Raw genomic sequence first — 454814 nt, 5'->3', positions numbered from 1 at the left:
AGAACCGAACACCCGACGAAAGGTACGACATGAGGAATCGATGGAGATTCTCGCTCGGTCTGATCGGCGTCGTCGCCTTGGCGATGCCCGCCCTGCCGGCGACCGCCGCTGGGACGGCGCCCGTCGCTGCGGCGCCGCCCGCGACCATCGAGGAGGCGTTCGACGACCTGTCTCCCGAATGGCTGCCCGCCGCCGGGACGTGGGAAGCGGCGGACGGCGTCGCGAGAGTCGTGCAGCCGGGGTCGTCGCGCGGGTCGATCCTCGCGTTGACGGGTCGCGGCCTCGACGGGACGGCGACGGTGACGGCGACCTTCGCGTCGGCAGGCGGCGGCGCAAGCGCATGGGCCGGCTTCACGGTCCGTCGAAGCGGCACGACCGACGATTACACGCAGTCGGGTTACACCGTCTTCGTGCGCAACAACGGAGAGCTGGCGCTGATCCGCGCTGCCGGTGACGGCCAGGTCGCCGTGCTCGGCACGGCGCAGACGGACGCGCGACCGGGCTCGGCCCCGGTCACGGTCTCCGTGTCGCTCGACGGCGAGCGGATGCGGGTCGGCCTCGGTGGCGCCGAGCTCGCGGCACCGCTGATCGAGGTCACGGATGCCGCCTTCTCGGGGAGCGGGTTCGCGTTCGCGGCGCACCGCGACGTCCGGATGGCGGTCGACTCGGTGCGCTTGGCGGGAGTCGTCGACCGCGCCGAGCCCGTGCCGACCGACTGCGTGGCCTGGTCGGGTGAGCCGGCGACCGACGCGGGGCGGGGCGAGGTGCTCGTGAGCGATGCTCGCGTCGCCGCGGTGTCGGCACGCATCACGGTGGGAGAGCAGCCGCAGGCGTCTGCGTACGCGCGCCTGCTCACGGCCGCCGACACCGGTCTCGAGCGTGCGCCCGCACCTCCGACGACGTTCTTCGTGCCGTTCTTCTACAACGATCCGACGGCGCACCGCGCCGCGCGCGATGGGCTGCAGAACGACGCGAACACGGCCTACGAGCTCGCGCTGGCGTATCGCCTGTCGGGCGATGCCCGTTACGGCGCCCAGGCGGCGCGGTTCATCGATGCCTGGACCAGCACGGTCGAATGCGTGCGCACCCGCGAGGACTCCGCACTCGCCTTCAGCTACCACTTCCCGGCCTTCGTCCATGCTGCCGAGCTGTTGCGGGGCACGTCGGCGTGGAGTCCGGCGTCCGAGGCCGTGTTCGCCGGCTTCCTGCGCGAGACGGCGACGCCGGTCGCGGGGTCGATCCTGCACCGCACGAACAACTGGGGCAGCTGGGCGCTCGAGACCACGACGGCCGCGGCGGCGTACCTCGACGATGAGGCGGGACTCGCCGCCGCGCACGCGCGGGCCGTCGAGCTGCTCGAGCACCAGATCGACGAGAACGGGCACCTTCCGGAAGAGGTCGACCGGAACAACGGCGTCGGCGATTACGGCATCTGGTACACGCACTTCTCGCTGCTGCCGCTCTTCCTCGTCGCCGAGACGCTGTCGGCACACGGCTACGACGTGCACGATCATGTGAACGCGAACGGGCGCGGGCTCGCAGACGCAGCGGATGCCGCGGCGGGGTGGGTCGCCGACCCGGCATCCTTCCCGTACTACACGGGCGACCTGACGAAGCTCGCGAACGTCCGCACGATCGACTATCTGCGCGACGCGGGGATCATGGCGCACAGCATGAGCTACTTCGAGTTGGCGCAGAACCACTACCCGACCGGCGAGCGGGCCGCGCTCCTCGCCGAGGAGGGACCCATGACGACGATCCACTCGGCGCCGCACCTGAGCCTCACGCACGGTGGACTCGCAGACGTCACGGCGGCACCCGGCGAGGGTGAGCCGAGTGAGCCGGGCGAAGGCGAGCCGGGCGCGGGCGAGCCGGGCGCGGGCGAGCCGGGCGCCGGAACCCCTGGCGGCGCGGGCACCGGTCCGGCGGGTGCGCCGACCGGCGAGCCGGGCGCCGGCGCGACCGGCTCGCTCGCGGCATCCGGTGGTGACGTCTCGCCCGCGACGATAGTGCTCGCCGTGGCGATGACACTCGTCGGACTGGTCCTCGTCGTCGCGCGGGTGCGCCGGCGGGAGGCTGCGGCAGGGGCCTGAGCGCGGTCTGCCGCGATCCCGGATGCAAGGGATCGCGGCAGACACGCCGTGTCGGCGGCATCCTCGCCCGCGCGTCGGATCGGATGCCTTGCATCGCGCAACCGGCGGGGTGCGACGCCGGTCAGCGGCCTGGCGGTCAGAGGGTGAGCAGCACCTTCGTCGCGCGGCGCTCGTCCATGGCTCGGTAGCCCTCGGCGGCATCGTCGAGGGGGAGCGTCAGGTCGAAGACGGCTCCCGGGTCGATCGCGCCCGACATGATGAGGTCGATCAGCTCGGGAAGGTACTGCCGAACGGGCGCCGGCCCACCGTGCAGATGCACACCCGAGCCGAAGAGCTCGGCTCCGGGCAGCTCGACGTCGTGCGAGACGCCGACGTATCCGACGTGGCCGCCGGCACGGGTGGAACGGATCGCCTGCATCATCGACTCCTGCGTGCCGACCGCCTCGATCACCGAGTGGGCGCCGAGGCCGTCCGTGAGCTCCTTGATGCGTGCGACGCCGTCGGCGCCCCGTTCCTCGACGATGTCCGTCGCCCCGAAACGGCGGGCCAGCGCCTGCCGGTCGGCGTGACGCGACATCGCGATGATGCGCTCGGCGCCGAGCTGCTTCGCGGAGAGGATGCCGAGGAGTCCGACGGCCCCGTCGCCGACGACCGCGACGGTCTTGCCGGGGCCGGCCTGAGCGGCGACGGCGGCGAACCAGCCGGTGCCGAGGACATCGGATGCCGCCAGCAGGCCGCGGATCTGGTCGTCGGTGGGCTGACCCGGGACGACGACGAGGGTGCCGTCGGCGAGGGGCACGCGCAGGCGCTCGGCCTGCGAACCGAGGCGGCCCATGGGCACCCGGTCGACGCAGTGCGACTGGTACCCGTCGCGGCAGATCTCGCACGTGTTGTCGGACGCGATGAACGAGCCGACGACGAAGTCGCCCACCGAGAGACCACTGACGTCGTCGCCGATCTCCTCGACGACACCGACGTACTCGTGGCCCATCGGGATGGGACGTCTGATGGGGTCGTCGCCACGATAGGGCCACAGGTCGGAGCCGCAGATGCAGGCCGCGGCGACACGGATGACGGCATCCGTGGGCTTCTCGATGGTCGGGTCGTCGCGCTCCTCGACGCGGACGTCGCCGGGGGCGTGCATGATGACTCCGCGCATGGTGGTTGTCCCTTCGTAGCGGTGATCCCATTCCACCTCATGGGGCGGATGCCGAGGCGCCTCTGGCCCGGGGTGCGGCATGCTGGCATGATGCGGGCGCTCGCGGCGGTGGAACGGCACCAGGCGGGGATGTTCGTGGTGGCGCTGATCCTGGGGGCGGTCGCGGCGCTCGGAATTCCGGGCCTCGGTGCGATCGCGGATCGGGCGGTCACCCCGGCGCTGGGTGTGCTGCTCTTCCTCACCTTTCTCTCGCTGCCGCTCGCGGGGCTCCGCGACGCGCTGCGCGACCTGCGGTTCGTCGCGGCGGTGATGATCGCTAATTTCGTCGCGGTTCCCGCGGTCGTGTGGCTGCTGTCCCGGTTCGTCGCGGGCGATCAGGCGCTGCTGCTGGGCGTGCTGCTCGTGCTGTTGACGCCCTGCGTCGACTACGTCATCGTCTTCGCGGGCATGGCCGGAGGCTCGCTCGACCGGCTCGTGGCGGTCACGCCCCTGCTCATGATCGCCCAGCTGCTCCTGCTGCCCGGGTACGTCTGGATCATGGCCGGCGAGCAGGCGGTCGCGGCGATCGATCCCCGCCCGTTCGTCGAGGCTTTCGTCCTGCTGATCGTGGTGCCGCTCGCGCTCGCCGCCGTGACGCAGGCGGTGGCGCGGCGCGTGCCGCGCGTGCGTTCGGCTTCGGTCGGGCTTCTGCGTGCGATGGTTCCGGTGATGATGCTGACGCTGTTCGTCGCGGTCGCTTCGCAGACGGCGGCGGTCGGGGGAGAGCTGGGGTCGCTGGCGCCCGTCGTGCCGATCCTCATCGCATTCGTGCCGTGTGCGGTGGCGGTCGGGATCGTCGTGGGGCGTCTGACCCGACTCGACGTCTCTCGCCGGCGTGCGGTCGTCTTCAGCGCGGTGACGCGCAACTCGCTGGTCGTCCTGCCGCTCGCTCTCGCCCTCCCGCCGTCGTTCGCGTTGACGCCGCTCGTGGTGGTCACGCAAACGCTCGTCGAGCTCGTCGCGATGGTCGTTCTCGTCGCTGTCGTGCCGCGGATCGTGTCGGAGCACCGTGCCGACGGCTCAGGGCCGGCCGGGTGAGCTCCCGCCCGGGGCGGAGCCGGCGGTCGGCGCCGTCGCCGTGTCGACGCGCGCGGTGAGCGAGGCGACGTACCCGGATGTCGTGTCTCCCGAGACCGTCGCGAGCTGAAGCGCTCCGCTGTCGTCTCCGAACACGTTGTCGGAGGCGAGCGACACCTGCGCGAGGTTGCGGGTGGAGCCGCTGTAGGCGGGGAGGGCGTAGACGGCGCTGCAGATGTCTTCGGGGAGGGCGACCTGGGATGTCGCGACGGCGTTCGCGGCGTCGGTCATCGCGGCCGTGTCCGGGTAGACCTCGAAGTGGATGTGCGGCCACCGGCCCGTGTAGCAGGCGGGGATGATCGAGGTGAAGGTGACGACGCCGGATGCATCGGCGACCTGCACACCTCTGAGGTACGTCTCGTCCTCGACTCCGTCGGAGTACATCGAGTATCCGCCGGCCGCGTCGCAGTGCCACACGTAGACCGCGGCTCCGGTGAACGGGACGTCGCCGCGGGCGGTGTCGAGGATCGTGAGCCGGAGGGTCATGGGCACGCCCTCGGCCGTCGCCCCGCCTTCGAGGGACGATCGGATGTCGCTGCGGACGATGCCGGAGCGCTCGAGGACGTCGGGGCCGTTCGACCCGTCGCCCGGGTAGGGGCCAGCGGTCTCGTCGGGGATCTCGCCCGCGGGTAGGGGCGAGGCCGCATCTGCCGTAGCGTCGCTCGTCGGGGTGGCGGACGGCGTCGGAGAGGGAGACCCTGTCGCGCTGGAAGATCCTGTCGCTTCGGGTGTGCAGGCGGCGAGGGCCGCGGCGCCCAATCCGATGCCGGCGAGGCTCAGGACAGAGCGCCTGCTCAGCACCGAGCGTCGCGTCATCAGGGTGCGGATGTCGAAGGGTGCGCCCTGATCGACGACCTCGTCGTCGGCGCGGTCGAGGAGGCGGCCCTCGTAGGCCGGGCCCGCGGGCGTGTGGTCGGGTTCGGGGATGCGGTTCACGTCGGGCTCCTCGTCGGTCGTGCGTCGAGCATCGCCGCACGAGCCTTCAGACTCATCGGACGGACCTATGCGCCGGATATGAGATGCGCGCCGCAGCCGTTCAGAAGTTCAGAAAGGTGCCCGGTCGGGCGGGCGGCGATGGGGACTCCCGATCGGCGGCGACCCGCGCGGCGTGCTCGCGGCCGGTGCGAAGCAGACGGCCGGTATGGGTACGTCTTCGCGGTAGATCCGCCCGAGGGGTGAGGTCCATTCCAGAACCCCGCCGCCGAGTTGTCTGACTTCCCATTTGGTGAATTGCTTCATCGAGTGGTGTCTTTGGCAGAGGTGGGCGAGGTTGTTGATGTGGGTGTGCCCGCCGAGGGCGTAGTCGATGGTGTGATCCAGTTCGCAGCGGATCGCCGCCCGCCGGCATCCGGGGAACCGGCAGTGCTGGTCCCGTGCCATCAGAAGTTTCTTCATGGCCACGGTGGGCCGGTAGGTGTCTATCTCGACCGGGGTGCGGGTGACCGGGTCGATGAACAGCCGGTCCCACTCCGACACCTGCCCGGCGAGCTGTCGTGCCGTCTCGGCGTCGATCAGCCCGGCGCCGACGGCCTCGGCGGGGTTCTCGTCGCGACCCGTCAGGGTCTCAGCGGTGACGGCGACCTGTACGCGTGCGCGGATCGCGCCGAGCCCACCGGCCCGGTCGGCACCGTAGGTCGGGTCGACCACCGGCGCCCCTCCGAGCACGAGATCACCGAGGATATCCGCGCGCAGCTGATCCATCGTCCGCGTATCGGCGGGCTCGCCCTCCACCCCGGCATCCACCCCGGCGGCATCCGCCCCGCCAGCGCCCGCGACCCGGGCGCCCTTCACGGACTGCCCCATCTGGGTCAGCCGGTCAAGCATTCCCGCGGCGATCGCGGTCGGGAGGTTCGCGACGAGGTTCGACATCCCGTCCGTCCCATGGAACACCCGTACGCACCGTTCTGCCGCCGCGGTCTTGTGCCGCTCGGTGAAGTCCTGCGGATGCACCCCTGCGGCCAGCGCTTCGAGCTCACCCCGCACCCGGGAAGGCACATCCCGCTCGCACACGCCGATCGCCGCCGCCTCGAACTCGCCCCGCACCTCGGCCGGCACCCCGGTGCCGACCCGCACGACCACATCCACGTGCCCGCGTTCGATCCGCCGCTCCACCCACGCCTCGAACACGGCCGGGTAATCATCGACGACCGTCATCGCGTGATCGATCTCACCCTGCAACCGCCGATCCGTGAGCCGCGCCATCCCCGCCGCCTCAGCCGCGACCGACCGCAGCTCCATGTCCGAGGCCATGCCCCGCACGCCGTCTCGGCGCGCCTCACGCAACGCCGACCGGCCGAGTCCCGCCAACGCCCGCATCCGCGCGACATCCCCGGCATGAAACAGATCGAGGGCCTCGGTGAAAGCGGAAAGAGCCGGCGCGTGCGGAGTCATGTCGGGTTGCCCGAATGTCCCGCCCCAATCCCAGTTCGATGCCATGTTCCCATATTCTCAGCATCCACGGACATTCATATCGAACACGCGTCCGATTGTGGGCAATCCGTGCAGTACCGGAATTGTGCAGGAATCACCGCTTCGGTCGAATGCTGTCAAGGGGATGCGGCCAGGGAGATTCCGCGGGCACCATCGCCCTATGAGCGATGACGACGATCAGACCCGGCGGGAGTTCCGGGATGCCGTGAACATGAGCCCCGCCGAGCTCGAGAAGTGGCTCGACACCGACGAATCGAAGGACGTCGGGCAGAAGAACGGGGGAGGCGAGTCGACGGGGCATCAGTCGGGCCGGCGCATCGTCAACCTTCTGCGCACGAAGAAGGACGATCTATCCGACTCCGACGTCGCTCACATGCGCAAGGTGGTCGGCTACGTCAGCCGGCACCTCGCTCAGCGACCCTCCGGTGACATCACCGAAACCGCGTGGCGATACTCCCTCATGAACTGGGGTCACGACCCCGCGAAGAAGTGACGGCCGCCGCCAGGCGTGAGAATGGAATCGTGAGCATCCCCGCGTCCGCCGGTCTGACCGAGCTGCCCGAACCGCGATTCGTCCTCGTGGGCGAGGACGGCCATCGCATCGCCACCTACTCGTGGGGAGAGGATGATCTGCCGACCGTGGTCGTCGTCCACGGGTTCGCGTCGAACACCAAGGACAACTGGGTCTCGACCGGCTGGGTGCGCGACCTGCAGCGCGCCGGCTTCCGCGTGCTCGGTCTCGATCAGCGCGGCCACGGTGCGAGCGACAAGCCGCACCGCGCCTCCGATTACGACCTCCATCAGCTCGCCTCCGACGTCGAGGCGGTGCTCGACACCTATCTCGTCGACACGGCGATGTACGTCGGGTACTCGCTGGGCGCGCGTGTGGGCTGGGAGGTGCTGCAGGACTTCTCGGCGCGCATCACCCGCGGTGTGCTGGGCGGTGTGCCCGACGGCATCCCGCTCGCCCGCCTCGACATCGATCAGGTGCGGGCGCTCGTCGAGAACGGCACCGAGGTCACCGATCCGGTGACGCAGAACTACGTGCGCCTCACGGAACGGGTTCCCGGCAACGACTTGCGGGCACTGCTGGCGATCGCGGGCGGTATGCGCGCCTCGGGCACCGTCGACCCCGATCCCGCGAACGCGCCGGAGCAGCCCGTGCTGTTCGCGACGGGCTCGCGCGACGCGATCATCGAGGGATCGAAGGCCCTCGCCGCCGCGACCCCGCAGGGACGCTTCGTCGAGATCCCCGATCGGCACCACTTCAACGCGCCGGGGTCGCGGGTGTTCCGTCAGACCGCGATCGAGTTCCTGACCGAGGGATGACGCGGCGCCGGCCGCGACGTCACGACGACGTGCGTCGGTAGGCGTCGCCGAGCCACCGGTCGTAAGCGAGCCACGGATCGGATGCCGCATCCCGCAGCGTCTCGATGTGGCCGATCAATGGGTCGATCAGCGTGAACCACTCGCCGCCCTCGCGCAGCGCGGCGAACTCGCGGTGCCGCTGCTGCTCGAGCGTCCGCCCGCCGCGCTCGAACGCGAGAAGCTCGTCGTGCCGGATCGCGGCGAGCCGCTGCCGTGGTCGCTCGCTCGTGCCGATCTTCACGCGGGCACCGAATCGCAGGTAGTAGACGACGGCGACGACCGGGCGGGGCAGGTCGGCGTCGAAGGCGTCGCCGAGACGCCATCCGCAGCGCCGACACACCCAGTGGTCCGTGTCCGCGCTGATGTCGCCGGTGCGCCCGCCGCAGACGCGACAGCGCGACGGCATCTCGGACGCATCGAGGCTCGGAGCGGGCACCGCCCCAGCATGACGCCCGCCTGCGACATCCGGCCCGGCGGCCCCGCGTCAGCGCGAGAAGACGTACAGCAGCTCGACGCCGCCGCTCGCGGCGATGGTCACTCGCGCCTCGACGCTGATCCCGTCGACGGATGCGGGCGGGAGGGCGGCGGTGTGGGATCGTCCGTCATCTGCGCGCGCAGCGTCGCTGAGCTCGGTCTCCAGTTCCGCGATCTGCTCTTCGGACCAACCCCATTCGGCGCCGCGTGCACGCAGATCGGTCGTGATGCCGCGCCAGTCGCCGCTCGACGGCGGGAGGACGGCGACCTCGGTGACCCGGTCGCCCGACGTGGTCAGCTGGAACCACGAGACGCCCGCGAAGCGGGTCGCTTCACCGCTGCCCGCGATCTCGAGCGCGACGGGTGCGATCGGTTCGATCACGCTCGCCTCGTCGGGGTCGAGGCCCAGGTCGGCAGCCGACGCCGGCGAGGTGAGGTCGATTCGTGCTTCGCCTTGACGTGTGAAGAAGTCGACACCGGCGCGATCGAATCGGGACTGGCCGTCCGCCAGCTGCTGGTCGGCCGACGGCACGGGGTCGTCTTCCGTCCACCAGGAGTTCGCCATCGCGAACGCCCCGATCCCGGCGGCGGTGCAGACCAGGAGGACGGCCGCCAGAGTCACCACCGTCAGGACGACATCCTTGCGGCGTCGCTTCTGCTGGGAGGTCGGGCCCTGGGGTGCGGATGTGGTGGCCATAGTCCTCCCTATCAGGGATGACGTCGCCACCGCCAGGGTGAACCTCGCGAGGACGCCCGGGCGGTGACGTCCTCGTCAGACCGTGACGACGATCTTGCCGCGGGTGTGGCCCTCCTCGAGACGGGCGTATGCCGCGGCGGCGGCGTCGAGGGGGAAGGTCTCGGCGACCTCGACCCGCAGCGAACCGTCGGCGGCGAGGCGCGCGAGCTCGGCGAGCTGAGCGGCATCCGGACGCACCCAGATGTAGTTGCCGCCGAACTCGGATGCCGCTCGCGGGTCGGCGATCGAGGTGACGACGCCGCCGGCGCGCAGCAGGTCGCTCGTGGAGTCGAGGGAGCTGCCGCCGGCGAAGTCGAGGACGACGTCGACGCCCTCGGGAACGATCGCGCGCACCCGGTCGGCGAGGCCGTCGCCGTAGACCACGGGCTCGGCACCGAGCTCGCGGAGGTAGTCGTGATTGCGCTCAGACGCGGTGCCGACGACGCGGGCGCCCCGCAGCCGCGCGAGCTGCACGCCGAACGAGCCGACGCCGCCGGCCGCACCGTGGATGAGCACGGTCGCGCCCTCGCCGACCGCCGAACGTTCGATGGCCTGCAGCGCAGTCAGCCCGGTGAGCGGGATCGCGGCCGCCGCGGCGAAGTCGAGGCCGTCGGGCTTGCGCGTCGCCGTGCGTACGGGCACCGCCATGTACTCGGCGACCGACCCGCCGCCGACCACGTCGGCGCGGGCGTAGGCGAGCACGGCATCGCCGACCTGGAACTCGGGGGTGTCGAGACCGACCTTCTCGACGAATCCGGCGACATCCCAGCCGGGCACGGCGGGCAGCTGGACGTCGAGGATGCCCTGCAGATACCCCTCGCGCACCTTGTAGTCGACGGGGTTCAGGCCCGCGGCCACGACGCGCACCACGAGGGTGTCGGGTCCGATGTGGGGCATCTCCCGCTCGGTGATCTCGAAGCGGTCGTTGCCGCCGAACTCGTTGTACGTCAGTGCCTTCATGTGCCGGGCCAACGTCGGCGCGCTCGACGGGATTCCCGACGGGATGCCGCCGGCGGGCGGCCTCTCGGGTCGGACGCGTAGAATCAGGGGGATCCCGTTCTGAATCGCGAGAGTCCGCCGTGTCTGCAGCATCCGCCGCCCGCACCTTCGAGGTGCGGCATGTCCAGCTCGCGCGTGCCCTTTTCGCGGCTGTCGCCGCCGTGATGATCACGTTTTCCCCTGATCACTCGGCCCCCGTCGGGATGTCGGTCTTCAGCGGTTTCGCGACCGCGACCGCGATCGTCTTCTTCGTCGGTGCCTGGCTGACGAGCCCCTCGGGTCGCCGTGCGCTGCCCATCGTCCTCGGCGCCGTCACCCTGATCGCCGCGATCGTGGCCGGCATCCCGCCGCTGCGGACGCCGGTCGGTTTCTTCGTCGTCGTCATCTCGTGGGCCGCCGTGACGGGCGTCATCGAGCTGGTCGGCGGCATCCGCGGTCGCCGCTCCGGTGCCCCGGCCGCGCGCGACGAGGTGCTCATCGGTGCGGTCACCCTTCTCCTCGTGGTCGGTCTGCTGCTGGTCAACCCCGCCTATCGCCTCGACTACGTCATCGAGGAAGCTGGAGCCTTCACGCTCACCGGCATCACCATCGGGGTGGGGCTGTTCGGCGGCTACGCCGCGATCGTCGCCGTCTTCCTCGGAATCGCCGGCTTCTCGCCGCGGCGCGAGGAGATCGCGCCCGCGGCATCCGTTCCGTCATCCCCCTCGTCCGATCCGGAGGTCGCATCGTGAGCGGCGAACACCCCACCCGCCGCGAGATCATGCGCCCGGTCCAGCTGCTGGGCCTCGCCTTCGTCGCGGCGATCTTCTCGGGTGTCATCACCCTGGTGTCGATGGGGGCGTTCCAGTCGATCCCGCGGGAGGACGTCGAGCGTGCCGTGGTCGTGGCCCTCGTCGTCGCCGGCATCGCCTTCATCGCGACGCTCGTGATCATCGCGCTGCTGATGCTCGCCGTCGATCCTGCGCAGGTGAGCAAGCGCGTCGACCGGCCCGTGCTGTATCCCGATGAGTCCGAGACGCCCGACGACCCGGCCCCCGGCTCGTCGCCCTCGTCCCCTCAGCGCTGAGGTACCCGCCGAGCGCGTACCGTCCACACGAAAACGCACCGCCCCCCGAGCTTTCTCGGCGGGGCGGTGCGTTTTCGGCGTCAGCCGAGGCGTGAGACCAGGTCGTCGGCCAGGCCCGCGTAGCCGGCGGGGGTCAGCGCGAGCAGACGCTCCTTCGCGGCGTCGCCGATGTCGAGGCCGCGCACGAACTCGGCGAGCTCGGGGGCGCCGACACGGCGACCGCGCGTCAGATCCTTCAGGAGGGCGTAGGGGTCGGTGATCTGCGAGCGACCGGCGGCGATCTCGGCACGGACGACGGTCTGGATCGCCTCGGCGAGCACCTCCCAGTTCGCGTCGAGATCCTTCAGAAGCACGTCACGCGAGAGCGAGATCTCGGTGAGCCCGCGCTGCAGGTTGTCGAGCGCGAGGAGCGAGTGGCCGAAGGCGACGCCGATGTTGCGCTGCGTCGTCGAGTCGGTCAGGTCGCGCTGCATCCGGCTCGTGACGAGCGTCTGGGCGAGGGTCGAGAGCAGGCCGCCCGAGATCTCGAGGTTCGCCTCCGCGTTCTCGAAGCGGATCGGGTTGATCTTGTGCGGCATGGTCGACGACCCGGTCGCGCCGGCGACGGGGATCTGCGCGAAGAAGCCGAGCGAGATGTAGGTCCAGACGTCGGTGGCGAGGTTGTGCAGGATGCCGCCGGCGTGACGCACCCGGTCGTAGAGCTCGACCTGCCAGTCGTGCGACTCGATCTGGGTGGTCAGGACGTTGAAGTCGATGCCGAGGCCTTCGATGAACGAGCGCGAGAGCTCGGGCCAGTCGACGTCGGGCTCCGCCGCCAGGTGCGCGGACCACGTGCCGGTCGCGCCCGAGAACTTCGCGAGGTACTCGCCGCCCTCGATCTGCTTCGCGACGCGCGCGAGGCGCCACGCGAACACGGCGATCTCCTTGCCCATCGTCGAGGGGGTGGCGGGCTGGCCGTGGGTGCGGGAGAGCATCGGGGCGTCGCGGTGCTCGCGCGCGAGGTCGCCGAGCGCGTCGATCACGGCGTGGAGCTTCGGCAGCCAGACATTCTCGACCGCGCGCTTGACGGTGAGGGCGTAGGACGCCGAGTTGATGTCCTCGCTCGTGCACGCGAAGTGCGTCAGCTCGGCGATCTGGTCGAGGCCGAGCGTCGACAGCCGGTCGCGGACGAGGTACTCGACGGCCTTGACGTCGTGACGGGTGACCGCCTCCTTCGCGGCGAGCCAGTCGATCTCGGTCTGGCCGAAGTCGCGGTACAGGCCGCGCAGCTGCGTCTTCTGCTCATCGGACAGAGGCGAGCTGCCGAACAGGCCCCGGTCGGTCAGGGCGATGATCCACTCGACCTCCACCTCGACGCGGGCGCGGTTCAGACCGGCTTCGGAGAGGTAATCGGCGAGAGATCCGACGGCGGCGGCGTATCGACCGTCGAGCGGGCTCAGGGGCTGCGGGGGCAGAGAGGTCACGAGGCTCCATTCAGTGTGAACGGGCGCTCAGGACGTGGTGCGGATCGCGGGTTCGAGCTGCCGGAAGAGCGCCCGGCTCGCGCTCTCGATCATAGCGAGCACCTCGTCGAACATCCCGGCGTCGCCGTAGTACGGGTCGGGGACGTCGAGGTCGCCGCCCGCCTGAGCGTCGTACGTCATGAGCAGGCCGAGCTTGTCGGTGTCGGCCGTCGTGCGCGCCCAGTTCGAGAGCACGCGCTCGTGCGAGCGGTCGAGCGCGACGATGAGGTCGGAACGGTCGAAGTCGGACACGGTGAAGCGGCGCGCCCGGTGCCCCCGCCCGTCGTAACCGCGCCGATCGAGCGCCTCGAGCGTGCGTCCGTCGGCTGGCTCGCCGACGTGCCAGTCTCCTGTTCCGGAGCTCGCCGACACGACCCGGTCGGCGAGGCCCGCCTGGTCGACGAACCAGCGGAAGACCACGTCGGCCATGGGGGAACGGCAGATGTTCCCCGTGCAGACGAACATGACGCGGAAGGGCTCGGCGCGTCGGGTCACCGTCCCATTCTGAAGGATGCGGCCTTTCCTGCACAGACGTACCGATGCAGGTCGTCCTCCCGGACATCAGCGGGCCGGCTCCGCGCGGCTGTCCGCTCGGGCATCGTGGCGGCATGATCTCCCCGCCGCTTCTCGCTCCCGGCTCCGCAGGGCTCGACGCCGCCACGGTGAGGACGCTCGAGATGATCGCATCGCTGCGCCCGCGCCTGACCCACCTGGGCGACGACGTGGACGCGCTCCGGCGCCGTGTCGCGGAGCTCGAGCGCGACACCGCATGGCGTGCCCGAGCCGCGCGCGTTTTCCGGAGTCGCCTGGCCGGGTGGCGGGATCGATCGGATGACGTCGCCGTGCGCATCGATCGGCTCGACGGCGAACTGCGACATGTGCAGACCCAGCTCGTGAGAGGAGGCCCATGAGCGACGACTCGCTCGATATCCGCGACGGCGGGGTCATCGCGGTCGACACGGAGCAGCTCCGGGGTGCGGCATCCGCGCTCGTCGGCCTGTCGGCGGACTGCGAGGCCCTGCGGTCGAGCTTCGAGACCGCCGCGCGTGAGCTCGCCGCGCACGATGCCACCGCGTGGCCCGCGGCGGCCTACGCCGCGGATCTCGCGCGGCTCCTCGAAGACCTCGCGGCCGACGCCTCGGCGATCGCCGGTCGGCTGCGGCATGTCGCCGATGTCTACGACATCGTCGAGCTCGAAGCGGAACGCCGGTCTGCGGCAGGCGCCGACCGGCGGGTGACGGCGCTCCTCGACCGCCGGATCGCCGCGGCCCGAGAACGGTCGCCGGCGGCTGCTGGTCGCGCCGACCTGCTGCTGACGACGTGGCCGCTGCTGCGGCACGGTGAGCTCCAGCGTCAGATCGGCGGTGCCGCGGTTCCCCTGGGCCTGCTCGGCGGTGCGGCCGTCGCTGCCAGCGGAGTCGCGCTCACCGCTCTCGGTGCGCTCGGGCTGGGGCGTACGCCGACCGGCCGCGGCGGCGCGGCGCCGGTGCCGGTCGTCGAGGTCACTCGGTCGGCCACGCCGGTGATCGCGGCGTCGGAGCCTCCCCGCACCCTCGCGGCGCTCGCGGAGCGCATCCCGCGGGAGGGCGACCAGGTTCGTGTCGAGCGCTACACCCTCGCGGGAGGCGAGCGCCGCTTCGCCGTCTACGTCGCGGGAACCCGCTCGCCCCTCGGGTTCGGCGGCCGCGAGCCGTTCGACATGTCGTCGAACGTGCAGCTCTACGCGGGGCGGGGCTCGGCGTCGTACGAATCCGTCGTGAAGGCGCTCAGCGCAGCCGGCGCCCGTCCCGGAGACGCGGTGCTCGCCGTCGGGTACTCGCAGGGCGGCGCGATCACGTCACGGCTCACTCTCGACGGGCCCTTCCGGGTCGTCGGCAACGTGACGTTCGGCTCTCCCGCCCAGGCCGACCCCGGCGACGCCACGCTGCAGGTCTCGGTGCGTCACACCGACGATCTCGTCCCCGCGCTGCAGTCGGGCGGCCACCCGGATCGCGCCGGGGCGACGGGGAGCGTCGTCGTCGAGCGCATCGCCGATCCGCCCCCGAGCATGACGGATGTCGCGCTCGGGGCCCACGCGATGGAGGCCTACCGCGACACGGCTGAGCTCGCCGACGCCTCCGGTGATCCGCGCGTCGACGGCATCCACGAGCGCCTCGTCACATTTCTGGGCGAGCGGCCCGCCGAGGTCGAGACCTACCGCGTTGAGCGGCCCCGGTGAGCGGCGATCGTGTCGGTGTCAGCGACGCTCGCGGTCGCGCCGCGGGCGGAACAGGATGCCGGCCACCCAGTTGATCAGCGCGATGACGATCGCCGCGAGCACGGCGACCCAGAAGCCGCCGATCCGCAGACCCCAGTCCCAACCCGAGGTCACCCAACCGGTGAGCCACAGGAGGAAACCGTTGATGACGAACGAGATCAGGCCGAGGGTCAGGATGTACAGCGGGAACGCGAGCACCTTCAGCACGGTTCCGACGATCGCGTTGACGACTCCGAAGATGAGGGCGATCAGCAGCAGCGTGAGCACGAGCTGCAGATCGCCGCCGGGCGGGAACGCGACGACCGACACCTCGAGCGCCGGGATCAGCGTCACGATCCAGACCGCGAAAGCATTGACGATCAGGCGGATGATGAGGCTCATAGTGCCGTCAGTCTCCCACGGGCACATGCATCCGTCATCCGATCGGCGCGGCAGCATCCGTAGACTCGCATCGTGACCGACCTGCCCGTGCGCATCCGACCCGAGATCGCGGCGCTGCCCGCCTACCGCCAGGGGCGTCAGGCCTCTGCCGACGCCTTCAAGCTGTCGAGCAACGAGAACCCGTTCGACCCGCTGCCCGGCGTCGTCGAGGCCGTGCGCGCGGCGACGACGTTCAACCGGTACCCCGACGCATCGGCCGGTCGCCTGCGCGCCCGGCTCGCAGACCGCTACGCCGTCGCTCCCGACGGTGTGCACGTGGCGGCCGGGTCGGTGTCGATCCTGTACCAGCTCGCGTCGGCGACGAGCGGACCGGGCGACGAGATCATGTTCGCCTGGCGGTCGTTCGAGGCCTATCCCGGACTCGCGACCGTCGCCGGCGCGACGGCCGTCGCCGTGCCGCTGGCCGCCGACGCCGGGCACGATCTCGACGCGATGGCGGATGCCGTCACCGACCGCACGCGGATGATCATCGTGTGCAGCCCCAACAACCCCACCGGTCCCGTCGTCAGCCAGGCGGCGTTCGACGCGTTCGTGGCGCGGGTGCGTTCCGACGTCCTCATCGTCCTCGACGAGGCCTACGCCGAGTTCGTGACCGATCCGGATGCCGTGACCGGTGCCGCGGTTCTCGCCGCGGGTCACGCCAACGTGGTGGTGCTGCGCACCTTCTCCAAGGCCTACGGGCTCGCCGGACTGCGCGTGGGGTACGCCATCGGCGACCACCGCATCCTCGACGCCGCTCGCAGCACGGGCATCCCGCTGTCGGTCACGGCCCAGGCCGAGGAGGCCGCACTCGCGAGCCTCGATGCCGAGGACGAGCTGCTCGAGCGCGTGCGTCACATCGCCGCGCGCCGTGATGCGCTCGCCGACCGCCTGCGTGAAGCCGGCTGGGACGTCCCGGTCGCGCAGGGCAACTTCGTGTGGCTGCCCGCGGGGGAGCGGACGCTCGAGATCGCCGAGGCCTTCGACGCCGCGGGCCTGATCGTGCGCGCGTTCGCCGGTGATGGCGTGCGCATCTCGATCGGCGAGGAGGAGTCGATCGAGCGGATCGTCGCGGCCGCGGCATCCGTCGTCGGCTGACCGCCGCGGCGCGCGCCCCGCGTGCCCGCGTGCGTGTGCCCGGGTGCGTGTGCCCGGGTGCGTGTGCCCGCGTGCCCGCGTGCGTGTGCCGCGATGCAATGCTTCGGCATCGACACGCCGGTGAGGATGCTGTCCGCCCGGGGTGTCGGCCACGATCCCTTGCATCGCGGCGCGGCGCGGCGCGGCGCGGCCGGGCTAGTGCGCGGCGATGTCTCCCCGGCGGAGCGCACTGAGGTAGCGCGTGCGCACGATGACCTGCACGACGCGGACCGCCGGGTAAGCGAACCGCCAGAACCACGTCGGTGCCGGGCGCGAGAGCGAGCGCAGGGTGAAGAGCACCTCATCGCCGCGGCGGGTGATGAGGAACGTCTCCTCGCCCTCGAGCGGATGTCCGGGCAGGGCCAGGTATACGTATCCCACCCGGTCGGACTCGTCGACCAAAGCGACGACCTCGACCGGCTCGCGCAGCACGAACGGGCCGATGCCGGCCTCGAGCCAGTGCCGTCCGCCGACGGCGGGCGGCGCATCGGGCGCGACGCGGAACCCGCTGCGCGTCTTGACCCGCCACGCGAGCAGGTCGGCGCGTGCCCGCTGCCACGCGGCATCCCCGGAGCCGACCCGGACGGTCTTCTCGAAGCGGCGGAAGCCGCCCGGTGCTGCGTTCCACTCGTCACGGTGCGGCAGGCTCATGCGACCAGCATCCCATCCGCCCTGCCCGCCCCCGTGCGCGGATGCAAGGCAATTGCCGCGACACCCGGGGGCGGATGCGGCGGCCTCGGGGTGTCGGCTCAGTGACCTTGCATCGCGGTGCGGCCCGGATGGGCGGGGCGCGGCTCGGACGGGCGGGGTGCGGTCGAACCGGGTGGATCCGGCGTCAGTCCGAAAGGGTGGCCACGAGGTGCGCGGCCCGGCGGGCGAGGAGCCGGCGCAGATAGGGCACGAGCACGAGGCGTTCCGCGAGGCGGCCGAGTACGGGCGAGGCGAGGGTCACGCGGTCGGTCATGACCGTCATCCCGTCCTGCTCGGTGTAGAGATGCTCGTGTCGGAAGACCCGGAAGGGACCGGCCACCTGTTCGTCCACGAAGCGGCGGGGGCGGTCGAGTGCGGTCACCCGCGACGTCATCCGGAACGGGATGCCGAAGTGCCAGGCCCGCCAGGTCACCGTCTCGTCGAGCCCGATCAGGCCGCTCATCACACCGGCGATCGCGCGCTCGCCGGTGCCGCGCATCGATGCCACATGCGCGCCGATATCGCGAGATGCGTCGAACAGCGCCGCCGGCGGAACCGCGGCGCGCGTCACGAGCTCGAACGACGACGTCATCCGCCGATCCTCTCACCGCCCCGGCCACCCGTCGGCCCGCCGCCCGCGCCGTACCTCGATGCAAGTGTTCAGACTCGACACCCCGACACGGATGCCGTCGCCGCGGGGTGTCGGTGACGATCCCTTGCATCCCGGCCCCGCCCGGCCCGGCCCGGGCACCCCACACCCACTCCCACCCCCACCCCCACCAGGGCTTGTGCCGCACCCACCGCGAATCGCGGCATCCGTTGTCGACCGCATGCAGATGGGGCCATACCGGGGGCGTTAGCGTGGGAGGGTGACCGACGAAGCCGAACTCGATCCCGCTCTCGTCCGCGTCCTCGCGGCCGACGGCTCACTCGACCCGTCGCCCGAAGCCGAGCGGTACCTCCCGGTGATCGACGCGCTCTCCGACGCCGAGCTCGAGACGTTCTACCGCGACATGGTGACGGTGCGGGCCTTCGACCGTCAGGCGACGAACCTGCAGCGTCAGGGGCAGCTCGCGCTGTGGCCGCCGTCCTTCGGGCAGGAGGCCGCGCAGGTCGGCTCCGCGCGCGCGGCGCGCCCACAGGACCACCTCTTCCCGTCGTACCGCGAGCACGTGGTCTGCACGATCCGCGGCGTCGACCCGATCGACATCATCCGTCTCATGCGTGGCCTCACCCACGGCGGATGGGACCCGACCGACCCCCGCAACGGCAACACCCACATCTACACGCTCGTGCTCGGCTCGCAGACGCTGCACGCCTCGGGCTACGGCATGGGCATGGTCTTCGACGGGCGCACCGGAACGGGTGACCCCGAGCGTGACGAAGCGGTCATCGTCTACTACGGCGACGGCGCGTCGAGCCAGGGCGACGTGCACGAGGCGATGGTCTTCGCCACGAGCTACAACACCCCGCAGGTCTTCTTCCTGCAGAACAACCACTGGGCGATCTCGGTGCCGGTGTCGACGCAGTCCAAGGTCCCGCTCGTGCGCCGCGGCGCCGGCTACGGGATGCCGTCGATCCGCGTCGACGGCAACGATGTGCTCGCCAGCTACGCCGTCACCAAGCTCGCGCTCGACGAGGCCCGCTCCGGCGAGGGGCCGCGCGCGATCGAGGCGCTGACCTACCGCATGGGCGCGCACACGACGAGCGACGACCCGACGAAGTACCGCACGAGCGACGAAGAGGCCTTCTGGGCGCAGCGCGACCCGATCGCCCGCATGCGCGCGTATCTCGAGGGTCGCGGTGCCGCCGCATCCTTCTTCGACGACGTGGATGCCGCGGCCGCGGCCTACGCCGACGACGTCCGGGTCCGCACGAACCAGCTCACCGCACCCGAGGCCGACAGCATGTTCGCGCACGTCTACAGCGAGCAGCATCCGCTCGTCGACCGGCAGCGGGCGTGGCTCGCCGACTACGAGGCATCCTTCGAGGAGGGACGCGCATGAGCGTCGAGACGCTGCCGTTCAGCAAGGCGCTCAACGCGGGCATGCGCGCCGCGATGCAGCACGACGACCACGTCCTGATGATGGGCGAGGACATCGGCCGTCTCGGCGGTGTGTTCCGCGTCACCGAGGGCCTGCAGGCCGAGTTCGGCGACCGGCGCGTGCTCGACACGCCCCTCGCCGAGTCGGGCATCGTCGGAACCGCGATCGGGCTCGCGATGGCGGGCTTCCGCCCGGTGTGCGAGATCCAGTTCGACGGGTTCGTCTTCCCCGCCTTCGACCAGATCACGACGCAGCTCGCCAAGCTGACGAACCGGCACGAGGGGCGCATGTCGTTCCCCGTCGTCATCCGCATCCCCTACGGCGGGCACATCGGCGCGGTCGAGCACCATCAGGAGAGCCCGGAGGCGTACTTCACGCACACCGCGGGTCTGCGGGTCGTGTCGCCGTCGACGCCGAACGACGCCTACTGGATGATGCAGGATGCCATCGCGTCGAACGACCCGGTCATCTTCCTCGAGCCGAAGTCGCGCTACTGGACCAAGGGCGAGGTCGATCTCGCCGCCCGGGCGCTGCCGCTCCACGCCTCGCGCGTCGTCCGGCGCGGCACCGACGTCACGCTCGTCGGACACGGGGCGATGGTGACGGTGCTGCTGCAGGCCGCCGCGCTCGCCGAGAGCGAGGGCGTCTCGTGCGAGGTCGTCGACCTGCGATCGCTCTCGCCCGTCGATTACGGTCCGATCCTCGACTCCGTCCGGCGCACCGGACGCATGGTCTACGGCCAGGAGGCGCCCGGCTTCACGTCGCTCGGCTCCGAGATCGCGGCGACCGTCACCGAGCAGGCGTTCTTCTCGCTCGAGGCTCCCGTGCTGCGGGTGTCGGGCTTCGACGTCCCGTTCCCCGCGGCGAAGCTCGAGGGCGCGTACCTGCCCGACGCCGACCGCATCCTCGAGGCCGTCGATCGCGCCCTCGCCTACTGACCATCCGACGCGCCTGCGAGAGGATTCCCTCATGAGCACCCAGACCTTCCACCTGCCGGACGTCGGCGAAGGCCTCACCGAGGCCGAGATCGTGCAGTGGCGCGTCGCCGCGGGCGACGAGGTCGCGGTCAACGACGTCCTCGTCGAGATCGAGACCGCCAAGTCGCTCGTCGAGCTGCCGTCGCCGTTCTCGGGCACGGTCGGCGAGCTGCTCGTCGACGAGGGAACGACGGTCGAGGTGGGGGCCGCGATCATCACGATCGCCGGCGCGGCGGCGGAAGCGGATGTCGCGACCGGCGACTCCGCGCACGGCGAGACGCCCGCCGAGAAGCCGGCCGCTGCGGGCGACGCGTCGGAGGAGAACGGTTCGGTGCTCGTCGGATACGGCGGCGCGGGCCAGGTGCAGTCGCGCCGCCGCAAGCCGGCCGAGCCGCCGGTGCGCGCAGCGGTCGGTGTCGTGGCGAAGCCCCCGATCCGCAAGCTGGCGCGCGACCTCGGCGTCGACCTCGCATCGGTCACGCCGACGGGGGCCGCGGGCGAGGTGACGCGCGAGGATGTCGTGAACCACGCGTCGCAGGCATCCGTCTTCCGCAACCTGCAGACGCCGGCCCGGCCCGAGGTGCGCGAGCAGACGATCCCGGTGCCGCCGGCCGTCGTCTCAGCCGGACCCGCTGACGACCGCGAAGAGACCATCCCCGTCAAGGGCGTGCGCAAGGTGACGGCCAAGCACATGGTCGATTCGGCGCACACGGCGCCGCACGTGTCGGTGTGGACCGACGTCGACGCGACGCGCACGATGGAGCTGGTCAAGCGGATGAAGGCGTCGCCCGACTTCGCCGATATCAAGGTCTCGCCGCTGCTGATCATGGCGCGCGCCGTCGTGTGGGCGGTCCGCCGCACCCCGATGGTGAACGCCGCCTGGGTCGAGACCGAGAACGGCGCCGAGATCCGGGTGCGCCACTACGTCAACCTCGGCATCGCGGCCGCGACCCCGCGCGGTCTGCTCGTGCCGAACATCAAGGATGCCCAGGACCTCAACATGCGCGGTCTCGCGCGCGCCCTCGAGAAGCTGACGCTGACCGCGCGCGAGGGCAAGACCTCGCCCGCCGACCAGCAGGGCGGCACGATCACGATCACGAACATCGGCGTGTTCGGCATGGATGCCGGAACCCCGATCATCAACCCCGGCGAATCGGGCATCGTCGCGATGGGCACGATCCGGCAGAAGCCGTGGGTCGTCGACGGCGAGGTGCGTCCCCGCTTCGTCACGACGGTCTCGGGCTCGTTCGACCACCGCGTCGTCGACGGCGACGGCATGAGCCGGTTCATCGCCGACGTGGCATCCGTCCTCGAGGAGCCCGCCCTGCTGCTCGACTGAGCGGGCTGTGGCGAGCGGAGGGGGGAGCGTGATCACGCTCCCCCCTCCGGCGTGGGAGGGATTCCCGCGGGGTGAGGTCCGGTACCGCTCGCCGATGGCGAGCCGGTAGCTGTCGACCCACCTGGAGCACGTCGTCGTCGCCGGATCGTGACGCCGAATCGCGATCCTCGGTCGCCGGGCCGCGAGAACGCACCGTCTCCGCGAGAACGTATCGTGCACGGTGTGTTTTCGCGGCGACGGTATGTTCTCGCGGCGAGCGGGGCAGTAACCTCGGCGCATGAGTGCGCCGCGCGTCCCCGCCCCTGCGAACAAGCCGAAGGGGCCGGCGTCGTACTTTCCGAGCATCGAGAAGACCTACGGGCTGCCGGTCCAGCACTGGCTCGACATCGCCGCCGATCAGCTCTCAGCGGGGACCCCGCACATGCAGGTCGTCGAGTCGCTCAAGACCGAGCACAGGCTGGGTCACGGCCACGCGAACGCCGTCGTCGCGTATGTGAAGGCGAAGCTCGCCGGCTGAGTCGCGGCAGCCGCGGCATCCGTTCTTCGGAGCATGTCGCGAAGCTCGGACTGTTCGCGCGTACGGATCCGAGGTGCGCGCGATTCTCCGAGGGTCGCGAGCGCGACCCTCGCGCGGCTAGCCGGCGACCAGGTGCTCGATGAGGATTTGGGTGCCGATGCCGATCAGCACGATGCCGCCGATGATCTCGGCGGGCTTGCGCCAGCGCGTGCCGATGCGGTGACCGATGAGCACGGCGACGAACGACAGCGCGAACGTGACGAGGCCGATCGAGACGACCGCGATCCACAGCGGCACGTCGAGGAAGGCGAACGACAGGCCGACGGCGAGGGCGTCGATGCTCGTCGCGAGAGCGAGCAGCACGATCTCGCGGGCCGAGAGGCCGGATGCCGCCTCCGCGTCGTCATCGTCGGGACGGAACGCCTCCCACAGCATCTTCGCGCCGATGGCGGCGAGCAGACCGAAGGCGATCCAGTGGTCGAACGGGGCGATGGCCTCGGCGAAGGTGCTGCCGAGCAGCCAGCCGATGAGCGGCATCACGGCTTGCGCGAGCCCGAAGGCGCCGGCGATGAGCAGGGCGCCCCGCACGACGTGGGTGCGCAGCTGCAGTCCCTTGCCGAGGGCGACGGCGAACGCATCGGCGGAGACGCCGACGGCCAGGATGAAGAGCGCCCAGGGCGACATGGCTCCTCCTCGAAGCGGGGATGACGGGATGGCGGGCGATCGTCCCGGGCACCGTCGAACGGAGATCGGCCGCTCTCGAGCTTGCCAGTCCCGGGCCGTCGAGAATGACGAAAAGCCCTGATTGACAGCATTTCGGGCGAGCGAATCGTTCGGTCGCCCGAAAACGGTCACCGTCTCAGATCACCCGGTCGTTGCCCCCGTCGACGCTGAGGTGGGCGCCGGTCGTCGCCGGCAGCTGCTCGCAGAACACGGCGATCGCCTCGGCGACGATCGCACTCGTGACCTCGACGCGCAGCAGGTTGCGCGTGCGGTACTCCGCGACGCTGAGCCCGTAGCTGGCCGCACGCTCCGCGAGCAGCTCGGGCGTCCAGATCGCGGTATCGAAGACCGCATCCGGCTCGACCTGGTTCACCCGGATGCCGTCCGCGGCCCACTCGATCGCCGCGACCCGTGCGAGCTGGGCCGCCGCCGTCTTGCTGGCCGAGTACGACGCGACCCCCGGCCCCGGCGCCGCGACGTTCTTCGTCGACACGAGCACGACCCGCCCGCCCCGCGGCGACCGGGCCAGATGGGGGTGCGCCGCCCGCATCAGGCGCAGCGGCGCGGTGGCGTTGACCCGAAGAGCGCGCTCCCAGGTCGCGTCGTCGAGGTCGGCGATGGGCTGACTGCGGGGGAAGATCCCCGCCGCGACGACGAGCATGTCGACGCCGCCGTAGGTGCGGACCGCCTCGTCGAGGGTGCGCTCGATGACCGCCGGATCGGCGACGTCCCCGACGACACCGCGCCAGGCGTCGCCGGTGAAAGCCTGCTGCACGCCCGGATCGAGATCGACGCCGACGACGGCGGCACCGTCGGCGAGCAGCCGTTCCGCGGCGGCGCGGCCGATGCCCGAGGCGGCGCCCGTCACGATGGCGACCTCGCCGGCGAGCGGCGCGCGGCGGCGGTTCGCGAGCTTGGCCTGCTCGAGCGACCAGTACTCGATGTCGAAGCTCTGAGCCTCGTCGAGCGAGCGGTAACCGCCCAGCGCGTCCGCCGCATCGATGACGGCGATGGTGTGCTCGGCGATGTCGGCCGCGACGGCGACATCCCGCACGGTATCGCCGGCGGTCAGCATCCCGAGCTCCGGGTCGAGCACGACGCGGGGCGCGGGATCGAGGGGAGTCACCGGCGCCGTCAGGCGGTGCCGGTTGCGCTCGACATAGGCCCGGTACGTGCTCGCATAGGTGGCGACGTCGCGCCCGACGAGCGGATGCCGCTTCGTGTAGATGACGTGCTCGGGGGTCGCCGTTCCCCGGGTCGTGGCCGTGTCGAGGTCCGGGCGTCCGGCGAACGCCGCGGCGCGGCCCGACCGGCTCTGTCGCAGCAGCATCGGGCGGCCCGCGGCGCGTGCGATGTCAGCGCGCAGGCCCGAGATGGTCTCGAGCGTGCCGCGCGGGGGGATGTCGTTCTCACCGGCATCCGACCGGTCGGGGGCGACGATCCCCGAGACCTCGGCCGCGCGGGCGACGATCTCGCGATGGCGGGCGAGCACGGCGTCGGGGTCGTCGCCGAAGGTGAACAAGCCGTGGTTCCGGAGCACGAGCGCGTCCACGCCGCTCAGGTCGGTGTCGGCCACGAGCCGGGCGAGCGGGAAGCCGGGCATAACGTAGGGCAGAACGGCGACCCGCGGGCCCAGCGCCGACGCGACCTCGTCGTCGGGCACGTCGCGATCGGTCACGGCGACGATCGCGTCGGCGTGGGAGTGGAGCGCGACGCGTCCCGGGAGGTGCGCGTGCAGCAGCGCCTCGATCGAGGCGGTCGGCGCCGATGCGTCGAGAGAGGCCTGGCGCAGCTCGTTCACCATCGTCGGGTCGTCGAGGTGCGGCAGGCGCAGCAGGGCTTCGAGCCGTTCGCGGCGCAGCGGCGCGAACCCCGCGGGCTCGATCGTGGCGAGATCCCATCCGCTGCCCTTGACCAGGACGAGGTCGACGGGCTCGCCCGTGACGTCCTCGCCTCGCGCGGTGATCGACGTGTTCCCGCCCCCGTGAAGGACGAACGAGGGATCGCCGCCGAGCGCGCGGCTGACGCGGACGATCTCGTCGAGCGCGGCCGACACCGGGAGAGAGGGGGTCATGCGTAGGCCTCCCAGACGCTCGTCATCGACGAGACGACCCGGTCGAAGCGTGCGGCCTGCTGCTGATACGCCGTGCGGCAGATGCCCGGTTGCACGACGAGCGCCGGGTCGGGCTCGACGCCCCACGGGGCCATGTCGACCCCGACGCCCCGCGCCGCGAGCGAGGCGACGCCGCGGGCGCCCAGCTCGGTGCCGAGCTGCCGGCGCATCGCGTGCCCGATGACGTCGGCGAACATCTGCGCCCACTGCGGGTTCTTCGCCCCGCCGCCGGCGAGGGTCCACGGGGCGTCGGTGACGACGGCGCCCGTCGCGACGACCTTCTCGATCTGCACGCGGTGGTACTGCGTGATGCCTTCGGCGACCGCGCGCGCGACGTGCGGGTAGCCGTGGCTTCCCTTGATCCCGACGAACGTGCCGGAGGCGCCGAGATGCTCGGGGGCGCCGTGGATGAACGGCAGGAACAGCAGGCCGTCCGCCAGCGGCGGTGCCCCGTGCGCGGCCTCGAGCAGGTCGCGTGGGGTCAGCGGCAGAGTGGCGCGGGCGCCGAGCAGTCCGGATGCCCACTCGATGCTCGCCGCGGACGTGGGGGCGACCTCCATGGCCAGCATGAGCCGGGGGTCGGGGAGCAGCGCGTTGATCGTGACACGCGGGGGAACGGCATCCGTCGGCACGACGACGGCGTTGATCGCCCACGTGCCCACGATCACCGTGACGTCGCCGAGGTCGGTCGATCCCGCCCCGAGCGGGCTCGCGACGCAGTCCATGCAGCCGGCGACGACGGGCGTGCCCTCGGCGATCCCCGAGCGTGCGGCGGCGTCGGCGCTGATCGTGCCGACGACCTCGTCGCTCGCGTGCAGGGGCGGCAGGATGCGCTGGAGCTCGCGAGGCAGGCCGAGCATGTCGAAGACCTCGGGCTCGTACTCCCGCTCGCGGAGGTTGACGAGGCCGCACCCCGACGAGTCCGACGTGTCGGCGCTCGCGACGCCGGTGAGGCACGCGGTGATCCAGTCCTTGCAGGTCAGCGCCCACCGCGCCCGGTCGAGCGACTCCGGCTCGTTGTCGAGCAGCCATCGCAGCAGCACGCCCGGCTGCGCCGCCCACGGAAGCGATCCGGTGAGCAGCCGCATCCGCTCGACGGCCGCAGGATCGAGAGCGGCCACGACGTGCTCGGCCCGGCTGTCGGTCGAGGCGATGGCGGGCCGCACCGGCTGCAGGTGTTCGTCGACGAGGTACAGGCCGTTGCCGTGACCGGTCGCACCGACCGCCGAGACGGTCCATCCGTCGGCAGCGAGCCACGCCGTGAGGTCGCGGAGGACGTCGGCGACGACGTCCCACAGGGTGTCCATCGCGATCTCCTGCCGCTCGCGCGAGACCGCGACGCGCGGGTTCGGCGCGGAGACCGTGCGGATCTCCCGCCCGGCGTCGTCGAACGCCGCCGCTTTGGCAGACGTGAGGCCCACGTCGATGCCGATGACGCAGATCTTCATCGATCCTCGTTTCTCGCTCAGGCGGCCGTCGGCTGAGCGGATGCCGGGCGCAGGGTTCGGGGTGCGAAGCGCCGGGCGGCTTCACGGTATCGCGCCAGCTCGGCATCCGCGCGCTCGGCGCTCCAGGCGCCCTGCGCGACGAGCACGTCGGCCGCGCGCGCCGCGCAGCCGAGGCCCACGTCGCTGTTCAGGGCGATCGCGGTGCGACGGATGAGGACGTCCTCGAGCGTGTGGGCGCCTTCCTCGCGGACGGCGTAGACGACCTCCGCGGCGATCGCCCCGCTCTCGTCGTCGATGACCTCGGCGAGTGACGGGTCGGATGCCGCGAGCATCTCGATCGGACGGCTGAGGGTGCCGTACAGGTCGGCGAGTCGACGGGCGCTGCGCTCGGGGAGGGGGCTGCGGGCGACGCTGTCGGCGACGAAGCGTCCGTGATCGCCGGCGGGTGCGCCGGGGAACCGCGCCGTCCGCGTCGCGGAGCGGCGACGGCCGAGACCGAGTGCCGCCTCGATGCGCCGCAGCGCTTGCTCGCCCAGAGCGCGATGGGTCGTGTACTTCCCGCCGATGACGGTCAGCAGTCCAGCGGCGGCTCCCGTGTGCACGACGATCTCGCTGTCGCGGCTGACCGACGCCGGGTCGCTGAGGTCGGCGACGTAGGGGAGGGGGCGGACGCCCGAGAACGACCAGAGCACGGCGTCGGGCCGGAGGCCGGCCGCGGGGATGAGGCCGTTGACGGCTCGCAGCAGATACTCCACCTCGTCGTCGTCGACGACGATCTCGTCGATCGACCCGTCGTAGGGCAGGTCGGTGGTGCCGATCATGTATTTGCCGTCCCACCACGGCAGCACGAACATGGGCCGGCCGTCGTCGGGCGACTCGAAGAAGATGCACGTGTCGGGCGCGCCCGGGAACGCGTCGACGACGAGGTGGCTTCCCTTCGTCGGCCCGATGCGGCGGGGGTGATCACCCTGAAGGTCGAGCACGGCGTCGACCCAGGGACCGGCGCAGTTGACGACGACGGGCGCGCGCAGCGTCCGCTCGCGACCGTCCTCACGGTCGAGGTACCGGACACCGGCGATGCGTCCGTTCTCGCGGATCAAGTCGGTGACGGGGGTGTGGGTGAGCACCGTCGCGCCGTGGTTGGCCGCGTCGATGGCGAGCTCGATGCCGAAGCGCTCGGTCACCGGCACGTGCGCGTCCTGGAAGAGCCCGCCCCACTTCACGCCGCCCGCGGCCACCGACGGCCACTCGCGAGACAGGCGGCCCGAGAAGACGATGCGGTTGCGGGGCAGCTTCTTGCCGAACGACAGGATGTCGTGCAGCAGCAGGCCGCACGAGAGCAGCCATCCCGGGCGCGAGGCGCCCCGCGAGAAGGGAATCAGCATGGGGTACGGGCGCACGAGATGCGGCGCCGTGCGCAGCAGGATGTTGCGCTCGCGGATCGACTCGAGCACGAGGGGGATCTCCACGCGCTCGAGGTACTTCAGGCCACCGTGGATGAGACGCGTCGAGATCGCCGACGTGCGGGCGGCGATGTCGTCACGGTCGATGACGACGATGTGGAGGCCGCGGCTGGCCGCCTCACGGGCGATGGCGAGGCCGTTGATCCCGGCGCCGATGACGACGACGTCGGCCGAGGTGGGCTCGGCATGGGTACGAAGCGAGGGCATGCTGCATCCTTCTGGTCTCGGGGCGCCCGCGGGCGCCCCGAGACGGTTCAGTGGGAGAGGGTCTGGAAGAGGTCGAAGGCGTCGTCGGCGCTGAGGTCGTCGTGCACGACCGCGCGGACGGCCGCGAGCATGGCGGCGGGGTGCTCCGACTGGAAGACGTTGCGTCCCATGTCGACGCCCGCCGCGCCTTCCGCCATGGCGCGCGACGCGACGCGGAGCGCCTCGCGCTCCTCGACCTTCTTGCCGCCGGCGATGACGATCGGGACGGGGCACGCGCTCGTGATCGTCTCGAAGCCCTCCTCGACGTAGTAGGTCTTCACGAACGCCGCACCGAGCTCGGCGCTGATGCGGGTCGCGAGCCGGAAATAGCGGGCGTCGCGCACCATGTCGCGGCCGACGGCGGTGACGGCGAGCACCGGGATGCCGGTCGCCTGGCCCGCGTCGACGAGCGTCGTCATGTTGCGCACCGACTTCGTCTCGTTGTCGCCGCCGATGAAGACCTGCACGGCGAGGGCCGCGGCATCCAGTCGCACGGCGTCGTCGATCGAGACGGCGACCTCTTCGTCGGAGAGCTCCTTCAGCACGCTCGGTCCGCCCGAGGCGCGGAGCACGATGCCCTTCGACGAGTGCGGCGGGATGGTCGTGCGCAGTGCGCCCCGCGTGCACATCAGCGCATCCGCCTGGGGAACGAGCGGGAGGATCGAGCGGTCGAGCCGTTCGAGGCCGGACGTCGGCCCCTGGAAGTAGCCGTGATCGAACGCGAGCATCACGGTCTTGCCGTCGCGGGGGTCGAACACGCGCGACATCCGCGCACGCATCCCCCAGTCCTGGCCTGCTTGGCCCTTGATGGGGTAGCCGGTGCCGGCCGCTGCGGGGCCGGAGTAGTCGGTTCCCTCACGCAGGTCGTCGAGGTCAGCCATGGATGTTCTCCTTGTTCTTCGGGGTGGGGTCGGTGTCGGCGCGTCGGGCCGAGGGAGCGGGGGCTGGTCGCTGCAGGCTCGCCCGCAGTCGGTGGAGGGAGCTGCGGCCGGTTCCGGTGGCGGCCGAGGCGATCACGACCACGAGGACGACGAGCACGCCCTTGAGGACGTTCTGCGCGCCGACCGACCACCCCACGAGGTTGAGCAGTCCCGACAGCAGCACGAAGAAGAGGGCGCCGGTCCAGGCGCCGGCCGGGACGGGGCGACCGCCCGAGATGAGGGTCCCGCCGATCACGACGACGGCGATGGAGTCGAGCATGTACGAGCTGCCGAGCACCGTGCTGGGGGAGATGAACGCGGCGAGCAGGCCGCCGACGAGTCCCGCCAGGCCCGCCGACACGAGGTAGGCGGTGACCGTCACGCCCGCCACCGGCAGGCCTGCGCGCTCGGCTGCGCGAACGCTCTGGCCGACCGCGATGACGGCCACGCCGACACGGGTCCGCGTGAGAGCGAGCCAGACGATCACGGTCATCGCCGCGACGACGAGGGCGATGACGGGGATGCCGAACGCCTTGGCCGTGACGAAGGCCCGCAGTCCCGCGTCGGCGCCGCCGCGCGCGGCATCCGCCAGCAGCAGCGTCGCGGACGTGACGATGAGGCTCGTCGCCAGCGTCGCGATGATCGGCGGGACCCGCAGGAGCAGGATCGCGGCGACGCTGACCGCACCGGCGGCGAGTCCGGAACCGACGCCGGCGGCGAGCCCGACCATCGGCCCCGCCGTGGCGCCCACGCCGACGGAGACGTACGAGGCCATCGAGATGACGGTGCCGACGGAGACGTCGATGTTGCCCGGGCCGAGGGTGATCACGAGCATCTGTCCGAGGGCGACGAGCACGAGGAACGGCGCCAGCGAGAGGGCCTGGGTCATCGGGTCGAGGGGAGACCCGGGCCGCACGGCGATGATGACCGCCCATACGGCGAGCACGCCGAGGAGCGACCACCCCCAGGCGGGCCAGGCGGGCCCGCGGCGGAGAGCCGGGAGCGGGATGGAGGCGGAGGTCATCGCGCGATCCTCTCGGTGATCATGCGGCCTGCGAGCACGGCGATGACGATGACGCCTTGTGCGGCCGATTGCAGGGCGGACGGGAGGTTGATGAGGCTGAGCAGCACGGTGATGAGTCCGAGGGTGATGGCGCCGAGCGTCGTGCCGATCGGCAGGGCGCGGCCGCCTGAGAAGGTGCCGCCGCCCAGGATGACCGCGGCGATCGTCATGAGCGTGTACTCCCCGGCGGCGTTGATGTCGCCCGACCAGGTCTGCGAGGCGAGGAGGAGACCCGAGACGACGAGGAGAGCGGCCGCCGCGACGTAGGCGGTCGCGCGGGTCGCGACGAGCGAGGCGCCGGTCTTCTCGAGCGTCGCGGCCTGCGAGCCGAGCGCGCGCATGCGTGCACCCGCGAGCGAGCGACGGGTGATCCACCAGCCCAGCGCCGTCGCCGCCGCGATGAAGATGAGCGGCGCCGGGAACCAGGTCGGTCGCCAGGTCGACAGCGCCGAGAGCCAGTCGGGGGTCTGTCCGCCGGGCGTCGGCCGGATCTGCAGGCCGATCCCCAGCCACACGAACGACATGCCCAGCGTCAGGATGATCGAGGGCACCCCGCGGCGCTGCACGACCCACGCGAGAAGGGCGTAGACGGCGAGGATGCCGGCGATCATGGCGATCGCGAGCGCGGGCGTTTCACGGAGGAGCGTCGCCGCGATGACCGTGATGAGGCCCACGAGGTACCCGACGCTCAGGTCGATGTCGCCGACGGCCATCATGATCATCTGCGCCTGGGCGGCGAGGACGAGCGGCACCGACGACATCAGCATGAGGGTGAGGCCGGGCACGCTGAGGATGCCGGGCTGCAGGGCCGCGGTCAGCGCGAAGATGGCGATGAGCGCGACGAGCGCGAGGAGCGCGGGCGATCCGTTGACGGCGGAGGCGCGCAGACGCTGCGGCGCGGTGGGCGGGGAGAGCACGTCGGTGGTCATCGGTCCTCCTGGACTGTCTCGGCGTCGATCCCGAAGGAGTCGGCGATGATGCGCTCGTCGGTGATGTCGTCGCCCGCGAGCTCGCTGACGACGCGTCCGGCGCGGAAGACGTAGACGCGGTCGCAGTGCGCCATCTCGCCGTTCTCCGTGGAGTACCAGACGATCGAGCGGCCTCGTGCCGCCTCGACGCGCATGAGGGCGTACAGCTCGTTCTTCGTGGTGACGTCGACGCCGCGGAAGGGGTCGTCGAGCAGCACGAGAGGCGCGTCGGTCGCGAACGCCCGCGCCACGATGACCTTCTGCTGGTTCCCGCCCGACAGAGACGTGATCGGGGCGCGTGCCCCGCCCTTCACGTTCAGGCGCTGCACCCATTCCTCGGCGAGCCGCCGCCGTCGCCCCGGCGGGACGACTCCCGCCGTCGCGAGATGACGCGTGGCGGAGACGGTGAGGTTGTCGGCGACGTTCCAGAGCGAGAAGATGCCGCTCGTCTGGCGGTCGCCGGGAACGTAGGCGCGTCCGCGGACGACGCGGACGCCGCGCGCGTTCGACCAGAGCCGGCGCAGCAGCTCATCCTGGCCGTGTCCGGCGAGTCCGGCGAGGCCCACGATCTCACCCGGGGAGACGGAGAACGGCACATCGCCCCCGTCGATCCGCGCGACGGTCCCCGGGGCGTCGATCTCGGGCGGTGCGCCGGCAGCGCTGACCCGGCGCACCGTCGCGGTGTCGGCGTGGACCTCGCCGCCCATGGCCGCCAGCAGCGCGTCCTCGTCGGTCTCCTCCGCCGAGACGACCTGCACCACGCGTCCGTCCTTCATGACGGCGATGCGGTCGGCGTGGGCCAGCACCTCCTGCATCCGGTGCGAGATGAGGACCATCCCGACGCCCTCCGCGGCGAGCCCGCGCAGGGCTTCGTAGAGCTGGCGGGTCGCATTGATGCTGAGCGATTCGGTCGGCTCGTCGAGGATGAGCAGCGACAGCGACGGCGTGCACAGGGCGCGCACGATCTCGACCATCTGGCGCTGCGCCATCGTGAGGTCGCCGGCCCGGCGCAGGACCGAGACGCCGTGCCCGGGGAAGACCTCGTCGAGTTTGCGCGACACGCGCCGCTCGGCGCGGCGGTTCCAGCCCGCGCCGCGGGTTCCGGAATCCGAGAGCGCGATGTTCTCCGCGACCGTCAGGTCGGGGCAGAGGGCGAGCTCCTGATAGATCATCCGGACACCGGGCTGCTCGGTGCCGGGCTTCGCGGTGCCGGACTTCGCGGTGCCGGGCGTCGCGGTGCCGGCGCCGGTCTGCCAGCGGATGCTGCCGGCGTCGGGCTGCTCGCGCCCGGCGAGCACCCGCATGAGGGTGCTCTTGCCGGCGCCGTTGTGGCCGACCAGGCCGAGGATCTCGCCGGCGGCGACCGAGATGTCGATCCCGGCCAGAGCCGTCGTGTTTCCGTACCGTTTGGCGACGGCCTCGGCCGTGACGAGCGCCACGTCCGAGGGGGCGGTCGCGGGGGTGTGCGACAGGGTTGTCATCGGGTCTCCTGGTTCGAGCTGGTCGGCCACGGCGTCACCGGTTGTCAGGGCAGCGCGGGCACGGCGACGTCGTCGCCGGCGAGCAGAGCCGCGATGGCGGCGTCGGTGGTCCCCTCGTCCCAGGCGTTCGCCGCGTACTCATCGGTGCCGAGGGCGTCGACCCAGTAATCGAGGTTCTCCTGGGTGACCTGCACGAGCGGCAGCACGACCTCGTCGGGCACCTCGTCGCCGCGCAGCTTCGCGATGGCGGCGTAGAGGGCGGCGACGATCTGCCCGGGGTCGGTCAGCGCGGCGAACGAGCCGTTGTCGATGCCGCTCTCTTTCCAGAACGACAGCGACTTGCCGTCGGTGTCGAAGACGACGACCGGGATGTCGCGGCCGGCCGACTGGAACGCCTGCACGACGCCCATGCCGCCGATGCATCCGGGGACGGCGGCGATCGTCGGCATCGAGCCGAGGATCGCGACGATCTCCTTCTGCGCCGTCGCGGCGTCGCAGAAGCCGTTCACCTCGGCCGCGACCTTCACGTCGGGGTAATCGGCGAGGATCTCCTGCTGGCGGGCGTAGAACGCCTCGTCGGGCTGCGAGCCGATGACGCCGCGGTTGAGGATGATGTCGCCGGTGCCGCCGATCGCGTCGAGGGCGGGCTGGAGCGAGTCGGCGCCCCACTGCCCGTAGTCGTTGCGCACGACGATGCCGCAGCTGGTGTCCATGTCGGCGTCGACGATCACGACGGTGATCCCGGCCGCGCAGGCCTCCTCGACGACGGGCACGAGGGCGGTCGACGAGGCGGGGATCACCATGAGCACGTCGGGGTTCTGCAGCATGAGGCTGCGGATCTGCGACGCCTGCTCGGTCGCGCTGTTCTCGCCCGGGGCGTTGACGACGCTGTAGTCGGAGACGACCCCGCTCTCTTTGAGCTTCGCGGCCTCGGTCTCGAACTTGTCGATGAGGGTCAGGCGCCAGCCGTTGACGAACCCGTTCGACAGGGCGACCTTCAGGCCCTGGGGTTCTCCGCCGGCAGCGGTGGTGTCGGTCGGGCTGCCGGCGCAGCCGGCGAGGACGAGAGCGGAGATCGCTGTCGCGGCCGCTGCGGCGAGCATGCGGCGGGTGGTCGGGAACGTCATCGTTGTGCCTCCTGGTGTCGCATCGTTGCGAGGTGCCGATGTCACGAGGGCGTGCGGGCTGCCAAACTCGTAACAACCAACCTGTCATGACAAGTTGGTGATGACTAAGATAGGGAGCGGGCCGCCGGGTGTCAACACGGCGCCGATACGCTCGCCGTGACGGCCCGATCGAGGAGGCTCCCATGACCGCAGCGACGACGCTCGACCGCTCGTCCGATCTCCCGCTGTGGCAGCAGCTGTCGCTCGCGCTGCGCAGTGAGATCGAGTCGGGGCGCCTCCGGCCGGACCAGGCGCTCCCCTCCGAGTCGGAGCTGATCGATCGCTTCGGGGTCTCGCGCACCGTCGTCCGCGAGGCGCTGGCCGACATGGTGCGCGCCGGCCTGATCTACAAGGTGCGCGCCCGCGGATCGTTCGTCTCGCCGCAGCGCCCTGATCTCAGGTTCGTGGGTTCGATGGCCGGCTCGTCGGACGACCTGGCCGGAACCGGCCGGGTGGTCACGACGCGCGTGCTCGACTTCGCCGTCGGAACCGCGGATGCCGCTGATGCCGAGGCGCTGCGGATTCCGACGGGCGCGCCCGTGGTGCGGCTCCGCCGCTTGCGGCGCGTCGACGAAACGCCCTGGCTGCTGGTCGACACGGTGCTGCCGCACGACCGTTTCCCGACGCTCGCGCGCGCCAACCTCGAGAACCGTTCGCTGTACGAGCACCTGAGACGCAACTTCGGCGTGCAGCCGAGCGGCGCCGATCGCTGGCTCGGCGCGGTCGTCCCCGAGCCGTCGGACGCTGAACTCCTCGAGCTCGCGCCGGGTCAGCCGGTGCTCTCGATCGAGTCGATCGCCTGGGATGCCGACGGGGTCCCGTTCGAGCGGTACCTGGCGCTCCATCGCAGCGATGAGTCGCGCTTCTACGTGGGAATCCGCTGATCTCCCGCTCTGCGGTAAGGAGAACGATTATCAGTAACGTACAATTGAAGGCATGACCCGTCGACTCCTCCCCGCCGCCGTGCTCGTGGCAGCGGCATCCCTCGCCCTCGCCGGCTGCGCCGGCACCTCATCGCCGGCCGCGGACGGCTCGGACGACGGCAGGATCAGCGTCGTCGCCTCGACCAACGTCTACGGGTCGCTGGCCGCCGAAGTGGGTGGCGATGCCGTCGAGGTGACCTCGATCGTGACCTCGCTCGCGCAGGACCCGCACTCGTACGAGGCGTCGGCGCGCGACCAGCTGACGGTGTCGCAGGCCGATCTCATCATCGAGAACGGCGGCGGCTACGACTCGTTCCTCGACGGGCTCGTCGAGTCGAGCGGCAGCACCGCCCCCGTGCTCACGGCGGTCGAGTTCTCGCACGACTTCCCCGGCGCCGAAGGCCACGACGACCACGCTTCGGATGAAGGCGACGACCACGCCTCGGATGAAGGCGACGACCACGATCACGAGGGTCATGACCACATCGAGGGCTTCAACGAGCACGTCTGGTACGACCCGCACACGATCGCGCACCTCGTCGAGGACATCGCTCATGAGCTCGGCGAGCTCGACGCGGCCCAGGCCGACACCTTCGAGGCGAACGCCCAGGCGCTCATCGAGCGGATCGACGGCCTCGAGACGTCGCTCGACACCATCTCGGCGGCCCATCAGGGCGAGAAGATCTTCGTGACCGAGCCGGTGCCGCTGTACCTGGCCGCTGCCGCGGGCCTCGAGAACGCGACTCCGGCCGCTTTCAGCGAAGCCGTCGAGGAGGGACAGGACGTGCCCCCCGCGACGCTCCTCGAGGCGCAGCAGATCCTGCGCGCCGGGGAGGTGCGCATCGTGATCGTCAACGCCCAGACGGGCGGCGCCGAGACGACGGAGATCACCAAGCTCGCCGGCGAGCTGAACATCCCCGTGCTCGAGTTCACCGAGCTCATGCCCGACGGCGTCGACTACGTCGGCTGGATGCAGCAGAACATCGACGAGATCTCGGGCGCCCTCGCGGGCTGACCCGCCGCCCGAACCCTCCTCAGTCCGCCGTCGGGGCCTCGCTCCGGCGGCGGACGAGCGCCTTCAGGAGGGCCTGCTGCTCGTCCGCGGAGGTGCGAGCGGCCGAGACGTTCTCCGTCTCGACGGCGGCGACGATCTCGGCGCGCTGGATGCGGGTCGACCGCGGCGCTTCGATGCCGAGTCGGATGCTGTCGCCCTTGACCTCGAGCACCGTGAGCTCGATGTCGTCGCCGATGAGCACCTTCTCACCGACTCGTCTCGTCAACACCAGCATCCGATCACCCTACTTTCCGGACGCGCTCCGCGCGCTCCGCGGTCGACGCGAGTCTCATACGGTCGTGATGGCGTGGGCATCGCCGATCGTGTCCCGGACGACGCCGACCGTGTCGATCGCCAGGCCGCCGGCCGTCGCCTCGGTGTACGACAGCACCGGCAGCCCGTCCGTCTGCGACGAGATGAGGCGGCGGACGGCGGAGCGCAGCGACGGCGCGCACACGAGCACGGGCTCGGGGCCGGGGCCCGCCCCCTCCAGAGCGGCCCGCGTCGAGGCTACGACGGCCTCCAGCCGGCGGGGGTCGAGCGCGATGTGCGGGCCGTCCTCGCTCGGCCGCATCGCCTCGAGCATCGACTGCTCGAGCAGCGGGTCGATCATGACGATGCGCAGCCGTCCCTGTTCGGCGAACCGGGTCGCGACGGCGGGACCGAGCGCGAGGCGCGCCGCCTCGATCAGGGCATCGGGATCGGTCGTCGTCTTCGCCCGCAGGGCGAGCGCCTCGTAGATCCGGGTCAGGTCGTTGATCGGGATGCGCTCCGCGAGCAGACCCTGCAGCACACGCTGGACCTCGGCCAGCGACAGCAGCGCCGGTGTGAGCTCCTCGACGGCTGCGGGACTGGACTGGCGCAGCGTCTCGGTGAGCTGACGGACGTCCTCGCGGCTGAGCAGGCGCGAGGCGTGAGCCTGGATGACCGAGGAGAGATGGGTGATGATGACGCTCGCTCGGTCGACGACGGTCGCACCCGCGAGCTCGGCGCTGTGCCGCATCTCGAGGGGAACCCACTTCCCGTCGATCCCGAAGACCGGGTCGGGCGACGCCCGGCCGGGCAGGGTCTCGAGGCCCGAGCCCAGGGCGAGGAGCGAGGACCGGGGCGCGACCCCGCGACCCGCCTCGATCCCGGCGACCCGGATGACATAGGTCGACGGCGGCAGCTCGATGCTGTCGCGCGTGCGGACGGGCGGGACGATGAGCCCGAGCTCGAGCGCGGTCTTGCGTCGCAGCGACCGGACGCGTCCGAGCAGGTCGTCGGGACCGCCGGTGACGAGGTCGACGATGTCAGGCGCCAGCAGGATCTCGAGCGCGTGCACCCGCATCCGCTCGGCCAGCTCCTCGGGGGTGTCGACGGCTCCGCGGGGATCGACGTCCGGGGCGTCCTCCGCCGCCTGAGTCTGCTCGCGGCGTCCGACCCGCTGCGCGATCAGCAGCAGGGTCGCGCCGATGACGAGGAACGGCAACATCGGCATCCCGGGGATGAACGACATCACGATCGCCGCACCGCCCGCGATCGAGAGCGCGTTGCGCGACTGCGTCAGCTGCGCCGCCGCAGCCGAGCCCATGTCGGACTCCGCGCCCGAGCGCGTGACGATCATGCCCGTCGCGACCGCCATGAGCAGCGCGGGGATCTGCGTGACGAGGCCGTCGCCGATCGTGAGCAGGGCGTACGTGTTGAGCGCCTCGCCCGCCTCCATGCCCTTCGAGAGCATGCCGATCGCGACGCCGCCGACCAGGTTGATGATGATGATCACGAGACCGGCGATCGCGTCGCCCTTGACGAACTTCGAGGCGCCGTCCATCGCGCCGTAGAAGTCGGCCTCGGCGGCGATCTCGGCCCGCCGTCGCCGAGCCTCGGTGTCGCTGATGAGGCCCGCGTTGAGGTCGGCGTCGATCGCCATCTGCTTGCCGGGCATGGCGTCGAGGGTGAAACGGGCGCCGACTTCGGCGACGCGCTCGGCGCCCTTCGTCACGACGACGAACTGGATGACGATGAGGATCAGGAAGACCACGATGCCGATGACGAGCGACCCGCCCACGGCGATCGCGGCGAACGCGTCGATGACCTGCCCCGCGTGCGCCTCGCCCAGAACGAGCTTCGTCGATGCGACGTTCAGCCCCAGGCGGAACAGCGTCGCCACCAGCAGCAGCGACGGGAAGACCGCGAAATCGAGCGGTCGCTTCACGAACATCGCGGTCAGCAGGATCAGCAGGGCGAACAGGATGTTCGTGATGATGAGGACGTCGAGGATCGGCGGTGGCACCGGCACGATCAGCAGCATGATGATGCCGACGACCCCCATCGGCACCAGCGACCTTCTCAGGATGTTCATCGGGGTGCCTTCCTCTCGGGAACGGTGTGGACGCCGCGTGCCGCGCCGCGGCGCTTGAGCCCGTCGACGAAGACGAGCACGCGAGCGACGGCGGTGTAGAGCTCGCCGGGGATCTCCTGGCCGAGCTCGCAGGCCCCGTGCAGGGCGCGGGCGAGCGGGATGTCGCGGACGAGGGGGACCCCGGCCTCGTGCGCCCGCTCGCGGATGCGCTCGGCGATGAGGCCCTGGCCCTTCGCGACGACGCGCGGCGCCGACTTGCCCGGCTCGTAGCGCAGGGCGACGGCGATGTGCGTGGGGTTCACGAGCACGACATCCGCGTCGCCGACGGCGGCGATCATGCGGTTGCGGCTCATCGCCATCTGCCGCGCGCGGCGCTGGCTGCGGATGAGCGGGTCGCCCTCGGAGTTCTTGTGCTCGTCGCGCGCTTCCTTCTTGGTCACGCGGGTGTGCTTGCGGTTGCGGCGCATGACGACGAGCACGTCGATCGCCGCGAGCAGCACGCCGACCGCGACCGCGGTGATGAGCAGCGCCGTCACCACGTTCGAGGCGATCTCGAGCAGCCGCGTGATCGGATGCGCGCCGCTCATCGTCAGAACGGGCATCAACCCGGCGACGACGAACCACAGCGCGAGGCCGATCGCGGCGGTCTTCAGCAGCGCCTTCGCGCCCTCCCACAGCGCCGGCACGCCGAAGAGCCGCTTGACGCCGTTCAGCACGTTGAACTGCTCGAACCGCGTCGGCACGCCGCGCAGATGGATGCCGCCCTGGGCGACCGAGCCGACGATCGCGACGATCGCGACGGCCAGCAGGGCCGTGCCGAGGATGGCCGGGATGCTGCCGAGGGCCGACGACAGGACGGCGACGGCATGGTCGGGGTCGGGGTTGCGGATGACGGCGGCGATCTCGACGAACTGCGCGGCGCCGGCATCCGCACCCGCCCCGATCATGGCGGGCAGGACGAGCGCGACCGTGCCGATCGCGAGCCAGGCGGACAGGTCCTGACTGCGCGACAGCTTGCCCTTGCGATGGGCCTCGCGCAGCTGTCGGCGGCTGGCCTGCTCGGTGCGTTCTCCGCTGTCGCTGCTCACGACTCGCCCCCGATCATCGGGTGCCGCCGATCAGCAGGCCGGTCGCCTGGTCGGTGAGGGCGCCGACCACGGCCGGCAGGGCGAGGATGACGCTCCCCGCCAGCAGGAACGTCAGGATGATCTTCAGCGGGAAGCCGAGCGCGAACGCGTTGAGCGCCGGCGCGACGCGGCTGACGAGCCCGAGCGCGATGTCGGCGAGGAAGAGGACGAGCAGCAGGGGACCGGCGATCTGGAGCGCGGCGACGAGGAGCTGCGACGCCGTGTCGACCAGCAGCTCCACCGGGCGGGTGAGGTCGAGCATGCCGTCGACGGGGATCGCCGTGAAGCTGCGTGCGAGTCCCGCGAGGATCAGCTGATAGCCGTTGCTCGCGAAGAGAAGGGCGAGCGCGATCATCTGGAAGAGACGGGTGAACTGAGCGCCGTTGACGTTCATCTGCGGGTCGAAGCCCTGCGCGAGCTGGAAGCCTCCGAAGACGTCGATCAGGCCACCCGCCGACTGCACGACGGCGAAGCACGTCATCACGAGGAACCCGAGCAGCGCCCCCGTGACGACCTGAGCGGTCAGGGCGAGGAAGAAGGCGCCGGTGTCGAGGCTCTGATATCCCGGCGCCACCGTGCCGCTCAGGGCGAGGGCGACCCCGATCGCGACCATCGCCTTGATGCGGGCGGGGAAAGCGCCGTACGAGAACGGCGGGGCCGTGAAGACGAACGCGGTCGTGCGGACCGCCGCGAGTCCCGTGGCCTCGATCCAGGCGAAGTCGAGCAGCAGCTGCATCTCAACCGCCCGAGAGAAGGTGCGGGATGCGGTCGAACATCGTGTGGGTGAAGGTGATCGCCTCCGCGATCATCCAGTGTCCGCAGACGACGAGGGCGATCGCGACGGCGACGGCCTTCGGCACGAACGAGAGCGTGACCTCCTGGATCTGCGTGATCGACTGCAGGAGCGAGATGGCGAAGCCCACCACGAGCGCCGTGATGAGCAGCGGAGCGGCCAGCTTCGCGGCGAGGACGACGCCCTCCATGCCGATGTCGAGGACGGCTTCAGGGTTCACACGTGCCCCCGGTCATCCGCCCGCTCCGTAGCTCTCCATGAGCGTGCGGAGGATGAGCCCCCACCCGTCGACGAGCACGAAGAGCAGGATCTTGAAGGGCAGCGAGATCATCACCGGCGGGAGCATCATCATGCCCATCGACATCAGCGCCGCCGCGACGACGAGGTCGATGACGAGGAACGGGACGAAGATGACGAAGCCGATGATGAAGGCCGCGCGCAGCTCCGAGATCATGAACGCCGGGATGAGGGTGATCATCGGGACGCTCGCCGGGTCCTGGGGGTTGTCGGCCCCGGCGAACCGGGTCATGAGCGCGAGGTCCTCCTCACGCGTGAACGACAGCATCCACGTGCGCAGCGGGTCGGAGCCGACGCCCACGGCGTCGGTGAACGTCATCGAGCCGTCGATGTAGGGCTGCACCGCGACCGTGTTGATCTCGGTGAGCACCGGCCACATCACGAAGAGGGTGAGGAACAGGGCGAGGCCCGCGAGCACCTGGTTGGGCGGGATCGTGGGCAGCGAGAGGGCGTTCCGGGTCATCGCCAGCACGACGAAGATCTTCGTGAACGACGACATCATGAGGAGCAGCGCGGGGGCGACCGACAGCAGCGTGATGCCGATGAGCGTGAGCACCGACGACGAGGGCGTTCCGTCGATGCCGTTGATGTCGACCGATACCCCGCCGTTCGGCGGTGGCGTCGAGGCGGCGACGAGCACGAGCGCGCCGAGCGCGCCGCCCGAGATCACGCGCCCAGGGCCCGGCGCAGCACCTGTGCGGCATCACGCGCGGTCATGGCAGCCGGGCGGGTGGTACGGGCTGTGCTGCGTGCCGTGCGCTCCGCGCGGGCCTGCGAGCGCAGCAGGGGGACGGGCGGCGCGAGGGGCGTGTCGCCCGCGACATCCCGCAGAGCCGGGCGGCTCGTGCCGACACCGCCGTGTGCGGCATCCCGTGTCGTGGTGTCCGGTGCCGGGTCGATGCGGTCGAGCATGGACACGCCGCCCTCGGTGATGCCGAGGACGTACCGGGCGCCGTCGATCTCGACGACGGCGACCTGCGCCTTCGGGCCGATGCCGCGCTTGGCGACGACGGTGATGTCGGCGACGGCATCCGCGCGTGCCGACCGGCGACTGCGCTGCCGGCCCGTGCGCGCCCCGGCAGCGCTGCCGCGCGAGAAGCGACGCTGCAGCACCCACACGATCGCGAGCACGACGCCGAGGGAGACGACGACGCGCAGCGCGAGCAGCAGATCGTCGATGTCAGGCCTCCGCGTTCTCGATGATGCGCGTGATGCGCACCGCGTAGTCCTGGTCCACGACGACGATCTCGCCGTGGGCGATGAGCCGTCCGTTGAGCTTCACGTCGGCGGGAGCGCCGGCCGAGCGGTCGAGCTCGATGATGCGGCCGGGCTCGAGATCGAGCACGTCCCGCACGGTCATGCGGGTGCGCCCGACCTCGACCGTGAGCTCCATCTCCACCCCGGCGATGCGCTGCAGGCGGCGCGGCGAGGCCGCGGCGGGATGGGAGACGCGGACGGCGAGGCGCCCGATCACGCGGGCATCCTCGTCGACGAGGTCGAACACCTGCGCGGCGGGGTGGGCGAACAGCGACGAGGCGTCGCCGATGCTCGCTTCGCCCAGCACGCTCGGCCCGAACGCCGTCGCGGCGGCGTCGAGGGCGTCGCGGAGGCGTTCCGTGAGCGGCAGGTCGGCGTCAGCGCCGACGAGGGCGGACTCGTCGAGCACCACGACCGCGAGGGCCGCGCTCGTGTCGCCGACGGACGAGACGACGACGGCATCGCCGGTCTCGCCCCCGCTCGTCCCGGGGCGGGCGGTGATGCGCGACGCGGTCGGGAGCCGGTCGGCGAATGCCGCCGCGGCCGCGGCCTCGTGGGTGGTGGTGCTGGTCATGGCGACTCCTCGGACAGCGCGGGGGAGAGATCGGATGCCGTCACGACGCACGCGAGCCGCGCGCCGTGCGAGCCCACGGCGGCGGAAGCGACGACGTGCGCGTCGACGGTGAGATCGAGGGGGCGGTCGGCCGCGTGGGCGAGCGAGATGACGTCGCCGACGGCGAGGTCGAGGACCTCGGCGGGTCGCACCGCGCGCGGCGCGAGACGCAGCGTCACCTCGACGGGCGTCTGCTCGACGTGGCGGCGGACGACTCCCGGGTCGTTCGTCGCGCGTGGCGCCGACGCGCTGTCGGTGAGGCGCTCGAGCAGCGTCGCGGCGGGGAGGGCGATCGTCGCCGTCTCCGTACGGTCGGCGAGGCGCATCGAGAACCGGGCGACGACCACGAGGTCCTGGCCGCCGACGACCTGCGCGAACGCGGCGTTGTACTGGACGGCGCCGACGCTCAGCTCGCGGGGAAGCAGCGAGCCGAGGGACGTGCGGAGGTGTCCGAGGGTCTCGTCCATGAGCGACCGGATGAGCGCCTGTTCGATCGCCGTCAGCGCGCGCGCCTCGGGGCGCTGCGAGCCGTCGCCGCCGAGCATCTTCACGATCCACGACAGCGCCGAGGGCAGCGGGAACTCGATGACCGCACGATCGTCCGAGGTCGCGTCCGAGCACAGCACGAGCGTCGTCGTCGGCGGGACCGTCGCGACGTACTCGTCGTAGGTCTCGAGGCTCACCCGTTCGAGCGCGATGTGCGCGCGCACGCGGGCCTTCGCCGCGAGGAGCATCGCCCACTGCCGCGCGAAGGCGTCGAAGGCCCCGGCGAGAGCGCGCGTGTGCTCACGGGACAGCGCCGCGGGTCGGCCGAAGTCGTAGCGTTCCGGGGCCGCGGTCGCGGCATCCTCGGTTCGCGCGCTCGGGGCGATCGGCACGGTCTGCACGCCACGGACTATCGGTCGCGTCGCGCGTCTCGTTAGCCCCGGGCTGCGGGGTTGGGGTTGGGCTCGGGTCGGGTTGGGTTGGGTTGGGTTGGCAGCTTGTGCCCGATGAGGACGAGGGATGCGGCGCGACCTGCCATGTGAGTGCTGAGCATGGCGGGGGCTTGGGCTTGGGTTTGCGGGTTGTGCCCCGTCAGGGCTGGGGATGGGGCTAGTTCTGCCAGGAGAGGCGTGGGTGTGGGTGTGGGCTCAGGTTGGGTTGGCAGTTTGTGCCCCTTTGGGCGCGGGGATGGGGCGCGAGCTGCCAGCTGAGTGCTGGGCGCGGCATAGTCGCGGATCGGGTTGGCAGGTTGTGCCCCATCGAGCCTGAGGATGCGGCGCGAGTTGCCAGGTGAACGCTGGGCGTGGCGCGTGCCTGGCGCGGGGCCCGGGTTGGGTTGGCTTGGCGGGTTGTGCCCTTTTTGGCCCTGGGGATGGGGCGGGAGTTGCGGGGTGAGTGCTGGGCGTGGCGCGTGGCTGGCGCGGGGCCCGGGTCGGGTTGGCGGTTTGTGCCCCTTTGGCCGCGGGGATGCGGCGCGAGTTGCCAGGTGAGTGCTGAGCGCGGCGTGGTCACGGGTCAGGTTGGCAGGTTGTGCCCCATCGAGCCTGAGGATGCGGCGCGAGTTGCGGCGTGAGTGCTGGGTGTGGCGTGGGCCTGGCGCGGGGCCCGGGTTGGGTTGGCGGTTTGTGTCCCTTTGGGCGCGGGGAAGGGGCGCGAGGTGCCAGGCGAGTGTTGGCGTGGCGTAGGCCCGGGGTTGGATGGCAGGTCGCGCCCCCTCAGACCGGGGGATGCGGCGCGACCTGCCATGTGAGTGTCGGGCGCAGACCCGGGCTTGGGCTGGCGGGTTGTGCCTAATCAAGCCTGTGGATGCGGCGCGAGGTGCCGGGCGAGTGTTGGCGTGGCGCAGGCCCGGGGTTGGATTGGCAGGTTACGCCACATCAGGGGTAGGGATGGGGCGCGAGCTGCCAGGTGATGTGTTGGGCGTGGCGCGGGCCCTGGGTTGGGTTGGCAGGTCGCGCCCATTCAGGGCGAGGGATGCGGCGCGAGCTGCCAGGTGAGCACGAGCTCAAACCCGAGCTCGAGCAGGAGCGCGGGGCACGGAGCCCGAGCGCGGGGCGCGGGGCTCAGCCGGCGGCGGCGGCGAGAGCGGGGAGCTCGCCGCGCACCTGGGCATCGGCATCCGAGAGCACGACGATGTCGACGCGACGGTTCTGCGCGAGGGCCTCGGCGCTCGACCCCTCGGCGAGGGGCCGTGATGCGCCGAAACCCACCGAGCTGATGCGCTCGCGCGTCACACCGCGTGCGTCGACGAGATAGCCGAGCACGCCGTTGGCCCGCGCAGTCGAGAGCTCCCAGTTGTCGGCGAACGGCGCGACGGCGGGACGGGCATCGGCGTGGCCCTCGACCGAGATGAGGTGGGTGTCCGCGGCGAGCACGGCTCCCGCGGCGTCGAGCACAGCCCGGGCCCGATCGCTCAGGTCGGTGCTGTTCGTGTCGAAGAACGTCTCGGCGCTCACGAGACCGATCGTGAGGCCCCGGTCGTCGATCGTGAAGGTCGCTGCGTCGCCCAGCCCCTGTTCCGCGAGGGCGCCCTCGAGGCGTGAGCGCAGGTCATCGAGCGAGCTGTACTCCTGCTCGGCCGGAGTGGGAGCGGTCGGCGTCTCGACGAACCCCTCGCCCTCCTCCTCGACGAGCTCGGGAGGCACGACGACGCCCTCCGAGACATCGCGGGTCTCGGAGATCTCCGAACCGAACCCGGTCGCGAGCGACGCGCGCAGCTGCTCGAACTTCTCCTGATCGACGTTCGACATCGCGAACATGACGATGAACATGCACATCATCACGGTGATCATGTCGAGGTACGACGCCATCCAGCGCTCGTCGGGGCCCTCGTGCGAGGACTCCATGACGCGGCGGCGACGCGGCGCGCTCATACTCCGGCGTCCGCGGGCTCGTCGGCCGCCGTCTTCGTGCGACCCCGTCCGGGCTTGGTCTCGGGGGCGAGCGCGCGCAGGCGCTCGGCGACGAGCATCGGCGGGTTGCCCGCCTGGACGGCGAGCATCCCCTCGGTGACGAGCGTCATGCGGTCGACCTCGATCTCGGCGAGGCGCTGCAGCCGCGTGCCGATCGGCAGCCAGATGAAGTTCGCCGACAGCAGGCCCCACAGCGTCGCGACGAACGCGGCCGCGATGAGGGGACCGAGCTGATCGGGCTTGTCGAGGTACTCGAGCACGTGGGTGAGCGAGACGACCGTCCCGACGATGCCGACCGTCGGGGCGTAGCCGCCCAGCGCGGAATAGAACCGCGAGGCGGTGCGGCGCTCCGCCGCGACGGTGGCGACCCGGTCCTCCAGGACGACGCGCAGGTCTTCGGCATCCGTTCCGTCGGCGATGCTCTGCAGGGCGTGCCGCAGCAGCGGATCCTTCTCGTCGGCCACGGCGCTCTCGAGGGCCAGCAGGCCCTCGGCGCGCGCCTTCTCGGCGTATCCGACGACGGTGTCGATGAGTGCTTCGGTCGATCCCTTGATGCCCACGAACGCCCTCGGCAGCGCGCGCACCGCACCCGCGGCATCCCGCAGTGTGCCTCCCGCGATACCGATCGCGATCGTCGCGCCGAAGACCAGCACCATGGGAGCGGGCAGCAGCAGCGCGTTGAGGCTGGCCCCCTCGAGCTGGATCATCGCCCACAGGCCGCCGAAGGCGAGCAGGATGCCGATGAGCAGTGACGGATCCATCAGCGCTCGCCCCCGGGTGCGGTGGCGGCGGCTGCGGAGGCCGACCCGGGTGCCGACCCGGATGCCGAGGCATGGCCGAGCGCCGTGGCGAGCACGCGGGCCCGGAACTCGACGATGCTCTGGATGACGGCATCCATCGTCTCCGCGACGACGAACGTCGCCCCGTCGACGAGCGTGAGCGTCGTGTCGGGGCTCGCCTGAATGCGTTCGACGAGGTCGGGGTTCACGGCGAACCGATGACGGTTCAGTCGTGTGAGAACGATCATGTCGCCCTTCTCGTCGGTCGGCGCGCGGGGGAACGAGCTGCCGCGGGTGCGACGGCTCCGAGGGGACTGTCGGCAGGATGCGGCGGTCGGTTAGCGTTGCGCCCGTGTCAGCGTCGTCGCCCCAGTCCCCGTTCTTCCGCCCCGTCGAGCCGCGGGAGATCCCCGACGACGACCACCCGCCCCTCGACATGCCGGCGTGGATGGGGCCGCCCTGGCATGTGGCCCCGGTGATCGTGGCGCTCGACCGCGAGGTGGGCCGCTCGCTCGACACGGTCGTGTCGCTCGAACTCGCACGGGTGTACCGCGAGGGCATCGCGCTGCGGCTGTCGGTGCGTGTGGCCGAGACCGGCCGGCTCGCACGGCAACGGATCTGGGGCTACCTCGACCGCGCGCACGGCCGGGGCCAGCTCGATGACCGGTTCGATCCGACGGGCCTGCGCTGGGGCCTCCGCTTCGCCGACGGTCGCACCATCACGACGCAGGACGATTCGCCGTGGGCGCGGGGAGACGTGACCGACGCGCAGGTCGAGGGCCCGGTGCTCGAGGGGCTCGGTCGGCCGCAGGGTTACGCCGACAGCTGGGCGCGCGAGTTCTGGGTCTGGCCGACGCCCCCCGACCCGACATTCGAGGTCGGGGTCGAGTGGACCGCCCGCGGCATCGCAGAGACGGTCACCGGATTCGACGCGGCTGCGCTCCGGGCGGCGTCCGCGCGAGCGAGCCCGCTGTGGCCCTGACCGGCGGCGCGCACAACTCCTCAGAAACCGGCGCGCTCGGCGCCGCGCGCAGGTCAGCCCGGCGAAACGGCAGCGATTCTGAGGAGTTGTGCTCTGCGGTGATCAGCGCTTGAGGTTCGTCAGCTCCTGCAGCACCTCGTCGCTCGTGGTGATGATGCGCGCGTTGGCCTGGAATCCGCGCTGCGCGACGATGAGGTTCGTGAACTCCTGCGAGAGGTCGACGTTGGACATCTCGAGCGCGCCGCTGACGAGCCCGCCGCGGTCGTCGGTGCCCGCGGTGCCGACGGCTGCCGCGCCCGAGTTGGCGCCGGCGCGGTACTGCGACGATCCGGCCTTCTCGAGCCCCTCGGGGTTGTCGAACGACGCGAGCGCGATCTGCGCGAGCACCGACGTCGCCCCGTTGCTGAACGCACCGACGAGACTGCCGTCGGCCGACAGGGTGTACGACACGAGGCTGCCGGGTGCGCGGCCATCCTGTCCGCCGAGCTTGACGGTGCTGAGGTCGGCGTAGCCGGTGACGGCCGAGAGGTCGACGGTGACGCCACCGGAGGTGATCGTCGCGGGGGTCGTGGTCAGGCGCCCGTCGGCGAACGCGAGCGGGGTCGTCGCGGTGCCGTCGGTGACGTCCCAGCCTCCCGCGGTGCGGGTGAAGGTCAGCGCGAGCTGCCGCGACTCGCCCTGCGCGTCGTAGACGGTCACGTCGCGGACGAGCTTCTCGCCGACGGCGGCGCCGGACGGCAGGTTGCCGGTCACGCTCGCGTTGTCGGTGCGTCGCCCGGGCGAGGTCGCGCCCACGGGGAGCGCGATGTTGCCCACGGGCCCACCGGTCGGCACGACGCCGTCGACGGCGGTCCAGCCCTGGACCAGCGCGCCGTCCTTGGTGGTCAGGCGCCCGGCGGAGTCGAAGCCGAACGACCCGTTGCGCGTGTAGAGCGTTTCTGCCCCGTTGCGCACGACGAAGAACCCGTCGCCCGCGATCATGAGGTCGGTCGGCACGCCGGTGGCCTGCTGCGATCCCTGCGTGAAGTTCGTGCGCACGGCGGCGACCTGGGTGCCGAGGCCGACCTGGGCCGCGTTCGTGCCGCCGGCTCCGGCTTGGGCGGCGCGGGAGTTCTGCACGATCTGCGAGAGCGTGTCCTGGAACTGCACCGAGCCCGCCTTGAACCCGACGGTGTTGACGTTGGCGATGTTGTTGCCCGTCACGTCGAGCATGGTCTGGTGCGAGCGGAGGCCGGAGATGCCGGCGTAGAGCGAGCGGAGCATGGGATGTCCTTCGGTGTGGGGGCTGACGTGGTGGTGGGGGCTGACGTGGTCGTGGGGATCGCCGGAGTGGCCGGGGCTCAGGATGCGGATGCCGCGGGCGTCGCGGCATCCGACACGGAGATCCCCGACACGACGTCGAGGGGCACGGCGGTGCCGCCGATCGTGACGAGGGGGACGCCCTTCTCGAACGACACCTGGCTCACGCGACCGCTGTGAGTCGTGCCGTCGGCATCGACGTACGAGGCCTGCTGCCCGACGAGCGCGGCCGCGGTCTGACGCATGGTGAGGGCGAAGTGCTCCGACGAGGTCGTGGTGAGTGCGACGAGCTGCTCCATCATGGCGAGCTGCGTCGTCTGCGCCATCATCTCGTTGGTGTCGAGCGGCGAGCTCGGGTCCTGGTTCTTCATCTGCGCGACGAGCAGCTGCAGGAAGACCTCCGAGTCGAGCGTCTGCTTCGGCGCGGCGGCGGGAGCGGATGTCGTGGGTGTGGCGCCGACGACGCCGACGGGCGGAATGCTGCTCATGGGATTCTCCGATTCAGGCGTAGAGGTCGATGCGGCCGGCCCCGAGGGAGACCGGACGGCGGGGCTCGGCAGAGCCGGGGGGGCCGGGGCCGTCGAGATCGGACGGGGGACCGGCGCGCCCGCGTCCGCTCGGGCTCTCGGTGGCCTGCTGCGGCGTCTCCCGGGACGGGCCGCCTCCGGATGCGTGCCTGCCCGACCCGCCCGGAGCGCCCGCTGCCGCGTGCTGCCCGGCGGCCGTGGGCGAGGGTGATGTGCGCGATGGATCGTCGCCCGCAGCGAGGCTGACGGAAGAGAAGGGCGCGAGCGCGGCGAGCTCGCGGCGCAGGTCGCCGAGGACCGCGCGGAGCGCGTCGTGCGCCGCCGCCGTCCCGGTGGCGAGCTCGACGGTGACGGCCGAGCCGGAGATGTGCGCCGTGACGGTGATCGGTCCGAGGCTCTCAGGCGAGACGCGCAGCACCATGGTGTGACGACCAGGCTCGGCGGCGACGAGCGACAGGACGGGCGCTCGCAGCTGAGGCGCCAGGGGCGGCGCGGCCGCCTGCGCGGGAGGCGCGGGCGGCTCGGGCGACGCGGGCGGTGCGGTCGCGACCACCGTCGCGGTCGGTGCCGGCGGAGCAGGAGGCGGGATCGGAACCTGCACGAGCGCGGACGGGCCGGATGCCGGCTGCGCCGCGACTGAGGACGGGGCTGCAGAGGATGCCGCCGTCGCGCCCGCAGCGGTCTCGGGCACCTCGCCATCGGTGGGGAGCGTGACGCGGAGCTGCCCGGCCGTCGCGTCAGGAGCCGACGAGACCCCCGTGCGGGGCGCGACGACCGGCCCCGGCGCGGCGGTGGACGTGGACGCCGACCCGCTCCCCGAACCCGACCCCGGCGCGTGAGCGAGCGCGGCCGTCCCCGTGTCGGCGTCTCCCGCACTCGCCCGCGCTGCCACGGCCGCCTCGACTGAAATCGACCCCGACCCCGACCCCGACTCTGCCGTTGCCGTTGCCGTTGCCGTTGCCGTTGCCGTTGCCGTTGCCGTTGCCGACGTCGACGCCGTTGACATCGGTTCGGACGACGCCGACGTCGGCGCCGTCGACTCGGACGCCGCCGTGCGGCCGATGCCACGCTGCGCGACCCCGGCTGACAGGATCCGGCTCGGGCCGGAGTCGCCTCCCGCCGCTTCGCTCGCGGTGGCGAAGGCCGGCGCAGCCCCGACAGCGGAGTTCAGCGCGTCCGTCTCGACGCCCGTGCCGACCGCGCCGAGTTTACCGTTCTTCGCCGCGGCCTCGGCCCAGACTCCAGACCCGACCGCACCCCCGGCCCCGACCGCAGAAGCCTCCGCGTCGGCCACCGGCACGGCGACCTCGGACTGTCCCGCGAGCACGAGGGCGAACGCCCCCGCGGCCATCGCGCCATCCGTGCCGTCGACCCCCTCGGGCGAACCGCCGCTGCCGCGCGGACGTGCGATCGCGGTCGCCGCTCCGGGCACGATTCCCCACAGGTTCACGGCGCCTCCCCATGCCCACCCGGCGCGCCGGAACCATCGGCCGCCGACCGCAGCGCGATCTCGTCGAGCACGGCCTGCTCGGCGGCATCCCGTCGTGCCCGCTCCCGCTCGTGGAACGCTTCCGCCAGCCGCTCGATGCCTCGCTCGGCCCGGCGTGCGTCGTCGAGGCGCGCGCGGGCCGCGTCGGCCTCCGCGCGCTGCGCCCGTCGGAGCGTGTCGAGGTCGGTCAGCAGGCTGCGGGCGGCCACCCGGCTGGCCGCGAGTGCCGCGAGCGTCCGGATGTCGCCGGGGGTGTCGGCCGACGTCGTCAGCGCGGCACGCAGCTGCCGGTCGCGCGCCTCGGTGCGCTGCTCCTCCATCGCGGCGCGCGAGAGGTGCGCTGCGGCGGCACGCTGCTGGATGCCGCGGATGCGCAGCAGCCCGGCCAGGGGGAAGCCGCGCTTCACGAGACGTCTCCGAACGATGCGACGAGCTCGCCGAGCCGGCGCCAGGACTCGGCCGCGGGGGCGCGATCATCGAGATCCTGGCGGAGGAAGGCGTCGATGGCGCGCGCGGAGGCCACCGCCGCGTCGACCCGCGGGTTCGCACCCGCCTGGTAGGCGCCGACGCCGATGAGGTCGTGCGCCTCCTGACGGGCGGCGAGCACCGACCGCAGCGTCGTCGCGAGGCGCCGCTGTTCGCCGGTCGCGACCTTGCCGGCGAGCCGCGACACCGAGCCCAGGACGTCGATCGCGGGGTGGTGCCCGGTCACGGCGAGCGTCCGGTCGAGCACGAGGTGGCCGTCGAGGATCGACCGCACCGTGTCGGCGACCGGCTCGTTGTGATCGTCACCCTCGACGAGCACCGTGTAGATGCCCGTGATCGAGCCGCGGCGATCGGTGCCGGCGCGTTCGAGCAGCCGCGCGAGCACGGGGAAGGTCGAGGGCGGGTAGCCGCGGGTCGCGGGGGGTTCGCCGGCGGCCAGTCCGATCTCGCGCTGCGCCATGGCGACCCGGGTGAGCGAGTCCATCATGAGCACGACGTGCTGCCCCTCGTCGCGGAACGACTCGGCGATGCGGGTCGCGGTCGATGCCGCCCGCAGGCGAGCCATCGCGGGCTGATCCGATGTCGAGACGACGACGACCGAGCGTGCGAGGCCCTCGGCGCCGAGGTCGTCCTCGAGGAACTCGCGCACCTCTCGTCCGCGCTCGCCGACGAGGGCGATGACGTTGGCCGAGGCCGAAGATCCGCGCGCGATCATCGACAGCAGCGACGACTTGCCGACACCGGATCCGGCGAACAGCCCGACGCGCTGCCCACGGCCGAGGGGCGTGAGCGTGTCGATCGCGCGGACCCCCGTGACGAGCGGCTCGGTGATGCGTTCGCGTCCCATCGCGGAGGGCGGCGCATGGTCGAGGTCGACGCGCGGTGCCACGAGCGGGCCGCGACCGTCGATGGGGCGGCCGAGCCCGTCGAGCACGCGTCCGAGCACGGCGGCCCCGACGGGCACCCGGGCAGGGCCGGCGAGGCTGCGGGCCGGGTCGCCGACCCGCAGCCCGTCGGTGATCCCGAGCGGCATGCAGCGCAGGATGCCGCGGTCAGCGGCGACCACTTCGGCGGGGATGCCGGCATGCCCGCGACCGGTCGTCCCGCCGAGCTCGACGAGATCGCCCACCGCCCCGTGCACGCCGCGGATGTCGACACCGAGCCCGACGATCCGGGCGACCGCGCCGGTCCGCAGCGGCCGGGCCGCCTCGACGATCGCCGGCCAGGCCCCGGTCACGCGCTCTCCTCGAGGGCACGGCGTGCCCGAGCGAACGCGGCGGCGATCCGCAGATCGATCGCTCCGTCGGCGAGACGGATCGTCGCGTCGCCGGGCGCCAGCCCCGGGTCGACCTCGATCACGACCGCTCGTGCCGCCGTCTCCGCGAGCGCGGCGGAGACGACGTCGGCATCGGCGGGCGAGAGCCGTGCGACGGGCGACTCGGCTTCTTCGGTCTCGGCCAGGGCGTTCTCGATCCGGGCTGCGGTCGTGAGAGCGGCCCGCACGGGATCGGACAGCTCGCGCTCGACGATCGCCTCCGCCAGCTCGATGGCCATCCCGAAGAGGTCGGCGACCGTGGGCGCGGTCAGCTCGGCTGCGCGGGCGTCGAACCGTGCGGCGGCGCGCTCGAGCGCATCGGCGGCCGTCGCGACGTGCGCGCGTTCGGCTGCGGCCGCCGCCCGGTCGCGTGCGGCCCGCTCGGCCGCTTCGCGCTCAGCGTGCACGGCGGCCAGCCGCATCCCCTCGGCGTACCCGGCGGCGTGGCCGCGGGCGCGGGCCCGATCGCGTTCCTGCGTGAGCGGCGGCCCCGACAGGCGAGGGATCTCGAGGCGGGTGAAGGCGTCAGACGACATACTCCTCCTCGACGCGCTGCACGCGGATGTCGCCGGCGGCCTCGAGCTCGCGGATGGTCCGGACGATCGCGGCGCGAGCCTCCTCGACCTGCGAGACCCGCACCGTGCCGAGCAGACGCGACTCCTCCTGCAGGGCCTCGCGGTTGCGCTCGGTCATGTTCCGCAGGATGACGTCCGCGACGGGGCCGGACGAGCCCTTCAGCGCGAGGGCGAGCACGCGCACGTCGATGCCGCGCAGGACGCGCTGGGCGTCGCGGTCGTCGAGCACGACGATGTCGGCGAAGGTGAACATCCGCGAGCGGATGTCTTCGGCCAGGGCGCTGTCGCGCGCCTCGATGCTCGCCAGCAGCGCCTTCTCGACGGTCGCGTCGGAGCGGTTGATGATGTCGACGAGGGGCTGCACGCCGCCGAGGGTCTCGCGGGCGTCGCGCGTGGTCAGTGCACCCGAGCGCGCGCGCAGCGCGGTGGCGACGACGGCGACGGCATCCTGCGACGCCGTTCCCATCGTCGCGATCGCCTGCGCGACGTCGGTGCGCGCCGGGTCCGTGATCTCGGCGAGGACGGCCGCCGCGCGCTCCACCGGCAGGTGCGCGATCACGAGCGCGACGGTCTGGGGCAGCTCGCCGTCGAGGATGCTGGCGACCTGGGCCGGCTCGACGGCGGTGAGGAACTCGAACGACGAGCTCGTCATCGACGACGAGACCTTCGTCAGCACGCCGGCGGCGCGCTCGGGGCCCAGCGAGGCCTCGAGCAGCCCCGTCGCGAGGTCGCGGCCGCCGCGGACGGGCGGCAGGTGACCGCGGACGACCCGCTGGAAGTCGGTCAGCGCATCGCGCGTGGTCTCGAGGTCGAGGTCGCGCAGTCGGATGATCTCCGCCGCGATCGCCTCGGCCTCGTCGTCGGAGAGGTGCTTGAGCACCTCGACGGCCTGCGCCCGGTCGAGGTTCATGATGACGACCGCGGCGGTCTGGGTCCCGGTGAGCTCGCTCATGCGTCGGTCGAGTCCCGGACGAGCCGGCGCAGCAGGTCGGCGGTGCGGGCGGGGTCGCGGCGGGCGAAGTCGCCGATCTCGGCGCGGCGCCGGTCGAGCGCGACCTGCACGGGCTCGGGGTCGGGTTCGGGCTCCGGGTCGATCGCCATCGCGGGCAGGGGGACCGTGGGCGCTTCGTCGAGCAGTGGCGTCGCGAGGCCTCGGGTGAGCGCGTCGAACCGGTCGAGCGGCTCGTCGACCGGAGTCAGCGTCAACACCGACTCGTCCTCCGCAGCGGCACGTCGGCGGCGGACGATCACGATGCCCGCGATCGTGGCTCCGATGAGCCCGAGCACGACGACGACGACGACGATCGCGGTGCGGAGAGTCTCGGCGGCGCGCTCGGCCTCCTCGGCCTCGCGCGCGGCGTCGAGTGCCGCCTGGGCGGCCGCTGCCCCCTGGTCGCTGAACGCGACGAGCTCGACGGTCACCTGGTCGCCGCGGGCACGATCGATGCCGGCGGCCGACGTCACGAGGGCTTCGAGCTGCGCGACGTCGACGACGTCGGTGCCGTCGGCGTTGACCGCGACGGCGACGGTCTGCCGCGCAACGGCGCCCGCCGGCGTCGAGGTGCTCTCGACGGTCTTGTTCACGACGTTCGACCGGTTCGTCTGGGTCGACTCGTAGGTTCCGGCGCCGCCGACGCCCGCGGGAAGCTCCGTGCCCAGGACCCCGGTCTGACCGCCGGTGCCCGTGTAGCTCTCGGTGCTCGACTCCTCGGTGGCCGGCACCGCGCCCTCGACCGGGGTGTAGGTCTCGTCGACGCGCTCGGTCGCCGCCTGCTGCATCTCGGCGGCGACCGACACGGTCGCGTTGCCGGCGCCGAGCACGGTGTCGAGCATCTGTTGGACGCTCGCCGTCATGCGGGTCTCGTACGCCCCCGCCTGCTGGTCCGCGTTGCGGGTGGCGTCGCCGCCGATCGCGGAGAGGGTTCGGCCCGCGGCATCCACGACCGCGACGTTCTCGGGCTTCATCCCGCTCACGGCCGCCGAGGTCAGGTGCACGATCGCCTCGACCTGTTCGGGCGGCAGCGCGACCCCGCGAGAGGTCTCGATGAAGACGGATGCCGTCGGCTCGACCTTCTGCGAGACGAAGACGCTCTCCTCGGGCAGTGCGAGCTGCACCGAGGCGGTCGTGACGTTCTCGAGAGCACCGATCGTGCGGGCGAGCTCGCCCTCGATCGCCCGCTTGTACGTGACCGACTGCTGGAACTCCGAGCTCGTGACGCCCATCTTGTCGAAGAGGGAGTATCCCGACGACTCCGCGCTGGGAAGTCCGGCCGCGGCGGCCGCGAGACGCTGCTCGTACACCGCGGTCTCGGGCACGAGCACGGTCGAGCCGCCGTCCGTCAGCTCGTACGGGATCGAGCCCGAGCGCAGCTGTTCGACCACCGCGCTGGCGTCCGGGGCCGAGAGGCCGGAGAACAGCGGAGTGAGCGTCGGACGCGACATCCAGCTCGCCAGGGCGAACACGCCCATCGCGAGCACCGCGATGCCGATGATCGCGATCGTGCGCTGAGCGAGGGTGAACCCGGCGACGGTCGCGCGCAGACGCGTCCAGAGCGACGTGACGGCGGCGGGCATCAGGCCTGCATCCGCATGATGTCGTTGAAGGCCTCGATGCCCTTGTTCCGCACGGCGGCGATGAGCTCGAGGGTCACCGAGGCGCGCGACGACGCGATCATCGCGGAGTGGATGTCGTCGAGATCGCCCGTGACGGCAGCGACGGCCAGCTCGTTCGAGGTGGACTGCATCGCGCGCAGCTCGTCGACCGCGCCGGTGATGCTCGCGCCGAAGTCGGCGCCGTCGGTCTGCTGGGGCGCGCGGGTGTTCGAGGCGAGAGCGGATGCGGCCGCGCCCAGGCCGTCGATGCCCGACAGCGGCGGCATCAGCGGCGTCCGATCTGGAGCGCGGCCTCGTAGGTGGTCTTCGCGCGGTCGACGACGGCCGCGTTGGCCTGGTACCCGCGCTGCGCGAGGATCAGGTGGCTCATCTGCTCGCCGAGGTCGATGTCGGGGTAGCGGACGTAGCCGTCGGCGTCGGCCAGCGGGTTGTTCGGCTCATGCACGAGCCGGCCCTCGGTGCCGCCCCAGACGGCACCGGCGACGCGGACGCCGCCGGGATCGCCGGCCGACTCGACCGCGATGTAGCGCTGCCGGAACGCGTCGTCGCCGGGGGCCACGGCGGTGTTGATGTTGGCGATGTTGTCGCTGAGGGCGTCGAGCCAGGTGCGGTGGGCCGTCAGGCCCGACCCAGCGATGCCGATGGCGTCGAAAGTCATGAGGTCCTCATCGCGGTCTGCATCGAGCTGAAGGTGCCGCCGACGGCCTGCGCGGCGAACTGATACCGCAGCACCGCCTCGATGTTGGCGAGCGTCTCGGTGTCGAGGTTGACGTTGTTGCCGTTCAGGCGTGTCGCAGCGGTCGACTCGCGCACCGTCGCCGTCACGGCGCCGTCGCCGCGTTCGACCGAGCGCGCCAGAGCGCTCTCGAAGCTGACGACCTTGGCCCGGTAGCCGGAGGTGTTGACGTTCGCGATGTTGTCCGCGATGGCGCGCTGACGCTCGGCGAGGCCCGAGAGGGCGCTCGTGAGCGCGGTGGTGGTCACAGATTCGAGCACGAAGGCGTCTTCCGTCGAACGAGTGGCCGATCCCTGGCCGGTGGATGAGCGATCCGTGCTCAGCATCCCCTATCGGCCGTCACGGCGACGGCGTTAGACGCGCCCCCGGTGGCCGAGGGCTGGGTCAGCCGTCGATGTCGAGGTAGACGGCCTCGGGCAGCGACTGCGGGATGCGGTCGAGGGCGCCCAGGTGCCCGCGAAGAGTGTCGAGCTCGGTGCGCAGCTGCCGAGCCCGGGACGTCTGTGCGCGCAGGATCGTCCGCGCCCGGTCTTCGAGGTGCTCGGGGAGCGGGCCGAGCCCGGCCGGCGGATGCCAGGGGAGGTCGCCGGCGGGATCGCCCGTCAGCTCCGCCTCGAGCCCGTCGAGCAGGTCGGCCCAGATCACGCGGGCGCCGCTTCGGCTGCGCCGTGCCACGCCTCGCGCAGCGGGGCGATGAGGTCGCGGCATTCGCGGGTGCGCTCGGGATCGCGCCCGATGTTCGCCCCGACGAGCGTGCGGGTGGTGTAGTCGTAGACGGCGCGGAGGGACGCCGAGCCGCTCCAGCTGTCGTCGAGCGATCCGGTCAGCTCGACGAGGATCCGCTGCGCGTGCTGCAGCTGCTCGTTGGCCGCCTGCCAGTCTCCCGATCGCTGTGCCGCCTCGCCGCGTTCGACGTCGAGGAGCAGGCGGTCGAACAGGAGCGTGACCAGGCGCGAGGGGCTGGCCGAGAGGATCGTCTCCTCGCGGTAGCGCTGCTGAGCGCGCAGGGCGGCGTTCACTTGTTCCCCGTTCCCGACATCGCCGACAGCTGCGACTCGAGGTACGACGACTGGGTCTGCAGCCGAGAGAGCATCGTCTCCATCGCGGCGTACGTCCGCTCGAGGGTCGCGCGCCGCTGCTCGAGGCGGAGGTCCCAGCGCGTCAGCTGCTCGCCGAGCATCTTCACTTCGGACTCCTGCCCGGTGATGCGGGCCGTGACCAGTCCGTCGTACTTGTCGGAGTATCGCTCGGCGACATCCTGCACCCGCGCCGCGACCCCGGCGAAGACCTGCTGCACCGCGGCCGGGTCGTCGGCGAGCGCTTTCGTGAACGCCTCTTCGTCGAAGGTCAGTGCGCCCCATCGGTCGACGCTGAGTCCCATGGTCGAGGGGGCTACCCCGTCGAGCGGCAGCTGCACGGCGCCGGTCAGAGCCTGATGGAGGGCGCGCACGGTGCTGTCGCCCGTGAAGACGCCCAGTCTGGTCTGCTCGCCGGGTGCCGTGGCGGTGGTCGCGGTCGATCCGCGCGCGATCCCCGCGAGCAGCGTGCCGATCTGGGTGACGAAGGCCTTCGCCGCGGCGGCGCTGCCCTCGGCGTCAGCGGCCACGGTCACCGACACCGGCGTGGTCGATGCGCGGGTCACCGAGACGTCGACTCCGGCGAACAGCGACGTGAAGGTGTTGCTCGCCGAGGTCACGGTCTGCTCTGCGGCGGTTCCCGCCCACAGGCGCACCTGCGCGTCCGTGCCCACCGTGACGATCGCAGACGCAGGCTCGGCGGCGAGATCGCTCGCGGTGCCGGCGGCGACCGCCGCCGCGTCGCCGCGGAACACCTGGAAGGCGTTCTCGGCGCCCGTCTCGGTGGCCGTGATTTGCAGGCGCCACAGTGCTTGGCCGTCGGCGCCGACGCCCGCCGACACGGCGGAGGCGGTGATGCCGGTCCCGGTGGCGCTCAAGGCGTGCGCGATGTCGGCCGCGGCGCCCGACGTCGGTCGGATCTCGATCGGCTTGCCGTCGGTGCCGAGCACGGTGAAGACGAGCGGGTCGTCCGTGGCGGACCCGAACGGTCCCGTGACGACGCTGTGCGCGGTGGCGACGCGATCGACGACGACGTCGGCCCGCAGGACGGGCGCCCCCGCGGATGCCGTCACCGTCAGGCTGTCGTCCGAGCTCGTCGCCGTCCGCTGCAGGAGCGCCGTCGGGCCGGCGGCATCCTTCGCCTTCGTCGCGAGCGATTGCAGTGACGTGTTCAGTGCCTGCAGCTGGGCGATGACGGCCTTGCGGTCGTCGGACTTCGCGCTCAGGATCGTGCGCGGCAGGCGCTCCACGTTCATGAGCGCGTCGATGATCGCCTTGGTGTCGAGGTTCGAGGCGAGGCCGTCGATCGAGATCGCCATCTGCCCGTCCTGTCGTTCGTCCGTGCGGCCGCGTGCGCGCCGTCCGTTCGCTCTATCGGCCGCGCGGGCGGGAGCGTTAGCCGGCGGTTCGCGTCAGAGCGCGACGGATGCCGCGGGTGCGGCGCCTCGGCCGCTGCGGGGCAGCATCGCGGTGATGCGTGCGAAGTACGCCTCACGCGTCTCGACCGATACGCGCGAGATCGGCTCGGCCTGCTCCTCGGCCGCGAACCGTTCGAGCGCGTCGCGGAGCAGACGGATCGCTTCGGCGCGCTGCTGCGAGACCGCGGAGTGCGAGACGCCCAGCTCGGCAGCGATCTCCTTGACCGGACGTTCGTCGATGTAGACGGCCTGGACGATGGCGCGCATGCGCTCGGGCAGGGCCGCCACGGCACGCTCGAGCATGTCGCGCCGCTCGCGGAGAACGGCCGCCTCGTCGGGGAGGACCATCGCGCTCGGCACCTCGAGCGCTGTCGCGTCGTCGATGCTCGTGACCGTGCGCGCGGCGTCGTCGAGCGCCTCGACGACCGCGGCACGGGGCAGGCCCATGGTGGCCGCGATCTCGTCGACGCCGGCGACGCGGCCGAGGCGGGCGGTCAGGGTGTCGCGCACGGCGGTGGTCTCTTTGATGCGCTTGCGGATGCCGCGGGATGCCCAGTCCATCGAGCGCATCTCGTCGGCGAACGCGCCGAGGATACGGCGTCGCGCGTACGCGCCGAAGGGAACCCCGAGGGCAGGATCGAACGCGTCGGCGGCCGTCACGAGGGCGAGAGCGCCGACCGACGCCAGCTCCTCCAGCGGCACGTGCGTGGCCCGCGAGTGCAGATCCCGCGCCAGGTAGCCCACGAGGGGCAGGTTCTCTTCGATGAGTCGATTGCGTTCCGCGTGACCGAGGATGTGCAAAGGGGGCCTCTTTCGTGGCGTGCACCCGCTTCCGCGGCCCGAATTCGCGGAAGCCGTCACGCCGGCTGAGGCCATCATAAGCAAAATGAGAAAGATCTCATACGGAATCCTGAGCAGATGTAACGGAATCGACTCATCTGCCGATAGACGAGGATGATCGCTTCAGAACGGTTCGTCAGAAGAGCGAGTCGTTCGATGCGGTCCATGGGGGGCTGCTCAGGTAAGGGGGACACCTTGGGAGCTAACGAACTGTCGATGCAGCTGTGGCGAGAGCGCGAGCTGCTCGAGATGCTGATCTTCAAGCTGGAGGAGCAGCGCCTGCTGCTCGAGGCCGGGAACACCCGCTGGATCCATCTGGCATCGCGCGAGATCGAGCGCGTCCTGGAGGAGCTGCGCGAGTCGGGCCTCGGGCGTGACGTGGAGGTCGCCGCCGTCGCGCGAGAGTGGGGCGTGCCCGAGGCCGCAACACTGGCGGAGCTGCTCGACTCGGCGCCCACCGGAACCTGGCGGGACGTGTTCGCCGAGCACCGGGCCGCTCTCACCGAGCGCATGGCCGAGGTCTCGCAGCTCAAAGAGGCCAACGAGACGCACCTGCGCGCTGCCAGCCGCGCGGTCGACGAGACGCTCGCCGGACTCGAGTCCGGCACGGGCGAGTACACCACGGGCGGTGGCCGGGTCCGCGAGGACACCGCGCGCATCGTCGACCGGGAGATGTGAGGGACACGGATGTCGACATTCAGCGGGTTGGGGACGGCGGCGAGCGCGCTCGCCGCCGCGCGCCGCGGCATGGATCTCGCGGGTCAGAACGTCGCCAATCAGCTGACACCCGGATACACGCGGCAGCGGCTCGAGACCTCGGCGGTCGCGCCCCTGGCGGGCGCGACCCGCTTCGGACCCGTTGCGGGTCAGGGCGTCTCGGTCGACGGGATCGCTCGTCTGGGTGACGCCGTGCTCGACGCGCGGGTGCGCGACACGCTCGCCGCATCCGGGTACTGGTCTGCACGCGCGCAGGCCGCGGTGCGCGCCGAGGCCTCGCTCGCGGAACCCGGCAAGAACGGGCTGGCCGACCAGCTCTCGCAGCTGTGGACCGCGTGGCAGGACCTCTCGAACGCTCCCGACTCCACCGCCGCGGCCGCCGCGGTCGTGACGCGGGGCGAGACCCTCGTGGCGCGCATCGCCGACGGATACCGCTCGGTCGCCGAGCAGTGGTCGTCGGCGCGCGACGCCGCCGAGTTGACGGTCGATCAGATCAACGCCGCGGCCGCCGAGATCGCTGAGCTCAACGCCGGGATCCGCGAGGTCGGCGTCGCCGGCGGTTCCGCGAACGAGCTCATCGACCGGCGCAACCTGCTCGCGCAGACCGTCGCGCGGCTCTCCGGCGCCGTCGGCACGGTCGAGTCCGACGGCACCCTCACCCTCCGGGTCGACGGGAACGCCCTGGTGTCGGGTGACCGCGCCCGCGAGCTCGAGGTCACCGGACCCCGCTCGATCGGCGCGGGTGAGCCGGTCGTGCTCGCGTGGCGCGAGCCCGGCGCTCCGCCCGTCGGCGTCTCGAGCGGCGAGCTGGCCGGCACCCTGTCGGTGCTCGCCCCCGCGGAGTCCGGAGGTGTGCTGGCGGGGCTTGCGGCGTCGTACAACGACCTCGCGGCATCCCTCGCCACGACCGTGAACGAGCAGCACCGCCTCGGGGTCACCGCCTCGGGTGCTCCGGGCGGGGACTTCTTCGCGCTCGCCGCAGGCACGCCCGCCGCGCTCGGCCTCAGCGTCGTGCCGATTGGGCGAGACGAACTGGCGATCGCGGCTCCCGGCGCCGGCGCCCTCGACGGCGGCAACGCCGACGCGATGTCGGGAATCGGCAAGCGCTCCGACGGCCCCGACGCCCTGTGGAGCGACGTCGTGTCGCGCCTCGCGGTCGCCACGTCGGCCGAGTCGGGGCGCGCGGCGCGCGCCGAGACGACGGCCGTCGCCGCTGTCGCCGCGCAGCAGTCGGTCGCGGGCGTCGACAACGACGAGGAGACCATGAGTCTGCTGACCTATCAGACCGCCTACCAGGCGGCTGCGCGCGTCCTGACCGCCGTCGACGAAGCCCTCGACATCCTCATCAACCGCACCGGCCTCGTCGGCCGCTGACACCCGGAGCGCCATGATCAGCCGAGTCACATCTCAGACGCTCGCGCAGTCCGCTCTGCGCAACCTGCAGTCGGGTCTGAATGACCTCGCACGCCTCCAGAACCAGGCGACGTCGCAACGGGCGTTCGCTGCTCCGTCGGACGACCCCGCCGCCGCATCCGCCACGCTCGATCTCCACGCGGCGCAGCATCGGAACGCCCAGTACGCGCGGAACATCAGCGACGGCCTCACCTGGGTGACGACCGTCGACAACGCCATCTCGGCGTCGACATCGCTGCTCGGGCGCGCACGCGACCTCACGCTGCGCGGGGCGAACTCGGGGGCGCTCGACGCCAACGCGCGCGAGGCGATCGCGCTCGAGCTCGAGACCATCGCCGACGAGCTGTTCGCCCAGGCCAACACGTCGCTGCTCGGGCGATCGGTCTTCGCGGGCACCACCGAGGGCAGCGCCTTCGGTCCCGACTTCGTGTTCGCCGGAGTGCCGGGCAGCGAAGTGCGCCGGCGCGTCGCCGACGGTGAGACGGTGCGGGTCGACGCGAGCGGCGCCGAGGTGTTCGGCTCGGGGGAGGACTCCGTCTTCGCTGTGATCGGCTCGATCGTCGCCGACCTGCGAAGCGGGACCGACGTCCGCGGCCGCATCGACCAGATCGACGATCGCATGAACGCGATGCTGGGGGTGCAGGGAACGGTGGGGGCGAGGCAGAATCAGATCATGCGAGCCAAAGACGCGGCGGCCGACGCGACTGTGTCCCTCGAAGCGCAGCGCGCGGCGGTCGAGGACATCGACTCGGTCGAGGTGCTCGTGGCCCTGAAGTCGCAGGAGCTCGTCTACCAGTCCGCGCTCGCCGTCACCGCCCGGGTGATGCAGCCGACGCTGATGGACTTCCTCCGATGACCGCGCTCGCGTTCGTCACGCCCCCGCCCGGGCTGTCCCCGCATACGGCGTTCTCCCTCGACGAGGTCGACGGGGGCGGCGGGCTGTACGCGCTGACCGCCGCCGACGATCCCGCGGTTCGTCTGTTCGCCGTCGACCCGGGCGCCGTCGTCGACGACTACGCGCCCACGCTCTCCGACGCCCATGTCGCCGACCTGGGGCTGGCCGAGCCGGCGGACGCCCGCGTGCTCGTGGTCGCGCGCATGACGGACGAGGGCATCGGCGTCAATCTCCTGGCACCCGTCGTGATCAACCGGCGCACGGGCGTCGCGGCGCAGGTCATCCTCGAGGGGCAGGATCTGCCCGTCCGGGCGCTGCTGAGCTGAGCAGGATCCCGCTGAGCTGAGTCCCGCTCAGGCCGCGGTGCGCGCGGCGGCCTGCGGCGGGATAGACGACGCCGAGACCGCGGCATCCGCGTCGATCGCGGCGAGATAGCGCGGCTTGTGGCCCGTGCGGATGCCCGTGGCGCTCGGCTTGTTCTCGTAGACGCCCGCCGCCCAGTTGCCCTCGACGAGCACCGGCCCGGTCGGCGAGACCGCGATGTCCCAGCCGACGTACCGCACCTGCGGCACGACGCGTGCGAGCCGATCGACGAAGTCGAGCACGTCGTCGAACATCGGCATACGGAAGTCGGCGATGCGGATGCCGCTGTCGGGATGTGTCGGGTACACGCGGTCGTTCGAGTCGTAGCCGTCGCCCGTCGCTCGTCCGGTCTCGTCGAGCATCGCGTAGAAGCCGCCGAAGGCGTTCTGGTCGCTCACCGCGCCGCGGCCGAACTTCTGGGCCATCGCGAGCACATGCGTCCGCTCGCCGTCGAAGTACGTCGTCACTCGCGTGGTGTTGACGGTGCCCGCGCAGAGGGCCGCGAGCTCGTCGTGCTGGCGGATGACCTCTTCGACGAGCGTCTCGCCCCGCTCCAGCAGTCCGCGGTGGAACCGCGTCCAATCGGTGACGTCGCGGGCGACGTAACGATGCACGCCGAGGCCTGCCCGTCCCATCGGCTCCTTCGTGACGATCGTGCCGTGCCGCAGTGCGAAGGCGCGGAGGTCGTCGGCGTTGCCGTCGGTCACGACCAGCCACTCGCGCTGCAGGTACGGGGCGAAGGTGTCGTTGAACGCGATCTTGTCGTGGAAGAGGTGGCGATACGCCGGATCGTCGAACCGAACCGCGAGGCGGTGCGAGACGGGACTCGTCATGTAGGTCGCGCGCTCGGCGCGGGTGAGCATCGCGAAGTCGTAGTCGATGTAGTCCTGGAACCCGACACCGCGCACCCCGGCCTGCCAGAGCATGTCGACGACGACGCCGAGTGTGCTCCGGCCGTGCCGCTGCCCGGCCCGGCGTGCGCGGGCGACGAGGCTGCTCGGGTTGACGCGTCGCGCCCGCTCCCACAGGAAGGGGAGGCCGGGCGTGAGGGTTCGGGGGGATGTCATCGGGTTCCTCGTCAGTTCTCTCAGGCGCGTTCCCGCGGTGCGCCCGCGACGGCGATGGGTCCTGCGTCGGGCGGCGCAGGACCCACCGTCGCGAGGCTTACCGGAGCAGCTGGAGCACGCCCTGGTTGGCCTGGTTCGCCTGCGCGAGCATGGCGGTGCCCGCCTGCGACAGGATGTTCGCCGCGGTGTACTTGACCATCTCGGCGGCCATGTCGGTGTCGCGGATGCGGCTGTTGGCCGCCGACAGGTTCTCCGCCGACACGTTCAGGCTGTTGATGGCCGACTCGAAGCGGTTCTGCGATGCACCGAGGCTCGACCGGGCGGTCGAGACGGCGTTGATCGCTGCGTCGATGTCGTCGACGGTGCCGCGCGCGGCCTCGTTGTCGGTGATCACGAAGCCTTCGCCGACGGCGGTGCCATCAGCGGAGGCGAGCGTGCCGACCGCGGTCGCGACGTTCGCCAGGTTGATCGTGATCGCGTCGTTCTCGGTGCCGCCGGCGCCGACCTGGAACGTCAGGTCGCCGCCCTTGAGCAGGTCGATGCCGTTGAAGTTGGTCGACTCGGCGATGCGACGCAGCTCGAGGCTGAGCTCACCGGCCTCCTTCGAGATGGCGGCGCGCGAGTTGTCGTTGTTCGAGCCGTTGCCGCCCTGGACAGCCAGGTCGCGCATGCGCTGGAGGATCGAGTGGACCTCCGTCAGGGCGCCTTCCGCGGTCTGGATGACCGAGATGCCGTCCTGAGCGTTGCGCGAAGCCACGTTGAGCCCGTTGACCTGAGACTTCAGGCCCTCCGAGATCGCGAGGCCGGCGGCGTCGTCCGCAGCGCGGTTGATGCGCAGACCGCTCGAGAGCTTCTCGAGCGACTTCGACACATCGTTCTGCGTGCTGGACAGGTTGCGGTACGCGTTGAGCGCGCCCACGTTGGTGGCGATCTGCATTCCCATGGTTCATTCCTCCGTGATTGGGATGAGCGGGAGCCCGTCCTGGGCTCCCGGAGTCCGTCCGTGGACTCCTGGATGCCTCTATCGGCCGCCGCGACCCATCGGTTAGGCGAGTACGCTGACCCGGTGAGCCTGCTCGAGATCCGTGGTGCCGCGCTGCGGCGTTCCGGGCGCGAACTGTGGAGCGGGCTCGACCTCACCGTCGAGCCGGGTGAGCTCATCGCGGTCCTCGGCCCGAGTGGTTCGGGCAAGACGACGCTGCTGCGGGCGATCCTCGGGCTCGAGCGGCTGAGCGAAGGCTCGATCACGGCGCTCGGCCGTCCCGTCCGGCACAAGGGCAATCGGTCGATCGGATACCTGCCGCAGGCCCGGCCGCTGCCGCGCGACACCGCGCTGCGCGCTCGCGACCTCATCGCGCTCGGCGTCGACGGGCACCGTTTCGGTCTTCCGCTTCCGCGCAGAAGCGACCGCGAGCGCGTCGACCGTCTGCTCGACGGCGTCGGCGCGACGGCGTTCGCCGACCGCCCGGTGGGCGTGCTCTCGGGCGGCGAGCAGCAGCGTCTGCGTGTCGGCCAGGCTCTCGCCGACGATCCGCAGCTGCTGCTGTGCGATGAGCCGCTGACGAGCCTCGACCTGGCGAACCAGCAGGCCGTCGTCGGGCTCATCGATCAGCATCGGCGCTCGGGTGCCGGCGTGCTGCTCGTGACGCACGACATCAACCCGGTGCTCGGCAAGGTCGACCGCATCCTCTACATCGCGAACGGCCGTTTCACGCTCGGCACCCCGAAGGAGGTGCTGACCTCGCCCGTGCTCACCGACCTGTACGGCGCTCCGGTCTTCGTGCTGCGTGCGGGCGATCGGCTGGTCGTCGTCGGCGCGCCCGACGCCGACGCCTCGCATCATCATCACGACCACGGAGACCACGCATGAACTGGGCCGACGTCTGGGATGCGATGTTCGGCGGGCTCCCCGTCTACGGCGACATCCTCGCGCTCGTGCAGAACTCCGTGTGGGCGGGGGCGGTCCTCGGGCTCGTGGGCGGCCTCATCGGTGTGTTCGTGCTGCAGCGCGACATGGCCTTCGCCGTCCACGGCATCAGCGAGCTCTCGTTCGCGGGCGCGGCGGCCGCGCTGCTCATCGGCGTGGACGTCGTCACGGGGTCGATCGTCGGGTCGATGATCGCCGCCGCCCTCATCGGGTGGCTCGGTTCTCGGGCGCGCGACCGCAACTCGATCATCGGCGTGCTCATGCCGTTCGGCCTCGGCCTCGGCATCCTCTTCCTCTCGCTCTACGACGGCCGCAGTGCCAACCGGTTCAGCCTGCTGACCGGCCAGATCGTCTCCGTGCAGTCGGGTCAGCTCGGATGGCTCATCGGCATCGGCGCGTTCGTGCTCATCGCCCTGCTCCTGATCTGGCGTCCCCTGCGCTTCGACTCGCTCGACCCGCAGTCCGCTGCGGCCCGCGGCGTGCCGACCGTGGGCGTGTCGCTCGGGTTCATGCTGCTGCTCGGCCTCATCGTCGCCGTCGCCGTGCACATCATCGGCGCGCTGCTCGTGATGGCGCTGCTCGTCACACCCGCAGCCGCGGCCGTGCGCGTCGCGACGGGACCTCTCGCGGTGCCCCTGCTCGCGGCGCTGTTCGGCGTGGTGTCGGCCGTCGGCGGCATCCTGCTGGCGGTTGCCGGGACGCTGCCGGTGAGCCCCTACATCACCACCATCTCGTTCACGATCTACCTGGTGTGCCGCATCGTCGGCGCCCGCCGCGGCAGGGTGCTCCGCACCCAGCCGACGCCGAGGCGCGCCGAGTAGACTCGCCGCCATGGCTCAGCGGAACACCTGGCAGCGCGAGCGCGTGCGCACGGCGCTGTCCGATGCCCGCGGGTTCGTCTCCGCGCAGGATCTCCACGCGTCGCTGCGCGACGACAACACCGGCATCGGATTGGCGACGGTCTACCGCGCCCTCGCCACCCTGGCCGCGTCGGGTGAGGCCGATCAGCTGCAGAGCCCCGACGGCGAGGCCATCTACCGGGCCTGCTCGAGCGAGGGCCACCACCACCATCTGATCTGCCGCTCGTGCGGACTCACGGTCGAGATCCAGGCCTCCGATGTCGAGGAGTGGGCGCACCGGACCGCCGCCGCCAACGGTTTCACGCAGGCCGAGCACATCGTCGACATCTTCGGCGTCTGCGCCGCGTGCACCGCGGCCCGAGCCGATGAGAAGCGTGGCGGCGCCTAAGACCGCACGGCTCGCGCCATCTCCCGCGACGCGTTCGGCCGTCGCGCTCGGGATCGGTGCGGCCGTCGTCGCCGTGCTCGTCGCCGTCGCGGCCCTCACCCCGGGGCCGGCGCTCCCGACCCGCGCTCAGGACGGCGTGACGCTCGGGCTCAGCGTGCTCATCGAGTCGTTGCCGTTCGTCCTGCTCGGCGTCGCACTGTCGATCATCGTGCAGGTGTGGGTGCCGCCGGGAGTCATCGAGCGCTGGATGCCGCGGCGCGCGTGGGCCCGTCGCGCGGTGCTGTCGCTGCTCGGGATGCTCATCCCCGTCTGCGAGTGCGGCAATCTGCCGTTCGCGCGGGGTCTCATGATCCGCGGGTTCTCGGTTCCCGAGACGATGACCTTCCTCATCGCGGCGCCGATCGTGAACCCCATCGTCATCATCACGACCCACCAGGCGTTCGGGTTCGACGACGGCATCCTCATCGCTCGTCTGCTGGGCGGATACGCCGTCGCGAACATCATCGGGTGGCTGTACTCCCGGCATCCCGATCCCGACGGACTGCTGACCGACCGGTTTCTCGCCGCGTGCGAGCTCGCCGCCGAGGACCCGGGCGGCAAGGGACGTCGCAGCCTCGCGCAGTTCGTCGTGGAGCTGCGGGCGGTCATGCCCGCCCTGATCCTGGGCTCGGCGATCGCCGGTGCCGTGCAGGTGCTGGTGCCGCGCGACACGCTGCTCGCGATCGGGTCGAACCCGGCGCTGTCGATCCTGGCGATGATCCTGCTCGCGATGATCGTCTCGATCTGCTCGAACGTCGACTCGTTCTTCGCCCTGTCGTTCGCGTCGACGTTCACGCCGGGCTCGATCGTCGCGTTCCTGCTCGTCGGCCCGCTCGTCGACGTGAAGATGCTCGCGCTCATGCGCACGACGTTCCGCTCGCGCGTGCTCATCGGGCTCGTCGTGATCGTCGTGCTCTTCGCGATCGCGGTCGGAGGGATGGTGAATCTCCTTGCCTAAGTCGTCGGCCCTGTTGACCCGCCTGTTCGGCGTCGGGCTCGCCGCCGCGCTCGCGGCCATCACCGTCACGCTCGCCCTCACGGGCCGGATCGGGCTGTACATCAATCCCGAGTCGGCCTGGTTCGCCGTCGGGATGTCGGTGCTCGGCCTCATCGGAACCGTCGTGAGCTTCGCGCTGCCGCTCGGCGCCGAAGCCGATCACGGTCACGACCACGGCGAGCTGCACGGGCGCGAGCCCGGGCACGCGGACGGACGCGAGCACGCGCACGCGCACGCTCACGGAGAAGCGCACGCGCACTCTCACGTGTCCGCGGGGCACGAAGGTCGGGATGCCGCTGCCGGGTCCGAGAACGCGCCGCCCGACGCGGTGCCGAGCTCCCGTCGTGCCGCCCGCGCCGCCGCCCTCGGCGGGGACAGCGGCGGCCGTGCACCGCTCGCCGACACGTCCGTCCTCGCCGGCGACACCGCCGCGCCCGGCGCCGCGGTGGCGCCCGTGCGCTCCCGCCCCGACTGGCGTCTCGTGTGGGGATCCGTCGCCGCGGGAACGGGAGGCGTGCTCGCGACGGGCATCGTCGCCGTGGTCCTCGTGACGCCACCGGCCACGCTGTCGGCGGAGCTCGCCATGTCGCGTGACACCGGAACGCCGCCGCTCTTCCAGGGTGCCGACACGGTCGCGCTCGCGACGACCGGCGACACGTCGTCGTTCGGGGTCGGCGAGTGGGCGAGCGTCTTCGCGACGGCCACGAACCCGGAGGCGTTCGAGGGGGACGAGATCAGCCTGACGGGCTTCGTGACGCCGTCGAGTGCGGGAGGCTTCGGGCTGACGCGTCTCGTGATCACGCACTGTGTCATCGATGCACAGCCCGCGAGCATCCCCGTCGGTGAGACGAGCGACATCCCCGCGACGGGCGAGTGGGTGACCGTCACCGGCGTCATCCGCGACCGCGACGGCGCTCTCGTCATCGAGGCGACCGGAGTGCAGACCGTCGACGAGCCCGAGGACCCCTATGAGTACTGACGGGGCGGGCGGGACCTCGCGGCGAGGTCGGATGCGGGAGCGTCGATCGCGTCGATTCGTCGTCGCGATGGTGGCGGTCGTCGGGGCGCTCGCCCTCGTCGGAGGCTCGAGCGCCGTGTTGACGACCGTGCAGGGGCCGCGTGCGACCTCGACGAGCGTCGACCCCCGGGCCGGCATCGAATCCGCGGGGTCGCGGCTGATCGTCACGACGACGCAGTCGCTCGAGGAGATCGATCCCGCTCAGGTGCACATCGAGCCGGCGGCGGACTTCACCGTCGACACGTCGGGCCGCCAGATCGGCATCCGCTTCACCCTGCCGCTGCGCGATGCGACCGACTACACCGTGCGGATCGACGGGGTCGAGGGGCTGGGCGGAGGGCCCGCGGCGACCATCGAGGAGTCGTTCTCGACGCCCGCGCTGGAGACCTACATCCTGCAGCGCGGCGGTGACAAGGACACCATCTTCCGCACCGGTCTCGACGGTGAGAACGCGGTCCCCGTCTTCACCGACCCGCACATCGAGGACTTCCGGGCGACCTCGACGCATCTCGCGGTCGTCACGGCCGACGACGAGGGCGTCTCGACCCTCGTCGTCACCGACCGAGACGGGGCGGGCGCTCGCGAGCTCGCCCTGCCCGGCCGCGGCTTCGTCACCAACCTGCAGACCGCTGATCGCGGCGATCTCATCGGCTACACGTACACCGACGCGGGGATCGGCTCGGCGGGTGGGCTCGAGAGCGCGTTGTTCACGGCTTCGCTCACGCAGGCCAGCACCGACGACGAGCCCGCGCAGCTGCAGTTCGCGGGCGGCGACGCGCGCATCGACGACTGGCGGTTCGTGCCGGGGACGGATGCCGTGCTGCTGCTCGGCTTCGACGGAGCGCTGACTCTCGTCTCGGCGGCTGGCGGTGAGCCGGTGTCGCTCGGCAACGCGATCACGATCGACGGGATCGCTCGAGGGTCAACGGAGGCGATCGTGCAGCGCGCGACCGGGCTCGTCGCGATCGACCTCGCGACGGCGGAGGAGCGACCCCTGAGCGCTGCGGATGCCGCGGCGGGCGAGACCCAGTCGGTGACGGCGCTGCCCGGCAATGCCGACGAGACGCTGCGCGTGCTCTCGCGTCTCGACGGGTTCACGGTGCTGTCGACGTCGGCGGCCGTGGTGGGGGCGGACGGCGCGGCCCGTGACGTGTTCACGGTCGCGCCGGACGATCTGCTGCTGCACACGTGCGTGTCGCCGAGCAGCCGGTACGCCGCGTTCCTCATCGCGCCCGATGCGGTGTCGAATCCGTACGACGCGTACGCGCTTCCGCTGCCCGAGCGCGTGCAGACGCACATCGTCGACCTCGGCACGGGCGAGGAGATGCCGGCGCTCAGCGGGTTCGACATCTCGTGGTGCCAGAACGCGCCGCGACCATGAGCGCCGACCGGGATGCGGTGCCCGCCGGGTTCCACCCGGCGACGCGAGGGGAGCTCGCGGACCTTCCGGTGCACGTGGCGCCGCGGCTTCTCGGCGGTCTGCTGGAGGTGGCCGTCGACGGGGCGCAGGTCGTCGCTCGGCTGACCGAGGTCGAGGCGTATCACGGTCGCGACACGGGTGACCTGCCTGATCCCGGCTCGCACGCACGCATGGGGAGGACCGCGCGCAACGCGACGATGTGGGGCGAACCGGGGCATTTGTACGTCTACCTCAGTCACGGCATCCATTCGTGCGTCAACGTCGTCTGCGGCCCGGCGGGTGTCGCGGGAGGTGTGCTGCTGCGCGCTGCTGAGATCGTCGAGGGAGCGGACGTCGCGCAGGTCCGGCGCGCCGCGGCCCGGTCCCACCGCGATCTGGCTCGTGGCCCCGGCCGGCTCGGCGAGGCCGTCGGGTTGCGTCATCCCGCGCACGACGGCATCGATGTCGTCGGGGGAGCCGAGCGTGCCGGCGCCGTAGCTCGTCTGCTGCTCCGGGACGAACCGGAGCAGCAGGTCGTGGCCGGACCGCGCGTCGGCGTCGCCGGTGTCGCCGGAACGGACGCGTTTCCCTGGAGGTTCTGGATCGCCGGTGACCCGACGGTCTCGCCGTTCCGGTGGGGCCGCGGCGCGGCGGAAGCCGCCTCGGGCGCCCGCTGACCGCGTCCCGTGTCTGGGTTTCTGCGTGTCTGCGTTTCTCGGGTGGCGGCGCACTGACTCTCCGATCGCCTCGCGCGTCAATTGGCCGGTGATCGGTGATCGGTGGTCGCTGGTTGCTGGTTGCTGGTTGCTGGTTGCTGGTTGCTGGTTGCTGGTTGCTGGTTGCTGGTTGGTGGTTGGTGGTTGGTGGCCGGTGGCCGGTGGCCGGTGGTCGGAAGTCGGTCAACACGCGACGGTGACATCTGGCGTCCGGTCTCACGGGCCTGCCCATCCTGCGCGCATATGTGTCCGGAGCACGCGGACGGGTCGAGCCGCGCGTCGGGCGGTGCGCCTGTTCTGTGCGCTTCAGCACCGTTACGCGCGCATGGGGCACGCGCGCCTCGCCGTCGAATCATCGCGCCACCGGGAGGACACAGGAGCAGAGCTGCGATCTGAGCGAGCCGGTCAGAACGGTGCATCGGTTGCGGGGCGTGGGCCGGAACGGCCCGGCGACCAGGGCGGAGGCGGACCAGTCCGAGCGGGCCATCCCCCGGCCCCGGGCACGCCGGGCGCGTCGAACTGATCGGGCGCGAACTGACCGGGCGCGTCGGACGGACCGGGTGCGTCGGACGGACCGGGCGCGTCGGACGGACCGGGTGCGTCGAACTGATCGGGCGCGAACTGACCGTGCGCGTCGAACTGATCGGGTGCGTCGGACGGACCGGGCGGTTCGAGCGCGTCGGTGATTGTGAACGCGACGAGGGGTGGTGGTGCGTTTTCGCGGTAGATCCGTCCGGTCGGTGATGTCCAGAGCAGGCGCCCGCCGGGGAGTTGTCTGACTCGCCATCTCGTGTGGTGTTTGACGTCGTGGTGTCGTTTGCAGAGGTGGGCGAGGTTGCATACGTGCGTTGGTCCGCCGTGGGATGCGGCGATGGTGTGGTCGAGTTCGCAGCGGATGGCGGGTTGTCGGCATCCGGGGAAGCGGCAGTGCCGGTCCCTCGCCCGCAACAGTCGGACCATGGCGGCGGTGGGCCGGTACGTGTCGCACTCCAGGACCGTGCCGGTGACGGGGTGGGTGAGCAGTCGGTCCCATGAGGTCGCGTCACCGGCGAGTTCGCGTGCGGTGGCGGCGTCGATGGGGGAGCGGCCCGCGAGATCGGCTGGCCCCTCGTCCTCGCCCATCAGTGTCAACGCCGACACCGCGACCTGCACGTGCGCGCGGATCGCCCCGAGGACCCCGTCCCCGTCACCGCTTGCGGTGGGGTCGAGGGCAGGGGTGCCCGCGAGGAGGAGGTCGGAGAACACGTCGGCGCGGACCTGATCGATCGTGCGCGCATCACCGACGAAAGAGGATCCTTCACCGCCGGTGGCGTCGGCCGGCCCGTCGGCGCCGGTCGCGTCCGGGGCGAACGAGGCGTCAGCTCGCCCGGCGTCTGCACTGGCGCCGGCATCACCCTCGCCACCTGCGCCCACGCCCCGGCCAGCAGCATCCGAGGCGTCGGCTTTCGCCCGTGCGTTGATGATCTCCCGCGCTTGCCGCGTCAGTCGGTCCACGATTCCGTCGGCGATCACGGTCGGTAGCGTTGCGATGAGATCGGACATGCCGTCGGCCCCGGTCCGCACCTGCACGCACCGCCTCGCCGCGGCCTCCTGGTGTCGTTCGGTGAAGGTCCGCGGGTGCATCCGTTCCGCGAGCATACGCAACGCCGCCCGCACCCGGTTCGGGGTCTCGCCCTCGCACCGCTCGATCGCTACCCGCTCGAACTCAGACCGTTCGTCGGCGGGCACGATGCATCCGATCTCTTGGATCACCCGGACGTGTCCTCGGACGATGCGCCCGGCCTCCCACGCCGCCATCGTCAACGGATAGTTCTCGACCAGATCCCTCGCCTCATCGATCCGCCGCTGCAACGTGCGGTCGGTCGCCACGAACACCCCGGCCAGCTCCGCGGCGATCCCACGCAACGCCATCTCCCGCGCCTTCACCCGCTCTGACGCCCCAGCAGCCTGCTTCTCCGCGAGCACCCCGGCTGCCGCGAGCACCCGCACTTCACGCACTTGGCCCGCCCGAATGACATCCGCCGCCGCCTCGGCATCCGCGACGAGCGCCGCGAGGGCGTCGACGTCACCGTCGCTGCCCATCCCGGCATCCATCGCGCCGCGGAACCCGTCATTCGAATACATGTTCGAATCATGTCACGGACCTCCGACATCGCCCCGCGACCATCCACAGCTCCGGTGATCGCCTCGGCTGCCGCGCCTCTTCGTCTTCTGAGCGTGTCCCGTTGCGGCTCCGTCATCCGTGTTGGGCGCCGACCGTTGGCCGCTGGCCGCCGGCCGCTGGCCGCGGGCCGCGGACTGCTGGCCGCCCGCCCGTCACCGCTCGATCGCTCGCCCGACACCGCCCGGCGGTCGCCGCACCTCCGCCGCCCAAACGCGTCCCGTCGCGAGACCGTCATCCGCGCTGGGCACCGACCACCTCCGCCAACCGCCCACTCGCCGCCCGTCACCATCTACCGCCCACCGGCCCGCCAACCGCCCACCCGGGCACCGCCCCGTCGCCAACAACCCCAGCCCCGCCCGACCCCTTCACGCCCACGCCCCACGAGCGCCTCGCTGGTCAGTCCCAGCGCTCGATGACGGCGATCTCTGCGGCGACGGCGCCTCCCCGGCGTGCCTCGGCGAGGACGGCGAGCGACTCCGGCCGGTCGACGAAGTGGAGCGCGCACGGGCCGACCTCCCGCTGCCAGTCATCGGCGAAGGCTCGGATGCGGGCGCCCGCCAGGCCGAACGCGGCAGGCACCGACAGGAACTGCGCATGCCCGCGCCCCCTCGCGCCCCGCGACCGCGGCAGTCCGCCCGCGCCGCCCGCGCGCTTCAGCAGCCACCGCACGACCGCCGTCTGCCCGCCGGCATCCACTTGCAGGAGGAAGCGCGGCGTCGTCACGGGGCCCAGCAGTTCTGCCATCGCCGCCGTGAAGACGCGCTGCTCGTCGGCGGAAGCGCCCGTCAGGCGCACCTCCAGGTACTGGATGCCGCGGGCATCGTCCCGTCGTTCGACGATGACCTCAGGCATCGCGGCGTCGCCCAAGCGTCCCGAGCGTCGCAGAGCCGCCACGACCGTGCCCGCGACGCGTCCGTACAGCTCCGGTGCGTCAGCATGCGCCCGCCGGGCGCGCCACCAGGCTCGTGCGACGGGCACGCCCATGGTCAGGGCCCCGATCAGTGCCGCCACCCCGGCGACGAGCCCCGCGGGCCCCGCCGCGCCGACGGCACCCGCGACGACGAGGGCGAGGGCGGCGGTGGCGATGATGCCTGCCGCGGCCGTGCCGGCTCCGAGTGCGGCATCCGCTCGGCCGCGTGTCCGGAAGGTCGGCTCGTCGACGCGCCGCACGACGGTCGCATCGGTGGACTCCCGGTCGAGGTAGTCCTCGCCGATGCGCCAGAGCGCGCGCGTATGCTCCCGCGGCTCGACGACCGTCAACGCGTCGAGGTCCTCGGCCGACGGGCGCGCGTCCGACACGAGCAACCGGCGCTGCTCGGTCGTCAGCAAACCGGAGAGGCCCCGGACGATCCGCTCGGGATCGTCGCGATGCACACCCCACAGGCGCTCGTGCTTGCGCCGCAGCCGCGACAGGTCGGGGGCGGCGTCGATCGGCGACTCCGGCGGAAGCAGTGCGGTGACCGTCCAGATGTGCGCGACCTTCTCGGGCCAGGCCGGATCGAGCCGCAGCGCGCGCCCCCGCAGCTGCTGCGTCGCGGGCGCAGTGGCCACGGACGACAGATCGACGAGCGTGTTCACGGCGGGACAGTCCCAGCCTTCGCCGAACAGTCCGCGCGTGCCGACGATGACCTCGATGTCGCCGCGCTCCAACAGAAGCGAGGCCGCCCGCACGAACCCCGCGGCGCCGACACCGGGCGCGGAGATCTCGGACACCGCCGGATTCTCGGCGCTTGCGACGGCAGTGACCTCGATGCCGAGCGCAGCCGACCATGCAGCGGTCAGCGGTTCGACGCGGCGCGTCGCGATGCGCGTCGTCGACCCGGTCACCAGGATGCAGCGCAGATCGGCGGTCGCGGCATCCGTCGCCAGGACGTCGAAGGTCCGCAGCGCGCCCGCCCGTCCGATCAGCCCGCCGTGCCGGTTGCCGTGTTCGCTGAAGTCCGACACGACGAGAGCGCGCAGGCGAGGCCCGACGCGGTCGCGTTCGAGCCGCAGGATGTCGCAGACCGCACGGTCCTTCGACAGCGAGGAGGCCAGCATCGTGTCGATCGGGTCGCGCGTCCGGCGCAGGCCCCGATCGGTCAGCGAGAAGCCGAAGTCGGCCAGGGTCGCCCGCATCCGCGCCCACCGCTCGCGAGCCGACGGGTCGGGCAGGATGCGGTCGAGCGCGAAGCGCCCGAGCAGGCGCAGCGACTCCTCCGTCGTGGGGGTGCGCTGCGCCGCGATCGGGAGGAGATCGACGAGCGGATGATCGGGGTGGACGGTTGCGAGCATCGCGGCTGCCGACTCGGCGCCCGCGAAGTCGTCGGCGAAGGCGCGCGACAGTCTGATGTCGATGTCCGTGTTCGCGGCGGGCGCCGTGCCGCTCGCGGGCGGGGCGGCCGGGGGTGCGAGGGCCACGTCCCCCGACCGGTCCTCCCCGTCGGGGGCCGTGTCGCCCGCGACATCCGTCGGAGGCTGGAGCATCCGCACCAGGTGCTCGGCCCCGTCGCCGTGCGCGAAGGTCGAACGGATGAGCACCCCGAGGCCGGTCGCGGCGCCCGAGAGGAAAGCGAGCTCGTCCGCCGTCGGCTCGACGAACCGTACGAGCTCGCGATACGGCGCGAGGTTGCCCTCCCGCACGACCGCGGGGATCGGCACCTCGTAGTCCACATCACCCAGAAGGGACGTGTAGTTGTCGTACGCGTTCCCGTCGTCCGGCGAAGGGAGCGTGGCGGTCAGGCCGATGACGAGAGGCGAACGTCCGGCGGCGCGCAGCCGCGACACGAGCGCCGAGACCACGAGCGCCCAGTGGTCGAGCAGATGATGGCACTCGTCGAGCACCACCGTGTCGACGCCGTGATCGACGAGGCGCTCGATCAGCGCGCGGGCGTTCGGATGAAGCGCGCGCGAGAGGGCATCCGGATCCTCCTGCGCGATGCGGCGCCGCATCGTGCGCGATCGGCGCGCGATCCCGGCGGCGTACGCGCGGCGGTTGTCCGAGCGGAGGGCGTCGAGCCAAGCGGATGCCGCATCCGTCGACCGTCCATCCGTCTCGAGCTCTCGCAGCCAGCGGTCGTGGGCCAGGGCTGCGAGCGGGTTCTCGCCGTCGAGCACGCTCAGCGACTGATAGGTCAGCGCGGTCAGCTCGCCCGGGGCGTCGCTCGTGGTCGACACCTCGTCGCCGGTCGAGGCATCGCTGGTCGAGGCATCGTCGGGGGCGAGGCGTCGCGCCTCGGTCGCCCACTGGTCGCGGATGGTGATGGTCGGGGCGAGGACGAGCGTGCGTGAGCCACGCCGCATCGCGAGCAGGAGCCCGAGCAAGGTCTTACCGGAACCCGGCGGAGCGACGATGTGAAGCGGACCCGGCGCATCCACGTCGACGCGGTCGAGCGCGTCTGCCTGGTAGTGCCGCAGTCGCCCGCCGAACCGCCATCGCCGCAGGGGAGCCTCGACCTCCGGCGACATAGCGGAAGTATGTCAGACCGGCGGGAGGCGGCATCCCGGACGCCAACGGCGCTGCGCCCGGTCAAGGCGACACGCCGTCGCGTGCTAGACTGACTGTTTGTCTGCGCGCACTCCAGCACGCAGTACGTACCCACTCCCCATCACAGGCCCGAAACGGCCGGATGAGGCGCGGGTGCAGACAAGGGATCTTGGGTGGCACCGTCCGGTGTCACGGTACTAAGGAGAATCACTATGGCAGCAGTGTGCCAGGTGACCGGAGCAGTTCCCGGCTTCGGTCACAACATCTCGCACTCGCACCGCCGGACGAAGCGCCGCTTCGACCCGAACGTGCAGAAGAAGACCTACTACGTTCCTTCGCTCGGTCGCAAGATCACGCTGAACGTGTCGGCTAAGGGCATCAAGGTCATCGACGCCCGCGGCATCGAGTCGGTCGTCAAGGACCTCATCGCGAAGGGTGTGAAGCTCTAATGGCGAAGAAGGCTCAGGACGTACGTCCGATCATCAAGCTCCGTTCGACCGCTGGTACGGGGTACACCTACGTGACGCGTAAGAACCGTCGCAACAACCCCGACCGCATCGTGCTGAAGAAGTACGACCCGGTGATCCGCAAGCACGTCGAATTCCGAGAGGAGCGCTGATCACATGGCTAAGAAGAGCAAGATCGCGCGCAACAACCAGCGTGAAGAGGTCGTCGCCCGCTACGCCGAGAAGCGTGCCGAGCTGAAGAAGACCCTCGTCGACCCGAACGCGACCGACGAGGCCCGCGAGGCCGCCCGCGTCGGCCTGCAGAAGCTCCCGCGCAACGCGTCGCCCGTTCGCGTTCGCAAGCGCGACGCCATCGACGGTCGCCCCCGTGGCCACCTCTCGAAGTTCGGCATCTCGCGCGTTCGCTTCCGCGACATGGCACACAAGGGTGAGCTGCCCGGTGTGACCAAGTCGAGCTGGTAAGCCGCCTGCAACACAGCGCCGAAGCCCCCGCCCCGATTCGTCGGGACGGGGGCTTCGTCGTTCCCGCGCGGCGCCTCGTGCGGTGAGGACCGCGCCGTCAACAGGCTGAGCGGGGCGTGGGTGGCGGCGCGGGGCGGTCGAGCGGCGCTGAGCATGTGTTCGGCGCGACGCGCGTGGTGGCGGCGGCGCGGCGCGAAGTTCTGGGTCCCTCCTCGGGGCGGGGGTGTGCCGTCAACAGGCTGAGCGGGGCGTGGGTGGCGGCGCGGGGCGGTCGAGCGGCGCTGAGCATGTCGTCGGCGCAGCGTCGCGCGAACGGCGCGGCGCGGTGCGAAGTTCTGGGTCCCTCCTCGGGGCGGGGGTGTGCCGTCGACAGGCTGAGTGGGGTGTGGGTGGCGGCGCGGCGCGGTCGAGCGGCGTTGAGCATGTGTTCGGCGCGGCGCGCGTGGTGGCGGCGGCGCGGCTCGGCTCTGGCGGCGGGGCTCGCGAACCGGACGATCCGGGTGCCGGGGGCGAGGTTGGGAGTTGGGTCCAGACGAGGTCGAGGCTGTGCCGTCAACAGGCTGAGCGGGGTCTGGGTGGCGGCGCGGGGCGGTCAGGCGCGGCTGAGCCTGTGTTCGGGACGGCGATCGCGGCGGCGGCTGCGGCTGTGGGTGCGGCTGCGGCTGCGACTGCGGCTGCGACTGCGGCTGCGACTGGGACTACGGTCGGAGGATGGACATCAGCTCGATGATCATGGGCGGCGCGATCGCGTCCGTGATGTGGATCGTCTTCGTGCCGTGGTCGAAGCTCAGACGGCTGCGTGAGCTCGACGAGCGCACCGAGCGGACGGACGAGGGCTGACCATGCCGTTGGATCCCTTCTTCGCCGAGCGGCTCCGCACGCACCGCCGATACCTCCTTCGTCAGGCCTGGCGATCTGTCACGTCTGCGGTCGCCGAGCGGATGCCGCGACTCCCGCGAACCCCGGCAGCAGACGGCGTCGCGGGCGCCGCCCCGACCCCCGCCCCCGCGGCTGCGACTCGTGCGGCGGACTCGGCTCCCGCCGTGGACGCGACCCCGGCCCCCGCCCCGGCGAAGCGCGGGGGCAAGCGTCCGCTGACCCCGCGCGAGCGTCACCGCAAGGCAGCGCTCGCCTGGGACCGCCAGGAGCTCCGCACGGTCGGCGCACCCGGCCCCGCGATCGAGACGTCCGATCATGTCGTCCCCGTGGCCGGGTACCCCGACGTGCGTGTCCGCCTCTACCGCCCGAGCACGCTCGCCGAGGGTGAGCCCGCGCCTGCCTGCGTCGTGTTCGGTGGCGGGGCGTTCCGCATCGGCGGCATCGACTACCCGACGGCGGATGCCGCATGTCGGCGTCGTGCCGAGGCATCCGGTGTCGTGCTGATCGCCGTCGACTACTCGCTGGCGCCCGAGCACCGGTATCCGACTCAGATCGAGCAGGCGTATGCCGCGTGGGAGTGGGTGCACGACGAGGCGGCGGCGCTCGGCATCGATCCTGCCCGGGTGGGCATCTCGGGGTCGTCGGCGGGCGGCAACATCGCCGCCGTCCTGACGCTCATGAATCGCGATCGCGCGCGGCTGCCCGTCGCCGTGCAGATCCTCGAGGTTCCCGTGACCGACCTCACGGGGCGCTTCATCGATCTCCGCGCGACGTATGCGCTCGGCATCCCGGCCTTCATCGCCGTGCGCGAGCTCGTCTCGGTCGCGCGCACCTATCTCGGCGACCGGGCACGGGCGCACGAGTCGTATGCGTCGCCGATGCGTGCCGACTCGCTCGCCGATCTGCCGCCGGCGGTCATCCTGACGGCCGAGTACGACCCGTTGCGCGGCGACGGCGCCGCCTACGCGGCGAGGCTGCGACGTGCGGGAGTGGAGGCCAGCGCGACCCGGTATCTCGGCGTCACGCACGACACCCCGATCTTCGTCGGGGCCCTTCCTGCGGCACGACGCTGGGAGGCCGAGGTCGTCGCGGCGCTGCGCCGGATCTGACCCGCGAGTCGACCGCGCACTCCCCGCACAGACGTCACATCCGTCCCACACGCCCCGAAAACGGGCGACACGCCGGGTGAAAGCGGGCGGAGAAGCCGGTAAATCCGCGAAATTCCGCGGAATCCGCGTATATTCGGGACCGGTCGAACGACCAACCGTGGGACGCGAGTCCCCCGGGAACCACCCACGCTGTCGGCGGCGCGTCCGTCGTCCGCCGTCTGGAGGACAACCCTATGGCTGACAAGTCCATCACCAAGACCGAGCTCGTCGCGAGCATCGCCAGCGCCACCGGTCAGAGCCAGGCCGCCGTCTCGGGCGTGCTCGACTCGCTCTTCACGACCGTCTCCGAGGCCGTCGCCAAGGGCAGCAAGGTCTCGATCCCGGGCTGGATCGCCTTCGAGCAGGTCGACACCGCCGCTCGCACCGGCCGCAACCCGCAGACCGGCGAAGAGATCAAGATCGCCGCGGGCAAGCGCGTCAAGGTGACCGCCGGCTCGAAGCTGAAGGCCGCCGTCAAGTAATCGACGACGATTCACCGGAGGGGGATGCCGTACGGCATCCCCCTCCGTCGTCCCCCCCCGTCCCCCCGCCCCGAGATCCCAGCCCCCGAGGTCCCCGTCGGGCCGGGAATCCGGCCCTGATACCCGGCCGAAGTGGGACCTCGCGGCTCAGACCTCCTGGGGTGTCCGACCGCCGTAGGCTGGTGGGGTGGAATCCCGAGCGCAGCGTCTCGCCGGACCGGCGATCCTCGCTGTGTCGGCTCTCATCGTCGTCCTCATCGGCCTCGCGGCCGGTGGTGGTGCGGCTCCGCTGCAGCTGCTCGATCCCGGACCGGTCGTGCGCTGGGGCCTGCCGATCATCAAGCTGCTCGTCAATCTCGCGGCGGCCGGCATGGTCGGCTCGCTCGTCGTGGCGCTGTTCGCCCTGCGTGCGGGAGACCGCCCGTTCGACACGGCCCTCGACACCGCCTCGATCTCGGCGGCGATCTTCACCGTCGCGAGCGCGGGCACGGCATTCTTCACCTTCCTCAACCTCCTGGGTGCGGCCCCCAGCGCGAGCGCGGAGTTCGGCCAGCAGCTCGGACGGTTCCTCGTCGACACCGAGGCCGGGCGAGCCTGGCTGCTGACGACGATCGCCGGTGCGGTCCTGACGGTGCTCACGTTCGCGGTGCGCGGCTGGACCTCGACCCTGATCGTCGGCATCCTGGCCGCGGCATCCCTCATCCCGATGGCGACGCAGGGACACTCGGGCGAGGAGGCGAACCACAACATCGCGGTCACCGCCCTCGCCCTGCACATCGTCGCCGCGGCGGTGTGGCTCGGTGGGCTGCTGCTGCTCGTGATCATCCGGCCCGTCGTCGACCGAGCCGACATGGTCGCCATCGTGTCGCGGTACTCGAGCATCGCCCTCGTCGCGTTCGTCGTCGTCGCGGTTTCGGGAACGGTCCGAGCCGCCGTCGCGATCCTCTCGCCCGCGAATCTCTTCTCGCCCTACGGTGCCCTCCTGCTCGTCAAGGTCGTCGCCCTCATCGCGATGGGTGTCCTCGGTGCGTCGTACCGGGGCCGGCTCATCGCCAAGCTCGCGTCGTCGGGTGCCGCACGCGTGTTCTGGCTCCTCGTGACCGTCGAGATCGTCTTCATGGGCATCGCGAGCGGCGCGGCCGCGGCTCTCGCGCGGACGCCTCCGCCCGTCGACACGACTCTTCCCGAGCAGCAGACCCCGGCCCAGATCCTGACCGGCACCGTGCTGCCGCCCGAGCTGACGATCGAGCGCTGGTTCACGATGTGGGATGTCGATCTGCTCTGGGTCTTCGCCGTCGCGTTCGGTCTGTTCTTCTACCTCGCCGGGGTGCGGCGGCTGCGCAAGCGCGGCGACCGGTGGCCGATCTACCGGACGGCCCTGTGGGTCTTCGGCCTGGGCCTGCTGCTCTGGGTGACCAGCGGGCCCATCAACGCCTACCAGGACTACCTCTTCAGCCTGCACATGGTGGGGCACATGCTGCTCTCGATGGCGATCCCCCTGTGCCTCGTCGCGGGGGCGCCGGTGACGCTGGCGGCCCGCGCGATCCGCAAGCGCGACGACGGGACGCGCGGCGGCCGAGAGTGGATCCTCTGGGCCGTCCACACGCCCTTCTCGAAAGTCGTCACGCACCCGGCGTTCGCGTCGATCATGTTCATCGGGTCGCTGTGGGTCTTCTACTACACCGATCTGTTCCGCTGGTCGCTGTACGACCACATCGGACACGAGTGGATGGTCGTCCACTTCCTCATCTCGGGCTACCTGTTCGTGCTGTCTCTGATCGGCATCGATCCGGTCCCGTACCGGCTGCCCTACCCGTTCCGCCTGCTCACGCTCATCGCGGTCATGGCGATGCACGCCTTCTTCGGCATCGCGATCATGATGTCGTCGGGGATGTTCGCCGCCGAATGGTTCGGCTCGATGGGACGCACGTGGGGCCCGACGCCCCTCGAGGATCAGTACATCGGCGGCGGTGTGGCCTGGTCGGTGGGGGAGATCCCCACCCTGATCCTCGCGATCACCGTGGCGATCCAGTGGAGCCGCTCGGACGACCGGATGCAGCGTCGCCGCGACCGTCAGGTCGATCGAGCGGGCGACGCCGAGCTCGACGAGTACAACGAGCGCCTCGCCGACCTCGCTCGCCGCGACGCGGCCCGCAGCAGCTGACGCCGCTCAGCCCTGGTCGGCGGAGACCTGAATGGATGCCGTGCCGTCGGGCAGGATCGTGATGTTGCCGGTCAGGAAGAACTCGACGTTCTCCGACACCTCGTTGAGCCGCCCGTCGTAGATCGAGCGGATGTCGACGTCGATGTGCGCGACGGCACGCGTGCTCGGGATGGCCCACTGGGCACCGTCGGGCACGACCTCGATCTCGGGGTTCTGCGCGATCGACCACTCCGGGACACCCTCGACGCGGTTGCGCACGAAGTAGCCGAACGGGCATCCCGTCGGCTGGAGCACCTGCTGCGTCGCGCAGGAGGCGAGGAACTCGTCGACGCGGTCCTGGACGACGTCCACGAATTCGGGCGTCGGCTCGGTCTGGAGGTCGACGGGGACAGCCTTGCGCGGCGCGTCGGAGAGCACCGCCACTCCCGGTGTCTGCGCCGTCGGAGTGTCGACCGAGATCGAGTAGGCGCCGGGGGAGAAGACGAGCATCGAGACGGGCGTCAGCGGATCGGCGTTCACTCCTTCGGGAGCGACCTGCCGGGTGTCGAGCTCGAAGCCGTTGACCGAGAACCGGGTGGCGCCCCGGACGGTCAGGTCGATCGCCGAGAGCGGGCTGCGGGCGAAACGCCACGCGGGGGCGACGCCGATCCAGCCGTCCTGCTCCACGTCGAACTGCGTGCGGCCGCGGTGGCCGTTGGCCAGGTAGGTGACCGTGATCTCGGTGACATCGCCGCGGACGCGCTCGCCGATGACCGAGACGTCCGACAGCGGTGCGAGCGCCGCGCGGCGCAGCAGCACCTCGGACGTCGTCGAGGGCAGCTCGGCGGCGGCGAGCTCGGCCGAGTCCATCGCGACGCCGGGCAGGCGCAGCGCGTCCGCAGCGCTGCCCGAGCTCAGCAGTGACAGGTAGCGCTCGACGAATGCGGCGGGGCTGTAGAGGGCGCGGTACACCGTGACGCCGCCGACGCCGAGAGCGCCCAGGGCGAGCACGGACAGCAGCCCGATCGCCGTGAGGTCGATGACGAGCCTGCGACGGCCGCGAGCGCCCTGCCGGCGGCCCCGTCCCGGGCGCCGGGCGTTCTCGGGCGCGCTCGACGAATCGTCGCCGATCGCGGCGTCCGGAGTCGTCTGCGCCTCGTGCACAGCACAAGTCTAGGAAGGCTCGCCTGTGGCTACCATGAATCGGTGACCTTGCCGCCTCTCTCCGCTGAGCAGGAGGCGCTGTTCCGCCGGATCGAGACGACCCGCGACCACGTCTTCGTCACCGGTCGAGCCGGTACCGGCAAGTCGACCCTCCTGCAGCACCTGGCGTGGAACACCGACAAGCAGATCGCCATCTGCGCGCCGACCGGCGTGGCCGCCCTCAATGTCGAGGGGCAGACGATCCACTCGTTGTTCCGGCTGCCGATCGGCCTCGTCGCCGACAGCGAGCTCGAGCAGTCCGAGCCCACGCGCCGCATCCTGAACGCGATCGACACGCTCGTCATCGACGAGATCTCCATGGTCAACGCCGACGTGATGGACGCGATCGACCGGTCGCTGCGGCAAGCGCGACGTCGCCGGTCGGAGGCGTTCGGCGGCGTGCAGATCGTCATGTTCGGCGACCCGTACCAGCTCTCGCCGGTGCCGCCGCGGGGAGACGAGCTCAAGTACATCCGCGATCACTACCGCTCGTTCTGGTTCTTCGACGCGCAGGTGTGGGCGGGGCCGAAGGCGGATGCCGGCGCGATCCGCTCCGACGGGCTGCTCGACCTCGGACGCGTGGGCGCTCCGCTGCACATCGCCGAGCTGGGCGAGATCCATCGTCAGGCCGACCCGGGGTTCAAGGAGATGCTCAACGCCGTCCGCTACGGCGTCGTGACGGCCGACATCGCCGCCGCGCTCAACGCTGCGGGCGCACGGACGCCGCCGCCGCCGACCGGCGACGAGCCGCCCGTGATCACCCTCGCGACCCGCAACGACGCCGTCAATCGCATCAACCAGCGTCACCTCGACGCGCTCACGGGCCCCGTGCAGACCGCGAAGGCGGACGTGAGCGGCGACTTCGGTCGGGGTGAGACCTCGTATCCGGCCGATCCCGAGCTGCAGCTGAAGGTCGGTGCGCAGGTGATGTTCCTCCGCAACGATGTCGCCGGGTACGCGGGTGACGGCCCGCGCTGGGTCAACGGCTCGATCGGAACCGTGACCCGGATCGCGGGATCGTCGGTGCGGGTGGAGCTCGACGGTGAGGAGCACGACGTCGAGCCCGCCGTCTGGGAGCGGTTCCGCTACGCCTACGATCCCGGCTCGCGCAAGCTGACCCGCGAGATCGTCGCGGAGTTCACGCAGTTCCCGCTGCGGCTCGCGTGGGCCGTGACGATCCACAAGTCGCAGGGCAAGACCTACGACCGCGCGATCGTCGACCTCGGATCGGGCGCCTTCGCCCCGGGACAGACCTACGTGGCGCTCTCGCGCCTGACTTCACTCGACGGGCTCTACCTGTCGCGGCCGCTGCGACCCAGCGACATCCTGGTCGACCACGACGTACGGCGCTTCATGGCCGCCGTCCGCGCCGCCGGCATGTGACCGGCTGCGCGGACGCGCACGGGATCAGGCGACGACGGACGCCGCCCGCCCGGCCTTCGCCGCGGCGAGATCGGTGAACAGGTCGGTGTTGAACTGGTAGGCGACGAGCACCTCGTCGATGACGCGCTGCTGCTCGGCCTCGTCCCAGGGTGCTGCGTCGAGCTGCTCCCGGTAGCGCTCCTTGAACGCGGCGGGGTCGGCGATGTCGCCGAAGATGTAGAACCCGATGCCGTTCGTCTCGAACCCGAACTGACGTGCCATCAGCTTGCCGATGAACAGTCCGCCCGACAGATCGCCGAGGTAGCGGGTGTAGTGGTGCGCGACGAATCCGCCGGCCCAGGTCGCCCCGACCTCGTTGATGCGGGCGACGTAGCGCTCGGTCGTCGGCAACGGGGTGATCCGCTCGCGCCAGTCCGAGCCGATCAGGAACTCGAGGTCGGCCTCGAGCGCCGGCAGCCGAGTGAGCTTGTCGCTGATGAAGGTCGCGGCGACGGGGTCGGCCGCCATGCGGGATGCCGCGGCCTCGAGCGCCTCGTAGATGAACCAGTGCTGCGCGACGAGCGCGACGTAGTCATCGCGAGTGCCCTTGCCCCGCATGAGGTCGGACATGAAGCCGGCGCCTTCGCTGCCGGAGTGCGCGGAGCTGGACCGCTCGCGGAGGGCGGTCGAGAACGGGATCGGTTCGAGCATGGCCCGACGATAGCACTTAGGTACAGCTAACCTGAAGGTTTTCCACCGAGCTCTTAACGAATCCGTAACGCTCAGTCGTGCGGACGGGGCTCCACGCCGAGTCGTTCGCACGCGGCGTCGTAGAGCGCGACGATCTCGCGGCGCACCTCGCGTCGCTCGCTGATGGGGCCGCCGGGCCAGGTCACGCGGAGCTCGCGAACCCCGCCGTCGGCCCGCGTCGCCTGCCAATCCCCGCCGTCGCCGTCGAAGTGGGTCATCGTCGCCGACACGGCATCCGCCTCCCCGAACGCGCGCGCGATGAGCAGGTTGTCGTCGCGGTGGTCGTCGTTCATGTGACCGAGCACGCCGGAGATGGCGTCGGCGTCGAAAGCGTGTGTCATGCGTCCACCCTAGGTTCGCCGGATCCTCAGGAGCGGTGTGATTCACTGGAGGCATACATCTCGGGGGGTGGCTCAGGAATGCGTGCGACTCGACGCCGTCGAAGCGCGGGGATCGCCGTTGCGGTCGCTCTCGCGCTCGGTCTTTCGGCGTGCGCGCCCGCGAGTGTCGCCACCGTCGCGGCGCCTCCGCAGGTCGACGGCGAGATCGGCGGCGACACGCAGGCGCAGCTCGTCGCCGCGGTCGAGCGCGCGATGGCGCTGACCGGCTCGGCCGGTGCGATCGCCGGTGTCTGGGTGCCCTGGGCGGGCGAATGGGTGGAGGGCTTCGGCACCAACCCCGACGGAGCCGAGGTCACCGCAGCCGACTCGTTCAAGGCCGGGCACGTCACCCGCGCGATGACGTGCGACGTGCTCTACGGCATGGTCGCCGACGGCAAGGTCGAGCTCGACGACCCCGTGACGGAATGGGTCGTCGGATTCCCGGCGACGCCCGTCGTCACGCTCGAGCAGCTCTGCGACAGCACCTCCGGGCTCGGTTCGTACCAGCCGCGCCTGCAGGGCCGGTGGGAGGCGAATCCCGCGCGCCCGTGGGCGCCGCACGAGCTGCTCGCCTATGGTCTGGCGGCCTCCGGGCCGACGGGCGGCACGTCTTTCGCCGATTCCGACGCCGGGTACGTCCTTCTCGGCCTCGCACTCGAGCGGGCCTCGGGCAGCACCGCGGCGGAGCTCTTCCAGCGCTACGTCTTCGAGCCGCTCGAGATGCAGGACTCGTCGCTTCCGTCCCGCACCGCCGACCTCGGACTTCACGGCACCCAGTCCGTGCTGACGCCGGAGGGTGCACCCGACTGCGCGACGGCGACCGACCTCACCGCCCTGTCGCCGTCGGCCGGGTTCACGGCGTCCGGCGTCGTGACGACGGTCGACGACCTCGGCCGCTACGCCCGCGCGCTCGCGACGGGGCTGCGTCCGTTCGATGACGACCAGCGATTCGGAGCCCCCATCCCGACGGGTGAGGGCGTGCCGACCTGGTACACCGTCGACGGCGGCACGTACCAGGCGGGGACCCTGATCGGTCAGTACGGGTCGATCCCGGGCTACCAGACCGTGGCCTTCGCCGACCGCGAGACCGGCCTCACCGTCGTCGCGGTGCTGAACAACTCGCGCGCCTCGGCGGAGGCGATCCGCGTTCTCGGGTGGCAGCTCGCCGCGATAGCGTCGAAGGCGCCCGCCGCCTCGGGTGAGACCGCTCCGCCGGCCGGCCTGCCCTGGACGCCCGAGCAGATGGACGGCGACCTCGCGTCGGTCGCGATCTGCCCGCTTCCCTGACGGGGCCGCGCCTCCGCGAGCCTCGGAGAATGTCACCGGCCTCGGAGCGATGACGCGGCGGCATCCGATATCGCCGTGATTCTCCGAGCCTGGCGCGCGCCCGGGTAGACCCCGCTGTGTTTCGGGCGTGTGAAAAGACGGCCGGATCTCGTGACGATCGTGTCACGGGGCACGTTCCGGCCCGTCGGACTCGGTAGAACGGATGCAGCGTGATCGTGCAATTGCACATTGCACCGTGATGTTGTTTTATGGACAGCACTCGACGCAATGGAGCAGAGAAAGGGAAGGTCCACCGATGACCACCACCAGGAGATTCGCCGGCATCCTCGCCGCGGGAACGGCCATGGCGCTCGCCCTCACGGCGTGCGCGGGCGGCGGCGGTTCGCCGCAGCAGACCGGCAGCGACGGCACGCCGCAGGCCGGCGGGACCGTCCACATGCTCCAGAACGCGGACTTCTCGTACCTCGATCCCGCCCGCGGCTGGGACGGCGGCGTCAACGCGTTCTACCGCCTGCTGTACCGGGGCCTCACGATGCAGGCCGCCGGCGACTCCGCGGACCCGAACGCGATCGTTCCCGACCTCGCGACGGGTCTCGGCGAGGTGTCGGACGACGGTCTCACCTGGACCTACACGCTCAAGGACGATCTCTTCTTCGACAACGGCGACCCGATCACCTCGGCCGAGATGGAGTTCGGCATCTCGCGCGCGTGGGATCCGCAGATCGGCATCGGCTCGCCGTACCTCAAGTCGGTGATCGATGCGCCGGACGACTACCAGGGCCCCTACGTCTCGGGCGACCTCCCGACGATCGAGACCCCCGACGAGAAGACGATCGTCTTCCACCTCAAGGCTCCCTTCCCCGAGTTCGACAACGTCCTCGCCCAGCCCAACGCGGTGCCGTTCCCGATCGGTTCCGGCGGCGGCGACGAGTTCATCAACGACGTCGTCGCGTCGGGGCCGTACACGCTCGACTCCTACACCCCCGGCAGCACCATCAAGCTCGTGCGCAACGAGCACTGGGAGCCCGAGACCGACGACGTCCGCAAGGCGTACCCCGATCAGTGGCAGTTCGACATCGGCATCGACGGCGCGACGATCGACGAGCGCATGATCGCCGGTCAGGGCGCCGACCAGAACGCGATCGCCGGCAAGATCGCGGGCGCCACGCTGCCCCGCATCCAGACGCCGCAGCTGCAGGAACGCGCGATCACGGCGCCCGCCTACTGCACGACCTACATGTCGCTCAACACCTCGAAGCCGCCCTTCGACGACGTGCGGGTGCGTCAGGCCGTCAACTGGGCGCTCGACCGCGCCAGCATCCAGAACGCCTCGGGCGGAAACCAGCTGGCGGATGTCGCGACGACGATCATCCCGCCGGCGGTCAGCGGGCACCTCGACTACGACCTCTACCCCTCCGACGACAACACCGGCGACGTCGACGAGGCTCAGGCCCTGCTCGCGGAGGCCGGGCTCGGCGACGGGTTCGAGTTCACCCTCGACATCCGTTCGAACCCCGTCGCGCAGGCGCAGGCGGAAGCGGTGCAGCAGGGACTCGAGCGCATCGGTGCCGACGTGAAGCTCAACGTCATCGACACCTCGATCTACTACGAGACCATCGCCACGCCGTCGCAGCAGAACAACGCGGCGATCACCGGGTGGTGCCCGGACTGGGCATCGAGCGCCAGCACCTTCATCCCGCCGCTGTTCGACGGCGCGGCCATCACGGAGAAGGGCAACCAGAACCTCGCGCAGCTGAACGATCCGGCCGTCAACGAGCGGATCGCCGAGATCCGAGCGATGACCGACGTGGACGCCGCCAACGAGGCGTGGGGCGAACTGGACGAGCAGATCATGGAGCTCGCTCCGATCGCGCCCATGGTCTTCGAGAACGGCATCTTCCTGCCGGGGTCGAACATCGCCGGCTACATCCCCAACACCAACATGACCGACCTCACGATCGTGGGTCTCAAGGACCCGTCGAAGGGCTGACATGACCTTCAGCTCGGCCCCCCTCGAGGTCGAGGCCACGCCGGGCGGTGATTCCACTCTCGACGAGTCGGTGGAATCCCGTCCGGCGTCCGGCCGGAAACTCCTCCGAGGCTTCCTCACCGATGTGCCCGCGATGCTGTCGCTGGCCTACATCGTGATCGTCCTGCTCATGGCTGTGTTCGCGCCGCTCATCGTGCAGATCAGCGGCTGGTCTCCGTACCAGTTCGACCAGAGCGCGATCGACCCCAACATGGGCGCGATCCCGATCGGACCGCTCGGCGGCATCAGCGCCGAGCACTGGTTCGGGGTCGAGCCCGGCAACGGTCGCGACATCTTCGCCCGCATCGTCTACGGGGCGCAGGTCTCGATGACGGTCGCCCTCTCGGCGACGCTGCTGACCACGGTGCTCGGTGTCGTGCTCGGCATGCTGGCCGGTTACCTCGGCGGCTGGGTCGACACGGTCATCTCGCGGGTCATGGAGTTCCTCATGGCCTTCCCCGCCCTCATCTTCATGATCGCGATCCTGTCGGCCCTGCCGGCGGACAACCGCGTGCTGCTGCTCGTCGTCGTGATCTCGCTGTTCGGCTGGCCCTACCTCGCGCGGATCGTCCGGTCGCAGACGCTCTCGCTGAAGGAGCGCGAGTTCGTCGAGTCCGCCCGTGCGTCTGGCGCCTCGAGCGTGCAGATCATCTTCCGCGAGATCCTGCCGAACCTCTCGTCGACGATCATCGTGATGGCGACCCTGGCGGTGCCCGGGTATGTCGGCACCGAGGCGGGGCTGTCGTTCCTGGGCGTCGGAGTCGTGCCGCCCACGCCCAGCTGGGGTCAGATGATCGCCTCGGCGGCACCCTGGTACGCGGTCGACCCGATGTACTTCCTCATCCCGGGCGCGTTCCTGTTCCTGCTCGTGCTCTCGTTCACGACCCTCGGCGACCGCATCCGCGCTCTCGTCGGCAGCGCGGAGGTGCGCGCGTGACCCGCTTCGTCCTCGCGCGCGCGACCGGCATGGTCGTCGTGCTGTTCCTCGTCACGCTCTTCACGTTCGTGATCTTCTTCGTGCTCTCGCCCGACCCGGCCGTGCAGATCTGCGGCAAGAACTGCACCCCCGAGCGCATCGACCAGATCCGCGCGAACCTCGGGCTCGACCAGCCCTTCCTCACCCAGTTCTTCACGTACGTCTCCGGGCTGTTCGTCGGCCGCGAGTACGAGATCGCCGGCGCCACCGTCGCGTGCGGCGCCCCGTGCCTCGGCTACTCGTTCCAGACCGGGCAGCTCGTCGGCGACATGATCGTGCAGCGCCTGCCGATCTCGGCGACGATCGCGATCGGCGCGGCGGTGCTCTGGCTCGTGGGCGGCGTCGTCGGCGGCGTCCTCAGCGCGGTGCGCGAGGGGAGGTTCACCGATCGGTTCATCGCCGGGCTGACGCTCGGGTCGATGTCGATCCCGAACTACGTGCTCGCTCTCGCGCTGCAGTTCGTCCTCGTCGTATCGCTCGCCTGGCTGCCGTTTCCGCAGGCTGTTCCCTTCGCCGACGATCCGGTGCAGTGGTTCCTGAACTTCCTCATGCCGTGGATCGTTCTCGCGGTCGGGTACGCCGCCGTCTACACGCGTCTGACGCGGGCGAACGTGATCGACACCCTGCAGGAGAACTTCGTGCGCACCGCGCACGCGAAGGGGCTGCGGCCGAGTCTGGTGTGGCGTCGCCATGCGCTCCGCCCGGCGCTGACCCCGATCGTGACGATCTTCGGGATGGACGTCGCGGGTCTCCTCGGCGGTGCCGTGATCACCGAGACCGTGTTCGGCATCAACGGGGTGGGCAAGCTCACGGCCGACTCGATCTCGTCGAACGACCAGCCGGTCATCATGGCGGTGACGCTGCTCTCGGCGTTCTTCGTCATCGTCGGGAACCTCGTCGTCGACCTGCTCTACGCGGCGATCGATCCGCGCGTGCGGACGGCGGCCCGAGCATGACCGGCGAAAGGATGCCGATGACGGACGACCTCTTGCGCGTCGACGACCTGACCGTGCAGTTCCGCACCGCCGGCGGCACCGCCCGCGTCGTCGACGGTCTGAGCTTCGCGATCCCGCGCGGCGGCGCTCTCGGCATCGTCGGCGAGTCGGGATCGGGCAAGTCGATGACGAGCCTCGCGATCATGGGGCTGCTGCCGAAGGGGGGAAGCGCGTCGGGTGCCGTCACCTTCGACGGACGCGATCTGCTCACCCTTCCCGGACGCGAGATGCGGCAGGTCCGCGGCGACCGGATCGCGATGATCTTCCAGGATCCCCTGTCGTCGCTGAATCCCTACTACACGGTCGGCACGCAGATCGCCGAGGCCTATCGGTCGCACCGGTCGGGCGTCTCGCGGCGCGAGGCGCGGCGGGTCGCGATCGAGGCGATGGAGCGGGTGCACATCCGGGATGCCGCGAAGCGCGTCGACCACTACCCGCACCAGTTCTCGGGCGGCATGCGTCAGCGGATCATGATCGCGATGGCTCTCAGCATGGAGCCCGAGCTGATCATCGCCGACGAGCCGACCACGGCCCTCGACGTGACGGTGCAGGCGCAGATCCTCGATCTGCTCGCCGAGATCCGCCGCGACACGGGGGCCGGTCTCATCCTCATCACCCACGACCTCGCGGTCGTCAGCGAGGTGACCGAGCAGATCGTCGTCATGCGAACCGGCCGCATGGTCGAGCGCGGCAGCGTCGAGGAGGTCTTCAGCGACCCGCAGGAGGAGTACACGCGGCGGCTGCTCGACGCGGTACCCCGCATCGACGACGCCATCGGCGAGCTGCGCACGACCGACATAGCGATCGTGCCGGACAGCGAGATCGAGGAGGAGACGGCATGACCGACCAGACCGCGCCGCTGTGCCGTGCGACGGGCCTCGTGAAGGAGTTCGCGAGCCCGGGCGCGACGATGTTCTCGCGCAGCAGCCGCTTCCGCGCCGTGGACGGCGTCGACCTCGACATCCGGCGCGGCGAGACCCTCGCCCTCGTCGGCGAGTCGGGTTCGGGCAAATCGACTGCCGCGCGGCTGATCGCCCGTCTCATGGACACCACGGCGGGGACGGTCGAGTTCGAGGGGCGGGACGTCACGCACCTGCAGGGCCGCGACCTCCTCGCGTTCCGCAGCGATGTGCAGGTGATCTTCCAGGACCCGTACTCGTCGCTCAACCCCAAGCACACCGTCGAGCGACTCGTGACGGCACCGCTTCGGTACCAGAACCGGAAGATCCCGGGCGGGGCGCGCGCGTTCACGCGGTCGCTCATGGATCGGGTGGGGCTCAACCCCGACCATTCCGACCGGTATCCGGCGCAGTTCTCGGGAGGCCAGGCGCAGCGCATCGGGATCGCCCGGGCGCTCGCGGTCGGTCCGAAGATGGTCATCTGCGACGAGGCGGTGTCGGCGCTCGACGTCTCGGTGCAGGCACAGGTCATCAACCTCCTCACCGCGCTGCAGCGCGACGAGGGATTCGCATACCTCTTCATCGCGCACGATCTGGCCGTCGTCCGCCAGATCGCGACGCGCATCGCCGTGATGAGCCGGGGCTCGATCGTGGAGACGGGCGACCGCGACCGCGTCTTCGAGAGCCCGCAGCACGAGTACACCCGCACGCTGCTCGCGGCGGTGCCCCGCATCAACCCCGAGTGGGACCGCCGACGGCGCGCCGCCGAGAAGGCTCGCCGGGCCCGTGCGGCAGCCGCGGCATCCGACACCCAGACGGAGGCGTCATGACGACCGAGTACCACCTGCCCGGCATCCGCGTCGCGGAGCGTCGCATCGAGGTTCCGCTCGACTGGAGCGCCGGCACGGCGGCAGCGGGGACGATCGAGCTGCTCGTGCGCGAGCTCGTCGATCCCGACCGGGCGCGTGATGAGCTGCCGCTCCTCGCCTTCCTGCAGGGCGGGCCGGGTGGCTCGAACCCCCGGCCGCTGCGACGCGACGGGTGGATCGACGAGGCGTTGCGCGACTATCGCGTGGTACTCGTCGACCAGCGCGGCACGGGAGGCAGCACGCCTCTCGAGGCGGTCGACGTGGCTGCGCTCGACGCTGCGGCCGGTGCCGACCTGCTGGCTCTCCACCGGGCCGACTCGATCGTCCGCGATCTCGAACACGTGCGCGAGACGCTGTACGGGGGGCGGCGGTGGGCCACGCTCGGACAGAGCTACGGCGGCTTCCTGACCCTGACGTACCTGTCGCTCGCGCCCGAGGCGCTGACGGCGTGCTACGTCTGCGGCGGCATCCCCGGCACGCCGCCGCGCGCCGCGGAGGTCTACGCCCGCACCTTCGACCGGGTCGCGGCGAAGACGGCCGAGCTGTACCGGCGATTCCCCGAGGACGCCGAGGCGATCGCGCGCATCGCCGACCGGCTCGCCGAGGGCGACGTGACGCTCCCCGACGGCGACGTGCTGACCGTGCGGCGCTTCCAGTCGCTCGGCATCGACCTCGGGATGAAGCCCGGCCATGAGCGCCTGCACTGGCTCGTCGAGAGGGCGTTCGCGCGCCCGGGACGGCTGTCGGAGGCGTTCCTCGCCGACGTCCAGTCGCTCAGCTCCAGCGCGGGGAACCCGCTGTTCTGGACCCTGCAGGAATCGATCTACGGCGACCCGGCCAGCGGGCCGACCGCGTGGTCGGCGCAGGCCGAGCGCGACCGCCGCCCCGAGTTCGACGAGGACCGACGGCCCCTGCTGTTCACGGGCGAGATGGCCTTCCCGTGGATGTTCGACGAGGTGCGGCTGCTGCGCGGGTTCCGCGATGCCGTCCACACGCTCGCCGGGCGCCGCGACTGGACGCCGCTGTACGACCTCGACCGGCTCGCGGCCAACGACGTGCCGCTGGCCGCTGCGGTGTACTTCGACGACATGTACGTCGATGCGGGGCTGCAGCTCGAGACGCTCGCGCGCATCGGCAACGCCCAGCCGTGGGTCACGAACGAGTTCGAGCACGACGGCATCGGCTCGGGGCGCACGTTCACGCGACTGCGCGAGCTGGTCCGCGACCGTGGAGGAGAGAAGCGATGACCGCTGCCGAGACCGCCCGCCCGCCCTACGCCGGCACGCGGTATCCGCGCCTGGCGCAGGTGCCGGCGTTCACCGAGTTCGTCTCGCGCGGCTGGGCCGACGTGCCGACCCGACCGCAGCTTCCCGCGGGCGCCGCGGCGGCGGCATCCGCTCATCGGGATCGACTCAGCGCCGCGCTTCCCGGCCGGGTGATCGTCGCGGCGGCCGGGCACGCACCCGTCCGCAACGACGATGCGCACTACGGCTTCCGCGCCGACAGCGGCTTCGTCTGGCTGACGGCCTGCCAGGTCGAGGGGGCCGTGGTCGTCCTGTGGCCCGTCGCCGGCGGGCACGACCCCGTGCTGTACCTGCCGCCGCCGTTCCGCCCGGGTGACGCCGGCTTCTTCTCCGATGCCAACCACGGTGAGCTCTGGGTCGGTCCGTCCGCGGGCCTGCCCGAGTGGGCCGACGCGCTGGGCATGACCGTCGAACCGCTCTCGGCGCTCGAGCGGTGTCACGGCGAACTGCGGGGAGCCTCGGCCGCCCGGTCGGCGGCGGCGCTCGCCGCCGAGGTGAGCGCCGAGGTCTCGCCGGAGCTCGAACGCGCGCTCGCCCGGCTGCGCATGGTGAAGGACGCCTGGGAGATCGGTCAGCTCCGGGAGGCCGTCGACGCCACGGTCGCGGGTTTCGGCGCGGTCGTCGCCGAGGTACCGCGAGCCATCGCCGAGGGCCTCGGCGAACGGTGGCTGCAGGGGACCTTCGACCGGCATGCCCGCACCTACGGCAACGGACCCGGTTACTCCACGATCGTCGGGTCGGGCGCGCACGCGCCGATCCTGCACTGGGTGCGGTGCGACGGAGAGATCGTTCCGGATGCCGCGCTGCTGCTCGACATGGGCGTCGAGGCCCGGTCGCTCTACACCGCCGACGTCACCCGAACGGTTCCCGCGAGCGGCGCCTTCTCGCAGACCCAGCGCGCCGTCCACGATCTCGTCGAGAGAGCGCACCGCGCGGGACTCGACCGCATCCGTCCGGGCGTGGAGTACCTCGACTTCCACTTCGCGGCCATGGAGGTCATCGCCCAGGGGCTCCACGACTGGGGCCTGCTCCCGGTGTCGGTCGACGAGGCCCTGTCTCCGGAAGGACAGCAGCATCGCCGATATCTCGCGTGCGGCATCGGTCATCACCTCGGACTCGACGTGCACGACTGCAGCCAGGCGCCGTACGAGGACTACATGGCGGCGGCGCTCGAGCCGGGTGTCGTCATGACGGTCGAACCGGGACTCTACTTCCATGCCCACGACCTGACCCTGCCGCCCGAGCTGCGCGGCATCGGCGTGCGCCTCGAAGACGACGTCCTCGTCACCGACACGGGCTCCGAGGTGCTGTCCGCGGCGCTGCCGATCTCGGCGGGCGACGTCGAGGCGTGGACGCGCGCGCAGTGGACGGGCGAGCGATGACGGATGCCGCACCCCGCGCGGTGCCGTTCCCGCACGCTTCGGTGCGGCTGGGGCAGGCGAGCGCCTTCGCCCCGGCACGCGACCGGATGCTGCATCTCGCCCGGGTCTACCCGATCGATCGGCTCCTCGCGGTCTTCCGCGCCGCCGCCGGACTCGACACCCGCGGGGCCGAGCCGCCCGGCGCGTGGGAGGGATTCGGACACCCGGCCGAGGAGCCGTGGGGCGAGCACGACTACCCCGGGCGCGAGGCCGCGCAGACGGCGAACCTGCTGCGCGGGCACTACACGGGTCACTTCCTGTCGATGCTCGCGCTCGCGGCCGCGGCAGAAGGCGACGACGAACTCCGATCGCGAGTGGACGAGCTCGTGGCAGGCCTCGCCGAGGTGCAGCGGGCGTTCGCCGCCACGGGGCGGTACTCGCACCCCGGGCTTCTGTTCGCGACGGGTGAATGGCAGTTCGCCCGGCTGGAGCATCTCGCCCCCTACGGCGAGATCTGGGCGCCCTACTACACGTGTCACAAGCTCATGGCGGGCCTGCTCGACGCGTACGAGCTCGCCGGCAACGAGCAGGCGCTCGACGTTGTCACGGCGATGGCGCACTGGATCGCGGGACGCCTCGAGAAGCTCGACCACGAGCATCGTCAACGCATGTGGTCGCTCTACATCGCGGGCGAGTTCGGCGGCATGAACGAGACGCTCGCGCGGCTCAGCGCCCTCGTCGACGAGCCGCGCTTCCTCGCGGCCGCGCAGGCGTTCGATCAGGGCGACCTGCTCGACGCGGCGTCGTCGGGGCGCGACATCCTCGACGGGATGCACGCCAATCAGCACCTGCCTCAGCTCGTCGGCTACGTGCGCGAGTACGAACTGACGGGCGAGCGGCGCTACCTCGCCGCGGCGATCGGCGTGTTCGATCAGATCGTTCCCGGACGCATGTACGCGCACGGCGGCACCGGGGAGAACGAGCTGTGGGGCCCGCCGCGCACGGTCGGCGGCGACATCGGGCGCCGCAACGCCGAGACGTGCGCGACCTACAACCTGGTCAAGCTCGCAGAGACGCTGTTCGCGCACACCCTCGAACCGCGCTTCCTCGACTACGCCGAGCGTGCACGCCAGAACCACATCCTCGGCTCGCGACGCGCCGTCGACTCCGACGAGAGCCCCGAGGTGACGTACATGTTCCCGGTGCACGCCGGAGCGCTGCCCGAGTACGACAACGTCGGAACGTGCTGCGGCGGCACCGGGCTCGAGAACCACGTGAGCCATCACGCCGGGATCTTCTTCCGCGACACCGGGACGCCGCCGGGACTGTGGGTCGCCCGCTATACGCCTGCCGAGCTCCACTGGGACGACCGCGGGGTGCGCGTCGACATCGACCAGGAGCATCCGTTCGCGGAACAGGTCACGCTGCGGGTCCGACCGGTGGCCGACGGCCCCGTGCGGCTGGCGGTGCACCTGCGCATCCCGGACTGGGTCGCGGGCGCGCCCGAGATCACGGTCGACGGAGAGACCGTCGGAGCCCACCCCGTGCCGGGCGGTTTCGTCACGATCGAGCGGACCTGGCGAGGCGACGAGCGGATCGTCCTCACGCTGCCCGCCGTGCTCCGATCCGAGCCGACGATCGACGATCCGGCGCTGCGCGGCCTGAGGTACGGGCCGCACGCGCTCGTCGCGCGGGACGATTCGACGACCACGCTCGAACGGGCATGGGCTGCGCGTCGGATGCCGGGAGGTGCGACCCGAGCCGATGTCGTCGATGTCGGCGCCGCGCTGGCCGCGGCCGGCGCCGTGCCGATCGCCGGGCTGCGTCACGAGCCGGTGTGGAACGGTTCCGACGAGCGGTATCACCTGTACTCGCGCACGGTCGATCGGACCATCGGGTTCGCGGGAGTCGAGACGGGGGTGCCCGCGCGGCGCCGCCCCGACGGCACCACGCTGATCGACACGCTCTGGGCCGAGCCCGCGCCGCGGGACGACGCCGATCTGCTCGACCGCCTCGTCGCGGTGTGTCGGGGCGGAACGGCGGAATTGCTCGTGAGCGCGTCCGAGGCCCGCGCCGTCATCGGAGCGGCGCTCGACGCCGGCATCGGGGCGGGGGCCGGATCGCGGGGCTCCGCGGATGCCGCGCGCCGAGCGCGGGAGTTCATCGGTGCGCTCGCCACGACTCCGGATGCCGCCATGCCGCCGACCGTCGACATCGTGGTCTCACCTGCGCCGGCGGCGTCGGGATGGTTCACCGCCTCGCCGACCGTCGAGGTGCGGGCGACCGGCGCGACGGGCGATCGGTTGCGACGCGAGCTGCGGATCGGCGACAGCCCCTGGCGAGCTGCTGACGGCCCCGTCGTCGTCGACGGCGAGGGTGTGGTCCGGGTCGAAGCGCGGGCCGTCGACGCGGACGGCCGATCGAGCGTCGTCGGCCGCGAGCTCGCGATCGACACCGAGCCGCCGCGGAGCGAGGCGCGGGTGAAGCAGCTCGGCTCCGCCGTCGAGATCACTCTCGTCGCGACCGACGACGTCTCCGGCGTCGACGGCATCCGATGGGAGGGGGAGGGGACGTTCTGGGCGACGTTCCAGGAGGCCTTCGTCCGCGCACTGACCGATCGCGAGCAGGTGATCGAGTTCGCGGCGACCGACCGCGCCGGCAACGAGGAGGCCCGTCACCGACTCACTCTTCCGCCCGCCTCGAAAATGGATACCATTGCAATTGCACTGACATCGGCGCCTGACATCGCCAGATCGGAGAACGACTCATGACCGACCGCAAGCCCTGGCACGGCGTCAACCTCGCGACCACCCTGCCGTTCCACGACGATCTCTCCGTCGACTACGACGCGTACGCCGAGCTCGTCCGCTTCACGACGCAGAACGGCGTGACGGGAATCATCCCCAACGGCTCGCTCGGCGAGTATCAGACACTCACCGAGGACGAGCGCAAGCGCGTCTTCCTCACCGCGGTCGAGGCCGCCCCCGACGCGGCCGTCATTCCGGGCGTCGGAGCCTACGGCGCGCTGGAGAGCGTCCGCTTCGCCGAGCACGCCGCCGAGAACGGCGCCCCCGCCGTCATGCTGCTGCCCCCCAACGCCTACCGCGCGAGCGACGACGAGGTCGTCGACCACTATCGCCGGGTCGCGGCCGTCGGCCTGCCGATCCTCGCGTACAACAACCCGATCGACACGAAGGTCGATCTGCGTCCCGACCTGCTCGCTCGTCTGTTCGACGAGGGGCTCATCGTCTCGGTCAAGGAGTTCTCGGGCGACGTCCGCCACGCGTACGAGATCCGCGAGCTCGCTCCGGGCCTCGACATCTCGATCGGATCGGATGACGTCGTGTTCGAGCTCGGCCTCAACGGTGCCGTGGGATGGGTGGCCGGCTACCCCAACGCGATCCCCGCCGCGACGGTCGAGCTCTACACGCTCTCGACCTCCGACGACCCGCAGGACTGGGTGCGCGCTCGCGAGATCTACCGCGACCTGCATCCGCTGCTGCGCTGGGACTCGAAGACCTGGTTCGTCCAGGCGATCAAGCTCTCGCAGCAGGTCGCCGGTGTCCTGACCAGCACCACGACGCGTCCGCCCCGCCTGGCTCTGCCCGACGAGGTCGCCGCGCGTATCATCGCCGACACCGAGGCCGTGCTCAGCAAGGGCTACCGCTGATCCGCGGCCCCGGCTCTCGCTGACCCGCCCGCCCCGCCGCCGACGATCGAAAGGCTCCCGCATGCGTACGACGCGCGTCTTCCACGCCGTGGACTCCCACACCGAGGGGATGCCGACGCGTGTCATCGTCGGCGGCGTCGGCACTCTGCCCGGCGCCACGATGGAGGAGCGGCGCCAGCGGTTCATGGCGGAGAACGACGGGCTGCGACGCCTGCTGATGAACGAGCCGCGGGGTCACAGCGCGATGAGCGGTGCGATTCTGCAGCCCCCGACCCGGCCGGATGCCGACTACGGCGTGCTCTACATCGAGGTGTCGGGGTGTCTGCCGATGTGCGGGCACGGCACGATCGGGGTCGCCACCGTCCTGGTGGAGACCGGCATGGTCCCGGTCGTCGAGCCCGTCACGACGATCCGGCTCGACACCCCGGCGGGTCTCGTGGTCGCCGAGGTCGAGGTGTCGGAGGGGCACGCCGAGCGGGTCACCATCCGCAACGTGCCCTCGTTCGTCGTCGGGCTCGGCCGGACGGTCGACGTCGAGGGCTTCGGCCCGGTCGCCTACGACCTCGCCTTCGGTGGCAACTTCTACGCGATCGTCCGGCTCGACGATCTCGGTCTGCCGTTCGAGCGGTCGCGCAAAGACGACCTCTTGCGGGCCGGACTGGCCATCATGGCGGCCGTCGACGAGGCCGACAGCCCCGTTCATCCGGTCGACGGAACCATCCGCGGCTGCCATCATGTCTACCTCGAGGCGCCCGGCTCGACGGCACAGCACTCGCGGCACGCGATGGCGATCCACCCCGGCTGGTTCGACCGGTCGCCGTGCGGAACCGGCACGAGCGCGCGGATGGCGCAGCTCCACGCCCGCGGCGAGCTTCCCCTGCACACCGACTTCGTGAACGAGTCGTACATCGGCACGTCGTTTACCGGACGCCTCGTCGAACAGACCGACGTCGCCGGCATCCCGGCAGTCATCCCGACGATCACCGGTCGTGCGTGGGTCACCGGGACGGCACAGTACATGCTCGACCCGAGCGATCCGTTCCCCGAGGGGTTCGTCCTGTGACCGCGGCACCCGTCGGGGTCCGGGTCGTATCGGCGGCCGACATCGAGCGCGCCATGACCCCGGCTGCGGCGGTCGAGGCCGTCGTCACGGCGCTGCGGTCGGGGCTCGATGTCGAAGCCGATCACGAACGCGTCTTCGCGCCGCTGACGGCGGGCGACTTCCTGCTGATGCCGTCGGAGTCACCGGATGCCGCCGGCATCAAGGTCGCCACGATCGCGCCCGGCAACACGCGGCTCGGGCTGCCGAAGATCAGCGCTTGGTATCTGCTGTTCGACCGCGAGACGCTGCAGCCCACGGCGATCGTCGACGGGACGCGGCTGACGACGCTGCGGACGCCCGCCGTCACCGCCGTCGCCGTCCGCGGCCTGCTCGCCGCGGACCCGCGCGGGGCCCGGCAGCGGATCGACCGTCTCGCCGTGCTCGGCTCGGGCCCCCAGGCGATCGAGCACGTCGCGACGCTCGCCGCGGTCCTGCCCATCGGCGAGGCGGTGCTCATCGGGCGCACGCCCGAGCGGGTCGAGCGCGCGGTGCAGATCCTGCGCGACCGCGGGATCGACGCGCGGGCCGGCGCGCTCGCGGACGCCCGCGACGCGGATGTCGTCGTCACGGCGACGTCGTCGAGCACGCCCGTCCTCGACGTGGACGACATCGCGCCGGGCGCGGTCGTCGCCGCCGTCGGCGCACACGGACTCGACCACCGTGAGCTCGGCGCCGACCTCGTCCGGGCGGCCGACGTCGTCGTCGAGGCCCGCGCCTCGGCCGTGCGCGAGAGCGGCGACCTCGCGGGCGCGGCAGCCGGCGGCCCGCCCCTCGCCGAGCCCGCGAACCTCGTCGAGCTCGTCACCGGCGGGGTCGTTCGCCGGCCCGGAGCGCCCGCGGTCTACACCGGCGTCGGCATGGCCTGGGAAGACCTCGCCGTCGTGCAGGGGATCATGGAGGTCATGCGGCGGGGGTCCGCACCGGAGGAGACGACATGAGCACGCCCGAGTTCCGCAACGTGGTGCGACTGGACAAGCAGCCCAGCATCCGGTCGACCGTCACGCGCGCCCTCCGCGCCGCCGTCATCAGCGGCGAGCTGCAGCCCGGCCGTGTGTACTCCGCCCCCAGCCTCGGCGAGCAGTTCGGCGTCTCGGCCACGCCGATCCGCGAGGCGATGCTCGATCTCGCCCGCGAGGGGCTCGTCGTCACGATCCCCAATCGCGGCTTCCAGATCACCGAGGTCTCCGAGCGCGACCTCCGCGAGGTGACCGAGCTGCGGCTGATGCTCGAGCCGCCCGCCGTCGAGCGCGCGACCCCGCTCATCCCGGCCTCCGCGCTGCCCGGCCTCCGGCGCAAAGCCGCCGACATCGTCGCGGGTGCTCAGTCGGGCGATCTCGTCGAATACCTCGCTGCCGACAGCGACTTCCACCTCGCGCTGCTGCAGTACGCCGGCAACGGCCGGCTCGTCGACCTCGTCGCCGGACTGCGCTCGCAGACGCGCCTGTTCGGCCTGGCGAACCTGCATGAGCAGGGTCGGCTGGTCGCATCGGCCCACGAGCACGACCTCATGCTCGACGCGATCGAGGCGGGCGACGCCGAAGGGGCGCGCGACCTCGTGTACCGCCACATCGAGCACGTGCTGACGGACTGGTCGGGCGAAGCCCCGGCACGCTCGGATACCGCGGCCGGCGGTGTCGGCACGTGACGGAGCGTCCCGGACGACCCGACGTCCTCGTCATCGGAGCGGGCATCGTCGGAGCCGCGGTCGCCCGCGCGGCCGCGGAGGCCGGCTTCTCGGTGACCGTCGTCGAGCGCGGAACGATCGCGGCCGGCACGACGAGCCGGTGCGAGGGCAACCTCCTCGTCTCCGACAAGGAGGTCGGGCCCGAGCTCGAACTCGCCCTGCACTCGCAGCGCATCTGGCGCGGTGAGCTCGCCGAGCACGCCTCGCGATGGGAGTTCGAGGCCAAGGGCGGGCTCGTCGTCGCGGCGAGCGAGGGCGGCAAGACGGCCCTCGATGCGCTCGCCGAACACCAGCGCTCCCTCGGCATCCGAGCCGACGACGTCCCCGACATCGCGGCGCTCCACGACATCGAGCCCTATCTGAACCCCGCCATGGCGGGCGGGGTCTTCTACCCCGACGACGCCCAGGTGCAACCCGTGCTCGCCGCACACCACCTGCTGCGACTCGCGCGCGACCGCGGGGCGCGACTGCTGACGGGTGTCACGGTCACCGGCATCCGTACCCGCGCCGGTCGTGCGATCGGCATCGACTCGAGCGCCGGCGTCATCGACGCGGGCGTCGTCGTCAATTGCGCGGGTCCCTGGGCGGGCGAGATCGCCGCGCTCGCCGGCCTCGAGCTGCCCGTCCTGCCGCGACGGGGCTTCGTGCTGGTGACGGAGCCCGTGCCGGTGACGGTGCGGCATAAGGTTTACGCCGCCGAGTATGTGCAGAACGTCGCGTCGTCGGATGCCGGGCTCCAGGTCTCATCGGTCGTCGAGGGGACTCCGAGCGGCACGATCCTCATGGGCGCGAGCCGCGAACGCGTCGGGTTCGACGCGTCGTTCTCGGCCGAGGCGGTCGGACGGGTCGCGCGCGCGGGCGCCGAGCTGTTCCCGGTGCTCGCCGACGTGCAGATCCTCCGGACGTACTCGGGCTTCCGGCCGTACTGCCCCGACCACCTGCCGGTCATCGGCCCCGACGCGCGTCTCCCGGGACTCTGGCACGCCGCCGGACACGAGGGGGCGGGCATCGGACTCTCCGTCGGCACCGCCGCTCTCATCGTCCAGGCGCTCCGCGGGGAACCGACGGACCTTCCGCTCGACGCCTTCCGGCCCGAGCGCTTCGCCGAGCAGGTCGCGGCATGAGCGCGGACATCACCGGCGTCGACAGCTTCAGTTTCGACGGGGCACCGGTGCCGTTCCGGCCCGGTCAGACCGTCGGCGGTGCCCTCGCGGCATCCGGCATCGTGTCGTGGCGGACCACGCGGGGAAGCGGCGAGCCCCGCGGGCTCTTCTGCGGCATCGGCGTCTGCTACGACTGCCTGCTCAGCATCGACGGGCAGCGCTCGCAGCGCGCCTGCGTCACTCCCGCACGCGCGGGGCAGGATGTGCGCAGCGACGACCCCGACGCTCCGCTCCCGGTGCCCGCGCCCGAGGGGGCCGAGTCGTGAGCGTCGAGGATCGCGCGGTCGCAACGAGGCGTGCCGAAGGTGCCGCGGGTGCCGTCGACCTCGCTGTCGTCGGAGCCGGCCCCGCGGGGCTCTCGGCCGCCGTCACCGCCGCCGAGGCCGGCCTGCGGGTCGTGCTCGTCGACGCGGGTGCACAGACGGGCGGCCAGTACTGGCGGCATCCGGACGAGCGGCACCTCGGAACGTTCGCCGAACCCGAGCACACGGGGCACCATCACTGGCAGCACTATCGCGGACTGCGTGATCGGCTGCACCGTCAGGTCGAGGCCGGAGCGATCGTCCACCGCACCGAGCGGCAGGTGTGGCGGATCGATCGCGAAGCGGGGCACGGCTTCCTGCTGCGGACGACCGCGGTGGCTGGCGCGGATGCCGCTGCGCCGGCCGATCGCGCCATCCGCGCCGCGCGCGTCGTGCTCGCACCCGGCGCCTACGACCGTCAGCTGCCCGTGCCGGGCTGGACGCTCCCCGGCGTCATGGCCGCGGGCGGTGTGCAGGCGATGCTCAAGGCCAACCAGGTCGCGGCCGGGCGCCGCGCCGTGGTCGCCGGCACCGGGCCGTTCCTGCTGTCGGTCGCCGCAGGACTCGCGCGGGCGGGTGTCGAGGTCGTCGCCGTCTGCGAGGCCAATGCGCTGTCGCGCTGGGCGGCCACGCCGCTGCGTGCGCTCCAGGAGCCGGGCAAGCTCTTCGAGGGGGTCGGCTACGCGGCGACCTTCGTCCGCGAACGCGTCCCGCTCCATACCCGCACCGTCGTCACGGCGGTCGCGGGGGAGGGGCGCGTGACCGGCGCGACGATCGCCCGAGTGGATGCCGCCGGGCGGGTGCGACCGGGTACCGAGCGCACCGTCGACGTCGACCTCGTCGCTTTCGGCTGGGGCTTCACCCCGCAGATCGAGCTCGTCGTCGGCGCCGCGGCGGAGACCCGCATCGACGTCGACGGCTCACTGGTCGCGGTCGTCGACGCCGACCAGCGCACGAGCGTGCCCGGTCTGTACGCCGCCGGCGAGGCGACCGGCATCGGCGGAGCCGTGCAGTCGTGCGCCGAAGGCGAGCTCGCCGCTCTCGCGGCGGCCGTCGACGCGGGGCTCGCGGTGCCGGCCGCGACGGCGCGGCGTCTGCGGCGCCGGATCGCTCGAGGGCGGAGCTTCGCGATCGGGATGCACCGGGCGAGTCCCGTTCCCGAGCAGTGGGCGACCTGGCTCCGCGACGACACCGTCGTCTGCCGGTGCGAAGAGGTTCCGCTGTCGGCCGTCCGCACCACCGTGACCGACCTCGCCGCCGACGACGCGCGGGACGTGCGCGTGACCGCACGCCCGGGCATGGGCATGTGCCAGGGGCGGGTGTGCGGCTTCGCGCTCGCGTGTCTCGTCGAGCAGGAGACCGGGCGACCCCGGCGACCCGCCGACGTCGAGCCCCTCGTCCGCCGGCCCATAGGCACGCCCATCCGCGTCGCGGATCTCGCCGCGCTCGCCGATCTCCCCGACTCCGCAGACCTGTCTCCCCGGAAGGAAAGCTCATGACCACCGCTGCATCCCCCGCCACGGCGACGCCCGTCGCCGACACCCCCATCGCCGAGGTCGACGCGTTCGTCGGGCTCGCCGCAGGCGCGTCGGCGGACTGGCGCGCGGCGTCGATCACCGTCCGGGGCGAGGCACTGCGCGCCGTGGCCGACGGGCTCGACGCGCGCGCCGACGACCTGGTGCTCCTCGCCGGCCGCGAGACGAACCTCGCCGAGCCGCGGCTGCGCGGCGAGCTCAAGCGCACGACGTTCCAGCTGCGCCTGTTCGCCGATGTGCTCGCCGAGGGATCGTGGCTCGATGCTCGCATCGACCACGCGGTCGCCGACTACCCCATGGGGGCGCCGCGTCCCGACATCCGGCGTCAGCTCGAGGGCATCGGCACGGTGCTGGTGTTCGCGGCGAGCAACTTCCCGTTCGCCTTCTCGGTCGCCGGTGGCGACACCGCCAGTGCGATCGCCGCGGGCAACGCCGTGGTGCTCAAGGCCCACCCGGGGCATCCGCACCTGTCGCAGCTGACGGGCGAGATCGTCACGGCGGCCCTCTCGGCGGCGGGGGCACCCGCGGGTGTCTTCACGGTCATCCACGGGACGGATGCCGGGGTGCACGCGCTGCGGCATCCCGAGGTCCGTGCTGCAGCGTTCACCGGGTCGATCGCCGGCGGCCGCGCGCTGTTCGACATCGCGATGTCGCGGCCCGAGCCGATCCCGTTCTACGGAGAGCTCGGCAGCGTGAACCCCGCGTTCGTCACGCGCGGCGCCGCCGAGTCGCGGGCCGTGGAGGTCGCCGAGCAGTTCGTCGCCTCGGTCACCGGCAGTGCGGGGCAGCTGTGCACGAAGCCGGGGCTGCTCCTCGTTCCGGCGGGGTCGGGCGTCGTCGACGCCCTCGCCTCGATCGTGCTGCCGGAGCCCGCGCCGCTGCTCAACGACTCGATCGCCTCAGGCTTCCGTCGCGCGCTGGACGCCGCCGCGGGGCATGACGGGGTCGACGTGCTCGTCGGTTCGCTTCCCGCGGTAGATGACGCCGGCTCAGTGCCCCCGGCGCCTTCGGCTGCGCCGGCGCCCGCGCTGCTGCGGACGACCGCGGCGGCCGTCATCGCCGACCCCGACGCCCTGGTGTCGGAGATGTTCGGCCCGGCGGCGCTCGTCGCCGAGTACGACGACGAAGCCCAGCTCGTGGCCGTCGCGAAGCTGCTCGACGGTCAGCTGACGGCGACGATCGTCGCCGAGGAGGGCGATGCCGTGGCCCGCGAGCTGCTTCCTGTGCTCGCGACGAAGGCCGGCCGGGTGCTGTGGAACCAGTGGCCGACCGGCGTCTCGGTGACGTGGGCGCAGCAGCACGGGGGCCCGTACCCCGCGACCACCGCGGTCGGGACGACGTCGGTCGGGACCGCGGCGATCACCCGTTTCCTGCGGCCGGTGGCGTACCAGAACGTCCCCGATGCGCTGTTGCCCGCCGCGTTGCAGGAGGCCAACCCGCTCGGCATCCCTCGCCGCGTCAACGGCATCCTCCACCCCTGACCCCCCGCGCCCCCTTCCCCCGTCGACTCGCCACGAAATGCGGATGCCGGCACCCCCGCATCCGCATTTCCTGGCGACTCGACGGAATGGGCCCCGTCCGGCCCAGCCAACCCATACGTTGAGTCGCCACGAAATGCGGATGCCGGCACCCCCGCATCCGCGCTTTCTGGCGAGTCGACGGGCAGGGGACGGGGCAGGTCAGCGGGCCAGGTGCTGAGTGTTGACGGCGGCGCGGGTGGCGCTGAGGGCGGCGTCGAGGTCGGGGTAGCGCAGCTGGGCGACCCGGATGAAGACGAAGTCGGCGACGGCGAGCTGGGCCATCCGGCTCGCGAGCGCTGCAGCGCGCAGCGTCGCCTCTCGGGCCGGGGTGCGCAGGGTGGCGGATGCTGCGGCGGCGAGGGGCGATGCGGTGTCGTTGGTGATCGCGACGGTGAACGCTCCCGCGCCGGAGGCGATCTCGACGGCTCGCAGCACATCGATCGTGCCGCCGCTGAACGAGAACGCGATCGCGGTGGTGCGAGCGTCCGCGAGCGCGGCGTGCACGAGCTGGACGTGCGTGTCGTGGGAGCTCAGGCACATGATGCCGATGCGCTGCAGCTTCTGGGCGAGGTCGGCCGCGGCGAGGCCCGAAGCGCCGACGCCGAAGGTCACGACCCGCTCGCTGTCGGCGATGGCGCGGGCGATGCGCTCGAGGGCGTCGAGGTCGAGCATCCGCCCGGTCTGCTCGATCGTGCGTGCCTCGTGGAACGCGACCTTCGCGACCATCTCGGCGGGCGAGTCCGACGGGTTGAGCTCGCCCTCCGCGATGTTCGAGCGCTCGAGCTCGACCGCCCGCCGCGAGACCTCCTGCGCGAGTTCGACGCGGAACGAGGGGTATCCGGCGAATCCGAGGCTCTTCGCGAAGCGCACGACGGATGCCTGCGACACCGACGCCCGTTCGGCGAGGGCGGTCACGGTCGCCGACACCGCGAAGGAGGGGTCGTCGAGAACCGCACGAGCCACCTGCACCTCGGCCGGGCGCAGACGGGGGATGATCGCGCGGGTCGCTTCGAGGACGTCGCCGTCCATGTGCCTCCTCGGGAAGTCGGTTCAGTCTTCCACAGATCTTGACAAAACATGCCGCTGAGAGCACTCTGTGTGAAACAAAGTGCCACGCGCTCGCTGCAAGCGCCGCGCACCCGACGAGGAGCACCCGTGACCCCCGCGAACCCGACCCCCGCCACCGAGACCGCCAACCCGCTCACGGACGAGCTCGACGCGATGTCCGTCGACGAGATCCTCCGCGTGATGAACGACGAGGATGCCGGTGTGGCCGGCGCCGTCTCGGTCGCGATCCCCGATGTCGCCCGGGCCGTCGACCTCGCGGTCGCCGCACTCGCGGCCGGTGGGCGTCTGATCTACCAGGGCGCGGGCACGAGCGGCCGGCTCGGAGTCCTCGACGCAGCCGAGTGCCCGCCGACGTTCGGCACCGACCCCGCTCAGGTCGTAGGCCTCCTCGCGGGTGGGCACGAGGCGATGTTCCGCGCGATCGAGGGGGCCGAGGACTCCCGTGAGCTCGGCGCCGGAGACCTGCTCGGCATCGGGCTCACCGAGCGCGACGTCGTCGTCGGCATCGCGGCATCCGGTCGTACGCCCTACGTCATCGGCGGACTCGACGAGGCCCGCCGCGTCGGCGCGGCGACGGTGGCTATCTCGTGCAGCCCGAACGCCGAGATCAGCGCCCACGCCGACGTCGCCATCGAGATCGACAACGGCCCCGAGGTGCTCACCGGCTCGACGCGGCTCAAGGCCGGCACGAGCCAGAAGCTCGTGCTCAACATGATCTCGACCGCGACGATGGTCCGGCTCGGCAAGGTCTACGGCAACCTCATGGTCGACGTGCGCCCGAGCAACGAGAAGCTCGTCGACCGCGCCGTCCGGATCGTGCAGGCCGCCACCGACTGCGACGCCGCCACGGCCCGCCGCGCGCTCGACGAGGCCGACGGGCACGCCAAGACCGCGATCGTCGCGATCCTCTGCGACGTCGACGCAGCGACCGCCCGCGAGCGGCTGAGCGCGGGCGCGGGCTTCGTGCGCGAGGCCGTGCGCGGTCGCGACTGACCTGCTTCCCCGAACCCCGCACCCGACACCCGAGTCCCGTCCGCCGGAAGGAATCACCGTGGATTACCCCGAACTCAGCGAGGAGATCCTGCCGCTCGTCGGCGGCTCGCAGAACATCGCCTCGTACACCAACTGCATGACGCGTCTGCGGCTGAACCTGCACGACCCGTCGAAGGCGGATGTCGCGGCGCTTCGGCGCCTGACCGGCGTGATGGGCGTCGTCGACGGGCCGCAGCTGCAGGTCGTCGTCGGTCCCGGGCATGCGCAGCGTCTGCGCGACGCCTTCGCGGAGGTCGTCGACGCGCCCGCCGAGGCTCCCGTCGACGATCCCGAGGACGAGGTCGCTGACATCGCGGCGGCCGCGACGGGGAGTCGGGCAGAGGGCGCGGGGGCAGTCGGCGGGGGCGAGCCCGTCGACGCCGCGACCGATCTGCGCACGCTGCAGCAGAAGAACACCCAGAAGGTGAAGTCGCGGCAGACCTCGCGCGTGCACGGCCTCTTCCGGCACATCGCGAACATCTTCGTGCCGATCATCCCCGGGTTCATCGCTTGCGGACTCGTCGTGGCGATCGGCAACATCTGGAAGCTCATCGACCCGAGCGTCGCGACCAATGCGTGGTTCCTCGTGTTCGCGGCCCTCGGCACGATCGTCGTCGCCTCGCTCAACCTCATCGTGGGACTGAACACGGCGAAGGAGTTCGGCGGCACGCCCGTGCTCGGCCTCATCGCCGGCGCCATCTCGTATCTTCCGGCGCTCGCCGGGATCGCCGCGACGACCGCGGCGGACGGCACGGTCACCCCCGCTCAGCCGCTCGTTCTCCCGCTCTTCGGTGAGCTCAAGCCCGCGCTCGGCGGCATCATCGGCGTCATGGTCACGGCGTGGCTGTTCACCGTGATCGAGAAGTGGATCCGCAAGCGCGTTCCCGCCTGGGCGGACCTCTTCGTCGTGCCGGTCGTGACCCTCCTCGCCGGAGCCGTCGTCTGCATCTTCGTGATCATGCCGATCTCGGGCCTGCTCATGCAGGGCATCAACTGGCTGCTCATCGACTTCGCCCTCGAGCGCGGCGGCGTCGTCGGCGGATACCTGCTGTCGTCGCTGTTCCTGCCGCTCGTCATGCTCGGCATCCACCAGGGTCTGACGCCCATCCACGCTCAGCTCATCACCGACCACGGGTTCACCGAGCTGCTGCCGGTGCTCGCGATGGCCGGCGCCGGCGAGGTCGGCATGGCGATCGCGATCTTCCTGAAGACCAAGAGCACCCGGCTGAAGAACATCATCCGCGCCGCCCTGCCGATCGGTGTGCTCGGTGTCGGTGAACCGCTGATCTACGGCGTCTCGCTGCCGCTGTTCTACCCCCTCATCACGGCGTGCCTCGGCGGCGGCTTCGGCGGAGCGTTCGTCGCCTTCGGCATCCAGGCCACCGGCGGGTTCGGTGCCGGGGCCCTCGGCCTCTCGGGCGTGCTGATGACCGCCGTCATCACCAACGGGGCGTGGCTCTGGTACGTCGGCGGCCTGGTGATCTCGTACATCATGGGCTTCGTCCTGACCTGGTTCTTCGGGTTCAAGGAGCACATGGTCGAGCGGCTCGGCTGAGTGAGGAGCGCCCGGATGCTGTTCTCGATCTACCCCACGGATGCCGCCGAGACCCGGCGGGCCGTCATCGACCAGGTGCTCGCGACCGCGCCGCGCGCGACACCGACCGGTTCGGGCGACGAGCGGATGCTGTTCACCTCGCTGCACATGGTCGACACCGGCGAGCTCGCCGCGTTCGGCGATGTGCTGCGCGCTGCGCACGACGACGACGGTGTGACCTTCTGCGCCGACGTCTCGCCCGTCGCGCTCGAGCACGTCGTCGCCGGTGACGAGGGGTGGGGGTGGCTCGCTCGTCGAGGCATCACGATGCTGCGCCTCGACTACGGATTCGACGCCGACGAGATCCGCCGGGTCGCCGCGGCGTCGGGATGCCGCATCGCCGTCAACGCGAGCACGGTCGATGCGGGGTTCCTCGACGAGCTCGCGGGACTGCCCGTGGCCGGATGGCACAACTTCTACCCGCGACCCGAGACCGGGCTCACCCCGTCGTTCCTCGTGGCGCAGTCGCGGCTGTTCCTCGACCGGGGGATGCCGGTGCTGGCGTTCATCCCGGGCGAGGGGGAGCTTCGCGCGCCGCTGCACCTCGGCCTCCCGACACTCGAGGAGCAGCGGCACCGCAACGCCTGGCGCTCGTACCTTCAGCTGCGACGGCTCGTCCCCGAGGCGATCGTCGTCTGCGCCGAGGGGGCGGTGGCCGACGACCACGCGGCCTGGATCGCGGAGTTCGAGGCGACCGGGACGGTGACGCTGCCGGTCGTGGGACTGGATGCCGCGGCATCCGTCCTGCTCGAGCGGCCCTGGCGGCTGCGGGTCGAGGATGCGGCGGCATCCTTCCGGCTCGACGAGACGCGCGGCGGCATCCGGCCGTCCCGCATCCGCAATGCCGACGCGCGCGAGTGCGGCAGCCTGCAGGTCGACCTCGATGCCTACGGGCGCTATCGCGGCGAGGTGCACCTCATGCGGGTCGACCGTCCGCTCGACGCGGGCCAAGCCCGCATCGGCGAGGTCGCCGCGCCGTACCGCGGCATCGTCGACGACCTGCGCCCCGGTCAGACCGTCCGCCTGATCCCCTGATCCCCCGGCCTCACCCGTCGACTCGCCACGAAGTGCGGATGCGGGCGGCCCTGCATCCGCAGTTCCTGGCGACTCGACGGTTCTGAGGGCGGGGACATACGCTCGGGGGCGTGCTGAACAGGGACGGGGACGGGGACGGGAAAAGGGGCGGGGAGGAACCGCTCGCGGGCGGCAACGCGAGCGGCAGCGTCGTGCGCATCGGTGACACCGTGCGCAAGGCATGGACGGCCTCGACGCCCAGCGTCGTCGCGTTCGTCGACGCGCTCCGTGCGCGGGGCGTCGATGCGCCCGAGCCTCGCGGCCGGGACGACGCCGGCCGGCAGGTGACCGAGTTCATCGACGGCGTGCTCGCGATCGACGCCGGTCCGATGGACCTCGTCCAACTGCATCGCGTGGGCGCGCTCGTGCGCCGCATCCACGACGCCGCGGCGACCTTCGTCGCTCCCGAGGGTGCGATCTGGGAGACGGCCATCGCCGCTCCGGGCGACGAGCTGGTGTGCCACAACGACCTCGCCCCATGGAACCTGGTGCTGGGGGAGCGCTGGGTCTTCATCGACTGGGATGCCGCTGCTCCCAGCACGCGCCTGTGGGACCTCGCCTACGCGGCGCAGGCCTTCGCCATCGGTGACCCCGCGGAGGACCCGGCGGTGTCCGCCGAGCGCCTGCGCTCCTTCGTCGACGGGTACGACGCCTCGACCGCGCTCCGCGCGCAACTGCCGGATGCCATGAGCCGTCGCGTCGCTGCGATGCACACGTTGCTCGAGAGCTCGCACCGCGCCGGCCGCGAACCGTGGGCGACGATGTACGTCGAGGGTCACGGCGCGCACTGGGCCGCGGTTCGCGATGTCATCGACCGCCACCTCCCGCTCTGGTCCCGCGCCCTGCGCCCGACCCCCACCCCCGCCCCCGCCCCCGCCCCCACCCCGTCGACTCGCCAGGAATAGCGGCTCCGGGCCCCGCCGCATCCGCACATCCTGGCGAGTCGACCGGACGGGAACGTGGTACGTAGCACTAATACGTAGTATCAATCGCAGGAAGCCGTCGTCGGGGAACGTCGGTAGAGTCACATGCCAGGAAAGGCAGTCATGGGGAAACGGCCCACCAGCCGCGACGTCGCAGCCCGCGCGGGAGTATCGCAGTCGACCGTCTCGCAGGTCTTCACCGGACGTGCCGGCATCTCCGCGGCCACGCGTGAGCGGGTGCTCGAGGCGGCGCGCGAGATCGATTACCGTCCGAACCTCGCGGCGCGCTCGATGCGCACGACCCGAACCGGTCGCCTGGCGGCGGTGCTTCCGATCACCGCTTTCCATTCGGCTCCGCTCATCGCCGGCACGATCGAACGCGCGCGAGCCGCGGGCTACGACGTCGAGGTGCAGAGCATCCCCAACGCACCGGACCAGCGTCGTCCGCGATTGCTGGAGATGATCGACTCACGCCAGTTCGAAGGCATCCTCTGCTACGCGCCCGTCCCGGGGGACGATCTCGTGCGTGTCGATCCGAACGTCCCGGTGCTGACCCTGGCGGAGTTCGACGACGACATGCGCGTCTCCGGCGAGATGCTCGACGTCCACCCCCTGGAGAGCATGGTCGAGCGGCTCGCCGAACTCGGACACCGTCGGTTCCTGCACGTCACGGGTGCGCGCAGCTATCCGTCGGCGGATGCGCGGCGCCGGGCCTACGAGGCGACGGTCGCCCGTCTGGGCGTGCAGTCCGTCGGAGTCGTCGAGGGCGACTGGAGTGCGCAGTCCGGGCTCGACGCGATCCGCTCGCTCGAGGCGAGCTCGCTCCCGCTCGCGGTCATCGCCGCCAACGATTTCATCGCGACCGGCGTCATCCGGGGGGCGGTCGAGCGAGGGTGGACGGTCCCGGGCGACGTCAGCGTCACCGGGTGGGATGACTCGCCGACGAGCGCGTTCCAGACGCCCTCCCTCACGAGCGTCTCCATGGACTACGTCGAGCTCGGCCGCCGCACCGCCGACCGGCTCATCGCTCTCATGCGCGGCGAAGAGCCGCCATCGGTCACCGGTCCGCTCCAGCACGTGGTCTGGCGCGAGTCGACCGCCGCTCCGCGTCCCGGCCCGTCCTCCTGACGTCGACTCGCCAGGTTCTGCGGGTCCGAGCCACCCGGCACCCGCCGTTCCTGGCGACTCGACGGTGTCAGGGGGCAGGGTCAGGGGGAGGCGCGGCGGGGCGGGGCGAGGTCTTCGATCAGGAACTCGTCGAAGCAGGCGCGCAGCTCATCGGCCATGTCGAGAACCGTGCGATCGAGCAGCCATTGGATCTGGAGGCCGTCCCACACCGCGATCGATCGCGCCGCGGCGCTGGGGATGTCGACCCCCGCGCGCAGGCCGCCCTCGGATCGGATGACGCCGAGCGCGTCGACCACGGCCTGCCTGCTGGTCTCGTAGCGCTGGCGGAAGAAGTCGTGCGCGGGGTGGTCGGGTGACGTGGCCTCCGCCGACAGGGTGCAGAACAGCTCGATGACCCCCGGGATCGTCGAGTTGTAGTCGGCGAGGGCGACGAGGTCCTCCAGGGCGCGGCGTCCCGAGTGCTGTTCGAACTCGAACCTGCTGCGCGCCAGGTCATCCCGGTGGTCGAGCACCGCGAGCAGCAGCTCGGCCTTGTTCCGGAAATGATGCAGCAGCCCGGCCTCGCTCATGTCGACGCGCTCGGCGATGTCGCGGAGTGAGCCCTTCCGGTACCCCGCGCTCGCGAACACGGCGAAGGCCGCGTCGAGGATCCGCGTGCGGGTGCGGGCGCTCTTGGCGTACGGCCCGCGGGCGGTGGTTCGGGGCGTCTGGGTCACGCGCGGCATCCCCTCATCCTGGCGGCAACCGCCGTCCCGTGCAGGGCTCGTGCGCGAGAACGGCGCGTGTCGGTCGCGATCGGCGCGTCGCGAGCCGTCGAACCGACACCTCACCGGCGCTCGTGCGGGGCGTCCGGGTCAACCGGCGTCGACGATCTCCATGCCCGGGCCCTCGGCGGAGCGGGCAGCGAAGCCGTGACGTTCGTAGAACGCGGCCCGGCCGCGCGCGGCGAAGAGCTGGATGTCGCTGACCCCGCGTCTGCGTGACTCGTCGACCAGCATCCGCAGGATCTCGCTTCCGATGCCCGCGCCTCGCGCGGAGGTCGCCACGATCATCTCGGTGACGAACGCGTGCAGCGCGCCGTCGCTGATCAGCCGGCCGATGCCCACCAGCTTCCCGTCGTCGTCGCGCGCTGAGCACACGACCCAGCTGCCCGCGAGGGCGCGCTCGAAGGTCTCGGGCGACCACTCGGCCCAGCCGGTCTCGGCGTAGAGCGTCGCGAACTCGGCGGTAGTGGGCGGTGTCAGGGAGTAGTGCACCGTCATGCCGCGCCTCCGAGAAGCGCGTGCCGCCAGGTCGCCCCGTCGCGTTCGTAGACGACACGGGTATGGCGACGGTCGAGCGACCCCTGCCAGAACTCCACGCGGGTCGCCTCGAGACGCCAGAGCGCCCAGTCGCCGTCCGCGACGTCGCGGCGGGCGGCTGCCGACCGGGCGGCGAGGTCGGCTGCGGTGTCCGCCGCTTCGGCCTCGCGCACCGGACCGCGCACGCGCACCGCCCGCATCACCGGCTGCCACCAGAACGCCAGAGCAGCCGCAGGGTGGTCCGCGAGCTGCCCGCCCTTCGCTGACGAACGCGTGCTCGCGAACGCCCACCCCCGCTCGTCGACGTCCTTGACGATCAACGTCCGGGCATCGGGGATGCCGTCGGCATCGACCGTCGCCAGGGTCGCGGCGTGAGGCTCGGCGACGCCCGCGGATGCCGCGGCGCGGATCCAGGTCTCGAACAGTGCTCCGGGTGAGGCCGGGAGTCGCTCGGTGTCGAACTCCGGAGGACGTCCGGTCAGCGACGGTTGCGAGCGCAGCCACTCGCGCAGCGCGCTCATGCCGCGAGCCAGCTCGGGTCGGAGAGGAGACCGCGCAGCTCGTTGATAAGCCGGGCGGTGTGGAAGCCGTCGGCTGCGGCGTGGTGCACCTGCACGGCGACAGGAAGCCACGTGCGATCGTCGCGCTCGTGGTACCGCCCGAGCGTGAAGATCGGCGCGAGGTGGGCTCCGACGCCCTCGACGTTCAGATTGAACCCGGTGAAGTCGGTCCACGGCAGGCTCGACACATCGAAGCTGTTCGGAGGCGGCGGGCCCTGCGGGAAGAGCTCGGTGCTGCCGGCGTGATCGGCGATCACCCGGGCCGCGGCGTCGTGAAAACGGCCGAAGTCGCTGTCGAAGGCCACTGACACACTCGAGAAGGTCTCGGTCTCGGCGTGGAAGATCGTGAACGACGGATGGGCCTCCGGCCATACCGCGGGAGCGCCGTCGGCGGTGAGCGTCATGCGGAACTCCGGGTGACGGTTGACGATCGATCCGATCGCCCAGACTTGCGCGATGTAGGTACGACGCCCGGAGGTGCGCACCGCCGCGACGAAGTCCGTCACGTCGATATCGACCGTCATCGAGTAGCTGCAGCGAACAGACCGGAGGTAGTGCTCGAAGTGCTGCCGGCGCGGCCATGCGTCGAGGTCGATGAGGGTGGGCGCGTTCATGACCTCATCCTCCCAAAGTCGCCGTCGCGCCGCCGATGCGCGAGAGTAGAGGCACCATGACCGACACCACGCCCTCCGTCCTCTTCGTCTGCGTGCACAACGCCGGTCGGTCGCAGATGGCGGCAGGCTTCTTGCGTGACCTCGCGGGTGAGCGCATCGAGGTCCGCTCGGCCGGATCCATGCCCGCTGAGCAGATCAACCCGGTCGCGGTCGAGGCGATGGCCGAGCTCGGCATCGACATCACCGCGGAGCAGCCGAAGGTGCTCACGACCGAGGCGGTGCAGGCGTCCGACGTCGTGATCACGATGGGATGCGGCGACGCGTGCCCGTACTTCCCCGGCAAGCGCTACGAGGACTGGAAGCTCGACGACCCGGCCGGGCAGGGCATCGATGCCGTCCGCCCCATTCGCGACGACATCCGCGAGCGCATCCGTCGGCTGGTCGACGAGCTCGTCTGACGGAACTGCCCCCCGAAACGACGACTGCCCGGGATGGACGGTGGTCCACCACGGGCAGTCGGTTCAGCCGCCGGAGGGCGGTACCGAGAAAAGTGTCAGCGCGCGGCGCCGGCGAGGGTGCCGGTCACCTGGCCCTGCGGGTCGCCGATGAGGCAGAGGATCTCGCGGTCGCCGGCATCCCAGCTTCCCTGGGTGGGGACGTAGTAGTTGAAGCCGAGGACCGACTCTTCGTACGAGATGCCGACGAACGGTGCGAAGGCGTCGTAGCAGACCTGCTCTGCCTCGGTCTGAGCCGCCTCGACTCCGGGGAACTCGTCGGCGTCGATGTCCTGTGCGTGGTACGCCTCGAGGTCGTGGGCCTCGCTGCACGGGACGGTGGGCGTCTCGGTGACCTCGGTGTCGGCCGTGCCGGAGTCGAGCATGCAGTCGCCGACGCGGATCGCGAAGACGTCGGTGCTCGCGTTCGACTCCGCGATCGCGCCGGACTCGTCGCGGACGGGGGCAGCGGCTCCGCCACCGCTGAAGGCGTTGAGAGCGGAGCAGCCGGTCGCGAGCAGAGCGACGGTCAGCGCGGCGGCGGGCAGGGCGAGGAGTCGACGAGCAGTGTTCACGTCGAACGACTCTATCCACTTTCCGCCGTTTCTGGGAAACCCTGATGATTTTCCTGAGTATTCATCGACCCGCCGCATGAAACGCTTCATGCGACGCCGGGGACATCTTCGAGGGAGGTATAGACGGGGATGCCCCGCTCACGGGCGATCGCGACATCCTGATCCGCACCGCGCGACTCGCCGGGCAGGCGGAGGACCGCGTCGCAGCGCTGCAGCAGACGGTGTGCGACGGGGTACATCACCTTCTCGGCCAGTGGATCGGTGGGGCCGGTCGCCCCGGCGCTCGTGAGCACGGGCAGCGCGACCCACTCACCGATCATCGGGATGTGACCTGCTGCGAAGAGGGGCCAGGCGGCCTCCTCCAGGCGGTCCAGGTTGCGCCGCATCAGCGCGGGGTCTCCGCCGGTGCCCGAGGCGTAGGGTCCGGCGATGAGGATCATGAGGGATGCCGTGGTGGCTGGTTCAGTCATAATCGAATAATATGCATAAACGTGCAAGAACGTGAAGGAGTCGGAATGCTCGCTGCATCGCGGAAGGATCTGCTGCTCGCGCGGCTGCGCGCCGACGGTCGCATCGTCGCCAAAGAGCTGGCCGCCGAGCTGGGAGTCTCCGAAGACAGCATCCGTCGCGATCTCCGCGAGCTGGATGCCGCCGGCCTCGCGGTTCGCGTCTACGGGGGAGCGGTTCCCGCGTCGCCCGCGGTCGTCGACTACGCGTCTCGGCAGGCGGTGGCCACCGAGAGCAAGCAGCGCATCGCGCGCTTCGCCGCAGGCCTGATCGAGCCCGGCAGCACGGTGATCGTGGATGGCGGCACCACCGCTCTCGCGACCGTGCGGGCGCTCGACCCGGCGGTGAGCTGCACGATCGTGACCCACAGCCCGACCGTCGCCGCCGCGCTGCTCGATCACGCGGCCGACGTCATCATCATCGGCGGGCGGCTCTTCAAGCACTCGGCGGTCGCGAGCGGGGCGGCGGCGGTGGAGGCCGCCCGCATGGTCCACGCCGACCGCTTCCTCCTCGGCGTCACCGGCGTCCATGCCGACGCGGGCCTGACCACCGGCGACGCCGACGAGGCGGCGATGAAGCGGGTGCTCGCGGAGCGGGCCGCCGAGACCTACGTCCTCGCCAGTGAGGAGAAGATCGGCGCCGTCTCACCCTTCGCGGTGCTTCCGTTCGAAGCGGTCACGGCGGTCATCGTCGACCCCGCGGCTCCGGCGAACAGCCTGGACGCGCTCGAACGCCACGGCGTGCCGTTGCTCCGTGCCGGGTGACGGCGTCTCGCGTGACGTCGGCGCGGCTGCTCGTTAGGCTGTGTCGCATGCAATGCCGGTGAACCGCCTCCGATCCCCATCCGCGCGTCGATGTCGACGCGATCGAAAGGTTCACCCATGCACTCTTCTCCTTCTTCTGCACGCGCGTTTCCGCTGAGCGGGAAGACGGCCCTCGTCACCGGCGTCTCGCGCCGCCGGGGCATCGGCTTCGCCGTCGCCACGACCCTCGCCGGGCTCGGCGCGAGCGTGGTCATCCATCACCACCAACCCCACGACCTCGACCTGCCGTGGGGCGGTGACGACCTCGACGCCGTACGCGACGGCATCCGTTCTCACCTCGTCGGCGATGCGCGCTTCTTCGACATCGCCGGCGACCTGAGCGTGCCGACGGCAGCCGCCGAGCTGATCGACGAGGCCGCTGCGGTCACCGGCGGGCTCGACATCCTCGTCTGCAACCACGCCAAGAGCGGCGACGACGGCAGCATCCTCGACATGACGCCTGCGCGTCTCGACGCCTTCTGGGACGTCAACACGCGCGCCACCCTCCTCCTCACCTCGGCGTTCGCCCGGCGCCTCGCCACGACGCCAGCGTCGGATACGCCGCGACGGCCCGGCGATCGGATCGCGGGTGCCAAACCCTACGAGTCGCCGCGCGGGAACGTCGTGTGGATGACGTCCGGCCAGATCCACGGCCCCATGGTCGGAGAAGTCGCCTATGCGACGAGCAAGGCCGCCCTCGCCGGCGCCACCAGAACGGTGGCCGCGGAGCTGCTCGAGCTCGGCATCGTCCTCAACACGGTCAATCCGGGACCGGTGAACACCGGCTACCTCGACCCCGAAACGAGCGACCGCTCTCTGGACGGCCTCGACGACTGGCTGGCGACGACGCCGTTCGGACGGGTGGGGCGGCCCCAGGACCCCGCTGACCTGATCGCCTGGCTGTGCAGCCCCGGCGGCGCGTGGCTCGTCGGGCAGGTGATCACGAGCGACGGCGGGTTCAGCCTGAGCTGATCGTCGCGGGCGTGCCGAGGCCGCCCGCGACCCCCCTTGTCGCCCCTCGGTCGCGCGGATACCGTCGCCCTCGAGGGGACCAGACACAGGGAATGAGGACGTCATGGCCGATTTGATCGTGATCGCATTCGACACCGAGGCGGATGCCGAGGCCGCGTACAACGAGATCCAAGTCCTCCAGAACGACCTCGTGGTCGAGCTCGCCGGGCTGGCGCTGGTCAAGGTCGACGACGAGGGCAAGACGAAGGTCGAGTATCCGGGCGTCGTCGGCAAGGTCGGTGCGGGTGCCGCGGGCGGGGCGCTGTTCGGCGCGCTGGTCGGCATCCTGTTCTTCGTGCCCATCGCCGGGCTCGTCTTCGGCGGCCTGTTCGGGGCGCTGTTCGCCGGTCTCGACAAGACGAATCTGGATGCCGAGTTCCGCGACCGCGTGAAGTCCGCGGTGTCCGCCGGGAAGTCGGCGGTCGTGCTCTACGCGACCAAGATCACGACGGACAAGTTCGCGTCGGCGCTCGCCGGTTACAACGGCACCGTCGTGCAGACCTCGCTGTCGGAGAAGGACGAGCGCGAGCTCATCCACGACCTCAGCGGCACGCGGTAATAGGCCGGCGCGCGATCGCGTCGGGGTGTCGATCGCCGCACCCCGACCCTTTCGTCGTCAGTCGGCCCGCACGAGCAGGTCGCCGATCTCGCAATCGAGGGCCCGGCAGATCGCCGACAGCGTCGAATAGCGGATGGCGCGGGCTCGGTCGTTCTTGAGCACCGAGAGGTTCACCACAGAGACGCCGACGATCTCGGACAGGCGCGTGAGGGTCATCCCGCGCTCGGCGAGCAGCTCATCGAGGCGGCAGTGGACGCCGCTCGGGCCTTCCTCGTCGGCCGGGCTCATACGAGTCCCTCGGTGTCGCGCTGAAGGCGCACACCGCGGCGGAACGCGATCGCGACCAGACCGACGGCCACGCCGACCGCCCAGGCCGGCGCATAGGACCAGAAGTCGAGGAAGTGCAGCGGCTCGCCCTCACCGACGCCCAGGGCGGCGAGGATGCCGTTGCGCCCGATGTTCTCGAGGATCAGCACCACGAGCCCGCCCCCGACGATGGACCACCCGATGACGTCGAAGGCGCGCGCGGTCGCGGGGACGAAGAACCGGCCGCGCAGGAAGCTCCGCGCGACGTACATCACCGCGAGGACCACGAGAAGGCATGCGAGGCCCCAGGCGACGATCGACCCGGCGAGCGCCGCCGCGGTGGCCCCGTCGACCCCGGGGGCGATGACGAGCGCGTTCTCGACGATGCCGTCGACGTATCCGTCACCCGATCCGAGCGACGCCGCGAACGGCTCGTCGTCGATGTCGATCCTCCAGGCGACGCCCGCGTCGCGGAAAGCGTCGAGGAACCGTGCGACGACTGACAGGACGACGGTGATCGCGGCGCCGATGCCGAGCAAGAGGACCGTGATCGCGTCGGCGGCGTCCGAGCGGGGTCCGCGGGTGAGCGTCATCACACCAGTCCTTTCGTCTCGCGCTGGAGTCGTGATCCGTACCGGAACACGGCGGCGAGAGCGGCGAGGCCGAGCCCCGCGGCGATCGGCCAGAACGGCAGGGTGACGTTCATCGTCGCCTGCGGCCACCAGGCGAACGGATCATCGATCCCCGGGATCTCGGTCCACCCCGCGCTGCCGCGCGTGAACAACTCGTGCGATGCCATGCTGCCGGCGATGTCCGAGAGCAGCTGGGCGGCGGTGCCGCCGGCGGCGACGATGACGGCCGTAGCCATCGTCATGCGCACGATGATGCGATCGAAGGCGCGTCCGGCGAGCAGCTGGAAGCACGCGACGGCGATGAGGGCGGCGATCGCGGCGGGGATCAGCGACCACAGCGCCTGTCCGGCCGTCCACAGGCCTCGCGCCAGCGGGCCGACCCCCGAGACGTCGACCTCGGCGACCATGAACCCGCCGCCGACGACTTCGGCCGTCGGGCCCGTGTCGATCGTGACACCCGGAAGCAGGTCGGGCCAGAAGCGTGCCACGGGAACGCTCATTCGCGGCGCATCGGCGGCGAGGTTCTGCACCACCGAGATGACCGCGCCGAGCAGGCTGAAAGCGGCCCAGAGTGCGGAGAGCGTGAGCGCCAGGCTCACTACGGGGGAGGTGTCGCCACGGCGGCGGGCGCGGGCCGCGGCGGCGACGAAGAGGGCGATCGCCACGATGAGCGCGGCAGCGGCGATCCACACGATCGGGCCGATGTTCCAGAGGCTCAGCATTCGGAGACCCTTCATATCGATAGTCGTTGTTATCGACAAACGTTATGGCCTGGACCTGCCGAGCGCAACCCCGCGTAACGCTATGCCGACGGCGAACACGGGCATACCCGTATCCGTGCCTGGTTACTCTCTTTCGTAAGCGCCCGGACTCCCGGCGCTCGAAGGAGGCTGACGATGTTCGAGAGATTCACGGATCGTGCCCGTCGCGTGGTCGTGCTCGCCCAAGAAGAGGCGAAGATGCTCAACCACAACTACATCGGGACCGAGCACATCCTCCTCGGCCTGATCCACGAGGGCGAAGGCGTCGCCGCCAAGGCCCTCGAGAGTCTCGGCATCTCGCTCGACGCCGTGCGCGAGCAGGTCCAGGACATCATCGGCCAGGGCCAGCAGCAGCCGACCGGTCACATCCCGTTCACGCCGCGTGCCAAGAAGGTCCTCGAGCTGTCGCTGCGCGAAGCGCTGCAGCTCGGACACAACTACATCGGCACCGAGCACATCCTCCTCGGCCTCATCCGCGAGGGCGAGGGCGTCGCCGCTCAGGTGCTCGTCAAGCTCGGCGCCGACCTGAACAAGGTGCGCCAGCAGGTCATCCAGCTGCTCAGCGGCTACCAGGGCAAGGAGCCCGCCGGCGCGACCGTCGGCGCGGGCGAGCAGACCCAGGCGCCGCAGGGCGGCTCGGCCGTGCTCGACCAGTTCGGGCGCAACCTCACGCAGGCCGCGCGCGACAACAAGCTCGACCCGGTCATCGGCCGCGAGAAGGAGATCGAGCGGGTCATGCAGATCCTCTCGCGCCGCTCCAAGAACAACCCCGTGCTGATCGGCGAGCCCGGCGTCGGCAAGACCGCCGTCGTCGAGGGTCTCGCCCAGGCGATCGTCAAGGGCGATGTGCCCGAGACGCTCAAGGACAAGCAGGTCTACTCGCTCGACCTCGGCTCGCTCATCGCCGGTTCCCGCTACCGCGGTGACTTCGAGGAGCGCCTGAAGAAGGTCACGAAGGAGATCCGCACTCGCGGCGACATCATCGTCTTCATCGACGAGATCCACTCCCTCGTCGGAGCCGGTGCGGCCGAGGGCGCGATCGACGCCGCCTCGATCCTCAAGCCGCTGCTCGCCCGGGGCGAGCTCCAGACCATCGGAGCCACGACCCTCGACGAGTACCGCAAGCACTTCGAGAAGGATGCCGCGCTCGAGCGCCGGTTCCAGCCGATCCAGGTCGGCGAGCCCAGCATCCCTCACGCGATCAACATCCTGAAGGGGCTGCGCGACCGCTACGAGGCGCACCACAAGGTGCAGATCACGGACGGTGCCCTCGTCGCCGCGGCGAACCTGGCCGACCGCTACGTCAGCGACCGCTTCCTGCCCGACAAGGCCATCGACCTGATCGACGAGGCCGGCGCCCGCCTGCGCCTGTCGATCCTGTCGTCCCCGCCCGAGCTGCGCGAGTTCGACGAGAAGATCGCGAAGGTCCGCGAGGACAAGGAGCGCGCGAGCGAGGAGCAGGACTTCGAGAAGGCCGCTTCGCTGCGCGACGAGGAGAAGTCGCTGCTCGCCGAGCGCCTGCGCCTCGAGAAGCAGTGGCGCTCGGGTGACGTGGCATCGCACGCGGTGGTCGACGAAGGCCTCATCGCCGAAGTGCTCGCCCAGGCCACCGGCATCCCGGTGTTCAAGCTCACCGAGGAGGAGACCAGCCGTCTCGTCTTCATGGAGAAGGCGCTGCACCAGCGCGTCGTCGGACAGGAAGAGGCCATCGCGGCTCTCTCCCGCACCATCCGCCGCCAGCGCGCCGGTCTGAAGGACCCCAAGCGTCCCTCGGGCTCGTTCATCTTCGCCGGCCCCACCGGCGTCGGAAAGACCGAGCTGGCCAAGGCGCTCGCCGAGTTCCTCTTCGACGACGAGGGCGCGCTGATCTCCCTCGACATGTCGGAGTACGGCGAGAAGCACACCGTCTCTCGTCTGTTCGGTGCCCCTCCCGGGTTCGTCGGCTTCGAAGAGGGCGGTCAGCTCACCGAGAAGGTGCGCCGCAAGCCGTTCTCGGTCGTGCTGTTCGACGAGATCGAGAAGGCCCACCCCGACATCTTCAACTCGCTGCTGCAGATCCTCGAAGAGGGTCGTCTGACCGACGGTCAGGGCCGCGTCGTCGACTTCAAGAACACCGTCATCATCATGACGACGAACCTCGGTTCGTCGGCTATCGCCGGTGGTCCGGTCGGCTTCCAGGTCGAGGGCAACGCGCAGACCAGCTACGAGCGGATGAAGGGCAAGGTCGACGAAGAGCTCAAGCGGCACTTCAAGCCCGAGTTCCTCAACCGTGTCGACGACGTCATCGTCTTCCCGCAGCTGAACAAGACCGAGCTCCGCCAGATCGTCGACCTGTTCACGAAGCGGCTCAGCGACCGTCTGCTTGACCGCGACATGACCGTCGAGCTGTCGGACTCGGCGAAGGACCGCCTCATCGAGATCGGATTCGACCCGACGCTCGGAGCCCGGCCGCTGCGCCGCGCCATGCAGCGCGAGGTCGAGGATCAGCTCAGCGAGAAGATCCTGCACGGCGAACTCAACGCGGGCGACCACGTGAAGGTCGACACCGAGGGCACGAAGTTCGTCTTCGAGACCGCTCCCCGCGAGGGCAAGGTCGCGGTCGGAGTCGGCGCAGCCGGCGAGATCGCCGCGACGCCCGACATCGCCGCGAGCGGCGACTGACCGGGATCGCGCGAGCGACCACACGTACGAAGGGGCGGATGCTGCGGCATCCGCCCCTTCGGCGTTTCGCGGGGGTGTCGGGTCGGGGTGTCCGGCCGGGTGCTGGTTCGGGGGCGGGGCCGGTTCTGGCTGCGGAGGGCTGCCGGTCGGCGGGTGCCGGAGAATGGCGGGATGCAGCCGAATGCCGTTGTGGTTCGTGCCGTCGACAGGCTGGATGCCGATTGGGCGGCCGTTTCCGGGCTGCTTCGCGACTACCACCTGCAGACGGAACGGGAGAAGGCCCGCCACGGGGTGGCTGAGCCCGGGGGTTCGGGTGCCGGACTTCCCGCGCGGTACCAGGCCGAGGTCGATGGCCCGGCCTCGGTGTTCGAGGAGGCCGATGTCGTCGTCGCCGAGAAGGACGGTCGTGCCGTGGGCATGATGGTGCTCCAGCGCTCCGGTCGTGACATCGAGGTGAAGCGGCTGTGGGTCGCACCCGCCGGGCGTCGCCAAGGGGTCGCGGCGGCTCTCCTGGCGTACGCGCGCGAGCATGCCGAACGCGCGGGAGCCGACGGGCTGCGGCTGTCGGTCTGGGATTGGCGGGCCGACGCGCTCGGACTCTACCGATCGCAGGGATTCGCCATCGAACCGTCGTGGGAGGCTCGCGAGCGTCTGGTCTGCTTGCGCCGTCCCTTGCCTTGATCTGTCCGCGCTCGTGGGCGCGCGTCTCCCCGCCGAGTCCTGCCCGCGGTGCCGTCGACAGGCTGAGGGCGGCCGGGCGCGTGATACTTGCTGCTTCGAGCCGGTTCAGCCTGTCGACGGGACGCCTGCGCGGTCACACTCGCGACCGCCGACCTCCGGCCACCGACGCCAGGCTTCCGGCGCGCGACGCGCGGCTCGCTCGAAGACCGCGTCTGCGTGTGACCGGCACGAAACACGACGGCTCTACGATCGGCGCGTGAGCAGCGAAGACGCCACGACGGCGCCCCGGCCCGTCATCGGCTTGACGACCTATCTCGAGCGAGCCCGCCAGGGGGTGTGGGACGTGCGGGCGAGCTTTCTGCCGCAGCAGTACTTCGACGGCGTGACGGCCTCGGGCGGGGCCGCCATCCTGCTGCCGCCACAGCCGTCGCCCGTACCGGCCGCCGACGTGGTGCTCGACCGGCTCGACGGGCTCGTGCTCACCGGCGGCCTCGACGTGCAGCCCGAGCTGTATGGGGCCGAGCGGCATCCTCTGACGGATCCGGCTCGGCCCGACCGCGACGATTGGGAGCTCGCGCTGCTGCGAGGCGCCCGCGAGCGCGGCATCCCGGTTCTGGGCATCTGCCGGGGACTCCAGCTCATCAACGTCGCGGCCGGCGGCACTCTCCATCAGCACCTGCCGGACGCGCTGGGCACCGATCGGTACCAGCTCGGCGGCGGCGTCTTCGCGCGGAACGACGTCGTGGTCTCGAGTGGGACCATGCTGTCTGAGCTCGTCGGGACGGGGTCGCTCACGGTGAGCAGCTACCACCACCAGGGCATCGACCGACTCGGCGACAATTTCGTGGTGTCGGCCCGCAGCAGCGAGGGCCTGCCGCAGGCGATCGAATCGCCCGGCTCCGACTTCCTGGTCGCGGTGCAGTGGCATCCCGAAGAGGATGCCGCCGACCGGCGTCTCTTCCTCGGCCTGGTCGCCGCGGCCACCGAGTACGCCGCGCGCCGCTGATCAGCCGGCGTGCCGGGATGCAAGCATTCGTGTCCGACACCCCGGAGATGGATGCCTCGACCCGGGGCGTCGCTTCGGATCCCTTGCATCCGCGCGCGGCGACGAAAGACGAGTGCGGGATGCCGTCGAGTCAGGCCTCGAGGGGAGCGACGTCGACCGAGACGCGCAGGGTCGAGGTCTTCGCCTCGGTGAAGATGATGCCCTTGACGGGCGATACGTCGCCGTAGTCCCGGCCCCACGCGACCGTGACGTAGCGGTCGTTCGCCCACTGGTCGTTCGTCGGATCGATCGCGAGCCACTGGTCGGTTCCCGGCAGCCACACCGCGAGCCACGCGTGCGAGGCATCGGCGCCGAAAACGCGCTCCTTGCCGGGCGGCGGCTGCGTCGCGAGGTACCCCGAGACGTAGCGGGCCGCGACCCCGTGCGAGCGCAGGCACGCCAGGGCGACGTGGGCGAAGTCCTGGCAGACGCCGGCCCGCTTCTCCAGCGCGTCGGCGACGGTGCTCGTCACGGTGGTCGCGGTGCTGTCGTAGTCGAAGTCGGTGTAGATCCGGTGCATCAGGTCGGTCGCGGCTTCGCCGATCGGGCGTCCCGGGGTGAGCGAGACCGCGCCGTAGGCGGCGGTGGCCTCGGACTGCGCGACGCGCGGCGAGGGCATCGCGAACTCGGCGGCGCGCCACGCCCCCTCCTGATCGGGATGCCGAAGCGGCCGGGCCGCCTCCCAGGGGAGCGCGAGCGCAGCCGAGTCGTACTCCGGTGCGGAGACGACGACCTCGCTGGAGGCCTCGATCGACAGGGCCTCGTGCGCGTCGGTGACATGGAAGTACGTCGACCAGTTGCCGTGATAGTCGGAGTCGCGGCGCATGTCTCCCGGGGCGGGGGAGACGACGACATCCGCCGCCCGCACCTGCTGACCCGGAAGATCACGCGGGATCAGATGGAACTGCCCGACGCTGTCTTCGACGGGAGCGCTGTAGGTGTAGGCGGTGCGATGCCAGACGCGGTACTGCTTCACGCGCGAGCCTCCATCAGTTCCTCGATGAGGGCGAGCGACGACAGCGCCACCGGGGGCGGACCGCTCTCGAAGTGCAGCTCGTCGACCGCGTCACCGAGCTGTTCGAGCTGCGCCGTGAGGTCGTCGAGCAACGTGCCGAGGGGCGATCGGATGCCGTCGACGGCATCCCCCAGGGCATCCGTGTCGAGCGTGTCGACCAAGGTCTCGAGGTCGTCGACCAGGCGTTCGGGTCGCGTCGAGCCCGTCGATGCGGGGGCAGCGGCCAGATGCGTCCGCAGCTCGGCGAGGCAGAACGCGAGCGAGCGGGGGTTGTCGGGGTCGCGCAGCAGCAGGTCGAGGACGTCGCCGAGGCGCACCGCCCCGCGGAAGCGGCGTCGGTGGGTGACGATGCTCTCCGATGCGGTGAGCAGCGCCTCGAGCACGGCTCGTTCGGTGCGCGAATCGCGACGGTCGACGACGACGCGCAGGATGTGGCATACCTGCAGTGCGCGCTCGAGGAACCGTCCCGCCTCGATGAAGTGCCACCCGGTGTCGCGCATCATGTTGGCGGTCACGCCCTGCAGCGACAGCACGACGGTGAGCATGCGTCCCGCCGACTCGGCCGTGCGGTGCGCATGGGGCGACGCCCGCAGCGCACGTGAGGCGCGTTCGATGCCGGCGAAGACGCGCCACGTGTCGCCGGACAGCTGATCACGGACGCCGTCGAGCGCGTCACGCAGCCGGCTGAGCGCGTGGGCGGTCGAGCCCGCGCGCGCGGCGTCGAGCAGCAGCGACCGGAAGTCGGCGTCGGCGGCATCCGGTCCGGGGCCGGCGAGCCGGTGGATCGCGTCGCGCAGCACCCGGGCGCTGGTGTGGCTGGCGTGGCCTGCGCCGGCGAGGTCGAGCTGCTGCTGCGCCGTGAGCACGAGGCGCAGCAGGTCCTCGGCTCGCTCGGCGTATCGTCCCGACCAGAACATGTCGTCGAGGGCGCGCGGGGCGATGCTCGGAGCGCTGCGGCCGCCCGGGAGGGGGCCGATCTCGATGAGGCCCTGGTCGGCGTCGCCCTCGGCAGCCTTCAGGACCCACACGTCCTTCGTGGTCGGTACGGCGTCGGGGCTCTCGCGCACGGTGGCGAGGCCGCCGAGGAGGGGGCGGTACGCCGAGCCGTGGCGCAGGGTGAACGCGCGGAAGATCAGCGCCCGGGCGCGCGCCCCCTCGCCGGTCCACACGGGGGCCTGCGAGAGCGGCAGCAGCTGCTGGCCGACGTAGCGGTGCGGTGCGGCCTCGATGCGATCGGCGACGGCCGCGGCATCCCGTCCCGCGAGGTCGCGGCGCGATCCGTCGAGCGTGCGCACGATCAGGGCGGGGTCCTCGGAGCGGACGCGGTCGAGCACGGTCGCGCGCGCCTCGTCGTCGCCGCACCACCACGTCGGCACGGCGGGCAGGCGCAGCTGCTCACCGAGGAGGGCTTCGCACGCGGCGGGCAGATAGGGCAGCAGTGCGGGGTTCTCCAGGACGCCGGCGCCCAGCCCGTTCACGAGCCGCACGGTCCCGCGTCGCACCGCCTCGGTGAGACCGGCGACGCCCAGGCGCGAGTCGGAGCGCAGCTCGAGAGGGTCGCACCACTCCGCGTCGACGCGGCGCAGGATGACGTCGACCTGCTCGGTCGGTTCTCGGCGCGGCCATCCGGTGGGCTTCATCCACACGCGGCCCCCGCGCACGACCAGGTCGCTGCCCTGCACGAGCGACAGGCCCAGGCCTCGCGCCAGGAACGCCTGGTCGAACGCGGTCTCGGAGTGCGGGCCCGGGGTCAGCACGACCACGCGAGGCTCCGTGACGCCCTCGGGCGCCGACGCAGCCAGCGTCGCGTGCAGGGCCGAGAAGTACGGCTCCATGCGGTGCGGGTCGCTCTGCTGGTACAGGTCGGGGAGCACCTGCGAGATCACGCGGCGGTTCTCCATCGCGAACCCGAGCCCGGACGGAGCCTGCACGCGGTCGGCGAGCACCCGCCATTCGCCGTCGGCGTCGCGACCGAGATCGGTGCCCGACAGCAGCAGCGGATGTCGGTTGGCCGCGGTCGCCCGCGCGAGGGGGCGAAGGAATCCCGAGTGGCCGAGGACGGCCGCGGCGGGGACGATCCCGGACGACAGCAGGGTCTGCGGTCCGTACAGATCGGACAGCACGGCGTTCAGCAGCTCGGCGCGCTGGGCGAGGCCGGTCTCGAGCCGCGCCCAGCTGGCCGCGTCGACGACGAGGGGCACCGGATCGAGCTGCCACGGCTGGGCGCCGCTGTCGGGCCGGACATAGGTGACGCCGTCGTCGGCCAGGAAGCGGGTGATCTCGCCCTCGACACGGGCCAGTTCGGACGGTGTCAGGGCTAGCGCGAGGCCGGCGAGCGACTGCCAGGCGGGTCGGAGCCCGCCGTCGGCGTCGACCACCTCGTCGTAGCGCGAGAGGTCGGCGGGCCCGTGGGCGAGCGACGACAGCGGCAGTGTCGGTTGGGACACTGCGGCTGCGTAGTCACGGAGCACGCTCACGTCGGCACTCCAAAGCGGGAGGGATCTCGGGCTGAGGCAACCTTACCGGCGCGGACTATCGTTGAGGTGTGACCTCCGACCACCCGGCCTTCGTGGTCCGCCCGGCGCGGGCGAGCGACGTCCGCGCCATCCGCGAGATGCTCGACCCCTGGGTCCAGCGGCGCATCCTCCTCGGCAAGGATCTCGTCGTGCTGTACGAGTCGGTGCAGGAGTTCGTCGTCGCCGAGGCTGACGGCCAGCTGATCGGATGCGGCGCCCTCCACGTCATGTGGGAGGACCTCGGCGAGGTGCGCACCCTCATCGTGGTCGACGAGTGGCTGCACCGCGGGGTGGGCGGCGCGATCGTCGACCGCCTCGAGCAGGGCGCTCGGGAACTCGGCCTGTCGCGGCTGTTCTGCCTCACCTTCGAGGTCGACTTCTTCGCGCGGCGCGGGTTCGAGGCGATCGGCGAGCAGGTCGTCGACGCCGACGTCTACTCCCAGCTGCTCCGGAGCCCCGACGAGGGCATCGCCGAGTTCCTCGACCTCGCGCACGTCAAGCCGAACACCCTGGGCAACACCCGGATGCTCAAGCGCCTCTAGGCGTGCCGCCCCGGCGGCATCCGGACCGCGCCCTACCCTGGCTTCATGACCGACACGCCGCCCCGACGCCGTCACTCGCCCGCGGTCTACCGCCGCCGACGTCTCGCGCTGCTGCTCGTCGTGCTGCTCGTCGTCGCGGCCGTCGTGCTCGCGATCTGGCGGCCGTGGGAGGGCGCAGCGGCGGGTGGCGTGCCTGCGCCGGCCGCGTCGTCGGATGCCGGCGAGACACCGGCATCGCCGCCGGCGGATCAGCCCACCCCCGCGGCATCCCCCAGCTCGCCTGAGCCGTCGTCGGACGCCACGCCCGCGGAGGTCGAGGCGTGCTCGGCTCGCTCGGTGCAGGTCTCGGCGGTCACGGACAAGGACTCCTACGGTGCCGGAGAGCTGCCTCAGCTGTCGATCTCCCTGACGAACTCGGGCGCGGAGCCGTGCCTGCTCAACGTCGGCACGGCGACGCAGAAGCTCACGGTGTCGAGTGGTCCCGACGTCTGGTGGCGGTCGACAGACTGCCAGAGCGAGTCGAGCGATCAGGTCGTGCAGATCGACCCGGGCCAGACGGTCTCGAGCGTCACCCCGATCACCTGGGACCGCACCCGCTCGTCGGTCGACAGCTGTGACGGCGACCGGCCGGCAGCGCCCGCGGGCTACTTCAACCTCGCGGTGGAGATCGGCGGGCTCGCGGCGCAGCAGGAGCGCCAGTTCGTCCTCCGCTGACGCATCCGGGTCGGTGAGACTTTTCTCACCCGTTCGGACGAGACACGGGGCGGGCGCGACCGTAATCTGTACTCAGCTCTTCGAGGAACCCCCCCCGCTGTCCCCAGCAGCGAGTAGTCGCGGAACCCCCCAGAATCGCGACGACGGATCCCCGCCTCGAACGAGCGATGGGCCCTCTCGATTTCCTCAGTCCCCAATGAAGAGTTCGAGAGGGCCCCTTCTCTCTCTAGGCTGAGGTGATGGCTGGAAAGAAGCGGGGCGCGAAGAAGCCGCTGCCCGAGTTCCGCAACCCGCAGCTCGCAGACGCCCTGCAGACGCAGGACATGGCCGCCCTCGCGTTCGCGTTGCGCCACGGGCCGACCGTCGTGCCGCTCATGCGGCCGGGAAACCGCGACGATCCGCGTGACGTGGGCGAGATCTGGACCTACCGCGATCCGAACACCGGTGATGTCGCCCTGCTGCTGTTCAGCGACGCGGCGCACAAGCCGGAGGCGCTGCCCGCTCACGTGGCGTTGCAGTCGCCGGGCGGTCTGCGCGCCTTCCTCGGAGTTCACGAGTCGGAGATCACCACGGTCTTCTTCGACATCGCGGGTCCTCACCCCATGCAGGCCGCTCCGCAGGACGTGATCGCCGCCCTCGACGCCTGACCCTGGCCTTGGGGCTCCGGGTTTGGGGCTTGGGCTTGGCTCCTCCGGGGTTGGGTTGGCATTTCGCGCCGCTTCGGGGTTCGGGGTGGGGGCGCGTGCTGCCAGGTGAGTCAGGGCCGGCTGGGGTGCGGGGTTTGGGTTGGCGCTTCGCGCCGCTTCCGGGTTCGGATGGGGGCGCGTGCTGCCAGGTGAGTCAGGGCCGGCTTGGGGCTTGGGGGTTGGGGCTTGGGGTTTGGGGCTTGGAACTTGGGGTTTGGGTTGGCATTTCGCGCCGCTTCCGGGGTCCGGTAGGGGCGCGTGCTGCCAGGTGAGTCAGGGCTAGCTGGGGTGCGGGGTTTGGGTTGGCGCTTCGCGCCGCCTCCGCGCTCGGGTAGGGGCGCGTGCTGCCAGGTGAGTCAGGGCTAGTTGGGGCTTGGGGTTTGGGTTGGCATTTCGCGCCGCTTCCGGGGTCAGGTGGGGGCGCGTGCTGCCAGGTGAGTCAGGGCCGGCTGGGGGCTTGGGCTTTGGGTTGGCATTTCGCGCCGCTTCCGGGTTCGGATGGGGGCGCGTGCTGCCAGGTGAGTCAGGGCCGGCTGGGGTGCGGGGTTTGGGTTGGCGGTTCGCGCCGCTTCTGCGCTCGGGTGGGGGCGCGTGCTGCCAGGTGAGTCAGGGCCGGCTGGGGTGCGGGGGTTGGGTTGGCGCTTCGCGCCGCTTCCCGGCTCGGGTGGGGGCGCGTGCTGCCAGGTGAGGGACGTCAGAAGCCTGCGTCGGCCACGGATGCCGCGGGCTGGCGCACCTGCAGATCGCGCATCGCTCCGCCGATGGTGCGCGACGAGGCATCCACCACGGCGGTGTATCCCATGCGCTTCGCTTCGGACTGGCGCTGGCTCGACTGCGTCACCGGGCGGATCTCGCCCGCGAGGCTGAGCTCGCCGAAGGCCGCCACCTGTCGCGACACGGCCTTGCCGCCGACGGCCCCCGCGATGGCGATGGCGATGGCGAGGTCGGCGGCGGGCTCGACCAGGCGCACGCCTCCCACGGTCGAGACGTAGACGTCCTGGTCGCTCGTGACGGCGACGCCGCGCTTCTCGAGCACGGCGAGGATCATCGCGACGCGAGCGCTGTCGACGCCGCTCACGACTCGGCGAGGATTGGGTGCGCCGGTCTTGAGGGTCAGCGCCTGGACCTCGACGGGCAACGCGCGTCGACCCTCGAGCGCGATCGTCACGCAGGTTCCGGGGACGGGGTCGCCGTGGCCGAGGAACAGTGCACTCGGATCGGGCACCTCTGCGATGCCGTCGCCCGTCATGTCGAAGCACCCGACCTCGTCGGTCGGCCCGAAGCGGTTCTTCAGCGCCCGGACGAAGCGCAGCGAGGTCTGTCGGTCGCCTTCGAACTGGCAGACGACGTCGACGAGGTGCTCGAGCACCCGGGGGCCGGCGATGGATCCGTCTTTCGTGACGTGCCCGACGATCAGGACGGGGAGATCTCGCTCCTTCGCGACGCGGATGAGCGTAGACGCCACTTCGCGGACCTGGCTCGGCTGGCCCGCGACCCCGTCGGACAGCGATGACGACACCGTCTGCACCGAGTCGACGATGAGGAGGTCGGGACGCACCTCGTCGACGTGGCCGAGCACCGTGGCGAGGTCGGTCTCGCTCGCGAGGTACAGGGCGTCGTGCAGTGCGCCGGTCCGCTCGGCGCGGAGCCGGACCTGACCGAGCGACTCTTCAGCACTCACGTAGAGCACGCGCCGCCCGGAGCGAGCCGACTGCGCGGCGACCTCGAGCAGGAGCGTCGACTTGCCGACGCCGGGCTCGCCCGACAGGAGGATCGCAGCGCCGGGGACCACCCCGCCGCCGAGCACGCGGTCGAACTCGCCGACACCGCTGGAACGTCGCGGCGCCTCGGTCGTGTCGATCTCGGTGATCGGACGCGCGGCGCGCGCAGCGCCGGGGCTGACCGCCGTCACGGTCGAGGTGATGCCGGTCTGTGTCGCCGCCTCGACGACGGTGCCCCACTGCTGGCACTCACCGCAGCGGCCGACCCACTTCGCCGTCGTCCACCCGCACTCGGTGCACTTGAAGGCCGTGGTGGGAGCGGGACGTCGAGAGGCCATGCGTCCAGGGTAGGCGCGACCTCCGACATCCCGCGGTCTCCGGCCCCTCGCGAGCCTCGACCCGATACAACTGTCGGACCGGTGGTGCGGATGTCGTCTCCCCGGGGCTCCGGGACGACACCAGCACCGCCGGTCCGACGGATGTATCGGCGTACCGACTGATCAGCCGCGCAGAGAGGTCGCGACCTCGCTGAGCGCCGCGGCCGAGTGCTGGAACAGCTCGAGCTCGCGCGCGGAGAACTCGATCTCACGCACCGGGAACGCGCCCTGGCGGTTGACGACCGACGGCACGGACAGGGCCATGCCGTCGACACCGTGGAAGTCGCGCAGCACCGTCGAGACCGGGAGCACGGCATCCTCGTCGCGCAGGATCGCCTCGACGATCCGGGCGCTCGAGAGGCCGATGGCGTAATTCGTCGCACCCTTGCCCTGGATCACCTTGTAGGCGGCGTCGCGGACGTCGATGGCGATCTGGTCGAGCTCCTCGGTCGTGAACTTGGGCTGACCGTCGAGCGGGACCCAGTCGAGGATCGGCACCGTGCCGATGGTGGCGTGCGACCACAGCGGGAACTCGGTGTCGCCGTGCTCGCCGACGATGTACGCGTGCACGCTCGAGATCGAGACGCCGGCACGGCGGGCGATCTTCCAGCGCAGGCGCGAGGTGTCGAGCACGGTGCCCGAGGCGAAGATGCGCTCGGGCGGCAGGTCGGTGGCCTCCTGCGCGAGAACGGTGAGCACGTCGCAGGGGTTGGTGACGATGACGAAGGTCGCGTTGGGGGCGACGTCGAGCAGCTGCGGCATCATCGACGCGATGATGCCCGCGTTCACGCCCGCGAGCTCGGTGCGCGTCTGGCCGGGCTTCTGCTTCGCTCCCGCGGTGATGACGACGACGTGCGAGCCCTCGGCGACCGAGATGTCGGATCCGCCGATGATGTCGCTCGAACCCGTGAACTGCGCCCCGTGCGCGAGGTCCAGGACCTCGGCCTCGGTCTTCTCCGTCGCGATGTCGTAGAGGGCCACGTGGCGGGCCGATCCCCGGATGAGGGCCGCGTAGGCGACGCTGGATCCGACGGCGCCCGCGCCGACGACGGTGAGTTTGGAGTTCTCGATCGCGCTCATGATCTCAGTCTGGCAGGGGCGAATGAGAGTCGCTACCGGACCCCACGCCGGCCCGCGTGCGGGTCGCTTGCGTTGAGTGCGCGCACGACGTCGGCGTAGTCGCCGCGAGCCTCGCCGTGGCGGAGGAACTCGACGCGCTCGACGAGCACCTCCTGCACGTCGGCATCCCGCTCGAGGATCGACATCACCTCGTCGACGAACTCGTCGAGCGGCTGCGCCTGCGGGTTCTCGGCGTGACCGGGCATGAGATCTGTCTGCACAGCGGGCGGCACGAGTTCCACGATCGACACGGGCGAGGCCGCGTACTGGAGCCGGAGCGATTCGCTCAGCATGTGGATCGCCGCCTTCGTGGCGTTGTAGCTGGGCGTCGCAGCGAGCGGGGCGAAGGCCAGCCCCGACGAGACCGTCATGATCGTCGCGGCGGGGCGGCTCAGCAGGTGCTCGATGAACGCGCCGATCAGCCGGATGGGCCCGAGCAGGTTCGTTGTGACGGTGCGTTCCGCGCTGTCGACGAAGCCCGCGGGAGAGGTCCAGTCCTCGGCGTTCATGATGCCCGCCATCGTGACGAGCACATCGAGACCGGGATGCCGCTCGAGAACCTCGCCGGCGGCACGGTCGATGGATGCGGCATCCGACGTGTCGATCTCGACGCCGTCGATGCCCGGGTGCGACGAGCGGAGGTCGTCGATGAGTTCGCGCCGGCGGCCACCGACGATGACCGTGTTGCCGCGCTCGGCGAGAGCGATGGCGAGCGCGCGGCCGATGCCGCTCGTCGCGCCGGGGATGAAGATGGTGCGTCCGGTGATGTCCATGCGACGACTCTCGTCGCGGCATCCGTGCGCATCCAGGCACGCGTGAACGGGGGAGCGGTGATCCCTGGCTCGGTCGGGTCGCCGCGGCCACAATGAATACGTGGACCGCGCCGCACTCGCCCGATTCCTCCGCGCACGTCGAGAGCGACTGCGTCCGGAGGATGTCGGGCTGCCGTCCGGCGAGCGCCGCCGCGTGGCGGGGCTCCGACGCGAGGAGGTCGCGCAGCTCGCCCTGATGAGCGCGGACTACTACACGCGGCTCGAGCAGGAGCGCGGGCCGCAGCCGAGCCTGCAGATGCTCGCGTCGCTCACGCGCGCCCTGCGCCTCTCTCGCTCGGAGCGCGACCACCTGCACCGGCTCGCCGGGCACACGCCGCCCGAACGTTCCGGCGCTGCCGATCATGTGGCACCCGCGCTTCAGCGGGTGCTCGACCGGCTCGACGACATCCCGGCGCTCGTGATCACCGAGCTCGACGAGACTCTCGCGCAGAACGCGCTCGCGCGGGCCCTCTTCGGCGCGCGGGAACGGCGCACCGGGCCCGAACGCAGCGGCGCCTGGTGCTGGTTCGCGCATCCTGTCAGCGAGCGGGCCGTGTATCCGGCATCCGATCATGACCGGCAGAGCCGGGCCATCGTGGCCAACCTCCGGGCCGTCGCGGGTCGGGGTGGCGCGGGGTCGCGGGCCGCGCGTCTCGTCGAGGACCTGCGCGAGCGGAGCGCCGAGTTCGCGTGGCTCTGGGATCTCGAAGAGGTGGCCGAGCGCTTCGCGGACCACAAAGTCGTGGTGCATCCGGCCGTCGGCGAGATCGAGGTCGACTGCCAGGTTCTCTTCACGGACGACCGCTCGCAGGCGCTCCTCACCCTCACACCCGAGCCCGGTTCGGAGGCGGCGGAGAAGCTGCGGATGCTGTCGGTGCTCGGCCCCCTCGCGGCGGAGCGCTCGCCGGGCGCGCGCTAGCCCGCCGCTGCCGGGGCGGTGGCTGAGGGTGCGCTGTTCCGGATGCCGGCGAAGGCGATGAGCCCGCCCGCGGCCATGAGCGCCGCGGTGACGATCGCCGCCCGGTGGAATCCATCGAGGTCGAGCGCGCCGCCCACGATGGGTGCGAGGAAAGCGATGATCACGAGGCCGGCGACCCGTGCGACGGCGTTGTTCACCGCTGACGCGATGCCCGAACGTTCCGGGTCGACGGCGCCGAGGATCGTGGCGGTGAGGGGCGAGACCGTCGCGCCGAGTCCGAGCCCGAACACGACGAGGCCGGGGAGCACCTGCCACCAGTAGTCGAACTCCTCGTCGACCAGCAGCAGCATCAGCGCGCCACCGGCCATGACGAGGGGGCCGAAGGTCATGAAGATCCGGCCGCCGAAGCGCTCCGCGAGGGAGCCGGCCCCGGGGCTCAGCGCGATCAGCAGCACCGTCGTCGGCAGGCTCGCGAGCCCGGCCAGCGTCGCGCTGAGGCTCGCGCCTTCTTGCAGGTACACGCCGACGACGAAGCCGTTGAGCGACAGCGCGGCGTACACGAACAGCGTCGCGAGGTTGCCGGTCCAGTAGTTGCGCACCCGGAAGAGCCCGAGCGGGAGGATCGGATGCCGCGACGTGCGCTGCCGCAGCAGGAACGCCGCGAACATGACGGCGCCGCCGGCCAGCGGCATCCAGATCGCGGGGGAGCTCCAGCCGAGGTTCGGCTGCTCGATGAGGGCGAAGACCATGCCGCCGAGGCCGGCCGTGCACAGGGCGGCGCCGAGCCAGTCGATCCCCGCGTCGGCCCGCCGCTCGTCGTGGCCGGGCAGTCGGGTCACGAGCCAGAGGGTGACGGCGACGGGGATGACGTTGACGAGGAACGCGTAGCGCCACGAGAGCAGATCGACGAAGAGGCCGCCCAGCAGGGGGCCGACGAGCGAGGCCCCCGTCGTGAACGCGGTCCACAGGCCGATCGCGCGCGAGCGCTCGTGGCCCTGGAGGAGCGACGTGATGAGGGCGAGCGAGCTCGGCACGAGGAAGGCACCCGCCGCGCCTTGGACGGCGCGCGCGGCGATGAGGAAGACCGGATCCTGCGCGAGTCCCACGGCGACCGAGGCGATGCCGAAGCCGATCAACCCGATGCGCAGCACGAGGAGGCGCCCGTAGGCGTCGCTCACCGAGCCCGCGAGAAGGATGAGTGACGAGAGCGTCAGCAGGTACGCGTCGACCGCCCACTGCTGCGTCGCGAGTCCGCCGCCGAGCTCGCGCTCGATCGCTGGGAGCGCGACGTTCACGATCGTGCTGTCGAGGAACGCGACGGATGATGCGAGCGACGCGATCGCGACGATGAGAGCCGTCTGCGGGGTCGATGATCGCGTCACAGGCACACGCTACGCCCGACCCGGGACATCGCGGTTCGCGGCATCGTCCGAGATGTCGTAAGCTGGTCGGCGGTGACGTGTCCGAGCGGCCGAAGGTGCAACTCTCGAAAAGTTGTGTAGGGTAACCCCCTACCGTGGGTTCAAATCCCACCGTCACCGCCAGTGAAAACCCCCGGTTATCCGGGGGTTTTCTGCATGTTGTGGGCGTGCGTGGTGCATTTTTGGTGCAGATCTGAAGCTGAAGTCGTGGCATACGCCAGTGTCCTGGGGGCCCGGTTTGGAGCGAACCGAGGCTGTCGCTGGCCGCATTCGCGGGCACACACGAGCTGGTGAAGTCAGCCCTCGACTGCGCTCCCCGCCAAAACGATCGTTTCTGGCTGGCTCGTCGACGCAGTCTCACCGGTCGTCCGCATGGGGTCCCCGATCGCCTCGCCAGCAGAGAGCGCATCCCGACGGCGACCGCTCGTCGGGTTCAGCGGATCTCGAACGACACCGACCGTAGCGACTCGCTGCGGGACGACGGTCCGATGAGCAGCTCGAACTCTCCGGGTTCCACGATGCGGGTGCCGGCGGCATCCACGATCGTGCACTCGGATGCCGGCAGATCGATCTCGATCGTGGCGCTGGTGCCGGCGGCCAGGTCGACGTGCCGGTACGTCTTGAGTTCCTTGTCGGCCCAGCTGACGGACGTCACCGTGTCGCGAACGTAGACCTGGACGATCTCGTGCGCAGTGCGCGCACCGGAGTTCCGCAGCGTGATCCGCGCTCGGACGGTGTCGCCGGCCCCGACGACGGGGGTGAGGATCTCGGGCTCGTCGTACTCGACGGTCGTGTACGACAAGCCGTCGCCGAACGCGAAGGCCGGCTCCTGCGTGAGATCGGCGTAGCGGTCGCCGTGCTGACCGCGGATCTGGTTGTAGTACGTCGGCTGCTGACCGGCGTGACGCGCGAACGAGATCGGCAGCCGCCCGGCCGGCTCGATCTCGCCGAGCAGCAGCTCCGCGATCGCGCGGCCGCCCTGCATGCCCGGATTCGCGACCCAGACCACGGATGCCTCGCGCACCGACTCCGGCAGGACGAGAGGCTTCGACGCCATGAGCACGACGACGAGCGGCCGGCCCGTCGCCGCGAGGGCGTCGAGCAGGGCTCGCTGGCCGCCGATGAGGTCGAGCGTCGCGGTCGAGCGGCCCTCGCCGACCAGCTCGATCCGGTCACCGACGACGGCGACGACGACGTCCGAGCGCTCCGCGAGGGCGACCGCCTCGGCGATCTGCGTCTCGTCCGGGTCGCTCGGGACGATGATGGCCGGACGCGGCTGGCCGTCGGGGAACGTCCCGGCCGGATCGTCGGTGAGGCGGAGGATTTCCGCACCCTGGGCGTAATCGACCGTCGCCCCTGAACGCTCGCGCAGCCCATCGAGCACTGTCGTTATCTGCGCCCGCGGGTGCCCCTGCGGCATCCAGTCGACCTGTCCGGAGGAGCCCGCCCAGTCGCCCAGCTGGGTCTGCGCGTCGTCCGCGAGGGGACCCACGACGGCGATGCGCCGCGCGCTGGGCGCGAGAGGCAGCGTGCCGTCGTTGCGCAGCAGCACAAGCGAGCGCCGCGTGACCTGGAGGTTGAGGTCGGTGTGGGAGCCGCGGGCGACCACCGAGGCGATGCGCTCCCGATCGGGCAGGCGGGGGTTCTCGAACAGGCCGAAGCGAAACTTCAGCGACAAGATGCGGCCGACGGCCTGATCGATGTCGGCCTCGGTCAGCATCCCCCGGTCGACGGCCTCGAGCGCCCCGGAGAAGAACCCGGGCGTCGTCATGATCATGTCGTTCCCGGCTCGCACGGCGGCCGCCGCCGCGTGAGTGTGGTCTGGCTGCACCTTCTGCTCCCACACCATGCGTCCGACGTTGTCCCAGTCGGTGATGAGGGTGCCCGTGTAGCCCCACTCGCCGCGGAGGACGTCGCTGAGCAGCCAGTCGTTCACCGTGATCGGCACGCCGTCGGTGGTCTGATAGCCGAGCATGAAGGTGCGGCATCCCTCGCGAGCGACGCGTTCGAACGGCGGCAGAAACCAGGAGCGCAGCTTGCGGCGCGAGATGTCGGCCTCGCTGGCGTCGCGCCCGCCCTGCGTCTCGGAGTATCCGGCGAAGTGCTTCGCCGTTGCGAGGATCGCGTCGGGGTCGCCGAGGCCGTCTCCCTGATACCCGCGGACCATGGCTGAGGCGAGCTCGCCGATGAGGAAGGGGTCCTCGCCGAAGGTCTCGTTCACGCGGCCCCAGCGCAGATCGCGCGCGATGCAGAGGACAGGGGAGAAGGTCCAGTGGATGCCGGTGGCCGCCGCCTCTGCGGCGGTCGCCTTCGCAACCAGCTCGACGAGCTTCGGATCCCATGTCGAGGCCATGCCGAGTTGGGTCGGGAAGATGGTCGCGCCCTCCCAGAAGGAGTGTCCGTGGATGCAGTCCTCGGCTACCAGCAGCGGGATGCGCAGCCGCGTCTGCGCCGTGAGCTCGGCGGCACGGAGAACCTTCTCGGGGGACGTGTGCAGAATCGAGCCGGCGTGGCGCTCGTGCACGATGTGCTCGAGGTCCTCGCGGGCGTCGAACTGCATCATCTGCCCGACCTTCTCGGGGAGCGTCATGCGTCCCAGCAGGTCAGCGACCCTCTCCTCGACGGTCAGCGCGGGGTCGCGGTAGGGGGCAGCGGGCAGGTCGACGACGGTCATGCGGTGCTGTCCTTCGAGGTCGTGCTGTGCGGTGCGGCAGAGGCGGGGGCGCGGACGACCGTGACGGCGTCGTTGACGTTCAGCCCCTTCTTCTTCATCGCGCGGGCGCGCTCGCCGGCCGAACGCAGACGCGGGTTCACGTACTCGTCGATGCCGAAGTTGATGAGCGAGAGTGCGACGCCGATCGCGGCGATGCACAGGCCGGGAGGCAGGTACCACCACCACTGGTTCTGCCGGAACGCGCCCTGGGCGCTCGCCCAGTTGAGGATGGTGCCCCAGTTGTAGGTGTTCACGGGGATGACGCCGATGTACGAGAGCGTCGTCAGCCCGAGGATGGCGGCGGTCACGGTACCGACGAAGCTCGCGGCGATGAGAGCCATGAGGTTCGGCAGCATCTCCACAGCGATGATGCGGTGCAGCGGCTCGCCGTTGGCGCGGGCGGCCTGAATGAAGTCGCGGTTGCGCAGCGACATCGTCTGCGCGCGCAGGACGCGTGCGCCCCACGCCCATCCGGTGATGCCGAGAACGGCCGCGATGAGCACGAGCGGCGGCTGCTCGAACATCGACGCGACGATGATGATGAGAGGCAGACCGGGGATGACGAGGAAGACGTTGGTCAGCGCCGACAGGCCTTCGCTCTTCCAGCCCCGGACGTACCCCGAGACGACACCGACGACGATCGCGATGATCGTCGCGATGATGGCGGCGAGGAAGCCGACGACGATCACGCCGCGGGTGCCGTGGATGACCTGGCTGAGGACGTCCTCGCCGATATGGGTCGTGCCGAGCCAGTGCTCGGCCGACGGCGGCTGGAAGCGCGCCGTGTTGTCGACCTGCGTCGGCGAGAACGGCGCGAGGACGTCGGCGAAGATCGCGATGAGGACGAAGAAGCCGAGGATCGCGAGGCCTGTGATCGACTTCGCGTTGCGGAACATCGCGAACGCCGAGCCGAGACGCGACCAGAAGGTGTTCGGGATCGGCTCCTGCGTGCGGGCCATGCGGATGGTGGCGGTTGCAGTCATGGTCAGGCCTCCGTCTGGCGGGTGCGGGGGTCGAGGAACGCGTACGCGATGTCGGCGAGGATGTTCGCGACGAGCACCGACAGCGTGATCACGAGGAAGACGCCCTGCATGAGCGCGTAGTCCTTCGCGTTGGTGGCGTCCAGGAGCAGCTTGCCGACGCCGGGGTAGCTGAAGACCATCTCCATGACGATCGTGCCGCCGACGATGAAGCCGATCGACAGTGCGAAGCTCTGGATCTGGGGGAGCACCGCGTTGCGCGCGGCGTAACGCCAGAGGACCCGTGAGTTCGGCATCCCCTTGGCCTGTGCGACCGTGATGTAGTCCTCGTCGAGCACCGTCAGCATCATGTTGCGCATGCCGAGCATCCAGCCGCCGAGCGAGGCGATGATGATCGTCACCGCCGGGAGGGTGCCGTGGTGGATCACCTGTCCGATGAACTCGGGGGTGAACTCCGGCGAGACCCCGACTCCGTACGCCTTGCCGATCGGGAACCACTTGAGGTTCACCGAGAAGAGCGCGATGGCGAGCAGACCGAGCCAGAAGTAGGGGATCGTGCTGAGGAAGGTCGTGACCGGGATCAGGACCTCGGAACGGCTGCCGCGACGCCAGCCGATGACGGCGCCGCCGATCGTGCCGATGAGGAACGAGACGATCGTGGCGAACCCGACGAGGCCGATCGTCCACGGCAGCGACTGGCTGATGACCTCGGTCACGGGACGGAGGCCGTGCAGCAGCGAGACGCCGAGATCGCCGCGGAACAGGAGGCCCCAGTAGTCGAGGTACTGCTGCCACAGCGACTTGTCGGTGTCGATGCCCAGCAGGGCGCGCAGGGCGTCCGCTGCCTCGGGGGTGACGTTCCGGTTGCGGGCGAGGTACTGATCGACCGCGTCGCCCTTCATGAACCGGGGCAGGAAGAAGTTGATCGTGATCGCCGCCCACAGCGTGAACAGGTAGAAGAGGGCGCGACTGCCGAGGAAGCGCCACGGGATGCGGGTGCGTCCTCTGACTGTCGCGGTGGCGGTCGTGCCGACCTCAAGTGCGTCAGTCGGTTCGACGGGCGGTTGCGGCTGGACGGCGGTCATCGGGCACCTCCGGGCAGTCCCGGAGCCGTTGCGAAGTGGCTCTCGGGGTCGGGGGACGCAGCGCGGAGCTCCTGCGTGTAGGGGTTCTGCGGGCGCAGGATGACGTCGTCGGCGGTGCCGCTCTCGACGACCCTGCCTTGGTTGAGGACGAGGATCTCGTCGCTGAAGTGCCGCGCGGTCGCGAGGTCGTGGGTGATGTAGAGCACCCCGAGCCCCTCTTCGCGCTGCAGGTCGGCGAGCAGGTTCAGCACTCCCATGCGGATCGAGACGTCGAGCATCGACACGGGCTCGTCGGCGACGAGCAGGCGGGGACGGGATGCCAGCGCCCGGGCGATCGCGACGCGTTGCCGCTGTCCGCCCGAGAGCTCGTGCGGGCGACGGTCGATGACCGAATCGGGGTCGAGGCGCACGCGCTCGAGGAGCCGGCGGACCTCGTCCTCGACCTCGCGCTTCGGGACCACGTTGTCCAGGCGCAGCGGGCGCTCTATGTGGTGGCGGATCGAGTGGTAGGGGTTCAGTGAGGCGAAGGGGTCCTGAAAGACCATCCGCAGCTGCTGGCGGTAGCTACGCAGCCCTCTGCCGCGGCGGGGAATGGGCGTGCCGTCGAGGCGCACCTCGCCGCTCGTGGGGGTCTCGAGTTGGGTCAGGATCTTGGCGATGGTCGACTTGCCGCTGCCGGACTGCCCGACGAGGCCGATCGTCTGCGCGGACGTCAGTGTGAACGAGACGTCGTCGAGGGCTTTCATCTCTCCCGCGCCGCGCACGTGGTACACCTTCGTGACGCCGTCGAATTCGAGTGTGGTCATCGGACGACGACCCCCCTTTCACCGGTGAGTCGCGGGAACGAGGACAGCAGGGTGCGCGTGTACTCGTGCTGCGGGGCGGTCCAGATGCGTTCGGCAGTGTCGATCTCGACGATCTCGCCTTCCCGCATGATGGCGATGCGGTCGCTGATCTCGAGGAGCAGCGGCAGGTCGTGGGTGATGAAGATGACGGAGAAGCCGAACGCGTGGCGCAGCTGCGAGATCTGCTTGAGGATCTCGCGCTGGACGAGCACGTCGAGCGCGGTGGTCGGCTCGTCCATCACCATCAGCTGCGGGCGGAGGGCGAGCGCCATGGCGATCATGACGCGCTGGCGCGTCCCGCCGGAGAGCTCGTGGGGGAAGGAACGGCTGCGGGCGGCGCCGACCTTGACGATCTCGAGAAGTTCGTTCACGGCGTCGCGCCGCGCGGCGCGGTTCATGTCGGGGCGGTGGACCTCGAAGACGTCGGAGAGCTGCGAGCCGATCGTGGCGACCGGGTTGAGCGCGTTCATCGCGCCTTGGAAGACCATGGAGATCTTGTCCCAGCGGAAGCGGCGCATCTCCTCCGGGTCGAGCGAATTGACGTCGACGTCCTCGCCGGAGACGTCGCGGAAGACGACGGAACCGCTGGAGATGACGGCGGGCGCCTTGAGCAGGCGCTGCACCCCATAGGCGAGGGTCGTCTTGCCGCATCCGCTCTCGCCGGCGAGCCCCAGAATCTCGCCGCGGCGCAGTTCGAGGCTGACGTTCTTGACGGCTTCGACCGGGGGGTCGACGTCGTAGACGACGGAGAAGTCGTCGACGGACAGTAACGAATCGCGCATCGGTGCGTGCTCGCTTTCGTGGAGGTGAGCAGGGGTGACGGGGTGGATGCCATCGGGCCAGCGGCATCCGCCCCGTCACTCGGTCGGGTTACTCTGCGGGCTTGAGCTTCGTCAGGATCTGCACGATGCCGGGCTGCGTCGGGTCACCTGCGGCGTACTGGTCGTCCTCAGAGGGCCAGCCGACGTAGTTGCGCGTGTTGAACTCGCCGAGGAGCGGGTGCGCACCGAGCGGGATCGCCGGGATGTTCTCGACGAACGCCTTTTGCAGGACGGCGCTGGCGCCGGCGCGCTCCTCATCGGAGCTCGCATTGGCGTAGGTGTTCAGCGCCTCGGTCACCTGCGGGTCGTCGAAGCGACCGAAGTTGAATGACGCCTTGTCGTCGACGATCCACTTCGGGTCCATCGTCGACGTGTACAGGCCGTACGCGTTCCCGGTGTCCTCGAGCCAGTGGATGATCGCGTCGAAGTCGCCTTCCTGGCGGGCGGAGTCCCAGCCGCCCCAGTCGGGCTGGTCGACGTTGACCTTGATGCCGAGCGCCTTGTCGAGCTCCTCAGAAATGAGGGCCTGCTCGGTGTTCCAGTCGCTCCAGCCGGCGGGGACCGAGATCGAGAACTCGACGGCCTCACCGTCAGGGTCCGTCAGCGCGCCGCTGTTCCAGGTGTAGCCGGCGTCCTCGAGGACTTCCTTCGCCTTGTCGACATCGACCGAGTAGTTGTCGTCCGTGAACTCGTCGATGATCTCGCTCTCGAGCACGGAGCTCAGGCCGGTCTTGTTCCAGATCGCCTCGCTCGCGCCTTCGCGGGCGATGTCGACGTAGGCCTCGCGGTCGATCGTCCACGCCAAAGCCTCGCGCAGCGCCGGGTCGTTGAAGGGCTTGCGCTGCAGGTTCATGAACAGCGTGCCGGCACCCGGGGTCGGCGAGACGAGGAAGACGTTGTCGGGGTCGGCGTCGAGGTAGCTCTCCTGGATCTGCGGGATGAATGCCTGCGCCCAGTCGGCGTCGCCGGTGGCGAGCGCGGTCGTGAGGGCCGCGTTGTCGCCGTAGGAGACGTAGTTGAGCTGAGGCACGGCGAGCTCGCCGCCCCAGTAGTCGGGATTGGCGGTCAGCGAGACCGACTCGGTCGACCAGTTGGAGAGGACGTAGGGACCGGTGCCGACGGCCTTGCCCTCATCGGTGAGGGGGTCGGTGTTGGGGTCGGCGATGTCCTTCCAGATGTGCTCGGGCACGACCGGGGTGTGCAGGACGCGGCCCTGAGCAGTGAACTTCGACTCGTCGAAGGTGATCGTCACGGTGTCGCCGTCGGCCGTGACGTCGGTGACGCCCAGCGCGCCGGTGTCGGTGAGCTTTCCGCTCAGGTACTGGGTGAAGGTGAAGACGATGTCGTCGGCGGTGAAGTCTTCGCCGTCGCTCCACTTCACGCCGCTGCGGGGCGTGACGGTGAGCTGCGTGTAGTCGTCGTTCCATTCGACCGTCTCGGCCAGCCACGGGGTGGTGCCAAGGTCGCCGGTGGGGTTCACGAGGGCGAGGGACTCGAAGATGACTTTGCCGTAGCCGTACTTCGACGCGGAGGAGTCTGCCAGGTACGGGTTGTGCGATTCGGTCGTTATCGCGCCGTCGGGTTTGGCGATGGTGAGCACAGCTCCGCTGCCGCTCGCGTCGGAATCGTTGTCACCGCCACCGGCGGCGCAGCCGGTGAGGATCAGTGCCGCGGTAAGACCGGCGGCGGCGAGGGAGGTTTTCAGCCTCATTGCGTCTCCTTCAGGTGTGGTTTCGGCGCCACGACATGGTCCTTGCAGGAGTGCCACTCGGCGCTGAGTGTGATCGCAAGAGAGAACTTACAATCAAGTAAGTAAGTTCACAAGCCTCAAAGACGCGGACCCCGGATCCTGCGTAAGATCTGATCCGCAACGGGGAGAAGAAGGCACACCATGGCCGAGAATCGGCAGCAGACGAAGTCGCGCCCGGCGACGCTCGTGCGTCGACGGGAGATCCTCGACGCGGCGCAGGAGATCTTCGGGGCCAAGGGCTTCGCGAACGGCACCCTGCAGGACATCGCGGACCAGGTCGGGATGACGCACGCCGGCATCCTTCATCACTTCGGGTCGAAGGATCAGCTGCTGCTCGAAGTTCTCGAGCACAGGGATCAGACGGATGTCGCGGACCTGGACGGCGGACGCATCCCCGGTGGGATGGCTCTGTTCCGCCATCTCGTGCGCACGGCGATGACGAACATGCGACGAGCGGGGCTTGTCCAGACCTACGCAGTGCTGTCGGCGGAGTCGGTCACCGATGACCACCCGGGGCGGGCGTACTTCGAGCACCGCTATACCGAACTCCGCCGAGATCTGCGCGAGGCATTCGAGCGGATCTGCGAGGAACGGGGAATCACCGATCCGGGATCGATCGAGTACGGGGCGGCGGCGATCCTGGCGGTCATGGACGGTCTGCAGGTGCAGTGGCTGCTCGACCCGACAGCGGTCGACCTGGGGCGAGCGTCGGAGTTCGCGATCGAGGCGATCGTGGCGTCGGTGATCGATCCGCGTCCGTCGATCCTGGACATCTAGCGCTGGCGATCACCCTTGTGGGTCACACCTGTGGGCGCCCGAATACTGCCTGCGCTACCGGCCCGCTGCCCGCTTTTTCCGGCTTGCAGGATCGCGAGCTCCCGACGCTGTAGCGCGTGCTGTCCCGGCCTTTGTCGCCGGCGACGTCGACGAGTGATCGGACGCTGTACGAGCGTGAATCTGCGCCGACACCTCCCCGAAGCCCCACGTCCGAGCGCGTGCCTTCGGATAGTGCGGATAAGTGCGAACATCGCGGGTCAAGTACAGACCCCGTGAAGTGAGATGGGGCTGAGCAGTGGGTCGCAGTCCGCCGGCGCAAGCGGTCCCTCGACGAATGCGCGGGTCGCCCGGCAGGATGGGGGGATGTCGCGTCGTGCCGCTAATCGAGATTCTTCTCTCGTGAGCGACGCCGATGAAGAGGGCATTCGCAGGCGGCTTGAGCAGCTCGACGCCGAAGAGCGCGACCTCCATGGGAAGGACGCGACTCCGCTGGCGTTCCTGGCGCACTCAAGCCACTTGCGGCAGGAGGAGATCGACGAAGAGCGTGCCGAACTGCGTGCGGCCCTCGGTCACGATGAGACCTCCGGTGCCTCCAGGCGGCGCTCTCAGCTTCCGGGATGGATTCTGCTGACTGCCGGCGTCGGGGTGATCATGGCGGTTCTCGCTATCACCTCTGCGCTGATCGCCTGATCGGCAAGGCGGCGGGTCGGTGCTTGCCGGTTTGATCGCACGTTCTTCGGCAGCGCTTGGCAGCTCCGACCAACAGCGGCTAAGCAGGTGCTGACCGCGAACACGAAGCAACGTGGCCCGGGGAGGTTCGCGCGACCGTGGCTCGTCCGGCTGCGGGATCCGTAGCGGAGCGATCGGCCCCGAAAAGCTCCTCGACGCCGACCGGGTCACGCCCTATGGTCGCTCTTATGAGCGGCGGATTCCGGAACGACGAGCTGGCTCGAGCGTTCGTCGCCGCCGCCGCCGGCGTGCCGGAGCCGGTGGGCTAGCGATGGAGATTCCGCAGCCGCCGTCAGACCCGAAGGCGCGGGCGCGCAGCCATCAGCTGATGGTTGCGAGTCTGCTCAGTTCGTCCCTGGCTGGGTTGCTCCTGGTGCTCGCGATCGATGACCCTGGTAACCCGGTGCGCTGGGTCGTGCTCGCGGGCTGGATCGTTTTCGCCGTCGCTGCCAACATCTACGCCTGGCGCCGGTACTACCGCGCGTATCCACCCGAGCCTTGGCCTGGGAGCACGGGGCCGAGAAGCGGCCGCGTCCGTGAGGCGCCCTTCACCGATGGCGGTCTGTCGGGTCGTTCTGACCGCGCATCTGACGAGCCATGAGAGCCCAGACGGTGATGGCGCTCCGCACCCACAGCACGGTGCAAGCCGTTCGCTAGGCGCCAGCATCGCGATCAGCCAGAACGGTCGTCAGCCTTCCGCGTCGGTACAGAACGAAGAAGGGGTTGCGTGCCCCGCATTTCCCGCACGATCGTAGGGTGCAGTCATGGCGGAAGTATCGGAAGACGAGCGACGACGGCTCGCAGAGCGGGTTTTCGGACCGGGAGCAGAGCCGACGCCATCGGAAATTCGTGAGTTCGCTGCCCTCAGCGCTGGAGCCTCGCCCCGGATGCTGCTCCACGCACGGCAGGACGCAGGCGACGGCGCCGAGATTGCTTTCGGCCCTACCCGGCGAGAGGTGGAGGCGATGCCGCGCGCGTCATCTTCGCGGGTCGGTCTGGCGCTCGTCGCGACCGCGTGTGGCTTCCTCGGTGGCGCCGGAATAGTCGCCCTCGGAAGCAACGCGCCCGATCAAGGCTTACCGGAGGCGGCGGTGTACGTCGATGCGCCTGAAGACCCGGCACCCGATCCGAACGATTGGGCCTTGAACAGCCTTGTCTCCCTGGGTGCCTACTTAGAGACCGACGTATGGTTGGCCCTGTCGAAAGATCGAATGCGTGAGTGCATGATCACCAGCGGCGCGGACGGAGGGGTGACCTGCAAGCCTGCGGGAAGCGATCAAGTTCTATCCTCCGGCTCGATCGCGAAACAATCGGACGGCTCGATCGTGCGAAGGAGTTTCACGGTGGAGGCCAGCGGCGACGTGCGAACGCTGCAGGCTAGCGTCGAGGTCTTCGACTCTATGGACGATGCCGTGGCAGTTCATGAGCGATTTCAGCACGGTCCCAAGAACGGCGTGTGAGACCGGGCCCCGGTGAACGACCGCGCACGAGTGGAAGACGTGATCGTGGCATCGAGCGATGGTCGGCCAGTCGGCTATGTCCGAACGCTTCACAGGCCGAGCGAGTACGGCGACTGGTACATCGCCGGCCTCGGGGTGTCGCCGGCTTCTCGATCGATAGGGATCGGCCGCAGCCTCGTTCAAGCTGCCCTCGAGAAGGCGGCGATCGGAGGCGGCGCTCGCGTGTGGCTCAAGGTTCTCTCGACGAACGAACCAGGGCTGCGTCTCTACCGGTCGCTCGGCTTCGCAGAAGCAGCTCGATTCTCGGGGGTCTTCACGAGCCGGCCGGGCGTGGATGACCTTCGACTGAGCATTACGCTGCCGCTGGCGCCGTAAACGTTCGTTTGCGGCAGGCTCGTCAACGTCGACGATCAGCTGCGCGACACGCCGAGGATCCACCCAACGAAACCCCCTGCCGAACCGATTCGCGCCGGACCTCAGCGGCCCTGTTTCCGGCATGGCACATGAAGCCGGCTAAGCCTGAGTCTCGAAGCGGGAGCGGAACCACGACGTGCAGGAGGCGGAGCTCCGAGCGGCCGGCTGCAACCGCGTGTTCGTTGACCACGGCGAATCAAGCCGGGTCGTGACGCCCGCCGGGTGAGCGCGTACCAGGAGCGGCGGCGGTCACCGGATCGAGCGGACAGCGCGACCAGGGGTTCGTCTGCCGGGATCCTCATTCAGTCGCGCCCGCCATGATCGAACCGATTTCATCCGTTCGTGCGATTCGCGTTCTCGGCTGCGTTCATAAGCTGGACGCCTTTGGGGGTGGCATGACCGACGTTTCCGTGCATTTCGACACGCTTCGCTCGTCGGCAACCACGATCGGTGCGGCGGGCCGGGCTGTGAGGAACTCCGGCGAGCTTGGATATGTCAGCGAGAGCGTGATCGGATCGAACGAGGTCGCGTCTGTTCTGCAGAATGTCGCGACCGAGCACAGCATTCGCGCGGAGGTCGCGAGCGAGACGTTGGTGACTGTTGGTCGGCGCCCGGAGGCGTCGGCAAGCGAGTTCACTCATCTCGACGGAGTCATGGCGTACTGATGGTCGACCGGAATGACCCTGGTGCCGGCGATCCTTCCGCGATGGCTGCCATGGCCGATGACTGGGGTGAGCGGGCAGAAAGTATCCGTTCTTCGCAGACGAGCGTTCGTTCCGCAGCGGAGGCGGCATCCGGTTCGTCGTGGTCGGGCGAAGCTCACGATGCTTTCCAGCGGCAGGTGGCGGCGGTGGAGCCCGATCTGCTGGTGCTCGCGACGGGCATGAGCGCCGCGGCCGGTGCGCTGAGGGGATACGCGGAGGTGGTTCGCGCGATCAAGGACGAGCAGGACTCGCTCGCCCGACGCCGCGCTGTTGTCGAGGATGAGCGCGAGGAGCTCCGTGGGCAGCTGCGGGTTGCGCGCGCGGAGTCGTCGAACAACTACGTCTCGTTTCCCGAGCCTGTCGCTCGCGCTCGTGCGTTGGAGATCGAGCTCGGCGACACCCGGGATGCTCTTGACGCCGTGGAGGCGGAATGGGATGCGCTGTGCGAGCGGCGTGCCGCGGCCGACGACGCACTGATCTCCGCGCTGTCGTCCCGGGACGTTCGAGGTGCGCTGGGGATGTTCGCTCGCGGGGGTGCTGCGGCTATCCCACGGGGCGGGCTGCTGACGCTGGTCGCGTCGATGTCGGAGGCGGACCTTCGGGCGCTTGTCGCGGTGCACCCGGAGGTCCTCGACCAGATCCGCAGTGTCCCGGCTGCGGAGGTCGCCACCTGGTGGGGAGCGCTCGTCGACGGAACCCGGGCCCTGTTGGTGAACGCCATCCCCGAGCTGGTCGGAACCCTTGGCGGCATCCCAGCTGTCGTGCGTGAAGCGGCGAACCGCCTGGTCGCCGCCGCGAACCTGGAGGGCCTCCTGCGGGAGCGAAGCCTGCTCGCCGGCGAGGGGCCGCCGACCCTTGGCCCTCCGTCCACGCTGGCCAACCCGTGGCTGTTGAGGCAGATCATTCACCAGTTCAACGAGCAGCAGTACGTCGATCGGCTCGCCGCTCTTGACTCCGAGATCGCCTACCTCGAACGCGTAGTGGCGGGAGACGTGTCGCTCTACCACTACAACCGGGACCGGCAGCAGATCATCGAGATGTTCGGTGACGTCGGGAAAGCGGATGTCATCATGAGTTTCATGCCCGGGACCAACACGACGATGGAGAGCTTCTACTCCTCCACCCAGAACACGGGTCTTACCGCGCTCACGCGGCTCATGGTGGACGATCCGCCGGCGGGTGTCGATGTCGCGGGCTTCGTGCTCAAGCAAGGATTCTTCCCGAACCTCGCTCCGCGGGAAGTGGCGGTGTTCGGGCCGCAGGTGAACCTGTGGGCTCTGCCGCTCGGCAGCCGCTACGCGGCGTTCGAGGAGGAACTGGATGTCATCACCGACTCGACACCTCTCCTCTCCGTCGAGCACTCATTCGGCTCAAGCCCCAGCGGCCAAGCCGAACTGCTGGGCGCTGACTTCCAAGCCCGAGTGGTCCTGGCGGGCATCGGGATGATGGACGGGTGGGAACCGCAAGACGGCACCGCTTACTACGCCATCCAAGGACCCACCGACATCAATCGGGCGCTCGACGGAATGCAGGTCGACCCGTTCGGATACGCCGTGACCGCCAGCGAAGAGAACGGCTTCACCGAGCTCGACTCCGGATTCACAGGCTTCGACCCCTTCGGGCAACACGGGGACGTGATCTCTGCGGACCCGGAAGTGAACGGAGACGTTCACGTGCACCTTCATCGCATCTTCGCGGAAGCGGCGCGGCGTTGAGAGGGCTCAAGCATGTCGCGGCCACGGCGATTCTCATTCTGGCTGCAACGACGATGACGGGGTGCGTGATGGCAGGTCGGCCGACGATCGATGAGGTGCGTGCTGATACGGACGCGATGATGCAGCGCGTCGCGGATGAGGTTCCCGGCGGGGTCCCGGAGGTCCTGCCGTCCAACTCGCCCTACCTGGAGTGCGCCGAAAACTCCTTCTACTACTCGACGCGCTGGACCGTTGCCCCCGAAGCGGGATTCAACGGATCGGCCTTCATCGAAGCGCTCCCGGATCGTCTGGGTGACGGGTTCCGCGAGTTCGAAACGGTCGAGGTATCGGTGCCCGCCATCGCATTGAAGCACTCCAGCGGCATGCTCCTCGATGTCCAGGTGATCGATCTGGACGGCCGCACGGTCGTCTCTCTGCTGGGCGTCTCTGCGTGCGGTGAAGGGGAACCGCCGGCGGAGTAGACGAAGCCCACCACCGTCGCGGCGGTTGTCCAATGCGAGGCGATGCCTCGCATTGCTCCCGCTCGACCGGTGACCTTGTCTTGCCCGCCTCGCGGCCAGCCCATGCCCCGTACACGGCTCCCAGCGATGCGTCGATGACCCAGCGGTCAGCGGGTGGGCATCCGCTGGCCGCTCTCGGTCCAGCATCGGGTCACGCGGTGACCGCCGCCTCGATTCGCTCCCCGGGCACCGAGTTGCACCAGCTCTATCGTCTCGCCGCGACAGGATCGGACCGATTTCATCCGTTCGTGCGATTCGCGTTCTCGGCTGCGTTCATATGCTGGTGATGCCTTTGGGGGTGGCATGACCGACGTTTCCGTGCAATTCGACACGCTTCGCTCGTCGGTAACCACGATCGGCGCGGCGGAACGGACACATTCGCGCGGAAGCGGCGAACGAATCGGACCTGCGCGCGGCATGCCGATGGCCCCTGCTCTCACTCTGTCGGGGTTCATGACGACGGGGTGTGCAGAGGTAGAGCGACCGACGATCGAGCAGGCGAAAGCTGAAACCGAGGCTGGCCTGCAGCAGATCGCGGACGAGGTCCCGGGCGGCGTTGTGAAGGTCGTCACCCCTGACCCGACCTACCTGGCATGCGGCGACGACACGTATTACGCCACCCTTCGTTGGAGTGTCGCGCCGCGGCCCGGGTTTGATGGGGAGGCGTTTCTGGACGCCCTTCCCGGTCGCCTGGGCAGGGGCTTCGTGGTCGCTGAGACGGTGGACATCACATCACCTGCTGTCGCTCTCGATCACGTCAGCGGCGCCCTCTTCGACGTCAAGGTTCTCGAGGTCGACGGAGGCGTCGTCGTCGATCTGCTCGGTCTGACCCCTTGCGGGGTCGGGCAGCCTCCTGCGACATGATTCCCATCCCGTCGCCAGACGCACCGCCACCTGAGGTGCACCTTCCTGGAGGTGGCTGACCGGTGAGGCTAACGCGAGGAGTCGCTGCGGGAGTGGTTCTGGCTTTGGCGGGCATGACGATGGCGGGGTGCGCGATGGCAGGACGACCGACGCTCGAAGTGGCGCGGGCTGAGACTCAGGCCGTGTTGCAGCAGATTGCGGACGAGGTTCCCGATGGGGTTGTCGAGGTCCGTACCCCTGATCCGGCCTACCTGGCCTGTGACGGTGGCGGGTATTACTCGATCAACCACTGGGTTGTCACGCCAGGTCCCGGATTCGACGGTGAAGCGTTCGTCGACGCGCTGCCCGCGCGATTGGGTGATGGCTTCGTCGTTGCCGAGGTGGTGGACATCAAGTCCCCAGCCGTCGCCCTCAACCACGTCAACGGCGCGGTCCTCGACGTCGTGATTCTTGAGTCGGACGGCGGTGTTGTTGTCGATCTTCTTGGACTCGCGCCATGCGGCGATGGCGAGCCACCGATCGAATGAGCAGCGACTCAAATGAAGCGGTCCCGTGCAGTGTCGGTCACTGCAGTTCTGACGCTGGCAGGCATGACGATGGTGGGGTGTGCGATGGCAGGAAGGCCGACGCTCGAACAGGCGCGGACGGATACTGAGGCAGCGATGCAACGAATCGCGGACGAGATCCCCGGAGGTGTCGTCGAGGTACGAACTCCCGACTCGGCTTACCTGGCTTGCGACGGCGGCGGGTACTACTCCATCAACCGCTGGGCAGTCACGCCACAGCCGGGTTTCGACGGCGAAGCATTCGTCGACGCGCTCCCCGGCCGCCTTGGGTCTGATTACGTGATCGCCGAGACGGTGGACATCAAGTCCCCAGCCGTGGCCTTCAATCACGCCAGCGGGGCTGTCCTCGACGTCAAGGTACTCGGGACCGAAGGAGACATCGTCGTGGACCTGCTCGGTCTCGCGCCATGCGGTGATGGCCATCGCGAGGCAGAGTGAAGGGCTGTTGCCGGCGAGCGGATATCTGATGACACCCAGGCGTACTTTCTCGACTGTCCTCATTGTGGCGCTGACGGCCATGGCTATGGCGGGCTGTGCAATGGTGAAGCGACCGACGCTCGAAGAGGTACAGGCGGAGACCGAGGCGTTCTTGCAACAAATTGCGAACGAGGTTCCCGGCGGAGTTGTAACGGTGGACACCCCTAACCCGTCCTACCGAGACTGTGGCGACGGTACGTACTACGCGACCATCCAGTGGGGCGTCATGCCGGGGCCCGGATTCGACGGAGAAGCGTTCGTCGATGCGCTTCCCGGGCGCTTGGGTGAGGACTTCGTGGTCGCAGAGACGGTGGACATCACGTCGCCCGCTGTCGCTCTGGACCATTCGGGCGGGACGGTGCTCGATGTGCAGGTTCTCGAAATCGACGGAGGCATCGTTATCGATCTGCTCGGTCTTACTGCCTGTGGGGTAGGACGGCCTCCGTCGAGATGATCCCCACCCTGGCGAGACCACAGTGCGGCGCAGACGCGGCTTCCGAGACGCCTCCCTCGAAGCGAGCGTTTGTCACGAGGGGGTCTCGTGTCAGGCGGCACGTTACTGGCTGGGCTGGCGACCGCGGCTGCGATCGGGCTGGGGCTCAGTCAGCGTCTTTGACGGTCGAGGGCTGGTGATCTGCCGGTTCGAGGTGCTTGTGAACCGCCAGCTCCCGCCGCAGCCGCCGGCGCGATAGCGTGCCGGCATGACTGGATCCGCAGCACCGAGGATCGCGGTGATCGGTCCCGGCGCCATCGGCACGGTGATCGCGGCGCTGCTCCACGACGCCGGGAGGCCGGTGCTCGTCGCCGGCCGCTCGCCTCGTCGCGATCTGCGCCTCGACACGGCGCATGGCCCGATCGTCGTTCCCGGCCCGGTACTGATCGACCCCGCGCACTCGCCCGGTGCGATGGATCTCGTCTTCCTCGCGGTGAAGGCGACACAGACGGATGCTGCCGCGGCGTGGCTCGCCGCGCTGTGCGGACCGTCGACCGTCGTCTGCGTGCTGCAGAACGGCATCGAGCAGGTCGAGAGGGTAGGGCCGCTGGTGCCCGAGTCGACCGTGTTGCCGGCAATCGTGTGGTCACCCGCGGAGAGCCGCCCCGACGGCAGCGTGCGCTTGCGCGGCGAGCCCCGGTTCACCGTCCCGCAGAGCGCCGGCGCGGCGCGGGTCGGTGATGCCCTCGACGCGACCGCGTGCGAGTTCGCCGTCTCCGAGGACTTCACCACGCTCGCGTGGCGCAAGCTTCTCCAGAACGCGGTGGCGGGCCTCATGGCGCTGACGGGGCGCCGGGCCGGGATGTTCCGGCGGCAAGATGTCGGCGACCTCGCGCTCGCGTACCTCCAGGAGTGCCTCGCGGTGTCCCGCGCCTGCGGCGCCGCCCTTCCCGACGACGAGCCGGATCGGATGCTGGAGCGGTTCCGAGCGTTCCCCGACGATATGGGCACGTCGATCCTCGCCGACCGCGAGGCCGGCCGGCCTCTCGAATGGGATGCGCGCAACGCGGTGATCCGGCGTCGTGGCCGGGAGCACGGTATCCCTACCCCCGTGACCGACGTGATCGTGCCCCTCCTCGCCGCGGCGAGCGACGGTCCGGGCTGATTCAGCGCGTCGCCGCGCCTCCCGCGACCCGCCCCGGTGCTGGGCTCCGCTCAGGCCGTGAAGCGGCTGCCGACCATCTCGGTCGAGGCATCCCAGAGGCGCGGTCCGTCGGTGAGGTCGCGGAACGGCGCCCAGAACTCCTGGCGACGCGGGGCACCCGCGATGACGCGACGGGGGCCGTAGAACTCGTCGCCGAGGGAGTCGGGTCCCGCGGCCGCGAGCAGGGCGGGTTCGGCCGCGCTCGGCACGGTGCCAGCCAGCCCGACGCGCGAGAGCGCGACGATCAGCGCCCGGCCCGGCGACGCCTTCGCCCGGCCCATGCCGGGCTGGGCCGCGAGCAGGTTCGTCGGGCTGACGCCGGGATGCGCGAGGTTGCTCGAGACTCCCCATCCGCCGGCGCGGCTGCGCCTGTCGAGCTCGCGGGCGAAGAGGGCGACGGCGATCTTCGACTGTCGATACGCGGCCATGTCGTCGTAGCTACGCCGCCAGTCCAGGTCGTCCCAGTTCAGACCGCCCGAGCGGGCGGCGACGCTCGTCTGGTGCGTCACGCGTGCCTCGCCCGCGCGCAGGAGCGGCAGCAGGCCCAGGGTGAGCGCCACGTGCCCGAGGTGGTTGACGCCCCACTGCAGTTCGAAGCCCTCCTCGGTCGGCTGCCGAGACCCGGGGGTCATGACACCGGCGTTGTTGACGAGCAGATTGACGGGGCGGCCCGCCGTCTCGAGATCGCGGGTGAACGCGGCGACCGAGTCGAGCGAGGCGAGATCGAGCGGACGTGTGGTGACGTCGGCACCGGGCACGGTGCGGCGGATGCCGTCGAGGGCGGCCTCGGCTTTCGCGGGCGACCGTGCCGGTAGGACGACGGTCGCACCGGCGGCCGCCAGCCGCGTCGCGATCACCCGGCCGATGCCGTCGGTCGCCCCGGTGACGACGGCGAGGCGTCCACGCAGGTCGGAGAGGGGAGCAGCGTCGCGGGTCATGGTTCCTCCATCGTTGACGCGAACCGGGACGGTCCGCTCGCCCCATACTGATCGCGGTGCCCGGCGGCATCCAGAGCCGGTTCATCCACTGATCGCCGGGTCGCCCCTCGGCCGGGTACCGGGGGTCAGGTAGCAGCAGCGGCGCCGATGACGGCGAGCAGCTGCAGCTTGTCGTGGCTCTCGCTCCCCGGCGCCGCCGTGTAGACGAGCAGGCGGTGCGACTGATCGGGGTCGAGGAGGGTCTGGCATTGCAGTTCGAGCGCGCCGACCTCCGGATGCCGGAACCGCTTGACCTCGGGCGGAGCGATGCCGACCTGCTGGGCGTCCCACAGAGCGCGGAACTCCGCGCTGCGTTCTCGGAGCGACGCCGCCAGCGCGGCCGCGCGCGACGATGGGCCGCGCAGGGCTACGATCTCGCGAAGACCGCCCGCGTACACCCGGGACAGCACCGCGTGCTCGGCCTCGTCGTACGACGCGCGTGCGGACGGGTCGGTGAACCAGCGGTAGCCGAGGCTGCGCGCGTCCCCGGTGTGCCGGGTCGCGTCACCGACGAGAGCCCTGCTCAGCGGTGTCTGGCGCAGCGTCTCGCCGAGTTCCGTGACGATCTCGGCGGGGGTGTCGTGCAACCGGTCGAGAATGCGCAGCAGCCCGGGGCTGACGTGATCGCTCGCGGGACCACGAGCGGGTGGCGCGTGCCCGGCGAGGCGGAAGAGGTGGTCGCGCTCGCCAAGTGTCAGGTGCAGCCCCTGCGCGATCGCGGCGAGCATCTGCTCCGACGGTCGGGGACCGGTGCCGCGCTCGAGACGGGCGTAGTAGTCCGTCGACATGTTGCAGAGAGCGGCGACCTCCTCGCGCCGCAGCCCGGGAGTCCGGCGGCGCTGGCCGCGCAGCAGTCCGACATCCGAGGGCTGCAGCGCTTCGCGCCGCATCCTCAGGAACGCGGCGAGTGTGTCTCGATCGATCATGTGTCGTCCGCCTTCCGGGATCGCACGGTGCGGCATCCGTTCTACCGTCCGGCGGCCGCCACAGCCAGGACCCGGCGGTCCACCCCAGCTTCGCTCGTGCATCCGATCGGTAAGAGGCTCCGAATACGTGCGGGGAGGGGCAGTGCGCGGCCCGCGGCGGCCGATGTGCTGTCTATTACAGAATGGACTGTAACCATCGCCGTCGGTCATGCAAGAAGGGGGCATGGATGCGTCGTGGACGTGCGCTCGCAGATCGAAGCGAGTTCGAGCTGAACAAGTTCCGAGCCGACGGGCGCGACAGGCTGCTGAGCCTGATGCCGTTGACGTCGTACATGTCGTCGGCGAACATCGGATTCGCTGCGGTGCGCGACGGTGACGCGCTCCTGCGCGCCAATGTCGTCCGCATCGGCGGATACCTGTTCGTCCATGCCCGCATGCCGGCGGCGACGGTCGTCTGGCCGAGGGATGAGCATTCCGCAGATCGCGTGGCCGCGATCGTGGCCGAGAGTCCGGCTCTGCATGTGACCTCGGAAGCACAGGTCGTGGCCCGGCGGGGCGCGTCGTTCCTGATCCCACCGGGCACGGCACCGGTCACGATCGAGGCGACGGAGCCGTTGGAGCTCGTCTTCGTCACGCTGGATGCCACCGATTTCGCCACCAGGCGGCGGATGGGCTTCGACCGCATCAGCCGGCAGGCGATGAGCGAAGCATCGATCCGACCGATGGTGACCTTCGTGAAGGCCCTGTGCGCGGTCGAGTCCGAGGTCGCCGAGGTGGGTGTCTCGCCCCTGGCCGATGCGGCCTGCGAGGTCGCCTGCTCGATCGTCGCCGCGCTCGTCGGGGAGCACGCCCCGGAGCTGTCGCTGCCGAACGCGATCATGAAGATCCTGCTCCGTGACTACGCCTCGCCGACCCTGTCGCTCTCTGCCGTCGCGGTCATGCTGGGCGTCTCGACCCGGACGGTGCAGAGCGCCCTGAGCGCACAGGGCCGGACGTTCTCGGGCTCGCTGCTCGAGATCCGGCTGAAGGCGGCGACCGAGCTTCGGCGACACAACCCCACGATGACCCTGGACGCCGTGGCGCGGGCGACCGGGTTCGGCACTCGCCAGTCGCTTCACCGAGCGATGCGGAAGGTGAGCATGCCTTCGTCCTGACCTATCGCATCGCGCCCCGGGCGACCCTCCGGCGTCGCGAATCGCGCAGATTCGGGAAGGCCGTGTCACGTTTCGTGAAGTGAATCGTGCCGATCGAGGCCGCCTCCCTATGCTCCGGCTGGGGGCGTGTAAGACAGGCGGAAAAGACGATGGGTACGTGGGACGACGCGGCGCGATCGCGCGACGACTCCCTCCTGGAGCAGGTCCGCGCCGGCGACATGCACGCGTTCGGTGAACTCTGGCGGCATCACGCCGGAGCGGCGCTGTCCGCGGCGCGGGGCTTCCGGGGGCTCGACCCCGACGATCTCGTGGCGGAGACGTTCGAGAAGGTGCTCCGAGCCCTCCAGCGGGGAAAGGGCCCTACCGGCGCCTTCCGTCCCTACCTCATCGCCGCCGTACGCAACGTCGCCCGCGATCATTACCGCGCCCGGAGAGAGTCGACCGAGGAGGACCTCGAGCTCGTCGTGGATGACCGTGCTCTGAGTGGCGAACAGGCCGCGATGAGATCGCAGGAGCATGAGGCCGCCGCCGAGGCGTTCCGGTCGCTGCCGGACCGCTGGCGGGAGGCGCTCTGGTACAGCGAGGTCGACGGCATGCCGCCGCGGCAGCTCAGCGAACTGCTCGGCGTCTCCCCGAACGGCGCATCGGCTCTCGTGCTGCGCGCCAAGCGCGGATTCCGCGACGCCTGGGTGAGCGCCCAGCTGACGCGGGTCCGCTCCGAGGAATGCCGTCCGATCGTCGCGCAGCTGGGTGCCTACACGCGCGACGGCCTGTCGGCTCGCGAGCGCAGACGCGTCGATCAGCATCTTCAGGAGTGCTCGACCTGCCCGGCCGCGCTCGCCGAGGCGACCTCGATCTCGCAGACACTCGCGCTCGTGCTGCTCCCGGTGGTCGCGGGCGCCGCGGGCACGGCGACGTACCTGTCGGGTGCCCCGGCCCCCTCGATGCCGCTCGCGCTCGGTGCCGGAGCCACGGCAGCGCCACCCGCTGACCCGAGCCCGGCTGCGGCGCGTCCGGGGGCGCGTCCGGGAACGCGCCGGCTGGCGCTCGCCGGCGCAGCCGGCGTGATTGTCGTGCTGGCGGCGGGCGCGGTATGGGGCCTCACCGCGTCATCGGGGCAGCTCACTGCCGAGGCGCCGGGGCACGATTCAATCCCGGTCCCGGCTGCTTCGGCGACTCCGGAGCCCGTGCTCGAAGAGGGGACCGCAGCGCAAGGACCGTCGGGGGTCGACGATGCTGAGAACCCGACGCCGTCTTCGCCGCCGGCATCCGATGTGGACGATCGCGCGGCGTCGCCGGCGGGACCGGGACGACAGGACCCCGCCCGCGCTGCCGACGACCCGGCTGAATCAGCGGTGTCGTCTCCCGCGCGACCGCCGGCCGGCGCCGAGAGGCTGACCGCTCCGACATCGACGATCTCGCAGGCCGACGTCAGGATGTTTCCCGCCGTCAGCGGCACGGATGCCTCCCCCGGATCGATGATCTCGCTGATCAGCGATGCGGGGGAAGTCGTCGGCGAGACCCGAGCCGACGCGCTCGGGAACTGGACCGCACGGGCAACGGGACTTGCACCCGGACGCGGAGCGGTCAGGGCGGTCCAGGCTCTCGGCGGAGTGACGTCGGACTCGTCTCCAGCGATGCCGTACGACATCGATCAACCACCTCGACCGGCGAGCCCCGCCGAGGCCGAGACGGTGGACGCTGCTCGTTTCCCGTTCCGATTGACCGCGCCGGCCGGGACGATCATCCAACGGATGCTGCCGGGCAGCTCTACCGTTCAGACGCTCACGATCCCGGCCAGCGGCCTCTGGAACGAGTACCTGGCCGCGCCGACGGGTGAGAACGTCGTGCGCCTGCGGTACGCGAATCCGCAGACGCGCGACTTCGGGCCCTGGAGTTCGACGACGTTCACCGCGAACTGACGCGGGCTCTCGTTTTCGCGTCACGATCCGCCGTCGCGCGTATCTCTTCACCGTAAGTCCGGTGACGGCACGCACGTGCCCTCGCCGGAAGGCTTCCGACGAACAGGCGCGACCATGACGCAGTTGACAACCCTCGGGCACGAGCTCCGCGACGAGGTGCAGGAGGGCCGGGCCGGCGACGGCGCGGACGTCGTGCGCGGCATCGCGATCGCGATCGCGCTCTCGGTGGCCGTGTGGGCGGCGCTCGGGGGCGCTGCCTATGCGTTCGCCCAGGTGGTGCTCGCCGTCACCGATTGATCGGGTGCCGCAGGGCTCTCGCCTCGTCGATCCTCGGCTCGAACGTGCTGTGGATCGGGACGGGGGTCGCCGCAGCGCTGACCCTGGCGGCGGCCTTGTTCCGGATGCGGCGCACGCGCGGGTGAACCCCATAATGGTTCGCCCGTCCGGGCACCAGCCCTTTCCGCCTGATCCGCGCCGCCCCTAGCGTTGAGGCATGGCGCGCGACGACGAACAGCCGGAGGACCTCTACACCGCCCCGATCACCCTTCCGGGGGCGGCGGGCGCCGACGGCGAAGACACCGATCTCGAGGTGCCCGAGATCAGTTACGACGAGCAGCGCTACCCAGCCCGTCCGCGGCGGCTGCGTCCGCGCGACCAGTTCCGCGGCGGCAGCGTCCGCCGCAACATGACCGACCCGCGCACCGCGAACGGCACGAACCCCTCGTACGTCGAGTGGCTCGTGCGCCAGTCGATGCTCAAGGACGCCGACGTGCTCGCCCGTCAGCTCTCGGGGCAGCCCGCCATGTGGCGGAACCCGTACGCCCGCCCCGACGCGCGCCGAGCGATCTCGACGACCGACGTCTGGTTCACGGCCTACCCGATCTCGCTCATCACTCGACCCGGTCAGTCGTTCCTCGCCGCGCTCGGCGACGACAGGCTGTGGTCGGTGTTCGAGCGCATCGGCATCACCGCGATCCACACCGGACCGGTGAAGCGCGCGGGCGGCATCACCGACTGGCGCGAGACGCCCAGCGTCGACGGCCACTTCGACCGCATCAGCACCTCGATCGACCCGGCCTTCGGCACCGAGGAGGAGTTCCGCACCCTGTGCGACGTCGCCGACGCGCATGGCGGCAGCGTGATCGACGACATCGTGCCGGGCCACACCGGCAAGGGGGCGGACTTCCGCCTGGCCGAGATGGGGTTCAAGGACTACCCCGGGATCTACCACATGGTCGAGATCCCGCCCGAGGACTGGCACCTGCTGCCCGACGTCCCCGAGGGCTACGACAGCGTCAACCTCGACCCCGAGAACGAGCACGAGCTCGCCGAGCGCGGCTACATCATCGGCGCGATGCAGCGCGTGATCTTCTACACGCCCGGTGTCAAGGAGACGAACTGGAGCGCCACCGCGCCCGTCATCGGCCCCGACGGCGCCACCCGGCGCTGGGTCTACCTGCACTACTTCAAGCAGGGGCAGCCGTCGATCAACTGGCTCGACCCGACCTTCGCCGGCATGCGCCTCGTGATCGGCGATGCGCTGCACTCGCTCGGCGAGCTCGGCACCAGTGCGCTGCGCCTCGACGCCAACGGCTTCCTCGGCGTCGAGAAGAGCGCGGAGGGTCTGCCGGCCTGGTCGGAGGGGCACCCCCTCTCGCACGCCGCGAACCACATCATCGCGGGCATGGTGCGCAAGGTCGGCGGCTTCACCTTCCAGGAGCTCAACCTCACGATCGAGGACATCCGCGACACCGGAGCTGTGGGGGCAGACCTCTCGTACGACTTCATCGGACGCCCGGGCTACCACCACGCCCTCGCGACCGGGCAGACGGAGTTCCTGCGCCTCGCGCTCACCTCCTCGCTCGAGCTCGGTGTCGCACCGGTGCAGCTCGTGCACGGGATGCAGAACCACGACGAGCTCACGTACGAGCTCGTGCACTGGGCGACGCGGCACGGCGACGACGTGTACCGATTCCGTGGGCGCGACGTCACGGGCGGCGAGCTCGCGGAGGAGGTCCGTGCCGACCTGACCGAGCACCTCACCGGTACCGCCGACTACAACCGCGTCTTCACGCAGAACGGCATCGCCTGCACGACGACGTCGCTCATCGCGGCATCCCGGGGAATCGCGCGCCTCGACGACATCACCGACGCCGACGTTCCCGGCATCCGCGACGCCCACCTGCTGCTCTGCGCCTATAACGCGTGGCAGCCCGGGGTCTTCGCCCTCTCGGGCTGGGACCTCGTGGGCATGCTGACGGTGCCCGCCGACGAGGTCGCCGATCTGCTCGGTGCCGGCGACACGCGGTGGATCGAGCGCGGCGCGCATGATCTGCTCGACGCCGACCCGACCGCGACGCGCTCGGCGTCGGGGATGCCGCGCGGCCGCGCCCTCTACGGTGCGCTGCCGGCGCAGCTCGACGATCCGGACTCGTTCGCCTCGCGGTTGTCGAGCATCCTCGACCTGCGCCGCGAGCACGGCATCGCGACCGCGTCGCAGGTCGACATCCCCGAGGTCGCCCACGCCGGGATGCTCGTGCTCGTGCACCGGCTCGACGAGGGCGACTCCCACGCGGATGCCGCGATGCAGGTGACCGTGCTGAACTTCTCCGCCGAGCCGACGGAGGGCACCGTCCGCTCCGAGCAGCTCGTGCCCCGCAGCGAGGTCTACGACGCTGCGTCGGGTGAGACGATCGGCCGCGTCGACGACCTGCAGAGCTTCAGCGTGTCGCTTCCCGGCTACGGCGCGCAGTTCCTGGTGCTGCGCGCACCCGAGCCCCTCGAGGACTGAGACCGCGATACATCCGTCGGACCGGTGGTGCTGGTGTCGCCTCGGCGGGGTGTTCGGTAGACACAGGCACCGCGCGTCCGACGAATGTATCCGCGCCGGGCCGCGCCGGGTGCGACCGGCGCGGCAGGCCGCGGGGTCAGGCCAGGGCGGCGTCGATCCCGGCGAGCGGGACGGGAAGCCAGTCGGGGCGATTGCGCGCCTCGTAGATCGACTCGTACACGGCCTTGTCGAGCACCAGTGCCCGGAGGAGCACCGGGTCGAGGTCGATCGCGCCGGGGGCCGCGGCGTACGCCTCGACGAAGGCGACGCGGCAGGCCGCCGCCCACCCCATCGGGTCGGGGCCTTCGCCGACCGCGCCGGCGTAGTCGAACGAGCGCAGCATCCCGGCGACGTCGCGCGGCGGCAGGTCGGGGATGGCGCGCTCGGCCATGGGGCGCAGCGGCTCGCCCTCGAAGTCGACGATGCGCCACCCTCCCGCGGGCACGGCGAGCACCTGTCCGAGGTGCAGGTCGCCGTGGATGCGCTGGAGCCGGGGCCACGGCCGGGCGAGTGCCTCGTCGTACACGGCGCCGATCGCGGCGACGCGTTCGGCGACGGCGGGAACCTCGTTCGCGGCGATCGACAGGCGGCGGCGCCAGGCTGCGCCCGTCGCCCCCACCTCTCGCGCTGCGGCCTCGGTCGTGTCGAGCGCCGCGCCCAGCGCGCCGTGCACCCCGGCGACGGCGATGCCGAGGTCTCGAGCGGCCGCGGTGAAGTCGCGGTTCTCGCGGGCTGCCTCGAGGGCGACGGCCCAGCCGTCGCGGACGCCCCGGAGGAACTCCTGGGCGAACCCGAGGGTGCCTCGAGCCGCGCCCGAGTCGCGCCCGATGTCGGGCCATTCGGCGTCGAGGCTGCCGAAGAACCGCGGAACGAAGGGAGACCCGGCGTCGCTCAGCACGCGCTGCACGGTCACGTCGGGGTTCTCGCCGTGATGGAGGGTGCGGAAGAGCTTCAGGATGATCGTCGGCTCGCCGTCGACGTCGAACACGATCGACGTGTTCGACTGCTCTCCGGTCAGCACGCGAGAGCCGGTGACGCGCGCCACATCGACGCCCATCTCTGCCAGTGTGCCGACCGTGAACCCCGTGTTCCGAGTCGCGTCGACGAGGTAGTCGTCGCCGTCGCGGGCGACCACCTCGTCGCCGTCCGCGGGTGCGGACACCCGCGCGAGCGGCACGTTGTAGAGGGTCGGCACGGCGCCGGCATCGTCCATGAGGAGGTAGCGCGTCGCCGCGCCGGGCGCAGGCTGCGCGTCGAGGATGCGGAACCGCGGCCGGTGGCTCTTGCCGGCATACCACCGCTGTTGCGCCGCCCAGGCGCCGAGCTCATCTGTCAATCGCACGGTCCCACACTGTCGGTTCCGAATCCCCGAGCAAAAGGGCTGGACGCACACGGGGGAGAGGCGTAATGCTCGATTCCACGCCGGAACGCACATTCGCAGCGACGCGACCGATAGTGACCGGTGGAGCGGTGCACCCGAGAACGCCGCTCACGGAGAGAGACATGTCACGGCAGGACGCGGTGGACGTTCGAGTGCGGCGCGCCCGCGGCATCCGCGTCGCCGTCGGCATCGGGATGATCGTGGTGGTGGCGGCACTCGTCCTCGCGCAGGTCGTCACGGGGTGGCACCTCCGCGAGCTGCGGGTCCTCGCTTTCGCCGGCCTGATGGTGATCGTGCTGCTCACCGCCTTCGTCGCGGTGACGGTGACGAACGGTCGCCGCGTGTCACCGGACGAAGGCGGCGCCGACTCGATCAGGCGTTCGAGCTCGCGCACGCGTCCGCGTCTCGACGCCTAAGCGCGAGGCGCGGACCCGGGCGCGGCCCCAGCGGCGACCTCGACGCCGGTCTCGACGCCGATCGCCTCAACGTTGCGCGCGCCGTGGTGCGTTGCAGCGTTGACGATTCGCGCGCGCAGCACGGTGACCGCTGCCACGACCATCAGCGCGGCGCCGAGTGCATAGGGGGCGGCGTGAGCCACGCCCGCGTAGAGGACGCCCGCGAGGATCGGGGCGATCGTGCCCATCGCGGCGGTGAGCGACTGGGTGACCCCGCCGAGCCATCCCTGCTCGTCGGCAGCGACGGCGTTGGACATCACGCCGTCGAGGGTCGCCTGCGACGCGCCCTGTCCCGCCGCGAGTGCGAGGGCGCCGAGGACGAACAGCCAGGGCTGGGCGACGAGCGAGGCGACCACGGCGAGGGCGACGAGTCCGGCGGTCTGGGCGGCGATGCCGGCCACGATGACGCCGCGCTCGCCCATCCGGGGCAGCAGGATGCCGAGCAGGATGCCCTGGACCAGGATGTCGATGACTCCGACGACGGCGATCAGCAGCCCGATCGCTGTCGGACCCCAGCCGATGGAGTCGAGCGCGAGCACGCTGAAGTTGTTGACGAAGAAGCCGAACGGCAGGGCGAGGAGCGCGAAGGCGATGAGCATCGCCCGCAGTTCCGGGCGGACGAAGGCGCGGCGGAACACGGCGAACGGGTTCAGATCGGATACGGCGATCGCGGGGATGCGGTTCTTGCGGTCGAGGCTCTCGGGCAGGAGGAAGACGCTGAGCGTCGCGATGAGGAACGAGATCCCGGCGGTGACGAAGACCGGAAGGGCGAGGTCGATCGCGGCGAGCAGACCGCCGAGCGCGGGACCCACCATCGTGCCGATGCCCGAGAGGGCGCCGAGCAGGCCGAATCGCTGGGCGCGCTTCTCGGGCGGAGTGATGTCGGCGAGGTAGGCGAACAGTGCGGGGAGATCGCCCGCGGTCGCCCCCTGGACGACACGGGCGAGCAGCAGCACCCACAGCGCGCCGCCGATGCCGAAGAGGAGCATGCTCAGCGCGGCTCCGAACGACGCGACGATGATCACCGGGCGGCGTCCGAACCGGTCGGACAGGCGTCCCAGGAACGGCGCGGCGATGAACGCGCACAGCCCGTTCACGGCCTCGAGCGCGCCGACCCACAGCGCGAGCTCGCCCTCGCCGGAGACGTAGCGCAGGACGACGAACGGGAGCACGGGGAGAACGACGGTCATGCCCGCCGTCGTGAGGGTGGTGAGCACGATGAGCATCACCCAGCGGCGGTCGGCGCCCGCGAGGCGCAGGCGCGAGAAAACTGAAGTCATACCGGAACTGTATCAATACCAGTTTCGGTGTCAATACAGTTTTTGGGTTCGGCGTCCTATGATCGACCTCATGACCGAGACTGCGCCCGTGGGGCGCCGCGAGCGCAAGAAGGCGGCGACGCGCAAACGGATCTCGGATGTCGCGACGGTGATGTTCCTCGAGCGCGGATTCGACGACGTCAGCATCCGTGAGATCGCGGATGCCGCCGATGTCTCGCCGACCACGGTGTTCGCGCACTTCAGTCAGAAAGAGGCGCTCGTCTTCGACGAGGATGACGAGCAGCGCGAGCGCCTCGTCTCGGCTGTGCGCGATCGACCCGCCGGGATGTCGATCGCCCGGGCCATCCGCGAGTACTACGAGCGCGAGATCCGGGCGGGGGCGGCCGAGCACGGCGACGACGTGGCCCGCAGATTCATGGACTTCCTCAACGGGACTCCCGCTCTGCGGGACTACGCCGCGCGCATGTGGCTGCGCCATGAGGACGCGCTCGCCGACGCCGTGGCGGCCGAGCTCGGCGAGGAGCGGCCCGACCCGCGCATCCGGGCCTTCGCGAGGTTCGTCCTCCAGATCCAGACGATGGTCAACGAGAGCGACGACCCCGAAGCGACGCTCGAGGCGGGGTTCGCCGTGCTCGAGAACGGCTGGTCGGCCTTCGAGAATTGGGAGGCGGGGCGATGAGCCGGCGCAAGTCGCTCGTGAATACCGTCGCCGACGATCTGCTCGACGGCATCATCGCCGGCCGGTTCCCGTCCGGTGGCGCGCTCCCGACCGAGGCGGAGATCGGGGCGGAGTTCGATGTCAGCCGGGTGACGGTGCGCGAAGCGCTGCGGACGCTGTCCGCCCGGGGGATCGTCCGCGTGGTCTCGGGTGTGGGTTCGCGCGTCGCCCCCGTCGAGGAATGGGGGTCGGTGTCGGATGCCCTCCGGTTCCGAGCCGCGCGCGGCGACGATGCCCTCGTGGCGGAGCAGCTCATCTCGACGCGTCGCGTGATCGAGTGCGAGGCGGCGGCCCTGGCGGCACCGCTCATCGACGACGCCGCGCTGTCGGAGTGCGCGGCGTGCATCGACGAGATGGTCGCGGGAGCAACCGCGGGCGACGTCGAGCGCTTCGTCGACGCCGACCTGCGCTTCCATGCTGTGATCCTCGGCGCCTCGGGCAACCTGTTCCTCGGCGTGCTGCTCGCGCCCCTGACCGAGGTGCTCGCCGAGCGTCGGGCGCAGACCTCGCGGGTGCCCGAGATCCAGGAGCACGCGATCGAGGAGCACCGGCGCATCCTCGCGGCTCTGGGCGCGCGCGATGCGGTGGCTGCGCGCGCGGCGATGGATCACCACCTGCAGCAGACCCTCGACGACTTCCGACGCTACGTGGCCGGTTGAACCGACCTCACGTCGTCCGGGGCTATGCAAGCCCGGGGCGCGCCGTGCGCACGGTTGACGCTCGTCCCGCCGTGCTGCATGATGTCATACATCTGACAGCCGTCCGGCTGGCTCGCTCGACGACGAGGAGAACCATGGCGCCGACCGCCCCCCTGCCCGTCCTGCCCGGTGTCACGAACCCGGATCTCGGGATGCTCGCCGCGCGCGTCGCGGAGAGCGGGCGCGTGTTCGTCGTCCTCGACGACGATCCGACCGGAACACAGTCCGTCGCCGACCTCCCCGTCCTGGGCGCATGGGATGTCGCCGACCTCGCGTGGGCGTTCGCATCAGGGGCTCCCGCGGTCTACGTCCTGACCAACTCGCGCAGCCTCGATCCGGCCGACGCCGAGCGCATCAACCGCGAGGTCGTGCGTGCGGCACTGGCCGCAGCGGAGGCGACCGGCGTCCGGGTCGACTTCGTCAGCCGCAGCGACTCGACGCTCCGGGGGCATTTCCCGCTCGAACCCGACACGATCGCCGACGAGATCGCCCGGTCGGGGTCGCCCGCCCCGACGAACGCCGTGATCGTGCCCGCGTTCCCGGATGCCGGTCGTGTCACGGTGCGCGGTGTGCACGGCATCCTCTCGGACGAGGGCTTCACCCCGATCGGCGAAACGGAGTTCGCGCGCGACTCGACCTTCGGCTTCCGTTCATCGCGGCTCGCCGACTGGGTCTCGGAGAAGACCGGAGGCGCGGTCGCCGCCGCCGATGTGGTCGAGGTCACGGTCGACCATCTCCGGGCGGGGACCGACGCGGTCGCCGCGGTGCTGCGTGCCGCCCCGGCCGGCGCCCCCATCGTCGTCGACGCCGTCGTCGAGGCGGACCTGGTCGAGCTGGCACTGGGGCTCGAGCGCGTCGAGGCGGAGGGCCGTTCGTTCGTCTACCGGGTCGGGCCGCCGTTCGTGCGGGCCCGTATCGGCCAGCGGCGCCGGCCGCCCGTCGACCTCGCCCAGCTCAGTGCCGACCGTGCGGCACGCGGCGGTCTCGTCGTCGTCGGGTCGCACGTGGGTCTGACGAGTCGTCAGCTCGCCGACCTCGTCCGGCGCCGCCCCCTCGAAGCCGTCGTCGAGCTCGACGTGCCGAGGCTGCTGGACCCGGCGCAGCGCCCGGCGGAGATCGAGCGCGCCGGCACGGTCATCGCGACGGCTCTGCTGCGCGGCGATGTCGTGCTCCACACGAGCAGAACGCTCGTGCGCGTCGACGATCCCGACGAGAGCCTCGACATCTCGCGCCGCGTCTCGCGGGCCGTCGTCGAGGTGGTCCGCGCCGTCGTCGCCCGGGAGACGCCGCGCTTCGTGATCGCGAAGGGCGGCATCACCTCCAGCGACGTCGCGACACAGGGGCTCGAGATCCGCCGGGCGCGCGTGCGCGGCTCGCTCTTTCCCGGGATCGTGTCGGTCTGGCAGGCGGTCGACGGCCCGGCATCCGGCATCCCGTACGTCGTCTTCGCCGGAAACGTCGGCGACGACGGATCGCTGACCGCCGCGGTCGAACGGCTCTCGCTGACGCCTGCCCCCGCCTCCGACCCCACCGTCGCCGTGCTGGGGCTGGGAGCGATGGGCCTGCCGATGGCCGCGCGCCTGGCTGAGACCTTCGCCATCCGCGGCTTCGACATCGCGCCCGCGCGGCTCGAACTGGCCGCAGAAGCGGGGGTCGCTCCGGCGGGGTCGGCGGCGGAGGCCGCCACCGGCGCGCAGGTCGTCCTGGTGGCGGTTCGCGACTCCGTGCAGCTCGGGGACGTCCTGTTCGGGGATGCCGGCATCGTCGACGTGCTCGCCGAGGGAGCCGTCGTCGTGCTCACCAGCACCGTGGGCACCGACGGCGTCGCCGACGTCGCGGCCTCGCTCGCGGAACGCGGCATCGGACTGGTCGACGCCCCGCTCAGCGGAGGACCGGTGCGGGCGAGACAGGGCGACCTCCTGATCGTCGTCGGTGCGCGTCCCGACGCGCTCTCGGTCGCCCGGCCCGTGCTCGAGCGACTCGCGTCGACGCTGACCGTCGTGGGCGAGCGCGCCGGTGACGGTCAAGCGCTCAAGACGGTCAACCAGCTGCTGTGCGGCGTGCACATCGCCGCCGCCGCTGAAGCGCTCGCGCTCGCCGACCGGCTCGGGCTCGATCTCGACCGCACGCTGGAGGCGCTGCAGGCCGGCGCGGCCGCATCGTTCATGCTGGGGAACCGCGGTCCCCGCATGCTCCAGGCCTGGGACGACGAGGGTGCGGAGGTCCTCAGCCGCCTGGACATCTTCGTCAAGGACATGGGGATCGTCGGCAGTGCGGCGCGGAGCGCAGGTCTTCCGGCGCCAGTGGCTGCCGCGGCGGAGCAGAGCTACCTCCTCGCGCAGGCGCAGGGGCTCGGTGAGAGCGACGATTCCGCGGTCATCCGGCTCTCCGCGCCCTCCCGCCGCGGCTGAGCGGCCGATCTTGCGGATTTCTTGAGGTTGCCCGGTGTGAGCGTTGCGCATTCCTTGCGGTGAGTCGCCGACGATCGAAGAACACCCGGCCACGGGGACGCTGCCCGAACGGCGTCCCCGGGCCGGGTTCTCTCGTTGAAGGGTTTTCGCGGAGCGCGCAAGTGCCTCGGTTTCTCGGAACGGTCGACATAGCGTCGAGGCATGAGCGAGCAGAGCATCCCCACACCCGACGAGCCGACCTTCCCCGCGCCCGACGAGCCGACGGTTCCCGTGCCGACGGAGCCGACGACTCCCGCGCCGGGCGAGCCTTCCGCACCGACGCCGCCCGCGGCCGACACGCTGGGCAGCACCGACACGCTGGGCGGCACCGACGGAGGCGGCCAGGGATCCCCGGTGAAGGATCCGGAGAACTGGGTCACAGGAGACGAGCCCATGACGGGCCCGCAGCGGAGCTACCTCGACACGCTGGCCCGTGAGGCGGGCGAGGAGCTGCCCGGCAACCTCACCAAGGCCGAGGCCTCGGAACAGATCGACCGTCTCCAGGACGCGACGGGCCGAGGCGAGTAACTACGCCCCGGCGGTCGAGTTCCCCTGCGGCCGAGCCGATCGCACGCGGAACCAGAGGCTCAGCTCCCGCGCGGCGCGGAGCGTCGCACTGGGATCGGTCGAGTCCTCGAGGTCGTCGAAGGTGTCGCGGAAACCCGACGGGGCATCACCCGTGGTCTCCGCGATCGGCTGGTAGCCCATCGTCCATTCGCGGAACTCGCGGTGGGCGATGGGCTGCTCGATGAGCACCCGCATGCCGGAGTGGCGGGCATCGTCGCCGATCGTCGCGAGGAGGTCGCGCACCGTCTGTTCGGGGCCCTCGAGCACCTGGACGAACCGCCCGCCGCGGTACAGCAGCATCCCCGTCAGGTCGCGCGTCGCGTTCGACGCGCGGCTCTGCGCGAGGAGCTCCGCCAGCTCGTCGTCACCGAACGGTGCTCGCGCGTTGCTCGTGTAGAGGACCGAGAGCAGGTCGTCGGGTGTCGAGGTCATCGGATCTCCCGGAGTTCGATCGGCGGCGCCTCGTCCGGGGCGTCGGGAGTGGCGCGGACGGCGAGCGCGCGCATGGCGGTGGTCAGGTCGGTGAAGGCTCCGGCGCACGAAGAGCGGGAGTCGTACGCAACATACCGCCCATCGGGCTGCCGGTCGATGTAGCCGACGAACTCGCCGGTGCGACTGCCGACGTGGAAGCCATCCTCGACGCGGGCCCAGACGATCCCGCTTCCTACCGGACTCGCGCCTGCGCTGCCGGTACCAGGGGCGATCATCGGGCGGCCCGGGTGCGCGGCACCCACACGAGGGCGCCGGCGGCGATGAAGGTCGCTGCTCCGACGACGTGCGCCGCCAGCCAGACCGGCTGATCGAGCGAGAAGGGGTACACCGGGTTCCAGAGCACCGCGACGGCGACCATCGGGACGGCCCACCACCACTGCCGCGCCTGGATCGCGAACCACGCGACGATGAGGGCGAGGATCGCGACGATGAAGCAGATCACGATCGCGAACTGTCCGCCGATGAGCGGGATGCCGGCCACGAGAGCGGAGGCCCCCAGGATGCCGGGCGCGAGCGCGTTGCGCTGCCGCTGCGGCGGATCGGCGGGGCGGGGGGATCTCGAAGCCATGCGGACGTTTCTCTCGGGACGGATGTCGCGACGTCGCGCGACCGTTCGATCGTACGAGTTCAGCGGGCCGGCAGGGCGGCGGTTGACGCGGCGCCGGAATCGGTCATCGGCGCCGCGGCGCCGGACATCACGGGAACCGGATCGGCGAGGAGATCGTCGAAGGCCCCTTCCGCGGCGCCGACGAGCAGGCGGTCGTCGCCCAGTTCCGCGGTGCGCACGAGCGGTGCCGAGCCCGAGATCGTCTGCCGTGCGACGGCCTCGGCGAACTCGTCGACGTCGCTCTCGACGAGGGGCGCGAGAAAGCCGCCGAGAACGACGACCGCGGGGTCGAGGACGTTGACCGCGCTCGCGACGGCGGAGGCCAGGATACGTCGCTGACGTCGCAGCTCCGCGCGCGCGGCGGGGTTCGCGGCGCCGTGTATTGCGGCGCGCAGCTCCGCGTCATCCGCTCCGGGGAGCCCGAGGGAGGCGATCAGCCGGTGCCGGCTCACTTCGTCTTCGAGAGCGGCGTGCTCGCCGGAGCGGCGGTCCGCGGCATCCTCGTAGATGGCGGGGTTGTGGCCGAACTCGCCGGCCAGGCCCCGGGCGCCTCCGACGAGACCGCCCCCGACGACCAGCCCGCCGCCGATGCCGCTCGCTCCGCCGTTGAGGTAGATGACGTCGGCGACGCCGCGCGCCGCGCCGAACAGGTACTCGGCGTGGGCTCCGTAGGACGCGTCGTTGCCGACGGTCGTCGGGATCCCCGTCGCGGCGGACACGAGGTCGGCGAGCGGGGCATCCGTCCACCGCAGATGCGGAGCGTGGACGACGAGCCCTGCTGCGGGCTCGACGAGTCCGGGAACGGCGACGCCGATACCGATGACGGTCGTCGTGGCGAGCGGGCCCGTGCGCCACTCCTCGACGGTCTCCGCGACGAGCGACGCGAGCTGCGGCGGCGTGATGAGCGCGGTCGTGAGAGCGCGGCGTCGGGCGTGGACGCGCCGGTCGAGGCCGACGGCGGCGAGCGTCACCGCGTCGACCTCGGGGTTGACGGCGACGGCGACGACGTCGGCGCGGGCGGTGATGACGGGGGAGGGGCGGCCGATGCGGCCCTCGGCGGCCCCCGCGGTCTCGGTGACGAGTCCGAGGCGTACGAGCTCGGCCGTGAGCGCGCCGATGGTCGAGCGGTTGAGGCCGAGCTCGGCAGTCAGGGCGGCGCGGGAGATCGGTCCGTCCCGGTGCACAACGACGAGCATCCGGGCGAGATTCACGCGCCGGACGAGTTCGGCGGTTCCCGGCGCGACAGTCACGGGATCAGCCTACGAGAACACAGTTTGTTGACGTAATAGACAAACCGACTTACGCTGGGCTCGCAGCAACCGACGCGAAGGAGCACGCATGCGCACCCCGACCCCGGCCGACAAGTTCACCTTCGGCCTCTGGACCATCGGCTACAACGGCACGGACCCGTTCGGCGGCCCGACCCGGCCGCCCCTCGACGTCGTCCACGCGGTCGAGAAGCTCGCCGAGCTCGGGGCCGCGGGACTGACGTTCCACGACGACGACCTGTTCGCGTTCGGGTCGAGCGAGAGCGAGCGCCAGACGCAGATCGACCGCCTCAAAGGCGCCCTCGCCGACACCGGTCTGACGGTGCCGATGGTGACGACCAACCTCTTCAGCGCCCCGGTGTTCAAGGACGGCGGCTTCACCTCGAACGATCGTGCCGTGCGGCGGTTCGCGATCCGCAAGGCCCTGCGTCAGATCGACCTCGGCGCCGAGCTGGGCGCCGAGACCTTCGTCATGTGGGGCGGGCGAGAGGGTGCCGAGTACGACTCCGCGAAGGACGTCCGTCAGGCGCTCGAGCGTTACCGCGAGGCCGTCAACTTCCTCGGCGACTACGTCGTCGAGAAGGGCTACAACCTGCGGTTCGCGATCGAGCCGAAGCCGAACGAGCCGCGCGGCGACATCCTGCTGCCGACCGTCGGACACGCGCTCGCCTTCATCGAGTCGCTCGAGCGGCCCGAGCTGGTCGGGCTGAACCCCGAGGTCGGTCACGAGCAGATGGCGGGTCTGAATTTCGCGGCCGGCATCGCGCAGGCGCTGTACCACGGCAAGCTCTTCCACATCGACCTCAACGGTCAGCGCGGCATCAAGTACGACCAGGACCTCGTGTTCGGGCACGGCGACCTGCACAACGCGTTCGCCCTCGTCGATCTGCTGGAGAACGGCGGCCCGAACGGCGGCCCGGCGTACGACGGACCCCGCCACTTCGACTACAAGCCGAGCCGCACCGAGGACGAGACCGGCGTCTGGGACTCGGCCGCCGCGAACATGCGCACCTATCTGCTGCTCAAGGAGCGGGCCGCGGCGTTCCGCGCCGATCCCGAGGTGCAGGAAGCGCTCGAGGCCGCCCGCGTTCCCGAGCTCGCGCAGCCGACGTTCGGCGACGGCGAGAGCTACGACGACTTCGTCGGCGACCGCTCCGCTTACGAGGACTTCGACACCGACGCGTACCTCGGGGGCAAGGGCTTCGGGTTCGTCCGTCTGCAGCAGCTCGCGACCGAGCACCTGCTCGGCGCGCGCTGACGCTCGGACACGACGAGACCCGCAACGCGAGAGAAGAGGATGCCGGCATGGCGCTGGTGATGGGTGTCGATTCGTCGACCCAATCGTGCAAGGTCGTGATCGTCGACGCCGACACCGGTCGGGTCGTCCGGGAGGGGCGTGCGCCGCACCCGGACGGCACAGCCGTCGACCCCGAGGCGTGGTGGAGCGCCCTGCAGACGGCCATCGAGGTCGCGGGCGGGATGTCGGACGTCGCGGCGTGGTCGATCGGAGGTCAGCAGCACGGCCTCGTCGCGCTCGACGAACGCGGTGACGTCGTCCGCGACGCACTGCTGTGGAACGACACCCGCTCGGCCCAGGCGGCGGCCGATCTCGTGGCCGAGTTCGGCGCGGATGGGCTCGCCCAGCGCACCGGGCTCGTGCCGGTCGCCTCGTTCACCATCAGCAAGCTGCGGTGGCTGCGCGACCACGAGCCCGAGAACGCGGCACGTACCGCGGCGGTGGCTCTGCCGCACGACTGGCTGACCTGGCGCCTGCGCGGCTTCGGCCCCGTCAGCGACGGCGCCGCCGGTGCCGAAGCCCTCGGCGAGCTCGTCACCGACCGCTCCGACGCCTCCGGGACCGGTTACTGGAGCGCGGCCTCGGGCGAGTACGACCGTGAGCTCCTCGTGTCCGCCCTCGGGCACGACGCCATCGTTCCGCGGGTGCTCGGCGCCGACGAGTGGGTCGAGGACCGCGACGGTCGCCGGGTCGCCGCGGGCGCCGGCGACAACGCGGCATCCGCTCTGGGCGTCGGCGCGGGTGTCGGCGACGTCGTCGTCTCGATCGGCACATCAGGAACCGTCTTCGCGGTGAGCGAGACGCCGGCGATCGATGCGACCGGAATCGTCGCGGGGTTCGCCTCGGCGGACGGCCACCACCTGCCGCTCGTCTGCACGCTCAACGCGGCGCGCGTCCTCGACGTGATCGCTGCGCTGCTGGGTGTCGACCACGACGGGCTGTCACGGCTGGCGCTCGCCGCCGAGCCCGGCGCGGCAGGGCTGACCCTCGTGCCGTACTTCGAAGGCGAGCGCACCCCGAACCTGCCGGATGCGACGGCCTCGCTGGCGGGGATGACGCTCGCCTCGACCACGCGCGAGAACCTCGCCCGTGCCGCCGTCGAGGGGATGCTGTCGGGCCTCGGGGCCGGTCTCGACGCGCTCCGCGACCAGGGCGTGCCGCTGCGGCGCGTGCTCCTGGTCGGCGGGGGAGCGCGGTCGGCCGCCGTGCAGCAGATCGCCCCCATGGTCTTCGGTCTCGATGTCGAGGTGCCCGCGCCGGGCGAGTACGTCGCGCTCGGTGCGGCCGAGCAGGCCCGCCGCGTCGTCGCGGAAGAGGTCCGCTAGCGCCTCAGACGTGGTCGCGCCAGGAGTGCTTCGGCTCGTAGCCCAACAGCCGCCGGGCCTTCTGGGTCGAGAAGAGCGACTCGTTCGTCCCGAGCTCACCGCGGATCTCGACGTCGGGGAACACCTCGGCGACGAGCTCCGTGTTCGGGCGTGACATGACGGTGTCGGCGGCGGCGATGAGGAACCGCTCGAAGCCCGCGGGCGCGTTCTCGAGCGCGCGCAGCACGGCCTGCGCGCCGTCGCGCGCGTCGATGTAGCTCCACACGTTCCACTTGCGCCGCAGCGGGTCGGCATCGAAAGAAGGGAACTCGGCGTAGTCCTCGGGCACCATGACGTTCGAGAAGCGCAGCGCCGTGATCGAGAGGCCCGGGTGCCAGCGCACGAGCTCGATCGCGAGCTGCTCCTCGAGGTGCTTCACGAGCGAGTACACCGACTCGGGGCGCGCGGGGTACTCCTCGTCGACCGGGATGTACGGCGGCGGCACGTCGAACGGCAGGCCCTGCACCGTCTCGCTCGAGGCGTACACGACCCGGTCGATGCCGAGTCGCGTCGCGGCGTGGAAGACGTTGAAGGTCGCCGTCATGTTGTTGTGGAACGTCGCGACGTCGGGGCGCACGCCGGGCGCCGGAACCGCGCCGAGGTGGACGATCGCGTCGAGACCGTCGTGGCGGTCGCCGACCGCGCCGAAGGCGTCGACGACCTGGCCGTAGTCGGTCAGGTCGATCTGCACGAACGCCGGCCCGCGCGTGCCGACGACGTCGAAGCCGATGACCTCGTGGCCTGCCGCCGTGAGCTCACGAGCGACGACCGTGCCGAGTTTTCCCGATGATCCCGTCAGTGCGATCCGCATGAGAACAGCGTCGCACACGGTGGTGCACCCCGGGGCGGCTAGGCTCGTTCCTCATGGCTGCCGGGGCGACGATCCACACGTTCGATGCGACGCTCGCCGACGTCGACCGAGGTGTGTACGAGTCGTTCGCCCTGCGCATCGCGCGGCATCCGTCCGAGACCGACGCCTTCATGCTCACCCGGCTGCTGGCGTACTGCCTCGAGTACGAGGACGGCATCGACTTCACCGAAGGGATCGCCGCGAAGGACGAGCCCGCCGTGCTCGTCCGAGACCTCACCGGGTCGATCGTGGCTTGGATCGAGGTGGGGGCACCGGATGCCTCGCGTCTGCACCTCGGCAGCAAGCAGGCGGACCGCGTCGCTGTCTACACGCAGCGCAACCCCGGACCGATCGTCGCCGCGTGGGCGGGGAAGAAGATCCACCGCGTCTCGGAGATCGCCCTGCACAGCTTCGAGGCGGGCTTCATCGACACCCTCGTCTCGGCACTCGATCGCCGCAACACCGTGACGGTCTCGGTCACCGAGCGTCACCTCTACGTCGAGCTCAACGGCGTCACTGCCGAGTCCGACGTCATCTCTCAGCCCGCGGGCTGATCCTCGCCGGTGCCGCGCGCGTCCGGCGCTGCCGTGGACGTCGGCGCCTCGGACACGAACACGTCGACACCGGCATCCGTCAGCACGAGCTGCAGCGCGGTGCCGATCGGATAACGCTCGAGGAGCTCCTCGGGCTGATCCGCGCGAACGACGAACGAGATGGCGGCCGGGAACGCACCCGCCGAGCATCCCTGGTTCATGAAGCCGGACCAGGAGTCGTTCGTCGACGACTCGATGTCGGCGACGTGGGTGACGAAGAGGCATGAATCCGCCGAATCGTCGTCGGGTGCCCAGAAGATCGCGGTCTCGAACACCGCGAGTCCGAGGAAGGGCTCGAACGATCGGCCTTCGAGGTTCTCGCCGTATCCGCCGAAGAACGTCGGCAGCTCCGCGCCCGTGGGCAGCAGCGTCGTGACGTGCGTGATTCCCGCGTCCGGTGGCAGAGACGTCGCCGTCGAGGCGCTGCGGGCCGTCGCGAAGGCGGTGATCCCGACGGCGAGCGCCGCCACCGCGACGAGCGATCCGGCCCACATGAGCATCGAGCGCAGCGGCCGCGGGGGCGATTCGGGCGGGGATGTCGATCCGGGCGCGGATGCCGACGCGTCGTCCCCGTCGCCGCTCGAGGGTTCCGTGCCGGGGCCCGGTTCCGGCGACGGTTCGGGCGTCTGCTCCGATGTCTGCTCGGATATCTGCTCCGGGGTCTGCTCGGCGATGAGCGAAGTGCGCGGCTGATCTCGCGCACTCCGTCGCTGCCGTTCGCGCTCCTCGAGCTCGCTCAGCCGTGCGAGCGCCACGGGGTCGTCGGCGATGTCGCCGCCCGCCGCGTACGCGCGGGCGCGAAGCGCTCGCAGCTCGGCAGCAACACCCTCATCCATCCCTGCATCGTGGCACATCCCGAGGCGGTCGGTCCCGGTGCCGCGGGACGTCGACTGATCGAGCCCGCTCCGTTAGCATTCCAGCCATGGCACCCCTGCGCGCCCCGGTGCGCCTGGAACGCCCCCGTCTCCTCGCGGCGCTCGCGTCGCCGGCGTCCCTCGTCGCCCTGCTCGGGCCGGACGGCGCGGGTGCGACCACCCTGCTGCGGCAGTTCGCGGAAGGGCGCGATGACGTCACGTGGGTCGGGGACGGGCGGATCCCCGACGCGGTCTCGCGAACGCTCGTCATCGACGACGGCGACTCTCTCGCCCCCGACGCCTGGGAGCGCGTGCGGCAGCTGCGAGCGACCCGGCCCGATCTGGTCGTGCGGCTCGCCGTACGAAGCGCTCGCGCCGTGCCCCTCGCCTGGGACGTGGAGTGGGTGCGCGATCTCGGGTTCACGCTCGATGAGACCATCGCCTACGTGGCTGCGCGCGGCTCGCACCTCGAGCCCCGGGCGGTGCACGTGGCGGCCGGAGGGCTCCCTGCGGCCGTGGTCGCGGTGGTCGAGGCGAACGTCATCGACCCCGAAGCGGTCCAGATCGTGCTCGCGCGCCTCGCCCCGCATCCGTTGCCCCGTGCGGTCGCTGCTCTGGCCGTGCCGGAGTTCCTCACCCCGGCCCTGGTCGCCCAGCTCGGCGGGGACGATGGCATCGTCGAGCAGGCCGAGCGGGCCGGACACGGGGAATGGCGCACCGACGACGGCACGTTGATCTTCGCGCTCACAGCGCCGATCCGCGCCGCCACGCTCGTCACGACGCCCCTGCCTGCGGAGGAGCAGCGCGCCATCCATCACCGCGCAGCCCGAGCCCTGCTCCGAGAGGGCTCCGGGCTGGGCGCCGTCGTCGAGGGCTCCGCGGCGGGTGCCCTCGACATCGTCGACGCCGCGCTGCGCCGCGACGGGCTCAAGCTGCTCTGGGGCAATGGTGCGCGCATCGCCGCCGCCCTGCGACCGATCCCGCTGCTCCAGTTGCGCCGCTGGCCGATCATCGCCCTCGCGCAGGCGCTCATCCTCAACGCCCGCCGGCAGCACATGGTCCGCGCTGCCGAGCTGATGGGCGTCGCGCTGCTCGGGGTTCAGACCGGCCAGAGCGAACCCGCCGATCGTGCCCTGTTGCGGGTCGTCGAGTCGGTGGCCCGACGGCTCACCGGTGTCGGCGACCGCGGTGTGCGTGCGGCTCGGATGGCTGCCCGCACTCTCGACGACTTGTCGGCAGCCGATCTCGAGCAGCTGCACGGACTGCGCGGCGACCTCCATGCGCACGCGGCCATCAGCCTCTTGTACGGAGGGGATGACGGCGCGGCGAGCGATCAATTCGAGCAGGCGCTCGCCACGGCGACCCGGCCGAGCGTCGAGCTTCTCGCCTACGGCGGCTTGGCGCTCATCCATGCGAAAGCGGGCGAGGTCCCTGCCGCGCAGACCTGGGTCGCTCAGGCGCTCGCGCGCCCGTGGCCGGACGACATCCTCGACGAGTACCAGGGCAGCATGCTGCGGATCGCCGAGAGCAGGCTGGCGCTCGAACGCGGCGACACCGCCGCGGCGGAGGCCGCCGTCGCGACCATCTGGCCGATCATCGACACGATCGAGCATTGGCCGGCGCTCGGCGCCGCCCGAGCGTGGGCCGACATCTCGGCAGGCCGACCCGCCGAGGGCGTGGAGCGGCTGCGGTCGTTGCGGTCGCGGCGCGGCAAGCGGATGTCGTCGGGTTCGCCGGCCTCGCGCATGCTCGATGCCACCGAGAGCGCTCTGGCGCTCGCCGCGGGCGACCTCGCATCGGCACGTCGGCTGGCGTCGCGGTCGTCCGACCTGCCCGACGTGATGATCGCCGCCGCGCGGGTGGCGGTCTTCGACCGGCAGCACGAGCGTGCTCTGAGACTCCTCAACGCTGCCGCGGCGCGCACCCCACGGCAGCGGACCGAGACCGCCGCTCTCGAGGCGATCCTGCTCGAGCGGCTCGGCCGCACCGCGGAGGCCCGCACGCTGGCGCGGCACGCGGGCGTCCTCGCCCGCACTTACGGGCTGAGGACCCCGTTCCTCGTGCTCCCCGCAGAGGAGCACGACCTGTTCTCGGGCGAAGTCGACGATCTGCCGGCACCGATCACGGTCGCCGGAGTCGCGCCCCAGCTCACCGTCCGCGAGAGCATCGTCGCTCGGCACCTCGTCGATACCGCGAACGTCGAGGAGATCGCCGCACGCCTCCACGTCTCGGTCAACACCGTGAAGTCGCAGCGCCGGTCTCTGTACCGCAAGCTCGGCGCGTCGTCGCGCGAGGAGGCGATCGCGGCCGCCCTCGCCTACGGGCTCCTCACGGGCGCGGATCCCACCCGTGCGATCACCGCGGTCGAGGCCAGCGCTGCCACCGACGCGACGACGAAGAGGGCGCCGTAGGAGCCGGAGGCCAGGTACAGCACGAGCCCGGCGAGCGCCGGCGCCAGCGTCTGCGGCACGATCGTCGCGAGCCCCAGCACGCCCAGGTCACGCCCGGAGTCGCCCGTGGACGGCAGCACGTCGATCATGAGAGCCAGGTCTGCGGCGAGATAGACGCCGCGTGCTGCTCCGCCCACCACGGCGAACACCACGAGCCCCCCGGCGCCCGGTGCGGCGAGGGGAATCAGCAGCGACGCCGCCAGCACCGCGCTCGCCGCCACGATCCAGGGCACGCGTCGTCTGATCCAGAGCGCCCCGGCGATCGAGCCGCAGACGAGGCTGACGATGTGGAGGCCGATGACGAGGCTCGCGGTCCGGCCGGCCTCGTCGACGGACGCTCCGGTGGTATCCATGACGATGTACAGCAGGTACCCCATCACGAGCTGATGCCCGAGCACGAGGAAGAACCGCGCGGCGAAGACGAGGCGGAGGTCGCGGGAGGCCCACGCCTCGCGGGCGGGGATCCGCATGCTGCCGCCGAGGCTCGACCGGTCGCGGTTCGCGATCACGAATCCGATCGAGGCGATGACCAGCCCCGCCGCGAGAACGAGGTACACGAGCTGCGGGTTCGCCACGCCGAGACCGGCCCCCGCTGCTCCAGCGGCGAGCCCGCCAGCGGCACCCATGCCGAAGAAGGCCGCGGCGCGGGGGCGGCGGGCAGGTTCGACCCGGTCGGCCAGCACGGCGTCGAGCGGAGCCTCCAACACGTTCAGGAGCGGCTGCAGCACGATCCAGCCCAACGCGACGGCCCACACCGACTCGGCGTGGCCCAGCGCCACCATCACGGCAGCGCTGCCGCCCGCGCCCGCGAGGATCCAGGGGGCCCGCCGTCCCCACCGTGAGCGCGTCCGGTCCGACACCGCGCCGGCCAGGGGGTGGACGACGAGGGTCAGAAGCGACGACGCGGTGAGGACGACGGCGAGGACGACGTCTTTGTCGTCGGCATCGGCACGCGCGATCTGAGCCGGGACGAGCACACCCGCGACGCCGCCGTACACGGCGTTCAACGCGAGCGCGGCGGTCAGCAGCGACCAGAGGAGCCGGGTGTGCACCTGAGCATTCTGGTGCGCGATGACCCGCCGTGCGAAAGCCGGGGTGAAATCCGAGGTGAAGTTCGCAGGACTCGCGCGTCACCGACCGGTGGTCGCCGCCAGGGTCGACCGCGACGCGCATTCGCCGCGCCCGCATAGCCGCTGCCCGAGCAGCTGTGCCCCCGACCCGAAGGACGACCGTGAAAGACCTGCGCCCAGACTCACCACCGCCGCGACGACGTCGCGCCCGCACCGCCACGAAGGGCCTGCTCGCGGCAGCCCTGTCATCCGCACTCGCCCTCGGCGGCTCCGTCGCCGCTCAGGCCGTCGAGTCCGACGTGCCCCCGTCGCCGAACCCGGCGCTGAGCGAGCACTGCGAGATGAACATCGCCATCAGCGTCGACCTGTCCAACTCCGTGACCGATGCGCAGCTCGCGCAGACGCGCTCCGAGCTGGCGGGCCTGGCGCAGGCGCTCGAGGGATACCCCCTCCAGCTCGCCGTGCACAACTTCGCCTCGAACGCCCCTGCCACGAGCGGTGCCTCGAACAGCCCGCTGCCGCTGACCTCTCTTGCCGACGAGGCGGGAGTGGATGCCGTCGACGCCTACGTCAACGGCATCCAGCGCCCGGCGAGCGCGCAAGGCGGCACGAACTGGGACCGCGGTTTCGCGGCTGTCACCGCGACGCCCGAGGACTACGACGCGCTGATCCTCCTCACCGACGGCAACCCGACCCAGTACGGCAGCCCGGCACGCGGACCCGGCAACAGCACGGACCGCGCCGTCATGGACGCTTCCGTCCGCAGTGCCAACGAGCTGAAGGCGACCGGCACCCGCATCGTCCCGATCGGCGTCAGCGACAACCTCTCGGGGCAGGCGCTGGCCGACTTCCGCGAGCACATCCGACAGGTCTCGGGCCCGACGGAGGGATCCGACTACTACATCGCCGGGTTCTCCGCGCTGCAGCGCACCCTGATCGACATCGTCAACGCCAATTGCGTCTCGATCGCTCTGGAGAAGACCGGCGTCCTCGCGGACGGCGACCGCGGGGTCGCGGGAGACACCGTCGACTACGGCTTCACGATCACCAACGACGGCGGCGTCACGCTGACCGACGTGACGCTCGTCGATCCCAAGCCGGGCCTTTCCGCCATCCGGTTCGGCGCGTGGCCGGGTGCTCCCGGCGTGCTCGAGCCCGGCGAATCGGTGACGGCGACCGCAAGCTACACGGTGACGGATGCCGATGTGGCCACGGGAAGCATCGAGAACGTCGCGACCGCGACGGGCACGCCTCCGGCCGGCGACCCCGTGTCCGACGAGGCGCCCGCGCTGGTGCCGCTGCCCGATCCCGTCCCCGCCATCTCGCTCGAGAAGAGCGGAGTCCTCGACGGGGATGCGATCGCGTACACCTTCACCGCGACCAACACGGGCGACGTGACGCTGACGAACGTCTCGATCGCTGACGCTCTGCCGGGTCTGTCGGAGATCTCGTACGGTGCGTGGCCTGATGCGTCGGGCGTGCTGGCTCCCGGACAGTCGGTCACCGCGACGGCGACGTACGCGCTGACGCAGGCCGACCGTGACGCGGGCGTCGTCGAGAACACGGCGACGGTGGTGGGCACGCCGCCGACGGGCGACCCCGTCACCGACGAGGACGACTTCGATCTGCCCCTTCCGCCGAATCCCGGCATCTCGCTGGTGAAGACGGGCGTCGTCGACGGCGACACGATCTCGTACGAGTTCCGTGCGACGAACATCGGCGACGTCACCCTCTCGGGTGTCTCGATCGCTGACGCTCTGCCGGGTCTGTCGGAGATCTCGTACGGTGCGTGGCCTGATGCGTCGGGCGTGCTGGCGCCGGGCGAGTCCGTCACCGCGACGGCGACCTACGCGCTGACGCAGGCCGACCGTGACGCGGGCGTCGTCGAGAACACGGCGACCGTGGTGGGCACGCCGCCGACGGGCGACCCCGTCACCGACGAGGACGACTTCGACGCCCCCGTGCCGCAGGCTCCCGGCATCCTGCTCGAGAAGACCGGTGCGCTCGAGGGCGACGTCGCGACCTACACCTTCGTCGTCCGCAACGCCGGAGACGTCACGCTTCGCGACGTGTCGGTCGCGGACGCCCTCCCGGGGCTCTCGGAGGTCGTCTACGGGGAGTGGCCGGGCGCGGCCGGTGTGCTGGCTCCCGGACAGTCGGTCACCGCGACGGCGACGTACACGCTGACGCAGGCCGACCGCGACGCGGGCGTCGTCGTCAACACTGCGACCGCGACAGGCGTCCCGCCCGTCGGCGATCCGGTCACCGACGACGACGACGACGAACTGCCCGTGCCGCAGGCCCCCGGCATCGCGTTGGTCAAGACCGGCGTCCTCGAGGGCGGCGAGCTGACGTACAGCTTCACGGCGACCAACATCGGCGACGTGACTCTGACGGACGTCGCGATCGCCGACGAGCTGCCGGGTCTCTCCGACCTCTCCTACGGCGACTGGCCCGGCGCGGCCGGTGTGCTCGCCCCGGGCGAGTCGGTCACCGCGACGGCGACGTACACGCCGACACAGGCCGACCGCGACGCGGGCGTCGTCGAGAACACGGCATCCGTGGTCGGCACCCCGCCGACGGGCGACCCGGTCACCGATGAGGACGAGTTCGACCAGCCGCTGCCGCAGACTCCCGCCATCGCTCTGACGAAGAGCGGCGAACTGGACGGCGACCGCATCCGCTACACCTTCACGGTGACGAACACCGGCGACGTGACGCTCCACGACATCGCCATCGAGGACGGGCTCCGCGGCCTGTCGGAGATCGTTTTCGGCGCCTGGCCGGGGGTGCAGCACGTGCTCGCGCCCGGCGAGTCCGTGACCGCGACCGCCGTGTACGCGGTGACCGCGAGCGACCGGGCAGCCGGTGAGGTGGTCAACACCGCGACCGTCACGGCGACTCCGCCGACCGGCAACCCGGTGACCGACGACGACACCGTCCGTACCCCGATGGGGGCGCTCGCCGCGACCGGTGCCGGTAACGAGCAGCTGATGCGGCTCGCGCTGTTCGGGGCGCTGACGGTCGCGATCGGCGCGGCAGCCGTGGCACTCCGCCGCCGGACCCGCGCCTGACGGCCGCCGAGGCCCCACGACGTACCCGACGTCGTGGGGCCTCGGCCTTTGTCGCGCGTTCAGCGGATGTCAAGTGTTCAGCGGATCCCGAGCGGATGCCGCTATTTTTATGCGATGACGCATCGAGCCTCGCAGGCCTCCGACTCCGACAGTCCCGGCGCCCGGGTGACCCCGGGCGCGCCCCGTCTCGCGAGCGAGGTCAGCCGGTGAGCGGCGACCTGCTCCTCAACATCGTCCTCGTCGTCGTCTTCGTGCTCATCGGCGGTGTCTTCGCCGCGACCGAGATGGCCCTCGTAACCCTGCGCGACAGTCAGGTGAACGCGCTCGCCCTGCGCGGCAAACGGGGTGAGAAGGTCGCGGCTCTCGCGCGGAACCCCAACACCTTCCTGTCTGCCGTCCAGATCGGCGTCACGGTCGCGGGCTTCGCGTCGGCGGCGTACGGTGCCTCGTCGATCGCGCCCTCCCTCGCCCCGGTGCTGGTGTCGTGGGGGCTGTCCGACGCCGCCGCGATGACCGTCGCGACGATCGTCCTGACGCTCATCATCGCCTACCTCTCGCTCGTGCTCGGCGAGCTGGTGCCCAAGCGCCTCGCGATCCAGCGCAACGCCGCCTTCGCGTACGGCGTCGCGCCGGTGCTCAACGGGTTCGCGAAACTCATGCGCCCGGTGATCTGGCTGCTGTCGATCTCGACGAACCTGCTCGTGCGGATGCTGGGCGGAGATCCGAACAAGACCGGAGAGGAGCTGAGCGACGAGGAGCTCCGCGACATCGTGTCGAGTCACGAGGGGCTTCCCGAGGACGAACGGCGCATCCTCGACGACGTGCTGTCGCTGCGCGACCGTCAGCTCAGCGAGGTGATGCGTCCGCGCCCCGAGGTGGTCTCGCTGCCGGGCAATGAGACGGTGGGCGCGGCCGCCGCGGTCGTCCGCGACCTGCCCTACTCGCGCTACCCGATCATCGACCAGACGATCGACGACGTCGCCGGCTTCGTCCACGTCCGCGACGTGCTGGATGCCGCGGGAACCGACGACAGTCGGCCGCTGCAGTCGATCGTGCGGCCGATCCGGTACTTCCCCTCGACGGCTCGCCTGCTGCCCACCCTCACGTCGATGCGGGCGGAGGGGAGTCAGATCGCCGTCGTCGTCGACGAGTACGGCGGCACGGACGGCATCGTGACCCTCGAGGACCTGGTCGAGGAGGTCGTGGGCGAGATCGTCGACGAGTACGACACCGAGGCGATGCCGCATCCGCTCGCCGGCGACGGCGGACCGGTCGACGGGCGGCTGAACCTGCAGGACTTCGAGGAGGCGACCGGCATCTCGATCCCGCGGGGCACGTCCGACACCGTGGCCGGGTTCGTGATCGAACAGCTCGGGCGCCTGGCGCGCGTCGGCGACCGCATCGAGGTGGACGGCGCGACGATCGAGGTGACGCGGCTCGACCGTCGTCGCATCGCGGAGCTCCACGTGGCGCGTGCGTCGCAGGAGGGCCCGCCGGCGGTGCCGGCCGACGGGTAAGCTGTCGGTCGGTGCGTCGGGAAGTCTGGTCGACATGTCCGTCGGCGACTGCCGACGGAGGATCGAAAGGCTCCTCTCATGTACGACGCTCTTCCTCGCCGGGCGCGGCTGCGCCGCTGGCTGTCCCGTGAGACGACGGGCGGGGCGCTGCTCCTCGCGGCTGCGGCCCTCGCGCTGATCTGGGCCAATTCGCCCCTTGCCGGCTCTTACACGGCCCTCTCCGAGTTCACGATCGGGCCCGAGGCGTTGCACCTGGATCTCTCGCTGTCGACGTGGGCGGCGGACGGGCTGCTCGCGCTGTTCTTCTTCGTCGTCGGGGTCGAGCTCAAGCACGAGTTCGTGGCGGGCAGTCTGCGTCGACCGCGGGAGGCCGCCGTTCCCGTGCTCGCGGCGGTCGGGGGGATGCTGCTCCCCGCGATCCTCTTCACCGTCGTCATCCTCGTCACGGGTGACACCGAGGCGCTGCGCGGCTGGGCGATCCCGACGGCGACCGACATCGCGTTCGCGCTCGCCGTGCTGGCGATCTTCGGTCGCGGCCTCCCGCCGGGGCTGCGCACGTTCCTGCTGACTCTCGCCGTCGTCGACGACCTGCTCGCCATCCTGATCATCGCGATCTTCTACACCGCGACCATCCATCTCGTGGCGCTCGTCGTGGCGCTCGCGACCGCGGCCGTGTTCGCCGTCGTCGTCCGCCAGCGGTGGGCGCGGTGGTGGATACTGCTCCCGCTGGGACTCGTCGTGTGGGGGTTCCTCCACGCGTCCGGCGTCCACGCCACGATCGCGGGCGTGCTCCTCGGCTTCGCGGTGCCGGCCCGGCCGCTGCACGGCGAGAGCGTGGCGCGGACCGACACCTACGACGACGTCGTGCGTCCGTTCTCGTCGGGCATCGCACTGCCGGTGTTCGCGTTCTTCGCCGCCGGGGTCAGCGTCGTCGGGACGAGCGACCCGCTGGCGGTCGTCGCGCAGCCTGTCGTGCTCGCCATCGTGGTCGGCCTCGTCGTCGGCAAGGCGGTCGGTGTCCTCGGGGCGACCGCGCTCGTCACCCGGACGACGCCCCTGCGACTGCCGGACGGGGTCGGGATGCGTGATCTGCTGCCGATCGGGCTGCTGTGCGGCATCGGCTTCACCGTCTCGCTGCTCATCACGGGCCTGTCGTTCGCCGACGGCGTGCACACGGACGGCGCCCGCCTCGGTGTGCTCCTCGGCACGCTGCTGTCGGCGGCCGGTGCGGCGGTGCTCCTCAGCCGGAGCGCCCGTCGGGCCCGCGCCGCGACCGCCGGCGCCCCCGCCGCGCACACGATCGACGGCGAGGGGCCCGCGCTCGGATACGACCGCGAGGAGTGATGGGCTGTCGCGCCGTGCGTGTTCCGGATCATCCCGTCTCACGGATGGTCGGTCGCGTCAATCCCTGCGCGCGCCACGTGCGCCGGGGCGCGCCCGCGTCTTAGGATGCCGAAGTGCCCGAAGTCCCGACGCCCACGCATTACTGGTACCCGTCGGACGCTGACGATCCCGGCACTCCCCGCGAGCGCGGCATCGCCGTCCTCCAGGCTTTCCGGCTCTACCGTGCCGCCGAGGCCGCGATGCGGCGGCGGACCCGCGACTCGATGTCGATGGGCGAGAACGAGCTACTCGTGCTCCGATACCTCATCAAGGCGCAGGGCGAGGGCCGGCTCGTCGGTCCGACCGAGCTCGCCCGCTATCTCGGCATCTCGACCGCGTCGACGACGGCCCTGATCGATCGGCTGCAGAAGTCGGGTCACGTCGTGCGCCAGGCGCATCCGAGCGACCGGCGCAGCGTGCACGTCGTGGCCACCGAGAAGTCGGACGACGAGGTGCGGGCGACGCTGGGGCGGATGCACGAACGCATGATCGCGGCCGTAGACGGGATGACCGTCGACGAGGCGCGGGCAGTGATCGCGTGCCTCGGGCGGCTGCAGCAGGCCGTCGACGAGGTCGATGCGCACGCTCCCGACCCGCGCGCGGAGCAGGCGCGCAGCGACCGGTCCTGACGGGTAGCTAGTCAGCGGAGAAAGCCCGCGAATTGACATTCGTCAGGCGGCACGACGCGTGACAACATGGGAACATGTGTTCCCTCCCGGTGACCCCGATCGAGGAGCGCTTCGCCATCGAAGGGCAGGTGGTGACGTCGTTCTCGGGCGTGGTCTCGCGCCTGGCCGCCGCGTATCCGTCCCTCGCCGTCGTCGACGTCGAGCGCGTCGTCCTGCGTGAATGGGACGCGTTCAGCGCCGGACGGCCCGTGGTCGTGCCGGTCGGCGTCGAAGAGGGCGCAGCCGAGATGCTGGCGGTGGAGGCTTCCGCCCAGATCGACGGCTGACGGCCCGCGCCCGAGTGGCACGTCGTTTATCGGATCGTAGGTTGCGCGTTAGGCTCACTCCGTGGGCCGATTCATCTACGACACGCTGGGGAACTCCGTCGAGATCGACGACCGGACTCTGGCGCACTTGCGCATCGTCATCATGAACAAGCTGCGTCGATCCGAGCCGTTCATGTTCGACATCGATCTGCCCCGCGGGGGTGAGCGCCGTAGCTACTGGATCCACCCGTCCGTGCCGCTGCAGTTCCACTTCTCGGGCAGCCGCCAGCCACGGATCAACCGTCACTGGGTCGAAGAGCTCATGCAGGTCGCGAGCGGGCCCGCGGGCCTCAGCATCGTTCCCGAGCCTGCCGAGGACGGCGCGCCCGAACTCGGCTGAGCGGGCATCGCCCCGCCCACTCCGCGCGGGTCAGGTGGTGGCGTCGTTACCCGGCTGCGCAGCGGCTTCGGGGTCGTCGATGTGCTCGGTGACCACCATGATGCCGCCGGATGAGTTCGCGGAGTTCGCCATCTCCTCCACCCACTCGCGGCTGAGTGTCGTCGGCTCCGGGTCGTCGAAGGCGAATCGGAGCGGGATGGAGGGGTGCAGCCAGATCGTGCTGCGTCCGGTGGGCTCGCCGTCGGGGTGCCGCCACGAGAGCGTGAAGCTCTCTCCGCGCCGAAGCTTGGTCGCGATGACGACTTTGAGGTGCGCCAGCGTGCGGTCTTCGATGTGGATCGGCGATGCGCCGTCTCCGTAGTAGATGGTGCCCACGAGCACCACATTAAACCGCTCAGGGACGATCCCCAATCTCATTGTCAAGGCCTCGACGCTCCGTGGATCGCGGAGAAAAGTGGATGCCGATGATGATCGATCCACGCCCCGACGACGAGCTCGAGCCGAGAGACACCGGCTCGTTCGATGACGATGTGTTCGCGGATCTCCCGGCCTTCGACGTCGTCGACGGCGAGCTGATGCCGCGTGCCCCGAAGCGCGGTCGGTGACAATGGCGGGATGACGGCGAACGGCCCGCGGACGGGCGACAGCGAGGATGACGACTTCGACGCGGTGGCCGCCGAGCTGCTGGCTGTGCCGCCGGGGGATTTCGTCTCGTCGCGCAATGCGCGTGCTGCCGAAGCCTCATCGGCGTTGAGCAGGCGCATCCGGGGGCTGCGCAAGCCGACGGTTGCGGCATGGGCGGTCAACCTGCTGAGCCGCGACGCATCGTTCCGCGAAGCGCTCGAACTCTCCGATGCGCTCCGCGAAGCTCAAGACGACCTCGATGCGGCCGAGCTCGCCCGGCTCGGCCGGCAACGCCGTGCCCTCGTCGCGGCGCTTGCGCGCCGCTCCGCCGACCTGGCCGACGAGGCGGGTGTCGCGCTGTCGGCGGCGGCGCGCGACGAGGTGGAGCGCACCGTCAATGCGGCCATCGTCGACCCGGTCGCCGGGGCGGTGGTGGGGGCGGGACGGCTCGTGCGCACCCTCGAGCCGGGTTCGCTCGACGCCGAGACGCTGGGGGACCGTGTCGCGGGTTCGATCCCCGGGGCCCCGGCGGCCCCGGAGCGGCCGCGTGACGATCTCGCGGAGCGGCGCGCGCGGCGCGAGGCCGAGAAGCGGAGACGTGAGGCCGAGCGTGAGGCGAGTGAAGCGCGCCGCGTGCTCGCACGAGCGGAGGAGCGCCGGTCGAGCGCGAGGGAACGCGCCGACCGGCTGCACGAGCGGGTCGAGGAGCTCCGTCGGGATCTCGCGCGGGTGTCGGACGACGCCGAGCGGGCTGACGGTGCTGTCGAAGAGCTCGATGACGCGGTCGCGTCGGCGAAGGACGCGCTGGCGTCGGCGGAGCGCAAGGTGCGCGCGGCCGACGGCGCCGGTCAATAGCATCGAGGGATGCCGGATGCAGCGACCGACCTCATCGCCGACGCGCGTCGCCGGCTGACCGGCGTTCCGCGTGAGCGACTCGGGGTCCGAAGCGAGGGGCGCCGTCTGCTCGGTTTCGGTCGCGCCTCCCGGATCCTGCCAGTGGGCGACGCCTGGCATCTCGGGGTGCTGCTCATCGCCGACGACAAGGTCTTCGCGACCGGCGAGGTGCTGCGAGCCCGGGCCGAGGCCGTCCGCGGCTACACCGCCGAGGCGCAGCGCGCTCGGTCCGAGCGTGCCGCTGCGGCATCCCGCGGCGGCTTCGCGGAGGGAGAGCCGGTACACCTGGACTGGTCGCCGATCGATCTCGACGCGGTCGATGCGGGCGGGGCCTCGGGCCCGCTGGCCCGCACCGACGGCGTCGTGACGGTCTCCTTCGCGGCGGGAGCGCGGATGCCGCTCGCCGCGTACCTCGACGACCGGATCGCGCTGCTGCCCTGACGCGCTCAGTCGTCGGATGTGCCGCCGGTGGCGCGCAGGCGCCGCGCTTCGGCGCGCTCCTCGGCCTCCTGCTTCTGGGTCTTCTCGATGCGGGCGGTGTCGCGAGGGGGCAGCTGGATCGTGTCCTCCGCCGGCATCCCGGCCTGCAGCTCCCTCCCGCGCTCGAGTTCGGCGTCGAACTCGGCGCCGAACAGCAGGGCGAGATTCGTGATCCACAGCCACAGCAGAAAGACGATGACGCCCGCGAACGACCCGTACGTGCGCTCGTAGTTCGAGAAGTTCGCGACGTAGATGCCGAAGCCCGCCGTCGCGACGGCGAGGACCGCGATCGCGATGACGGCGCCCGTGCTGATCCACCGGAAGCGCGGCTGCTTCGCGTTGGGGCCGAAGTAGTAGAGCACGGCTACGAGGAGGACGACGATGAAGGCGAGTACGGGCCACTTGGCGATTTGCCAGACGAGCACGGCGGTGCTGCCCAGGCCGATCGCGTCGCCGACGGCTTGCGCGACGGGACCGGACACCACGAGCAGCACCAGCGCGACGACGACGAGCGCGACCGCCAGCAGCGTGACCCCGAGCTGCTGCGGCTTGAGCTTGAGGAACGGACGGCCCTCGTCGATCTCCCAGATGCGGTTCATCGCACGGCTGAACGCGCCGACGTAGCCGGAGGCCGACCACAATGCCAGGACGATGCCGGAGATGAGGGCGAAGCCCGCTGCCGGCGAGGTGGCCATCTCTTCGATGGGGCCGCGCAGGATGTCGGCGGCGCCGCCGGGAGCGACCTGGCCGACGATGTCGAGCACGGCGTCAGACGCCTGCTGCCCCTGCCCGATGACGCCGAGCAGCGAGAACACCGCGAGGAGGCCCGGGAACGCGGAGAGCACGGCGTAGTAGGTGAGTCCGGCGGCGAGGTCGGGGCACTGATCGCGGCTGAACTCCCGGACGGTGCGCTTGAGCACGTGCTTCCACGACGGCTTCTCGACGTCGGTGATGGAGTCGGGCTTCGCGGGGTGCTCGGGGTCGGGGCCGTCGGTTCTCTGGTTGCTCATGTCTCTCCTGGGGTCGTGCGCGCTGCGGGATGGTCGGCGGCGCGGGAAACGCGACCGTGCACCGGGTCGGCGGCGGGCGCCGTCCCGGTGCACGGTTCGTGCAGCTCTCGTGCCGCCAGGGATGTCAGCTGCCGCTGACGTTGTCGCGGGCCTCCTGGGCGCGGTCGGTGACATTGCCGACCCCGTCCTGCGCGTCGCTCTTGACGTGGGAGACCGCCTCGGTCGCGGTGTCCTTGACCGCCGCAGCGGCATCCTGAACGGGCTCCTTCAGGTCGGAGCCGACCTGCTGCGCGACGCTCTTGGCTTCCTCGACGAGGGGCTGGGCCTGCTCTTTGACGTCGGCGGCGATGCCCTTCTCCTTCGTGGATGCCGGGATGAGCGACGCGACGAGCAGCCCGCCGGCGAAGGCCATGAGGCCGACGGCGAGGGGGTTGCCCTCGGCCTTGGCGCCCACCTTCTGCGCGGCATCCGACACGCCTCCGGCGACCGAGGAACCTGCGCCGTGGAGCGATGAGCCCGCGTCGTCGGCCGCGCCCATCACGCGGTCGCGGACGGAGCCGAGGGCGCCCTTGATCTTGTCGGTCTGACGGTGTGCGATCTTCGAGGGCGTCACCTTGTCGACGAGAGCGTCGGTGTCTTGGCTCAGCTCGCGACGCTTGCGCTCGATGTCGGCGCGGATCGCTTCCGGTGAATCGGTCATCGGTTCTCCTCATTTCTCTTCAATGCGTCGGGGATCTTGCCCAGGGTCTCGGCCGTTTGCGGCGCACCCTGGACATTCGAGAGCTGCTTGCGCCCGAGGGCGTACAGCACGGCCGCGGCGGCGCCCCAGATGACGGCCACGATGACGGCCGACCAGCCGAGTCCGACCAGGTGCCCGATCGCCCACCAGAGGGCGACCGACAGGAAGAAGACCGCCATGAGCGCCGCGTATCCGGCGCCGCCCAGCATTCCGGCGCCCTTGCCCGCGCGAGTCCCCGACTCCTTCAGCTCGGCTTTGGCCAGGTTGATCTCCTGGCGCATCAGCTCCGACAGGTCGCGCGTGACCTCGCCCAGCAGATCGCCGAGCGACGTCGTGGCCGCCTGTTGTTCGGACGGCGTGGGGTTATCGGTCATCGCGGCGCTCCCCGATGCCCTCGGTGTACGGCTCGTCGGGTGTGCGGCCGACGGAGCTGTCGTAGAGCGGGGTGGGCTCTGCGGCATCCGGTGCTCCGCCGATCGGCTCGTCGAGCGGCGCTCCGACGGGAGCGTTCGTCGGAGCCGACGGCGCTGCGGGGATGCCGGCGGGCGCGGAGCCCGGCGTGCCGATCGGCGCGTCGAGTGGGGCGTTCACCGGGGCCGGCGAGGGAGCGGAGGGGGCCGAGGGCACCCCGTCGGCGGTGCCGGTCGTGCCGGTGGCGCCGGCCGTGCCGGAGGCGGAGTCGTGCTCTTCCTTCGCGCCCTCGGCCAGAGCGCGCGTGAGTCGGCCGGCGACGACGCCCGCGATCAACGCGCCCGCGATGAAGACGCCCGGCTTGCGGCGCGCGAAGCTCTTCACCTCGCTGACCAGCGAACCCGGGTCGCGCTGCGAGAGCCAGTCGGATGCGCCGCTCACTCGGCTCGACACCTGACGCACGAGGTCGGTGGCGATGCCGGGGTTCTCGGAGTTCTGGGCCAGCGAGTCCAGCTCATCTCCGATCGAGCGCAGCCCGTCGGCGACGCGCTGCTGCTGCGACGCGGCCTGCTCGGTGAGCTGCTGCTTCGTTTGCGCGTAGACCTGCTTCGCCTGAGACTTCGCCTCTGACGCGACGCTCGCCGCTTCCTGCTTGGCCGTGTCGACGACGTGGCCGGCCTCGGCCTTCGCGGTGCCCGCGACCTCGCCGGCCTCGTGCTTCGCCGTCTCAGCCGTGCCTGACCCTGATCCTGCCTGCGAGCCGGACGTCGGCTCACCATAGTTCTGCGACATCGGTTCTCCTCTCGGTACCGCTTTGCGTTCGTGGGGTGCCGATGTAACGCCTGGGGCCCGCGTCCTGCCCCGGGGCTTGACGACGGCGACATCCTGTGTGAGCGCCGCGTCTTTCGTACCGACGCTGCGCGAAACGGATCCGCTTCCGGCTCCGCATCCGTATCCAGGGCCACGCGCGTCGGCGCCGATGCGAACGTGCGACTTCTCGCCTCGAGTGGATGCCGTCGCCGTCGCCGTTGCCGTAGCCGTTGACCGCGGACGGACGCCCAATCTTCAGGTGGGTGGGTTCCCTGCTCGGGCGCGCTGCAACAGGCGGGGACACGCTTCGACACAGGTGGCACGCTTCGACACAGGGGCAGGCACGCTTCGACACGGGGGCGGCGCGCCTCGGCACAGGGGCAGGCACGCTCCGACGCGTCGGCGGCCGCGCCGGCGCGCAGGACTGCGGCGGCCGGCATGGTCGTCTCCCGCGCAGTCCCGCCCGTCACCGCGGGTCAAAACGGAGGGGGATCATTTCCGCGGTCCGACGGAGGCGGCGATTCGCCGCCTCGCGGTAGCTCGTGCGCTGAGGCGACTCGCGATGTTCCACCCTCCAGGGGCTCGATGGTCGCGAAAGTGACGAGGGGTGGTGGTGCGTCTTCGCGGTACGCCCGCCCGGTGGGTGAGGTCCAGATCAGGCGCCCGCCCGCGAGTTGTCGGACTCGCCATCGGGTGTGGTGTTTGACGTCGTGGTGGCGTTTGCAGAGGTTGGCGAGGTTGCGCACGTGGGTTGGTCCGCCGTGGGATGCGGCGGTGGTGTGGTCGAGTTCGCAGCGGATGGCGGGTTGCCGGCATCCGGGGAACCGGCAGTGCCGGTCGCGTGCCCGCAACAGTCGGACCATGGCGGCGGTGGGTCGGTACGTGTCGCATTCGAGGACGGTTCCGGTGACCGGGTGGGTGAGCAGCCGGTCCCACGAGGTCGCGTCACCGGCGAGCTGGCGTGCGGTGGCGGCGTCGATGGGGGAGCGACCCGCGAGGTCTGCCGGTCCTTCGTCCTGACCCGTCAGAGTCAAGGCGGACACGGCGACCTGCACGTGTGCCCGGATCGCTCCGAGCGTTCCGTCGCCGTCGCCAGTCGCCGTCGGGTCGAGCGCGGGCGACCCGGCGAGGAGGAGATCGGAGAACACGTCGGCGCGAACCTGATCGATCGTTCGCGCGTCACTGATGAAAGACGACCTGTCCGCGCCCGCGTGGTCGACCAGGCCGTCGTCACCGGTCGCGTCCGCGGCGAACAGGGCGTCAGCTCTCTCCGCACCGGCACTTCCGGCACCATCGTCCGCGGCGTCAGATCCTGCCCCGCCTGCGCCTGCGCCTGCGCCGTCAGCCTGCGCCCGTGCGTTGATGATCTCCCGTGCCTGCCGCGTCAGTCGGTCCACGATCCCGTCGGCGATCACGGTCGGCAGTGTCGCGATGAGATCCGACATGCCGTCGGCCCCGGTCCGCACCTGCACGCACCGCCCCGCAGCGGCCTCCTCGTGCCGTTCGGTGAACGTCCGCGGGTGCATCCGCTCCGCGAGCATCTGCAAACTCCCGCGCACCCGGTTGGGCGTCTCGCCCTCGCATCGCTCGATCGCGGCCCGCTCGAAGTCCTCGCGGTCGTCCGCGGGCACGATGCACCCCACCTCTTGGATCACCCGCACGTGTCCGCGGACGATGCGCCCGTCCTCCCACGCCGCCATCGTCAACGGGAAGTTGTCCACGAGGTCGCGTGCTTCGTCGATCCGCCGCTGCAACGTCCGGTCGGTCGCCACGAACACCCCGGCCAGCTCCGCCGCGATCCCGCGCAACGCCATCTCCCGCGCCTTCACGCGTTCCGACGCCCCCGCAGCCTGCTTCTCGGCCAGCACCCCGGCCGCGGCGAGCACTCGAACCTCACGGATCTGCACCGCCCGTGCGGCATCCGAAACACCCTCGGCATCAGCGACGAGCGCCGCCAGGGCGTCGACGTCAGAGTCGCTGCCCATCCCGGCATCCATCGCGCCGCGGAACCCGTCATTCGAATACATGTTCGAATCATGTCACGGACCTCCGACATCGCCCCGGCAGTATCCACAGGTGCTTCTGACGTCTCGAACCAGACTGCAGGCACCACCGGATCCGCGGAATCCGCGGGCGCCCCGCACTGCGCAGACGCGGCGCTGCGCGGCGCAGGGGACCGAACCGGCGGATGGGGAGTTCTCCCCATCGCCCTCGGGCGATGCGGGCCGATAGGTTTTGGGTGTCGGCTCCGGTGGGGGTCGGGACATCTACTTTCAGGAGGGCCGTGATGGCTGATTTCGGTGCGTCTTATGGCGAGATGGAGCAGGTTGCGAGTTCGCTGGCGCAGGCTCGTGATGACATTCAGGGTCAGCTGGACACCTTGAAGTCGCAGGTGGACACGCTGCTGGGTGATGACTTCAAGACGCAGCACGCGTCGGGCAAGTTCGGTGAGGGTTACTCGGAGCTGACGACGGGTCTGAAGAACGCCGTTGATGGCATCAACGACATGTCCGAGTCGCTGCTGGGCATGATGCGCGCGATCCAGGACCTCGACCAGCAGCTCGCCGGCGGCTGATCCGTTCACGCGGCATCGATTCGGTGCGGACCGGGCTTCATCCTGGTCCGCACCGAAATCCATGTGAGGGTCTGCTCGCGGCCACGATGACCGACGCCCCTGCCGGTCATCGATGATGGTGTGTTCTCCCGATCGGCATCAAGCGGGGCAGGCAGATAAGGCGGGGCAGTGAGCTGGCGGAGCAACCTGTTCGGAGTGACGATGAGCGCGGTGGCGGGGATTCTGCTGACGGGATGGCCGTCATCAACGACGGCCCGTGGGAGGTGCGGACGTACGGGATGACGCCTTCAGGTGTCGGGTGCGGCGACGGCTGGAAGTTCGACCTGACGCGCACGACCACGATCGATCCGGCAGAGGTGGCTGGCAGGCGCGACGCCGTCGCGCAGCATCTTGTGTCCGAAGGCTTCGACGTCGACGGCATGGATCTCGAGTCGGGCGAGGTCGCGTCTACGGACGTGATCGTCCGCGAGCAGGGCGTCTATTCCCTGCTGACGGTGACGCTGGTAGACAACGGGAACGTCGTCGTCACCGCCACGTCGCCGTGCAAGCCCGGCGACAAGTTCGAGCTCAGCCGGATGCTGTTCGGCACGGGCCCCCTGCCCGAGGGGTATCTCCCCGACCGGGAATCTCCCTCCGCCCCCTTGCTCTTCGGCACCGACCGCGGCGACCGCTGATCTCCATCTCGACGTCCCACTCGCCAGAGTCTGCGGATCCGAAGCCCGGCGCATCCGCAGTTCGTGGCGAATCGAACGGATAGCGGGGGCTTGTCAAGAGCACCGGGTCGCGTGATTCCGCCTGAGTAGTGTGAGCCTCACGAACAGGGGAGATCACATGCAGGCATGGCCGGGTTCCGCGTATCCGCTCGGAGCGACCTACGACGGGAACGGAACGAACTTCGCGCTCTTCAGCGAAGGCGCCGAGAAGGTGGAGCTGTGCCTCTTCGATGAGGACGGCACCGAGACGTGCGTCGAGCTGCGCGACGTCGACGCCTTCGTCTGGCACGCCTATCTGCCGAACGTGCAGCCGGGGCAGCGCTACGGCTACCGCGTGCACGGGCCCAACGACCCCGCCGACGGCAAGCGCTTCAACGCGAGCAAGCTGCTGCTCGACCCGTACGCCAAGGCGGTCGAGGGTCAGATCGACTGGGGGCAGCCGGTCTTCGGCTACAACTTCGGCGAGCCCGACTCGTTCAACGAGGAGGACTCGGCCGCTCACATGATGAAGGGTGTCGTCGTCAACCCGTTCTTCGACTGGGCGGGCGACCGTCAGCCGAAGATCCCGTACGCCGAGACCGTCATCTACGAGGCGCACGTGAAGGGCCTCACACAGCTGCATCCCGAGATCCCCGAGGACATCCGCGGAACGTACGCGGGTCTCGCGCACCCCGCCGTCATCGAGCACCTCAAGAAGATCGGCATCACCGCGATCGAGCTGATGCCCGTGCACCAGTTCGTCAACGACTCCACGCTGCAGGAGAAGGGGCTGTCGAACTACTGGGGCTACAACACGATCGCGTTCTTCGCGCCTCAGAACACCTATTCGGCGACGGGCGACCACGGCCAGCAGGTGCAGGAGTTCAAGGCGATGGTCAAGGCGCTGCACGCGGCAGGCATCGAGGTCATCCTCGACGTCGTCTACAACCACACCGCCGAGGGCAACCACATGGGCCCGACGCTCTCGATGCGCGGCATCGACAACGAGGCCTATTACCGCCTCGAGGACGACGACAAGCGCTACTACACCGACTACACCGGCACGGGGAACAGCCTCAACGTCGGCAACCCGCACGCGCTGCAGCTGATCATGGACTCGCTGCGCTACTGGGTGACCGAGATGCACGTCGACGGCTTCCGATTCGACCTCGCGGCGACCCTCGCGCGCGAGTTCTACGACGTCGACCGGCTGTCGGCGTTCTTCGAGCTCGTGCAGCAGGACCCGATCGTCTCGCAGGTCAAGCTCATCGCCGAGCCGTGGGACATCGGCCCCGGCGGCTACCAGGTCGGCAACTTCCCGCCCCAGTGGACGGAGTGGAACGGCAAGTACCGCGACACGGTCCGCGACTTCTGGCGCGGTGAGGCCTCGACCCTCGGCGAGTTCGCGTCGCGCCTCACGGGCTCGGCCGACCTCTACGAGCACGACGGCCGCTGGCCGGTGGCGTCCATCAACTTCGTCACGGCGCACGACGGCTTCACGCTGCGCGACCTCGTGTCGTACAACGAGAAGCACAACGACGCCAACGGCGAGGACGGCAACGACGGCGAGTCGCACAACCGCTCGTACAACATGGGCGTCGAGGGTCCCACCGACGATGCGCATGTGCTGACGATGCGCGCGCGCCAGCAGCGGAACTTCCTCGCGACGCTGCTGCTCAGTCAGGGCGTGCCGATGATCTGTCACGGCGACGAGCTCGGCCGCACGCAGCAGGGCAACAACAACGGCTACGCGCAGGACAACGAGCTCACCTGGATCCACTGGGACAAGGTGGACCAGCCGCTCGTCGAGTTCACGGCGGCTCTCGCGCGTCTGCGCCGGCTCCACCCGACGTTCCGGCGCAGCCGCTTCTTCGACGGCCGTCCGGTGCGGCGCGAAGAGGGCGCTCCGGTTCCCGACATCATGTGGCTGCGCCCGGACGGAACCGCGATGCAGCCCGAGGACTGGGACTCCGGGTTCGGACGCGCCGTCGGCGTCTTCCTCAACGGTGACGGCATCCGCGAGCGCGACCGGCGCGGCGAGGACATCTCGGACGACCACTTCTTCGTGCTGTTCAACGCCGGCGACGACGAGGTCGAGTTCACCGTCCCCTCCGACCAGTACGCGGACCGGTGGGAGGTGCTGATCGACACGAGCGGCGAGCTCGTCGGCACCGAGCCGCTCGAGGGCGGCAATGCACTGCAGGTCCGGGCCAAGTCGCTCGTGGTGCTCGGCGAGTACGTCGAACCCGAGGCGGAGGCCGATCACTCGGTGGCCGCGTCGCTCGCGGCTTACACGACGCCGATCGACATCATCCCCGCCGAGGCGCCGACCCCGGAGCTGCCCGGCCGATGACCACTCCGATCTCGACCTACCGGCTGCAGATCCGACCGGCGTTCGACCTCGCGGCGGCCGCCGAGATCACGGACTATCTCCGGGATCTCGGCGTCGACTGGGCGTACCTCTCTCCGCTGCTCGCGGCGGCCGAGGGGTCGGACCACGGCTACGACGTCGTCGACCCGACGATCGTCGACCCCCGCCGCGGCGGTTCCGAGGGGCTCGCGCGGTTCTCGGCCGCCGCTCGGGATGCCGGACTCGGCGTGCTCGTCGACATCGTTCCGAACCACCAGGGCGTCGCGGTTCCGGCCGAGAACCCCTGGTGGTGGGACGTCCTCCGGCATGGCCGGGGTTCGGCGTACGCCGACGCGTTCGACATCGACTGGGATCACGGCGGCGGGAAGGTCGGTCTGCCGATCCTCGGACAGAGCCTGCGGGATGCCATTGCAGCGAGCGAGATCGAGGTCGCTCCGGTCACGGGCGACGAGGCGCACGGCGCTCAGGGCGTCGCGCGCTACTTCGATCACGTGCTGCCCCTCGCCGACGGCACCGCGCCGGCGGGAGCGACGACCGACCCCGCGACGGTGGATGCCGTCCTCGCGGCCCAGCATTGGCGTGCCGCGTTCTGGCGCGACGATGCGAGCGAGCTCAACTATCGACGCTTCTTCGCGGTGAACACCCTCGCGGGTGTGCGGGTCGAGCTGCCCTCGGTCTTCGAGGCGAGCCACGTCGAGATCCTCCGCTGGCTGCGAGAGGGCCTCGCCGACGGACTCCGCATCGACCACCCCGACGGTCTCGCCGACCCGGGCGGATATCTCGAGCAGCTCGCCCGAGCCACGGGCGGGGCCTACGTCGTCGTCGAGAAGATCCTCGAGCACGCCGCGACCGATCACCCCGAGCCGCTGCCCTCGTGGTGGGCGACGGCGGGCACGACCGGGTACGACGCGATGGCCGAGATCGACCGGGTGCTCATCGACCCCGCCGGTGAGAGCCGACTCGACGAGCTCGATGCGTCGCTGCGCTCGGCGGATGCTCCGGCGTCCTACGACGAGATCGTGCGGCAGGCCAAGCGCGCTGTCGCCGACACGCTGCAGGCCGCCGAGGTCGGCCGCCTCGTCCGCTGCCTGCCTGACGAGGTGCGCGAAGACCTCGGAGCGGATGTCGCGCGCGACGCGTTCGCGGAGCTGCTGACGAGCTTCTCGGTGTACCGCGTCTATCCGCCGGTCGGCGATGAGCTCGTCGCCGAAGCGGTGGCTGCGGCATCCGCGACCCGTCCCGACCTGGCCGACGCCATCGCGGTGCTCGCCCCGCTGGTGACCGCGGGCGACACCGAGCTGAGCCGGCGTTTCGGCCAGACCACCGGACCGGTCATGGCCAAGGGCGTCGAAGACAGCGCGTTCTACCGGTATCCGCGTCTCGGCACGCTCACCGAGGTGGGCGGCGATCCGGGCGTCTTCGCGCTCGACGTCGCGTCCTTCCACCGGGCTCAGGCCCATCGCCAGGCGACCTGGCCGCATGCCCTGACCTCTCTCAGCACGCACGACACGAAGCGCAGCGAGGACGTGCGGGCTCGGCTCTCCGTCATCGCCGAGGTGCCGCAGCGCTGGAGCGACGCGCTCGGGCGGCTGCGGGCGATCGCGACCACCGGCGACGGTCGCCTCGACGACCTGCTCTGGCAGGCGATCGTGGGGGCCTGGCCCGCATCGCCCGAGCGGCTGCGCGACTACGCCGAGAAGGCCTCGCGCGAGAGCGGCATCGTCACCTCGTGGACAGATCCCGACGAGGATGCCGAAGCGCGGATCGCCGCGCTCGTCGACGCCGCGACCTCGGGCGAGGCGCGCGCGGTGGTCGAAGAGGTCGTCGGCGAGCTGACCGCGCCGGGCCGGTCGAACTCGCTCGCCGCCAAGCTGGTGCAGCTGACCGCGCCGGGGGTGCCGGACGTGTATCAAGGCACCGAGCTGTGGGACCTCTCACTCGTCGACCCCGACAACCGCCGCGACGTCGACTTCACCGAGCGCCGCGCGCTGCTCGCGAAGCTCGACGGCGGATGGCATCCCGAGATCGACGACTCGGGCGCGGCCAAACTGCTCGTCGTGTCGCGCGCGCTGCGCCTGCGCCGTGATCGCCCGGAGCTGTTCACCCGGTACGCACCGCTCCCCGTCGTCGGTCCCGCCGCGGATCACGCCATCGCGTTCGATCGCGGCGGCGCCGTGACCGTCGCGACGCGCCTGCCCGTCGGCCTCGCCGCGCGCGGCGGATGGGACGACACGGTCGTGATGATGGCTCCCGGGCGCCACGTCGACCAGCTCACCGGACGGGCCTGGGACGGCGGCGCCGTGCGGCTCGCCGACCTGCTCGACACGTATCCGGTGGCTCTGCTGGCACGACAGGAGTCCTGACCGACACACGAGCCGCGGGCCTGCGAGCGCCCGCGGCTCGTGTGCGCCCGGGCGGCGGCCGCGAACGAGAACGCTTGTTTACGCACTGTGAAGGTCCGTTTCGTGCGGCGCGGTCCGGCGTGGTGGGGTGAGGGCATCCCACGTCGCTCTGCACTCCAGGAGACCCCATGCCTCGCTACGCCCGTGCGCTCCTCGCGGCGGCATCCGCCGTCGCCACCGTCGCGCTCATCGCCGGCTGCTCCGCCGGCACGACCCCCGGTGCGGTAGGAGGAGAGGCCGGCGAGCCGCAGGACGGCGGCACGCTGACCTACCTCGAGCCGCAGGCCTGGACCACGCTGTACCCGCCGAGCGCGGGGTTCTACCCCAACGGCGGCATCGTCAACAACATCACCGACCGGCTGCTGTACCAGAACCCCGAGACCCTCGAGCTCGAGCCCTGGATCGCCACCGACTACACCGTCAACGACGACGCCACCGAGTACACCTTCACCATCCGCGACGACGTGACCTACTCCGACGGCAGCGAGCTGACCCCCGAGAACGTCGTGAAGAACCTCGACCTGTACGGGCGCGGCGACACCGACCGTGCGCTGCCGGTCTCGGAGGCGATCAACAACTACGACCACGGCGAGGTCACGGGCGACGACACGGTCACCTTCCACTTCACCGCGCCCTCGCCGGGCTTCGCGCAGGCGGTGTCGACGATCAACTCCGGCCTGCTGTCGGATGAGACGCTCGACCGTGCGAGCGAGGGCTTCGGACCCGGCAACGCCGAGGACATCGTCGGCAGCGGACCGTTCGTGGTCTCGGGCGAGGACCTCGGCACGAAGACGACCCTGACCTCTCGCGACGACTACGACTGGGCCCCGGAATCGCTCGAGCACCAGGGTGCTGCGCGCCTGGACGGCGTCGAGTTCATCGTCGCCGCGGAGGACAGCGTGCGCGTCGGCACGGTCGTGGCGGGGCAGGCCGACATCGCCCGTCAGATCGAGGCTCCGGACGAGGCCCAGTTCGCCGCCGGCGGGCTGTCGCTCGTCGCATCCGCGACCAACGGCGTCAACAACGGGCTCAGCTTCCGCTTCGGCGACGATCGACTCGCCGATGTCCGCGTCCGTCAGGCGCTCATCGCGGGCATCGACCGCCAGGAGATCATTGACACCCTCTTCACCGACAACTACCCGCTGGCCACCGGCGCGCTCGCCACCACCGCACTCGGATACATCGACACGTCCGACTTCTACGTCTACGACCCCGACGCTGCGGCCGAGCTCCTCGACGAGGCGGGCTGGACGCTCGGCTCGGACGGCGTGCGCGAGAAGGACGGCGAGAAGCTGCGACTGACCTTCAACGAGGCGCTCCCGCAGCCGCGCTCGCGCGAGGTCGTGACGCTCATCCAGGAGCAGCTGGCGAAGATCGGTGTGCAGGTCGAGCTGTTCTCGGGAGACCAGGCGGCGCAGACGGCGGCCTCGGCCGACATCGACGAGATCCAGGTCTACCACTCGATGGTCGGACGGGCGGACTTCGATGTGCTGAAGTCGCAGTACTTCTCGGGCAACCGCAACACGCTGCTCAACCGCGACCCCGCGAGCGGCTCGGTCCGCGACCCGGAGCTCGACAGCCTGCTCGCGGCGATCGCCTCGGAGCCCACGACGGAGCAGCGCCAGGAGGCGTCGGCGGCGGCGCAGCGCTACCTCGCCGAGAACGCCTACATCCTTCCGATCTTCGAAGAGCCGCAGGTGTTCGGCGTCGGGCCCCGCGTGCAGGGATTCTCGACCGAGTCCGTCGGCCGGCCCTCGTTCTACCAGACCTGGCTCGCCCAGTGACCGAGACGGTCGTGCGCGTTCGCGAGGCGCCGCCGCTGCAGAGGCGGCGCCCGTGACGACCTACGTGCTGCGGCGCATCGGGCAGGCGGTGCTCGTGCTGGTGCTCGCCTACACGGTCGCGTACCTTCTGCTCGCCGCGTTGCCGGGCGATGCCGTCATCGCCCGCTACGCCAACCCCGAGCTCGGCCTCACCGCCGAGCAGGTGCAGGCCATCCGCGAGGCGCTGGGAGCCGATCAGCCCCTCATCGTGCAGTACGTCCGCTCGATCGCGGGCTTCCTGACGGGCGACTTCGGATACTCGGTCAGCAGCGGCGCCGCCGTCTCGGACCTCATCGCGACGGCGCTGCCCCCGACCCTCGTGCTCGCGGTACTCGGCCTCCTCGTCGCGGTCGTCCTGGCCGTGACGATCGCCTTCACGGCGACCTACGGCGCCGGGCGGTGGCTGCGGCGACTGTTCCGGGGCCTCCCGCCCCTGTTCGTCTCGCTCCCGGTCTTCTGGATCGGCATCATCCTGATCCAGGTGTTCTCGTTCCGCCTGGGGCTGATCCCCGCGATCGGGGCCGACCCGGTGCAGGCGCTCGTCCTGCCGGTGCTGACCCTCGCGATCCCGATCGCGGCGCCCCTCGCCCAGGTGCTGACGCGCAGCATCGACGAGGTGCGGGAGCAGCCCTTCGTCACCGTGGTGCGCGCACGCGGCGCCGGCACCTCCTGGCTGCTGTGGCGGAACGTCGCTCGCAACGCGTTGCTCCCGACCCTCACGATGGGCGGGCTGCTGTTCGGAGAGCTGGTGGGAGGCGCCGTCGTCACCGAGACCGTCTTCGCGCGTGCCGGCATCGGCCAGCTCACCGCGCAGGCGGTGCAGACCCGCGACACACCCGTGCTGCTCGCGGTCGTGGTCATCTCGACGGTCGCCTTTGTGACGATCAACCTGATCGTCGACCTGCTCTATCCCGTCCTCGACGCGCGGCTGCGCACGGGGGGCCGTCGAGCTCGCCGCGGCCCGTCGTCGACCGCTGCGGCGATCAGCGTCGGTGCCGCGACCGGCGCGTCCGCGACGGCGGCCGAAACCCCCGCCGACATCCTCACGAACGGAGCCGGACGATGACCGCGCTCGCACCGGAGACCACCGCCCTCGTCGCGCCACCGCGCTGGCGCTCGCTCGCGCGGCCGGGCATCCTCGTTCCCGCCCTCGTCGTGCTGATCGCGCTCGCGTGCGCGCTCGCGCCGGGACTGTTCACGGCGCAGAGCCCGACCGAGACGGTCGCCGCCTCGCTGCAGGCGCCGAGCGCCGCCCACTGGTTCGGGACGGATGCGACGGGGCGCGACGTCTTCGCCCGTGTCGTCCACGGCGCGTCGCAATCGATCATCGGCGCCCTCGTCGCGGTGCTCGTCGGCCTGGTCGTCGGCAGCGCGATCGGGGTCGCCGCGGGGGCTGCCGGCGGGGTCGTCGACGACGTGCTCATGCGCTTCGTCGACGTGCTCCTGGCCATCCCGGGTCTGCTGCTGTCGCTCAGCGTCGTCATCCTGCTCGGGTTCGGCACGACCAACGCGGCCATCGCGGTGGGCGTCACCTCGATCGCCGTCTTCGCACGCCTCGCGCGTTCGCAGGTCGTGAGCGTGCGGGTCAGCGAATTCGTCGAAGCCGCCTACGGCTCGGGCTCGACGGCCGCGGGGGTGCTGTTCCGGCACATCCTGCCGAACTCGCTGACGCCCGTCCTCGCGCTCGCCGCCCTGCAGCTCGGGTCGGCGATCCTGCAGATCTCCACGCTCGGGTTCCTCGGCTACGGCGCGCCCCCGCCCACCCCCGAATGGGGTCTGCTCATCGCCGAGGGTCGCGACTACGTGGCCACGGCATGGTGGCTCACGGTGCTGCCCGGCGCCGTCGTCGCGGTGGTCGTGCTGGCCACCAACCGTCTCAGCCACGCCATCCAGGGAGGTGCCGAATGAGCGCGCGACCGCTGCTCGAGATCCGCGACCTCGCCGTCCGGTACCGCACCCGACGCGGACCGGTCGACGCCGTGCGCGGCGTCTCTCTCGACGTCGCGGCCGGAGGCGTCACCGCCCTGGTGGGCGAGTCAGGCTCGGGAAAATCCTCCGTCGCGCAGGCGGTGATCGGACTCCTCGCCGGAAACGGGCGCGTCGCGGGCGGATCGATCCGACTTGACGAGCGTCAGGGCGGGCCGGTCGACCTCGTCGGGCTCTCCGAGCGCCGGTGGCGACAGCTCCGCGGCCGCTGCATCGGGCTCATCCCGCAAGACCCCGGGAACTCGCTCAACCCCGTCGCGACGATCGGTGCCAGCGTCGCCGAGCCGCTGCGGATCCACGGATGGCGCGACCGCAACCGCATCCGCGCACGGGTCATCGACCTCCTCGACCGCGTCGGCATCGACGACCCCGAAGCGCGCGCCCGTCAATACCCGCACGAGCTGTCGGGCGGGATGCGGCAGCGCGTGCTGATCGCGGCGGCGATCGCCCTCGAGCCCGAGCTCGTGATCGCGGACGAGCCGACCAGTGCTCTCGACGTCACCGTGCAGCGCACCGTGCTGGACCTGCTCGACGGGCTCCGTCGCGAGACCGGGACGGGCATCCTGTTCATCACCCATGACCTCGCCGTCGCCGCCGACCGCTCCGACGACATCGTCGTGATGCGCGGCGGGCAGGTGCAGGAGTCGGGCCGTTCGGCGGCGGTGCTCGCCTCGCCGTCGTCGGCCTACACCCGGACGCTCCTCGCCGACGCGCCTTCGCTGGCCCGCGTGGTCGATCGCGTCGCCCCGCCGATCGATCCGACCGAGCCTCCGCTCGTCGAGGTGCGCGGCATCCGCCAGGAGTTCGTCCGAGCGGGTCGCGCCCCGCTCGTCGCCGTCGACGACGTGTCGTTCGTCGTGCCGCGCGGCACGACCCACGCCCTCGTCGGCGAGTCCGGCTCGGGCAAGACGACGATCGGCCGCAGCATCGCGGGCTTCCACCGGCCGACGGACGGCGTCGTGCGGGTCGGCGACACCGACGTGACGGCATTGCGGTCGCGGCGCGACTTCCACCGCACCACGCAGCTCGTGTACCAGAACCCGTACGCCTCGCTCGACCCGCGCCAGACCATCGCGGCGATCCTGACCGAACCGCTGCGCAACTTCGGCATCGGCAGTCGCGCGGAGCGCGCGGAACGCGTCGCGCATCATCTCGACCTCGTCGCGCTCGCCCCCGAGATCGGCCAGCGGCACCCCCGCGAGCTGTCCGGCGGCCAGCGGCAGCGGATCGCGATCGCGCGGGCGCTGATCGTCGAGCCGCGCCTCGTCGTGCTCGATGAGGCCGTGTCAGCGCTCGACGTCACCGTCCAGGCGCAGATCCTGCGGCTCCTCGCGAAGCTGCAGGACGAGCTCGACCTCACCTACGTCTTCATCTCGCACGACCTCGCCGTGGTCCGGCAGGTGAGCGACACCATGTCGGTGCTCCGCCGCGGTGTCCAGGTCGAGCAGGGGCCGGTGGCCCAGGTGTTCGACGCCCCGCAGCATGAGTACACGAGGCGTCTGCTCGACGCCATCCCCGGCACCGGACTGCGGTCGTCGGACGCGACCGCGGGCGACCGCACCCTCGCCGTCACGAACCAGGAGGCTCCGGCATGAGCGGCCCACGACTGGGATTCTTCACACGTCTGCTCGAGGAGGCGACCGCGGCCGAGCGCTACCGGTTCGCGCTCGAGCAGATCGAGCAGGCCGAGCGGTCGGGCTTCGCGTCCGCCTGGGTCGCGCAGCACCACTTCGGCGAGGACGAAGGCGGCCTGCCGTCGCCGTTCGTGCTGCTCGCCGCCGCGGCCGAGCGCACGTCGCGCATCGGCCTCGCGACGGCCGTGCTCACGCTGCCCATCGACGACCCGCTGCGCGCCGCCGAGGACGCAGCGGTGCTCGACCTGCTGAGCGGCAACCGGGTGCAGCTCGGTGTCGCGTCGGGCGGCACGCCCTCGTCGTTCGCGGCGTTCGGCCTCGACCCCGAGCAGCGTCGCGAGATCTTCGCGGATCACCTGTCCGTCTTCGCGGACGCGCTCGCGGGGCGCGGCGTCCGGGGCACGGGGTCGCGCATCTACCCGGACGCCGGCGACCTCGGCGAACGCATCTGGCAGGCGACGTTCTCGGTCGAGGGCGGTCGGCGCGCGGGCGCCCGGGGCGACGGCCTCCTGCTCTCGCGCACGCAGCCGCGCCCCGCCGAGACGCCCGGCGCGCCTCTGCACGACCTGCAGCTGCCGATCATCGCGGCCTACCGGGATGCGCTGCCCGCCGGTGCCCCGGTGCGGGTGCTCGCCTCGCGCACGGGACTCGTCGTCGACCCGGAGAACCGCACGCGTGCCCTCGAGCTCGCCGAGGACGGACTGCGACGGCTCGCGGCGACGATGCACGGGACCGACGTCGACCGCGTCGGCATCGACGAGCTCGTCCGCATCACCGACACCCACGTCGGCACCGTCGACGAGGTCGTCGCATCGCTCTCGCGTGACGAGACGCTCGCTGCGGCGACCGACGTGTCGTTCCAGGTCCACTCGATCGCCGCGACCCACGAGCTGACGCTGCGATCGCTGCAGCTGCTCGCCGAGCAGGTCGCTCCCCGCCTGGGGCTGTCGACGGGGCCCGAGGCCGCGCAGTCGCTCCACACCGCGCATCGGACCACCGCCGTGCTCGCGGCGGCTTCCGCACCCGCATCCCACCCGATCACCCAACGCGAGGAGACCAGCGCGTGACCACCGCATCCGCCGACATCATCGACCTGCTTGCCGGCATCCGTCCCGGCGACGCGCTCTCGCACGTACGGGATGCGCGCGCGCAGGCCCGCGAGAACGCCCAGCGCAGCTTCGAGGCGCTCCTCGAGCCCGCCGTCGCCGGCAGCTTCCCGCTCGCCGAACGGTACGCCGTGGCCGCCTTCGTGGCCGAGCTCCACGGGTTCGCGCAGGCCGTCGATTTCTACCGCGACCTGCTCGACGACGAGGCCGCGTCACTGACGCCTGCGGTCGCTGCCGCCGCGGACTCCGCACGGGCGCAGGGCCCCTATGGGCGGTACCGCGAGCCGGTCCTGCGGTCGGAAGACCTCGACGGCCCGCGATGGTCGCCGGAGCCCGTCACGGCGGAGGCGCTCGGCGATCGGCTGAGCGCCGCCCTGGCCCACGCGCACCTCCTGGTGTTCCGACCGCGCGAGGCGCGACCCGAGCACCTGCGCGCGCTCGTCGCCGCCGGGTGGAGCGCCGACGACATCATCTCGCTCTCGCAGCTCATCGCGTTCCTCGCCTTCCAGCTGCGCAGTGCCTGGGCGCTCCGCGTGATCGCCGCCCACCCGGTCGCCGCCCACCAGGTCGCCGCCGCCGTTCCGGCATCCGTCGAAGGAGCAACCTCATGACCGGTCTCGTCACCGACTACGACGACCTCGCCCGCCCCGACGCGTTCACGCAGGAGGGCCTCGGCTGGGTGCCGTGGCTCGAACCCGTCGCCGAGGAAGACCTCACCGAGCAGCAGCGCGACGCCCTCATCGAGCCGGCACGCGCGAAGATGCCGTACTTCCGGCTGCTCGCCCGTGACCCCGAGGCGCTCCGCGCCCGCACGCTCACCGACCTCGACATCTTCTTCAACGTCTCCGGCGGCGTCGGACGTGCCGAGCGCGAGCTCGCGGCCGCCGCGACCTCGCGACGCAACGGCTGCGTGTTCTGCGCATCCGTGCACGCCGCGGCGGCGACCCGTGAGTCGGGCCGCCGTGACGACGTGCAGCGGCTGCTCGATGAGGGCACGGGCGCCGATGTCGGCGACGAGACCTGGAACGCCGTCGTCGCCGCCTCCGTCACGCTCGCCGACACCCCGCTCGCCTTCGGCGCCGCCGACGTCGATCGTCTGGTCGCCGCGGGCCTCGACGCCGCGGAGATCGTCGATGTGGTCAACGGCGCGGCCTTCTTCAACTGGGCGAACCGGCTCATGCTCTCCCTCGGCGAGCCCGAGGTGCCCGCCCGCCGCCGCACGACCGAGGGGGCCGACGCATGACCATCCCGACCCGACTCGACCACGTCGTCATCGCCGGACCCGACCTGGGCGAGCTGGTCGCCTGGTTCGCGGAGCGCACCGGCGTCACCGCTGCGCCAGGCGGCGCGCACCCCACGGGAACCGCGAACGCGCTCGTCGCGCTGACGATCGACGGCCGCCGCGGACCCCAGTACCTCGAGCTGATCGGTCCCGACCCGGACCGGATCGATCGTGCGCTGCCGGCGACGTTCGACATCGCGTCGCTCGAGGCGCCATCGGTGCAGGCCTACGCCGTGCACCCCGACGACATCCAGGCGACGGTCGACCATGCGCGGCAGAACGGATACGACCCGGGCGATGTCGGCGACCTGTCGCGCCGTACCCCCGCGGGCGAGCTGCTCGAATGGCGGTTGACCCGCGGTCAGGCGCAGCGACTCGACGTGCCGTTCCTGATCGACTGGGGGAGCACGCCGCATCCCGGCCTCGCCGACATCCCATCGATCGAGCTGGTCGGCTTCGAGCGGACCGAGCCCGCACCGGACGCTCTGCGCCCGGTGGTCGGTGCGCTCGGACTCGGTGACGGGGCAGCAGCGATCGTCGACGGGCCCGTCTCGGGCTACCGGCTCGTGCTCCGGACGGGGTCGGGCGAGACAGTCGAGCTCTAAGCACATTCCGGGCCGTTCCCGCCACCACTGGCCGACGTGCCGGCGCCCTCGCGAGGATGAGACCATGACGATCAACGTGTGGGCACCCCGGGCCGAGCGGGTACGACTGCGGCGGCCGGAGCAGACCGACCTCGAGCTGGTGGCCGGCGCGGACGGCTGGTGGTCGGCCGACGTCGACCTCGCGGCGGGCGACCGCTACGGCTTCGTCCTCGGCGACGGGGACGACGCGCGCCCCGACCCGCGCTCGCGACGACAGCCCGACGGTGTGCACGGCCTCTCCGCGATCGACGACCCGTCGTCGTTCGCCTGGACCGATCAGGCCTGGACGGGACGCCCGCTCGCCGGCGGCATCATCTACGAGCTTCACATCGGCACGTTCACGAGCGCCGGCACGCTCGACGCCGCCATCGGCCGGCTCGACCACCTCGTCGAGCTCGGCGTCACCCACGTCGAGCTGCTGCCGGTCAACGCGTTCAACGGCACCCACAACTGGGGCTACGACGGCGTGCTCTGGTACGCCGTGCAGGAGAGCTACGGCGGGCCCGAGGCGTACCGCCGGTTCGTGGATGCCGCGCACGCGGCCGGTCTCGCCGTCATCCAGGACGTCGTCTACAACCACCTCGGCCCCTCGGGCAACTACCTGCCCGAGTACGGCCCCTATCTCCGCGACGGCCGTCGCAACACGTGGGGCGACAGCGTCAACCTCGACGAGGATGCCGTCCGCGAGTACATCCTCGGCAACGCCGAGATGTGGCTGCGCGACTTCCACGTCGACGGCCTGCGGCTCGACGCCGTCCACGCCCTGCACGACGACGACAGCCCCGTCCACATCCTCGGCGAGATCTCCGACCGCGTCGACGCGCTCAGCACACATCTCGGGCGCCCCCTGACGCTCATCGCCGAGAGCGACATGAACGATCCCGTCATGATCCTGCCGCGCGAGGCGGGCGGTCACGGGATGACGGCGCAGTGGTCCGACGACTGGCACCATTCCGTGCACGTCGCGCTCACCGGCGAGACGGTCGGGTACTACGCCGACTTCGACGCGCTCGATGCCGTGCCGAAGACCTGGAACGCGGGCTTCTTCCACGACGGCACCTACTCGTCGTTCCGCGGTCGCGAGCACGGGCGACCCATTCCGCCCGAGTCGCCCTCCTGGCGGCTCGTGACCTTCGCTCAGGATCACGACCAGATCGGCAACCGTGCTGCGGGCGACCGACTCTCGGCCACGCTCGACGCGGACCGTCTCGCGGTCGCGGCCGTTCTGACGCTCACCGCGCCGGGAACGCCGATGCTGTTCATGGGCGAGGAGTGGGGCGCCTCCACGCCGTGGCAGTTCTTCACGTCGCACCCCGAGCCGGAGCTCGCCGAGGCCACTGCCGCGGGACGCAAGCAGGAGTTCGCCGAGATGGGCTGGGACGAGGACCTCGTGCCCGACCCGAACGACCCCGCGACCTTCCAGCGGTCGAAGCTCGACTGGACCGAGACGCACGAGGGCGACCACGCCCGCCTGCTGGCGCTGTACCGCGAGCTGGGCCGACTGCGCCGTTCGGTCCCCGACCTGACCGACCCCCGCTTCACCGCACGCGGCGCCGGCGCGACGGAGGGCGAGGGCGGCCGGCGCTACGACCTGCAGCGCGGGCGTGCCCGGGTGCTGGCCAACCTCTCGGAGGAGCCGTGGCGAGTCGAACTGCGGGGCGACACGGTCTGGCTCGAGACGCTGCCGAGCCGTGTCGTCGATGGTCGGCTCGTCGTCGAACCGAACTCCGCCGTTGTCGTGGGGCCGGATCTGTCAAGCTGATGATCTGCCGCGGTGCCGGATCTACCGTGGGGTGATGAGCACCACAGCGCACCACGCCGCCCGGCCGCCGCAGAAGGCGTCCGACCTCGTCAGGCAGATCGCGGTCATCTCGGCCGTCGTCTTCATGATCATCGCGGCGATGGTCGGGACGGGGCTGTTCGGCGGGACGAACGTGCGCGACCTGCAGGGTGGAGCGCTCGACGCCGACTCGACGGTGCTGGCGCCGGGCACACAGGCCTTCAGCATCTGGTCGGTCATCTACCTCTTCATGATCGGTTACACGATCTGGCAGGCGTTGCCCTCGCAGCGCTCGCGCGAGCGCCAGCGCCTCGTCGGATGGTGGATCGCGCTCACGGCCGTCCTCAACGGCGGATGGCTGCTCGCCGCGCAGTTCACGACGCTCCCGCTGACGGTCGTCGCGATCGTCGCGCTGCTCGCCGCCCTCGGGTGGACGTTCCGCCTGCTCGTGCGATCGCGGCCTCAGTCGGTCGGCGACCGGCTGCTCATGGACGCCACCGTGGGCCTGCACCTCGGATGGGTGTCGCTGGCCACGGTCGCGAACGTCACGGCCTGGCTCAGCCGGACCGTTCCCGAGTCGTGGGGGATGCAGGCCGATGTGTGGGGCGTGGCCGTGCTCGTCGTCGTCGCTGCCGTCGGCGTGGGCATCGCCGCGTTCTCGCGCGGGCGGCCGTCGCCCATCATCGCGATGTCGTGGGGCCTGGCGTGGGTCGCGATCGCCCGGACGACCGACCAGCCCCACTCCACCCCCGTCGCCATCGCCGCCATCGCGGTCATCGTCGTGGTGGTGAGCGCCGCCGCGATCACGGCCTGGCGTTCGAACGGCCGCGAGCACCGCGGCATCCTGCGCCGTCCGCGCACCGCCTGACCGCCCGCTGGGCGGGCCGTTCACCCGTCGATTGCCGATACGTTCGTAGGACCGCTGATGCTGGTGTTGCCTCGGCGGACCCGGCAGGCGACATCCGCACCGCCGATCCGACGGATGTATCGCGGCCGGCGTCAGAACGCGGCGTCAGAACGCGGCGGCGAAGGCGGCGAGGAAGCGGCTCGGCTCACTGACGGGGGCCGCGAGCACCCGCGCCGCGACCCGGTCGTAGTCGTCCGCGTCGAAATAGCCGTCGTTGCGGTAGACCGTCATGCGCTCGGTGAAGTCCTGCGGCGTCGGCTCGGGGTGGAACTGCGTCGCGTACAGACGATCGCCCACGCGGTAGGCCTGCACCGGGCAGTCGCCGTTCGTCGCGAGCAGCACAGCGCCGGCGGGCAGCGTCTTCGTTCCCTCTTTGTGCGCCGTCAGCGCGGTGAAGGTCGGCGAGAGCGCACCGAGCAACGGGTCGGCGCGGCCGGCATCCGTCAGGGTCACATCCGTCGGCCCCGTGTCCTCGGGGTAGTCGCGCGAGATCGTGCCGCCGAGGTGCGTCGTGGCCACGCCGATGCCGAAGCAGGTGAACAGCGCCGCCGTCCGACCGGATGCCGCGGCCTCGGCGATCCGGGCGAGGTCGGCCTCCAGCCGTCGCTGACCCTCCGGCTTCGCACCGGGATCGTCGGTGGCGTTGAAGGGACTGCCACCGACGACGAAGCCGCGCCAGCGGGTGAACGCGTCGTCGGGCAGGGCCTCCCGCGTCAGGTCGACCCGCTCGAGCTCTGACTCGGCGAGGCCCATCGCCGTCCGGAACGAGGCGTACTCAGCCTCGGCGGCCACCTGCTGCGGGCGCACGCAGACGTAGACGAGCGGGGCCATGGCTGAAAGTCTACGGTCGGCACCGAACCCGGCTCGCAGGGATGACCTCGCGTGACGACAGGTGCACAATGGCCCGATGACCGCCCGCGTGATCATCACCGACCCCGCCGAGCTCGTCGCGGTGCTCGACCGGCTCGACGCCGCCGCCGCTCACCGGGGGTGGCGCGTGCGACGACCCGCCGACGCGTCGGGCGTCGAGGCGCGGGCGCGAGACGCCCGCGCGGCGATCCGGCTACCCGCCCCGGTCGTCGTCGAGCTCGAGACCGATCCGGATGCCGCGACGCCCGAGCGTCCGATCGACGCCGCGGCTCTGCTGTCGCGCACGCCCGTGCCCGGCGCGATCCCGGACGGCGGACGGCGGTTGCACGGGCGGTGAACAAAGGTCTCGACGTGCCGGGAACGCGTCTGCGCCTCGTGTCGGTACGTCCGTCAGCGTGAGGAGTTCGCGGTGCGGCCGCGGACGATCCCGATGAACGTCTCGACCAGGGCGGTCGTCGCCTCTGCCGGCCAGGCGAGCGCGATCGTCGATGTCGGTGCGTCGACGACGGGTCGGAACGTCGCGTCCTTGCGATGATGCAGCCGCGCGAGCGACATCGGCATGAGCACGATGCCGACACCCGTGGCCGCCGTGGCGACGGCATCCTCCGTCGTCGTCAGGGCGCCGAAGGCGGGGGCGCGGGCTCCGGGCACCTCGATCCGCAGGGCGTCGTCGCCGGGCACGATCACGACCTCTCCGGCGAGGTCGGCGAGGGTCAGCTCCTCGGCGACGGTGAGGGACGAGTCCACGCTGCATACGGCGACCGTGGTCTCGTCGTAGAGCGGAATGACGCTCAGCCCGGTGCGGTCGATCGGAAGCCGCACGAGGGCGGCGGCGACCTCTCCGCCTGCGAGAGCGGGGGCCTGGTCGTTGAACGCCACGGTGACGAGATCGAGCGGGTTGCCCGGCATCCGCTGCTTCCACACGTCGATCCACTTGCCGGGCGTCGCGCCCGGGGCGGCTCCGAGGCGGAAAGCGCCGAGCGCACTGAGATCCGGCGCGGCGGCATCCACCTCGCGACGACTGTCAGAGCCGCGGTCGGGTTTGCGCCCCGTGGCGGAGCGTCGAGCGGATGCCGCGCCGGCGCCGCGGCCGGACGCGCCGCTGCCTCGCCCACTGTTGCGCGCGGGGCGGCCCGAGGAACGTCCGGGTGTCATGCGTGAAGCGTATCCCGGGTGAACGCCGGCCGAGAGGCCGAGTGCTCGCTCGCCGGCGGAGTGAGGCGTCGTCCGATCAGGCGGCCAGGCGCAGCCCGCGCTGATCGGTCGCGACGTGCTCGCCGTCGGCAATGTTCTCGTCGTCACCGATGAGCGAACCGCCCGCGACGTGCGCGTGGGCGCCAATGAAGGCGCGGATGCCGATCTTCGCCCGCGGACCGATGGCCGCGCCGGATCCGACGTGCGCGTGCGGTGCGATCTCGGCGTTCGGCCCGATGACTGCCTCGCGCTCGATCCACACGCCGCGGCCGATGTGAGCACCCGCCGCGACCTGGACTCCGGGTTCGACGTAGGCGCCTGCTTCGACGAGCGCTGTCGGGTGCACCTTGGCCCCGTTCGCGATCAAGCCCCGACCGTTCGCGTGCTTGCGGTAACGCAGCGTCTCTCCGCGGTCGTTCTCGATGTCGATGTAGTTCTTGCCCACGATCCCCTCCGACAGTTCCGGTTCCGGCACTGAGTACTGGAAACAACCCCGCGATCCGCGTTTTCATTCCCGAGAATCATTCGGAGCGACGGGCCGACCGGTTTGCTGGTACAAGCGTGCGATGTCCGGCTGCCGAGGTCGAAGGGGTGTGCGAGGTGGCCTCGGCGCGATAACATGCCCGGCTCGCGCCGCGGTGGGCCCCGCGGGCTCCGCCGTTTGCGAGGATGGGCGGGTGGAGCCTTCTCGCGCACCGTCGACCGGACCTTCGCTCGTCTTCGAGGCAGCGCTCACGCGTCACACCCGCGCGGAGGATCTGCTCGGCATCGTGACGGGCACCTTCGTGGCATCCCTCGGTCTGTACCTGCTGCAGTCGTCGGGTTCGGTCACCGGCGGCACCGCGGGTCTCGCGCTGCTTCTCGGGTACGCGACGGGGTGGTCGTTCCCCGTGCTGTTCGCGGTCGTGAACGCGCCGTTCGCGGTGCTCGCGCTGTGGAAGAAGGGGGTGTCGTTCACGATCCGCACCTTCGTGTCGATCGGTCTCGTGTCGGCGTTCACCTTCGTCCACCAGCACCTGTTGCAGTTCGCGAGCATCGAACCGATCTACGGCACGTTAGGGGGCAATCTGCTCGCCGGTGTGGGGCTCCTGATCCTGTTCCGTCACCGGTCGAGCCTCGGCGGGGTGAACATCATCGCGCTCGTGCTGCAGGAACGCACCGGGTTCAGCGCGGGGTGGACGCAGATGGTGTTCGACGTCGTGATCATCGCGTCCGCGCTGCTGGTGCTGCCGTGGCCGTCCGTGCTGCTCAGCGCGGCGGGAGCGGTCGTGCTCAGCGTCGTGCTCGTGCTGAACCACCGCCCCGGTCGGTACATCGGCCGCTGACCGTTCTTCCGCTCCGTCCTGCGCTCAGCTCTGGCAGCGCGGGCACCAGAAGATGTTGCGTTCGCTCGTGGGCAGGGCTCCGATCTCGTCGGCCCGGATCAGCGTCCCGCATCGGCGGCACGGCTTGTTCTCGCGTCCGTAGACCCACATCCGCTGCCCCGGCCGATCGTTGCCGGTGAAGGTGCGCGCCGCGCGGTCGCGGTTCGCGTGGATCATCCGGTAGCCGGTCTCGAGCACGGCGGCGGCGTCGATCTCGGTGGCGGGGGTCGTCGGGAGGATGCCGCGCACGAACAGCAGCTCGTTCGCGTAGACGTTGCCGAAGCCCGCGACGTTGCGCTGGTCGAGCAGCGCGACATGAGCCGCCCGCGCGTCAGCGCCCACGCGGCGCACCGCCTCGTCGAGGTCCCAGTCGGGACCCAGCAGGTCAGGGCCGAGGTGACCGACCAGGCGCTCTTCGTCGGCGGTGGGGAGTACCTCGACCATCGCGAGCTCGAAGCCGACGGCATCCCTATCGCGTGTCCCGACGATCGCTCGGGCCTGGAACGCGGGGGCCCGCCACCGTTCGCCGTGCCGGTACACGTGCCAACGGCCTTCCATCTTGAGATGCGAGTGCAGGCTGTACGACCCCATCCGAAGCAGCAGGTGCTTCCCGCGCGCGATGGACGACGAGACGATCTCGCCGCGCAGATCCGCCGTCGCGCTGCCGGGGACGCGGATGTCGAAGCGTGTGACCTCCTGCCCGACGAGGGCCTCGGCCAGCTTCCTCGCGGCTCGGAAGACGGTGTCGCCCTCAGGCACGCTCGCCGCTTCCCGACAGTGCGACGCGCGAGCCCGCGGTCGGTCGGCGCAGCGTCAGCCCGCGCGACGACTCGACGAAGCCGCCCGCGCGCAACGCCCGGCCGGTGGGGGTGTTGTAGACGAACTCGCCGTTGACCTGCTCGACCGTCAGGGTGTCGAGCCGGCGCGCCTGCGCCGTCTTCACGAGGTCGGCCGCGGCCGCCGTCAGCACGTCTTCGTCGTCGGTGAAGGCGAGCGCCGAACGTCCACCCCGCTCGAGATAGAGCACCAGTACCCCATCGACGAGCACGACGACGCCCCCGGCTTTCCGGCCGGGCCGATGCGAGACGCCCTCGAGTGCCGGCCAGCCGAGCGCCGCGCCGTAGGGATTCGCCGGATCGGTCGCGGCGAGCGTGACCGCACGGCGCGGTGGCGGGTCGGGCAGCGCCGCGAACTCGCGAAGCCGGTCGACGGTGACGGATGCCGCGAACTGCGCGGCACCGAGCGTCTCGATGACGTATCCGCGGCGGCAGTGGCCCGCTTCTTCGAAGCCCGCGAGCACGCGATAGACCTGGGCGAAGCCGCCGGGCACCCCCTCGGACTGGACGCTGCCCCGGGTGACGACTCCGTAGCGGTCGAGCAGCAGTCCTGCCGACGCCGTGACGCGCAGTGACGGGTCGGGCTCGACCGCGGGCAGCAGCGACCAACGACCGCCGAGCGTCGAGGGTCGCGGGGCGGCGGGTGTCGTGGGTCGCGCGAGCGGTGTGCCGCGGTACAGGCGGGAACGCGGTGTCCGTCGGGCGCTGCGGTGCGCCTGAGAGCCGCCCGACAGAAGGGATCGGACCGGGGTGAAGGTGTCGTTCGTCAGGCGCCCGGCCCACGCGAGGCGCCAGAGAGCGTCGAGCACGCTCTGCTCATTGGGCGCGCCGATCGCCGCGACGAGCTGGCCGGCGAACCAGCCGCCGCCGACGGCCAGAGCCTCGAGGATGCGCACGTCGAGGTCGCCCGACGTCGCCGATTCGTCGGCCTCGGAGTCGGCGTCGGCCAGAGCGAGGGTGAGGGGGGCCATGTCGGCGGGATGCAGCGCGATCCAGCCGTCGCGGCCGGGGAGAGTGCCGTGCCCCGACCACACGACCTCGCCCGTCGCCGTCAGCTCGTCGAGCATCCCCGGGGCATAGTCGCGGACGCGCGACGGCAGGACGAGGGACTCCCAGGCGCTCGCGGGGATCGGCACCCCGGCGAGCTGCTCGATGACGGCGGCGACACCGTCGACGCCTTCGAGCGGACGCGTGACGTGCTGCCAGACCGGGAGGAACCGGGCGAACGCCTCGGGGGAGACCGGCTCGACGCTGCCCCGGATCGCGGCGAGCGACCGCATCCGGAGCCTCCGAAGCACCTCGGAGTCGCACCATTCCAGATCGTCGGCGTCGGCTCCCGCCCCCTGGCTCGACTCGGGGAGGAAGTACCCGCTCGCGATGCGTCCCTGCGACTCGAGGCGCTGCAGCGTCTGACGCGCGACGGCGGAGCCGATGCCGAGCCGCGTCGCGACGTCGGCGGTGCGGAACGGCCCATGCGTGCGCGCGTGGCGCGCGACGAGGTCGGCGAGCGGATCGACGACCGGCTCGAGGAAGGCGGTGGGGATGCCGACGGGAAGCGCGGCGCCCAGCGCGTCGCGCAGGCGGCCCGCATCCTCGATCGCCGCGGTGCGCTGCACGCCCGCGATCGTGACCGGGATCGCTCGGCGGGCGGTCACGAGCTGCTGCAGCAGCTCGGCGGCCTCGGCGACCCGGTGTGCGGCAGGAGATCCACTGTTCGGAGGAGCTGCCGCGGCGTTCGTGTGCTCCGTCGCGCTGATCTCTTCCGCTGCGCCGGGGGCCGGGGACTCTTCGAGGCGGGCTGCGACCTCCCCGGGATCGAGCGGGCCCAGGATGCGGAGCAGATCGGCGACGCCCTCGACCCCGCGTGCGCGACGGTCCGGGTCGAGGCGCTGCGCCTCGCGCTCGAACTGCGCGATGACCTCGGGATCGAGCAGCTCGCGCATCTCGACCTTGCCGAGCAGCTCCGACAGCAGCGCGGGGTCGACGGACAGGGCCGCGGCGCGACGCTCGGCCAGCGGAGAGTCGCCCTCGTACATGAAGGCGCCGACGTAGCCGAAGAGCAGATCGCGCGCGTACGGCGACGGCTGCGAGGTCGTCGTCTCGACGAGGCGGATGCGACGGTCGGCGATGCTGCGGGTGATGCGCAGCAGGGCCGGCAGGTCGTAGACGTCCTGCAGGGCCTCGCGGAGCGTCTCGAGGATGATCGGGAACGACGGATGCCGCCGGGCCACCTCGAGCAGCTGCGCCGACCGCTGGCGCTGCTGCCACAGCGGTGCTCGCTTGTTCGGGTTGAGTCTCGGCAGCAGGAGAGCACGTGCGGCGCACTCGCGGAAGCGGGAGGCGAACAGCGCCGAGCCGCCGACCTCGTCGGTGACGATCTGCTCGAGCTCGTCGGCGTCGAAGACGAAGAGGTCGGCGCCCGGGGGTTCGGCCGCGGCATCCGGCACCCGGGCGATGATGCCGTCGTCGCTCGCCACGGCCGCGCCCTCGACACCGAGGCGCTCACGGATCCGGGCGTTGACCGCCAGCGCCCACGGTGCGTGCACATGCATGCCGTACGGGGAATGCAGGATGACGCGCCAGTCGCCGACCTCGTCTCGAGAGCGTTCGACGGTGAGGGTGCGGTCTGTCGGAAGGCTGCCGGTCGCTTCGCGCTGCTCGGCCAGGTGGGCGAGCAGGTTCTCGATCGCGTAATCGTCGAGACCCGATTCGCGCAGCCGTTCGGACGCCTTCTCGGGGCCGGTAGCCGACACCTCACGGCTGAACTTCCCCAGCGCTTCGCCGAGCTCGGCGGGACGCCCCAGGCCGTCGCCGTGCCAGAACGGAAGCTTGCCCGGCTGGCCGAACGCGGGCACGACGTTGACCCGATCGTGCGTGATCTCGACGATGCGCCAGCTCGTCGTACCGAGGGTGAAGACGTCGTTCACCCGGGATTCGTAGACCATCTCCTCGTCGAGCTCGCCGACGCGCGCGTTGCGGCTCTCGCCGGCGACGAAGACGCCGAACAGACCGCGGTCGGGGATCGTGCCTCCGCTCGTCACCGCGATGCGCTGCGCGCCGGGGCGGCCCGTGAGCGTGCCCTGGTCGCGGTCCCAGACGAGGCGCGGGCGCAGCTCGGCGAACTCGTCGGAGGGGAAGCGGCCGGCCAGTAGGTCGAGCGTCGCTTCATACGCCGAGCGGGGGAGGGTGCGGAACGGGGCGCTGCGCCGAACCGTCTCGAACCAGGCCTCGACCTCGATCGTCCCGGTCGCGCACGCGGCGATCGTCTGCTGGGCGAGGATGTCGAGCGGGTTCTGCGGCACCGCGATGGCCTCGATCTTGCCGGCGAGCATCCGCTCGGTGACGACGGCCGTATGCAGGACGTCACCGCGATGCTTGGGGAACAGTGCTGCGCGGCTGACCTCGCCGACCTGGTGACCGGCGCGCCCGACGCGCTGGAGACCGGATGCCGCCGACGGCGGGGCCTCGACCTGGATGACGAGGTCGACGGCGCCCATATCGATGCCGAGCTCGAGGCTCGAGGTCGCGACGACGCAGCGGAGCACGCCCGACTTCAGCTCGTCCTCGACCTGAGCGCGCTGTTCCTTCGAGACCGAGCCGTGGTGGGCTTTCGCGAGCACCGGCTCGGCGCCGGCCGTGGCCCCCGCCTGCGCCATGACGCCCGCAGGGACCGTGGGCTCAGGGAGATCGCCCCCGAGGCGCTCGGTATAGATCTCGTTGAGACGTCCGGTCAGGCGCTCGGCGAGCCGGCGCGAGTTCGAGAAAACGATCGTCGAGCGGTGCTGCAGGATGCGGTCGACGATCGCCTCCTCGACGTGGGGCCACACCGACCCCGTGACCTCGGTCGCCTGCGGCGCGCGGTACCAGGCGCCGTCGCCGTCATCCCCATCGTCGTCATCGCCGTTGTCGTCGCGACCATCGGGTGCGCCGGCGGCGCCCGCATCCTCGGCACCCGGGGGAGCCGGTGGATGCAGCATGTCGGGGATCGGCACGACGACGTTGAGGTCGAACGCCTTGGTGGCCCGCGGAGCGACGATCTCGACGGGGGCCGCGCCGCCGAGGAAGCGCGCCACCTCGTCGATGGGACGCACGGTGGCGGAGAGGCCGATGCGCTGCGCGGGCTTCTCGAGCAGTGCATCGAGGCGCTCGAGGCTGACGGCCAGGTGCGCCCCGCGCTTCGTGGCCGCGACCGCGTGGACCTCGTCGACGATGACGGTGTGCACGCCGCGCAGCGTCTCGGACGCCTGCGACGTGAGCATGAGATACAGCGACTCGGGCGTCGTGATGAGGATGTCGGGCGGCCGGGCGACGAGCGCACGTCGATCGGCCGAGGAGGTGTCGCCCGAACGGACGCCGACGGTGACCTCGGGCACCGTCTGCCCGAGTCGGCGGGCCGACTGCCCGATGCCGACGAGGGGCGAACGCAGGTTGCGCTCGACGTCGACGCCCAGCGCTTTCAGCGGTGAGATGTAGAGGACCCGGGTGTCGGCCGGTGCGGCATCCGTCTTGCGGCGTCGCGCCGGTTTGTCGTCGACCGGTCCGGCCGCGACCTTATCGCGGAAGATGCGGTCGATCGCCCACAAGAACGCCGAGAGCGTCTTGCCCGACCCGGTGGGGGCGACCACGAGCGCGTGCTTGCCGGCGGAGATGGCCTCCCACGCGCCGGCCTGAGCCGACGTCGGCTGGGAGAACGCGCCACGGAACCAATCCGCGGTGGGCGCGGAGAATCGGGCGAGCACATCGGCCATGTCTTCATCTTCGCGCGGACCTCCGACATCGGCGCGGTCTTGCGCCCGCGGCATCCGCCGTGCCAGCCCCCGCTGCCCCGCGTTGCCCCGCGAGGTCCCACTCGGGCCGGGAACAGGACGGACATTCCCGGCCCGATGGGGACCTCGGCTCACGACATGGGCGGGGCCTCGCTCAGCCGGCCGTCGCGCAGCTCGAGGGTGAGGCCGGGCGCGAGGCGCGAGAGGAAGCCATCGTCGTGGCTCACGACGAGCACCGCCCCGCGGTAGGCCGACAGCGCCTGCACGAGCTGATCCACCGTGGCGAGGTCGAGGTTGTTCGTCGGCTCGTCGAGCACCAGCAGCTGCGGCGGGGGATCCGCGAGCAGCTCGCGCGCCAAGGCCAGTCGGAACCGCTCGCCGCCCGACAACGACGCAACCGGTCGCAGCACGGTGTCGCCGCGCAGCAGGAACCGCGCGAGACGGTTCCGCAGGTCGACGTCCGTCGCTGTCGGGGCCGCCTCGCGCACGCTCTCGAGCACCGTGGCGTCGTCCCGCAGCCCGTCGATCCGCTGCGACAGGTAGCCGACCCGCTCGGTATGTGCGACCGCCCTGCCGTAACTCCTCACTTCCGGGCTGTCAGGCGGGCCCAGCGGGCGAATTGATGCCGCATCCCCCGATTCTGAGGAGTTAACGCTTGCCGACCGCACCAGCGCCTCGAGCAGCGTCGTCTTGCCCGCGCCGTTCGGCCCGACGAGCGCCACCCGCTCGGGTCCCTGCACGACCCACGAGCGCTCGCCGTCGCCGATCGTCGCGAGGCGCCGACCCGCCGCGACTCCGGGGTCGGCCAGGTCGATCCGCACGGCCTCGTCGTCGCGGACCCGCCGGCCCGCCGCATCCAGGGCCGACCGCGCCGCGGCCTCGCGATCGGAGGCCTCGCCGCGCGCACGACCCGCCGAGACCTGCGCGGCCGAGGCGCGGTTGCCGGAGATGATCCCGGGCACCCGCTTCTCGCGCTGCGCCTTCGCTCCCATCGCCGCGCGCCGGGCGAGCTTCGTCTCGGTCTCCACCCGGTCGCGCCGCTCGCGCCGGACGGCAGCGGCCGCCGTGGTCTCGGCCGCCCGTGCAGCCGCCTGCTCGGCGTCGCGCCACGCGCGCCACTCGGAGTACGGCCCGCCGAACACGTCGAGCTCGGTGCCGTACAGCTCGGCGGTGTCGTCCATCAGCTCGAGCAGGGCCGTGTCATGGCTGACGACGATGAGCGCACCGCGCCACCCCCGCACGAGCTCGCCGACGCGGTCGCGTGCGTCGCGATCGAGGTTGTTCGTGGGCTCGTCGAGGAGCACGATCTCGGCTCCGCGCAGTCGCACGCCGACGAGGGCTGCGAGCACGGCTTCGCCGCCGGAGAGGTCACCCACCCGCCGGTCGAGCGCGCCCGCCGGCAGACCGGCCGCCGCCAGCGCGGCCGCGGCTCGCGCCTCGGCATCCCAGTCGTCGCCGATCGTGTCGAAGTGCCGCGGGTCGACGTCTCCCGACTCGACGGCGCGCACGGCGTGGACGACCGCGGCGATCCCGAGCAGCTCGGCGACCCGCCGCCCGACGTCGAGGGTGAGGCGCTGCGGCAGCAGCTCGACCCGTCCGGAGGTGGCGACCGAGCCGGATGTCGGCGTGAGCTCGCCTGCGATCAGCCGCAGCAGCGTGGTCTTGCCCGAGCCGTTGCGGCCGACGAGGCCGGTTCGCCCGGCGCCGAAGGCTCCCGTGACGTCTCGCACGGCGGGAATCCCGTCGGGGTGGATGAGGGTGACGCGGTCGAGGACGACCGCGGGAGTGGGATGGGGCATGACTGCCTCCTCGGATGTCGTCGGGCGCAGGCGCGACCGACACCGAAGGCACCCCGACCGGGGGCGGAACGGTCCGGCGGCCAGCGCGGAAATCGAAAGGTGCGCTGGCCAGGTCGGACGCCCGAGGGGTCGACGGATCAGCGCGGGATCACAGCGCGGTCGCGTCGAAACCGATCAACGGTCGTTCCTCACACTCGGGACAGGGGCCCGGGAAGTCTACGCCGCGGGGAGCTGCTTGTGCAGGAACGTGGCGACATCTCTCAGCTCATCCGCTGAGACGGCATGTCCGAGATCGGGGTACACGCGTCCGCTCAGGTCGACCCGGCCGGGCAGCCACTGCGCGGTGTGCGTGATGAGCGCGGGCGGGATGACGTCGTCGAGGGCCCCGCGGCCCCAGAACACGGGCGGCCGCCGTGCGGCGAGGTCGGCGTCGGTGTCGAGGTCGCCGGGATTCGCGTAACCCGACAGGGTGACGGCGAACGCGTAGTCGTCCGGGCGCACCCGGAGCGCCTCGATCGCCATGACGCCGCCCTGCGAGAAGCCGAGTAATCCGACGGATGCCGCGTCGCCCCGCTCCGCGTCGATCCAGTCCGTCAGCGCTCGGGCGGATGCCGTCGCCGCCTGCGGGTCGCGACCGTTCAGGCCCTCGATCGGGTACCACGACCACCCCGGGGTGGGGAAGGGCGGCGCGAGCGGAGCGCGCACCGCGGCCACGACGTATTCGGAGGGCAGATGCGGGACGAGGGCGAACAGATCGTTCTCGTCCGAGCCGTAGCCGTGCATCATCACCAGCAGAGGCCGCCCCGCACGTTCGGCAGGAGCAGCCGACCAGCGGACGGCCGCGGGATCGAGAGCCGGAACGGACGACATGCGACCATCCTGCCAGCCTCCCCCGACACCGCCGGGGGTCATTGGTATACATGAGGCATGGCCGTGCGCACCCCCGATCCCGATCCCGACGAGCGCGGCGAGTCGTCGCTCCCGGCCGACCCGCTGCGCGGAGCCCCCGGAGGCGGCGCGACGAACCCGGCCTGGCTCAGCGATGTCGAGCTCACCGAGGCGCGTCGTCGGCTGCCGATGCTGTACGTCGAGGCGGTCCCGGTGCGCACCGACGGCCTCGGCGCCGTCACGCAGGTCGGCATCCTGCTGCGCGCCACCCCGGTCGGCGAGATGACGCGCACGATCGTCTCGGGTCGGGTGCGCTACGGCGAGACGATCCGCGACGCGCTGTTCCGTCATGTCGAGAACGACCTCGGTCCCATGGCCTTCCCGCTCCTGCCCGCGTCGCCCACCCCCTTCACCGTCGCGGAGTACTTCCCGATCCCCGGGGTCAGCCCGTTCCACGACGACCGCCAGCATGCGGTATCCCTCGCGTTCGTCGTGCCGGTCACGGGCACCTGCGAGCCTCGTCAGGATGCGCTCGAGGTCACCTGGCTCGACCCGGCCGAAGCGGCATCCGACGCTCTCGCCGCCGAGATGGAGGGCGGTCGCGGCACCCTCATCCGACTCGCCCTCGCCTCGGTCGGCGCGCTCCGCTGAGACGCGGGTCTGCGTAGGCTCGGGGCATGACCGATCCGCAGCCCCTCGCCTTCCCCGCCGACCACGCCGGGTGGCTCGCGTTCGCCGCCGAGCGCCCGGATGCCCGCATCGCCCGTGTCCGCGAGATCGACGCTCAGCTGATCGCGGGGCATGACCTGTCGCCGCTGGCGCGCCTGCAGCTGTGGAACGAGGCCTCGATCGCCGTCGCCGAGGCGGCGTCCGAGGCATCCCTGCTGAGCGAGTCGCACCCCGACGCCGACGTGCGGGCCGCCGCCGAGGAGCGTGTGCAGGCGATCGACGGGCTCCTGTCGCGGCGCGCGCTCGACCCCGCGCTGTTCGCCGTGTTCGACGGCCTGGCGACCGACGGGCTCGACGCCGCCGCCCGCCGCCTGCTCGCCCACATCCAGCGCGACTTCCGCCGAGGCGGCGTCGACCGCGACGAGGCGACGCGCGAGCGGCTGCGCCGGCTCGCCGAGCGCGACACCGAGCTCTCGCTGCAGTTCTCGCGCAATATCCGCGACGGCCGGCGCGAGCTGAAGCTCCCTGCCGATGCGCTGGAGGGGCTGCCGCAGGACTTCATCGATGCACACCCCGCCGACGACGAGGGCCTCATCACCCTCACGACCGAGTACACCGACCTCATGCCGGTGCGCGAATTCGCGGTGCGCCGGTCGACGCGCACGGCACTGCTGTCGGTCTACAACGACCTCGCCTGGCCCGACAACGACCCGGTGCTCGCCGAACTGCTCGCCGTGCGCGCCGAGCGCGCGGAGCTGCTGGGCTACGGCGACTGGGCTGACTACGAGACCGAGACGCGCATGATCGGCTCGAGCGCGGCGATCCGATCGTTCCTCGACGACATCGACGCGGCGACCCGCGAGGCCGCCACGGCCGAGTACGACCGCCTGCTCGCGCGGCTGCGGGTCGACGAGCCCGACGCGGATGCGGTCACCGCCGCCGACCTCTGGTACCTCTTGAGCGCGCTCAAGCGCGAGGAGTACGCCGTCGACGCGCAGGCGGTGCGCGCGTACTTCGCGTTCGACAACGTGCTCACAGGCGTGCTCGACGTCACCGCGCGCCTGCTCGACGTGACGTACGTGCCCGTCGAGGCGGGTGCCTGGCACGCCGACGTCCGCAGCTACGACGTCGTGCGCGGCGACCGGCGGCTCGGCCGCATCCACCTCGACCTCCACCCGCGCGAGGGGAAGTACAACCACGCGGCGTGCTTCAACCTCGCGCCCGGCATCGCGGGACGCTCGCTTCCCGAGGGCGTGCTTCTCTGCAACTTCTCGCGTGGGCTGCTCGAACATGACCAGGTCGTGACGTTCTTCCACGAGTTCGGACACCTCGTGCACGGCATCCTCGGCGGCGCCGACGCCGTCTGGGCCGACTTCAGCGGCATCGAGACCGAGTGGGACTTCGTCGAGGCGCCGAGCCAGCTCCTCGAGGAGTGGGCGTGGGATGCCGGTGTACTGGCGACTTTCGCGCGCGACGCAGACGGCGAGCCGATCCCGGCCGATCTGGTCGAGCGGATGCGGGTCGCCGACGCCTTCGGCCGCGCCCTCGAGGTGACGCGCCAACTCGGACACGCCAACGTCTCGTACGGGCTGCACGTCGAACGGCCGAGCGATCTGCAGGCGGCCGTCGAGGGCTGGTACCGCGCGTCGTCGCCCGTCCACCCGCTGCCGAACGGGCACACCTACGCGGGCTTCGGCCACCTCACCGGATACGGCGCCTGCTATTACACGTACCAGTGGAGCCTCGTCATCGCCCGCGACCTGCTCTCGGCGTTCGACGACGACCTCATGGACCCGGCCGTCGCGACCCGCTACCGCGAACGCATCCTCGAGCCGGGCGGCAGTCGCGACGCGGCCGACCTTGTCGCCGACTTCCTCGGTCGCCCGTACTCGTTCGACGCCTACCGGGCCTGGCTCGCGGGAGCCTGAGCGGCGGCTCGTCAGCCGCTGCCCGCGCGGGCATAGCGCGCGGCGAGGAGGGTGAACGCGTCGGCGAGCTCGGGGGGACCGATGACGTCGAGCTCGGCGTCGAACCGCCCGAACGCCGCCGCGAGCGCGGTCCACGACCATGACCCGGCGTCGAGCCGGCAGCGCCCGTCGTCGAGCGGGGTGACCGTGCCGTCGCCCGCGAAGGGCGCGACAGCGGATGCCGGCAGGTGCAGCACGACGGACCCGCGACACGGCCACACTGCCGAGTCCGACCCGCGGAAGCGCGCGGAGACGAACTCGTCGACGTCGCCGCCGGGCACCGTTCGCCGCGCGAAGCCACCGCCGAGCGGTGTGCGCGGCCGGATGCGGTCGACCCGGTACAGGCGCCAGTCGTCGCGGTCGAGGTCCCACGCGACGAGGTACCAGCGGCCGCCCGACGCCACGAGATGATGCGGCTCCGCGCGCCGGGCCGGCGCCGACCCCGCGGCATCCGCGTCGCGCGCCGCCCCGTAGTCGAACCGCAGGGTCACTCCGTCGCGGATGGCGTTCGCCAGCGTCGACAGAACCTCGAGCGAGACGTCTGAGACGGCGGCATCCCCCGGGCGGACCACGACGGTCGGGGTCAGGGCATCGAGCCGGTGCCGGAGTCGCGAAGGCATGACCTGCCGGATCGTCGCGAGCGCCCGCGCCGCCGCCTCGCCGATGCCCGCTCCGAGGGTCGGTGCCGTCCGCAGGGCGAGGGCCACGGCGACGGTCTGGTCCTCGTCGAACAGCAGCGGGGGCAGCTCACTGCCGGACTCCAGCCGGTACCCGCCGTCGAGGCCGGTCGTCGCCTGGATGCGGTATCCCATCTCGCGCAGTCGCTCGACGTCGCGTCGCACCGTGCGATCGCTCACCCCCAGCCGTGAGGCGAGGACTCCGCCCGGCCAGTCACGGCGGGCCTGCAGGAGCGACAGCAGGGTCAGCAGTCGCGAGGTCGTCGTCATCACCCCACCGTATCCGCACTTGCGGACAGAACCTGACCGGAACCGCTGTCAGGGTGAGGTCGTCGAGCCGATCGGGCCGGCCCATTCCTCAGGAGCAGCGATGACCATCCAGACCACCCCTCACCTCAACTTCCGCGGCGACGCCCGCCGGGCCCTCGAGTTCTACGGCAGCGCCTTCGGCGGGCACGTCGTGATCACCACGTACGCCGAGGTCGGCATGCCCGCGGACCTGCCCGGCGCGGATGCCGTCGTCTTCGGGCTCGTCGTCGGCAGCAACGGCTTCCGCGTCATGGCGTACGACATCCCGGGCAGCACCGAGGGATCCATCGTCGGCGGCGGCTCGACGCGCCGCCAGGACAACGCCACCCTCACCGATCAGGCGTTCTTCGTCTCGGTCGGTTCCGAGAGCCTCGACGAGCTCCGCGGCCCGTGGGACGCGCTCGCCGCGGACGCCGTCATCGTCGAGCCGCTCGCGGCATCCGCGTGGAGCGCGGGCTTCGGCATGCTCACCGACCGGTTCGGCGTCACCTGGAGCTTCAGCGTCACCGCCGCATGAGCGCACGAGAGCCGCGGTCGGATCGAATCCGCCGCGGCTCTCTGTCGCGCGTCGCGCCGATGCCCGCCGACGCGGGAGCTCGTCAGTCGGTCGTCAGGCGCGCGAGCTCGGCGACGAACGCATCGACGTCGGATGCCGACGTGTCGAACGAGCACATCCACCGCACCTCGCGACGGGCCTCGTCCCAATCGTAGAAACGGAACGACGCGCGCAGCCGGTCGGCGACACCCTCGGGCAGCACCGCGAACACGCCGTTGGCCTGCGTCGGCTGCGTGAACTCCACGCCCCGCACCGAGCCGTCGGCGATGCCCGCCTCGACCGCCGAACGCAAGCGCTGCGCCATCCCGTTGGCGTGCTCGGCGTTGCGCCGCCACAGGTCGTTCTCGAGCAGCGCGACGAGCTGGGCCGAGACGAAGCGCATCTTCGACGACAGCTGCATGTTCAGCTTGCGCAGGTAGGTGAGCCCCTCGGATGCCGCGGGGTCGAGCACGACGATCGCCTCGCCGAGCATCGCGCCGTTCTTCGTGCCGCCGAAGCTCAGCACGTCGACACCGACATCGCGCGTGATCGCGCGCAGCGGCAGGCCGAGCGCCGCGGCGGCGTTGGCGATGCGCGCGCCGTCCATGTGCAGCCGCATCCCGCGCTCGTGCACGTGGTCGGCGATCGTCCGCAGCCCGTCGGGCGTGTACACCGTTCCGAGCTCGGTCGACTGGGTGATCGACACGACGAGCGGCTGCGCGCGGTGCTCGTCGCCCCAGCCCCACGCCTCGCGGTCGATGAGCTCGGGGGTCAGCTTGCCGTCGTCGGTGGGGACGTTCAGGATCTTGATCCCGCCGACCCGCTCGGGGGCGCCGCCCTCGTCGACGTTGATGTGGGCGGTCGACGCGGCGATGACCGCGCCCCAGCGGGGGAGCATCGACTGCAAGGCCGTGACGTTGGCGCCCGTGCCGTTGAAGACCGGGAAGGCCTCGGTGCCGGCCCCGAAGTGCTCGCCGACGAGCTCCTGCAGGCGGGCGGTGTACACGTCCGAGCCGTAGGCGGTCTGGTGTCCGTCGTTGGCGGCGGTGATCGCAGCGAGGACCTCCGGATGGATGCCGGAGTAGTTGTCGGACGCGAAGCCGCGCACCGAGGTGTCGTGCAGGGAGGTCATGACCTCATCCTTTCAGCCTCGGGCGCGGCCTCGGGTCCGTGCGCGGGTCAGCCGCGGATGCCGCGGGTGGAGGCGATCACGTCGCGCATCTTCTTCTCGAGCGCCTCGTAGAACATCGACAGCGGGAACTCGTCGTCCAGCACCGCATCGGTGTATCCCTTCGGCGGGCCCGCGAGGATCTCGTCGGGCAGGCCGCGCGCCCACGCCGAGGCGGGGTGCGGTTCGAGCACCGAGCGGACGAGGTCGTACGCCGCGAGCCAGTGCGCGGTCTTCGGGCGGTCGATCGACTCCCAGTAGAGGCGGTCGATCGCGTCGCCGAGGGCGACGACGGCATCCGGCACCTCGTCCCACTCGAAGGCGAGCGCGGTGTCGGTCCAGTGCAGCACGCCCCGGCGATGCAGCCACGCGAACAGCAGCTGGCCGCCGAGCCCGTCGTAGTTGCGCACCCGCGTGCCGGTGATCGCGAACCGGAAGATCCGGTCGAAGATCACGGCATACTGCACGAGCCGCGCGAGGCGCAGCAGCTCGGCGTCGACCGGATCGAGATCCGTCTCGGCGCTCAACCGACGGTCGAGCGCGACGCACTCGCGGAACGCCGTCAGGTCGCACCGCAGCTCTTCGAGGGAGTACAGGAAGAACGGCATCCGCTGCTTGATCATGAACGGATCGAACGGCAGGTCGCCGCGCATGTGGGTCCGGTCGTGGATGAGGTCCCACATGACGAACGCCCGCTCGGTGAGCGCCTGGTCGTCGAGCATCTCCGCGGCTTCGGCGGGCAGGTCGAGCTTCGTGATCTCCGACGCGGCCCGCACGACGCGGCGGTAACGGGCGGCCTCGCGATCCTGGAAGATCGCGCCCCACGTGAACGGCGGGATCTCGCGCATCGCGACGGTCTCGGGGAAGAGCACCGCCGAATCGGTGTCGTACCCGGCCGTGAAGTCGAGCAGCCGCAACGAGACGAAGAGCCGGTTCGGGTACATCGTCTCGAGGCGCGCGATCGCCTCGGGCCAGATCGTCTCGACGAGCAGCGCCTCGACGTGACGGTTCCGCGATCCGTTCTGCGTGTACATCGGGAAGACGACGAGGTGCCGGATGCCGTCGACGCGGTGCAGCTGCGGCTGGAAGGCCACGAGTGAATCGAGGAAATCGGGCACGCCGAACGCCCCCTCCGTCGAGGCCTCGCCGTCCGGATGATCGGAGGCGGCCCATCTGTCGAAGTCGCGGATCGACGCCGCGAGGTAGTCCGCATCGTGCGGGAACCTCGGGGCCAGCCGGCCGATCGCGGCGGTGATCGCCGCGACATGACGGCGTGCCGTCTCGTGGTGGCTCGCGTCGGGCACGGAGCCGTCGGCGGCCTGCAGGTGTTGCAGGGCCGTCGCGGCGTCGCGTAGCGCGAACCACGCCGGATCGTGCTCGACGCCGTCGGCGAGCTTGATGCTCGTGACGGCGACCGCGCCGCCGTCCTCGACGACCTCGGGCTCGCCGATGATCGTCTTGGCGGCACCGGGGGTGGGATGCGTCTGAGCGATGGACATGGGGAACCTCCGATCTACGAGGTACGGCTCCCGCGCGGGAGCGGTGGTCAGGTGGCGTCAGCCTAACCGGACGCCGAGCTTTCGGCGACGGCGGTGGCGATACACCTGTCGGATGGGTGGGGCTCGTGTGGCCTCGGCGGCGCCGCGACGCGACACCAGCCCCAGCCGTTCGACGAATGTATCGACCACCCCGAGCTTGACCTCAACTGAGATTGAGGTTTTACCGTTCGAAACATGACCACGACCGAAACCGACTCCTTCACCGAACGGCTGCCCGTCGCCTTGCTCGACCGCCTCGCGCGCATCACCGGCGACGAGAAGCACAGCGCCGCGGCGCATTCGACTCTCGACACCCTGTGGGTGCTGCACGATCGCGTGCTGCGCCCCGAGGCCGGCGACCGCTTCCTGCTGTCGAAGGGACACGGTCCCGCCTCGTACTACGCCGTCCTGGCCGCCCGCGGCCTGATGCCCGACGCCTGGCTCGACGATCTCGCGGGCGTCGACTCGCCGCTCGGACACCATCCCGACCGTCTGCTCATCCCCGCCGTCGAGATCTCGTCCGGGTCGCTCGGGCATGGACTGCCCATCGCAGTCGGCCTCGCTCGCGGCATCGACATCGCCGGCGCCGACGGACGGGTGTTCGTGCTGATCGGCGACGCCGAGCTCGACGAGGGCAGCAACCACGAGGCGATCGCCGTCGCCGGGCGCTTCGCCCTCGCCCGGCTGCACGCCATCGTCATCGACAACTCCTCGGCGTCGCTCGGATGGCCCGGCGGGATCGCACGCCGGTTCGCGATGGAGGGATGGGATGCCGCCGAGGCCGACTCGCGCGATCACGCCGCGCTCGCCGCGGCACTCGAGGCGAGCGGCACAGCGCCGCGCGTCACCGTCGTCCGCACCGCTGCGAAGGGATCCTGATGCGCGCCCGATTCTCCACCGTCATGTCCGACCTGTTGGCCACCGACGACCGCGCGACACTCGTGCTCGCCGACATCGGGCCGCTCGATCTCGCCGCCGGAACCCCGGCCGCCGACCGTGTCGTCAACGTCGGCATCCGCGAACAGGCGATGATCGGGGTCGCCGCCGGGCTCTCGCTCGCCGGTCTCCGCCCCTTCGTCCACACCTACGCCCCGTTCCTCGTGGAACGGCCCTTCGAGCAGATCAAGCTTGATCTGTCCCACCAGGATCTCGGGGCGGTGCTCGTGTCGATCGGCGCGAGCTACGACGCGGCCGCCGAGGGGCGCACGCACCAGTGTCCCGGCGACATCGCTCTGCTGAGCACCCTGCCGGGATGGCGGCTGCACACGCCGGGGCATCCCGACGAGGTCGAGACGCTCGTCCGGGCTGCGGGGTCCTCCGACGACCGTCAGTACATCCGGCTCTCGACGCAGGAGAACCGGAGGGCGTTCCCGATGGACGGGCGTATCCATCTCGTGCACGCGGGAACGGGCACGCTCGTCCTGGCGATCGGTCCGCTTCTCGACGCCGCCCTCGAAGCGGCGGCCGGCGAGGGGTACGCGGTCGCCTACACCGCGACCCCGGTGCCCCTCGACCGCGGCGGCCTGCGGGAGCTGAGCGCCGGGTTCGACCGGGTCGTCGTCGTCGAGCCCTTCCTGGAGGGGACGACCGCCGCCACGGTCGGCGCCGCGCTCCGCGGCAGTGGCGTCCTCATCGAGCACGTCGGTGTCGGGGTGGGAGAGCAACGGCGCTACGGCGCCCCGGCAGATCACGCCCGCTTGCACGGCCTCGACGCACCGGGGATCAGGAGACGCCTCGACCGGCTCTCATGACGAGGGGGCCGCGTCGTCGAGCACGTGCCGGAGCGCGGGGGCGACCCGACGCGGCCCGCTGCCCTCGGCGCCGAGCGCGTCGCCGGGGTTCAGCAGATCGCACGAGCGCATCGAGAGACAGCCGCAGCCGATGCATCCCACGAGCTCGCGCTCGAGCGACTCGATCGCCGCGCGCCGTTCTTCGAGGCGGATCTTCCACGCCCGCGAGACCCGCTTCCAGTCGTCGCTGCTGGGTTCGGCCTCGGTGGGGAGGGACGCGAAGGCGTCGGCGACTTCGGCGAGCGGGATGCCGAGGCGCTTGGCCACGAGGATGAGTGAGATGCGGCGCAGCATGTGACGGCTGAACCGGCGCTGATTGCCGGCCGAGCGGGTCGAAGTGATGAGCCCATGACGCTCGTAGAAGTGCAATGCGGACACGGAGACCCCGGTGCGCGCGCTCACCTCGCCGATGGTCAGGAGATCGTTGGACCGCATCACGCCTGCGACTCTACGATGCGCCGATACATTCGTCGGGTCGGTGGGGCTGCTGTCGACTCGGGCCGTCTTGAACGCCACACCGGCACCGCGGATCCGACGGTTGTATCGCGGTCAGCCCCGATCACCGGGGTCGGGCGGGACTGTCAAGCCGTCGCCGGCGCCGCCGCCGCGGCGTTAGCGTCGCTCCATGCCCGCCGACCGTCCCGCCGACCCCGAATCCGCCGCCGCACACGCGCCCGCTGCGGCAGAACAGCCCGCTGACGCTCACGCGCCCGCCGACGCGCAGACCTCGGACGGGCGGGGCGTGCTGCTCATCACGAACTCCCGCGCGGGCACGTCGGTCGTGCGGCCCGATCCCCTGCCCGAGCTCCGGCGGCGGCTGCCGCACGCCCGGATCGAGAGCCTGGGCGATTCGTCGATGGATGACGTCGTCGCGTCGGCGATGTCGGCTGACGATGCGCCTACCGTGCTCGCCGTGCTCGGCGGTGACGGTTCGGTCTCGCGCGCCGCGCACCTCGCGCGTCGTCATGGCCTGACGCTGCTCGTGCTGCCCGGCGGAACCTTCAACCACTTCGCCCGCGCGGCGGGCCTCGACACCGTCGACATCGCCCTCGACGCCTACGCGGCCGGAGCGGTGCGCAGCGTCGTCGTCGCCGAGGCGGTCATCGACGACGGCGAGCCCGTGACCGTCCTCAACGCGGTGTCGATCGGCGCCTACCCCGAGCTCCTCGCCGAACGCGAGAAGCGCACGAGCCTCGGCAAATGGTGGGGCGGCGCGATCGCGGCGTGGCGCGAGATCCACGGAGCCCATCGCATCACGATCGTGCGCGACGGCCGCCGTGCCGTCGTCTGGTCGGTCTTCGCGGGGCTCGGCCGCAACGACCCCCGCCGTATCGCGATGATGCGTCGCGCGAGTCTCGACGAGCCCGTGCTCGACATCCGCCTCCACCATGCCCGCGGCACGCGGCTGCGGGCGGTGACCTCGCTGGCGTTCGGCCGGCGCACCCTGGCCCTGATGCGCGCACTGCGGCTCATGCCGCCGGCATCCGATCTCGAGCGAGCCGTCGTCTCCGAGATCGAGCTGACGGTCCGGCCCGGCGGCGCGACCCCGGTGCTCGCGCACGACGGCGAGCTGAGCGACACCCCTGCCGACGGCTACCGGCTGCGGCTGCGCGCGGTGCCGGACGGCCTCCGCGTGTACGCGCGCTGACAGCCCGCGCCACCGGATACATCTCCAGAGGCCGGATACATCCGCAGAGGGATGCCGCGCCTCGGGCGCTCGCGTACCGTCATAGCGTGTTCCGTCCACTCCGCCGCTACCAGCTCGCCGTCGACATCTCGGTCGCGGTCGCCTTCGCGGTGCTCATGCTGCTGTTCACCTGGGTGGGCGTCGTCGGGGTCGGCATCCCGAACGACCGCGTCTCCGCGATCGTCTCGATGCTTCTGGTCGCACCCTTCGGCGCCGCGGTCGCGCTCCGCCGCCTCTCTCCGCCGCTGGCTCTCACGCTCGCGTGGGTCGGTGCGATCCTGCAGATGCTGGCTCAGCTGCCGCCGCTGCCCGTCGACATCGCGATCTTCGCGGTGCTCTACACGTGCGCCGCGTACGGGACGAACCGGGTCTTCTGGCTGGGGTTCGCGTCCTCGATCGGGGGCGCTCTGGCCATCACCGTCTACCTGCTCGTCCCCTCGGCGGCGTACTCCCTCACGGCGGCGGGCGACGAGCTGGTGTACTTCCTCGTCACCGGCACGATCCTCTTCGTCGCGGCGGTGTTCGGCCTGCTCCTGGCGTGGACGGTGGGAGCCCTCGTCCGTGTCGGCCTGCGTGCCCGCGGCAACGCCGAGGCGCAGCGTCAGGCCGAGGAGCGCGCGACCGCGGAGTTCGAGCGCAACCGCATCGCGCGCGACATGCACGACGTCGTCGCCCATTCGCTCGCCGTCGTCATCGCGCAGGCTGACGGCGCCCGTTACGCCGCCGCGGCGGATCCGGATGCCGCTGCCGAGTCGCTCCGGACGATCTCGTCGACGGCCCGATCCGCCCTCTCCGACGTGCGGATGCTGCTCACTCAGCTGCGCCACAGCGAGGGGGAGGGGCCCCAGCCGACCGTCGCCGAGCTCGAGGTGCTGTACGCGCAGGTCCGGGCCGCGGGTCTGGATCTGCGCGTCGACGTCGATCCCGCGCCTCCGGGCGAGCCGCCCGCGGCGGTGCAGATCGCGGTGTACCGCATCCTGCAGGAGGCGCTCACGAACGCGATGCGGCACGGTGCGGGGGGTACCGTGGACGTGTCCCTGTCCTGGCTGGCCGACCGCGTGGAGGTCCGTGTGAGCAATCCGCTCTCGCTGTCGAACGACACCACCGGTCCGGTGCGCACGGGCGGTCACGGCCTCATCGGCATGCGCGAGCGTGCGCAGCTCATCGGCGGCAGCATCGATGTGGGCCCGCGTGACGGCGCGTTCGTCGTCGCGGCGACCCTTCCGGTCGGCGGCGCCGCGTGAGCGTCATCCGGGTCGTCCTCGTCGACGATCAGGCGCTCTTCCGCGCCGGCATCCGGATGGTGGTCGCCTCGCAGCCCGATCTCGAGGTCGTCGGTGAGGCGTCGGACGGCGCTGAGGCAATCGGCGTCGTGCGCGAGACGCGTCCCGATGTCGTGCTCATGGACATCCGGATGCCGGTCATGGACGGCCTCACCGCCACCGCCCAGCTTCTCGACGATCCGGTGTTCGATGGCGCTCCGCCGCGCATCGTGATGCTGACCACCTTCGATCTCGACGAGGCCGCCGCGCGGGCGATCCGTCAGGGCGCGAGCGGATTCCTGCTCAAGGATGCCGACCCCGAGTTCCTCCTCGCCGCGATCCGCACCGTTCATTCCGGGTCGTCGGTCATCGCGGCCGCCGCGACGCGGGAGCTCTTCGCGACGTTCTCGGCCCCCGAGCAGAAGGCCGTGCCGGCCGCGTTCGCCGAGCTGACCGACCGTGAGCGCGAGATCTTCGCCCTCGCCGCCCGAGGGCTCTCGAACGCGGAGATCGCGCAGCGGGAGTTCCTCTCCGAGGCCACCGTGAAGACCCATATCAGCCGGATCCTCGCGAAGCTCGCCCTGCGCGACCGCGTGCAGCTGGTCGTCTTCGCCTTCGAGCACGGGCTCGCCTGACTCCCGCGGGCGGATGAGGGATCATCCGTCAGATGTACGTGTCCGCGACGCGGGACCGATGCCGGGCACCGCGCCCGCTTCGTAGCGTCGGAGACATGCAGATCTCGACCACCGACCTCGGCCTCGCCGCCCGGGTCCAGAACCTCTCCAAGACCTACGGCATCGGCGAATCGGGCGTCCGTGCCCTCGACGGCGTCTCGGTGGGCATCCGTCGTGGCGAGTTCACCGCCATCATGGGCCCGTCCGGCTCCGGGAAATCGACGCTGATGCACATCATGGCCGGGCTCGACGCGCCCACGTCGGGCCGCGCCTGGATCGGCGACACCGAGATCTCGGGGCTGTCCGATCTCGATCTCACGATCCTGCGGCGGAGACGTGTCGGGTTCGTGTTCCAGTCGTTCAACCTCGTCCCGACCCTCGACGTCATCGGCAACATCACGCTGCCGTTCGAGCTCGACGGCCGGTCGCCGTCGGCGCTGGAGCGCTCGCGCATCGACGGACTCGTCGAATCGCTCGGGCTCGGGGCGCGCCTACGGCACCGGCCGCACGAGCTGTCGGGCGGTCAGCAGCAGCGCGTCGCGATCGCCCGCGCTCTCGCGACGGCGCCCGACCTCGTCTTCGCCGACGAGCCGACGGGGAACCTCGACTCGAGGTCCGGCCGCGAGGTGCTCGCGCTCCTCGCCGCCGCGAGCCGCGAGCACGGTCAGTCCATCGCGATGGTGACGCATGACCCGGTCGCCGCGTCGCACGCCGACCGGGTGATCTTCCTGGGCGACGGTCGCATCGTCGCCGACAAGCCCAGCCAGACCGCCGAGCAGATCTCGGCCCACATGCTCGCCGCCGAGGTGGCGGCGTGACCGCCGTCACCGCCCCCGGCGGCTCCGCCTCGGCCTCCGCCTCTGCCCCCGCCGAGCCGACGCGTTCCGGGTCGGGTCCGTCGTCTGCGGCATCCGGGCGATGGGCGTGGCTGCGCGAGCGGGGGATGGGGGCGTCCGTGCTCGTCGCCGCGATCTCGGGCGGCTTCGGAGTGCTGCTGGTCGCCGTCACCGGACTGATCGGGGCCTGGCTCATGGCCGACCCGTTCCTCTCCGGCGGCGAGACCATCATCATCGTGGTCGCGATCCTCAGTGTGCTGCTGGTCGCGGTGGCGATGTACGTCGCGGCCATCGTGACGGCGAACACGTTCGCGACGATCGTCGCGGGGCGCACGCGTCAGATCGCGCTCATGCGCCTCATCGGGGCGTCGGCCCGTTCGCAGCGTTCGCGGATCGCGCGGCAGGGACTCGTCGTCGGGGGGATCGGCGCGGTCCTCGGTCTCGTCGGCGGCACTGCGGCGGCCGTCGGCCTGCAGCAGCTCGCCGCCCGAGCGTGGGCGCTCGACGTCGACTACAACGTCGTGCAGCCCATGCTGCTGGCTCCCGCCCTCATGGTCGCGCTCACGACCTGGGTCGCCGCCTGGTCGGGTTCCCGGCGTGTGCTCGAGGTCACACCCCTCGCCGCGCTGGCGGGGTCCGCGCCCCGCACGGCGGAGGAGGCCGCCGGTCGAACGCGTCGCCGCGTCGCCGCCGTGTCGTTGTTCGCCGTCGGTGCCGTGCTGCTCGCCCTCGGCATCCTCGCCGGTCTCGTCACGCCGCTCGGTGTCGTCGTCGCCTTCTTCGGCGGGCTCGCATCGTTCACCGGACTGAGCCTCGGAGCCGCGCTCGTCATGCCCCCGCTTCTCCGCGCGACCGGTCGCCTCTTCGGGCGCACCGCGTCGGCGCGCCTCGCGGCCGAGAACGCGCTGCGCTACCCCGAGCGATCGAGCCGCATGGCGATCGGCGTCGTGATGGGCGTCACCCTTGTGACGATGTTCGCCGTCGCCTCCGAGTCGGTCAAGGGAGTCCTGTCGGCGGCGGGTGGCGGCGAGGTGTCGGGTGAGATGGCCCGTCTGCTCGACACGTTCAGCGCGGTCATGATGGCGCTCGTGGGGGTGTCGGCCGTGATCGCGGCGGTCGGTCTCGTGAACCTCCTCACCATCGGCGTCGTGCAGCGCACCCGCGAGCTCGGCCTGCTGCGCGCCCTCGGCCTGACCGGGCGTCAGATCCGTTCGATGGTCCTCTTCGAGGCCGCGCACATCACGATCACCTCGGTCGTGTTCGGGCTGCTCCTCGGCATCGCCTACGGCTGGGCCGCGGCGCAGTCGCTGCTCGGGTCGGTGCGGGTGCCGCCGCTGTGGCTCGCGCCCACCTTCGTGCTGCCGGGCATCCCGTGGCTCACGGTCGCCGGGATCGTCGTCGCCACCGCCATGCTCACGCTCGTCGCCGCGGTCGTGCCGACCCGCCTCGCGACCCGCGTCTCGCCCGTGGAGGCGCTCGCCGAGTGACGCCGCTCGCTCGCTGCCGGGTCCGGCTCGTTCCTCATCCGCGGACGAGCCGGACCTCGCTGATGGTCTCGCCCCAGCCGGTGTCGTCCTTCGCGACGCCGTCGGGTCGGAATCCGTTGCGCGCGTAGAAGGCGCGGGCGCGCGGGTTGTCCGTGAGCACCCACAGCGACGCGGGCTCGTCGCCGAGCGCGGCATCCAGCAGCGCCTGTCCTGCGCCCGTCCCGTAGTGGGCGGCACGGACGTAGATCGCGTACAGCTCGAGCGGCGCCGCGGGCGGGTCGTCGCGGGACGCGCCGCTGACCGCGAAGCCCACGATCGTTCCGGACGTCACGGCGACCCACGTGCGCCCGAGGTCGTGAGCGGGTTCGAGGACCTGGTCGGTCGAGGCCCCACCCGACGACTGCCGGTCGCCGATCCGCTGCTCGTGCCCGAGTAGTTCGCGCCGCACCCGCGTCAGACGGTCGACGTCGAGCCGGTCGAGGATGCTCTGCGGCATCCGTCCGGTGTACGCCTCGTGCCAGCCGCCGACGTGAACGCGCGCGATCGCCGCAGCATCGGCGGGCACCGCCCGACGCACGACGACGGCGGTCACGACGCGGGCGCGGGATCGCCTTCGGGGTCGTACGCCCAGGTCGGCGCGACCTGACGCAGCCGCGTCGAACGCCACTGCCACGTCGCCCACAGCATGGGCCACAGGGCGGGAGCGGCGAGACCGCCGATGACCAGGCGCTCGCGCCACAGCGTGCGGGAGGGGTCGCCCGGTGCCGGCGAGACGGCCATCTGGTGGTCCCAGACGTCGAGCACGGAAAGCGGGCCGGTGAGGGGGATGCCGCTGTCGCGCAGGATCCGCACGGTCGAGGCATCCGTCGCCCCGGGCCGGCGTTCCTCGACCGCGCGGTTCGACACGTGGATCAGCTGACGCCCGACCGGCACGCCCAGGGCCGACAGCTGGACGGGCACATCGGCGCCCGGTTCGAGCGACGTCGGCATCCCCTCGGCGGCGAGGGGCTCGAGTCCCATGAGCGGCGCGTACAGCTCGGCAAGCGCTCGGGGCGAGTGGAGGGCACGCCAGGCGGCGTCGGCGTCGCAGTCGAGCACGAGCTTCTGGAGGATGCGCATGTCCCCAGTCTGCCCCGTCGTAGGCTGATCGGATGCCGTCGCCCGCCGCATCCTCGCCGTTCGACCAGTCCCGCTACCAGGTGCGTCTCGACTGGGGAATCGCCGGTCTTCGCCGGGTGGCTCCCGCCGACGTCGTCGTCGTGGTCGACGTGCTGCGCTTCTCGTCGACCGTCTCGGCCCGCGTCGCCGCGGGGGAGAGCGTCGCGCTCGACGACGCCGCGCGTGCGGCCTCGCGCAACGGCGCGGTGATCGCCGCAGCGGCATCCGGATCCGTCGTGCTGCTCGGCTGCCTGCGGAATGCCGACGCGGTCGCGGCCGCGGTGCTCGCGGAGCAGCAGCGACGCGGCGCCCGTACGAGCATCGCGGTGATCGCCGCGGGCGAGCTCGCGGACTCGGCGGGCGAGCCCGAGCTGCGCTTCGCCGTCGAGGATCTGCTGGGCACCGGTGCTGTCGTCGATGCGCTGTCGCGGCTCGGCATCGACCACACCTCGCCCGAGGCCGCCGCGGCGTGCGAGTCGTTCCGCGGCCTCGGCGGCGCCGTCCGGCATCTGCTCACGGCGAGCGGTTCGGGCCAGGAGCTGCTCGAGCGCGGGCTGCGCGACGACGCGCTCGCCGCCGCGCAGATCGGGGTCGACCCGGTCGCTCCCGTGCTCCGCGACGGGGTCTTCACCGCCGCCTGACGCCAACTCCTCAAAATCTGCGGGTCTCGAACCCGCAGCGGCCGGATCCGAGGGCTCGGCGACCGGAACTGAGGAGTTCGTGCACCCTCCCAGCAGCCCCCTCAGCGGGGCGTCGCGGCGGCGCGGCGGTCGGCGGGCGAGATCTCGCGCCGCACCCACCGGAAGAGGTGGCGCTCGTCGTACGACGAGGCGCACATCCGGCACGACGCCGCCCGCGTGGGACGGCGGTGGCGGTAGGCGACATGACCGGCGGGACAGTGGCCGACCCACGGCGCCAGCTCGACGGCCGTCTCGCCGCGATGGGTCGTGCCGCCGACATAGCCGAGTTCGCGGGCGGTGCGCAGCCAGTCGCGGCCGTGGCCGGCCGCCGGTCCGGCGATCGCATGGGCGACCTCGTGCAGAAGGGTCTGGTGGTTCTCGTCGTCGTCGAATCGTGCGGCGAGGTAGCGCGAGACGCTGATGCAGCGGCGCGTGTAGTCGCACTGGCCCGCGCGACGTTTGGCGTTGTCGAACCGGAACGTCCACGAGTCGTCGAGGTGCGCTCCGATCAGCGCCTCGGCCCAGACCCGGACCCGATCGAGATCGCTCATACGGTCGACGCTACGTGCGGGGTGCGACAGCGGTCGGTGTTCAGCTCGCCACGCTCGAGCGCGAGCGGCGCCGTTCGGCGGCGTCGACGGCCAGCAGGGTCGACTCGAGCTGCTCTTCGGGCGCGCCGCCCTCCTGTCGCAGGAACAGGGCCCGCTTGAAGTCGGTGCGAGCGTCGGAGTACTCCTCCGCGTCGTAGGACACCTTGCCGCGGTGCTGATACGCGAAAGCGGCGAGCAGCGGCCAGTTCTGACCCTCCGCCTCCTCCGCGCAGGTCGTCAGCTCCTGGATGGCCGCGGCGAACGCGCCGCGATTCTGCAGGATGGTCGCGTGCAGCACGCGGGCCCGCAGCAGATCCTTGCGCGTTCCCGCCATGCGGGCCACCCGGACGGCCTGTTCGGCCAGGACGAGGGCCTCATCGAGCCGGTCGAGCACCTTCAGCAGCCAGACGCGCTCGAGGAGCGCGGGCAGGCTGCGCTGCTCGCCGATCTCGGCCAGGCGCTCTGCGCACTGCTCCGGGTCGACGATCTCCCGCAGCGTGTCCGGGTCGTACCCGAGGATGTAGCCCACCGTCATCCACCTCCGCGATTCGAGAACGGTGGATCCCAGTCTCGTCGAAAGCGGCGCAAGCACCCGCCCGCCGCGCCGGTCAGCGTTCGAACACGGATGCCGATGGCTTGGGTGACGGGGTCGCGTCGGCGTCGGTCGAGACCCGGGCCCCGCGGGCGAACTCGTCGATCTCCGCGCCCTGCGCGACCTTCGCGGGGAAGGGCCCGGCTGCCATGAGGCGCGGCAGCCACTCGGAGGGCAGCGGGGATGCCGACGCCGCGATGACGATGTTGCCGAAGCGCCGCCCCTTCAGCAGCTGCACCTCGGCGAGCAGCAGCACCTCGGGGAGCACCTCGCGCACCGTCGCGACCTGGCGTCGGGCGAAGGCGAGACCCGCGCCGTCGGCGACGTTGACCAGGAGGACCCCGGTCGGGGCGAGCAGCCGAGCGAGCGAGCGGTAGTACTCCACCGTCGTCAGGTGGGCCGGGGTCTGCGCCCCCGCGAACACGTCGGAGACGACGAGATCGGCGGCGCCCGTCAGACCGGGGGAAGCTTCTCGGCGAGGGCCCGGGCGTCGCCGATCCGAACCCGCACCTGCGCGCCGCGGGGGAGGGGCAGCGCCTCGCGCACCAGGTCGACGAGCGGCTGCTCGAGCTCGATCACCTGCTGGCGCGATCCCGGCCGCGTGTGCGCGATGTAGCGCGGGAGGGTCAGCGCGCCGGCGCCCAAGTGCACCGCGGTGAGCGGCTGTCCCGGCATCCGCAGCCGGTCGATGACGGCCGCCATCCGGGCGATGTACTCGAAGTGCAGGTGCGTCGGATCGTCGAGGTCGACGTGCGACTGCGGTGTGCCGTCGACGTCGAGCTCGAAGCCCGACGTGAACGAGGACGCCACGATGCGCGCGATCGTGCCATCGGACAGGCGTGCCTGCGGACCGGACTCCTCGACGCGCGCTCGTGCCATTCCTCAACGCTAGCGGCACGTGTCGGCACCCGAGTGAGCCGGTCTGCGCAGTCGAAACACGATCGAGACATCGATGTAATGACTTCGACCCTCCGGCCCGTATAGGTTCGGACCCAATTACCTCGGAGCGCGCCGCGGTGGGCCCGCTCCGGACCTCAGAAAGGGACACCCCCATGCTCTCGACTCCTCGCAAGCGCGCGCTCGCGGGACTGGCGGCGGTCGCCATCGGCGCCCTCGCCCTCTCGGCGTGCACCAGCCAGCGCGGAGGGGACGGTGAAACGGATGCCGCGACCGACGTCGACGGCACCTTCGTCTTCGCCGCCTCCGCTGACCCGGCCAGCCTCGACCCCGCATTCGCGCAGGACGGCGAGACCTTCCGCGTCTCACGCCAGATCTTCGAGGGCCTCGTCGGCACCGAGCCCGGGACCGCGGACCCCGCGCCCCTGCTCGCCGAGAGCTGGGAGTCGTCGGACGACGGACTGACCCACACGTTCCAGCTGAAGGAGGGCGTGACCTTCCACGACGGCACGCCGTTCAACGCCGAAGCGGTGTGCGCCAACTTCGACCGCTGGTACAACTGGACCGGCCTGGCTGCCAGCGAGGCCCTGTCGTACTACTACGGCAAGCTCTTCCGCGGCTACGTCGACACCCCCGACACCGCCGTGTTCGACTCCTGCACCGCCGACTCCGACCTCGAGGCCACGGTTCAGCTGAAGCAGCCGTTCGCCGGCTTCATCCCCGCCCTGTCGCTGCCCGCCTTCGCGATGCAGAGCCCGACCGCGCTCGAGGAGTACGGCGCCGACGAGATCGGCGGCACCGAGGAGGCACCGTCGCTCTCGGAGTACGGCGCCGGGCACCCGACGGGCACCGGCCCCTACAAGTTCGACAAGTGGTCGCCGGGCGAAGAGCTCACGCTCTCGGCCTATGACGACTACTGGGGCGACTCGGGACAGGTGACCAAGATCATCTTCCGCGTCATCGACGACCCCACCGCCCGCCGTCAGGCGCTCGAGGCCGGATCGATCGACGGCTACGACCTCGTCGGCCCCGCCGACACCGCCGCGCTCGAAGAGGCCGGCTTCACGATGGTCTCGCGCCCGCCGTTCACGATCCTCTACCTCGCGTTCAACCAGGCTCAGCCCGAGCTGCAGGACGTGCGCGTCCGCGAGGCCCTGTCGCACGCCATCGATAAGGAAGCCCTCATCTCGCAGGTGCTCCCCGAGGGCACCGAGGTCGCGACGCAGTTCATGCCCGACACCGTCAACGGCTACAACCCCGACGTCACGACCTACGACTACGACCCCGAGAAGGCCAAGGCGCTGCTCGCGGAGGCCGGCTACACCGAGGCCAACCCGCTCGCGCTGACGTTCAACTACCCGGTCAACGTCTCGCGCCCCTACATGCCCGACCCCGAGCAGATCGCGACGGTCATCTCGACGCAGCTCACCGAGGTCGGCGTGCAGCTGACGCCGCAGACGGATGCCTGGAGCCCCGACTACCTCGACAAGATCACGGGCACCGCCGACCACGGCATCCACCTGCTGGGCTGGACGGGCGACTACAACGACACCGACAACTTCGTCGGCGTCTTCTTCGGGGCGCAGTCCGCCGAGTGGGGCTTCGACAACCCCGACCTGTTCGCGGCCCTGAACGCCGCGCGCGGTGTGCCGAACCTCGAGGAGCAGACCGCGCTGTACGAGCAGATCAACGAGCAGGTCGCCGAGTTCATCCCCGGTGTCCCGCTGGCCCACCCGGCCCCGACGCTCGCGTTCGACCCGCGCGTCGAGAGCTACCCGGCCAGCCCGGTCAACGACGAGGTGTTCACGGACATCGTCCTGACCGAGTGACGACGACCCGCTGATCCCCGCGGGGCGGGCGACCGCCTCGGGCGCGAGCCCGCCCCGCACTCCTCGACCGAAAGATTCCGCGTTGCTGCGAACCATCGGCCAACGGCTGCTTCTGCTGATCCCCACGCTCCTCGGGCTCAGCATCCTCCTCTTCCTCTGGGTCCGCGCCCTGCCCGGCGGTCCCGCCGTCGCCCTCCTCGGCGAGAAGGCGACCCCCGATGCCATCGCCCGGATCAATGAGCTGTACGGCTTCAACCGGCCGATCCTCGAGCAGTACGCCACCTACATGGGGCGGCTGCTCACCGGTGACTTCGGGTCGTCGATCGAGACCGGGCGCCCCGTCGTCGAGGAGTTCCTCCGTCGCTTCCCGGCGACGGTCGAGCTCTCGATCGCGGCGCTCATCTTCGCCGTCGGCATCGGCATCCCGCTCGGTTATCTCGCCGCCCGCCACCACGGCAAGATCAGCGACCACGTCGCCGTCGTGCTGAGCCTCGTCGGTGTCACGATCCCCGTGTTCTTCCTGGCGTTCATCCTCAAGTACGTCTTCGCCGTCCAGCTCGGCTGGCTCCCCTCCGACGGCCGCCAGGACCCGCGCATCGACGCGACGCACTACACGAACTTCTACGTGCTCGACGGCCTGCTCACGGGAGAGTTCGACGCGGCATGGGATGCGGTGCTGCACCTCATCCTCCCGGCGCTGGCGCTCGGGACGATCCCGCTCGCGATCATCGTGCGCATCACCCGCGCCTCGGTGCTCGAGGTGCAGAACTCCGACTACGTGCGCACCGGACGGGCCAAGGGCATCGCCCGCCGGACCCTCCGCGGCCGCTTCATCCTGCGCAACGCCATGCTGCCGGTCGCCACGACCGTCGGCCTGCAGGTCGGACTGCTCCTGGCCGGGGCCATCCTCACCGAGACGGTCTTCGCGTTCCCCGGGATCGGCTCGTTCCTCGCGCGGGCGATCAGCGCCCGCGACTTCCCGGTGCTGCAGGGGTTCATCCTCTTCATCGCCGTCATCTACGCGCTCATCAACCTCATCGTCGATGTCTCGTACAGCCTGATCGATCCGAGAGTGAGGGTCTCATGAGCACCAACGCGCTTCCTCCCGCCCCGGGCGACGGACCGGCGACCGCCGTCGCCGAGCACGAGGTGCTCGAGGCTCGCACCGGCGGCGGGTTCTGGCACGACGTCTTCGCGCGGCTGCGCCGCAACCCGGTGGCCTGGATCGGTGCCGCCATCGTGCTGGTGTTCCTGCTCGTGGCGATCCTCGCGCCCTGGCTCGCGCCCTACCCCGAGACGGCCCTCCCCGGCGCGCGGGAGGTCACCCCGACCCGCATCCCCGGCCCCGGCGAGATCGCCGGATTCCCGCTCGGCCTCGACCGCTTCGGCGGCGACGTGCTGTCGAAGCTCATCTGGGGCGCGCGGGCCTCGCTGCTGATCGGCGTGATCTCGACGGCGTTCGGTCTCGCGGGCGGCATGCTCCTGGGCCTGATCGCGGGCATGTTCGGGGGCTGGGTCGACACGGTCGTCATGCGCTTCGTCGACATCCTCCTGTCGGTTCCCAACCTGCTGCTCGCCGTGTCGATCGCGGCGATCCTCGGTCAGTCGCAGCTCGCGATCATGATCGCCATCGGAGCCTCGCAGGTGCCGATCTTCGCGCGACTGCTGCGGGCCTCGATGCTGCAGCAGCGCAGCGCCGACTACATCCTGTCGGCGCAGACCCTCGGCCTCGGCCGCGGCAAGATCACGATGAGCCACGTGCTGCCCAACAGCCTCGGGCCCGTCATCGTCCAGGGGACGCTCACCCTCGCCACCGCCGTCATCGACGCCGCGGCGCTGTCGTTCCTCGGCCTCGGCGGTGGGGGAGCGGCGACCGCCGAGTGGGGCCGCATGCTGACCTACGCGCAGAACGAGCTCGCGATCGCGCCGTGGCTCGCGTTCCTCCCCGGCCTGTGCATCATGATCACCGCGCTGGGCTTCACGCTGCTCGGCGAGTCGTTGCGCGAGGCCATGGACCCCCGCACCCGCGCCCGCTGACCTGCCCCGGTCCCGGCCCCGGCCCTCTGTTGGCGATACGTCTGCAGGACGGCTGGGGCTGGTGTCGCGTCATCCGCCTTCGGAGGCCGCACCAGCCCCGGCGGTCCGACGACTGTATCGCCGGCGGTCGGCTCACGACCGGCCGGGTCAGGACGGCCGGGTCAAGACGGCCGGGTCAGGACGCGATCTCGAGCTCGTTGCCGGGGATCGACGAAAGCAGCCGCCGCGTGTACGGGTCGCGCGGGTTGGTGAAGATCTCTTCGCTCGAGGCGGCCTCGACGAGAGCGCCGTCCTTCATGACGCACACGTAGTCCGAGATCAGGCGGACGACGGCGAGGTCGTGCGAGATGAAGAGGTAGCTCAGCCCGTACTCGCCCTGCAGGTCGCGCAGCAGCGTGAGGATCTGGTCCTGCACGAGGACGTCGAGGGCCGACACGGGCTCGTCGCAGACGATCAGCTCGGGGTTCAGCGCCAGAGCCCGCGCGATCGCGACGCGCTGCCGCTGACCGCCCGAGAGCTCGGACGGATACCGGCGCAGCATGGTCTGCGGCAGGGCCACGTCGTCGAGCAGCTTCCGCACACGCGCGCCGCGGTCCTTTGCGGTGCCGCGCTTGTAGAACTCGAGCGGTTCGGCGATGATCCGCTCGATCGTGAACATGGGGTTCAGCGACGAGTACGGGTCCTGGAAGATCGGCTGCACCTTCTGCCGGAACTCGCGCAGCTGCGCGCCCTTCAGCCCCGCGACGTCCTGCCCCTCGAAGCGGATCGTTCCCGACGTCGGGTCGATCACCTTCAGCAGCATCCGTGCCGTCGTCGTCTTGCCCGACCCGGACTCGCCGACGATCGCGACCGTCTCGCCCCGGGGGATCGCGAGCGAGACGTCGCTCACGGCGGCGAAGTCGTCCTTGCGCCCGCGGATCTTGTACAGCTTCGTCAGGTTCTCGATCTCGACGATGTTGTCACGCCGCGTCGTGTCTTCCCGTGTCGCGTCTTCCGGCGCCGCGTCCTCCCGCGCCGGGACGACGGATGCCGCGGGGGCGGCGATGGCGGCCGGGGCGGGCGTCGCACGGTAGGCCTCCGGGCGCAGGCGCACCGCCGCAACCGACGGCGCCGCCTTGACGAGAGCCTGCGTGTAGGGCTGCTGCGGGTCCTCCAGGATCTGGCGAGCAGGACCCTGCTCGACGATCCGCCCGCGATGCATGACGATGACGCGGGCCGCGCGCTCGGCCGCGAGACCGAGGTCATGGGTGATGAGCAGGACCGACGTGCCCAGCTCGCCCGTCATCCGGCCGAGCTGGTCGAGGATCGTCTTCTGCACCGTTACGTCGAGCGCGCTCGTGGGCTCGTCGGCGATGAGCAGCCGCGGGTTGCACGCCAGCCCGATCGCGATGAGCGCGCGCTGCCGCATCCCGCCGGAGAACTCGTGCGGGTACTGCTTGGCGCGTTCGGCGGCGTCCGGAAGTCCTGCCGCGGCGAGGGTCTCGATGACCTTGGCGTCGACGTCCTTCGAGGTGGCGAGGCCGTGGGCCAGCAGGGTCTCGGCGACCTGCGTGCCGATCTTCGAGACCGGGTTGAGGTTCGACATCGGATCTTGCGGCACGAGTCCGATCGACCCGCCGCGGATGCGGCGCAGCGTGCTCTCTGGGGCGCCCACGAGCTCTTGGCCGTCGAGGCGGATGCTGCCGCGCACGACGCGTCCGTTGCCGGGGAGGAGTCCGATCACGGCCATCGCCGTCGTCGACTTGCCCGAGCCGGATTCACCGACGATCGCGACGGTCTCACCTGCTGAGATCTCGAGGTCGACGCCTTCGACCGCGTGCACCGGGCCCTCGAGCGTGCGGAAGTCGACGGCCATGTCGCTCACCTGCAGCAGGGGAGTGGGAGAGTCTGCCATTGCCCCATCCTGCCCGCCCGCGCCGCCGAGCGCACCGTCTCGGGCCCACCCGTTACATCGACGTAACGCCGGCCCGTCGTGTCGCGTCGCGTCGTGGACCGGGCGCGCTCGTGCCGCGGACAGGCTGAGCTGACCCAAGGCGCCCTTCGCAGGGGCTGGAGGGGTGTTTAGCCTGTCAATGGCACGAGTGCCGCCGTCGGTGGTGACCGGGGCGGAACGGCGGCCGGGGTTCCGATGTGCTGCCGAGGCTGTGGGGTGGGCGGGCTGCGCGGTGCCGTCATCAGGCTGGGCGTACCGTGATGGCCTGTGTTGCGGTCGCTGGGGGTGGCCAGCCTGTGGACGGGACGGAACAGGGCTGGGCGGTGCGGCGGGAGGTGCCGTGATCAGGCTGGGCGTGCCGTGATGGCCCGTGTTCCGGTCGCTGGGGGTGCTCAGCCTGTTGACGGGACGGAACAGGGCTGGGCGGTGCGGCGGGAGGTGCCGTGATCAGGCGGAGCGTGCCGTGATGGCCCGTGTTGCGGTCGCTGGGGGTGCTCAGCCTGTGGACGGGATGAGTGCCGCCGGTGGTGACTGGGGCAGGGCGGCGGCCGGGCTGCGCGGTGCCGTTATCAGGCTGGGCGTGCCGTGACGGCCCGTGTTGCGGTCGCCGGGGGTGCTCAGCCTGCGGGCGGGACGGGATGCGGCGCGGGCGGGACGGGATGGACGGGATGCGGCGCGGGCGGGACGGGATGCGTCGCGGGCGGGACGGCGCGGGCGGGGGGCGACGGGGCGGGCGCGGCGGGGTAGGGCGACGCGGGCTAGCGTTGATCCATGGACCTCAACGCAGACCTGGGCGAGACGGTCGACGGCGTCGCGACGGCGGATGACGCCGCGATGTTCGCCCTCGTGTCGAGCGCGTCGATCGCCTGCGGCGGGCATGCCGGCGACGACGCATCGATGCGCGCCGCCGTCGCCGGGGCCGCTGCCGCCCGCGTCGCGGTCGGGGCACACCCCTCCTATGTCGACCGCGCCGGGTTCGGGCGGGTGCGGATCGCCGTCGATCCCGACGAGTTGCGGCCGCAGGTCGTCGGGCAACTGCGTGCGCTCGCCGCGGCGGGCGGCGACATCCGTTACGTCAAGCCGCACGGGGCGCTCTATCACGCCGCGACGGAGGATGCCGCGACCGCGCGAGCCGTCGCCGCTGCGGTCGCGGACCTCTCGGCCGAGCTCGGCCGCGCGATCCCGGTCCTGGGTCTCGGCGGTGCGATCGCGTCGGCCGCGCCGGATGCCGGCCTGCCGTTCCATCTCGAGGCCTTCCTGGATCGCGGCTACCGCGCCGACGGCTCGCTCGTGCCGCGCGGGGCTCCCGGCGCCCTGCTCGACGACCCGAGCCTCGTGGCCGAGCGCGCCCTGCGCCTCGCGTCCGAGGGGGTCGTCGTCGCCGTCTCGGGCGAGGCCGTTCGCACCGACGCGGTGTCGCTCTGCGTGCACGGCGATTCCCCCGGTGCCGTCGCGATGGCTCGCGCGGTGCGGTCCGCGCTCGACGCGGCGGGGGTCGAGGTGCGCTCGCCGTGGTGACCGCCGGGCCCGATTCGCCGAGAGGATCATCGAGACGGGGTCGCCCTCGGCGCACCCGGCCCGGGGTGCCGGCGTGAGGATGCTGCCGATGGGACCCGACGCGGTGCTCGTCGAGGTGTCCGACCTGGCAGAGGTGATGGCGCTCCACGCGCGATTGACGGCATCCCCGCCGCCGGGCGTCGTCGACGTCGTGCCCGCGGCTGCGACGGTCCTCGTCCGCGTCGATCCCGTCGTGCTGCCCCTCGCCGCGACCCGCGCCTGGGTCTCGTCCGCGGTCACGTCCGCGGGCCCGCCGGCATCCGCCACCGCGCCCGTGACGCTGCCGATCCGATACGACGGAGCCGACCTCGGCGAGATCGCCGCCGCGCTCGGCTTCAGCCCCGAGGCGCTCGCCGCCCGCCACGCCGCGACCGAGTGGGCGGTCGCGTTCACGGGCTTCGCGCCCGGATTCGGCTATCTGGTCGGCGCGGGCTGGGGCCTCGACGTTCCACGTCACCCGTCCCCGCGCACGCGGGTCCCCGCCGGCTCCGTCGGCCTCGCGGGCATCTTCTCGGGCGCCTACCCTCGCGAGACCCCGGGGGGCTGGCAGCTCATCGGCACGACGGACGCGCCGCTGTTCGACCCGGATGCGGCCCCGCCCGCGCTTCTCAGTCCGGGTGCGGCCGTCCGTTTCGCCCCGACCCGCAGCCGCGTCCGGGGATCGGATGCCGCGGCGCAGGTGGTCCTGAATGTCACGCCGCAGGCGCCCGCGGCGCCGCGGGCGTCCGCTCGCTCGGCTCGCGCTGCGGAGCCGCGTGGCATCCGGGTTCTGGCGCCGGGCCCGCAGAGCACGATCCAGGATGCCGGCCGCCCGGGGCGTGCCGCCGCGGGAGTCGGCGCGGCGGGCACGGCCGACCCCGCCGCGTGGGCGCTCGCCAATCGTCTCCTGGGGAATCGCGACGGGGCGGCGGCGATCGAGGTCGCCGTCGGGGGCTTCCGGGCCGTGGCGGAGCGAGACCTGACGGTGGTCGTGACGGGCGCCTGGGCGTCGGTCGTGATCGACGGGCGGATCGGCGACCCGTACGTCGTGCATGCGTGGCCCGCGGGCTCCGAGCTGCGGCTCGACGGATTCCTCGCGGGCATCCGCGCCTACTTGGCGGTGCGCGGCGGCTGGGACGTCGCCCCGGTGCTCGGTTCGCGTTCGACCGACACGCTGTCCGGGCTCGGTCCGGCGCCGCTGCGGGCCGGCGACGTCATCCCGGTCGGCGACGACGTCGCCGGGCCCGTGCCCGCCCTGCCGCTGCATCCGTGGGGCCTGCCGTCCGCAGGCACGGATGCCGTCCCCCTCGACATCCCCTTCACGCCCGGTCCGCGTTCGGACTGGCTCACGCCCGAGTCCCGCCGCCTGCTCGCCGAGGCGACGTGGCTCGTGTCGGCTGCGGCCGACCGGGTCGGCATCCGCCTGGAGGGGCCGCCCCTCGAACGCGTGCGGGTCGAAGAGCTGGCCAGTGAGGGAATGGTGCCCGGGGCGATCCAGGTCCCGCCCGCGGGCCATCCCGTCGTGTTCGGCGTGGACGCGCCCGTGACAGGCGGGTACCCCGTCGTCGGTGTCGTGACGGCGACGGGCAGGATGCGGCTCGCGCAGGCCCGTCCCGGCGATCGCGTGCGCCTGCGACCGACGGCCCGAGGCGCGGATACCGCTCAGCGAGGCTGATTCGTCAAGGGGGAGAACTCCCCCTGTCAAGACCGGGTGCGAGCGCGCCGTGTCCCCTAGCGTCGGAGCCATGATTCGCACCAAGACCACCACGTCCGCCGCGTTGCTCGTCTCCGCGGCTCTCCTCCTCGCCGGCTGCGGCGGGCAGTCGGGCGACACCGCGGCGTCGGGGGACGCCGGCGCGTCGTCCGCCCCCTCGTCCTCATCGTCGTCCGCTCCGGCTGCCAGCGCGCCCGATGTCGCGCCCGCGTCGGGCGAGATGATCACCGGGACGGGCTACAGCTTCTCGGTTCCCGAGGGCTGGGCGATCCCCGAGCAGGAGCTTCCCGGCATGGAGCAGGTCGACGTCTTCGTCGCCGACCTCTCCGATCCTTCCGCGACCTTCGCCGACAACGTCAACGTCGTGCTCTCGCCCGCGCCGCAGGCGATCTCCGCCGATGACGTCGAGAAGTACGGCGTCGAGGAGCTCGAGGGACAGGCGGGCGCCACCGACGTCACCGTGCAGGAGCGCACCTCGATCGCCGGCGGCGAGTCGGCCCACATCACGGCGTCGGTCACGCAGCAGGATGTCACCTACAACGTCGACCAGTTCTACCCCTCGAACGACGACCAGACCTACGTCGTGACCTTCTCGTTCAGCCCCGACGTCTCGGAGGCCGATCGCGCGGCGGTCTACGACGCCGTCCTCGCCTCGTGGGCGTGGGCCTGATCCTCACCCCCGCAACGCGCCGTCCGCTCCCGCAGCGGGCGGCGCGTTGCCGTGTCAAGGGGAGTGCCGGCCCCGCGGATTCGCCTACCGTGTGAGGCATGGCCCGCTTCCGGATCGCCCCGATCGCCGCCGCACTCGTGTCGGCGACGCTGCTGCTCGCCGCGTGCGACGCGCGGCCGGGCGGGACCGGCAGGCCCTCCGAAGCATCCGCCCCCGGCTCGGCATCCGCGGCCCCGACGCCCCCCGCGAGCTCGTCGACCGACGCCGAAGCCGACGCCGATCCCGGCGAGACCGTGCGAGGGACCGGATACAGCTTCACCGTGCCGGCGGGCTGGGCGGTGCCCGCAGAGGACCCGACGGGAGGCCAGGTCGACGTCTTCGTGTCGGAGTCGGCCGCCGCCGACAGCCGCTACATCACCGTGGTCGTGTCGCCCGGCGTCATCACTCCGGGCGATGTCGAGGCGGACGGGGTCGCGAGCCTCGAGGCGGTCGGAGCCACCGACGTGTCGCTGGAGGATCGCGTCGACATCGCCGGCAGCGAGTCGGCGCATCTGGTGGCGACGCTCGTCCAGGACGGCGCTGAGACGGTCATCGACCAGTACTACGCCACACGCGACGAGCAGACCTTCGTCATCACCGTCGCCTCGCCCGTCGACACGGCCGCCGAAGACCGCGGGCGTCTCGCGGAGATCGTGCTCTCGAGCTGGGCCTGGGAGTGATCGCGGACGGGTGGCGCGCTTCTATACCGCAGCATCCGAAGGTCGTCAAGGATTGCGCTGGACATGGCGCGTCGCGCCGCCTATAGTTGGTAGTTGCGCTCCCGTCCCCTTGCCCTCATATGGTGGTCGGCTTGTGCTCTGCGCGATTCCGCCCCGTCCGACGGCGTGAGACGCGCGAGCTCGGATCGGGAGCACTCCACCTGACGACAAGGAACCGGCCCCATTCGGGCCACGGAGGTAATCCCCTTGGCTGCTGCGAGCAACGCATCCACCACCACCCCCAAGAACGGTCGCGGCGCTTCCCGCCTCTCGTTCGCGAAGATCTCCGACAAGCTCACGGTCCCCGACCTGCTGGCGCTGCAGACGGAGTCTTTCGACTGGCTCGTCGGCAACGACGCCTGGAAGGCCCGCCTCGCCGAGGCGCAGGCCGCCGGTCGCACCGACGTCGCCCTCCAGAGCGGCCTCGAGGAGATCTTCGAGGAGATCTCGCCCATCGAGGATCTCGGCGAGACGATGCAGCTGTCGTTCACCAACCCCTACCTCGAGCCTGAGAAGTACTCCATCGAGGAGTGCAAGGAGCGCGGCAAGACCTACGCGGCCCCGCTCTACGTCGAGGCCGAGTTCATGAACCACCTCACCGGTGAGATCAAGACCCAGACGGTCTTCATGGGCGACTTCCCGCTCCAGACCGGCAAGGGCACCTTCATCATCAACGGCACCGAGCGCGTCGTCGTGTCGCAGCTCGTCCGTTCACCCGGTGTCTACTTCGACAAGACGCCCGACAAGACCTCCGACAAGGACATCGTCTCGGCGCGCGTCATCCCCTCGCGCGGCGCATGGCTCGAGTTCGAGATCGACAAGCGCGACCAGGTCGGCGTCCGCATCGACCGCAAGCGCAAGCAGTCGGTCACCGTCTTCCTCAAGGCCCTGGGTCTGACCAGCGAAGACATCATGGCCGAGTTCGCCGGGTACGACTCGATCGAGGAGACCCTCGCGAAGGACACGATCCTCACCAAGGAGGACGCGCTCCGCGACATCTACCGCAAGCTCCGTCCGGGCGAGCAGGTCGCCGCCGAGGCAGCGCGCGCGCTCCTCGACAACTTCTACTTCAACGCCAAGCGCTACGACCTCGCGAAGGTCGGCCGGTACAAGATCAACCAGAAGCTGGGTCTCGACACCCCGATCGAGGAGTCGGTGCTCACCGTCGCCGACATCGTCGCGACGATCAAGTACCTGGTCCGCCTGCACCGCGGCGACGCCACGTTCGACGGCGTCCGCGACGGCAAGCCCGCCGAGATCCGCCTCGACACCGACGACATCGACAACTTCGGCAACCGTCGTATCCGCGCCGTCGGCGAGCTCATCCAGAACCAGGTCCGCACGGGTCTCTCGCGCATGGAGCGTGTCGTCCGCGAGCGCATGACCACGCAGGACATCGAGGCGATCACGCCGCAGACCCTGATCAACGTGCGCCCCGTCGTCGCCGCGATCAAGGAGTTCTTCGGAACCTCGCAGCTGTCGCAGTTCATGGACCAGAACAACCCGCTCGCGGGTCTGACCCACAAGCGTCGTCTCTCGGCGCTGGGCCCCGGCGGTCTGTCGCGTGAGCGTGCCGGCGTCGAGGTCCGCGACGTCCACCCGTCGCACTACGGCCGCATGTGCCCGATCGAGACGCCGGAAGGCCCGAACATCGGTCTGATCGGCTCGCTCGCCTCGTTCGCGCGCATCAACGCGTTCGGCTTCATCGAGACCCCGTACCGTCGCGTCGTCGACGGCAAGGTCACCGACGAGATCGACTACCTCACCGCCAGCGAGGAGAACGACTACGTCGTCGCGCAGGCCGGTGTCGAGCTGAACAAGGACGGCTCGTTCGTGGCCGACCGCGTCCTCGCCCGCCGCGGCAAGGGCGGCGAGGTCGACCTCTTCCCGAACGAGGAGATCGGCTACATGGACGTCTCGCCGCGCCAGATGGTGTCGGTGGCGACCTCGCTCATCCCCTTCCTCGAGCACGACGACGCGAACCGCGCCCTCATGGGTGCGAACATGCAGCGTCAGGCCGTGCCGCTGCTGCGCAGCGACTCGCCGCTGGTCGGAACCGGTATGGAGGGCTACGCCGCGATCGACGCCGGCGACGTCATCACCGCGCAGAAGGCCGGTGTCGTCTCCGAGGTCTCGGCCGACGTCGTCACCGTGCAGCTCGACGAGGGCGGCACGCAGGACTACTTCCTCCGCAAGTTCGACCGTTCGAACCAGGGCACGTCGTACAACCAGCGCGTCGTGGTCTCGGCCGGTGAGCGCGTCGAGGTCGGCGAGGTCATCGCCGACGGTCCCGCGACCGAGAACGGCGAGCTCGCGCTCGGCAAGAACCTGCTCGTCGCCTTCATGACGTGGGAGGGTCACAACTTCGAGGACGCGATCATCCTCAGCCAGGAGCTCGTGAAGAACGACACGCTCTCCTCGATCCACATCGAGGAGTACGAGGTCGACGCTCGCGACACCAAGCTCGGCAAGGAGGAGATCACCCGTGACCTCCCCAACGTCGCGCCCGACCTGCTGAAGGACCTCGACGAGCGCGGCATCATCCGCATCGGCGCCGAGGTGCGCCCCGGCGACATCCTCGTCGGCAAGGTCACGCCCAAGGGTGAGACCGAGCTGTCGGCCGAGGAGCGTCTGCTCCGCGCGATCTTCAACGAGAAGAGCCGCGAGGTCCGCGACACGTCGCTGAAGGTCCCCCACGGTGAGCAGGGCACCATCATCGCCGTCAAGGAGTTCAACGCCGAGGACGGCGACGACGAGCTCGGCTCGGGCGTCAACCGCCGCGTCGTGGTCTACATCGCCCAGAAGCGCAAGATCACCGAGGGCGACAAGCTCGCCGGCCGCCACGGCAACAAGGGTGTCATCGCGAAGATCCTCCCCGTCGAGGACATGCCCTTCCTCGCCGACGGCACGCCGGTCGACGTCGTGCTCAACCCGCTCGGCATCCCGGGTCGAATGAACTTCGGCCAGGTCCTCGAGCTGCACCTCGGCTGGATCGCCGCGCAGGGCTGGAAGGTCGAAGGCACTCCCGAGTGGGCCGAGCGCCTGCCTGAGATCGCCCGTGAGGCCGCTCCCGGCACGAAGGTCGCCACCCCGGTGTTCGACGGCGCGTTCGAGTCCGAGATCGCCGGTCTGCTCGACTCGACGAACCTCACCCGCGACGGCGAGCGTCTCATCGACTCGTCGGGCAAGACGAAGCTGTTCGACGGTCGCTCCGGCGAGCCGTTCCCGGCTCCGATCTCGGTCGGCTACATGTACATCCTGAAGCTCCACCACCTCGTCGACGACAAGATCCACGCGCGCTCGACGGGCCCGTACTCGATGATCACCCAGCAGCCGCTCGGTGGTAAGGCGCAGTTCGGTGGCCAGCGCTTCGGTGAGATGGAGGTGTGGGCCCTCGAGGCCTACGGCGCCGCGTACGCCCTCCAGGAGCTCCTGACGATCAAGTCCGACGACATCGTCGGCCGCGTGAAGGTCTACGAGGCCATCGTCAAGGGCGAGAACATCCAGGAGCCCGGCATCCCCGAGTCGTTCAAGGTGCTCATGAAGGAGATGCAGTCGCTCTGCCTGAACGTCGAGGTCCTCTCGGCCGACGGCACCGAGGTCAACCTCCGCGACACCGACGACGAGGCCTTCCGCGCAGCGGAGGAGCTCGGCATCAACATCTCCAGCCGCTTCGAGTCCTCGTCGATCGACGAGATCTGATCCGGCCAGGCAACGAACAGAATTCCGACACAGGAGAATCAGTGCTCGAGTCACACACCTTCGATCAGCTTCGCATCGGCCTGGCCACTGCTGACGACATCCGTCGTTGGTCCTTCGGCGAGGTCAAGAAGCCCGAAACCATCAACTACCGCACGCTCAAGCCCGAGAAGGACGGCCTCTTCGGCGAGCAGATCTTCGGGCCCTCCCGCGACTGGGAGTGCGCCTGCGGAAAGTACAAGCGCGTCCGCTTCAAGGGCATCGTCTGCGAGCGCTGCGGCGTCGAGGTCACCAAGTCCTCGGTCCGTCGTGAGCGCATGGGCCACATCGAGCTCGCCGCTCCCGTGACCCACATCTGGTACTTCAAGGGCGTCCCCTCGCGCCTCGGGTACCTGCTCGACATGGCGCCGAAGGACCTCGAGAAGGTCATCTACTTCGCCGCGTACATGGTCATCTCGGTCGATGAGGATGCGCGTCACCGCGACCTCCCCACGCACGAGAACAACCTGCGCCTCGAGATCAAGAACCTCGGCGACCGCCGCGACGCCCGTGTGGCGACGCGTCTGGCCAAGCTGGAGGAGGAGCTCGCGACCCTCGAGGCCGACGGTGCCAAGGCCGACCAGAAGAAGAAGGCCAAGGACTCCGCCGAGAAGGACATGGCGACGGTCCGCAAGAACTTCGACGAGCAGATCTCGCGCCTCGAGCGGGTGTGGGAGGAGTTCCGCTCCCTCGAGGTCGGTCAGCTCAAGCAGGAGGACGACGTCTTCCACGAGCTGCAGGACCGCTTCGGTCAGTACTTCGAGGCCTACATGGGCGCCGAGGGCATCCAGCGCCGTCTCGCGGCGTTCGACCTGGCCGCCGAGGCCGACTCGCTGCACCTGCAGATCTCCGAGGGCAAGGGCCAGCGCAAGATCCGTGCGATCAAGCGCCTGAAGGTCGTCAACTCGTTCCTGCAGACCGGCATGTCGCCCGCCTCGATGGTGCTCGACGTCGTCCCGGTGATCCCGCCGGAGCTGCGTCCGATGGTCCAGCTTGACGGTGGCCGCTTCGCGACCTCCGACCTCAACGACCTGTACCGCCGCGTGATCAACCGCAACAACCGTCTGCGTCGTCTGATCGACCTCGGGGCTCCCGAGATCATCGTCAACAACGAGAAGCGGATGCTGCAGGAGGCCGTCGACGCTCTGTTCGACAACGGCCGCCGTGGTCGCCCCGTCACCGGAACCGGCAACCGTGCGCTGAAGTCGCTGTCCGACATGCTCAAGGGAAAGCAGGGACGTTTCCGTCAGAACCTGCTCGGAAAGCGCGTCGACTACTCGGGTCGTTCGGTCATCATCGTCGGACCCCAGCTGAAGCTGCACCAGTGCGGTCTGCCCAAGCAGATGGCCCTCGAGCTCTTCAAGCCGTTCGTCATCAAGCGCCTGATCGACCTCGGTCACTCGCAGAACATCAAGGCGGCCAAGCGTGCCGTCGAGCGCACGCGTCCCGAGGTCTGGGACGTGCTCGAGGAGATCATCCGCGAGCGTCCCGTGCTGCTCAACCGTGCACCCACCCTGCACCGCCTGGGCATCCAGGCCTTCGAGCCCCAGCTCGTCGAGGGCAAGGCGATCCAGCTGCACCCGCTCGTCTGCGCCGCGTTCAACGCGGACTTCGACGGTGACCAGATGGCCGTCCACCTGCCGCTCTCGGTCGAGGCGCAGGCCGAGGCCCGCATCCTGATGCTCGCGTCGAACAACATCCTCAAGCCCTCGGACGGCCGTCCGGTCACCCTGCCCTCGCAGGACATGATCATCGGTCTGCACCACCTGACCACGGTCATCGAGGGTGCCGCGGGCGAGGGTCGCGTGTTCGGCTCGGTTGGCGAGGCGATCCTGGCGAAGGACGAGGGCACCCTCGACCTGCAGGCCAAGGTCCGCATCCGCATCCCGGGTCTCGCGTTCCTCGAGGGCGACGCCCCCGAGGGCTACGAGCGCCACGGCCTGGTCGACGCCTCGCTCGGACAGGCGATCTTCAACGACACCCTGCCCAAGGGGTACCCGTTCGTCCGCGAGCAGGCCGACAAGGGCAAGCTGTCGCAGATCGTCAACAAGCTGGCCGAGGAGTACCCGAAGACCGAGGTCGCGGCATCCCTCGACCGGATCAAGGACGCCGGCTTCCACTGGGCGACCCGTTCGGGCGTCACCGTGGCGCTGAGCGACGTCCTGACGCCGCCGAACAAGGCCGAGATCATCTCGAAGTACGAGAAGCTCGCGTCGAAGGTCCAGGGCCAGTTCGAGAAGGGTCTCGTGACCGACGCCGAGCGTCGCCAGGAGCAGATCAAGATCTGGACCGAGGCCACGGACGAGGTCCAGGCCGCCATGAAGGCGAACTTCCCCGCCGAGAACACCATCAACCGCATGGTCTCGTCGGGCGCCCGTGGTAACTGGCTGCAGATCCGTAACATCGCCGGTATCCGAGGCCTGGTCAACAACACCAAGGGTGAGATCATGCCGCGTCCGATCATCTCCTCGTACCGCGAGGGGCTGTCGGTGGCCGAGTACTTCACCGCGACGCACGGTGCCCGTAAGGGTCTGGCCGACACCGCTCTGCGTACCGCCGACTCGGGTTACCTGACCCGTCGTCTGGTGGACGTCTCGCAGGACGTCATCATCCGCGAGGACGACTGCGGCACGTCGAAGGGCCTCGAGCTCCCGATCGCCGCAGCCGGTGCCGACGGCGTCCTCATCAAGGACGCCAACGTCGAGAACTCGGTGTTCGCCCGTACCCTCGCCGCCGATGCGGTCTCGCCCTCGGGCGAGGTGCTGGCCTCGGCCGGCGACGACGTGGGCGACGTGCTGATCAACAAGCTCGTCGAGGGCGGGGTGACCTCCATCAAGGTCCGCTCGGTCCTGACCTGCGACTCGGCCGTCGGTGTCTGCGCGAAGTGCTACGGCCGTTCGCTCGCCACCGGCAAGATCGTCGACATCGGCGAGGCGGTCGGCATCATCGCCGCCCAGTCGATCGGTGAGCCCGGTACCCAGCTGACGATGCGTACCTTCCACACCGGTGGTTCGGCCTCGGCTGACGACATCACGCAGGGTCTGCCCCGTGTGCAGGAGCTCTTCGAGGCCCGTACCCCCAAGGGTGCGTCGCCGATCGCCGAGGCCAGCGGCCGCATCACGATCGACGAGACCGAGAAGGCCAAGAAGGTCATCATCACGCCCGACAACGGCGACGAGCCCTTCGTCTACCCGGTGCTGAAGCGTGCGACCCTCCTCGTCGAGGACGGGCAGCACGTCGAGGTCGGCGACCCGCTGCAGGTCGGCACGCTCGACCCGAAGGACATCATGCGCGTGCAGGGTGCCCGCGAGGTGCAGAAGTATCTCGTCGGCGGCGTGCAGGGTGTCTACCGCTCGCAGGGTGTGCCGATCCACGACAAGCACATCGAGGTCATCGTCCGTCAGATGCTGCGGAAGGTCACCGTGGTCGACCACGCCGACACGACGCTGCTCCCGGGTGAGCTGGTGGACTTCAAGAAGTACCAGCAGATCAACCGCGAGGCCGTGGCCGAGGGCAAGCGTCCCGCGTCGGGCCGTCCCGAGCTGATGGGTATCACGAAGGCGTCGCTCGCGACGGAGTCGTGGCTGTCGGCCGCGTCGTTCCAGGAGACCACCCGCGTCCTCACGCAGGCGGCCATGGAGGGCAAGAGCGACCCGCTCGTCGGCCTCAAGGAGAACGTCATCATCGGAAAGCTCATCCCCGCCGGAACGGGCCTTGCGAAGTACCGCAACGTGGCCGTCGAGGCGACGGAGGAGGCGAAGAGCGAGCGGTACCCCAACCGCATCTTCGCGTCGGACGGCGCGTACAGCGACGCCGACCTGAGCTACGTCGACTTCGACAGCTTCTCCACCGACGGCGACTTCACCAGCTACAACTGATCGATCGCTGATCCTGCGAAGGGCCCCGGGCATGTCCCGGGGCCCTTCGTCGTGTCGGTCGGCGCGCGGCGACGTCGCCGGATTAGCGTGGAGGGGTGGCACGCATCGGGGGTCGGAACGTCGTCTTCGCCTGGATCGTCGGCGTCATCTGCGCCGTCGTGATCGGGGCGCTGGCCTTCCTGACCGCGCCGCTCGTCACGACGGGAATGGGACTCCTCGGCGCGGGTGGCGACACCGGCGGGTCCGCCGCGGCCGCGGACGGGCCCCAGCAGTGCCGAGACCTCTATCCCGAGGCGCTGTGGGTGACGCTGCAGTACTCGCCCGGCGCGCAGATCGAGCAGACCCAGGACGAGCCCGTCTCGACGGCCGCCGGTCTCGTCGAGGCCCTCGCGCCCGAGGTGCGTTTCACCTGCACCTGGACGTCGGACGCCGGTTCGATCTCGACGACGGTCGCATCGGTGGGCACGGATGCCGGCTCGATCGCGGCATCCGCTCTGCCCGCACAGGGCTTCTCCTGCGACGAACGCGGCGTGCGCACGCTCTGCTCCCGCACCGACGGCGAGCTCGTCGAGACGATCGAGGCGGGCGACGGACACTGGGTCTCGACATCGCAGTCGACGTGGCACCCCGAGCAGTACGCGAGCCGGGTCGGCAACGCGGTGTTCGCCGCGGACGACTGATCCGGCGCGAGCTAGCGCCGCCGCGAGCCGTCAGGCTGCGGGCGTGGCCGCGCCGGCCGGCCAGAGCGACGTGATGATGCCGGTTGTGTAGCCCTCGGGTGCCAGGTGCGAGAACTGCGTGTCGATCAGGACGCCGTCGCGGAAGAAGAGGGTTCGTCCGTCGGTCACGGGGTAGCGGGCGTTCTGCCAGGTCTTCTCGCACCGCACGCCGCCGGCCGGTTCGTAGCAGGTGAACCCGATCCCGGTGAGCTCGTTGAAGAAGTCGATCACGGGATTGCGCTCCGCGTATGCGATCGTCGTCTCGATCTTCGCGGTGTCGGCGTCGGGGTCGCCCCAGACGCAGCGCAGCGATCCGTCTGCGAGCGCTCCGCTCTCGCCGAAGCTCGGGTCGTTCAACGGCACGGATGCCAGGGCGGCTCGGGCGGGAGCCCCGAGGATGCCGGCGCAGTCGCGGGGGAGGACCGTGGTCGAGACGACCGAACCGGATGCCGCCGGCGGCGGCCCGCCCGCCTCCGCCGAGACCGTCATCGCGGGAGTGGGGGTCGCGGCGTCCGCCGTCGCGGTCGTGTCGGGTGTCGCGGCGGGGTCGGTGCCGGGCTCGGGGGCGCACCCCGCGAGGAGCGCGACCGCGACGAGCAGCGCGGCGGGCGCGAGGCGGGGGAGGGCGCGCGAGGTCATGGGACGACGATACGTCCGGCCATCCGTGCGGGTGCGCAGACACGTCGGCACGCCTGCGCGGCAGGCCCGCTCCGCCGGGATATCCTCGCCTCTGCGGCGGCACCGGCCACCGCGTGAGGAGCACATCGCATGAGCGACCCCAAGTACGGCGAGCCGGTCGACGAGCCGAAGCCGGTGGACGATGTCGTGGGCAGCGCCCGGGCTGGGCTCGCCGACGCCGAGGCGTCGCGCGATGCGGTCTCGGCCGACGACTGGGATGCCGCCTACTCCGGCTCCGGGACTATGCCCGAGCGGACTGCCGGCGACGCTGACCGGCCCGCAGCCGACACGACGACTTCCGAGGCGGATGCCTCCCGGGCCGATGACGCACGGATCGATGCCGCGGCGCACGACGAGCGCACCGACACCGTCGGTTCGTCGTCTTCTGACAGCTGGAACTCCCCGAGCGAGTGGGACACCCCGCGCGACGCCGAGCGCACGCCCTCCGAGGACCGCGACGCGGCGGCGGCGGCCGCCGGCACGACGGCAGCGGGCGGCGCCGCGAGCGCGGCCGCCAGCGATACCGCCACGCGTGCTTACCGCGCCGACGACACCGAGCGTGCGAGCACGGTGAGCGCGAGCGAGCCCGTCGCCGAGACCCCCGCCGCGGCAGCTCCGAGCCCGCAGCCGATCTTCGTGCAGGCGCCCGAGGCTCCCACGCCCCGCGGCAACCGCGGTGCTGCCGGCGCCATCGGCCTCCTGGCTGCCATCGCCTTCGCGCTCATCTACCTGGGTGCAGCGCTCGGGATCGACGCGGTGCGCGGCGAGGTCACGACCGCGAACATCGGCGAGCAGGCTCTCGCCGCCGCCACCTCGTGGTGGCTCTGGGTGCCCGTCGCGGTGTTCTTCCTCGCGTTCTGGATCCTGGGCGCCTTCATCAACCGCGGTCGCTGGGGCCTCTGGGTCCTCCTCGGTCTGCTGGTGGGTCTCGCTTCCTACGCCGGACACATCGCCGGGCAGCTCTTCCAGGCCCCGTTCTGGACGATCGCGCCGAGCCAGGCACTCACCATCGTCGGCGAGCAGGCGTTCGCGCCGTTGGCGCTCGTCGCGCTCGTCGCGGGCCGCGAGCTGACGATCTGGTTCGGTGCCTGGGTCGCCGCCCGCGGTCGCCGGGTCACCGAGCTCAACGCCGAGGCGCAGCGCGAGTACGAGCGCACCCTCGAGGCGGGACCGCAGCTCCACCGCTACTGATGTCCACCCCCTCCGGCGGAATGCGCCCCGGGCTCGCCACCGCGTTCGCGGTCGTGGGCTTCGGGGCGCTCGCCATCTGCGGCCTCGGCGTCCTGAGCCTGGTGACCGGTGAGGATGTCGTCGCCGTGCGCGGTCTCGGGCCGATCCCCGGGGCCGTCGGCTTCGGCGCGGCGCTCATCGCGACGGCCACCACCCTGGCGATCTCGCTGCGGGCTCCGCGTCCGTCGTACGCGACAGCGGCTCTGACGGGGGTCGTCGCGCTGCTGTCGTACCTCGCCGGCCTCATCGTGTCGGCGGTGGTCGTGGGGGTCGATGCGGCTCGAGCCCTCGCTGCGGCCGGCGGGTTCGCGGTGTCGTGGTTCGGCCTGCTCCTGGTCGTGGCTGCGGCTATTGCGGGCTGGTTCGCCGTCGCCCTGGTCCGCACGCGGGCGACGCCCCCGAGGTGGACCTGGGAACGCGACGAGGACGAATGACGCGAAATCCCCGCGTCACCGGCCCGGATCGGCGACAATAGCCCCGTGGAGCGGTCGCTCGAGACCCAGGTCAGCCAGGCGGTGGATGCCTGGCTGCGCTGGCTGCCGCGCTGGCAGCCGGCGACGCACCGGGGTCGCGTCGCTCCCTGCCGACGATGCATCGGCTCGCCCGTGCTCTCGGCGGTGGGCCTGGGCTCGGACGTCCCGCACGGAGTGCAGCACGGTCTGTCCACCCGCATGAAGGCGATCGTGGATGCCGCAGTCGCCGAGTACACGTCGCGGAACCTGCCGATGCTCCAAGCCGAGCTCGACCAGCAGGCCGCGCGGAACCGGGCGCGCGCCTACCGTCCCGCGGAGGGGCTCGAGCCAGAGTTCGAGGGGCTGCCGCTCGATCCGGAGCCGGTGGCCGGGGCGCCGTTCCTCTTCACCATCTCGGGCCTGGCGCAGGAGTCCGACGACGCCGTGCCCGAGCTCCCGCCCCTCAGCAGCGAGGCCAAGGCGGCACTGCGTCAGGAGGTCGGCCTCGCCGACGACTACGCCAACATGATCGGCCGCGAGGTCTGCGCCGTGCTGCTGCACCACCGGCTGCGTGTGCAGGCCGCGGTTGCGCAGCATGTCGAACCTCAGATCGAGGCGATGCTCGCCGAGCTCACCCGCTCGCTCGACGCGCCCTTCGAACCCGGGGCCGAACGCGGCGGCGAATCGTGACGACGGCGGCCGGGCGGCTCTGGCTCTATCGTGGGATGCGATGACCACCTCCGGCAACGAATTGCTCCTCATCCTTCTCGTCGTGCTCACGACGGTTCTGGGTGCGGTCCTGTACGTCTGGACGGCGCTGGCGCTGGCCGGACTGTTCCGCAAGACCGACGAGGAGCCGTGGCAGGGGTGGGTCCCCGTCCTGAACATCGCGGTGGTGCTGCGCATCGCCGGTTTCAGTCCGTGGCTCGTGTTCCTCGGCCTCGTCCCCGGGGCCGGTGCGATCGCCGTCTACGTGCTGCTGGTGGTGTCCGCGCACCGCATCGGTCGGGGCTTCGGCGTCGGCCCGGGGATGACGGTGCTCGCCGCCCTGCTCTTCGTCGTGTGGGCGAGCATCCTGGGCCTCGGCCCCGCCCGCTGGCGCGACCAGCCCGCCGCCGAAGTGGCCCCGCCGCCCTGGGTGTTCACCCCGCCGCTGTCCGACTCCGAGCCGCGCGACGACGCGCAGGTGGGGCCCCGGCGCGGATCGGAGCCGACGGCACCGCCGACGCTGGCCTCGCCGACGCTCTCCGTCCGCCACTTCAGCCCCGAGCCCCTCGCCGCGAGCGGCGAGGCGGTGGCCGAGCGCGAGCAGTCGCCGACCGACCTCCAGCCGTCGCCCTGGGCCCCGCCGTCGCCGTTCGCTCCGTCCGGGCCGGCGACCGCGGCTCCGGCTCCCGTCGTCCCCGAGGCTCCCGCGTCTGACGCTCCCGCCCCGACGCCGGCTCCGGCTCCGGCCCCGACGCCTGTGGGCGTCGCGCCCGCCGTCGAGGCGGTCGAGCCTCCGGCCCCCGCCGACCCCGCCTCAGTCTCCGCTCCCGCCGAGCCCGTCGCCCCGCCCGCCGAGCCGCGAGCCGCGGCATCCGTCCCCGCCGACGACCCGCAGCGACCCGCCCCCGCGGAGGCGCCCGCGGCCGCCGCGCAGCCCGAGGCCCGGCCCGCGTTCTCCGAGCCCGCGCCGCGCGAGGCGCGGGAGCCGATCCTCCGTGAACCGGCCGCCGACGAGGCGCGTACGGACGCGCCGGTCGTCGCCGCGGGCGAGGCGGCGGACGACGACGGATCCGACGACGCACGCTGGCCGTCCGAGATCGACGATGTCTCCGCGATCTCGCCGTCGCCGTTCCCCTCGCGGGCCGCATCCGACCGTCCCGGAGTCGTGCCGTCGTTCGCCGACCCCGACTCCGCTGCGGGCTCCGCATCGGGTCGCCGGACGTGGGAGGCCGTTCCCGCCACACCGATCGCCCGTCGCGCCTTCGCCCGGACGCCCGACGAGTTCCCCGAGCTCTCCGACGAGGTCTCCGCGGTCGCGAGCGCTCCGGCCGCCGGTGCGCCGCGGACGGCCGAGGCTGCGGTCCCGGCGCAGCTGCGCCGTGCGGAGGGGCCCGATGACGGCGATGTCGACCACACCGTGGTCGTGGCGCGCCGGCGGGTCTACTGGCAGCTGGTTCTGCCCGACGGCGAGATCACGCCGCTCACGGGCGATGTCGCGATCGTCGGCCGTCAGCCCGCGCCCGACCCCGCTTACCCTCGCGCCCAGCTCGTGGCGATCGAGGATCGCACGCGCACTGTCTCGAAGACGCACGCCCGGCTCGAGCTGCGGTCGGGCCTGTGGCACATCACCGACCTCCACTCGACGAACGGCGTCGTGCTCACGAACTTCCTCGGGACCGAGATCGAGCTCGAGCCCGGATCGGACGCTCCGGCGGGCGAGCGCTTCCTTCTCGGCGACGCGGAACTGCGCATCGAGCGGCCTGGAGCCTGACGCCGATACCACCGGCAGCGATCGGCGTTTGCCCGCCTCGCCGGAGAGGCGTATCATTGGTCGGGTGTGCGCTCGTGCGCGCCCTGCGTCGTGCCTCGGTCCGATGATCAGGTCGAGGCGGAGCACGCGAACCGGGATCGTTCTGCGAACAGGACGCCCCCACGGCATATCCACCCTTCGAAAACGCAGCATTCGTGACGCGCCGGTGGATCTGTGGTGAAACCACGACGCTGTCACCGTGCAGCACTACAAGGAGAGAACGTGCCAACCATTCAGCAGTTGGTTCGCAAGGGTCGCTCGCCGAAGGTCACCAAGACCAAGGCGCCCGCTCTGAAGGCGAACCCCCAGCAGGCGGGCGTCTGCACCCGCGTGTACACGACCACGCCCAAGAAGCCGAACTCGGCCATGCGCAAGGTCGCCCGCGTCAAGCTCCGCAACGGCACCGAGGTCACCGCCTACATCCCCGGCGAGGGCCACAACCTGCAGGAGCACTCGCTCGTGCTCGTCCGCGGTGGTCGTGTGAAGGACCTCCCCGGTGTCCGCTACAAGATCGTCCGCGGTGCGCTCGACACCCAGGCCGTCAAGAACCGTAAGCAGGCTCGCAGCCGCTACGGCGCGAAGAAGGGTTGAGTTAGATGCCTCGTAAGGGACCCGCACCCCGCCGCGTCGTCGTCAACGACCCGGTCTACGGTGCTCCGATCGTCACGCAGCTCGTGAACAAGATCCTCGTCGACGGCAAGAAGTCGATCGCCGAGTCGATCGTCTACACCGCCCTCAAGGGTGTCGAGGCCAAGAACGGCCAGGACGCCGTCGCGACGCTGAAGAAGGCGCTCGACAACGTCCGTCCGACCCTCGAGGTCAAGAGCCGCCGCGTCGGTGGCTCGACCTACCAGGTGCCCGTCGAGGTCAAGCCGCACCGCGCGAACACGCTCGCGCTGCGCTGGCTCGTCTCGTACGCGAAGGGCCGTCGTGAGAAGACGATGACCGAGCGCCTGCAGAACGAGATCCTCGACGCCTCGAACGGCCTCGGTGCCGCGGTCAAGCGCCGCGAAGACACCCACAAGATGGCCGAGTCGAACCGCGCCTTCGCGCACTACCGCTGGTAAACAGCTTCTCGGCGCCGGCCGGGGGAACCTCCCCGGCCGGCGCTTCCGACCAAACGTAAGGAACAGCCCGTGGCACAAGAAGTGCTCACCGACCTCAACAAGGTCCGCAATATCGGCATCATGGCGCACATCGATGCCGGCAAGACGACGACGACCGAGCGCATCCTGTTCTACACGGGCGTCAACCACAAGCTCGGCGAGACGCACGACGGCGCCTCGACCACCGACTGGATGGAGCAGGAGAAGGAGCGCGGCATCACGATCACGTCTGCCGCCGTGACCTGCTTCTGGAACAAGAACCAGATCAACATCATCGACACGCCCGGCCACGTCGACTTCACGGTCGAGGTCGAGCGCTCGCTGCGCGTCCTCGACGGCGCCGTTGCGGTCTTCGACGGCAAGGAGGGTGTCGAGCCCCAGTCCGAGACCGTCTGGCGTCAGGCCGACAAGTACGACGTCCCCCGCATCTGCTTCGTCAACAAGATGGACAAGCTGGGCGCCGACTTCTACTTCACCGTCGACACCATCGTCAGCCGCCTGGGCGCCAAGCCGCTCGTGCTGCAGCTCCCGATTGGCGCCGAGAACGACTTCGTGGGCGTCATCGACCTCGTCGAGATGCGCGCGCTGGTCTGGCCCGGCGACGCCAAGGGTGACGTGACCATGGGCGCCAAGTACGAGATCCAGGAGATCCCGGCCGACCTCGCCGACAAGGCAGCCGAGTACCGCCAGCGGCTCCTCGAGACCGTCGCCGAGTCCGACGACGCTCTGCTCGAGAAGTTCTTCGGTGGCGAGGAGCTCACCGTCGCCGAGATCAAGGGCGCCATCCGCAAGCTCACCGTCGCCGGCGAGCTGTACCCGGTGCTCTGCGGCTCCGCGTTCAAGAACCGCGGCGTGCAGCCCATGCTCGACGCCGTCGTCGATTTCCTCCCGTCGCCCCTCGACGTGCCCGCCATCGAGGCGCACGACCCGAAGGACGAGGAGAAGGTCATCGAGCGTCACCCCGACGCCAACGACCCGTTCGCCGCACTGGCCTTCAAGGTCGCCGTGCACCCGTTCTTCGGTCGCCTGACCTACGTCCGCGTGTACTCGGGTCACCTCGACTCGGGCGCGCAGGTCATCAACTCGACCAAGGGCAAGAAGGAGCGCATCGGAAAGATCTTCCAGATGCACGCCAACAAGGAGAACCCGGTCGACTCGCTCACCGCGGGCAACATCTACGCCGTCATCGGCCTGAAGGACACCACCACCGGTGACACCCTGGCCGACCCGGCGGAGCCCGTCGTCCTCGAGTCGATGACGTTCCCCGAGCCCGTCATCGAGGTCGCGATCGAGCCGAAGACCAAGGCCGACCAGGAGAAGCTGGGTGTCGCCATCCAGAAGCTCGCCGAAGAGGACCCGACGTTCCGCACCGAGCTCAACCCCGAGACGGGTCAGACCGTCATCAAGGGCATGGGCGAGCTGCACCTCGACATCCTCGTCGACCGCATGAAGCGCGAGTTCCGCGTCGAGGCGAACGTCGGCAAGCCGCAGGTCGCGTACCGCGAGACGATCAAGAAGGCCGTCGAGCGTCACGACTACACCCACAAGAAGCAGACCGGTGGTTCGGGTCAGTTCGCGAAGATCCAGTTCGCGATCGAGCCGCTCGAGGTCACGGCCGACAAGACGTACGAGTTCGAGAACAAGGTCACCGGTGGCCGCATCCCGCGCGAGTACATCGAGCCGACCAACCAGGGCTTCCAGGACGCGATGAACGTCGGCGTGCTCGCCGGCTACCCCATCGTGGGTGTCAAGGCGATCCTGCTCGACGGGGCGTCGCACGACGTCGACTCGTCCGAGATGGCGTTCAAGATCGCCGGCTCGATGGGCTTCAAGGAGGCGCTGCGCAAGGCCAACCCGGTGATCCTCGAGCCCCTGATGGCCGTCGAGGTGCGCACGCCCGAGGAGTACATGGGCGACGTCATCGGCGACCTGAACTCGCGTCGTGGCCAGATCCAGTCGATGGAGGACGGCTCGGGCATCAAGATCGTCCGCGCTCTCGTCCCCCTGTCGGAGATGTTCGGCTACATCGGCGACCTGCGCTCGAAGACCTCGGGTCGTGCGGTCTACTCGATGGAGTTCGACAGCTACTCCGAGGTCCCCCGCGCGGTGGCCGACGAGATCGTCCAGAAGAACAAGGGCGAGTAAGCCCTCGGGATGCCGGGGGCCCAGGCTCCCGGCATCCACTCAAACTGAATATCGACCTCTCTACTAGAGTGAAAACATCCCCGTAGAGAACCGGTCGCAATCCAGCGCCCGGAGATCTACAACGACAGTCCTGAGGAGGACCCAGTGGCTAAGGCCAAGTTCGAGCGGACCAAGCCGCACGTCAACATCGGAACCATCGGTCACGTCGACCACGGCAAGACGACGCTCACCGCGGCGATCTCGAAGGTGCTCGCCGACAAGTACCCGTCGGCCACCAACGTGCAGCGTGACTTCGCGTCCATCGACTCGGCGCCTGAAGAGCGTCAGCGTGGTATCACGATCAACATCTCGCACGTCGAGTACGAGACCCCCAAGCGTCACTACGCTCACGTCGACGCCCCGGGTCACGCTGACTACATCAAGAACATGATCACCGGTGCCGCTCAGATGGACGGCGCGATCCTCGTGGTCGCCGCCACCGACGGCCCGATGGCTCAGACCCGCGAGCACGTCCTGCTCGCGAAGCAGGTCGGCGTTCCGTACCTGCTGGTCGCGCTCAACAAGTCGGACATGGTCGACGACGAGGAGATCCTGGAGCTCGTCGAGCTCGAGGTTCGCGAGCTGCTGTCGTCGCAGGACTTCGACGGCGACAACGCTCCCGTCGTCCGCGTCTCGGGCCTCAAGGCTCTCGAGGGCGACGAGAAGTGGGTCAACGCGATCGTTGAGCTCATGGACGCCGTCGACGAGTCGATCCCCGACCCGGTGCGCGATAAGGACAAGCCGTTCCTCATGCCCGTCGAGGACGTCTTCACGATCACCGGTCGTGGAACCGTCGTCACGGGTCGCGCCGAGCGCGGCACCCTCGCCATCAACTCCGAGGTCGAGATCGTCGGCATCCGCCCGACGCAGAAGACCACGGTCACGGGTATCGAGATGTTCCACAAGCAGCTCGACGAGGCCTGGGCCGGCGAGAACTGTGGTCTGCTCCTCCGCGGCACCAAGCGTGACGACGTCGAGCGTGGCCAGGTCGTCGTGAAGCCGGGTTCGGTTACGCCGCACACCAACTTCGAGGGCACTGCCTACATCCTCTCGAAGGAGGAGGGTGGCCGTCACAACCCCTTCTACACGAACTACCGCCCGCAGTTCTACTTCCGCACCACGGACGTCACCGGCGTCATCTCGCTGCCCGAGGGCACCGAGATGGTCATGCCCGGCGACACCACCGACATGTCGGTCGAGCTCATCCAGCCGATCGCCATGGAAGAGGGCCTCGGCTTCGCGATCCGTGAGGGTGGCCGCACCGTCGGCGCCGGCACGGTGACCAAGATCATCAAGTAAGTCTCTCGACTTCCTTCACGGAACCCCTCGGGCCTTCGGGCCCGGGGGGTTCCGTCGTTTCCGCAACCCGTTGACGCCATAGCCTCGGACGCGCTGTCATAGCGGTACATCGACCCGGCGAAAGGACCATCATGGGCGTCGACGACATCATCAACAAGGGCAAGCAGATGTTCGAGCAGAACCGCGACAAGATCGAGGAGGCGCTCAAGAGCGAGAAGGCCGAAGAGGTCAGCGACAAGTTCCTGCAGGGCGCGGCAGACGCGGTGAAGAAGGTCGTTCCCGAGCAGCACCACGGCAAGGTCGACGAGGTTCGCGAGAACGTCGACAAGAACATCGGCAACCAGTAGCCCACGCGCCGAGAACGCACCGCCGCCGCGAGAGCGCACCGTAGAACGTGCGTGGTCGCGGGGGCGGTGCGTTCTCGCGTGCGGCGGGGATTCCTCCCCAGGGATGCGGGGACGTGGCGCATCCCGGGGCGCCTGCGATGGGGGGATACTGCGGGGCGCGGCGCGGCACGGTGGGGGAGTGAGTGAGCGCGACGAACTGATCCTCCGCCGCGATGCGCGTCGCGGGGGCGAGACGGCGGGCCTCGATCGTGCGGTCGGCGCCGGCGAGCTGGTGCGGGTACGCCGGGGCGTGTACATCGCGGCATCCCGGTGGTCGGCCGCGCGGCCGGAGGAGCGGATGCGGCTGCGCGCGCACGCCCTCGCCGCCGTCGCGACACGCGACCCGGTCTTCTCACACGCGACCGCCGCCGCGCTGCACGGTCTGCCGGTCCATCGCGGCGACGACGCGCGCGTGCATACGCTCGAGGTCGGCGCGGCGCCGGCCCCGAGTCGGGGCGACGTTCTCCGACACCGGCATGATGTCTCGGCGGCGGACATCACCGCGGTCCGCTCGCTGCGTGCGACGGATCTCGCCCGGACGCTCTTCGACGTGCTGTGCGCAGAGTCGCCGGAGACCGCGACGTCCGCGATGGACGCCGCGTTGCGGTCGGTCGCCTGGCGCGGGCGGAGTGTGTACGACGACGACGCAGCCGAGGCGCTCTCCGCGGCGGTGGCAGCGCACATCGAGCACGCGCCCGGCGCCCGCGGCATCCGGCGTGCGCGCTTCGTCGCCGCCATCGCCGATGGCCGGGCGCAGCTGCCGGGGGAGAGCATCAGCAGGCTGTGGATGCTGCAGCTCGGCGCCGCGCAGCCTGTCCTCCAGCATCCCGTCGCGATGGGTGGCGGCCGGTGGGCGTTCCTCGACTTCGCCTGGCCGGCGCTGCGGCGGTTCGGCGAGTTCGACGGCGACGGCAAGTACCTCGACCCGGCGATCACGGCGGGCCGGTCGCCTCGGGACGTGCTGCGCGACCAGCGCGACCGCGAGGGCCGCATCGTCGCCGCGACCGGCTGGACCCCCGTCCGCTGGGGATGGGAGCGCCTCGCCTCGCGCCCCACGTTCGCTGCATTCCTCCGCGCCCAGGGCCTCATGAGCTGAGCGGGGACGTGTCGCGCGAGAACGTACCGTTGCTGCGAGGGTGCACCATAGAAGGTGCGTGGTCGCGGAGAGCGTACGTGCTCGGCGGCGCTCCGGCGCGGCGCCGGGCGCGACACGGATATCGCGACACGCCCGGGTTTGCGACACGCCCGGGCGGCACGTAGACTATCCAGGTTCCACATTCCGATGGGTGCCCAACATCCCGGATCACTGTCACGATAGTGCATAGGCGGCGCGAAGCGCAGAGTCCTAGGCCGCGGGCAGATGAACATCGAACCCCACACCGACCTGGAGACAGGATGCGCGCGTGCGCGCAGGGTGCGGAACCGCAGGGAGACCCGCGGGTTTGACATCAGAACAGTGGTGCAGCATCACCGCCCCGGCGGTGAGAAGTGCCCGGCGCAGACCGCGCCACCGGGCGTCCAATGCGCTCGCGACCAGCGAGACGTAAGACGCGATAAAGAGAGTGAGCAGACAAATGGCGGGACAGAAGATCCGCATTCGCCTGAAGTCGTACGACCACGAGGTCATCGACACCTCGGCACGCAAGATCGTCGACACCGTGACCCGTGCGGGCGCGACTGTCGTCGGACCCGTGCCGCTGCCGACCGAGAAGAACGTCGTGTGCGTCATCCGGTCGCCCCACAAGTACAAGGACAGCCGCGAGCACTTCGAGATGCGCACCCACAAGCGTCTGATCGACATCGTCGACCCGACGCCCAAGGCTGTCGACTCGCTCATGCGGCTCGACCTCCCGGCCGACGTCAACATCGAGATCAAGCTCTGAGGTTCGACATGGCTGACATCAACTCCAAGGTTTCCAAGGGCCTGCTCGGCACCAAGCTCGGCATGACCCAGGTCTGGAACGAGCAGGGCAAGCTGGTCCCCGTCACGGTCATCGAGATCGCGCCGAACGTGGTCACCCAGCTCCGTACGCCCGAGAAGGACGGCTACTCGGCCGTCCAGATCGCTGCCGGACAGATCGACCCCCGCAAGGTCAACAAGCCCCTCACGGCCCACTTCGAGGCCGCCGGCGTGACCCCCCGTCGTCACCTCACCGAGGTGCGCACGGCGGATGCCGCTGACTACTCACTCGGTCAGGAGCTCACCGCCGGTGACACGTTCGAGGCCGGCCAGCTGGTCGACGTCGTCGGCACCAGCAAGGGCAAGGGCACCGCGGGTGTCATGAAGCGCCACAACTTCAAGGGCGTCTCGGCCTCGCACGGTGCGCACCGCAACCACCGCAAGCCCGGTTCCATCGGTGCCTCGTCGACGCCCAGCCGCGTCTTCAAGGGCATGCGCATGGCCGGCCGCATGGGTGGCGAGCGCGTGACCGTCCTCAACCTCACGGTGCACGCCGTCGACGCCGAGAAGGGTCTGCTGCTCGTCAAGGGCGCCGTCCCCGGTGCACGCGGCCGCATCGTCTACGTCCGCAACGCTGTGAAGGGTGCCTGATCATGGCTGACTCGACTCTCGCGCTCGACGTCCGGAGCGCTTCCGGCAAGAAGGCCGGCTCCGTGGAGCTGCCCGCCGCGCTCTTCGACGTCAAGACCAACGTTCCCCTCATCCACCAGGTCGTCGTCGCGCAGCTCGCGGCGGCTCGCCAGGGCACCCACTCGACCAAGCGTCGCGGTGAGGTCTCGGGCGCCGGCCGCAAGCCCTTCAAGCAGAAGGGCACGGGTAACGCCCGTCAGGGCTCGATCCGCGCGCCGCACATGACCGGTGGTGGCATCGTGCACGGCCCCAAGCCGCGCAACTACTCGCAGCGCACCCCCAAGAAGATGGTCGCCGCCGCACTCCTCGGAGCGCTCAGCGACCGTGCCCGCGGGCAGCGTCTGCACATCGTCGACTCGTTCGGTGTCGAGGGCACGCCCTCGACCAAGGCTGCCGCGGCGGTTCTGACCGGCCTCAGCGCCACCAAGAACGTCCTCGTGGTCATCGAGCGCGGTGACGAGATCACCGTCAAGAGCGTGCGCAACCTCGCGTACGTCCACGTGCTGACGTTCGACCAGCTCAACGCCTACGACGTGCTCGTCTCGGACGACCTCGTCTTCACCAAGGCCGCCTACGACGCGTTCGTCGCGTCCAAGGCCGGCGCCACCGAGGAGGTCTCGGCATGACCGCCGTCAACAAGGACCCGCGCGACATCATCCTGAAGCCGGTCGTCTCCGAGAAGAGCTACGGGCTCATCGACGAGGGCAAGTACACGTTCCTCGTGGACCCCCGTGCGTCGAAGACCGAGATCAAGCTCGCGATCGAGAAGATCTTCGGCGTCAAGGTCGCAGCGGTCAACACGCTCAACCGCACGGGCAAGTCCCGTCGCACCCGCTTCGGCACCGGCAAGCGCAAGGACACCAAGCGCGCCATCGTCACCCTGAAGTCGGGCACCATCGACATCTTCACGGCAGTCGGCTGACGGTCGGGATAGAGGACAACGAACATGGCTATTCGCAAGTACAAGCCCACGACCCCGGGTCGCCGCGGTTCGTCGGTGGCCGACTTCGCCGAGATCACCCGATCGACGCCTGAGAAGTCGCTCCTCCGCCCGATCGCCAAGACCGGTGGACGCAACAACCAGGGCCGCATCACGACCCGTCACATCGGTGGTGGACACAAGCGCCAGTACCGCGTGATCGACTTCCGTCGTAACGACAAGGACGGCGTCAACGCCAAGGTCGCTCACATCGAGTACGACCCCAACCGCACCGCGCGCATCGCGCTGCTGCACTACTTCGACGGCGAGAAGCGCTACATCATCGCCCCGAACAAGCTCCAGCAGGGCGACATCGTCGAGTCGGGTGCCGGCGCCGACATCAAGCCCGGCAACAACCTGCCGCTGCGCAACATCCCGACCGGTACGGTCATCCACGCCATCGAGCTCCGCCCCGGCGGCGGCGCGAAGATGGCTCGCTCGGCCGGCGCCAGCGTGCGTCTGGTCGCGAAGGACGGCCCCTACGCCCAGCTGCGTCTGCCCTCCGGCGAGATCCGCAACGTCGATGCGCGCTGCCGCGCGACCATCGGCGAGGTCGGCAACGCCGAGCAGTCGAACATCAACTGGGGCAAGGCCGGCCGCAAGCGCTGGAAGGGCGTTCGCCCGACGGTTCGTGGTGTCGCCATGAACCCGGTCGACCACCCGCACGGTGGTGGTGAGGGCAAGACGTCCGGTGGACGTCACCCCGTCACTCCCTGGGGTCAGGCTGAGGGTCGCACCCGCCACCCCAACAAGGAGAGCGACAAGTACATCGTCCGCCGTCGCAACGCCGGCAAGAAGCGCAAGTAGGAGTAGAGGAAGATGCCTCGCAGCCTGAAGAAGGGCCCCTTCGTCGACGAGCACCTGCTTCGCAAGGTGGTCGCGCAGAACGAAGCCGGCTCCAAGAACGTCATCAAGACCTGGTCGCGCCGTTCGATGATCATCCCGGCCATGCTCGGCCACACGATCGCCGTGCACGACGGACGCAAGCACATCCCCGTGTTCGTGTCCGAGACCATGGTCGGCCACAAGCTGGGCGAATTCGCGCCCACCCGCACCTTCCGCGGCCACGTGAAGGACGACAAGAAGGGCCGCCGCCGCTGACGCGGGGGCAGTTCCAGAGAGGACAGAGGAGGAGAGACATGGTGGAATCCACCGCACGTGTGAAGCACATCCGCGTGACCCCTCAGAAGGCTCGTCGTGTCGTCGCGCTCATCAAGGGCAAGCAGGCTCAGGAGGCACTCGCCATCCTGAAGTTCGCCCCCCAGAGCGCCAGCGAGCCGATCTACAAGCTCGTCGCCTCGGCGGTCGCGAACGCTCGCGTCAAGGCCGACAAGGACAACGAGTTCCTGGACGATGCAGACCTGTACGTGAAGAACGCGTACGTCGACGAGGGCACGACGCTCAAGCGTTTCCAGCCCCGCGCCCAGGGTCGCGCCTTCCAGATCAAGAAGCGCACGAGCCACATCACGATCGTGCTGTCGACGCCGGAGAACGCGGATGCCGCGGCCGCCGGTACGAGCAAGAAGGCGAGCAAGTAATGGGACAGAAAGTCAACCCGTACGGCTTCCGCCTCGGCATCACCACGGACCACGTGTCGCGTTGGTTCTCGGACTCGACCAAGCCGGGCCAGCGTTACGCCGACTACGTCGCCGAGGACATCAAGATCCGTCGTCTGCTGACCACGTCGCTCGACCGCGCCGGCGTCAGCAACATCGAGATCGAGCGTACCCGTGACCGCGTTCGCGTCGACATCCACACCGCCCGCCCGGGCATCGTGATCGGTCGCCGCGGCGCCGAGGCCGAGCGCATCCGCGCCGACCTCGAGAAGCTCACCGGCAAGCAGATCCAGCTCAACATCCTCGAGGTCAAGAACCCCGAGGCCGACGCCCAGCTCGTCGCGCAGGGCATCGCCGAGCAGCTCTCGGCTCGTGTGGCGTTCCGCCGCGCGATGCGCAAGGGTCTGCAGGGTGCGCAGCGCGCCGGTGCCAAGGGCATCCGGATCCAGGTCTCGGGCCGCCTCGGCGGCGCGGAGATGAGCCGCTCGGAGTTCTACCGCGAGGGCCGCGTGCCCCTGCACACGCTCCGCGCGAACATCGACTACGGCTTCTATGAGGCCAAGACCACCTTCGGCCGCATCGGTGTGAAGGTCTGGATCTACAAGGGCGACCTGACGGCCAAGGAGCTCGCTCGCGAGCAGGCCAACGCGCCGAAGACCTCGCGCGGTCGCGACGACCGCGGTGACCGCCGTCGCGGTCCCCGCAACGAGGCCCCCGTGGCAGAAGGAGCGTCGGCCTGATGCTTATCCCCCGCAAGGTCAAGTACCGCAAGCAGCACCACCCCAAGCGCGATGGCCAGGCCACCGGCGGCACGAAGGTCTCCTTCGGCGAGTTCGGCATCCAGGCACTCACGCCCGCTTACGTGACCAACCGTCAGATCGAGTCCGCTCGTATCGCCATGACGCGTCACATCAAGCGTGGCGGCAAGGTGTGGATCAACGTCTACCCCGACCGTCCGCTCACGAAGAAGCCCGCCGAAACCCGCATGGGTTCGGGTAAGGGCTCGCCGGAGTGGTGGGTCGCCAACGTCAAGCCGGGTCGCGTCCTCTTCGAGGTCGCCGGAGTCAACGAGGAGCTCGCTCGCGAGGCCCTGACCCGTGCCATTCACAAGCTGCCGCTGAAGGCACGCATCATCAAGCGCGAGGAGGGCGACGCGTAATGGCTGTCGGCACCAAGACGCTCGCCCCGAGCGAGCTCGATACGTTCGAAGACCAGCGCCTCGTCGAGGAGCTGCGCAAGGCCAAGGAAGAGCTGTTCAACCTGCGCTTCCAGTCGGCCACCGGCCAGCTCGAGAGCCACGGCCGCATCCGTGCGGTCAAGCGCGACATCGCGCGGCTCTACACGGTGATCCGCGAGCGCGAGCTCGGCATTCGTGCCACTCCCGTCGCGGAGGCGCCGAAGGCGAAGAAGACCAAGGCCAAGAAGGCGGATGACGCCACCGAGGCCGCGAAGGAAGAGACCGAGTAATGGCTACCGACAAGAACGCCGCTGAGGCTGTCGCCGAGGGCCACGAGCACAGCGACCACGACGTCCGCGACCCGCAGGCCCGCGGTTACCGCAAGGCTCGTCGCGGCTACGTCGTGAGCGACAAGATGGACAAGACGATCGTCGTCGAGGTCGAGGACCGCGTGAAGCACCCGCTCTACGGCAAGGTCATCCGCCGCACGTCGAAGGTCAAGGCTCACGACGAGGCCAACACCGCCGGCATCGGCGACCTCGTCCTCATCAATGAGACTCGCCCGCTGAGCGCCACCAAGCGCTGGCGTCTGGTCGAGGTCCTCGAGAAGGCGAAGTGATCTCATGATTCAGACCGAATCCCGCCTCAAGGTCGCCGACAACACCGGCGCCAAGGAGCTGCTCACCATCCGCGTGCTCGGCGGCTCCGCCCGCCGGTACGCCGGACTGGGCGACATCATCGTCGCCACCGTCAAGGACGCGATCCCCGGTGGCAACGTCAAGAAGGGCGATGTCGTCAAGGCCGTCATCGTCCGCACCGTCAAGCAGACGCGCCGTCCCGACGGCTCGTACATCAAGTTCGACGAGAACGCCGCCGTCATCCTGAAGAACGACGGGGAGCCCCGCGGCACCCGCATCTTCGGACCGGTCGGTCGTGAGCTTCGCGACAAGAAGTTCATGAAGATCGTCTCGCTCGCCCCGGAGGTCATCTGATCATGGCGAACATCAAGAAGGGTGACCTGGTTCAGGTCATCACGGGCGCCAAGCCCGAGCGCGGCGGCGACCGCGGCAAGCAGGGCAAGGTCCTCGAGGTCCTCGTCGAGCAGAACCGCGTCATCGTCGAGGGCGTGAACTACGTCACGAAGCACAACCGCGTCGGCCAGACGCAGCGTGGCACCAAGACGGGTGGCATCGAGACCTTCGAGGCCCCCATCCACATCTCGAACGTCCAGATCGTCGACCCCGAGACGAAGAAGCCGACCCGCGTCGGCCACCGCGTCGAGGAGAAGACGAAGGACGGCGTGAAGCGCACCGTCCGCGTGCGTTACGCGAAGAAGAGCGGCAAGGACCTCTGAATATGAGCAGCACCACTGCCGCGGCGGCTGGCAAGATCCAGCCCCGCCTGAAGCAGAAGTACCAGAGCGAGATCAAGAAGGCTCTGCAGGACGAGTTCGGCTACGCCAACGTCATGCAGATCCCCGGTCTCGTGAAGGTCGTCGTGAACACCGGTGTCGGCGAGGCAGCTCGTGACAGCAAGGTGATCGACGGCGCCGTGGACGACCTGACGAAGATCACGGGTCAGAAGCCGATCGTCACGAAGGCCCGCAAGTCCATCGCGCAGTTCAAGCTCCGCGAGGGCCAGGCCATCGGCGCGCACGTCACCCTCCGAGGTGACCGTGCGTGGGAGTTCGTCGACCGTCTCGTGAACCTCGCGCTGCCCCGCATCCGCGACTTCCGCGGTCTGTCGCCCAAGCAGTTCGACGGTCACGGCAACTACACCTTCGGTCTGCAGGAGCAGGCGGTCTTCCACGAGATCAACCAGGACCGGATCGACCGCGTCCGCGGTTTCGACATCACGATCGTCACCACGGCGAAGACGGACGAGGAGGGTCGCTCGCTGCTCCGCCAGCTCGGCTTCCCCTTCAAGTCGGACGACGCTCAGGCGTAATCCGGTACAATCGATCGTTCGGCCTCGGGGCATGCTCCGGGGCCGAACGACTGCACAACTGAATATGGACATTCATCGAAGGTCGCCTGTCGTGTAACGGCAGTCGAAACCTCATGATCGAAGGAACACACTTATGACGATGACAGACCCGGTCGCAGATATGCTGACCCGTCTGCGCAACGCGAACTCGGCGCACCACGACTCCGTGTCGCTGCCGAGCTCGAAGCTCAAGACCAACATCGCCGAGATCCTCAAGCAGGAGGGCTACATCTCCGGCTGGGAGGTCACCGATGCCCGCGTCGGCCAGACCCTCACCATGACGCTGAAGTACGGCCCCAACCGCGAGCGGTCGATCGCCGGTATCAAGCGCGTCTCCAAGCCCGGTCTCCGCGTGTACGCGAAGTCGACCGAGCTGCCCACGGTCCTCGGTGGCCTGGGCGTCGCGATTCTGTCCACCTCCTCTGGCCTCCTCACGGACCGCCAGGCCGACTCGAAGGGCGTCGGCGGGGAAGTCCTCGCCTACGTGTGGTGATCTGATGTCGCGTATTGGACGTCTTCCCATCGACATCCCTGCCGGTGTGACCGTCGAGGTCACCGGACAGGACGTCCTCGTCACGGGCCCTAAGGGCGAGCTGCGACTGACCGTCGCCAAGCCCATCGAGGCCAAGGTCGAGGAGAACCAGGTTCTCGTCACCCGTCCGGATGACGAGCGCGAGTCGCGTGCCCTGCACGGCCTGACCCGCACCCTGATCAACAACAACATCATCGGCGTGACCCAGGGCTACACCAAGGGTCTCGAGGTCGTCGGCACCGGTTACCGCGTCGCTCAGAAGGGCTCGTCCGTCGAGTTCGCTCTCGGCTTCTCGCACCCCGTCACCGTCGAGGCACCCGCCGGCATCACCCTGACCGTCGAGGGCAACAACAAGCTCACGGTCAGCGGCATCGACAAGCAGGCGGTCGGCGAGACCGCGGCCAACATCCGCAAGATCCGCAAGCCCGAGCCCTATAAGGGCAAGGGTGTGCGGTACGCGGGCGAGGTCGTCCGCCGCAAGGCCGGAAAGGCTGGTAAGTAAGCATGGCTGTGAAGAGCAAGTCCGACGCCCGTGCGCGTCGTCACGCCCGCCTTCGCAAGAAGATCGTAGGCACCGAGGTCCGGCCGCGCCTGGTCGTGACCCGCTCGGCCCGCCACGTCTTCGTGCAGCTCGTCGACGACGCCAAGGGCCACACCGTGGCTTCGGCGTCGACGCTCGAGGCCGACCTGCGCACGTTCGACGGTGACAAGACCGCCAAGGCCCGCAAGGTCGGCGAGCTCGTCGCCGAGCGCGCCAAGGCCGCCGGCGTCGAGGACGTCGTGTTCGACCGCGGTGGCAACCGCTACGCGGGCCGTGTCGCAGCGATCGCCGACGGCGCTCGCGAGGGAGGTCTGAACCTGTGAGCGATGCAGTGACCAACAACAACGGAGAGAACCCTGTGACCGAACAGGCTACGACCGAGCAGGCCGCAGGCACCGCTCCCGTCGAGCGCGAGGCCCGCGAGCCCCGCCGTGGCAGCCGCGAGCGCAGCAACAACCGCGACCGCGGTTCGCGCGACGCCGACAAGAGCCAGTTCCTGGAGCGCGTCGTCACGATCAACCGCGTGTCGAAGGTCGTCAAGGGTGGTCGTCGCTTCAGCTTCACCGCTCTCGTCGTCGTCGGCGACGGAAACGGTCTGGTCGGCGTCGGCTACGGCAAGGCGCGTGAGGTCCCCCTCGCCATCTCCAAGGGTGTCGAAGAGGCCAAGCGCAACTTCTTCCGCGTTCCCCGCACCGGCTCGACCATCCCGCACCCCGTGCAGGGTGAGGCAGCCGCCGGCGTGGTGCTCCTGCGCCCCGCCGCCGCCGGTACCGGTGTTATCGCCGGTGGTCCCGTGCGCGCCGTGCTCGAGTGCGCCGGTATCCACGACGTCCTGTCGAAGTCGCTCGGCTCGTCGAACACGATCAACATCGTGCACGCGACCGTCGAGGCACTGAAGCAGCTCGAGGAGCCCCGTGCGGTCGCCGCACGCCGTGGCCTGGACTTCGACCAGGTCGCGCCGGCTCGCCTCGTGCGCGCTGAGGCCGAGGCGAACGCCGCACAGAAGGTAGGTGCCTGATGGCCGCTCGACTGAAGGTCACCCAGGTCAAGTCCAAGGTGAGCGAGAAGCAGAACCAGCGCGACACGCTGCGTTCGCTGGGTCTCAAGCGGATCGGCGACTCGGTCGTCCGTCCCGACGACGCGCAGACGCGCGGCTACGTCAAGACCGTCGCGCACCTCGTGAAGGTTGAGGAGATCGACTGATGGTTGAGAAGAAGGACGACAAGAAGGCGAAGGCCGAGACCACGGCCACTCGTCCCGGCGTGCTGAAGGTCCACCACCTGCGCCCCGTCCCGGGTTCCAACACCGCGAAGACCCGTGTCGGTCGCGGTGAGGGCTCGAAGGGTAAGACCGCGGGCCGCGGAACCAAGGGTCAGAAGGCCCGTTACCAGGTCAAGGCGGGCTTCGAGGGTGGCCAGATGCCGCTCCACATGCGCACGCCGAAGCTGCGCGGGTTCAAGAACCCGTTCCGCGTCGAGTACCAGGTCGTGAACCTGGACAAGCTCGCGGAGCTCTACCCGCAGGGCGGTGACGTCACCATCAGCGACCTGGTCGCGAAGGGTGCCGTCCGCAAGAACGAGAAGGTCAAGGTGCTCGGCACCGGCGACATCTCGGTGGCGCTGAACGTGTCGGTCGACAAGGTCTCGGGCTCTGCCGAGCAGAAGATCGTCGCAGCCGGCGGTTCCATCAAGTAATTCGCCAGCGAGGGCCGGAGTCAGCTCCGGCCCTCGCTTCGTCGTATCCGAGGCGCGCCTGTGAACGGCCTGGGATACCCTGGTTGACGGTGTCTTCCCGAGACGCCGCCCATCCCTTGGGAGGAATCCACTTGTTCAGCGCCATTGCGCGGGTCTTCCGCACCCCGGATCTCCGGCGGAAGATCGGCTTCACCCTGGCGATCATCGCCATCTACCGCCTGGGCGCCCACGTCCCGACGCCGTTCGTGAACTTCCCGAACGTGCAGAGCTGTCTCGACCAGAGCGGTACCGCGCAGGGCCTGCTCTCGCTCGTGAACCTGTTCTCGGGCGGCGCTCTGCTGCAGCTGTCGATCTTCGCGCTCGGCGTGATGCCGTACATCACCGCGACGATCATCGTCCAGCTGCTCCGCGTCGTGATCCCGCACTTCGAGACCCTCTACAAGGAGGGCCAGTCGGGCCAGGCGAAGCTGACGCAGTACACGCGGTACCTCACCATCGCGCTGGCGCTGCTGCAGTCCACGACCCTCGTGACGGTCGCCCGCTCCGGTCAGCTGATCCCGGTCACCGGTGTTCCCGAGTGCGCGCAGCTGGTGACCTCCGAGGCCTGGTACGCCCAGCTCCTCATGATCATCACGATGACCGCCGGCACCGGCCTCATCATGTGGTTCGCCGAGCTCGTCACCGAGCGCGGCGTCGGCAACGGCATGTCGATCCTCATCTTCACCTCGATCGCGGCGACCTTCCCCGCCGCTCTGTGGTCGATCGCGGTCGCCCGCGGCTTCGAGATCTTCCTCCTCGTCCTGGCGGTCGGCATCGCGGTCGTCGCCCTCGTCGTCTTCGTCGAGCAGTCGCAGCGCCGCATCCCCGTGCAGTACGCCAAGCGGATGGTCGGGCGCCGCACGTACGGCGGCACGAACACCTACATCCCGATCAAGGTCAACATGGCCGGCGTCGTCCCCGTGATCTTCGCGTCGTCGCTGCTGTACATCCCGGCGCTGATCGCGCAGTTCAACCAGAACCCGGATGCCGACGGCAACGTGCCCGGCTGGGTGGCGTGGATCCAGCAGTACTTCACGACCGGTGACAGCCCGCTGTACATGGCGGTCTACTTCCTCCTGATCATCGGGTTCACCTACTTCTACGTCGCGATCACGTTCAACCCGGTCGACGTCGCCGACAACATGAAGAAGTACGGCGGCTTCATCCCCGGCATCCGTGCCGGCCGGCCGACGGCGGAGTACCTCGACTACGTCCTCACCCGCATCACCGCTCCCGGCTCGATCTACCTGGGCCTCATCGCCCTGCTGCCGCTGATCGCCCTCGCGACGGTCGGTGCGAACCAGAACTTCCCGTTCGGCGGCGCATCGATCCTGATCATCGTCGGCGTCGGTCTCGAGACGGTGAAGCAGATCGACGCGCAGCTCCAGCAGCGCCACTACGAAGGGCTGCTGCGATGACGGCTGCACGTCTGCTGATCGTCGGGCCTCAGGGCTCGGGCAAGGGCACTCAGGGAGTGCGCATCGCCGAGGCGCTGGGTGTCCCGGCCGTCTCGACGGGCGACGTGTTCCGCGCGAACGTCAAGGAGGGCACGGAGCTCGGCCAGCAGGTCAAGGCGATCATCGACGCCGGCGACCTGGTGCCCGACGAGCTGACGAGCGCGATCGTCCGCGACCGGCTGGCGCAGGATGACGCAGCCGGCGGTTTCCTCCTCGACGGCTACCCCCGCAACCTCGCTCAGGTCGCCGATCTCGACGCGTTCCTCCAGGGTCGCGGCGAGGCGCTCACGGGCGTCATCGAGCTCGTCGTCCCCCGCGAGGAGTCGATCGCGCGCCTGTCGAAGCGATCCGCTGAGCAGGGGCGCGACGATGACAACGCCGAGTCCATCGCGAAGCGTCTGTCGATCTACGAGAACGAGACGGCACCGATCCTCGACGTCTTCCGCGAGCGCGGCATCGTCGACCAGATCGACGGCGTCGGCTCGCTCGACGAGATCACCGAGCGCATCACCGCAGCTCTGACCGCGCGCGGCATCACGGCGTGATCGGCCGCCGCTCCATCTACAAGTCGCCTGCTCAGCTGCGGGCGATGGTCGAGCCGGGCCTCATCACGGCGGCGGCGCTGCAGGCGGTGCGCGAGAGGGTGGCGCCCGGCGTGACCACCCTCGAGCTCGACGCGATCGCGGCGGACGTCATCCGCTCCCGCGGTGCGGAGTCGAATTTCCAGCTCGTCCGCGGCTACCGCCACACGGTGTGCGCCTCGGTGAACGAGCAGGTCGTGCACGGCATCCCGAATTCACGCCCGCTCGAGCCCGGCGACATCCTGTCGATCGATGCCGGCGCTCAGTTCCGTGGCTGGAACGGTGACTCCGCCATCACGATCGTCGTCCCCGACCCCGCGCGGCCGGAGCTGGTGGCGGCGCGCGAGCGTCTGTCGCAGGTGACGGAGGAGTCGCTGTGGGCGGGCATCGCGGCGATGGCGAACGCGAAGCGCATCGGCGAGATCGGCGACGCCATCCAGACCTCCATCGAGGCGTCGGCTGAGGGGTACGGCATCCTGCGCGACTACGTCGGGCATGGAATCGGCCGCAAGATGCACGAGGCGCCGTCGGTGTTCAACTATCGCGTGCCAGACCTCGGCCCCGAGGTGAAACCCGGTCTCGTGCTCGCGATCGAGCCGATGGTCGTGGCCGGCTCCGAGGAGACGTTCACCGAGGACGACGACTGGACCGTGTCGACGATCGACGGGTCGGACGGCTCCCATTGGGAACATAGCGTCGCGGTGCATGATGGGGGCATCTGGGTTCTCACGGCGGCTGACGGTGGCGCCGCGGGGCTCGCTCCGTATGGAATCGTGCCGACGGAGATCGGCTGAGGAGAGAAGTGATGGCTACTGTGGCGACGGGCAAGACGAACTGGTTCGCGATCTGGGTGTCGACGGCCGTGGTGGTCGTCGTGGCTCTCATCGTCGCTCTCGTGGTCTGGATGAACAACAGCGCGACCGACCCCGGTACCCTGCCGACCGGTTCGGGCATCAACCAGGAGACCGGCGCCATCGTCGTCGGTGAGGGATCGCAGACCCTCGACACGTACATCGACTTCATGTGCCCGATCTGCGGTCAGTTCGAGACGACCTACGGCCCGGAGATCCTCGATCTCGTCAACGACGGCACGGTCACCCTCAACATCCACCCGATCTCGATCCTCGACCGGTACTCGCAGGGCACGGAGTACTCGACGCGTGCGGCCAACGCCATGTACTGCGTCGCGGAGGCCGACCCCGATGCGGCCGTGCCGTTCATGCAGGCGATGTTCGAGCAGCAGCCTGCCGAGCAGTCGACCGGGCTCACGGACGAGCAGATCCTGCAGATCGCCTCGGATGCGGGCGTGACCGGGATCGACTCGTGCGTCTCCGACCGCACCTACGACTCGTTCGTGACGGCGAAGACGAAGGAGACCCCGATCCAGCCCGGCTCCAGCGGGATCGGAACCCCCACGATCGCGGTCAACGGCGAGACCATCTCGAACAGCACCATCCCCGCGCGCGGATCGTTCGCGACGCTCTTCAACTGAGCGTCGGGGCGCGACGCGCCGCGCGAGATACGGCGAGTTGCCGGACGGTGCGGTAGCGCGTATGCTTGATCTTTGGTGCGTTGCGCCTCTCTCGGCGTGTCACCGACAATCCCATCCAACGCAGACCGACCGGTCTGCCAACTGTAAGCGAGCGTATGGCCAAGAAAGACGGTGTCATCGAGATCGAGGGCGTGATCTCCGAGGCTCTGCCGAACGCGATGTTCCGCGTCGAGCTGAGCAACGGACACAAGGTCCTCGCAACGATCTCGGGAAAGATGCGACAGAACTACATCCGCATCATCCCCGAAGACCGCGTCGTCGTGGAGCTCAGCCCCTACGACCTCACGCGCGGTCGCATCGTCTACCGCTACCGCTGAGCCCAGCGCGCACCGGTCGAGAAGTAACGCCCCGGAGCTCCTGCTCCGTCGGCGAAGACAGCGAATCAGGAAAATCATGAAGGTCAACCCCTCCGTCAAGCCCATCTGCGACCACTGCAAGGTCATCCGTCGCCACGGTCGCGTCATGGTCATCTGCAAGTCGAACCCGCGTCACAAGCAGCGCCAGGGCTGATCGGATGCCGCGTCCGCGCGGCACCCGGTACGACGACAACTCAATACACCTCAGGCAGATCAGATCCCGCCCGGCACCGCCGGCGGGGGACACCTCGGGACGAAGGCCCGAGCACCGATCCTGCTCCACACCTTCGACTACTCCTAGGAGAACCGCATGGCACGTCTTGCCGGCGTTGACATCCCGCGCGACAAGCGCGTGGTGATCGCCCTCACGTACATCTACGGCGTGGGCCGTACCCGCTCGAACGAGATCCTCGCTGCGACGGAGATCGACGAGAACATCCGCGTCAAGGACCTCAGCGACGACCAGCTCGTCGCGCTCCGCGACTACATCGAGGGCAACTACAAGGTGGAGGGTGACCTTCGCCGCGAGGTCGCCGCCGACATCCGCCGCAAGGTCGAGATCGGTTCCTACGAGGGTCTGCGCCACCGCCGTGGCCTGCCCGTGCGCGGTCAGCGCACCAAGACCAACGCGCGTACGCGCAAGGGTCCCAAGCGCACCGTCGCCGGCAAGAAGAAGGCGCGCTAAGGCGCGGCCCCCACAGGTTTAGGAGAACACGCACATGGCACAGGCCAAGTCCGCAGCGCGCAAGCCGCGCCGCAAGGAGAAGAAGAACATCGCGCTGGGCCACGCCCACATCAAGTCGACGTTCAACAACACGATCGTCTCGATCACCGACCCGTCGGGCGCCGTCATCAGCTGGGCCTCCTCGGGTGGCGTCGGCTTCAAGGGCTCGCGCAAGTCGACCCCCTACGCCGCCGGCATGGCCGCCGAGTCCGCTGCGCGTCAGGCGCAGGAGCACGGTGTCAAGAAGGTCGACGTCTTCGTCAAGGGTCCGGGTTCGGGCCGTGAGACCGCGATCCGCTCGCTGACGGCCGCCGGCCTCGAGGTGGGGTCCATCCAGGACGTCACCCCCCAGGCCCACAACGGCTGCCGTCCCCCCAAGCGCCGCCGCGTCTGAGCTGACACGGATCCGGATGCCGCATCGCGCGGCATCCGGACTTCCGTCGTTTCCTTGAAAACTCAACACCTCACTGAATTGCACGTGTCATATAGCGGTCACGTGATCGAAAGGAACACATAGTGCTCATCGCACAGCGTCCCACTCTGACCGAGGAGAAGATCGGCGAGTTCCGCAGCCGGTTCGTCGTCGAGCCGCTCGAGCCCGGCTTCGGCTACACCATCGGCAACGCGCTGCGCCGCAGCCTGCTGTCGTCCATCCCGGGTGCCGCCGTCACCAGCATCCGTTTCGACGGCGTGCTGCACGAGTTCAGCACGATTCCGGGCGTGAAGGAGGATGTCACCGAGATCATCCTCAACATCAAGCAGCTGGTCGTCTCGTCCGAGCGCGACGAGCCCATCACGGCGTACCTGCGCAAGACCGGTGCCGGTGAGGTCACGGCCGCCGACATCTCGGCTCCCGCCGGTGTCGAGGTGCACAACCCCGACCTGGTCATCGCGACGCTCAACGACAGCGCGAAGTTCGAGCTCGAGCTCGTCATCGAGCGCGGTCGCGGCTACGTGTCGGCGACGCAGAACCGCAACGAGTACGCCGAGGCCGGTCAGATCCCGATCGACTCGATCTACTCGCCCGTCCTGAAGGTCAGCTACCGCGTCGAGGCCACTCGTGCCGGTGAGCGCACCGACTTCGACAAGCTCGTCCTCGACGTCGAGTCGAAGGCGTCCATCTCGCCGCGCGACGCCGTCGCGTCGGCCGGTCGCACGCTCGTCGAGCTGTTCGGTCTCGCCCGCGAGCTGAACGTCGAGGCCGAGGGCATCGAGATCGGCCCCGCGCCGGTCGCCGAGGTCCTCACCAACGAGCTGTCGATGCCGATCGAGGATCTCGATCTGTCGGTCCGCTCGTACAACTGCCTCAAGCGCGAGGGCATCAACACGGTGTCCGAGCTGGTCGCCCTCTCGGAGACGCAGCTCATGAACATCCGCAACTTCGGTCAGAAGTCGGTCGATGAGGTGCGCGACAAGCTCGTCTCCCTCGGCCTGTCGCTGAAGGACTCGGTTCCCGGGTTCGACGGTGCGCACTTCTACGGCGGATACGACGACGAGAACCTCTGAGCCCCCCTTTCTTCCTGGAGTAATCAAACATGCCTAAGCCCACGAAGGGTCCCCGCCTCGGAGGCGGCCCCGCACACGAGCGCCTGCTTCTCGCGAACCTCGCCGCGGCCCTGTTCACGCACAAGTCGATCACGACGACCGAGACGAAGGCCAAGCGCCTGCGTCCGTACGCCGAGCGTCTGGTCACGTTCGCCAAGCGCGGCGACCTGCACGCCCGCCGCCGCGTCGCGACGGTCATCGGTGACAAGAGCGTCGTGCACGAGCTCTTCGCCGAGATCGCGCCGCTGGTCGCCGAGCGCGAGGGTGGCTACACCCGCATCACGAAGATCGGCAACCGCAAGGGCGACAACGCCCCCATGGCCGTCATCGAGCTCGTCCTCGAGCCGGTGAACCCGAAGCCGAAGTCGGCCAAGAAGTCCGCCGCGGCCGCTCCCACCGAGGAGGCTTCCGCCGAGGAGGCTCCCGTCGAGGAGACCACCGAGGCTCCGGCCGACGACACGGCCGCCGACGCCGGCGCCGAGTCGCCGGAGGAGGGCGCGGCCGCTGAGGCTGCGGCCGAGGACGCCGCTGAGGCTCCCGCCGAGGACGACAAGAAGTAACCAGCGCCAGCCGCTGACATCGGGCCCGCACTCTCCTCGGAGAGTGCGGGCCCGATGTGCGAGGGTGGAGGGGTGAGCGAGCCGAACGCACCGTCCTGCCCGGCCGTCGCCGATTGGCGGACGGCGACCCCCGACGACATCGACGTCATCCACAGCGTCCTGGCCGCAGCCGATCGCGTCGACCATCCGACCTGGACGACGCCGCGCGAGGACGTCGCCGAGACGTTCGAGCTGTCGCACGTCGACCACGCACGCGACACGATGATCGCTTTCGACGCGGACGGTGAGGCCGTCGCCGTCGGTACCGTCATGCTGCATCCCTCCCGCGACGAGCACCTGCACATCTACCTGACCGGGGCCGTCCGCCCCGACCGGCGCGGGCTCGGCATCGGCACGGCTCTGTTCCGGTGGCAGCACGAGCGCGCCGAGGAGCAGCTGCAGGAGGCGCGGGCATCGGATGACGCGATCGCGGCTCTCCCCGCGGAGATCCAGGTGTACGCGTCGGAGAAGAACAGCGCTCTCGAGCGCATCGCCGAGTCGCTCGACTATCGCACCGAGCGATGGTTCTCCACGATGCACCGTGATCTCACGCAGCCGATCGCCGACGTCTCCGCTCCTGACGGCATCGAGCTCGTGGCGTTCTCGTCCGACCGGGCGGAGGACGCGCGCCGGGCGCGCAACGACGCCTTCCGCGACCACTGGGGAAGCCTTCCCACGCCCCCCGAGCGCTGGCAGCAGTTCATCGGCGGTCCGTTCCTGCGACCCGATCTCTGCACGCTGGCCCTCGACGGCGGCGATATCGTCGCGTTCTGTCTCGCGTCGGTGAACGAGGGCGACTTCGATGTGCTCGGGCCCAACGCCTACATCGACCTCGTCGGGGTCGTCCGCTCGCACCGTCGCCGCGGTCTGGCGCCCGCGGTGATCTTGCGGTCGCTCACGGCCATGCGCGGCGCAGGGCTCGGCATGGCCGTTCTCGACGTCGACACCGAGAGCCCGACGGGCGCCAACGCGCTGTACGGCGGCCTGGGGTTCACCGCGTTCGAACGCGACCGGGTGCTGGTCCGCCGCTACTGATCCTCGCCGGCCCCGAGCATCTCCAGCAGCGTCGTGCGCGTCTGCTCGGCAGCCCATTGCGCCGTCGCGAGCTGAGTGGCGGCCCCGTCGACCGCGCGCTTCACCGTGCGGGCATAGAGCTCACCGCCAGCCGACTCGGGGTGGATGTGGTCACCGGCGAGGAGGTCGGCGTGACCGGCGATCGCGCTCTCCCAGTCGGCGACGGCGACCCGCGGATGCGTCGCGGCGAAGGCCGTGAGATCGCGGTTGACGCCGGGGATCCAGTCGCGTGGGGCCGACGCGTTCACGAGGATGACGTAGCGCTCCGGACCCGCGACGTCGACGATGCGCTGCAACGCCTCCGTCGAGACGGGGCCGTTGGTCCCGAGGCCGACGACGACGTACTCCCGGAGCTCACCCGACGCCGCGAGGTCTTCGACGATGCGGACGCCCGCCCACAGCGAGCGCGAGACCTCCGCGTCGACGGCGATGCCCGGCATCGCCTCCAGCAGACCGGGCGCCGAGGCGAGCATGACGGAGTCGCCGACGGCGCTCACCCGGGTTCCATCGACGGTCTGAGCACCCGGCGCGGGTTCCGGTGTGGGGTGTCGCTCCGCCTGCGCCAGCGCATCGCGTCCGGCATCCACGACGCTCTGGCTCGTCGTGTCGCGCGGCGCTGCAGCGACTGCCGCCGTCGTCCCGCCGAGAGCCAGCGCCGCCGCCACAGCGGCGGCGAGGGTCGCGGCCCGCCGCGACGGGCGTGACCGCAGGCCTCGGCGGGCCATCGCGAGCGCGCCGCGGAATCCGTGCCGCCGCACGGGCTGCTCGATCCACCGGTAGGACACCGCCGCCAGGACCACGGAGGCGAGCGCGACGCCGACACCGCTCACCACGGGAACGCCGATCTCGGGCCCCGCGCCGCTGAGCTGGAACGACAGCAGGACGAGCAGCGGCCAGTGCCACAGGTACACGGCGTACGACCGTTCGCCGAGCCAGCGCAGCGGGGCGATGTCGAGGGCGCGGCCGAACCACGAACCCGGCCACGCCGCGATGAGCAGCACGACGGCGGTGAGGAGCGACGCGATGACACTCGAGCCCGGGAACGTGATGGCCTCGCCTCCGCCCACGGCGGCCGCGGCGACGATGCCCGCCGTCGCGGCGGCGCCGGCGATCACGCCCCACACCGGGCCGACGCCCGCGACAGACGAGCGGCGCACCACGAGTCCGTGCAGGAGGAAGGCGACGGCGACACCGATGAGGAGACCGAAGGCGTGCGTGTCGGTGCCGAAGTAGACGCGGGTGAGGTCAGCGCCCGCCGCGACGCTCGCGAACGCCCAGGCTGCCGACAGGGCAGCGAGCGCGAGGGCGGCAGCCGCGCGCGAACGGCGGCCCGGGAGCAGCAGGAAGAGGGGGAGCAGGAGCGGCCACAGCAGATAGAACTGCTCCTCGACGGCGAGCGACCACAGGTTGCGGAAGATCTCGGGGTCGGCTGCGGAGAAGTAGGTGCCGCCGTCGGCCATCGACACCCAGTTGTAGGAGAAGGTCGCGGCCCCCGAAACCTGCAGGCCCATGTGGACGAGCACGTCGCCGCCGACGAGCCATGCCAGGGATGCGCTCACCGTCACGACCGTCGCGAGTGCCGGCAGCAAGCGTCGGGCACGCCGTGCCCAGAATCTCCGCAGTCGGATACGGCCCTCGCGGGCGCGCTCGCGCAGAAGCAGCGTCGTGATCAGGAAGCCCGAGATCACGAAGAAGACGTCGACGCCGACATACCCGCTCCGGAGGAAGGCGTCGGGGAACAGGTGGTAGACGACGACGAGAACGACGGCGATGGCGCGGAGGCCGTCGAGTCCCGCGATGCGGGCGCGCGGAAGAGGCGGAGATGTCATACGGCGATGTCCGGAGTCGTCGGGGGGACGGGCGGCGGCAGCCTCCCAGTGTAGAGGGGGTGCCTGAGGTGATGTGGTAGACCGGAGGAGGTGCGCGGAATCCGCGCGGATCGAGTTTCGAGAACAGGTGGAACATGGGCGCTCCCGAGGTGCTGGTGCTGGGTGAGGCGTTGGTCGACATCGTCGAGACCGAGGGCGGGGAGACCGAGCACGTCGGCGGCAGCCCGGCCAACGTCGCGGTGGGCGTCGCTCGTCTCGGGGTCGCCGTGCGCTTGGCGACACGACTCGGCCGCGACGAGCGCGGCGAGCGGATCGCCCGCCACGTGCGTGACGCGGGGGCCGATGTCGCCGAGGGCTCGTGGACCGATGCTCCGACGGACACGGCGCGTGCCCGCATCCGTCCCGACGGCTCGGCGGAGTACCGGTTCGACGTGGCCGGGGTGGTTCCGCCCGTGTCGCCCGGCGACGCCGCGCTCGTGCACACCGGGTCGATCGCCCTGTTCCTCGACCCGGGTGGCGAAGCCTGCCTCGCGGCGCTGGAGGCCGCCCGCGGCAGCGCGATCGTCACGGTCGACCCCAACATCCGTCCGGCGCTCGTCGGCTCCCGCGAGACGGCGCTCGTCCGCTTCGCGCGTGCCGCGGCGGCCGCCGACCTCGTCAAGCTCAGCGACGAGGATGCGGAGTGGCTGTGGCCCGACGCCGATCTCCGGACCGTGCTCGAGACGATCGCGGGACTCGGTGCTGCGGTGGTCGTCATCACGCGGGGCGGCGATGGCGCGATCGGCCGGGGGCGCGACGGTGCGGTCGTCGAGGTCGACGGGGTCCGGGTGACCGTCGCGGACACGATCGGCGCGGGCGACTCGTTCATGGCGAGCCTGATCGCCACGCTCGTCGACCGCGGCGTGCCGGCGGAGGCCGACGCGCTCGCCGAAGCGCTGCGGGTCGCGGCACGCGCCGCCGCGATCACGGTGTCGCGGCCCGGGGCCAACCCGCCCACGCGCGCCGAGCTGGAAGACTGAGCGGGTGCGTCTGAGACTGGACATCGCCTACGACGGGTCGGGGTTCTCGGGCTGGGCTCGCCAGCCCGGTCTGCGCACCGTCCAGGGGGTGATCGAGGCGGCCGTCAGCCGGGTCCTCGGCGGCGACGCTCAGCTCGTGGTCGCGGGTCGCACGGACGCCGGTGTGCATGCGTCGGGTCAGGTCGCGCATCTCGACCTGACCGAGGCTCAGGAATCGAGGCTGCGGCGCGGCCGTGACCCCGAGCCCGCCGCGCTCGCCGCGCGACTGAACGGCGTGCTCGGCCGTCACGCGGACGTCCACGTGCGGGCGACCTCCGAAGCCCCGGACGGGTTCGATGCCCGGTTCTCCGCCGTGTGGCGGCGCTACGCCTACCGTGTCGCCGACCGCACGACCGGCTACGACCCCCTCGAGCGCTTCCGCACGACGTTCGTGCCGGCGGCGCTCGACGGCGAGCTGATGGATGCCGCGGCCCGCAGCCTCGTCGGGCTCCACGATTTCGCCGCGTACTGCAAGCCGCGGCCCGAGGCGACGACGATCCGGACTCTGCTCGAGTTCGACTGGCGGCGGGATGAGAGCGGAGTGCTGGTCGCGAACGTCAAAGCCGACGCGTTCTGCCACAGCATGGTGCGAGCCCTGGTCGGGGCCTGCGTCGCGGTGGGGGAGGGGCGGCTCGGCGTCGACGAGGTCGCGGTCCTCCGTGACGCTCGTCAGCGGACGAGCGCCTTCGCTGTGCTCGCCGCACGCGGGCTCACTCTCACCGAGGTCGGCTACCCCGCCGACGATCTGCTCGCGGCGCGTGCGGAGCAGACCCGCGCCCGCCGCGCAACAGACACCTGACCGAAAGGAAGCGGGCGTAGCCTGGCGACACCATGAAGGTCATCTCGTACAACCTGCGCAAGCACCGTGCCGCATCCGAGCTCGCCGAACTCGTCGAGCAGCATGGAGCGGACGTGCTGTGCTTGCAGGAAGCGGACACCAGCGGCATCCCCGACGAGATCGGCGGGCTGCGGCTCGCCGAGGCGACCGCACGCAACCGGCTGGGCCTCGCCGTCTACTACCGGCAGAACACCTACCGGGCGGTCGAGGTCCGTTCGCTCGCGCTGAAGAAGTCGTTGCACGACCGCGTCCTCAAGCCGGCGGAGGAACGCATGCTCGGCGTGCGGCTGCGCGACATCGACGACGGGCGCGACGTCATCGTGGCGAGCTTCCACGCAGCGCCCCTCACGGCGCTGAACTCCCTGCGCCGCAATCAGATCCAGGCGGCGCTGGGCGCTCTGTCGGAGCTCGGCGCGGGACTGCCGATCCTCATGGTGGGTGACTACAACTATCCGGTCTTCAAGGAGAACCTGGGGCAGGTCGTGCGGAAGCAGGGTTACGAGCTGACACTCAGCGATGCCCGGACCTACACCCGCTACAAGTTCTTCCGTGGCCACTACGACTTCGCCACGAGCGTCGGATTCGACATCGCCCGGGTCCAGACGCTGCCGCAGGGCGCGAGCGATCACCTGCCGATCCTGGTGACCGCCGAACCGGTCTGAGCCGAACCGGTCTGAGCCGAACCGGCCCGAGAAAGACGGATGCCCCGGAGCCGAGGCTCCGGGGCATCCGATCGTGCTGTGTGCGCCGTGATCAGGCAGCAGCCTCCGCGTTGCGGTGGCGGCGGACCGTGCTGGCCACGGCGATGCTGCCGCCGGCGAGGGCGAGAGCGCCGCCGCCGATCCACAGGCCGAGGAGAGCGGCGTTGTCGCCACCGGTGGCGGGCAGGGTGCCCGAGCCGCCGGTGCTGCCCGAGCCACCAGCAGCGGCCGGGACGGCGATGGTGACGGTGCTCGAGCCCGAGACGGTGCCCGTGGCGGTGAGCGTGTACTCGCCGGTCGCGTTGGCGGGCAGGGTCACCTGGAAGGCGACCTCACCGGCTGCGTTCGCGGCCTTGGTCGTGCTGGTGGAGGTGACGGCGAACTTGACGAACGCGACGCTGCCTGCGGCAGCGTTCTCGCCCGTCAGGGTGCCGGTCACGGTCTCGTTCGGCTCGAAGTTGTTGAACGCGATCGTGGCGGTGCCACCCGCGGTCACGGTGACGGACGAGCCGCCCACGGGTGCCGGGGTGTAAGCGTTGGCGATGGCGGGGGCTGCAAAGACAGCCGCTGCGGCGATGGCGGAGGCCGCCGCCGCCTTGATGAGACGGTTCTTCATGTGTCCTGCTTTCCTTGGGTCATCCGGGAGGCTCACACCCAACGGAGAGGTAATGCTAAGGATTACGTCAGGAGTGGTCACAGCAAGTATTCAGGGCTGAGCCCCTCGGGCGCAAGCCCGGACGTTTCGATCGCGTTAACATTTCGTGATACGGATCGCGGACGACGCGCCGCGGACGCCTGATTCAGCGCGATTCGCGGGCCCGACGCACCGCCGAGGCCAGGGCGATGGTCGCTCCCGCCGCGACGAGCGCGCCGCCGCCCACCCACAGTCCGAGGGACGTACGGGCATCGCCGCCGGTCGCGGGCAGCCCCGATGCGTCGACGACCGATGCGCTGGCGGTGCCGCCGGCCGACGAGGGGGAGATCGCCTCGATGTTGTACACGCCCACCGCGTCGGCGGGGAAGGTGATCGCCACCGGGGCCAGAGCGCCGGCCGCCGACGACTCGCGCACCGTGCTGCCGGTGGTGACGGCGAACGCCGCGCGCGCGAACGCGACCCCGGCACCGTTCTCGCCGCGGACCGTGATCGTGATCGCCTCATCCGGACCGAAGGTGCCGTCGGCGCAGGCGAACTCGACCGTGCCGCCGGCGACGAACGCGCTGGGCGTCGTCGTGCAGGAGTTCGTCGGCGGGTAGATGGTGGCGCCGGTCGACGCGGACGCCGCCGCCGGCAGCGCGATGATCGCGGCGGCGAGGGTCGCGACGGCGGCGAGGGAGGCGGTGCGGCGCATGATCGGTGAGTCTATGCGTCGCCGCACCGAGCGACAACAACGGGGGGCCGGTCGGCGTCGACGGTGGGGGTGACCACGGCCGTGGCCGTCGTCGGGCCGCCCTGCGCCACGACGCTCACGGTCGCGGTGACCGACTCTCCGGGTGCGAGGTCGGACGAGAACACCATCACCTGCCGACCCGCGTGCGAGCCGCCGCCGAACCCCGCTCCGTCGGATCGCGTCGCCGACGAGAGGGCGTATCCCTCGGGCAGATAGAGGTAGGCGACCGTGCGGGCGATGCCCGCCGGGACGCCGAAACCGCCGCCGCCGGTGATGTACGACGGCAGAGAGGTGGCGGCATCCGCCGGTGCGTCGTTCGCGATGGTGACCTCGAGAGTCACGGGCGAGGAGGTGCGTCCGTCGCCGTCGACTGCGCACGTGTCCCAGGCGAGACGGGTGTCGGCGGTGAGGTAGTAGTCCATCTTCGACCCGGTGCCGTCGTTGAGGAAGACGCCGAACCCGGCGGTGTCGTCGTCCGTCGTCGGCAGCGGGCCGGCGAGCGTGGTGTCCGCGAGGACGGCCTGATCTTCCGGGATCGCGCTCCACAGCAGCAGGCGTCGCTCGTCGCCCGCGCGACCCAGAGCGGCGATCAGCGTGGCCGGGTCTGCGCCACCCGAGGCGAGCCGGTCGAAGACCGCGGCCGACGCCGCGGCGAAGAACGCATCCTGCTCGCGCGGGTTCTCGTAGCGCACGTAGACATCGTTGAGCAGCAGCGAGACGGCGTTGTCGGACGAGATCACATCGCCCGTCGGCAGCTCGACGGGGCCGGTGGCTTCGAGGATGTACGACAGAGCGACCGGGTCGGTCGCGATCACGCCGTCGACGCTCTGACCGGTCTGGCGGAGGAGCATCTCGCGCGCCAGCGGGCCGCCGACGGAGAAGTCGGGGATCTGCGTGACGTTCTGGATGTAGCGGGCGGGCCGCGTCTCGTAGATGCGCTCGATCTCGGGGTCGAGCGGGAGCACCGGCTCGCCGAAGTTGGAGAAGTCGGACGACGATGCCTGACCGGTCAGCTCGATCCGCCCGTCGACGGTCTTCACGATCGCCATCGCCCCGACGATGCCGCCCGTCGACCGCCATTCGGCGTTGTTCTGGAACGCCAGGAGATACGTGCGCTCGCCGGACGACCCGAGCATCGACGGCAGCAGTGTCGCCGCACGGGCCAGCGCGTCGGTGGCCGACGCGCCGGTGTCGAGCAGGTCCGAGACCTCGTCGACGGCGGCCCGGAGGGGGCCGACGAGGGGGGTGTCGTCGAGTGCCCGCACGGATGCCGCGGCCGCGGCGACGGTGTCGGCTCCAGCTCGAGCGGGCTCGGCGATCTCGCGGAACACGGCGGTGTCGATCCGCCCGTCGACCGGGCGGAAGGCGTCGGGTGAGAACGCCGACGCCACCTCGGCGAGGGGGAGGAGCCCGTCGCGGGCGACGTCGTCGGCCGCGGCCGCGATCGTCCCGACCGCATGGAGCTGCGGGCCGATCCACGGGGTGCCCTCGGCGAGCGACCAGACGGGGTCGGACGTCAGCTCGCGTGCCCGGGCGGCGTGCTCGGCGGCGTCGGAGATGTGCGGGGCCGCGGCGGCGGGGTCGGCGAGGGCGTCGACGGCGCTGCGTGCGGAGGCCTCGACCTCGCGGAGCTCGCCGTACGCGAGGGCCCCGCGGACGCCGACCCAGGCGGCGACCGCGATGAGCGCGATCAGGAAGAGCCCGGCGAGGGAGGCCAACGCGAGCTGCGTCCGGCGCAGGGGGCGGGGCTGGTCAGCGGTGCGCACCCGATCACTCTAAGGGGCGGGTGCGTGCGTACACTTTGCGAGAGGAAGCGGAGGACTCGATGATGCGACGCTGGGGGATGGCCGCCGCGACTGCGGTGATGGCTGTGGCTCTCGTGGGGTGCGGACCCGCGCCGTGGAACCTCCCGTCCGGCGACGGCGGCGACGCCAGCGGGCCGGCGCCCTCTCCGAGCGTCTCGCGCACCGCCGTGCCGCCGCCGGTTCCGAACGACCTCTCGAGCGGATCGACCGAGCGCCAGGTGACGGCGGGGGCGGTGACCGGATCGCTCAACTACTGGTCCGACCTGTCGATGGACCGGTGGTCGGCGACGGCCCTCAAGCCGGTGAGCCTCTCGCTCGTGACGACCGTCAGCCCCGACGACGGTCAGAAGGTGTACCTGCAGAAGGCGACGATGATCGCCGTGCCCGGGAACGCGGAGGGAGACCTCAGCCCCCTCGCGCCGACGTCCGATCAGTCGGCCACCAACCCGGGATACCTCGTGCTGTCGCCCTACAGCTACTCGCAGACGTTCTACGTCGGCGAGGTGCCCCCCGAGGCCACCTTCGTCACGATCCGCTTCACCTACGACTTCCTCGTGCAGACGACGCCCACCTCCGACGAGTTCGCGAAGCAGACCGCGACCGACAGCATCACCGTCGCGATCGCGGCGGCGGGCGAGGCCGACGGCGGCTGAAACCTCAAGGTCACCGCAAGGCAACCTGAAGAGATCGGAAACCGGCCGGGATCGCGTCGTCCGGGATGCTTGTATGGCGACGCCCGCGACATCCGACGCCGGCCCCTCGCCTCGAGAAATCCGGTCTGCCATGTCTCCGCGCCGTGTACCCGCCTTCCGCTCGCCCGCGCTCCGCTCGCCTGCCCTCCGCACCGTCGTGTCGGCGAGTGCGCTCGCGCTCTCGCTCGTCGTGCTCTCGGGCTGCTCGCAGCTGACCGGGATGATCAACGCCGTGCAGGGGGAGCCGGTCTCGGCGGTCCCCGCACCCGCGCCCTCGCAGTCGCCGAGCATGGCCTTCAACTCGCAGTTCACCTACGACGGGTCGGTGTCGCTGTCCTCCGAGGTGGCGCAGGACCTGGAGCTGCGCCTCGACGTGTGGGCGCAGGATCCCAAGCGCACGCAGGAGTGGACCCCCGGTGCCGACAAGACGTTCGGCCTCGCGGTCAACGTCCACGACAAGCGCGTCGACGAGAAGGCCGTGCTCTCGCAGAAGCGGCGCGTGTTCATCTCGTCGATCTCCATCACCTCGCAGACCGCGCAGACGTCGGGGCAGGTGCAGAACCCGTTCCAGTTCAGCGCCGATCCGCGCACCCTCGTCCCCAGCGACACGATCCGCTCCGACCGCGGCCTGCTGCTCAACAGCTTCCAGGGCGGTCTGTACGTGCCGGAGACGGTCGTCCACGGGCTGCCGGCCGACACGTACGGGATGACGCTCGAGTTCGCGATGACCGTGTGGGTCGAAGGCAACGCGAACGACGACGCCAGCTTCACCCAGCAGACGGTCTACCAGTACCTGCCGGTCGCCATCTTCAGCGACGAGCAGGCGGCGGACGCGGCTCCCGCGCCTGCGCCCAGCGCGACGCCCTGAGCCGTCACGACACGTTCGCATTCCTTGCGCAGAAATTGCGGTTGACTTCGCCCGCTCTGAACACGCCGCGTTCGACAATGGACCGCGGCAGACAACAGCCGCCCCTCACCTCGCACAGGATGTGACCGCATGACTCAGACGCCGTACACGCCGTACACGCCGAATCCGGCGCTCGCGCAGCCGCAGCACCCCGCCCCGCAGGCGCCGGTGCAGCTGGCGGATCACTTCGAGACGACGTTCCCCGACGACTTCGAGTCGGTCCTCGAGAACACCACCGTCCACCGCTCCACGATCGGCTGCGTCATCCCGGCGTACAACGAGGAGGAGTCGATCGCCGACGTGATCGAGGGGCTGCTCGCACAGACGCGCGTGCCCGACGTCATCCACGTCATTGCGAACAACACGTCCGACAACACGGTGAAGATCGCCGCGGGGTACGCCGGACCGCACGAGGTCACGACCGAGCTCGGCACGCAGTTCACCGAGGTCTTCGTCCACGACATCGGCAAGAACCCCGACAAGAAGGTCGGCGCGCTCAACTACGGCTACTCGCTCGTCGAGGGCTACGACTACCTGCTCGGCGTCGACGGAGACACGATCGCCGACTCGCGCGCCGTGGAGTACCTCGAGTCGGAGGCCGTCGGCGACTCGCGCATCGGCGGCATCTCGGCGATCTACTCGATCGACGACAAGCCCATCAAGGGCACGATCGCGAAGTTCCTCATCGCCGGCCAGCGCACCCAGTTCGCCGCCTTCAACATGCAGAACCTGCTGCGTGGACGAAACATGGCCGTGCTCGGCGGGCAGTTCTCGATCTTCTCGACCAACGCCCTGCGCGACGCGATGAAGGCGAATCACCAGTCGACCCCGTGGGTCAAGGACTCCGAGGTCGAGGACTCGCTGCTCTCGCTGCAGATCAAGAGCGCGGGCTACCTGACGAAGATCAGCCCGTACGCCCGCGCCAACGTCGGCGGCATGACGACGCTGAAGGGCTATGACGCCCAGCAGGTGAAGTGGACCTACGGCGCCATCGAGCTGATGTGGCCGGGGCAGCGCGGCGACACGAAGGGCCAGCCGTTCCACCCGAACCTGCGTCTGCGCTGGTTCGAGAACTTCGGGATGCTGACGAACCTCTTCGTCCGCGTGGCGTTCCTCATCCTCCTGGCGGGCTCACTGTCGATCAGCGCCTTCGTCTTCTCGCCCCTGTGGCTCATCCCGCCGCTCGTCGCGGTGCTGCTGAACCTCCGCATGGCGCGCAGCATCAAGGACCACAACCAGCGCGACATCCTCTTCGCCCTGCTGGTGTTCCCGGCCGAAGCGTTCATGTGGGTCCGGCTCGGCCACTTCATGCGCTCGTGGTCGCGCTTCCTGTCGAAGAAGAAGGTCGACAACTGGGCGATGCAGGCCAAGGCCGAGAGCGGCGGCGGCAGCATCGGTCACTGGATGCCGATGCTCATCCTCGTCGCGGTGCTGCTGGCCATGGCGGTCGTCTGGAACCTCATCGGTCCCGTCGCGCAGTCGTCCATCCTCTGGATCGGCTGGCCGATCGTCGGCGTCGTGACCGTGCTGCAGACCCTGCTGATGTTCACCAAGCTCGTGCGCCGGCAGAACGGCTACAAGGTCTGAACCGGAGGCTGCGCCGCCGCGATCAGATCGCGGCGGCGTTCTCCGACGTCATGCGGTACCCGACGCCCCGCACGGTCTCGATGTACCGCGGGGTCGTCGGGCTGTCGCTCAGCTTGCGGCGCAGGTTGGTCATGTGCGCCTCGATCGCGCGCTTGTCGGCCTCGCCGACGAAGTAGCTCGTCACGTACGACTCGCCGCGGAGGACGAGCGTCAGGTCGGCCTTCGAACGCACACGTCGCTTCGAGGCCATCAGGGTCGAGAGCAGGTCGAACTCGGTGCGGGTGAGCTCCAGCTCGCGGCCCGCGATGTAGGCCAGCCGGGTGTCGGTGTCGACCTGCAGGTCGCGGTGCGTCAGCCAGTGCTCGCCGACGGCCGGGACGAGCTCGCCGCCGGGCTGATGCACGACGATGTCGGCGCCGGGTGCCGGTGTCTGCGCCGGAGCGTCGTTCGGGTGGTGCACGATGAACGGCTGCTGCGGCTGGATCTGCTGCGGCTGGATCTGTTGCTGCGCCGCCGGAGGCGCGTACTGCGGCGCCGCCGGGGGTGCGGGCTGCTGCGCCGGTGCGGCGCCGAAGCGCGCGAGGTACTCCTCGTACGAGAGCGGCGCGGCATCGGGGGCGGGCGCCGGCGCGGGGGCCGTCGGCGCGGGGCGCGCCCCGGGGAACGACGGACCGACGGAGTCCTGCTGGGGGGTCTGCTGGGCGGCGGCGGCGCGCGGGCGTCGCAGCAGGGCGTCGACCCGGGCGCGGAACTCGCGCGGGCGGAACGGCTTGACGATGTACTCATCGGCGCCGGCGCCCAGCCCGAGCACGACATCCGCTTCTTCGGACAGGCCGGTGAGCATGATGATGTACGTGTCGCTCTGCGCGCGGATGCGCCGGGCGGCTTCGAACCCGTCGATGCCGGGCATGTTCACGTCGAGGGTGGTCAGCAGCGGCCGATACGACAGCACCGCCTGGATGCCGTCGATGCCGTTGCCCACCGAGACGGTCGAGAAACCCGCCGCCTCGAGCACCTCGACGAGGAGATGGCGGATGTCGGGATCGTCCTCGACGATGACCGCCGTCTTCAGCTGCTCGGACATCATGCTCGCCACTCTTCTCCCTCAGGTTCGGGTAATTTTGCCATACGCGTGCGGCGCGGCACTCTCACCGGAACGCCGGGGGGTCAGGGGGCGACGCCGCGGGTCAGCTCGATCGCACCCGCCGGCCACCACACGCCCGCGTCGGGGCCGCCGTTGCAAGGGCCGTCGCTCTCGCCCGGCGGCTTGATCCACAGGTTCGTGTCGACCACGTCGTCGCCGAACGTGCCGCTCGGGTCGCCCACGGTACGCCCCGGGGGATTGCACCACTCGCCGTCGCCGGGCGCCCCGGCTCCGTTGCGCGACGTGTCGACGAGAGCGTGCATGCCGCCGAGACGGTCGGACAGGGCGTGGGCGTAGGCGAACTCGTCGTACGTGTCGTTGAAGTTCGACACGTTCGTCACGAAGCCTCGGACGCCCGAGATCGCGACCTGCCTGACGAGCTCCGCCATCGCGTCGGCGCCGAGCCAGTTCGAGTGCCCGCCGTCGACGTACACCCAGGTGTCCGTGCCCGTGAGGCGGCCGAGCGCGCCACGCAGCTGTGCGACGCGTTCGTCGACGTTGCCGCACTGGGGGGCGAGCGCGAGGCTGTCGGGCTCGACGATGACGACCTTCTTGACGTCCGGGACGGACCGCAGCGCCGTACCGATCTCCGTCGTCCAGGTCTCGTAGTCGGCCTCGTCGAGGCCGCCGGCGGAGTGGTTGCCGCAATCGCGTCCGGGAAGGCCGTACACGACGACCGCCATCGCGGTGTCGGACTCGCGCGCTTCGTGGGCGATGTTCAGCACGCGCTCGCCGACCTCGCCGATGGGGTCCTGCTCGGGCGTCAGCCAGTAGGCGGTGGGCTGCGACGCGAGGTACTCGGCGGCGGCGAGCTCGTCGGCCGAACCGCCCTCCGCCACGGCACGCGCGGCCTTCGACTCGGCAGGCGCCACGAAGGCGGTGCCGACTCCCGGCGGGCGCGCGGTGAGCGCCTGCACGCCGTTCATCACGAGCGCCACCGCGAGTCCGATGCCGGCGACGAGGAGGGCGACCGCGGCGACGATGATCGCGATCCACGCCCAGCGCGGCAGCCGGCGTCGGCGCCGGGGCGCGCGCACCGAGGCCGGGCGCTCGGGCGGAGGCGGCGGCTCGTAGTGACCGCTGAGGACGTACGCGCCGCCATCGCCGGCGCTGTGACCGTCACCGTGATGCGGTGCGTCGGAGCCGGGTCGCTGTGCCACGCACTGACTCTAACCGCTGCACCCGTCGTGCCGGTCTGTTGCGGCGGATACCCTGGGGCCATGGGCGACGTGATCCTGGGAGTGACCGACGCGGACGGGGCAGGCGCGCGGGAGTGGGCGTTCCGGCGCGCCGAGGCGCGGGGGCTGACGCTGCGGGAGCTGCTGATCGCGCCGACGCGCGACGATGCCGACCGCGCCGCGGCCGCGACCGAGGGGGCCGACATCCTCGTGCTCCCCGAGGAACACGGTCACGGGTACCGCACGCTCATCGCTCATGCGCAGTGCCCGGTCGCGATCATCCCCGAGCATCCCGGCCGGCACGATGAGGCTGCCGCCGCCGCCGCCCGTCGCGGCGTGCTGGTGGGGGTCGACGCGTCGGACGTCTCGGCCCGGGCGCTCGACTTCGCCGCCCGAGAGGCCGCGCACGCGGGCGAGCCGCTCATCGCGCTCGCCGCGTGGGAGCCGGTCTCCGTCGGCACCGAGCCGGGCCTCGACCTGTGGACCGGACCCATGCCGGTCGACCTCACCGAGGCGACGGCGGGGATGCTGGAACGCATGATCGAGCCGGTGCGCGCGACGCACCCGCAGCTCGAGGTGCGGACCCTCATCGACGTCGGCGACGCGTCCGCGCTCATCGAGGACGCCTCGCGGCGCGCCGTGCTGACCGTCGTCGGCTCGCACGGACGCACCGGTCTCGCGCGGCTGCTGCTCGGATCGGTCAGCGAGCGCGTCGCGGCCCACGTCGGCTCTCCGACCGTCATCGTGCGGTGACCCGCGTCGCACGCGCGCTGCTGATCGTCTACGTCGTCGTCCTCGCGCTCATCGCGTTCTGGCCGACACCCGTCGACCGCGACGCCGGCCCGATCCTCCGGGCGATCACGTCGGCCGTGCCATGGCTGACCTACGCCCGGATCGAGTTCGCGGCCAACATCGCCTTGTTCGTCCCCTTCGGGTGGTGCGCGGCGCTGGGCTGGCCGCGGTGGCAGGCGTACGTCATTCCCGCGGGGCTCGTCATCTCCCTGGCGATCGAGGCGGCTCAGGGCGTGCTGCTCGCGGAGCGGACGGCGAGCGTGTGGGACGTCGTCGCCAACACTCTCGGAGCTGCGGCGGGCTGGCTCATCGCGCGCCGGTGGACCGTCGGGAGGGATCAGCCGGCGTCTGGCGGCTGAACGCCCGGAACGTCCTGCGCGCGCCGCCGGCGGATCTCGGCCTCGAGCTCGGCGATCTCGATCTCGCGTTCGAGGTCGGCGAGCTGCTGCGCGGTCGTCCGATAGTCGCGCGGCTGTGGACGGCTCGCGGGCCTGGCGGGCGCAGGTTCGTCGCGGGACCATCGGCGGGGATCGCCGAAGCTCATCGACTCACGCGGATTCCTGTCCCATTCCCGCCCGAGCGCGAACCACAGCACCGAGCCGAGGAACGGCAGGAAGATGATGAACAGCACCCAGGCGAACTTCGGCAGGTGCTTCACCTGGTCGTCGCGACGGGTGATCGCGTCGACGAGAGCTGCGACCATCAGGACGAAGACGAGCAGGGGCAGCAGCAGATACACCCCGCCAGGGTGGCGCAGGTCGGCGCTGCCGCGCAAGGGCGGGGAGATCAGAACGCGTAGCGGATGCGGCACGACGGCAGCTCGCGCTCGATGAGCGCGCACAGCGCGGCGACCGCCTCGCCCTTCAGGGGCGATCGGTACCGGACGTTGATCGCGCCGTTCTGCGAGCGCTTGGTCTCCTGCGTCCGCGGCGTCCACAGCAGCTCCTCGCCGCGCGGATGCCATCCGAGGTTGACCTCGTGGAGACCCTCGTTGTGCGTGAGGAGGATGATCTCGCACGCGAGCTGCGCCTTCGCCCGGTCGGAGAGCACATCGTCGAGCTCGCGGAGCAGCGCCGTCCAGTCGGCGACCCAGGTCGGAGTGAGGATGACGGGCGAGAAGTTCAGGTGCACCTCGTAGCCGGCATCGACGAAGTCGTTGATCGCGGCGATCCGCTCCGAGATCGGCGACGTGCGGATGTCGGTCACCTTCGCCGTCTCGTGGGGCATGAGCGAGAAGCGGATGCGCGTGCGGCCCAGCGGATCCCAGTCGAGGAGGTCTCGGTTGACGTACTTCGTCGCGAACGACGCCTTGGCCGTCGGCGACATCCGGAAGAGCTCGCAGAGGTCGCGGACGTTCTCGCTGATCATCGCGTCGACCGAGCAGTCGCTGTTCTCGCCGATGTCGTACACCCACGCCTCGGGATCGCACTGGTTCGGCTCGGTCTTGGGGCCCTGCCGGGAGATGTGGCGGGCGAGGTGGCGCGAGATCTCGTCGATGTTGGCGAACACCGTGACGGGGTTGCTGTATCCCTTGCGGCGCGGGACATAGCAGTACGAGCAGGCCATCGCGCACCCGTTCGCCGTGGACGGGGCGATGAAGTCGGCCGAGCGGCCGTTGAGCCTCGTCGCGACGGACTTCTTGACACCGAGCACGAGCGCCTCGGTCTTGATCCGCACCCAGCGCTGCACGTTCGTCTCGTCGCCGTGCACTTCGGGAACGAGCCAGTGCGAGTCGATCGGCACGATCTCGGCATCGGGCCACCGCGCCGCGATCTCCTGCCCTCGGGGCAGCGCGAGGGCGGCCTCTTCGGCGTAGATGCGGCTGATCTGCAGCAGCGGGGCCCGATCCCGGGACATCCGGCTGGTCAGCCGGCCTGCTCGAGCTCGACCTCGCCGGCGGCGAGGGCGTCGGCGTACGTGCGCACGTCGGGGCCCGGCTCCCAATCGATGAACTTGTCCTTCATGTGGCTGACGAGTGCGGCGTAGGCCTTGTCGGCATCTGCGGCGTCGTCGGTCGCGGCGACGGCGGCGACGGCATCCTGCAGGACGCGGTCGGCATCGTCGAGCACCTTCTGGCGGGCTTCGTCGTTCCAGTGGATCTCGCTGATCTTCATAGCGGCACGCTAGCCAGCCTGAACCGATTCGGCGATGGGCTTGCGCGAGGCGATCCGGCGACCGATGACTCCCTGCTGGGGGCTGAAAAGGTACACGGCGGCGAACACGATGGCCTGCACGAGCACGACGAGCCCGCCCGACGACGCGTCGATCCAGTAGCTGAGGTAGATGCCGACGATCGAGGATGTCGCCGAGAGCGCCGGGGCGATCACGAGCATGCGCCCGAAGCGGTCGGTGAGGAGGTGCGCCGTCGCTCCCGGGATGATGAGCATCGCCACGACGAGCACGACGCCCACCACCTGCAGCGCGACGACGGCGGTCAGCGCGAGGACGCCCAGGAGAAGTCCGGACAGGAGGCGCGGCGAGAGCCCGATCGCGAAGGTGTGGATCGGGTCGAAGGCGAACAGGGTGAGGTCGCGGCGCTTGACGAACAGCACCGCGAAGGCGACGGCGGCCAGGACCGCGATCTGCACGAGGTCGCCGTCGGAGACTCCGAGGACGTTGCCGAACAGGATGTGGTTGAGATCGGTCTGGCTCGGAGTGACCGAGATGAGCACGAGCCCGAGCGCGAAGAGCGTCGTGAAGACGATGCCGATCGCGGCATCCTCTTTCACGCGGCTCGTGCCCCGGATGATGCCGATCAGGGCGACCGCGACGAAGCCGAAGACGAGTGCCCCGATCGCGAAGGGTGCGCCTAGGACGTACGCGAGTACGACCCCCGGCAGCACGGCGTGGCTGACGGCGTCGCCCATGAGCGACCATCCGATGAGCACGAGCCAGCACGACAGGACCGCGCAGACGATCGCGGCGATGGCCGTGGCGGACAGCGCGCGCAGCATGAACTCGTACCGGAGCGGCTCGAGCAGGATGTCGATGAGGTTCACGGGCGCTCCTCGATGGTGGACGGACGCTCGTCGGTCAGACCGAACGCCCGCGCGAGGCGCTCGGGGCGGAGGGCCTCGTCGACCGTCCCCTGGAAGACGACGCGGCGCAGCAGGAGCACCGCCTCGTCGGCGAGCGACGGGAGGGCGTGCAGGTCGTGGGTGGAGACGAGCACGGAGCGGCCGTCGGCCGCGAGTTCGCGGAGCAGCCGCACGATCGTGGCCTCGGATCTCTTGTCGACGCCCGCGAAGGGCTCGTCGAGGAGGAGGACGTCGGCGTCCTGGGCGATGCCGCGGGCGACGAAGGCGCGCTTGCGCTGTCCGCCCGACAGGCGGCCGATCTGACGGTCGGCGAGGTCGCTCAGCTCGACGCGCTCGAGGGCGGCGTCGACGGCGCGGTGATCTTCGGCGCGCGGTCGGCGGGTCGGCCCGAGGCGTCCGTATCGGCCCATCATCACGACGTCGCGCACCGAGACCGGGAAGGTCCAGTCGACGTCCTCGCTCTGCGGCACGTATCCGATGAGCCCCTGGCGCCGGGCGACCGCGGGGGTCCGTCCCGCGATGGTGACGCGACCGCTCGCCGGACGCACGAGCCCGGTGATCGACTTGAAGAGCGTCGACTTGCCCGAGCCGTTCATGCCGATCAGTGCGGTCACGCGGCCCGGCGTGACGGTGAGGCGCACGTCGTCGAGCGCCACGATGTCGCGGTACCGGACCGAGACGCCCGAGACCTCGATGCCGGGAGGGGTGCCGCCGCGACTGGTCACGAGCCGCTCCGGGTCAGCGCCGCCGCGATGGTCTCGGTGTCGTGGCGCAGCAGGTCGAGATACGTCGGAACGGGGCCGTCGGCCTCAGAGACAGAATCGACGTACAGGGTGCCGCCGAAGACGGCATCCGTCGCCTCGACCACCTGTCGCATCGGGCGGTCCGAGACCGTCGACTCGCAGAAGACGGCGGGCACGTCGTTGTCGTCGACGAACTCGATGGTCTGCCGGATCTGCTGCGGCGTCGCCTGCTGCTCGGCGTTGACCGGCCAGATGTAGGCCTCGGTGAGCCCCGCGTCGCGAGCCAGGTACGAGAACGCGCCCTCGCACGTGACGAGAGCCCGTTGGGAGACCGGCACCGCCTCGAGCTCGGCGACGAGATCGTCGTGGATGCTCTGGAGCTGCTCGTTGTAGGCCGCGCCGTTCGCGGCGTAGACGTCGGCCCCCGCGGGGTCGAGCTCGCGGAACGCCGCGACGATGTTGTCGACGTACAGCTGCACGTTCAGGGGGCTCATCCAGGCGTGCGGGTTGGGCTTGCCGGCATAGGCGTCGCCGGTGATGTCGATCGTCGCCACGCCCTCGGACACCACGGCGTGCGGGGCGTCGGCGGTCTCGACGAACCGCGCGAACCACGACTCGAGACCCAGCCCGTTATCGAGGATCAGGTCGGCGTCGGATGCCGCGGCGATGTCGCGCGGGGTGGGTTCGTAACCGTGGATCTCAGCTCCGGGCTTCGTGATCGAGCGCACGTCGAGGCGGTCTCCCGCGACGTTCCGGGCGATGTCGGCGAGCACCGTGAAGGTCGTCAGGACGACGGGCCTGCCCTCGGACGGCTCGCCCGCGGCGTCCGCGTTCGACCCCGTCGCGCAGCCCGTGAGCAGGGCCGCTGCGGCGCCGAGGACGACGAGGGCGGAGATGCGGCGATGTCGATTTTTCGGCATACCGAAAAATTACCCGCTGACCTCCCGGGCGTGCAATTCCGCGTCGACGACATCGGCCCAGGGCTGACGCGTCGAGCGCACGGTGTCACCGGTCTCGGCCGCTCGCTGCATGAGCAGCGCGAGGTAGTGGTCCTGGCTGGCCTCGGCCAGCGAATAGACCGGCGCGTGCCCGTCGATGGCCGCCGGCATCCCGTCGAGCAGGCGTGCGATCGCGATCTCGTCGTCGTTGAGACGAGCGGGGAGGAAGGGGTTGCGGAAGAGCCATTCGTCGCCGAGGAGGATGCCGCGCAGGAACATCCCCTCGAGATTGCCGCCCTCTCCCGTCATGACGCGGCGCAGCGCGTCGAAGACGGGCTCGTCGAACCGGCGGAGACGCCGCACCTCGCCGTTCTCGATCTCGCCGCGCTCGCCGCGGATGAGCAGGCGGTTGCCGCGGATCCACGAGAAGTACTGCTCACCGGCGAAGTCGTACACGCCCAGGCGGTCGCCGAACACGAACCGCGCGGTGGTCTGGGTCGCCGTGACGATGCGTTCCGCGGTGGGGTCGCCGTCTCGCCCCGGCCCCGCCACGAGCGGGGAGCGGAAGACGGATGCCGAGATCTCGGCCTCGTCGGCACCGATGCCGAGCGCCCGGCGCATGACGCTGACGCCGTGATAGTCGTGGCACTGCGCGACGAGCGCCTGCGAAGGCGTGCCCAGCCGGCCGGACCGGGCGACGGCGAGCTGCGCCGACAGCAGCGGCGACAGGTGGTACTGCTCGGCCACCTGGACCGTGGGCATGCCCGGTCGGGCAACCCGTTCCCACAGGTCGACGAGGTCGTCTATCCCGGTGGCCGGCGGTGTCTCGGTCAGGACGGGGATGCCGCGGTCGACCAGATCGACGATGATCCCCGGGGCCACGCTGCGGGGAACCGAGACGACGACGAGGTCGGGCGTGCCGTCGGCGAGCAGCGTGTCGAGGTCGCTGTAGCCGCGGACGCCCCAGCGCTCCTCGATCTCGGCCGCCGTCGCTGCGCTGCGAGTGACGAGGCCGGTGACGCGGAACCGATCGGGCAGGGCGGCGGCCACGCGCAGGAAGAAGTCGCTGCGCCAGCCGCTGCCGACGATCGCGAGAGTGAGGGTCATCGGCACAGTCTGCACGTCGCGCCGTGTGAGACGGTAGGGGCATGGTCGAGGGGCGCGCCGGGAGTGGCGGGGATGATATGGAGCCGGCGGACATCGACGTCGAGACGGTCGCGTTCGACGGCGTGCGCACCCGGGTCACGCGGGTGCAGACGGCCTCGTCGGCGCACTCCGACCGGGCGTTCGTCCTGATCGCGGGGATCGGGGTGGCTGCGACCTACTTCGATCTGCTCGCGCCGACGCTCGCTCAGAACGCGCGGGTCTACGCTCTCGACCTCCCCGGGTTCGCGGGCCAGCGCGCTCCGCGCGATGAGCCGTCGGTCTCGTTCTTCGCCGACCAGGTCGAGGCCGTGCTCGATCGGTTCGACCTCGACGATCCCGTGCTGCTCGGGCACTCCTTCGGCACGCAGATCGTCACCGAGGTGCTCGCGCGGCGCCCCGGCATCCGTCAGGCCGTCCTCATCGGGCCGGTCGTGAACGATCGCGAACGCTCGGTGGTGCTGCAGGCGATCCGGTTCGCGCAGTCGTCGCTGTTCGAGCCGTTCCGTCTCGTGCTGCTCGCGGTCAGCGCCTATCTGCTGTGCGGCTTCGCGTACTTCATGCGGGTGCTGCCGCACATGATGCGGTACCCCCTGCGCGACCGGCTGACGGATGTCTCGGCGCAGGTGCTGCTGATCCGCGGCGCGCGGGACTTCTCGTCGCCGCGCTACTTCCACTCCGAACTCGTGCGCGTCGCGCGCGACGCCTGGCGGTGGGAGATCCACGGCGCGGCGCACTCGGTCATCAACGGCAACGCGATCGGGGTGGCGAAGCTCATGGACGCCTTCGTCGCGGGAGACCTGCCGCGCCGCGGTCAGATGTCGAAGGAGGAGGCGCGCGTGCCCCGGCCCGCTTACGGCGGGATCGCCCTCATGTGGCGTGCGGCGCGCTACCGCGTGCAGGAGTGGTTCAGCGCGCGGCAGGGCGACGAGGTCGGCGTCGAGCACGCGAAGGAGTCGCACGCCGCCGTCATGTGGCGGGCCTTCACCGGCGGGCGCCGCTGACCGGACGGGCTCTTCCCGCTCACTCCCAGACCGTCACTCCCAGACCGCGGTGTCGGGGTCGACACCGTGCGTGCGTGCGCTCTCGTCGATGCTGCGGCGGAGCCACGAGGCGAGGCCGGGGCGGATGCCGTCGTAGTGGGTTGCGAACGCGGCATCCGCTTCGTACATCCGGCCGAGGCAGACCTGCATCGACCGGCTCACCGGGAAGTACTCGCTGATGGCGGCGCGGTGGCGTTCGACGAGCGCGTCCGCCGGCGGGGTGCCGGGCTCGACGCCGGCGTCGACTGCCGCGGCGAGGTCGGCCTCCAGCGCGCTCATCGTCGCGGTGATCGTCCGCCACTGGTCCGGGCCGCGGGCGGCGGCGCGCTCGGCGTACTGCTGCCACTGCGGAGAGTCGCCGTAGCGTCGACGGGCGAGGGCGGGCCAGTCGGGGTTCCAGCCGGGGCCGAAGATCGACAGCTGCTCGTCGGCGGTGAGCAGCACGCCGCGCTCGTGTGCCTCGATCATGCGGTCGAGGCCGGCGCGCAGGTTCTCGAGCCGGGCGAGCGATCGGGACACGTCCTCGCGCTGCTCCCGCAGGGCGGCGGAGGTGTCGCGGCCGGGCTCGTCGAGGACGGCGCGGATCTGGTCGAGCCCCAGCCCGACCTCCCGGTACACGGCGATCCGCTGCAGGCGACCGATGTCGGCGGCGGTGTACAGCCGGTAGCCCGCGTCGGTGCGCGTGGAGGGCGAGGCCAGACCGATCTCGTCCCAGTGGTGCAGGGTGCGCACCGTGACCCCGAGATCGGATGCCGCGCGCCCGACGGTCACGCCGTCGGTTCCGGTGTCGCTCATGGCTGCTCCTCGGCGGGTGTGATGCCGATGGCAGCGAGGGAGCGTGCCGCCGCACTGTCGGGCTCGTAGGGCTTCGCCGCCGTGACGACGATACGCGCCTTCTCGGGGGTGACGACCTCGACCTCGCGGCTGTTCCACGGGGTGTCGTGGATGTCGCCGACCGCACCGGGGTCGAGATTCCGGCAGGCCTCGGCGATGCCGTCGAGCTCGGCGAGGATGCAGGCGTAGCTGTACGTCAGCGCGGGCGGTTCGGAAGCTGTCGCGGAGGTCGGATCGGCGGCGACGAGGAGGACGTCCTGGAACGCCCAGCGACGGAGATGGACGAGCGTGCCGGGAATCGTGAAGAGCTCGAAGAATCCGAGGCCCGCGGTCCAGAACCGCGACGAGGCCGCCAGATCGTGCGTGGGGATCGTGACGAACGCGGGCATCCCGTAGATGCCGCGATAGGGCTCGGGAGCCACGGCATCCGGTCCGGGCGGGGGAACGGGGCTGATCTCGAATGCGTCGTAGTACGTGGTCTTGTGGTCGGTCATGCGACCACTCTCAGCCCTCACGTCGCGTGAGGGTCAAGCCGGGTGTGCGCGGATCAGCGATACATGCCGCGCGGCAGGAACATGGCCGCCGCGACGGCGAGCACGACCATCGCGACGCCTCCGACGATGACGCCGAGCATGGGGTTGAGGGTGAGTAGCCCCACGAGGAATCCGAGGGCGATGCCGACGAGAGCTCCGGTGGCGGTGTGGGCGAGTGCTTCGACGTCCATGCTCTCGACGGTACGGAGCTCAGCGCCGGAACGCGTCCCCCGTTCGGGTGATATCTCCTCGTCCCGTGGGACTACCCGCGAGCGTGCGGGATCACACGCGGAGGGTGTTACCGGTAACATGACGGGCGCCGGCCCTGAGCGCGGGATCCGGCTCATCCCGAGAGGCGAAGGAGTCCCGATGGAACACGAAGCGGTGGCGCGGGTTCGGGCCGAGGTGGCGTCGTTGCACGCGGAGTTGGTGCGTTACGGGCTGGTCGTGTGGACCGGTGGCAACGTGTCGGGGCGGGTGCCGGGGGCTGATCTGTTCGTGATCAAGCCGTCGGGGGTGTCGTATGACGAGTTGGCTCCGGAGAACATGATCGTGTGTGATCTGGACGGCAATGTGGTGCCGGGGACGCCGGGTGCTGATCGGTCGCCGTCGAGTGACACGGCGGCTCATGCGTATGTGTATCGGAACATGCCCGAGGTGGGTGGTGTGGTGCACACGCATTCGACGTATGCGGTGGCGTGGGCGGCGCGGGGTGAGGAGATCCCGTGTGTGATCACGGCGATGGCTGATGAGTTCGGGGGTCCGATCCCGGTGGGGCCGTTCGCGATCATCGGTGATGATTCGATCGGTCGGGGGATCGTGGACACGCTTCGCGGGCATCGTTCGCGGGCGGTGTTGATGCAGAACCATGGACCGTTCACGATCGGGTCGAGTGCGAAGGATGCGGTCAAGGCTGCGGTGATGGTCGAGGACGTGGCTCGCACGGTCCACATCGCCCGGCAGGCGGGCGAGGTGCTCCCGATTCCGCAGGACGCGATCGATGCGCTGTACGACCGGTATCAGAACGTTTACGGACAGACCACCGACGACCGCCGCTAATCCTTCGGCGAGGACTCGTCGGTCCCCTCGGCGATGCCGGCGAGGCGTTCGCGGGTCTCGCGCTCGGCGATGATGCCGATGAAGTCCGTGACGCGGGCGTCGGCGTGGCTCTCGACCGATGCGGCGGCTTCGCGGCGGATGAGATCGTCGTCGACGTCCGGCATCCGCTTTTTGACTCGTTCGGCGACCTCCTCCGTCACCTCGTGAGCGTCGAAGTCTTTCGCAGGCTTGTCCATGGCCATATCATCCGATGTCGGTCGCGCCCGGGAAACCCGTCGACGCCGGGCCCGGACCGTGCGATCATGGCGGGCTAGGCTGGATGAACGTGAGCGATCAGACGAGTTCCGAATGGCCCTGGTCGGAGGGCGGCATCAACTTCCACACGCGCAAATGGGTGCGACCGGAAGACCTGAACGCGAACGGCACCCTCTTCGGCGGCAGCCTGCTGCGCTGGATCGACGAAGAGGCAGCGATCTACGCGATCATCCAGCTCGGCAACTACCGCGTCGTGACCAAGCTGATCTCCGAGATCAACTTCGAGTCGTCGGCGTTGCAGGGAGACCTCATCGAGATGGGGCTGACCGCGACGCACTTCGGCCGCACCTCGCTGACGATGCGTGCGGTGGTGCGCAACATGATCACGCGCAAGCGCATCCTCTCGATCGAGCGTCTCGTCTTCGTGAGCGTCGACGAGCAGGGTCAGCCGATCCCGCACGGCTACTCCGCCATCACGTACGACCGTGACCGGATGCCGCACGAGCACCCCAAGACCGACTCGGTGCGCCTGCCCTGAAACCCCGCACATCCGCGTGATTCCGGGCTGGCCAGATAGTCGAGCCCGGCCGGTGCCGTGTCGGCTTGGTGCGCCGAGCCCGGGAGTGGTGCACTGAGCGACGTGAATGAAACGCTCAGCACCGAATCCCACAGGCCCGGATCCGCCAGGCCCGAGTCGCACAAGGACGACGTGGGCCGCTTCCTCGCCACGGCTCGGCGCACCGCCGGGCTCACGCAGAAGGAACTCGCGTCACGCGTCTTCGTGACCGAGTCGGCGGTGTCGAAGTGGGAGCGCGGGCTGTCGTACCCCGACCTCGCGACGCTCGGTCCGCTGGCGCGAGCGCTGGGCGTGACCGAAGGCGAGCTCGTCAGCGCGAGCGCGGACGACCGGGGCCGGCTCGACGCACAGCAGGCCCGCGTCCACCGGCGGTGGCGCGGCGCGCTGCTGTGGACGACGGTCGGTGCATACGCGGTCGCCCTGGTCGCCACGTTCGTCACCAACCTCGCGGTCGAGCACACGCTGTCGTGGTTCTGGATCGTCGCCGCCGCGGTCGCTCTGGCCTTCTCTCTCACCACCCTCCCGCTGCTCGTGACGGGGCGGCGCGGCTGGACGACGTTCGCCGCGGCGCTCGCCTCGCTGGGGCTGCTGCTCGCGTCCGTCGAGGCGCTGACCTCGGCGGGGTTCCTCGGCATCGCCGGCGCCGCGATCCTGTTCGCGGTGGTCGTGATCTGGGGTCCGCTCGCCCTGCGGTCGTTCGGAGCGGGCTGGCTGCGCACGCACAGCGCGATGATCTCCGTGGTCGTGGATGCCGTGGCACTGACGCTGATGCTCGCCGTGATCCTCGGCGCGGTGGGGGAGGGGTGGGCCTTCGTCGAGATCGCTCTGCCGCTCGTTGCGGGAGGCGCCGGGCTCGCGATCCTGATCGTGCTGGTGCTCCGCTATCTTCCGCTGCGCGGGCTGCAGCGCGCCGCCATCGTGTGCGTCGTCGGTGCCGTGGTCGCGGTCGTCGCCGGGCCGCTCGTGAACGGCCTGCTGGAGCGCGCGCCGGTCGTGCTCGCACCGGTCGACCTCACGACCTGGTCGAACGCGACGATCAACGGCAACGTGACGGCGCTGATCGCGGCGGCGTGCGTGGTCGCCGCTATCGTGCTCCTCGCACTGTCATTCCGCCCGGTGCGTCAGGGACGGCCCATGCCGCGGTAGTCCCACCCGGCCGCGCGCCAGGCGTCGGCGTCGAGGCAGTTGCGTCCGTCGACGATGAGTCGGCCGGCGGCGAGCGTCGCGGCGTGCGCAGGGTCGAGCTGGCGGCGGTACTCGTCCCACTCGGTGACGACGATGACGGCATCGGCGGCGCGCAGGGCCTCGTCGCGGTCCTCGACGTAGTTCAGCTGGGGGTGCACGCGGCGGGCGTTCTCGATCGCCTCGGGGTCGGTCACGGTGACCCAGGCGCCGAGGCCGTGCAGACGCACCGCGACGTCGAGCGCCGGGGAGTCGCGGATGTCGTCACTATGGGGCTTGAAGGCCGCGCCGAGCACCGTGACGTTCTTCTTGTACACCGAGCCGCCGAGCGCGTCGACGACGAGGTCGACGGCGCGGTCGCGGCGGCGCATGTTGATGGCGTCGATCTCGCGGAGGAACGCGACCGACTCGCCGCGGCCGAGCTCCTCGGCGCGGGCGGAGAAGGCGCGGATGTCCTTCGGCAGGCAGCCGCCGCCGAAGCCGATGCCGGCGCCGAGGAAGCGGCGGCCGATGCGGGCGTCGTGGCCGATCGCGTCGGCGAGGGTCGTGACGTCGGCGCCGGTGACCTCGGCGATCTCGGCCATGGCGTTGATGAAGCTGATCTTCGTCGCGAGGAAGGCGTTGGCGGCGACCTTGACGAGCTCGGCCGTCGCGAGGTCGGTCACGATGAACGGCGTGTTCTTCGCGATGGACGGGTGGTACACCTCGCGCAGGATGTCGGCGGCTCGCTCGCCCTCCGCGCCGGCAGGGACCCCCGCGACGAGGCGGTCGGGGTCGACGGTGTCCTGCACCGCCCAGCCTTCGCGCAGGAACTCCGGGTTCCAGACGAGGGTCGCGCCGGTGGGCGTCACGCGCTCGGCGAGCGTGGCCGCGGTGCCGACGGGGACCGTCGACTTGCCCGCGACGATGTCTCCCTCGGCGAGGTGGGGGATGAGCGCGTCGACGGCGGCGTTGACGTATGTCAGGTCGGCGGCGTAGCCGTCCTTCTGCTGCGGGGTGCCCACGCCGACGAAGTGGACGGCGGCGCCGGCGGCATCCGCCATGTCGGTCGAGAAGCGCAGGCGCCCCGACGCGAGCCCGTCGCTCAGGATCTCCTGCAGCCCCGGCTCGAAGAAGGGCGCGTCGCCGTTCGAGAGCGAGGCGATCTTGCGCTCGTCGACGTCGATCCCGACGACCTCGTGACCGATGGATGCCATCGCGGCGGCGTGGACCGCGCCGAGGTAACCGCAACCGATGACTGACAGACGCATGGCGCTCGCTCTCCGCGGCCCCGAGCGGACCACCCACCTTTCATATCAAGAACCTGTGTCAGACACGTAAACAGGAGTGTGTGTCATCCGGTGTCCGCCGTCCGGCCCTCGGCGGATGCGGCGCGCGTAGCCTCGGAACATGCCGTCGCTCTCGCCGTCGCAATCGCTCTCGCTGTCGCACGACTTCGCCGACGCGTTGCCGGCGCTCGCGCGCCCGTGGGCAGCGGATCCCGCGCCTGCTCCGCAGCTGCTCGTCGTCAACGAGGGTCTCGCCGTCGAGCTCGGCCTGGACCCCGGCTTCCTGCGCAGCCCCGCGGGCGTCGCCCTCCTCGTGGGCGCTGCGCTGCCCGCGGGAGCCCAGCCGGTCGCGCAGGCGTATGCCGGTCACCAGTTCGGCGGGTTCTCACCGCGTCTGGGCGACGGGCGTGCTCTGTTGCTCGGCGAGCTGACCGCGCCCGACGGCACGCTGCGCGACCTGCACCTCAAGGGCTCGGGACCGACTCCGTTCGCGCGGGCCGGTGACGGGCTCGCGGCGGTCGGCCCGATGCTGCGTGAGTACGTCATGAGCGAGGCGATGCACGCGCTCGGCATCCCGACGACGCGTTCGCTCGCCGTGGTCGCGACCGGCCGTGAGGTGCTGCGCGAGACGGCGCTGCCGGGGGCCGTCCTGGTGCGGACCGCCTCGAGTCACCTGCGGGTGGGGAGCGTCGAGTTCGCGCGGGGGACGGGTGACATCGCCGTGCTGCGTTCCGTCGTCGACTATGCGATCGCGCGGCATCACCCCGAGGCGGCGGACGACGAGGTGCCCGCGCTCGCGCTCTTCCGCGCCGTCGTGCGGACGCAGGCCGATCTCGTGGCCCGGTGGATGCTGGTCGGCTTCATCCACGGCGTGATGAACACCGACAACATGACGCTCTCGGGCGAGACGATCGACTACGGCCCGTGCGCGTTCCTCGATGCGTACGATCCGGCGACCGTGTACAGCTCGATCGACACGGGCGGGCGCTATGCGTACGGCAATCAGCCGTACATCGCCGAGTGGAACCTCGCCCGGCTCGCGGAGGCGATGCTGCCGCTGTTCGACGACGACCTCGAGCGCGCCGTCGAGAAGGCCCAGGGAGTGCTCGCCGAGTTCCGGCCCCGGTTCGCCGAAGCGCGCGCGGCGGGGATGCGGCGCAAGCTGGGTCTCGTGCCCGATGCTGCGGTGTCGGGTAGCGCGGTGTCAGGTAGCGCGGTGTCGGACGTCGAGGTCGAGGCGCTCGCGGGCGACTTCCACGAGATGCTCGGGCGGACGCGCGCCGACTACACCTCGACGTTCCGGTCGTTGTCGGATGCCGCGCGCGGCGACGCCGCCGCTCTCGAGGCGGCTCTCGGCGGAGACCCGGCGCTGGCCGGCTGGCTGGACCGGTGGCGTGCCCACGAGCCCGCCCCCGAGGTGATGGATGCCGCGAACCCGATCTACGTTCCGCGGAACCACCTCGTGGAGGAGGCGCTCGCCGCGGCGACCGACGGGAACCTCGAGCCGCTCGGCTGGCTGACCACCGTCCTGTCGGCCCCCTTCACCGAGCGCGCGGGCGCGGAGCGGTACGCCGAGCCGGCCGGTCCGGACTTCGCGGCCGGCTACCAGACCTTCTGCGGCACCTGAGAACGTCGCTACGGGACCGATTCGCGGAGCGGCGTCATGTGATTGCCGGGTCTATTTACGTCTTACGTAATTTACAACGATATTCCCGCCCGCGACCCATATTTCCTCCCTTTTCCTACTAGGCTCGACCCCATATGCCGATCGAGGCGGTTCTGGGGTGATCCCGGAACAAGGCGGGGAGAGTTATGTCGACGAAGCGAATTCGGCCGAAAGCACGCGGTATCCAGGCACACGGACGACTGCGGCGGTCTCTCGCCGTCGTCGCCGTCGGAAGCTTGGCCGTCGCGTCGTTCGTGGGACTCAACGTGGCGACAGCGTCTCCCGCGTATGCGGCCGCGGGAGATCCCTTCGACCCGAGCTCGCCGACCGTCTTCGTCGCGCAGTCCCAGACCGGGTCACCGACAGGCCTGTACCGGTCGCAGACCTCCGGTGACGGCGCCTACGCCTTCACGCCCGAAGGCGCGCCGGTCAGTTCCGGCACGTACAACGCGATCAGCTTCAACACCAACAACAACTACATCTACGGTGCGAGCATCTCGGCCATCGGGCAGATCCCGGCGAACGCCGTCGTGCGAGTCGGTCAGCAGGGCGTGGTCACGCGGGTCGGGACGGCGACGTATCCGACCCCTCAGTGGGTCGGCGCATTCAACCCGAGCGACGGCCTTCTCTATACGACGAATGGGACTCCGGGGAACTCGCGAATCGTATATAAGACGACCACTGCCGGCGTCATCCAGCCTGCTTTCTCGATCGACGCGACGAACTACACCATCGCCGACATGGAGTTCCTCGGTGGTTTTCTGTGGGCAGTCGACTACAACGCCTCCCAGCCTGCGGGAACGCTCATCAGGATCAATCCCGCAGACGGATCCGTCCGACGATTCCCCGCCGTCATCCCCGGAAACCTCGGCGGAGCGTGGGGAGCCGCGTGGAAGTTCGGCAACGGCAACCTGGGATTCTCGAACAACGGCAGCGGCCGCATCGCGCAGATCCGCATCACCGATCCGGGTTCCGACTCACCGACGATCACCGTGCTGCCTCTGGTCGCCGGCCCGACGGCGAGCGGCAACGACGGCACCGCGATCCCCGGGCTTCCCGCCGACCTGTCCATCGAGAAGACCGGGCCTGCGACCTTCACGTCGGGTGACCGCATCAGCTACGAGGTCACGGTGACCAACAACGGCGCGGGCGTCTCGAGCGGATGGACCGTCACCGACAACCTGCCCGCGGGACTCAGCAATCCGAGCGTGACCGGCGACGTCTCGTCCTCCGTGTCCGGTGACACGATCACCGTGAGCGGCCCCCGACTCGCTGTCGGCGAGTCGGATACGTTCACGATCGAGGCGGACACGGATGTGAACCCGCCCGCGTGCGTCGTGAACACGGCGTCGGTGTCGGGCAACGAGGCCGACCCGAACAGTGCGAACAACGAGGACAGCGCCGAGTCGTGCGCGCTGGCGCTGTCGGTCGAGAAGACCTCCGATGCCACGGCCGATTCGCGTCCGGGCGATGTCGTGACCTACACGGTGACCGCGACCAACACGGGAGCCGGTGCCTACACCGCAGACAACCCGGCCGTCGTCTTCGACGACCTGTCGGGCGTGCTGGACGATGCCGCGTACAACGATGACGCGACCGCTTCCCGCGAGGGAACTCTGGGGTACCAGTCGCCGTTGATCTCCTGGTCCGGCGCCCTCGGTGTCGGCGAGTCCGTCGAGATCTCGTACAGCGCGACGTTGCGCGGTGGTGGCGACGGCGAGGTCCGCAACGTGACCTGGGTGCCGAACGACCCCGGCGTCACGACGCCGCCCACATGCGACCCGGCGACCGGCGGCGTCGACGATGCGACCGGTCAGCCGTGTGCCGTCGAAGACTTCGACCTTCCCCGGCTGACCATCGACAAGTCCGTCGACACCTCCGAGCTCCCCGCGATCGGCGACCAGGCGACCTACACGATCGTGGTCCGTAACGCCGGCCCGGGCGCCTACACCCTCGCGGCGCCCGCAACAGCGTCCGACGACCTCAGCGAGGTGCTGGACGACGCGACCTTCGACGACGCGTCGCTGAACGCGAGCACCGGTACGGCGACGCGCGACGGCAACACGCTCACGTGGAGCGGTGCTCTCGCCGCGGGCGAGGAAGCCACGATCACCTACTCGGTGACCTACACCGGTCAGGGCGACCAGGTCCTCCGCAACGTCGCATGCGTTCCGCAGGACGCGACGGCTCCCGGGGCGCAGCGCTGCGACCGGGTGCAGGTGCCCGGTGCGCTGCTGACGCAGTGGAAGACGGCCGAGGCGTCGGCGGATCCCGTCGTGGCCGGTTCCACCATCACGTACACCCTCTTCTTCGACAACGACGGCCAGGCCCCGGCCTCGGTCGATGCGATCGACGACCTCACCTACGTCCTGGACGACGCCGCGGTCACGACCGAGCCGACCGGATCGGCCGGCCTGACGGTCGCACGTGACGGGGCGCGGATCTCGATCACGGGATCGGTGCCGGCCGGACAGACCTCGACCGTCACCTACACGGTGACCGTGCGGCCTGATGGCGAGCGCGGCGACAGTGTCGCATCGAACTTCCTGCTGGACCCCGGCGAGACCCCTCCGGCGAACGGCGAATGCGTTCCGGCCGACGATGAGGCGCCGAACTGCACGACGACTCCCATCACGGGCGTGACCTACACGAAGTCGGTGGAGGCATCGGAGAGCCCGGTGCGTACGGGCACCGAGCTGACCTACACCATCGTGGTGACCAACACCGGTGCGACCACGGTCGATGTGCTCCGCGACGACGACCTCAGCGACGTGCTCGACGACGCGACCCTGACCGGGGCACCGGAGTCCGACACCCCGTCTGTCACGGTCGACGGTCCGGACGGCGGCATCCTCGCGATCCGTGGCACACTCGCCGCCGGCGCCACCGCCGAGGTCACGTACACCGCCGTCGTGAACGCGGTCGGCGACCGGGGCAACAACGTCGCTGCGAACTTCCTCGTTCCGCCCGGCACGCCCCCGGCCGGTCCGTGCGACCCGGCGACCGAGGAGTGCACGCTCACCCCCATCCAGGGCTACACGGTCGAGAAGTCGTCCGACACGGAGACCGCCACCCCGGGAACGGTCGTGACCTACACGGTCACGGTCACGAACGTCGGCGCCGTGGACTACACCGACGCCGACCCCGCGTCGTTCGAGGACGACCTCTCGGGAGTCCTGGATGACGCGACCTACAACGGCGACGTCTCCGAGGGCGGCGCGGTCGACGGCGACACGTTGACGTGGGCGGGTCCGCTCCCGGCGGGCGGCAGCACGACCGTGACCTACTCGGTGACCGTGAACAGCCCGTCCACGGGCGACTCGGTTCTCCGCAATGTCGTCGTGCCGACCGGACCGACGGGCGAATGCGCGACGGGTGAGTGCGGAACGACCACCCCGGTGTCGTCGTTCACGGTCGCGAAGACCGCCGACACCGCCACGGTGATGGCCGGCGGCGTCGTCACCTACACCGTGACCGTCACGAACACCGGACAGGTCGACTACACGGACGCGGCCCCCGCCTCCTTCGAAGACGACCTGACGGGTGTCTTGGACGATGCGACCTACAACGGCGATGTCTCTTCCGGCGGTTCCGTCGCGGACGACAGGCTGACCTGGTCGGGCCCGTTGGCCGTCGGCGAGACGGCGACGGTCACCTACTCGGTGACCGTCAACGACCCCCTCTCCGGCGACAAGAACCTGGTCAACGCCGTGGTGCCGTCGGCGCCCGGCGGGAGCTGCGACCCCGACGCCGAGTGCACGACGCAGACGCCGGTCGCCTCGTACACCGTGGCGAAGGCTGCGGACTCGGAGACCGTGCGCCCGGGGGGAGTGGTCACCTACACCGTGACCGTCACCAACACCGGCGAGGTCGCGTACACCGACGAAGCGCCCGCTGCGTTCGAGGATGACCTCGCGGGCGTGCTCGACGACGCCGTCTACAACGACGATGCCTCGAACGGCGCCACGGTCAGCGGCAGCACCCTCACCTGGTCGGGCGCGCTGGCCGTCGGCCAGACGATCACCGTCACCTACTCGGTCACGGTCGACGACCCGGTCACCGGCGACTTCGTCCTCCGGAACGCGGTGACCCCGGAAGGCCCCGGCGGAAGCTGCGACGGCGCGTGCGAAACGAGCACGCCGGTCGGCTCCTACCGCGTGGTGAAGTCGACGACCTCGACCGTGGTCGTCCCGGGCGACGTGGTGCAGTACACCGTCGAGGTCACCAACACCGGACAGGTCGCGTACACGGCGGATGCTCCGGCGTCCTTCTCCGACGACCTCTCGGCAGTCCTCGACGACGCGACGTACAACGTCGACGCGGCGAGCACCTCCGGCGCCGGCGTGACATACGACGAGCCGCGGCTCAGCTGGGCGGGCGCGCTCGATGTCGGCCAGACGGTCACGGTCACCTACTCGGTGACCGTGAACGACCCGGCCGCCGGCGACCGTCGTCTCGACAACACCGTGGTCACTCCGCCGGACTCGGGAGCCAACTGCGTCGAGGGATCGACGGACCCGGCGTGCGTCGCGAACGTCCCTGCAGCGTCGTACTCGGTCGCCAAGGCGGCATCCTCGAGTGAGGCCCTCCCAGGAGACACCGTCACGTACACCGTCACCGTGACCAACACGGGCGAGGTCGCGTACACGGACGAGAACCCGGCTTCGTTCACCGACGACCTCTCGCGCGTGCTCGATGACGCGACCTACAACGGCGACGTCTCCGTCGGCGGCTCGGTGTCCGACGACACGCTCACCTGGTCCGGCCCTCTCGCCGTGGGCGAGACGCTGCAGGTGACGTACTCGGTGACCGTGGACGACCCGATCAGCGGAGACTTCGATCTCCGCAACGTCGTCGCCCCGTCTTCACCCGGTGGAGAGTGCGTCGACGGCGAGTGCATCACCGACACGCCCGTCGCGTCGTACGTCGTCGCGAAGACGGCGAACGTGCAGGATGTCGTGCTCGGCGGGGTCGTCACCTACACCGTGACGGTCGAGAACATCGGCAAGGTCCCGTACACGACGGACGCCCCGGCGACGATCACGGACGACCTGTCGGGTGTGCTCGATGACGCCACGTACAACGACGACGCGACGTCCGGCGCTCAGCTGTCGGGAACGACGTTGACGTGGGACGGGCCGCTCGAGGTCGGCGAGACCGTGAGCATCACGTATTCGGTGACGGTCAACCAGCCGGCGACCGGCGACGGCGATCTGCGGAACACGGTCGCAGGGGACGGTCCCGGCGGCGGTTGCTCCGTCGAGGGCGGCTGCGTGACGGAGACGCCGATCGCGAGCTACCGCGTCGTGAAGGACGTCTCGACCACGCGAGCGGCGATCGGAGACCGGGTCACCTTCACGATCACGGTGACGAACACCGGCCAGGTCGCCTACACCGATGAGCGTCCTGCGTCGTTCACCGACGACCTGACGTCGTCGCTGGCCGTGGGCACGTACAACGGCGACGCCACCGGCGGTGCCGAGTACAAGCGTCCGGTGCTGTCGTGGGCAGGCGCTGTCGGGGTCGGAGAGAGCGTCACCGTGACGTACTCCGTCACGCTCCGTTCCACGGGGGAGATCCGCAACGTGGTGGTGACGCCCGACGGTTCCGGGGCCAACTGCGGTGCGGCGTCGACAGACGGCGACTGCGGCACCACCACGACCGTCGTCCCGCCGGGGCTCGCGGTCACCGGGGCCACGCCGTGGATCGCAGGCGGCGTCGGGGGAGCGCTCCTGCTCGTCCTGGGCGCGCTGCTGATCGCGCGTCGACGGGCGGATGAGACGGTGGCGAGCGCGTAGAAACGACCTCAGACCGCCCGCCGCGCGTGACGAGACGACGCGCGGGGCACCGCCCCCCATGGCCGGTGCCCCGCGCGTCGTCCTTCGAATACAGCGTCAGTCGGTGACGCGTCGTCTCGTCATCGCCAGCGCCCCGACCGCGAGCAATGCGGCCGCCCACATCGCGATGCCCCACGGTGCGGTTCCGCCCGTCGCCGCGAGAGAGCGCTGTTCAGCCCGCGTCGCGACGGCGCTCGCCGCGGGGGCCGCTCCGTCTCCACCGTCGGCCTCGGACGACGAGCCGCCCGTTTCGGACCCGCCCGTTCCGGACCCGCCCGTTCCGGCGCCGGAGTCCGGGCCGCCCGTCGCGGGCGGGGTGGTCACGTCTGCGGCGCGCACCTCGACGGGGCTCCAGCCGAGGGTGGTGCCGTCGTCCGTGGTGAGTGCGAGGCGGTGGGCGCCCGCGGGGATGTCGGAGGGAAGGGCGAACGTCGCGATGCCATCTGCCGTGACCGTGGCCACGCCGAGGTAGCGCGGCTCGGAGAACAGCCACCCGTGGATCGCCATACCCGCCAGATCGCGTCCGACGTTCGCCGTCACCGTGGTGCCGGGGACGGATGCGCCGTCCACGACGACCCCGCCGCGGTTGTCGCCGGTCAGCGCGTCGGGATCGGGCGCGGCCGGTCCGGTGACGGGACTCGTGGATGCCTGGACCGAGACGGGCGCGCTCTGCCCCGCGACGTTCTGAGCGACGACCGTCAGCGTGTATGTCGTCGAGGGGTCGAGATCGGTGAACCCGAAGCGTCCGAGACCCTGGACGTCGTCGACCTCGCGCGTTTCGGTGCGGCCACCGCCCGTGAGGGTCGCGGTGTAGGTGGTGGGCAGATAGAACGGCCACACCCCCTCCGGGAACGGGTTCTGCAGCGGGGCGGCCCAGATCTCGCCGAGCAGCGCCGTGGGGCTGCTGTCACGGATCGTCACCGTCGGCTCGCCGGGTACCTCCGGCACCGCGAACCAGATGTTGCGGGTGCCCGTCGAGCCGTGACTGTTGTGCAGGCTCGCCTCGATCTCGTACGTGCCTGGCTTCAATCCGGTCAGGACGAAGACGGTCCGGGTCGTCGAGGTCCGCGTGATCGGCTCGCCGCCGTCCATGGGACGGACGATGAGCTCGTATCGCTCGATCGGTCCGCGCTCGCCGATCGGGCCGACGCCGATCTCGGCGCCATCGACCCGGATGCTGATCGTGACTCCCGTCTGCGGCGGCAGATCGGCGACACTGTCGTCGTCATCGTTGCCAGCACCGGACCCGTCGTCATTCACGTAGCCGGGTGCCGTACTGACCGCCGCGGTCTCAGCAGGCTTCGGTGCGGGCTCGGCAGCCACCACCGCAGCCTCCGTCGCGGCAGCTTCCGTTGCCGCAGCTTCCGTTGCCGCAGCTTCCGTCGCGGCAGACTCGGTGGCGGCAGGCTCGGTGGCGGCAGACTCGGTGGCCGCAGACTCCGCCGCGGTCGACTCGGTGGCGGCAGCCACCACCGCAGCTTCCGTCGTGGCAGACTCCGTCGCGGCCGACCCTGCCGGATCGACGCCTCCGGCCGACTCGTCGGCATGGGCCGGCAGCGCCAAGCCGGCGACGACGAGCGTCGCCGCGATCAGGGCGGCCGAAGCCGCGGCGAGGGAGGGATGTCTCTTCTTCATAAGTCCTCATCGAGAGCGAATCGCGGCCCGCGCCCCAGGTGGCGAGCCGTCGATCTCACGGTGGCATCGGTTGCCCGGCGACATGGGCTGTTCGGGCAGCAACGCGTGTTCGCGAACAATCCCGAACACTCCGGTCCGCGGTCATCGATAGAGTGAACGCCGCCGGGCGAGGGGTTCTCGGCACGTATGCGGTTTGCGACATGCATCCGTTCGAGGGCTGGGAGTGCACGTGCAGGACGACGAGATGCGATTCGGCGAGCCCGATTCGCTCGACGCGATCGCGGGGGATCTGCTGGCGCTGAAGGATGCCGCAGGGCCGGTGTCGTACGCCGAGTTGGTTCGCCGCATCGCGCAGCTCCGGGTCGAGCGCGGTATGAACCCGGCGGCCGCGCAGCCGCCGAGGACGACCGTGTACGACGCGTTCCGGCCGGGGCGTGCCCGGGTCGATGTCGGGCTGCTGCGCGATATCGTGCTCGCCCTCGGCGCCGACGCCGACGAAGCCGACCGCTGGGTTCTCCGGTACCAGCGCACCCGCCGGACCGATGATGTCGGTCCCCGCGTCGCAGCGGCGCCCCGTCCGCGTCCCGCGACCGGGGCACCGCGGCAGGCGACGTCTCCGTTGACCGCCCCGCATCCGCTCGTGTCGCGCCGGACGCAGGCGCTGATCATGCTCGGGTGCCTGATCGTCAACTTCATCGGGATGTCGACGGTGCAGCTGCTGCACCTTCCCATCTACCTCGACATGGCCGGCACCGCGGTGGCGGCGATGGTCTTCGGCCCCTGGGCGGGCGTCGTCGTGGGGCTCAGCACGAACGTGTTCGGGTTCGTCGTGGGAGCCCCGGGTGCCGCCCCCTTCGCGCTCGTCAACGTCGCGGGAGCACTCGTGTGGGGATACGGCATCCGCCGGTTCGGTATGGGGGCCGACCTCTTCCGCTACGTCAACCTCACCCTCCTCGTCGCGGTGGCCTGTTCGCTCGTGGGCGCTCCACTGGGGGTGCTGATGTTCGGCGGATACTCCGGGCACGGGTCCGACAACGTGACCTCGTCGATCGCAGGGCTCGGTCTGCCCGTCGTCGCGGCAGCGTTCTCGGCCAACATCCTCACGTCGGTCATCGACAAGCTGCTCTCGGGATTCATCGCGCTCGTCGGCATCGCGATGCTGCGCAGCCGAGTCGCCGTCCCTACCGCGCAGATCCCGCTCGTCGAGCGACTCATCGCGCCGAACGGTCGCGCTCCGGGCGCCGGGATCGGTCTGATCCCGCTCACGCATAGGTTCATTTCCTAGGCTTCTCGTTTCGGTGACGAATCGAGGTGCAGGGATGAATCGGATCTCGGCGGGGGGAGCGGGGTTCGACTCGGCCACCGGTGTGTCCGACCGTCCTCGGTTGACGCGCGTGCTCGAGTCGCCGCTGGTCCGGCTCTGCGTCATCCAGGGGCCGAGCGGAGCGGGTAAGACGACGCTCGTCCGGTCGTGGATGCTGCGGGCCGAACAGCCCCGCGGTGTCGTGCGGGTCTCGGTGCCCTCGGGCATCACCAGCACTCGGATGCTGTGGCACCGGGTGATCGTCGCTGCGGGGCGGCCCGGGAGGCTGTCGGCCGAGACCGTCGCCGGTGCCGATGCGCTGATCGACACGGCCCGTCGCCTCATCCCCGCCGATCACCCGGTCGTGCTCGTGCTCGACGCTTACGAGCGGCTCGGCGAGCTGACGGAGCGGGTCGACCACGATCTCCTGCGTCTGCTCGCCGCGTATCCGATGCTGCGAGTCATCGTCACGACGCGCGGCGAGACGGCCCTGTCGGTGGCCGCACTCGACGACGGCATCACCCGCGTCATCTCCCGCGGCGAGCTGGCCTTCACGGCCGGTGAGGTCGGCACGCTGCTGCGCGAGCAGGCGGGCATCACCGACGAGCGGGTCGCTCGCCAGGTGGTCGCGGCGACGGGCGGGCTGGCGCTCACCGTGCGCGCGGCCGTCCAGGCGATCTCGCAGGTCGGTCACATCCCTCGTCTCGACTCCAGCGAGTGGAACGGTGTCATGGCCGACCGGATCGCGTCTTCGCTCGGCGATCCCGAGACGGTGGAGTTCGTCACCGACACCGCCGTGCTCCCCTTCGTCGACGCCGCTCTCGCCAGCCGGCTGACCGGAGACCCGGATGCCGAGGCGCTGCTGACGACGCTGGAGCGAGACGGCTTCGGTCGATGGATCCCCTACGCCTCCGGCGGGCGCGTGTTCCAGTACGTCGAGACCGTCAAGGATGCGTTCCGTGCGCGCGCTCAGCGCGACGGCGACCGCTACCGGCGCATGTGCGTCGCTGCGGCGCAGGCGATGCTCGACGGCGGCACCGCCCTCGCCCATGCCCTCGAGCTGGCCGTCGAGGGCGAGGACTGGGCGCTCGCCGATCGCGTGCTCGCGCACCTCGCCGCGTCGAGCGCCGACAGCCACCCGAGCGATACGTTGCTGCCCGTGCTGCAGCGCGTGCCGCGTGAGGTCCTTCCGCGGCATCCGATGCTGGCGTTCGGTCTGGCACTCGCGCTGTCGGCCAGTCCGCTGCGGTGGCCCGAGGCCGCGGGCGTCTTCGAGACGGTGATCGACACCCCCTCGTATCCCACGTACTTCGCGCCGGAGCTCGACGAGCCGACGATGATGAGCGTCCGCGCGACGGCCCTTCGGCTCCGCGGAGACTGGCGCGCGTCGAACGATCTGAGCCTGGACGCGCTCGAGCTGGTCTCCCGGATCGAGCCCGAGACCGCGTCGAGGTTCGGGGAGCACCTCGGGGCCATGCTGCGGCAGCTGAGCCTGTCGCTCTGGCAGGGAGGACGCCTGTCCGAAGCGATGACCGCGGCGACACGGTCGGCGGCGGCCGGCTCGAAGCCGGCGTCTCGGAACTCGTCGACCGCGCTCGCCGCGGCCATGACCGCTCCGGCGGGCGACACGGTGCGGGCGCGGGCGATGCTGGCGACCCTCGATCGCACGGCGTGGCCCGTCGACGCCCCGCGGCCGGTGCTGGCGATCGGTCTCGCGGCCATCGCTGAGACCTGGATCAGCTTGGACGCGCTCGACTTCCGGGGCGCGACGAGGCATCTCAAGCTCGCGCCGACGGCATCGCAGTCCGAATGCTGGCCGCTCGCCACCGCGACGAGCCTCGCCGTCTGGCACGGCAAAGGGTTCGCGGCGGCCGAGGCGGAGCGGGTGTGGGCCGAGCTCGAGCGGGGCGACCTGCCCGGGATGGGTGAGAACGTCGCGAGTCAGCAGCTGCACGCCGCGCTCGCGCTGGCCTGGCTCGCGGCAGGCGATCACCGGCGGGCCGCCGAGGCACTCGAGTCGCAGCCCGACGACAGCCCCATGCTGTCGCACGCGCGCGTGATGTGGTTGCTGGCCGAGCGCCGTGACGCCGCCGCGTTCGAGCAGGCGGAGCTCGAGCTCGCGCTGCCCGGGCACACGATCCGTTCACGCGCCGAGCTGCAGACATCCGGCGCGATCGCGGCTCTCCGGGTGGGCGACGAGGAGCGCGCCTGGGCCTGGCTCGGAGCCGCTGCTCTCGTATCCGACCACTACGGCGCGCGGATGCACGTCGCACTGCTGCATCCGCGCGATCGGCTCGCGCTGGGCGACTTCGCTGCCCAGCGGAATGCGCTGGTGCTGCAGCGCTACCTCAAGACGCCGGGCCGGGCTCGTGCGGCCGCCCGGCCGGTCGCGGTGCCGCTCACCGACCGCGAGAAGGTCGTCCTCACGGCGGTCGACAGGCACGGGAGCACCCGTGACGCCGCTGCGGCCCTGTTCGTCTCGCCGTCGACGGTGAAAGCTCAGCTGCAGTCGATCTACCGCAAGCTCGGGGTGACGTCGCGCCGTGCCGCCTGCGAAGTGGCTCGCGAGCTCGGCATCCTCGACCCGAAGGTTCCCCTGCGCCTGCCGTGAATGGCCGTCCGGGTACTAGTCCGAGGACGAATTCCCTCGTCGAAGGACTAAGCCGAGCGTCTGACGTCTCCCGCGCGTGGCGCGGCCTGTAACGGTAGATGTGCCTCGCGACGAGCGCGGCGAAACCGTTGTCGCCGATGGCCGGACGACACAGACGATGCGCTCGGACGATATCCCTGTGCGTCGGGGGAGGATTCATGGAACATACTGCTGCGGGCGCGCGCCCGCGCCGAAGGAGTGCGGCGAGCGCCGTGCTCGCCGTCGCCCTGCTCGCCGTCGGATTGTGGGGCGGTGCGGGGCCGGCGGTTGCCGCCGGGACGTCGGCCGTGCTCGACACCGTCGAGTTCACCAACAACACCTTCCAGGACCAGTCGGTCCAGACGCTGAAGGTGACCTGGCATGCGAGCGAGTCGCCGGCGACGCCGACCCTTCGCGTCGAGTTCGATCTGCCGTCCGAGCTCATCGGGCAGGGCACGACGTTCAGCATCGGCAACGGCACGTGCACTGTTACGGCGAATCGGGTCGAATGCGTCATCGAAGATGACTACGTGCTGGAGAATCCCTACGACATCCGGGGCGAGTTCGAGATCCGCGCGCAGGTCGACCTCAAGAACGTCGCGGACCTGCCGGGAGTGACGTTCACGGTGGGTGGCGTGTCAACCCTGCCCGTGCACGTCGATTCGCGGTATTGCTCGGAGAACTGCGAGTACGGCGGCGTCTGGGGGCCGTGGAAGAGCGGCTGGTACGACAATCCCAACGACACCGTCCACTGGTGGGTCGGGGTGCCGACCCGAGGCGACGGCATCCAGTCGGCTGACGACGGGCTCTCGCTCGCCCCGGGGCAGACGGTCACCGTCACCGACCGCTTCGACGAGACCAACCCGTTCACGCTCGTCGAGGGATCGCCGCGGGTGCAGCGCGCGACCTGCGTCGCGGTGAGCGAATGGAACGATCCGTCGCTCATGTGGGTCGACCTCGACCGCTCGCAGTACACCGTCAGCGACGGCGGACGACAGGTGCAGTTCGTGACGACCGCCGGCGAGGGGTGCGCCGGGCAGGATGCCGGTGAGAATGCCGTCGCGCTGACCGGATCCGTGTACCAGGTCAACTGGGACACCATCGCGCAAGACGGCGGTAAGGGCGTGTCGGGGCCGGGCTCGTACGACAACAACGCGACGATCGAGATCGACGGGGTCGTCAGCGACGCGGGCTCGACCGCGACCCGTTACGACAGCAGCGGGTCGGCGACCGGACAGAGCTATGCGCGCTTCCAGCTGCAGAAGACCTTCGACACCGCGGCGGATGTCATCCGGCCCCACGGGATCCGGGTCGACTACACGATCGAGTACCCCGGCGGCATCCCCGCTCCGACGTCGGGCACCATCGAACTCGACGCCGGCAACGACTGGTCGTACACGAGCCCCGAGATCTACGCCGGCTCGACGGTGACGCTGTCGGAGGTCGACCCATGGCCCAGCAACGTCGACGGCTCGGCCGTGCTGACGCTCGACGGTGCGCCCGTCGCAGCCGCCCGCGACGGATCGTTCAGCTTCACCGCGACGCACTCGTCGACGCCGCTGGCCGTCAGCCTCACGAATGCCGCGACGCTGCAGACGCAGGTCATGCAGGCGCGCAAGGAGCTCGACAACCCGGATGGCGTCCGGATGCCGGAGGGCACCGCGTTCGAGCTGACCGCGTCGTGGCCCGCGAACCCCGAGCTGGCGATCGCGGCCGGTTCCGCGTCCGTCGAGCTGCCCGCCGACGGGTCGGTCGTCGAGTTCCCGGCGCTGCCCGTGGGGGCGGAGGTCAGCTTCGCCGAGACCATGCCGGCCGATGTCGCCGGCGGCACGTGGATCGGATCGACCGTCTCGCCGCAGACGCTGACCATCGGGCCCGGCTCGGTCGGCGCGACGGTGACGGCGACGAACGTCATCGCCCGCGATGTCGGCTCCTTCGCGATCGAGAAGAAGCTCACCGGTGACGCGGCCGACCTGGTCGTCGACCGTACGTTCGAGGTCGGCTACTCGTGGCCCGCGAACGGCGACCTCGGGATCGAGGCGGGATCGGGTACGGTCACGGTCACCGCGGATGAGGATGCCGTCACGGTCATCGCGCCGGCTGGCGCCGAGGTCACGCTGAGCGAGGCCCCCGTCGCGATCACGGGCGGGACGTGGGCTGCGCCGACCTTCGAGCCGGGCAACACGCTCACCCTCGTGCAGGACGAGACCGCGCGGATCACCCTGACCAACCTGATCGACCTGAACACCGGCGGGTTCTCGATCCACAAGGTGGTCGAGGGCAACGCCGCCGGTCGGGTTCCTGCGGACGCCGAGTTCACGGTGCACTACGCGTACCCCGCCGGTGTCGGTTTCGGGGCCGCGGAGGGCGAGCTGACCGTGGGTGCGGGTGAGACCGTGACGAGCCCGCAGCTGCCCTACGGCGCGGAGGTCACTCTCACCGAGGCCGCACCCGCGGATGTCGAGGGCGCGACGTGGGAGGCTCCCGCGTTCAGCCCCGCGACCGTGACGATCGGTGATGGCACGGTCGTCGAGGTGACGCTCACGAACACGCTCACCGCGCCCGAGGTCGTCGTCACGAGCCCCGGCGGCTCGTCCACGTCGAACCCGGGCGGGCTCGCGGCCAGCGGTGTGGCTGACGGTGAGGCGATCGTGTGGTGGGTGACCGGCTCGGCGGTCCTCATGCTCGCGATCGGAGCGGTGGTGCTGACGGCATCTCGCAGGCGGCGAGCCCAGTCCGGAGCGGCGGCCGAATAGGCGAGCCGTCGCGGAGCGACAGCGGGTGGCCGGAGCGAATCGATCGCTCCGGCCACTCGTTCGTTCGGTCGTACCTCCGGGCTCAGGGCACCTTGTGGCCGGCGGCCTGGATGAGCCCGTACCACTCGCCGCGTGTGAGGGGGATGTCGCTGCCTTCGGCGGCATCCGCGACGCGCTGGGGATTCGTGGTGCCGAGCACGACCTGCATGCCGGCGGGGTGGCGGGTGATCCACGCGGTCGCGATGGCGGTGGGGGTGACGCCGTACTTCGCGGCGAGCTCGTCGAGCTTGGCGTTGAGCTCGGGGTACTCCTCGGCGCCGAAGATGACGCCGTCGAAGAAGCCCTTCTGGAACGGTGACCACGCCTGGAGCGTGATGCCGTTGATGCGGGAGTAGTCGACGAGTCCGCCGCCGTCGCGGGTGATCGAGTCGTCTTCGCCGGCCATGTTCGAGGCGAGCCCCTGCGCGATGAGCGTCGAGTGCGTGATCGACAGCTGAACCTGGTTGGCCACCAGCGGCTGGGTCACCGCCGTCTTCAACAGGTCGATCTGACGGGGCGTGTGGTTCGAGACGCCGAAGGCGCGGACCTTGCCCGACGACTCGAGGTGGTCGAACGCGCGGGCGACCTCGTCGGGCTCGACGAGAGCGTCGGGACGGTGGAGCAGCAGGACGTCGATGCGGTCGGTGCCGAGCGCTTCGAGCGACTCCTCGGCCGAGGTCACGATGTGCTCGTACGAGTGGTCGAAGTGCCACTCGTCGGCGACGATGCCGGTCTTCGTCTGCAGTGTGATCTCGTCGCGCTCGGATGCCGTGAGCTCGAGCGCTTCGGTGAACCGTCGCTCGCAGGCGTGGCGGGTCGAGCCGTAGAGGTCGGCGTGGTCGAAGAAGTCGACGCCGACCTCGCGGCAGCGGTTGTAGAGGGCGCGGATGTCGTCGTCGGAGAGCTCCTCGATCCGCATCATGCCCGCGACGACGTTGGGGACCTGGATGTTGCTCTGACCGAGGGGGACGCTGCGCATGATTCTCCGTTGACTCAAGGGCTGGGTGGACGGTGCCGCTCTTCAGCGTATGCGTATGCGTATGCGTATGCGTCGCGGGGGCGTGGTGCGCGGTGGGGCGTGCCACGATGGGCGAGTGCCTGTCGTCGAGTCGCGTTGCGTCGTTCCCGTGCCCGTCGACGTCGCGTTCGCGGTGTCGCAGACGCAGGGAGAGGTGCGGAAGCGGTGGGATCCCTTCATCCGGCGGCAGCACCTGATCGGCGCGGATCGGCCGGCGAAGGGCGTCCGCACGTATACCGTGCAGCGGTTCGGGCTGGCGATGGAGAGCGAGTACGTCTCGTACAACCCGCCGTCGAACGTCGGGATGAAGATGACGAAGGGCTCGTGGTTCTTCGCGCGCATGGGCGGTGGATGGCGGTTCAGCCCGGTGGAGGGTGACCCGTCGCGCTCGCTCGCGGTGTGGCGTTACAACTTCGCCTGTCGCCCGGCGTGGCTCGCCCCGCTGGCGGAGCGCATCGGCGCCGTCATCCTGCAGCGCGACATCGACCGGCGGATCGCGGGGTTCGCGCGTGGATGCGAGGATCCCGTCGTGCTCGCCGAAGCGGGGCGCATTCGGGGAGTGTGAGGGCGCCGACCAGCCCCGGCTCGTCTCGATCCTCGTTAGATCCACCCAGACCCGCTCAGAAGGGCGGCGGCTCGTCCCTGCCCGGCCCGGGCGGTGGCGCGGCACCGGTGTCGGGGACGAAGCAGACCGATGGAACCGGAACGTCCTCGCGGTAGACGCGGCCTAGGGGTGAGGTCCATTCCAGGACCCCGCCTCCCACCTGTTTCACTTCCCAATTCGTGAATTGCTTCATCGAATGGTGTCGTTGGCACAAGTGGGCGAGGTTGAAGATGTGGGTGTGCCCGCCGAGGGCGTAGTCGATCGTGTGGTCGAGTTCACAGCGAATTGCGGCTCGGCGGCATCCGGGGAATCGGCAGTGCTGGTCACGCGCTTTGAGCAATCTGCTCATCGCGGCGGGCGGACGGTAGGTGTCGACCTCTACCGGGGTACGAGTGATGGGATCGACGAACAGTCGGTTCCAGATTCTGGCGCGGCCGGCGAGCTTTCGGGCGGTGTCGGCGTCGATGAGGGAGGCGCCCACGAGTTCGGCGGGGGCGTCATCGGCGCCGGTCACCGTCTCGGAGGTCAGCGTCACCTGCACCTGGGCCCGGATCGCACCCAGCGGACCCGCGCCGTCGCTGCCGTAGGTGGGATCGACCACGGGGGCTCCGCCGAGCAACAGGTCGCCGAGGATGTCGGCACGCAGCTGATCCATCGTGCGGATGTCGGGCGTTGCGGCATCCCCCGCGGGAGAACCTGCGGCCGCGGCATCCTCCACGGGAGAATCTGCGGCCGCGGCATCCTCCCTCTGCGCCTCCGCGGCGGTGGGGCGGGCGTCTTTGACGGACTGCGCCATGGCGGTGAGGCGGTCGTGGATGCCGGTGGCGATCACCGTCGGAAGTGTCGCGCCGAGCTCGGACATGCCGTCGGCGCCGTGGGTCACCCAGACACCCCGCTTCGCCGCGGCGGTGCGGTGCCGGTCGGTGAATGATTCGGAGCCGAGGCGTGCGGCGAGGTTGCGGAGCGGTTCGCGCACTCGCGATGCGATGTCGCGCTCGCAGATCGAGATCGCCTGGCGCGCGTAGTCGTCGCGGATGTCGTCGGCGAGACGGCATCCCATCCGGACGATCACATCGACGTGGTCGCGCGTGATCCGTCGCTGCTCCCACGCCTCGAAGACAGCGGGGTAGTCGTCGACGATGGTCAGTGCGTGATCGATCTCGCTCTGCGCGCGTCGGTCGTGCGACCGACGCACTCCGGCGATCTCGGCCGCGATCGAGCGCATCTCCATGTCTGACCCCATGCCGCGGGGCCGCTCGCCCGAGCGCGCGGCTTGGCGCAGAGCGGTGCGTCCCGCCTCAGCAAGCGCACGGGTCACCGCGATGTGAGCGGCGTGAAGCAGGTCGTCTGCCTTGGACACCCGATCGACGATGCCCGCGTACGGCGAGCCCGACGAGCCGGCATCCGGTTCGTGTGCGCTGTCGCCGTTCGATGTCATGTTCCCATTCTGCCTGGGGGGTAAGACATTCCCATCGAATATCCGTACATCTGTAGAGAACAATTTCGCAGGTCGATTGGGGAGGAACGGTGGGCGTCGCTGAGTCCGATCAGCCGGCGAGCTCCCGCCATTTGCCGTCACGACGTGATGAATTGAGGTGCGGGGATGAATCGGTTTTCGGCTGGGGCAGCGGGCATCGCGTCGGCCCCGGTGTGCTCGACCGGCCGCGGCTGGGACGTGTGCTCGCATTCGCCGATGATCCGGCTGTGCGCGATCCAGGGTCCAACCGGGATGCGGCGCCGGATGATCGCCGCTGCCGGGAGTGCCTGGCATCTGCTGGCCGACATCGCGGCGCGTGCCGCGGAGCTGTCGGGGCGGTGTGCCGACCGGGTCAAGGTGGCCCGTCTCGTCGTGCTGGGTCACCCGGCCATGCTCGTGCCCGATGGTGATGACCGGCTCCGTGACGTCGCGGAGTAGATCGGCCACGATACCGCTCGCCTCCTCGCCCGCATCCGATGCCGCGCTGTTAGGGGCGATCACCAGGGACTCGCGCACGCGACGCGTTCCCCGAGGCGAGCCGGCCGAGCACGGGGTCGTCGCCGAATGGGCTCGCCGTTGGGTGCCTGCGCAGCGACGCCGATAAGACGAACGAGCTGAATGCCATATGGCATCGCGCGCGCACGAGCCTCAGCACCAGCGCAACCTGGCTCGTATCCGTTACGGGTCGTAACCCTGCGTTCGCTCAGGCCCGGTGCGCGCGAAACGTTACGGGCGTATCTTTCGTCGTGTCGGGTGCTGCGTGCCGACACGCGTCGATCGGGGATCGGCGTGACCCGAGTGCCTCGTGGGTGGGGCGGTCCGATGGACAGGGAGAAGCCATGCGCAAGTATCGAGTGACACACCTGTACGACGCGGCGGCGGGATGGCGTCGGGTGCATCCGTTCGTGTTGACAGCAGAGATCCGCGACGAGCTGGTGCGAGAGGGATGCACGATGGTGCGAGCCCGCTCCGGATTGACCATGCACCGCAAGCTCTCGCTCATCCGGGTGCGCGACCTGCACTGAGGCGAGCGCGGTCGCTAGAGTGGCGCCGCGGGTGCGGCCGGCCACGTCAGTGGGCACGGCGTCCTCGCTCGAGCCGAACGGTGACCGGATGGACCTGCTGCGACGTGAGCGACCCCGCGCGACGAGACGCGCGTTCGCAGCCATCGTGGCGTCCGTCTCTCTCGCGCTCGTCATGGCCGGGTGTTCGCAGCCGCGAGTCGACCCTCAGGAGTACGACCCGTACACGGTGGCGCAGCGTGCGGATGCCGCGGCGGCCGCCGACCAGGTGCTCGCGCGCGCGGCTGAGGGGACGGTGCTCGCCACGCAGGTAACGGATGTGTGCTCGCCCGGTCAGAAGAACTGGTGGGTGCAGGACCTGAGCGCGTGGACCTGCACGCGTTCGTCGCGATGGGTCGTGGCGGCTGGGAGCGATGACCCGGGCCAGGCGATCGCGGATTACCGGGCGCATCTGACCGAAGCGGGCTGCACGGTCGACGAGGCGACCTTCGGGATGGTCGAACGCTACTGGGCGGACTACGGAGTCGCCGGCCAGAACGCGAACGGCGACCCGTACACGGTCGACGACCTGCCTTCGGCGTCAGCGTCGTGCGACTCCGAGCAGCTCGGCATCGCATTCCGGACGCCGGGCGACGTCGAGACCTCGGCTCCCTCGCCCGCATCTCAGCGAGTGGTGGAGTACAGCGCGCTCGACCTCGATGCGGTCAACCGCTCGGGAGCCCCGCTGGTCGTCGTGATCGGTACCAGCCGCAGCTACCACTCCGTCTCGTGGGACGGCAGCATCAGCGGCAAGGACGAGGATGCCGAGGAGTCGGACCTCCCGCCAGGCTGGTGCGCCTGCTACAGCGGCAGCAAATGTGACTGCCCGGGTGGTTAGCTGTGCCGGGGGTGCCGCCCCATTTTGGCCCGGCCTACGTCCTCAAGGTGCGAAGCGGCACATGCGTGCGGCGTCCGAAGCCTGCGAGTTGGATCATCGCACGATCGAGATACGTTCGGTTGGGCGCACCAACAATCGAGCTCGCTGGGCTGTCCTCTAGCTCTATAGGGACTGCGCCGTGCCACGGTATCGGTGCCCACACCGCACTGAAGCCGCGCTTCGCCAAGGACTCGGAAGCAACCTGAGTGCCCGGGCGAGTCATACCGTCTGGGCGGTCTCGTTGCTGATCCGGCGTATGAAATTACACCCCGCGGAGCGGAGCGTCCGTACCCGCATCACAGCTGGCGCGTCGGAATTCCGCGCACATCAATGTGACCCCGGATACACCGATGACAGTCGTCGCAGCTAAGTGGGTCGATATCAGGACGGAGCGGGCTGCGCATCTGCGCAGAGGGTATGAGGAACATGGACCCTGGGAGGAGGTCCGGGGCCGGCCATGTCTGTGGTCAGGGAAGGAGACAGTCGCCGTCGATCCACAAGACGTCGTCGCGTACCGACTGCTTCAGCGCCGATGCTGGTTTCGCGGCGCCGATCGTAGATACGAAGCGGCCGCCAGGCCGAAGAGTATCCACAAGGGCAAGGGTAGTCCCCTGTTGGTGAAGATCGGAACGGTAAATGCTGCAACAACCGCCCCGGCTGTGCACACGATCAATGGCCATGCGACAAAGGATGAACTACCCTGGTTCGCGGCCTTGGCAAGGATGACAATGACGGCGAGAATGAGCAGAAGTAGCCCGACAAGGCCGATTACACCATATGACATAGCAAAACCCAGCCACTGGGATTCAGCGGAACGCCATGCGAGGAGAGGTGGATAGAGCCTTTGCGTCTCTAGACTGCCAGATGCCGCTCCGTAAACTCCATTCCCCCACCCGGTTAGTGGCCGCAGCTGGATCATCGGAATGGTCTCTTCGGTCCAGATCCTGACGCGATAACTCAGCGTATTGGGTACCCATTCGGGCAGCCAATCGGTGGATCGCTTCATATCACCGAACTGTTGCTCCACGCGGCTGTTGATCAATGTGCCGAAGACGACGGCCGCGCCGAGAGAGATACCGCTCGCGATCGCGACGAATTTGACCCGCAACCCGGCCCGCCGTGCGCTCAGAGCTAAGATCGCCGCCGCGACCAAAACCACTGAGAATGTCAATGTCGCGATGACCGAGATGAAGGCGCAGATGAGCAGGATGCCTGCTAGGGCTCTGTATCGCCGGATCGAGGGAGCTGCGCCTCCCTTCTGCTGATCGGTTCGATGGGTTGCGATGAGTATCGCGGTTGCTGCGACCACAATTAGGAGAATATAGGCTCCGAAGCCGGTCCAGTGGCCGACCAGCCCTGTTGCTCGGGTCAGTCGGCCATCATCCAGCCTCGAACTCGCCCCCTCGCTAGGAGCGAGAGCGAGGAGGAGCGTGGTGACGCCGGATACGCCGAGGACCTGTGCGGCGGAAAAAAAGGCTAGCGGGATCGCGGGAAGCGAGAAATTGCTGAGAAAGATCAATGTTGTGGACCGTGATCCGCCGATTGATCGTGCAGCCAGATAGCCGACAAAAAGAAACGCATAGCTCAGGACGGCGCCGAGGTCATATTCATACCTGAGGTCTTCGCTATTGATTGCCTCAATCACCGCGAGGGTGACGATGAATGCTGGCACGATAAAGTCAAACGTGTTCGGCCGGAATCGCAACGCCTGGCGGGGATCCACGCCGATCTGCGAGATGAGGAGTGCGGTGAGTACAAGCAGATGCCAAAGACGCAGCGGTCCTACGCCCGCGGACACCCCGGTGGCGCATGCGGCAATCCCCAGAAGGAGGCCCACGCTTCCGACCTGAGCCCGCGTAAGCGTCTTCTCGGTGCGCTGCAGGTCTCGAACAGGCGCGCGGTCGAGCGTTTTAGTCATCGTATGTCTCATCTGTCGGCGGGACCCCACCTGTCGGCGAGTCGTCGGCCCGGCGCCGTTTCGTCCTCGATCCTCTCAGTAGATGGCGCAGTGCGCCGAGATCGCCGCGGAATGCCGGCCAGCTCAGCAGCGCAGCGCCCGTCACGGCGAGGAACGCGATCGGGCTGAGCAATGTGCCCCACGGGCCCGCGATCATGAGGCTGGCTGCCGAAGCGGCGCTCGCTGCTACGCCGTAGACCCCGAACGGACGAAGCCCGTTTGCCAGCATCGCCCACCCGGGTGCGCCTAGATGGCGTGTGATCCACCACAGGCCGATTGGCCACACGATGGCCGTACCTATGGTGAAGCCGATCGCGACGCCGGTGACCCCCCACACCGACCCCAGGAGCACCGCGACGATGACGATTGGTCTGACGGTCACGGCCCACAAGAGCTGCGACTTCGTTGCACCACGCGCTAAGAAGACCCAATATGTGGCGCTCCCTGCCGCTTGGAAGCAGCCACCAATGGCCAGGATCTGGAACAGGGGGACCGATTCTTCCCAACCGGGGCCGAGCAACAACGGGATCGCGAACGGAGCGATGGCTGCCGCGAGCGCGAAGCCAGCTACAACGGGCTGAAGCAATATCGACTGCGCGGCCAGCACGTACCGATCGAAGCGTTCTCGCTCGTCTTGAAGTTTTGAAAGGACCGGCAGGGCCACCCGCGTCGCGGGGGCATTGATCTGATTTAGGGGAACAAGCAGCAGCTGGAACGCCCGGTTGTAAAATCCAAGGTCGGTCGGGCCGAGCCGAGCACCTATGATGATGCTGTCGACGTTGCGACTGGCATAGGTGATCATCTGCGCGGCCACTAGGTAGCCGCCGAAGCTCAAGAATTGCTTCATTCCATGTCCGCGGCGGAAACGCCCGGGTAGCCACCGTCCGACCCATATGAGGAGTAGAAGCGATACGGTCGCAGCGACCACCTGCTGGAGCACGAGAGCCCAGTAGGATCCGGTGGCTGTAGCCATAACTATCGCCACGGCGAGTCCAGAGATCTGGGCGACTATCTCGCTGACGGACAACCAACCGAACCGCAGCTGCCGCATAAGGGATGCGCGGTACTGTGTCGAGAGTCCGTTCGCCACGAAGGTCAGGGCCAACGCCTGGGTGATAGTGATCAGTCGGTCATCGCCGTAGAAGAACGCGATCGGCCAAGAAGCCGCGAAGGTGACGAGCGCGAGTGTTATTCCGATCCCTCCGTTGAGCCAGAAAAGATTCGTGCGCTGCTGCGTGCTCAACGTGGGGGCTTGCACCGCCGCCTGGGTAAGGCCGAAGTCGCGGAACAGCTCGCCAACGCCCACGATCGCCACGGCCATCGCGAGGAGACCGAAATCAGATGCCCCCAGGATCCTGGAAAGGATAACAACCGACGCTGCTTGGATGAGAACACGCACGAGCTGAGCGATCATCGAGACCTTCGCGCCGCTTGCTGCCGCGCCGCTAAGGGTGCGACGCGCCCCGGTCATGCCTTCCTCCTGCTCGTGGTCAACGAGATCCGGATTGCGCCTTCCGGTCGGGGAGCGTCAAATTGCCGATCGCCACACCGCGCCAACCGCTCTGCCAAATTTGCGATGTGAGTACCGCCCCGGGTCACCATCCTGGTGATCCGGGAGCGCGTCCGGTGAGTGCCGAGACCGCCGCGCGGTACTTGCCACTGCGGTTGAGTCGCGCTCGATAGCCGTCCGCAGAGATCGCCACCTTGCGGCTGAAAGTCGGCGGCGCGGGCAGGCGGTCCCAGTCGATCGCGAACCGATCCGAGCGGTCGTGGGCTAGAGGCCATCCGACCTGAGTCTTCACAGTATTGGCTGAATGAATCGACCTCATCCAAGTAGCTGGGCGAACAACGTTCCTCACGGTTTCGGTCTTGTGCACGTTCTGATGCTGGATCGAGTAGACGCCTCGGAACCCCTCGGGGTGGCCGGGCTGTTCAATCAGCGACATGAAGGGGTTGGACCTCCAATACCCGCGGAAGAGCCCTCCATCGCACACTCGGAGCCCCCACGGGAAGTTGATGTAGAGGCGATCCTGGCCCGCGTACAGGCTCTGCACGGCCTCTACGAAGTCTCGCGAGAGTGCATCGTCGTTATCGACTCGCGTCGTGATGAGAGGAAGGTCGGTGGTGTAACCCCGGTCGCGCAACACGGTGCCCATCGTCGCATTCGTGATGCTCTCGACCCAGACCGGCTCGAAGACCCCGGACCGTTCGGACATGCGTCGTTTGAACCACGCAGGGCTCTGCGCGTCGCAGAAGACCAACCAGCTGAATCCCTGCTCGGTCTGACTACGAAGAGACGGGAGCGAGAAGGTCTCGAACTCCGCAAGTCGCCGCTCAAGCCATTCGTCGGTGAGGCGACGCTCGGGTGGGCCGTACTTCGGCGAAGTGAGGATGTTGAACTTCGTCAAGACAAGGTGTGTGAAGTCTTTGGCCATGCCTACCGCCGAGGTGGTGTTGGAAGAGGACGACGTGCGTGCCGAGCCTAACGCGTGTTTGTTACGAGCGCGCGTCGAGTGCCCAGTGGGGACATGCGGCTGAGCTAGTCTCGTGTCAAACCTGTCGAGCTGCGACCGAACCGGGGGAATGCGTGGCGGTAGCCGTGGTCCACTTCAACCCTTCAAGGCGCCGGCCCGGTGTGCTCGGACGAGCGCTCCCCAAGCGTCCGCTCAACAACTTCGGTGACCTGATAGGCCCCTTACTGGTCGACAAGATCATCAGCGAACGTGGATTGACGCAGCCGGGCGCGTCTCGTCGTCTCGTCGCAGTGGGATCGATCATGCGGCTCACTCTCCCCGGGGACACGGTCTGGGGATCGGGTGTCAACGGGAAGACCATGAGCGTAGGCGCGGCGCCTGATCTGGACGTGCGTGCGGTCCGTGGGCCCTTGACTAGGGATGTGCTCTCTGACGCAGGGGTCTCTGTGCCAGAGGTGTATGGTGATCCGGCTCTGCTGTGGCCCCGCTACTGGCCGCGCGAACACTATCTGCGGTCTCTTGGGTTGGCCGCGGCTGACCGTGCGATGGTGGTCGTGCCGAACCACAACGATCGTCAGTTGTTCGCCGGTGCGGCCTCAATCAGCCCGCTGGGTGAGCCGCACGCCGTGATCGCTCAGATCGCTCGGAGTTCGTTCGTCTGCGGCTCATCCCTTCATGGCATCGTCCTCGCAGAGGCGTTTGGCATTCCTGCACGCCTAATACGCTCCGCGACGGAACCGCCCTTCAAGTATGCCGACTACTACGCTGGCACTGGCCGGTCATCTTACCGGGCCGCTTCTAGCGTCGAGGAGGCATGTGAGTTGGGAGGTGAGCCAGCACCAGATTTCGACGCGAGCTCGCTCATCGCAGCGTTCCCGGAAGACATCTACGGTGACTGATCGCCCTGGCCTCCCGGCGCTCAGTCCAGACCCACCGTCGCGCCGCTGGGCGCGGAGAGAGGCAAAATCGACGTGAAACGCGAGCCCGGCCCGATCCGAATCCTTGAGTCCGTCGCAGCCCCGGGGCCGATCGTCAAGTATGTCGACTCTTTCGTGCGGGAGGCGCCGCCGGGATTCAAGTACGTGTTCTTCTCTTGGAGGCGAGCGCTCGTCGGTAGTTATGACGTGTTTCACGTTCATTGGCCCGAGTTCCTGGTGCGCGACAGTTCTCTCCCTCGTCGAATGGTGAAGAGCCTTTTGTTCGTGCTTTTGGTCGTGCGCTTGCGATTCGGTCGAATACCAGTCGTGCGGACCGTGCACAATGCCGCGCCGCATCATGAGGGTACGGCTGCAGAGGAAAAGCTGCTGGGCCTCCTCGATGCTCGAGTCCATCATTATGTGACGCTGAGTAGTTGCACTCCCGTACGGCCTGGTGTGGCTACTACCGTAATACCCCACGGTGATTTCGTTGAAGCCTTTCGGAACTTTCCGCGATCGAGGTCAGTACCCGGGAGGGTGCTGTTGCTCGGTCGGATCGAGCCGTACAAGGGCGTCTTTGACCTGATAGATGCCGCTCGGTCGGTTCGCGCCCCGGGCGCCGAGGTCAGGATCGTCGGCGCGGCACGTCCCGAGATGCGTGACCGGATAGCGAGCATGGTGGACGCACGCACTGACGGTGGGGCACGAGTCACCTATGATCTACGCGCCGTATCTGATGAAGAGATGGTTCGGGAGATTACGGAGGCGGAAGTCGTCGCGCTGCCTTACCGCGACGCGGGGAACGGCAACTCCGGCGTCGCTCTGGTGGCTCTGTCGCTGAACCGTCCGGTCCTCGTCTACCGCTCCTGCATCATGGAGGAACTAGCGGATGGGGTCGGTCGAGAATGGGTCCACATGATGGACCGACCCATTGCCGGGGAATGCATCGATGACGTGCTGTCCGGCGGCGGGCATCACATGGGGGAGCAACCCAATATGACCGGGCGCAACTGGAGTGCGATTGCTTCAGCCTATGCAAATGTCTTCCGAAAGGTGCTTCGTCGCTAATGCCTCGGGTCTCTGTTGTGACTGGCTTCTATAATCGATCAGCGCTCCTCAAACGCACGATCGACTCGATTCTGGCGCAGACTTTTGAGGATTTCGAGCTGCTCGTCTTCGACGATGCTTCGAGTGACGACTCTGCTGTGCGGTTGAAGCAACTCTCTGACCAGTACGGGGATGCACGCTTTCGGTTCGTTGTCGCAGACGTCAACAGGGGTTTCGTGACAGGCCTGAGAGAGGCTATTTCGCAAACGAGCGGAGATTATATCGCTATCCAGGGCTCGGGTGACGAATCCTTGCCGCACCGGTTGGAGCGGCAGGTTGCCCTTCTTGATGAGCGGCCCGAGGTTGGGGTCGTCGGTGGATGGTATTTCAACGTCCAAGAAGGATTGGGCACGCAACGTCTCCGCACTCCAGACGCCGACAACCTTGACTACGAGGGTTTGATGAGAGAGAACCTCTTCTCGCACGGGGAGGTCATGATCCGTCGCGAGGTTTACGAACGTGCCGGGGGATACCGGCCGGAGTTCCGGTATGCCCAAGACATTGACCTATGGTTGAGAATCAGTCGCTTCTCTAAATTTGCGACGGTGCCGGAGCCTATCTATCGGAGATACGTTCAATTCGATGGGGTTTCGTACGTCCCGAAGAAGATCGTGGAGCAGAGCTGCTACTCAGTGGCTGCGCGCCAGCTGACACGGATGACCGAACCTGAGGTCGCGCACGCCCTGGCCCAGCTGGCGGTTGACGGGCCGAGCGCGATCGTGCCACCCGAGAATTCTCTCGTGCAGAAAAAGGTTATGAAGGCGGTGCTTCGGTTGGCCGTGTTCGGCTCACCAGCAGCCGCGCTAGATCTTGCCAAGTCGAGCGTCACCAACCGCGTGTATCGGGGGCTGCTGGTGTCGGCTGTGAATGCTTACGCGTCAAAACCACTTACTTCAATTGCGCCGCTAGTGAGGCGCGCGCTCGGGATGGCCGACGGGCGCACTCGCTGAAGCACGTTCGGGACCGCTCGAAAATCACGCTAAGGCGTCCCGTGCGCCGGCAGCTTCATGCGCAGGTACTAGCTTCCCATCTCGTGATACGAAACGCACTTCGCACTTTAGATCGAACCCTGTACGTCTGTGAACAGTCTCCCGCACGTGGGCGATGACGGCCAGCACGTCGTCGGACCGGGCCCCACCTCTATTAACAACGAAGTTGGCATGTTGCGTTGAGACCTGAGCCCCACCCACGGTGTAGCCTTTCAGACCGGCATCTTCGATGGCCCGACCGGGAGGGCCCACACTCGCATACATCGCGGGGTCCGAGAGGAAGGTTGATCCACAGTTGGGAAGGTCTTCTGGAAATCTGGATCGCCGCGACTCCACCACGGCGTCCATCTCAGCGTGAACATCGATGGGGTTGGCTGCATCCAAATTCAGTTCGACTTCTACAACTACGGCACTCATTGATTGCAGTGTCGAGGAACGGTACGCGAACGCGCAGTCTTCTTGCGTGAGATTATAGTCGGAACCGTCGAGTCCGATGCAGCGGACTCGACGCACGACTGTCCCGACGCCCTTGCGCTGGCTTCCACCGTTCATCACCGTCAACCCACCTAGCGTGCCGGGGATACCGACCGTGTGTTCCAGACCGCTGAGGCCCATGTCTGCCGTAGTTCGCGCGAGTCGGGGTATGCCAATTCCGGCTTCCGCGACTACGACGTTTCCATCGCGACGCACCGCAGCGAGCGCTCGTGAAGCGCGGACTATGACCCCGTCGAATCCACGGCTGTCAAAGAGCACGTTCGACATGTCTCCAACCACCAGGACGGGTTCTGGACGATCGGCTAGCAACCCGACGACATCGGTGAGTTCTGTAATGGATCTTGGCTCGACGATCGCCTCCGCGAGTCCGCCAACTCGCCAGCGGGAGATTCGCGATAGGTCGACGTGGAAGTACGTGGACAGTTCGTGTTGCTGTCGTAGTAGTTCCGTGATGGTGGCGTCAGCGGCCATCTGTGACCAAGAGATCTCGGAGCGAACCCGCCGCGGGAGCCTCATCGAATAGGGAGATCCTAGATCCCAGGCTTGTCAGCTTGCCAGCGAGGTCGTTGTACCCCCGCAATGCCATCTGGACGTTCGTGATCACGGAACGCCCGTCTGAGCACAGAGCGGCGAGCACAACGGCCATCGATCCTCGGAGGTCGGTTGAATCGGCTAGACCGGGTCGGAATCGCGCCGGGCCGTGTGTCGTGATTTTTCCCCGTTCCGCCTCCAGATGCGGTCCGTCCACCAGTTTCGCTAGCTCCGACACAAACGCAATGCGCTCAGGGTAGCGATAGTCGTAGATTCGGGACGTTCCCGCCCCGACGAGGCCTACCAGAACATAGAACGCCTGCATGTCGGAAATAACACCTGGATGCGCGCCACATGCGAGTTCGAACGGCTGAACGGAACCCGATGTCAGGCAGTCGGGAGTCACGTGAACGGCGGTCGAGTTCCTGAACAGGTCGACTCCAGCCTGCTCCAGGTGGATGAGTGGCACCTCCATCGATCCGAAGGGGACGCCCTCGATCGTCAGATTGCCTCCCGACAGGATTGCGTACACGATCCAAGTGAGAGCCTCGATGCGGTCTGGCATCACTGCCATGTGCGCGCCACTCAACGTCGCAGCGTGCCCGTTGACGACGATGTGGCTTGTTCCGTGCACTGTGACGTCCGCGCCCATCCGGCGCAGAAGCGCGATGAGGTCGTGCACCTCGGGAGTGATGTAAGCGTTGAAGATCTGAGTCTGACCCCTCGCGACGCTCGCGCACAGGAGCGCGTTTTCCGTTCCGCCGACCGTGGTGATGGGGAAGTTGATCGTGCCGCCTCGTAAGCCGCGGGGAGCGATGATCTCTATGTGATCTTCCCGCTGCGTTACCGCGGCGCCAAGTTGCTCCCACACCATGATGTGTAGGTCGTACCCGCGTGCGCCGGCACTACCGCCACCGATCGGGCAGCCACCGGGGTACGGGATGCGCGCGATCCCAGTTCGGACGAGCTGCGATGCGGCGAGAAGGTACGTGGTTCGGATAGGGACATCGAACTCGTCTCGACTCAGAACTGGGGACGTTAACGACGACGCCGAAACCGTAACCGTCTCTGCCTCGTCGTCGATGGTGATCTCGGCCCCGGTGCGCCGGCTAAAGCCGATCTTGTGCCCCACATCGACGAGCCGAGTGGGGAAGTTGCTCAGCTGAACGTTCTCATCGGTTAGCAGCGCAGCTGCCAACAACCTTGTTGCTGCGTTCTTTGCCCCGCTCACGCGGACCGTACCCGCGGGAGGAACAGCGCCATCGATGACTGCATACATTTCGACCCCTTATCTAGCTGACTGAGCAGGCGGCGGCGTGCGCTCGAGGTTCTCGTGCCGAGCGGCGAAGACAAGGTCTCCGTGCACCAAGTCCGGTGCCTCGGCTACCACCGCGATCCCAAGATCACCGAGTAAGGCGGCGATTTGTGATTGGTGATCGTCTACGTGCTCGCCCCGGGCCCGTCGACGAGGGACGACAACAGGGTGGATGCCCCACTCCAGGAGGTTGAGGATGGTCCCAACGCCAGAGTGAGTAACGACGACATCAGCCTCCGTTGCGTATCGGCGAAACTCGTCGTCGGAAGTCAGGGTGCGCACGGTACCCGGCAGATCGCTTCTTGTCGTCTCGCCCAGCTGCCACACGGTGCTCTCGTTCGCGAGGCCGGTGGCCAAGACAGCATCCACGAGAGAATCGAATCGGTAGGGTTTGATCGTCCCGAGGGTGACAAACAGGCGGGGACCGGACGAAGAGTCTACTGGCCGCGGTCGAGCAGCGAACTGCGATAGGACGCTCGGGTGCTGAATCCATCGGCGCCTGGCCCATGATGCATGCTGCGTTCGGAGCGACACCATGCGCGACGCGTGCAACAGCCGCCCGGTCAGTGACGGGCCATGGACGCGTGAGACGCTTTCGATGTAGCAGGCGGGAACGCCGTGGATCCGCGCAGCCGGCAGGACTCCGAGTGCGATCGCTGCCCCCGTGCTCACAGCAATATCGAAATCCTCATCTCGGAGTGATCGCGATGCGATTCGAGCGCTCCGGGCCGTTCCAATCGCGTCACGTGGCCGGATGTACGGAACGTGAGCGACACGTTTGCCTGCTAGGAGTGATCGACTCTGCGGGCTATCGAATGTCACCCACAGCGAGTCGTCGGATAGATTCCACGCCTGCGCGAGTCGGGAAAGTTGGGCGAGATGGCCGCCGGTCGAAGCCGCCAGCAGGACCTTTCGGGGTGCCCCGCGAAGATCCTCAAGGTCCTCGACCCTGGGGGGATCAACCTTATTAGATCTCATTCCGGAGCTCTCTTTCGGGTCAATGTGCGGTCTCCCCGGGCGAAAGCGCGGCTCGGGCGGTGCGGGCGACGATGACAACGTCGCTCACGAGCGACCAGTTCTCAACGTACGACAGGTCGAGGCGAACGGATTCTTCCCACGACAGGCTGGATCGTCCGCTGACCTGCCAAAGGCCGGTGATGCCGGGCTTCACCAGGAACCGGCGGTGCACGTGGTCGGCGTACTTGGCGACCTCGGAGGGCAGCGGCGGGCGGGGCCCGACGAGCGACATCGATCCGCCGAGGACGTTGAACAACTGCGGCAGCTCGTCGAGGCTGAACTTCCGCATGATGCGTCCGACGGGAGTTACGCGGGGATCGTTCTTCATCTTGAAGAGCACCTCGTTGCCCGAGTCGCGTTGCTGTTTGGCAAGAGCCTCGAGCAGGTCTTCAGCGTTCACGACCATCGTGCGGAACTTCAGCATCGTGAACTCGCGCCCGCGCAGGCCCACGCGCGTCTGGCGGAAGAACACCGGGCCCTGGCTAGACAGCCGAACGCTCAGCGCGAGGAAGAGCAGCACGGGGCTGAGGATCACGACGCCGATCGCGCTCGCGACGATGTCGACCGTGCGCTTGAGGAAGAGCTGCCCCCTGCTGAAGCGCGGCGTCTCGACGTGCATGAGCGGAACGCCCGCGACGGGGCGCGTCTGCACGCGCGGACCCGCGACATCGACGATGCTCGGCGCGAGCACCAGGTGCTGGCGGCCGGCCTCGAGTCCCCACGAGATCTGCTTCACCTTGTCGGGCGGCAGCTCGTCGGTGCTCGTGACGGCGACCGTGTCGGCATCCGTGGCGGCTAGGGCCTGGGCCACGGCATCCACGCTCCCCATGATCGGGATGTTCGTCCCTTCCACGGTGCCGGCGACGCGACCCGACGGAACGCACGCTCCGACGACGCGGTAGCCCGACCCGGGTGTGCGCCGCAGCTCGCGAGCGAGGTGAGTGACGGACGCCTCAGACCCCACCAGAAGCACGCGCGCGGAGTACTCGCCGACGGATCGTTTCGCGACGAGCCATTGGCGCCAGAGCCACCGCGAGAACAGCAGCATCCCCACCCCGACGGGCAGGCTGATGAGGAGGAACCCGCGGGCGACGTCGACCCGCGCGAGGAACGCGAGGATCGCGATGACGCCGAAGAGCGACAGGCTCGATCGTGCGATGCGGGCGTACTCCTCGGCCCCCGCACCGATGATGCGGTGGTCGCGGGTGTCAGCGAGGCTGAGCGTCCACATCCACACGGCGACGAGGCCGCCGGAGAAGAGCCAGTAAGAGATGTCGGTGATGCGCGAGTCCTCGCGGATCGCAACCTGCGCGTTGCCGAAGCCGAACCAGGCGATCTGCGTGCCGTAGACGACCCACACGAGCACCAGCAGGTCGGTCAGCCGCAGCAGCGAGGCATAGCGGCGACGCCAGTCGCGCGGCCCGCGGTGCGCCGTCGGTGCGGATGCCGTGACGGGGCGCTCCGTGCGATCAGCGGGCTCTTCGGCTACGAGGGGACGTGCGGCGGGGGCCGGCGCGGGCACGGTGGGGAAGTCGTACGGCATGCCATCCTCCCTCGCGGTGCGTGATGAGTTGCTGAGGGGAGAGATCGTACGCCGCGTGTGTGTCGTACGTGTGAAGTTGGGATCACCGAGCTAACGGGCGCCTCTCCCATGCCGATGGTAACGGTCTCATAGGTTTTGTTTAAGTAGGCCATCCGGTGGACACGAACTGAAACAAGCCGGTCAGCGTCGCAAAAATCTCTTCGACGTCGGCTGTGCGACTCGTATTTCGTACCAGGGGGCGTCGCCTCACGACCTCAGGCGCCGGCCGCCCCGTCGCGGTACGCCGGTGCGGTGTCGACGTAGGCGTCGCCCTGCTGGTGGTTGAGCAGCCTGACCAGTCGCTCCTGCGAGAGGTCGTGATCGGCCGAGAAGTCCGGGTCGCAGCGTCCGAGCCACAACGCGTGATCGCCGCAATCCCAGCCGACGCCGACGGGGAAGTACCGGAGGAACATGGCGTCCGCCATCGGGCAGGCGCCGTCGGCATCGACGCGGAAGCAGACCCGGTAGTCGGTCGCGCCCGCGACGTCGCCGCCGGTGATGGTCGCCATGGTCGCCTGCGGGTACTCCGCGACGATGGCTGCCGTATCGATGCACGCGTCGTTCGCGGTGCGCGGGCACCACCGCCCGGCGAGGTCGGGGGGAGTGCCGAGCGGATGCTGCGCCGACGAGCCGGCCGCTGGCGCGAGCTGCAGGGTTCCCGACCCGTCCGGCAGATAGCGCCGCTGATAGTCGTCCGACCGAGCGGTGACCTCGAACACGTCGCCCCGGGGAACCGCGGTCTTGTCGGCGTACAGGTCTCCCGACGCACCCGCATAGAGATGCGACTGCTCGCCGTCGGCGGTCTCGAGATCGATGCGCAGCAGCCAGGTGTACGCGTTGCCATCGGGCACCACCGTGCCCATGTTGAGGACGGTGCTGACGTCGCTCCGCACGGTCACGACCTGTGACCGGAAGTGGGGCTGACCATCGGGCGAGGTGAACGCGCCGGAGGCGAGGTCGAGCGTCAGGTCGTGAACCTCCGGCACCTCGTCGCCGCCGCCTTCGCCGCCCATGCCGAAATCGACGAAGACCTCATTGTGGGCGGGGGTGGCCGTGACATCGACGGCCGTGATGCTGAGGATCGTGATCGGCTCGCTTCCGGTCGTCCGCAGCGACCAGGAGTCGAACCGTCGACCGATCGGGACCGCCGCGGCGGGCCGCACCCCCGACACGATCTCGCCGACGATGGTGGCGGACTGCATATCGGCCTCAGCGACGGCGTACAGGCGTTCCGCCGACATGCCGCTCGCGGCCACCTGGATCTGCACCGGCTGGCCGGAAGTGGGCGACGTCGCGAAGATGTCGTCGGTCGCGGCCTTGATGTCGTCGCCGAACACGCCGATCAGCGCACCGACGATGGTGACGAACAATGCGCCGGCGAGTCCGCCGATCGCCAACACCAGACGCTTGCCCGGCTCTTCGGGCAGCCAGCGCGACCGCGGTCTCGTCTCACTCATCACAGGCTCCCGAGGTCTCCGCCGCGAAGACGGCGTCGAGCAGCGCCGCTTCGTCGGCGGCGGCAAGAGGATCTCCGTCCGGACGCAGTGCCAGGAGGCACGAACCGCGGATCGCGGTGACGGTCCCATCGTCGCGGTGGACTGTCGTCGCGGCATCCGTCGGGCTTGTCGCCGCGGCATCCGTCGATGTCGCGAGCTCGAACGCGGTGCGAGCCGATGCGGCAGACGCCACGACGGCCACCCGCACGGACGCGAAGCGTGTACCGCCGGCCTCGTCGACGAGTGTGTAGTCGAGGTCGCCGTCATCGCCGATCGCGACCGCCGTCATGCGCCCGGCGGAACCGGCGTCGACCGCGAAGGTGTCGGGCCAGGAACGGATGTCGTCGGGCGGCGTGCCGGCGGTCTGCCAGCGCCACAGCGTGAGAACCGTCGTGCCGCCGAGCTGACGCGCGAGCAGGTAGTCGTCACCCGTCAGCGGGGTGAGGGCGCCGTCGTGACCGACCGCCGTCGCGAACGTCGTGTCGGGTCCGTCGCCGACGCGGACGACGCTCAGGACGGCGAGGTCCGCGTCGTTCTGCACCCGCAGGTAGCCCGCAGCCGGATGCAGTTCGCCCGACGCCGACACCGCGACCACGTCGTCCTCGAATGTGCGGTGCACAACGGCGGAGCCGGGCGGGACGTAGCCGGCGAGCGTCTGGACGATCGCGCCGTCGTCTCCGACGATCGTCAGGTTCGCCCCGTCGTCGCTCGCCGCGACGAGTCCGTCGATGAAGTCGAACCGCGCCGCGGTCGCCGTCGGCGTGCGCCAAACCTCCCGGAGGGAATCATCCAAACGGATGAGGTGAGACGGTCCGTCATCGCAGAGCTCGAGGACGGCGAGCCACGGGTCTTTGCCCGGAGAGAGCTGGGTCGTGCCGACGGAGCACGAGGGGTGCGGCATCCACGGCTCCGCGGTGCGGACGTTGGCGACGTCGGAGATCGACACCGTGTCGTCTCGGACGGTGGCGACCCGGCCGTCGGAGAACGCGCCGATCACGGAGCCGCCGTTCGCGGTGCGCGTCCACATCGGATTGCCGGTCGACGCGCTGATCGCCGAGACGTGAACGCCCGAGTCGAGTCGCTGCTGCACCGTCACGACATCCCCGCGAACCGTGACGGCAGAGGGCATCGGCGTGAACGGCAGGCTCCATCGGGTGCCGCCGTTGCGCGTGTTGAGCGCCGCCAGCGTCTGCCCCTCGTCCGACGCGACGATGACCACGCCCTCGCCGGATGCCACGACCCGGGTGCTCACGTCGAAGGTGGTCTCCCAGCGCGACGAGAACGCCTCGTCGCCGGCGGCGGGCGTGCATCCTGACGCGAGCAGCGCCGCGACCGCGAGGAGGCCGGCGCCGACCGTCGGGCGCCGTGCGCGGCCGGTGCGTTCCGCGGCTCTGCCCACGCGGTCTCTCCCTTCGTCGGTGCGATCTGCCCGCACCCTACCGAGGGATCGTCCGGCTCGTGAGGGGTCGAGACGCGCGCGAGCCGGGGTAGTTCAGCGTGATCACCGCCCGGCCGGGCTGGGCATGCGGCATCCCGCCTGCGACCATGGCCGGATGGACTCCGACGACGATTCGCCCCAGCTCGGCTCATCGCCGGTCGAGCGTGCTGCGCTCGCCGAGGCGGGGGTCGCCCTCGACGAGCTGCTGTCATCGCTCGGTCTGCAGCTCGACCCCGACGCCGACCTCGCGGGTGTGCCGTCCGCAGGCTGGCGCGTGCTGCGGCAGTGGGACGGTGCGGTGTTCGTCGGTGCGCCCGACCCCGCGCGCGACGGCATGTGGTTCGCGGGACAGGGGTACCCCTCGACCCCGGAGCGCGGGCTGCATCTGCACGACGAACCGCTGCCGCTGCGACCAAGCCCCGCCGAGCGACGCGCGGGGCTGGTGATGCGGTGGCCGAGCATCACGACCGACGATGACACGGCGACCGACTTCGCCGTCGATATCGTCAACACCGGGACGGAGCGCTGGATGCCGAACGGCGACAGCTTCCAGACGATGGGCACCTTCACCCGCGCGATCGACGAGGGCTACGGCTTCGGTTACATGCTCTCGGGCGCGCCCGCTGCGGTGCCTCTCGAACCCGGCGAGTACACGCGGGTCGGGGTGACCCTGTCGGGCGAGGTGTGGCACGACCTCGAGCCGGGCACGGTCTGGCTGCATGCGCACTCGCCCGGGCTCGGGCTGCATCCTGAGCCGCTCCGGATCGACCTCACCCGCGAGCGGGTCGAGCTCGGACGAGCGCGCACGCCGCGACGGGACCCGCGGCGAGGGCGAGCGGCGACGCGCCGCATGCTGACCGAGCGGATCGCGGCAGCACGGACGGCCCGCGCCGCCCGCCCCGCGCTCATGGCGATCGCCGGGGTGGTCGCCGAGGGGCGATCGGATGCCGAGATCATCGAGCGCCTGGCCGAACTGCTCGGGTGCTCCACCGACGACGCATCGCGCATCTATCACTCGCCCCTCCACCAGCTCGGACCCGACGAGCACGGACGGATGGGCGCCGAGATCGCGCAGCACGAAGCGACGCTCGCCGACCTGGAACGCGACATGCGCTGAGGCGGGGAAAGCACGCCGCACCTGGCAGACTGAACGCCGACAGAAGGGCGGCGGATGCCACCACATCCTCTTCTCGACGAGGCCCGCTCCGCCTGGCGTCGCCGAGAGACCGAGCCCGCCGTCCGTGCCGCGCTCGCCGCGCACGACGCCGGCGATCCCGACGGTCTCACCCTGGCGTGCTCGGTCGGGATGCGCGGCTACCGCGTCGACCTGCTCGCCGCCCGCCGTGACGACGTGGCCGCCCTGCCCGACGGGGTGCTGCGCGAAGGCGTCCTCGCGATGCTGCAGATCGGTGCGGGTGACCTCGACAGCGCCGTGGCCCGCATCGTCGCGCTCGCCGAGAGCGGCGCTGCCCCCGAGACCGACGTCGACGATCCCCTCGAAGCCGAGGGGATGCTGCTGCCGATGCTGCTGTCGTACCTCGCGACCGGCTGCGTCGCAGCGGCGGCCTGGGTCAACGCCCGCCGGTGCATCGACGCGGCCCACGCCGTCATGGCCGCGGCATCCGTCATCGACGGTCGGATGCCGGCTCCCGAGCATGTGCCGTTCGACCTGCTCGGCCTCGACGCCATGGTCGAGCAGCACACCGGAGCGGGGGATGCCGCGCGCCGCGCGCTCACCGAGACGCTGGCCCCGCTGCGGATGCGCAACAGCCTGTCGGCGGTCCACGCCCTCGCCCTCGTGAGCCTCGGCAGCGTCGAGCACCTCGAGGGACGGCTCGGAGAAGCGGCGCTGAACCTCGCACGCGGAGCGAGACTCGCACCGACCTGGCGACACGGGGTGCGCCTGCACGCCGAGGTCGAGCTCGCGTTCGTCCGTATCCGTCAGGGGTGGTGGCGCGACGCGGCCGACATCGTGCGCGCGACCGCGCCCCCGGCCGGACTGATCGAGCACGACTGGCTCGAGCCCCAGGCGCTCTCGGTGCACGGGCTACTGCTCGCGCTCCGCGGCGACATGGAGTCCAGCCGGCCCGTGCTCGACCGGGCCGCGCTGCTCTGCCGTGACACCCCGTCGTTCCTCGCGCAGATCGTCATCACGCACGCGCGCATCATGATGGCGATCTCGCGGAGCGACTGGACCGCGCTGCGGCGTGCCCTCGAGGATGCCGCGGAGCCCGGGTACCGGCATCCGTACCGCGTCGAGGAATGGCGGATGCTCAACCTGCTCGCGTCGTGGCACCTCGGCCGCGTCGACGAAGTCAGGCGCGGCGTCGCCGCGTGGACGGCTCAGCCCGGGGCGGACGGCAGCCCCTACGCCTGGGCCTTCGTGTCGATCCTGGCCGAGCACGACGAGCGCTATGCCGAGGCGACGGCCGCCGTCGACCGGGCGCTCGCGTTGCTCACGCTCGACCACGACCCGCTCGGGCGCGCATGGGTGCGCGTCGTCGCCGGCATCCACTACAGCCATTTCGGGGCGCGCGGGCGGCCGGACCCGCGCCGTGCGCTCGCCGTCTACGAAGACGCCAGCGCCGAACTGCAGGAGCTCGGCGCGGTCGGACTCGCACGCCGCTACGACGAGGCCGTCGCCGCGACGACGACGGAGATGCAGCGCCGGTCTCACGGCGCGGACCCCGCGGCGCGGCTGACCGAGCAGCAGCGGAAGGTCGCCGACGCCGTCGGGCAGGGCTACACGAGCGGTGAGATCGCGGGGCTGCTGCACCTGTCGAAGCGGACCGTCGACTACCACGTGGCCAACATCATGCGGCGCCTGGGGGTATCGAGCCGCCGCGAGATCGCCCGTGTGCTCGGCGGGAGGCGCTGAGCTCGGGGCGGTGGGTTCGTGTGTGGGTGGGTTTAGGGCGCGGATGCAAGGGATCCTGGGCGACGCGCCGGGGGAGCGGCATCCGGTTCGGGGTGTCGGGTCGGATGCCTTGCATTACGGCACGGCCTGAGCTTGGCCTGCGGTGTTCGCGGTGGCGGTCCGGGATGCAAGGGATCGTGGGCGACGCGCCGGGGGAGCGGCATCCGGTTCGGGGTGTCGGGCCGGATGCCTTGCATCGCGGCACGGGCAATCGGGTGGCGGCACGTCGCCTATCTCTAAGTATATAGAGATAGCATTCGGTCATGCAGCCGCTCGCACGCGCCACCCCGGCAACCGTCGACGTGCTCGAGGCCCTCATCAGCGAGTCCGAGCCGCTCTGGGGGCTGCGTATCGTCAGCCGCACCGGGCGGCCCGCGGGCAGCGTGTACCCGATCCTCGAGCGCCTCGAGTCGATGGAATGGGTGACCTCCGAGTGGGAGGTCGACCCGAACCGCAAAGGGCCCCGGCGGCGTCTGTACCGCCTGACCCCGGACGGTCTCGTTGCAGCGCGCGCCGCCGTCGATGCTCATGCGGTCCGGATGCAGCGCCGTCGAGCGCGTCGCCAGGAGCCCGAGCCCGCGCGCGGCAGGGGCGACGCAAGGGGGGCGATCGCATGAACCTCGACCTCGTCCTTCGGGCGGTGAGCCGAACGATGCCGGCCGCGTCGCGCGCGCGTCATCTCGAGCAGTGGCGGGCGGATGTCGCGGGGGCGCACGAAGTCGGAGTGCGCCCGGGCGACGTCGTGCGCGGTGCGATCGCGGTCGCCCTCACCGCCGACCGCGACTCTCCCGTGCTGACCGGTGAGCCGCGCGGTACCGCCTCGCGCCGTCTGAGCAGGCGGGGTGTCACGCTGCTCGCCGCGGTCGGGGCGACCTCGGTCGCGCTGTGGCTGACCGCGGATCCCGACTCTCCGGCGGTCGCCATTCCTGCTGTGGTCGAGACCGCGATCGCCGTCGGACGTTCCGTGCTCAGCGTGCTTCTCCTCGGGGGTGTGCTGCTCGCCATAGCCCTCTTCATCGGCGCGGCCGCCCTGTCGCGATCGGCAGTCGTGAGGTTCGCGTTCGCCGTCACCGCGCTCGGGATCCCCGTGCTCGCGTTCGCCGCGGTGCACCCCCTCGCGGACGGAGTGGCAGCAGTGGGAGTCGGTCTCACGGTCGGCGGCGCCGCGATCGGGCTGGCCGGTGCGTGGCGGTCGATGCCGCTCGTCCTGGAGGACCGCTCCGCGCCGCTTGCCCGACGGCGGCCGGTCGCCGTCGCGGGGCTCGTGTCCGTCGCGGCGTTGCTCGTGCTCGGCTGCCTCGACCTGCTGGTGTGGAATCCGCTCGCCAAGGTGCCCGGCTACGAGCTGAGCGCTATCTATGCCGAGATGATCGCTGCCGACGGTTTCGACCCGGCTTTCGCTGCGGGGGCGGTGACCGTGTGGGGCGGGGTGTGGCTGGTTGCGGCGGTCGGTGTGACGGCCGGTGCGCTGCTGAGGGGCGGAGCGTGGCTGACGCCCCGCCGGCTCGGCATCCTGTATCTCGCGATCATCGGGGTCGCCCTGTTCCTGCGGCTGTTCGCCGGATTCTCGATCGGGATGTCGATCGCCGACACCTTCGGGACCTCGGGCGGCGACGCATCGGCGCTGTCTCAGGTCTTCCACCTGCTCGGCCCGCTCAGCTTCGCCGCCTCACTGCTCCTCTTCGGTTGGGCGCCGGCCGGGCGACGGACGATGGACGTGCCGGTCGCCGCGAACTGACCAGAGGTCCGGCCCCGGGGTTCCGCGTGTGCGCGGATGCAAGGGATCGTGGGCGACGTGCCGGGGGAGTGGCATCCGGTTCGGGGTGTCGGGCCGGATGCCTTGCATCGCGGCACGGCCTGAGCTTGGCCTGCGGTGCTCGCGGGGCGGATGCGTCAGGCGGCCTCGGCGGCCATCCGCATGCGCGAGAGGAAGTCGACGAGCACAGCGGCGGAGCCGGCGGGCATATCGGCGATGACGTCTTCGACGCGGTGCTGGACGTCGGAGCCGGACTGGCGCAGGTCCTCGACGGGGCGGTCGCCGAGCGTCACGAACACCTTGCGACGGTCGGACGGATGCGGCTGCCGACGCAGATACCCGGAACGCTCCAGGCGGTCGAGCATGGCCGTGGTGCTCGCGGAGGAGATGCCGAGCTCCTGCGTGATGTTCGACGGGGTGAGGGCGATGTCGCGGTCCTGCGCCTCGATGAGCTTCTCGAGAGCGATCAGGTCGTTCTCGCACACCAGCATCGAGTCGCGCAGCCGCAGCCGGATCGCTCCCTCCGCGGCCTCGTAAGCCCACAGCGCGTCGAGGACAGCAGATGCCGACGACGTCTCACCCTGCACTGCCATGACGACTCCCCGCGTTGATCGGCCTAGCGGCTCAGTCTGTCCGAGCCCTCCGTCGAAGGGGAGCCCTTCCCGTGGGAGCGCTCACCTGGTATGGGGAAGGAAGGTATGCCTCAGTGGACGGAGAAGCCGCCATCGACGGCGATGGCTTGACCGGTGACGTAGGCCGAGCCGGGGCCGGCGAGGAAGATCGCCGCGGCGGCGAAGTCGTCGGGCAGGCCGTTGCGTCCGACGAACGTCCGGGCCGCGAGGGCGGCGACCACGTCGGGGTCGCTGGCGAGCCGCTCGTTGAGAGGGGTGAGGACGAAGCCCGGGACGAGCACGTTCGAGGTCACCCCGGATGCCGACCACGCCTCGGCCTGCGATCGGGTGAGCCCTTCGAGGGCGGCTTTGGAGGCGCCGTAGGCACCGCTCGATGCGAAGGCGCGGCTCGCCTGCTGCGAGCTGATCGAGATGATGCGGCCGTATCCGCGCTCGACCATCCCGGGCGCGAGCCGCTGGCCGAGGATGAAGGGGGCATCGAGGTTGACGGACATCGTGGCATCCCAGGTCTGCTCGTCGAGATCTGCCAGGGGAGGACGGATGTTGATGCCCGCCGAGTTGACGAGGATGTCGATGTCGCCGGCCCGATCGGCGAGCTCGTGGCACCCCGCGCGGGAGGAGAGGTCGGCGGTGATCCCCGTCGCGAGCCCGCCGCCGGAGCGGATGCTCTCGACCGTCTCATCGACACGGTCTGCGCCTCGCGCCGCGACGACCACCTCGGCTCCGGCGGCGGCCAGCGCACCGGCGATGGCTCGTCCGATGCCCGAGCTGCCGCCGGTCACGAGTGCGCGTCGGCCGGAGAGTCCGAAGAGGCTGTGCAGGTCCATCCGATCAGCGTAGACAGCGGGCGGCGCCCCGGCTCACGCGAGAGAACGGGCTTGCGCGACCACCGCCGACCGGCGGTCAGCAGCGGATGCCGAGCCGGTGATGAGCGTCACGAGGTGCGGAAGGCATCCGTCGGCTGTCGCGATCGCGACGATGCTCACCAGCAGCTGCGCCGCCTCGTCGCGTGAACGCCCGGGCAGGGCGCCGGCGAGGGCGTCGACCATCGCGGCGCATCCCTCCGCGCGGCTGGGGCCGGAGACCGGTGCGTCGAGCTCGAGGCTCTCCCACGCGAGCAGGCGCGCGAGTTGCGGATGCGACGCGGCGCGGTCGTACAGATCGTGCGCGAGGCTGCCGAGTGCGTCGGCACCGGTGCCACGAACGTCGATCCCGTCGAGCAGGCGGTCGACCTCGGCTGTCAGCACGGCGCCGAACAGGCCCGCCTTGTCGCCGAAGTAGGAGTAGATGCGCTCCTTGTTCACTCCGGCGGTTCGGGCGATCGCCTCGACGCGTGCGCCGGCGTATCCCCGTGCTGAGAAGTGTTCGGTAGCGGCTTCGAGGAGGCGGCGCCGCGTCGCCTCGGTATCCCACGCCATGGACCGAGCCTAACAATTCCAACCGCCCAGTTGGTAACTGCAGTGTTCTGCGGATACGGTGATCTCCAACTGAACGTTTGGAGACCGTATGTCGCACCTGTCCGTCCTCGTCCTCGGCTCGCGTGGAGCGGTCGGCGCAGCCGCCGCCCACGCCTTGCGCGCCGACGGGCATGCCGTCATCGAGGTCTCGCGCAGTCCGCAGCGGGGTGGTCTCGCCGCCGACGTCACGACGCCCGAGGGGCGCGATGTCCTCGCTGACGCGGCACGGCGGGCGGACGTCGTGATCGACGCGAGCGGACTCGAGATCGCCGACGTGCAGGATGCGGTCGGGTCGACGCCTCTGGTCGACGTGTCGGCGACGGCATCCCATCTCGCTCGACTCGCCGGCGGCGTCGCCGAGGGTGGGGCCGTGCTCCTGGGGGCGGGGATCGCGCCCGGGATCAGCACCGTCCTCGCGAAAGCGCTGGGCGCCGCCCCGGGCGACGATGTCGACGTCACGGTGATGCTCGGAGCGGGCGAGCACCATGGTGCGGCGGCCGTCGAATGGACGGTGCGACTCGCCGGAACGCCGATCTACGCCGCCCCGGAAACCGAGCAGATCGTCAATCTGCGCGCCGCCCGGCGATTCCATTCGGTGTCAGGGCGCCGAACGTATCTCCGTGCGGACTTTCCCGACGATCTGCTCTGGGGCTCTCCGTCCGCCGTCGCCGTCCGCAGTTGGCTGGCGCTCGACAGCAGGGTGGCGACCGCGGCTCTGCGCATCGTCGGGGCCTTTCCCCCGCTCGCGCCGGCACTGCGGCGCGCCCCGCATCTCGGCACCAGCCGATGGCGCGTGGGTGCCGTCCATCGTCAGAGCGGTCAGCGTCTTTCGGCGTGGGGAGACGGGCAGTCGATCGCAACGGGACGGGCCGCGGCCCTCGCGGCGATCCGCATGGTCGAGCGGCATGTTCGCGGTGCCGTGACCATGGCGGACATCGTCGGCGTCGACGACATCCGGGGTATCGCGGGGGTCGGTGTCGATCGCGGCGCGACCGTGCATTAACTCCTCAAGGACAGGCCGAATCGGTGGCTGAGGCCGCCGATGACCACGCGCGCGAGGCGATCGTGAGGAGTTGTCGCCGACCCGGCCCGCAGCTTCGCTGTGCGCTGCCGGTCAGACGTCGCTCAGCTGCTCGATGAACTCGTCGGCCATCGCGACCTGACGCGTCAGCTTCTCGCGGCGCTCGTCCGCGCCCGCGCGGATCGTCTCGAGGCGGGCGCGCAGCTGCGGGTCTGCGGGGGAGGAGGCGAGTGCATCCACGACATCGAGCAGCTCGCGCATCTCGTCGAGGCTGTACCCGAGGGGCTTCATGCGCCGGATCAGCAGGATGCGGGCGATGTCGGCCTCGGTGTACAGGCGGAAGCCGCCCTCGGTTCGAGCCGATGGGGTGACGAGGCCGATCTCGTCGTAGTGCCGGAGGGTGCGGAAAGACAGTTCGGTCCGCTCGGTCACCTCTCCGATGCGCATGGTGACCTCATCCGGATTCGACATCAAACCTCACGTTACGTTAGATTCACGTGGGCGCCAGGGTGCGCCGCCCCCTCATTCTTCCCGCGCCGGCCTGTCGACGCTGCACGCGCTCGTGCGGTCGCCTCGCCATCCTGACGCGGCGCCGACCGAAAGGCACCGAGTGTCCGCCGTCACCTCCGCCCGCGACAGCGCCGCGCGCTACCGCATCGAACCCACCGTTCTGCAGGCTCTGCGCAGCCCGCGACTGCTGACCCGCGAAGTGCTGGCGGGGCTCGTCGTCGCCCTCGCGCTCATCCCCGAGGCGATCGCGTTCTCGATCATCGCCGGGGTGGATCCCCGTGTCGGGCTCTTCTCGTCGTTCGTCATGGCCGTCGCGATCGCGTTCCTCGGCGGCCGTCCGGCCATGATCAGCGCCGCGACCGGCGCTATCGCCCTCGTCATCGCACCCGTGGCACGTGAGCACGGCATCGACTATCTCGTCGCCACCGTCCTGCTCGGGGGCGTCATCCAGATCGTGCTCGCGGCGCTCGGGGTCGCCAAGCTGATGCGGTTCATCCCGCGGTCGGTGATGGTGGGGTTCGTCAACGCGCTCGCAATCCTCATCTTCCTCGCGCAGCTGCCCCAGCTCTTCGGCGACGGCATCCCGTGGCTCGTCTGGCCTCTGGTCGTCGCGGGCCTCCTCATCCTGGTCGTGCTGCCGCGCCTGACGAAGGCGATCCCGGCGCCGCTCGTCACGATCGTGCTCCTCACGGCGGCGGTCGTGGCGTTCGGGTGGCAGGTGCCGACCGTCGGCGACCAGGGTGAGCTGCCCTCGAGCCTGCCCGGACTCTTCGTACCCGACGTTCCCTTCACGCTCGAGACCCTGCGCATCATCGCCCCCTACGCGCTCGCGATGGCCGTCGTGGGGCTGCTCGAATCGCTCATGACCGCCAAGCTCGTCGACGACATCACCGACACGCACTCACGCAAGACCCGGGAGGCTCTCGGCCAGGGGGCCGCCAACATCCTCTCCGGGGCGTTCGGCGGCATGGGTGGCTGCGCCATGATCGGTCAGACCATGATCAACGTGAAGGCGTCGGGTGCCCGTACCCGCATCTCGACGTTCCTCGCCGGGGTGTTCCTGTTGATCCTGGTGCTCGCGCTCGGCGACGTCGTCGCGATCATGCCCATGGCCGCACTCGTGGCGGTCATGATCATGGTCACGGTGGCGACATTCGACTGGCACAGCGTCCGTCCTGCGACGCTCCGCCGGATGCCGAAGAGCGAGACCGCCGTCATGCTCATCACGGTCGTCGCCACGGTGTGGACCCACAACCTCGCCGTCGGCGTCATCCTCGGCGTCATCGCGGCCATGGTGATGTTCACTCGCCGCGTCGCCCACTTCGTGACGGTCACGCGCACGCTCGACACCGTCGGCGGCGAGCCGGTGGCGCGCTACGAGGTCGACGGCGAGCTGTTCTTCGCTTCGAGCAACGACCTCACGACGCAGTTCGCGTACGCCGACGATCCGGCGCGCGTCGTCATCGACATGACCCGCTCGCACGTGTGGGACGCGTCGACCGTCGCCGCGCTCGACGCGATCGTGAACAAGTACGAGCGGCACGGCTCGACCGTCGCGATCGAGGGGCTCAACTCGACCGCATCCGCTCTCCACGGGCGCCTCACCGGCAACGTCGGCTGATCGCGGGCCGCGCGGATGTGCGCGGCCCGCGATCAGGAGGCGGTGAACGACACGAACGACGGCGGACCGAAACGGCCCGTGGCGGGATCGAGGTACCGCACCGCGAGCGTCACGGGGCCGGGCCCCGCCACCATGTAGCGGGACCGGAAGGCTCCGGCGGCGTCGAGGGGCATGAGATCGTCACGCCACGGCGAGGCCGCGCCGATGAGGGCGCGCTGCGTCACCAGGTTCGGCTCGCCCGCCACGCCGATGTCGAACCCGGATGCCGGCACCGACGATCCCGCCAGGGGCGAGGTGAACGTCGGCGGCGGCGCGACCGTCACCGCGGCCGGCGAGCTGAGAGATGAGGTCAGTCCGTCGACGCGTTGCCGCGCCGACAGCACGTGCTGACCCGCGGGCAGGTAGGCCGCGGCATCCGTCTGGCCGGCGCCGCCGGCGAGGTCGGACACCGTCCATGACCCGGCGTCGTCTGCTTCGGCGAGCGCCCAGATCGTGCCGTCCTGGTCCAGCACTTCGACGTCGGCACCGGGGGCGGCCGTGCCCGAGATGAGCGGATAGACGCTCGGCCCGGCGCTGCCGTCGACCGACATCGTCGGCGCGGCCGGTGCGGTGACTGTCGGAGTGGGGGTCGGGGTGGGCGTGGGCGTGGGGGTCGGGGTCGGGGTCGGGGTCAAGTTCGGCGCGGTCGGCGACTCGGCCGGTGCATCCGGATCGCTCGGGGCCGAGGGGGTGATCGGTCGCAGTACGGGCCCCGGGTCGGGATCCGGGGTCGCTTGCTCGTCGGACTCCGCTTGCTCCTCGGCATCGGCGTACTCGTTGTCAGCGTCGGGGTGCTCGGGGTCGGCGGTGCCGGGAGCGTCCGCGGCGGCGGGTGTCTGCGGCGGGGATGGAGCGGGGTCGGATACTCCCGGGGGATTGGTCGTCGAGCCGGTGAGGGGCAGAGCGAGAGCGATCAGCGTGCCTGCGGCGGCGATGACGGCGATGGGGAGCAGCGGATGACGTCGTCCCGACCGCCACGCGGAACGAACGATCGAGCCGCCTCGACGGTGGCCGGTGCCGCCCGAGATGCCGGTGGCGCCGCTCGCGCCCGACGCGCCCGCAGGTCCGAGGGCGAAGGTCGCCACCTGCGCGGCACCCGACTGCGTCCATGCCGCGTACGAGGCGGCGGCGGGGATGCCGACGACCAGCGGGACGAGCACGAGCGCCAGGCGCGACGACACGTCGCGCGCCTCGACCCAGGCGAGCGCACACCCCTCGCACGTCGAGAGGTGCTGCTCGACGCGCCGTTCGTCGCGACGCGAGAGTCCCGCTCGCGAATGAGCCCCGAGCAGTTCGAGCGTCTCGCGGCACTCGTCGTTGTCGGCCCGCCGGAGCTGCGTCGACACCCATGCGTCGCGGAAGCCGCGCCGGGCACGCACGACCAGTGCGGATGCCGCATTCGGTGCGAGACCGAGCAGTGGCGCGAACTGGCGCGGCTTCAGTCCATCGACCTCGCTGTACCAGAGGGCCTCCTGCCAGCGGGTGGGGAGGGTCGCGAACGCCGTGGCGACGGCGCTCGAGTCGAAGCCCGCGATCGTGGACCACTCGGCGTCAGGAGCCGTCTCGTCGGCGGCATCCTCCAGGTCGGTCGCGTACGCGTGCTGCTGCTGTGCGCCCCATCTGTTCGCGACATTGCGGACCGACGTGAGCAAGTACGGGCGGAACCCCATCGACGGGCCGCCGCCCCGCCGGATGGCGGACAGGATGCGTGCGAACGCCTCGGCGACGAGATCGTCGGGGTCGAGCGACGAGTACGCGCGAGCCACAGCATGGGCCGCGGCGGCATGGCGCAGCCAGAGCTCGCCGTAGGCCCGTTCGTCCTGATTGCGGGCGCGCTCGACGAGCTCGTCGTCGGATGCCTCCGCGGTGGGCGTGCGCGACTCCCCGTCGTCGGGCGACGTCGGCTTGGGGCGGTGCGATGACGCGGTCATCGCGGCAGGAGGGGGTCGACGGACGGGCTCGCTGCGAGACGGGCCAGCGGATCGGATCGTTCGGCGTCGCCGATCGCCTCGAAGTTGCGCAGATGGCGGGTGAGAGTCGTGTATGCCTCCCGCGAGAAGCCATCGCACGCGATGCTGGCGATCACGACGTCGCCTCGCGATTTGTCGGTGACGAGGATGAGGCGGGCGGGCGTGTTCTCGCCGCCGACGGCGCGCGACGAGCACACGAAGCCGGCGCCACTGCGGTGCCACGACTTCTCACGGGCGTTCGGCCATCCCCAGGTGACTCGGACGGTCGCGCCGCGGATCTCGACCGTGGAGGGCCGGATGGTCTCGGGAGGGGTCGCGCGCCGTCGTGCACGCAGAAGGCCGATCGGCCACGGTGCTGGGCGGAAAGTCATGACGCTCGGGCGTCTCGCGGGCAGGAGGTGAGGGGAGTGGTGATCGCGAGGGGAGTGGGCGATGCGGATGCGGGTTCGGGTGCGGGTGGTGCGACCGGTGGGGGTGACTGGGGCGGTGGCGGCTGTGCTGGTGCTGGTGCTGGTGCTGGTGCTGGTGCTGGTGCTGGTTCTGGCGGCGGGGCCGGCGGCACGTCGGAGGGAGGCAGGGCTCAACGGGTGTGCGTCTGGGGGCACCGGGAGGGCGTTCGTCGCAGCGTGCATGCTGATGAGACCCCCGCGAGCGCGAATCGTGACGCGAGAACGCGGAACTCTTTCGCGAGACCTCGTGGCCGTTGCGTGCGGATTCACGGGTTCACCCCGGTCGGCTGTCTTCCGCGGCGCGATTCCTCCCCCGATCGCAGTGGAAGCGATCGATCCACATCGAACAAATGTACGAGAGAGAGTGTCTGAGGTGCCTGCCACAATGGGAACATGACAGCGAGTAGCGAGGGTGGCGAGGCGGGACGCGATGACGTCGTGCCCTCGCAGGCGCTCGCTTTCTCGCGGTACGCGGAGGCGCTGGAGCTCACCCATTCCGCCGATATCGCGCGGATACGGGCGTTGGCCGACCTCGGCCACGCCGCGTTGCGCGATGCGCGTCGTGACGGTGTGCGCGGCATGGCGTCGGACATGGAGCTGCGGTCGGTCGCGGCCGAAGCAGCGGGAATGGCGCGGCTCACGGACCGGCGGTTGCAGGGTGAGATCGATCACGCGATGACGGTCATCGACGACTACCCCGCGGTGTTCGAGGCGTGGGCGTCACGGCGGATCGAGCGCGGACACGTGGATGTGGTCGTGCGGGTCGGCACCGGGGTGCCGGCCGAGGTGCGGGGCGAATTCGAGGCGGCGGCGATCGGCGTGTGCGAGCGGGACGTGCCCTCACGGGTGCGAGGTTCGCTGGAAGCTCTCGCGGCCAGGCTGCATCCGCGGGACTTCACCGAGCGACACAAGACCGCGGCGGCGGAACGGTGCGTACGGGTATTCCATGGGACGGACGGGATGTCGAACCTCGTCGCGAACCTCCCGACCGTGATCGCCGCGGGAATGCTTGACCGGCTGACCCAGATGGGACAGTCCGTGAAGGACGCCCGGGTCGCGGGCGCTGGCGGGGCGGATGCCGCCGGGGTGGATGCCGACACGGCCGCGTACGGCGCTGCCGGTGGCAGAGGCGCTGGCGCGGCGGGCATGGATGCCGCCATATTCCCCATTGCAGGCGGCGGCGAAGGTGCGGGCGACAGCGAAGGTGCGGGCGGCACCGGTGCGGGCGCTCGCAACGGCGCGGATGCCGCGCCGGATGTCCGGACGATGGATCAGCTGCGCGCGGATATCCTCGGCGATCTCGTGCTCGGAGGGGCACCCGTCGTAGACCCGACCTACGGGGCCGACCGGGCCGGTGGGCTCGGCGCGATCCGAGCACGCGTGCAGGTCGCCGTGACCGCTGAGACTCTGACGGGCGCGGATGAGCACCCCGCCGAGGCCGTCGGAGCCGGGCTTGTCAACGCCGAAACGGCACGACAGCTCGCGGGGCAGGTCGGCGAATGGGACCGGCTGTTCATCGACCCGGTCACCCGCACCCCGGTCGAGATCGACACCTACCGGCCCACTACGGCGATGAAAAAGCTTCTGATGGCCCGGGACCAGCACTGCCGGTTCCCCGGATGCCGACGGGCCGCGATCCGCTGCGAACTGGATCACACGATCGATTACGCTCTGGGCGGGCACACCCACATCTACAACCTCGCCCACCTCTGCCAAAGACACCACTCGATGAAGCAATTCACGAAATGGGACGTGCGGCAGGTGGGAGGCGGGGTTCTGGAATGGACCTCACCGCTCGGGCGGATATATCGCGAGGATGTACCGACACCCGCAGTCTGTTTCACCTTCGATACGGCGGACCCGCTAGGGGAGACGGACCCGCCAGGGGAGTCTGTATCCGGTGGAGCCCCACCCCAGGAACCGCCACCCTTCTGATCGGCGGTATCGGGGTTGCGCGCAGCGCCGTGCCGCCCGCATCCGGCGGTGCGAGTCGCGCCCTATCGATCGGGCGCTGTCGATCGGGGGCTGTCGATCGGGGGCTGTCGATCGGGGCTGTCGATCGGGGCTGTCGATCGGGTGCTGTCGATCGGGTGCTGTCGGTCGGGCTCTCGCGAAACCGAGATCTCGGAGTCGCGTCACGATGCGGGCACCTCGGGGTCCCTCCTGTGACGATGCGAAGAGCGCATCGCGTGATCGAGACACAACGGAGAACCATCGTGACGACCGAGCGCCGCGCCATCCTGCATCCGAGTCGCACTCGTCAGCTGCGGGCGACGGCGCATCGCGTCGTGGCGGGCAGCCTGCCCGGCACCCTTCCGGGGCGACCCGGGCGACCCGGGCGGCCGACGCAGGTCGACCTGGCTCAGCTGCGCACTCTCGACGTGGGCTCGACGCCGCAGCTGTGGACCGAGTCGAACGTCCACCTGCTCGAGGGGATGCTGATCGCGCGCGTTCGGCTGGACGACCTTGACAGCGCGCTCGATCTCATCACCATGCACTTCACCGAGGGGCGCCTGCGCGGGCGAGCCGTGCTGGGGCTCGACTCGCTGGGGCCGTTGTTCGCGGCGGTCGCCGAGGCCTACGCGGCGGCCGGGCGTCCCCGCGACGCCGGCCTGTACGCGTCGCGTGCGCTCACGTTCGCCGTCAGCGACGCGGTGCGGTACCGCGCCGAGGCGGTGCGGACGCTGGTGTTCGCGGTGAACGGCGAATTCGGCTCCGCGGCGCGATCCCGAGACGTGTGCGTCGAGCTGGCTCACGCCAACCGCTGGAACGCTTCCGACACCGACTACGCCCTCGCCCTCGCCGACATCCTGCTGGCCGTGGGAGCCTTCGACGCTCCCCGTGTCGAGCGCGCCGCGGCTGTGCTGCGGGCCCTGGCGCCTGGCGACCCCTACGCACAGCATGCGGCGGCGACGGCGGACGCCATCGCCGCCGTCATCCGCGGAGACCTCGCGGCAGGAGCCATCGGCCTCCGCGCGGCGCTCGGCGGCGCCTGGTCGCACCTCAGCCACCGACTGATCCGAGACCTCGCGCTCGCCGCCCTCGCCGAAGTGACGCTCGCCCAGGGGGCCGCCCGGCGCGCGCTCGCGATCGTCGATACACCGACGTCGCCGCCGAGCCACACCGTGTGCTTCGAGGCCCAACGTGCAGCCGCGCACCTCGCACTGGGCGACGAGCGCGCCGCCCTCGCGGCCACCGACGCATGCCTCGCCCTCGGGGCCGAGCATTGCCCGCGAACCCTCGCCAGCGTCCTCGTGCGCCGCGCTGTGGCACGCGACCGGCTCGAACAGAGCGACGCGGCCGACGCCCTGTTCGACGAGGCATGCGGTCTGGCGGTGCACTCCGGTGACCTGATCACGCCGTTCCTCGCGATCCCGCAGGCGCAGCTCGCTCCGTTGCACGAGCGGCTCGCCGACCGCCGCCCGGACCTCGCGGAACGCATCGCCGCGGCGGTCGACGCCGTCCGGCTGCGCGAGCCTCGACCCCCGCGCCGACCGCTGCCCGCGCTCACCCCGCGCGAACGCTCGGTCGCCCTCGCCCTGCGTGACGGCAGGACGTACGCCGACATCGCCGACGAGTTCACCCTGTCGATCAACACGATCAAGTCGCAGCTGCGGTCGCTCTACGCGAAGCTGGGAGCGTCGACCCGCGACCAGGCGGTCAGCGCCCTCGAACGGCACGGGTTCTACCTGTGAGCTGAGCGGCATCGAATCATACCCACCGGCCCCGGGTGCACGAGCGCGACCTAAGCTTTGCGCGTGGGCAGATTCTTCTACGACAACGCGGCCAACTTCGTCGAGATCGACGATCGTGCGCTCGCGCACCTCCGGCTGGTCCTGATGACCAAGCTCCGGCGCGGCGAACCGCTGATGTTCGAGACGACGTCGACGCACGGCACGAGCCGTCGCGACTTCTGGCTGCACCCCACGATCTCGGTCCAGTTCCAGTTCGCGGGCAGCCGCCAGCCGCAGATCAACCCGAAGTGGATCGACGCGCTCATGGAATCGGCCAACAGCGCCGACGGCCTGCGGATGGTGCCCGAACCCCAGGGCTGATGACCCCAGGCTTACGCGGCGCTTACGTTACAGTGCGAATCTCAGGCTCCTACGCGTCCTTCCCGCGGGTTCCACCCGCCCAGGGGACAGTCGGGTCAGAGATCAGTGGGGCGGGAGATGCAAGACGCTGGGGCGGGTCGGAACCTCGATCCCGATTGGTGGGCGACGGGGGTCGCCGGGGGAAACATCCCCGGCGGACGCCTGCGCGGCGACAGCCGCACGGTGCGAGCCGGCGACGTCTTCGTCGCCCTCGGCCGCGACGAGCGGGTGCGCGACCACATCACGCAGGCACTGGAACGCGGCGCCGCCCTCGTCCTGACCGACGCGAGCGTCACCCACATCGACGCACGCGTGCGCGGCATCCCGCACCTCGCCGCCGTCATCGGGAGCCTCGCCGACCAGTACACCCGCCACCCGTCGGCAGGCATGATCCTCGTCGGCGTGACCGGAACGAACGGCAAGACCTCGACGGTGCAGCTCCTCGCGCAGAGCTGGGAAATCCTCGGGCACCGCGCGGCGACCATCGGCACGCTCGGCGCCGGTCTGTTCGGCGCCCTCGCCAAGACCTCGCTCACCACTCCCTCGGTCGTCGACATGCACGAGCTGCTCGCCGACATCCGCCACGCGGGCGCCGACGCCGTCGCGATCGAGCTGAGCTCGCACGCTCTCATGCAGGGACGGGTCGACGGATGCCACTTCGACATCGCCGCCTTCACGAACCTGACCCGCGACCATCTCGACTATCACGAGTCGATGGAGGCGTACGGCCGAGCCAAGCAGCGCGTGTTCCATCTGCCCGGAGTGCGCGCCGCCGTCCGCAACCTCGACGACCCCTACGTCGCCGGCATCCCGCTGCCGTCGGGGCTCGATGACGTCGGGGTGTCGACGCTCGGTGCGCCGAACGCGGCGGTCCGTGCCGACGATGTCCGGGTGCGTCCCGACGGCGCGGACTTCACCCTCGCGATCGACGGTGAACGATTCGACATCACCTCGCCCCTCATCGGCCGGTTCAACGTCGACAACCTCGCGATGACGGCGGGGATCCTCCGCGCGCAGGGGACGGCCCCCGACGCGATCGCGACGGCCATGTGCGCGATCCGCCGTGTGCCCGGACGCATGCAGGTCGTCTCGCCCGGCGCCGGCCCCCAGGTCGTCGTCGACTACGCACACACCCCCGACGCGCTGCGTCAGGCGCTCATCGCCCTCTCGGCCGGTCCGGGGCGGCTGAGCGTGGTGTTCGGCTGCACCGGCGACCGCGATCGTGGCAAGCGCCCCGAGATGGCCGTCATCGCCGAAGAGCTCGCGCAGACGATCGTCGTGACGGACGACGACATCCATCACGAGGACGGCGACGCGATCGTCGCCGACATCCTCGCCGGGTTCCGCTCCGTCGAGAACGTCCGGGTCATCCGCGACCGTGCCTCGGCGATCGCCGCGGCTGTCGCGGGTGCGGCGCCCCACGACACGGTCCTCATCGCGGGCAAGGGGCACGAATCCGTGCAGATCGTCGGCGACGACGCCATCGCCTCGGACGACGTCTCGATCGCCACTGCCGCGCTGCGCGCCTGGCGCGAGAACCACGCGTTGCTGCCCGACGGACGATAGTTCGATTCATCACCGTATCCAGCGCGAAACGGCGGGCGTTTTCGTTCGATCTGTGGCAAGATTCCCCGTGATGAGCGACGATATCCACCGCGTCCCCGTGCGGACGAAGACTCTCCTGGAGCAGTGGGTCGCCGAGTTCCTCGAACAGGGGAAGGCACCCGGCGTCTCGGTCAAGGTCGCCATCCAGGACGGCTCGGACGGCCTCGACACCGGACTCGTCATCGTCCACCTCGAGAACGCACCCGCCGACGTCTACATGCAGCCGCGCGCCATCGACGATCCCGAGTGGGAAGCGACCCTCACCGCGCGCTCCGACGACCTCACCCTCACGCCCTACCAGATGGCCGGTCTCGCTGCGGAGGTCGCCTTCGCGGGCAACCTCTGCACCTTCCTGCAGTTCAAGTCGATCGAATGGGATCGCATGTCGGGCATGCGCTGAGCGCGCGCCGAGACGACTCCCTAGACCATCCCACCCTGCCTGGCAACAGCTGCGTCCCCGCTCGGCTGCGTGCCGACAATGGTCGCGATCGTGTGCTTCCACCGTGGACGCCTCGGTGGAAGGAGATCGTCATGGTCGCAACGAGCCGGCGCGGAGTCGCCGTCGTCACCGGAGGAAGCGCAGGCCTCGGGCGGGCCATCGTCCGCGAGCTGGCGCACCGTGGCTGGGACGTCGCGGTCCTCGCCCGCGGACGGGACGGACTCGACGGGGCGGTCGCCGACGTCGAGGCCGCCGGCCGGCGCGCGCACGCGGTGCCGGTCGACGTGGCCGACGCGGATGCCGTCGACCGTGCCGCCGCCGAGGTCGAGGACACCCTCGGGCCGATCGACCTCTGGGTCAACAACGTCATGTCGGGGGCGATCGCCACCTTCCTCGACACCTCGCCCGACGACTTCGACCGCGCCACCGCCGTCACCTACCTCGGCACGGTCAACGGAACGCGGGCGGCGCTCCGGCGGATGCGCGACCGCGACCGCGGACACGTCATCCAGATCGGGTCGGCGCTCGCCCACCGCGGCATCCCTCTCCAGGCCGCGTATTGCGGCGCGAAGCACGCGATCCACGGGTTCACGGATGCCGTCGTCGCCGAGCTCACGCACGAGAAGAGCGGTGTCGCGATCTCGATCGTCGACATGCCCGCCCTCAACACCACCCAGTTCGGCTGGGTGAAGTCGAACTTCTCGCAGCACCCCCAGCCGGTGCCGCCGATCTTCCAGCCCGAAGTCGGCGCACGTGCCGTCGCCGACGTCGCCGACCACCCGCGCCGGCGCACGTGGGTGGGGGAGTCGACCGTCGGCCTCATCCTCGGCACGCGCGTCGCCGGCCGCTTCCTCGACTGGTACCTCGCCAAGAACGCGTGGGACGGGCAGTTCGCGCCGGGATCCGACGCGTCGGCGACGCCGCCGAACCTGTACGAGCCGGTTCCCGGCGACCACGGTGCACACGGAGCGTTCGACGCCCGCGCGCGAAACGGGAGCGTGCAGACCTGGGCGATCCGCCACCGCGCCCCGCTCTACGCCGCGGCATCGGCGGCGGCATCCGCCGCCGTCGTGGGCGTGATCGCCGGTGCGCGCTCTCTCCTGCAGCGACGCTGACCGGCTGCCGGGCGGTCTGAACCGGCTGGTTGACTTATCCGGTTAAGTCGGGTTCGCTGTCACGCGTCGGCATGCCGCCGACGACAGCGAACTCAACGAGGAGCATCATGTCGAGGATCCCCCGCCCCCGCCGATCCGCCGCATCAGCCGCACTGGCTGTCGCCGCACTGGCCGCAACCGCACTCGTCCCCGCGACCGGGGCCGCGGCCGCATCACCCGACCCGCTGACCGTGGCGTACGTCGAGGTCAACAGCAACGAGCTCCGGACGGTCGGCGACTACGAGCTGGCCGACGGATCGAACGCATTCGACGTCGCGATCATCTTCGCGGCCAACATCAACCACGACGGCACCGCGGCGACCCTGCATCTGAACGATCAGGTGACGGCGACCCTCGAGAGCGCCGACACGCAGATCCGCCCGCTCCAGGACAAGGGCATCAAGGTCACCCTGTCGCTGCTCGGCAACCATCAGGCCGCGGGGTTCGCCAACTTCCCGTCGCAGGCCGCGGCCGCCGCCTTCGCCGACCAGGTCGCCGCCGTGGTCGAGCAGTACGGCCTCGACGGTGTCGACATCGACGACGAATGGGTCTCGTACGGCTCGAACGGCGTGCCGGCGGCCAACGCCGACTCCGCGCGGTGGCTGGTCGACGCGCTCGACGCGAAGCTGCCCGCCGGCAGCATCATCTCGCTCTACGACATCGGAGCGACGGCCGCGAGCCTGAAGTCCGCGCCGTCGTCCGTGCTCGACAAGCTCGACTACATCTGGAACCCCTACTACGGGCAGTACAACGTCCCCGCCTACCCGGGCGTCGGCAAGGACCGGCTCGGTCCCGCCGCGATCGATCTGACCCAGACGTCTGCGACGACCGCGGCGAACCTCGCCCGACGGACGGTGCAGGACGGCTACGGGGTCTACGTGACCTACAACCTGACCGCCGGCGACCGCAGCGCCTACGTCTCGTCGTTCACGCGCGAGCTCTCGGGCCAGGAAGCGGTCTACGTCGGCTGATGGTCACCGTTCCTGCCCGGGCTCCTCGCATCCGCCGTGCCGTTCCCGCCTTCGCTCCCGCCGACACCGCCGAATCCGACCGGCGTCGCTGCTTCCGCATCGACGTCGGCGCGGGTCCGGCCGAGGCCGACCTGCCCGATGCGACTGAGCGGCCCGCGTTGCGCGGGCGGCGCGTCGCGGCAGGGGAGCAGCTCGTCGTCGACCTCTTCCCCGTCGCGTCGGCGGAGGACCGCTACGCCGCGACCGCGGTCGCCGTCGACCTCATGTTCGACGACGGCGGCACCCTCTCGGAGACCGGCACGCGCGACCAGTACGGCGACGCGGTCGACCCCGTCGCGCAGGCGCGCTCGAAACGACTGTGGGTCGATCAGTGGAACCGTCGCACCGTCGACCTCTCGCCTGCCGCCGGGCGCCGCATCGCGAGTGTGCGGGTCGTGTTCGGTGCCGGCCCGCGGGGACGCACCGTGTTCGTCGCGCCGCCCGCCATCGAACCCGCACCGCGCCGGCCGGAGCACCTGCGGGAGTGGGCCGACACCCGTCGCGGCACCCGGGGCTCCGATCGCTTCTCGCGCGGCAATACGGCGCCGATCGTGACGCTGCCCCACGGCGGCGTGTTCGCGCTGCCGATGACCGACGCCTCGGCGGGCAACTGGCCCTACCGCTACCAGGTCGACCGCCCGTCGATCCAAGCGTTCGCGACGAGCCACATCCCGAGCCCGTGGATCGGCGACCGCGGGGTGTTCGAGCTGATGCCGAGCCCGGACGAGAAGCCGCATCGCGATCGTCGGAGACGCGCTCGCCGGTTCGACCGGGCGGACGAGCACGCCGCCCCACACGAGTACCGCGTGGAGCTCGACGGCGTCTCGGTGCTGCTGACCGCGGCCCGTCACGCCGTGGGGATGCGGTTCCGCTCGCACTCCGGCGCGCTGTCGGTCGTCGTCGATCACCTGGGCGACGCCGTCTCGGCGACCTGGACGGAGCGCGAGGGGGCGCTGCACCTCGAGCTCCACCTCCGCGACGGCGGTGACCGCCCCGATCATCACGTGCACGCCGTGCTGCCCGGTGTCCGCCGCCACGACCTCGCGCTGTCGCACGGCACGCTGCGCGGCGCGATCGTCTTCGAGCGGCCCGCCGCCGACATCGTCGTGGGCGTGTCGACGATCGATGCCGGGCAGGCGGCCGAGAACGCCCGCGCCGCCGGCAGCCTCGACGACATGCGCACGGCGGCGGAGGCGGCCTGGCGCGGGGTGTTCGAGCGGTTCGAGATCGCTGCGTCCGACGGCATCCCGGACGACACCCTGCGGTCGATCGCCGGATCGATCGCCCGCGTCTTCAGCTACCCGAACGCCCACGACGAGCCGTCGCCGGACGGCCCCCGCTATCGCAGCCCCGTCGACGGTGTCGTGCGCTCGGGCGCCTACTCGTCGAACAACGGCTTCTGGGACACCTACCGGACCGCCTGGCCGCTCATCGGGCTGCTCGCGCCCCGGACCGCCGCGACGCTCGCCGACGGCTTCGTGCAGCATTTCCGCGACGCCGGCTGGGTGGCGCGGTGGAGCGCCCCGGGGCCGGTCGACTCGATGACCGGGACCACGAGCGACACGGTCTTCGCCGGGCTCGAGGCCCTCGGCGTCGCGATCGACACGCGGGAGGCCTATCGATCGGCACTGCGCCACGCGACCGTGCCCGCCGCGGATCCGCGGGTCGGGCGCAAGGGTCTCCGTCCCGCCGTGTTCCGCGGCTTCACCGACACCGCGACGTACGAGGGGATGTCGTGGACGCTCGACAACGCGATCAATGACGCGGCGGCCGCTCGGCTCGCCCGCGCGCTGCTCCGGCACGAGACGGATGCCGCCGAGCGTGACCGCCTCACCGCCGAGGCCGACTATCTCGCGCGCCGAGCGCTCGCCTACCGGTCGGTGTTCCGCGCCGGCTTCCATCGGCACGGCGACCGCGACCTCGGCTTCTTCCTCGGGCGGAGTCCCGACGGAAGCTGGCGCGTGAGCGCCGAGGACTTCGACCCCGCCGAATGGGGACACGACTACACCGAGACCAACGCGTGGGGCACGATGTTCACCGCGCCGCACGACGGCGCGGGGCTCGCCGCCCTGCATGGGGGAGAGGACGCCCTCGGGGCCGCGCTCGACGCGTTCTTCGCCACCCCCGAGACGGCGGCCCCCGACCTCGTCGGCTCGTACGGGTTCGTCATCCACGAGATGAGCGAGGCGCGCGACGTCCGCATGGGCATGCTGGGCCTGTCCAATCAGCCCGCGCATCACATCCCCTTCATGTACTGCTTCGCCGGGCGGCACGATGATGCCCACCGGATCGTCGTCGAGGCGCGCGACCGACTGTTCGCCGGCTCGGACATCGGGCAGGGGTACCCCGGCGACGAGGACAACGGAGAGATGTCGGCGTGGTACCTCTTCGCGGTGCTCGGCCTCTATCCGCTGGTGCCCGGCTCCGGCGAGTTCGTGCTCACGCCGCCGCTGCTGCCCCGCGTCGTCCTGCATCCCGAGGGGCGGGATCGCCCCCTCGAGATCGTCACGGTCGGCGCCGGCCGTCCGTACATCCGCGCGGTGCGCATCGACGGGCGTCCGTGGGAGCGTATCGCCGTGCCCGCGGAGGTCATCCTCCGGGCCGAGCGCGTCGAGATGGAGCTCTCCGACACGCCCACGGGCTGGGCGCGGGCGACGCGACCGACGTCGTTCAGCACCGAGTTCCACCCCGGGTTCGACACGCAGCCACTCGTCGATCTGCTCGAGGTCGCGCCCCGGTCGGTCACCGACGACACCGGCGACAGCATCCTGTACCTGGAGCCCGGCGACGCCGTCGACCTCCCGCTGCGCACGTCGTCGAGCGTCGGGCTCTACACGGTCACGCTCGCGGGGCCGCCGTCACCGCTGCCGTCACCGCTGCCGTCATCGGGTCCGGCGGCGACGGCGTCCTGGCGGCTGCGGGGACGCGTCGGCTCGGGGGAGTGGGTCGACCTCGACGAACGCGTCGACGAGGGCTTCGAGATCGCGTCGCAGACGCGCCCGTTCACGGCGCGGGGCGCTGCCTCCGACATCGTCTCGGTACGGTTCGAGGCGGTGTCGCGGATCGATCTCGCTCAGCTGGAGGTGTTCGCCGGCGCCGTGCTCTCACGGGCCGACAGGGCGGGCGGGGCCGCGGCGACGGATGCCACCGGGCCGTCCGATCCGATGACCTCCATGAGCGTCCGCGCCGCGAGCTCGCCGAGGGCGTAGGTGTCGCGCGTCAGCGCCGTGATCGACGGGCGCACGAGCCTCATCGCGATCGAGTCGTCGAAGCTCGCGACCGACACGTCGGCGGGGACCGAGACGCCGAGCTCCTGGGCGACCCGCAGGCCCGCGAGCGCCAGGACGTCGTTGTCGTAGACGACCGCCGTCGGTCGGTCGTCGCCGGAGAGCAGCGAGCGGGTGGCCTCGGCCGACTGCTCGGCGGAGTAGTCCGTCTCGACGGACAGCGGCGCGGGGGCGTCGTAGCGCCGGGCGCACTCGCTGAGGGCGGAACGGCGTAGCTCGGTGTGCTCGAAGTCGAGCGGTCCCGTCACGTGGGCGACGCGGCGGTGCCCCAGGTCGAACAGGGTCTCGAAGAGCGCCGTCGCCACAGCGTGATCGTCGATCCAGACGCTCGGGATCGCCGCATCCGTGCTCGGGTGGCTGCCGATCTGCACCGCGGGCAGATCGAGCTCGGACAGCAGCGCGATGCGTGCGTCGTCGCGGCGGGGGTCGACGACGATGACGCCGTCGACCCGCTGCGTCGCCTGCCAGGTGCTGTAGGCCGCGAGCTCCTCGTCGAGCGACGAGACGACGAGGGTCTGCAGCCCGGTGTGGGTGGCCGAGAGTCCCGCCTGGATGCCGGCCATCAGCTCGGGGAAGAAGGCCTCGGTGCCGAGGGTGCGAGCGGGCCGGTTGATGACGAGCCCGATCACGTCGACACGCGACCTCCCGAGCGCGAGTGCCGCGGAGTTCGGACGGTACCGCAGCTCGGCGGCGACGGCGAGAACGCGTTCGCGCAGCTCGACGCTGACTCCGGGCCGGTCGTTGAGCGCGAACGACACCGCGGCCTTCGACACGCCGAGCCGCCGGGCGATGTCGGCGATGGTCGCCCGTCTGCGCGGTGTCGTCATCGGTTCCTCCTCGCGAACTGAACCGGATAAGTCGGTCCTTGACTTACTCGGTTTAGTTGCTCAGGCTATACCCCGTCGCACCGTTTGCATACGAAGGAGTTGCACACCATGAGGAACTCGTGGACCCCCGCATTCGCCGGGCTCGGACTGCTCGCCGCCACCGCACTTCTGGCCGGATGCTCGAGCGGACCCGGAACCGGTTCCGACCCCGACGGGGAGGTCGCCGGCTCGATCCGGTTCCAGACCTGGTCGCTCACCCCCACCTACGCCGAGTACCTCGACGGCGTCATCGACGCGTTCGAGGAGAAGTACCCCGACGTCACCGTCGAACTGCTCGACCAGCCCGGCGACGGATACTCCGAGAAAGTGCTCTCGCAGGCATCGACGAACACGCTGCCCGACGTCGTCAACCTGCCGCCCGATTTCGCCCTGCCCCTCGCGCAGCAGAACCTGCTCTACGACGTCAGCAAGGCCACCGACCTCGAGTCGACCTACTTCGAGGGCTCGGTCGACGCCTATCGCTTCGACGGCGTCGAGGGCGTGTACGGCTACCCCTGGTACCTCGGCACCGACGTCAACTACTGGAACTCCGCCCAGCTCGACGCCTGCGGCCTCGACTCCGCGAACCCTCCGAAGACGACCGACGAGCTCTTCACGCAGGCAGCGACGATGGCGGATGCCTGCCCCGAGAACTACCTGATCAGCCGGGTTCCCGGCATCGGCGACTTCACTCTCGAGGGCATCGACATCCTCAACGACGACGGCACCGAGTTCGTCTTCAACACCCCCGAGGCGGCAGCGCTGGTCGACCGCTACGCGGAGGCCTACGCGAACGGAGAGATGCCGCCGACCGTGCTGAACGCCGACTACCTCGGCAACGCGCAGCTGTTCACCCAGGGCAAGGTCGCGTGGACGACCGGTGGCGCGACCGCCATCGACTCGTTCGAGGAGAACAACCCGAGCCTGCAGGGCAACGTCGCCATCAGCCCCGCCCTCAACATCTCGCCCCTGTACGTGCAGGGCGTGAGCGTGTCGGCGGGCAGCGAGAACCTCGCCGCAGCACTCGCCTTCGCCGAGTTCGTCACGAACGCCGAGAACCAGAACGCCTTCGCCCACATCGCGAACGTCTTCCCCTCGACCCAGGGATCCGACGCCGACCCCTATTTCACCGAGGATGACGGCACGCCGTCGGCGAAGGCTCGCATCACCGGGTTCGAGTCGCTGAAGACCGCCGAGGTGCTGACCCCGTATTCGGTCAATGGCGCGATGAACGACTACCTGAACCAGCAGATCGCCCTCGCGATCCGCGGTGACATCTCGGGTCAGGAGGCGCTCGACAAGTCGGTCGAGAAGCTCAACGACCTGCTGGCACGGCAGTAAGCCCGGCCATGACCGTCACCAATCTCCCCGCGGCCGGGCTCGCCCCGGTCGCGGGGGCGCCCGCCGTGACCGCGATCCGACGGCGTCGTCCCGTCGGGAACGGGCCCGCGAACGCGACGCGCGCCTGGACCCCCTGGCTCTTCCTCGCCCCGGCCCTGCTGTGGCTCGCGGTGTTCTCGATCTGGCCCTCGCTCAACACCATCCGCATGGCGTTCACGAACGCCAAGCCGCTCGGCGGCAACGAGCAGTACGTGGGCTTCCGCAACTTCGAGCTGATCCTCCGCGATGACCAGGTCATGGGGGCGCTGCTGAACAGCGTCGTGTTCATGCTCGTGTGCCTGCCGCTGCTGACGATCCTCCCGCTGCTCATCGCGCTCCTGGTCGAGAAGAAGCTGCCCGGCATCGCGTTCTTCCGCACCGCGTTCTACACGCCCGTCATCGCCTCGGCCGTCGTCGTCGCCCTCATCTGGACCTTCATGCTCGACGACCGGGGGCTGGTCAACGGACTCGCGCAGGCGATGTCGATCATCCAGCAGCCGTTGCCGTTCCTCACCGACCGGTGGCTCATCATCCTCAGCGCCGTGAGCCTGACGGTGTGGAAGGGTCTCGGCTTCTACATGATCATCTACCTCGCCGCCCTCGGGAACGTCAGCCGCGACCTGCACGAGGCCGCCGCGATGGACGGGGCCGGCGCAGTCCGGCGCTTCTTCTCCGTCACCCTGCCCGCCGTCCGCGGCGCGATGTTCCTCATCGCGGTGCTGGTGTGCATCGCCGCGCTCCGGGTCTTCAGCGAGGTCTTCATCATGACCGGCGGCACCGGCGGCGCCGGGGGAGAGGCGATGACGATGGTCATGCTCATCCAGCAGTACTCCCGCGGGTTCTCGGGCGATCTCGGCTACGCCAGCGCGCTCAGCATCCTCATGTTCTTCGTCACGCTCGTGCCGATGCTCGTCCTCGCCAAGATCAACAGCCGGAGCAGCGAATGAGCGCCGCCGCCACCCAGGAACGGGTCGCACCCCGCCGACGTCGCCGCGGCGGGTTCGGGTCGATGCGGCCCGGCGAGATCGTCGCCCGCTACGGTCTGCTCCTGTTCGTCCTGTTCATCAGCATCGGCCCCTTCCTGTGGCAGCTCTCGACGTCGCTGAAGAGCACGAGCGAAGACATCTACACCCGCATCCCGCAGCTGTGGCCGAGCCAGCCGACGCTCGACAACTACACGCGCGTCATGGACGCGATCCCGGTGTGGCAGTTCATCGGCAACTCGCTGTTCGTCGCGGTCTTCGCCGTCGGCGGCAACGTCGTGTTCTCGACCCTCGCCGGCTTCGCCCTGTCGCGGCTGCGGTTCCGGGGGCGCAAGGTCGTCATCGGGCTGTTCCTCGCGACGCTGATCCTGCCGGGCGAGGCGACGATCATCGCCAACTTCGTCACGATCCGGAACCTCGGTCTCGCCGACACGCTCCTCGGCGTCGCGCTGCCGGGCATGGTCGCCACCCTCAACGTGCTGCTGATGTACAACGCGTTCCGGGTGCTCCCCGAAGAGATCGACCAGGCGGCGATCATCGACGGCGCCAACGCCCTGCAGCGGTTCTGGAGCGTGTCGCTGCCGTCGGTGAAGGGAACGGTCGCCGTCATCGCGATCTTCAGCTTCATCGGAGCCTGGGACGACTTCCTGTGGCCGCTCATCGTGCTGACGAGTCCCGACCAGTTCACCCTCACGATCGGCCTGCAGTACCTGTCGGGCACGTTCTCGAACGATCAGCGGATGATCGCGGCGGGCTCGATGATCGCCTTCATCCCGATCGCGATCGTCTTCGCGGTGCTGCAGCGCCACTTCTTCAAGGGCGTCGAGGAGGGCGGGGTCAAGGGCTGAGCCCCGTCCCGCATCCTCTCGACCGACGTCCCCGACCCCGGAAGGCCCCATGACCTCCCCGATCGATCCCGTGATGAGATTCGGCGTGAACTACACGCCCCGCGCCGGCTGGTTCCACGCGTGGCTCGACCTCGACCTCGACGAGGTGCGCCGCGACTTCGAGGCGATCGCCGGGCTCGAGGCCGACCACGTGCGGCTCTTCCCGCTGTGGCACCTCGTGCAGCCCAACCGCGGCCTGCTCCGTCCGGCAGCCCTCGCCGACATCGGCGCCGTGGTGGATGCCGCCGCCGAGTTCGACCTCGACGTCAACGTCGACGCGCTGCAGGGGCACCTGTCGAGCTTCGACTTCCTGCCCGCCTGGGTGACGACGTGGCACGAGCGCAACATCTTCACCGACCCCGTCGCCCTCGCGGGCGAGGAGGCGTACCTGCGCGCCCTCGGCGGTGCGCTCCGCGGGCGCCCGAACGTGATGGGACTGACCCTCGGCAACGAGGTCAACCAGTTCGCCGCGAGGCCGCACCCGAGCCCGCATCCGATCGATGAGGCACAGGCCGAGGCCTGGCTCGTCCGGCTGCTCGGCGTCGCGCGCGAGAGCGCACCCGGCCTCGTCACGCACGCCGCCTACGACGCGACCTGGTACGACGAGCGCCAGCCCTTCCTCCCGCGTCACGCGGCCGAGCAGGGCGATCAGACCGTCGTCCACTCGTGGGTGTTCAACGGTGCGGCTCAGCGCCACGGCGGCCTCGGCGTCGGGTCGGTGCGCCACGCCGAGTACCTCGTGCAGCTCGCCGCCGCCTGGCACGCCCTCGCCGACCGTCCGGTCTGGCTGCAGGAGGTCGGCGTTCCCGTCACCGTCGTCGATCGCGGCGACGCGGCCGACTTCCTGGAGCAGACGGTGCGTCACGCCGCCGACGTCCCCGCGCTCTCAGCCGTCACGTGGTGGTGCTCGCATGACGTCGCCCGTTCCATGCTCGACTTCCCGCCGGTCGAGTACGACCTCGGGCTGATCGACGAGAACGGCACCGTCAAACCGACCGGTCGTCGGTTCGCCGAGCTGGCACGCGAACTGCGCGGCGCACCTCGTCCGGCGGCATCCGCCCTCGGCCTCGTGCTCGACGACACCCGCCCGTACCGCACCGCCTGCGCCCCCGGCGGGGCGTACTTCGAGGCCTGGATGCGCGCCGCCGAGCGCGACGGACGCGGCCCGCAGGTCGTCCTCGCCTCGCGACAGGCCGATACCGCGCTGCTGGCCGCACGCGGGATCGAGAGGATGGAACGGGTGGATGCCGCCGAGCCCGGCGGGCCCGCCCCCGTCCTCGGCGGCGGCGCCGCCGCGACCCTCCCCTGACCCCGCCCCGACTCCGCCCGACCGACCGACGAAGACCGAACGGACCCACCGACCCATGCACGACGACATCCCCCTCACCACCGGCCGCGCCGCGCGCGTGCTCACCGAGCGCATCCGCCCCGCGGTCCACTCCGCGCGCATCCCCCTCGAGATCGCGGCGAACCGGTTGCCGGGCGAGCCCATCGCACCCGCCGAGGGCCTGGCCCTGGAGTTCGAGCCGTTCGAGGCGGGATCGCCCTGGGGGCCGGCGTGGTCGACGACGTGGTTCCGCGTGCGAGGCCGGGTTCCGGCGGAATGGGCGGGACGCCGGGTCGAGGCCCTCGTCGACCTCGGCTTCGACCCGAACATGCCCGGTTTCCAGTGCGAGGGGCTCGTCTACCTCCCCAGCGGCGAGCCGGTCAAGTCGCTCAACCCCCGCAACCAGTGGGTGCGCATCGCCGACGAGGCCGTCGGCGACGAGGAAGTCGAGTTCTACATCGAGGCGGCGGCCAACCCCGTGCTGCTGGACTACCACCCCTTCCTCCCGACGCGGGAGGGCGACATCCAGACCTCTTCGCCCCGGCCGCTCTACACGGTCCGGCACATGGACCTCGCCGTGTTCGAGCCCGAGGTGCACGAGCTGGCGCTCGACCTCGAGGTGCTCGTCGAGCTGCAGGCGGAGCTGCCCGAGACCGCGCCCCGGCGCATGCGCATCCTGCAGGCGCTCGACGACGCGCTCGACCGTCTCGACCTGCAGCGCATCGCCGAGACCGCGGCCGACGCGCGCGAAGCGCTCGCCGAGGTGCTGGCTTCGCCCGCCGAGGCCAGCGCTCATCGCATCTCGGCGATCGGCCACGCCCACATCGACTCGGCATGGCTGTGGCCGGTGCGCGAGACCATCCGCAAGGTCGCGCGGACGAGCACGACGATGACCGAGCTGATCGACGAGAGCGCCGACTTCCGGTACGGCATGTCGAGCGCGCAGCAGTACGCCTGGCTCAAGGAGCACCGTCCCGAGGTGTGGGCGAAGGTGAAGGATGCCGTAGCGGCGGGACGCTTCCTGCCGCTGGGCGGAATGTGGGTCGAGTCCGACACCGTCATGCCCACCGGCGAGGCCATCGCCCGCCAGTTCCTCTACGGTCAGCGCTTCTTCGAGGAGGAGTTCGGCATCCGGTCGCGCGGCGTGTGGCTGCCCGACTCGTTCGGGTACTCCCCGGCGCTGCCGCAGCTCATGCGTCGCGCCGGCTTCGAGTGGTTCTTCACCCAGAAGATCTCGTGGAACCAGGTCAACAGGTTCCCGCACCACACCTTCGCGTGGGAGGGCATCGACGGGTCGCGGATGTTCACCCACTTCCCGCCGATGGACACCTACAACTCGCAGCTGTCGGGCATGGAGGTCGCGAAGGCCTCGCGCCAGTTCCGGGAATCCCGTGTGGCATCCGGATCCATCGCCCCCGTCGGGTGGGGCGACGGCGGCGGCGGCACGACCCGCGAGATGACCGGCAAGGCGGAGCGCCTGGCCGACCTCGAGGGCAGCGCGCGCGTGCAGTGGGAGCACCCCGACGTCTTCTTCGAGCGCGCGATGGACGAGCTGCCGAAGCCGCCGGTGTGGGTGGGTGAGCTGTACCTCGAGCTGCACCGCGCGACCCTCACGAGCCAGCACAAGACGAAGCAGGGCAACCGGCTCACCGAGCACCTGCTGATCGAGGCCGAGGCCTGGTGGGCGACCGCCGCCGTGCGGACCGGCGCCGACTACCCCTACGACGAGCTCGACGCGCTGTGGCGGCAGATCCTGCTGCAGCAGTTCCACGACATCCTTCCCGGCACCTCGATCGCCTGGGTGCACCGCGAGGCCGTCGAGCAGTACGAGCGCGTCGCGGCCGCAGCCGAGGCGCTCATCGACCGGGCACAGGAGCTGCTGGCCGGAACCGGCGACGAGCGCATCGTGTTCAATGCGTCGCCGCTCGCCCGCGACGGGGTGCCCGGGCTCGGTGCCGGTCCCGCCGCGCCCCCGGCAGGAACGGTCGAGGTGCTCGAACGCGACGGCGGATTCGTGCTGACCAACGACCTCGTCCGGGTGACGATCTCGGCGGGCGGCCTCATCACCTCGGCGGTCGACCTCGCCGCGGGGCGCGAGACGATCCCCGCGGACGAGCCGGCGAACCTCCTGCAGCTGCACCAGGACTTCCCCAACATGTGGGACGCCTGGGACGTCGACCGCTTCTACCGCAACCGCGTCACCGATCTCACGGGCACCGACGCGCTCAGCGTCGAGACGCGCGACGGTGCCGCCCACGTGCGCATCGCCCGCTCGTTCTCGGCGTCGACGCTGACCCAGGAGCTCGTCCTCCGCCCGGGTTCGCGCACGATCGAGATCTCGCAGCAGACCGACTGGCACGAGGTCGAGAAGTTCCTCAAGGTCGCGTTCCCGCTCGCGATCCAGGCCGAGCACACCGCGGCCGAGACCCAGTTCGGCTACGCCAAACGGGTGACCCACACCAACACCAGCTGGGAGGCGGCGAAGTTCGAGACCTCGATGCACCGCTTCGTCCATATCGCCGAGGAAGGCTTCGGGGCCGCGCTCGTCACCGATTCCACCTACGGGTACGACGTCACCCGCGACGTCGACCCCGACCGCGGTGTCACGACGACCGTCCGGCTCTCGCTCCTGCGCGCACCCCGGTTCCCCGACCCCGAGACGGATCAGGGCCCGCAGACCCATCGCTACGGCCTCGTGGTCGGCGCCGACATCGATGCGGCGACGGCTGCCGGCATCGCGCTGAACACCGCCATGCGCGAGCGCACCGGAGCCTCCGTCGCACCCCTGGTCATCGCGACGCCGGGCATCGTGATCTCGGGAGTCAAGCTCGCCGCCGACCGCTCGGGCGATCTCGTCGTGCGTGTGTACGAGCCGGCGGGCCGGCGCGCGGCCGGCGAGCTCCGCATCGACGGCGCGGCGACCGTCCGCGAGGCCTCCCTCATCGAGGACGATTTCGGCGAGGTCGATCACGATGCCGGTCGTGTGCCGATCGAGCTGCGGCCCTTCGAGGTGCGCACGTACCGGGTGAGCGTGCCCGCCGGTGCGAGGATGACGGGATGACGGAAACCAGCGGATCCTCCCGTAGCCTGCCCCTCGACGAGGCTGCCGCGACCGTGATGTGGGAGCAGTACCGGTCGGCGTACCCCGAGGCGGTGCGCGCGGCTCCCGAGTACACCGTCGAGCACTTCGGCGACAACGCGCGCCTGGCCGACGAGCTGCTCGGCATCGTCCTCGCGGGCGGCAAACGCGCCACCGCCGAGCTCGTCGCCGACTTCGTCGCGCGGGGAGACCTGATCCCACGGATCGGCTCGCACTGGATCGCGTGCGACAGCACGGGCGCGCCGCGAATCATCATCCGCACGACCGAGCTGCGCCTGGGCCCGTTCGCGAGCGCGGACGCCGCTTTCGCCGCAGACGAGGGCGAGGACGATCTCTCGCTCGCGAGCTGGCAGCGCGAGCACCGGCGATATTGGACGCGCGTCGCCGCGGCCCGCGGAGCCGAGTGGTCGGAGGACGAGGACATCGTCTTCGAGCGCTTCTCCGTCGTCTGGCCGCCCGCGCACGCCGACTGAGACCACCGGCGAGCAGCGGTCGCCGAGCTGATGAAACCGCCGCGAAAACCGGGCCGTGTGCGCGATCGAGCACGCGGCCCGGTCTACGCTGTGGACGGGTCGGTGAGCCTGCCGCGCCACGGCGGCTCGGCGCCATCCTCGGGAGGTCGATGTGAACTGGCTGCTCAACACGAACATCCTCTCCGGCCCGGCCGTCGTCGGGACGTGCGTCGCGGCCGCCCTCGCATTCGTCCTGCTCGTCGTGCTGCGACCGAGCAACCGCTGGCTCCGCCGGCGCTGGACCCTGACCGCGGCGACGGCCGCCGTCGTCGCGGGGCTCCTCGGTGTCGGGCTGACCTGGCTGCTGGCGGATCACTACAACCTGTTCGGCGTGGTCCTCACGGCCGACTCGCGGATGTGGATCGCGCTCGGGTTCGCCGCGATCGGCGTCGCCCTCGTGTCACTGTGGCGCCCGACGTGGCGCCGTGCCGTCGCCGCGCCGCTGGCGATCGTGCTCTTCGCCGTCACCGCGGCCATGGGCGTCAACATCGCGTTCGGACAGTACCCGACCGTGCGCCTCGCCCTCGGGATGCCCGCGTTCGGTTCCGCTGACCTGCCGTCCCTCGACGGCAACGCCGACCGTCCGACGATCGCCGACTGGACCGCCCCCGACGGGATGCCCTCGAACGGCGAGGTCGGCACGGTCACGATCCCCGCGACGGCGTCCGGCTTCACCGCCCGCCCGGCCGTCATCTACCGCCCGCCCGCAGCCCTCACCGACAACCCGCCGCTGCTGCCCGTGCTGATCGTGCTGTCCGGACAACCCGGTCAGCCCCAGGACCCGCTGATCGCCGCGCACCTGCAGCAGTCGCTCGACGCCTACGCGGCGGCTCACGACGGCCTGGCGCCGATCGTGGTCTCGCCCGACCAGCTCGGCTCGCCCGATGCCAACCCGATGTGCATCGATTCGCCGCTGGGCAACTCGGCGACCTACCTGACGGTCGACGTGCCGACCTGGATCAAAGCCAACCTGCCCGTTCTGGACGCCCCCGACTTCTGGGGCATCGGCGGTCTGTCGCAGGGCGGCACCTGCTCGATCCAGCTCGGTTCAGCCCACCCCGAGCTCTTCAGCGCCATCCTCGACGCTTCGGGCGAAGAGTTCCCCTCGCTCGGTGACGAGGCGACCACGATCGCGCAGGGCTTCGGCGGCGACCAGGCAGCCTACGAAGCGGCCAAGCCCGCCGCGATCATGGCCGCGCACGCGCCGTACCGCGACATGACCGCCGTCTTCGGCGTCGGCAGCAACGACGCCGGGTTCCTCCCGGGCGTGCAGCGGATCTATCAGGCCGCGCAGGCCGCGGGGATGGATGCCACGTACGTCGAGGCGCAGGGGAGCGCCCACGACGCGACATCCTGGTCGTACATCTTCCAGCAGGGGCTCGAGGTCATCGCCGATCACTGGGGGCTCGACCGCTGACAGCGGGCTCGCGCAGCGACCCCGCCATCCGAACCGCCTGCCCGAGCGTGAGGGTGGGCAGGTAGCACCGCGTCAGAGCGACGCCCAGTGCGGGCAGCATCGCCGGGTCCGGGTACACGGCCCACAGCGGCACGAACTCGGGCTGGAACTTGCGCTTGAAGTTCAGCAGCGACCGGAACCCGTACGCCGGCTCGAGCAGCCCGCCCAGCAGGTCGAGCAGTCGCGCGACGTTGGTGCGTGCGGCGTCGTCGTCGAGCTGCGTCGAGGCCAGCGGCGAGCCCGACAGGCTCAGGAGACCGAGTCCGTCGCTCTTCATCCGGTCGGCGGCGGCGCCGATGACGAACTCCATGATCCCGTTCATCGCGTCGCCACGCCGGCGCATGAAGTCGAGCGTGTAACCCGTCACGGCGCCGTGCTCGAACATCGGCAGCCAGCTCGTGACCGCCTCGATCCGGCCGCTCTCGTGCACCGCCATCATCAGCCGTACCGCCGGGTCGTCGAGCTCGTCGACGCCGCCGAGGGTGAACTCCATCTCCGGCAGCGATCGATCCGCGACCCAGCCCTCTGAGATCTCGCGGATCTGAGCGTGCTGGCTCGAGGTGAGCTCCCGCCACGAGGTCCAGATCGCCGTGATCCCCTCGCGCGACGCCCGGTTGGTCGCGGTGCGGATGTCCTGCCGCTTCTTGCCTGCCGTGTTCCACTCGGGCAGGCGCAGCACGGCCTCCTCGGCCACCGGCATCCGCTGCCAGCCGAGGTGGTCGAAGACACTGCCTTCGCGCGCATCGACGCTGTAGAAGACCGCCGTCCAGCCGTGAGCGCCGCAGAACTCCACGAAGCCCGACACCACGTCGGGCCGGTCGTGGTCCGGACCGAACGGACCGCCGAGGGTCACCGCGATCGTCCCGCGCACGCGGTAGGCGATCGCGGCGTCGGCATCGGGGGAGAACCAGTAGGAGTTGCCGCTCCACGTCGACATGAACGACAGCGTGTCGCCGCCGCCGCGTTCGAGCACACCGCGGGCGCGCAGCCGATCCGGTGCGTCCAGCACGGTGCGCGAGTCGAGAAGCACGCGCGCGACGGCGGCCACCAGGATCAGCCAGAACATCAGCGACGGGAGGTACCACATCGCCTGAGCAGCGCCGGACTCGGGCACGAACTCGATGATGTCCGAGGGGATGAGGGTCGGCGGCACGAGACGCAGGGGCAATGCGCGCAGCACCATGAGCGCATCCACGCCGGGCTGGAAGCCGTCGGCGATCACGAGCGTCCCGACGAACGAGACGACGAGCGTCGCCGCCGTCCCGATCACGATCGTCAGGACGAACGTCCGCTTGGCCGCCGCGGTGGTCGTCACCCGGGCGGCTCCCCGGAACACGATCAGCACGATCGCGACGGCCAGGGGCACGATGGCGCCGACGATCACCCCGGTGAGGGTCTGCCACACGAAATCCGCGGTCTCGGCGTTGACGGCCTCGCCGATGGCGGCGACGGTGTCGGGCTCGATCACGAAGAACGTGTAGAGCATGCCGGCGAACATCGCGAGGTTGATCGCGACGGCGACCTCGAGCGCGATGCGCCGGCCGTTGCGGATGCCCCGCGCCGCGAGCAGGAGGACGACCAGCGGGAGCAGTGCCACGACGCTCGACCATCCCTGCAGGTCGCTGATCGAGGAGAAGTCATCGGGGCACGGGGCGCCCGCCGAGCCGAACGCGCACACCTGGCCGTCGACGACGCTCAGCGGGTCGATCGAGAGATAGCCGTAGATCGACAGCAGGCCCGCGCCCGATCCCGAGGCGGTCGCGACGACCGGGCCGATCGCGGTGATCGCGACGACGGCGGCGAGCAGCACCCGCTTCTCGTAGTACGAGCTCCGCACCAGGCGGAAGCCGCTGTTCCGTCCGCCGAGCGCGAGGCCCAGGACGAACCCGACGGGCACCGCGAGGAGCGAGAACAGGTCGTTGGCGCCGCCCGAGTAGAGATAGAGCGTGACGGCGGAGAGCACCGCCAGCAGCCGAGTGCGTCGCCGCCAGATCGTGCCGAAGAACGAGCTGGCCGCCATGGCCGTCGCGAGCAGCGGGGCGGTGGGGGAGAAGACGTCGACGGCGGGTGCGTTCAACGGGATGCCGGCGAGGTAGGTCTGCTCGAACAGGTCGATCGCGAACCCCAGGAAGGATGCCGCGACCCCGCCCACGACGTAGGCGATCGCGGTGCGCAGGCTCCCCATCGCCCGCTCGGCCGCGCCGACGACGAGGAGGACGAGGGCGACGAACACGATGAGCGCGGGCACCGTCTCGACGACGAACAGCGAGGTCAGCGAGCTCCACCAGTGACGTGTCGCCGCGCCGGCCGCGCCGGCGTCCTGGGCGGGGATGAAGCCCCAGTCGATCGGCTGGAAGATCAGCCCCGCGATGCTGAGCCCGATCGTGAGGGCCGCGATCAGGAGCGTCACCGGTCGATGGCGCAGCCACGAGCCGGCGCCCGCGGCGAACGAACGCAGGTCGCGCAGGGATGACGTCATCTGACGCACGATAGTGCGTCAGCCTGTGCGCGCAGAGCGGACGCACAGCCGGCACTTATCCGGCGCGGACCCTCATCCTGCTCGCACCGAACCGAACCACAGGGCGAAGTAGTACCCGAAGTTGCGGTTGCCGTACGACGAGCACGGACCGCCCGATCCCCACCCTGCCGACATCGCCGCCGGGTCGGGCTGATAGGGGGTGTAGTTGTACAGCGCGGCGGTCGCGTCGTTCTCGATCGTGACATCCGTCCCGCCGCACGCCGGGTCGGGATGGAAGGCGATGTAGTGGGTGCCGGGCTGGCGCATGAAATCCGAGGCGCGGTACGAGGCCAGGTCGGTCGCGCCGGCCACGATCTGCGCGCCGACGCCCTCGTACTGCGGGTCGCACGGGGCGGTGTCCGGGCAGCTGGCGCCCATCGCCGCTCGCAGCCGGCCCTCCGACGGCGCCCGGGCAGCGCGGCCCTCGACCAGCGACTGCTCCTTCTGGAGGGTCACGAGGATGACGCGCGCCGAGATCCCGCAGGCCTCCTGCACGCGGTGGATGATCTCCGCGACCGGCAGCTCGCCGCCCTCGATCTCACGGCAGATCACCGCTCCGGTGCGCTCCGAAACCCGCGCCTCGCTCGACGAGATGCCGGCGGTCGCGACGTTCAGGCACGCGCCGTTCACACACTCGCCGATCCGGTCATCGAGGAAGGCCTGGATCTCGTCGGCGGTGAGGGCGTCGCGGTCGAAGAAGAGGTCGTCGTCGATCAGGTTGCCGGGGTCGATGTCGCCCGCGTTCGGCGGCAGCGCACGCGGCTCCTCGCCCGGGGGCCGCGCGTCGCCGGGCAGCGCCACGAGGTTCGCTGCGGTCACCCCGATCGCGACGATGACGGTCACCAGCAGGACGGGGACCATCACGAGGACCGCGGCGATCCCGATCCGGCGACGGCGACGTCGCATCCGGGACCGAGAGACCATGGGAACGATCGTGCCGCACCCGGTCACGAGAACGCTGGGAGCGGGGCTCAGGCGTCGGCGACGGACGACTGCCGCACGATGAGGCGGGTCGGCAGCGGAGTCGCCTCGGTCACGACGTCGGGCTGCTCGACGACGAGCAGCACCTTCTGCATGATGAGGGCGCCGAGCGCGGGGAAGTCCTGCTCGACCGTCGTGAGCGCGGGGTGGAGGAAGGCCGCCTCGGGCACGTTGTCGAAGCCGACGATCCCGACGTCCTCGGGCACGCGGAGCCCGCGCTCGCGGAGCGCCGACAGGACCCCGATGGCCATGTGGTCGTTTCCGACGAAGACGCCGTCGCCCGGTGCGATGTCGCTTTCGATCGCGATGCCGAATCCGCTCGCGGCCGACCAGTCGCCGTAGGCGAGCGGCGGGATGTCGAGCCGCCTCGCGACGAGCTCGTCGCGCCAGCCGCGCACGCGCTCGGCCGCGTCGGGGTTGCGGGCCGGCCCCGCGATGTGATGGATGCGCCGGTGGCCGTTCTCGGCGAGATGGCGGACGGCGCTGCGCGCGCCGCGGTACTGGTCGATCGCGACGAGCTGCGGGTGGGGCCGGCTGGTGGCGGCGACGGCGACGAGCGGGATGTCGAGCTCGAGACCCTGGACGGCGGCGAGCACGTCGAGATCGACCACGATCAGGACGATGGCGTCGACCCGCTGTCGCAGCAGCCCGTCGATCGCGGTCCGGACCGCGGCGACGTCGCTCTCCGGCGAGCTGATCGCGTCGACGTTGTAGCGCTCCGACCGCGCGGCGAAGTTGAAGTGGGTCGCGACCGAGGTCGGCCCGAACTGCACCGTGCCGGGTGTGATGAGGCCGATCGTCCGGGTGCGGCGGGTCACGAGCGCGCGTGCGGCGGGCGAGGGACTGTAGCGCAGCTGGGCGATCGCCTTCTCGACCCGCTCGCGGGTCGCGGGCCGCACGTTGGGCATGTCGTTGAGCACCCGCGACACCGTCTGGTGCGAGACGCCGGCCAGTCTCGCGACGTCGAAGATGTTCGCCGCCCGGGGCGTGCGCGCGTCAGTCATCGGCCTCTTCGGTCTTATCGGCGGCGGAGTCGTCGGAGTCGTCGGGTTCGTCGGCGCGGGCCACGAGCGCGATGAGCAGGTCGGAGGTCAGGTCGGCCGTCGGCAGGACGTGGGCGATGCGCCCGTCGCGGACGACGGCGACCGTGTGCGAGACGCGCAGCACCTCGTCGAGCTCGGCGGAGATGTAGACGACCGAGACGCCGTTGTCGGCGAGCTCCCCGACCAGTCGCTGCACCTCGGCCTTCGCGCCCACGTCGATGCCGCGCGTGGGCTCGTCGAGCACGACCACGCGCGGCGAGAGGGCGAGGAGTCGGGCGAGCAGCACCTTCTGCTGGTTGCCGCCGGAGAGCTCCCGGACCGGCCGATCGATGTCGGCGGGACGGATGTTGAGGGCCTCGATCCAGCTCCGGGCCAGCTCGCGGGCTCGCGCGGCGCCGACGGGGCGCAGGATGCCGCGCTGCGCCTGCAGGGCGAGCGTGATGTTCTCGAGCACGCTGAGGTCTCCCAGCACCCCGTCGGTGCGGCGGTTCTCCGACGAATACACGACGCCCCGCCCGATCGCGGCCCGCGGCCCGCGCCCGCCGAGGGGCGTTCCGTCGAGGAGCACCGTGCCCTCGTCGAGCCCGTCGACGCCCGTGAGCGCCCGCGCGAGCTCGGTGCGCCCGGAACCGAGCAGGCCCGCGAAGCCGATCACCTCACCCTCGACCAGCTCGAGGTCGAAGGGGTGCCGTGTGCGGCTCGACCGAGCGCCCCGGGCCGAGAGCACCAGGGGGCCGTCGCTCGGTGGCGCGGTCTCGCCGTCGATCGCGGCGAGCCGAGCCGCGGAGTCGCCGAGCATCTTCTCCACGAGCTCGACGCGCAGCAGCTCGGTGGTGGAGTACTCCCCGACGAACCGGCCCCCGCGAAGCACCGTGACGCGGTCGCACAGCTCGTACACCTGGTCGAGGAAGTGCGACACGAACAGCACGGCGATGCCGCGGGCGGTCAGCTCGCGGACGACCCGGAACAGCTCGGCGACCTCGTCGGCGTCGAGGCTCGAGGTCGGCTCGTCGAGCACGAGCACGCGGAGGTTCGCGCCCGACACCGCTCGGGCGATCGCCACGAGCTGCTGCACCGCGAGCGAATGCGACGACAACAGCGAGCCCGGGTCGACGGAGACGCCCAGCGACGCGAGCGCCGTCGCGGCCCGTCGCCGCATCTCGGCGTGGTCGATGACCCCGAACCGGCGCGGTTCCCGGCCGAGCGAGACGTTCTCCGCGACCGTGAGATTCGGCAGCAGGTCGATCTCCTGGTAGACGGTGGAGATGCCCGCCGCGAGCGCATCCGCGGGGCGGGCGAGATGCACCGGGCTCCCGTCGATCAGGATCTCGCCGGCGTCCAGGCGCAACGCGCCGGTGATCGCCTTGATGAGCGTCGACTTGCCCGCGCCGTTCTCTCCCATCAGCGAGTGCACCTCGCCCGCGAAAAGTCGCAGATCGACGTTCGCGAGCGCCTGCTCGGGGCCGAAGCGCACGTCGGCGCCGCGCACCTCGAGCGTCGGCGCCGCCTCGGGATCCATGCGCACCATCATGCCGCCCCGACGCCCCGCCGCGCTGCCGCGGCGCGGCGGGCCGTCACCGCCGCGTCGCGGATCGGCTGACGATCACCCGCTGCACCACGACGAACACCAGCAGCAGGGCGCCCACCGTGATGCGCGTCCACGACTGCTCGGCGCCCAGGAACGAGATGATCGTGCGGATCAGGCCGTAGACGAACACGCCGATGAGCGAGCCGACGACGAAGCCGCTGCCTCCCGTGAGGAGGGTGCCGCCGATGACGACCGCGGCGATCGTGTCGAGCTCGGTGCCGACGCCGTTGAGGGGGTAGCCCGCTCCGGAGTAGGCCGTGAGCACGATGCCCGCGATACCCGCGCACACGCCGCTGATGACGTACACCAGCAGGCGGGTGCGGACCACCGGCAGACCCATGAGGCGCGCCGACTGCTCGCTGCCGCCGATCGCGTAGACGGTGCGTCCGAAGCGGGTGTACCGCAGCACGAGCGCGGCGAGGACGACGGTGAGCAGGGCGAGGATGCCGGTGGGCGTGATGTACCAGCCGCCGAACGACAGCCGCGTCGACTGCAGCCACAGCAGGCCGTCGTCGGCGACCTTGATCGACTCGAGGCTCACGACGAATGCGAGGCCGCGCGCGAGGAACATCCCGATGAGCGAGGCGATGAACGGCTGGACGTCGAAGAACTGCACCAGGATGCCGATGAGCAGGCCGATCGCACCGCCGATCAGGATCATCGCCGGGACGGCCACGGCGACGGGAACCCCCTCCGACAGCAGCCGCGCGCACAGGATGCCGGTGAACGCCATCACCGCGCCGACCGAGAGGTCGATGCCGCCGGTGAGGATGACGAAGGTCATCCCGACCGCGAGGACGAGGAGGTAGGCGTTGTCGAGGAGGATCGACGACATGATCCGCGGCAGCTGGAAGTTCGGGAAGTTCACCATCGCGCCCACGATCATCACGACGAGGATGGCGGCCGCGGCGAAGACCGGCACGAGGGCGATGTGGCGGCTGAGGAAGCGGCGCCACGGGGTCAGTGCGCGCTCGTGCGCGCGGGGAGCAGCGGTGAGCGATGTCATGACAGCACCTTCGCGTCGGAGCGGGTGGGGGCCGGGCGCGCCGCGGGACGGGCGCCGGAGGTGAACCAGCCGCGCACGCGGCGCGACTGCAGCAGGACGACCACGAGCACGGCGCCGGCCATGAACACCGGGCTCACCGCGGGCGGTACCCCGAGGAACGTGATCGTGGTCTTGAGGGTCTGGATGGTGAACACGCCGATGACGGTTCCGGCGATGCTGAACTTCCCGCCCGCGAGCGACGTGCCGCCGAGCACGACGGCCAGGATGGCGTCGAGCTCGATGTACATGCCGGCCGCGTTCGCGTCGGCGGCCATGATGTTCGAGCTGTAAAGGATGCCGGCGATCCCGGCGAGGGTTCCGCTGGCGATGTAGGTGCCCCAGATGATCCCGCGCGATCGGACGCCGGCGAGACGGCTGGCCTCCGGGTTGATGCCGACCGCCTCGGTCAGCATCCCCAGTGCGGTGCGGCGCTGGACGACAGCGACGACGATGATCGCGGCCACCGAGACGCAGAGGGCGAAGGGCAGACCGAACACGTAGCCCTGAGCCATGAACTGGTACGGCTCGCTGTTGATCGTGGTGATGAACCCGCGCGTGATGAGCAGGGCCACACCGCGGCCGGCGAGCATGAGCACGAGCGTGGCGATGATCGGCTGGATGCCGAGCACCGCGACGAGGAAGCCGTTCCAGGCTCCCAGGACGAGCGACGTGCCCACGCCCGCCGCGATGGCGATCGCGACGACCCCGAGGTTTCCCGGCTCGGGCGAGGCCTCGATGATCGTCAGGGCGACGGCACCCGACACCGCCATGATGGCGCCGACCGAGAGGTCGATCCCGCGCGTGGCGATGACGAGCGTCATCCCGAGGGCGACGAGCATGAGCGGGGCGCTGTTGCGGAGGATGTCGATCAGGGAGCCGTACAGCTGCCCGTTCTGCACCGTCACGCTCAGGAACGAGGGCCGCGACACGGTGTTCACCGCGATCAGGGCCACGAGGGCGAGCACCGGCCACACGAGCCGGTGCGAGAACAGCTTCTTCACGCGATCTTCTCCTTACCCGAGGGGTCCTCGGAGTCGCCCTCGGCGATGAAGGCGACCAGTGTGTCGACGTCCACATCCTGCGTCATGAGCTCGCCGATCTTGCGGCGATCGCGCAGGACGGCGACGCGCTGCGCGATGCGCAACACCTCCTCGAGCTCGGAGGAGATGAACACGACGGCCAGTCCCTGCGCCGCGAGCTCCGCGACCTTGCGCTGGATGTCGGCCTTGGCGCCGACGTCGATGCCGCGCGTGGGCTCGTCGAGGATGAGCAGTTCCGGTCCGGTGGCGAGCCACCGTGCCAGCAGTACCTTCTGCTGGTTTCCTCCCGAGAGGTTGCGCACGAGGGCGTTGGGGTCGGCGGGGCGCACGCCGAGAGCTTCGAGGTACTCGGCGACGAGCGCGTCGCGCTCGCTCTGGGGGACCCGCCGGAGCGCGCCCCGCCTCGCCTGCACACCGAGCACGATGTTCTCGGCGACGGTGAGGTCGGCGACGATGCCCTCGGACCGGCGGTCCTCGGACGAGAACGCGATACCCCGGTCGAGCGCGTGCCGGGGGCTGCCCAGACGCGTCGGCGTGCCGTCGACCTCGACGGTGCCGCCGTCGGAGCGGTCGGCGCCGGCGAGCAGCCGTGCGAGCTCCGTGCGGCCCGAGCCGAGCAGGCCGGCGAGCCCGACGACCTCGCCCCGGTGCACGTCGAGGTCGGCGGCCTCGATGACGCCGCGCCGGCCGACACCGCGAGCGCGGAGGACCGGGACGGCGTCGCGGTCGATGTCGCGCTCCGCCGTCGACGACAGCGCGTCGAGCGCGCTCAGCTCGCGGCCGATCATTCGCGCCACGAGGGCCTCGCGCCCGAGCTCGGCGACGGGGTATTCCCCGACGAGACCGCCGTTGCGGAGCACCGTCAGGCGGTCGGAGATCTCGTAGATCTGGTCGAGGAAGTGCGAGACGAACAGGATCGCGACGCCGCGGTCGCGCAGTCGCCGCATGACCGCGAACAGCTGCTCCACCTCGCTGCGGTCGAGGCTCGACGTCGGCTCGTCCAGGATGAGGACGCGCGTGTCGATGACCATGGACCGGCTGATCGCGACGAGCTGCTGCACCGCGATCGAGTGGCTGGCGAGCACCGAGTGCGTGTCGATGTCGAGTCCGAGCTCGGCCAGATGCCCGGCGGCCGCCTCGTGGGTCGCGCGCCAGTCGATGCGTCCCGCGCGGCGCACCTCGTTGCCGAGCATCACGTTCTCGGCGACGGAGAGGTTGGCGCAGAGGTTCACCTCCTGGTACACCGTCGAGATGCCGGCGGCCTGCGCGTCGGCAGTGCTGCGGAACGAACGCTCGCGCCCATCGACGACGATGCTGCCGCTGTCGATGGCGTAGACGCCCGTGAGCGCTTTGATGAGCGTGGACTTGCCGGCGCCGTTCTCCCCCATGAGGGAGTGGATCTCGCCGCCGTACAGCGTGAGGTCGACGGCGTCGAGCGCCTTCACGCCGGGGAACTGGATGGTGATCCCGCGCATCGCGACTGCGACCGGGCGTTCCGTGGTCATCATCGACCCGCTTTCTGGAGGGGGAGTGGCGGCCGGCGGGGCCGACCGCCACTCGGGTGGGGGATCAGTAGGGGCGGCTGTCCAGGACTTCCTTCGCCTGCTCCTGCGTGAAGCTCTGGTCCTCGACGATGTAGGTCTTGTCGACCGACTCGCCCGCGACGACGGACTTCACGACCTCGGCCGTCTTCTCGCCGAGGAGCGGGTTGCACTCGACGATGAAGTTGAACTCGCCGTTCGCCAGCGCCGTCATGCCGTCCTTGACCGCGTCGATCGTGACGATCTGGATGTCGGTGCCCGGCGTCATGCCGGCCGCCTTGATCGCGTCGAGGGCGCCGAGGCCCATGTCGTCGTTGTGCGCGAACAGCACGTTGATCTCCGAGCCGAACTTCTGCAGGAAGCCCTCCATGACCGTCTTGCCCTCGGCGCGGGTGAAGTTGCCGGTCTGCGAGTCGAGGACGGTGATGTCCGAGCCCGCGACGGCGGCATCGAAACCGGTCTGCCGGTCGGTCGCGGCCGACGACCCGGTCGTGCCCTCGAGGATCACCATGTTCGTCGGCTTCGAGCCGAAGTTCTCGGCGACCCATTCGCCGGCGGTCTTGCCCTCCTGCTCGAAGTCGAGTCCGATCCAGCTCGCGTAGAGGTCTTCGGATGCCGATACCGTGCGGTCTTCGAGGATGACGGGGATGCCGGCATCCTTCGCCTCCTTCAGGACGTCGTCCCAGCCGTCGCTGACGATGGGGGCGAGGACGATCGCGTCGACCCCCTGGTTGATGAAGCTGCGCACCGCGGCGATCTGGGCCTCGGGCTTGTTGTCGGCGGCGTTGAAGATCAGGTCGAAGCCGTTCTCGGCCGAGAACGCCTCCTTGATCGACTCGGTGTTGGCGCTGCGCCATCCGCTCTCGGAACCGGTCTGGGCGAACCCGACCGTGATGACGTCGTCGCCGCCGGAGCCGCCCGGCGAGCTGGAGCTCGCGCATGCGGTGGCGCTGAGTGCGACGACGCCGAGCATGGCGATCGCGGTGACGACGGACTTCACCTGGGACATCGGAAACCTCCTCGTTTCGTCCGGCGGCGTCGCCGGATCTCTGATGCATGTCACCTCAAGGGGACGCTCGAATGTTAGCGCTCACAATATGGGCCGTGTCAAGGGCGACATCGATAACGAATCAGCAACCGACTGGCATGATGGCGCGCCGAAGGCGGCCAGGATCGACCGGCTGAGGTGAGCGCTCACACTTAGCCGACCGGTGCGGTCCCCGCCGGTCGGCAGACGGCTGGGGGCGTGTCAAGTGCCCTGTCGAGCACGATCGGCCCTCGGGTAGGGGTGGGGCGAGGGCCGACGGGCGGCCCACCGTGACAGGAGGCGCACCGTGTGCACAGGCGTCAGCTACACCAGCCAGAGCCATTACTTCGGCCGGAACCTCGACCTCGAGTTCTCGTATCACGAGACCGTCGTCGTGACTCCGCGCAACTTCCCCTTCCGGTTCCGGGCGACGGAGCCGCTCGAGACCCACCACGCGATCATCGGCATCGCGACGATCGCCGACGGATATCCGCTGTACTACGACGCGGTCAACGAGCGCGGGCTGGGCATGGCGGGGCTGAACTTCCCCGACAACGCGGACTACAAGCCGGAGAAGGCGGGCACGACCAACGTCGCGTCGTTCGAGTTCATCCCGTGGGTGCTCGGCCGCTTCGCGACGGTCGACGAGGTGGCCGCGGCGCTCGCCGACGTCACCATCACCGACGTCTCGTTCAGCGACAGCTTCCCCGCCTCGCCGCTGCACTGGATCATCGCCGACCGGTCGCGCTCGATCACCGTCGAGAGCGTCCGCGAGGGTCTGCGCGTGTACGACAACCCCGTCGGGGTGCTGACGAACAACCCGACGTTCGACATCCAGCTGTTCGGGCTCAACAACGTCATGCACTTGTCGACCCATCCGCCGGAGAACACCTTCGCCCCCGACCTCGCGTTGGATCGCTACAGCCGCGGCATGGGAGCCATCGGGCTTCCCGGCGACCTCTCGTCCTCATCCCGCTTCATCAAGGCGGCGTTCACCCGCATGAACTCCGTCGCGGGCGACTCCGAGTCGGAGTCGATCAGTCAGTTCTTCCAGATCCTCGGGTCCGTCGCGCAGCAGCGCGGGTGCGTGCACGTCGGCGACGAGGGCAAGTACGAGATCACCATCTACTCGTCGTGCTGCAACACCAACACCGGCGTGTACTACTACACGACGTACGAGAACAGCCAGATCTCCGGGGTCGACATGCACCGGGAGGACCTCGACGCCGACACGCTCGTGCACTACCCCCTCGTGACGGGGCAGCAGATCAACATGCAGAACTGACGACCGGCCATACCGCATTACCGGCCGGAACGCGAGCGGTCGCGCGTGCGGAATCGGTCGACCTACCGTGTGTGGACCGGGATGAACCGTCCCGGCATCCGGGGATCAGACCCGGACGCAGATCGACGGAAGGGGCCGATATGGGACTCGACGACAAGATCAAGAACGCAGCTCAGGACCTCGCGGGCAAGGCCAAGGAGGCCACCGGCAAGGCCACTGACAACGAGCGTCTCGAAGCCGAAGGCCACAAGGACCAGACCGCCGCCAACGTCAAGAAGGCCGGCGAGAACGTCAAGGATGCCTTCAAGTAAGACGCTCCCTCACGCGAGCGCCCCGGGTCTTCGGCCCCGGGGCGCTTTGCTGTCCGCCGTCGATGCACACGCGGCGGATGTATTCGTCTGACTGCATCCGCCTACCACGGGCGGTCTCGAGACTCAAGCGCTTCCCGACGGCGACGCGGCGGCGGACGATTCCCTCATGACAGATCTGCTCGCGCCGGACACGGCCGCGGACGAGCCCGCGCGTCCCGGTTCCGAACCCGAGCTGATCGCTCTCCTCACCGCTGTCGCCGTCGGCGACCGGAGTGCCTTCGCCGAGCTGTACGACGTCACCGCCGCGGCCGCGTTCGGGCTCGCGCTGCGACTGACCGCGAACCGGGCGGCCGCCGAGGACGCGGTGCGCGAGGCCTTCCTCGACGTCTGGCGGGAGGCCTGCCGGTTCGACGCGGGAGCGGGCACGGCACGCGCGTGGATCCTCGCCCACCTCCGGCGTCGCGCCGTCGGCCGCGACCGGCTGGCCGACATGCGAGAAGCGCTGACGCGGCTCCACGAGACGAGCGGGCGGGCCTGAGGTCGGGCCTGACACCGGCCCTGTACCGCACCCGCCGCCCTCGGGCAACAGGAGGTATGCGGCCCCGTGCCCCCGAAAGACTGGGGCATGGCCTTCATCGGATATCACGCTTCGCACGAACAGCTCGCGCCCAGCGCGCTCCTCGAAGCCGTCATCGCGGCCGAACGCGTCGGCTTCGACGGGGCGTTCAGCGCTGATCACCTCGCGCCCTGGACGCCCCGCCAGGGGCACTCGGGCAACACGATCGCCTGGCTCGGGGCAGCGCTCGCCTCGACCCGGTTCCCGATCGGGTCGGTCTCGACCCCCGGGCAGCTGTACCACCCCGTCGTCAGCGCCCAGGCGATCGCCACGCTCGCCGAGATGTTCCCGGGGCGCTACTTCGCCGCCCTCGGCAGCGGCGAGCTGCTCAACGAGCACGTCACCGGTGCCCCGTGGCCGCCGAAGGACGAACGCACGGCGCGCCTGGGGGAGTGCGTCGAGGTCATGCGCGGTCTGCTCGCGGGCGAACGCGTCGATCACGACGGCCGTATCCGTGTGCACGAGGCCCGTCTGTGGAGCCGGCCCGCCGGACCGGCCACCCTCATGGCCACCGCCGCCTCGCCCGAGACCGCCCGCTGGGCCGCCGGATGGGCCGACGGGCTCGTCACCGTCGGCACCCGCCGCGACCAGGTCGCCGAGGTCGTCGATGCGTACCTGGATGCCGGCGGCCTCGGCCCCACCTGCCTGCAGGTGCACATCGCGCTCGCCGCATCGACGGACGAGGCGACCGCGGTCGTGCGCGACCAGTGGCTGCACGGCGTCGTGACGCCCCCGGAGGCGTGGGACATCGCGCAGCCCGAAGACTTCGCCGCCCGAGCGGGCGACCCCGGCGACGCCGAGCTCGCCGAGCACGTGCTCATCGCGGACGATTCCCCCCACGGCATCGCCGACCTGGCCGACCGCCTCGCTGACCTCGTCGAGGCCGGCTTCGACCGCCTCTACATCCACGAGATCTCGCAGGACCAGCGGGCGTTCCTCGGCGAGCGGGCGGTCGCGCTCCTCGCCGCGCTCCGCGAGCGGGTGGGGTCCGCCCCGGACATCGCCGGGGGTGCCCGATGAAGATCTCCGACACGAGCGACCTGTGGTGGAAGAACGCGGTGCTGTACTGCGTGGACGTCGAGAAGTACCTCGACGACGACGGCGACGGCGCCGGTGACCTGCAGGGTCTTGCTCGGCGATTGCCCTATCTCGCGGACCTCGGCGTCACGTGTCTCTGGCTCATGCCTTTCTACCCGACGCCCGGGCGCGACAACGGATACGACGTGTCGGACTACTACGGGGTCGATCCCCGCGTGGGAACGCACGGTGACTTCGTCGAGCTCATCCGGACCGCCGAGGACCGCGGCATCCGGGTCATCGTCGACCTCGTCATGAACCACACCTCCGACCAGCATCCGTGGTTCCTCTCGGCGAGCGAGAGCCGCGAGTCGCCCTACCGCGATTTCTACGTGTGGCGGGACGAGATCCCCGACGACCCCCGCGAGACTCAGTTCCCCGGTGAGGAGGACGGCGTCTGGGAGTGGAACGAGAAGACCGGACAGTATTACCTGCACAGCTTCTACGCCCACCAGCCCGACCTGAACGCCGAGAACCCCGACGTGCAGCGCGAGCTGGCGAGAGTCATGGGCTTCTGGCTGCAGCTGGGCGTCTCGGGCTTCCGGGTCGATGCGGTGCCTTCCTTCGTCTCGTCGCCCGAACGCCGCGAGCCGCAGCGCGATCACGATGTCCTGCGTGCGCTGCGCCGCTTTGCCCAGCGCCGCTCGAGCGAGGCGATGCTCGTGGGCGAGGTCAACGTCCCCCACGACGAGCAGGCCGCGTACTTCGGCGCCGACGGCGACGGCGAGCTGCACATGCAGTTCGACTTCGCGAGCAACCAAGCGCTGTACCTCGCCCTCGCGCGGGAGGACCCGGAGCCGCTGCGCGCTTCGCTCGCGGGCCGCCCCGAGATCTCGACGATCTCTCAGTGGGCGAACTTCGTCCGCAACCACGACGAGCTCACTCTCGACCAGCTTTCCGACGCCGAGCGGGAGGAGGTCTTCGCGGCCTTCGCTCCCGAGGAGTCGATGCAGGTCTTCGGGCGCGGCATCCGACGCCGGCTGCCCCCGATGCTCGGCGGCGACCCGCGGCGCATCCGCCTCGTCTACAGCCTCCTCTTCTCCCTACCCGGGACTCCCGTGCTGCTGTACGGCGAGGAGATCGGCATGGGTGAGAACCTCGACATCGCGGAGCGGGACGCCGTGCGTGTGCCGATGCAGTGGCGCCCCGACGGCGGCTTCTCCGCCGCATCGGCGAGCGCGCACCCCTTACCTGCTCCGGACGGGCCCTACGCGCCTCAGCACGTGAACGTCGAAAACCAGCTCCTGGATGCGGACTCGTTGTTCGCGTTCGTGCGCGGGCTCGCACGCAGCTACCGGCAGTCTCCCGAGATCGGCTGGGGCGACCTCGAACTGCTGCCCGTCACGGCAGCAGCCGTGCTCGCCCACGGGGCCCGCACGAGGGAGAGCCGGTTCGTCGCGGTGCACAACTTCGCCGGAGAACCGGTCGCGTTCGACGTCGACCTCGGCGACGAACCGGCGGGGACCGAACTCGTGTGCCTCGCTTCGGGGGAGAACTGGACACTGGACCACGGCAGGGTCACGATGAGCCTCGACGGCTACGGGGCTCGTCGTTTCCGAGTCACCCGGCCCGGGGACGGGCGCCTGCCCTGACGGGTGAACCAGCGGGTGAATTCGGCGCTCACGGGGCACCGACGCCGTCGAACGCGGTCAGGATGGGAGGGACCGCGGGGTCGAGGGTCGGACGGCCGGGGGGATCGTCCGCCCCTCGATCCCGTGCCGGACGTCAGCGCTCGATCGTCGCGATCGCATCGCCCGACCAGACGATGATCTCGTCCTCGAACGCCGCGATCGCCGCGGGCGCCGCCGCGTCGGTGCCGGGGATGCATTCCGATGGAGCTGCGACGCCCGCCGCGTCGACCCACGACACGGCCAGGGCCTCGCCGCATGTGCCGCCGTCGACCCGTGCGACCGCGGTCGCACGGCCCAGGACGTCGAGGGCGACGGCATCCATGAGCGGAAGCGGAGCGAACGCTCCCGTTCCGACGCGCGTGTAGGGGACGCCGTCGCAGATGACGGCGGTCTGCTGCGCGCCGACCCGCACGCTGGCCGGCGCCGCACAGGGGAGGGACACCTCGCCGGAGGGCGACGTGAGCACGGTCGGCGCGGAGCCGGAAGGGTAGGTCGCGCGGGTCAGGAGATCGGGATACGGGTCCCAGAACCGGCCCTGCGTGAACGTGCGGAGCAGCTGCGGTGCGCACCCGGCCAGGTCGGCGACGAGCTCGGCCTCGGTGCCCGAGAGACCCGAGAGGGCACGGACCTGCTCGATGCCGCGGGAACGCGGCGTCACGTCGGTCCAGGTCGTGCCGCCGTCGTCCGAACGCTCCACGACCGGCTCGTCGCCGTCGCAGGCCCCCGCGGTCGCTCGCCAGAGCGTGCCCTCCGACGAGCGGGCGAGGAAGCGGTCGGCAGCCCCGCCGCCGGCGGCAGGGGCCACCGTCGGACTCGGCGTCGGCGTCGCGGGTCGGCCTTCACTGCGGAACGAGAAGCTCGGCACCGGCCCGGCGGTCGGGGCCACGGCGGGCTCGGGGCTGCGATCATGCTGCAGCGCCAGCGCGGTGAGAGCGATCACGACCAGCGCGAGGGCACCGACTCCCGCCACCGACAACGCGCGGGCGATCGGAGATCCGGTCAGGTCACGTCGCGCCATGCGCCGTCAGCTCTCAGACGGATCGGAGCGCCGGGAGTCGTCCGACGAACGAGTGCGGAACCCCAGCTCGTCGAGGCTCGGGGCGGCCGCGGGGTCGCTCGCGTCCGCACGGCGGCGCCGACCGCGCGGCTGCTTGGCGCGCGCGGCGGGCTGTGCGCGGCGGGCCTCGCGTTCGGCGGTCTCCTGCTGGGTGTAGCCGTAGCCGTAACCGTACCCGCCGTAGTACGCATCCGGTCCGCGCGTGGGCACCATCGTGAGGACCACACCCGCGACCTTGGCGTCGACGGTCTGCAGCGCGTCGATCGCGCCGGTGAGCTGGTGGCGCGTGGTCCGGCCCGCGGCGACGCCGACGATCGCGCCGCTCGTCGCGCGGGCGAGGATCGCGGCGTCGGTCACGGGCAGGAGCGGCGGGGCGTCGCAGAGCACGACGTCGAAGTCGCGCTCGAGCACCTCGAGCAGCTGGCGCATCTGCGGCGAGGCGAGCAGCTCGCTCGGGTTCGGCGGGATCTTGCCGGACGGCAGCACGTAGAGGCTTCGGCCGCCCCACGGCAGCATCACATCGCCCAGACGTGCCCGGCCGATGAGGACATCGGTGAGCCCGGCTCCGCCCTCGAGGCCGAGGTACTCGTCGACCTTCGGCTTGCGCAGGTCGGTGTCGAGCAGCGCGACCTTCTTGCCGGCGTCGGCGAGGGCGATCGCGAGATTGATCGTCGTGGTCGACTTGCCCTCGCTCGGCACCGAGCTCGTGACGACGAAGCTCGAGCGGCCCCCCATGTCGAGGAACTGCAGGTTGGTGCGCAGTGCTCGGAACGACTCGGCGCGCGGGCTCAACGGGTCGGCGTGGACGATGAGCGGCCGGTCCTTGGCCTTGGGGTCGAACGCGATCGCACCGATCAGCGGCGAGTCGGTGACCTGCTCGACGTCGCGCGAGCTGCGGATGCGGGTGTCGAGAACCGTACGCAGCACCGCGATCCCGATCCCGAGAGCGAGGCCCACGAGGAGGCCGAGCGCGAGGTTCAGGGGGACGTTCGGGCTCGACGGGCTCAGCGCCGGCTGCGCGTCGCGGACGCGCGAGAGCTGGATGGGGCTCGCACCCGCGTCGCTCGCCGGCTCGATCGCGGGGACCACGGCCGACAGGCTGGCCGCCAGGGCGTTCGCGATGTCCGCCGCCGCGACCGGATCGGTGTCGACCACGGTGATCGTGATGAGCGTCGTGTTCAAGGCGGCGCTCGCGCTGACCTTGTCGGCGAGCTGGCCCGCCGTGGTGCCGAGGCCGAGCTCCGCGATCACGGGGTTCATGACGATGGGCGTCGAGACGAGGCCGACGTAGGTGTTGATCCGCGCCTGCGCGAAGGTGGAGCCCTGCTGCAGCTCGGCGACGCTGCCGGAGGTCTGCGTCGAGACGAAGACCGTGCTCGAGGATTCGTAGGTGGGCGTCCGCGTCAGCGAGTATGCGGCGGCCGCACCCACACCCACGAGGGTGACCACGAGGATCACGATCCAGTTCTTGCGGAGGATGCGGATGTAGTCGGAGAGCTCCATGCTGCCCTTCGGTGCTCGCCACGAGGGCGTCGGCGGAAACTCGGATCAGTCTGCCACAGCCATGTTTCCAGCCGGAGTCGGATCGCGCGTGCCGGATCAGGCCGTCGGCGCCGTGGCGAGCTCGACGACGCGCACCACCTGATCGACGGCCGGATCGAGCTGGGCCGCCGACGTCTCGTAGGTCGACCACGACCGCCGGTACGGGTCGACGACGTCGTCGTCGGCCGGGTCGGCCGGCGGGAGCACGAGACCGCGCTGTCCGGCGACCGCCGCGATCGCCGCGCGCAGCCGCCCGGCCGGGTCCTGGTCGGGCGCCGCCGCGGCTGCGGCGAGCAGAGCGGCGTCGGGGAGCGACGAGGCGAGACGCGCGAACTCGCGCGCCGTGAACGCCACGCGGGTGCGCGCGGGGACCAGCTCGGCGACCGCACGCCGGTGCTCGCGCGCCATGGCCAGGACGAGGTCGGCGGAGCCCAGGTGCTGCTCGGTGAGGAAGCGAGCGCGGTGGGCTGCGGCATCCGCGGCTCCGACGCCGCGCGCGAGCGCCAGCTGCTGCGCCTCGGGAGTCATCGGGTGATCGGCCATTCCGCGGGTGCCCGCACTCGTCACGCGCACGTCCCTCCCGGCCAGTCGCGTCTGCAGCAGAAGCGCGGCGAGGGGGGAGCGGCAGATGTTCCCCGTGCAGATCGTCGCGATCTCGATCATGGGGACCTCCGGAGAAGGGCAGCGGCGGTCGCCGGGCCGCCGGTAACGTGGGCGCGTGCACACCCACCCTAGCGAGCCCGTCGCGTCCGTCGCCGATCCCGTCGTCGACCCCTCCGCGCAGGATGCGTCGTCGCGCTCGCGTCGACCGCGACGCCGTCGCATCGACTGGCGTCAGGGGGGATCGAGCGTGCGGGACTGGCGCGAGATGATGCTCGCCTGGTCGCTCGTCAGCCTCGGCGGCGGCATCCTGCTCGGGTATCTCGTGCTGTGGCTCCAGCCCGCCGCCGCGTGGTCGGGCGTCGCGGCGACCGCGGCGCTCGGGCTCGGGATGCTGGTGCCCGTCGTCCTCGCGCTTCGGGTGTCGCGCCCCGCGGGGCTCCTCCGGTTCCGGTCCTCCGACCTCCTCATCGGGCTGGGCTTCGGCGTCGCGCTGCGTCTCGGTCAGGGGCTGATCCAGCAGGGTGTCGAGGGACAGGCGCGCTTTCCCGGTCTCCTGCTCGTCGACGGCGGCATCCCGGCCAGCTGGTGGCTGACGGATGCCACGGCGGCGGGCCTCGTCGCGCCGGTGCTGGAGGAGTTCTTCTTCCGCGGGGTCGTGCTCGTCGCGGTGTACTCCCTGCTGCGCCGGCCCGCCGGACCGGCGACGGCCGGCGTCGCCGCCCTGCTCGTCTCGACGGCCGTCTTCCTGGTGAGCCATCTCGTCGGCGGTGACCTCGGCGTCGCCGGTGTGCTGTCGATCGCCCTCGTCGGCGCGGTCTGCGCGGCGCTCGTGCTGGTGACCGGGCGCATCTGGACCGGCGTCGTGGCGCACGTCGTCTACAACCTCTCCGGGGTCGGTCTCGTCCTCGCCGGGACGATCGCGGGCTGAGTCCTCGGACCGACGCGGAGCCCGCATGACGACCTGGTGGAACGCGGTCTCGGGCGGCGGCTTCTACACGCGCTGGAGCGCGGCCGCATCGTTGCTGGTGGCCGGCGTCTTCTCGGTGCCTTCGGTCGGCGGCGTCGGCATCGAGGCGTACCTGCGCGGCGCGACGGTGGCCGTCCTGGGGTGGGCGGTCCTGGCCGCGCTGCTCGTCCCGGTCGCCGTCGCAGAACGCCGTCTGCCGTCGCGACTCGGCCGCGCGGCGCTGGTTCTCGGCGCCCTTCTCGCCGCGGCGACGGTCCGACCCTTCGTGAACGACGCGATCAGCTCGGCGCTGTTCGGCATCGTCCCGAGCGGGCCCATGCCGTCGCGCATCGCCACGAACCTCGTGACCGCGCTCGCGCTGCTCTCCATCGTCGCGGTCATCACGTCGCGGCACGCCGCGTCGCGCACGGCCGCCGAACGGCTCCGCGCCGCCCTCGCGAGGGTCGCGGGCGCCGAGGCGCGACGGCAGCGCGTCGCGTCGGCGGCCCGAGACGCTCTCGTGACCGGCATCGCGGCGCTCCGCCGTTCGCGCGAGCAGATGCTGGGCGGGCCCGTCGACTTCGAGGCCGTCCGCGGGTTCTCCGAGAACGTCCGCGGGCTGAGCCACCGCGTCGACCGCCTGCTGCGCGACCCCGACGCCGATGACGCCGGGGCGCCGCTCCCGCCCGCCGCCGACGCGCAACTGTCGATGCGGCTGGTCGCGCCGCCCTGGCTCAGCGTCGCGCCGCTCTACGCCCTGACCTGCTTCCCCTACGCCGTCGCCGCGGGCGGCGCGGGCGTCGGGCTCGCGGGCCTCGCCGGCGCCATCGTCGTCGATCTCGTCGCCGGTGCTGCCGTGCGCCGCTGGGCCCGCCCGCCGCGTCCCGCCGCCTTCCTGGCGATCTGGACCGTCGCCGGCGCCGTGATGAGTGCCGTCACCTACCTCTTCCTGCCCCGCATCGGGGTGCTCGGCCTCGTGCCGGTCCTCGCCGTCCCCGTCGTCGCGGTGCTGGTGGGGCTCTGCCGCGATGCCCTCTCGCGTGCGGGCGCCGACGAGCGCCGGGCCGCCGCCGCACTCGCCGAGGTTGCGCGTGAGGCGGCGGAGGTCGACGAGAGCTCACCGGTCCGCCGGGCGATCGACATCCTGCACGGGCGCGCGCAGGGAGCCTGCGTCGTGTTCGCGGCCCGTGTCGACGAGCGTGCCCCGACCGCCGACGAGGTGGCGGATTTCCGCCGCCGCACCGAGGCTGCGCTCGAGGAGATCCTCGATGCCGGATCGCCCGAGCGGATACCGGCGAGCGAGTCGCTCGACCGTCTGGTCGAGGCCTGGGCTCCCGCCGTCACGGTCACGCAGAGCATCGATGACGCGGTCCGTCGGCGGCTGAGCGAGCCGGCGACCGCCGACCGCGTCGCGTCAGTCGTCACGGACGCGCTCGTCAACGCCGTCAAGCACTCCGGGGCGCGCGATGCCCGCGTCGTCGCCCGCGTCACCGGCTCGGGTGCGTTGCTGCTGCGCGTGTCCTCGCCCGGACGGCTCGCGCCGCGCCCCGGACACGGCCTCGGAACCGTCGGACGACGCGTCTTCCAGGACGGCGGCGACGTCGTCCTGGAGACGGTCATCCCGCCGTCGTCACTGTGAGGGCGGCAGTCGCAGGGTGACCGTGGTGCCCGCGCCCGGGGTGCTCTCGATGAACGCCTCGCCGCCGAGTCGCCGCGCGATGTCGCGCACGCTCGCGAGTCCGAGGCCGGTCCCGCCGTCGCCGGGGTCGGAGAGACGTCCGCGGTGGTAGGGCTCGAAGATCGACGCGAGGTCCGCCGGATCGATGCCGCGCCCGCTGTCGGCGACCGACACGACCGCGGCATCCGGTTCCTCCGACACCGAGATGACGATCGCGTCCTCGCTGTACTTCGCCGCGTTGTCGATGATGTTCGCGAGCGCACGGCGCAGGAGCGCACGATCGGTGGACACGTGCGCCCGCCCCGCGCCGCGCGCGACCACGCGCTCGTTGACGTCGCCCGGGAGTACGAGCTCGGCTGCCTCACGGGCGAGGGTGAGCAGATCGGTCTCCTCGCTCTCGTCGCCGTGGCCTCCCCGAACGTGGGCCGACAGCTCACCCACCATCGCGATGATGTGGTCCGTCACGCGCGAGACGTGCTGCAGCAGACCGGCCTGCGCCGCCGGGATCTCGTCCTCGAGCAGATCGACGTAGCCGCGCAGTGCGGTGATGGGAGACAGGAGGTCGTGGGCGAACGCGCGGAGGAACCCGTCCTTCTCGTCGTCGACCCGCTTCGCTTCGCTCAGATCCCGCACGATCTTCACGAACCCCGCGGGCTCGCCGTCCTGGTCGCGGACCGCCGTGATGAGGACGTGCGCCCAGAAGAGCGAGCCGTCGCCGCGGACCCGCCAGCCGGTGTCCTCGACGGCGCCGTCGGCGCGTGCGGCGGCGAGCAGTCGCGCCGGGCGGCCGCGCTCCCGGTCCTCAGGCCGGTAGAAGCGGGAGAACGGCGTGCCGATGACGTCCGCTGCGGCGTACCGCTTCAGCCGCTCGGCGCCCGGGTTCCACGACCGCACCACGCCCGCGTCGTCGAGCTCGACGATCGCGACGGATGTCACCTGCGCCGCCCAGTCGGTGGCGGCGCCGGAGCCGGCGGCCCCCGCCTCGGAGGCGTGGTCGTAGGGGGAAGCGCTCATCGTCGTCGTCACCTCGAACGGGCCGAGTTGTCGAGAGTCTCAGCGTCGGGATCATTCTCCTGTCGCGACGGATGTCCCGCCTGGACTTGACACCGGAGCCTCGAGTGTCCGTTCGTGCGGGGCGGTCGGCAGCACGATCGCCATCGCGGTGCCGCCCGATGCCGAAGCACCCACCCGGACGCGCCCACCGTGGGCCACGACCGCGTTGCGCACGACGGAGAGCCCGATGCCGAACCCCTGGATCGCGTGCTTGAGGGCGTAGGGGGTGCGGTAGAAGGGGTCGAAGACGCGGGTGCGCTCGAGGGAGGTCAGCCCGGGGCCGCTGTCGCTGACGACGATGTGGATGCCCGTCTCGTCCACACGCTGGCCGATGACGACGGCGGATGCGGGCGGGCTGAACTTCACGGCGTTGACCAGCAGCTCCTCGAGGGACTGCCGGATGCGCACCGGGTCGAGCACGACGCGCTCGTCGGTCGCGCCGATCTGCTGGATGGAGCTGCCGCGGCGTTCGGCCTGGGGTGTGACGGCGCGCACGGCCGAGGCGATCAGGTCGCTCAGGGTCACGGGGCGCGGTGACACTTCGGTGTCGGTCGAGGCGGCGGCGAGCAGCTCGTTGATGCGGTCCGTCAGCACGAGGACGTTGCGCTCGACCAGCGAGAGGTATCGCGTCGCGGCGGGGTCGTCCGACGGGACCCTCTCGGACAGGAGGTCGAGATACCCGGTCACGCTCGTCAGCGGCGTCCGCAGCTCGTGCGACACCGTCCGCAGGAAGTCGTGACGGATCTGGGCGGCGTCGGCCATCTCGGTCACGTCGTGGGCGACGACGAGCGTGCCCAGCAGCGTGCCGTCGGCGCGGCGCACCCGGTCGGAATCGGCGAGGATGGCGCGCTGCATCGTCGGCGGGCCGACCCACTCGACGGCCTCGCTCACCCTCTCGCCCCGCAGCGCGCGGGGGATGAGCTGCTCGTGGTGCGGCACCGGTGTGACCCGGTCGGCCGCCAGCACGGCATCCCCGGCATACGGCGCCACGTCGAGGGCGAACCCCATCGCCCGGGACAGATCCTCGGCGGTGCGGTTGGCCAGCATGAGTCGGCCGGCATCGTCGTAGAGCGCGACACCGCTGCGGACGGTGTCGAGCACCGTGCGCAGCACGAGTTCGTTGTCGTGCGCCTGCGTTAGTGCGTGCGCCCGTTCCTCGTGTGACGAGCGCAGGCGCCGGCCGTTCCGGCGCAGATGCTGCGCCGCGATGTTCACGACGACGGCCACGGCCAGGATGAGCCCGGGCAGGGTGAGGACGTTGGCCCACTCCAGCGGCGTCGCGGGGGCGCTGCCGCGGACGATGAACGGCAGCGAGGTCATGAACGCCGCCCCGCCCACCGCGGCGATGAACGCCACCGGAGGGAAGCCGTACGCGATCCAGAGGATCGGGAAGATCGCGAGCATGCTCACCCCGGGCAGGAGCCAGACCACCTCGGTGCGCAGGAGCGCGACGGCGACGATGTCGGTCACGGCGATCGCGATCATCCAGGACGGCGAGAGCCGCTCCCACGGGACGAGCGCGCCGGCCATCGAGGCGACGATGACGAGGATCACGGCTGCGCCGACGAAAGGCGACGACAGCGACGACGGTGCTCCGGCGACGAGAGCGACGATCACGATGAGCGTGCCGATCACGAACGGCAGCTGCGCGCGCACGAAGACGCGGATGCGCCCGGCGCGCGCGCGCCGCAGTTCGAACAGGGGCATCCGGGGTCTCCGATCGGGGTGCATGAGAGATCGAGGACGGCCCGGGGGGACAGGCGCGGCTTTGATAACGTCGACCGATAGCGTACGCTGTCTCTTTGGTGCGCATGCCACGCAGGCGTGTCGCCACGAACGTGAGCCCTCCACTGGCGTGTTCGTCCGTCTCGGATGAACCACCCCGGAGCGGGATTCACGAACTCCTCCGTTCGATTCAAGAAAGCAGCACTACTGTGACGCGCACTTTCACCCCCAAGGCTGGCGAGATCCAGCGCGAGTGGCTGGTCATCGACGCAACCGACGTCGTCCTCGGCCGCCTCGCCTCGCACGCCGCCGTCCTCCTTCGCGGCAAGCACAAGGCCTCCTTCGCTCCCCACGTCGACACCGGTGACTTCGTCATCGTCGTCAACGCGGCGAAGGTGGCGCTGACCGGTCAGAAGCTCCAGAAGAAGATGGCATACCGCCACTCGGGCTACCCGGGCGGCCTCAAGGCTGTCTCCTACGAGGAGCTGCTCGAGAAGAACCCCGTCCGCGCGGTCGAGAAGGCCATCCGCGGCATGCTCCCGAAGAACAGCCTGGGCCGCCAGCAGCTCTCGAAGCTCAAGGTCTACGCCGGTGCCGAGCACCCGCACGCTGCGCAGCAGCCCACCACCTACACCTTCGACCAGGTCGCCCAGTAAGCGCCGCGAAAACACTCAAGGAAACACTGATGGCGAAGATCGCTGACTCCCTCGAGGAGACCCCCCAGAACTACTCGACCGAGACGCCCGCCTCGGAGGCCGCAGCCGCCTCCGCGCCGCGTCCCGTCCTGTCGGTCCCCGGCGCTGCCGTGGGTCGCCGCAAGCAGGCCATCGCCCGCGTGCGCCTCGTTCCCGGCTCGGGCACGATCACGGTCAACGGCCGCACGATCGAGGACTACTTCCCGAACAAGCTGCACCAGCAGTTGATCAACGACCCGTTCACGGTGCTCGAGCTCGCCGGCTCGTACGACGTGATCGCGCGCATCTCCGGCGGTGGCCCCTCGGGTCAGGCCGGCGCGCTGCGCCTCGGCATCGCCCGTGCGCTGAACGAGATCGACGCTGAGAACAACCGCCCGACCCTGAAGAAGGCCGGCTTCCTCTCGCGCGACGCTCGCGTCAAGGAGCGCAAGAAGGCCGGTCTCAAGAAGGCCCGTAAGGCTCCTCAGTACTCGAAGCGTTAAGCTCCGTGGCGCTGTTCGGTACGGACGGTGTGCGGGGGCTGGCCAACGGCCCCCTCACCGCCGAACTCGCACTCACCCTGGCCCAGGCGACTGCCGTCGTCCTGGGCCAGGGCCGTATCGCCGAGGCGCGCAAGGCCTCCGGCAAGCGGCTGACGGCGGTCGTGGCGCGTGACCCCCGCGTCTCGGGAGAGTTCCTCTCGGCCGCTGTCGCGGCGGGGCTCGCCTCCTCGGGCGTCGACGTGCTCGATGCGGGCGTCCTGCCGACTCCGGCGGCGGCCTTCCTCGTGGGTGACATCGACGCCGACTTCGGCGTCATGGTCTCCGCGTCGCACAACCCCGCCCCCGACAACGGCATCAAGATCTTCGCGCGCGGCGGCGTCAAGCTCCCCGACGAGGTCGAGCGTCGTATCGAAGAGGCCCTGAGCGGTCCCAAGCTCCAGCCCACGGGTGCCGATGTCGGACGCATCCGCGTGTTCGCCGACGCCGAGGACCGCTACGTCGTCCATCTGCTCGGTTCGCTCCCGCACACTCTCGACGGCATCCACGTCGTCATCGACTGCGCACACGGCGCGGCATCCGGGGTCTCGCCGCAGACGTTCCGCGACGCCGGCGCGAAGGTCACCGTCATCGGGGCCGACCCCGACGGCCTCAACATCAACGACGGTGTCGGCTCGACCCACCTCGACCGCGTGGCGGCCGAGGTGATCCGCACGGGCGCCGACATCGGCATCGCCCATGACGGCGACGCCGATCGCTGCCTCGCGGTCGACGCCGACGGCCGTGTGATCGACGGCGACCAGATCATGGCCATCCTCGCGGTGGCGATGAAGCAGCGGGGACGCCTTCCCTTCAACACGCTCGTCGCGACCGTCATGAGCAACCTCGGTCTGCACCGGGCGATGGCCGACCACGGAATCGCCGTCGAGCAGACCGCCGTCGGCGACCGCTACGTGCTCGAACGGATGAACCAGGGCCGATTCGGACTCGGCGGCGAGCAGAGCGGGCACGTCATCATGAGTCGCTACGCGACGACCGGCGACGGCCTGCTGACCGGTCTGCACCTCGCTGCGGAGATGGCGCGTCAGGGCAAGACGGCGGCCGAGCTCGCATCCGTCATGACGGTGTACCCGCAGGTGCTCGTCAACGTCCGCGGCGTCGATCGCGAGCGGGTCGCCAGCGACGAAGGGCTTCAGGATGCCGTCGCCGCGGCGACCGCTCGACTCGGCGACTCCGGTCGCGTGCTGCTGCGCGCGTCGGGGACCGAGCCGCTCGTGCGCGTCATGGTCGAGGCGACCACGGCGGACGAGGCTCGCACGATCGCGGACGATCTCGCCGCCGTCGTGGCCGACCGCCTCGCCCTCAGCTGATCCGGCCGCGGAGCTCCGCCTCGTCGCTCGGCCTGTCGGCGAGCACGAGGCGCGCCGCGTCGGTGGCGTCGGCGACGTTCCACAGGAGCACGCCGACCGGGGTACCGCTCTCGTCGCGGTAGTACACCACCGTCCGGGGCCCGGAATCGTCGTCCCCGATCTCCACGACGAGCGGGTCGAGGTCGGGGTCGAGTGTCCCGATCGCCTCCCATCGCACGCCGAACACCTGCGAGTAGAAGTACGGGGTATGCCGGTAAGCCTGGCCGCTGCCCGCCATCGCGCGCCCCGCCGACCGGCCCATCTCCTGAGCGTTGTCGACGTGCTCGACGCGGGTGCGACCGAGCAGGCGATCGGGGTACGAGGCGATGTCTCCGGCGGCCCAGATCGCGTCGTCGTTCGTGGCGAGGAACTCGTCGACCACGACTCCGTCGTCGACCGCGAGGCCGGCGTGCTCCGCGAGGTCGGTCACGGGCGAGACGCCGAGTCCGAGTACGACCGCGTCACCCCGCAGTCGCGTTCCATCATCGAGAACGACGTCGAGTCCGGCGTCGAGAACGACGCCGGGGGCCCCCGCAGCATCCCGCGCCACCACCTCGTCTACCCGCCGGTGAGGGACGAGGTGCACGCCGGCGTCGCGGAACAGCGCCTCGTACCGTTCGGCGAGCTGCCGCGGGAACGTGCCGTCGCCCAGCGTGGCGCTCGGGAAGACCAGATCGACCGTGACATCGTTCTGCACGAGGGCTGCCGCGAGCTCGGCGCCGATGTAGCCGCCGCCGACGACGACGATCCGTGCCCCCTCCACGGCGACCTCGCGCAGTCGGCGGTAGTCGTCGGCGGACCGGAAGAAGAGCACGCGGTCGCTCTCGGGCGCGTCGACCTCGTGCGGACGCGAACCGGTCGCGAGCAGCAGGCGGCGATAGCCGACGCGTTCCCCGTCGCCGATCTCGACGGTGCGCCCGTCGCGGTCGATCGCCGTCACGACGGTCTCCAGCCGGATCTCGGCGCCGGTGTCGTCGGCTGTGCCGAGCGGCACCTGATCCCACGTGAAGTCCGGATCGGTCCATAGCTTCTTCGTGAGCGCCGGACGGGTGTACGGCTCGTCGACGTCGGCGCTGAGGATGCCGATCGTGCCGCTGCCGTCGAGTTCTCGGATGCCGCGCGCGGCGGCGTCGGCGACCATGCCGCCGCCGACGATCAGATAGTCGTAGCTCTGCATCCGGCCACGGTAGAGGCGGGGGCGAGCCGATCCCACCGCGTGCTGTCGCGTCCGGTGCCGCGTATGATGTGCCGCGCTTCGTCACATCGTCGCCGCTTCGATTCGCTAGGATTTCGGCCGGTGCGGCATGGGCCCACCGAAGTCGAGGGGGCGGATGTGAGCCGGGGGCGAACATCGCGACATCGAGCGCGGGTTCGTCCGGGCGTCGCGATCTGGTGGGATGCCGTGTCGAGCGGCCGATTCTTCACGATGTGGAGCGCCCTCGTCGCCTTGCCCGTCTCCGCCCTGGTGCTCGCGCCCTACGCGACCGTCGACACCCCGCTCGAGCTGCTGTGGGCGCAGCTCTCGGGCCTGATCGTCGCCGCTCTGCTGGTGACCGCCCTGGTGCCCGTCGCGATGGCGGAGCGATGGATACCGTGGCGTGCGGCTCGTGGCGTGCTCGTGCTGAGTGCACTCCTCGTCGCCGCGGTGTCGCGCCCCTTCCTCAACGACGCGCTGGCCGTCGGCGTGTTCGGCCTCGGATCCGATCCGGCGTGGAGCGAACGCATCGTCACCAACATCATCGCGTGGGTCAGTGTGCTGTCACTCGTGGCCGTCACCGAGCAGCTCTATGCGAGCTCGAGGACCGCGCGGTCGCGTCTCGCCGGCGCCCTGCGGACGGTGACGGACGAGCAGCGCCGTGCCGGTCGATACGAACGGGAGTCGCGGGAGTTCCTCGCGGCCGAGATCAGCGCCCTGCGGAGCGCGCTGACGGCCCTCATCGCGTCCCCCCTCGACTTCGAGCGTGTGCGTGGATTCTCCGACGATGTCCGCTCGGTCAGCCACCGGGCCCGAGAGCGCGCCGGGCTCGAGCTGATCGAGGTCCTTCCCGACCGTGCCGCGCCGACGGCGCTCGACGCGGCGCGGACCGTCTTCGAGCGACTGCGACCGCCCGCGCCCGGACTCGTCGGGGCCATCTTCGCCGCCGGAAGCGCCCCGTTCGCGCTGCGCACCGAGGGCCCCGTTTTCGCGGTGGTGCTCGTCGCCGGTGTCTTCGCGCTGTGCCTCTCGATGGATCGGCTCACGCGCATCGCGATCCGTCGCTGCTCGCCCCGCCGGCGCGGCATCCGCCTCGTCGCGATCTGGCTCGGGGCGGGGATCGTCGTGGCGGCGGTCGCCGCCGTGATCGTGGGGGAGCCCAGCTTCATTCCCCTCATCCCCGCGGTCGCGCTGCCGGGCATCGCGGTCGTCGCAGCCCTGTGCGCCGAGGCGGTCCACCGGGGCCGGGTCGAGACGCGTCGGCTGGGCCGTGCGCTGCAAGCGGTCGTGCGCTCGGCCGCAGACCAGGCTTCCGCCACGCGACAGGACCTGTCCCACGCCTCCGACGTGCTGCACAGCCGGATCCAGGGCACCTGCGTGATCCTCGCGGCTCGTGTCGACGACGAGGTCGTGACCGCAGCCGACATCCACGACTTCGAGGTGGCGGTCGGCTTGGGGCTGTCCGACGCGCTCGGCACCGATCGTTCGGCGATGGCGAGGTCGGCCGACCTCGCGGAGACCGTCGCGATCTGGGGACCCGTGCTCACGGTCTCGTCCGCCGTGGATCCGGTCGCCACGAGCGCCATGTCGGACGCCCTCGTGACGACGCGCGTCGTCGCCGTCGTCGCGGAGGGGCTCGTGAACGCGGTCAAGCACGCCGCGGCCCGGTCGGCGGCCATCGAGGTGAGCGGTGCCGCCGACGGGGCGTCGCTGTCCGTCCGTGTGCGCACCCCCGGCAGGCTCCGCGGCGACGCCGGCACGGCAGGCCTCGGCCTCGCCGGACTCGGGCCGTCCGCGCGGGTGTTCCAGAACGGCGGCGACGTCGTGCTCGAAGCATCGGTGCCGATCGGCGCGGCCGTCGCGTGATCGAGGCTCAGGGCCGCGGGGCACTCCAGGACAGCGACTCGATGTAGCGCAGGAGCACGCCCTCGCGCAGAGCCCACGGCGAGACCTCGAGCTCGTCGACGTCGAAGGCGCGCATGGCCTCGTGCAGCACGACGGCGCCCGCGACGATCTGGAACGTGCGATCGGCCGTGATCCCGGGAAGCTCCTGCCGAGCGGATGCCGGGATGCGCGCGAGCCGCGGGATCCACGATCCGAGCGCCGAACGCGGCAGCGTCATCCGTTCGATCCCCGACCAGCCCGGAACCGGGTACCCGGCGAGCTTGGCGAGCGATCGGATCGTCTTGGACGAGCCGACGACGTGATCGGGCCGGGGACCGTCCGACATCGAGGCGACCACGGGCGCGAGCGTCGCACGCGCGTGCTCGCGCAGGGCTTCGACAGCCGCCTCGCCCGGGGGATCGGCGGGCAGGAACTGCACCGTCATCCGCCCCGCGCCCAGCGGCACGGAGGCGGCGGTGTCGGGCAGCTCATCGCTGCCGGCGGCGATCTCGAGCGATCCGCCGCCGATGTCGAAGAGCAGGATCTCGCCAGCGGACCAGCCGAACCACCGACGGACGGCGAGGAAGGTGAAACGCGCCTCGGACTCCCCGCCGAGCACCTGCAGGTCCTGACCGAGGGCCTGCTCGATCGCCGCGATCACCTGCGGTCCGTTCGTCGCGTCGCGCACGGCGCTCGTGGCGGTCGCCAGGAGCTCGGCGACGTTCTCGGTGCGCGACACCGCGACCGCCTCGGTCACCGCCGCGACCAATGCTCGAACGCCTTCGTCGCTGATCGACCCGTCCGGTTCGAGGTAGCGCATGAGCCGCAGCACCGTCCGCTTGCTCGTCCGGGCCAGCGGACGCCCGCCGGGACGGACATCGGCGACGAGCAGGTGGACGGTGTTCGAACCGATGTCGAGGACTCCCAGACGCACAGGTTCACAGTAGTGGCAGGCCCCACGCTCCGGCGGAGCGGCGCGTGGGGACTACGATGAGCGCGATGTCCCCTGAAGATGTGCAGGCGCTGACGCCGCTCGCCCCCGCGCTGTACCGCGAGATCGACCGTGCCGACTGGTCCCGTCTCGCCGCGGGGGTGACTCAGCCGCTGACCGAGACCGAGATCGTCCAGCTCCGTGGTCTCGGCGACCGGATGGACCTCGGCGAGGTGTCGCAGGTCTACCTTCCCCTTAGCAGGCTGCTCTCGCTGTACGCGAGCGCGACCCGCCGTCTCGGTGCCGACACCGACGCCTTCCTCGGCGAGGAGGACAGCACGACGCCCTTCGTCGTCGGCGTGGCCGGCTCGGTGGCCGTCGGCAAGTCGACCGTCGCCCGCCTGCTCCGCGAGCTGATGAGCCGCTGGCCGGGCACGCCCCGCGTCGAGCTCGTCACGACCGACGGGTTCCTCTACCCCAACGCCGAACTCGAGCGCCGCGGCCTCATGTCGCGCAAGGGTTTCCCGGAGAGCTACGACCGTCGCGCGCTGATCGAGTTCCTGACCGAGGTCAAGTCGGGCGCCCCCGAGGTGCACGCCCCGTTCTACTCGCACATGCGATACGACATCGTCCCCGACGCGCAGATCACCGTGCGGCGTCCCGACGTCGTGATCGTGGAGGGCCTCAACGTGCTGGCGCCGCCGCCCGCGCCGCACGAGGTGGCCGTCAGCGACATGTTCGACTTCTCGATCTACGTCGACGCGGATGCCGAGCACATCAGCCGCTGGTACGTCGACCGCTTCATGGCGCTCAAGGCGGGGGCGTTCAACAACCCCTCGTCGTACTTCAAGACATTCGCCGACCTCGATGACGACGAGGCAGCCGTCATGGCCCGGGGCTTCTGGAACGACATCAACCTCCCGAACCTGGTCGAGAACGTTCTGCCGACGAAGCACCGCGCGACGTTGATCCTCCACAAGGGTGCATCGCACGCGGTGGAACGGGTGCTTCTGCGCAAGGTCTGACCGTCCCCGCACCGGCGTTCTGTCAGCGAGCGCCCGCTAAGCTCCGGTGTTCTTCGTTACGCACCCGTCATCGCAACCTGCTAGGTATGAATCCATGGAACTGGGGCGGCGCTCGCGCGCGCTCGTGCGCGTCATGGCACCCGTGCGCTCGCGGGTGCGACGACGGCGTTCCCGGTGGCGAGCGCTCGTCGCCCTGAGCACGGTCGTCGTGCTCGCCGCGACCGCGACCCTCGCCCCCGCCGCGGCGTCGTCGGCGTTCGCCCCGGCGGGATCGGGTCCCGCGGCCGCGTTCGCCGATCGTGTCGTGCGGTTCAGTCAGCAGGGAGAACCGGACTCGCGGGCCGTGCTGCTCGTCCACGGCTGGCTCAGCACCGTCCTGCCCGAGGGCGATGGCGGGCGCTCGTACGCCCGGTCGCCATTCTCGCGCCCGGTGCAGTGGCGCGACGGATCGGGCGCCCCGGTGGCGCGCGGCATGACCGCGTCGCTGCAGGAGCGGCTCGACGCGCAGCCCGGCCTCGCGGTGTACGCGTTCGATTACTCCGCGAACTCGGCGGGCTGGGTCGGGTCGAACGGGTCGGCCGACAACCTCGCGGCGGCCATCCGCTCGATCGCGGACAGCGTCCACGGCCCGGTCGACATCGTGACGCATTCGATGGGCGGCCTCGCGCTCCGGTACGCGTTGCGCGACGACCCCGGCATCGCCGCGCTGATCGGCGAGGTCGTCACCGTCGCCGCCCCCTCGCAGGGGTCCGACATCGCCAACGTCGCGGTCGACATCGCCGCGGCGATCCGCGCGACGATGTCGACGGTGCCCGTGCTGCAGAACCTCGTGCTGCCGTGGATCGGTGCGGTCTGCAACAACCAGCTCGCCACCGACGCGAGCGGTGGATGCGACCTGCCGCCCGTCATCCGGACGGGGATCGCCGCGCTCGGGCCGGCCGGCACAGCCCTGCGCGCGGGCTCCGCCGACCTCGCCGACCTGCCGGATTGGCCCGCGGGACTGCACGTGCATGCGATCGCGGCGTCGGCCGTCCTCACGATGCCGTTGCCGACGGGGAGGATCGGCGAGGCCCGTCTCGGCGACGGCCTCGTCGCCGAGGACTCCGCGCTCGCCGGCGCGAGCGAGACCACCGTCGTCACATGCCGGACGGATCTGCCGCCCGGTGCGGAGGGGATCGGCATGATCCTGTCGGGCGAGGTCGCCGCGCCGCCGTTCGGCGGGGCCTGCGGACACGACGCGATCTTCTCGAACCTCGAGGTCGTCGACGCCGTCCTCGCCGCGCTGCGCGACCCCGTGCCTGCCTGAACACGAGCGCGGCTGGGCTGAACACGAGCGCGGCTGGGCTCCCGATCTAGGATGGAGCCCATGTGCGGAATCATCGGCTACGTGGGCCCCCGTCCCTCGCAGGACATCCTCATCTCGGGTCTCGCCCGTCTCGAGTACCGCGGTTACGACTCGGCCGGCATCGCCGTCGTCGACGGCGAAGGCGGCCTCGGTACGCGCAAGCGCGCCGGCAAGCTCCAGGTGCTGCGCGACGACCTCGCCGCTCATCCGCTCGCCGACGGGACGACCGGAATCGGTCACACGCGGTGGGCGACCCACGGCGGCCCGACCGACGCCAACGCGCACCCCCACCTCGCCGACGACGACAAGCTCGCCGTCATCCACAACGGCATTATCGAGAACTTCTCCGAGCTGAAGTCCGAGCTCGTCGCCGAGGGGTACACCTTCCGCAGCGAGACCGACACCGAGGTCGCCGCCGTGCTGCTCGGTCGCGAGTACCAGGCATACGGCGATCTCATCGAGGCGTTCCGCGCAACGGTGTCGCGCCTCGAGGGGGCCTTCACGCTCCTGGCCCTGCATCGCGACCAGCCCGGCCTCGTCGTCGGCGCCCGGCGCAACTCGCCGCTGGTGATCGGCCTCGGCGACGGCGAGAACTTCCTCGGCTCCGACGTCGCCGCGTTCGTCGAGCACACCCGCCACGCCCTCGCGATCGGGCAGGACCAGATCGTCGCGATCACCCCGCAAGAGGTGACGGTCACCGACTTCTCGGGCGACGCCGTCGAGGTCGAGCCCTTCGAGGTCGTCTGGGACGCGGCCGCCGCCGACAAGGGCGGCTGGTCGTCCTTCATGGCGAAGGAGGTCTCCGAAGAGCCCGAAGCCGTCGCCAACACGATCCGCGGCCGCGTGCACCACGGTCTCGTGCAGATCCCCGAGCTCGACGGCCTCGACGAGCTGTTCACCGGCATCGACCGCATCATCGTCATCGCATGCGGCACCGCCGCCTATGCCGGCATGGTCGGCAAGTACGCCCTCGAGCAGTGGGCTCGCGTGCCCGTCGACGTCGAGCTCGCCCACGAGTTCCGCTACCGCGACCCCGTCATCGGCCCCCGCACCCTCGTGGTGTCGATCAGTCAGTCGGGCGAGACGATGGACACGCTCATGGCGGTCAAGTACGCGCGCGAGGCGGGTGCGAAGACGCTCTCGATCTGCAACACGCAGGGGGCGACGATCCCGCGCGAGTCCGATGCGATCGTCTACACGCACGCCGGCCCCGAGGTCGCGGTCGCCTCGACCAAGGCGTTCGTCGCGCAGATCACGGCGCTGTACCTGCTGGCGCTCCACGTCGGCCGCGTGCGCGGCGCGCTGAGCGACGAGGCGATCGCCGAGCAGGTGGCCCAGCTCGAGGCGGTGCCCGAGAAGATCGCGCGCGTCCTGGCGGGCGAGCAGGAGCACATCGAGCAGTTCGCCCACTGGATGGCCGACACCCGCTCGGTGATCTTCCTCGGTCGTCACGTCGGCTACCCGATCGCGCTCGAGGGCGCGCTCAAGCTCAAGGAGATCTCGTACATCCACGCCGAGGGCTTCGCGGCGGGCGAGCTCAAGCACGGCCCGATCGCTCTCATCGAGCCCGGTCAGCCGGTGTTCGTGATGGTGCCCTCGCCGACGAGCTCGCCGCTGCTGCACGCCAAGGTCGTCTCCAACATCCAGGAGATCCGCGCCCGCGGTGCCCGCATCATCGCGGTGGCCGAAGAAGGGGATGCCGCTGTGCTCCCGTTCGCCGACGAGGTGCTGCGCATCCCGCTGGCCGAGCCGCTGTTCGAGCCGCTCCTGGCGGTCGTGCCGCTGCACATCTTCGCCATGGGTCTCGCGACCGCCAAGGGCCTCGACGTCGACCAGCCGCGCAACCTCGCCAAGTCGGTCACGGTCGAGTGAGCCGGTCCGGGCGGAAGGGGATGCCGTGATCGTCGGCATCGGCGTCGACCTGGTCGACGTGCCGCGCTTCGAGCGCTCGATCGAGCGGACGCCCCGCCTGCTCGACAGGCTCTTCTCGCCCGCCGAGCGCGCGCTCAAACCGCGCTCGCTCGCGGCCCGGTACGCGGCCAAAGAGGCTCTGATCAAAGCGCTCGGGGGTTCCGAGGGCGTCCACTGGGTCGACATCGAGGTGGCGTCCGAGGCGTCGGGGCGACCGGTGTTCGCGCTCTCCGGCGAGACGGCGGCGACGGTCGCCGGGCGAGGCGTGACCGCGGTGCACCTGTCGCTGTCGCACGACGCGAACCTCGCGACGGCGTACGTCATCGCCGAGGCGGCGTCGTGACCGTGCGGCCGCTGCGCGAGGCCCTCGTCGACGTCGACGCCATCGAGCACAACGTCCGGCATCTCCGTCGCCTCGTTCAGACCGACGTCCTCGCGGTCGTCAAAGCCGACGGATACGGCCACGGCGCGGTCCGCGCGGCCACGGCGGCTCTGGCGGGCGGTGCGACGCGGCTCGGGGTCGCCGACATCGCCGAGGCGATCGCGCTCCGCCGGGCCGGGATCACGGCCCCCATCGTGGCCTGGCTCCACGGTCCCCACGCCGACTTCCGCGAAGCGGCGGAGCACGGCGTCGAGCTCGGCATCTCGAGCCTCGCTCAGCTCCAGGCGGCTGCGTCCGCGGCATCCGGCGGGCAGCCGGTCGGCGTGCACCTCAAAGTCGAGACCGGGCTCGGGCGCAACGGGGTCGAGCCCCGCGAGTGGCAACGCGTCTGCGCTGAAGCGGCTCGACTCGAGCGCATCGGCCAGGTGCGGATCGTCGGAGTCTTCAGTCACCTGTCGAACACGACCCTCGACGACGACCGCGCAGCCCTGGCCCGGTTCCACGACGCGTTGGCGGAGGCGGCTGACGCGGGAGTCCACCCGACGCTGCGCCACATCGCCGCATCGAACGCGGCGATCGCGCTGCCCGAGGCGCGACTGGACTGCGTGCGGCTGGGGCTGGGGATCTACGGTCTGTCGCCCCTGGCCGGCCGGTCGTCGGCCGACCTCGGCCTCCAACCCGCGATGACGCTGCGCACCTCGGTCGCCGCCGTGCGCCGCGTGCCGGCCGGGCACGGGGTGTCGTACGGGTACACGCATCGCACCGCGAGCGAGACGACGCTCGCCCTGATCCCCCTCGGCTACGCCGACGGCGTTCCGCGGCAGGCCTCGGGCCGCGGACCGGTGGTGATCGGCGGCCGACGGTTCACCGTGGCGGGGCGTATCGCGATGGACCAGTTCGTCGTCGACGTCGGCGACGCCGAGGTGTCGGTCGGGGACGAGGTGGTCCTCTTCGGCGACCCCACGCTGGGGTTCCCGGCCGCGGCCGACTGGGGAGATGCGGCCGACACGATCGACTACGAGATCGTCACGCGGATCGGCCCTCGCGTGCACCGCACGACGGTATCGTCCGACATGACGGGAGGTCGGTGATGAGCGGGATCGACGAGTATCTGGGTGAGCGCGAGGTGACCTCGGCCGACGAGATGGAAGCCTGGGGGAGGGAGATCGGTTCGCGGCTCCGCGCGGGTGACCTCGTCGTGCTGACCGGGCCCCTCGGCGCAGGCAAGACGACGCTGACCCGTGGCATCGGCGCCGGCCTGGGCGTACGCGGGCCCATCCAGAGCCCGACCTTCGTCATCGCGCGCACCCATCCCTCGCTCGTCGACGGGCCGCCGCTGATCCACGTCGACGCCTATCGTCTCGGCTCGCCCGCCGAGCTGTCGGACCTCGACCTCGATCTCGACGCCAGCGTCACGATCGTCGAGTGGGGCCACGGCATGGTCGACGGGCTGCGCGAGAGCTGGTGGGAGATCGAGCTCGAACGGGGCTGGAGCGGCACGGGCCTCGACAACGCGTGCGGCACGAGCGGTCCCGCAGCCGCCGAGATGGCCGACGCGGCCCCGCGCATCGTCACCGTCACGCGCCGGCCCTGAGCGCGCGGCATCGCGGCCCGGGCTACCCTGGGTGACGTGATTCTGGGCATCGACACCTCGATCGGCACGGCCGTCTCGATCGTCGACCTCGCGGGCCGCGTCCGGGCCGAGGCGGTCAGTCGCGATCCTCGCGGGCATGCCGAGGTCATCGGCGATCTGCTGGTGCGCGTCTTCGACGATGCCGGAGTCGGCCCCGCCGAGATCACGGCCGTCGCCGCAGGCATGGGCCCGGGGCCGTTCACGGGACTGCGGGTCGGGATCGCCGCCGCGCGGTCGTTCGCCCTCGGGCGCGGCATCCCCGTGGTCCCCGTCGCGAGCCACGATGCGGCCGCGCGTGCCCGGGTCGATCCCGCTCTCGCGACCGGAGGCGCCGCCCCCGTCGAAGGTGAGCCGATCGCGATCGTGACCGACGCCCGTCGGCGGGAGCTGGCCGTGTCGGTCTACCGCGTCGAGAACGGGATGCCGGTGCGCATCGTCGATCCGCACCTCGTGCTGCGCGCCGCGACCGAGCCTCTCGACCTGTTCGGCGCTGCCGCCGTCGAGCTGCCCGAGACGACCTCGATCAGCGCTGCCGCCCTCGCCCGCGTCGCCGCCGAGCGGCTCGCCGCGGGTGACGCCGACACGGCCGCCGTCGAGCCCCTGTATCTCCGGGCTCCGGACGTGACCGTCCCCGCGGGTCCGAAGAAGGTCGGCACGTGAGCCTCCGCGCCGCGACCGGTGACGATCTGGACGCCATCATGGCGCTCGAGGAGGCATCGTTCCCCACCGACGCGTGGAGCCGCAGCGCCATGTCCGCCGAGCTCGCGTCGCCCCATGGCCGGTACCTCGTCGACGTCGAGGACGGCCGTGTCGTCGGGTACGGCGGAGTGCGAGCCGTGTCGGGCGCAGCCGACGCCGACATCCAGACCCTCGCCCTCGATCCCTCCCACCGGGGGACGGGCCGGGGCCGCGCGCTGCTCCGCGCGCTGACGGCCGAAGCCCGCGCACGCGGCGCGCGGGAGCTCTTCCTCGAAGTGCGGGACGACAACCCCGTCGCGCAGAACCTCTATGCGTCGGAGGGATTCGTCGAGATCGCCCGGCGCCCGCGCTACTACCAGCCCGACGACGTCGACGCGATCATCATGCAACTGAACCTCCGCGATGAGGGAGGGACCGACCGATGACCAGCACCCCGAAGCCGTCCGAGCCGCTCGTCCTGGGCATCGAGACGAGCTGCGACGAGACCGGCATCGGCATCGTCCGCGGCCGCACCCTGCTCTCGAACACCATCGCGAGCTCGATGGCCGAGCACGCCCGATACGGCGGCGTCGTCCCCGAGGTCGCCGCCCGTGCGCATCTCGAGGCGCTCCAGCCGGCGATCGAGGCGGCGGTGGCCGAGGCGGGGATCACGCTGCAGGACGTCGACGCGATCGCCGTGACGAGCGGGCCGGGTCTCGCGGGCGCCCTCATGGTGGGCGTCGGTGCGGCGAAGGCCCTCGCCGTGTCGCTCGGAAAACCGCTCTACGCCGTCAATCATCTCGTGGGACACATCGCGGCCGACATCCTCACCGGCGACGACGTCGAGTACCCGACCGTCGCCCTCCTCGTCAGCGGCGGGCACACGTCGCTGCTCCTCGTCCGAGACCTCGTCTCCGATGTCGAGATGCTCGGCGAGACGATGGATGACGCAGCCGGCGAGGCGTTCGACAAGATCGCCCGCATCCTGGGCCTGCCCTACCCCGGTGGCCCCGAGATCGATCGCGCCGCAGCCGACGGAGACCCCGACGCCATCCGGTTCCCGCGCGGCCTCTCGCGGGCATCCGACATGGCCGCGCACCGGTGCGACTTCTCGTTCTCCGGGCTCAAGACCGCCGTGGCGCGCTGGGTCGAGCAGCGCGAGGCGGCCGGCGAGACCGTGCCGGTCGCCGACGTCGCGGCATCGTTCCGCGAGGCGGTCGTCGACGTCCTCGTGACCAAGGCGCTCGACGCGTGCGCCCAGCACGGCGTCCCGCGACTGCTGCTCGGCGGCGGCGTCATCGCCAATCGGCGGCTGCGCGAGGTCGCCCTCGAACGCGCCGCTGCCGCCGGCGTCGCGGTGCGCATCCCGCCGCTGAGCCTCTGCACCGACAACGGGGCGATGATCGCGGCGCTCGCCGCTCAGCTCATCGTCTCGGGCGCCGAGCCGTCCGCCCTCTCGTTCGGCGCCGACTCGACGCTCCCCGTCACCGAGATCCAGGTGCTCGGGTGAGCGACGACCGGCTGCGCAGCCGGCGCCCCGCGGTGGAGGCGCCGTCGGGCGACGTCGCGGCGGCGCCTGAGGCGGTGCCGCTCCCGGGCGGGCACCGCGGCGGATTCCAGCGCGAGTTCACGCAGCCGACGCCCCTGCAGTTCGTTCCCGAAGCCGACCGGCAGCCCGAGCCGGTGACGGCGGAACCCCGGCTCGAATGGGCGCCGGCGCCCGAGATCCTCCCGCGGTCGGGCGTGTGGGCGCTCGCCCTGGCGATCGTGGCCCTCGCGCTGTCGCTCTTCGTCGGGTGGGCGTTCCCCCTCGGCGTCGCCGCGGTCGTGATGGCGGTGCGCGCCCTCCGCCGCCCGTGGGAGAGTCGAACCGTCGCGGTGTGGGCCCTGGGGCTCGCGGCGCTGTCGATCCTGTACAGCGCGGGATGGCTCGCGTGGGCGGCGACTCAGGCGGGGCTGCTGGGCGGCTGACCCGCGCCGTCAGGCCCGTCCTCGACGCGGTCCGCGAGGACGGCGACGCGGCGGTCGCCGATGCGCGTCAGGACGAGCGTCGCCGACGCGTTCCCCGACAGCCTGAGCTTCTTGCGGAACTGCGCGGGGTCGATGTCGACGCCGCGCTTCTTGATCTCCAGGATGCCGATCCCCGCGCGCTTGACTGCGGCGTCGATGTCACGCGGCTTCAGCGGCAGCACCTCACGAACACGGAACGTCGTCGCGAACGGGCTGGTGCGTCCGGCGTCGGAGGTCATGTAGGCCGTCCCACCGACGAGCATGCCCGCGTCGAGTGAGCGGGCCACATCGCCGATGAGACGAGCGCGGATGACGGCGCCGTCGGGCTCGTGCAGGTAGGCGCCGAGCTCGCGCGGCTCGGCGTCGGCGGTGTCCTCGGGCGCCGTGAGCTCGGCGGCACGGTCGCCGCGGAGGACGAGCGCTGAACGGCGCACTCCCGCGCGTGCGAGGACACCCGACCAGACGACCAGCTCGATCGTCGAGCCGTCCGCGCTGATCCACTGTGCCTCTCCCTCCGCGGGGAGGTCCTCGCGGTCGAAGGCGGGCCCCAGCTTGATGCCGGTGGGCATGCGCCGCGCGAGGTCGAAGGCCCAGTCGAGCGCCGGCGTGTAATCGGATGCCGCGACGCGACGCGTCTCGCTGTGCCCCGAGGTGCGTCGGGCGGGATCGAGCCAGGCGGCGTCGACGCCCGCGAGGTCGGTGTCCTCGGCGCGTCCATGGCGCACCTGGGCGGAGGAGCCGAACGGGGCGAGGTTGTATGCGGCCAGGGCGGCGGTGATCTCGTCGGCGTCGACCGCGAGGACCTCGAGACCGATGCCGGCGAACCCGAGTGCGTCGCCGCCGATCCCGCAGCCGAGGTCGGCCACGCGGGTGATGCCGGCATCGCGGAACCGGCCCGCGTGGCGTGCGGCGACCGCGAGACGCGTGGCCTGCTCGAGGCCCGCCCGGGTGAAGAGCATCCGATCGGCGAACGGACCGAATTTCGCGCGTGCGCGCTCGCGCAAGCGAGCCTGGCCGACGGCAGCCGAGACGAGGTCGGGGGAGAGCCCCTCGCGCCGCAGCCGTGACACCGCGGTCGCGGCATCCGTCGTCGACGAGATGCGGAGGGAGTCGACCAGACGGAGTCCCTCGGGGGTCAGCAACGCGGAGAGCTCGGCGTGATCCACCACGACAGCCTACGGGGCGGTCCCGGCGGAAGCCGGAAGACGTTGGCACTCGCGTTGCGTGAGTGCCAACGTCCCCCTAGACTCGGAGTTGGCACTCTCAGGGTGAGATTGCCAACAAGTCTTGTCGAAGAAAGAGGTAGACCGTGTCGGTTTCCATCAAGCCGCTCGAGGACCGCATCGTCATCAAGCAGGTCGAGGCCGAGCAGACCACCGCGAGTGGTCTGGTCATCCCCGACACCGCCAAGGAGAAGCCCCAGGAGGGCGAGGTCGTGGCGGTCGGCCCCGGCCGCATCGATGACAACGGCAACCGTGTTCCGCTCGACGTCGCCGTCGGCGACCGCGTGATCTACAGCAAGTACGGCGGAACCGAGGTCAAGTTCGGCGCTGACGAGTTCCTCGTGCTCTCGGCGCGCGACGTCCTCGCCGTCGTCGTCCGCTGACGCAGAGCTCTTCGACGAAGGCCCGGGTGCACGGCATCCGGGCCTTCGTCATACCCGCTGCACGCATCGGGGACTGTTGGCAGGTCGACGGCGACCCGTGGCAGTCGGCGGCGGGTGCGGCATGTCATGACCGTCCTATGCTTGGCTCGTGACACCCCTCGACCCCGCCCGTGAACGCACTCTCGGGGGGATCTATGCATTCTCGGCCTACGTGCTGTGGGGCTTCATGCCCCTGTACTTCCTCACTCTCGCGCCGATGGGCCCGTTCGAGGTCGTCTCCTGGCGCATCCTTTTCTCACTCGTCTTCTGCGCGATCCTGCTCACGGTGCTGCGGGCCTGGGGCAAGCTGATCGCGATCCTGCGTACGCCGCGTCTGGTCATCTGGACGATCGTCGCCGGCCTGCTCATCTACGTGAACTGGCAGGTCTTCCTCATCAGCACCCTCACGGGGCACGTGATCGAGGGCAGCCTCGGGTACTTCATCAACCCGATCGTCACGGTGCTCCTCGGCGTCCTCGTCCTGAAGGAGCGTCTGCGAGTCGCCCAGTGGGTCGCGATCGGCATCGCCGCCGTCGCGGTCGGCGTCATCGTCGTCGGCTACGGGGCGTTCCCGTGGATCGCCCTCACCCTCGCGGCGAGCTTCGGAACCTACGGACTGGTCAAGAAGCAGATTGGACCGTCGGTGGACGCCGTCAGCGGTCTCACGCTCGAGTCGCTGTGGCTGGCTCCCGTCGCCATCGTGCAGGCCATCGTCGTCGCCGTGACGGGCGGGCTGGTGTTCGGCTCGGTCAGCCCCGGTCACACCCTGCTCATCACGCTCGCGGGCGTCGTCACCGCCGTACCGCTCCTCTTCTTCGCGGCCGGAGCCCGTCGCAGCAGCCTGACCGTCATCGGTCTGCTGCAGTTCGCCGCACCGATCCTGCAGTTCATCACGGGCGCCTGGATCCTCGGCGAGCCGATGCCGCTCGAGCGCTGGATCGGCTTCGGGCTCGTCTGGCTCGCCCTCGTCGTGCTCAGCGTCGACTCGCTGCGTGCCGCTCGCCGGCCCAAGCGCGTCGACGCGGCATCCGACGTCGCGCCCGTCGTCTGAGTCTCTGTACCTGAGTCTCTGTACCTGGGTCTCTGTACCTGGGTCCCGGCGGCGCGGCCACGCCCCGAATTCCGGGGTGCGCGGGGAGGCGGAGATAACGATTGGGTCGCGTAACAGACCGTTAACACATCGCAACATCGCCGAAGCGAGAGCGCCACTAGGTTTAACCCAACCTCGCGGGGCTTCGGTGCCGCGTTCCCACTCATCAAGGAGCACAATGGGCGTTCTCACCCGTTCCCGCACCGCGAAGGTCCTCGGCGGTATCGCCGTGATCGGCGCGAGTGCCCTCGTCCTCGCAGGTTGTGCCGGAGGCAGCGAACCCGCTGCGTCGGGCGACGCCGGCGGGAACTCCTCGGCCGATTTCCCCATCGACTGCGAAGCGGCCGAGCCCGCGTCGTACACGCCCGAGTACACCTCGACCTCCACCGGTCCCGGAACCGACCTCACCTACACGATCGGCACGGCTCTGCCCGTGACCGGCAACCTCGCCTTCCTCGGACCGCCCGAGATCTCGGCGACCGAGTTCGCCGCCTCCGAGATCAACGCCGCGGGCAAGGGCATCACGATCGACCTCAAGCAGGGCGACTCGGGTGACACCGACAACAAGGCGTACGAGACCGAGATCCCCCGACTGCTGGGCGAAGGCGCCACGGCGATCATCGGTGCGGCATCCTCGGGCACGTCGCTGCAGTTCATCGACCAGGTCATCGCGGCCAACGCCATCCAGTTCTCGCCCGCCAACACCTCGGCGGCCTTCACCGGCTATAAGGACAACGGCCTCTACTGGCGCACCGCCCCCTCCGACGTGCTGCAGGGCGAGGTGCTCGGCAACCTGATCGGTGCCGACGGCAACGAGACGCTCGGCATGATCGTCCTCAACGACGCCTACGGCACCGGCCTCGCGTGCTTCACGAAGGCCGCGTTCGAGGCCGCCGGCGGCGAGGTCGTCGCGACCTCGCTCTACAACACCGGTGACACGAACTTCTCGGCGCAGGTCGAGGACGTGCTCGCTGCCGGCCCCGACGCGATCGCGCTGATCACGTTCGAAGAGGTCAAGACGATCATCCCCGAGCTGATCGGCGCCGACGTGGCTCCCGAGCAGCTGTACTTCGTCGACGGCAACCTCGCCAACTTCAGCGAGGACTTCGACGCGGGCACCCTGGCCGGGGCGAAGGGCACCTACCCGGCGGTCGACCCCGCGTCGATCTCGACGTTCCGCGACAACCTCCAGTCCTTCTGGACCGGTGCCGGCAACGCCGAGCTCGCCGACTACACCTACGCACCCGAGTCGTACGACGCGGTCGTGCTGCTGGCGCTCGCGGCGCTGCAGGCCGGCTCGACGGCGGGCCCGGACGTGGCGGCGAACCTGCAGGCCGTCTCGGGCGGTTCCGGTGACGGCACGAAGTGCACGACCTTCGCGGAGTGCGCCGACCTGATCATCGCCGGTGAGGCCGCCGACTACGACGGCGTCTCGGGTCCGATCACCTTCAACGAGGTGGGCGACCCGACCGAGGCATCCATCGGTGTCTTCGAGTACGGCGACGACAACAACTACGAGTTCGTCCGCGTCGGCTGATCCCCACGCACGAGGGCCCCGGTCTCCTGGCCGGGGCCCTTCGTCGTGCCCCGCTCGGGGGAGGGGTCGCGGCCCCGCTCGGGTTGGCAGTTCCCGCCCCTTCCTCTGCCTCGAGTGGGCGCGAGCTGCCAGCTGAGTTGTGGGTTCAGGCTTGAGTTGGCAGTTGATGCCCCTTCTTAGGTCCCGAGTGGGCGCGAGCTGCCAGCTGAGTTGTGGGTTCAGGTTTGAGTTGGCAGTTGATGCCCCTTCTTAGGTCCCGAGTGGGCGCGAGCTGCCAGCTGAGTTGTGGGGTCTGAGCCTCGAGCCTGGCGTGGGCGCGCTGAGTCGAGCAGAGTTGGGCCTCGCTCGGGTGGCAGTTCGTGCCCTTTCGCGGGCCCAGAGTGGGCGCGAGCTGCCAACCGAGCTCTGGGTTCAGGTCTGAGTTGGCAGTAGACGCCCCTTCTCAAGTCCCGAGAGGGCGCGAGCTGCCAGCTGGGCTGGGGGGTCTGAGTCTGAGTCTTGCCCTGCGCCCTGAGCGGGCGTGGGATCGCTGAGTCGAGCAGAGTGGGGCCATGCTCGGCTGGAAGTTCGTGCCCACTCGTGTGCCCTGAATGGGCACGAGCTGCCAGCTGAGTTTCAGGTCATGGTTCGGGTTGGCAGTTGATGCCCCTTCTTGAGGCCCGAGGGGGGGGCACGAGCTGCCAGCTCACCCTCGGGTCATGGTTCGGGTTGGCAGTTGATGCCCCTTCTCGGGACCCGAGGGGGCGCGAGCTGCCAAGCGGGGGAGTCAGTGCAATCAGCGCGACGGAGTCCAGCCGCGGCGCCTGAGAGCACCAGCCACGAGAGCCACGGCCGCGGAGCCGGTGGGCCGGATGTGCGCCGAGGTGAGCCGCACCACCTCGAAGCCGAGAGCGACGTAGGCGGTGTGCTTCTCGATGTCGCGCGCCCATTGACTTCGCGACGTGCGGTGGTGGTCGCCCTCGACCTCGGCGATGACGCGATACTCGGGCCAGACGGCATCCGCGATCCCTGCCAAGCGCCCCGCGCGATCCCGGATCTCGCGGTCGAGCGAAGGCTCCGGCAGCCCCGCCGCGACGATGACGAGCCGGAAGTCGGTCTCCAACGGCGACATCGCGCCCTCGCGGATCAGGCTCAACGCTTCGACGAGCTTCGCACTACCGACGCGCCTCCCGGAGGCGACCGCCTCGGCGAGCTCATCGACCGTGCACAGCCGCGCCTCGGGGCGGCGCCGGCCACGATCACCGCGCGGCACCCGCACGAGCGCGTCGCCGATCCGCACCAGCTCGCGGACGCCGGCGTCGCGCCCGAGCATCGCCCACGTCGACGCCGGCGACGACACGCGCAGGCCGTCGAGCGTCATGACCTCGACATGGGTCGGGGCGAGCTGACGTCCTCGGATGCCGTGCCGCCGCGGCGCGCGTTCCGGCGCGACGACCCCGACCTCGAGCTCGCCGGAGGGCAGAGCACCCGTTCCCCACAGCACCGCCGCTGTGCGCCCGCAGAAGAAGGCGTGTCCGCTCATGATCCGGGCATAGGCCCGCGCGCGGCCGAGCACCCGCTGCCGCGCAGCGTGATCCTCGGCGAGCGGGCCGGTCGCCGCGGCATCCCCGGTCGCCGCGGCATCCCCGGTTCCGGTTCTCCGGCGCACCCCGCGGAAGGGGATGTCGAGGTCCAGGGCACGCAGACGCTTGAGCGAGACGCCGGCGGCCGACGCATCCGCGCATGAGAACGTCTCGCCGAGGTCTTCGGGCAGGGGCTGCGGAAGTCGCGGCATCCCCCGATCCTCCCCGCGCACTCGGCCCCGCGGGCGCAGCGCTCGGGCATTGTGCAGTGCCCGCACCCATCCTGTGCGGGGGAGGAGCCCCCGAAATGCAGTTCGCCTGGCAGCTCATGCCCCCTCCGCGGGAGGGAAGGGGCAAGAACTGCCAGGCGAGCCAGGCGAGCCAGGCGAACCGGGCGAAATCAGGCGAACCAGACGAGACGGGGTCAGGTCCCCAGAGTGCCGAGGTACAGGCCGATGACCTTGGGATCGTTGAGCAGCTCGCGACCGGTGCCCGTGTAGGCGTCGCGGCCCTGGTCGAGGACGTACCCGCGGTCGCAGATCTGCAGGCAGCGCCGGGCGTTCTGCTCGACCATGATCGTCGTCACGCCCGCCTTGTTGATCTCGGACACCCGCAGGAACGCCTCGTCCTGACGCGACGGCGACAGGCCCGCCGACGGCTCGTCGAGGAGCAGGACGTACGGGTCCATCATGAGCGCGCGTCCCATGGCCACCATCTGGCGCTCGCCGCCGGAGAGCGATCCGGCCCGCTGCTGCAGCCGCTTGGCGAGGTCGGGGAAGATGGATGTCACGAAGTCGGTGCGCTCCGCGACGACCTTCGGCCGCTGGTACGCCCCCATCTGCAGGTTCTCGGCGATCGTCAGGCTCGGGAAGACGTTGTTCGTCTGCGGCACGAAGCCGACGCCCTTCGAGACGAGCTTGTTGGCGCGCAGCCCCGTGATCTCCTCGCCGTTCAGCTTCACCGAGCCGGAGCGCACCTTCACCTGCCCGAAGATCGCCTTGAGCATCGTGGACTTGCCGGCGCCGTTCGGGCCGATGATGCCCACCAGCTCGCCCGGAGCGGCGGTGAGGTTCGCACCGTTGAGGATGTTCACCCCGGGCAGATAGCCCGCGTGGACGTCGGACAGCTCGACGACGTTCTCGGTCATTTGCGGTCCCCATCCTCATCGGCGTCCGGAGCGCCCGCGGCATCCGTCGTCGGCGCCTCGTCGATCGCCTGGTCGAGCTCGTGCACCGTCTCGACGAGCTCGTCCGCCTCGGGCGGCAGCTCGCCCGCGTGACGGCCCGTCACGACGCCGAGGTCGACGTCCTGGTGGGCACCGAGGTACGCGTCGATCACGGCGGGATTCTGCATCACGGTGTCGGGCGGACCTTCGGCGACGACGCGTCCTTCAGCCATCACGACGACCCAGTCGGCGATGTGGCGCACCATGTGCATGTCGTGCTCGACGAAGACGACGGTCATCCCGAGGTCCTTCAGGTCGAGGATGTGGTCGAGCAGCGACTGCGTCAACGCGGGGTTCACGCCGGCCATCGGCTCATCCAGCATGACGAGCACGGGGTCGCTCATGAGCGCGCGTGCCATCTCGAGGAGCTTCCGCTGTCCGCCCGAGAGCGACGCGGCGAAGTCCTTCTCCTTCGCGTCGAGCTTGAAGCGCGCGAGCAGCCCCCGCGCCTTCTCCTCGATCTCCGCCTCCTGCTTGCGCCACAGGAAGGGGAGGATGCCGGCGAAGATTCCCTCGCCGGTCTGCTTCGGGGCGCCGAGCTTCATGTTCTCGAGCACCGTGAGCAGACCGAGCGACTTCGTCAGCTGGAACGTGCGCACCTGGCCCATGCGGGCCGCCTTGAAGGCGGGGATGCCGGCGAGGTTGGTCCCGTCGAACGACCACGATCCCGCGTTGGGCTTGTCGAAGCCGGTGAGCAGGTTGAACAGCGTGGTCTTGCCGGCGCCGTTCGGGCCGATGAGGGCGGTGATGGCGCCGCGCGGGATCTCGAGGTGCTCGACGTCGACGGCGGTCAGGCCGCCGAAGACGCGCTTGACGCCGTCGGCGACGATGATGGGGTCGTTCTTCGCGACGCCGGGGCGGACCTCGCCGCTGCCGTCGTCTTTGTGCAGGCCGGTCGCCTTGGGGCGCGGCGTCGGGGGTACGACATCAGCGGACAAAGGTCAGCTCCTTCTTGCTTCCGAGGATGCCCTGCGGGCGGAAGATCACCAGCAGCATGAGCGCGACGCCCACCAGCACGAACACGAGCATCTGGCTCTGCTCGCTGGTCAGGAACGGCAGCCAGCCGATGTTGACGAGGGCCGGCAGCAGGTTCGACAGGAACGCACGGACCACCCAGAACAGCACGGCGCCGAGCACGGGGCCGAAGATGGTGGCCGCGCCGCCGAGCAGGAGCGCCGTCCAGACGTAGAACGTCTGCGAGGTGACGTAGACGTTCGGGTTGACGTTGGTGCCCATCGCGGTGACGATGCCGCCGGCGGCGATGATGACACCGCCGACGATGAGCGCCTGCATCTTGAAGGCGAAGACGTTCTTGCCGAGCGAGCGCACGGCGTCCTCGTCCTCGCGGATGCCGCGGATGACGCGTCCCCACGGGCTGCTCATCAAGAGCCACACCAGCGTGACGACGATCGCGATCGTGATGATGCCGACGATGATGACCCACCACTGGTCCGACTGATAGGTCCACGGCCCGAAGCCCCAGCGTCCGGGGGGAAGCGGGTTGCTCGCGCGGAACCCGGCCTGGAAGCCCGAGAGGCCGTCGGCCGATCCCGTCTGGTTGCGGAACGCCGACGTGAGGAAGAGCAGCCGCAGCACCTCGGCGGCGGCGATCGTCACGATGGCGAGGTAGTCGCCGCGCAGCCGGAGCGTCGGGATGCCCATGACGAGCGCGAACAGGACGGCGGCGATGAGGCCGATGAGCGCGGCCACCGGCCAGGCGAGGCCGAAGGTCAGGATCGAGATCGCGAACCCGTAGGCGCCGATCGCCATGAACCCCGCGACGCCCATGTTGAGCAGGCCCGCGAAGCCGAAGTGAACCGACAGGCCGATGGCGGCGAGGATGTAGCCGAGGGTCGCCGGGGCGAGGATCTGCGCCGCGGTGTTGCTGAGGATCTGAAGGAAGTTCACGATGCCTATCCGATTCGCTCTCGGCGCCCGAGGAGACCCTGCGGGCGGAACAGCAGGATGACGATCAGCACGACCAGCGCGCCGACGTACTTGAGGTCGGAGGGGATCCAGAGCGTCGACACCTCGACGAGGAGCCCCACGATGATGGCGCCGAGGAGCGCGCCGAACGCGGTCCCGAGACCGCCGAGCGTGACGGCGGCGAAGATGAGCAGCAGGATGCTGGTGCCCATGTCCCACTTGATGCCGGGGCGGAAGTAGGCCCACAGCACACCGGACAGTCCGGCGAGCGCTGCGGCGACGACCCAGACGACCCGGACCACCGCGTCGACGTCGATGCCGCTGGCGGCGGCGAGCGAGGGGTTGTCCGAGACGGCACGCGTCGCACGTCCGATCCGCGTGCGCATGAGCCACCAGGCGAACCCGGCGATGACGACGAGCGAGACGCCCATGCTGATCACGTCGGTGAGGGTGAGGCGGATGGGGCCGAGGCCGGGGATGACCGAGGTCGAGCCGCCGGGGAGCTGCGCCGTCCCGCCGCCGACGAACATCTGGAAGACGTAGCGCAGGGCGAGCGAGAGACCGATCGACACGATCATGAGCTGCACGGTGCCGAGGCCGCGGCGTCGGAGGGGACGCCAGAGTCCGGCATCCATCGTCAGTCCGAACAGCGCCGACACGGCGACCGCGAGAGGGATCGCGATCCAGATCGGCAGGCTGAAGCCGGCCGAGAAGAGCAGGGCGGCGAGCGCTCCGAAGGTCACCATCTCACCGTGTGCGAAGTTCGACAGTCCCGTCGTGCCGAACACGAGCGAGAGGCCGATCGCGGCGAGGGCCAGCATGAGCCCGAAGTTCAGCCCGTTGACCGCGCGGGAGAGCAGCTGGTCGACGAAGCTCGTCGTCTGCCGTTCCGCCGCCTCGAGCGTGAAGTTGCGTGTGATCGTGCTCGTCGCGCCGAACTCCACCTCGATGGTCGACTCGAAGCCCTCCGGAACCGACACCCCCGAGGGGAGGCTGTCTTCGACGAGCTCGACGGTGTACGCGACATCCTTCGTCGGGACGCCGATCGAGAAGCTGCCTCTCTCGTTCGTCTCGCCCTCGGCTTCGAAGTCGCCGCCGGTGACGAGGATGGTCGCACCTTCGACGGGTTCACCGCCGGTGCGGACGTTGCCCGCGATCGTGAAGGGCAACGACTCGGCGTCGTCTCCTGCGGCCATGGCTGGAGAGGCGATGCCCAAGAACGCCACGGCGGCCAGGAGGCCGGCGATCAACGTCGAGAACATGCGCCTCGGGCGACGAGCAGCGCGCGTCATCGAAGTGATCGCCACTGGCACCTCCTGAGATAAGTGGACGAACGCCGAGAGGTACCGGTTCTGCTGGTGGCTTCGGCGACACCTGAACGTATGCGCTGATTGTTGCTTGCGTGTTTCCGGTGCGCAACAACGAATGCGGTGTGTCGTTTGGCGGATGTCGCGCGCGGGAATGCCGCGGGGCGTCCGGCGCTTAGAATCGTTGAGACTTTCAAGGAGTGCGCATGAGCGACTACAACGACCCGTTCGGATTCGTCGGCCTCACCTACGACGACGTCCTGCTCCTGCCGGGGCACACCGACGTCATCCCCTCCGAGGCGGATACGTCGTCGCGCGTGACGCGCCGCATCACCGTGGCGACTCCGCTGCTGTCGGCGGCGATGGACACGGTCACGGAGGCGCGCCTCGCGATCGCGATCGCGCGCGAGGGCGGCCTCGGCATCATCCACCGCAACCTCTCCATCGAGGACCAGGCGGCGATGGTCGACCGGGTGAAGCGCAGCGAGTCGGGGATGATCACCGATCCGATCACCACGACCCCGGACGCCACGATCGAAGAGGTCGACGCGCTCTGCGGGCAGTACCGGATCTCGGGTCTGCCGGTCATCGACGAGGAGGGTCACCTCCTCGGCATCGTCACCAACCGTGACATGCGCTTCGTCTCGGGCTTCGAGCGTCAGACCACCAAGGTCCGCGACGTCATGACGAGCGAGAACCTCGTCACCGGACGTGTCGGCATCGGCGCGAACGAGGTGATCGCGCTCTTCGCTCACCACCGCGTCGAGAAGCTGCCCCTCCTCGACGACGACGGCAAGCTCGCCGGTCTCATCACCATCAAGGACTTCGACAAGAGCGAGAAGTACCCCCTCGCCACGAAGGACGACCAGGGACGACTCCGCGTCGGCGCGGCGATCGGCTTCTTCGGCGACGCATGGCAGCGGGCCGAGGCGCTTCGCGACGCCGGTGTCGACGTGATCGTCGTCGACACCGCGAACGGCCAGTCCGCGGGCGTCATCGACATGGTCAAGCGGCTCAAGGCCGACGCGTCGTTCGAGCACATCGACGTCATCGGCGGCAACGTCGCGACTCGCGAGGGTGCGCAGGCGCTCATCGACGCCGGTGTGGATGCCGTCAAGGTCGGCGTCGGTCCCGGTTCGATCTGCACCACGCGCGTCGTCGCCGGCGTCGGCGTCCCCCAGGTCACCGCGATCTACGAGGCGTCGCTGGCTGCGCGCGAAGCCGGCATCCCGATCATCGCCGACGGCGGTCTGCAGTACTCGGGCGACATCGCCAAGGCTCTCGTCGCCGGTGCCGACTCGGTCATGCTCGGGTCGCTGCTCGCCGGAACCGACGAGTCGCCGGGCGAGATCGTCTTCCAGGGCGGCAAGCAGTTCAAGCAGTACCGCGGCATGGGATCGCTCGGTGCGCTGCAGACCCGCGGCAAGAAGACCTCGTACTCGAAGGACCGCTACTTCCAGGCTGACGTCCCCAGCGACGACAAGCTCATCCCCGAGGGCATCGAGGGTCAGGTCGCGTACCGCGGTCCCGTGTCGGCCGTGGCGTACCAGCTCATCGGAGGCCTGCGTCAGTCGATGTTCTACGTCGGCGCCCGCACCGTCGACGAGCTGAAGGCTCGCGGCAAGTTCGTGCGCATCACCTCGGCCGGGCTCAAGGAGTCGCACCCCCACGACGTCCAGATCGTGGTGGAGGCCCCGAACTACAAGCGCTGAGTCGCGCGCGCCTGTGCGCGAAGCTCGGAGATTCTGACGAAGGTCGGATCGATCGCCCCCGATCGTCCGGCCTTCGTCGCATTCTCCGGGGCACGACCGGCAGCGGTCCTCCTCCCCAGGGCGCGAGGACTGAGGGGTTTCCCCAGAACCCGGGAGGGATGCCGCGGGGCCGCGGCGCCGCACGAGGATGACGGGATGCCTCGCCGTTCCGCCGCATCCGATGTCACCCGATGGGTGGAGGGGGCAGGAGGCATCGCGCACCGCACCGCGGTGCTCGCCGCCGGGTTCCCGGTGCGGGTGATCCGCGACGCGGTCGCTGCTGGCGGCCTGCGGATGGTCCGCCGTGCCTGGTGCGCCTCTGCCGGTGCGCCGGCAGACCTCCGTGCTGCGGCATCCGCCGGTGGAAGGCTGAGCTGCGTCTCGCTCGCGCGGCGGCGCGGGTGGTGGGTGCCCGACGGCATCCCGCCGCAGCATCACGTGCACCTCTTGCCGCACGCCTCGTCCCCGGGTGTCGACACCGACTGCGTGGCGCACTGGACCCGCCCGCTCTGCCCCGTCGCGCGGACGGATCTGCAAGCCGGTGTCGAGGACGCGCTCGGCCACATCGCCCAGTGCCTGCCGCGGGAGGACGCGCTCGTGGTGTGGGAATCGGCCGCCCGCGCCGAGGCCCTCGCCCCCGAGTCCCTCCGGGCCGTGCCGTGGCCGTCGGTTGCGGCGCGGGAGCTCGCCGCCGCGGTCACCGGTCTGTCCGACTCCGGCCTCGAAACCCTGGTCTTCGCGCCGCTGCGCGCCCGCGGGGTGCCGGTCGTCCAGCAGGCGATGATCGCCGGGCGATTCGTCGACGGCCTCGTCGGAGACCGGCTCGTCGTGCAGGTCGACGGTTTCGCGTTCCACGCCTCGAGCGCGCAGCGCAGCGCGGATGTCGCACACGACGCCGAGCTGCGGCTGCGCGGGTACACCGTGCTGCGCTTCACCTACCGGCAGGTCGTGCACGAGCGGGCCGTGGTCGAGCGCACCCTCCAACGCGCTCTCGCCCAACGGCTTCACCTGCGGCAGTGAGCCCGCGGCGGCGGCACCGCGTTGACGGAACTCGGAGATTCGTCCCTAGACCGGAGGGATCGCGCCGCTAGATCCGAGCTACGTGACATTCTCCGAAGGTTGCGCCCGGCTCAGCCCGGCGGCAGGCGGAACGGCGCGGCGGCGCGCGCCGACGCATCCAGCGCGAGGTCGGCGAGGGTGGCGCCGACGCCGGGCGCGAACTTGAAGCCGTGGCCCGAGAACCCCGCGCCCACCACGACCGAGCCGACCCGGTCGAGCACGAAGGCGCTGTCGTCGGTCGAGGTGTAGGTGCACGACATGTGCACGGCCGAGCCCGGGTCGAGCCCCGGCATCCATTCGCGCACGTACTCGACGAGCGTCTCGTGGTGCGTCACGCGGTGCGGGCGGTGGTCCGGGTCGACGACGTCGCCGACACGGTGGAACCCGACCTTCACTCCTTCGCCCGGCGTGGGCATGCCGTAGACCGGTGCCGGGTAGCGGGCGGGGTCGAGCCGGTGATTGAACGACGGCCAGGGGCCGGTCGTCGGAGCGAAATGCGCCGGGGTCTCCTCGGTCACCGAGAGCCGTGGCAGGCGGATGCCGGGCAGCATGCGCTCGGTCCAGGCCCCGACCGTCACGACGACGACGTCCGCCTCGACCTCGCCGCCGCTCGCCAGCCGCACCCGCGCGCCGCGCTCGCCGAGATCGTCGATGCCCGCGACAGGTGCTCCCCAGCGCACCTCGCCGCCGCCGTCCTGCACACGGCGCTCGAGCTCGAGCATCGCCGCCGACGCCCGCGCCACCCCGGCATCCGCGGAGTACAGCACGTCGGTCTCGAACCGCATCCCCGGCCAGCGCGCCCCCGCCGCCGCAGCCGAGAGCATCTCGGCGGGGATGCCGCGGTCGCCGAGGCTCCGCGCGATGGTCTCGAGTCCGTCGGCGTCGGCCGCGCCGCCGCCGAGGTCACCGCCGACGCCGTGGGTCACGAGCCCGTGTCGTCGGAGCAACGGCTCGCCGCCGACCTCGCCGAGCGCATCCCAGCCCTCGCGCGCACGCTGCAGGAGGTCGAGGTAGTGCGAGTCGGCGTAGGCGTTGTTGAAGTTCCGTGTCTCGCCGTGCGAGGCGCCGTGCGCGTGTCCGCGCCCGAAACGCTCGAGAACGAGGGGCCGTTCACCGCGGCGGACGAGGGCCCACGCGGTGGCGAGGCCCATGATGCCTGCGCCGACGATCACGATGCGACTCATGCGGCCAGCATCCCACCCCGTGCCGCGCCGCCGTGCCTGGCTGCGACCATCCTCGGAGAATCGCGTCATCCTCGGACGCATTCGCCCTCAGCATCCGAGCCCCGCGCGATTCTCCGAGCTACGCGGGTGTCCGCGCCGAAGTGCGATAGCCTGGTCGGCTCCGCACAGGGGGCGGAAAGGCCCGGTCCACGATGGGATCGCTCGACATACAGGGTGTCTCGTACACCCTCCCCGATGGCAGACCGCTGCTCGACGAGGTGACGTTCCGCGTCGGCGCCGGCTCGACGACTGCACTGATCGGCCAGAACGGCGCGGGCAAGACGACGCTGCTGCGCATCATCCGCGGGGATGCCGCTGCCCACGGCGGTGTCGTCCAGATCGACGGCGGCCTCGGGGTCATGGACCAGTTCGTCGGGCACGGCGGCGCCGGTGAGACCGTCCACGACCTGCTGATCTCGGTCGCGCCCGATCGCATCCGACGTGCCGCCCGCGAGCTGGATGACGCTGAGAACGCCGTGATCGCGTCCGACGAGCTCGACACCCAGATGCGGTATGCCGCCGCGATCGCCGACTACGCCGACGCCGGCGGCTACGAGTACGAGACGGTGTGGGACACCTGCACGACGGCGGCTCTCGGAGTGCCTTTCGAGCGGGCCCGCTACCGCGAGCTGACGACGCTGTCGGGCGGCGAGCAGAAGCGGCTCGCGCTCGAGGCGCTGCTCCGCGGTCCCGATGAGGTGCTGCTGCTCGACGAGCCCGACAACTATCTCGACGTCCCGGGCAAGCGCTGGCTCGAGGAGCGGCTGCGCGAGATGTCGAAGACGGTCCTGCTCGTCTCGCACGACCGCGAGCTGCTCGCCCGCGCCGCCGACCGCATCGTCACCCTCGAGGCCGGAGGTGCGGGCAGCACCGCGTGGGTCCACGGCGGAAGCTTCGAGACCTATCACGGCGCCCGCGACGACCGGATGGCCCGCCTCGACGAGCTGCGCCGCCGGTGGGACGAGGAGCACGCGAAGCTGAAGCGGTTCGTCGCCGACATGAAGGCGAAGGCTGCGGCGAGCGACGAGTTCGCGTCACGGTATCGCGCGGCGCAGACGCGACTGCGCCGGTTCGAGGATGCCGGACCTCCCGAGGAGCGTCCGCCGGAGCAGAACCTCGAACTGCGTCTGCGCGGTGCGCGCACAGGCAAGCGCGCCGTCGTCGCCGAGCGCCTGGAGCTGATCGGCCTCATGCGGCCGTTCGACCTCGAGGTGTGGTTCGGGGACCGCGTCGCGGTGCTCGGCTCGAACGGCTCGGGCAAGTCGCACTTCCTGCGCCTCCTCGCCGCCGGCGGAACGGCGCCTGACGCCTTGCTCGGACACGTCACGACCGTCGGCTCCTCGCTCGAGCCGGTCGAGCACGCCGGGACCGCGACGCTCGGTGCGCGGGTCGTGCCGGGCTGGTTCGCCCAGACGCACCGGCATCCGGAGCTCACGGGACGCACCCTGCTGGAGATCCTGCACCGGGGCGACGACCGCCGGGCGGGGATGGCGCGGGATGCCGCCAGCTCGGCGCTCGATCGCTACGGGCTCGTGCGTCAGGCCGAGCAGAGCTTCGACAGCCTGTCGGGCGGCCAGCAGGCACGGTTCCAGGTGCTGCTGCTCGAGCTGTCGGGTGCGACGCTGCTGCTGCTCGACGAGCCGACCGACAACCTCGACCTCACATCCGCCGAGGCGCTCGAGCATGCGCTCGCCGCATTCGAGGGAACGGTCCTCGCGGTCACCCACGACCGCTGGTTCGCGCGCTCGTTCGACAGGTTCCTCGTCTTCGGCGGCGACGGCCGCGTGTACGAGTCGGGCGAGGCGGTCTGGGATGAGCAGCGGGTCGCCCGCGCACGCTGAGCGGACGGCCGGTCCGGCTGCCGTGTCCGGACCGGCCGGTAGGCTGGAGGGGTGACCATGGAGATCGAGCTCGGCCGCGCCAAGCGCGCCCGTCGGGCCTACGCGTTCGACGACATCGCTGTGGTGCCCTCGCGGCGCACCCGCAACACCGAGGACGTGTCGACCGCCTGGTCGATCGACGCGTTCCAGTTCTCGATCCCGGTGCTCGGCGCCCCGATGGACTCGGTCACCAGCCCGCGGACGGCCATCATGCTCGGTCAGCTCGGCGGACTGGGCGTCCTCGATCTCGAAGGCCTCTGGACGCGCTACGACGACCCCGAGCCGCTGCTCGCCGAGATCGCGGGGATGCCCGACGCGTCGGCCACGCGTCGGATGCAGGAGCTCTACGCCGAGCCGATCAAGCCCGAGCTCGTGCGCGACCGCCTCGCCGAGATCCGCGCGGCGGGCGTCACGGTCGCCGGCTCGCTGACCCCGCAGCGCACGCAGGAGCTGTACGAGACCGTCGTCGCCGCGGGCGTCGACCTCTTCGTCATCCGCGGCACCACGGTGTCGGCCGAGCACGTCTCGAGCGTCGACGAGCCGCTGAACCTCAAGAAGTTCATCTACGACCTCGACGTGCCGGTGATCGTCGGCGGCGCCGCGACCTACACGGCGGCCCTCCACCTCATGCGCACCGGCGCCGCCGGCGTGCTCGTCGGCTTCGGCGGCGGTGCCGCCTCGACCACGCGCGCGACGCTGGGTCTGCACGCCCCGATGGCCACGGCAGTCGCCGATGTCGCCGGCGCGCGCCGCGACTACCTCGACGAGTCCGGCGGACGCTACGTGCACGTCATCGCCGATGGTGGTGTCGGCACCTCCGGCGACATCGTCAAGGCGCTCGCGATGGGCGCCGACGCCGTCATGCTGGGCGTGGCACTGGCGCGTGCGACGGATGCTCCCGGCCAGGGATTCCACTGGGGACCCGAGGCCCACCACGCTCAGCTCCCGCGCGGCCGCCGCGTCGCGGTCGAGCAGGTCGGCTCCCTCGAAGAGGTGCTCTACGGCCCGGCCCCGGTGGCCGATGGCACCGCTAACCTCATCGGCGCGCTGAAGAAGTCGATGGCGACGACCGGCTACTCTGACCTCAAGGAGTTCCAGCGCGTGGAGGTCGTGGTGGCGCCGTACAGCGTGCGGTGACATGAGCTCGATCGACTCCGCTCCTCCCGCCGCTCCGGCCGCCCCCTTCGCGCCGACGTTGCGCGAGGTCATGCTGCGTCCCTGGTGGCTGGGCATGCTCGCGTTCGCGCTGCTCGTGGCCGCGGTGTTCGCGTGGCTCGGGCAGTGGCAGCTCTCGCGCGCCGTCGACACGTCGCCCCCGCCGCCCGGTCAGACCGAGCAGCTGCGTCCGATCGCCGACGTCGCCGCGCCCGGCGAGTACCTTCCCGAGCCGCTCGTCGGACAGCGGGTCGAGGTTCGCGGATCCTTCGTCGCCGACGACTTCGAGGTCGTCTCGTCGCGCTTCGACCGCGGAAAGGAGGGCTTCTGGGTGACAGGACAGCTGCGGGTCGACCCCGACTCCGCCCGGTCGTCCGAGCCGACCTCGCTCGCCGTCGCGGTGGGGTGGACCGCCGACCGTGCCGAGGCGGATGCCGCCGCGGCCGCCCTCGACGCCGATCCGCCGCAGGATGTCGTCCTCTCGGGACGCATCATCTCCGACGAGGGTCCGGCGCTGCCGGGCCGCGGCGCCGATCCGCAGGACATGACGCGGATGTCGCCCGCTGCGCTGCTCAGCCGCTGGCACGACACCGCGGGCCTCGATGTCTATCGCGGCTACCTCACCTCCGCCGAGTCGTTCGCCGGTCTCACGGCGATCCATTCCCCGGCGCCCGAGGAGCGGTCGAACGTCAACTGGCTCAACATCTTCTACGCCGTCGAGTGGGCGGTGTTCGCGGGCTTCGCCTTCTACATGTGGTACCGCTTGGCCAAGGACGCGTGGGAGAAGGAGCTCGAAGATCTCGAGGACGCCGCCGTCCCCGCCGCGGGAAGCGCGCCGCCGGGTCGCGACTAGACTGGACGCCATGCCTCGCGCCCCGAAACTCGCCACGTTCCCGGCGATCCGGAACGCTCTGCGCTTCTACCAGATCTGTTCGGTCATCACCGGTGTCGGTCTTCTGCTCCTGCTCGCCGAGATGATCCTGAAGTACACGCCGATCCACACCGAGCTCTTCGCCGGCGGATCGGGCGGCTTCCTGTGGTTCGCGCCCGTGATCGCCGGCGCCGACTGCGAGTGGTGGTCGCTGTTCCTGCCGCAGACGAACTCGTGCGAGATGCTCTCGACGGGTGACGGGTTCAACATCTCGCTCGCGATCCTCGTCGTGCACGGCTGGTTCTACGTCGTGTACCTCTTCTCGTGCTTCCGCGTGTGGAGTCTCATGCGCTGGTCGTTCCCCCGATTCATCCTGCTCGCACTGGGCGGCGTCGTTCCCGCCCTGTCGTTCTTCATGGAGGCCCGCGTCGCACGCGAGGTGAGGGCGTACCTCGCCGAGCGAGAAGCCACGGAGGCCGCCGCATCCATCCCCGCCACGGAAGGCACCCGGTGACCACACAGACCGAAACGTCGCAGCGTCCTGTCCTCGTCGTCGACTTCGGCGCGCAGTACGCCCAGCTCATCGCCCGTCGGGTACGTGAGGCGGGCGTGTACAGCGAGCTCGTCCCGCACACCGCGACCGCCGAGGAGATCGCCGCGAAGGAGCCGGTGGGGATCATCCTCTCCGGGGGGCCCTCGTCGGTGTACGAACCCGGCGCCCCGGCGCTCGACCCGGGTGTCTTCGATCTCGGCGTTCCGACCCTCGGCATCTGCTACGGCTTCCAGGTGATGGCGCAGACCCTCGGCGGCGAGGTGGCGAACACGGGGCTCCGCGAGTACGGAGCGACCGACGCGACCATCGTCACGGAGGGCACGCTGCTCGACGGGCAGCCCGCCGAGCAGAACGTCTGGATGAGCCACGGCGACCAGGTGTCGCGCGCACCGGAGGGGTTCGAGGTCCTCGCTCGTACCGCGGCCACGCCCGTGGCCGCCTTCGCGAACGACGTGCGCAAGTTCTACGGGGTGCAGTGGCACCCCGAGGTCAAGCACTCCGACCATGGGCAGAACGTGCTCGAGAACTTCCTGCACAAGGCGGCGGGGCTTCCCGCCGATTGGAACAGCGGCAACGTCATCGCCGAGCAGGTCGAGCGCATCCGCGAGCAGGTCGGATCGGGGCGCGTGATCTCCGCGCTGTCGGGCGGCGTCGATTCGGCCGTGTCGACGGCACTCGTGCACAAGGCCGTCGGTGACAAGCTGACGGCGATCTTCGTCGACCACGGTCTCCTCCGGAAGGGCGAGCGTGAGCAGGTCGAGAACGACTACGTCGCCTCGACGGGTGTCCGGCTGATCACGGTCGACGCACGCGAGCGCTTCCTCGAGGCTCTCGCCGGAGTCAGCGATCCCGAGCAGAAGCGCAAGATCATCGGGCGCGAGTTCATCCGAGCCTTCGAGCAGGCCGAACGAGACCTGATGGCCGAGGCGGCCGCCGATGGAGAGCCGATCCGGTTCCTCGTGCAGGGAACGCTGTACCCGGATGTCGTCGAGTCCGGCGGCGGTGCCGGTACGGCGAACATCAAGAGCCACCACAACGTCGGCGGGCTGCCCGAAGATCTGCAGTTCGAACTGATCGAGCCGCTGCGGACCCTGTTCAAGGACGAGGTCCGCGCGATCGGGCGCGAACTGGGTCTGCCGGAGGCCATCGTGGGCCGGCAGCCGTTTCCGGGGCCCGGCCTCGGAATCCGCATCGTGGGCGAGGTCACCGCTGATCGTCTCGAGATACTGCGTGACGCCGACGCGATCGCGCGCGCCGAGTTGACGAAGGCCGGGCTCGACGCCGAGATCTGGCAGTGCCCCGTGGTGCTGCTCGCCGATGTCCGGTCGGTGGGAGTCCAGGGGGACGGACGCACCTACGGCCACCCGATCGTCCTGCGTCCCGTCTCGAGCGAAGACGCGATGACCGCCGACTGGACGCGGCTGCCGTACGACGTCCTGTCGAAGATCTCCAACCGCATCACGAACGAGGTCCGCGACGTCAACCGTGTGGTGCTCGACGTCACGTCGAAGCCCCCGGGGACGATCGAGTGGGAGTGAGCGCGCGAGCGACGCTCACCAGCGAAACGGCGGATGCCGCGGCCGAACAGCCGCGGCATCCGCCGTTTTCCGCGTCATGACGCGGATCCGGGCCGATCGGGAGGCTCGCGACACGCCCGGGATGTCACGCCGCTTTGCCACGATGCCGGGAGCCGCGTAACTTATTACTTGTTCGCCCCACAGGGAAGAGCGAGAAGGCCGGAAGGCCTACGCCCCCTCAAGCGGAGAACGAATCCCATCCCAAACCTCTTGCGAGAACAAGGCGCTTGCGTCTAGGATGGAACCTCCACCCCGAACAGCAGTCTTCGACTGACACGGAACCTCGTTCCGAAGCCAGATCGAAGCGCGTCGCGGTGGGGTATGGTTGTGAAGTTGCCCTCTGGGCTGGCTGTGAGGTCAGTTGGGGGAGCGTCCGATCCTTGAGAACTCAACAGCGTGCACTTGTCAAATGCCAAATAACCTCGACTCCACTTCGGTGGGGTGAGATTCCTTTGGATCAAAGACCTTCCCTTTGGGGGAGGCAATGGATAGTCAGCAATGATTTATCTCTTTGGTCAGCATCAAACTCGCTGCTCCAGCCTTTTTCCGGTTGGTCGCAGCAAATTTTCTTTACGGAGAGTTTGATCCTGGCTCAGGATGAACGCTGGCGGCGTGCTTAACACATGCAAGTCGAACGGTGAAGCAGAGCTTGCTCTGTGGATCAGTGGCGAACGGGTGAGTAACACGTGAGCAATCTGCCCCTGACTCTGGGATAAGCGCTGGAAACGGCGTCTAATACCGGATACGAGCTGCGACCGCATGGTCAGTAGCTGGAAAGAATTTCGGTCAGGGATGAGCTCGCGGCCTATCAGCTTGTTGGTGAGGTAATGGCTCACCAAGGCGTCGACGGGTAGCCGGCCTGAGAGGGTGACCGGCCACACTGGGACTGAGACACGGCCCAGACTCCTACGGGAGGCAGCAGTGGGGAATATTGCACAATGGGCGAAAGCCTGATGCAGCAACGCCGCGTGAGGGATGACGGCCTTCGGGTTGTAAACCTCTTTTAGCAGGGAAGAAGCGAAAGTGACGGTACCTGCAGAAAAAGCGCCGGCTAACTACGTGCCAGCAGCCGCGGTAATACGTAGGGCGCAAGCGTTATCCGGAATTATTGGGCGTAAAGAGCTCGTAGGCGGTCTGTCGCGTCTGCTGTGAAAACCCGAGGCTCAACCTCGGGCCTGCAGTGGGTACGGGCAGACTAGAGTGCGGTAGGGGAGATTGGAATTCCTGGTGTAGCGGTGGAATGCGCAGATATCAGGAGGAACACCGATGGCGAAGGCAGATCTCTGGGCCGTAACTGACGCTGAGGAGCGAAAGGGTGGGGAGCAAACAGGCTTAGATACCCTGGTAGTCCACCCCGTAAACGTTGGGAACTAGTTGTGGGGTCCATTCCACGGATTCCGTGACGCAGCTAACGCATTAAGTTCCCCGCCTGGGGAGTACGGCCGCAAGGCTAAAACTCAAAGGAATTGACGGGGACCCGCACAAGCGGCGGAGCATGCGGATTAATTCGATGCAACGCGAAGAACCTTACCAAGGCTTGACATATAGAGGAAACGTCTGGAAACAGTCGCCCCGCAAGGTCTCTATACAGGTGGTGCATGGTTGTCGTCAGCTCGTGTCGTGAGATGTTGGGTTAAGTCCCGCAACGAGCGCAACCCTCGTTCTATGTTGCCAGCACGTAATGGTGGGAACTCATGGGATACTGCCGGGGTCAACTCGGAGGAAGGTGGGGATGACGTCAAATCATCATGCCCCTTATGTCTTGGGCTTCACGCATGCTACAATGGCCGGTACAAAGGGCTGCAATACCGTGAGGTGGAGCGAATCCCAAAAAGCCGGTCCCAGTTCGGATTGAGGTCTGCAACTCGACCTCATGAAGTCGGAGTCGCTAGTAATCGCAGATCAGCAACGCTGCGGTGAATACGTTCCCGGGTCTTGTACACACCGCCCGTCAAGTCATGAAAGTCGGTAACACCTGAAGCCGGTGGCCCAACCCTTGTGGAGGGAGCCGTCGAAGGTGGGATCGGTAATTAGGACTAAGTCGTAACAAGGTAGCCGTACCGGAAGGTGCGGCTGGATCACCTCCTTTCTAAGGAGCATCTGACTCTTCGGAGTCCAGAACCCAGATCGAAGGCACATGTTCTTCGCTGGGAGCTCATGGGTGGAACATTTGACATGGTGCGAAGGATGAGGTTCTTCTCTAGTACGCCGCTTGCGGTGGGAACGGGGAGGGTTTCGGGTGTCGCACCTGCACGCTGTTGGGTCCTGAGGGACCGGATGAGAGTCCGCAACCTCTGGGCCTTTTCTTCATGCTGCTTGGGTGGCGTGGGGGGAGGGTACCGCCCGTACTTTGAGAACTACACAGTGGACGCGAGCATCTTCGATGCGACACCTTCGGGTGTTGTGTCGTGAAGATGATCTTAAAGATCATTAGTCAATTTTTTGACGATTCAACTCATGTGATTTCAAGTCTTTAAGAGCAAACGGTGGATGCCTTGGCATCTGGAGCCGAAGAAGGACGTAGCAATCTGCGATAAGCCTCGGGGAGTGGATAAGCACACTGTGATCCGAGGGTGTCCGAATGGGGAAACCCCGCTGGGCGGCGTGCCGACCTAGTGACTCCCGCCTGAATATATAGGGCGGGTAGAGGGAACGTGGGGAAGTGAAACATCTCAGTACCCACAGGAAGAGAAAGCAACCGCGATTCCGTTAGTAGTGGCGAGCGAAACCGGATCAGGCTAAACCTTGCGTGTGTGATAGCCGGCAGGCGTTGCACGTTGGGGGTTGTGGGACTTTTCTGATCATTCTGCCGAGTGGTCGACGTTACAAGAAGGTATAGACGAACAGGTTTGAATGCCTGGTCATAGAGGGTGCGAACCCCGTAGTCGAAATGCTTCTCTTGGCGTGAAGAGTATCCCAAGTAGCACGGGGCCCGAGAAATCCCGTGTGAATCTGTCAGGACCACCTGATAAGCCTAAATACTCCCAGATGACCGATAGCGGACAAGTACCGTGAGGGAAAGGTGAAAAGTACCCCGGGAGGGGAGTGAAATAGTACCTGAAACCGTTTGCTTACAAACCGTTGGAGCCTCCTTAGTAGGGGTGACAGCGTGCCTTTTGAAGAATGAGCCTGCGAGTTAGCGATACGTGGCGAGGTTAACCCGTGTGGGGTAGCCGTAGCGAAAGCGAGTCTGAATAGGGCGATTCAGTCGCGTGTCCTAGACCCGAAGCGAAGTGATCTATCCATGGCCAGGTTGAAGCGACGGTAAGACGTCGTGGAGGACCGAACCCACTTAGGTTGAAAACTGAGGGGATGAGCTGTGGATAGGGGTGAAAGGCCAATCAAACTTCGTGATAGCTGGTTCTCTCCGAAATGCATTTAGGTGCAGCGTTGCGTGTTTCTTGCCGGAGGTAGAGCTACTGGATGGCCGATGGGCCCTACAAGGTTACTGACGTCAGCCAAACTCCGAATGCCGGTAAGTGAGAGCGCAGCAGTGAGACTGTGGGGGATAAGCTTCGTAGTCGAGAGGGAAACAACCCAGACCACCAACTAAGGTCCCAAAGCGCGTGCTAAGTGGGAAAGGATGTGGAGTTGCTCTGACAACCAGGAGGTTGGCTTAGAAGCAGCCACCCTTGAAAGAGTGCGTAATAGCTCACTGGTCAAGTGATTCCGCGCCGACAATGTAACGGGGCTCAAGCACGCCACCGAAGTTGTGGCATTGACATTATTGGTAGGCCTTCGTGGTCCAGCCGTGTTGATGGGTAGGAGAGCGTCGTGTGGCCAGCGAAGCGGCGGTGTGAACCAGCCGTGGAGGCTACACGAGTGAGAATGCAGGCATGAGTAGCGAAAGACGTGTGAGAAACACGTCCTCCGAAAGACCAAGGGTTCCAGGGTCAAGCTAATCTTCCCTGGGTAAGTCGGGACCTAAGGCGAGGCCGACAGGCGTAGTCGATGGACAACGGGTTGATATTCCCGTACCGGCGAAGAACCGCCCAAGCTAATCCAGTGGTGCTAAGAGTCCTAACCCGGGCTTAGTTGATCCCTTCGGGGTGAGACGGTCCGGTCTAACGCTCGACCCCATGCTGGTGCGGCTAGCGTATTAACAGGTGTGACGCAGGAAGGTAGCCCAACCCGGGCGATGGTTGTCCCGGGGCAAGTGCGTAGGCCGAGTCATAGGCAAATCCGTGACTCATTACAGGCTGAGACACGATGCGGATAAAAAGTGGGTGATCCTATGCTGCCGAGAAAAGCATCGACGCGAGGTTCTAGCTGCCCGTACCCCAAACCGACTCAGGTGGTCAGGTAGAGAATACCAAGGAGATCGAGAGAATCGTGGTTAAGGAACTCGGCAAAATGCCCCCGTAACTTCGGGAGAAGGGGGGCCTTCCACTTATTAGGATTTACTCCGAAAGGGTGTGGAGGCCGCAGAGACTAGTGGGTAGCGACTGTTTACTAAAAACACAGGTCCGTGCCAAGTCGCAAGACGATGTATACGGACTGACGCCTGCCCGGTGCTGGAAGGTTAAGAGGACCGGTTAGCCGCAAGGCGAAGCTGAGAATTTAAGCCCCAGTAAACGGCGGTGGTAACTATAACCATCCTAAGGTAGCGAAATTCCTTGTCGGGTAAGTTCCGACCTGCACGAATGGCGTAACGACTTCCCAACTGTCTCAACCGCGAACTCGGCGAAATTGCACTACGAGTAAAGATGCTCGTTACGCGCAGCAGGACGGAAAGACCCCGTGACCTTTACTACAGCTTGGTATTGGTGTTCGGTGTGGCTTGTGTAGGATAGGTGGGAGACTGTGAAGCGGTGACGCCAGTTACCGTGGAGTCATTGTTGAAATACCACTCTGGTCACTCTGGATATCTAACTTCGAACCGTAATCCGGTTCAGGGACAGTGCCTGGTGGGTAGTTTAACTGGGGCGGTTGCCTCCCAAAAAGTAACGGAGGCGCCCAAAGGTTCCCTCAACCTGGTTGGCAATCAGGTGGCGAGTGTAAGTGCACAAGGGAGCTTGACTGTGAGACTGACAGGTCGAGCAGGGACGAAAGTCGGGACTAGTGATCCGGCAGTGGCTTGTGGAAGCGCTGTCGCTCAACGGATAAAAGGTACCTCGGGGATAACAGGCTGATCTTGCCCAAGAGTCCATATCGACGGCATGGTTTGGCACCTCGATGTCGGCTCGTCGCATCCTGGGGCTGGAGTAGGTCCCAAGGGTTGGGCTGTTCGCCCATTAAAGCGGTACGCGAGCTGGGTTTAGAACGTCGTGAGACAGTTCGGTCCCTATCCGCTGCGCGCGTAGGAAATTTGAGAGGATCTGACCCTAGTACGAGAGGACCGGGTTGGACGAACCTCTGGTGTGCCAGTTGTTCCGCCAGGAGCACCGCTGGTTAGCTACGTTCGGGATGGATAACCGCTGAAAGCATCTAAGCGGGAAGCCGGCCTCAAGATGAGATTTCCATGCCTTCGGGCGAGAGGCTCCCAGCCAGACTACTGGGTTGATAGGCCGGATGTGGAAGCGTGGTAACACGTGAAGCTGACCGGTACTAATAAGCCGATGACTTGATAACACACCGTTTTTGGTGCTTGCGTCCACTGAGTGGTTCTCGATGTACGGTCGAGAACCGCATAACGAATTGATCGTTGTGCAGACTGAAACATCAATAGTGTTTCGGCGGCCATAGCGTGAGGGAAACGCCCGGTTACATTCCGAACCCGGAAGCTAAGCCTCACAGCGCCGATGGTACTGCAGGGGGGACCCTGTGGGAGAGTAGGACACCGCCGGACTTCTTTCGTGAATTGGCCACCCAATGTTGGGTGG

The 454814-nt window shown here is 70.3% G+C and carries 425 protein-coding genes, 1 tRNA gene, 3 rRNA genes and 3 pseudogenes (1 of these 432 running past the window's edge); 262 read left to right on the top strand and 170 right to left on the bottom strand.

Annotation, left to right across the window (positions count from 1 at the left end; all coding sequences use genetic code 11):
• Position 1, top strand: a 1-nt sliver of a protein-coding gene (locus AA0Y20_RS02160) for an FAD-dependent oxidoreductase (protein WP_412937079.1). 2255 nt of this gene lie to the left of the window's left edge; only 1 of the gene's 2256 nt is visible here; its start codon lies beyond the left edge, outside the window; its stop codon straddles the left edge of the window (only 1 of its three bases is visible, at position 1).
• Between the two features lie 28 nt (positions 2 to 29).
• Positions 30 to 2093 carry an alginate lyase family protein gene (locus AA0Y20_RS02155; protein ID WP_412937078.1) on the top strand — a complete coding sequence of 688 codons (2064 nt, stop codon included), beginning with the start codon at positions 30 to 32 and terminating at the stop codon, positions 2091 to 2093.
• Positions 2094 to 2229: 136 nt separating this feature from the next.
• Here the strand turns inward: AA0Y20_RS02155 and AA0Y20_RS02150 are convergent, their stop codons facing one another.
• Positions 2230 to 3252 (bottom strand): zinc-dependent alcohol dehydrogenase family protein, encoded by a 1023-nt coding sequence (locus AA0Y20_RS02150; RefSeq protein ID WP_412937076.1) that lies wholly within the window; start codon positions 3250 to 3252, stop codon positions 2230 to 2232.
• Positions 3253 to 3339: 87 nt separating this feature from the next.
• Between AA0Y20_RS02150 and AA0Y20_RS02145 the strand changes: the two genes are divergently transcribed.
• Entirely contained in the window at positions 3340 to 4329 is a 990-nt protein-coding gene (locus AA0Y20_RS02145; protein ID WP_412937074.1) for an arsenic resistance protein, read from the top strand.
• On the opposite strand, the gene AA0Y20_RS02140 is transcribed toward AA0Y20_RS02145, so the two are convergent.
• Together AA0Y20_RS02140 and AA0Y20_RS02135 are read right to left on the bottom strand one after the other, a co-directional pair.
• The gene (locus AA0Y20_RS02140) at positions 4312 to 5304 is read right to left on the bottom strand and encodes an intradiol ring-cleavage dioxygenase (RefSeq protein WP_412937073.1); all 993 of its coding nucleotides are present in this window, start codon (positions 5302 to 5304) and stop codon (positions 4312 to 4314) included. The two genes, AA0Y20_RS02145 and AA0Y20_RS02140, sit on opposite strands and share 18 nt — an antisense overlap.
• 108 nt (positions 5305 to 5412) lie before the next feature.
• On the bottom strand, positions 5413 to 6804 hold the full coding sequence (locus AA0Y20_RS02135) for an HNH endonuclease (protein WP_412937071.1): 1392 nt from the start codon (positions 6802 to 6804) through the stop codon (positions 5413 to 5415).
• Between the two features lie 154 nt (positions 6805 to 6958).
• Between AA0Y20_RS02135 and AA0Y20_RS02130 the strand changes: the two genes are divergently transcribed.
• Both AA0Y20_RS02130 and AA0Y20_RS02125 read left to right on the top strand, forming a co-directional pair.
• Entirely contained in the window at positions 6959 to 7291 is a 333-nt protein-coding gene (locus AA0Y20_RS02130; RefSeq protein WP_412937070.1) for a DUF3140 domain-containing protein, read from the top strand.
• 29 nt (positions 7292 to 7320) lie between these two features.
• Positions 7321 to 8127 carry an alpha/beta fold hydrolase gene (locus tag AA0Y20_RS02125; RefSeq protein WP_412937068.1) on the top strand — a complete coding sequence of 269 codons (807 nt, stop codon included), beginning with the start codon at positions 7321 to 7323 and terminating at the stop codon, positions 8125 to 8127.
• Positions 8128 to 8146: 19 nt separating this feature from the next.
• Here AA0Y20_RS02125 and AA0Y20_RS02120 read toward each other — a convergent pair whose 3' ends face one another.
• The 3 genes from AA0Y20_RS02120 to AA0Y20_RS02110 all read right to left on the bottom strand — a co-directional run bounded on the left by AA0Y20_RS02120 (position 8147) and on the right by AA0Y20_RS02110 (position 10336).
• On the bottom strand, positions 8147 to 8602 hold the full coding sequence (locus tag AA0Y20_RS02120) for a GIY-YIG nuclease family protein (protein WP_412937066.1): 456 nt from the start codon (positions 8600 to 8602) through the stop codon (positions 8147 to 8149).
• A gap of 48 nt (positions 8603 to 8650) precedes the next feature.
• A complete protein-coding gene (locus AA0Y20_RS02115; protein WP_412937064.1) occupies positions 8651 to 9337 on the bottom strand; it encodes a hypothetical protein in 687 nt (228 codons plus the stop codon).
• 75 nt (positions 9338 to 9412) lie between these two features.
• Positions 9413 to 10336, bottom strand: a complete 924-nt coding sequence (locus AA0Y20_RS02110) for an NADP-dependent oxidoreductase (RefSeq protein ID WP_412937063.1) — start codon at positions 10334 to 10336, stop codon at positions 9413 to 9415.
• Positions 10337 to 10455: 119 nt separating this feature from the next.
• Here AA0Y20_RS02110 and AA0Y20_RS02105 point away from each other — a divergent pair, with 119 nt between their 5' ends.
• A complete protein-coding gene (locus tag AA0Y20_RS02105) occupies positions 10456 to 11106 on the top strand; it encodes an acyl-CoA synthetase (RefSeq protein ID WP_412937061.1) in 651 nt (216 codons plus the stop codon).
• Positions 11103 to 11441: an amino acid transporter gene (locus AA0Y20_RS02100; RefSeq protein ID WP_412937059.1), complete on the top strand. Its 339-nt coding sequence runs from the start codon at positions 11103 to 11105 to the stop codon at positions 11439 to 11441. The genes AA0Y20_RS02105 and AA0Y20_RS02100 overlap by 4 nt, the downstream gene beginning before the upstream one ends.
• An 80-nt stretch (positions 11442 to 11521) precedes the next feature.
• Here the strand turns inward: AA0Y20_RS02100 and purB are convergent, their stop codons facing one another.
• Positions 11522 to 12904 carry an adenylosuccinate lyase gene (gene purB / locus AA0Y20_RS02095; protein WP_412937057.1) on the bottom strand — a complete coding sequence of 461 codons (1383 nt, stop codon included), beginning with the start codon at positions 12902 to 12904 and terminating at the stop codon, positions 11522 to 11524.
• Between the two features lie 27 nt (positions 12905 to 12931).
• Positions 12932 to 13408 carry a low molecular weight protein-tyrosine-phosphatase gene (locus AA0Y20_RS02090; protein ID WP_412939683.1) on the bottom strand — a complete coding sequence of 159 codons (477 nt, stop codon included), beginning with the start codon at positions 13406 to 13408 and terminating at the stop codon, positions 12932 to 12934.
• Positions 13409 to 13551: 143 nt separating this feature from the next.
• Here AA0Y20_RS02090 and AA0Y20_RS02085 point away from each other — a divergent pair, with 143 nt between their 5' ends.
• On the top strand, positions 13552 to 13854 hold the full coding sequence (locus tag AA0Y20_RS02085) for a hypothetical protein (RefSeq protein WP_412937055.1): 303 nt from the start codon (positions 13552 to 13554) through the stop codon (positions 13852 to 13854).
• On the top strand, positions 13851 to 15161 hold the full coding sequence (locus AA0Y20_RS02080) for a hypothetical protein (RefSeq protein ID WP_412937053.1): 1311 nt from the start codon (positions 13851 to 13853) through the stop codon (positions 15159 to 15161). Before AA0Y20_RS02085 ends, AA0Y20_RS02080 begins: the two co-directional genes overlap by 4 nt.
• 18 nt (positions 15162 to 15179) lie before the next feature.
• On the opposite strand, the gene AA0Y20_RS02075 is transcribed toward AA0Y20_RS02080, so the two are convergent.
• Complete coding sequence (locus AA0Y20_RS02075; RefSeq protein WP_412937051.1) at positions 15180 to 15581, bottom strand: phage holin family protein; 402 nt, start codon at positions 15579 to 15581, stop codon at positions 15180 to 15182.
• Between the two features lie 72 nt (positions 15582 to 15653).
• On the opposite strand from AA0Y20_RS02075, the gene AA0Y20_RS02070 reads away from it, so the two are divergent.
• Positions 15654 to 16718, top strand: coding sequence for a histidinol-phosphate transaminase (locus AA0Y20_RS02070; RefSeq protein WP_412937049.1), 1065 nt, complete (start codon positions 15654 to 15656; stop codon positions 16716 to 16718).
• A gap of 195 nt (positions 16719 to 16913) precedes the next feature.
• On the opposite strand, the gene AA0Y20_RS02065 is transcribed toward AA0Y20_RS02070, so the two are convergent.
• Together AA0Y20_RS02065 and AA0Y20_RS02060 are read right to left on the bottom strand one after the other, a co-directional pair.
• Positions 16914 to 17408: a DUF1990 family protein gene (locus tag AA0Y20_RS02065; RefSeq protein ID WP_412937047.1), complete on the bottom strand. Its 495-nt coding sequence runs from the start codon at positions 17406 to 17408 to the stop codon at positions 16914 to 16916.
• Between the two features lie 184 nt (positions 17409 to 17592).
• Entirely contained in the window at positions 17593 to 18039 is a 447-nt protein-coding gene (locus AA0Y20_RS02060) for an SRPBCC family protein (RefSeq protein WP_412937046.1), read from the bottom strand.
• Positions 18040 to 18316: 277 nt separating this feature from the next.
• On the opposite strand from AA0Y20_RS02060, the gene AA0Y20_RS02055 reads away from it, so the two are divergent.
• From AA0Y20_RS02055 to AA0Y20_RS02040, 4 genes are all read left to right on the top strand, one after another.
• A complete protein-coding gene (locus tag AA0Y20_RS02055; RefSeq protein WP_412937044.1) occupies positions 18317 to 19453 on the top strand; it encodes a thiamine pyrophosphate-dependent dehydrogenase E1 component subunit alpha in 1137 nt (378 codons plus the stop codon).
• Entirely contained in the window at positions 19450 to 20430 is a 981-nt protein-coding gene (locus AA0Y20_RS02050) for an alpha-ketoacid dehydrogenase subunit beta (protein ID WP_412937042.1), read from the top strand. The genes AA0Y20_RS02055 and AA0Y20_RS02050 overlap by 4 nt, the downstream gene beginning before the upstream one ends.
• 31 nt (positions 20431 to 20461) lie before the next feature.
• Complete coding sequence (locus AA0Y20_RS02045; protein ID WP_412937041.1) at positions 20462 to 21808, top strand: dihydrolipoamide acetyltransferase family protein; 1347 nt, start codon at positions 20462 to 20464, stop codon at positions 21806 to 21808.
• 277 nt (positions 21809 to 22085) lie between these two features.
• Complete coding sequence (locus AA0Y20_RS02040) at positions 22086 to 22325, top strand: DUF4287 domain-containing protein (RefSeq protein ID WP_412937040.1); 240 nt, start codon at positions 22086 to 22088, stop codon at positions 22323 to 22325.
• Positions 22326 to 22442: 117 nt separating this feature from the next.
• Here the strand turns inward: AA0Y20_RS02040 and AA0Y20_RS02035 are convergent, their stop codons facing one another.
• The 9 genes from AA0Y20_RS02035 to AA0Y20_RS01995 all read right to left on the bottom strand — a co-directional run bounded on the left by AA0Y20_RS02035 (position 22443) and on the right by AA0Y20_RS01995 (position 33877).
• Positions 22443 to 23009, bottom strand: coding sequence for a manganese efflux pump MntP family protein (locus AA0Y20_RS02035; protein WP_412937039.1), 567 nt, complete (start codon positions 23007 to 23009; stop codon positions 22443 to 22445).
• Between the two features lie 175 nt (positions 23010 to 23184).
• Positions 23185 to 25122 (bottom strand): SDR family NAD(P)-dependent oxidoreductase, encoded by a 1938-nt coding sequence (locus AA0Y20_RS02030; RefSeq protein WP_412937037.1) that lies wholly within the window; start codon positions 25120 to 25122, stop codon positions 23185 to 23187.
• A complete protein-coding gene (locus tag AA0Y20_RS02025; protein WP_412937036.1) occupies positions 25119 to 26609 on the bottom strand; it encodes an FGGY-family carbohydrate kinase in 1491 nt (496 codons plus the stop codon). Before AA0Y20_RS02025 ends, AA0Y20_RS02030 begins: the two co-directional genes overlap by 4 nt.
• A 17-nt stretch (positions 26610 to 26626) precedes the next feature.
• Positions 26627 to 28279 (bottom strand): FAD-dependent oxidoreductase, encoded by a 1653-nt coding sequence (locus tag AA0Y20_RS02020; RefSeq protein ID WP_412937034.1) that lies wholly within the window; start codon positions 28277 to 28279, stop codon positions 26627 to 26629.
• 47 nt (positions 28280 to 28326) lie between these two features.
• Positions 28327 to 29199 carry a 3-hydroxy-5-phosphonooxypentane-2,4-dione thiolase gene (lsrF, locus tag AA0Y20_RS02015; RefSeq protein ID WP_412937032.1) on the bottom strand — a complete coding sequence of 291 codons (873 nt, stop codon included), beginning with the start codon at positions 29197 to 29199 and terminating at the stop codon, positions 28327 to 28329.
• Complete coding sequence (locus AA0Y20_RS02010) at positions 29192 to 30262, bottom strand: ABC transporter permease (RefSeq protein ID WP_412937030.1); 1071 nt, start codon at positions 30260 to 30262, stop codon at positions 29192 to 29194. Before AA0Y20_RS02010 ends, lsrF begins: the two co-directional genes overlap by 8 nt.
• Positions 30259 to 31230: an ABC transporter permease gene (locus AA0Y20_RS02005; RefSeq protein ID WP_412937028.1), complete on the bottom strand. Its 972-nt coding sequence runs from the start codon at positions 31228 to 31230 to the stop codon at positions 30259 to 30261. The genes AA0Y20_RS02010 and AA0Y20_RS02005 overlap by 4 nt, the downstream gene beginning before the upstream one ends.
• On the bottom strand, positions 31227 to 32750 hold the full coding sequence (locus tag AA0Y20_RS02000) for a sugar ABC transporter ATP-binding protein (protein ID WP_412937027.1): 1524 nt from the start codon (positions 32748 to 32750) through the stop codon (positions 31227 to 31229). Before AA0Y20_RS02000 ends, AA0Y20_RS02005 begins: the two co-directional genes overlap by 4 nt.
• Positions 32751 to 32794: 44 nt before the next feature.
• Entirely contained in the window at positions 32795 to 33877 is a 1083-nt protein-coding gene (locus AA0Y20_RS01995) for a substrate-binding domain-containing protein (protein ID WP_412937025.1), read from the bottom strand.
• A 182-nt stretch (positions 33878 to 34059) separates the two neighbouring features.
• Here AA0Y20_RS01995 and AA0Y20_RS01990 point away from each other — a divergent pair, with 182 nt between their 5' ends.
• Both AA0Y20_RS01990 and AA0Y20_RS01985 read left to right on the top strand, forming a co-directional pair.
• Positions 34060 to 34800, top strand: coding sequence for a GntR family transcriptional regulator (locus AA0Y20_RS01990; RefSeq protein WP_412937023.1), 741 nt, complete (start codon positions 34060 to 34062; stop codon positions 34798 to 34800).
• A gap of 52 nt (positions 34801 to 34852) precedes the next feature.
• Positions 34853 to 35854: a metal ABC transporter solute-binding protein, Zn/Mn family gene (locus AA0Y20_RS01985; protein ID WP_412937021.1), complete on the top strand. Its 1002-nt coding sequence runs from the start codon at positions 34853 to 34855 to the stop codon at positions 35852 to 35854.
• 19 nt (positions 35855 to 35873) lie between these two features.
• Here the strand turns inward: AA0Y20_RS01985 and csrA are convergent, their stop codons facing one another.
• From csrA to AA0Y20_RS01925, 12 genes are all read right to left on the bottom strand, one after another.
• The gene (gene csrA / locus AA0Y20_RS01980) at positions 35874 to 36128 is read right to left on the bottom strand and encodes a carbon storage regulator CsrA (protein ID WP_412937019.1); all 255 of its coding nucleotides are present in this window, start codon (positions 36126 to 36128) and stop codon (positions 35874 to 35876) included.
• A 54-nt stretch (positions 36129 to 36182) separates the two neighbouring features.
• Positions 36183 to 38234, bottom strand: a complete 2052-nt coding sequence (locus AA0Y20_RS01975; RefSeq protein WP_412937017.1) for a flagellar biosynthesis protein FlhA — start codon at positions 38232 to 38234, stop codon at positions 36183 to 36185.
• The gene (locus AA0Y20_RS01970) at positions 38231 to 39322 is read right to left on the bottom strand and encodes a flagellar biosynthesis protein FlhB (RefSeq protein ID WP_412937015.1); all 1092 of its coding nucleotides are present in this window, start codon (positions 39320 to 39322) and stop codon (positions 38231 to 38233) included. The genes AA0Y20_RS01975 and AA0Y20_RS01970 overlap by 4 nt, the downstream gene beginning before the upstream one ends.
• A gap of 13 nt (positions 39323 to 39335) precedes the next feature.
• Positions 39336 to 40097: a flagellar biosynthetic protein FliR gene (locus tag AA0Y20_RS01965; protein WP_412937014.1), complete on the bottom strand. Its 762-nt coding sequence runs from the start codon at positions 40095 to 40097 to the stop codon at positions 39336 to 39338.
• 1 nt (position 40098) lies between these two features.
• Positions 40099 to 40374: a flagellar biosynthesis protein FliQ gene (gene fliQ / locus AA0Y20_RS01960; RefSeq protein ID WP_412937012.1), complete on the bottom strand. Its 276-nt coding sequence runs from the start codon at positions 40372 to 40374 to the stop codon at positions 40099 to 40101.
• 12 nt (positions 40375 to 40386) lie between these two features.
• Positions 40387 to 41121, bottom strand: a complete 735-nt coding sequence (gene fliP / locus AA0Y20_RS01955) for a flagellar type III secretion system pore protein FliP (protein WP_412937010.1) — start codon at positions 41119 to 41121, stop codon at positions 40387 to 40389.
• On the bottom strand, positions 41118 to 41582 hold the full coding sequence (locus tag AA0Y20_RS01950) for a flagellar biosynthetic protein FliO (RefSeq protein ID WP_412937008.1): 465 nt from the start codon (positions 41580 to 41582) through the stop codon (positions 41118 to 41120). The genes fliP and AA0Y20_RS01950 overlap by 4 nt, the downstream gene beginning before the upstream one ends.
• Before the next feature lie 49 nt (positions 41583 to 41631).
• The gene (gene fliN / locus AA0Y20_RS01945) at positions 41632 to 42282 is read right to left on the bottom strand and encodes a flagellar motor switch protein FliN (protein ID WP_412937006.1); all 651 of its coding nucleotides are present in this window, start codon (positions 42280 to 42282) and stop codon (positions 41632 to 41634) included.
• Positions 42279 to 43208, bottom strand: coding sequence for a flagellar motor switch protein FliM (locus AA0Y20_RS01940; RefSeq protein WP_412937005.1), 930 nt, complete (start codon positions 43206 to 43208; stop codon positions 42279 to 42281). The genes fliN and AA0Y20_RS01940 overlap by 4 nt, the downstream gene beginning before the upstream one ends.
• 1161 nt (positions 43209 to 44369) lie before the next feature.
• Positions 44370 to 45179: a flagellar motor protein MotB gene (locus tag AA0Y20_RS01935; protein ID WP_412937003.1), complete on the bottom strand. Its 810-nt coding sequence runs from the start codon at positions 45177 to 45179 to the stop codon at positions 44370 to 44372.
• Positions 45176 to 45979, bottom strand: coding sequence for a motility protein A (locus tag AA0Y20_RS01930; RefSeq protein ID WP_412937001.1), 804 nt, complete (start codon positions 45977 to 45979; stop codon positions 45176 to 45178). The genes AA0Y20_RS01935 and AA0Y20_RS01930 overlap by 4 nt, the downstream gene beginning before the upstream one ends.
• Positions 45979 to 46245, bottom strand: coding sequence for a flagellar FlbD family protein (locus AA0Y20_RS01925; RefSeq protein ID WP_412936999.1), 267 nt, complete (start codon positions 46243 to 46245; stop codon positions 45979 to 45981). The genes AA0Y20_RS01930 and AA0Y20_RS01925 overlap by 1 nt, the downstream gene beginning before the upstream one ends.
• 104 nt (positions 46246 to 46349) lie before the next feature.
• Here AA0Y20_RS01925 and AA0Y20_RS01920 point away from each other — a divergent pair, with 104 nt between their 5' ends.
• Complete coding sequence (locus AA0Y20_RS01920; protein ID WP_412936998.1) at positions 46350 to 46979, top strand: hypothetical protein; 630 nt, start codon at positions 46350 to 46352, stop codon at positions 46977 to 46979.
• A 102-nt stretch (positions 46980 to 47081) separates the two neighbouring features.
• Here AA0Y20_RS01920 and AA0Y20_RS01915 read toward each other — a convergent pair whose 3' ends face one another.
• The 15 genes from AA0Y20_RS01915 to AA0Y20_RS01845 all read right to left on the bottom strand — a co-directional run bounded on the left by AA0Y20_RS01915 (position 47082) and on the right by AA0Y20_RS01845 (position 59308).
• Positions 47082 to 48242 (bottom strand): flagellar hook protein FlgE, encoded by a 1161-nt coding sequence (locus AA0Y20_RS01915; protein ID WP_412936996.1) that lies wholly within the window; start codon positions 48240 to 48242, stop codon positions 47082 to 47084.
• 77 nt (positions 48243 to 48319) lie between these two features.
• Entirely contained in the window at positions 48320 to 48766 is a 447-nt protein-coding gene (locus tag AA0Y20_RS01910) for a flagellar hook assembly protein FlgD (RefSeq protein ID WP_412936994.1), read from the bottom strand.
• A 13-nt stretch (positions 48767 to 48779) separates the two neighbouring features.
• A complete protein-coding gene (locus AA0Y20_RS01905) occupies positions 48780 to 50255 on the bottom strand; it encodes a flagellar hook-length control protein FliK (RefSeq protein WP_412936992.1) in 1476 nt (491 codons plus the stop codon).
• Positions 50252 to 50701, bottom strand: a complete 450-nt coding sequence (locus AA0Y20_RS01900; protein ID WP_412936991.1) for a hypothetical protein — start codon at positions 50699 to 50701, stop codon at positions 50252 to 50254. The genes AA0Y20_RS01905 and AA0Y20_RS01900 overlap by 4 nt, the downstream gene beginning before the upstream one ends.
• Complete coding sequence (locus AA0Y20_RS01895; protein WP_412936989.1) at positions 50698 to 52017, bottom strand: FliI/YscN family ATPase; 1320 nt, start codon at positions 52015 to 52017, stop codon at positions 50698 to 50700. The genes AA0Y20_RS01900 and AA0Y20_RS01895 overlap by 4 nt, the downstream gene beginning before the upstream one ends.
• On the bottom strand, positions 52014 to 52631 hold the full coding sequence (locus AA0Y20_RS01890; protein WP_412936987.1) for a FliH/SctL family protein: 618 nt from the start codon (positions 52629 to 52631) through the stop codon (positions 52014 to 52016). The genes AA0Y20_RS01895 and AA0Y20_RS01890 overlap by 4 nt, the downstream gene beginning before the upstream one ends.
• Positions 52621 to 53622, bottom strand: a complete 1002-nt coding sequence (gene fliG / locus AA0Y20_RS01885; RefSeq protein WP_120264048.1) for a flagellar motor switch protein FliG — start codon at positions 53620 to 53622, stop codon at positions 52621 to 52623. Before fliG ends, AA0Y20_RS01890 begins: the two co-directional genes overlap by 11 nt.
• Positions 53619 to 55244 (bottom strand): flagellar basal-body MS-ring/collar protein FliF, encoded by a 1626-nt coding sequence (fliF, locus tag AA0Y20_RS01880; RefSeq protein ID WP_412936985.1) that lies wholly within the window; start codon positions 55242 to 55244, stop codon positions 53619 to 53621. The genes fliG and fliF overlap by 4 nt, the downstream gene beginning before the upstream one ends.
• Complete coding sequence (fliE, locus tag AA0Y20_RS01875; RefSeq protein WP_412936983.1) at positions 55244 to 55549, bottom strand: flagellar hook-basal body complex protein FliE; 306 nt, start codon at positions 55547 to 55549, stop codon at positions 55244 to 55246. Before fliE ends, fliF begins: the two co-directional genes overlap by 1 nt.
• On the bottom strand, positions 55549 to 55941 hold the full coding sequence (locus AA0Y20_RS01870) for a flagellar basal body rod protein FlgC (protein ID WP_023953675.1): 393 nt from the start codon (positions 55939 to 55941) through the stop codon (positions 55549 to 55551). The genes fliE and AA0Y20_RS01870 overlap by 1 nt, the downstream gene beginning before the upstream one ends.
• Positions 55938 to 56279: a flagellar basal body rod protein FlgB gene (locus tag AA0Y20_RS01865; protein WP_412936981.1), complete on the bottom strand. Its 342-nt coding sequence runs from the start codon at positions 56277 to 56279 to the stop codon at positions 55938 to 55940. The genes AA0Y20_RS01870 and AA0Y20_RS01865 overlap by 4 nt, the downstream gene beginning before the upstream one ends.
• Positions 56280 to 56403: 124 nt before the next feature.
• The gene (locus AA0Y20_RS01860; RefSeq protein ID WP_412936980.1) at positions 56404 to 56664 is read right to left on the bottom strand and encodes a hypothetical protein; all 261 of its coding nucleotides are present in this window, start codon (positions 56662 to 56664) and stop codon (positions 56404 to 56406) included.
• Complete coding sequence (fliS, locus tag AA0Y20_RS01855; RefSeq protein ID WP_412936978.1) at positions 56661 to 57038, bottom strand: flagellar export chaperone FliS; 378 nt, start codon at positions 57036 to 57038, stop codon at positions 56661 to 56663. Before fliS ends, AA0Y20_RS01860 begins: the two co-directional genes overlap by 4 nt.
• Positions 57035 to 58414 carry a flagellar filament capping protein FliD gene (gene fliD, locus AA0Y20_RS01850; RefSeq protein WP_412936976.1) on the bottom strand — a complete coding sequence of 460 codons (1380 nt, stop codon included), beginning with the start codon at positions 58412 to 58414 and terminating at the stop codon, positions 57035 to 57037. The genes fliS and fliD overlap by 4 nt, the downstream gene beginning before the upstream one ends.
• 93 nt (positions 58415 to 58507) lie before the next feature.
• Positions 58508 to 59308, bottom strand: coding sequence for a sigma-70 family RNA polymerase sigma factor (locus AA0Y20_RS01845; protein ID WP_412939682.1), 801 nt, complete (start codon positions 59306 to 59308; stop codon positions 58508 to 58510).
• A gap of 261 nt (positions 59309 to 59569) precedes the next feature.
• Between AA0Y20_RS01845 and flgN the strand changes: the two genes are divergently transcribed.
• From flgN to AA0Y20_RS01825, 4 genes are read left to right on the top strand one after another with little or no spacing between them, the layout of a single operon-like run.
• Positions 59570 to 60031, top strand: a complete 462-nt coding sequence (gene flgN / locus AA0Y20_RS01840; protein ID WP_183045382.1) for a flagellar export chaperone FlgN — start codon at positions 59570 to 59572, stop codon at positions 60029 to 60031.
• A gap of 9 nt (positions 60032 to 60040) precedes the next feature.
• Complete coding sequence (gene flgK / locus AA0Y20_RS01835) at positions 60041 to 61444, top strand: flagellar hook-associated protein FlgK (RefSeq protein WP_412936975.1); 1404 nt, start codon at positions 60041 to 60043, stop codon at positions 61442 to 61444.
• A gap of 13 nt (positions 61445 to 61457) precedes the next feature.
• On the top strand, positions 61458 to 62339 hold the full coding sequence (locus AA0Y20_RS01830) for a flagellin (protein WP_412936973.1): 882 nt from the start codon (positions 61458 to 61460) through the stop codon (positions 62337 to 62339).
• Positions 62336 to 62704, top strand: a complete 369-nt coding sequence (locus AA0Y20_RS01825; RefSeq protein WP_412936971.1) for a flagellar assembly protein FliW — start codon at positions 62336 to 62338, stop codon at positions 62702 to 62704. The genes AA0Y20_RS01830 and AA0Y20_RS01825 overlap by 4 nt, the downstream gene beginning before the upstream one ends.
• Positions 62705 to 62731: 27 nt before the next feature.
• Here AA0Y20_RS01825 and AA0Y20_RS01820 read toward each other — a convergent pair whose 3' ends face one another.
• A complete protein-coding gene (locus AA0Y20_RS01820; RefSeq protein ID WP_412936969.1) occupies positions 62732 to 63808 on the bottom strand; it encodes a sugar-transfer associated ATP-grasp domain-containing protein in 1077 nt (358 codons plus the stop codon).
• 97 nt (positions 63809 to 63905) lie between these two features.
• Complete coding sequence (locus tag AA0Y20_RS01815; protein WP_412936967.1) at positions 63906 to 64751, bottom strand: flagellin; 846 nt, start codon at positions 64749 to 64751, stop codon at positions 63906 to 63908.
• Positions 64752 to 64823: 72 nt separating this feature from the next.
• Between AA0Y20_RS01815 and AA0Y20_RS01810 the strand changes: the two genes are divergently transcribed.
• Genes AA0Y20_RS01810 through AA0Y20_RS01780 form a run of 7 tightly spaced genes read left to right on the top strand, consistent with a single transcriptional unit; the run spans position 64824 to position 71113 of the window.
• Positions 64824 to 65678, top strand: coding sequence for a metal ABC transporter ATP-binding protein (locus AA0Y20_RS01810; protein ID WP_412936965.1), 855 nt, complete (start codon positions 64824 to 64826; stop codon positions 65676 to 65678).
• Entirely contained in the window at positions 65675 to 66556 is an 882-nt protein-coding gene (locus AA0Y20_RS01805) for a metal ABC transporter permease (protein ID WP_412936963.1), read from the top strand. The genes AA0Y20_RS01810 and AA0Y20_RS01805 overlap by 4 nt, the downstream gene beginning before the upstream one ends.
• Before the next feature lie 10 nt (positions 66557 to 66566).
• Positions 66567 to 66983, top strand: coding sequence for a Fur family transcriptional regulator (locus AA0Y20_RS01800; RefSeq protein WP_412936961.1), 417 nt, complete (start codon positions 66567 to 66569; stop codon positions 66981 to 66983).
• The gene (locus AA0Y20_RS01795) at positions 66961 to 67980 is read left to right on the top strand and encodes a permease (protein WP_412936960.1); all 1020 of its coding nucleotides are present in this window, start codon (positions 66961 to 66963) and stop codon (positions 67978 to 67980) included. Before AA0Y20_RS01800 ends, AA0Y20_RS01795 begins: the two co-directional genes overlap by 23 nt.
• Positions 67973 to 68998: a DUF1980 domain-containing protein gene (locus tag AA0Y20_RS01790; protein WP_412936959.1), complete on the top strand. Its 1026-nt coding sequence runs from the start codon at positions 67973 to 67975 to the stop codon at positions 68996 to 68998. Before AA0Y20_RS01795 ends, AA0Y20_RS01790 begins: the two co-directional genes overlap by 8 nt.
• Positions 68988 to 70418 carry a hypothetical protein gene (locus AA0Y20_RS01785; RefSeq protein ID WP_413331892.1) on the top strand — a complete coding sequence of 477 codons (1431 nt, stop codon included), beginning with the start codon at positions 68988 to 68990 and terminating at the stop codon, positions 70416 to 70418. The genes AA0Y20_RS01790 and AA0Y20_RS01785 overlap by 11 nt, the downstream gene beginning before the upstream one ends.
• The gene (locus AA0Y20_RS01780) at positions 70415 to 71113 is read left to right on the top strand and encodes a DNA-3-methyladenine glycosylase (protein ID WP_412936955.1); all 699 of its coding nucleotides are present in this window, start codon (positions 70415 to 70417) and stop codon (positions 71111 to 71113) included. Before AA0Y20_RS01785 ends, AA0Y20_RS01780 begins: the two co-directional genes overlap by 4 nt.
• A 444-nt stretch (positions 71114 to 71557) precedes the next feature.
• On the opposite strand, the gene AA0Y20_RS01775 is transcribed toward AA0Y20_RS01780, so the two are convergent.
• Together AA0Y20_RS01775 and AA0Y20_RS01770 are read right to left on the bottom strand one after the other, a co-directional pair.
• Positions 71558 to 73276 carry a DUF222 domain-containing protein gene (locus AA0Y20_RS01775; protein ID WP_412936954.1) on the bottom strand — a complete coding sequence of 573 codons (1719 nt, stop codon included), beginning with the start codon at positions 73274 to 73276 and terminating at the stop codon, positions 71558 to 71560.
• Between the two features lie 436 nt (positions 73277 to 73712).
• The gene (locus AA0Y20_RS01770) at positions 73713 to 76763 is read right to left on the bottom strand and encodes a DEAD/DEAH box helicase family protein (RefSeq protein ID WP_412936952.1); all 3051 of its coding nucleotides are present in this window, start codon (positions 76761 to 76763) and stop codon (positions 73713 to 73715) included.
• Between the two features lie 231 nt (positions 76764 to 76994).
• Here AA0Y20_RS01770 and rpmB point away from each other — a divergent pair, with 231 nt between their 5' ends.
• The 7 genes from rpmB (at position 76995) to AA0Y20_RS01735 (ending at position 82384) form a co-directional block, all read left to right on the top strand.
• Complete coding sequence (gene rpmB, locus AA0Y20_RS01765) at positions 76995 to 77231, top strand: 50S ribosomal protein L28 (protein WP_005051771.1); 237 nt, start codon at positions 76995 to 76997, stop codon at positions 77229 to 77231.
• Entirely contained in the window at positions 77231 to 77401 is a 171-nt protein-coding gene (gene rpmG, locus AA0Y20_RS01760) for a 50S ribosomal protein L33 (RefSeq protein ID WP_005051772.1), read from the top strand. Before rpmB ends, rpmG begins: the two co-directional genes overlap by 1 nt.
• Positions 77402 to 77405: 4 nt before the next feature.
• A complete protein-coding gene (rpsN, locus tag AA0Y20_RS01755; protein WP_023953697.1) occupies positions 77406 to 77711 on the top strand; it encodes a 30S ribosomal protein S14 in 306 nt (101 codons plus the stop codon).
• A 711-nt stretch (positions 77712 to 78422) separates the two neighbouring features.
• A complete protein-coding gene (locus tag AA0Y20_RS01750) occupies positions 78423 to 78551 on the top strand; it encodes a hypothetical protein (protein WP_412936948.1) in 129 nt (42 codons plus the stop codon).
• A gap of 2 nt (positions 78552 to 78553) precedes the next feature.
• Positions 78554 to 79699, top strand: a complete 1146-nt coding sequence (locus tag AA0Y20_RS01745; protein WP_412936947.1) for an alpha/beta hydrolase — start codon at positions 78554 to 78556, stop codon at positions 79697 to 79699.
• A gap of 233 nt (positions 79700 to 79932) precedes the next feature.
• Positions 79933 to 80220: an HU family DNA-binding protein gene (locus AA0Y20_RS01740; RefSeq protein WP_036304753.1), complete on the top strand. Its 288-nt coding sequence runs from the start codon at positions 79933 to 79935 to the stop codon at positions 80218 to 80220.
• Positions 80221 to 80407: 187 nt separating this feature from the next.
• Entirely contained in the window at positions 80408 to 82384 is a 1977-nt protein-coding gene (locus tag AA0Y20_RS01735; RefSeq protein WP_412936944.1) for a cytochrome c oxidase assembly protein, read from the top strand.
• 6 nt (positions 82385 to 82390) lie between these two features.
• On the opposite strand, the gene AA0Y20_RS01730 is transcribed toward AA0Y20_RS01735, so the two are convergent.
• Positions 82391 to 83527 carry a hypothetical protein gene (locus tag AA0Y20_RS01730; RefSeq protein ID WP_412936942.1) on the bottom strand — a complete coding sequence of 379 codons (1137 nt, stop codon included), beginning with the start codon at positions 83525 to 83527 and terminating at the stop codon, positions 82391 to 82393.
• Positions 83528 to 83569: 42 nt separating this feature from the next.
• Between AA0Y20_RS01730 and AA0Y20_RS01725 the strand changes: the two genes are divergently transcribed.
• Positions 83570 to 84949 carry an ATP-dependent DNA helicase gene (locus AA0Y20_RS01725; protein ID WP_412936940.1) on the top strand — a complete coding sequence of 460 codons (1380 nt, stop codon included), beginning with the start codon at positions 83570 to 83572 and terminating at the stop codon, positions 84947 to 84949.
• Between the two features lie 24 nt (positions 84950 to 84973).
• Here the strand turns inward: AA0Y20_RS01725 and AA0Y20_RS01720 are convergent, their stop codons facing one another.
• Both AA0Y20_RS01720 and AA0Y20_RS01715 read right to left on the bottom strand, forming a co-directional pair.
• Positions 84974 to 85639, bottom strand: a complete 666-nt coding sequence (locus AA0Y20_RS01720; protein WP_412936938.1) for a heme oxygenase (biliverdin-producing) — start codon at positions 85637 to 85639, stop codon at positions 84974 to 84976.
• Positions 85640 to 85710: 71 nt separating this feature from the next.
• Positions 85711 to 86019: a DUF2470 domain-containing protein gene (locus AA0Y20_RS01715; protein ID WP_412936936.1), complete on the bottom strand. Its 309-nt coding sequence runs from the start codon at positions 86017 to 86019 to the stop codon at positions 85711 to 85713.
• A gap of 78 nt (positions 86020 to 86097) precedes the next feature.
• Here AA0Y20_RS01715 and AA0Y20_RS01710 point away from each other — a divergent pair, with 78 nt between their 5' ends.
• From AA0Y20_RS01710 to AA0Y20_RS01630, 17 genes are all read left to right on the top strand, one after another.
• Positions 86098 to 87345, top strand: a complete 1248-nt coding sequence (locus tag AA0Y20_RS01710) for a serine hydrolase domain-containing protein (protein WP_412936934.1) — start codon at positions 86098 to 86100, stop codon at positions 87343 to 87345.
• 295 nt (positions 87346 to 87640) lie between these two features.
• Positions 87641 to 89335, top strand: coding sequence for an ABC transporter substrate-binding protein (locus AA0Y20_RS01705; protein WP_412936933.1), 1695 nt, complete (start codon positions 87641 to 87643; stop codon positions 89333 to 89335).
• Position 89336: 1 nt separating this feature from the next.
• Entirely contained in the window at positions 89337 to 90311 is a 975-nt protein-coding gene (locus AA0Y20_RS01700) for an ABC transporter permease (protein WP_412936931.1), read from the top strand.
• The gene (locus AA0Y20_RS01695) at positions 90308 to 91306 is read left to right on the top strand and encodes an ABC transporter permease (protein WP_412936929.1); all 999 of its coding nucleotides are present in this window, start codon (positions 90308 to 90310) and stop codon (positions 91304 to 91306) included. Before AA0Y20_RS01700 ends, AA0Y20_RS01695 begins: the two co-directional genes overlap by 4 nt.
• A gap of 17 nt (positions 91307 to 91323) precedes the next feature.
• Positions 91324 to 92187, top strand: a complete 864-nt coding sequence (locus tag AA0Y20_RS01690; protein WP_412936927.1) for an ABC transporter ATP-binding protein — start codon at positions 91324 to 91326, stop codon at positions 92185 to 92187.
• On the top strand, positions 92184 to 93074 hold the full coding sequence (locus tag AA0Y20_RS01685) for an ATP-binding cassette domain-containing protein (RefSeq protein WP_412936925.1): 891 nt from the start codon (positions 92184 to 92186) through the stop codon (positions 93072 to 93074). Before AA0Y20_RS01690 ends, AA0Y20_RS01685 begins: the two co-directional genes overlap by 4 nt.
• Positions 93071 to 94360 (top strand): alpha/beta fold hydrolase, encoded by a 1290-nt coding sequence (locus AA0Y20_RS01680; protein WP_412936923.1) that lies wholly within the window; start codon positions 93071 to 93073, stop codon positions 94358 to 94360. The genes AA0Y20_RS01685 and AA0Y20_RS01680 overlap by 4 nt, the downstream gene beginning before the upstream one ends.
• Complete coding sequence (locus AA0Y20_RS01675; protein ID WP_412936921.1) at positions 94357 to 95799, top strand: aminopeptidase P family protein; 1443 nt, start codon at positions 94357 to 94359, stop codon at positions 95797 to 95799. Before AA0Y20_RS01680 ends, AA0Y20_RS01675 begins: the two co-directional genes overlap by 4 nt.
• On the top strand, positions 95796 to 98549 hold the full coding sequence (locus tag AA0Y20_RS01670) for a beta-L-arabinofuranosidase domain-containing protein (protein WP_412936919.1): 2754 nt from the start codon (positions 95796 to 95798) through the stop codon (positions 98547 to 98549). The genes AA0Y20_RS01675 and AA0Y20_RS01670 overlap by 4 nt, the downstream gene beginning before the upstream one ends.
• Entirely contained in the window at positions 98546 to 99448 is a 903-nt protein-coding gene (locus AA0Y20_RS01665) for a dihydrodipicolinate synthase family protein (RefSeq protein WP_412936917.1), read from the top strand. Before AA0Y20_RS01670 ends, AA0Y20_RS01665 begins: the two co-directional genes overlap by 4 nt.
• Positions 99449 to 99509: 61 nt before the next feature.
• Positions 99510 to 100511, top strand: coding sequence for a proline racemase family protein (locus AA0Y20_RS01660; protein ID WP_412936915.1), 1002 nt, complete (start codon positions 99510 to 99512; stop codon positions 100509 to 100511).
• Entirely contained in the window at positions 100508 to 101488 is a 981-nt protein-coding gene (locus AA0Y20_RS01655; protein ID WP_412936914.1) for an ornithine cyclodeaminase family protein, read from the top strand. The genes AA0Y20_RS01660 and AA0Y20_RS01655 overlap by 4 nt, the downstream gene beginning before the upstream one ends.
• The gene (locus AA0Y20_RS01650; RefSeq protein WP_412936912.1) at positions 101485 to 102195 is read left to right on the top strand and encodes a GntR family transcriptional regulator; all 711 of its coding nucleotides are present in this window, start codon (positions 101485 to 101487) and stop codon (positions 102193 to 102195) included. Before AA0Y20_RS01655 ends, AA0Y20_RS01650 begins: the two co-directional genes overlap by 4 nt.
• On the top strand, positions 102192 to 103358 hold the full coding sequence (locus tag AA0Y20_RS01645; protein WP_412936911.1) for an NAD(P)/FAD-dependent oxidoreductase: 1167 nt from the start codon (positions 102192 to 102194) through the stop codon (positions 103356 to 103358). Before AA0Y20_RS01650 ends, AA0Y20_RS01645 begins: the two co-directional genes overlap by 4 nt.
• Entirely contained in the window at positions 103355 to 103663 is a 309-nt protein-coding gene (locus AA0Y20_RS01640; protein WP_412936909.1) for a (2Fe-2S)-binding protein, read from the top strand. Before AA0Y20_RS01645 ends, AA0Y20_RS01640 begins: the two co-directional genes overlap by 4 nt.
• Complete coding sequence (locus tag AA0Y20_RS01635; protein ID WP_412936908.1) at positions 103660 to 105198, top strand: FAD-dependent oxidoreductase; 1539 nt, start codon at positions 103660 to 103662, stop codon at positions 105196 to 105198. The genes AA0Y20_RS01640 and AA0Y20_RS01635 overlap by 4 nt, the downstream gene beginning before the upstream one ends.
• A complete protein-coding gene (locus tag AA0Y20_RS01630; protein WP_412936906.1) occupies positions 105195 to 106715 on the top strand; it encodes an aldehyde dehydrogenase (NADP(+)) in 1521 nt (506 codons plus the stop codon). Before AA0Y20_RS01635 ends, AA0Y20_RS01630 begins: the two co-directional genes overlap by 4 nt.
• 198 nt (positions 106716 to 106913) lie before the next feature.
• Here the strand turns inward: AA0Y20_RS01630 and AA0Y20_RS01625 are convergent, their stop codons facing one another.
• Entirely contained in the window at positions 106914 to 107783 is an 870-nt protein-coding gene (locus tag AA0Y20_RS01625; RefSeq protein ID WP_412936904.1) for a MurR/RpiR family transcriptional regulator, read from the bottom strand.
• Between the two features lie 126 nt (positions 107784 to 107909).
• Here AA0Y20_RS01625 and murQ point away from each other — a divergent pair, with 126 nt between their 5' ends.
• The 5 genes from murQ to AA0Y20_RS01600 all read left to right on the top strand — a co-directional run bounded on the left by murQ (position 107910) and on the right by AA0Y20_RS01600 (position 113573).
• Positions 107910 to 108815 (top strand): N-acetylmuramic acid 6-phosphate etherase, encoded by a 906-nt coding sequence (murQ, locus tag AA0Y20_RS01620; protein ID WP_412936902.1) that lies wholly within the window; start codon positions 107910 to 107912, stop codon positions 108813 to 108815.
• 58 nt (positions 108816 to 108873) lie between these two features.
• The gene (locus tag AA0Y20_RS01615; RefSeq protein WP_412936900.1) at positions 108874 to 110409 is read left to right on the top strand and encodes a PTS transporter subunit EIIC; all 1536 of its coding nucleotides are present in this window, start codon (positions 108874 to 108876) and stop codon (positions 110407 to 110409) included.
• A 15-nt stretch (positions 110410 to 110424) separates the two neighbouring features.
• Positions 110425 to 111483, top strand: coding sequence for a MupG family TIM beta-alpha barrel fold protein (locus tag AA0Y20_RS01610; RefSeq protein WP_412936898.1), 1059 nt, complete (start codon positions 110425 to 110427; stop codon positions 111481 to 111483).
• Positions 111484 to 111593: 110 nt separating this feature from the next.
• Positions 111594 to 112427: a phosphotransferase gene (locus AA0Y20_RS01605; protein WP_412936896.1), complete on the top strand. Its 834-nt coding sequence runs from the start codon at positions 111594 to 111596 to the stop codon at positions 112425 to 112427.
• A gap of 141 nt (positions 112428 to 112568) precedes the next feature.
• On the top strand, positions 112569 to 113573 hold the full coding sequence (locus tag AA0Y20_RS01600; RefSeq protein ID WP_413331881.1) for a LacI family DNA-binding transcriptional regulator: 1005 nt from the start codon (positions 112569 to 112571) through the stop codon (positions 113571 to 113573).
• Between the two features lie 80 nt (positions 113574 to 113653).
• On the opposite strand, the gene AA0Y20_RS01595 is transcribed toward AA0Y20_RS01600, so the two are convergent.
• From AA0Y20_RS01595 to catA, 4 genes are all read right to left on the bottom strand, one after another.
• A complete protein-coding gene (locus AA0Y20_RS01595) occupies positions 113654 to 114298 on the bottom strand; it encodes a TetR/AcrR family transcriptional regulator (protein ID WP_412936892.1) in 645 nt (214 codons plus the stop codon).
• 129 nt (positions 114299 to 114427) lie between these two features.
• Positions 114428 to 114835: a GNAT family N-acetyltransferase gene (locus AA0Y20_RS01590; RefSeq protein ID WP_412936890.1), complete on the bottom strand. Its 408-nt coding sequence runs from the start codon at positions 114833 to 114835 to the stop codon at positions 114428 to 114430.
• The gene (locus AA0Y20_RS01585) at positions 114832 to 115395 is read right to left on the bottom strand and encodes a pyridoxamine 5'-phosphate oxidase family protein (protein ID WP_412936888.1); all 564 of its coding nucleotides are present in this window, start codon (positions 115393 to 115395) and stop codon (positions 114832 to 114834) included. The genes AA0Y20_RS01590 and AA0Y20_RS01585 overlap by 4 nt, the downstream gene beginning before the upstream one ends.
• Complete coding sequence (gene catA / locus AA0Y20_RS01580; protein ID WP_412936887.1) at positions 115392 to 116048, bottom strand: type A chloramphenicol O-acetyltransferase; 657 nt, start codon at positions 116046 to 116048, stop codon at positions 115392 to 115394. The genes AA0Y20_RS01585 and catA overlap by 4 nt, the downstream gene beginning before the upstream one ends.
• A gap of 56 nt (positions 116049 to 116104) precedes the next feature.
• Here catA and AA0Y20_RS01575 point away from each other — a divergent pair, with 56 nt between their 5' ends.
• Positions 116105 to 116506 carry an arsenate reductase ArsC gene (locus AA0Y20_RS01575; protein ID WP_412936885.1) on the top strand — a complete coding sequence of 134 codons (402 nt, stop codon included), beginning with the start codon at positions 116105 to 116107 and terminating at the stop codon, positions 116504 to 116506.
• A gap of 95 nt (positions 116507 to 116601) precedes the next feature.
• Here the strand turns inward: AA0Y20_RS01575 and AA0Y20_RS01570 are convergent, their stop codons facing one another.
• A complete protein-coding gene (locus AA0Y20_RS01570; protein ID WP_412936883.1) occupies positions 116602 to 117117 on the bottom strand; it encodes a septum formation family protein in 516 nt (171 codons plus the stop codon).
• A gap of 86 nt (positions 117118 to 117203) precedes the next feature.
• On the bottom strand, positions 117204 to 117587 hold the full coding sequence (locus tag AA0Y20_RS01565) for a DUF4406 domain-containing protein (protein WP_412936881.1): 384 nt from the start codon (positions 117585 to 117587) through the stop codon (positions 117204 to 117206).
• Positions 117588 to 117632: 45 nt separating this feature from the next.
• On the opposite strand from AA0Y20_RS01565, the gene AA0Y20_RS01560 reads away from it, so the two are divergent.
• From AA0Y20_RS01560 to AA0Y20_RS01550, 3 genes are all read left to right on the top strand, one after another.
• Positions 117633 to 118388, top strand: coding sequence for a DeoR/GlpR family DNA-binding transcription regulator (locus AA0Y20_RS01560; protein ID WP_412936879.1), 756 nt, complete (start codon positions 117633 to 117635; stop codon positions 118386 to 118388).
• Positions 118389 to 118505: 117 nt separating this feature from the next.
• Positions 118506 to 119399 (top strand): SDR family oxidoreductase, encoded by an 894-nt coding sequence (locus AA0Y20_RS01555; RefSeq protein ID WP_412936877.1) that lies wholly within the window; start codon positions 118506 to 118508, stop codon positions 119397 to 119399.
• A 103-nt stretch (positions 119400 to 119502) separates the two neighbouring features.
• A complete protein-coding gene (locus AA0Y20_RS01550) occupies positions 119503 to 119997 on the top strand; it encodes a DUF1269 domain-containing protein (protein ID WP_412936875.1) in 495 nt (164 codons plus the stop codon).
• A gap of 57 nt (positions 119998 to 120054) precedes the next feature.
• Here the strand turns inward: AA0Y20_RS01550 and AA0Y20_RS01545 are convergent, their stop codons facing one another.
• The 3 genes from AA0Y20_RS01545 to AA0Y20_RS01535 are packed head-to-tail and all read right to left on the bottom strand — an operon-like array spanning position 120055 to position 121657.
• Complete coding sequence (locus AA0Y20_RS01545; RefSeq protein ID WP_094260618.1) at positions 120055 to 120285, bottom strand: helix-turn-helix domain-containing protein; 231 nt, start codon at positions 120283 to 120285, stop codon at positions 120055 to 120057.
• Positions 120282 to 120896, bottom strand: coding sequence for a hypothetical protein (locus AA0Y20_RS01540; protein ID WP_412936873.1), 615 nt, complete (start codon positions 120894 to 120896; stop codon positions 120282 to 120284). The genes AA0Y20_RS01545 and AA0Y20_RS01540 overlap by 4 nt, the downstream gene beginning before the upstream one ends.
• Positions 120896 to 121657: a hypothetical protein gene (locus tag AA0Y20_RS01535; protein ID WP_412936871.1), complete on the bottom strand. Its 762-nt coding sequence runs from the start codon at positions 121655 to 121657 to the stop codon at positions 120896 to 120898. The genes AA0Y20_RS01540 and AA0Y20_RS01535 overlap by 1 nt, the downstream gene beginning before the upstream one ends.
• A gap of 174 nt (positions 121658 to 121831) precedes the next feature.
• Here AA0Y20_RS01535 and AA0Y20_RS01530 point away from each other — a divergent pair, with 174 nt between their 5' ends.
• The 3 genes from AA0Y20_RS01530 to AA0Y20_RS01520 all read left to right on the top strand — a co-directional run bounded on the left by AA0Y20_RS01530 (position 121832) and on the right by AA0Y20_RS01520 (position 126044).
• The gene (locus AA0Y20_RS01530) at positions 121832 to 124357 is read left to right on the top strand and encodes an ATP-dependent Clp protease ATP-binding subunit (RefSeq protein WP_412936869.1); all 2526 of its coding nucleotides are present in this window, start codon (positions 121832 to 121834) and stop codon (positions 124355 to 124357) included.
• A gap of 171 nt (positions 124358 to 124528) precedes the next feature.
• Positions 124529 to 125038, top strand: coding sequence for a GNAT family N-acetyltransferase (locus AA0Y20_RS01525; RefSeq protein ID WP_412936867.1), 510 nt, complete (start codon positions 124529 to 124531; stop codon positions 125036 to 125038).
• Positions 125039 to 125294: 256 nt separating this feature from the next.
• Positions 125295 to 126044 carry a gamma-glutamyl-gamma-aminobutyrate hydrolase family protein gene (locus tag AA0Y20_RS01520; RefSeq protein WP_412936865.1) on the top strand — a complete coding sequence of 250 codons (750 nt, stop codon included), beginning with the start codon at positions 125295 to 125297 and terminating at the stop codon, positions 126042 to 126044.
• Between the two features lie 130 nt (positions 126045 to 126174).
• On the opposite strand, the gene AA0Y20_RS01515 is transcribed toward AA0Y20_RS01520, so the two are convergent.
• A complete protein-coding gene (locus AA0Y20_RS01515; protein WP_412936863.1) occupies positions 126175 to 127059 on the bottom strand; it encodes a transglutaminase family protein in 885 nt (294 codons plus the stop codon).
• Positions 127056 to 129545 carry a circularly permuted type 2 ATP-grasp protein gene (locus AA0Y20_RS01510; RefSeq protein ID WP_412936862.1) on the bottom strand — a complete coding sequence of 830 codons (2490 nt, stop codon included), beginning with the start codon at positions 129543 to 129545 and terminating at the stop codon, positions 127056 to 127058. The genes AA0Y20_RS01515 and AA0Y20_RS01510 overlap by 4 nt, the downstream gene beginning before the upstream one ends.
• A 98-nt stretch (positions 129546 to 129643) precedes the next feature.
• Here AA0Y20_RS01510 and AA0Y20_RS01505 point away from each other — a divergent pair, with 98 nt between their 5' ends.
• The 3 genes from AA0Y20_RS01505 (at position 129644) to AA0Y20_RS01495 (ending at position 131517) form a co-directional block, all read left to right on the top strand.
• Entirely contained in the window at positions 129644 to 130156 is a 513-nt protein-coding gene (locus AA0Y20_RS01505; protein ID WP_412936860.1) for an amino-acid N-acetyltransferase, read from the top strand.
• 45 nt (positions 130157 to 130201) lie between these two features.
• Positions 130202 to 130870: a hypothetical protein gene (locus AA0Y20_RS01500; RefSeq protein ID WP_412936858.1), complete on the top strand. Its 669-nt coding sequence runs from the start codon at positions 130202 to 130204 to the stop codon at positions 130868 to 130870.
• Between the two features lie 239 nt (positions 130871 to 131109).
• Positions 131110 to 131517: a hypothetical protein gene (locus AA0Y20_RS01495; RefSeq protein WP_023953832.1), complete on the top strand. Its 408-nt coding sequence runs from the start codon at positions 131110 to 131112 to the stop codon at positions 131515 to 131517.
• Positions 131518 to 132250: 733 nt separating this feature from the next.
• On the opposite strand, the gene radA is transcribed toward AA0Y20_RS01495, so the two are convergent.
• From radA to AA0Y20_RS01480, 3 genes are all read right to left on the bottom strand, one after another.
• Entirely contained in the window at positions 132251 to 133615 is a 1365-nt protein-coding gene (gene radA, locus AA0Y20_RS01490) for a DNA repair protein RadA (RefSeq protein ID WP_412936855.1), read from the bottom strand.
• 162 nt (positions 133616 to 133777) lie between these two features.
• Entirely contained in the window at positions 133778 to 134734 is a 957-nt protein-coding gene (locus tag AA0Y20_RS01485) for an L-lactate dehydrogenase (protein ID WP_412936853.1), read from the bottom strand.
• 32 nt (positions 134735 to 134766) lie between these two features.
• Positions 134767 to 135546 (bottom strand): SDR family oxidoreductase, encoded by a 780-nt coding sequence (locus AA0Y20_RS01480; RefSeq protein ID WP_412936851.1) that lies wholly within the window; start codon positions 135544 to 135546, stop codon positions 134767 to 134769.
• A 100-nt stretch (positions 135547 to 135646) separates the two neighbouring features.
• Here AA0Y20_RS01480 and AA0Y20_RS01475 point away from each other — a divergent pair, with 100 nt between their 5' ends.
• Complete coding sequence (locus tag AA0Y20_RS01475) at positions 135647 to 136504, top strand: helix-turn-helix transcriptional regulator (protein WP_412936850.1); 858 nt, start codon at positions 135647 to 135649, stop codon at positions 136502 to 136504.
• On the opposite strand, the gene AA0Y20_RS01470 is transcribed toward AA0Y20_RS01475, so the two are convergent.
• Entirely contained in the window at positions 136501 to 137886 is a 1386-nt protein-coding gene (locus tag AA0Y20_RS01470) for an MFS transporter (protein WP_412936848.1), read from the bottom strand. The genes AA0Y20_RS01475 and AA0Y20_RS01470 overlap by 4 nt on opposite strands.
• Before the next feature lie 71 nt (positions 137887 to 137957).
• Between AA0Y20_RS01470 and AA0Y20_RS01465 the strand changes: the two genes are divergently transcribed.
• Positions 137958 to 138048: transfer RNA gene (locus AA0Y20_RS01465), tRNA-Ser, on the top strand.
• A gap of 310 nt (positions 138049 to 138358) precedes the next feature.
• On the opposite strand, the gene AA0Y20_RS01460 is transcribed toward AA0Y20_RS01465, so the two are convergent.
• The 6 genes from AA0Y20_RS01460 to AA0Y20_RS01435 form a co-directional block, all read right to left on the bottom strand.
• Positions 138359 to 140599 (bottom strand): glycoside hydrolase family 3 N-terminal domain-containing protein, encoded by a 2241-nt coding sequence (locus tag AA0Y20_RS01460; RefSeq protein WP_412936846.1) that lies wholly within the window; start codon positions 140597 to 140599, stop codon positions 138359 to 138361.
• Complete coding sequence (locus AA0Y20_RS01455) at positions 140596 to 141621, bottom strand: ABC transporter permease (RefSeq protein ID WP_412936845.1); 1026 nt, start codon at positions 141619 to 141621, stop codon at positions 140596 to 140598. The genes AA0Y20_RS01460 and AA0Y20_RS01455 overlap by 4 nt, the downstream gene beginning before the upstream one ends.
• A gap of 2 nt (positions 141622 to 141623) precedes the next feature.
• Positions 141624 to 142703, bottom strand: a complete 1080-nt coding sequence (locus AA0Y20_RS01450; RefSeq protein WP_412936843.1) for an ABC transporter permease — start codon at positions 142701 to 142703, stop codon at positions 141624 to 141626.
• On the bottom strand, positions 142700 to 143509 hold the full coding sequence (locus tag AA0Y20_RS01445) for an ABC transporter ATP-binding protein (protein ID WP_412936841.1): 810 nt from the start codon (positions 143507 to 143509) through the stop codon (positions 142700 to 142702). The genes AA0Y20_RS01450 and AA0Y20_RS01445 overlap by 4 nt, the downstream gene beginning before the upstream one ends.
• Positions 143506 to 144330: an ABC transporter ATP-binding protein gene (locus tag AA0Y20_RS01440; protein ID WP_412936839.1), complete on the bottom strand. Its 825-nt coding sequence runs from the start codon at positions 144328 to 144330 to the stop codon at positions 143506 to 143508. Before AA0Y20_RS01440 ends, AA0Y20_RS01445 begins: the two co-directional genes overlap by 4 nt.
• 88 nt (positions 144331 to 144418) lie before the next feature.
• On the bottom strand, positions 144419 to 146080 hold the full coding sequence (locus tag AA0Y20_RS01435) for an ABC transporter substrate-binding protein (RefSeq protein WP_412936837.1): 1662 nt from the start codon (positions 146078 to 146080) through the stop codon (positions 144419 to 144421).
• 180 nt (positions 146081 to 146260) lie between these two features.
• On the opposite strand from AA0Y20_RS01435, the gene AA0Y20_RS01430 reads away from it, so the two are divergent.
• The 12 genes from AA0Y20_RS01430 to AA0Y20_RS01375 all read left to right on the top strand — a co-directional run bounded on the left by AA0Y20_RS01430 (position 146261) and on the right by AA0Y20_RS01375 (position 155923).
• A complete protein-coding gene (locus tag AA0Y20_RS01430) occupies positions 146261 to 146896 on the top strand; it encodes a TetR/AcrR family transcriptional regulator (RefSeq protein ID WP_412936835.1) in 636 nt (211 codons plus the stop codon).
• A 399-nt stretch (positions 146897 to 147295) separates the two neighbouring features.
• Positions 147296 to 147586, top strand: coding sequence for a hypothetical protein (locus tag AA0Y20_RS01425; protein WP_412936834.1), 291 nt, complete (start codon positions 147296 to 147298; stop codon positions 147584 to 147586).
• A gap of 803 nt (positions 147587 to 148389) precedes the next feature.
• Positions 148390 to 149085: a hypothetical protein gene (locus AA0Y20_RS01420; protein WP_412936832.1), complete on the top strand. Its 696-nt coding sequence runs from the start codon at positions 148390 to 148392 to the stop codon at positions 149083 to 149085.
• A 12-nt stretch (positions 149086 to 149097) separates the two neighbouring features.
• Positions 149098 to 149460: a GNAT family N-acetyltransferase gene (locus AA0Y20_RS01415; protein ID WP_412936830.1), complete on the top strand. Its 363-nt coding sequence runs from the start codon at positions 149098 to 149100 to the stop codon at positions 149458 to 149460.
• A gap of 434 nt (positions 149461 to 149894) precedes the next feature.
• Entirely contained in the window at positions 149895 to 150164 is a 270-nt protein-coding gene (locus tag AA0Y20_RS01410) for a hypothetical protein (protein ID WP_412936828.1), read from the top strand.
• Between the two features lie 41 nt (positions 150165 to 150205).
• The gene (locus tag AA0Y20_RS01405) at positions 150206 to 151918 is read left to right on the top strand and encodes a hypothetical protein (protein ID WP_412936827.1); all 1713 of its coding nucleotides are present in this window, start codon (positions 150206 to 150208) and stop codon (positions 151916 to 151918) included.
• Positions 151915 to 152379, top strand: a complete 465-nt coding sequence (locus AA0Y20_RS01400) for a hypothetical protein (protein ID WP_412936825.1) — start codon at positions 151915 to 151917, stop codon at positions 152377 to 152379. Before AA0Y20_RS01405 ends, AA0Y20_RS01400 begins: the two co-directional genes overlap by 4 nt.
• Positions 152380 to 152721: 342 nt before the next feature.
• A complete protein-coding gene (locus tag AA0Y20_RS01395; protein ID WP_412936823.1) occupies positions 152722 to 153282 on the top strand; it encodes a hypothetical protein in 561 nt (186 codons plus the stop codon).
• Between the two features lie 182 nt (positions 153283 to 153464).
• The gene (locus AA0Y20_RS01390) at positions 153465 to 153809 is read left to right on the top strand and encodes a hypothetical protein (protein ID WP_412936822.1); all 345 of its coding nucleotides are present in this window, start codon (positions 153465 to 153467) and stop codon (positions 153807 to 153809) included.
• A gap of 12 nt (positions 153810 to 153821) precedes the next feature.
• Positions 153822 to 154286, top strand: a complete 465-nt coding sequence (locus tag AA0Y20_RS01385; RefSeq protein WP_412936820.1) for a hypothetical protein — start codon at positions 153822 to 153824, stop codon at positions 154284 to 154286.
• Complete coding sequence (locus AA0Y20_RS01380) at positions 154261 to 154779, top strand: hypothetical protein (protein WP_413331871.1); 519 nt, start codon at positions 154261 to 154263, stop codon at positions 154777 to 154779. The genes AA0Y20_RS01385 and AA0Y20_RS01380 overlap by 26 nt, the downstream gene beginning before the upstream one ends.
• A 247-nt stretch (positions 154780 to 155026) precedes the next feature.
• Positions 155027 to 155923 carry an oxidoreductase gene (locus AA0Y20_RS01375; protein WP_412936816.1) on the top strand — a complete coding sequence of 299 codons (897 nt, stop codon included), beginning with the start codon at positions 155027 to 155029 and terminating at the stop codon, positions 155921 to 155923.
• A 50-nt stretch (positions 155924 to 155973) separates the two neighbouring features.
• Here the strand turns inward: AA0Y20_RS01375 and AA0Y20_RS01370 are convergent, their stop codons facing one another.
• Both AA0Y20_RS01370 and AA0Y20_RS01365 read right to left on the bottom strand, forming a co-directional pair.
• On the bottom strand, positions 155974 to 156900 hold the full coding sequence (locus AA0Y20_RS01370; RefSeq protein ID WP_412936814.1) for an SDR family oxidoreductase: 927 nt from the start codon (positions 156898 to 156900) through the stop codon (positions 155974 to 155976).
• 125 nt (positions 156901 to 157025) lie between these two features.
• Positions 157026 to 157865, bottom strand: a complete 840-nt coding sequence (locus AA0Y20_RS01365; protein WP_412936812.1) for a helix-turn-helix transcriptional regulator — start codon at positions 157863 to 157865, stop codon at positions 157026 to 157028.
• A gap of 227 nt (positions 157866 to 158092) precedes the next feature.
• Between AA0Y20_RS01365 and AA0Y20_RS01360 the strand changes: the two genes are divergently transcribed.
• The 4 genes from AA0Y20_RS01360 to treS all read left to right on the top strand — a co-directional run bounded on the left by AA0Y20_RS01360 (position 158093) and on the right by treS (position 163732).
• Positions 158093 to 159019: a helix-turn-helix domain-containing protein gene (locus AA0Y20_RS01360; protein ID WP_412936810.1), complete on the top strand. Its 927-nt coding sequence runs from the start codon at positions 158093 to 158095 to the stop codon at positions 159017 to 159019.
• A 149-nt stretch (positions 159020 to 159168) separates the two neighbouring features.
• Positions 159169 to 160941, top strand: a complete 1773-nt coding sequence (locus AA0Y20_RS01355; protein WP_412936808.1) for a sigma-70 family RNA polymerase sigma factor — start codon at positions 159169 to 159171, stop codon at positions 160939 to 160941.
• 114 nt (positions 160942 to 161055) lie between these two features.
• Positions 161056 to 161238: a hypothetical protein gene (locus tag AA0Y20_RS01350; protein WP_412936807.1), complete on the top strand. Its 183-nt coding sequence runs from the start codon at positions 161056 to 161058 to the stop codon at positions 161236 to 161238.
• Positions 161239 to 161434: 196 nt separating this feature from the next.
• Positions 161435 to 163732 carry a maltose alpha-D-glucosyltransferase gene (gene treS, locus AA0Y20_RS01345; RefSeq protein ID WP_412936805.1) on the top strand — a complete coding sequence of 766 codons (2298 nt, stop codon included), beginning with the start codon at positions 161435 to 161437 and terminating at the stop codon, positions 163730 to 163732.
• A gap of 136 nt (positions 163733 to 163868) precedes the next feature.
• On the opposite strand, the gene AA0Y20_RS01340 is transcribed toward treS, so the two are convergent.
• A complete protein-coding gene (locus tag AA0Y20_RS01340; protein WP_412936803.1) occupies positions 163869 to 165113 on the bottom strand; it encodes a maltokinase N-terminal cap-like domain-containing protein in 1245 nt (414 codons plus the stop codon).
• Between the two features lie 161 nt (positions 165114 to 165274).
• Here AA0Y20_RS01340 and AA0Y20_RS01335 point away from each other — a divergent pair, with 161 nt between their 5' ends.
• Complete coding sequence (locus AA0Y20_RS01335; protein WP_412936802.1) at positions 165275 to 165568, top strand: hypothetical protein; 294 nt, start codon at positions 165275 to 165277, stop codon at positions 165566 to 165568.
• On the opposite strand, the gene AA0Y20_RS01330 is transcribed toward AA0Y20_RS01335, so the two are convergent.
• On the bottom strand, positions 165565 to 166887 hold the full coding sequence (locus tag AA0Y20_RS01330; protein ID WP_412936801.1) for an MFS transporter: 1323 nt from the start codon (positions 166885 to 166887) through the stop codon (positions 165565 to 165567). The genes AA0Y20_RS01335 and AA0Y20_RS01330 overlap by 4 nt on opposite strands.
• Positions 166888 to 166957: 70 nt before the next feature.
• Between AA0Y20_RS01330 and AA0Y20_RS01325 the strand changes: the two genes are divergently transcribed.
• The 5 genes and pseudogenes from AA0Y20_RS01325 to AA0Y20_RS01305 all read left to right on the top strand — a co-directional run bounded on the left by AA0Y20_RS01325 (position 166958) and on the right by AA0Y20_RS01305 (position 171281).
• Entirely contained in the window at positions 166958 to 167566 is a 609-nt protein-coding gene (locus AA0Y20_RS01325) for a TetR/AcrR family transcriptional regulator (RefSeq protein WP_412936799.1), read from the top strand.
• Positions 167563 to 168264: a FadR/GntR family transcriptional regulator gene (locus AA0Y20_RS01320; RefSeq protein ID WP_412936797.1), complete on the top strand. Its 702-nt coding sequence runs from the start codon at positions 167563 to 167565 to the stop codon at positions 168262 to 168264. Before AA0Y20_RS01325 ends, AA0Y20_RS01320 begins: the two co-directional genes overlap by 4 nt.
• Positions 168265 to 168398: 134 nt before the next feature.
• A pseudogene (locus AA0Y20_RS01315) lies at positions 168399 to 169763 on the top strand (four-carbon acid sugar kinase family protein); the annotation flags it as partial.
• A gap of 42 nt (positions 169764 to 169805) precedes the next feature.
• Positions 169806 to 170714, top strand: a complete 909-nt coding sequence (locus tag AA0Y20_RS01310; RefSeq protein WP_412939681.1) for an NAD(P)-dependent oxidoreductase — start codon at positions 169806 to 169808, stop codon at positions 170712 to 170714.
• A gap of 339 nt (positions 170715 to 171053) precedes the next feature.
• Positions 171054 to 171281: a DUF3072 domain-containing protein gene (locus tag AA0Y20_RS01305; protein WP_412939680.1), complete on the top strand. Its 228-nt coding sequence runs from the start codon at positions 171054 to 171056 to the stop codon at positions 171279 to 171281.
• On the opposite strand, the gene AA0Y20_RS01300 is transcribed toward AA0Y20_RS01305, so the two are convergent.
• The 4 genes from AA0Y20_RS01300 to AA0Y20_RS01285 are packed head-to-tail and all read right to left on the bottom strand — an operon-like array spanning position 171282 to position 173669.
• Positions 171282 to 171752 (bottom strand): BLUF domain-containing protein, encoded by a 471-nt coding sequence (locus tag AA0Y20_RS01300; RefSeq protein WP_412936795.1) that lies wholly within the window; start codon positions 171750 to 171752, stop codon positions 171282 to 171284. It abuts the gene before it with no gap.
• Positions 171749 to 172027 (bottom strand): hypothetical protein, encoded by a 279-nt coding sequence (locus AA0Y20_RS01295; RefSeq protein WP_412936793.1) that lies wholly within the window; start codon positions 172025 to 172027, stop codon positions 171749 to 171751. Before AA0Y20_RS01295 ends, AA0Y20_RS01300 begins: the two co-directional genes overlap by 4 nt.
• Positions 172024 to 172380, bottom strand: coding sequence for a DUF6804 family protein (locus tag AA0Y20_RS01290; protein WP_412936791.1), 357 nt, complete (start codon positions 172378 to 172380; stop codon positions 172024 to 172026). Before AA0Y20_RS01290 ends, AA0Y20_RS01295 begins: the two co-directional genes overlap by 4 nt.
• Before the next feature lie 59 nt (positions 172381 to 172439).
• Positions 172440 to 173669, bottom strand: coding sequence for an ROK family transcriptional regulator (locus AA0Y20_RS01285; RefSeq protein WP_412936790.1), 1230 nt, complete (start codon positions 173667 to 173669; stop codon positions 172440 to 172442).
• A gap of 88 nt (positions 173670 to 173757) precedes the next feature.
• Here AA0Y20_RS01285 and xylA point away from each other — a divergent pair, with 88 nt between their 5' ends.
• Together xylA and xylB are read left to right on the top strand one after the other, a co-directional pair.
• Positions 173758 to 174945 carry a xylose isomerase gene (xylA, locus tag AA0Y20_RS01280; RefSeq protein WP_412936788.1) on the top strand — a complete coding sequence of 396 codons (1188 nt, stop codon included), beginning with the start codon at positions 173758 to 173760 and terminating at the stop codon, positions 174943 to 174945.
• 47 nt (positions 174946 to 174992) lie between these two features.
• Entirely contained in the window at positions 174993 to 176309 is a 1317-nt protein-coding gene (xylB, locus tag AA0Y20_RS01275) for a xylulokinase (protein ID WP_412936786.1), read from the top strand.
• A 4-nt stretch (positions 176310 to 176313) separates the two neighbouring features.
• Here the strand turns inward: xylB and AA0Y20_RS01270 are convergent, their stop codons facing one another.
• A complete protein-coding gene (locus tag AA0Y20_RS01270; RefSeq protein ID WP_412936784.1) occupies positions 176314 to 177159 on the bottom strand; it encodes an NAD-dependent epimerase/dehydratase family protein in 846 nt (281 codons plus the stop codon).
• A 53-nt stretch (positions 177160 to 177212) separates the two neighbouring features.
• Between AA0Y20_RS01270 and AA0Y20_RS01265 the strand changes: the two genes are divergently transcribed.
• On the top strand, positions 177213 to 177752 hold the full coding sequence (locus tag AA0Y20_RS01265; RefSeq protein WP_412936782.1) for a YaeQ family protein: 540 nt from the start codon (positions 177213 to 177215) through the stop codon (positions 177750 to 177752).
• Here the strand turns inward: AA0Y20_RS01265 and AA0Y20_RS01260 are convergent.
• A complete protein-coding gene (locus tag AA0Y20_RS01260; protein WP_412936780.1) occupies positions 177737 to 178627 on the bottom strand; it encodes a hypothetical protein in 891 nt (296 codons plus the stop codon). The genes AA0Y20_RS01265 and AA0Y20_RS01260 overlap by 16 nt on opposite strands.
• Positions 178628 to 178713: 86 nt before the next feature.
• Here AA0Y20_RS01260 and AA0Y20_RS01255 point away from each other — a divergent pair, with 86 nt between their 5' ends.
• A complete protein-coding gene (locus tag AA0Y20_RS01255) occupies positions 178714 to 181056 on the top strand; it encodes a LuxR C-terminal-related transcriptional regulator (RefSeq protein ID WP_412936778.1) in 2343 nt (780 codons plus the stop codon).
• Here the strand turns inward: AA0Y20_RS01255 and AA0Y20_RS01250 are convergent.
• Positions 180963 to 182147: an MFS transporter gene (locus tag AA0Y20_RS01250; RefSeq protein ID WP_412936777.1), complete on the bottom strand. Its 1185-nt coding sequence runs from the start codon at positions 182145 to 182147 to the stop codon at positions 180963 to 180965. The two genes, AA0Y20_RS01255 and AA0Y20_RS01250, sit on opposite strands and share 94 nt — an antisense overlap.
• A 179-nt stretch (positions 182148 to 182326) precedes the next feature.
• On the opposite strand from AA0Y20_RS01250, the gene AA0Y20_RS01245 reads away from it, so the two are divergent.
• From AA0Y20_RS01245 to AA0Y20_RS01220, 6 genes are all read left to right on the top strand, one after another.
• Positions 182327 to 185239: a hypothetical protein gene (locus tag AA0Y20_RS01245; protein WP_412936775.1), complete on the top strand. Its 2913-nt coding sequence runs from the start codon at positions 182327 to 182329 to the stop codon at positions 185237 to 185239.
• Between the two features lie 206 nt (positions 185240 to 185445).
• Positions 185446 to 186756, top strand: a complete 1311-nt coding sequence (locus tag AA0Y20_RS01240) for a hemolysin family protein (RefSeq protein ID WP_412936773.1) — start codon at positions 185446 to 185448, stop codon at positions 186754 to 186756.
• A gap of 78 nt (positions 186757 to 186834) precedes the next feature.
• Positions 186835 to 188100: a Na+/H+ antiporter NhaA gene (gene nhaA, locus AA0Y20_RS01235; protein ID WP_412936771.1), complete on the top strand. Its 1266-nt coding sequence runs from the start codon at positions 186835 to 186837 to the stop codon at positions 188098 to 188100.
• Positions 188101 to 188213: 113 nt separating this feature from the next.
• Positions 188214 to 188768: a MarR family winged helix-turn-helix transcriptional regulator gene (locus tag AA0Y20_RS01230; protein ID WP_412936770.1), complete on the top strand. Its 555-nt coding sequence runs from the start codon at positions 188214 to 188216 to the stop codon at positions 188766 to 188768.
• A gap of 74 nt (positions 188769 to 188842) precedes the next feature.
• On the top strand, positions 188843 to 189094 hold the full coding sequence (locus AA0Y20_RS01225) for a hypothetical protein (RefSeq protein WP_412936768.1): 252 nt from the start codon (positions 188843 to 188845) through the stop codon (positions 189092 to 189094).
• A 61-nt stretch (positions 189095 to 189155) separates the two neighbouring features.
• Complete coding sequence (locus AA0Y20_RS01220) at positions 189156 to 189473, top strand: ATP-dependent DNA ligase (RefSeq protein WP_412936766.1); 318 nt, start codon at positions 189156 to 189158, stop codon at positions 189471 to 189473.
• Positions 189474 to 189503: 30 nt separating this feature from the next.
• Here the strand turns inward: AA0Y20_RS01220 and AA0Y20_RS01215 are convergent, their stop codons facing one another.
• Complete coding sequence (locus AA0Y20_RS01215) at positions 189504 to 189848, bottom strand: hypothetical protein (RefSeq protein WP_412936764.1); 345 nt, start codon at positions 189846 to 189848, stop codon at positions 189504 to 189506.
• An 89-nt stretch (positions 189849 to 189937) separates the two neighbouring features.
• Here AA0Y20_RS01215 and AA0Y20_RS01210 point away from each other — a divergent pair, with 89 nt between their 5' ends.
• The 3 genes from AA0Y20_RS01210 to AA0Y20_RS01200 are packed head-to-tail and all read left to right on the top strand — an operon-like array spanning position 189938 to position 191432.
• Positions 189938 to 190078, top strand: a complete 141-nt coding sequence (locus AA0Y20_RS01210; protein ID WP_412936762.1) for a hypothetical protein — start codon at positions 189938 to 189940, stop codon at positions 190076 to 190078.
• Between the two features lie 10 nt (positions 190079 to 190088).
• Entirely contained in the window at positions 190089 to 190952 is an 864-nt protein-coding gene (locus AA0Y20_RS01205) for a transposase (protein WP_412936760.1), read from the top strand.
• A 9-nt stretch (positions 190953 to 190961) separates the two neighbouring features.
• Positions 190962 to 191432, top strand: coding sequence for a glutaminase (locus AA0Y20_RS01200; protein WP_413331861.1), 471 nt, complete (start codon positions 190962 to 190964; stop codon positions 191430 to 191432).
• Positions 191433 to 191437: 5 nt separating this feature from the next.
• Here the strand turns inward: AA0Y20_RS01200 and AA0Y20_RS01195 are convergent, their stop codons facing one another.
• The 5 genes from AA0Y20_RS01195 to AA0Y20_RS01175 all read right to left on the bottom strand — a co-directional run bounded on the left by AA0Y20_RS01195 (position 191438) and on the right by AA0Y20_RS01175 (position 196468).
• On the bottom strand, positions 191438 to 192481 hold the full coding sequence (locus AA0Y20_RS01195) for a YihY/virulence factor BrkB family protein (protein ID WP_412936757.1): 1044 nt from the start codon (positions 192479 to 192481) through the stop codon (positions 191438 to 191440).
• A gap of 124 nt (positions 192482 to 192605) precedes the next feature.
• On the bottom strand, positions 192606 to 193181 hold the full coding sequence (locus tag AA0Y20_RS01190; RefSeq protein WP_412936755.1) for a DUF3618 domain-containing protein: 576 nt from the start codon (positions 193179 to 193181) through the stop codon (positions 192606 to 192608).
• Positions 193178 to 193594 carry a phage holin family protein gene (locus AA0Y20_RS01185; RefSeq protein ID WP_412936753.1) on the bottom strand — a complete coding sequence of 139 codons (417 nt, stop codon included), beginning with the start codon at positions 193592 to 193594 and terminating at the stop codon, positions 193178 to 193180. Before AA0Y20_RS01185 ends, AA0Y20_RS01190 begins: the two co-directional genes overlap by 4 nt.
• A complete protein-coding gene (locus AA0Y20_RS01180; RefSeq protein ID WP_412936751.1) occupies positions 193584 to 194423 on the bottom strand; it encodes a hypothetical protein in 840 nt (279 codons plus the stop codon). The genes AA0Y20_RS01185 and AA0Y20_RS01180 overlap by 11 nt, the downstream gene beginning before the upstream one ends.
• Before the next feature lie 494 nt (positions 194424 to 194917).
• The gene (locus AA0Y20_RS01175; protein ID WP_412936749.1) at positions 194918 to 196468 is read right to left on the bottom strand and encodes a DUF222 domain-containing protein; all 1551 of its coding nucleotides are present in this window, start codon (positions 196466 to 196468) and stop codon (positions 194918 to 194920) included.
• 260 nt (positions 196469 to 196728) lie between these two features.
• On the opposite strand from AA0Y20_RS01175, the gene AA0Y20_RS01170 reads away from it, so the two are divergent.
• The 14 genes from AA0Y20_RS01170 to AA0Y20_RS01105 all read left to right on the top strand — a co-directional run bounded on the left by AA0Y20_RS01170 (position 196729) and on the right by AA0Y20_RS01105 (position 213604).
• A complete protein-coding gene (locus tag AA0Y20_RS01170) occupies positions 196729 to 197016 on the top strand; it encodes a WXG100 family type VII secretion target (protein ID WP_274264290.1) in 288 nt (95 codons plus the stop codon).
• A gap of 233 nt (positions 197017 to 197249) precedes the next feature.
• Positions 197250 to 197690 carry a hypothetical protein gene (locus tag AA0Y20_RS01165; RefSeq protein ID WP_412936747.1) on the top strand — a complete coding sequence of 147 codons (441 nt, stop codon included), beginning with the start codon at positions 197250 to 197252 and terminating at the stop codon, positions 197688 to 197690.
• A 157-nt stretch (positions 197691 to 197847) separates the two neighbouring features.
• Positions 197848 to 200061, top strand: coding sequence for a glycogen debranching protein GlgX (gene glgX / locus AA0Y20_RS01160; RefSeq protein ID WP_412936745.1), 2214 nt, complete (start codon positions 197848 to 197850; stop codon positions 200059 to 200061).
• The gene (treY, locus tag AA0Y20_RS01155; RefSeq protein WP_412936744.1) at positions 200058 to 202442 is read left to right on the top strand and encodes a malto-oligosyltrehalose synthase; all 2385 of its coding nucleotides are present in this window, start codon (positions 200058 to 200060) and stop codon (positions 202440 to 202442) included. Before glgX ends, treY begins: the two co-directional genes overlap by 4 nt.
• Before the next feature lie 167 nt (positions 202443 to 202609).
• Complete coding sequence (locus AA0Y20_RS01150) at positions 202610 to 204265, top strand: TIGR04028 family ABC transporter substrate-binding protein (protein WP_412936742.1); 1656 nt, start codon at positions 202610 to 202612, stop codon at positions 204263 to 204265.
• Positions 204266 to 204317: 52 nt separating this feature from the next.
• A complete protein-coding gene (locus AA0Y20_RS01145) occupies positions 204318 to 205370 on the top strand; it encodes an ABC transporter permease (protein WP_412936740.1) in 1053 nt (350 codons plus the stop codon).
• Positions 205367 to 206212, top strand: coding sequence for an ABC transporter permease (locus tag AA0Y20_RS01140; protein ID WP_412936738.1), 846 nt, complete (start codon positions 205367 to 205369; stop codon positions 206210 to 206212). Before AA0Y20_RS01145 ends, AA0Y20_RS01140 begins: the two co-directional genes overlap by 4 nt.
• Complete coding sequence (locus AA0Y20_RS01135; protein ID WP_412936736.1) at positions 206209 to 207885, top strand: dipeptide ABC transporter ATP-binding protein; 1677 nt, start codon at positions 206209 to 206211, stop codon at positions 207883 to 207885. The genes AA0Y20_RS01140 and AA0Y20_RS01135 overlap by 4 nt, the downstream gene beginning before the upstream one ends.
• Entirely contained in the window at positions 207882 to 208991 is a 1110-nt protein-coding gene (locus AA0Y20_RS01130) for a putative FMN-dependent luciferase-like monooxygenase (RefSeq protein ID WP_412936734.1), read from the top strand. The genes AA0Y20_RS01135 and AA0Y20_RS01130 overlap by 4 nt, the downstream gene beginning before the upstream one ends.
• Entirely contained in the window at positions 208988 to 209641 is a 654-nt protein-coding gene (locus AA0Y20_RS01125; protein WP_412936732.1) for a CMD domain protein, read from the top strand. Before AA0Y20_RS01130 ends, AA0Y20_RS01125 begins: the two co-directional genes overlap by 4 nt.
• A complete protein-coding gene (locus tag AA0Y20_RS01120; RefSeq protein ID WP_412936730.1) occupies positions 209638 to 210273 on the top strand; it encodes an alkylhydroperoxidase domain protein in 636 nt (211 codons plus the stop codon). Before AA0Y20_RS01125 ends, AA0Y20_RS01120 begins: the two co-directional genes overlap by 4 nt.
• Entirely contained in the window at positions 210270 to 210917 is a 648-nt protein-coding gene (locus AA0Y20_RS01115; RefSeq protein ID WP_412936728.1) for a VOC family protein, read from the top strand. The genes AA0Y20_RS01120 and AA0Y20_RS01115 overlap by 4 nt, the downstream gene beginning before the upstream one ends.
• A 64-nt stretch (positions 210918 to 210981) precedes the next feature.
• Positions 210982 to 212718, top strand: coding sequence for a malto-oligosyltrehalose trehalohydrolase (gene treZ / locus AA0Y20_RS01110; RefSeq protein WP_412936726.1), 1737 nt, complete (start codon positions 210982 to 210984; stop codon positions 212716 to 212718).
• 34 nt (positions 212719 to 212752) lie between these two features.
• The gene (locus tag AA0Y20_RS01105) at positions 212753 to 213604 is read left to right on the top strand and encodes a tryptophan-rich sensory protein (protein ID WP_412936724.1); all 852 of its coding nucleotides are present in this window, start codon (positions 212753 to 212755) and stop codon (positions 213602 to 213604) included.
• Between the two features lie 144 nt (positions 213605 to 213748).
• Here AA0Y20_RS01105 and AA0Y20_RS01100 read toward each other — a convergent pair whose 3' ends face one another.
• A complete protein-coding gene (locus AA0Y20_RS01100; protein ID WP_412936723.1) occupies positions 213749 to 214474 on the bottom strand; it encodes a glutamine amidotransferase-related protein in 726 nt (241 codons plus the stop codon).
• 76 nt (positions 214475 to 214550) lie between these two features.
• Between AA0Y20_RS01100 and AA0Y20_RS01095 the strand changes: the two genes are divergently transcribed.
• The gene (locus AA0Y20_RS01095) at positions 214551 to 214850 is read left to right on the top strand and encodes a hypothetical protein (protein ID WP_412936721.1); all 300 of its coding nucleotides are present in this window, start codon (positions 214551 to 214553) and stop codon (positions 214848 to 214850) included.
• Between the two features lie 53 nt (positions 214851 to 214903).
• Here AA0Y20_RS01095 and AA0Y20_RS01090 read toward each other — a convergent pair whose 3' ends face one another.
• Positions 214904 to 215668, bottom strand: a complete 765-nt coding sequence (locus AA0Y20_RS01090; RefSeq protein ID WP_412936720.1) for a LysR substrate-binding domain-containing protein — start codon at positions 215666 to 215668, stop codon at positions 214904 to 214906.
• Positions 215669 to 215744: 76 nt separating this feature from the next.
• Positions 215745 to 216152 (bottom strand): transferase, encoded by a 408-nt coding sequence (locus tag AA0Y20_RS01085; protein WP_120264192.1) that lies wholly within the window; start codon positions 216150 to 216152, stop codon positions 215745 to 215747.
• 232 nt (positions 216153 to 216384) lie between these two features.
• On the opposite strand from AA0Y20_RS01085, the gene AA0Y20_RS01080 reads away from it, so the two are divergent.
• Entirely contained in the window at positions 216385 to 217032 is a 648-nt protein-coding gene (locus tag AA0Y20_RS01080; protein WP_412936718.1) for a YitT family protein, read from the top strand.
• 24 nt (positions 217033 to 217056) lie between these two features.
• Here AA0Y20_RS01080 and AA0Y20_RS01075 read toward each other — a convergent pair whose 3' ends face one another.
• From AA0Y20_RS01075 to AA0Y20_RS01060, 4 genes are all read right to left on the bottom strand, one after another.
• Positions 217057 to 217830, bottom strand: a complete 774-nt coding sequence (locus AA0Y20_RS01075) for a DNA-formamidopyrimidine glycosylase family protein (RefSeq protein WP_412936716.1) — start codon at positions 217828 to 217830, stop codon at positions 217057 to 217059.
• A complete protein-coding gene (locus tag AA0Y20_RS01070) occupies positions 217823 to 222655 on the bottom strand; it encodes a DEAD/DEAH box helicase (RefSeq protein ID WP_412936714.1) in 4833 nt (1610 codons plus the stop codon). Before AA0Y20_RS01070 ends, AA0Y20_RS01075 begins: the two co-directional genes overlap by 8 nt.
• A 149-nt stretch (positions 222656 to 222804) precedes the next feature.
• A complete protein-coding gene (locus tag AA0Y20_RS01065) occupies positions 222805 to 224472 on the bottom strand; it encodes an ABC-F family ATP-binding cassette domain-containing protein (RefSeq protein WP_412936712.1) in 1668 nt (555 codons plus the stop codon).
• A 216-nt stretch (positions 224473 to 224688) separates the two neighbouring features.
• A complete protein-coding gene (locus AA0Y20_RS01060) occupies positions 224689 to 225342 on the bottom strand; it encodes an alpha/beta hydrolase (RefSeq protein ID WP_412936710.1) in 654 nt (217 codons plus the stop codon).
• 57 nt (positions 225343 to 225399) lie between these two features.
• On the opposite strand from AA0Y20_RS01060, the gene AA0Y20_RS01055 reads away from it, so the two are divergent.
• Positions 225400 to 226011: an NUDIX hydrolase family protein gene (locus AA0Y20_RS01055; RefSeq protein ID WP_094260535.1), complete on the top strand. Its 612-nt coding sequence runs from the start codon at positions 225400 to 225402 to the stop codon at positions 226009 to 226011.
• A gap of 26 nt (positions 226012 to 226037) precedes the next feature.
• A complete protein-coding gene (locus AA0Y20_RS01050) occupies positions 226038 to 227957 on the top strand; it encodes a M3 family metallopeptidase (RefSeq protein WP_412936707.1) in 1920 nt (639 codons plus the stop codon).
• An 11-nt stretch (positions 227958 to 227968) separates the two neighbouring features.
• Here AA0Y20_RS01050 and AA0Y20_RS01045 read toward each other — a convergent pair whose 3' ends face one another.
• The gene (locus AA0Y20_RS01045) at positions 227969 to 228943 is read right to left on the bottom strand and encodes a helix-turn-helix transcriptional regulator (RefSeq protein WP_412936705.1); all 975 of its coding nucleotides are present in this window, start codon (positions 228941 to 228943) and stop codon (positions 227969 to 227971) included.
• A gap of 100 nt (positions 228944 to 229043) precedes the next feature.
• Between AA0Y20_RS01045 and AA0Y20_RS01040 the strand changes: the two genes are divergently transcribed.
• On the top strand, positions 229044 to 229499 hold the full coding sequence (locus tag AA0Y20_RS01040; protein ID WP_412936703.1) for a VOC family protein: 456 nt from the start codon (positions 229044 to 229046) through the stop codon (positions 229497 to 229499).
• 82 nt (positions 229500 to 229581) lie between these two features.
• On the opposite strand, the gene AA0Y20_RS01035 is transcribed toward AA0Y20_RS01040, so the two are convergent.
• Positions 229582 to 230649, bottom strand: coding sequence for a threonine aldolase family protein (locus tag AA0Y20_RS01035; RefSeq protein ID WP_412936702.1), 1068 nt, complete (start codon positions 230647 to 230649; stop codon positions 229582 to 229584).
• A gap of 47 nt (positions 230650 to 230696) precedes the next feature.
• The gene (locus tag AA0Y20_RS01030) at positions 230697 to 232184 is read right to left on the bottom strand and encodes a DUF6421 family protein (protein ID WP_412936700.1); all 1488 of its coding nucleotides are present in this window, start codon (positions 232182 to 232184) and stop codon (positions 230697 to 230699) included.
• A gap of 234 nt (positions 232185 to 232418) precedes the next feature.
• Here AA0Y20_RS01030 and AA0Y20_RS01025 point away from each other — a divergent pair, with 234 nt between their 5' ends.
• Positions 232419 to 233102 (top strand): transketolase, encoded by a 684-nt coding sequence (locus tag AA0Y20_RS01025; protein ID WP_412936698.1) that lies wholly within the window; start codon positions 232419 to 232421, stop codon positions 233100 to 233102.
• The gene (locus AA0Y20_RS01020; RefSeq protein ID WP_412936697.1) at positions 233102 to 233974 is read left to right on the top strand and encodes a transketolase; all 873 of its coding nucleotides are present in this window, start codon (positions 233102 to 233104) and stop codon (positions 233972 to 233974) included. Before AA0Y20_RS01025 ends, AA0Y20_RS01020 begins: the two co-directional genes overlap by 1 nt.
• Here the strand turns inward: AA0Y20_RS01020 and soxR are convergent.
• The gene (gene soxR / locus AA0Y20_RS01015; RefSeq protein ID WP_412939679.1) at positions 233969 to 234448 is read right to left on the bottom strand and encodes a redox-sensitive transcriptional activator SoxR; all 480 of its coding nucleotides are present in this window, start codon (positions 234446 to 234448) and stop codon (positions 233969 to 233971) included. The two genes, AA0Y20_RS01020 and soxR, sit on opposite strands and share 6 nt — an antisense overlap.
• Before the next feature lie 190 nt (positions 234449 to 234638).
• Here soxR and AA0Y20_RS01010 point away from each other — a divergent pair, with 190 nt between their 5' ends.
• From AA0Y20_RS01010 to AA0Y20_RS00990, 5 genes are all read left to right on the top strand, one after another.
• Positions 234639 to 235661: a diacylglycerol/lipid kinase family protein gene (locus tag AA0Y20_RS01010; protein WP_412936695.1), complete on the top strand. Its 1023-nt coding sequence runs from the start codon at positions 234639 to 234641 to the stop codon at positions 235659 to 235661.
• A gap of 86 nt (positions 235662 to 235747) precedes the next feature.
• Entirely contained in the window at positions 235748 to 236944 is a 1197-nt protein-coding gene (locus tag AA0Y20_RS01005; RefSeq protein WP_412936693.1) for a sensor histidine kinase, read from the top strand.
• On the top strand, positions 236941 to 237597 hold the full coding sequence (locus AA0Y20_RS01000; RefSeq protein WP_412936691.1) for a response regulator: 657 nt from the start codon (positions 236941 to 236943) through the stop codon (positions 237595 to 237597). The genes AA0Y20_RS01005 and AA0Y20_RS01000 overlap by 4 nt, the downstream gene beginning before the upstream one ends.
• Before the next feature lie 95 nt (positions 237598 to 237692).
• The gene (locus tag AA0Y20_RS00995; protein ID WP_412936690.1) at positions 237693 to 238454 is read left to right on the top strand and encodes an ABC transporter ATP-binding protein; all 762 of its coding nucleotides are present in this window, start codon (positions 237693 to 237695) and stop codon (positions 238452 to 238454) included.
• Positions 238455 to 238579: 125 nt separating this feature from the next.
• Positions 238580 to 239959 carry an FtsX-like permease family protein gene (locus AA0Y20_RS00990; RefSeq protein WP_412939678.1) on the top strand — a complete coding sequence of 460 codons (1380 nt, stop codon included), beginning with the start codon at positions 238580 to 238582 and terminating at the stop codon, positions 239957 to 239959.
• Between the two features lie 34 nt (positions 239960 to 239993).
• On the opposite strand, the gene AA0Y20_RS00985 is transcribed toward AA0Y20_RS00990, so the two are convergent.
• Together AA0Y20_RS00985 and AA0Y20_RS00980 are read right to left on the bottom strand one after the other, a co-directional pair.
• A complete protein-coding gene (locus AA0Y20_RS00985; RefSeq protein WP_412936688.1) occupies positions 239994 to 240551 on the bottom strand; it encodes an N-acetyltransferase family protein in 558 nt (185 codons plus the stop codon).
• The gene (locus tag AA0Y20_RS00980) at positions 240548 to 241078 is read right to left on the bottom strand and encodes a hypothetical protein (protein ID WP_412936687.1); all 531 of its coding nucleotides are present in this window, start codon (positions 241076 to 241078) and stop codon (positions 240548 to 240550) included. The genes AA0Y20_RS00985 and AA0Y20_RS00980 overlap by 4 nt, the downstream gene beginning before the upstream one ends.
• A gap of 32 nt (positions 241079 to 241110) precedes the next feature.
• Here AA0Y20_RS00980 and AA0Y20_RS00975 point away from each other — a divergent pair, with 32 nt between their 5' ends.
• Positions 241111 to 241758 carry a 2-phosphosulfolactate phosphatase gene (locus AA0Y20_RS00975; protein ID WP_412936685.1) on the top strand — a complete coding sequence of 216 codons (648 nt, stop codon included), beginning with the start codon at positions 241111 to 241113 and terminating at the stop codon, positions 241756 to 241758.
• Between the two features lie 101 nt (positions 241759 to 241859).
• On the opposite strand, the gene AA0Y20_RS00970 is transcribed toward AA0Y20_RS00975, so the two are convergent.
• The 3 genes and pseudogenes from AA0Y20_RS00970 to AA0Y20_RS00960 all read right to left on the bottom strand — a co-directional run bounded on the left by AA0Y20_RS00970 (position 241860) and on the right by AA0Y20_RS00960 (position 243858).
• Positions 241860 to 242348: a SprT-like domain-containing protein gene (locus AA0Y20_RS00970; protein WP_412936683.1), complete on the bottom strand. Its 489-nt coding sequence runs from the start codon at positions 242346 to 242348 to the stop codon at positions 241860 to 241862.
• A 40-nt stretch (positions 242349 to 242388) separates the two neighbouring features.
• On the bottom strand, positions 242389 to 242916 hold the full coding sequence (locus AA0Y20_RS00965; protein ID WP_412939677.1) for a hypothetical protein: 528 nt from the start codon (positions 242914 to 242916) through the stop codon (positions 242389 to 242391).
• Between the two features lie 79 nt (positions 242917 to 242995).
• Positions 242996 to 243858: pseudogene (locus AA0Y20_RS00960) on the bottom strand (spermidine synthase).
• A gap of 173 nt (positions 243859 to 244031) precedes the next feature.
• On the opposite strand from AA0Y20_RS00960, the gene AA0Y20_RS00955 reads away from it, so the two are divergent.
• From AA0Y20_RS00955 to AA0Y20_RS00945, 3 genes are all read left to right on the top strand, one after another.
• On the top strand, positions 244032 to 245705 hold the full coding sequence (locus AA0Y20_RS00955) for an ABC transporter substrate-binding protein (protein WP_413331849.1): 1674 nt from the start codon (positions 244032 to 244034) through the stop codon (positions 245703 to 245705).
• Between the two features lie 82 nt (positions 245706 to 245787).
• Positions 245788 to 246792 (top strand): ABC transporter permease, encoded by a 1005-nt coding sequence (locus AA0Y20_RS00950; protein WP_412936678.1) that lies wholly within the window; start codon positions 245788 to 245790, stop codon positions 246790 to 246792.
• The gene (locus AA0Y20_RS00945) at positions 246789 to 247742 is read left to right on the top strand and encodes an ABC transporter permease (protein WP_412936676.1); all 954 of its coding nucleotides are present in this window, start codon (positions 246789 to 246791) and stop codon (positions 247740 to 247742) included. The genes AA0Y20_RS00950 and AA0Y20_RS00945 overlap by 4 nt, the downstream gene beginning before the upstream one ends.
• 175 nt (positions 247743 to 247917) lie before the next feature.
• On the opposite strand, the gene AA0Y20_RS00940 is transcribed toward AA0Y20_RS00945, so the two are convergent.
• On the bottom strand, positions 247918 to 249636 hold the full coding sequence (locus AA0Y20_RS00940; RefSeq protein WP_412936674.1) for an ABC transporter ATP-binding protein: 1719 nt from the start codon (positions 249634 to 249636) through the stop codon (positions 247918 to 247920).
• A gap of 810 nt (positions 249637 to 250446) precedes the next feature.
• On the opposite strand from AA0Y20_RS00940, the gene pxpA reads away from it, so the two are divergent.
• The 7 genes from pxpA to AA0Y20_RS00905 all read left to right on the top strand — a co-directional run bounded on the left by pxpA (position 250447) and on the right by AA0Y20_RS00905 (position 262649).
• Entirely contained in the window at positions 250447 to 251193 is a 747-nt protein-coding gene (gene pxpA / locus AA0Y20_RS00935) for a 5-oxoprolinase subunit PxpA (RefSeq protein ID WP_412936672.1), read from the top strand.
• Between the two features lie 88 nt (positions 251194 to 251281).
• The gene (locus AA0Y20_RS00930; protein ID WP_412936670.1) at positions 251282 to 252886 is read left to right on the top strand and encodes a 5-oxoprolinase/urea amidolyase family protein; all 1605 of its coding nucleotides are present in this window, start codon (positions 251282 to 251284) and stop codon (positions 252884 to 252886) included.
• A 70-nt stretch (positions 252887 to 252956) separates the two neighbouring features.
• Positions 252957 to 253595 carry a hypothetical protein gene (locus AA0Y20_RS00925; RefSeq protein WP_412936669.1) on the top strand — a complete coding sequence of 213 codons (639 nt, stop codon included), beginning with the start codon at positions 252957 to 252959 and terminating at the stop codon, positions 253593 to 253595.
• Between the two features lie 98 nt (positions 253596 to 253693).
• Entirely contained in the window at positions 253694 to 254314 is a 621-nt protein-coding gene (locus tag AA0Y20_RS00920; protein ID WP_412936667.1) for a hypothetical protein, read from the top strand.
• Between the two features lie 246 nt (positions 254315 to 254560).
• Entirely contained in the window at positions 254561 to 258055 is a 3495-nt protein-coding gene (locus AA0Y20_RS00915) for a DNA-directed RNA polymerase subunit beta (protein ID WP_412936666.1), read from the top strand.
• A gap of 41 nt (positions 258056 to 258096) precedes the next feature.
• Positions 258097 to 261969, top strand: coding sequence for a DNA-directed RNA polymerase subunit beta' (locus tag AA0Y20_RS00910; RefSeq protein WP_412936664.1), 3873 nt, complete (start codon positions 258097 to 258099; stop codon positions 261967 to 261969).
• A gap of 95 nt (positions 261970 to 262064) precedes the next feature.
• Positions 262065 to 262649, top strand: a complete 585-nt coding sequence (locus AA0Y20_RS00905) for a hypothetical protein (protein ID WP_412936662.1) — start codon at positions 262065 to 262067, stop codon at positions 262647 to 262649.
• A gap of 30 nt (positions 262650 to 262679) precedes the next feature.
• Here AA0Y20_RS00905 and AA0Y20_RS00900 read toward each other — a convergent pair whose 3' ends face one another.
• Complete coding sequence (locus AA0Y20_RS00900) at positions 262680 to 263327, bottom strand: hypothetical protein (protein ID WP_412936660.1); 648 nt, start codon at positions 263325 to 263327, stop codon at positions 262680 to 262682.
• A 129-nt stretch (positions 263328 to 263456) separates the two neighbouring features.
• On the opposite strand from AA0Y20_RS00900, the gene AA0Y20_RS00895 reads away from it, so the two are divergent.
• The 41 genes from AA0Y20_RS00895 (at position 263457) to AA0Y20_RS00695 (ending at position 291484) form a co-directional block, all read left to right on the top strand.
• Positions 263457 to 264557, top strand: coding sequence for an ABC transporter (locus AA0Y20_RS00895; RefSeq protein WP_412936658.1), 1101 nt, complete (start codon positions 263457 to 263459; stop codon positions 264555 to 264557).
• Entirely contained in the window at positions 264557 to 265030 is a 474-nt protein-coding gene (locus AA0Y20_RS00890) for a hypothetical protein (protein ID WP_412936657.1), read from the top strand. The genes AA0Y20_RS00895 and AA0Y20_RS00890 overlap by 1 nt, the downstream gene beginning before the upstream one ends.
• Positions 265031 to 265075: 45 nt before the next feature.
• Entirely contained in the window at positions 265076 to 265738 is a 663-nt protein-coding gene (locus AA0Y20_RS00885) for a spermidine/putrescine ABC transporter substrate-binding protein (RefSeq protein WP_412936655.1), read from the top strand.
• 40 nt (positions 265739 to 265778) lie between these two features.
• The gene (locus tag AA0Y20_RS00880; RefSeq protein ID WP_412936653.1) at positions 265779 to 267527 is read left to right on the top strand and encodes a DUF5684 domain-containing protein; all 1749 of its coding nucleotides are present in this window, start codon (positions 265779 to 265781) and stop codon (positions 267525 to 267527) included.
• Positions 267528 to 267788: 261 nt separating this feature from the next.
• Complete coding sequence (gene rpsL / locus AA0Y20_RS00875; RefSeq protein WP_018187369.1) at positions 267789 to 268157, top strand: 30S ribosomal protein S12; 369 nt, start codon at positions 267789 to 267791, stop codon at positions 268155 to 268157.
• 5 nt (positions 268158 to 268162) lie between these two features.
• Positions 268163 to 268633, top strand: a complete 471-nt coding sequence (gene rpsG, locus AA0Y20_RS00870) for a 30S ribosomal protein S7 (RefSeq protein WP_023954027.1) — start codon at positions 268163 to 268165, stop codon at positions 268631 to 268633.
• Positions 268634 to 268702: 69 nt separating this feature from the next.
• Positions 268703 to 270817 carry an elongation factor G gene (fusA, locus tag AA0Y20_RS00865; RefSeq protein WP_412936650.1) on the top strand — a complete coding sequence of 705 codons (2115 nt, stop codon included), beginning with the start codon at positions 268703 to 268705 and terminating at the stop codon, positions 270815 to 270817.
• 144 nt (positions 270818 to 270961) lie between these two features.
• Complete coding sequence (tuf, locus tag AA0Y20_RS00860) at positions 270962 to 272155, top strand: elongation factor Tu (RefSeq protein WP_023954029.1); 1194 nt, start codon at positions 270962 to 270964, stop codon at positions 272153 to 272155.
• Between the two features lie 131 nt (positions 272156 to 272286).
• Entirely contained in the window at positions 272287 to 272502 is a 216-nt protein-coding gene (locus tag AA0Y20_RS00855) for an Rv0909 family putative TA system antitoxin (RefSeq protein WP_023954031.1), read from the top strand.
• A 178-nt stretch (positions 272503 to 272680) separates the two neighbouring features.
• Positions 272681 to 273637 carry a type IV toxin-antitoxin system AbiEi family antitoxin domain-containing protein gene (locus tag AA0Y20_RS00850; protein ID WP_412936648.1) on the top strand — a complete coding sequence of 319 codons (957 nt, stop codon included), beginning with the start codon at positions 272681 to 272683 and terminating at the stop codon, positions 273635 to 273637.
• Between the two features lie 478 nt (positions 273638 to 274115).
• The gene (rpsJ, locus tag AA0Y20_RS00845; protein WP_017201594.1) at positions 274116 to 274424 is read left to right on the top strand and encodes a 30S ribosomal protein S10; all 309 of its coding nucleotides are present in this window, start codon (positions 274116 to 274118) and stop codon (positions 274422 to 274424) included.
• Between the two features lie 8 nt (positions 274425 to 274432).
• A complete protein-coding gene (rplC, locus tag AA0Y20_RS00840; RefSeq protein WP_412936645.1) occupies positions 274433 to 275092 on the top strand; it encodes a 50S ribosomal protein L3 in 660 nt (219 codons plus the stop codon).
• 2 nt (positions 275093 to 275094) lie between these two features.
• On the top strand, positions 275095 to 275757 hold the full coding sequence (gene rplD, locus AA0Y20_RS00835; RefSeq protein ID WP_412936643.1) for a 50S ribosomal protein L4: 663 nt from the start codon (positions 275095 to 275097) through the stop codon (positions 275755 to 275757).
• Positions 275754 to 276053: a 50S ribosomal protein L23 gene (gene rplW, locus AA0Y20_RS00830; RefSeq protein ID WP_178012748.1), complete on the top strand. Its 300-nt coding sequence runs from the start codon at positions 275754 to 275756 to the stop codon at positions 276051 to 276053. Before rplD ends, rplW begins: the two co-directional genes overlap by 4 nt.
• 24 nt (positions 276054 to 276077) lie before the next feature.
• Positions 276078 to 276917: a 50S ribosomal protein L2 gene (gene rplB, locus AA0Y20_RS00825; RefSeq protein ID WP_023954042.1), complete on the top strand. Its 840-nt coding sequence runs from the start codon at positions 276078 to 276080 to the stop codon at positions 276915 to 276917.
• Between the two features lie 12 nt (positions 276918 to 276929).
• Positions 276930 to 277211 carry a 30S ribosomal protein S19 gene (gene rpsS, locus AA0Y20_RS00820; RefSeq protein WP_023954043.1) on the top strand — a complete coding sequence of 94 codons (282 nt, stop codon included), beginning with the start codon at positions 276930 to 276932 and terminating at the stop codon, positions 277209 to 277211.
• A gap of 38 nt (positions 277212 to 277249) precedes the next feature.
• Entirely contained in the window at positions 277250 to 277648 is a 399-nt protein-coding gene (rplV, locus tag AA0Y20_RS00815; RefSeq protein WP_412936640.1) for a 50S ribosomal protein L22, read from the top strand.
• The gene (gene rpsC, locus AA0Y20_RS00810) at positions 277648 to 278406 is read left to right on the top strand and encodes a 30S ribosomal protein S3 (protein ID WP_023954045.1); all 759 of its coding nucleotides are present in this window, start codon (positions 277648 to 277650) and stop codon (positions 278404 to 278406) included. The genes rplV and rpsC overlap by 1 nt, the downstream gene beginning before the upstream one ends.
• Positions 278406 to 278825: a 50S ribosomal protein L16 gene (gene rplP, locus AA0Y20_RS00805; RefSeq protein ID WP_023954047.1), complete on the top strand. Its 420-nt coding sequence runs from the start codon at positions 278406 to 278408 to the stop codon at positions 278823 to 278825. The genes rpsC and rplP overlap by 1 nt, the downstream gene beginning before the upstream one ends.
• Positions 278825 to 279133: a 50S ribosomal protein L29 gene (rpmC, locus tag AA0Y20_RS00800; protein WP_023954048.1), complete on the top strand. Its 309-nt coding sequence runs from the start codon at positions 278825 to 278827 to the stop codon at positions 279131 to 279133. The genes rplP and rpmC overlap by 1 nt, the downstream gene beginning before the upstream one ends.
• On the top strand, positions 279133 to 279462 hold the full coding sequence (gene rpsQ, locus AA0Y20_RS00795; RefSeq protein ID WP_412936637.1) for a 30S ribosomal protein S17: 330 nt from the start codon (positions 279133 to 279135) through the stop codon (positions 279460 to 279462). The genes rpmC and rpsQ overlap by 1 nt, the downstream gene beginning before the upstream one ends.
• Before the next feature lie 4 nt (positions 279463 to 279466).
• Positions 279467 to 279835: a 50S ribosomal protein L14 gene (gene rplN, locus AA0Y20_RS00790; protein WP_023954050.1), complete on the top strand. Its 369-nt coding sequence runs from the start codon at positions 279467 to 279469 to the stop codon at positions 279833 to 279835.
• A 2-nt stretch (positions 279836 to 279837) separates the two neighbouring features.
• Positions 279838 to 280197, top strand: a complete 360-nt coding sequence (rplX, locus tag AA0Y20_RS00785; protein WP_091500774.1) for a 50S ribosomal protein L24 — start codon at positions 279838 to 279840, stop codon at positions 280195 to 280197.
• Between the two features lie 2 nt (positions 280198 to 280199).
• Positions 280200 to 280790: a 50S ribosomal protein L5 gene (rplE, locus tag AA0Y20_RS00780; protein ID WP_412936635.1), complete on the top strand. Its 591-nt coding sequence runs from the start codon at positions 280200 to 280202 to the stop codon at positions 280788 to 280790.
• A gap of 133 nt (positions 280791 to 280923) precedes the next feature.
• Entirely contained in the window at positions 280924 to 281322 is a 399-nt protein-coding gene (gene rpsH, locus AA0Y20_RS00775) for a 30S ribosomal protein S8 (RefSeq protein WP_112617791.1), read from the top strand.
• A 4-nt stretch (positions 281323 to 281326) separates the two neighbouring features.
• Positions 281327 to 281863 (top strand): 50S ribosomal protein L6, encoded by a 537-nt coding sequence (gene rplF, locus AA0Y20_RS00770; protein WP_112617792.1) that lies wholly within the window; start codon positions 281327 to 281329, stop codon positions 281861 to 281863.
• Between the two features lie 2 nt (positions 281864 to 281865).
• Complete coding sequence (rplR, locus tag AA0Y20_RS00765) at positions 281866 to 282225, top strand: 50S ribosomal protein L18 (protein ID WP_412936632.1); 360 nt, start codon at positions 281866 to 281868, stop codon at positions 282223 to 282225.
• On the top strand, positions 282222 to 282920 hold the full coding sequence (rpsE, locus tag AA0Y20_RS00760) for a 30S ribosomal protein S5 (protein WP_023954060.1): 699 nt from the start codon (positions 282222 to 282224) through the stop codon (positions 282918 to 282920). The genes rplR and rpsE overlap by 4 nt, the downstream gene beginning before the upstream one ends.
• On the top strand, positions 282920 to 283105 hold the full coding sequence (rpmD, locus tag AA0Y20_RS00755) for a 50S ribosomal protein L30 (RefSeq protein ID WP_023954062.1): 186 nt from the start codon (positions 282920 to 282922) through the stop codon (positions 283103 to 283105). The genes rpsE and rpmD overlap by 1 nt, the downstream gene beginning before the upstream one ends.
• On the top strand, positions 283105 to 283596 hold the full coding sequence (gene rplO, locus AA0Y20_RS00750; RefSeq protein ID WP_412936630.1) for a 50S ribosomal protein L15: 492 nt from the start codon (positions 283105 to 283107) through the stop codon (positions 283594 to 283596). The genes rpmD and rplO overlap by 1 nt, the downstream gene beginning before the upstream one ends.
• A 131-nt stretch (positions 283597 to 283727) precedes the next feature.
• Positions 283728 to 285053 carry a preprotein translocase subunit SecY gene (gene secY / locus AA0Y20_RS00745; protein ID WP_412936628.1) on the top strand — a complete coding sequence of 442 codons (1326 nt, stop codon included), beginning with the start codon at positions 283728 to 283730 and terminating at the stop codon, positions 285051 to 285053.
• Complete coding sequence (locus AA0Y20_RS00740; protein ID WP_412936626.1) at positions 285050 to 285637, top strand: adenylate kinase; 588 nt, start codon at positions 285050 to 285052, stop codon at positions 285635 to 285637. Before secY ends, AA0Y20_RS00740 begins: the two co-directional genes overlap by 4 nt.
• Positions 285634 to 286467 (top strand): type I methionyl aminopeptidase, encoded by an 834-nt coding sequence (gene map / locus AA0Y20_RS00735; protein WP_412936625.1) that lies wholly within the window; start codon positions 285634 to 285636, stop codon positions 286465 to 286467. Before AA0Y20_RS00740 ends, map begins: the two co-directional genes overlap by 4 nt.
• An 11-nt stretch (positions 286468 to 286478) precedes the next feature.
• Positions 286479 to 287165: a DsbA family protein gene (locus tag AA0Y20_RS00730; protein ID WP_412936623.1), complete on the top strand. Its 687-nt coding sequence runs from the start codon at positions 286479 to 286481 to the stop codon at positions 287163 to 287165.
• A 155-nt stretch (positions 287166 to 287320) separates the two neighbouring features.
• A complete protein-coding gene (infA, locus tag AA0Y20_RS00725) occupies positions 287321 to 287542 on the top strand; it encodes a translation initiation factor IF-1 (protein WP_017201569.1) in 222 nt (73 codons plus the stop codon).
• Positions 287543 to 287618: 76 nt separating this feature from the next.
• Positions 287619 to 287735 carry a 50S ribosomal protein L36 gene (gene rpmJ / locus AA0Y20_RS00720; protein ID WP_005050492.1) on the top strand — a complete coding sequence of 39 codons (117 nt, stop codon included), beginning with the start codon at positions 287619 to 287621 and terminating at the stop codon, positions 287733 to 287735.
• Between the two features lie 156 nt (positions 287736 to 287891).
• Positions 287892 to 288266 (top strand): 30S ribosomal protein S13, encoded by a 375-nt coding sequence (rpsM, locus tag AA0Y20_RS00715; RefSeq protein ID WP_056371363.1) that lies wholly within the window; start codon positions 287892 to 287894, stop codon positions 288264 to 288266.
• 34 nt (positions 288267 to 288300) lie between these two features.
• Positions 288301 to 288699, top strand: coding sequence for a 30S ribosomal protein S11 (rpsK, locus tag AA0Y20_RS00710; protein ID WP_023954078.1), 399 nt, complete (start codon positions 288301 to 288303; stop codon positions 288697 to 288699).
• A gap of 122 nt (positions 288700 to 288821) precedes the next feature.
• Positions 288822 to 289811: a DNA-directed RNA polymerase subunit alpha gene (locus AA0Y20_RS00705; RefSeq protein ID WP_023954080.1), complete on the top strand. Its 990-nt coding sequence runs from the start codon at positions 288822 to 288824 to the stop codon at positions 289809 to 289811.
• 29 nt (positions 289812 to 289840) lie between these two features.
• A complete protein-coding gene (rplQ, locus tag AA0Y20_RS00700) occupies positions 289841 to 290410 on the top strand; it encodes a 50S ribosomal protein L17 (protein WP_412936620.1) in 570 nt (189 codons plus the stop codon).
• Between the two features lie 72 nt (positions 290411 to 290482).
• Positions 290483 to 291484, top strand: coding sequence for a GNAT family N-acetyltransferase (locus AA0Y20_RS00695; RefSeq protein WP_412936619.1), 1002 nt, complete (start codon positions 290483 to 290485; stop codon positions 291482 to 291484).
• Here AA0Y20_RS00695 and AA0Y20_RS00690 read toward each other — a convergent pair.
• Positions 291478 to 293352, bottom strand: a complete 1875-nt coding sequence (locus AA0Y20_RS00690) for an acyltransferase family protein (protein ID WP_412936617.1) — start codon at positions 293350 to 293352, stop codon at positions 291478 to 291480. The two genes, AA0Y20_RS00695 and AA0Y20_RS00690, sit on opposite strands and share 7 nt — an antisense overlap.
• Before the next feature lie 134 nt (positions 293353 to 293486).
• Here AA0Y20_RS00690 and AA0Y20_RS00685 point away from each other — a divergent pair, with 134 nt between their 5' ends.
• Genes AA0Y20_RS00685 through AA0Y20_RS00675 form a run of 3 tightly spaced genes read left to right on the top strand, consistent with a single transcriptional unit; the run spans position 293487 to position 295910 of the window.
• Positions 293487 to 294371: a PfkB family carbohydrate kinase gene (locus AA0Y20_RS00685; RefSeq protein ID WP_412936615.1), complete on the top strand. Its 885-nt coding sequence runs from the start codon at positions 293487 to 293489 to the stop codon at positions 294369 to 294371.
• 4 nt (positions 294372 to 294375) lie between these two features.
• Entirely contained in the window at positions 294376 to 295209 is an 834-nt protein-coding gene (gene truA, locus AA0Y20_RS00680; protein WP_412936613.1) for a tRNA pseudouridine(38-40) synthase TruA, read from the top strand.
• Between the two features lie 32 nt (positions 295210 to 295241).
• The gene (locus AA0Y20_RS00675) at positions 295242 to 295910 is read left to right on the top strand and encodes an endonuclease/exonuclease/phosphatase family protein (protein WP_412936611.1); all 669 of its coding nucleotides are present in this window, start codon (positions 295242 to 295244) and stop codon (positions 295908 to 295910) included.
• A gap of 91 nt (positions 295911 to 296001) precedes the next feature.
• On the opposite strand, the gene AA0Y20_RS00670 is transcribed toward AA0Y20_RS00675, so the two are convergent.
• The 3 genes from AA0Y20_RS00670 to AA0Y20_RS00660 form a co-directional block, all read right to left on the bottom strand.
• Positions 296002 to 296565 carry a hypothetical protein gene (locus tag AA0Y20_RS00670; protein WP_412936609.1) on the bottom strand — a complete coding sequence of 188 codons (564 nt, stop codon included), beginning with the start codon at positions 296563 to 296565 and terminating at the stop codon, positions 296002 to 296004.
• Between the two features lie 184 nt (positions 296566 to 296749).
• The gene (locus AA0Y20_RS00665; RefSeq protein ID WP_412936607.1) at positions 296750 to 297298 is read right to left on the bottom strand and encodes a cell wall protein; all 549 of its coding nucleotides are present in this window, start codon (positions 297296 to 297298) and stop codon (positions 296750 to 296752) included.
• 11 nt (positions 297299 to 297309) lie between these two features.
• Positions 297310 to 299103, bottom strand: a complete 1794-nt coding sequence (locus AA0Y20_RS00660) for a DUF4012 domain-containing protein (RefSeq protein ID WP_412936605.1) — start codon at positions 299101 to 299103, stop codon at positions 297310 to 297312.
• Between the two features lie 77 nt (positions 299104 to 299180).
• Between AA0Y20_RS00660 and AA0Y20_RS00655 the strand changes: the two genes are divergently transcribed.
• The 3 genes from AA0Y20_RS00655 (at position 299181) to AA0Y20_RS00645 (ending at position 302328) form a co-directional block, all read left to right on the top strand.
• A complete protein-coding gene (locus AA0Y20_RS00655) occupies positions 299181 to 299795 on the top strand; it encodes a hypothetical protein (RefSeq protein ID WP_413331829.1) in 615 nt (204 codons plus the stop codon).
• Positions 299796 to 299925: 130 nt separating this feature from the next.
• Complete coding sequence (locus AA0Y20_RS00650) at positions 299926 to 300702, top strand: fructose 1,6-bisphosphatase (RefSeq protein WP_412936601.1); 777 nt, start codon at positions 299926 to 299928, stop codon at positions 300700 to 300702.
• A 129-nt stretch (positions 300703 to 300831) separates the two neighbouring features.
• A complete protein-coding gene (locus AA0Y20_RS00645; RefSeq protein WP_412936599.1) occupies positions 300832 to 302328 on the top strand; it encodes a glycosyltransferase family 2 protein in 1497 nt (498 codons plus the stop codon).
• A 22-nt stretch (positions 302329 to 302350) separates the two neighbouring features.
• Here the strand turns inward: AA0Y20_RS00645 and AA0Y20_RS00640 are convergent, their stop codons facing one another.
• Entirely contained in the window at positions 302351 to 303415 is a 1065-nt protein-coding gene (locus AA0Y20_RS00640) for a response regulator transcription factor (RefSeq protein WP_412936597.1), read from the bottom strand.
• Between the two features lie 80 nt (positions 303416 to 303495).
• A complete protein-coding gene (locus AA0Y20_RS00635) occupies positions 303496 to 304632 on the bottom strand; it encodes a glycoside hydrolase family 6 protein (protein WP_412936595.1) in 1137 nt (378 codons plus the stop codon).
• Positions 304633 to 304692: 60 nt separating this feature from the next.
• On the opposite strand from AA0Y20_RS00635, the gene AA0Y20_RS00630 reads away from it, so the two are divergent.
• Both AA0Y20_RS00630 and AA0Y20_RS00625 read left to right on the top strand, forming a co-directional pair.
• Complete coding sequence (locus AA0Y20_RS00630) at positions 304693 to 305403, top strand: universal stress protein (RefSeq protein ID WP_412936593.1); 711 nt, start codon at positions 304693 to 304695, stop codon at positions 305401 to 305403.
• Entirely contained in the window at positions 305400 to 305801 is a 402-nt protein-coding gene (locus AA0Y20_RS00625) for a VanZ family protein (protein WP_412936592.1), read from the top strand. The genes AA0Y20_RS00630 and AA0Y20_RS00625 overlap by 4 nt, the downstream gene beginning before the upstream one ends.
• Here the strand turns inward: AA0Y20_RS00625 and AA0Y20_RS00620 are convergent.
• Genes AA0Y20_RS00620 through AA0Y20_RS00590 form a run of 7 tightly spaced genes read right to left on the bottom strand, consistent with a single transcriptional unit; the run spans position 305780 to position 311268 of the window.
• Positions 305780 to 306181 (bottom strand): PLD nuclease N-terminal domain-containing protein, encoded by a 402-nt coding sequence (locus AA0Y20_RS00620; RefSeq protein WP_412936590.1) that lies wholly within the window; start codon positions 306179 to 306181, stop codon positions 305780 to 305782. The two genes, AA0Y20_RS00625 and AA0Y20_RS00620, sit on opposite strands and share 22 nt — an antisense overlap.
• 47 nt (positions 306182 to 306228) lie before the next feature.
• Positions 306229 to 307299, bottom strand: a complete 1071-nt coding sequence (locus AA0Y20_RS00615) for a spore photoproduct lyase family protein (protein WP_412936588.1) — start codon at positions 307297 to 307299, stop codon at positions 306229 to 306231.
• An 8-nt stretch (positions 307300 to 307307) separates the two neighbouring features.
• A complete protein-coding gene (locus tag AA0Y20_RS00610) occupies positions 307308 to 307556 on the bottom strand; it encodes a hypothetical protein (RefSeq protein ID WP_412936586.1) in 249 nt (82 codons plus the stop codon).
• Between the two features lie 9 nt (positions 307557 to 307565).
• Complete coding sequence (locus tag AA0Y20_RS00605) at positions 307566 to 308432, bottom strand: metal ABC transporter permease (protein ID WP_412939676.1); 867 nt, start codon at positions 308430 to 308432, stop codon at positions 307566 to 307568.
• A 5-nt stretch (positions 308433 to 308437) separates the two neighbouring features.
• Positions 308438 to 309205 (bottom strand): metal ABC transporter ATP-binding protein, encoded by a 768-nt coding sequence (locus AA0Y20_RS00600; RefSeq protein WP_412936585.1) that lies wholly within the window; start codon positions 309203 to 309205, stop codon positions 308438 to 308440.
• Positions 309202 to 310143, bottom strand: a complete 942-nt coding sequence (locus AA0Y20_RS00595; RefSeq protein ID WP_412936583.1) for a metal ABC transporter substrate-binding protein — start codon at positions 310141 to 310143, stop codon at positions 309202 to 309204. Before AA0Y20_RS00595 ends, AA0Y20_RS00600 begins: the two co-directional genes overlap by 4 nt.
• A 9-nt stretch (positions 310144 to 310152) precedes the next feature.
• Complete coding sequence (locus AA0Y20_RS00590; protein WP_412936581.1) at positions 310153 to 311268, bottom strand: Gfo/Idh/MocA family protein; 1116 nt, start codon at positions 311266 to 311268, stop codon at positions 310153 to 310155.
• Between the two features lie 77 nt (positions 311269 to 311345).
• Here AA0Y20_RS00590 and AA0Y20_RS00585 point away from each other — a divergent pair, with 77 nt between their 5' ends.
• Positions 311346 to 312308 (top strand): alpha/beta fold hydrolase, encoded by a 963-nt coding sequence (locus AA0Y20_RS00585; RefSeq protein WP_412936579.1) that lies wholly within the window; start codon positions 311346 to 311348, stop codon positions 312306 to 312308.
• 33 nt (positions 312309 to 312341) lie between these two features.
• Here AA0Y20_RS00585 and AA0Y20_RS00580 read toward each other — a convergent pair whose 3' ends face one another.
• From AA0Y20_RS00580 to AA0Y20_RS00570, 3 genes are read right to left on the bottom strand one after another with little or no spacing between them, the layout of a single operon-like run.
• On the bottom strand, positions 312342 to 313142 hold the full coding sequence (locus AA0Y20_RS00580) for a MerR family transcriptional regulator (RefSeq protein ID WP_412936577.1): 801 nt from the start codon (positions 313140 to 313142) through the stop codon (positions 312342 to 312344).
• Complete coding sequence (locus tag AA0Y20_RS00575) at positions 313139 to 313675, bottom strand: VOC family protein (protein ID WP_412936575.1); 537 nt, start codon at positions 313673 to 313675, stop codon at positions 313139 to 313141. The genes AA0Y20_RS00580 and AA0Y20_RS00575 overlap by 4 nt, the downstream gene beginning before the upstream one ends.
• A gap of 53 nt (positions 313676 to 313728) precedes the next feature.
• On the bottom strand, positions 313729 to 313905 hold the full coding sequence (locus AA0Y20_RS00570) for a hypothetical protein (RefSeq protein WP_412936573.1): 177 nt from the start codon (positions 313903 to 313905) through the stop codon (positions 313729 to 313731).
• 178 nt (positions 313906 to 314083) lie between these two features.
• Between AA0Y20_RS00570 and AA0Y20_RS00565 the strand changes: the two genes are divergently transcribed.
• A complete protein-coding gene (locus AA0Y20_RS00565; RefSeq protein WP_412936571.1) occupies positions 314084 to 314773 on the top strand; it encodes an L-ribulose-5-phosphate 4-epimerase in 690 nt (229 codons plus the stop codon).
• On the opposite strand, the gene AA0Y20_RS00560 is transcribed toward AA0Y20_RS00565, so the two are convergent.
• A complete protein-coding gene (locus tag AA0Y20_RS00560) occupies positions 314770 to 315009 on the bottom strand; it encodes a three-helix bundle dimerization domain-containing protein (protein WP_412936569.1) in 240 nt (79 codons plus the stop codon). The genes AA0Y20_RS00565 and AA0Y20_RS00560 overlap by 4 nt on opposite strands.
• Before the next feature lie 83 nt (positions 315010 to 315092).
• Here AA0Y20_RS00560 and AA0Y20_RS00555 point away from each other — a divergent pair, with 83 nt between their 5' ends.
• Both AA0Y20_RS00555 and AA0Y20_RS00550 read left to right on the top strand, forming a co-directional pair.
• Positions 315093 to 315566, top strand: coding sequence for an acyl-CoA thioesterase (locus tag AA0Y20_RS00555; RefSeq protein WP_412936567.1), 474 nt, complete (start codon positions 315093 to 315095; stop codon positions 315564 to 315566).
• 171 nt (positions 315567 to 315737) lie between these two features.
• Positions 315738 to 316751 carry a helix-turn-helix domain-containing protein gene (locus tag AA0Y20_RS00550; RefSeq protein WP_412936565.1) on the top strand — a complete coding sequence of 338 codons (1014 nt, stop codon included), beginning with the start codon at positions 315738 to 315740 and terminating at the stop codon, positions 316749 to 316751.
• On the opposite strand, the gene AA0Y20_RS00545 is transcribed toward AA0Y20_RS00550, so the two are convergent.
• Positions 316727 to 318037 carry a UDP-glucose dehydrogenase family protein gene (locus tag AA0Y20_RS00545; protein WP_412936563.1) on the bottom strand — a complete coding sequence of 437 codons (1311 nt, stop codon included), beginning with the start codon at positions 318035 to 318037 and terminating at the stop codon, positions 316727 to 316729. The genes AA0Y20_RS00550 and AA0Y20_RS00545 overlap by 25 nt on opposite strands.
• A 139-nt stretch (positions 318038 to 318176) precedes the next feature.
• Here AA0Y20_RS00545 and AA0Y20_RS00540 point away from each other — a divergent pair, with 139 nt between their 5' ends.
• Positions 318177 to 319682 (top strand): protein adenylyltransferase SelO, encoded by a 1506-nt coding sequence (locus tag AA0Y20_RS00540; protein ID WP_412936561.1) that lies wholly within the window; start codon positions 318177 to 318179, stop codon positions 319680 to 319682.
• Between the two features lie 185 nt (positions 319683 to 319867).
• A complete protein-coding gene (locus tag AA0Y20_RS00535) occupies positions 319868 to 325519 on the top strand; it encodes a DUF6923 family protein (RefSeq protein ID WP_412936559.1) in 5652 nt (1883 codons plus the stop codon).
• A 96-nt stretch (positions 325520 to 325615) separates the two neighbouring features.
• On the opposite strand, the gene AA0Y20_RS00530 is transcribed toward AA0Y20_RS00535, so the two are convergent.
• Positions 325616 to 327193, bottom strand: coding sequence for a hypothetical protein (locus tag AA0Y20_RS00530; RefSeq protein WP_412936557.1), 1578 nt, complete (start codon positions 327191 to 327193; stop codon positions 325616 to 325618).
• Positions 327194 to 327422: 229 nt separating this feature from the next.
• Between AA0Y20_RS00530 and AA0Y20_RS00525 the strand changes: the two genes are divergently transcribed.
• The 3 genes from AA0Y20_RS00525 to AA0Y20_RS00515 all read left to right on the top strand — a co-directional run bounded on the left by AA0Y20_RS00525 (position 327423) and on the right by AA0Y20_RS00515 (position 333881).
• A complete protein-coding gene (locus tag AA0Y20_RS00525) occupies positions 327423 to 328478 on the top strand; it encodes an ECF transporter S component (protein WP_412936555.1) in 1056 nt (351 codons plus the stop codon).
• Between the two features lie 34 nt (positions 328479 to 328512).
• Complete coding sequence (locus AA0Y20_RS00520; RefSeq protein ID WP_412936553.1) at positions 328513 to 331107, top strand: LuxR C-terminal-related transcriptional regulator; 2595 nt, start codon at positions 328513 to 328515, stop codon at positions 331105 to 331107.
• 197 nt (positions 331108 to 331304) lie between these two features.
• Complete coding sequence (locus AA0Y20_RS00515) at positions 331305 to 333881, top strand: DUF5979 domain-containing protein (RefSeq protein ID WP_412936551.1); 2577 nt, start codon at positions 331305 to 331307, stop codon at positions 333879 to 333881.
• Between the two features lie 82 nt (positions 333882 to 333963).
• Here AA0Y20_RS00515 and AA0Y20_RS00510 read toward each other — a convergent pair whose 3' ends face one another.
• Positions 333964 to 334899 carry an aldo/keto reductase gene (locus tag AA0Y20_RS00510; protein WP_412936549.1) on the bottom strand — a complete coding sequence of 312 codons (936 nt, stop codon included), beginning with the start codon at positions 334897 to 334899 and terminating at the stop codon, positions 333964 to 333966.
• A gap of 115 nt (positions 334900 to 335014) precedes the next feature.
• Here AA0Y20_RS00510 and AA0Y20_RS00505 point away from each other — a divergent pair, with 115 nt between their 5' ends.
• Positions 335015 to 335503, top strand: a complete 489-nt coding sequence (locus AA0Y20_RS00505) for an SRPBCC family protein (RefSeq protein ID WP_412936547.1) — start codon at positions 335015 to 335017, stop codon at positions 335501 to 335503.
• 55 nt (positions 335504 to 335558) lie between these two features.
• Here AA0Y20_RS00505 and AA0Y20_RS00500 read toward each other — a convergent pair whose 3' ends face one another.
• Positions 335559 to 336980 carry an HNH endonuclease gene (locus tag AA0Y20_RS00500; protein WP_412936546.1) on the bottom strand — a complete coding sequence of 474 codons (1422 nt, stop codon included), beginning with the start codon at positions 336978 to 336980 and terminating at the stop codon, positions 335559 to 335561.
• A 303-nt stretch (positions 336981 to 337283) separates the two neighbouring features.
• On the opposite strand from AA0Y20_RS00500, the gene AA0Y20_RS00495 reads away from it, so the two are divergent.
• The 3 genes from AA0Y20_RS00495 (at position 337284) to AA0Y20_RS00485 (ending at position 338918) form a co-directional block, all read left to right on the top strand.
• Positions 337284 to 337457 carry a hypothetical protein gene (locus AA0Y20_RS00495; protein WP_413331819.1) on the top strand — a complete coding sequence of 58 codons (174 nt, stop codon included), beginning with the start codon at positions 337284 to 337286 and terminating at the stop codon, positions 337455 to 337457.
• Positions 337458 to 337858: 401 nt separating this feature from the next.
• The gene (locus AA0Y20_RS00490; protein WP_412936542.1) at positions 337859 to 338044 is read left to right on the top strand and encodes an alternative tryptophan synthase beta-subunit; all 186 of its coding nucleotides are present in this window, start codon (positions 337859 to 337861) and stop codon (positions 338042 to 338044) included.
• Between the two features lie 88 nt (positions 338045 to 338132).
• Positions 338133 to 338918 (top strand): hypothetical protein, encoded by a 786-nt coding sequence (locus AA0Y20_RS00485; protein WP_412936540.1) that lies wholly within the window; start codon positions 338133 to 338135, stop codon positions 338916 to 338918.
• A 562-nt stretch (positions 338919 to 339480) separates the two neighbouring features.
• Here the strand turns inward: AA0Y20_RS00485 and AA0Y20_RS00480 are convergent.
• The 3 genes from AA0Y20_RS00480 to AA0Y20_RS00470 all read right to left on the bottom strand — a co-directional run bounded on the left by AA0Y20_RS00480 (position 339481) and on the right by AA0Y20_RS00470 (position 343349).
• Positions 339481 to 340875: an O-antigen ligase family protein gene (locus tag AA0Y20_RS00480; RefSeq protein ID WP_412936538.1), complete on the bottom strand. Its 1395-nt coding sequence runs from the start codon at positions 340873 to 340875 to the stop codon at positions 339481 to 339483.
• Entirely contained in the window at positions 340868 to 342385 is a 1518-nt protein-coding gene (locus tag AA0Y20_RS00475; protein ID WP_412936537.1) for a lipopolysaccharide biosynthesis protein, read from the bottom strand. Before AA0Y20_RS00475 ends, AA0Y20_RS00480 begins: the two co-directional genes overlap by 8 nt.
• Before the next feature lie 124 nt (positions 342386 to 342509).
• Positions 342510 to 343349: a glycosyltransferase gene (locus AA0Y20_RS00470; RefSeq protein WP_412936535.1), complete on the bottom strand. Its 840-nt coding sequence runs from the start codon at positions 343347 to 343349 to the stop codon at positions 342510 to 342512.
• Between the two features lie 341 nt (positions 343350 to 343690).
• Here AA0Y20_RS00470 and AA0Y20_RS00465 point away from each other — a divergent pair, with 341 nt between their 5' ends.
• The 3 genes from AA0Y20_RS00465 to AA0Y20_RS00455 all read left to right on the top strand — a co-directional run bounded on the left by AA0Y20_RS00465 (position 343691) and on the right by AA0Y20_RS00455 (position 346362).
• A complete protein-coding gene (locus tag AA0Y20_RS00465) occupies positions 343691 to 344287 on the top strand; it encodes a polysaccharide pyruvyl transferase family protein (protein ID WP_412939674.1) in 597 nt (198 codons plus the stop codon).
• A 555-nt stretch (positions 344288 to 344842) separates the two neighbouring features.
• Entirely contained in the window at positions 344843 to 345373 is a 531-nt protein-coding gene (locus AA0Y20_RS00460) for a glycosyltransferase (RefSeq protein WP_412936533.1), read from the top strand.
• A complete protein-coding gene (locus AA0Y20_RS00455) occupies positions 345373 to 346362 on the top strand; it encodes a glycosyltransferase (RefSeq protein WP_412936531.1) in 990 nt (329 codons plus the stop codon). The genes AA0Y20_RS00460 and AA0Y20_RS00455 overlap by 1 nt, the downstream gene beginning before the upstream one ends.
• Positions 346363 to 346386: 24 nt before the next feature.
• On the opposite strand, the gene murB is transcribed toward AA0Y20_RS00455, so the two are convergent.
• The 6 genes from murB to AA0Y20_RS00425 form a co-directional block, all read right to left on the bottom strand.
• Positions 346387 to 347367, bottom strand: coding sequence for a UDP-N-acetylmuramate dehydrogenase (murB, locus tag AA0Y20_RS00450; protein WP_412936529.1), 981 nt, complete (start codon positions 347365 to 347367; stop codon positions 346387 to 346389).
• Positions 347357 to 348706: a UDP-N-acetylglucosamine 1-carboxyvinyltransferase gene (locus AA0Y20_RS00445; RefSeq protein WP_412936527.1), complete on the bottom strand. Its 1350-nt coding sequence runs from the start codon at positions 348704 to 348706 to the stop codon at positions 347357 to 347359. The genes murB and AA0Y20_RS00445 overlap by 11 nt, the downstream gene beginning before the upstream one ends.
• 9 nt (positions 348707 to 348715) lie before the next feature.
• Positions 348716 to 349279 (bottom strand): glycosyltransferase, encoded by a 564-nt coding sequence (locus AA0Y20_RS00440; protein ID WP_412936526.1) that lies wholly within the window; start codon positions 349277 to 349279, stop codon positions 348716 to 348718.
• A gap of 460 nt (positions 349280 to 349739) precedes the next feature.
• Positions 349740 to 351302, bottom strand: coding sequence for a sugar transferase (locus AA0Y20_RS00435; protein ID WP_412936524.1), 1563 nt, complete (start codon positions 351300 to 351302; stop codon positions 349740 to 349742).
• A gap of 254 nt (positions 351303 to 351556) precedes the next feature.
• Entirely contained in the window at positions 351557 to 352798 is a 1242-nt protein-coding gene (locus tag AA0Y20_RS00430) for a hypothetical protein (protein ID WP_412936522.1), read from the bottom strand.
• The gene (locus AA0Y20_RS00425; protein WP_412936520.1) at positions 352791 to 354236 is read right to left on the bottom strand and encodes a PQQ-binding-like beta-propeller repeat protein; all 1446 of its coding nucleotides are present in this window, start codon (positions 354234 to 354236) and stop codon (positions 352791 to 352793) included. Before AA0Y20_RS00425 ends, AA0Y20_RS00430 begins: the two co-directional genes overlap by 8 nt.
• Before the next feature lie 154 nt (positions 354237 to 354390).
• On the opposite strand from AA0Y20_RS00425, the gene AA0Y20_RS00420 reads away from it, so the two are divergent.
• The 4 genes from AA0Y20_RS00420 (at position 354391) to AA0Y20_RS00405 (ending at position 358930) form a co-directional block, all read left to right on the top strand.
• On the top strand, positions 354391 to 355392 hold the full coding sequence (locus tag AA0Y20_RS00420; RefSeq protein WP_412936519.1) for a hypothetical protein: 1002 nt from the start codon (positions 354391 to 354393) through the stop codon (positions 355390 to 355392).
• 54 nt (positions 355393 to 355446) lie between these two features.
• Positions 355447 to 357153 (top strand): LuxR C-terminal-related transcriptional regulator, encoded by a 1707-nt coding sequence (locus AA0Y20_RS00415; RefSeq protein WP_412936517.1) that lies wholly within the window; start codon positions 355447 to 355449, stop codon positions 357151 to 357153.
• A gap of 302 nt (positions 357154 to 357455) precedes the next feature.
• On the top strand, positions 357456 to 357809 hold the full coding sequence (locus AA0Y20_RS00410; protein WP_412936515.1) for a PadR family transcriptional regulator: 354 nt from the start codon (positions 357456 to 357458) through the stop codon (positions 357807 to 357809).
• Positions 357806 to 358930, top strand: coding sequence for a hypothetical protein (locus tag AA0Y20_RS00405; protein WP_412936513.1), 1125 nt, complete (start codon positions 357806 to 357808; stop codon positions 358928 to 358930). The genes AA0Y20_RS00410 and AA0Y20_RS00405 overlap by 4 nt, the downstream gene beginning before the upstream one ends.
• 155 nt (positions 358931 to 359085) lie before the next feature.
• Here the strand turns inward: AA0Y20_RS00405 and AA0Y20_RS00400 are convergent, their stop codons facing one another.
• The 3 genes from AA0Y20_RS00400 to AA0Y20_RS00390 all read right to left on the bottom strand — a co-directional run bounded on the left by AA0Y20_RS00400 (position 359086) and on the right by AA0Y20_RS00390 (position 360998).
• Entirely contained in the window at positions 359086 to 359541 is a 456-nt protein-coding gene (locus tag AA0Y20_RS00400; protein WP_412936512.1) for a MarR family transcriptional regulator, read from the bottom strand.
• 110 nt (positions 359542 to 359651) lie between these two features.
• Positions 359652 to 360407: an SDR family NAD(P)-dependent oxidoreductase gene (locus AA0Y20_RS00395; protein WP_412936510.1), complete on the bottom strand. Its 756-nt coding sequence runs from the start codon at positions 360405 to 360407 to the stop codon at positions 359652 to 359654.
• A gap of 33 nt (positions 360408 to 360440) precedes the next feature.
• The gene (locus AA0Y20_RS00390; protein WP_412936508.1) at positions 360441 to 360998 is read right to left on the bottom strand and encodes a TetR/AcrR family transcriptional regulator; all 558 of its coding nucleotides are present in this window, start codon (positions 360996 to 360998) and stop codon (positions 360441 to 360443) included.
• An 88-nt stretch (positions 360999 to 361086) separates the two neighbouring features.
• Between AA0Y20_RS00390 and AA0Y20_RS00385 the strand changes: the two genes are divergently transcribed.
• Positions 361087 to 362040: a hypothetical protein gene (locus tag AA0Y20_RS00385; protein ID WP_412936506.1), complete on the top strand. Its 954-nt coding sequence runs from the start codon at positions 361087 to 361089 to the stop codon at positions 362038 to 362040.
• A gap of 111 nt (positions 362041 to 362151) precedes the next feature.
• Here AA0Y20_RS00385 and AA0Y20_RS00380 read toward each other — a convergent pair whose 3' ends face one another.
• Positions 362152 to 362529 carry a MerR family transcriptional regulator gene (locus tag AA0Y20_RS00380; protein WP_412936504.1) on the bottom strand — a complete coding sequence of 126 codons (378 nt, stop codon included), beginning with the start codon at positions 362527 to 362529 and terminating at the stop codon, positions 362152 to 362154.
• A gap of 139 nt (positions 362530 to 362668) precedes the next feature.
• On the opposite strand from AA0Y20_RS00380, the gene AA0Y20_RS00375 reads away from it, so the two are divergent.
• Positions 362669 to 364189, top strand: coding sequence for a SulP family inorganic anion transporter (locus AA0Y20_RS00375; protein ID WP_412936502.1), 1521 nt, complete (start codon positions 362669 to 362671; stop codon positions 364187 to 364189).
• 32 nt (positions 364190 to 364221) lie between these two features.
• Here AA0Y20_RS00375 and AA0Y20_RS00370 read toward each other — a convergent pair whose 3' ends face one another.
• Both AA0Y20_RS00370 and AA0Y20_RS00365 read right to left on the bottom strand, forming a co-directional pair.
• Positions 364222 to 366159 (bottom strand): sigma-70 family RNA polymerase sigma factor, encoded by a 1938-nt coding sequence (locus AA0Y20_RS00370; protein WP_412936500.1) that lies wholly within the window; start codon positions 366157 to 366159, stop codon positions 364222 to 364224.
• Positions 366156 to 366569 carry a hypothetical protein gene (locus tag AA0Y20_RS00365; protein WP_412936498.1) on the bottom strand — a complete coding sequence of 138 codons (414 nt, stop codon included), beginning with the start codon at positions 366567 to 366569 and terminating at the stop codon, positions 366156 to 366158. Before AA0Y20_RS00365 ends, AA0Y20_RS00370 begins: the two co-directional genes overlap by 4 nt.
• Before the next feature lie 471 nt (positions 366570 to 367040).
• Between AA0Y20_RS00365 and AA0Y20_RS00360 the strand changes: the two genes are divergently transcribed.
• The 8 genes and pseudogenes from AA0Y20_RS00360 to AA0Y20_RS00325 form a co-directional block, all read left to right on the top strand.
• The gene (locus tag AA0Y20_RS00360) at positions 367041 to 368582 is read left to right on the top strand and encodes an HNH endonuclease (protein WP_412936497.1); all 1542 of its coding nucleotides are present in this window, start codon (positions 367041 to 367043) and stop codon (positions 368580 to 368582) included.
• 281 nt (positions 368583 to 368863) lie between these two features.
• Entirely contained in the window at positions 368864 to 370342 is a 1479-nt protein-coding gene (locus AA0Y20_RS00355) for a LuxR C-terminal-related transcriptional regulator (protein WP_412936495.1), read from the top strand.
• A 63-nt stretch (positions 370343 to 370405) separates the two neighbouring features.
• Complete coding sequence (locus AA0Y20_RS00350) at positions 370406 to 370702, top strand: ATP-dependent DNA ligase (protein WP_412936494.1); 297 nt, start codon at positions 370406 to 370408, stop codon at positions 370700 to 370702.
• 117 nt (positions 370703 to 370819) lie between these two features.
• A complete protein-coding gene (locus AA0Y20_RS00345; protein WP_412936492.1) occupies positions 370820 to 372307 on the top strand; it encodes a UDP-N-acetylmuramoyl-L-alanyl-D-glutamate--2,6-diaminopimelate ligase in 1488 nt (495 codons plus the stop codon).
• Between the two features lie 70 nt (positions 372308 to 372377).
• On the top strand, positions 372378 to 372746 hold the full coding sequence (locus AA0Y20_RS00340) for a hypothetical protein (RefSeq protein ID WP_412936490.1): 369 nt from the start codon (positions 372378 to 372380) through the stop codon (positions 372744 to 372746).
• A gap of 131 nt (positions 372747 to 372877) precedes the next feature.
• A complete protein-coding gene (locus AA0Y20_RS00335; RefSeq protein ID WP_412936488.1) occupies positions 372878 to 373900 on the top strand; it encodes an SDR family oxidoreductase in 1023 nt (340 codons plus the stop codon).
• Between the two features lie 107 nt (positions 373901 to 374007).
• Entirely contained in the window at positions 374008 to 374910 is a 903-nt protein-coding gene (locus AA0Y20_RS00330) for an endo-beta-N-acetylglucosaminidase H (protein ID WP_412936487.1), read from the top strand.
• Positions 374910 to 377564 (top strand): annotated as a pseudogene (locus tag AA0Y20_RS00325) (glycoside hydrolase domain-containing protein); the annotation flags it as partial. The gene AA0Y20_RS00330 and the pseudogene AA0Y20_RS00325, both read left to right, overlap by 1 nt.
• 458 nt (positions 377565 to 378022) lie before the next feature.
• Here the strand turns inward: AA0Y20_RS00325 and AA0Y20_RS00320 are convergent.
• Entirely contained in the window at positions 378023 to 379063 is a 1041-nt protein-coding gene (locus AA0Y20_RS00320) for a LacI family DNA-binding transcriptional regulator (RefSeq protein ID WP_412936485.1), read from the bottom strand.
• Positions 379064 to 379171: 108 nt separating this feature from the next.
• Here AA0Y20_RS00320 and AA0Y20_RS00315 point away from each other — a divergent pair, with 108 nt between their 5' ends.
• The 7 genes from AA0Y20_RS00315 to AA0Y20_RS00285 all read left to right on the top strand — a co-directional run bounded on the left by AA0Y20_RS00315 (position 379172) and on the right by AA0Y20_RS00285 (position 388708).
• Positions 379172 to 380443, top strand: a complete 1272-nt coding sequence (locus AA0Y20_RS00315; protein ID WP_412936483.1) for an ABC transporter substrate-binding protein — start codon at positions 379172 to 379174, stop codon at positions 380441 to 380443.
• Between the two features lie 8 nt (positions 380444 to 380451).
• Positions 380452 to 381429: a carbohydrate ABC transporter permease gene (locus AA0Y20_RS00310; RefSeq protein WP_412936481.1), complete on the top strand. Its 978-nt coding sequence runs from the start codon at positions 380452 to 380454 to the stop codon at positions 381427 to 381429.
• Entirely contained in the window at positions 381426 to 382313 is an 888-nt protein-coding gene (locus AA0Y20_RS00305; RefSeq protein WP_412936479.1) for a carbohydrate ABC transporter permease, read from the top strand. The genes AA0Y20_RS00310 and AA0Y20_RS00305 overlap by 4 nt, the downstream gene beginning before the upstream one ends.
• A 49-nt stretch (positions 382314 to 382362) precedes the next feature.
• Positions 382363 to 383661, top strand: a complete 1299-nt coding sequence (locus tag AA0Y20_RS00300; RefSeq protein WP_412936478.1) for a glycoside hydrolase 5 family protein — start codon at positions 382363 to 382365, stop codon at positions 383659 to 383661.
• Between the two features lie 55 nt (positions 383662 to 383716).
• Entirely contained in the window at positions 383717 to 386740 is a 3024-nt protein-coding gene (locus AA0Y20_RS00295; RefSeq protein WP_412936476.1) for an alpha-mannosidase, read from the top strand.
• Positions 386737 to 387252: an ASCH domain-containing protein gene (locus AA0Y20_RS00290; protein ID WP_412936474.1), complete on the top strand. Its 516-nt coding sequence runs from the start codon at positions 386737 to 386739 to the stop codon at positions 387250 to 387252. The genes AA0Y20_RS00295 and AA0Y20_RS00290 overlap by 4 nt, the downstream gene beginning before the upstream one ends.
• A gap of 151 nt (positions 387253 to 387403) precedes the next feature.
• Positions 387404 to 388708 (top strand): alpha/beta hydrolase, encoded by a 1305-nt coding sequence (locus AA0Y20_RS00285; RefSeq protein ID WP_412936472.1) that lies wholly within the window; start codon positions 387404 to 387406, stop codon positions 388706 to 388708.
• On the opposite strand, the gene AA0Y20_RS00280 is transcribed toward AA0Y20_RS00285, so the two are convergent.
• The 8 genes from AA0Y20_RS00280 to AA0Y20_RS00245 all read right to left on the bottom strand — a co-directional run bounded on the left by AA0Y20_RS00280 (position 388677) and on the right by AA0Y20_RS00245 (position 399512).
• Positions 388677 to 391226: a bifunctional lysylphosphatidylglycerol flippase/synthetase MprF gene (locus AA0Y20_RS00280; RefSeq protein WP_412936470.1), complete on the bottom strand. Its 2550-nt coding sequence runs from the start codon at positions 391224 to 391226 to the stop codon at positions 388677 to 388679. The two genes, AA0Y20_RS00285 and AA0Y20_RS00280, sit on opposite strands and share 32 nt — an antisense overlap.
• Before the next feature lie 72 nt (positions 391227 to 391298).
• Entirely contained in the window at positions 391299 to 392189 is an 891-nt protein-coding gene (locus AA0Y20_RS00275) for a hypothetical protein (RefSeq protein ID WP_412936468.1), read from the bottom strand.
• Positions 392190 to 392236: 47 nt separating this feature from the next.
• Entirely contained in the window at positions 392237 to 393250 is a 1014-nt protein-coding gene (locus AA0Y20_RS00270; RefSeq protein WP_412936466.1) for a LacI family DNA-binding transcriptional regulator, read from the bottom strand.
• On the bottom strand, positions 393243 to 394808 hold the full coding sequence (locus AA0Y20_RS00265) for a sugar ABC transporter ATP-binding protein (protein ID WP_412936465.1): 1566 nt from the start codon (positions 394806 to 394808) through the stop codon (positions 393243 to 393245). The genes AA0Y20_RS00270 and AA0Y20_RS00265 overlap by 8 nt, the downstream gene beginning before the upstream one ends.
• 55 nt (positions 394809 to 394863) lie before the next feature.
• Positions 394864 to 395883: an ABC transporter permease subunit gene (locus tag AA0Y20_RS00260; protein ID WP_412936463.1), complete on the bottom strand. Its 1020-nt coding sequence runs from the start codon at positions 395881 to 395883 to the stop codon at positions 394864 to 394866.
• The gene (locus AA0Y20_RS00255) at positions 395880 to 396923 is read right to left on the bottom strand and encodes an ABC transporter permease (protein ID WP_412936461.1); all 1044 of its coding nucleotides are present in this window, start codon (positions 396921 to 396923) and stop codon (positions 395880 to 395882) included. Before AA0Y20_RS00255 ends, AA0Y20_RS00260 begins: the two co-directional genes overlap by 4 nt.
• Positions 396920 to 398467 (bottom strand): sugar ABC transporter ATP-binding protein, encoded by a 1548-nt coding sequence (locus AA0Y20_RS00250; protein ID WP_412936459.1) that lies wholly within the window; start codon positions 398465 to 398467, stop codon positions 396920 to 396922. The genes AA0Y20_RS00255 and AA0Y20_RS00250 overlap by 4 nt, the downstream gene beginning before the upstream one ends.
• 64 nt (positions 398468 to 398531) lie before the next feature.
• The gene (locus AA0Y20_RS00245) at positions 398532 to 399512 is read right to left on the bottom strand and encodes an ABC transporter substrate-binding protein (protein ID WP_412936457.1); all 981 of its coding nucleotides are present in this window, start codon (positions 399510 to 399512) and stop codon (positions 398532 to 398534) included.
• A 325-nt stretch (positions 399513 to 399837) separates the two neighbouring features.
• On the opposite strand from AA0Y20_RS00245, the gene bsh reads away from it, so the two are divergent.
• The 5 genes from bsh to AA0Y20_RS00220 all read left to right on the top strand — a co-directional run bounded on the left by bsh (position 399838) and on the right by AA0Y20_RS00220 (position 404411).
• Positions 399838 to 400815, top strand: coding sequence for a choloylglycine hydrolase (bsh, locus tag AA0Y20_RS00240; RefSeq protein WP_412936455.1), 978 nt, complete (start codon positions 399838 to 399840; stop codon positions 400813 to 400815).
• A gap of 140 nt (positions 400816 to 400955) precedes the next feature.
• The gene (locus tag AA0Y20_RS00235; RefSeq protein WP_023954312.1) at positions 400956 to 401126 is read left to right on the top strand and encodes a CsbD family protein; all 171 of its coding nucleotides are present in this window, start codon (positions 400956 to 400958) and stop codon (positions 401124 to 401126) included.
• Between the two features lie 166 nt (positions 401127 to 401292).
• The gene (locus AA0Y20_RS00230; protein WP_412936452.1) at positions 401293 to 401664 is read left to right on the top strand and encodes a sigma factor; all 372 of its coding nucleotides are present in this window, start codon (positions 401293 to 401295) and stop codon (positions 401662 to 401664) included.
• An 87-nt stretch (positions 401665 to 401751) separates the two neighbouring features.
• Positions 401752 to 402762 (top strand): LLM class flavin-dependent oxidoreductase, encoded by a 1011-nt coding sequence (locus AA0Y20_RS00225; RefSeq protein ID WP_412936450.1) that lies wholly within the window; start codon positions 401752 to 401754, stop codon positions 402760 to 402762.
• On the top strand, positions 402759 to 404411 hold the full coding sequence (locus AA0Y20_RS00220; RefSeq protein ID WP_412936449.1) for an alpha-amylase family protein: 1653 nt from the start codon (positions 402759 to 402761) through the stop codon (positions 404409 to 404411). Before AA0Y20_RS00225 ends, AA0Y20_RS00220 begins: the two co-directional genes overlap by 4 nt.
• A 133-nt stretch (positions 404412 to 404544) precedes the next feature.
• Here the strand turns inward: AA0Y20_RS00220 and AA0Y20_RS00215 are convergent, their stop codons facing one another.
• The 3 genes from AA0Y20_RS00215 to AA0Y20_RS00205 all read right to left on the bottom strand — a co-directional run bounded on the left by AA0Y20_RS00215 (position 404545) and on the right by AA0Y20_RS00205 (position 407712).
• Entirely contained in the window at positions 404545 to 405468 is a 924-nt protein-coding gene (locus AA0Y20_RS00215; RefSeq protein ID WP_412936447.1) for a hypothetical protein, read from the bottom strand.
• 6 nt (positions 405469 to 405474) lie between these two features.
• Positions 405475 to 407010, bottom strand: coding sequence for a polysaccharide biosynthesis tyrosine autokinase (locus AA0Y20_RS00210; protein WP_412936445.1), 1536 nt, complete (start codon positions 407008 to 407010; stop codon positions 405475 to 405477).
• A gap of 96 nt (positions 407011 to 407106) precedes the next feature.
• Positions 407107 to 407712, bottom strand: a complete 606-nt coding sequence (locus tag AA0Y20_RS00205) for a low molecular weight phosphatase family protein (protein ID WP_412936443.1) — start codon at positions 407710 to 407712, stop codon at positions 407107 to 407109.
• 55 nt (positions 407713 to 407767) lie between these two features.
• Here AA0Y20_RS00205 and AA0Y20_RS00200 point away from each other — a divergent pair, with 55 nt between their 5' ends.
• Together AA0Y20_RS00200 and AA0Y20_RS00195 are read left to right on the top strand one after the other, a co-directional pair.
• Entirely contained in the window at positions 407768 to 408580 is an 813-nt protein-coding gene (locus AA0Y20_RS00200; RefSeq protein WP_412936441.1) for a CPBP family intramembrane glutamic endopeptidase, read from the top strand.
• A 25-nt stretch (positions 408581 to 408605) separates the two neighbouring features.
• A complete protein-coding gene (locus tag AA0Y20_RS00195) occupies positions 408606 to 410237 on the top strand; it encodes a hypothetical protein (RefSeq protein ID WP_412936438.1) in 1632 nt (543 codons plus the stop codon).
• On the opposite strand, the gene AA0Y20_RS00190 is transcribed toward AA0Y20_RS00195, so the two are convergent.
• The gene (locus AA0Y20_RS00190) at positions 410229 to 411290 is read right to left on the bottom strand and encodes a sensor histidine kinase (protein ID WP_412936436.1); all 1062 of its coding nucleotides are present in this window, start codon (positions 411288 to 411290) and stop codon (positions 410229 to 410231) included. The two genes, AA0Y20_RS00195 and AA0Y20_RS00190, sit on opposite strands and share 9 nt — an antisense overlap.
• A 51-nt stretch (positions 411291 to 411341) precedes the next feature.
• The gene (locus AA0Y20_RS00185; protein ID WP_412936434.1) at positions 411342 to 413036 is read right to left on the bottom strand and encodes an ATP-binding protein; all 1695 of its coding nucleotides are present in this window, start codon (positions 413034 to 413036) and stop codon (positions 411342 to 411344) included.
• 227 nt (positions 413037 to 413263) lie between these two features.
• Between AA0Y20_RS00185 and rplM the strand changes: the two genes are divergently transcribed.
• The 3 genes from rplM to glmM are packed head-to-tail and all read left to right on the top strand — an operon-like array spanning position 413264 to position 415598.
• Entirely contained in the window at positions 413264 to 413710 is a 447-nt protein-coding gene (gene rplM / locus AA0Y20_RS00180) for a 50S ribosomal protein L13 (RefSeq protein ID WP_412936431.1), read from the top strand.
• A gap of 29 nt (positions 413711 to 413739) precedes the next feature.
• Positions 413740 to 414231 carry a 30S ribosomal protein S9 gene (gene rpsI / locus AA0Y20_RS00175; protein ID WP_412936430.1) on the top strand — a complete coding sequence of 164 codons (492 nt, stop codon included), beginning with the start codon at positions 413740 to 413742 and terminating at the stop codon, positions 414229 to 414231.
• Positions 414232 to 414236: 5 nt separating this feature from the next.
• Entirely contained in the window at positions 414237 to 415598 is a 1362-nt protein-coding gene (gene glmM / locus AA0Y20_RS00170) for a phosphoglucosamine mutase (RefSeq protein ID WP_412936427.1), read from the top strand.
• On the opposite strand, the gene AA0Y20_RS00165 is transcribed toward glmM, so the two are convergent.
• Positions 415591 to 416814 carry an NAD(P)/FAD-dependent oxidoreductase gene (locus tag AA0Y20_RS00165; protein WP_412936424.1) on the bottom strand — a complete coding sequence of 408 codons (1224 nt, stop codon included), beginning with the start codon at positions 416812 to 416814 and terminating at the stop codon, positions 415591 to 415593. The two genes, glmM and AA0Y20_RS00165, sit on opposite strands and share 8 nt — an antisense overlap.
• Before the next feature lie 225 nt (positions 416815 to 417039).
• Between AA0Y20_RS00165 and AA0Y20_RS00160 the strand changes: the two genes are divergently transcribed.
• Complete coding sequence (locus AA0Y20_RS00160; protein WP_412936421.1) at positions 417040 to 418698, top strand: hypothetical protein; 1659 nt, start codon at positions 417040 to 417042, stop codon at positions 418696 to 418698.
• A 7-nt stretch (positions 418699 to 418705) separates the two neighbouring features.
• Here the strand turns inward: AA0Y20_RS00160 and AA0Y20_RS00155 are convergent, their stop codons facing one another.
• Positions 418706 to 419650 (bottom strand): Ppx/GppA phosphatase family protein, encoded by a 945-nt coding sequence (locus tag AA0Y20_RS00155; protein ID WP_412936419.1) that lies wholly within the window; start codon positions 419648 to 419650, stop codon positions 418706 to 418708.
• Positions 419651 to 419715: 65 nt separating this feature from the next.
• Here AA0Y20_RS00155 and coaA point away from each other — a divergent pair, with 65 nt between their 5' ends.
• The 10 genes from coaA (at position 419716) to AA0Y20_RS00105 (ending at position 428592) form a co-directional block, all read left to right on the top strand.
• A complete protein-coding gene (gene coaA, locus AA0Y20_RS00150) occupies positions 419716 to 420672 on the top strand; it encodes a type I pantothenate kinase (protein WP_412936417.1) in 957 nt (318 codons plus the stop codon).
• A 94-nt stretch (positions 420673 to 420766) separates the two neighbouring features.
• The gene (locus tag AA0Y20_RS00145; protein ID WP_412936414.1) at positions 420767 to 421978 is read left to right on the top strand and encodes an esterase/lipase family protein; all 1212 of its coding nucleotides are present in this window, start codon (positions 420767 to 420769) and stop codon (positions 421976 to 421978) included.
• Between the two features lie 60 nt (positions 421979 to 422038).
• Positions 422039 to 423889: a glutamine--fructose-6-phosphate transaminase (isomerizing) gene (glmS, locus tag AA0Y20_RS00140; RefSeq protein ID WP_412936412.1), complete on the top strand. Its 1851-nt coding sequence runs from the start codon at positions 422039 to 422041 to the stop codon at positions 423887 to 423889.
• 25 nt (positions 423890 to 423914) lie between these two features.
• A complete protein-coding gene (locus tag AA0Y20_RS00135; RefSeq protein ID WP_412936410.1) occupies positions 423915 to 424271 on the top strand; it encodes a holo-ACP synthase in 357 nt (118 codons plus the stop codon).
• Entirely contained in the window at positions 424268 to 425401 is a 1134-nt protein-coding gene (gene alr, locus AA0Y20_RS00130) for an alanine racemase (protein WP_412936407.1), read from the top strand. The genes AA0Y20_RS00135 and alr overlap by 4 nt, the downstream gene beginning before the upstream one ends.
• A complete protein-coding gene (gene tsaE / locus AA0Y20_RS00125; protein ID WP_064955364.1) occupies positions 425401 to 425904 on the top strand; it encodes a tRNA (adenosine(37)-N6)-threonylcarbamoyltransferase complex ATPase subunit type 1 TsaE in 504 nt (167 codons plus the stop codon). Before alr ends, tsaE begins: the two co-directional genes overlap by 1 nt.
• A 36-nt stretch (positions 425905 to 425940) precedes the next feature.
• Positions 425941 to 426603, top strand: a complete 663-nt coding sequence (gene tsaB / locus AA0Y20_RS00120) for a tRNA (adenosine(37)-N6)-threonylcarbamoyltransferase complex dimerization subunit type 1 TsaB (RefSeq protein ID WP_412936404.1) — start codon at positions 425941 to 425943, stop codon at positions 426601 to 426603.
• Positions 426600 to 427067 carry a ribosomal protein S18-alanine N-acetyltransferase gene (gene rimI, locus AA0Y20_RS00115; protein ID WP_412936401.1) on the top strand — a complete coding sequence of 156 codons (468 nt, stop codon included), beginning with the start codon at positions 426600 to 426602 and terminating at the stop codon, positions 427065 to 427067. The genes tsaB and rimI overlap by 4 nt, the downstream gene beginning before the upstream one ends.
• Entirely contained in the window at positions 427064 to 428131 is a 1068-nt protein-coding gene (gene tsaD / locus AA0Y20_RS00110; protein ID WP_412936398.1) for a tRNA (adenosine(37)-N6)-threonylcarbamoyltransferase complex transferase subunit TsaD, read from the top strand. The genes rimI and tsaD overlap by 4 nt, the downstream gene beginning before the upstream one ends.
• Positions 428128 to 428592: a hypothetical protein gene (locus tag AA0Y20_RS00105; protein ID WP_412936396.1), complete on the top strand. Its 465-nt coding sequence runs from the start codon at positions 428128 to 428130 to the stop codon at positions 428590 to 428592. The genes tsaD and AA0Y20_RS00105 overlap by 4 nt, the downstream gene beginning before the upstream one ends.
• On the opposite strand, the gene AA0Y20_RS00100 is transcribed toward AA0Y20_RS00105, so the two are convergent.
• On the bottom strand, positions 428568 to 429797 hold the full coding sequence (locus tag AA0Y20_RS00100) for a THUMP-like domain-containing protein (protein WP_412936393.1): 1230 nt from the start codon (positions 429795 to 429797) through the stop codon (positions 428568 to 428570). The genes AA0Y20_RS00105 and AA0Y20_RS00100 overlap by 25 nt on opposite strands.
• 143 nt (positions 429798 to 429940) lie before the next feature.
• On the opposite strand from AA0Y20_RS00100, the gene groES reads away from it, so the two are divergent.
• The 3 genes from groES (at position 429941) to AA0Y20_RS00085 (ending at position 432903) form a co-directional block, all read left to right on the top strand.
• Positions 429941 to 430237, top strand: coding sequence for a co-chaperone GroES (gene groES, locus AA0Y20_RS00095; protein WP_023954390.1), 297 nt, complete (start codon positions 429941 to 429943; stop codon positions 430235 to 430237).
• A 148-nt stretch (positions 430238 to 430385) separates the two neighbouring features.
• A complete protein-coding gene (rarD, locus tag AA0Y20_RS00090; protein ID WP_412936390.1) occupies positions 430386 to 431327 on the top strand; it encodes an EamA family transporter RarD in 942 nt (313 codons plus the stop codon).
• Between the two features lie 217 nt (positions 431328 to 431544).
• A complete protein-coding gene (locus AA0Y20_RS00085) occupies positions 431545 to 432903 on the top strand; it encodes an ABC transporter substrate-binding protein (protein ID WP_412936387.1) in 1359 nt (452 codons plus the stop codon).
• A 775-nt stretch (positions 432904 to 433678) separates the two neighbouring features.
• On the opposite strand, the gene AA0Y20_RS00080 is transcribed toward AA0Y20_RS00085, so the two are convergent.
• From AA0Y20_RS00080 to AA0Y20_RS00060, 5 genes are all read right to left on the bottom strand, one after another.
• Positions 433679 to 434677, bottom strand: a complete 999-nt coding sequence (locus AA0Y20_RS00080) for a hypothetical protein (RefSeq protein WP_412936385.1) — start codon at positions 434675 to 434677, stop codon at positions 433679 to 433681.
• Positions 434678 to 434889: 212 nt separating this feature from the next.
• Positions 434890 to 435612, bottom strand: a complete 723-nt coding sequence (locus tag AA0Y20_RS00075; RefSeq protein ID WP_091503903.1) for an ABC transporter ATP-binding protein — start codon at positions 435610 to 435612, stop codon at positions 434890 to 434892.
• Positions 435609 to 436628, bottom strand: coding sequence for an ABC transporter ATP-binding protein (locus tag AA0Y20_RS00070; RefSeq protein ID WP_412936382.1), 1020 nt, complete (start codon positions 436626 to 436628; stop codon positions 435609 to 435611). Before AA0Y20_RS00070 ends, AA0Y20_RS00075 begins: the two co-directional genes overlap by 4 nt.
• Complete coding sequence (locus AA0Y20_RS00065; RefSeq protein WP_412936379.1) at positions 436618 to 437598, bottom strand: branched-chain amino acid ABC transporter permease; 981 nt, start codon at positions 437596 to 437598, stop codon at positions 436618 to 436620. The genes AA0Y20_RS00070 and AA0Y20_RS00065 overlap by 11 nt, the downstream gene beginning before the upstream one ends.
• 5 nt (positions 437599 to 437603) lie before the next feature.
• Positions 437604 to 438878, bottom strand: coding sequence for a branched-chain amino acid ABC transporter permease (locus AA0Y20_RS00060; protein ID WP_412939673.1), 1275 nt, complete (start codon positions 438876 to 438878; stop codon positions 437604 to 437606).
• 251 nt (positions 438879 to 439129) lie between these two features.
• Between AA0Y20_RS00060 and guaB the strand changes: the two genes are divergently transcribed.
• Complete coding sequence (guaB, locus tag AA0Y20_RS00055; protein WP_412936376.1) at positions 439130 to 440635, top strand: IMP dehydrogenase; 1506 nt, start codon at positions 439130 to 439132, stop codon at positions 440633 to 440635.
• Positions 440636 to 440830: 195 nt separating this feature from the next.
• Entirely contained in the window at positions 440831 to 441694 is an 864-nt protein-coding gene (locus tag AA0Y20_RS00050; protein WP_412936373.1) for an endonuclease domain-containing protein, read from the top strand.
• Between the two features lie 110 nt (positions 441695 to 441804).
• On the opposite strand, the gene AA0Y20_RS00045 is transcribed toward AA0Y20_RS00050, so the two are convergent.
• Entirely contained in the window at positions 441805 to 442917 is a 1113-nt protein-coding gene (locus AA0Y20_RS00045) for an FAD-dependent oxidoreductase (RefSeq protein ID WP_412936370.1), read from the bottom strand.
• Positions 442918 to 443108: 191 nt separating this feature from the next.
• On the opposite strand from AA0Y20_RS00045, the gene AA0Y20_RS00040 reads away from it, so the two are divergent.
• From AA0Y20_RS00040 to rrf, 8 genes are all read left to right on the top strand, one after another.
• Positions 443109 to 444797, top strand: a complete 1689-nt coding sequence (locus tag AA0Y20_RS00040) for an ABC-F family ATP-binding cassette domain-containing protein (protein WP_412936367.1) — start codon at positions 443109 to 443111, stop codon at positions 444795 to 444797.
• 57 nt (positions 444798 to 444854) lie between these two features.
• On the top strand, positions 444855 to 445973 hold the full coding sequence (locus AA0Y20_RS00035) for a GuaB3 family IMP dehydrogenase-related protein (RefSeq protein WP_412939672.1): 1119 nt from the start codon (positions 444855 to 444857) through the stop codon (positions 445971 to 445973).
• A gap of 70 nt (positions 445974 to 446043) precedes the next feature.
• Positions 446044 to 446844 (top strand): SURF1 family cytochrome oxidase biogenesis protein, encoded by an 801-nt coding sequence (locus AA0Y20_RS00030; RefSeq protein ID WP_412939671.1) that lies wholly within the window; start codon positions 446044 to 446046, stop codon positions 446842 to 446844.
• Between the two features lie 10 nt (positions 446845 to 446854).
• Entirely contained in the window at positions 446855 to 447376 is a 522-nt protein-coding gene (locus AA0Y20_RS00025) for a DUF3817 domain-containing protein (protein ID WP_412936365.1), read from the top strand.
• Positions 447373 to 448953, top strand: a complete 1581-nt coding sequence (gene guaA, locus AA0Y20_RS00020; protein WP_412936362.1) for a glutamine-hydrolyzing GMP synthase — start codon at positions 447373 to 447375, stop codon at positions 448951 to 448953. The genes AA0Y20_RS00025 and guaA overlap by 4 nt, the downstream gene beginning before the upstream one ends.
• Before the next feature lie 608 nt (positions 448954 to 449561).
• Positions 449562 to 451081: ribosomal RNA gene (locus AA0Y20_RS00015) — 16S ribosomal RNA — on the top strand.
• A 374-nt stretch (positions 451082 to 451455) separates the two neighbouring features.
• A 23S ribosomal RNA gene (locus tag AA0Y20_RS00010) occupies positions 451456 to 454563 on the top strand.
• A 100-nt stretch (positions 454564 to 454663) separates the two neighbouring features.
• Positions 454664 to 454780 (top strand): 5S ribosomal RNA (gene rrf, locus AA0Y20_RS00005).
• The 16S, 23S and 5S rRNA genes sit together here, the layout of an rRNA operon.
• The last annotated feature ends 34 nt before the right edge of the window (positions 454781 to 454814 follow it).

This window comes from Microbacterium pratiae, assembly GCF_047302165.1.
Classification (GTDB): domain Bacteria; phylum Actinomycetota; class Actinomycetes; order Actinomycetales; family Microbacteriaceae; genus Microbacterium.
This window is presented reverse-complemented; position numbering and strand designations above follow the sequence as displayed.

Bases quoted from the DNA above. Each gene is read 5' to 3' on its own strand.
- AA0Y20_RS00235 (WP_023954312.1), top strand. From the start codon at position 400,956: ATGGGACTCGACGACAAGATCAAGAACGCAGCTCAGGACCTCGCGGGC.
- AA0Y20_RS00025 (WP_412936365.1), top strand. From the start codon at position 446,855: ATGCCTCGCGCCCCGAAACTCGCCACGTTCCCGGCGATCCGGAACGCT.
- AA0Y20_RS00345 (WP_412936492.1), top strand. From the start codon at position 370,820: ATGCAAGACGCTGGGGCGGGTCGGAACCTCGATCCCGATTGGTGGGCG.
- rpsJ (WP_017201594.1), top strand. From the start codon at position 274,116: ATGGCGGGACAGAAGATCCGCATTCGCCTGAAGTCGTACGACCACGAG.
- AA0Y20_RS01630 (WP_412936906.1), top strand. From the start codon at position 105,195: ATGACCACCGCTGCATCCCCCGCCACGGCGACGCCCGTCGCCGACACC.
- AA0Y20_RS00215 (WP_412936447.1), bottom strand. From the start codon at position 405,468: ATGGCGCGACGTGACCTGACCGGATCTCCGATCGCCCGCGCGTTGTCG.
- AA0Y20_RS02130 (WP_412937070.1), top strand. From the start codon at position 6,959: ATGAGCGATGACGACGATCAGACCCGGCGGGAGTTCCGGGATGCCGTG.
- rpmD (WP_023954062.1), top strand. From the start codon at position 282,920: ATGGCCGCTCGACTGAAGGTCACCCAGGTCAAGTCCAAGGTGAGCGAG.
- rplE (WP_412936635.1), top strand. From the start codon at position 280,200: ATGAGCAGCACCACTGCCGCGGCGGCTGGCAAGATCCAGCCCCGCCTG.
- AA0Y20_RS02000 (WP_412937027.1), bottom strand. From the start codon at position 32,750: ATGACAACCCTGTCGCACACCCCCGCGACCGCCCCCTCGGACGTGGCG.
- AA0Y20_RS00900 (WP_412936660.1), bottom strand. From the start codon at position 263,327: ATGACCTCGCGCGCCCTCCCCCGCCTCGCGCCCGCCGCGCTGCTCGTC.
- AA0Y20_RS01640 (WP_412936909.1), top strand. From the start codon at position 103,355: ATGAGCGCGGACATCACCGGCGTCGACAGCTTCAGTTTCGACGGGGCA.
- tsaD (WP_412936398.1), top strand. From the start codon at position 427,064: ATGACCAGCACCCCGAAGCCGTCCGAGCCGCTCGTCCTGGGCATCGAG.
- AA0Y20_RS01090 (WP_412936720.1), bottom strand. From the start codon at position 215,668: ATGACACCCGGACGTTCCTCGGGCCGCCCCGCGCGCAACAGTGGGCGA.
- AA0Y20_RS00430 (WP_412936522.1), bottom strand. From the start codon at position 352,798: ATGAGTGAGACGAGACCGCGGTCGCGCTGGCTGCCCGAAGAGCCGGGC.
- AA0Y20_RS01320 (WP_412936797.1), top strand. From the start codon at position 167,563: ATGAGCCGGCGCAAGTCGCTCGTGAATACCGTCGCCGACGATCTGCTC.
- AA0Y20_RS02040 (WP_412937040.1), top strand. From the start codon at position 22,086: ATGAGTGCGCCGCGCGTCCCCGCCCCTGCGAACAAGCCGAAGGGGCCG.
- AA0Y20_RS01610 (WP_412936898.1), top strand. From the start codon at position 110,425: ATGCTGTTCTCGATCTACCCCACGGATGCCGCCGAGACCCGGCGGGCC.
- AA0Y20_RS01675 (WP_412936921.1), top strand. From the start codon at position 94,357: ATGACCGCTGCCGAGACCGCCCGCCCGCCCTACGCCGGCACGCGGTAT.
- AA0Y20_RS00995 (WP_412936690.1), top strand. From the start codon at position 237,693: ATGCAGATCTCGACCACCGACCTCGGCCTCGCCGCCCGGGTCCAGAAC.
- AA0Y20_RS01205 (WP_412936760.1), top strand. From the start codon at position 190,089: ATGACGGCGAACGGCCCGCGGACGGGCGACAGCGAGGATGACGACTTC.
- AA0Y20_RS01890 (WP_412936987.1), bottom strand. From the start codon at position 52,631: ATGTCGTCTGACGCCTTCACCCGCCTCGAGATCCCTCGCCTGTCGGGG.
- AA0Y20_RS02010 (WP_412937030.1), bottom strand. From the start codon at position 30,262: ATGACCTCCGCCTCCATCCCGCTCCCGGCTCTCCGCCGCGGGCCCGCC.
- AA0Y20_RS00295 (WP_412936476.1), top strand. From the start codon at position 383,717: ATGCACGACGACATCCCCCTCACCACCGGCCGCGCCGCGCGCGTGCTC.
- AA0Y20_RS00445 (WP_412936527.1), bottom strand. From the start codon at position 348,706: ATGTATGCAGTCATCGATGGCGCTGTTCCTCCCGCGGGTACGGTCCGC.
- AA0Y20_RS01330 (WP_412936801.1), bottom strand. From the start codon at position 166,887: ATGACTTCAGTTTTCTCGCGCCTGCGCCTCGCGGGCGCCGACCGCCGC.
- AA0Y20_RS00470 (WP_412936535.1), bottom strand. From the start codon at position 343,349: ATGGCCAAAGACTTCACACACCTTGTCTTGACGAAGTTCAACATCCTC.
- AA0Y20_RS00540 (WP_412936561.1), top strand. From the start codon at position 318,177: ATGCCGTCGCTCTCGCCGTCGCAATCGCTCTCGCTGTCGCACGACTTC.
- AA0Y20_RS01805 (WP_412936963.1), top strand. From the start codon at position 65,675: ATGAACTGGGCCGACGTCTGGGATGCGATGTTCGGCGGGCTCCCCGTC.
- AA0Y20_RS00290 (WP_412936474.1), top strand. From the start codon at position 386,737: ATGACGGAAACCAGCGGATCCTCCCGTAGCCTGCCCCTCGACGAGGCT.
- AA0Y20_RS00260 (WP_412936463.1), bottom strand. From the start codon at position 395,883: ATGACATCGCTCACCGCTGCTCCCCGCGCGCACGAGCGCGCACTGACC.
- AA0Y20_RS01140 (WP_412936738.1), top strand. From the start codon at position 205,367: ATGACCGCGCTCGCACCGGAGACCACCGCCCTCGTCGCGCCACCGCGC.
- AA0Y20_RS00050 (WP_412936373.1), top strand. From the start codon at position 440,831: ATGCCTCGCCGTTCCGCCGCATCCGATGTCACCCGATGGGTGGAGGGG.
- guaB (WP_412936376.1), top strand. From the start codon at position 439,130: ATGAGCGACTACAACGACCCGTTCGGATTCGTCGGCCTCACCTACGAC.
- treY (WP_412936744.1), top strand. From the start codon at position 200,058: ATGACCACTCCGATCTCGACCTACCGGCTGCAGATCCGACCGGCGTTC.
- AA0Y20_RS00320 (WP_412936485.1), bottom strand. From the start codon at position 379,063: ATGACGACACCGCGCAGACGGGCGACCATCGCCGACATCGCCCGGCGG.
- rpmB (WP_005051771.1), top strand. From the start codon at position 76,995: ATGGCAGCAGTGTGCCAGGTGACCGGAGCAGTTCCCGGCTTCGGTCAC.
- AA0Y20_RS01010 (WP_412936695.1), top strand. From the start codon at position 234,639: ATGCCCGCCGACCGTCCCGCCGACCCCGAATCCGCCGCCGCACACGCG.
- AA0Y20_RS01770 (WP_412936952.1), bottom strand. From the start codon at position 76,763: ATGTCGCCGGAGGTCGAGGCTCCCCTGCGGCGATGGCGGTTCGGCGGG.
- AA0Y20_RS01485 (WP_412936853.1), bottom strand. From the start codon at position 134,734: ATGAGCGCGATCGAGAACTCCAAACTCACCGTCGTCGGCGCGGGCGCC.
- rpsI (WP_412936430.1), top strand. From the start codon at position 413,740: ATGGCGAAGATCGCTGACTCCCTCGAGGAGACCCCCCAGAACTACTCG.
- AA0Y20_RS01045 (WP_412936705.1), bottom strand. From the start codon at position 228,943: ATGACGACGACCTCGCGACTGCTGACCCTGCTGTCGCTCCTGCAGGCC.
- AA0Y20_RS01420 (WP_412936832.1), top strand. From the start codon at position 148,390: ATGGCGGAAGTATCGGAAGACGAGCGACGACGGCTCGCAGAGCGGGTT.
- AA0Y20_RS00385 (WP_412936506.1), top strand. From the start codon at position 361,087: ATGTCGCACCTGTCCGTCCTCGTCCTCGGCTCGCGTGGAGCGGTCGGC.
- AA0Y20_RS02030 (WP_412937037.1), bottom strand. From the start codon at position 25,122: ATGACCCCCTCTCTCCCGGTGTCGGCCGCGCTCGACGAGATCGTCCGC.
- AA0Y20_RS00500 (WP_412936546.1), bottom strand. From the start codon at position 336,980: ATGACATCGAACGGCGACAGCGCACACGAACCGGATGCCGGCTCGTCG.
- treS (WP_412936805.1), top strand. From the start codon at position 161,435: ATGGCGCGCGACGACGAACAGCCGGAGGACCTCTACACCGCCCCGATC.
- AA0Y20_RS02045 (WP_412937041.1), top strand. From the start codon at position 20,462: ATGAGCACCCAGACCTTCCACCTGCCGGACGTCGGCGAAGGCCTCACC.
- AA0Y20_RS01825 (WP_412936971.1), top strand. From the start codon at position 62,336: ATGACCGCGCTCGCGTTCGTCACGCCCCCGCCCGGGCTGTCCCCGCAT.
- glmS (WP_412936412.1), top strand. From the start codon at position 422,039: ATGTGCGGAATCATCGGCTACGTGGGCCCCCGTCCCTCGCAGGACATC.
- AA0Y20_RS01540 (WP_412936873.1), bottom strand. From the start codon at position 120,896: ATGACGCTCACCCGCGGACCCCGCTCGGACGCCGCCGACGCGATCACG.
- AA0Y20_RS00610 (WP_412936586.1), bottom strand. From the start codon at position 307,556: ATGAAGATCAGCGAGATCCACTGGAACGACGAAGCCCGCCAGAAGGTG.
- AA0Y20_RS00575 (WP_412936575.1), bottom strand. From the start codon at position 313,675: ATGACCGACCACAAGACCACGTACTACGACGCATTCGAGATCAGCCCC.
- AA0Y20_RS01525 (WP_412936867.1), top strand. From the start codon at position 124,529: ATGCAGCCGAATGCCGTTGTGGTTCGTGCCGTCGACAGGCTGGATGCC.
- AA0Y20_RS02085 (WP_412937055.1), top strand. From the start codon at position 13,552: ATGATCTCCCCGCCGCTTCTCGCTCCCGGCTCCGCAGGGCTCGACGCC.
- AA0Y20_RS00145 (WP_412936414.1), top strand. From the start codon at position 420,767: ATGGAACTGGGGCGGCGCTCGCGCGCGCTCGTGCGCGTCATGGCACCC.
- AA0Y20_RS01260 (WP_412936780.1), bottom strand. From the start codon at position 178,627: ATGGATGAGGGTGTTGCTGCCGAGCTGCGAGCGCTTCGCGCCCGCGCG.
- AA0Y20_RS01135 (WP_412936736.1), top strand. From the start codon at position 206,209: ATGAGCGCGCGACCGCTGCTCGAGATCCGCGACCTCGCCGTCCGGTAC.
- rplW (WP_178012748.1), top strand. From the start codon at position 275,754: ATGACCGCCGTCAACAAGGACCCGCGCGACATCATCCTGAAGCCGGTC.
- AA0Y20_RS02080 (WP_412937053.1), top strand. From the start codon at position 13,851: ATGAGCGACGACTCGCTCGATATCCGCGACGGCGGGGTCATCGCGGTC.
- AA0Y20_RS02135 (WP_412937071.1), bottom strand. From the start codon at position 6,804: ATGGCATCGAACTGGGATTGGGGCGGGACATTCGGGCAACCCGACATG.
- AA0Y20_RS01550 (WP_412936875.1), top strand. From the start codon at position 119,503: ATGGCCGATTTGATCGTGATCGCATTCGACACCGAGGCGGATGCCGAG.
- AA0Y20_RS01535 (WP_412936871.1), bottom strand. From the start codon at position 121,657: ATGCTGAGCCTCTGGAACATCGGCCCGATCGTGTGGATCGCCGCTGCC.
- AA0Y20_RS00920 (WP_412936667.1), top strand. From the start codon at position 253,694: ATGGCCCGCTTCCGGATCGCCCCGATCGCCGCCGCACTCGTGTCGGCG.
- AA0Y20_RS00520 (WP_412936553.1), top strand. From the start codon at position 328,513: ATGAATCGGATCTCGGCGGGGGGAGCGGGGTTCGACTCGGCCACCGGT.
- pxpA (WP_412936672.1), top strand. From the start codon at position 250,447: ATGGACCTCAACGCAGACCTGGGCGAGACGGTCGACGGCGTCGCGACG.
- AA0Y20_RS00945 (WP_412936676.1), top strand. From the start codon at position 246,789: ATGAGCACCAACGCGCTTCCTCCCGCCCCGGGCGACGGACCGGCGACC.
- AA0Y20_RS00595 (WP_412936583.1), bottom strand. From the start codon at position 310,143: ATGCCGAAAAATCGACATCGCCGCATCTCCGCCCTCGTCGTCCTCGGC.
- AA0Y20_RS01710 (WP_412936934.1), top strand. From the start codon at position 86,098: ATGCGTGCGACTCGACGCCGTCGAAGCGCGGGGATCGCCGTTGCGGTC.
- AA0Y20_RS00270 (WP_412936466.1), bottom strand. From the start codon at position 393,250: ATGACTGACGCGCGCACGCCCCGGGCGGCGAACATCTTCGACGTCGCG.
- AA0Y20_RS02020 (WP_412937034.1), bottom strand. From the start codon at position 28,279: ATGCCCTCGCTTCGTACCCATGCCGAGCCCACCTCGGCCGACGTCGTC.
- glgX (WP_412936745.1), top strand. From the start codon at position 197,848: ATGCAGGCATGGCCGGGTTCCGCGTATCCGCTCGGAGCGACCTACGAC.
- AA0Y20_RS01680 (WP_412936923.1), top strand. From the start codon at position 93,071: ATGACGACCGAGTACCACCTGCCCGGCATCCGCGTCGCGGAGCGTCGC.
- AA0Y20_RS00335 (WP_412936488.1), top strand. From the start codon at position 372,878: ATGGTCGCAACGAGCCGGCGCGGAGTCGCCGTCGTCACCGGAGGAAGC.
- AA0Y20_RS01410 (WP_412936828.1), top strand. From the start codon at position 149,895: ATGACCGACGTTTCCGTGCATTTCGACACGCTTCGCTCGTCGGCAACC.
- AA0Y20_RS00185 (WP_412936434.1), bottom strand. From the start codon at position 413,036: ATGCCCCTGTTCGAACTGCGGCGCGCGCGCGCCGGGCGCATCCGCGTC.
- AA0Y20_RS00400 (WP_412936512.1), bottom strand. From the start codon at position 359,541: ATGGCAGTGCAGGGTGAGACGTCGTCGGCATCTGCTGTCCTCGACGCG.
- AA0Y20_RS01050 (WP_412936707.1), top strand. From the start codon at position 226,038: ATGACCGATCCGCAGCCCCTCGCCTTCCCCGCCGACCACGCCGGGTGG.
- AA0Y20_RS01720 (WP_412936938.1), bottom strand. From the start codon at position 85,639: ATGCTCGAACCGATCCCGTTCTCGACCGCCCTCCGCGAGCGGTCCAGC.
- rpsG (WP_023954027.1), top strand. From the start codon at position 268,163: ATGCCTCGTAAGGGACCCGCACCCCGCCGCGTCGTCGTCAACGACCCG.
- AA0Y20_RS02110 (WP_412937063.1), bottom strand. From the start codon at position 10,336: ATGAAGGCACTGACGTACAACGAGTTCGGCGGCAACGACCGCTTCGAG.
- fliG (WP_120264048.1), bottom strand. From the start codon at position 53,622: ATGAGCGAGCTCACCGGGACCCAGACCGCCGCGGTCGTCATCATGAAC.
- fliN (WP_412937006.1), bottom strand. From the start codon at position 42,282: ATGACCAGCACCACCACCCACGAGGCCGCGGCCGCGGCGGCATTCGCC.
- AA0Y20_RS01405 (WP_412936827.1), top strand. From the start codon at position 150,206: ATGGCTGCCATGGCCGATGACTGGGGTGAGCGGGCAGAAAGTATCCGT.
- fliE (WP_412936983.1), bottom strand. From the start codon at position 55,549: ATGCCGCCGCTGTCGGGCATCGACGGCCTGGGCGCGGCCGCATCCGCT.
- AA0Y20_RS00300 (WP_412936478.1), top strand. From the start codon at position 382,363: ATGACCTCCCCGATCGATCCCGTGATGAGATTCGGCGTGAACTACACG.
- AA0Y20_RS00060 (WP_412939673.1), bottom strand. From the start codon at position 438,878: ATGTTCTCGACGTTGATCGCCGGCCTCCTGGCCGCCGTGGCGTTCTTG.
- AA0Y20_RS01600 (WP_413331881.1), top strand. From the start codon at position 112,569: ATGGGGAAACGGCCCACCAGCCGCGACGTCGCAGCCCGCGCGGGAGTA.
- AA0Y20_RS00570 (WP_412936573.1), bottom strand. From the start codon at position 313,905: ATGGACGTCGAAGCACTCGCCCACACCGCCACCGGAGCTCTCGTCGGC.
- AA0Y20_RS00075 (WP_091503903.1), bottom strand. From the start codon at position 435,612: ATGACCGAGAACGTCGTCGAGCTGTCCGACGTCCACGCGGGCTATCTG.
- AA0Y20_RS01055 (WP_094260535.1), top strand. From the start codon at position 225,400: ATGGCCGTGCGCACCCCCGATCCCGATCCCGACGAGCGCGGCGAGTCG.
- rplV (WP_412936640.1), top strand. From the start codon at position 277,250: ATGGTGGAATCCACCGCACGTGTGAAGCACATCCGCGTGACCCCTCAG.
- AA0Y20_RS01930 (WP_412937001.1), bottom strand. From the start codon at position 45,979: ATGGATCCGTCACTGCTCATCGGCATCCTGCTCGCCTTCGGCGGCCTG.
- AA0Y20_RS01590 (WP_412936890.1), bottom strand. From the start codon at position 114,835: ATGACGGTGCACTACTCCCTGACACCGCCCACTACCGCCGAGTTCGCG.
- xylA (WP_412936788.1), top strand. From the start codon at position 173,758: ATGCGCACCCCGACCCCGGCCGACAAGTTCACCTTCGGCCTCTGGACC.
- AA0Y20_RS00585 (WP_412936579.1), top strand. From the start codon at position 311,346: ATGGAGCCGGCGGACATCGACGTCGAGACGGTCGCGTTCGACGGCGTG.
- AA0Y20_RS02075 (WP_412937051.1), bottom strand. From the start codon at position 15,581: ATGAGCCTCATCATCCGCCTGATCGTCAATGCTTTCGCGGTCTGGATC.
- AA0Y20_RS00490 (WP_412936542.1), top strand. From the start codon at position 337,859: ATGCGCAAGTATCGAGTGACACACCTGTACGACGCGGCGGCGGGATGG.
- AA0Y20_RS01595 (WP_412936892.1), bottom strand. From the start codon at position 114,298: ATGCCGCGCGTGACCCAGACGCCCCGAACCACCGCCCGCGGGCCGTAC.
- AA0Y20_RS01625 (WP_412936904.1), bottom strand. From the start codon at position 107,783: ATGGACGGCGACGTCCTCGAAGCGACCCGCGCGATCATCCCCCGTCTG.
- AA0Y20_RS00250 (WP_412936459.1), bottom strand. From the start codon at position 398,467: ATGACCACGGAACGCCCGGTCGCAGTCGCGATGCGCGGGATCACCATC.
- AA0Y20_RS00370 (WP_412936500.1), bottom strand. From the start codon at position 366,159: ATGACCGCGTCATCGCACCGCCCCAAGCCGACGTCGCCCGACGACGGG.
- rpsK (WP_023954078.1), top strand. From the start codon at position 288,301: ATGGCACAGGCCAAGTCCGCAGCGCGCAAGCCGCGCCGCAAGGAGAAG.
- AA0Y20_RS01200 (WP_413331861.1), top strand. From the start codon at position 190,962: ATGCCGGATGCAGCGACCGACCTCATCGCCGACGCGCGTCGCCGGCTG.
- AA0Y20_RS00045 (WP_412936370.1), bottom strand. From the start codon at position 442,917: ATGAGTCGCATCGTGATCGTCGGCGCAGGCATCATGGGCCTCGCCACC.
- AA0Y20_RS00035 (WP_412939672.1), top strand. From the start codon at position 444,855: ATGGAGATCGAGCTCGGCCGCGCCAAGCGCGCCCGTCGGGCCTACGCG.
- AA0Y20_RS01975 (WP_412937017.1), bottom strand. From the start codon at position 38,234: ATGAACATCCTGAGAAGGTCGCTGGTGCCGATGGGGGTCGTCGGCATC.
- AA0Y20_RS01990 (WP_412937023.1), top strand. From the start codon at position 34,060: ATGACCGCAGCGACGACGCTCGACCGCTCGTCCGATCTCCCGCTGTGG.
- AA0Y20_RS01740 (WP_036304753.1), top strand. From the start codon at position 79,933: ATGGCTGACAAGTCCATCACCAAGACCGAGCTCGTCGCGAGCATCGCC.
- AA0Y20_RS00360 (WP_412936497.1), top strand. From the start codon at position 367,041: ATGACAGCGAGTAGCGAGGGTGGCGAGGCGGGACGCGATGACGTCGTG.
- treZ (WP_412936726.1), top strand. From the start codon at position 210,982: ATGACGATCAACGTGTGGGCACCCCGGGCCGAGCGGGTACGACTGCGG.
- AA0Y20_RS01800 (WP_412936961.1), top strand. From the start codon at position 66,567: ATGGCTCAGCGGAACACCTGGCAGCGCGAGCGCGTGCGCACGGCGCTG.
- nhaA (WP_412936771.1), top strand. From the start codon at position 186,835: ATGTACGACGCTCTTCCTCGCCGGGCGCGGCTGCGCCGCTGGCTGTCC.
- AA0Y20_RS00390 (WP_412936508.1), bottom strand. From the start codon at position 360,998: ATGGCGTGGGATACCGAGGCGACGCGGCGCCGCCTCCTCGAAGCCGCT.
- AA0Y20_RS01965 (WP_412937014.1), bottom strand. From the start codon at position 40,097: ATGCAGCTGCTGCTCGACTTCGCCTGGATCGAGGCCACGGGACTCGCG.
- AA0Y20_RS01295 (WP_412936793.1), bottom strand. From the start codon at position 172,027: ATGATCGCCCCTGGTACCGGCAGCGCAGGCGCGAGTCCGGTAGGAAGC.
- AA0Y20_RS00485 (WP_412936540.1), top strand. From the start codon at position 338,133: ATGGACCTGCTGCGACGTGAGCGACCCCGCGCGACGAGACGCGCGTTC.
- AA0Y20_RS01575 (WP_412936885.1), top strand. From the start codon at position 116,105: ATGACCGACACCACGCCCTCCGTCCTCTTCGTCTGCGTGCACAACGCC.
- AA0Y20_RS00395 (WP_412936510.1), bottom strand. From the start codon at position 360,407: ATGGACCTGCACAGCCTCTTCGGACTCTCCGGCCGACGCGCACTCGTG.
- AA0Y20_RS00330 (WP_412936487.1), top strand. From the start codon at position 374,008: ATGTCGAGGATCCCCCGCCCCCGCCGATCCGCCGCATCAGCCGCACTG.
- AA0Y20_RS01290 (WP_412936791.1), bottom strand. From the start codon at position 172,380: ATGGCTTCGAGATCCCCCCGCCCCGCCGATCCGCCGCAGCGGCAGCGC.
- AA0Y20_RS00530 (WP_412936557.1), bottom strand. From the start codon at position 327,193: ATGAAGAAGAGACATCCCTCCCTCGCCGCGGCTTCGGCCGCCCTGATC.
- AA0Y20_RS00690 (WP_412936617.1), bottom strand. From the start codon at position 293,352: ATGACATCTCCGCCTCTTCCGCGCGCCCGCATCGCGGGACTCGACGGC.
- AA0Y20_RS00545 (WP_412936563.1), bottom strand. From the start codon at position 318,037: ATGCGTCTGTCAGTCATCGGTTGCGGTTACCTCGGCGCGGTCCACGCC.
- AA0Y20_RS01165 (WP_412936747.1), top strand. From the start codon at position 197,250: ATGGCCGTCATCAACGACGGCCCGTGGGAGGTGCGGACGTACGGGATG.
- AA0Y20_RS01985 (WP_412937021.1), top strand. From the start codon at position 34,853: ATGACCCGTCGACTCCTCCCCGCCGCCGTGCTCGTGGCAGCGGCATCC.
- AA0Y20_RS01130 (WP_412936734.1), top strand. From the start codon at position 207,882: ATGAGCGGCCCACGACTGGGATTCTTCACACGTCTGCTCGAGGAGGCG.
- AA0Y20_RS00890 (WP_412936657.1), top strand. From the start codon at position 264,557: ATGTCCACCCCCTCCGGCGGAATGCGCCCCGGGCTCGCCACCGCGTTC.
- AA0Y20_RS01170 (WP_274264290.1), top strand. From the start codon at position 196,729: ATGGCTGATTTCGGTGCGTCTTATGGCGAGATGGAGCAGGTTGCGAGT.
- AA0Y20_RS00435 (WP_412936524.1), bottom strand. From the start codon at position 351,302: ATGCCGTACGACTTCCCCACCGTGCCCGCGCCGGCCCCCGCCGCACGT.
- AA0Y20_RS00510 (WP_412936549.1), bottom strand. From the start codon at position 334,899: ATGCGCAGCGTCCCCCTCGGTCAGAGCAACATCCAGGTCCCCAACGTC.
- catA (WP_412936887.1), bottom strand. From the start codon at position 116,048: ATGAACGCGCCCACCCTCATCGACCTCGACGCATGGCCGCGCCGGCAG.
- AA0Y20_RS01185 (WP_412936753.1), bottom strand. From the start codon at position 193,594: ATGACCGATAACCCCACGCCGTCCGAACAACAGGCGGCCACGACGTCG.
- AA0Y20_RS01150 (WP_412936742.1), top strand. From the start codon at position 202,610: ATGCCTCGCTACGCCCGTGCGCTCCTCGCGGCGGCATCCGCCGTCGCC.
- AA0Y20_RS00475 (WP_412936537.1), bottom strand. From the start codon at position 342,385: ATGACCGGGGCGCGTCGCACCCTTAGCGGCGCGGCAGCAAGCGGCGCG.
- AA0Y20_RS01375 (WP_412936816.1), top strand. From the start codon at position 155,027: ATGACTGGATCCGCAGCACCGAGGATCGCGGTGATCGGTCCCGGCGCC.
- AA0Y20_RS01355 (WP_412936808.1), top strand. From the start codon at position 159,169: ATGGGTACGTGGGACGACGCGGCGCGATCGCGCGACGACTCCCTCCTG.
- AA0Y20_RS00740 (WP_412936626.1), top strand. From the start codon at position 285,050: ATGACGGCTGCACGTCTGCTGATCGTCGGGCCTCAGGGCTCGGGCAAG.
- murB (WP_412936529.1), bottom strand. From the start codon at position 347,367: ATGGCCGCTGACGCCACCATCACGGAACTACTACGACAGCAACACGAA.
- AA0Y20_RS00275 (WP_412936468.1), bottom strand. From the start codon at position 392,189: ATGGTCTCTCGGTCCCGGATGCGACGTCGCCGTCGCCGGATCGGGATC.
- AA0Y20_RS00195 (WP_412936438.1), top strand. From the start codon at position 408,606: ATGACGACCTGGTGGAACGCGGTCTCGGGCGGCGGCTTCTACACGCGC.
- AA0Y20_RS00315 (WP_412936483.1), top strand. From the start codon at position 379,172: ATGAGGAACTCGTGGACCCCCGCATTCGCCGGGCTCGGACTGCTCGCC.
- AA0Y20_RS00855 (WP_023954031.1), top strand. From the start codon at position 272,287: ATGGGCGTCGACGACATCATCAACAAGGGCAAGCAGATGTTCGAGCAG.
- AA0Y20_RS00970 (WP_412936683.1), bottom strand. From the start codon at position 242,348: ATGAGCGATCTCGATCGGGTCCGGGTCTGGGCCGAGGCGCTGATCGGA.
- AA0Y20_RS01020 (WP_412936697.1), top strand. From the start codon at position 233,102: ATGCGCGCCCGATTCTCCACCGTCATGTCCGACCTGTTGGCCACCGAC.
- AA0Y20_RS01935 (WP_412937003.1), bottom strand. From the start codon at position 45,179: ATGAGCGCGCCGCGTCGCCGCCGCGTCATGGAGTCCTCGCACGAGGGC.
- rpmC (WP_023954048.1), top strand. From the start codon at position 278,825: ATGGCTGTCGGCACCAAGACGCTCGCCCCGAGCGAGCTCGATACGTTC.
- AA0Y20_RS01325 (WP_412936799.1), top strand. From the start codon at position 166,958: ATGACCGAGACTGCGCCCGTGGGGCGCCGCGAGCGCAAGAAGGCGGCG.
- AA0Y20_RS01350 (WP_412936807.1), top strand. From the start codon at position 161,056: ATGACGCAGTTGACAACCCTCGGGCACGAGCTCCGCGACGAGGTGCAG.
- AA0Y20_RS00305 (WP_412936479.1), top strand. From the start codon at position 381,426: ATGAGCGCCGCCGCCACCCAGGAACGGGTCGCACCCCGCCGACGTCGC.
- AA0Y20_RS00675 (WP_412936611.1), top strand. From the start codon at position 295,242: ATGAAGGTCATCTCGTACAACCTGCGCAAGCACCGTGCCGCATCCGAG.
- rpsQ (WP_412936637.1), top strand. From the start codon at position 279,133: ATGGCTACCGACAAGAACGCCGCTGAGGCTGTCGCCGAGGGCCACGAG.
- AA0Y20_RS01910 (WP_412936994.1), bottom strand. From the start codon at position 48,766: ATGAGCAGCATTCCGCCCGTCGGCGTCGTCGGCGCCACACCCACGACA.
- AA0Y20_RS01830 (WP_412936973.1), top strand. From the start codon at position 61,458: ATGATCAGCCGAGTCACATCTCAGACGCTCGCGCAGTCCGCTCTGCGC.
- AA0Y20_RS00645 (WP_412936599.1), top strand. From the start codon at position 300,832: ATGACTCAGACGCCGTACACGCCGTACACGCCGAATCCGGCGCTCGCG.
- AA0Y20_RS00655 (WP_413331829.1), top strand. From the start codon at position 299,181: ATGGCCGCCGCGACTGCGGTGATGGCTGTGGCTCTCGTGGGGTGCGGA.
- AA0Y20_RS01060 (WP_412936710.1), bottom strand. From the start codon at position 225,342: ATGTCGTCCGTTCCGGCTCTCGATCCCGCGGCCGTCCGCTGGTCGGCT.
- rpsN (WP_023953697.1), top strand. From the start codon at position 77,406: ATGGCTAAGAAGAGCAAGATCGCGCGCAACAACCAGCGTGAAGAGGTC.
- rplX (WP_091500774.1), top strand. From the start codon at position 279,838: ATGGCGAACATCAAGAAGGGTGACCTGGTTCAGGTCATCACGGGCGCC.
- fliF (WP_412936985.1), bottom strand. From the start codon at position 55,244: ATGCCCGCCGCCGTCACGTCGCTCTGGACGCGTCTGCGCGCGACCGTC.
- AA0Y20_RS00580 (WP_412936577.1), bottom strand. From the start codon at position 313,142: ATGAGCGACACCGGAACCGACGGCGTGACCGTCGGGCGCGCGGCATCC.
- AA0Y20_RS01095 (WP_412936721.1), top strand. From the start codon at position 214,551: ATGACCGCCCGCGTGATCATCACCGACCCCGCCGAGCTCGTCGCGGTG.
- AA0Y20_RS01370 (WP_412936814.1), bottom strand. From the start codon at position 156,900: ATGACCCGCGACGCTGCTCCCCTCTCCGACCTGCGTGGACGCCTCGCC.
- AA0Y20_RS00030 (WP_412939671.1), top strand. From the start codon at position 446,044: ATGCTGCGTCCCTGGTGGCTGGGCATGCTCGCGTTCGCGCTGCTCGTG.
- AA0Y20_RS00955 (WP_413331849.1), top strand. From the start codon at position 244,032: ATGCTCTCGACTCCTCGCAAGCGCGCGCTCGCGGGACTGGCGGCGGTC.
- AA0Y20_RS02090 (WP_412939683.1), bottom strand. From the start codon at position 13,408: ATGTTCGTCTGCACGGGGAACATCTGCCGTTCCCCCATGGCCGACGTG.
- AA0Y20_RS01995 (WP_412937025.1), bottom strand. From the start codon at position 33,877: ATGACGTTCCCGACCACCCGCCGCATGCTCGCCGCAGCGGCCGCGACA.
- AA0Y20_RS02050 (WP_412937042.1), top strand. From the start codon at position 19,450: ATGAGCGTCGAGACGCTGCCGTTCAGCAAGGCGCTCAACGCGGGCATG.
- AA0Y20_RS01750 (WP_412936948.1), top strand. From the start codon at position 78,423: ATGGACATCAGCTCGATGATCATGGGCGGCGCGATCGCGTCCGTGATG.
- radA (WP_412936855.1), bottom strand. From the start codon at position 133,615: ATGGCCTCTCGACGTCCCGCTCCCACCACGGCCTTCAAGTGCACCGAG.
- AA0Y20_RS00380 (WP_412936504.1), bottom strand. From the start codon at position 362,529: ATGTCGAATCCGGATGAGGTCACCATGCGCATCGGAGAGGTGACCGAG.
- xylB (WP_412936786.1), top strand. From the start codon at position 174,993: ATGGCGCTGGTGATGGGTGTCGATTCGTCGACCCAATCGTGCAAGGTC.
- rplQ (WP_412936620.1), top strand. From the start codon at position 289,841: ATGCCTAAGCCCACGAAGGGTCCCCGCCTCGGAGGCGGCCCCGCACAC.
- AA0Y20_RS01670 (WP_412936919.1), top strand. From the start codon at position 95,796: ATGACGGATGCCGCACCCCGCGCGGTGCCGTTCCCGCACGCTTCGGTG.
- AA0Y20_RS01810 (WP_412936965.1), top strand. From the start codon at position 64,824: ATGCCTCTATCGGCCGCCGCGACCCATCGGTTAGGCGAGTACGCTGAC.
- AA0Y20_RS00630 (WP_412936593.1), top strand. From the start codon at position 304,693: ATGGGCGACGTGATCCTGGGAGTGACCGACGCGGACGGGGCAGGCGCG.
- AA0Y20_RS01460 (WP_412936846.1), bottom strand. From the start codon at position 140,599: ATGACCGTCGTCGACCTGCCCGCTGCCCCCTACCGCGACCCCGCGCTG.
- AA0Y20_RS00465 (WP_412939674.1), top strand. From the start codon at position 343,691: ATGCGGCTCACTCTCCCCGGGGACACGGTCTGGGGATCGGGTGTCAAC.
- AA0Y20_RS00280 (WP_412936470.1), bottom strand. From the start codon at position 391,226: ATGACGTCATCCCTGCGCGACCTGCGTTCGTTCGCCGCGGGCGCCGGC.
- AA0Y20_RS01820 (WP_412936969.1), bottom strand. From the start codon at position 63,808: ATGACATCCCCCCGAACCCTCACGCCCGGCCTCCCCTTCCTGTGGGAG.
- AA0Y20_RS01265 (WP_412936782.1), top strand. From the start codon at position 177,213: ATGGCTGCCGGGGCGACGATCCACACGTTCGATGCGACGCTCGCCGAC.
- AA0Y20_RS01660 (WP_412936915.1), top strand. From the start codon at position 99,510: ATGCGTACGACGCGCGTCTTCCACGCCGTGGACTCCCACACCGAGGGG.
- AA0Y20_RS01210 (WP_412936762.1), top strand. From the start codon at position 189,938: ATGATGATCGATCCACGCCCCGACGACGAGCTCGAGCCGAGAGACACC.
- AA0Y20_RS01120 (WP_412936730.1), top strand. From the start codon at position 209,638: ATGACCGGTCTCGTCACCGACTACGACGACCTCGCCCGCCCCGACGCG.
- AA0Y20_RS00615 (WP_412936588.1), bottom strand. From the start codon at position 307,299: ATGTCCCGGGATCGGGCCCCGCTGCTGCAGATCAGCCGCATCTACGCC.
- AA0Y20_RS01435 (WP_412936837.1), bottom strand. From the start codon at position 146,080: ATGAGGCTGAAAACCTCCCTCGCCGCCGCCGGTCTTACCGCGGCACTG.
- AA0Y20_RS01105 (WP_412936724.1), top strand. From the start codon at position 212,753: ATGAGCACCACAGCGCACCACGCCGCCCGGCCGCCGCAGAAGGCGTCC.
- AA0Y20_RS00990 (WP_412939678.1), top strand. From the start codon at position 238,580: ATGGGGGCGTCCGTGCTCGTCGCCGCGATCTCGGGCGGCTTCGGAGTG.
- AA0Y20_RS01225 (WP_412936768.1), top strand. From the start codon at position 188,843: ATGTGTTCCCTCCCGGTGACCCCGATCGAGGAGCGCTTCGCCATCGAA.
- AA0Y20_RS02060 (WP_412937046.1), bottom strand. From the start codon at position 18,039: ATGACGTCGTCGTTCGAGCTCGTGACGCGCGCCGCGGTTCCGCCGGCG.
- AA0Y20_RS01040 (WP_412936703.1), top strand. From the start codon at position 229,044: ATGACCATCCAGACCACCCCTCACCTCAACTTCCGCGGCGACGCCCGC.
- AA0Y20_RS01480 (WP_412936851.1), bottom strand. From the start codon at position 135,546: ATGGACATCACCGGACGCACCATCTTCATCCCCGGCGCGACGAGCGGC.
- AA0Y20_RS00085 (WP_412936387.1), top strand. From the start codon at position 431,545: ATGGGCGTTCTCACCCGTTCCCGCACCGCGAAGGTCCTCGGCGGTATC.
- rplB (WP_023954042.1), top strand. From the start codon at position 276,078: ATGGCTATTCGCAAGTACAAGCCCACGACCCCGGGTCGCCGCGGTTCG.
- AA0Y20_RS01365 (WP_412936812.1), bottom strand. From the start codon at position 157,865: ATGATCGATCGAGACACACTCGCCGCGTTCCTGAGGATGCGGCGCGAA.
- rplN (WP_023954050.1), top strand. From the start codon at position 279,467: ATGATTCAGACCGAATCCCGCCTCAAGGTCGCCGACAACACCGGCGCC.
- AA0Y20_RS00670 (WP_412936609.1), bottom strand. From the start codon at position 296,565: ATGAAGAACCGTCTCATCAAGGCGGCGGCGGCCTCCGCCATCGCCGCA.
- AA0Y20_RS00925 (WP_412936669.1), top strand. From the start codon at position 252,957: ATGATTCGCACCAAGACCACCACGTCCGCCGCGTTGCTCGTCTCCGCG.
- AA0Y20_RS01270 (WP_412936784.1), bottom strand. From the start codon at position 177,159: ATGCGGATCGCACTGACGGGATCATCGGGAAAACTCGGCACGGTCGTC.
- AA0Y20_RS01025 (WP_412936698.1), top strand. From the start codon at position 232,419: ATGACCACGACCGAAACCGACTCCTTCACCGAACGGCTGCCCGTCGCC.
- AA0Y20_RS00940 (WP_412936674.1), bottom strand. From the start codon at position 249,636: ATGGCAGACTCTCCCACTCCCCTGCTGCAGGTGAGCGACATGGCCGTC.
- coaA (WP_412936417.1), top strand. From the start codon at position 419,716: ATGTCCCCTGAAGATGTGCAGGCGCTGACGCCGCTCGCCCCCGCGCTG.
- AA0Y20_RS01555 (WP_412936877.1), top strand. From the start codon at position 118,506: ATGCACTCTTCTCCTTCTTCTGCACGCGCGTTTCCGCTGAGCGGGAAG.
- AA0Y20_RS01195 (WP_412936757.1), bottom strand. From the start codon at position 192,481: ATGAGCAACCAGAGAACCGACGGCCCCGACCCCGAGCACCCCGCGAAG.
- AA0Y20_RS01780 (WP_412936955.1), top strand. From the start codon at position 70,415: ATGAGCGCCGACCGGGATGCGGTGCCCGCCGGGTTCCACCCGGCGACG.
- fliD (WP_412936976.1), bottom strand. From the start codon at position 58,414: ATGGCGATCTCGATCGACGGCCTCGCCTCGAACCTCGACACCAAGGCG.
- csrA (WP_412937019.1), bottom strand. From the start codon at position 36,128: ATGCTGGTGTTGACGAGACGAGTCGGTGAGAAGGTGCTCATCGGCGAC.
- AA0Y20_RS00420 (WP_412936519.1), top strand. From the start codon at position 354,391: ATGGACTCCGACGACGATTCGCCCCAGCTCGGCTCATCGCCGGTCGAG.
- rplD (WP_412936643.1), top strand. From the start codon at position 275,095: ATGGCTGACTCGACTCTCGCGCTCGACGTCCGGAGCGCTTCCGGCAAG.
- AA0Y20_RS01500 (WP_412936858.1), top strand. From the start codon at position 130,202: ATGACCGACACGCCGCCCCGACGCCGTCACTCGCCCGCGGTCTACCGC.
- rpsM (WP_056371363.1), top strand. From the start codon at position 287,892: ATGGCACGTCTTGCCGGCGTTGACATCCCGCGCGACAAGCGCGTGGTG.
- AA0Y20_RS01775 (WP_412936954.1), bottom strand. From the start codon at position 73,276: ATGTATTCGAATGACGGGTTCCGCGGCGCGATGGATGCCGGGATGGGC.
- AA0Y20_RS02155 (WP_412937078.1), top strand. From the start codon at position 30: ATGAGGAATCGATGGAGATTCTCGCTCGGTCTGATCGGCGTCGTCGCC.
- AA0Y20_RS00410 (WP_412936515.1), top strand. From the start codon at position 357,456: ATGCAGCCGCTCGCACGCGCCACCCCGGCAACCGTCGACGTGCTCGAG.
- AA0Y20_RS02150 (WP_412937076.1), bottom strand. From the start codon at position 3,252: ATGCGCGGAGTCATCATGCACGCCCCCGGCGACGTCCGCGTCGAGGAG.
- AA0Y20_RS00365 (WP_412936498.1), bottom strand. From the start codon at position 366,569: ATGACTTTCCGCCCAGCACCGTGGCCGATCGGCCTTCTGCGTGCACGA.
- AA0Y20_RS00565 (WP_412936571.1), top strand. From the start codon at position 314,084: ATGGAACACGAAGCGGTGGCGCGGGTTCGGGCCGAGGTGGCGTCGTTG.
- AA0Y20_RS01430 (WP_412936835.1), top strand. From the start codon at position 146,261: ATGGCCGAGAATCGGCAGCAGACGAAGTCGCGCCCGGCGACGCTCGTG.
- rplO (WP_412936630.1), top strand. From the start codon at position 283,105: ATGGTTGAGAAGAAGGACGACAAGAAGGCGAAGGCCGAGACCACGGCC.
- AA0Y20_RS00685 (WP_412936615.1), top strand. From the start codon at position 293,487: ATGGGCGCTCCCGAGGTGCTGGTGCTGGGTGAGGCGTTGGTCGACATC.
- AA0Y20_RS01175 (WP_412936749.1), bottom strand. From the start codon at position 196,468: ATGTATTCGAATGACGGGTTCCGCGGCGCGATGGATGCCGGGATGGGC.
- AA0Y20_RS00555 (WP_412936567.1), top strand. From the start codon at position 315,093: ATGAACGTGAGCGATCAGACGAGTTCCGAATGGCCCTGGTCGGAGGGC.
- AA0Y20_RS01445 (WP_412936841.1), bottom strand. From the start codon at position 143,509: ATGACCACACTCGAATTCGACGGCGTCACGAAGGTGTACCACGTGCGC.
- AA0Y20_RS01870 (WP_023953675.1), bottom strand. From the start codon at position 55,941: ATGACTTTCGACGCCATCGGCATCGCTGGGTCGGGCCTGACGGCCCAC.
- AA0Y20_RS00590 (WP_412936581.1), bottom strand. From the start codon at position 311,268: ATGACCCTCACTCTCGCGATCGTCGGCAGCGGCTGGCGCAGCGACTTC.
- AA0Y20_RS01360 (WP_412936810.1), top strand. From the start codon at position 158,093: ATGCGTCGTGGACGTGCGCTCGCAGATCGAAGCGAGTTCGAGCTGAAC.
- AA0Y20_RS02145 (WP_412937074.1), top strand. From the start codon at position 3,340: ATGATGCGGGCGCTCGCGGCGGTGGAACGGCACCAGGCGGGGATGTTC.
- infA (WP_017201569.1), top strand. From the start codon at position 287,321: ATGGCCAAGAAAGACGGTGTCATCGAGATCGAGGGCGTGATCTCCGAG.
- AA0Y20_RS00405 (WP_412936513.1), top strand. From the start codon at position 357,806: ATGAACCTCGACCTCGTCCTTCGGGCGGTGAGCCGAACGATGCCGGCC.
- AA0Y20_RS01180 (WP_412936751.1), bottom strand. From the start codon at position 194,423: ATGTCGCAGAACTATGGTGAGCCGACGTCCGGCTCGCAGGCAGGATCA.
- AA0Y20_RS01745 (WP_412936947.1), top strand. From the start codon at position 78,554: ATGCCGTTGGATCCCTTCTTCGCCGAGCGGCTCCGCACGCACCGCCGA.
- rpmJ (WP_005050492.1), top strand. From the start codon at position 287,619: ATGAAGGTCAACCCCTCCGTCAAGCCCATCTGCGACCACTGCAAGGTC.
- AA0Y20_RS00265 (WP_412936465.1), bottom strand. From the start codon at position 394,808: ATGGATCCCGAGGCGGCGCCGACGCTCGAGGTGCGCGGCGCCGACGTG.
- AA0Y20_RS00225 (WP_412936450.1), top strand. From the start codon at position 401,752: ATGGCCTTCATCGGATATCACGCTTCGCACGAACAGCTCGCGCCCAGC.
- AA0Y20_RS01530 (WP_412936869.1), top strand. From the start codon at position 121,832: ATGTTCGAGAGATTCACGGATCGTGCCCGTCGCGTGGTCGTGCTCGCC.
- AA0Y20_RS00220 (WP_412936449.1), top strand. From the start codon at position 402,759: ATGAAGATCTCCGACACGAGCGACCTGTGGTGGAAGAACGCGGTGCTG.
- AA0Y20_RS01915 (WP_412936996.1), bottom strand. From the start codon at position 48,242: ATGCTCCGCTCGCTCTACGCCGGCATCTCCGGCCTCCGCTCGCACCAG.
- rplP (WP_023954047.1), top strand. From the start codon at position 278,406: ATGCTTATCCCCCGCAAGGTCAAGTACCGCAAGCAGCACCACCCCAAG.
- AA0Y20_RS01715 (WP_412936936.1), bottom strand. From the start codon at position 86,019: ATGACACACGCTTTCGACGCCGACGCCATCTCCGGCGTGCTCGGTCAC.
- AA0Y20_RS00190 (WP_412936436.1), bottom strand. From the start codon at position 411,290: ATGAGCGCTTCCCCCTACGACCACGCCTCCGAGGCGGGGGCCGCCGGC.
- AA0Y20_RS01665 (WP_412936917.1), top strand. From the start codon at position 98,546: ATGACCGACCGCAAGCCCTGGCACGGCGTCAACCTCGCGACCACCCTG.
- AA0Y20_RS01035 (WP_412936702.1), bottom strand. From the start codon at position 230,649: ATGACCTCCCTGCACGACACCTCGGTGCGCGGCTTCGCGTCCGACAAC.
- rpmG (WP_005051772.1), top strand. From the start codon at position 77,231: ATGGCGAAGAAGGCTCAGGACGTACGTCCGATCATCAAGCTCCGTTCG.
- AA0Y20_RS00665 (WP_412936607.1), bottom strand. From the start codon at position 297,298: ATGCGCCGCACCGCCTCCCTCGCCGCCGTCGCGACCCTCGCCGCCGCG.
- AA0Y20_RS00440 (WP_412936526.1), bottom strand. From the start codon at position 349,279: ATGGTGTCGCTCCGAACGCAGCATGCATCATGGGCCAGGCGCCGATGG.
- AA0Y20_RS00730 (WP_412936623.1), top strand. From the start codon at position 286,479: ATGGCTACTGTGGCGACGGGCAAGACGAACTGGTTCGCGATCTGGGTG.
- AA0Y20_RS00230 (WP_412936452.1), top strand. From the start codon at position 401,293: ATGACAGATCTGCTCGCGCCGGACACGGCCGCGGACGAGCCCGCGCGT.
- AA0Y20_RS01705 (WP_412936933.1), top strand. From the start codon at position 87,641: ATGACCACCACCAGGAGATTCGCCGGCATCCTCGCCGCGGGAACGGCC.
- AA0Y20_RS01455 (WP_412936845.1), bottom strand. From the start codon at position 141,621: ATGACTGCAACCGCCACCATCCGCATGGCCCGCACGCAGGAGCCGATC.
- AA0Y20_RS00165 (WP_412936424.1), bottom strand. From the start codon at position 416,814: ATGCAGAGCTACGACTATCTGATCGTCGGCGGCGGCATGGTCGCCGAC.
- AA0Y20_RS02025 (WP_412937036.1), bottom strand. From the start codon at position 26,609: ATGAAGATCTGCGTCATCGGCATCGACGTGGGCCTCACGTCTGCCAAA.
- tsaE (WP_064955364.1), top strand. From the start codon at position 425,401: ATGAGCGGGATCGACGAGTATCTGGGTGAGCGCGAGGTGACCTCGGCC.
- AA0Y20_RS00245 (WP_412936457.1), bottom strand. From the start codon at position 399,512: ATGTCCCAGGTGAAGTCCGTCGTCACCGCGATCGCCATGCTCGGCGTC.
- AA0Y20_RS00480 (WP_412936538.1), bottom strand. From the start codon at position 340,875: ATGACTAAAACGCTCGACCGCGCGCCTGTTCGAGACCTGCAGCGCACC.
- AA0Y20_RS01100 (WP_412936723.1), bottom strand. From the start codon at position 214,474: ATGGCCCCGCTCGTCTACGTCTGCGTGCGCCCGCAGCAGGTGGCCGCC.
- AA0Y20_RS01395 (WP_412936823.1), top strand. From the start codon at position 152,722: ATGACCGACGTTTCCGTGCAATTCGACACGCTTCGCTCGTCGGTAACC.
- AA0Y20_RS00415 (WP_412936517.1), top strand. From the start codon at position 355,447: ATGCCACCACATCCTCTTCTCGACGAGGCCCGCTCCGCCTGGCGTCGC.
- AA0Y20_RS01785 (WP_413331892.1), top strand. From the start codon at position 68,988: ATGAGTACTGACGGGGCGGGCGGGACCTCGCGGCGAGGTCGGATGCGG.
- AA0Y20_RS01685 (WP_412936925.1), top strand. From the start codon at position 92,184: ATGACCGACCAGACCGCGCCGCTGTGCCGTGCGACGGGCCTCGTGAAG.
- AA0Y20_RS01385 (WP_412936820.1), top strand. From the start codon at position 153,822: ATGAAGCGGTCCCGTGCAGTGTCGGTCACTGCAGTTCTGACGCTGGCA.
- AA0Y20_RS01585 (WP_412936888.1), bottom strand. From the start codon at position 115,395: ATGAGCGCGCTGCGCGAGTGGCTGCGCTCGCAACCGTCGCTGACCGGA.
- rpsC (WP_023954045.1), top strand. From the start codon at position 277,648: ATGGGACAGAAAGTCAACCCGTACGGCTTCCGCCTCGGCATCACCACG.
- rplC (WP_412936645.1), top strand. From the start codon at position 274,433: ATGGCTGACATCAACTCCAAGGTTTCCAAGGGCCTGCTCGGCACCAAG.
- AA0Y20_RS01190 (WP_412936755.1), bottom strand. From the start codon at position 193,181: ATGACCGATTCACCGGAAGCGATCCGCGCCGACATCGAGCGCAAGCGT.
- AA0Y20_RS00535 (WP_412936559.1), top strand. From the start codon at position 319,868: ATGTCGACGAAGCGAATTCGGCCGAAAGCACGCGGTATCCAGGCACAC.
- AA0Y20_RS00340 (WP_412936490.1), top strand. From the start codon at position 372,378: ATGAGCGACGATATCCACCGCGTCCCCGTGCGGACGAAGACTCTCCTG.
- AA0Y20_RS00455 (WP_412936531.1), top strand. From the start codon at position 345,373: ATGCCTCGGGTCTCTGTTGTGACTGGCTTCTATAATCGATCAGCGCTC.
- AA0Y20_RS00980 (WP_412936687.1), bottom strand. From the start codon at position 241,078: ATGCGCATCCTCCAGAAGCTCGTGCTCGACTGCGACGCCGACGCCGCC.
- AA0Y20_RS00895 (WP_412936658.1), top strand. From the start codon at position 263,457: ATGAGCGACCCCAAGTACGGCGAGCCGGTCGACGAGCCGAAGCCGGTG.
- AA0Y20_RS00495 (WP_413331819.1), top strand. From the start codon at position 337,284: ATGATCGCCGCTGCCGGGAGTGCCTGGCATCTGCTGGCCGACATCGCG.
- AA0Y20_RS01690 (WP_412936927.1), top strand. From the start codon at position 91,324: ATGACGGACGACCTCTTGCGCGTCGACGACCTGACCGTGCAGTTCCGC.
- AA0Y20_RS01815 (WP_412936967.1), bottom strand. From the start codon at position 64,751: ATGGGAATGCAGATCGCCACCAACGTGGGCGCGCTCAACGCGTACCGC.
- AA0Y20_RS00975 (WP_412936685.1), top strand. From the start codon at position 241,111: ATGCCGTCGCCCGCCGCATCCTCGCCGTTCGACCAGTCCCGCTACCAG.
- AA0Y20_RS01030 (WP_412936700.1), bottom strand. From the start codon at position 232,184: ATGTCCATCGCTCAGACGCATCCCACCCCCGGTGCCGCCAAGACGATC.
- flgN (WP_183045382.1), top strand. From the start codon at position 59,570: ATGCAGCTGTGGCGAGAGCGCGAGCTGCTCGAGATGCTGATCTTCAAG.
- AA0Y20_RS00040 (WP_412936367.1), top strand. From the start codon at position 443,109: ATGGGATCGCTCGACATACAGGGTGTCTCGTACACCCTCCCCGATGGC.
- lsrF (WP_412937032.1), bottom strand. From the start codon at position 29,199: ATGGCTGACCTCGACGACCTGCGTGAGGGAACCGACTACTCCGGCCCC.
- AA0Y20_RS01795 (WP_412936960.1), top strand. From the start codon at position 66,961: ATGAGAAGCGTGGCGGCGCCTAAGACCGCACGGCTCGCGCCATCTCCC.
- AA0Y20_RS01560 (WP_412936879.1), top strand. From the start codon at position 117,633: ATGCTCGCTGCATCGCGGAAGGATCTGCTGCTCGCGCGGCTGCGCGCC.
- AA0Y20_RS01450 (WP_412936843.1), bottom strand. From the start codon at position 142,703: ATGACCGCCGTCCAGCCGCAACCGCCCGTCGAACCGACTGACGCACTT.
- AA0Y20_RS02005 (WP_412937028.1), bottom strand. From the start codon at position 31,230: ATGACCACCGACGTGCTCTCCCCGCCCACCGCGCCGCAGCGTCTGCGC.
- AA0Y20_RS00640 (WP_412936597.1), bottom strand. From the start codon at position 303,415: ATGATGTCCGAGCAGCTGAAGACGGCGGTCATCGTCGAGGACGATCCC.
- AA0Y20_RS02065 (WP_412937047.1), bottom strand. From the start codon at position 17,408: ATGAGCCTGCCGCACCGTGACGAGTGGAACGCAGCACCGGGCGGCTTC.
- rplR (WP_412936632.1), top strand. From the start codon at position 281,866: ATGGCTGTGAAGAGCAAGTCCGACGCCCGTGCGCGTCGTCACGCCCGC.
- rplF (WP_112617792.1), top strand. From the start codon at position 281,327: ATGTCGCGTATTGGACGTCTTCCCATCGACATCCCTGCCGGTGTGACC.
- AA0Y20_RS00560 (WP_412936569.1), bottom strand. From the start codon at position 315,009: ATGGACAAGCCTGCGAAAGACTTCGACGCTCACGAGGTGACGGAGGAG.
- rpsS (WP_023954043.1), top strand. From the start codon at position 276,930: ATGCCTCGCAGCCTGAAGAAGGGCCCCTTCGTCGACGAGCACCTGCTT.
- AA0Y20_RS00650 (WP_412936601.1), top strand. From the start codon at position 299,926: ATGTCTCCGCGCCGTGTACCCGCCTTCCGCTCGCCCGCGCTCCGCTCG.
- AA0Y20_RS00205 (WP_412936443.1), bottom strand. From the start codon at position 407,712: ATGATCGAGATCGCGACGATCTGCACGGGGAACATCTGCCGCTCCCCC.
- rpsH (WP_112617791.1), top strand. From the start codon at position 280,924: ATGACGATGACAGACCCGGTCGCAGATATGCTGACCCGTCTGCGCAAC.
- AA0Y20_RS01255 (WP_412936778.1), top strand. From the start codon at position 178,714: ATGGCACCCCTGCGCGCCCCGGTGCGCCTGGAACGCCCCCGTCTCCTC.
- AA0Y20_RS02115 (WP_412937064.1), bottom strand. From the start codon at position 9,337: ATGGCCACCACATCCGCACCCCAGGGCCCGACCTCCCAGCAGAAGCGA.
- AA0Y20_RS00880 (WP_412936653.1), top strand. From the start codon at position 265,779: ATGACCACCTCCGGCAACGAATTGCTCCTCATCCTTCTCGTCGTGCTC.
- AA0Y20_RS00080 (WP_412936385.1), bottom strand. From the start codon at position 434,677: ATGCCGCGACTTCCGCAGCCCCTGCCCGAAGACCTCGGCGAGACGTTC.
- AA0Y20_RS00515 (WP_412936551.1), top strand. From the start codon at position 331,305: ATGGAACATACTGCTGCGGGCGCGCGCCCGCGCCGAAGGAGTGCGGCG.
- AA0Y20_RS01650 (WP_412936912.1), top strand. From the start codon at position 101,485: ATGAGCACGCCCGAGTTCCGCAACGTGGTGCGACTGGACAAGCAGCCC.
- AA0Y20_RS01565 (WP_412936881.1), bottom strand. From the start codon at position 117,587: ATGACTGAACCAGCCACCACGGCATCCCTCATGATCCTCATCGCCGGA.
- AA0Y20_RS01300 (WP_412936795.1), bottom strand. From the start codon at position 171,752: ATGACCTCGACACCCGACGACCTGCTCTCGGTCCTCTACACGAGCAAC.
- AA0Y20_RS01545 (WP_094260618.1), bottom strand. From the start codon at position 120,285: ATGAGCCCGGCCGACGAGGAAGGCCCGAGCGGCGTCCACTGCCGCCTC.
- AA0Y20_RS01065 (WP_412936712.1), bottom strand. From the start codon at position 224,472: ATGCCCCATCCCACTCCCGCGGTCGTCCTCGACCGCGTCACCCTCATC.
- AA0Y20_RS01700 (WP_412936931.1), top strand. From the start codon at position 89,337: ATGACCTTCAGCTCGGCCCCCCTCGAGGTCGAGGCCACGCCGGGCGGT.
- AA0Y20_RS01495 (WP_023953832.1), top strand. From the start codon at position 131,110: ATGGCTGGAAAGAAGCGGGGCGCGAAGAAGCCGCTGCCCGAGTTCCGC.
- soxR (WP_412939679.1), bottom strand. From the start codon at position 234,448: ATGCGGTCCAACGATCTCCTGACCATCGGCGAGGTGAGCGCGCGCACC.
- AA0Y20_RS01335 (WP_412936802.1), top strand. From the start codon at position 165,275: ATGTCACGGCAGGACGCGGTGGACGTTCGAGTGCGGCGCGCCCGCGGC.
- AA0Y20_RS01115 (WP_412936728.1), top strand. From the start codon at position 210,270: ATGACCATCCCGACCCGACTCGACCACGTCGTCATCGCCGGACCCGAC.
- AA0Y20_RS01925 (WP_412936999.1), bottom strand. From the start codon at position 46,245: ATGATCGTTCTCACACGACTGAACCGTCATCGGTTCGCCGTGAACCCC.
- AA0Y20_RS02035 (WP_412937039.1), bottom strand. From the start codon at position 23,009: ATGTCGCCCTGGGCGCTCTTCATCCTGGCCGTCGGCGTCTCCGCCGAT.
- AA0Y20_RS00210 (WP_412936445.1), bottom strand. From the start codon at position 407,010: ATGGAGCTCTCCGACTACATCCGCATCCTCCGCAAGAACTGGATCGTG.
- AA0Y20_RS01070 (WP_412936714.1), bottom strand. From the start codon at position 222,655: ATGGCCGATGTGCTCGCCCGATTCTCCGCGCCCACCGCGGATTGGTTC.
- AA0Y20_RS01440 (WP_412936839.1), bottom strand. From the start codon at position 144,330: ATGCGCGATTCGTTACTGTCCGTCGACGACTTCTCCGTCGTCTACGAC.
- AA0Y20_RS00310 (WP_412936481.1), top strand. From the start codon at position 380,452: ATGACCGTCACCAATCTCCCCGCGGCCGGGCTCGCCCCGGTCGCGGGG.
- flgK (WP_412936975.1), top strand. From the start codon at position 60,041: ATGTCGACATTCAGCGGGTTGGGGACGGCGGCGAGCGCGCTCGCCGCC.
- AA0Y20_RS00930 (WP_412936670.1), top strand. From the start codon at position 251,282: ATGGGACCCGACGCGGTGCTCGTCGAGGTGTCCGACCTGGCAGAGGTG.